The 461373-nt window shown below is 49.9% G+C and carries 414 protein-coding genes, 5 tRNA genes, 1 other RNA gene, 18 pseudogenes and 1 riboswitch (2 of these 439 cut by a window edge); of the genes and pseudogenes, 215 read left to right on the top strand and 223 right to left on the bottom strand.

Going from position 1 to position 461373, the window contains the following annotated elements; genetic code table 11:
- The 3 genes and pseudogenes from HRU77_10235 to HRU77_10225 form a co-directional block, all read left to right on the top strand.
- A pseudogene (locus tag HRU77_10235) lies at window positions 1–962 on the top strand (acylglycerol kinase family protein); it begins 1027 nt to the left of the window's first position.
- Window positions 963–1000: 38 nt separating this feature from the next.
- Entirely contained in the window at window positions 1001–1648 is a 648-nt protein-coding gene (locus HRU77_10230) for a DUF2959 domain-containing protein (GenBank protein QOJ21038.1), read from the top strand.
- Between the two features lie 27 nt (window positions 1649–1675).
- On the top strand, window positions 1676–2215 hold the full coding sequence (locus HRU77_10225; GenBank protein QOJ21037.1) for a YaeQ family protein: 540 nt from the start codon (window positions 1676–1678) through the stop codon (window positions 2213–2215).
- A 24-nt stretch (window positions 2216–2239) separates the two neighbouring features.
- On the opposite strand, the gene HRU77_10220 is transcribed toward HRU77_10225, so the two are convergent.
- On the bottom strand, window positions 2240–2590 hold the full coding sequence (locus HRU77_10220; GenBank protein QOJ21036.1) for a DUF488 domain-containing protein: 351 nt from the start codon (window positions 2588–2590) through the stop codon (window positions 2240–2242).
- A 7-nt stretch (window positions 2591–2597) separates the two neighbouring features.
- Window positions 2598–2981 (bottom strand): hypothetical protein, encoded by a 384-nt coding sequence (locus HRU77_10215; protein QOJ21035.1) that lies wholly within the window; start codon window positions 2979–2981, stop codon window positions 2598–2600.
- A 325-nt stretch (window positions 2982–3306) separates the two neighbouring features.
- On the opposite strand from HRU77_10215, the gene HRU77_10210 reads away from it, so the two are divergent.
- The 5 genes from HRU77_10210 to HRU77_10190 all read left to right on the top strand — a co-directional run bounded on the left by HRU77_10210 (window position 3307) and on the right by HRU77_10190 (window position 8130).
- Complete coding sequence (locus tag HRU77_10210) at window positions 3307–3954, top strand: MotA/TolQ/ExbB proton channel family protein (protein QOJ21034.1); 648 nt, start codon at window positions 3307–3309, stop codon at window positions 3952–3954.
- Window positions 3941–4342 carry a biopolymer transporter ExbD gene (locus HRU77_10205; protein QOJ21033.1) on the top strand — a complete coding sequence of 134 codons (402 nt, stop codon included), beginning with the start codon at window positions 3941–3943 and terminating at the stop codon, window positions 4340–4342. Before HRU77_10210 ends, HRU77_10205 begins: the two co-directional genes overlap by 14 nt.
- Before the next feature lie 11 nt (window positions 4343–4353).
- Window positions 4354–5229, top strand: coding sequence for a hypothetical protein (locus tag HRU77_10200; GenBank protein QOJ21032.1), 876 nt, complete (start codon window positions 4354–4356; stop codon window positions 5227–5229).
- Between the two features lie 228 nt (window positions 5230–5457).
- Entirely contained in the window at window positions 5458–6798 is a 1341-nt protein-coding gene (locus tag HRU77_10195; protein ID QOJ21031.1) for a DUF3391 domain-containing protein, read from the top strand.
- 30 nt (window positions 6799–6828) lie between these two features.
- Complete coding sequence (locus HRU77_10190) at window positions 6829–8130, top strand: EAL domain-containing protein (protein QOJ21030.1); 1302 nt, start codon at window positions 6829–6831, stop codon at window positions 8128–8130.
- Between the two features lie 171 nt (window positions 8131–8301).
- Here the strand turns inward: HRU77_10190 and HRU77_10185 are convergent, their stop codons facing one another.
- Complete coding sequence (locus HRU77_10185; GenBank protein ID QOJ21029.1) at window positions 8302–8811, bottom strand: hypothetical protein; 510 nt, start codon at window positions 8809–8811, stop codon at window positions 8302–8304.
- Window positions 8808–9407: a glycoside hydrolase family 19 protein gene (locus tag HRU77_10180; GenBank protein ID QOJ21028.1), complete on the bottom strand. Its 600-nt coding sequence runs from the start codon at window positions 9405–9407 to the stop codon at window positions 8808–8810. Before HRU77_10180 ends, HRU77_10185 begins: the two co-directional genes overlap by 4 nt.
- Window positions 9408–9500: 93 nt before the next feature.
- Here HRU77_10180 and mutL point away from each other — a divergent pair, with 93 nt between their 5' ends.
- From mutL to HRU77_10165, 3 genes are all read left to right on the top strand, one after another.
- Window positions 9501–11291, top strand: a complete 1791-nt coding sequence (mutL, locus tag HRU77_10175) for a DNA mismatch repair endonuclease MutL (protein ID QOJ21027.1) — start codon at window positions 9501–9503, stop codon at window positions 11289–11291.
- A 126-nt stretch (window positions 11292–11417) separates the two neighbouring features.
- Window positions 11418–12809 (top strand): hypothetical protein, encoded by a 1392-nt coding sequence (locus tag HRU77_10170; GenBank protein QOJ21026.1) that lies wholly within the window; start codon window positions 11418–11420, stop codon window positions 12807–12809.
- Between the two features lie 77 nt (window positions 12810–12886).
- Window positions 12887–13282: a hypothetical protein gene (locus HRU77_10165; GenBank protein ID QOJ21025.1), complete on the top strand. Its 396-nt coding sequence runs from the start codon at window positions 12887–12889 to the stop codon at window positions 13280–13282.
- Between the two features lie 26 nt (window positions 13283–13308).
- Here HRU77_10165 and HRU77_10160 read toward each other — a convergent pair whose 3' ends face one another.
- From HRU77_10160 to ilvA, 7 genes are all read right to left on the bottom strand, one after another.
- On the bottom strand, window positions 13309–14139 hold the full coding sequence (locus HRU77_10160) for a kinase/pyrophosphorylase (protein ID QOJ21024.1): 831 nt from the start codon (window positions 14137–14139) through the stop codon (window positions 13309–13311).
- 11 nt (window positions 14140–14150) lie between these two features.
- On the bottom strand, window positions 14151–16529 hold the full coding sequence (gene ppsA / locus HRU77_10155) for a phosphoenolpyruvate synthase (GenBank protein ID QOJ21023.1): 2379 nt from the start codon (window positions 16527–16529) through the stop codon (window positions 14151–14153).
- Between the two features lie 214 nt (window positions 16530–16743).
- Window positions 16744–17442: a TIGR02594 family protein gene (locus tag HRU77_10150; GenBank protein ID QOJ21022.1), complete on the bottom strand. Its 699-nt coding sequence runs from the start codon at window positions 17440–17442 to the stop codon at window positions 16744–16746.
- A gap of 235 nt (window positions 17443–17677) precedes the next feature.
- The gene (locus tag HRU77_10145; GenBank protein ID QOJ21021.1) at window positions 17678–22258 is read right to left on the bottom strand and encodes an Hpt domain-containing protein; all 4581 of its coding nucleotides are present in this window, start codon (window positions 22256–22258) and stop codon (window positions 17678–17680) included.
- Between the two features lie 40 nt (window positions 22259–22298).
- On the bottom strand, window positions 22299–24404 hold the full coding sequence (locus HRU77_10140; protein QOJ21020.1) for a methyl-accepting chemotaxis protein: 2106 nt from the start codon (window positions 24402–24404) through the stop codon (window positions 22299–22301).
- A gap of 175 nt (window positions 24405–24579) precedes the next feature.
- Window positions 24580–24837 carry a hypothetical protein gene (locus HRU77_10135; GenBank protein QOJ21019.1) on the bottom strand — a complete coding sequence of 86 codons (258 nt, stop codon included), beginning with the start codon at window positions 24835–24837 and terminating at the stop codon, window positions 24580–24582.
- Window positions 24838–25221: 384 nt separating this feature from the next.
- Window positions 25222–26733, bottom strand: a complete 1512-nt coding sequence (gene ilvA / locus HRU77_10130) for a threonine ammonia-lyase, biosynthetic (protein ID QOJ21018.1) — start codon at window positions 26731–26733, stop codon at window positions 25222–25224.
- A gap of 231 nt (window positions 26734–26964) precedes the next feature.
- Here ilvA and HRU77_10125 point away from each other — a divergent pair, with 231 nt between their 5' ends.
- Both HRU77_10125 and HRU77_10120 read left to right on the top strand, forming a co-directional pair.
- Window positions 26965–27255 carry a nucleotidyltransferase family protein gene (locus HRU77_10125; GenBank protein QOJ21017.1) on the top strand — a complete coding sequence of 97 codons (291 nt, stop codon included), beginning with the start codon at window positions 26965–26967 and terminating at the stop codon, window positions 27253–27255.
- Window positions 27248–27601: a DUF86 domain-containing protein gene (locus HRU77_10120; protein ID QOJ22131.1), complete on the top strand. Its 354-nt coding sequence runs from the start codon at window positions 27248–27250 to the stop codon at window positions 27599–27601. Before HRU77_10125 ends, HRU77_10120 begins: the two co-directional genes overlap by 8 nt.
- 10 nt (window positions 27602–27611) lie before the next feature.
- Here HRU77_10120 and sbcB read toward each other — a convergent pair whose 3' ends face one another.
- Window positions 27612–29042: an exodeoxyribonuclease I gene (gene sbcB, locus HRU77_10115; GenBank protein QOJ21016.1), complete on the bottom strand. Its 1431-nt coding sequence runs from the start codon at window positions 29040–29042 to the stop codon at window positions 27612–27614.
- Window positions 29043–29160: 118 nt separating this feature from the next.
- On the opposite strand from sbcB, the gene HRU77_10110 reads away from it, so the two are divergent.
- Window positions 29161–29553: a RidA family protein gene (locus tag HRU77_10110; protein QOJ21015.1), complete on the top strand. Its 393-nt coding sequence runs from the start codon at window positions 29161–29163 to the stop codon at window positions 29551–29553.
- An 84-nt stretch (window positions 29554–29637) separates the two neighbouring features.
- On the opposite strand, the pseudogene HRU77_10105 reads toward HRU77_10110, so the two are convergent.
- The 14 genes and pseudogenes from HRU77_10105 to HRU77_10040 all read right to left on the bottom strand — a co-directional run bounded on the left by HRU77_10105 (window position 29638) and on the right by HRU77_10040 (window position 41555).
- Window positions 29638–29727: pseudogene (locus HRU77_10105) on the bottom strand (PEP-CTERM sorting domain-containing protein).
- A gap of 936 nt (window positions 29728–30663) precedes the next feature.
- On the bottom strand, window positions 30664–31545 hold the full coding sequence (locus HRU77_10100; GenBank protein QOJ21014.1) for a hypothetical protein: 882 nt from the start codon (window positions 31543–31545) through the stop codon (window positions 30664–30666).
- A gap of 39 nt (window positions 31546–31584) precedes the next feature.
- On the bottom strand, window positions 31585–31968 hold the full coding sequence (locus tag HRU77_10095) for a prepilin-type N-terminal cleavage/methylation domain-containing protein (protein ID QOJ22130.1): 384 nt from the start codon (window positions 31966–31968) through the stop codon (window positions 31585–31587).
- A 5-nt stretch (window positions 31969–31973) separates the two neighbouring features.
- On the bottom strand, window positions 31974–32483 hold the full coding sequence (locus HRU77_10090; GenBank protein ID QOJ21013.1) for a type II secretion system protein: 510 nt from the start codon (window positions 32481–32483) through the stop codon (window positions 31974–31976).
- 7 nt (window positions 32484–32490) lie between these two features.
- A complete protein-coding gene (locus HRU77_10085) occupies window positions 32491–34770 on the bottom strand; it encodes a secretin and TonB N-terminal domain-containing protein (protein ID QOJ21012.1) in 2280 nt (759 codons plus the stop codon).
- Window positions 34767–35339, bottom strand: coding sequence for a hypothetical protein (locus HRU77_10080; protein QOJ21011.1), 573 nt, complete (start codon window positions 35337–35339; stop codon window positions 34767–34769). The genes HRU77_10085 and HRU77_10080 overlap by 4 nt, the downstream gene beginning before the upstream one ends.
- Before the next feature lie 3 nt (window positions 35340–35342).
- Window positions 35343–35939 carry a hypothetical protein gene (locus HRU77_10075; protein ID QOJ21010.1) on the bottom strand — a complete coding sequence of 199 codons (597 nt, stop codon included), beginning with the start codon at window positions 35937–35939 and terminating at the stop codon, window positions 35343–35345.
- On the bottom strand, window positions 35921–36469 hold the full coding sequence (locus HRU77_10070; GenBank protein ID QOJ21009.1) for a PilN domain-containing protein: 549 nt from the start codon (window positions 36467–36469) through the stop codon (window positions 35921–35923). The genes HRU77_10075 and HRU77_10070 overlap by 19 nt, the downstream gene beginning before the upstream one ends.
- Window positions 36450–37289, bottom strand: coding sequence for a hypothetical protein (locus HRU77_10065; protein QOJ21008.1), 840 nt, complete (start codon window positions 37287–37289; stop codon window positions 36450–36452). Before HRU77_10065 ends, HRU77_10070 begins: the two co-directional genes overlap by 20 nt.
- On the bottom strand, window positions 37270–38958 hold the full coding sequence (gene tadA / locus HRU77_10060) for a Flp pilus assembly complex ATPase component TadA (GenBank protein QOJ21007.1): 1689 nt from the start codon (window positions 38956–38958) through the stop codon (window positions 37270–37272). The genes HRU77_10065 and tadA overlap by 20 nt, the downstream gene beginning before the upstream one ends.
- Window positions 38958–40142, bottom strand: coding sequence for a type II secretion system F family protein (locus tag HRU77_10055; GenBank protein QOJ21006.1), 1185 nt, complete (start codon window positions 40140–40142; stop codon window positions 38958–38960). The genes tadA and HRU77_10055 overlap by 1 nt, the downstream gene beginning before the upstream one ends.
- Window positions 40143–40151: 9 nt before the next feature.
- The gene (gene gspG / locus HRU77_10050) at window positions 40152–40586 is read right to left on the bottom strand and encodes a type II secretion system major pseudopilin GspG (protein QOJ21005.1); all 435 of its coding nucleotides are present in this window, start codon (window positions 40584–40586) and stop codon (window positions 40152–40154) included.
- Window positions 40587–40651: 65 nt separating this feature from the next.
- Entirely contained in the window at window positions 40652–40846 is a 195-nt protein-coding gene (locus HRU77_10045; GenBank protein QOJ21004.1) for a hypothetical protein, read from the bottom strand.
- Window positions 40847–40871: 25 nt separating this feature from the next.
- The gene (locus tag HRU77_10040) at window positions 40872–41555 is read right to left on the bottom strand and encodes a zinc metallopeptidase (GenBank protein ID QOJ21003.1); all 684 of its coding nucleotides are present in this window, start codon (window positions 41553–41555) and stop codon (window positions 40872–40874) included.
- Between the two features lie 310 nt (window positions 41556–41865).
- On the opposite strand from HRU77_10040, the gene mgtA reads away from it, so the two are divergent.
- Both mgtA and HRU77_10030 read left to right on the top strand, forming a co-directional pair.
- Window positions 41866–44370: a magnesium-translocating P-type ATPase gene (gene mgtA, locus HRU77_10035; protein QOJ21002.1), complete on the top strand. Its 2505-nt coding sequence runs from the start codon at window positions 41866–41868 to the stop codon at window positions 44368–44370.
- A gap of 183 nt (window positions 44371–44553) precedes the next feature.
- Entirely contained in the window at window positions 44554–48594 is a 4041-nt protein-coding gene (locus tag HRU77_10030) for a PAS domain S-box protein (protein ID QOJ21001.1), read from the top strand.
- Between the two features lie 139 nt (window positions 48595–48733).
- On the opposite strand, the gene HRU77_10025 is transcribed toward HRU77_10030, so the two are convergent.
- Both HRU77_10025 and HRU77_10020 read right to left on the bottom strand, forming a co-directional pair.
- Window positions 48734–50137, bottom strand: coding sequence for a GTPase/DUF3482 domain-containing protein (locus tag HRU77_10025; protein ID QOJ21000.1), 1404 nt, complete (start codon window positions 50135–50137; stop codon window positions 48734–48736).
- A gap of 3 nt (window positions 50138–50140) precedes the next feature.
- Complete coding sequence (locus HRU77_10020; protein ID QOJ20999.1) at window positions 50141–51523, bottom strand: DUF2868 domain-containing protein; 1383 nt, start codon at window positions 51521–51523, stop codon at window positions 50141–50143.
- A gap of 165 nt (window positions 51524–51688) precedes the next feature.
- On the opposite strand from HRU77_10020, the gene HRU77_10015 reads away from it, so the two are divergent.
- Complete coding sequence (locus HRU77_10015) at window positions 51689–52390, top strand: type 1 glutamine amidotransferase (protein ID QOJ20998.1); 702 nt, start codon at window positions 51689–51691, stop codon at window positions 52388–52390.
- Between the two features lie 14 nt (window positions 52391–52404).
- Here the strand turns inward: HRU77_10015 and HRU77_10010 are convergent, their stop codons facing one another.
- The gene (locus tag HRU77_10010) at window positions 52405–53415 is read right to left on the bottom strand and encodes a metal-dependent hydrolase (GenBank protein QOJ20997.1); all 1011 of its coding nucleotides are present in this window, start codon (window positions 53413–53415) and stop codon (window positions 52405–52407) included.
- Window positions 53416–53649: 234 nt separating this feature from the next.
- Between HRU77_10010 and HRU77_10005 the strand changes: the two genes are divergently transcribed.
- The 9 genes from HRU77_10005 to HRU77_09965 all read left to right on the top strand — a co-directional run bounded on the left by HRU77_10005 (window position 53650) and on the right by HRU77_09965 (window position 64400).
- Window positions 53650–56109 (top strand): YdbH domain-containing protein, encoded by a 2460-nt coding sequence (locus HRU77_10005; protein ID QOJ20996.1) that lies wholly within the window; start codon window positions 53650–53652, stop codon window positions 56107–56109.
- A 100-nt stretch (window positions 56110–56209) separates the two neighbouring features.
- Window positions 56210–56425: a YnbE family lipoprotein gene (locus HRU77_10000; GenBank protein QOJ20995.1), complete on the top strand. Its 216-nt coding sequence runs from the start codon at window positions 56210–56212 to the stop codon at window positions 56423–56425.
- 25 nt (window positions 56426–56450) lie between these two features.
- Window positions 56451–56810 carry a YdbL family protein gene (locus HRU77_09995; protein ID QOJ20994.1) on the top strand — a complete coding sequence of 120 codons (360 nt, stop codon included), beginning with the start codon at window positions 56451–56453 and terminating at the stop codon, window positions 56808–56810.
- A gap of 466 nt (window positions 56811–57276) precedes the next feature.
- Complete coding sequence (locus HRU77_09990) at window positions 57277–57639, top strand: hypothetical protein (protein ID QOJ20993.1); 363 nt, start codon at window positions 57277–57279, stop codon at window positions 57637–57639.
- Window positions 57640–58030: 391 nt separating this feature from the next.
- Window positions 58031–59632 carry a type I restriction-modification system subunit M gene (locus tag HRU77_09985; protein QOJ20992.1) on the top strand — a complete coding sequence of 534 codons (1602 nt, stop codon included), beginning with the start codon at window positions 58031–58033 and terminating at the stop codon, window positions 59630–59632.
- A gap of 2 nt (window positions 59633–59634) precedes the next feature.
- On the top strand, window positions 59635–60831 hold the full coding sequence (locus tag HRU77_09980; GenBank protein ID QOJ20991.1) for a restriction endonuclease subunit S: 1197 nt from the start codon (window positions 59635–59637) through the stop codon (window positions 60829–60831).
- A 66-nt stretch (window positions 60832–60897) separates the two neighbouring features.
- Entirely contained in the window at window positions 60898–61152 is a 255-nt protein-coding gene (locus HRU77_09975) for an AbrB/MazE/SpoVT family DNA-binding domain-containing protein (GenBank protein ID QOJ20990.1), read from the top strand.
- 6 nt (window positions 61153–61158) lie between these two features.
- Complete coding sequence (locus HRU77_09970) at window positions 61159–61539, top strand: type II toxin-antitoxin system PemK/MazF family toxin (GenBank protein QOJ20989.1); 381 nt, start codon at window positions 61159–61161, stop codon at window positions 61537–61539.
- Window positions 61539–64400 (top strand): type I restriction endonuclease subunit R, encoded by a 2862-nt coding sequence (locus HRU77_09965; GenBank protein QOJ20988.1) that lies wholly within the window; start codon window positions 61539–61541, stop codon window positions 64398–64400. The genes HRU77_09970 and HRU77_09965 overlap by 1 nt, the downstream gene beginning before the upstream one ends.
- A gap of 458 nt (window positions 64401–64858) precedes the next feature.
- Here HRU77_09965 and HRU77_09960 read toward each other — a convergent pair whose 3' ends face one another.
- The gene (locus tag HRU77_09960; GenBank protein QOJ20987.1) at window positions 64859–65317 is read right to left on the bottom strand and encodes a hypothetical protein; all 459 of its coding nucleotides are present in this window, start codon (window positions 65315–65317) and stop codon (window positions 64859–64861) included.
- 78 nt (window positions 65318–65395) lie between these two features.
- Between HRU77_09960 and HRU77_09955 the strand changes: the two genes are divergently transcribed.
- Window positions 65396–66073, top strand: coding sequence for an IS1595 family transposase (locus tag HRU77_09955; protein ID QOJ20986.1), 678 nt, complete (start codon window positions 65396–65398; stop codon window positions 66071–66073).
- Between the two features lie 82 nt (window positions 66074–66155).
- Here HRU77_09955 and HRU77_09950 read toward each other — a convergent pair whose 3' ends face one another.
- Both HRU77_09950 and HRU77_09945 read right to left on the bottom strand, forming a co-directional pair.
- Window positions 66156–66383: a hypothetical protein gene (locus HRU77_09950; GenBank protein ID QOJ20985.1), complete on the bottom strand. Its 228-nt coding sequence runs from the start codon at window positions 66381–66383 to the stop codon at window positions 66156–66158.
- Window positions 66384–66717: 334 nt separating this feature from the next.
- A tRNA-Arg gene (locus HRU77_09945) sits at window positions 66718–66793 on the bottom strand.
- Between the two features lie 30 nt (window positions 66794–66823).
- On the opposite strand from HRU77_09945, the gene HRU77_09940 reads away from it, so the two are divergent.
- From HRU77_09940 to HRU77_09930, 3 genes are all read left to right on the top strand, one after another.
- The gene (locus tag HRU77_09940; GenBank protein QOJ20984.1) at window positions 66824–68056 is read left to right on the top strand and encodes an MFS transporter; all 1233 of its coding nucleotides are present in this window, start codon (window positions 66824–66826) and stop codon (window positions 68054–68056) included.
- Window positions 68057–68070: 14 nt separating this feature from the next.
- The gene (locus HRU77_09935; GenBank protein ID QOJ20983.1) at window positions 68071–68604 is read left to right on the top strand and encodes a peroxiredoxin; all 534 of its coding nucleotides are present in this window, start codon (window positions 68071–68073) and stop codon (window positions 68602–68604) included.
- Window positions 68605–68698: 94 nt separating this feature from the next.
- Complete coding sequence (locus tag HRU77_09930) at window positions 68699–69070, top strand: TraR/DksA family transcriptional regulator (protein QOJ20982.1); 372 nt, start codon at window positions 68699–68701, stop codon at window positions 69068–69070.
- Between the two features lie 6 nt (window positions 69071–69076).
- Here the strand turns inward: HRU77_09930 and HRU77_09925 are convergent, their stop codons facing one another.
- The 5 genes from HRU77_09925 to HRU77_09905 form a co-directional block, all read right to left on the bottom strand.
- Window positions 69077–69622, bottom strand: coding sequence for a Smr/MutS family protein (locus HRU77_09925; protein QOJ20981.1), 546 nt, complete (start codon window positions 69620–69622; stop codon window positions 69077–69079).
- A gap of 43 nt (window positions 69623–69665) precedes the next feature.
- Entirely contained in the window at window positions 69666–70616 is a 951-nt protein-coding gene (gene trxB / locus HRU77_09920) for a thioredoxin-disulfide reductase (GenBank protein ID QOJ20980.1), read from the bottom strand.
- A 3-nt stretch (window positions 70617–70619) separates the two neighbouring features.
- Window positions 70620–71285 carry a protocatechuate 3,4-dioxygenase gene (locus HRU77_09915; GenBank protein QOJ20979.1) on the bottom strand — a complete coding sequence of 222 codons (666 nt, stop codon included), beginning with the start codon at window positions 71283–71285 and terminating at the stop codon, window positions 70620–70622.
- 119 nt (window positions 71286–71404) lie between these two features.
- Entirely contained in the window at window positions 71405–71887 is a 483-nt protein-coding gene (locus HRU77_09910) for a hypothetical protein (protein ID QOJ20978.1), read from the bottom strand.
- A gap of 145 nt (window positions 71888–72032) precedes the next feature.
- Window positions 72033–72551: an aspartate carbamoyltransferase gene (locus HRU77_09905; GenBank protein ID QOJ20977.1), complete on the bottom strand. Its 519-nt coding sequence runs from the start codon at window positions 72549–72551 to the stop codon at window positions 72033–72035.
- 329 nt (window positions 72552–72880) lie between these two features.
- Here HRU77_09905 and gdhA point away from each other — a divergent pair, with 329 nt between their 5' ends.
- The 4 genes from gdhA (at window position 72881) to HRU77_09885 (ending at window position 78048) form a co-directional block, all read left to right on the top strand.
- On the top strand, window positions 72881–74224 hold the full coding sequence (gene gdhA / locus HRU77_09900) for an NADP-specific glutamate dehydrogenase (GenBank protein QOJ20976.1): 1344 nt from the start codon (window positions 72881–72883) through the stop codon (window positions 74222–74224).
- Window positions 74225–74357: 133 nt separating this feature from the next.
- Window positions 74358–76274 (top strand): lytic transglycosylase domain-containing protein, encoded by a 1917-nt coding sequence (locus HRU77_09895; GenBank protein QOJ20975.1) that lies wholly within the window; start codon window positions 74358–74360, stop codon window positions 76272–76274.
- Between the two features lie 22 nt (window positions 76275–76296).
- Window positions 76297–77541 (top strand): multifunctional CCA addition/repair protein, encoded by a 1245-nt coding sequence (locus HRU77_09890; GenBank protein ID QOJ20974.1) that lies wholly within the window; start codon window positions 76297–76299, stop codon window positions 77539–77541.
- Between the two features lie 222 nt (window positions 77542–77763).
- Complete coding sequence (locus tag HRU77_09885; protein ID QOJ20973.1) at window positions 77764–78048, top strand: PEP-CTERM sorting domain-containing protein; 285 nt, start codon at window positions 77764–77766, stop codon at window positions 78046–78048.
- Between the two features lie 267 nt (window positions 78049–78315).
- Here HRU77_09885 and HRU77_09880 read toward each other — a convergent pair whose 3' ends face one another.
- The 3 genes and pseudogenes from HRU77_09880 to HRU77_09870 form a co-directional block, all read right to left on the bottom strand.
- On the bottom strand, window positions 78316–78705 hold the full coding sequence (locus HRU77_09880) for a hypothetical protein (GenBank protein ID QOJ20972.1): 390 nt from the start codon (window positions 78703–78705) through the stop codon (window positions 78316–78318).
- A gap of 529 nt (window positions 78706–79234) precedes the next feature.
- Window positions 79235–79715: pseudogene (locus HRU77_09875) on the bottom strand (DUF4113 domain-containing protein).
- Window positions 79713–79928 (bottom strand): annotated as a pseudogene (locus HRU77_09870) (peptidase S24). The pseudogenes HRU77_09875 and HRU77_09870 overlap by 3 nt, the downstream one beginning before the upstream one ends.
- A gap of 273 nt (window positions 79929–80201) precedes the next feature.
- Here HRU77_09870 and HRU77_09865 point away from each other — a divergent pair.
- From HRU77_09865 to HRU77_09840, 6 genes are all read left to right on the top strand, one after another.
- Window positions 80202–83057 (top strand): DEAD/DEAH box helicase family protein, encoded by a 2856-nt coding sequence (locus tag HRU77_09865; protein ID QOJ20971.1) that lies wholly within the window; start codon window positions 80202–80204, stop codon window positions 83055–83057.
- On the top strand, window positions 83057–83239 hold the full coding sequence (locus HRU77_09860; GenBank protein QOJ20970.1) for a hypothetical protein: 183 nt from the start codon (window positions 83057–83059) through the stop codon (window positions 83237–83239). Before HRU77_09865 ends, HRU77_09860 begins: the two co-directional genes overlap by 1 nt.
- On the top strand, window positions 83236–85548 hold the full coding sequence (locus HRU77_09855; protein QOJ20969.1) for an AAA family ATPase: 2313 nt from the start codon (window positions 83236–83238) through the stop codon (window positions 85546–85548). The genes HRU77_09860 and HRU77_09855 overlap by 4 nt, the downstream gene beginning before the upstream one ends.
- 9 nt (window positions 85549–85557) lie before the next feature.
- The gene (locus tag HRU77_09850) at window positions 85558–87228 is read left to right on the top strand and encodes a site-specific DNA-methyltransferase (GenBank protein ID QOJ22129.1); all 1671 of its coding nucleotides are present in this window, start codon (window positions 85558–85560) and stop codon (window positions 87226–87228) included.
- Between the two features lie 124 nt (window positions 87229–87352).
- Window positions 87353–87868 (top strand): zeta toxin family protein, encoded by a 516-nt coding sequence (locus HRU77_09845; GenBank protein ID QOJ20968.1) that lies wholly within the window; start codon window positions 87353–87355, stop codon window positions 87866–87868.
- A 172-nt stretch (window positions 87869–88040) separates the two neighbouring features.
- Window positions 88041–90728 carry a DEAD/DEAH box helicase family protein gene (locus tag HRU77_09840; protein QOJ20967.1) on the top strand — a complete coding sequence of 896 codons (2688 nt, stop codon included), beginning with the start codon at window positions 88041–88043 and terminating at the stop codon, window positions 90726–90728.
- A gap of 32 nt (window positions 90729–90760) precedes the next feature.
- On the opposite strand, the gene HRU77_09835 is transcribed toward HRU77_09840, so the two are convergent.
- Window positions 90761–91582 (bottom strand): NYN domain-containing protein, encoded by an 822-nt coding sequence (locus HRU77_09835; protein QOJ20966.1) that lies wholly within the window; start codon window positions 91580–91582, stop codon window positions 90761–90763.
- Window positions 91583–91855: 273 nt separating this feature from the next.
- On the opposite strand from HRU77_09835, the gene HRU77_09830 reads away from it, so the two are divergent.
- The 5 genes from HRU77_09830 to HRU77_09810 all read left to right on the top strand — a co-directional run bounded on the left by HRU77_09830 (window position 91856) and on the right by HRU77_09810 (window position 97389).
- Window positions 91856–92533: an IS1595 family transposase gene (locus HRU77_09830; protein ID QOJ20965.1), complete on the top strand. Its 678-nt coding sequence runs from the start codon at window positions 91856–91858 to the stop codon at window positions 92531–92533.
- A gap of 264 nt (window positions 92534–92797) precedes the next feature.
- Window positions 92798–93631: a hypothetical protein gene (locus HRU77_09825; GenBank protein QOJ20964.1), complete on the top strand. Its 834-nt coding sequence runs from the start codon at window positions 92798–92800 to the stop codon at window positions 93629–93631.
- A gap of 857 nt (window positions 93632–94488) precedes the next feature.
- Entirely contained in the window at window positions 94489–94680 is a 192-nt protein-coding gene (locus HRU77_09820) for an AlpA family phage regulatory protein (protein QOJ20963.1), read from the top strand.
- Between the two features lie 111 nt (window positions 94681–94791).
- Complete coding sequence (locus tag HRU77_09815; protein ID QOJ20962.1) at window positions 94792–96207, top strand: hypothetical protein; 1416 nt, start codon at window positions 94792–94794, stop codon at window positions 96205–96207.
- A gap of 237 nt (window positions 96208–96444) precedes the next feature.
- On the top strand, window positions 96445–97389 hold the full coding sequence (locus HRU77_09810; GenBank protein QOJ20961.1) for a hypothetical protein: 945 nt from the start codon (window positions 96445–96447) through the stop codon (window positions 97387–97389).
- A gap of 1068 nt (window positions 97390–98457) precedes the next feature.
- Here HRU77_09810 and HRU77_09805 read toward each other — a convergent pair.
- The 4 genes from HRU77_09805 to HRU77_09790 form a co-directional block, all read right to left on the bottom strand.
- The gene (locus HRU77_09805) at window positions 98458–99045 is read right to left on the bottom strand and encodes a hypothetical protein (GenBank protein QOJ20960.1); all 588 of its coding nucleotides are present in this window, start codon (window positions 99043–99045) and stop codon (window positions 98458–98460) included.
- A 5-nt stretch (window positions 99046–99050) separates the two neighbouring features.
- Window positions 99051–99971, bottom strand: a complete 921-nt coding sequence (locus HRU77_09800) for a site-specific integrase (protein QOJ20959.1) — start codon at window positions 99969–99971, stop codon at window positions 99051–99053.
- Window positions 99972–99980: 9 nt separating this feature from the next.
- Window positions 99981–100196 carry a hypothetical protein gene (locus HRU77_09795; protein QOJ20958.1) on the bottom strand — a complete coding sequence of 72 codons (216 nt, stop codon included), beginning with the start codon at window positions 100194–100196 and terminating at the stop codon, window positions 99981–99983.
- Between the two features lie 209 nt (window positions 100197–100405).
- Complete coding sequence (locus tag HRU77_09790) at window positions 100406–100714, bottom strand: hypothetical protein (protein ID QOJ20957.1); 309 nt, start codon at window positions 100712–100714, stop codon at window positions 100406–100408.
- Between the two features lie 600 nt (window positions 100715–101314).
- On the opposite strand from HRU77_09790, the gene HRU77_09785 reads away from it, so the two are divergent.
- The 3 genes from HRU77_09785 (at window position 101315) to HRU77_09775 (ending at window position 103539) form a co-directional block, all read left to right on the top strand.
- Window positions 101315–102130 carry a hypothetical protein gene (locus HRU77_09785; protein ID QOJ20956.1) on the top strand — a complete coding sequence of 272 codons (816 nt, stop codon included), beginning with the start codon at window positions 101315–101317 and terminating at the stop codon, window positions 102128–102130.
- Complete coding sequence (locus tag HRU77_09780) at window positions 102127–103062, top strand: hypothetical protein (protein QOJ20955.1); 936 nt, start codon at window positions 102127–102129, stop codon at window positions 103060–103062. The genes HRU77_09785 and HRU77_09780 overlap by 4 nt, the downstream gene beginning before the upstream one ends.
- 75 nt (window positions 103063–103137) lie before the next feature.
- Window positions 103138–103539, top strand: a complete 402-nt coding sequence (locus HRU77_09775) for a hypothetical protein (protein ID QOJ20954.1) — start codon at window positions 103138–103140, stop codon at window positions 103537–103539.
- On the opposite strand, the pseudogene HRU77_09770 reads toward HRU77_09775, so the two are convergent.
- Both HRU77_09770 and HRU77_09765 read right to left on the bottom strand, forming a co-directional pair.
- Window positions 103515–103868: pseudogene (locus HRU77_09770) on the bottom strand (transposase). The gene HRU77_09775 and the pseudogene HRU77_09770 overlap by 25 nt on opposite strands.
- Window positions 103869–103884: 16 nt before the next feature.
- Entirely contained in the window at window positions 103885–104697 is an 813-nt protein-coding gene (locus tag HRU77_09765) for a transposase family protein (GenBank protein ID QOJ20953.1), read from the bottom strand.
- Window positions 104698–105064: 367 nt separating this feature from the next.
- Between HRU77_09765 and HRU77_09760 the strand changes: the two genes are divergently transcribed.
- From HRU77_09760 to HRU77_09745, 4 genes are all read left to right on the top strand, one after another.
- On the top strand, window positions 105065–106726 hold the full coding sequence (locus HRU77_09760) for a 6-bladed beta-propeller (GenBank protein ID QOJ20952.1): 1662 nt from the start codon (window positions 105065–105067) through the stop codon (window positions 106724–106726).
- Between the two features lie 78 nt (window positions 106727–106804).
- Window positions 106805–107617 carry a transposase family protein gene (locus HRU77_09755; protein QOJ20951.1) on the top strand — a complete coding sequence of 271 codons (813 nt, stop codon included), beginning with the start codon at window positions 106805–106807 and terminating at the stop codon, window positions 107615–107617.
- Window positions 107618–107755: 138 nt separating this feature from the next.
- Window positions 107756–108229 carry a copper chaperone PCu(A)C gene (locus HRU77_09750; protein ID QOJ20950.1) on the top strand — a complete coding sequence of 158 codons (474 nt, stop codon included), beginning with the start codon at window positions 107756–107758 and terminating at the stop codon, window positions 108227–108229.
- 99 nt (window positions 108230–108328) lie between these two features.
- Entirely contained in the window at window positions 108329–108751 is a 423-nt protein-coding gene (locus tag HRU77_09745; GenBank protein ID QOJ20949.1) for a VOC family protein, read from the top strand.
- Between the two features lie 247 nt (window positions 108752–108998).
- Here HRU77_09745 and HRU77_09740 read toward each other — a convergent pair whose 3' ends face one another.
- Both HRU77_09740 and HRU77_09735 read right to left on the bottom strand, forming a co-directional pair.
- Window positions 108999–109895 (bottom strand): hypothetical protein, encoded by an 897-nt coding sequence (locus HRU77_09740; protein QOJ20948.1) that lies wholly within the window; start codon window positions 109893–109895, stop codon window positions 108999–109001.
- Window positions 109896–110010: 115 nt separating this feature from the next.
- Entirely contained in the window at window positions 110011–111297 is a 1287-nt protein-coding gene (locus HRU77_09735) for a tyrosine-type recombinase/integrase (protein ID QOJ20947.1), read from the bottom strand.
- A 260-nt stretch (window positions 111298–111557) separates the two neighbouring features.
- On the opposite strand from HRU77_09735, the gene mutS reads away from it, so the two are divergent.
- Window positions 111558–114128, top strand: a complete 2571-nt coding sequence (gene mutS / locus HRU77_09730; protein ID QOJ22128.1) for a DNA mismatch repair protein MutS — start codon at window positions 111558–111560, stop codon at window positions 114126–114128.
- Window positions 114129–114303: 175 nt separating this feature from the next.
- Here mutS and HRU77_09725 read toward each other — a convergent pair whose 3' ends face one another.
- The 17 genes from HRU77_09725 to fnr all read right to left on the bottom strand — a co-directional run bounded on the left by HRU77_09725 (window position 114304) and on the right by fnr (window position 129616).
- Window positions 114304–114786 (bottom strand): peptidylprolyl isomerase, encoded by a 483-nt coding sequence (locus HRU77_09725; GenBank protein QOJ20946.1) that lies wholly within the window; start codon window positions 114784–114786, stop codon window positions 114304–114306.
- 240 nt (window positions 114787–115026) lie between these two features.
- The gene (locus HRU77_09720; protein ID QOJ20945.1) at window positions 115027–115692 is read right to left on the bottom strand and encodes a response regulator transcription factor; all 666 of its coding nucleotides are present in this window, start codon (window positions 115690–115692) and stop codon (window positions 115027–115029) included.
- A 173-nt stretch (window positions 115693–115865) separates the two neighbouring features.
- A complete protein-coding gene (locus HRU77_09715; protein ID QOJ20944.1) occupies window positions 115866–116639 on the bottom strand; it encodes a helix-turn-helix transcriptional regulator in 774 nt (257 codons plus the stop codon).
- A gap of 50 nt (window positions 116640–116689) precedes the next feature.
- Window positions 116690–116998: a hypothetical protein gene (locus HRU77_09710; protein ID QOJ20943.1), complete on the bottom strand. Its 309-nt coding sequence runs from the start codon at window positions 116996–116998 to the stop codon at window positions 116690–116692.
- Window positions 116999–117247: 249 nt separating this feature from the next.
- The gene (gene rnhB, locus HRU77_09705) at window positions 117248–117895 is read right to left on the bottom strand and encodes a ribonuclease HII (GenBank protein QOJ20942.1); all 648 of its coding nucleotides are present in this window, start codon (window positions 117893–117895) and stop codon (window positions 117248–117250) included.
- 15 nt (window positions 117896–117910) lie between these two features.
- The gene (gene fabZ, locus HRU77_09700; GenBank protein ID QOJ22127.1) at window positions 117911–118354 is read right to left on the bottom strand and encodes a 3-hydroxyacyl-ACP dehydratase FabZ; all 444 of its coding nucleotides are present in this window, start codon (window positions 118352–118354) and stop codon (window positions 117911–117913) included.
- 56 nt (window positions 118355–118410) lie between these two features.
- Entirely contained in the window at window positions 118411–118902 is a 492-nt protein-coding gene (locus HRU77_09695) for an OmpH family outer membrane protein (GenBank protein QOJ20941.1), read from the bottom strand.
- Window positions 118903–118967: 65 nt separating this feature from the next.
- Window positions 118968–121271, bottom strand: a complete 2304-nt coding sequence (gene bamA / locus HRU77_09690) for an outer membrane protein assembly factor BamA (protein QOJ20940.1) — start codon at window positions 121269–121271, stop codon at window positions 118968–118970.
- Between the two features lie 3 nt (window positions 121272–121274).
- Window positions 121275–122642 (bottom strand): RIP metalloprotease RseP, encoded by a 1368-nt coding sequence (gene rseP, locus HRU77_09685; GenBank protein QOJ20939.1) that lies wholly within the window; start codon window positions 122640–122642, stop codon window positions 121275–121277.
- Window positions 122643–122793: 151 nt separating this feature from the next.
- Window positions 122794–123981: a 1-deoxy-D-xylulose-5-phosphate reductoisomerase gene (locus HRU77_09680; protein QOJ20938.1), complete on the bottom strand. Its 1188-nt coding sequence runs from the start codon at window positions 123979–123981 to the stop codon at window positions 122794–122796.
- Window positions 123978–124802, bottom strand: a complete 825-nt coding sequence (locus tag HRU77_09675; protein QOJ20937.1) for a phosphatidate cytidylyltransferase — start codon at window positions 124800–124802, stop codon at window positions 123978–123980. The genes HRU77_09680 and HRU77_09675 overlap by 4 nt, the downstream gene beginning before the upstream one ends.
- Window positions 124803–124816: 14 nt before the next feature.
- A complete protein-coding gene (gene uppS, locus HRU77_09670; protein ID QOJ20936.1) occupies window positions 124817–125584 on the bottom strand; it encodes a di-trans,poly-cis-decaprenylcistransferase in 768 nt (255 codons plus the stop codon).
- Between the two features lies 1 nt (window position 125585).
- Window positions 125586–126143 carry a ribosome recycling factor gene (gene frr, locus HRU77_09665; GenBank protein ID QOJ20935.1) on the bottom strand — a complete coding sequence of 186 codons (558 nt, stop codon included), beginning with the start codon at window positions 126141–126143 and terminating at the stop codon, window positions 125586–125588.
- Between the two features lie 50 nt (window positions 126144–126193).
- Window positions 126194–126910 carry a UMP kinase gene (locus HRU77_09660; GenBank protein QOJ20934.1) on the bottom strand — a complete coding sequence of 239 codons (717 nt, stop codon included), beginning with the start codon at window positions 126908–126910 and terminating at the stop codon, window positions 126194–126196.
- Window positions 126911–126942: 32 nt separating this feature from the next.
- Window positions 126943–127827 (bottom strand): elongation factor Ts, encoded by an 885-nt coding sequence (locus HRU77_09655; GenBank protein ID QOJ20933.1) that lies wholly within the window; start codon window positions 127825–127827, stop codon window positions 126943–126945.
- 38 nt (window positions 127828–127865) lie between these two features.
- A complete protein-coding gene (gene rpsB / locus HRU77_09650; GenBank protein ID QOJ20932.1) occupies window positions 127866–128585 on the bottom strand; it encodes a 30S ribosomal protein S2 in 720 nt (239 codons plus the stop codon).
- A gap of 281 nt (window positions 128586–128866) precedes the next feature.
- Entirely contained in the window at window positions 128867–129616 is a 750-nt protein-coding gene (gene fnr, locus HRU77_09645) for a fumarate/nitrate reduction transcriptional regulator Fnr (protein QOJ20931.1), read from the bottom strand.
- Between the two features lie 229 nt (window positions 129617–129845).
- On the opposite strand from fnr, the gene hemN reads away from it, so the two are divergent.
- Window positions 129846–131258, top strand: a complete 1413-nt coding sequence (gene hemN, locus HRU77_09640; GenBank protein QOJ22126.1) for an oxygen-independent coproporphyrinogen III oxidase — start codon at window positions 129846–129848, stop codon at window positions 131256–131258.
- Between the two features lie 40 nt (window positions 131259–131298).
- Here hemN and HRU77_09635 read toward each other — a convergent pair whose 3' ends face one another.
- Window positions 131299–131607 (bottom strand): cytochrome c, encoded by a 309-nt coding sequence (locus HRU77_09635; GenBank protein ID QOJ20930.1) that lies wholly within the window; start codon window positions 131605–131607, stop codon window positions 131299–131301.
- 668 nt (window positions 131608–132275) lie between these two features.
- On the opposite strand from HRU77_09635, the gene HRU77_09630 reads away from it, so the two are divergent.
- From HRU77_09630 to HRU77_09605, 6 genes are all read left to right on the top strand, one after another.
- Complete coding sequence (locus HRU77_09630) at window positions 132276–133028, top strand: DUF2490 domain-containing protein (protein ID QOJ20929.1); 753 nt, start codon at window positions 132276–132278, stop codon at window positions 133026–133028.
- A gap of 194 nt (window positions 133029–133222) precedes the next feature.
- Entirely contained in the window at window positions 133223–136153 is a 2931-nt protein-coding gene (gene rapA, locus HRU77_09625; protein QOJ20928.1) for an RNA polymerase-associated protein RapA, read from the top strand.
- 456 nt (window positions 136154–136609) lie between these two features.
- Window positions 136610–139024 carry a DEAD/DEAH box helicase family protein gene (locus HRU77_09620; GenBank protein ID QOJ22125.1) on the top strand — a complete coding sequence of 805 codons (2415 nt, stop codon included), beginning with the start codon at window positions 136610–136612 and terminating at the stop codon, window positions 139022–139024.
- A gap of 37 nt (window positions 139025–139061) precedes the next feature.
- Window positions 139062–140849 (top strand): N-6 DNA methylase, encoded by a 1788-nt coding sequence (locus HRU77_09615; GenBank protein ID QOJ20927.1) that lies wholly within the window; start codon window positions 139062–139064, stop codon window positions 140847–140849.
- Complete coding sequence (locus HRU77_09610) at window positions 140846–141898, top strand: DUF1016 domain-containing protein (GenBank protein QOJ20926.1); 1053 nt, start codon at window positions 140846–140848, stop codon at window positions 141896–141898. The genes HRU77_09615 and HRU77_09610 overlap by 4 nt, the downstream gene beginning before the upstream one ends.
- Entirely contained in the window at window positions 141898–143655 is a 1758-nt protein-coding gene (locus tag HRU77_09605) for a restriction endonuclease subunit S (GenBank protein QOJ20925.1), read from the top strand. The genes HRU77_09610 and HRU77_09605 overlap by 1 nt, the downstream gene beginning before the upstream one ends.
- 210 nt (window positions 143656–143865) lie before the next feature.
- On the opposite strand, the gene ychF is transcribed toward HRU77_09605, so the two are convergent.
- The 11 genes from ychF to HRU77_09550 form a co-directional block, all read right to left on the bottom strand.
- The gene (ychF, locus tag HRU77_09600) at window positions 143866–144957 is read right to left on the bottom strand and encodes a redox-regulated ATPase YchF (protein QOJ20924.1); all 1092 of its coding nucleotides are present in this window, start codon (window positions 144955–144957) and stop codon (window positions 143866–143868) included.
- A 56-nt stretch (window positions 144958–145013) separates the two neighbouring features.
- Complete coding sequence (pth, locus tag HRU77_09595; GenBank protein ID QOJ22124.1) at window positions 145014–145595, bottom strand: aminoacyl-tRNA hydrolase; 582 nt, start codon at window positions 145593–145595, stop codon at window positions 145014–145016.
- A 123-nt stretch (window positions 145596–145718) separates the two neighbouring features.
- Window positions 145719–146339 carry a 50S ribosomal protein L25/general stress protein Ctc gene (locus HRU77_09590; protein ID QOJ20923.1) on the bottom strand — a complete coding sequence of 207 codons (621 nt, stop codon included), beginning with the start codon at window positions 146337–146339 and terminating at the stop codon, window positions 145719–145721.
- Window positions 146340–146399: 60 nt separating this feature from the next.
- A complete protein-coding gene (locus tag HRU77_09585) occupies window positions 146400–147350 on the bottom strand; it encodes a ribose-phosphate pyrophosphokinase (protein QOJ20922.1) in 951 nt (316 codons plus the stop codon).
- Window positions 147351–147517: 167 nt separating this feature from the next.
- A tRNA-Gln gene (locus HRU77_09580) sits at window positions 147518–147592 on the bottom strand.
- Window positions 147593–147599: 7 nt separating this feature from the next.
- Window positions 147600–148439 (bottom strand): 4-(cytidine 5'-diphospho)-2-C-methyl-D-erythritol kinase, encoded by an 840-nt coding sequence (gene ispE / locus HRU77_09575; GenBank protein ID QOJ20921.1) that lies wholly within the window; start codon window positions 148437–148439, stop codon window positions 147600–147602.
- A gap of 42 nt (window positions 148440–148481) precedes the next feature.
- Window positions 148482–149294, bottom strand: a complete 813-nt coding sequence (gene lolB, locus HRU77_09570) for an outer membrane lipoprotein LolB (protein ID QOJ20920.1) — start codon at window positions 149292–149294, stop codon at window positions 148482–148484.
- Window positions 149179–149457, bottom strand: coding sequence for a cell division topological specificity factor MinE (minE, locus tag HRU77_09565; protein ID QOJ20919.1), 279 nt, complete (start codon window positions 149455–149457; stop codon window positions 149179–149181). The genes lolB and minE overlap by 116 nt, the downstream gene beginning before the upstream one ends.
- A complete protein-coding gene (gene minD / locus HRU77_09560) occupies window positions 149454–150266 on the bottom strand; it encodes a septum site-determining protein MinD (protein ID QOJ20918.1) in 813 nt (270 codons plus the stop codon). Before minD ends, minE begins: the two co-directional genes overlap by 4 nt.
- A gap of 24 nt (window positions 150267–150290) precedes the next feature.
- Window positions 150291–151061 carry a septum site-determining protein MinC gene (gene minC / locus HRU77_09555; GenBank protein QOJ20917.1) on the bottom strand — a complete coding sequence of 257 codons (771 nt, stop codon included), beginning with the start codon at window positions 151059–151061 and terminating at the stop codon, window positions 150291–150293.
- 88 nt (window positions 151062–151149) lie between these two features.
- A complete protein-coding gene (locus tag HRU77_09550) occupies window positions 151150–152886 on the bottom strand; it encodes a tetratricopeptide repeat protein (GenBank protein QOJ20916.1) in 1737 nt (578 codons plus the stop codon).
- A 420-nt stretch (window positions 152887–153306) separates the two neighbouring features.
- Between HRU77_09550 and lnt the strand changes: the two genes are divergently transcribed.
- The 6 genes from lnt to HRU77_09520 are packed head-to-tail and all read left to right on the top strand — an operon-like array spanning window position 153307 to window position 159861.
- Window positions 153307–154764, top strand: coding sequence for an apolipoprotein N-acyltransferase (gene lnt, locus HRU77_09545; protein ID QOJ22123.1), 1458 nt, complete (start codon window positions 153307–153309; stop codon window positions 154762–154764).
- A 41-nt stretch (window positions 154765–154805) separates the two neighbouring features.
- A complete protein-coding gene (gene glyQ / locus HRU77_09540) occupies window positions 154806–155732 on the top strand; it encodes a glycine--tRNA ligase subunit alpha (GenBank protein QOJ20915.1) in 927 nt (308 codons plus the stop codon).
- Window positions 155729–157888 (top strand): glycine--tRNA ligase subunit beta, encoded by a 2160-nt coding sequence (locus HRU77_09535; protein QOJ20914.1) that lies wholly within the window; start codon window positions 155729–155731, stop codon window positions 157886–157888. Before glyQ ends, HRU77_09535 begins: the two co-directional genes overlap by 4 nt.
- Before the next feature lies 1 nt (window position 157889).
- On the top strand, window positions 157890–158429 hold the full coding sequence (gene gmhB, locus HRU77_09530) for a D-glycero-beta-D-manno-heptose 1,7-bisphosphate 7-phosphatase (GenBank protein QOJ20913.1): 540 nt from the start codon (window positions 157890–157892) through the stop codon (window positions 158427–158429).
- A gap of 2 nt (window positions 158430–158431) precedes the next feature.
- Complete coding sequence (locus HRU77_09525; protein QOJ20912.1) at window positions 158432–159157, top strand: 1-acyl-sn-glycerol-3-phosphate acyltransferase; 726 nt, start codon at window positions 158432–158434, stop codon at window positions 159155–159157.
- A gap of 26 nt (window positions 159158–159183) precedes the next feature.
- Window positions 159184–159861: a M48 family metallopeptidase gene (locus tag HRU77_09520; GenBank protein ID QOJ22122.1), complete on the top strand. Its 678-nt coding sequence runs from the start codon at window positions 159184–159186 to the stop codon at window positions 159859–159861.
- A 250-nt stretch (window positions 159862–160111) separates the two neighbouring features.
- Here the strand turns inward: HRU77_09520 and HRU77_09515 are convergent, their stop codons facing one another.
- Entirely contained in the window at window positions 160112–160924 is an 813-nt protein-coding gene (locus HRU77_09515) for a transposase family protein (protein ID QOJ20911.1), read from the bottom strand.
- A gap of 131 nt (window positions 160925–161055) precedes the next feature.
- On the opposite strand from HRU77_09515, the gene HRU77_09510 reads away from it, so the two are divergent.
- Window positions 161056–161487 (top strand): hypothetical protein, encoded by a 432-nt coding sequence (locus HRU77_09510; protein ID QOJ20910.1) that lies wholly within the window; start codon window positions 161056–161058, stop codon window positions 161485–161487.
- A gap of 111 nt (window positions 161488–161598) precedes the next feature.
- Here HRU77_09510 and HRU77_09505 read toward each other — a convergent pair whose 3' ends face one another.
- Window positions 161599–162276, bottom strand: coding sequence for an IS1595 family transposase (locus HRU77_09505; protein QOJ20909.1), 678 nt, complete (start codon window positions 162274–162276; stop codon window positions 161599–161601).
- A 94-nt stretch (window positions 162277–162370) separates the two neighbouring features.
- On the opposite strand from HRU77_09505, the pseudogene HRU77_09500 reads away from it, so the two are divergent.
- From HRU77_09500 to HRU77_09475, 6 genes and pseudogenes are all read left to right on the top strand, one after another.
- Window positions 162371–163507 (top strand): annotated as a pseudogene (locus HRU77_09500) (Fic family protein).
- A gap of 136 nt (window positions 163508–163643) precedes the next feature.
- Window positions 163644–164294, top strand: coding sequence for a hypothetical protein (locus HRU77_09495; protein ID QOJ20908.1), 651 nt, complete (start codon window positions 163644–163646; stop codon window positions 164292–164294).
- Between the two features lie 142 nt (window positions 164295–164436).
- Complete coding sequence (locus tag HRU77_09490) at window positions 164437–164862, top strand: Hsp20/alpha crystallin family protein (GenBank protein QOJ20907.1); 426 nt, start codon at window positions 164437–164439, stop codon at window positions 164860–164862.
- Between the two features lie 180 nt (window positions 164863–165042).
- Entirely contained in the window at window positions 165043–166968 is a 1926-nt protein-coding gene (locus HRU77_09485) for an ATP-binding cassette domain-containing protein (protein QOJ20906.1), read from the top strand.
- A 106-nt stretch (window positions 166969–167074) separates the two neighbouring features.
- Entirely contained in the window at window positions 167075–167401 is a 327-nt protein-coding gene (locus HRU77_09480; GenBank protein QOJ20905.1) for a cytochrome c, read from the top strand.
- 27 nt (window positions 167402–167428) lie between these two features.
- On the top strand, window positions 167429–167758 hold the full coding sequence (locus tag HRU77_09475; GenBank protein QOJ20904.1) for a cytochrome c: 330 nt from the start codon (window positions 167429–167431) through the stop codon (window positions 167756–167758).
- 71 nt (window positions 167759–167829) lie between these two features.
- On the opposite strand, the gene HRU77_09470 is transcribed toward HRU77_09475, so the two are convergent.
- Genes HRU77_09470 through HRU77_09445 form a run of 6 tightly spaced genes read right to left on the bottom strand, consistent with a single transcriptional unit; the run spans window position 167830 to window position 172073 of the window.
- Window positions 167830–168267, bottom strand: coding sequence for a DUF1841 family protein (locus tag HRU77_09470; GenBank protein ID QOJ20903.1), 438 nt, complete (start codon window positions 168265–168267; stop codon window positions 167830–167832).
- Between the two features lie 7 nt (window positions 168268–168274).
- Window positions 168275–168913, bottom strand: a complete 639-nt coding sequence (gene nth / locus HRU77_09465) for an endonuclease III (GenBank protein ID QOJ20902.1) — start codon at window positions 168911–168913, stop codon at window positions 168275–168277.
- A complete protein-coding gene (gene rsxB, locus HRU77_09460) occupies window positions 168900–169574 on the bottom strand; it encodes an electron transport complex subunit RsxB (GenBank protein QOJ22121.1) in 675 nt (224 codons plus the stop codon). Before rsxB ends, nth begins: the two co-directional genes overlap by 14 nt.
- Window positions 169575–169587: 13 nt before the next feature.
- Window positions 169588–170610, bottom strand: a complete 1023-nt coding sequence (locus HRU77_09455; protein ID QOJ20901.1) for a quinone-dependent dihydroorotate dehydrogenase — start codon at window positions 170608–170610, stop codon at window positions 169588–169590.
- Window positions 170611–170654: 44 nt separating this feature from the next.
- Window positions 170655–171362, bottom strand: coding sequence for an arginyltransferase (locus HRU77_09450; protein ID QOJ20900.1), 708 nt, complete (start codon window positions 171360–171362; stop codon window positions 170655–170657).
- A gap of 12 nt (window positions 171363–171374) precedes the next feature.
- Entirely contained in the window at window positions 171375–172073 is a 699-nt protein-coding gene (locus tag HRU77_09445) for a leucyl/phenylalanyl-tRNA--protein transferase (GenBank protein ID QOJ20899.1), read from the bottom strand.
- Window positions 172074–172374: 301 nt separating this feature from the next.
- Between HRU77_09445 and HRU77_09440 the strand changes: the two genes are divergently transcribed.
- Window positions 172375–173298 (top strand): porin family protein, encoded by a 924-nt coding sequence (locus HRU77_09440; GenBank protein ID QOJ20898.1) that lies wholly within the window; start codon window positions 172375–172377, stop codon window positions 173296–173298.
- 321 nt (window positions 173299–173619) lie between these two features.
- Here HRU77_09440 and HRU77_09435 read toward each other — a convergent pair whose 3' ends face one another.
- The 3 genes from HRU77_09435 to HRU77_09425 form a co-directional block, all read right to left on the bottom strand.
- Window positions 173620–176340 carry a multicopper oxidase domain-containing protein gene (locus HRU77_09435; protein QOJ22120.1) on the bottom strand — a complete coding sequence of 907 codons (2721 nt, stop codon included), beginning with the start codon at window positions 176338–176340 and terminating at the stop codon, window positions 173620–173622.
- 77 nt (window positions 176341–176417) lie between these two features.
- Window positions 176418–177410 carry a multicopper oxidase domain-containing protein gene (locus HRU77_09430; protein ID QOJ20897.1) on the bottom strand — a complete coding sequence of 331 codons (993 nt, stop codon included), beginning with the start codon at window positions 177408–177410 and terminating at the stop codon, window positions 176418–176420.
- A gap of 231 nt (window positions 177411–177641) precedes the next feature.
- Entirely contained in the window at window positions 177642–178370 is a 729-nt protein-coding gene (locus tag HRU77_09425) for a response regulator transcription factor (GenBank protein ID QOJ20896.1), read from the bottom strand.
- A gap of 1706 nt (window positions 178371–180076) precedes the next feature.
- Here HRU77_09425 and HRU77_09420 point away from each other — a divergent pair.
- Together HRU77_09420 and HRU77_09415 are read left to right on the top strand one after the other, a co-directional pair.
- Window positions 180077–180169 (top strand): annotated as a pseudogene (locus tag HRU77_09420) (PEP-CTERM sorting domain-containing protein).
- Between the two features lie 170 nt (window positions 180170–180339).
- Entirely contained in the window at window positions 180340–181167 is an 828-nt protein-coding gene (locus HRU77_09415; GenBank protein QOJ20895.1) for an inositol monophosphatase, read from the top strand.
- Between the two features lie 140 nt (window positions 181168–181307).
- On the opposite strand, the gene scpB is transcribed toward HRU77_09415, so the two are convergent.
- Genes scpB through HRU77_09385 form a run of 6 tightly spaced genes read right to left on the bottom strand, consistent with a single transcriptional unit; the run spans window position 181308 to window position 186149 of the window.
- On the bottom strand, window positions 181308–181940 hold the full coding sequence (gene scpB / locus HRU77_09410; protein ID QOJ20894.1) for an SMC-Scp complex subunit ScpB: 633 nt from the start codon (window positions 181938–181940) through the stop codon (window positions 181308–181310).
- Window positions 181915–182718 (bottom strand): segregation/condensation protein A, encoded by an 804-nt coding sequence (locus tag HRU77_09405; GenBank protein QOJ20893.1) that lies wholly within the window; start codon window positions 182716–182718, stop codon window positions 181915–181917. The genes scpB and HRU77_09405 overlap by 26 nt, the downstream gene beginning before the upstream one ends.
- A gap of 24 nt (window positions 182719–182742) precedes the next feature.
- Complete coding sequence (locus tag HRU77_09400; GenBank protein ID QOJ20892.1) at window positions 182743–183945, bottom strand: tryptophan--tRNA ligase; 1203 nt, start codon at window positions 183943–183945, stop codon at window positions 182743–182745.
- Between the two features lie 26 nt (window positions 183946–183971).
- Window positions 183972–184637 carry a site-2 protease family protein gene (locus tag HRU77_09395; protein ID QOJ20891.1) on the bottom strand — a complete coding sequence of 222 codons (666 nt, stop codon included), beginning with the start codon at window positions 184635–184637 and terminating at the stop codon, window positions 183972–183974.
- Window positions 184630–185262 carry a threonylcarbamoyl-AMP synthase gene (locus HRU77_09390; GenBank protein QOJ20890.1) on the bottom strand — a complete coding sequence of 211 codons (633 nt, stop codon included), beginning with the start codon at window positions 185260–185262 and terminating at the stop codon, window positions 184630–184632. Before HRU77_09390 ends, HRU77_09395 begins: the two co-directional genes overlap by 8 nt.
- Before the next feature lie 26 nt (window positions 185263–185288).
- Entirely contained in the window at window positions 185289–186149 is an 861-nt protein-coding gene (locus HRU77_09385; protein ID QOJ20889.1) for a PHP domain-containing protein, read from the bottom strand.
- 126 nt (window positions 186150–186275) lie between these two features.
- Here HRU77_09385 and HRU77_09380 point away from each other — a divergent pair, with 126 nt between their 5' ends.
- The 4 genes from HRU77_09380 (at window position 186276) to HRU77_09365 (ending at window position 189412) form a co-directional block, all read left to right on the top strand.
- Window positions 186276–187499, top strand: coding sequence for an NnrS family protein (locus HRU77_09380; protein QOJ20888.1), 1224 nt, complete (start codon window positions 186276–186278; stop codon window positions 187497–187499).
- 80 nt (window positions 187500–187579) lie between these two features.
- Entirely contained in the window at window positions 187580–188551 is a 972-nt protein-coding gene (locus HRU77_09375; GenBank protein QOJ20887.1) for a DUF2971 domain-containing protein, read from the top strand.
- 121 nt (window positions 188552–188672) lie between these two features.
- A complete protein-coding gene (locus HRU77_09370; GenBank protein ID QOJ20886.1) occupies window positions 188673–189086 on the top strand; it encodes a nucleotidyltransferase substrate binding protein in 414 nt (137 codons plus the stop codon).
- Window positions 189083–189412, top strand: a complete 330-nt coding sequence (locus HRU77_09365; GenBank protein ID QOJ20885.1) for a nucleotidyltransferase domain-containing protein — start codon at window positions 189083–189085, stop codon at window positions 189410–189412. The genes HRU77_09370 and HRU77_09365 overlap by 4 nt, the downstream gene beginning before the upstream one ends.
- Window positions 189413–189458: 46 nt before the next feature.
- On the opposite strand, the gene HRU77_09360 is transcribed toward HRU77_09365, so the two are convergent.
- Both HRU77_09360 and HRU77_09355 read right to left on the bottom strand, forming a co-directional pair.
- Window positions 189459–189743 (bottom strand): type II toxin-antitoxin system mRNA interferase toxin, RelE/StbE family, encoded by a 285-nt coding sequence (locus tag HRU77_09360; GenBank protein ID QOJ20884.1) that lies wholly within the window; start codon window positions 189741–189743, stop codon window positions 189459–189461.
- Complete coding sequence (locus tag HRU77_09355; GenBank protein QOJ20883.1) at window positions 189740–189988, bottom strand: type II toxin-antitoxin system Phd/YefM family antitoxin; 249 nt, start codon at window positions 189986–189988, stop codon at window positions 189740–189742. Before HRU77_09355 ends, HRU77_09360 begins: the two co-directional genes overlap by 4 nt.
- Before the next feature lie 190 nt (window positions 189989–190178).
- Here HRU77_09355 and HRU77_09350 point away from each other — a divergent pair, with 190 nt between their 5' ends.
- Complete coding sequence (locus tag HRU77_09350; protein ID QOJ20882.1) at window positions 190179–190718, top strand: histidine phosphatase family protein; 540 nt, start codon at window positions 190179–190181, stop codon at window positions 190716–190718.
- A gap of 16 nt (window positions 190719–190734) precedes the next feature.
- Here HRU77_09350 and HRU77_09345 read toward each other — a convergent pair whose 3' ends face one another.
- On the bottom strand, window positions 190735–191832 hold the full coding sequence (locus tag HRU77_09345) for an SMP-30/gluconolactonase/LRE family protein (protein ID QOJ20881.1): 1098 nt from the start codon (window positions 191830–191832) through the stop codon (window positions 190735–190737).
- A gap of 210 nt (window positions 191833–192042) precedes the next feature.
- Between HRU77_09345 and HRU77_09340 the strand changes: the two genes are divergently transcribed.
- Both HRU77_09340 and HRU77_09335 read left to right on the top strand, forming a co-directional pair.
- On the top strand, window positions 192043–193326 hold the full coding sequence (locus tag HRU77_09340) for a terpene cyclase/mutase family protein (protein ID QOJ20880.1): 1284 nt from the start codon (window positions 192043–192045) through the stop codon (window positions 193324–193326).
- Window positions 193327–193347: 21 nt separating this feature from the next.
- Window positions 193348–194016 carry an HAD family phosphatase gene (locus HRU77_09335; protein QOJ20879.1) on the top strand — a complete coding sequence of 223 codons (669 nt, stop codon included), beginning with the start codon at window positions 193348–193350 and terminating at the stop codon, window positions 194014–194016.
- Between the two features lie 12 nt (window positions 194017–194028).
- Here HRU77_09335 and HRU77_09330 read toward each other — a convergent pair whose 3' ends face one another.
- Window positions 194029–194793, bottom strand: a complete 765-nt coding sequence (locus HRU77_09330; GenBank protein QOJ20878.1) for a zinc-dependent peptidase — start codon at window positions 194791–194793, stop codon at window positions 194029–194031.
- 260 nt (window positions 194794–195053) lie between these two features.
- Between HRU77_09330 and trbK the strand changes: the two genes are divergently transcribed.
- The 3 genes from trbK (at window position 195054) to HRU77_09315 (ending at window position 198274) form a co-directional block, all read left to right on the top strand.
- Window positions 195054–195251, top strand: a complete 198-nt coding sequence (gene trbK / locus HRU77_09325) for an entry exclusion lipoprotein TrbK (protein ID QOJ20877.1) — start codon at window positions 195054–195056, stop codon at window positions 195249–195251.
- 213 nt (window positions 195252–195464) lie between these two features.
- On the top strand, window positions 195465–197474 hold the full coding sequence (locus HRU77_09320) for a TIR domain-containing protein (protein ID QOJ20876.1): 2010 nt from the start codon (window positions 195465–195467) through the stop codon (window positions 197472–197474).
- Window positions 197475–197779: 305 nt separating this feature from the next.
- The gene (locus tag HRU77_09315) at window positions 197780–198274 is read left to right on the top strand and encodes a hypothetical protein (GenBank protein QOJ20875.1); all 495 of its coding nucleotides are present in this window, start codon (window positions 197780–197782) and stop codon (window positions 198272–198274) included.
- Here HRU77_09315 and HRU77_09310 read toward each other — a convergent pair whose 3' ends face one another.
- From HRU77_09310 to hemC, 8 genes are all read right to left on the bottom strand, one after another.
- Window positions 198275–200230 (bottom strand): alpha-amylase, encoded by a 1956-nt coding sequence (locus HRU77_09310; protein QOJ20874.1) that lies wholly within the window; start codon window positions 200228–200230, stop codon window positions 198275–198277.
- A 117-nt stretch (window positions 200231–200347) separates the two neighbouring features.
- On the bottom strand, window positions 200348–202057 hold the full coding sequence (locus HRU77_09305; protein QOJ20873.1) for an ABC transporter ATP-binding protein: 1710 nt from the start codon (window positions 202055–202057) through the stop codon (window positions 200348–200350).
- A 41-nt stretch (window positions 202058–202098) separates the two neighbouring features.
- Window positions 202099–202791 (bottom strand): lipoprotein-releasing ABC transporter ATP-binding protein LolD, encoded by a 693-nt coding sequence (lolD, locus tag HRU77_09300; protein ID QOJ20872.1) that lies wholly within the window; start codon window positions 202789–202791, stop codon window positions 202099–202101.
- Complete coding sequence (locus HRU77_09295) at window positions 202784–204031, bottom strand: lipoprotein-releasing ABC transporter permease subunit (GenBank protein QOJ20871.1); 1248 nt, start codon at window positions 204029–204031, stop codon at window positions 202784–202786. The genes lolD and HRU77_09295 overlap by 8 nt, the downstream gene beginning before the upstream one ends.
- Before the next feature lie 257 nt (window positions 204032–204288).
- Window positions 204289–205008 (bottom strand): Crp/Fnr family transcriptional regulator, encoded by a 720-nt coding sequence (locus tag HRU77_09290; protein QOJ20870.1) that lies wholly within the window; start codon window positions 205006–205008, stop codon window positions 204289–204291.
- Window positions 205009–205702: 694 nt separating this feature from the next.
- Window positions 205703–206878 (bottom strand): heme biosynthesis protein HemY, encoded by a 1176-nt coding sequence (locus tag HRU77_09285; GenBank protein ID QOJ20869.1) that lies wholly within the window; start codon window positions 206876–206878, stop codon window positions 205703–205705.
- A gap of 72 nt (window positions 206879–206950) precedes the next feature.
- A complete protein-coding gene (locus HRU77_09280) occupies window positions 206951–207745 on the bottom strand; it encodes a uroporphyrinogen-III synthase (protein QOJ20868.1) in 795 nt (264 codons plus the stop codon).
- Between the two features lie 2 nt (window positions 207746–207747).
- Entirely contained in the window at window positions 207748–208704 is a 957-nt protein-coding gene (gene hemC / locus HRU77_09275) for a hydroxymethylbilane synthase (protein QOJ20867.1), read from the bottom strand.
- 124 nt (window positions 208705–208828) lie between these two features.
- Here hemC and ppc point away from each other — a divergent pair, with 124 nt between their 5' ends.
- The 9 genes from ppc (at window position 208829) to HRU77_09230 (ending at window position 218981) form a co-directional block, all read left to right on the top strand.
- Complete coding sequence (gene ppc, locus HRU77_09270) at window positions 208829–211624, top strand: phosphoenolpyruvate carboxylase (GenBank protein ID QOJ20866.1); 2796 nt, start codon at window positions 208829–208831, stop codon at window positions 211622–211624.
- 26 nt (window positions 211625–211650) lie between these two features.
- Window positions 211651–212988, top strand: a complete 1338-nt coding sequence (locus HRU77_09265) for an insulinase family protein (protein QOJ20865.1) — start codon at window positions 211651–211653, stop codon at window positions 212986–212988.
- Window positions 212989–212999: 11 nt separating this feature from the next.
- Window positions 213000–213554 carry a 16S rRNA (guanine(966)-N(2))-methyltransferase RsmD gene (gene rsmD / locus HRU77_09260; protein QOJ20864.1) on the top strand — a complete coding sequence of 185 codons (555 nt, stop codon included), beginning with the start codon at window positions 213000–213002 and terminating at the stop codon, window positions 213552–213554.
- Complete coding sequence (coaD, locus tag HRU77_09255; GenBank protein QOJ20863.1) at window positions 213547–214026, top strand: pantetheine-phosphate adenylyltransferase; 480 nt, start codon at window positions 213547–213549, stop codon at window positions 214024–214026. Before rsmD ends, coaD begins: the two co-directional genes overlap by 8 nt.
- A gap of 16 nt (window positions 214027–214042) precedes the next feature.
- Entirely contained in the window at window positions 214043–214300 is a 258-nt protein-coding gene (locus HRU77_09250; protein ID QOJ20862.1) for a YfhL family 4Fe-4S dicluster ferredoxin, read from the top strand.
- A gap of 159 nt (window positions 214301–214459) precedes the next feature.
- Window positions 214460–215305 (top strand): HDOD domain-containing protein, encoded by an 846-nt coding sequence (locus HRU77_09245; protein QOJ20861.1) that lies wholly within the window; start codon window positions 214460–214462, stop codon window positions 215303–215305.
- 62 nt (window positions 215306–215367) lie between these two features.
- Window positions 215368–216609: an HDOD domain-containing protein gene (locus HRU77_09240; protein QOJ20860.1), complete on the top strand. Its 1242-nt coding sequence runs from the start codon at window positions 215368–215370 to the stop codon at window positions 216607–216609.
- A gap of 153 nt (window positions 216610–216762) precedes the next feature.
- Complete coding sequence (locus tag HRU77_09235; GenBank protein ID QOJ20859.1) at window positions 216763–217806, top strand: type IV pilus twitching motility protein PilT; 1044 nt, start codon at window positions 216763–216765, stop codon at window positions 217804–217806.
- A 38-nt stretch (window positions 217807–217844) separates the two neighbouring features.
- Entirely contained in the window at window positions 217845–218981 is a 1137-nt protein-coding gene (locus HRU77_09230) for a PilT/PilU family type 4a pilus ATPase (protein ID QOJ20858.1), read from the top strand.
- 25 nt (window positions 218982–219006) lie between these two features.
- On the opposite strand, the gene HRU77_09225 is transcribed toward HRU77_09230, so the two are convergent.
- From HRU77_09225 to recA, 6 genes are all read right to left on the bottom strand, one after another.
- Window positions 219007–219462: a hypothetical protein gene (locus tag HRU77_09225; protein QOJ20857.1), complete on the bottom strand. Its 456-nt coding sequence runs from the start codon at window positions 219460–219462 to the stop codon at window positions 219007–219009.
- A 236-nt stretch (window positions 219463–219698) separates the two neighbouring features.
- Window positions 219699–220322, bottom strand: coding sequence for a hypothetical protein (locus HRU77_09220; GenBank protein QOJ20856.1), 624 nt, complete (start codon window positions 220320–220322; stop codon window positions 219699–219701).
- A gap of 87 nt (window positions 220323–220409) precedes the next feature.
- A complete protein-coding gene (gene alaS, locus HRU77_09215) occupies window positions 220410–223007 on the bottom strand; it encodes an alanine--tRNA ligase (GenBank protein QOJ20855.1) in 2598 nt (865 codons plus the stop codon).
- Window positions 223004–223369 carry a hypothetical protein gene (locus HRU77_09210; GenBank protein QOJ20854.1) on the bottom strand — a complete coding sequence of 122 codons (366 nt, stop codon included), beginning with the start codon at window positions 223367–223369 and terminating at the stop codon, window positions 223004–223006. The genes alaS and HRU77_09210 overlap by 4 nt, the downstream gene beginning before the upstream one ends.
- The gene (gene recX, locus HRU77_09205) at window positions 223366–223833 is read right to left on the bottom strand and encodes a recombination regulator RecX (protein ID QOJ20853.1); all 468 of its coding nucleotides are present in this window, start codon (window positions 223831–223833) and stop codon (window positions 223366–223368) included. Before recX ends, HRU77_09210 begins: the two co-directional genes overlap by 4 nt.
- Window positions 223834–223838: 5 nt before the next feature.
- The gene (gene recA, locus HRU77_09200) at window positions 223839–224888 is read right to left on the bottom strand and encodes a recombinase RecA (GenBank protein QOJ20852.1); all 1050 of its coding nucleotides are present in this window, start codon (window positions 224886–224888) and stop codon (window positions 223839–223841) included.
- Between the two features lie 221 nt (window positions 224889–225109).
- On the opposite strand from recA, the gene adk reads away from it, so the two are divergent.
- The 4 genes from adk (at window position 225110) to HRU77_09180 (ending at window position 230462) form a co-directional block, all read left to right on the top strand.
- Window positions 225110–225763: an adenylate kinase gene (adk, locus tag HRU77_09195; GenBank protein ID QOJ22119.1), complete on the top strand. Its 654-nt coding sequence runs from the start codon at window positions 225110–225112 to the stop codon at window positions 225761–225763.
- Window positions 225764–225898: 135 nt separating this feature from the next.
- Entirely contained in the window at window positions 225899–227158 is a 1260-nt protein-coding gene (locus HRU77_09190) for a 6-phosphofructokinase (GenBank protein QOJ20851.1), read from the top strand.
- A gap of 228 nt (window positions 227159–227386) precedes the next feature.
- Complete coding sequence (locus HRU77_09185) at window positions 227387–229444, top strand: sodium-translocating pyrophosphatase (protein QOJ20850.1); 2058 nt, start codon at window positions 227387–227389, stop codon at window positions 229442–229444.
- 256 nt (window positions 229445–229700) lie between these two features.
- Window positions 229701–230462: a hypothetical protein gene (locus HRU77_09180; protein ID QOJ20849.1), complete on the top strand. Its 762-nt coding sequence runs from the start codon at window positions 229701–229703 to the stop codon at window positions 230460–230462.
- A gap of 85 nt (window positions 230463–230547) precedes the next feature.
- Here the strand turns inward: HRU77_09180 and HRU77_09175 are convergent, their stop codons facing one another.
- From HRU77_09175 to HRU77_09150, 6 genes are all read right to left on the bottom strand, one after another.
- Window positions 230548–230955, bottom strand: coding sequence for a hypothetical protein (locus HRU77_09175; protein QOJ20848.1), 408 nt, complete (start codon window positions 230953–230955; stop codon window positions 230548–230550).
- 13 nt (window positions 230956–230968) lie between these two features.
- On the bottom strand, window positions 230969–234274 hold the full coding sequence (locus HRU77_09170; protein ID QOJ20847.1) for a TonB-dependent receptor: 3306 nt from the start codon (window positions 234272–234274) through the stop codon (window positions 230969–230971).
- A gap of 265 nt (window positions 234275–234539) precedes the next feature.
- Window positions 234540–236768 (bottom strand): adenylate/guanylate cyclase domain-containing protein, encoded by a 2229-nt coding sequence (locus HRU77_09165; protein QOJ20846.1) that lies wholly within the window; start codon window positions 236766–236768, stop codon window positions 234540–234542.
- A gap of 138 nt (window positions 236769–236906) precedes the next feature.
- The gene (locus HRU77_09160; GenBank protein ID QOJ20845.1) at window positions 236907–238967 is read right to left on the bottom strand and encodes a TonB-dependent receptor; all 2061 of its coding nucleotides are present in this window, start codon (window positions 238965–238967) and stop codon (window positions 236907–236909) included.
- 153 nt (window positions 238968–239120) lie between these two features.
- On the bottom strand, window positions 239121–239435 hold the full coding sequence (locus HRU77_09155) for a hypothetical protein (protein QOJ20844.1): 315 nt from the start codon (window positions 239433–239435) through the stop codon (window positions 239121–239123).
- 2 nt (window positions 239436–239437) lie between these two features.
- Complete coding sequence (locus HRU77_09150) at window positions 239438–239860, bottom strand: transcriptional repressor (GenBank protein ID QOJ20843.1); 423 nt, start codon at window positions 239858–239860, stop codon at window positions 239438–239440.
- Between the two features lie 214 nt (window positions 239861–240074).
- Here HRU77_09150 and HRU77_09145 point away from each other — a divergent pair, with 214 nt between their 5' ends.
- From HRU77_09145 to HRU77_09110, 8 genes are all read left to right on the top strand, one after another.
- Entirely contained in the window at window positions 240075–240464 is a 390-nt protein-coding gene (locus HRU77_09145; protein QOJ20842.1) for a DUF4396 domain-containing protein, read from the top strand.
- Between the two features lie 10 nt (window positions 240465–240474).
- On the top strand, window positions 240475–240891 hold the full coding sequence (gene cueR, locus HRU77_09140) for a Cu(I)-responsive transcriptional regulator (GenBank protein ID QOJ22118.1): 417 nt from the start codon (window positions 240475–240477) through the stop codon (window positions 240889–240891).
- Window positions 240892–240896: 5 nt separating this feature from the next.
- On the top strand, window positions 240897–242480 hold the full coding sequence (locus tag HRU77_09135) for a hypothetical protein (GenBank protein QOJ22117.1): 1584 nt from the start codon (window positions 240897–240899) through the stop codon (window positions 242478–242480).
- Window positions 242481–242689: 209 nt separating this feature from the next.
- Entirely contained in the window at window positions 242690–247015 is a 4326-nt protein-coding gene (locus HRU77_09130) for a hypothetical protein (protein ID QOJ20841.1), read from the top strand.
- An 83-nt stretch (window positions 247016–247098) separates the two neighbouring features.
- On the top strand, window positions 247099–247974 hold the full coding sequence (locus tag HRU77_09125) for an EamA family transporter (GenBank protein QOJ20840.1): 876 nt from the start codon (window positions 247099–247101) through the stop codon (window positions 247972–247974).
- A 135-nt stretch (window positions 247975–248109) separates the two neighbouring features.
- Window positions 248110–248991 carry a hypothetical protein gene (locus tag HRU77_09120; protein QOJ20839.1) on the top strand — a complete coding sequence of 294 codons (882 nt, stop codon included), beginning with the start codon at window positions 248110–248112 and terminating at the stop codon, window positions 248989–248991.
- Window positions 248992–249064: 73 nt separating this feature from the next.
- Window positions 249065–249745: a methyltransferase domain-containing protein gene (locus tag HRU77_09115; GenBank protein QOJ20838.1), complete on the top strand. Its 681-nt coding sequence runs from the start codon at window positions 249065–249067 to the stop codon at window positions 249743–249745.
- 97 nt (window positions 249746–249842) lie between these two features.
- Window positions 249843–250073 carry a sulfurtransferase TusA family protein gene (locus tag HRU77_09110; protein ID QOJ20837.1) on the top strand — a complete coding sequence of 77 codons (231 nt, stop codon included), beginning with the start codon at window positions 249843–249845 and terminating at the stop codon, window positions 250071–250073.
- Between the two features lie 56 nt (window positions 250074–250129).
- On the opposite strand, the gene HRU77_09105 is transcribed toward HRU77_09110, so the two are convergent.
- The 3 genes from HRU77_09105 to pmbA form a co-directional block, all read right to left on the bottom strand.
- Window positions 250130–250918 carry a PEP-CTERM sorting domain-containing protein gene (locus HRU77_09105; GenBank protein QOJ20836.1) on the bottom strand — a complete coding sequence of 263 codons (789 nt, stop codon included), beginning with the start codon at window positions 250916–250918 and terminating at the stop codon, window positions 250130–250132.
- 88 nt (window positions 250919–251006) lie between these two features.
- Complete coding sequence (locus HRU77_09100; protein QOJ20835.1) at window positions 251007–251633, bottom strand: PEP-CTERM sorting domain-containing protein; 627 nt, start codon at window positions 251631–251633, stop codon at window positions 251007–251009.
- 298 nt (window positions 251634–251931) lie between these two features.
- Entirely contained in the window at window positions 251932–253290 is a 1359-nt protein-coding gene (gene pmbA, locus HRU77_09095) for a metalloprotease PmbA (GenBank protein QOJ20834.1), read from the bottom strand.
- 156 nt (window positions 253291–253446) lie between these two features.
- On the opposite strand from pmbA, the gene HRU77_09090 reads away from it, so the two are divergent.
- From HRU77_09090 to HRU77_09070, 5 genes and pseudogenes are all read left to right on the top strand, one after another.
- A complete protein-coding gene (locus HRU77_09090) occupies window positions 253447–253890 on the top strand; it encodes a DUF615 domain-containing protein (GenBank protein QOJ22116.1) in 444 nt (147 codons plus the stop codon).
- Between the two features lie 58 nt (window positions 253891–253948).
- Window positions 253949–254677, top strand: a complete 729-nt coding sequence (locus HRU77_09085) for an endonuclease/exonuclease/phosphatase family protein (GenBank protein ID QOJ20833.1) — start codon at window positions 253949–253951, stop codon at window positions 254675–254677.
- Window positions 254678–254798: 121 nt separating this feature from the next.
- A pseudogene (locus HRU77_09080) lies at window positions 254799–255610 on the top strand (transposase family protein).
- Window positions 255611–255620: 10 nt separating this feature from the next.
- A pseudogene (locus tag HRU77_09075) lies at window positions 255621–255893 on the top strand (hypothetical protein).
- Between the two features lie 117 nt (window positions 255894–256010).
- Window positions 256011–256688: an IS1595 family transposase gene (locus HRU77_09070; protein ID QOJ20832.1), complete on the top strand. Its 678-nt coding sequence runs from the start codon at window positions 256011–256013 to the stop codon at window positions 256686–256688.
- A gap of 110 nt (window positions 256689–256798) precedes the next feature.
- On the opposite strand, the gene sucD is transcribed toward HRU77_09070, so the two are convergent.
- From sucD to rnk, 15 genes are all read right to left on the bottom strand, one after another.
- Window positions 256799–257686 (bottom strand): succinate--CoA ligase subunit alpha, encoded by an 888-nt coding sequence (gene sucD, locus HRU77_09065; protein QOJ20831.1) that lies wholly within the window; start codon window positions 257684–257686, stop codon window positions 256799–256801.
- A gap of 9 nt (window positions 257687–257695) precedes the next feature.
- Complete coding sequence (locus HRU77_09060; GenBank protein QOJ20830.1) at window positions 257696–258874, bottom strand: malate--CoA ligase subunit beta; 1179 nt, start codon at window positions 258872–258874, stop codon at window positions 257696–257698.
- A 94-nt stretch (window positions 258875–258968) separates the two neighbouring features.
- Entirely contained in the window at window positions 258969–259919 is a 951-nt protein-coding gene (locus tag HRU77_09055) for a CoA ester lyase (protein ID QOJ20829.1), read from the bottom strand.
- Window positions 259920–260293: 374 nt separating this feature from the next.
- Window positions 260294–264052, bottom strand: a complete 3759-nt coding sequence (locus tag HRU77_09050; protein ID QOJ20828.1) for a hypothetical protein — start codon at window positions 264050–264052, stop codon at window positions 260294–260296.
- On the bottom strand, window positions 264049–265563 hold the full coding sequence (locus HRU77_09045) for a toll/interleukin-1 receptor domain-containing protein (GenBank protein ID QOJ20827.1): 1515 nt from the start codon (window positions 265561–265563) through the stop codon (window positions 264049–264051). The genes HRU77_09050 and HRU77_09045 overlap by 4 nt, the downstream gene beginning before the upstream one ends.
- A 246-nt stretch (window positions 265564–265809) precedes the next feature.
- A complete protein-coding gene (locus tag HRU77_09040) occupies window positions 265810–266778 on the bottom strand; it encodes an ADP-ribosylglycohydrolase family protein (GenBank protein ID QOJ20826.1) in 969 nt (322 codons plus the stop codon).
- A 14-nt stretch (window positions 266779–266792) separates the two neighbouring features.
- Complete coding sequence (locus tag HRU77_09035; protein ID QOJ20825.1) at window positions 266793–266975, bottom strand: Trm112 family protein; 183 nt, start codon at window positions 266973–266975, stop codon at window positions 266793–266795.
- A 21-nt stretch (window positions 266976–266996) separates the two neighbouring features.
- Window positions 266997–267836: a ParB/RepB/Spo0J family partition protein gene (locus HRU77_09030; GenBank protein ID QOJ20824.1), complete on the bottom strand. Its 840-nt coding sequence runs from the start codon at window positions 267834–267836 to the stop codon at window positions 266997–266999.
- A gap of 21 nt (window positions 267837–267857) precedes the next feature.
- On the bottom strand, window positions 267858–268625 hold the full coding sequence (locus HRU77_09025; protein QOJ20823.1) for a ParA family protein: 768 nt from the start codon (window positions 268623–268625) through the stop codon (window positions 267858–267860).
- Window positions 268626–268655: 30 nt separating this feature from the next.
- A complete protein-coding gene (gene rsmG, locus HRU77_09020; GenBank protein QOJ20822.1) occupies window positions 268656–269300 on the bottom strand; it encodes a 16S rRNA (guanine(527)-N(7))-methyltransferase RsmG in 645 nt (214 codons plus the stop codon).
- Window positions 269297–271195, bottom strand: coding sequence for a tRNA uridine-5-carboxymethylaminomethyl(34) synthesis enzyme MnmG (gene mnmG, locus HRU77_09015; GenBank protein ID QOJ20821.1), 1899 nt, complete (start codon window positions 271193–271195; stop codon window positions 269297–269299). Before mnmG ends, rsmG begins: the two co-directional genes overlap by 4 nt.
- A 186-nt stretch (window positions 271196–271381) precedes the next feature.
- Window positions 271382–271705, bottom strand: coding sequence for a nucleotidyltransferase domain-containing protein (locus HRU77_09010; protein ID QOJ20820.1), 324 nt, complete (start codon window positions 271703–271705; stop codon window positions 271382–271384).
- Window positions 271698–272108 (bottom strand): nucleotidyltransferase substrate binding protein, encoded by a 411-nt coding sequence (locus tag HRU77_09005; protein ID QOJ20819.1) that lies wholly within the window; start codon window positions 272106–272108, stop codon window positions 271698–271700. Before HRU77_09005 ends, HRU77_09010 begins: the two co-directional genes overlap by 8 nt.
- Window positions 272109–272563: 455 nt before the next feature.
- Window positions 272564–273301: a hypothetical protein gene (locus HRU77_09000; protein ID QOJ20818.1), complete on the bottom strand. Its 738-nt coding sequence runs from the start codon at window positions 273299–273301 to the stop codon at window positions 272564–272566.
- A 373-nt stretch (window positions 273302–273674) separates the two neighbouring features.
- A complete protein-coding gene (gene rnk, locus HRU77_08995; GenBank protein ID QOJ20817.1) occupies window positions 273675–274097 on the bottom strand; it encodes a nucleoside diphosphate kinase regulator in 423 nt (140 codons plus the stop codon).
- 184 nt (window positions 274098–274281) lie between these two features.
- Between rnk and HRU77_08990 the strand changes: the two genes are divergently transcribed.
- Window positions 274282–274611 carry a nucleotide pyrophosphohydrolase gene (locus HRU77_08990; protein QOJ22115.1) on the top strand — a complete coding sequence of 110 codons (330 nt, stop codon included), beginning with the start codon at window positions 274282–274284 and terminating at the stop codon, window positions 274609–274611.
- A 21-nt stretch (window positions 274612–274632) separates the two neighbouring features.
- On the opposite strand, the gene HRU77_08985 is transcribed toward HRU77_08990, so the two are convergent.
- The 13 genes and pseudogenes from HRU77_08985 to HRU77_08925 form a co-directional block, all read right to left on the bottom strand.
- Window positions 274633–275781: a class I SAM-dependent methyltransferase gene (locus HRU77_08985; GenBank protein QOJ20816.1), complete on the bottom strand. Its 1149-nt coding sequence runs from the start codon at window positions 275779–275781 to the stop codon at window positions 274633–274635.
- A gap of 77 nt (window positions 275782–275858) precedes the next feature.
- Window positions 275859–278990: pseudogene (locus HRU77_08980) on the bottom strand (multidrug efflux RND transporter permease subunit).
- On the bottom strand, window positions 278987–280234 hold the full coding sequence (locus HRU77_08975; protein QOJ20815.1) for an efflux RND transporter periplasmic adaptor subunit: 1248 nt from the start codon (window positions 280232–280234) through the stop codon (window positions 278987–278989). Before HRU77_08975 ends, HRU77_08980 begins: the two are co-directional and overlap by 4 nt.
- Before the next feature lie 176 nt (window positions 280235–280410).
- Window positions 280411–281808, bottom strand: a complete 1398-nt coding sequence (locus HRU77_08970) for an efflux transporter outer membrane subunit (GenBank protein QOJ20814.1) — start codon at window positions 281806–281808, stop codon at window positions 280411–280413.
- Between the two features lie 172 nt (window positions 281809–281980).
- On the bottom strand, window positions 281981–282988 hold the full coding sequence (locus HRU77_08965; protein QOJ20813.1) for a hypothetical protein: 1008 nt from the start codon (window positions 282986–282988) through the stop codon (window positions 281981–281983).
- Between the two features lie 77 nt (window positions 282989–283065).
- A complete protein-coding gene (locus tag HRU77_08960) occupies window positions 283066–283593 on the bottom strand; it encodes a hypothetical protein (protein ID QOJ20812.1) in 528 nt (175 codons plus the stop codon).
- Window positions 283594–283745: 152 nt separating this feature from the next.
- Window positions 283746–284423, bottom strand: a complete 678-nt coding sequence (locus HRU77_08955) for an IS1595 family transposase (GenBank protein ID QOJ20811.1) — start codon at window positions 284421–284423, stop codon at window positions 283746–283748.
- Window positions 284424–284453: 30 nt separating this feature from the next.
- Window positions 284454–284666: a hypothetical protein gene (locus tag HRU77_08950; protein ID QOJ20810.1), complete on the bottom strand. Its 213-nt coding sequence runs from the start codon at window positions 284664–284666 to the stop codon at window positions 284454–284456.
- A 13-nt stretch (window positions 284667–284679) separates the two neighbouring features.
- A complete protein-coding gene (locus HRU77_08945) occupies window positions 284680–284958 on the bottom strand; it encodes a DUF2442 domain-containing protein (protein ID QOJ22114.1) in 279 nt (92 codons plus the stop codon).
- Window positions 284955–285219: pseudogene (locus tag HRU77_08940) on the bottom strand (DUF4160 domain-containing protein). Before HRU77_08940 ends, HRU77_08945 begins: the two are co-directional and overlap by 4 nt.
- A gap of 29 nt (window positions 285220–285248) precedes the next feature.
- Complete coding sequence (gene ettA / locus HRU77_08935; protein ID QOJ20809.1) at window positions 285249–286913, bottom strand: energy-dependent translational throttle protein EttA; 1665 nt, start codon at window positions 286911–286913, stop codon at window positions 285249–285251.
- Window positions 286914–287002: 89 nt separating this feature from the next.
- Window positions 287003–287245 carry a DUF2835 domain-containing protein gene (locus tag HRU77_08930; protein QOJ20808.1) on the bottom strand — a complete coding sequence of 81 codons (243 nt, stop codon included), beginning with the start codon at window positions 287243–287245 and terminating at the stop codon, window positions 287003–287005.
- A 25-nt stretch (window positions 287246–287270) separates the two neighbouring features.
- Complete coding sequence (locus HRU77_08925; protein QOJ20807.1) at window positions 287271–288002, bottom strand: rRNA pseudouridine synthase; 732 nt, start codon at window positions 288000–288002, stop codon at window positions 287271–287273.
- A gap of 103 nt (window positions 288003–288105) precedes the next feature.
- Between HRU77_08925 and HRU77_08920 the strand changes: the two genes are divergently transcribed.
- Window positions 288106–288558: a rhodanese-like domain-containing protein gene (locus HRU77_08920; protein ID QOJ20806.1), complete on the top strand. Its 453-nt coding sequence runs from the start codon at window positions 288106–288108 to the stop codon at window positions 288556–288558.
- A gap of 43 nt (window positions 288559–288601) precedes the next feature.
- On the opposite strand, the gene HRU77_08915 is transcribed toward HRU77_08920, so the two are convergent.
- The 3 genes from HRU77_08915 to thiC all read right to left on the bottom strand — a co-directional run bounded on the left by HRU77_08915 (window position 288602) and on the right by thiC (window position 292085).
- Window positions 288602–289195: a CHRD domain-containing protein gene (locus tag HRU77_08915; GenBank protein ID QOJ22113.1), complete on the bottom strand. Its 594-nt coding sequence runs from the start codon at window positions 289193–289195 to the stop codon at window positions 288602–288604.
- Between the two features lie 136 nt (window positions 289196–289331).
- Window positions 289332–290156, bottom strand: coding sequence for an undecaprenyl-diphosphate phosphatase (locus HRU77_08910; protein QOJ20805.1), 825 nt, complete (start codon window positions 290154–290156; stop codon window positions 289332–289334).
- 33 nt (window positions 290157–290189) lie between these two features.
- On the bottom strand, window positions 290190–292085 hold the full coding sequence (gene thiC / locus HRU77_08905; GenBank protein QOJ20804.1) for a phosphomethylpyrimidine synthase ThiC: 1896 nt from the start codon (window positions 292083–292085) through the stop codon (window positions 290190–290192).
- A gap of 37 nt (window positions 292086–292122) precedes the next feature.
- Window positions 292123–292230: riboswitch (TPP riboswitch) on the bottom strand.
- 68 nt (window positions 292231–292298) lie between these two features.
- On the opposite strand from thiC, the gene HRU77_08900 reads away from it, so the two are divergent.
- From HRU77_08900 to HRU77_08835, 14 genes are all read left to right on the top strand, one after another.
- On the top strand, window positions 292299–292952 hold the full coding sequence (locus tag HRU77_08900) for a protein-L-isoaspartate O-methyltransferase (protein QOJ20803.1): 654 nt from the start codon (window positions 292299–292301) through the stop codon (window positions 292950–292952).
- Window positions 292953–293040: 88 nt separating this feature from the next.
- Window positions 293041–294390 carry a TolC family outer membrane protein gene (locus HRU77_08895; GenBank protein QOJ20802.1) on the top strand — a complete coding sequence of 450 codons (1350 nt, stop codon included), beginning with the start codon at window positions 293041–293043 and terminating at the stop codon, window positions 294388–294390.
- A 47-nt stretch (window positions 294391–294437) separates the two neighbouring features.
- Window positions 294438–294738, top strand: an RNA gene (gene rnpB, locus HRU77_08890) — RNase P RNA component class A.
- An 80-nt stretch (window positions 294739–294818) separates the two neighbouring features.
- On the top strand, window positions 294819–296207 hold the full coding sequence (gene pcnB, locus HRU77_08885; protein QOJ20801.1) for a polynucleotide adenylyltransferase PcnB: 1389 nt from the start codon (window positions 294819–294821) through the stop codon (window positions 296205–296207).
- Window positions 296208–296219: 12 nt separating this feature from the next.
- On the top strand, window positions 296220–296720 hold the full coding sequence (folK, locus tag HRU77_08880) for a 2-amino-4-hydroxy-6-hydroxymethyldihydropteridine diphosphokinase (protein ID QOJ20800.1): 501 nt from the start codon (window positions 296220–296222) through the stop codon (window positions 296718–296720).
- Window positions 296721–296979: 259 nt separating this feature from the next.
- Window positions 296980–297771 (top strand): 3-methyl-2-oxobutanoate hydroxymethyltransferase, encoded by a 792-nt coding sequence (panB, locus tag HRU77_08875; GenBank protein QOJ20799.1) that lies wholly within the window; start codon window positions 296980–296982, stop codon window positions 297769–297771.
- Window positions 297772–297784: 13 nt separating this feature from the next.
- Window positions 297785–298609: a pantoate--beta-alanine ligase gene (locus HRU77_08870; GenBank protein ID QOJ20798.1), complete on the top strand. Its 825-nt coding sequence runs from the start codon at window positions 297785–297787 to the stop codon at window positions 298607–298609.
- A 51-nt stretch (window positions 298610–298660) separates the two neighbouring features.
- On the top strand, window positions 298661–300055 hold the full coding sequence (gene dnaA / locus HRU77_08865) for a chromosomal replication initiator protein DnaA (GenBank protein QOJ22112.1): 1395 nt from the start codon (window positions 298661–298663) through the stop codon (window positions 300053–300055).
- A gap of 189 nt (window positions 300056–300244) precedes the next feature.
- Window positions 300245–301360 (top strand): DNA polymerase III subunit beta, encoded by a 1116-nt coding sequence (locus tag HRU77_08860; protein ID QOJ20797.1) that lies wholly within the window; start codon window positions 300245–300247, stop codon window positions 301358–301360.
- A 73-nt stretch (window positions 301361–301433) separates the two neighbouring features.
- Window positions 301434–303854, top strand: a complete 2421-nt coding sequence (gyrB, locus tag HRU77_08855) for a DNA topoisomerase (ATP-hydrolyzing) subunit B (GenBank protein QOJ20796.1) — start codon at window positions 301434–301436, stop codon at window positions 303852–303854.
- Window positions 303855–303979: 125 nt separating this feature from the next.
- Complete coding sequence (locus HRU77_08850; protein ID QOJ20795.1) at window positions 303980–305161, top strand: SIR2 family protein; 1182 nt, start codon at window positions 303980–303982, stop codon at window positions 305159–305161.
- A complete protein-coding gene (locus HRU77_08845) occupies window positions 305158–307011 on the top strand; it encodes an ATP-binding protein (GenBank protein ID QOJ20794.1) in 1854 nt (617 codons plus the stop codon). The genes HRU77_08850 and HRU77_08845 overlap by 4 nt, the downstream gene beginning before the upstream one ends.
- 178 nt (window positions 307012–307189) lie before the next feature.
- The gene (locus HRU77_08840) at window positions 307190–308596 is read left to right on the top strand and encodes a Fic family protein (GenBank protein ID QOJ20793.1); all 1407 of its coding nucleotides are present in this window, start codon (window positions 307190–307192) and stop codon (window positions 308594–308596) included.
- A 66-nt stretch (window positions 308597–308662) separates the two neighbouring features.
- A complete protein-coding gene (locus tag HRU77_08835) occupies window positions 308663–309721 on the top strand; it encodes a PD40 domain-containing protein (protein ID QOJ20792.1) in 1059 nt (352 codons plus the stop codon).
- 70 nt (window positions 309722–309791) lie between these two features.
- Here the strand turns inward: HRU77_08835 and typA are convergent, their stop codons facing one another.
- Window positions 309792–311606, bottom strand: a complete 1815-nt coding sequence (typA, locus tag HRU77_08830) for a translational GTPase TypA (protein QOJ20791.1) — start codon at window positions 311604–311606, stop codon at window positions 309792–309794.
- A gap of 120 nt (window positions 311607–311726) precedes the next feature.
- Between typA and HRU77_08825 the strand changes: the two genes are divergently transcribed.
- Window positions 311727–312710 carry an ornithine cyclodeaminase family protein gene (locus tag HRU77_08825; GenBank protein QOJ20790.1) on the top strand — a complete coding sequence of 328 codons (984 nt, stop codon included), beginning with the start codon at window positions 311727–311729 and terminating at the stop codon, window positions 312708–312710.
- A gap of 31 nt (window positions 312711–312741) precedes the next feature.
- Here the strand turns inward: HRU77_08825 and HRU77_08820 are convergent.
- From HRU77_08820 to HRU77_08805, 4 genes and pseudogenes are all read right to left on the bottom strand, one after another.
- Window positions 312742–313896, bottom strand: a pseudogene (locus tag HRU77_08820) (HAMP domain-containing protein).
- A 470-nt stretch (window positions 313897–314366) separates the two neighbouring features.
- Window positions 314367–315179: a transposase family protein gene (locus HRU77_08815; GenBank protein ID QOJ20789.1), complete on the bottom strand. Its 813-nt coding sequence runs from the start codon at window positions 315177–315179 to the stop codon at window positions 314367–314369.
- Between the two features lie 42 nt (window positions 315180–315221).
- Entirely contained in the window at window positions 315222–315731 is a 510-nt protein-coding gene (locus HRU77_08810; protein ID QOJ20788.1) for a nitrate- and nitrite sensing domain-containing protein, read from the bottom strand.
- A 473-nt stretch (window positions 315732–316204) separates the two neighbouring features.
- Window positions 316205–316393, bottom strand: coding sequence for a hypothetical protein (locus HRU77_08805; protein QOJ20787.1), 189 nt, complete (start codon window positions 316391–316393; stop codon window positions 316205–316207).
- A gap of 143 nt (window positions 316394–316536) precedes the next feature.
- On the opposite strand from HRU77_08805, the gene HRU77_08800 reads away from it, so the two are divergent.
- The 5 genes from HRU77_08800 to HRU77_08780 all read left to right on the top strand — a co-directional run bounded on the left by HRU77_08800 (window position 316537) and on the right by HRU77_08780 (window position 320659).
- Entirely contained in the window at window positions 316537–316860 is a 324-nt protein-coding gene (locus tag HRU77_08800) for a divalent-cation tolerance protein CutA (GenBank protein ID QOJ20786.1), read from the top strand.
- Window positions 316861–316876: 16 nt separating this feature from the next.
- Window positions 316877–318817: a protein-disulfide reductase DsbD gene (gene dsbD / locus HRU77_08795; GenBank protein QOJ20785.1), complete on the top strand. Its 1941-nt coding sequence runs from the start codon at window positions 316877–316879 to the stop codon at window positions 318815–318817.
- A gap of 156 nt (window positions 318818–318973) precedes the next feature.
- Window positions 318974–319555 carry a TlpA family protein disulfide reductase gene (locus HRU77_08790; GenBank protein QOJ20784.1) on the top strand — a complete coding sequence of 194 codons (582 nt, stop codon included), beginning with the start codon at window positions 318974–318976 and terminating at the stop codon, window positions 319553–319555.
- A gap of 268 nt (window positions 319556–319823) precedes the next feature.
- Window positions 319824–320156: a BON domain-containing protein gene (locus HRU77_08785; protein ID QOJ20783.1), complete on the top strand. Its 333-nt coding sequence runs from the start codon at window positions 319824–319826 to the stop codon at window positions 320154–320156.
- 119 nt (window positions 320157–320275) lie between these two features.
- Window positions 320276–320659 carry a DUF2784 domain-containing protein gene (locus HRU77_08780; protein ID QOJ20782.1) on the top strand — a complete coding sequence of 128 codons (384 nt, stop codon included), beginning with the start codon at window positions 320276–320278 and terminating at the stop codon, window positions 320657–320659.
- Here HRU77_08780 and ttcA read toward each other — a convergent pair.
- A complete protein-coding gene (gene ttcA, locus HRU77_08775) occupies window positions 320648–321556 on the bottom strand; it encodes a tRNA 2-thiocytidine(32) synthetase TtcA (GenBank protein ID QOJ20781.1) in 909 nt (302 codons plus the stop codon). The genes HRU77_08780 and ttcA overlap by 12 nt on opposite strands.
- Window positions 321557–321715: 159 nt before the next feature.
- Here ttcA and HRU77_08770 point away from each other — a divergent pair, with 159 nt between their 5' ends.
- The 4 genes from HRU77_08770 to HRU77_08755 all read left to right on the top strand — a co-directional run bounded on the left by HRU77_08770 (window position 321716) and on the right by HRU77_08755 (window position 324643).
- Complete coding sequence (locus HRU77_08770) at window positions 321716–322168, top strand: cupredoxin domain-containing protein (protein QOJ20780.1); 453 nt, start codon at window positions 321716–321718, stop codon at window positions 322166–322168.
- The gene (locus tag HRU77_08765) at window positions 322165–322689 is read left to right on the top strand and encodes a DUF411 domain-containing protein (GenBank protein QOJ20779.1); all 525 of its coding nucleotides are present in this window, start codon (window positions 322165–322167) and stop codon (window positions 322687–322689) included. Before HRU77_08770 ends, HRU77_08765 begins: the two co-directional genes overlap by 4 nt.
- Before the next feature lie 13 nt (window positions 322690–322702).
- The gene (locus HRU77_08760; GenBank protein QOJ20778.1) at window positions 322703–323170 is read left to right on the top strand and encodes a cytochrome c; all 468 of its coding nucleotides are present in this window, start codon (window positions 322703–322705) and stop codon (window positions 323168–323170) included.
- A gap of 384 nt (window positions 323171–323554) precedes the next feature.
- Window positions 323555–324643 (top strand): calcium-binding protein, encoded by a 1089-nt coding sequence (locus HRU77_08755; protein QOJ20777.1) that lies wholly within the window; start codon window positions 323555–323557, stop codon window positions 324641–324643.
- A 98-nt stretch (window positions 324644–324741) separates the two neighbouring features.
- Here HRU77_08755 and HRU77_08750 read toward each other — a convergent pair whose 3' ends face one another.
- Together HRU77_08750 and HRU77_08745 are read right to left on the bottom strand one after the other, a co-directional pair.
- The gene (locus HRU77_08750; protein QOJ20776.1) at window positions 324742–325302 is read right to left on the bottom strand and encodes a hypothetical protein; all 561 of its coding nucleotides are present in this window, start codon (window positions 325300–325302) and stop codon (window positions 324742–324744) included.
- A gap of 66 nt (window positions 325303–325368) precedes the next feature.
- On the bottom strand, window positions 325369–326169 hold the full coding sequence (locus HRU77_08745) for a lipo-like protein (GenBank protein ID QOJ20775.1): 801 nt from the start codon (window positions 326167–326169) through the stop codon (window positions 325369–325371).
- A gap of 187 nt (window positions 326170–326356) precedes the next feature.
- Here HRU77_08745 and HRU77_08740 point away from each other — a divergent pair.
- Window positions 326357–326805: pseudogene (locus HRU77_08740) on the top strand (two pore domain potassium channel family protein).
- A gap of 87 nt (window positions 326806–326892) precedes the next feature.
- Here the strand turns inward: HRU77_08740 and HRU77_08735 are convergent.
- Complete coding sequence (locus tag HRU77_08735) at window positions 326893–327939, bottom strand: hypothetical protein (protein ID QOJ20774.1); 1047 nt, start codon at window positions 327937–327939, stop codon at window positions 326893–326895.
- A gap of 176 nt (window positions 327940–328115) precedes the next feature.
- On the opposite strand from HRU77_08735, the gene HRU77_08730 reads away from it, so the two are divergent.
- The 5 genes from HRU77_08730 to HRU77_08710 all read left to right on the top strand — a co-directional run bounded on the left by HRU77_08730 (window position 328116) and on the right by HRU77_08710 (window position 331694).
- Window positions 328116–329039 carry a histone deacetylase family protein gene (locus tag HRU77_08730; protein QOJ20773.1) on the top strand — a complete coding sequence of 308 codons (924 nt, stop codon included), beginning with the start codon at window positions 328116–328118 and terminating at the stop codon, window positions 329037–329039.
- A gap of 135 nt (window positions 329040–329174) precedes the next feature.
- A complete protein-coding gene (locus tag HRU77_08725; GenBank protein QOJ20772.1) occupies window positions 329175–329894 on the top strand; it encodes a cytochrome c4 in 720 nt (239 codons plus the stop codon).
- Complete coding sequence (locus tag HRU77_08720) at window positions 329891–331165, top strand: cytochrome c (GenBank protein ID QOJ20771.1); 1275 nt, start codon at window positions 329891–329893, stop codon at window positions 331163–331165. Before HRU77_08725 ends, HRU77_08720 begins: the two co-directional genes overlap by 4 nt.
- A 139-nt stretch (window positions 331166–331304) precedes the next feature.
- Complete coding sequence (locus HRU77_08715) at window positions 331305–331487, top strand: hypothetical protein (protein QOJ20770.1); 183 nt, start codon at window positions 331305–331307, stop codon at window positions 331485–331487.
- Window positions 331488–331532: 45 nt separating this feature from the next.
- Window positions 331533–331694, top strand: a complete 162-nt coding sequence (locus HRU77_08710; protein QOJ20769.1) for a hypothetical protein — start codon at window positions 331533–331535, stop codon at window positions 331692–331694.
- Window positions 331695–332090: 396 nt separating this feature from the next.
- Here the strand turns inward: HRU77_08710 and HRU77_08705 are convergent, their stop codons facing one another.
- Window positions 332091–332684, bottom strand: a complete 594-nt coding sequence (locus tag HRU77_08705; GenBank protein ID QOJ20768.1) for a PEP-CTERM sorting domain-containing protein — start codon at window positions 332682–332684, stop codon at window positions 332091–332093.
- A gap of 50 nt (window positions 332685–332734) precedes the next feature.
- Entirely contained in the window at window positions 332735–333412 is a 678-nt protein-coding gene (locus tag HRU77_08700; protein QOJ20767.1) for an IS1595 family transposase, read from the bottom strand.
- Between the two features lie 258 nt (window positions 333413–333670).
- Between HRU77_08700 and HRU77_08695 the strand changes: the two genes are divergently transcribed.
- From HRU77_08695 to HRU77_08680, 4 genes and pseudogenes are all read left to right on the top strand, one after another.
- Window positions 333671–334255, top strand: a complete 585-nt coding sequence (locus HRU77_08695) for a hypothetical protein (GenBank protein QOJ20766.1) — start codon at window positions 333671–333673, stop codon at window positions 334253–334255.
- A gap of 95 nt (window positions 334256–334350) precedes the next feature.
- Window positions 334351–335670 (top strand): hypothetical protein, encoded by a 1320-nt coding sequence (locus HRU77_08690; protein ID QOJ20765.1) that lies wholly within the window; start codon window positions 334351–334353, stop codon window positions 335668–335670.
- Between the two features lie 150 nt (window positions 335671–335820).
- Window positions 335821–336353: pseudogene (locus tag HRU77_08685) on the top strand (transposase).
- 218 nt (window positions 336354–336571) lie between these two features.
- Window positions 336572–337189, top strand: coding sequence for a YqhA family protein (locus HRU77_08680; GenBank protein QOJ20764.1), 618 nt, complete (start codon window positions 336572–336574; stop codon window positions 337187–337189).
- Window positions 337190–337207: 18 nt separating this feature from the next.
- On the opposite strand, the gene HRU77_08675 is transcribed toward HRU77_08680, so the two are convergent.
- Entirely contained in the window at window positions 337208–337711 is a 504-nt protein-coding gene (locus HRU77_08675) for a CinA family protein (protein QOJ20763.1), read from the bottom strand.
- Between the two features lie 195 nt (window positions 337712–337906).
- Between HRU77_08675 and HRU77_08670 the strand changes: the two genes are divergently transcribed.
- Window positions 337907–338419 (top strand): hypothetical protein, encoded by a 513-nt coding sequence (locus HRU77_08670; protein ID QOJ20762.1) that lies wholly within the window; start codon window positions 337907–337909, stop codon window positions 338417–338419.
- 9 nt (window positions 338420–338428) lie between these two features.
- Here HRU77_08670 and HRU77_08665 read toward each other — a convergent pair whose 3' ends face one another.
- The 4 genes from HRU77_08665 to HRU77_08650 form a co-directional block, all read right to left on the bottom strand.
- Complete coding sequence (locus HRU77_08665; protein ID QOJ20761.1) at window positions 338429–339244, bottom strand: alpha/beta hydrolase; 816 nt, start codon at window positions 339242–339244, stop codon at window positions 338429–338431.
- A 2-nt stretch (window positions 339245–339246) separates the two neighbouring features.
- Window positions 339247–339768, bottom strand: coding sequence for a DUF2141 domain-containing protein (locus HRU77_08660; protein QOJ20760.1), 522 nt, complete (start codon window positions 339766–339768; stop codon window positions 339247–339249).
- 63 nt (window positions 339769–339831) lie between these two features.
- Window positions 339832–343041 (bottom strand): DUF748 domain-containing protein, encoded by a 3210-nt coding sequence (locus HRU77_08655; GenBank protein ID QOJ20759.1) that lies wholly within the window; start codon window positions 343039–343041, stop codon window positions 339832–339834.
- Window positions 343042–343363: 322 nt separating this feature from the next.
- On the bottom strand, window positions 343364–343828 hold the full coding sequence (locus HRU77_08650; GenBank protein ID QOJ20758.1) for an FKBP-type peptidyl-prolyl cis-trans isomerase: 465 nt from the start codon (window positions 343826–343828) through the stop codon (window positions 343364–343366).
- 151 nt (window positions 343829–343979) lie between these two features.
- Here HRU77_08650 and HRU77_08645 point away from each other — a divergent pair, with 151 nt between their 5' ends.
- The 4 genes from HRU77_08645 to HRU77_08630 all read left to right on the top strand — a co-directional run bounded on the left by HRU77_08645 (window position 343980) and on the right by HRU77_08630 (window position 348406).
- Window positions 343980–344456 carry a YbaN family protein gene (locus HRU77_08645; GenBank protein ID QOJ20757.1) on the top strand — a complete coding sequence of 159 codons (477 nt, stop codon included), beginning with the start codon at window positions 343980–343982 and terminating at the stop codon, window positions 344454–344456.
- Between the two features lie 308 nt (window positions 344457–344764).
- A complete protein-coding gene (locus HRU77_08640) occupies window positions 344765–346282 on the top strand; it encodes a PAS domain-containing protein (protein QOJ20756.1) in 1518 nt (505 codons plus the stop codon).
- Between the two features lie 254 nt (window positions 346283–346536).
- A complete protein-coding gene (locus HRU77_08635) occupies window positions 346537–346896 on the top strand; it encodes a DUF3135 domain-containing protein (protein QOJ20755.1) in 360 nt (119 codons plus the stop codon).
- Between the two features lie 43 nt (window positions 346897–346939).
- Window positions 346940–348406, top strand: coding sequence for a DUF4139 domain-containing protein (locus tag HRU77_08630; protein ID QOJ20754.1), 1467 nt, complete (start codon window positions 346940–346942; stop codon window positions 348404–348406).
- Between the two features lie 19 nt (window positions 348407–348425).
- Here HRU77_08630 and HRU77_08625 read toward each other — a convergent pair whose 3' ends face one another.
- From HRU77_08625 to HRU77_08560, 14 genes and pseudogenes are all read right to left on the bottom strand, one after another.
- Window positions 348426–349160 carry a cytosolic protein gene (locus HRU77_08625; GenBank protein QOJ20753.1) on the bottom strand — a complete coding sequence of 245 codons (735 nt, stop codon included), beginning with the start codon at window positions 349158–349160 and terminating at the stop codon, window positions 348426–348428.
- Complete coding sequence (locus HRU77_08620) at window positions 349120–349998, bottom strand: site-specific DNA-methyltransferase (GenBank protein ID QOJ20752.1); 879 nt, start codon at window positions 349996–349998, stop codon at window positions 349120–349122. Before HRU77_08620 ends, HRU77_08625 begins: the two co-directional genes overlap by 41 nt.
- A gap of 131 nt (window positions 349999–350129) precedes the next feature.
- Window positions 350130–351161, bottom strand: a complete 1032-nt coding sequence (locus HRU77_08615; GenBank protein QOJ20751.1) for a VanZ family protein — start codon at window positions 351159–351161, stop codon at window positions 350130–350132.
- Between the two features lie 561 nt (window positions 351162–351722).
- Entirely contained in the window at window positions 351723–352232 is a 510-nt protein-coding gene (locus HRU77_08610) for a DNA-deoxyinosine glycosylase (GenBank protein ID QOJ20750.1), read from the bottom strand.
- A 16-nt stretch (window positions 352233–352248) separates the two neighbouring features.
- Entirely contained in the window at window positions 352249–352935 is a 687-nt protein-coding gene (locus HRU77_08605; GenBank protein QOJ20749.1) for a 2,3-bisphosphoglycerate-dependent phosphoglycerate mutase, read from the bottom strand.
- Between the two features lie 50 nt (window positions 352936–352985).
- A complete protein-coding gene (locus HRU77_08600; protein ID QOJ20748.1) occupies window positions 352986–354074 on the bottom strand; it encodes a fatty acid desaturase in 1089 nt (362 codons plus the stop codon).
- Window positions 354071–354526, bottom strand: coding sequence for an HIT family protein (locus tag HRU77_08595; protein ID QOJ20747.1), 456 nt, complete (start codon window positions 354524–354526; stop codon window positions 354071–354073). Before HRU77_08595 ends, HRU77_08600 begins: the two co-directional genes overlap by 4 nt.
- Before the next feature lie 6 nt (window positions 354527–354532).
- Entirely contained in the window at window positions 354533–355282 is a 750-nt protein-coding gene (locus tag HRU77_08590; GenBank protein QOJ20746.1) for a phosphocholine cytidylyltransferase family protein, read from the bottom strand.
- Between the two features lie 72 nt (window positions 355283–355354).
- Window positions 355355–356512: a cysteine desulfurase gene (locus HRU77_08585; GenBank protein ID QOJ20745.1), complete on the bottom strand. Its 1158-nt coding sequence runs from the start codon at window positions 356510–356512 to the stop codon at window positions 355355–355357.
- Window positions 356513–356567: 55 nt separating this feature from the next.
- Window positions 356568–356879, bottom strand: a complete 312-nt coding sequence (locus HRU77_08580) for a nucleotidyltransferase domain-containing protein (protein QOJ20744.1) — start codon at window positions 356877–356879, stop codon at window positions 356568–356570.
- A gap of 7 nt (window positions 356880–356886) precedes the next feature.
- Window positions 356887–357287: pseudogene (locus tag HRU77_08575) on the bottom strand (nucleotidyltransferase substrate binding protein).
- A 236-nt stretch (window positions 357288–357523) separates the two neighbouring features.
- Entirely contained in the window at window positions 357524–359071 is a 1548-nt protein-coding gene (locus HRU77_08570; protein ID QOJ20743.1) for an AAA family ATPase, read from the bottom strand.
- 154 nt (window positions 359072–359225) lie between these two features.
- Window positions 359226–359387 (bottom strand): annotated as a pseudogene (locus tag HRU77_08565) (transcriptional regulator).
- A gap of 106 nt (window positions 359388–359493) precedes the next feature.
- Window positions 359494–360111 (bottom strand): DNA-3-methyladenine glycosylase 2 family protein, encoded by a 618-nt coding sequence (locus HRU77_08560; GenBank protein QOJ20742.1) that lies wholly within the window; start codon window positions 360109–360111, stop codon window positions 359494–359496.
- Between the two features lie 314 nt (window positions 360112–360425).
- Between HRU77_08560 and mraZ the strand changes: the two genes are divergently transcribed.
- The 16 genes from mraZ (at window position 360426) to ftsZ (ending at window position 378131) form a co-directional block, all read left to right on the top strand.
- The gene (gene mraZ / locus HRU77_08555) at window positions 360426–360872 is read left to right on the top strand and encodes a division/cell wall cluster transcriptional repressor MraZ (GenBank protein QOJ20741.1); all 447 of its coding nucleotides are present in this window, start codon (window positions 360426–360428) and stop codon (window positions 360870–360872) included.
- A gap of 22 nt (window positions 360873–360894) precedes the next feature.
- Complete coding sequence (gene rsmH, locus HRU77_08550) at window positions 360895–361833, top strand: 16S rRNA (cytosine(1402)-N(4))-methyltransferase RsmH (protein ID QOJ20740.1); 939 nt, start codon at window positions 360895–360897, stop codon at window positions 361831–361833.
- A gap of 4 nt (window positions 361834–361837) precedes the next feature.
- Complete coding sequence (gene ftsL, locus HRU77_08545) at window positions 361838–362140, top strand: cell division protein FtsL (protein ID QOJ20739.1); 303 nt, start codon at window positions 361838–361840, stop codon at window positions 362138–362140.
- Window positions 362137–363861 carry a penicillin-binding protein 2 gene (locus tag HRU77_08540; protein ID QOJ20738.1) on the top strand — a complete coding sequence of 575 codons (1725 nt, stop codon included), beginning with the start codon at window positions 362137–362139 and terminating at the stop codon, window positions 363859–363861. Before ftsL ends, HRU77_08540 begins: the two co-directional genes overlap by 4 nt.
- Before the next feature lie 5 nt (window positions 363862–363866).
- A complete protein-coding gene (locus tag HRU77_08535; protein QOJ20737.1) occupies window positions 363867–365414 on the top strand; it encodes a UDP-N-acetylmuramoyl-L-alanyl-D-glutamate--2,6-diaminopimelate ligase in 1548 nt (515 codons plus the stop codon).
- Window positions 365411–366808, top strand: coding sequence for a UDP-N-acetylmuramoyl-tripeptide--D-alanyl-D-alanine ligase (locus HRU77_08530; protein QOJ20736.1), 1398 nt, complete (start codon window positions 365411–365413; stop codon window positions 366806–366808). Before HRU77_08535 ends, HRU77_08530 begins: the two co-directional genes overlap by 4 nt.
- Window positions 366799–367884, top strand: a complete 1086-nt coding sequence (locus HRU77_08525; protein ID QOJ20735.1) for a phospho-N-acetylmuramoyl-pentapeptide-transferase — start codon at window positions 366799–366801, stop codon at window positions 367882–367884. The genes HRU77_08530 and HRU77_08525 overlap by 10 nt, the downstream gene beginning before the upstream one ends.
- Window positions 367881–369296 carry a UDP-N-acetylmuramoyl-L-alanine--D-glutamate ligase gene (gene murD / locus HRU77_08520; GenBank protein QOJ20734.1) on the top strand — a complete coding sequence of 472 codons (1416 nt, stop codon included), beginning with the start codon at window positions 367881–367883 and terminating at the stop codon, window positions 369294–369296. The genes HRU77_08525 and murD overlap by 4 nt, the downstream gene beginning before the upstream one ends.
- A gap of 3 nt (window positions 369297–369299) precedes the next feature.
- Window positions 369300–370460 carry a putative lipid II flippase FtsW gene (gene ftsW, locus HRU77_08515; GenBank protein QOJ20733.1) on the top strand — a complete coding sequence of 387 codons (1161 nt, stop codon included), beginning with the start codon at window positions 369300–369302 and terminating at the stop codon, window positions 370458–370460.
- Entirely contained in the window at window positions 370457–371548 is a 1092-nt protein-coding gene (murG, locus tag HRU77_08510) for an undecaprenyldiphospho-muramoylpentapeptide beta-N-acetylglucosaminyltransferase (protein ID QOJ20732.1), read from the top strand. Before ftsW ends, murG begins: the two co-directional genes overlap by 4 nt.
- Complete coding sequence (locus tag HRU77_08505; GenBank protein QOJ20731.1) at window positions 371538–372965, top strand: UDP-N-acetylmuramate--L-alanine ligase; 1428 nt, start codon at window positions 371538–371540, stop codon at window positions 372963–372965. Before murG ends, HRU77_08505 begins: the two co-directional genes overlap by 11 nt.
- Window positions 372966–373010: 45 nt before the next feature.
- Window positions 373011–373967, top strand: coding sequence for a UDP-N-acetylmuramate dehydrogenase (gene murB, locus HRU77_08500; GenBank protein ID QOJ22111.1), 957 nt, complete (start codon window positions 373011–373013; stop codon window positions 373965–373967).
- The gene (locus HRU77_08495) at window positions 373967–374884 is read left to right on the top strand and encodes a D-alanine--D-alanine ligase (protein ID QOJ20730.1); all 918 of its coding nucleotides are present in this window, start codon (window positions 373967–373969) and stop codon (window positions 374882–374884) included. The genes murB and HRU77_08495 overlap by 1 nt, the downstream gene beginning before the upstream one ends.
- Window positions 374874–375647, top strand: a complete 774-nt coding sequence (locus tag HRU77_08490) for an FtsQ-type POTRA domain-containing protein (protein ID QOJ20729.1) — start codon at window positions 374874–374876, stop codon at window positions 375645–375647. Before HRU77_08495 ends, HRU77_08490 begins: the two co-directional genes overlap by 11 nt.
- 20 nt (window positions 375648–375667) lie before the next feature.
- On the top strand, window positions 375668–376906 hold the full coding sequence (ftsA, locus tag HRU77_08485; protein ID QOJ20728.1) for a cell division protein FtsA: 1239 nt from the start codon (window positions 375668–375670) through the stop codon (window positions 376904–376906).
- 67 nt (window positions 376907–376973) lie between these two features.
- A complete protein-coding gene (gene ftsZ, locus HRU77_08480) occupies window positions 376974–378131 on the top strand; it encodes a cell division protein FtsZ (GenBank protein ID QOJ20727.1) in 1158 nt (385 codons plus the stop codon).
- Between the two features lie 211 nt (window positions 378132–378342).
- Here the strand turns inward: ftsZ and HRU77_08475 are convergent, their stop codons facing one another.
- Complete coding sequence (locus HRU77_08475) at window positions 378343–379155, bottom strand: transposase family protein (GenBank protein QOJ20726.1); 813 nt, start codon at window positions 379153–379155, stop codon at window positions 378343–378345.
- A 93-nt stretch (window positions 379156–379248) separates the two neighbouring features.
- Here HRU77_08475 and HRU77_08470 point away from each other — a divergent pair, with 93 nt between their 5' ends.
- The 9 genes from HRU77_08470 to HRU77_08430 all read left to right on the top strand — a co-directional run bounded on the left by HRU77_08470 (window position 379249) and on the right by HRU77_08430 (window position 385813).
- Window positions 379249–379611 (top strand): hypothetical protein, encoded by a 363-nt coding sequence (locus HRU77_08470; protein ID QOJ20725.1) that lies wholly within the window; start codon window positions 379249–379251, stop codon window positions 379609–379611.
- A 365-nt stretch (window positions 379612–379976) separates the two neighbouring features.
- Window positions 379977–380540, top strand: a complete 564-nt coding sequence (locus HRU77_08465; GenBank protein QOJ20724.1) for a hypothetical protein — start codon at window positions 379977–379979, stop codon at window positions 380538–380540.
- A gap of 64 nt (window positions 380541–380604) precedes the next feature.
- Window positions 380605–381069, top strand: a complete 465-nt coding sequence (locus HRU77_08460; GenBank protein QOJ20723.1) for a hypothetical protein — start codon at window positions 380605–380607, stop codon at window positions 381067–381069.
- Window positions 381066–382529: a DUF3987 domain-containing protein gene (locus HRU77_08455; protein ID QOJ20722.1), complete on the top strand. Its 1464-nt coding sequence runs from the start codon at window positions 381066–381068 to the stop codon at window positions 382527–382529. The genes HRU77_08460 and HRU77_08455 overlap by 4 nt, the downstream gene beginning before the upstream one ends.
- Window positions 382530–382577: 48 nt before the next feature.
- The gene (locus tag HRU77_08450) at window positions 382578–382961 is read left to right on the top strand and encodes a hypothetical protein (GenBank protein QOJ20721.1); all 384 of its coding nucleotides are present in this window, start codon (window positions 382578–382580) and stop codon (window positions 382959–382961) included.
- A 531-nt stretch (window positions 382962–383492) separates the two neighbouring features.
- Window positions 383493–384170, top strand: coding sequence for an IS1595 family transposase (locus HRU77_08445; GenBank protein ID QOJ20720.1), 678 nt, complete (start codon window positions 383493–383495; stop codon window positions 384168–384170).
- A 154-nt stretch (window positions 384171–384324) separates the two neighbouring features.
- A complete protein-coding gene (locus tag HRU77_08440) occupies window positions 384325–384651 on the top strand; it encodes a hypothetical protein (GenBank protein QOJ20719.1) in 327 nt (108 codons plus the stop codon).
- 617 nt (window positions 384652–385268) lie between these two features.
- Window positions 385269–385517: a ribbon-helix-helix protein, CopG family gene (locus HRU77_08435; GenBank protein QOJ20718.1), complete on the top strand. Its 249-nt coding sequence runs from the start codon at window positions 385269–385271 to the stop codon at window positions 385515–385517.
- Entirely contained in the window at window positions 385514–385813 is a 300-nt protein-coding gene (locus tag HRU77_08430) for a type II toxin-antitoxin system RelE/ParE family toxin (protein ID QOJ20717.1), read from the top strand. The genes HRU77_08435 and HRU77_08430 overlap by 4 nt, the downstream gene beginning before the upstream one ends.
- 421 nt (window positions 385814–386234) lie before the next feature.
- Here the strand turns inward: HRU77_08430 and HRU77_08425 are convergent, their stop codons facing one another.
- Together HRU77_08425 and HRU77_08420 are read right to left on the bottom strand one after the other, a co-directional pair.
- Window positions 386235–386501: a zinc ribbon domain-containing protein gene (locus HRU77_08425; GenBank protein ID QOJ20716.1), complete on the bottom strand. Its 267-nt coding sequence runs from the start codon at window positions 386499–386501 to the stop codon at window positions 386235–386237.
- A gap of 99 nt (window positions 386502–386600) precedes the next feature.
- The gene (locus HRU77_08420; protein ID QOJ20715.1) at window positions 386601–387254 is read right to left on the bottom strand and encodes a carbonic anhydrase; all 654 of its coding nucleotides are present in this window, start codon (window positions 387252–387254) and stop codon (window positions 386601–386603) included.
- Between the two features lie 409 nt (window positions 387255–387663).
- Here HRU77_08420 and HRU77_08415 point away from each other — a divergent pair, with 409 nt between their 5' ends.
- From HRU77_08415 to HRU77_08405, 3 genes and pseudogenes are all read left to right on the top strand, one after another.
- Entirely contained in the window at window positions 387664–389226 is a 1563-nt protein-coding gene (locus tag HRU77_08415) for a sigma 54-interacting transcriptional regulator (protein QOJ20714.1), read from the top strand.
- A 367-nt stretch (window positions 389227–389593) separates the two neighbouring features.
- Window positions 389594–389914 (top strand): DsrE family protein, encoded by a 321-nt coding sequence (locus tag HRU77_08410; GenBank protein ID QOJ20713.1) that lies wholly within the window; start codon window positions 389594–389596, stop codon window positions 389912–389914.
- A 12-nt stretch (window positions 389915–389926) separates the two neighbouring features.
- A pseudogene (locus HRU77_08405) lies at window positions 389927–390539 on the top strand (class I SAM-dependent methyltransferase).
- Between the two features lie 70 nt (window positions 390540–390609).
- Here the strand turns inward: HRU77_08405 and HRU77_08400 are convergent.
- Entirely contained in the window at window positions 390610–391608 is a 999-nt protein-coding gene (locus tag HRU77_08400) for an arsenic resistance protein (protein ID QOJ20712.1), read from the bottom strand.
- A 197-nt stretch (window positions 391609–391805) separates the two neighbouring features.
- Between HRU77_08400 and HRU77_08395 the strand changes: the two genes are divergently transcribed.
- The 4 genes from HRU77_08395 (at window position 391806) to HRU77_08380 (ending at window position 394974) form a co-directional block, all read left to right on the top strand.
- Complete coding sequence (locus HRU77_08395) at window positions 391806–392726, top strand: cation transporter (protein ID QOJ20711.1); 921 nt, start codon at window positions 391806–391808, stop codon at window positions 392724–392726.
- A 732-nt stretch (window positions 392727–393458) separates the two neighbouring features.
- Complete coding sequence (locus tag HRU77_08390) at window positions 393459–393767, top strand: copper-binding protein (GenBank protein QOJ22110.1); 309 nt, start codon at window positions 393459–393461, stop codon at window positions 393765–393767.
- 44 nt (window positions 393768–393811) lie between these two features.
- A complete protein-coding gene (locus HRU77_08385) occupies window positions 393812–394597 on the top strand; it encodes a HupE/UreJ family protein (GenBank protein ID QOJ22109.1) in 786 nt (261 codons plus the stop codon).
- A 26-nt stretch (window positions 394598–394623) separates the two neighbouring features.
- Window positions 394624–394974 carry a hypothetical protein gene (locus HRU77_08380; protein QOJ20710.1) on the top strand — a complete coding sequence of 117 codons (351 nt, stop codon included), beginning with the start codon at window positions 394624–394626 and terminating at the stop codon, window positions 394972–394974.
- A 12-nt stretch (window positions 394975–394986) separates the two neighbouring features.
- Here HRU77_08380 and HRU77_08375 read toward each other — a convergent pair whose 3' ends face one another.
- The 22 genes and pseudogenes from HRU77_08375 to traJ all read right to left on the bottom strand — a co-directional run bounded on the left by HRU77_08375 (window position 394987) and on the right by traJ (window position 422189).
- The gene (locus HRU77_08375) at window positions 394987–395391 is read right to left on the bottom strand and encodes a DUF3147 family protein (GenBank protein ID QOJ20709.1); all 405 of its coding nucleotides are present in this window, start codon (window positions 395389–395391) and stop codon (window positions 394987–394989) included.
- Between the two features lie 671 nt (window positions 395392–396062).
- Window positions 396063–396419, bottom strand: a complete 357-nt coding sequence (locus HRU77_08370) for a hypothetical protein (protein ID QOJ20708.1) — start codon at window positions 396417–396419, stop codon at window positions 396063–396065.
- A 141-nt stretch (window positions 396420–396560) separates the two neighbouring features.
- Window positions 396561–398768 (bottom strand): copper-translocating P-type ATPase, encoded by a 2208-nt coding sequence (locus tag HRU77_08365; protein QOJ20707.1) that lies wholly within the window; start codon window positions 398766–398768, stop codon window positions 396561–396563.
- A gap of 66 nt (window positions 398769–398834) precedes the next feature.
- Window positions 398835–399188: a hypothetical protein gene (locus HRU77_08360; protein QOJ20706.1), complete on the bottom strand. Its 354-nt coding sequence runs from the start codon at window positions 399186–399188 to the stop codon at window positions 398835–398837.
- A gap of 181 nt (window positions 399189–399369) precedes the next feature.
- Complete coding sequence (locus HRU77_08355) at window positions 399370–400125, bottom strand: HD domain-containing protein (GenBank protein ID QOJ20705.1); 756 nt, start codon at window positions 400123–400125, stop codon at window positions 399370–399372.
- A 61-nt stretch (window positions 400126–400186) separates the two neighbouring features.
- A complete protein-coding gene (locus HRU77_08350; protein QOJ20704.1) occupies window positions 400187–402889 on the bottom strand; it encodes a cation-translocating P-type ATPase in 2703 nt (900 codons plus the stop codon).
- Window positions 402886–403545, bottom strand: a complete 660-nt coding sequence (locus HRU77_08345) for a methyltransferase domain-containing protein (GenBank protein QOJ20703.1) — start codon at window positions 403543–403545, stop codon at window positions 402886–402888. The genes HRU77_08350 and HRU77_08345 overlap by 4 nt, the downstream gene beginning before the upstream one ends.
- Window positions 403542–406691 (bottom strand): efflux RND transporter permease subunit, encoded by a 3150-nt coding sequence (locus HRU77_08340; protein ID QOJ20702.1) that lies wholly within the window; start codon window positions 406689–406691, stop codon window positions 403542–403544. The genes HRU77_08345 and HRU77_08340 overlap by 4 nt, the downstream gene beginning before the upstream one ends.
- Before the next feature lies 1 nt (window position 406692).
- The gene (locus tag HRU77_08335; GenBank protein QOJ20701.1) at window positions 406693–408285 is read right to left on the bottom strand and encodes an efflux RND transporter periplasmic adaptor subunit; all 1593 of its coding nucleotides are present in this window, start codon (window positions 408283–408285) and stop codon (window positions 406693–406695) included.
- Window positions 408286–408309: 24 nt separating this feature from the next.
- Window positions 408310–409656, bottom strand: coding sequence for a TolC family protein (locus HRU77_08330; GenBank protein QOJ20700.1), 1347 nt, complete (start codon window positions 409654–409656; stop codon window positions 408310–408312).
- On the bottom strand, window positions 409653–410075 hold the full coding sequence (locus HRU77_08325) for a copper-binding protein (GenBank protein ID QOJ20699.1): 423 nt from the start codon (window positions 410073–410075) through the stop codon (window positions 409653–409655). The genes HRU77_08330 and HRU77_08325 overlap by 4 nt, the downstream gene beginning before the upstream one ends.
- 153 nt (window positions 410076–410228) lie before the next feature.
- Window positions 410229–410570 carry a hypothetical protein gene (locus tag HRU77_08320; protein ID QOJ22108.1) on the bottom strand — a complete coding sequence of 114 codons (342 nt, stop codon included), beginning with the start codon at window positions 410568–410570 and terminating at the stop codon, window positions 410229–410231.
- A 118-nt stretch (window positions 410571–410688) separates the two neighbouring features.
- Entirely contained in the window at window positions 410689–411045 is a 357-nt protein-coding gene (locus HRU77_08315; protein ID QOJ20698.1) for a hypothetical protein, read from the bottom strand.
- Window positions 411046–411249: 204 nt separating this feature from the next.
- Window positions 411250–412071 (bottom strand): ATP-binding protein, encoded by an 822-nt coding sequence (locus HRU77_08310; GenBank protein ID QOJ20697.1) that lies wholly within the window; start codon window positions 412069–412071, stop codon window positions 411250–411252.
- Window positions 412064–413590, bottom strand: a complete 1527-nt coding sequence (locus HRU77_08305; protein ID QOJ20696.1) for an IS21 family transposase — start codon at window positions 413588–413590, stop codon at window positions 412064–412066. Before HRU77_08305 ends, HRU77_08310 begins: the two co-directional genes overlap by 8 nt.
- Window positions 413591–413713: 123 nt before the next feature.
- Window positions 413714–414640 (bottom strand): annotated as a pseudogene (locus HRU77_08300) (DNA repair protein RadC).
- 20 nt (window positions 414641–414660) lie between these two features.
- Window positions 414661–417498, bottom strand: a complete 2838-nt coding sequence (locus HRU77_08295) for a DUF1738 domain-containing protein (GenBank protein QOJ20695.1) — start codon at window positions 417496–417498, stop codon at window positions 414661–414663.
- Window positions 417485–417703 carry a conjugal transfer protein TraD gene (locus HRU77_08290; GenBank protein ID QOJ20694.1) on the bottom strand — a complete coding sequence of 73 codons (219 nt, stop codon included), beginning with the start codon at window positions 417701–417703 and terminating at the stop codon, window positions 417485–417487. Before HRU77_08290 ends, HRU77_08295 begins: the two co-directional genes overlap by 14 nt.
- Before the next feature lie 25 nt (window positions 417704–417728).
- The gene (gene traF / locus HRU77_08285) at window positions 417729–418268 is read right to left on the bottom strand and encodes a conjugative transfer signal peptidase TraF (protein QOJ20693.1); all 540 of its coding nucleotides are present in this window, start codon (window positions 418266–418268) and stop codon (window positions 417729–417731) included.
- 29 nt (window positions 418269–418297) lie between these two features.
- Window positions 418298–420142: a type IV secretory system conjugative DNA transfer family protein gene (locus HRU77_08280; GenBank protein ID QOJ20692.1), complete on the bottom strand. Its 1845-nt coding sequence runs from the start codon at window positions 420140–420142 to the stop codon at window positions 418298–418300.
- A complete protein-coding gene (locus tag HRU77_08275; protein ID QOJ20691.1) occupies window positions 420142–421779 on the bottom strand; it encodes a relaxase/mobilization nuclease domain-containing protein in 1638 nt (545 codons plus the stop codon). The genes HRU77_08280 and HRU77_08275 overlap by 1 nt, the downstream gene beginning before the upstream one ends.
- A gap of 41 nt (window positions 421780–421820) precedes the next feature.
- Window positions 421821–422189, bottom strand: a complete 369-nt coding sequence (gene traJ, locus HRU77_08270; GenBank protein ID QOJ20690.1) for a conjugal transfer transcriptional regulator TraJ — start codon at window positions 422187–422189, stop codon at window positions 421821–421823.
- A 308-nt stretch (window positions 422190–422497) separates the two neighbouring features.
- Between traJ and HRU77_08265 the strand changes: the two genes are divergently transcribed.
- The 4 genes from HRU77_08265 (at window position 422498) to HRU77_08250 (ending at window position 425288) form a co-directional block, all read left to right on the top strand.
- Window positions 422498–422857, top strand: a complete 360-nt coding sequence (locus HRU77_08265) for a hypothetical protein (protein ID QOJ20689.1) — start codon at window positions 422498–422500, stop codon at window positions 422855–422857.
- The gene (locus HRU77_08260) at window positions 422857–423588 is read left to right on the top strand and encodes a conjugal transfer protein TraL (GenBank protein QOJ20688.1); all 732 of its coding nucleotides are present in this window, start codon (window positions 422857–422859) and stop codon (window positions 423586–423588) included. Before HRU77_08265 ends, HRU77_08260 begins: the two co-directional genes overlap by 1 nt.
- Window positions 423585–424013, top strand: coding sequence for a conjugal transfer protein TraM (locus HRU77_08255; protein QOJ20687.1), 429 nt, complete (start codon window positions 423585–423587; stop codon window positions 424011–424013). The genes HRU77_08260 and HRU77_08255 overlap by 4 nt, the downstream gene beginning before the upstream one ends.
- A 237-nt stretch (window positions 424014–424250) precedes the next feature.
- Window positions 424251–425288, top strand: a complete 1038-nt coding sequence (locus HRU77_08250; protein ID QOJ20686.1) for a site-specific integrase — start codon at window positions 424251–424253, stop codon at window positions 425286–425288.
- 13 nt (window positions 425289–425301) lie between these two features.
- On the opposite strand, the gene HRU77_08245 is transcribed toward HRU77_08250, so the two are convergent.
- From HRU77_08245 to HRU77_08210, 8 genes are all read right to left on the bottom strand, one after another.
- Window positions 425302–425378 (bottom strand) — tRNA-Ile (locus HRU77_08245).
- 5 nt (window positions 425379–425383) lie between these two features.
- Window positions 425384–427657: an RNA polymerase sigma factor RpoD gene (gene rpoD, locus HRU77_08240; GenBank protein QOJ20685.1), complete on the bottom strand. Its 2274-nt coding sequence runs from the start codon at window positions 427655–427657 to the stop codon at window positions 425384–425386.
- 88 nt (window positions 427658–427745) lie between these two features.
- On the bottom strand, window positions 427746–429548 hold the full coding sequence (locus tag HRU77_08235) for a DNA primase (protein QOJ20684.1): 1803 nt from the start codon (window positions 429546–429548) through the stop codon (window positions 427746–427748).
- A gap of 95 nt (window positions 429549–429643) precedes the next feature.
- Complete coding sequence (locus HRU77_08230) at window positions 429644–430090, bottom strand: GatB/YqeY domain-containing protein (protein ID QOJ20683.1); 447 nt, start codon at window positions 430088–430090, stop codon at window positions 429644–429646.
- Between the two features lie 89 nt (window positions 430091–430179).
- Entirely contained in the window at window positions 430180–430392 is a 213-nt protein-coding gene (locus HRU77_08225) for a 30S ribosomal protein S21 (protein ID QOJ20682.1), read from the bottom strand.
- A 346-nt stretch (window positions 430393–430738) separates the two neighbouring features.
- Window positions 430739–431620, bottom strand: a complete 882-nt coding sequence (rsgA, locus tag HRU77_08220) for a ribosome small subunit-dependent GTPase A (protein ID QOJ22107.1) — start codon at window positions 431618–431620, stop codon at window positions 430739–430741.
- A gap of 8 nt (window positions 431621–431628) precedes the next feature.
- On the bottom strand, window positions 431629–431970 hold the full coding sequence (locus tag HRU77_08215) for a 4a-hydroxytetrahydrobiopterin dehydratase (protein QOJ20681.1): 342 nt from the start codon (window positions 431968–431970) through the stop codon (window positions 431629–431631).
- A complete protein-coding gene (locus HRU77_08210) occupies window positions 431967–433223 on the bottom strand; it encodes a M48 family metallopeptidase (GenBank protein QOJ20680.1) in 1257 nt (418 codons plus the stop codon). Before HRU77_08210 ends, HRU77_08215 begins: the two co-directional genes overlap by 4 nt.
- Before the next feature lie 145 nt (window positions 433224–433368).
- Between HRU77_08210 and orn the strand changes: the two genes are divergently transcribed.
- Window positions 433369–433914 carry an oligoribonuclease gene (orn, locus tag HRU77_08205; GenBank protein ID QOJ20679.1) on the top strand — a complete coding sequence of 182 codons (546 nt, stop codon included), beginning with the start codon at window positions 433369–433371 and terminating at the stop codon, window positions 433912–433914.
- A 133-nt stretch (window positions 433915–434047) separates the two neighbouring features.
- Window positions 434048–434440 carry an EF-hand domain-containing protein gene (locus HRU77_08200; GenBank protein ID QOJ20678.1) on the top strand — a complete coding sequence of 131 codons (393 nt, stop codon included), beginning with the start codon at window positions 434048–434050 and terminating at the stop codon, window positions 434438–434440.
- A gap of 111 nt (window positions 434441–434551) precedes the next feature.
- Here HRU77_08200 and HRU77_08195 read toward each other — a convergent pair whose 3' ends face one another.
- Complete coding sequence (locus tag HRU77_08195) at window positions 434552–435952, bottom strand: insulinase family protein (GenBank protein ID QOJ20677.1); 1401 nt, start codon at window positions 435950–435952, stop codon at window positions 434552–434554.
- A gap of 83 nt (window positions 435953–436035) precedes the next feature.
- Here HRU77_08195 and ftsY point away from each other — a divergent pair, with 83 nt between their 5' ends.
- From ftsY to HRU77_08150, 9 genes are all read left to right on the top strand, one after another.
- Window positions 436036–437091, top strand: a complete 1056-nt coding sequence (ftsY, locus tag HRU77_08190; GenBank protein ID QOJ20676.1) for a signal recognition particle-docking protein FtsY — start codon at window positions 436036–436038, stop codon at window positions 437089–437091.
- A gap of 11 nt (window positions 437092–437102) precedes the next feature.
- On the top strand, window positions 437103–437756 hold the full coding sequence (gene ftsE / locus HRU77_08185; GenBank protein ID QOJ20675.1) for a cell division ATP-binding protein FtsE: 654 nt from the start codon (window positions 437103–437105) through the stop codon (window positions 437754–437756).
- Complete coding sequence (locus HRU77_08180; protein ID QOJ20674.1) at window positions 437753–438664, top strand: ABC transporter permease; 912 nt, start codon at window positions 437753–437755, stop codon at window positions 438662–438664. Before ftsE ends, HRU77_08180 begins: the two co-directional genes overlap by 4 nt.
- A 117-nt stretch (window positions 438665–438781) precedes the next feature.
- Entirely contained in the window at window positions 438782–439627 is an 846-nt protein-coding gene (rpoH, locus tag HRU77_08175; GenBank protein QOJ20673.1) for an RNA polymerase sigma factor RpoH, read from the top strand.
- A gap of 72 nt (window positions 439628–439699) precedes the next feature.
- Window positions 439700–439792, top strand: a tRNA-Ser gene (locus HRU77_08170).
- A 198-nt stretch (window positions 439793–439990) separates the two neighbouring features.
- Entirely contained in the window at window positions 439991–441202 is a 1212-nt protein-coding gene (locus tag HRU77_08165; GenBank protein QOJ20672.1) for a tyrosine-type recombinase/integrase, read from the top strand.
- 720 nt (window positions 441203–441922) lie between these two features.
- Window positions 441923–442150 carry a transcriptional regulator gene (locus HRU77_08160; protein QOJ20671.1) on the top strand — a complete coding sequence of 76 codons (228 nt, stop codon included), beginning with the start codon at window positions 441923–441925 and terminating at the stop codon, window positions 442148–442150.
- Window positions 442151–442152: 2 nt separating this feature from the next.
- Window positions 442153–442659 (top strand): hypothetical protein, encoded by a 507-nt coding sequence (locus HRU77_08155; protein ID QOJ20670.1) that lies wholly within the window; start codon window positions 442153–442155, stop codon window positions 442657–442659.
- Window positions 442659–443045 (top strand): AAA family ATPase, encoded by a 387-nt coding sequence (locus HRU77_08150; GenBank protein QOJ20669.1) that lies wholly within the window; start codon window positions 442659–442661, stop codon window positions 443043–443045. Before HRU77_08155 ends, HRU77_08150 begins: the two co-directional genes overlap by 1 nt.
- On the opposite strand, the gene HRU77_08145 is transcribed toward HRU77_08150, so the two are convergent.
- Entirely contained in the window at window positions 443017–443829 is an 813-nt protein-coding gene (locus HRU77_08145; protein QOJ20668.1) for a transposase family protein, read from the bottom strand. The genes HRU77_08150 and HRU77_08145 overlap by 29 nt on opposite strands.
- Before the next feature lie 174 nt (window positions 443830–444003).
- Between HRU77_08145 and HRU77_08140 the strand changes: the two genes are divergently transcribed.
- From HRU77_08140 to HRU77_08090, 11 genes are all read left to right on the top strand, one after another.
- Window positions 444004–445287 carry an HlyC/CorC family transporter gene (locus HRU77_08140; protein ID QOJ20667.1) on the top strand — a complete coding sequence of 428 codons (1284 nt, stop codon included), beginning with the start codon at window positions 444004–444006 and terminating at the stop codon, window positions 445285–445287.
- Window positions 445288–445543: 256 nt separating this feature from the next.
- Window positions 445544–445620, top strand: a tRNA-Arg gene (locus tag HRU77_08135).
- A gap of 80 nt (window positions 445621–445700) precedes the next feature.
- Window positions 445701–446297 (top strand): TetR family transcriptional regulator C-terminal domain-containing protein, encoded by a 597-nt coding sequence (locus tag HRU77_08130; protein ID QOJ20666.1) that lies wholly within the window; start codon window positions 445701–445703, stop codon window positions 446295–446297.
- A 61-nt stretch (window positions 446298–446358) separates the two neighbouring features.
- Window positions 446359–446631, top strand: coding sequence for a DUF4242 domain-containing protein (locus HRU77_08125; protein ID QOJ20665.1), 273 nt, complete (start codon window positions 446359–446361; stop codon window positions 446629–446631).
- Between the two features lie 53 nt (window positions 446632–446684).
- A complete protein-coding gene (locus HRU77_08120) occupies window positions 446685–448400 on the top strand; it encodes a hypothetical protein (protein ID QOJ20664.1) in 1716 nt (571 codons plus the stop codon).
- A 90-nt stretch (window positions 448401–448490) separates the two neighbouring features.
- Window positions 448491–449090, top strand: a complete 600-nt coding sequence (locus HRU77_08115; protein QOJ22106.1) for a riboflavin synthase — start codon at window positions 448491–448493, stop codon at window positions 449088–449090.
- 21 nt (window positions 449091–449111) lie between these two features.
- Window positions 449112–450212, top strand: coding sequence for a 3,4-dihydroxy-2-butanone-4-phosphate synthase (ribB, locus tag HRU77_08110; protein QOJ20663.1), 1101 nt, complete (start codon window positions 449112–449114; stop codon window positions 450210–450212).
- A gap of 61 nt (window positions 450213–450273) precedes the next feature.
- Complete coding sequence (locus HRU77_08105) at window positions 450274–450756, top strand: 6,7-dimethyl-8-ribityllumazine synthase (GenBank protein ID QOJ20662.1); 483 nt, start codon at window positions 450274–450276, stop codon at window positions 450754–450756.
- Window positions 450753–451253 (top strand): transcription antitermination factor NusB, encoded by a 501-nt coding sequence (gene nusB, locus HRU77_08100; protein ID QOJ20661.1) that lies wholly within the window; start codon window positions 450753–450755, stop codon window positions 451251–451253. The genes HRU77_08105 and nusB overlap by 4 nt, the downstream gene beginning before the upstream one ends.
- Window positions 451254–451265: 12 nt before the next feature.
- The gene (thiL, locus tag HRU77_08095) at window positions 451266–452237 is read left to right on the top strand and encodes a thiamine-phosphate kinase (protein ID QOJ20660.1); all 972 of its coding nucleotides are present in this window, start codon (window positions 451266–451268) and stop codon (window positions 452235–452237) included.
- Window positions 452218–452769 carry a phosphatidylglycerophosphatase A gene (locus HRU77_08090; GenBank protein QOJ20659.1) on the top strand — a complete coding sequence of 184 codons (552 nt, stop codon included), beginning with the start codon at window positions 452218–452220 and terminating at the stop codon, window positions 452767–452769. Before thiL ends, HRU77_08090 begins: the two co-directional genes overlap by 20 nt.
- 136 nt (window positions 452770–452905) lie before the next feature.
- Here HRU77_08090 and HRU77_08085 read toward each other — a convergent pair whose 3' ends face one another.
- Genes HRU77_08085 through HRU77_08075 form a run of 3 tightly spaced genes read right to left on the bottom strand, consistent with a single transcriptional unit; the run spans window position 452906 to window position 455446 of the window.
- Window positions 452906–453106 (bottom strand): putative selenoprotein, encoded by a 201-nt coding sequence (locus HRU77_08085; GenBank protein QOJ20658.1) that lies wholly within the window; start codon window positions 453104–453106, stop codon window positions 452906–452908.
- Window positions 453107–453119: 13 nt separating this feature from the next.
- Window positions 453120–455189, bottom strand: coding sequence for a carbon starvation protein A (locus tag HRU77_08080; protein QOJ20657.1), 2070 nt, complete (start codon window positions 455187–455189; stop codon window positions 453120–453122).
- Window positions 455190–455221: 32 nt separating this feature from the next.
- Entirely contained in the window at window positions 455222–455446 is a 225-nt protein-coding gene (locus tag HRU77_08075) for a hypothetical protein (GenBank protein ID QOJ20656.1), read from the bottom strand.
- Between the two features lie 63 nt (window positions 455447–455509).
- Between HRU77_08075 and HRU77_08070 the strand changes: the two genes are divergently transcribed.
- Window positions 455510–456187 carry an IS1595 family transposase gene (locus tag HRU77_08070; GenBank protein QOJ20655.1) on the top strand — a complete coding sequence of 226 codons (678 nt, stop codon included), beginning with the start codon at window positions 455510–455512 and terminating at the stop codon, window positions 456185–456187.
- A gap of 4 nt (window positions 456188–456191) precedes the next feature.
- On the opposite strand, the gene HRU77_08065 is transcribed toward HRU77_08070, so the two are convergent.
- Window positions 456192–457607: a hypothetical protein gene (locus tag HRU77_08065; GenBank protein QOJ20654.1), complete on the bottom strand. Its 1416-nt coding sequence runs from the start codon at window positions 457605–457607 to the stop codon at window positions 456192–456194.
- Here HRU77_08065 and HRU77_08060 point away from each other — a divergent pair.
- The 3 genes from HRU77_08060 to cphA (HRU77_08050) form a co-directional block, all read left to right on the top strand.
- Window positions 457600–458412: a transposase family protein gene (locus tag HRU77_08060; protein QOJ20653.1), complete on the top strand. Its 813-nt coding sequence runs from the start codon at window positions 457600–457602 to the stop codon at window positions 458410–458412. The two genes, HRU77_08065 and HRU77_08060, sit on opposite strands and share 8 nt — an antisense overlap.
- A 203-nt stretch (window positions 458413–458615) precedes the next feature.
- Window positions 458616–460946, top strand: coding sequence for a cyanophycin synthetase (gene cphA / locus HRU77_08055; protein QOJ20652.1), 2331 nt, complete (start codon window positions 458616–458618; stop codon window positions 460944–460946).
- On the top strand, window positions 460943–461373 hold the start of the coding sequence (gene cphA, locus HRU77_08050) for a cyanophycin synthetase (GenBank protein QOJ20651.1). 2143 nt of this gene lie beyond the right edge of the window; 431 of the gene's 2574 nt are visible here — the first part of the coding sequence; the start codon lies at window positions 460943–460945; its stop codon lies beyond the right edge, outside the window. Before cphA (HRU77_08055) ends, cphA (HRU77_08050) begins: the two co-directional genes overlap by 4 nt.

The raw sequence follows: 461373 nt of genomic DNA, 5'->3' as shown, positions 1-461373 counted from the left end.
TACTCGAAGCCATTGAATCACTGCCCGCCGGACTGATCAACGAAGTCGCAGCGGAATGTAACAAACCGGTTTCCGCCGATTTCGTCCCGTTGGTGGATGCACTGATCATGCGCTTCGGCGAATCGCTTGACACTGTGATGTTGTATGGCTCCTGTCTGCACTCGGCGGTCAGTCTGGAAGAAGGCATCGTCGACTTGTACGTCATTGTCGACAGTTATCACAAAGCCTATCGCGAGCGTTATTTAGCCGTTCTCAACGCCTGGCTGGCACCCAATGTGTTTTATCTCGAGGTGCCGCACGGGAGAAAAACGTTGCGCGCCAAATATGCCGTCATTTCCACCGGCGATTTTACGCGCGGCGCGCAATACTGGTTTCACTCGTACATCTGGGCGCGTTTTGCGCAGCCTTCACGGCTGCTTTTCGCGCGCGACGATACCGTGCGCCAGCGCATTTACGCCGCACTGGCGCATTCCGTCGTGACTTTTCTGAAATCCTGCGCGCCCGCGCTGGAAGCCAATACTTACAGCGTCGAAGAACTCTGGACCCGCTGCCTGACGCTCACCTACGCCGCCGAGTTACGTGCGGAACGGGAAACACGCGCGCGGCATTTAGCGCAAGCCAATCTGGACGCATTTACCCGCCTGACAGCCGCCGCCAGTCCGCTGCTGACGGAAATTCTGGAAAAACAGGCGAACGGACAATACCGCTGCCTGACCAATCCGGCCATGCAACGTCTCGCGTTGTGGCGCTGGCGTTTACGCCGCTGGCAGGGCAGAATCCTGTCAATCCTGCGTCTGGCCAAAGCAACTTTTACTTTCAGCAACAGCGTCGATTACGCTGCCTGGAAAATCGAGCGGCACACCGGTGTGCGCGTGGAAATCACACCGTTGCTGCGCCGCCACCCGATCCTGTGGGGCTTGAAAGTGGCCAAACAACTGTTGCAGCGCGGCGTGTTACGCTAATTATCTAAAAATACAAACTAACCTCAATGGAGACCATCATGAATACTCTGCACCGTTTACTCATACTTTCCATCATCCTGATGCTGAGCGCCTGCACCACGATGTACCTGGAAGGTTTGGAAAAAGTCGGCATTCCGAAACGCGACGTGATGGTCTATCGCGTCGAGAAAGCGCGTGACACGCAGCAGGAAACCAAGGAACAGTTCAAATCGGCGCTGGAACAATTCACCGCCGCCACCCATTTTCAAGGTGGCGATCTGGAAGCCACCTACAAAAAACTGAACGATGCGTACGAAGCCAGTGTCAGCAAGGCCGAAGAAGTCCGAAGCCGCATCGCCGATATCGAAAGCGTCTCGGAAGCCCTATTCAGCGAGTGGAAACAGGAAATCACGCAATACAGCAATGCATCGATGCGGCAAAACAGCCAGAAAAAACTCGACGCCACCCAGGTGCATTACCGTCAACTGATCGCGTCGATGAAGCAAGCAGAAAGCAAGATTCAGCCGATTCTCACCGTGTTTCACGATCAGGTCATGTACCTCAAGCACAACTTGAATGCGCGCGCCATTGCATCGCTCAAAGGTGAACTGGGCAACATCAAATCTGACGTGTCGGCGCTAGTCTCTTCCATGGAAAAATCAATTAACGAGGCCAATGCGTTCATCAGCACGATGGAAAATAAATGATGATGGTGCTTCGCTAGGGTTTTATTTATGGCGCTAAAACCGACCATTTACAAATTCAAAATCGCGCTGACCGACCTCAATCGCCAGTACTACGACACGCTCAACCTGACCATCGCGCAGCATCCGTCGGAAACGCTGGAACGGATGATGGCGCGCATGCTGGCCTTCTGTCTCAATGCGCAGGAATCGCTGGCGTTCACCAAAGGACTCAGCAGCGCCGAAGAACCCGACCTGTGGGCGCACACCCCGGACGGCCGGATTGCGCTATGGATCGATGTCGGCGAACCTGATCCCGAGCGTATCAAGAAAGCCACGCGGATCGCGCAGACTGTCAAGGTGTATAGCTTCAATTCCAAATCAAATGTGTGGTGGATGCAGGAGCAAGCCAAATTCAACCCGCTGAATGCCGCTGTTTTCCGGTTCCGATGGCCGGATATTCAAGCGCTGGCCAAACTGACGCAACGCACGATGGATATTTCGGTCACCATTAGCGAAGAATCCGCTTATGTGGCGGCGGAAGCGGGGGAATGTGAGGTGAGTTGGACGGAGTTACAAGCTATCGACTAACTCCGATTGGTCATGCAGCGAATACTATTTCAAGTTTTCGAGATATGTTTTGAGCGCCAGCGCATGGCTATGCGCCTTATCCTTTGCGCCGTAAACCAGTGTAACCGGACCGCGGCGCAGACGCTCAACGAATTGTCCGACCGCCTCCGGATTTTGATCCAATTCCTGAAAGTAACGATTCCTGAATTCATCCCATTTCAACGGATCATGGTCGTACCATTTGCGCAGCGATGTGCTGGGGGCAATATCCTTGAACCACCAATCGATACGCGCCGCATCCTTGGAAACACCACGCGGCCACAGCCGGTCAACCAGAACCCGGTATCCGTCATCCGCCCCGGGTGGCTCGTACGCTCGTTTAAGCAGAATCATCATGGTTTATTTAGTCCGCGCAAATTGTCCCGGCAATCTTCCGGAAAATCGAATTCGCTGAGAAACCAAACCAATCGGTCGATTCCTCATGATGCGCACCAATCACCTTGCCGGTAGCTTTTTTATCCGGATACATCAGCATCGTGATCGAGCGCGCTTTGTCCTGTGTACAATCAAGTTCATACAGCGTTTTCACCGCATGGTGTCCGCCTTTTTGTTTTTCTTCGTAACTGGATAGCACCCAGACCTTTCTGAATTGATTGTCCTTCCGCATTGTCTCCGGATCGAAATAATGCGTCTCACCCGATTTATTTACAGTATTCAATTCAATCCACTCAGCTTGCGCAGACGCTGCGAACAGCAGCAAAAACAATACCCATAAACATTTTTTCATGATTAATCACTATAATGAATTCATATCCGAATGGATTCTGTCCGCAAAATCCTCAAATTGCAGGTTCGCGCCTTCTTTAATGCAGAAAGCAGCAAAGATCGGTCATTTTGCCACTAAATAGTTTTCACTGTTGATGTTTTCCACTATTCTTAGCATCCAGCAATGCTGGCGAGGCTGGATAACTCTTGCATGGCTTCGATAGCGTGAGAATTAGCATAAAAATATTTTGCCTGGATATTTTTCTTCGTTTGGCTTAGTACAAAAATGACTTGTGTTCAATAAAATTGACCGCTTTATAAATGGCTTTAATCTGGAGTTAACTATAATGGAAGAGTTGAATCAAGCCTGGGTGATGTTAAAACTTGGCGGGATCATTATCGTGCCGCTGGGTTTGCTGGCGATTGTCGCGCTGGCGATCATGTTTGAAAAAGCGTTTATCTACTGGCGTTACGCGCGCCTTTCCAGCGATTTGCTGAATCTGGTGGAAACCTACGGCTTCAAGTGGAACGATCTGGAAAAAATTCTTTCCGGACTGGACAGCCGCCATTATTACAAGCGCTTCTTTGAAGTGGTGATTTCCAACCGGCATCAGCCGGCGTGGTGGACGGAATCGCGTGCCGCCGATGAGGCGCAGATCATCGAAGAAGCGCTGGCGCGCCGTCTATGGGCGCTGGAAACCATCGTTACCGCCGCGCCGTTGCTCGGATTGGTCGGCACCGTGGTCGGTATGATGCGCGCTTTCCAGGTGATCGGCAGCGAAGGCGTGGTCAACCCCACCGCGGTTACCGGTGGTGTCGCGGAAGCACTGATCGCGACCGTGGTCGGCTTGGCCATTGCGCTAGTAGCGCTGTTCGGTTTCAACTACTTTTCCCGCCTGCAATCGCTGACGATGGACGAGATGGAGCGCTTAGGTACGCGGCTGATCGATAACATCCGGCTGGATCAACAGGGCACCACCGATGAAGCTCCGTAAATCACGCACGGTTCAGAAAGGCAGAATCGAGATCATCCCGATGATCGACGTGATGTTTTTCTTGCTGGCGACCTTCATGCTGGCCTCGTTGTCGATGCAAAACCTGGATTCATTGCAGGTCGATCTGCCCGAAGGGCAGGCGGAAAAGCTCAGCGCGGAAAAACCGGCTACGCTGACGCTGACCAAGGACGGCAAAATCTACATCAATCAGACCGCGGTCACGCTGGATACGCTAGCCAGCACGCTCAAACCGCTGCTCGCCGACTCCAAGCAAAAATTGATTGTGTCGGCAGATAACGAAGCACCCCAGGGTATTGTCGTGCAGGCCATGCTGCGCGCCCGTTCCGCCGGGGCACAGCATTTCCTGATCGCAGTCAAACACAAATAACGCAAACCGGCATGGCAAGCTCCCGATCGAGAGACATTCGCCTATGGTGGCCGTTGCCGCTGGCTACGCTCGTCTGGCTGCTGATTATCTGGGGATTGGGTTTTTTTCTATCCATGCCGGAAGTGAAAATCGAAACCCCGCCGCCCGTCGCCGCAAGTTTTATCGATATACAAGAAGACGAGAACGCCACCAGCTCGATGCCGGCTACCGCGCCCAGCCCGCCCCCGCCGCAACTGGAACAACCGAAAGCCGCGGAAGAGCCTAAACCGGCGCCAAAAACCTTGCCCAAGCCCGCACCGGCGCCGTCAACGCGGCCGCAAACCAAACCCAAGGCAGCCGAGAAACCTGTAAAACCGAAAACGCCCATTCCAGCGAAAGAAGTAGCCAAGACCAAAGCACCGCCGGAACCGCCCGCCGATGCGCCGGCGGATCTTTCCGAATATATCAACCAAGCCAAAGCGCGCCGCCGCGCCGAAGGGTTGTTCGACACGCCGGATTCCGCGCCCGCACCTGCTACCAAGCAACCTTCCGCGGATGAAGTGCGTATGGCCAATATCCGGCGTAATCTGCAAAATCCCGGCACCAGCGGAATCTTCCAGATTATGCGCATCGGCCCGCGCACCGCCGAATTTACCTTCCGCGCCTGGACCACGGGGCAAAGCAATCCCAGGCTGCAAACGATTCAAGTGCAGGCCGGGCCGGACGGCAGTATCGAACTGGCCATTATCCGCCGCATGATTCAACTGATTCGCGAACATTACAAAGAGGATTTCAACTGGGAATCGCACCGCTTGCACCGCGTCGTGGTGCTATCCGCACGCGAGAAAGATACCGCGGGATTGGAAGAATTCCTGATGCGCGAGTTTTTTATCAATCCTGTCCGTTAGGAAAATTCTGAAAAAAGGTTGCAAGTCCGCCCCCAAGCAAGGCGAAAAAGCGCAATAGTTTTTTCACCGCTGTGCTAAAAGAATTTTGCACTTAAGAAACGCTCTCAATCAGTCGTAACTATAAAAGGCGGGATAGCTCCCTCAAGCCATTTTCCATAACACATTAATCTAATTAAATAAAACATCTAGACAGATCAATTTTGCTCTACTTTTGCATACTTATTTGCGATGATCAGTAATACCACAATCGAAGTCTCTGTTAATGACCTGCAACCGGGGATGTTTGTCAGCGACCTTGACCGGCCTTGGCTCGAAACGCCTTACCCGATTCAAGGCATCCTGATTCGATCCCAGAACGACATTGACAAGCTGAAGCGCTATTGCGTCCATGTTTACGTGGATGTCGACAGAAGCGAGCCCTTCATTGCACAGCCACACGCGCCCCATGCGGCGGCTGCACCGGCTTCTTCAACCCGGCAAGCCGCGGCGCGGCATCCCATGCCGCATACCGATCCGCGCACTCCGTCCGGCGCAGCGCACTGGCATCAGCCGCCAAAATCATCGCAAGAAGATGAGTCGCTGAGTGTGCCGAGGCGTGTTAAAACCTATACGGATCTCTGTACGGCTGAGCAAGAAATTCCGGCAGCCGTGAAAGCATATGGCATCGCGTCCACCTTATTCAGTGACATCAGCAGCAACCTCGAGCACGACATTAAGATTGACATGCGCCAGGCTCACGAGGTCGTCGATACCTTATGCGAAAGCATTATCCGCAATCCCGATGCGGCCCTCTTGCTGGCGCAATTAAAAACCACCGGAAAAGAGCTGTACGACAATGCCATCAAAACTTCAGTGCATTTGCTTGCTTTCGGACGGCATCTTGGTCTCCCGCGTAAGGAACTGTCGATACTCGGCTTGGGCGGATTACTGATGGATATCGGCAAATTACGCCTGCCCAAGGCGATTCAGCACAGAAGAAATCTATCGCTCACCCCTGACGAACGCAAACTGATGAAGCGACACATCGCGTTTGGTGAAGAGATTGTCGCTCAGCTCAGCGACACACCGGCAGAAGTTGTGAAAATCCTTCTTCAACACCATGAGCGGGAAAACGGCAACGGTTATCCCTTCGGTTTATACGCCAATCAGTTGCACGCTTACGCGCGCATGGCGGCCATCGTCGACTGTTACGAAGAGCTTACCTGGGGAGACGCCAACATGCCGGGCATGAAGCCGTTCCATGCCCTGAAGGAACTGAAGGAAAACGCGCAGAACGGACTCAATTATTCCTTGGTGGAGCAATTCGCGCATTGCGTCGGCATGTTTCCCGTGGGCAGCCTGGTTGAACTGAACACCGGCGAAATTGCCATTGTACTCACCCATAATCGTACCCAGCGATTCCTCCCGCGCATTATGATCATTTGTGATGCCCAAAAGAAACCGTACAGCACGCCGTTAACGATCGATCTGAGAACAGCCGGTGCAAGCCCGGCTGGCGTTCCGTATGCTATTGCCAATGACTTGCCCCAAGGTGCTTATGGAATCGATCCTAAGAAATATTATTTATAAACCGCTAGAGTCAAACATTATCTGGCCTTCATGACTGTACTTGCCTATCAGAATTTCTTAAAAATAGCCTCGCAAGAATTGAATGGCGCACTGCCTAGTGATGCTCGCAAAGCTGTACTGATCGTCAACTTTGAACGGCTGGCGGAACTGGATGGCGTACTGGGGTTTAACGCGGTTGACGACATTCTGCGGCAAGTTGCCGGTCAGCTGAAAAGCGCGCTAAATCCGGCGGATCTGATCGGCATAACCGGACGCTATCAATTATGCTGTTTGCTAGCCGATCTGCTCACCGATGCGCACGCCATGCTGGCCGCGCATAAAATTGTCCGGATCTTGGCGCAGCCTTTTGCGTTTGGCAGAAGAAACATCATTCTGGCTCCGCGAGTTGGCGTGGCGATACACAATGAAAACAACCAAACGCTAGATCAATTGATGAGCAACGCCAGTTCGGCGGTGCGCCAGGCAAAACAAGACCAAGATCCGATCAAGCTTTTTCATACCGAACGCGAAGATCCCTTACTTTTCCATATCGATCTCTGGTCCGATCTGGGCAATGCCATCGAAACAGGCGGCTTGTATCTGGGCTACCAGCCGCAAATCGATATCGCCAGCGGCAAGATCAAAGCAACCGAAGCGCTGCTGCGCTGGAATCATCCAAGTCACGGGCCAATTCGAACCGATAAATTGATCCAGATTGCGGAAGGAACCGCGCTGATGCCGAAACTCACACTGTGGGTTTTTCATACCGCGTTGCGAGAGTGCTCCGAATATCGCCAAGCCGGATTGCATGCCGGGGTTTCAATTAATTTTTCCGCCGACGATCTGCGCGATCCGGAGCTCACCGACCTCGTTTCCCAAGGCTTAGCCTTATGGAACGTGCCGCCTGGCGACATTACCGTTGAGTTGACCGAAACGGCTGTCATGGCGAATCATGCGGGAACGTTGGATACGCTATATAAACTGAAGGACATGGGTTTAAAACTGGCTATGGATGATTTCGGAACCGGCTATTCATCGATGGCGCGTATGCTGGATTTGCCGTTGGATGAAGTAAAAATCGATATGATATTTGTCCGGCACATGGCAACCCGCCATAAGCATGACCGCATCGTCGACTCCATGATCAATCTGGCGCACCGCCTTAATTTATCGGTTGTCGCCGAAGGCGTGGAAGATATTGCGACTTACCGACGCTTGCAGGCATTGGGATGCGACGTTATACAAGGTTACCTCATCGGCAAAGCCATGCCGTTGCCGGAACTCATCACAACTTTCAACAATCAATCCCTAGACTTCTTGCAAGTCCCGCCTCGCATGGTTACCGAAGGGTAAGTTCATCAGCTTGCGTGCTCTAGGGAAGCTCTGAAAAACTACCACCCTCGGTCATGCTGTGTTGAAATCAGACTCAGAATGCTCATTTACACCTCACAAACTGCGCTTTCTCGCCTGATTTCGCCTGGCCTGACCGTCGCTCGCCACCTTTCTCAGAGCTTCCCTAGCGGATTAATCCACCCCTGGAATTTGAAACTCTTGCTGATCAGCAAGCAAACCCGCCCGGTTGAAGAATTCTTCGCTTAATTCCGACACCGGAACATCCCGGCATTCCAAGTTCATGACTAATTGCCCGTTCTGTTCCACTGCAACACCGTCTTTCGCACCCCAGCCCTTGCCGATCGCGGTATACACGATGTAATGGTGCGCGCCGTTGACGAAGCGCAAATAACCGCCACCACCGCCAGCAAACATCAGCGTGCGCGCTTGCACGTAGGATGCAGCCGGGGTTGCTTTAGTCAAATCCGGAAACGCCAGTTCAAGCGCGTCTTTTGGCCCGAAGCGGTATTGCAAATAGCCGGTGGTGGTGGAAAGATCAGCCGATGCACACACCGAAACCATTTTTTTACCCAACGAACAGGAAAAGATGACATGTTCCGGTGCGCGGCAGTGCGATTCCGCCGCCCATGCCGGAGCGGCCAGCAAACCGATCAATCCGCCGATCAACGCGACACTTTTCAAGTCAATAATGCGTAATATTTTTTGAAGTGGCTGATGCGGTCGTCCAGCCCCAGCGTCCCGCCATTCACTTTCCTGGTAATTTTCGTCACCACATCGTCGCTCGCGCCCTCGTCGGCCAGCGAATTGAGCGCTTTGCTATCCCAGAACCATGCGGCGGACAATAACGAATATTTTGTTTTGACCCAGTCGGGGTTACTGACGACATCGTCGTCAATCGCGTTGCCAAACGCACGGTAGTTATCCTTGCCGGTAAGCTGAATATAACCCCGGCCGCGATACCGGTAGCCCTCTTTGCTCGCCTCGTCGCCGTTACCCATGCGGTTGGCATACACCCGCGAAGCGATTTTTTCCGGTTGCCGCGCATAACTATCCGCCAGATCATCGGGAAAATATCTTGAAAAAACTTTTTTCAAACCATCGGCAGAGTAATTCAGATTCTCTTCCAGTGCCTTGAATTCCATGCTTTCATGCGCGCATTGCGCGAGAAAATGCGCCAGGCGCAACGGCGTATCGATCGCAAACTTATCCGCGCAATCCGGAATTTGATCCAGTACAGCATCCGGAACATCATTCTTCAGCTTGTCTAGGGGCAGCATCTTTACCCTCCCAAATGAAATGTTATTTCTGGCCGGCATACGATAGATAAGCCGATCCGCATTATAATCACAATTTCACAGCCGCAGCTTGTTATGCCGACGATAAAACCGCTTCCCGAATTATTGATCAACCAGATCGCCGCAGGCGAGGTCGTCGAACGCCCGGCGTCGGCACTGAAGGAGATCCTGGAAAACAGTATCGATGCTGGCGCCAAAAAGATTACCGTGCAATTGCAGCAAGGCGGCGTCAAACAGATCCGCGTCAGCGACGACGGCGGCGGTATCGCCAAGGATGAGCTGCTGCTGGCGCTAATGCGCCACAGCACCAGCAAAATCAGCACGCTGGAAGATTTGCAGCGCATCACCAGCTTGGGCTTTCGCGGTGAAGCGCTCGCCAGCATCGCGGCGGTTTCACGCTTGACGCTGATCAGCCGTCAAGCCGGACAAAGCCACGCCTGGCAGATCCAAGTGGACGGCAATCAATTCTCGCAACCCGCGCCCGCTGCGCTATCCGGCGGGACGGTGCTGGATGTCAACGATTTGTACTTTAATATCCCGGCGCGGCGCAAATTCCTGAAATCCGAGATCACCGAATTCGCGCACTGCGACGAAACCTTCAAGCGCATGGCGCTATCGCAATGCAGCATTGAATTCACCCTGCAACATAATGGTAAAGTGCGCCGCCTGCTGCGCCCCGCCAGTTCCGCGCAGCGCATTGCGGCAATCTTGGGTGAAGAGTTCGATCAATCGGCGGTGGCAGTCGATGAGCAATCCGCCGATATGCGGCTGCACGGCTTAGTGGCGTTACCGGCGTATGCGCGTTCGTCGCGCGATGCGCAGTATTTTTTCGTCAACAACCGCTATGTCAGCGACAAGCTGATTTCGCACGCGCTGCGCGAGGCTTACCGCGACGTGTTGCATCTGGACAAGCATCCGGCTTTCGTGTTGTTTCTGGAAATCGATCCGGAAAGCGTCGACGTCAATGTGCACCCGAGCAAAACCGAAGTGCGCTTCCGCGAACCACGCGCGCTGCACCAATTTATTTTCCACGCGATTAACAAAGCGCTGGCCGCTCCGGACAGAACCGTAAGAAACGCCGAACCCGGACAGGCGATCCGGTCATTCCCCGCCTACCCCCAAACCGGTCGCACGCAACCCGGCGCGGTGGCGCAACCGGCCGGTTTTTACGGTACGATGTTTGGGACGCAGCCTCGCGCATATCCGGCAGCGCCAAACGGCGTTACCATCGTGCAAACCGTAACACCAAGTCAATCCGGAGCAGTTGCGGAAGAACCTGATCAGCATCCGCTCGGTTTCGCGCTCGGGCAACTGCACGGCATTTATATCCTGGCGCAAAATGCGCGCGGCTTGGTGGTCGTCGACATGCACGCCGCGCACGAAAGGATTATGTACGAACAGCTCAAGCAAGCGCTTGACCGGCATGAAATCGCGATGCAGCCGCTGCTGATTCCGGTTACTTTCCATGCCAGCGAGCTTGAAGTTGCCACGGTTGAAGAAAATCAAAGCACATTGGAACAACTGGGATTCGACATCGCCAGCCTGTCACCGACCACCTTGGCGGTGCGCGCGGTACCGGCCACGTTGAAAGATGCCGACATCGCCCAGCTCGCCCGCGACCTGCTGGGGGAAATCCGCGCATACGGCGCCAGCCGGATTCTCACCGCGAAACGCAACGAAATCCTCGCCACCATGGCCTGCCACGGCGCCGTTCGCGCCAACCGCAAGCTCACGCTGGAAGAAATGAATGCGCTGCTGCGCGATATGGAACAAACCGAACGCGCCGATCAATGCAACCACGGCCGCCCGACCTGGTTCGAAACCAGCCTGGCCGAACTGGATAAGTTATTCATGCGCGGGAAGTAGCGATTTTGGTGCGTTGATCTTTACGATAAAAGCACTAACAATTAATCTTATGACAATGCCTCATCTGGTATTGTCAGATATTCCATTGAGAAAGCGATTCCATCCATTCAAAACAGGCAAGCCGATATGAGTGAAAATAGCCCAGAAAGTACCGAGAACAAAGCCGCTTCCGATTTTTCCACCTGGATCACGAAATGGATAAAAGCTAACCCGCTATGGGCCGCCGCTCATGCACTTAACTTTCTCGCCGCCATTTTTCTTTACGCTTCGAAGGACAGCGACACGCATATACTCCCGGTCGTCATTTTTTTATGCATTATTTTTGTACAAATCTATACCGATCCGATTGAACCGCTACCAACCGCGGAATCGGATCGTGACGAAAGAAAAAGAATCGAAGATCAAAGATCGCGGCAGCGGAATAAATGGATGATATTCGCCTACAGTTTTATGCTGATATCGTTATTGCTGACTTTTTATCCCTTCATCAACCCGCTGTTCAGTTTTGCGGAAAAAACACCCGGCAAATCTGACGGAACCGTTCAGCAGGAATCCACCGGACAAGAACAGATAAAATCTGAGGAAGGGCGATACCTCAAAACACTGCGCGAACGGCCGATTGCTGTATTTGTAGGCTGCTCCTTGGATCCGCAAGCGAAAACCTTGCTTTGTCCGGAACCCGAGGCTAAAACCAAAGCTAAAACCGAAGCTCAAGCTGAGGATAAAGCTGAATCGGATTCCCAATCCTCGCCCAAGGCGGAAAATGCCGGTAAAGCACAAAATCCGGAAAGTGGAACCATTGGCAGCGCATGGGTCATAAACATCGGCGGGTATATAAAAACATGCAAGCTGGATACCGACAAAGACTTCGGCAAATCGGTCACCTGCCAGGTAAAAGACGGGCTGCTCATCCCCCTCTATTTCATCATTCTGGCCCTGATGGGCGGCAGTATCAGTCTCACCCGGCGGCTGCCGGAGCTGCAAAAGCAAGCGGGCTCGGAGCACATCGCCACAGAACAGCAGCCTAAATTATCGCAATACGAATTCCGCGAGCACCTGATCTTTCAAATGGTGCAGTACATTTCAGCACCGCTGTTGGCAATTCTGGCGTATTATCTGATCGAACCGGGCAATATCACCAACTCGGTGGTACTGGCTTTCACCGCCGGGTTCGCATCGGAAACGATTCTGCTGATGGTGCGTTCGATCGCCAACAAAATCACTCCGGGCAGCGGCGAAGCGCTGCAATATGGGGCGATTGCCGGTGTCATCACTATCCAGGGTACTGCCGCAAAGAAAGCGGAAGTATTTCTGACCGAATTGCCGCAAACCCATTCGATCGCCGACGAACAGGGATTTTATGTGTTGAGTAACGTCCCAGTCGGCGAGCACAGCATCAGCGTCAAATCGAGCGACAATGGAGCCATCCTGAAAAAAGACACGGTAAAAATCGAACGCGCGCAAGCCATCGTCAAAAAGAACATGGCGATCACCGCGCAGGATGGAGGACAAAAATGACGGAGCGTTGCATTGCGTCCCGTTGCTTTAACCCGGAGCAATCCGGCCCGCATAACAAAAAACAACAATAAGGCTTTATGAGAAAAGTATTCTTTGGTTTAACCTTGATGTTTGTCAGCACCAATACAATGGCGGAATGGACCCGCATCGGCGAAAGCGACCGCAAGGGCGGCTACACCCTTTACGCCGACACCGCGTCGATCCGCAAAGCCGCCGGCCGAGCCAAAATGGCAATACTGTTCGATTACCAAACGCTGCAAAAAGCCGCCGGTGCGGAATTTCTATCGGAAAAAATACGGCGCGAATACGAATGCCAGGAAAAACAAATCCGCACTCTCGCCTATTCGCTGTTCAGTTTACACAAGGAACATGGCGACCTGGTGCGCTCGTACAACCAGCCGCAGAAATGGGAAATGGTCAAGCCGGATAGCCTGGAGGAAGTCGAGTGGAAGGTGGCTTGCAGTGAAAAATGATTTCTTGCTAAACACAAATCAGGCAGTTAACCATATAACTGCCGCTTCAACCCGCAACGATCGAGGATGATCACACTGATTTCTTCAATCGATATGCGCGTGGTATCGAGGTATGGGATGTCGCAACGGCTGAACAGCGCTTCCTGCCACTGGATTTCCTGCTGGCATTGCGTCAGTGAGGCGTAGCGGCTGTCCGGGCGGCGTTCCTGGCGGATGAAGTGTAGTTGCGCCGGTGTCAGCGTCAAACCGAACAGTTTGCTCTTGACCGGTTCTAACACTGCCGGAAGCTGTTGCACGCCCATGTCGTCCGGTATCAGCGGATAGTTTGCCGCAGCGATACCGTATTGCAACCCCAAATACAGACAGGTCGGTGTTTTGCCGCAACGCGATACACCGATCAGAATGATGTCGGCATCAGAGAAATGCTTCGGATTGATCCCGTCGTCGTGCGCCAGCACGAAATTGACCGCGGCGATACGCTTGAAATACGCCGGGCTGTTCTGCAAACCGTGCGAGCGGCCGGCTTTGCGCGCGGATGGCCGGCGCAACTCGGCTTCGACCGGATGGGTAAAGGCTTCAAAAAAATCGTACACACGGCAATCGGCTTGTTTGATCACATCGAGTATTTCCGGCTGCTGCAAGGTACTGAACACCAGCGGGCGATGACCGTCCTGTTCGGCGGCTTGGTTGATCTGCGCCGCCACGACGTGAGCTTTTTCGCTGTCGTCTAGAAACGGCACGTTGACCGTTTCCCAGTTGATGCCGTCAAACTGCGTCAGTAAGCTGTGACCGAGCGTTTCCGCCGTGATGCCGGTGCGGTCGGACAAATAGAAAACGGTGCGCTTTTGCCGAGTCACGTGGAATTACGTTAGTTTGGTTTTTTCAGTTTGGACAGGCGCAGCCAGGTATCCACCACCGAGTCGGGATTGAGCGACAGACTGCTGACGCCTTGCTCATAAAGCCAAACGGCGAAATCCGGGTAATCCGACGGCCCCTGCCCGCAAATACCGATGTATTTCCCCTGCTTGCGGCAGGCGTCGATGGCCATTGCCAGCAATTTCTTGACCGCCGGATTGCGTTCGTCGAAAACGGATGCCACCAGACTGGAGTCGCGGTCGACTCCGAGCGTCAATTGCGTCATGTCGTTCGAGCCGATGGAGAAACCGTCGAAGAACTCCAGAAATTCTTCCGCCAGCAGCGCGTTGGAAGGAATTTCGCACATCATGATCAGGCGCAGGCCGTTTTGGCCGCGTGCCAATCCCTGCGATGCGAGCAATGCGGTGACTTGCCCGGCTTCTTCCAGCGTGCGGCAGAACGGAATCATGATCTCGACGTTGGTCAACCCCATGTCGTCCCGCACCTTGCGCAGCGCGCGGCATTCCAGTTCGAAACAATCGCGGAACGCAGCGGCGACATAGCGCGATGCGCCGCGAAAACCGATCATCGGGTTTTCTTCGTTCGGTTCATATCGGCTGCCACCGATCAGGTTAGCGTACTCGTTGGATTTGAAATCGGAGGTGCGCACGATCACCGGATGCGGATAAAACGCCGCGGCCAGCGTGGCGATGCCTTCGGTCAATTTTTCCACGTAAAAATCGACAGGATTCGCGTAACCCGCGAGGCGCCGGCCGATTTGGCTCTTCAGATCGCTGGGCAACGCGTTGAACTCCAACAGCGCTTTCGGGTGGATACCGATGCGATTATTGATGATGAATTCCAGCCGTGCCAGCCCGACACCCTGATTCGGCGTACGGGAAACTGCAAAGGCGCGCGACGGATCGCCGACGTTCATCATGATCTTGAGCGGCAAATCGGGCAGTTTGCCGGTGTCGGTTTTCAGGTGCTCAAATGGCAATAACCCTTCGTAAACGCGTCCGGTATCGCCTTCCGCGCAAGAAATGGTCACATCCACGCCATCGGCGATCAGCGCGGTGGCATTGCCGCAACCGACAACGGCGGGAATGCCCATTTCGCGCGCGATGATTGCGGCGTGACAGGTACGTCCGCCGCGGTTGGTGACGATCGCCGACGCACGTTTCATGATCGGCTCCCAATCCGGATCGGTCATATCGGTCACCAGCACATCGCCCGGCTGAACAACGTGCATTTGATCGATGCCTTTAATCAAGCGCGCCGTTCCCTGACCGATCTTGCTGCCGATCGCGCGCCCTTCCGCCAGCACCAAGCCCTTGCGGTTGAGCTTGAAGCGCTCTAGCACCGGTGCGGCGCGGCTTTCCACCGTTTCCGGGCGCGCCTGCACGATATATAGCTGCCCATCCTGGCCGTCCAGCGCCCATTCGATATCCATCGGGCGGCCGTAATGCTGCTCGATGATCACCGCCTGGCGCGCCAGCGCCTCAGCTTGTGCGTCCGATAGCGAAAAGCGCATGCGCCGCGCCGCTTCGACATCTCGTGTCAATGTGAATGCGCCGCTGCCGCTCTTTTGCTCGGCATACGCCATTTCGATCGCCTTAGTGCCCAACCGCCGCGACAGAACTGCCGGTTTGCCGGCGGCAAGTCCGCGTTTGTAGACATAGAACTCATCCGGATTGACGATGCCTTGCACGATGGTTTCACCCAATCCGTACGTGGCGGTGATAAAAACGGCGTCGCGAAAGCCGGACTCGGTGTCCAGCGTGAACATCACGCCGCTCGCACCCAGATCGCTGCGCACCATTTTCTGAATACCGGCGGACAAATACACCTTATCGTGCGCAAAGCCTTGATGCACGCGGTATGCGATTGCGCGGTCGTTGTACAACGATGCGAACACCACTTTGATCGCCGCAACGATCTGATCCAATCCGCGCACGTTCAGCATCGTTTCCTGCTGTCCGGCAAACGATGCATCGGCCAAATCCTCGGCGGTTGCCGATGAGCGTACGGCAAACGAAACATCGCCGCCGCTCGCTGCGGCAAGTTGCTCGTAAGCCTGCGAAACAGCCTGCACGATCGCATCCGGCAGTGCGGCATTGAGCACCCAGCCGCGTATGGTCTTGCCGGCGGCGGTCAGTGCCTGAATGTCGTCGACATCCAAACCGTTCAGCAGCTGATCGATGCGATCCGTCAGTCCGTTGGCCGCGAGAAATTCGCGGTACGCTACGGTCGTGGTGGCAAAGCCGGAAGGCACGCTAACGCCGGCTTGCGCGAGATGGCTGATCATTTCACCCAACGATGCATTCTTGCCACCAACCAGGCCGACATCGTTCATCGTCAATTGATCGAACCAAGCGATATATTGGGTCATTGCGAAACTCCTATTGAAACCAAACCGGAGAAAGCTTCCGTTTCGCTATATTAGACGTTATCTGGAATAAATAGGTAGAAAGATTGCGTTTACTGACCGGCAGCTTTTAGGGGAGTGTCGCAGGCCGTGCGCAGCAGTTTTTCAAAGATTCACTAAGGAAACGGGCGAATGAAACGAAGCGACTCACTCGTACAGTCAATCAATCAGCGGTTTCCTAAGCTTCATTGACCGATAGGCCCTCATCCCGGTCTTTGAAAACCGCATGCGTATTAAGAAAAGCAGCGGTTTCCGGCCAGCGCGCACAGCGGAATCTGTCTTTGCTTAACCACATCAAACAGACTTCGTCCGATTGATTGCCGCCTAGAATCTGGTAGGCCTCGTCATCTTCACCGGCATAGAAACCCACGTGACCTTTCCCGCTGGCTAGCAATTCGCGCCAGAACACCATAATGGCACCGAGACGGGGACCGGTAGCGGTGCCGAATTTTTCCCACTGGCGCGCACCGAGCGGATTACCCGGCAAAACTTCCTGTTGCAGGGTGGTGCCAACGCAATGCGCGACAAACAATCCGCACCACGGCACATCGTCACCGGCGTAATGAATGTCGAGGTTCTTGGCCCAATCCATGATGGCGGGATTGTTCTTATCGCCGAGCACTTCTTTCGTGCCCATCAAGTGCTTGGCCTCTTCGAACCAAGGCAGGAGCGGATCGTTCACTGCGGTAGCGGCATCCGAAAAGAGTGCCGCCGAAGTTTTGGGGCCGACGATGCCATCTACTTCAAGACCTTGTTGCTGCTGAAATCGCTGCACGGCAGCGATGGTCTTGCGCCCCCAGATGCCGTCGATTGCTCCCGGATCGAAACCTTTATTTTTGAGTGCCTGTTGAATTTGCATCACTGCATTGCTTGCCATCGTCTCTCCTGAAATTTCCATGAATTGAATACCCTCTCGAGCGATGAGATTATGCAGTAATTCTCCGCGGAACGGCTACTGCTGGTTCTTACGATTTCCTAAGGGAAGCGCTGATTAATCCGGCGAACGTGATGAAGGGCAAGACGCACGGAACGCAACAACCGGGACCTATCAATCCGATAGGCGAGAAAGTGAGTACCGCGCAACGAAGCGATTCGCTCGTGCAGTCAATTAATCAGCGCTTCCTTAGCAAATCGGACAAATGATTGAGTAGCTCTTCCTCCTGGTAAGGTTTGCCGAGAAACACGTTAACGCCCAGATCCTTGGCGATTGTGCGGTGTTTCTCCGCAGTCCGGGACGAGATGATGATGATCGGCATGTACGCCGTTGCCGGATTGGCACGTACTTTCTTGATCAATTCGAAGCCGTTCATTTTGGGCATTTCCAGATCGATCAGCATGACATCCGGCGTGGCTTCCTGCAGAATCTCGACCGCTTCCGCGCCGTTTTTTGCAATCAGTACGTCGCAACCCTCGCGTTCCAGCAAGCGGCAGGTGACTTTGCGCACCGTCAATGAGTCATCCACCACCATGACGGTTGGCGGTACCGCTGTTTTCTTCCGCCGCGCCGGAGCCGGATCGGCGGCAGGGGTATTGAGCACTGTCTGCACATCGCTGCGCTGCAATAGTTTCACCGGATTCAGGATCAGAATCACTTCGCCGTCGCCGGTGATGGTGGCGCCTTCCACACCCGGTGCTTGCGCCAGTTGCGCGCCCATATTTTTGACCACCACTTCATCGCTGCCGAGCATTTCGTCGGCATGTACCGCCAGATACTGGGTACCGCTATGCAGGAATAAAACCTGACTGTGCCGGGCAGTTTCCGGGATATGGCCGGATTCACCCAGCAAATGCGACAGATGGGAGAACGGATAGGTAATGCCATTTAGCGTGACGCGCCGATCCTGGTAGATTTTTTGCAATGTGTCCGGGTCGAATTCACGCTGATGCTCGACGATGAAAGCAGGGATTGCGTACGTTTGTTTTCCCGCGCGAACCATCAGTGTTTGCGCCACGGATAATGTCAGCGGCAGGTTGATCGCAAACGTTGTTCCTTGACCGGCAACGGATTGCACACTGATGCGCCCGCCCAGCATCGCAATTTCATTTTTGACGATATCCAGGCCGATACCGCGGCCGGCAATGCCGGTCACCGAATCGGTCGTCGACAGGCCCTGAGTGAAAATCAGCGACATGATCTTGCTGTCATCGAGCACTTCATCTTTCTGAATCAGACCCAGGCGCAGCGCTTCTTCGCGGATGCGCGGCAAATTCAAACCGCAGCCGTCGTCGCTGAGCATGATGCTGACTTCGTTGCCTGCCTGGCGCAATTGGATAACAACTTGCCCGTGCTCAGGTTTGCCCGCCTGACGTCTTTGCGCCGGTTCTTCAATGCCGTGCGCAATGGCGTTGCGCAGCAGATGTTCCAGCGGCGGATTGATTTTCTCCAGCACGCTGCGATCGATATCGACCTCGGCGCCGTGAATCTCGAAATTCACTTTCTTGCCCAAATCCTCCGTCACTTGCCGGGCGATGCGGTAATACCGTTCGGCGTAATTGCTGAACGGGATCGTGCGGATTTGCAGCAACGATTGCTGCAACTGACGGTTGATCACCGCCTGCTGTGCAACCGCTTCTTCCGCGGCAGTCTGTGTAGAGCGCAGGTTCTTTTGCACAGTCACGATGTCGTCCACACTCTCCGCCATCAACCGCGTCAGTTCCTGGAAGCGGGTAAAGCGGTCGAATTCGAGCGGATCAAACGTGTGTTCGCTGTCATGTTGCTGCGCAAGATGCGTTTGCATCTGCGTTTCCGCCTGAATTTCCACTTCGCGCAATTGATCGTGCAGACGATGCGTACTTTCCGTCAAATCCTGCAACGATTGCTTGAAGCTGCTCAGTTGCGCTTCAATTTTTGCGCGCAGAATGCTCGCCTCACCGGCATCGTTGACCAAGCGGTCGATCAGCTCGGAGTTGATGCGCAGCAGCGTTTTGGATTGCAGCAACCCGGTTGTCTCGGCAGGTGGCTGCGCCGGTTCGGAGATGGTCACAGCGGCCGTGCGGTTTTCTTCAACCGCGCCATGTACGCTACCCTGCAATGCTTCGATCTTACCGCTGATTACGTCGAATTCGCTTTCCAGTTGATCCAGCGCGGCGGCGTTGATCAAACGATCACGAAAAGCCGATTCCACATGACTTTCCATCGCATGAATCAGTTCACCCAGCGGCAAAGCGCCTGCCATGCGCGCGCTGCCTTTCAGCGTATGCAGCAAGCGCAGGAGTGCGTGGTGAATGTCCTCGTCTTGCGGCAACATGCGCCAGCCGCGCAATTTTCCGCCGATTTGCGGGATGATGCTGTCCGCTTCTTCCACAAACGCCTGCAACAATTCCGGATTGATGCGATCGGACGGTTCCGCCGCTGCCGGCAAAGTTTGCGGCGGTTGAGGCGCCTGCACGGCTCCGGCTGGTGCTAATGCTGTTACCGGTAGCGGCGGCTCTATGGCTGAAGCAACCTGAACTTCCCCAGTTGCTGGGATAATCGCCTCGGTTTGCAGTTTTGCGGCTGTTTTTTTGCCGGTTTTCTTGCGGATTAACAATTCCTTCGCCGCCAGCAGCAATGCTTCCGCATCGACATCGGTGCTGCCTTGTTCGCGCAGATTTTTGCACCACTTGCCATACGCCTGGTGAGCGCTGCCGATCAACGCCAGCAACGGATCGGAAGCCGGTTTTCTTTCACTCAGCCAAAGATTCAGCACTTGTTCCACGCTCCAGGCCACTTCACTCATGTCATCGAGTCCGACCATGCGGCCGCTGCCTTTCAAGGTGTGAAATCCGCGCCGCAAGCTGGCAAGCGGCTCGCGATCGGCGTCATCAATACGGCATTTGTGTAAATCATCAGCGATGCTGGCGAGCACGATGTCCGCTTCTTCCAGGAAAATCTCCAACAGTTCCGGATCGACGCCGGTAGCGGCGGTTTCGAAAGTTGCCGGTTCTTTCTCCACAACGGCGGTGGAACTGGGAACAACCGTTTCCGGCGCCGCTAAAGGCGCGCTTGGCGCAACCGCTGCGCTCCGGAACCGCTTGATGGCTTCTTCGGCAATCTGCTCACTATCGGGTTGACCACTGCGCAGCGCTTCAATATAGAAACCCAGACTGCTCAATCCATCGACGAGCAGAATCTGCTCCGCTTCGGTAATGTCATGATCCGGCTGCGACAGCTTGCCGATCAAGTCTTGGCAAAGGTGCAGCAAGGTGTGCGCGCGTTCCAGATCGAGCATGACCAATGTGCCGGAAATCTGTTTGAACAAGTCCGGTAGCAGCGATAATTCCGCACGTTGTGCAGGCTCAAAGAAAAATTTGTCGAGGATGCTTTCAACTTGCGCCAGGTTGGTCAGAATCTCCTGCGCCACGTGCGCCTGCAATTCTTTTTCCCGTGTTTCGCTTTCCAGCGTTTTGAAGGTCGGCGCCGGCGGCAGATCGCTAATGTTGCCTTGCGTGATGCCGTGCAAGCGGGAAACAATCACGTCGATTTGCTGCGGCAGATCGGCAGGCAGCTTGTGAAAGTCGTCGATGATGCTTTCCACCAGCAATAGTGCCGTGGCCATTTCCATCGCCAGTTCTTCGCTCGCATCCTGGGGATGATCGTGCAAATAGCTGACCGTATCACCGATGGCGCCGGTCAGCTTTTCCAATGGCGCATAGCCGGTTTGCCGCGCCTGGTGGCTGAGCCAGTCCACGTATTCCAGCAAGGAAGCCAAACTTTCCTGATGCCCGGCGCAGAATTCCCGCCAGATGTCGTTCGCCTGCATCAGCGTGTCGCGCAATCTGTCCAAGATCGGACGCAACGCTTCCGATTGTTCAAACGTCGGTTTATCCTGATCCTGCGCCTGTCCCGGCCAGACATAACTGTTCTTGATGGCGTTGATACGCAGGCTATCCGCCTCGCTGTGCGCAATGTGATACAGCAATTCCCGCATCAATACGGATGGGTTGCCGGGCGTTCCTGCCGCCAGATGGCGGATCGCTTGCTCGATCTTACCGCACAGGCGGCGCACCGGCAGGTCGATCCGGCTGCCTTCCAGTTGCAGCAAATCTTCCAGAAAACCGGCTATCACCCACCAGAAAGCGCGCGCCTCGATGGTTCCGGGAAATTCTTCGATCCTGTCCGCGACCGCGGCCATTTGCCGCAAACCGTCTTGATTCGACGGGTCGCGCAGCCACTTCAGCAAACCGGACTGATACTCGGCGCCCAGCTGCTTTGCCAGTATTTTGGCGGCAGCGTCATCGATAGACGCAGCTTCGGCCTTTAATGCCGGTGTGGCCGCCAAGCGGGGAAAGAACAAGTCGCTTTCCGGCGCATTCTCAAAACCGTACACCTGCATCAAACTGCGATACGCCGGGAACAAACGCAGCGGATTTTCCTCAGCGCCATCGATCAATTCGTTGAGATAGTACAGCAACGCTTTGGTGGACTGCTTCAGCGCGTCGAAAACCGCTGGATTGGGTTTAATTTTCTTACTGAGCAGCGCGTCAACCAGTTGCTCCATTTTCCCGGTCACGATGGTAATGCTGGTCAATCCCAGCATCTCGAGCAAACCGTCCAGTTGATGAATATAACTGCGGCAATCGCTGAGCAGATTGATCTTGCCGGGATGCTGGCCGTACACCTCGAGGGTCTGATCGATCAATGCAAAGACTTGGTAAATGCCGTCCTTAATCCCGATGATCGAAGCAATATTAAGTTTGGGTTGCGCGTTCATGTGTTAGTACCATCCAGCGATATTGAAACCGGCCATGCCGTCACACCTTGAAATTGGATACCGATGCCTTCAGCTCGAACGCAAAACCCGCGATCTGTTTGATCGATCCCGCGGTTTTCAGCGTTCCTTGCGTCGTTTGCCGGGTAATATGAAGAATTTCTTCCATGTTGGCAACCACCTTATGCGCCGCCCGTGTCTGCGTATTGGTGACTTCAAAAATATGCGTCACCAATTGCGCCAGTTGCTTCGATACTTGCTCGATTTCTTCCAGCGCCCGGCCGGCTGCATCGGAACGTTTCGTCCCTTTGGCCACACCGAGCGTGCTGCGTTCCATCGCGGCAATGGCATCCCGGGTATCGCCCTGAATGGTAACGATCAACTCACTGATCTGTTTACTGGCTTCCGCCGAGCGCTCCGCCAGGCGCTGCACTTCTTGCGCGATCACGGTAAACCCGTGCCCCGCTTCACCGGCAGCGGTCGCTTGCAGCGCCGCGTTCAGCGCCAGCACGTTGGTTTGTTCGGTAATACCGGTGATCAACGCGACGATCTCGCCGATTTCCTGCGAACTCTCGCCGAGACGTTTGATGCGCTTGGAAGTATCCTGGATATAGGTGCGGATCTCGTTCATCCCGGCGATCGATTCACGCACCGCCAGCGCCCCCTTTTCCGCAGCCGCGAGCGATTGCTTGGCGACCTTGGCCGATTCCGTTGCCCGGTCCGAAATGTCGCCGATCGATTCCGTCATGCCGACCACGGCGAGTGTGGTCTGTTCGATTTTGGCTGTTTGTTGCTCAGCCGCGTGCAGCAATCCGGACGACACTTGCTGCGCCTGCTGCGACGATCTCACCACCAATGCGCCAGCTTGATTGACTTGCTCCACCAGAGTATGCAACTCCTCGATAGTACTGTTGATGGCATCGGCAATTGCGCTGGTCATGTGATTGGTAATATCCGTGCGCACTGTCAAATCACCGTCGGCAATTTTTTTCATGTCGTCCAACAAGGTTACGATGGCTTTTTGCGCTTTCTCGACCTCGTTGCGGCTGGCCAGATCCTGATAATATGCATTGCGGCGCACAGCCCGCACCAGGAAAATCAATGCCAGCAATGCGCATGCGCCAAATGCGATCATCATCGCATTGAGTTGCGCTGCGCTATTACCGCGTTGCTGCTGAATCTCGTCGTCCAGCGCCCGGGCCGTAGCCAGCATGACGGAGCTGCCGTTCATGATGTCAGCGGCGGCTGATTCGACCGCCGCTGCCGTAGGCATTTCTTTCCGGATAATCTGCAAATGATCGTCGAATTTTCTCAGTTGCGCATACACATGCGACAGCAAATCCTGAATCGCTTCGTTCTTGCTGGAAACCGCGCCAAGACCATGATGACCTTGCCCTAAGGTCTGAATCATCGCTGCAATCTGCACCTGATCCTGGGAAAGTTGCGCGGTAATCTCCGCCATCGGCAATTCGATCGGCAGCAGCGTTTTGACATTCTTGGCAATGCTGCGCGCATGCAATTTGATCGCTTCCACGGTACGTACTTCTTGCGGCAGATTGCCCGCTTCCGCCAGGTGGCTAGCAAGTTCCTCGATACGCCGCACCAATTGGCTATATGCGATATGGATTGCCCGGATGCTGCTGTTGAGCCGCGTTAGGGATTCCTGCTGATTTAAAATCAGACTGATCGTGTTGTCCTCTAGCTGCCAGTGCTTGGCATACGCGTGCACACTGGGCAACGATCCTTCATCCGTTGCCGCTACCGGCATATCACGATACGAGCCGCCTTGCAATAACAACGTCATGACATGATGGAACTGATTGCGGCTATCCTGTAATTGCGCAAATGCCGCTGCATCGCCCAGCAGCGCCGGTTGCGCCGCATTTACGATGCGTTCATGGTGAATTTGCAATTGCGCGGCGAGTTCCGGATAAATTGCGCCGCGCCTGGCCTGCTGCGCACCGGTCACCGCCGTCAGCAGCGCCAGCGCGGAAAAAAACATCACAAGACCGCCCAGCACCCAGCTATGGCTGAGCAGCGGAATGCCTTTAGGGGTATTTTTCCGCGCCGGTGCGGCGATCACCGGTAATTTTTTACCCAACGCAACCAAACCGCCCGTCAATTCAAATTTAGAAAAATTGCCTGCCATCGTGTTCTCCAGCTTTCAATCAAATGCTCTGAATGTCTTCTCTTTTCAAAGACAAGCGGCATCCGGTCAATCGAATGTTGAGCGATAGCTTAACCGCCAACGGCCGTGACCAAAGACAGAATAAGACCTGGAAAACAATCCCTTTTAACAATCGAGCAGGTTTATGCGAACGAATTTAACAACCAATCACGATATTGCTATTTCTCTTCGTAACTCTTTGTTGAATTATGAAATGTACTGGCCGTGCAGTCTGACCAGCCAGCAACATGGCATAAGACTCCGGTTCCGGAACCGCCGAAACTACCGAAAGGGTGCCGCTGATGCCCAGACTCTTAGGCGCAACAAATTGGCTGGCGTAATCACTTCCACCGACGAATACCGTGTAATCACCCGCCACCAGATAAAAGCTTTGTATAACCTTATGATCGAGCAAATTCAAGGTAGTCCGCAGTTATTGTTTGATGAGGTTGAATGAAATTCACTGGCCGCTGATATCGCATCAGGATTACCGCTATAGAGGGGCGAGAATTTCAACCGGATATGATGATTATTCACACATTCGCTCCCCTGCATTGTTATGCGGGCGTGCCAACGGCGTCAATGCGGCATATTGTCACAGAATTCCGTATGAATAACGGATACTGTCCACGTGGCAGCGGCCCATTTACAATCGGGTTATGCAGTTTCGTAGGATGAAATGAGGTTTATTTTTCCGTGCATGGAAAACGAGCGAACCTGTGACTTTACAGGCATACCGGATAGCCGGACTTATAATCTACAAAGCCGCATTTGAAACAGATTTTTAGATTATTTGGAATCACCCAAGAAACAATTTATACGCCGGATTCTTGGTTTCGTCCCAATAGCGATAACCCAGTTGGTCGAGAAAAGCGCGGAAAGCGGATTTGTCCTCCGGCGGCACCTGGATGCCGATCAGTACACGGCCGTAGTCGGCGCCGTGGTTGCGGTAGTGAAACAGGCTGATGTTCCAGTTGTGGCTCATGTTGTTGAGGAAGTTCATCAACGCGCCGGGACGGTCGGGAAACTCAAAGCGGTACACGATTTCGTTCTTGACCGCGTGTGCATGGCCGCCGACCAAGTGGCGCACATGCAGCTTGGCCATTTCGTTGTTGCTCATATCCTCGGTAGCGAGGCCACTTTGTTTCAATTCCTTAATCAGTTGCTGCGTTTCCGCCTGGTTGCGCACCGACACACCGACGAACACATGCGCGACTTTCGAATCGGAGTAACGGTAATTGAATTCGGTAATGCTTTTGGCGCCGAGCAAGTTGCAGAATTTCTTGAAACTGCCGGGCTGTTCCGGGATCGTCACCGACATCACTGCCTCGCGTTGTTCGCCGATTTCTGCGCGCTCGGAAATGTGGCGCAACCGGTCGAAATTCATATTGGCGCCGGATGCGATCGCGATCAGCGTTTTATGCTGGATCTTTTCGCGCGCGACGTAAGCTTTGATACCAGCAATCGACAACGCACCGGACGGTTCCATAATCGTGCGCGTGTCCTCGAACACATCCTTGATCGCAGCGCAAATGGCGTCGGTATCGACCAGCATCACCTCGTCGACCAGCTCGCGGCATAAGCGGAACGTTTCCTTGCCGACATGCCGCACCGCCACGCCGTCGGCAAACAAACCGACTTGCGCCAGCTTGACGCGGCGGCCGCTTTGCAGCGAGCGGTACATGGCATCGGCATCGACCGGCTCGACGCCGATGATTTTGATTTTCGGGTACAGCCGCTTCACATACGCCGCAATCCCGGCGATCAACCCGCCGCCACCGATCGGCACAAAAATGGCGTGAATCGGCCCGGTATGCTGGCGCAGGATTTCCATGCCGACCGTTCCTTGCCCGGCGATCACGTCCGGGTCGTCGTACGGGTGCACGAATGTGGCTTGTTCTTCTTTCGCCAGTTGCATGGCGTGCTCATAGGCATCGTTATACGAATCGCCATGCAACGCGACCGTGGCGCCATGCCCCATCACCGCATTCACCTTGATTTGCGGCGTGGTCACCGGCATCACGATAGTGGCGGAGCAGTTGAGCTTCTTCGCCGCCAGTGCGACGCCTTGCGCATGATTCCCTGCCGAAGCCGCGATCACGCCACGGTTACGCACCGCGGGCGGCAATTTGATCATCTTGTTATACGCGCCGCGCAGCTTGAACGAAAAAACCTGCTGCAAGTCCTCCCGTTTCAACAACACCTGGTTATGAATACGCTCCGACAAATTGGCGACAAGATCCAGCGGACTCTCGATCGCGACATCGTAAACTTGCGCGGTCAGTATTCTTTCAAGGTAATTGTTTTTCATGGCGGGAAGTAATTAAATCCAGGCGAATTTTAAATCAAGAAACGCGACGGGATTTTAGCATGATCAGAGGCCCCATAAACTTTCTTACAGTTTTGCAATGAACCCTACACACTTGAGGTAAGGCTCAAATTAATAAAGATTGTTTGACTCCGGGTATTTTGTTCGTGTAATTTGAGAAACAGCATCTGCTTTTTCTACCTTTATCCGCAATCATCCGGAAATCAAGAAATAATGAATCGGCAACGCGCGTTGACACTGCTGGCACAAAGCAAACCAGAACTGCAAAACCGTTTCGGCGTCACCCGTCTCGCTTTATTCGGCTCGACAGCGCGCGATACCGCAAACGCAAACAGTGATGTGGATATCCTGGTTGCCTTTGATGGTCCCGCGACTTCACAGCGTTACTTTGGCGTGCAATTCTATTTGGAAGATTTACTGGGTTGTCCGGTCGACCTGGTTACCGAGAAAGCATTGCGACCGGAGTTGCGTCCTTTTATTGAAAAAGAACGTGTCTATGTCTGATGTAGCGATGCGGGAATGGCGTTTCTATCTTGACGACATGATCGATTTCGCCCACAAAGTGCTCGCTTATAGCAATGGTTTGGATCAGGCTGCTTTCGTGGCGAGCGGGCTCAACTACGATGCGACTCTGCGCAACTTGGAGCTTATCGGCGAAGCAGCCACACACATCCCAGAAGAAGTACGGATAGTTCATCCGGAAATCCCCTGGCGTATGATCATTGCGACACGTAACCGGCTGATTCACGGTTACCTCGGTATCGACAACGATACCCTATGGAGCATTATTCAAGATGACATTCCTGCTTTGCAGCCGCTACTGGAATCGCTAAGAAAGGACTATCAATGATGAAAAAAGATTATCCCGGCAATCCCATGCCCCATGCTTCCAGTGCATCCAATATCTTCCGGGCATTCTCATCGGTTTTGTATGTTTCTCGCAGTAATGTAATTTTTGCTGTCAATTCATTCAGCGTCATACTTCCACCGCCATTACCTTGCATCAGGCGCTGCAAACGCATCTGCTCCCATCGCTCCCTTTCTACCGGTGTCAGAGTTTCCGGCCAGTTACGGGCGCGGTAGCGGAACAGCAGTTCAGGTAATCGCCGGTCATGAAAATCGAAATGCCCATTTGCCAGTTGCTGCGGTGTGGCGCGGCGTATTTGCGCTAGCGCTGTGGAATCGGCGTTATCAAAAAAACCGTCGTATAACGCCACGTCGACATCGCCAGACGGTTCGAAAGATTGGTTGGTATAGGCTGCAGCAACACGCTGAAAAAAATCGGGGTGATCGCACAATGTTTGCCAGTGCCGGTGGCACCGCTCCTTATCCAAGGCGATGCGTTCGGCGGCCTCATCATCGAGCGTATTGCGCGGCGCCAGCGCCGGGCATTTGTTGATCTTCACCGACTTGACCGGCAGCCGTTGCATGCCTTCCGGCAATTGATCGCTACGGGTAAACAATAGTTGACTCAGTTCGTTTGCATCAAGCGATAAAAACATTTCTGGATCGTGGCGCAAGTCGTAGACCAATACGCTGTTGTTGTTGCCCGGTTCCGTGATCAGCGGCATGACCAGCGACGTGCAGCCAACTTTGGCCGGATACATGCGCGTGGTGTGCACGACCGGTTGCCGATTGACGAGATCGAGCTGTGCAGCGGCTTTGCGCTTATCGCGCAACTGCAAGAGCCAATCGTACAAACGCGGTTGTTGCGTGCGCAGCAGGCGTGCCAAAGCGATGGTGGCGCGCACGTCGGACAGAGCGTCGTGTGCGGATTCGTGCAGAATACCGTTGGCGGCGACCAAATCTTCCAGCCTGAAACTCGGTTGCCCATCCTCATGCTGCGGCCAGGTGATTCCATCCGGACGCAGCGCGTACGTCATGCGCACCAGATCGATGATGTCCCAGCGCGAATTGCCTTGTTGCCATTCGCGCGCGTACGGATCGTAGAAATTACGGTAGAGCGTGAAACGGGTGACTTCATCGTCGAAACGCAGCGAATTGTAACCGGTGCCGCACGTGCCCGGCTGTGCAAGCTCGGCATGGATGCGCGCGATAAATTCCGGTTCGGGTAAGCCCCGTGCATCCGCCAGTTGCGGCGTGATACCGGTGAGCAGGCACGCTTCCGGATGCGGCAGATAATCGCGCGCCGGTTTGCAGTAGATCACCAGCGGTTCGCCGATTTCATTGAGCGCTTCATCAGTGCGCACGCCAGCAAACTGGGCCGGACGGTCGCGCCTGGGATCGGCGCCGAAGGTTTCGTAATCGTGCCAGTAAAACGTAAAGGACATGTTGTTCAGGGATTGGAATTAAGCGTAACGCAAAACTCGCTTTGCATCTGGCTCATTGCGTCATTATAGTGGTATCGTACGCGAAAATTTTTAAACCAGCATAAGGACACAGCATCGTATGGCACGCAAACTGATCAGTTCAGGTTCGACCTTTGAAAAAGAAATCGGCTACTCGCGCGCAGTGGTCGCGGATAACTGGGTATTGGTATCCGGCACGACCGGCTTCGATTACAGCACAATGACCATTTCCGATGATTTACTGGAGCAGGCGGAGCAATGTTTCAGAAACATCGAGGCGGCGCTACAGCAGGCAGGTTCAAGCATGCAAGACGTGGTGCGGGTTACTTACGTGTTTCCCGAAACCGGGGATTTTGAAAAATGCTGGCCGGTGATGCGCAAATATCTGGGCGATGTCAGACCGTCGGCGATGATGCTGACGGCGGGACTATCCGATCCGAGGATGAAGATTGAAATTCAGGTGACGGCTTATCGCAGCACAGAAGCCAAATGAAACCCGCATTTCCAGCTTGAGCTTGAGAAAATAAAAAGGAGCGCGCGAATAAACGAGCACTCCTTTGTTACAGCCTATTTCAGATTAAGCGTTTTGCTGTCTGCGGCGAACGGAAAAACCCACCAATCCTAAACCAGCCAGCAACATGGCATAGGTTTCAGGTTCCGGAACGGCATTGATCACGAGATCCTGATTACCAGTCCAATCTTGTTGCACCAAACTTGTCGTGCCAAAAGAGCCATCGCTGAAGTAAACGCTCACACTTGCATTAGCAAGGCTAGGACCACCAGGTGAAGGTATTATGCTGCTGGACACATCCGGCGGTGCTACGGTCACGATTAAGTCAATATCCAAACCGCCGAAATTAAAAGTTCCGCCGCTACCGACACTCAAACCGCCCCATGTTTCGGTTGAGTACCAGTTACCGGTCAGGAAATTGGAATGGGTGCCTGTACTGCTGTTGATCTCCCAAATCGCAATGCCATCGGCCTGCGTGCCCAAATCGTAAACGACTTGAACAATGTCAATGCCTACGGCTGACGTATTGGTCACCGTTCCGGATTGAATAAAATTCCCGCCATCCAGATGAACCGTAGCAGTACCTAACGACATTGCATTATTTGAAAATAATGCCGCTGTAGCGACAAAAGCTAAGTGATGTAATTTCATTTTAATAATCTCCATTTTATTATCAGTATGTAAATATAGACCTCGACTAAAACACGAGGGCTTTATTAAATACAGCAGCTTGTATTTTGGTTTTTATGACGTGCAGTAAAACCCGGAAATCCCAAACCAGCACTCATTGTTGCAGGGGTTTCAGATTCCGGAATGGGCAAAATGGTCAATGTGGATGTTTGTGAAAATTTTGTTTTCATTATTCACTCACTTTCTCAATATTGATTCCATAAAAATAAATAATAAAACCATTAATTTTTATGACATTACAAACCATTTTTTCTCTCATGTATATTTAGATTCAAAAATCCATATACACCAGCAGGTTAACTCTATACCCCTTTTATGAAAATGGGAAGTCATAACTTTTTTCCTGGTGCATCTATACTATATTTTGTCTCTAAAATTTAGTATAGATGCACTAAATAGCTATCAATCTGCCGGAAATCCGGATGAAGGCGTTGGGGAATTGGTTGTTGAAGAAGATTGCGGTGCAAACGGTGAGGTACCACCTATTGACGAAGGTCGCGAAGAAAAAGGCGATGCGTTTGTTCCCGAGGAAGATTGTGGAGCAAAAGGGGAATTGCCCGGTGAAGTTCCCGGTGCGGTGCTCGGTTTGGTTTGGTTTGCGGCCGGTTTTTGCGAGTCACCCCCATCGCCCGGTTTATAGACAAACTTCCAATCGCGGTAGGTCACTGCTTCCGAAAATTTCGCATACCGTTCGGGAAATTTGTCTTTTTTGATCGGTTTTCTCTCGGAGAGACTGTATACCCCGACAATTCGCTTATCGATATTGGAGCTTAACGGACTGCTATTTGGCATTGCGCCGCTGGGCGCGGGACTATTACCGGTTGTCGGATTACTGCCGGGCACCGCGCCACTACCCGGTGTTGATTGCGCATTGAGTACCGGATTATTACCAGCCGCCGGATTTGCATTAGGTGTTGGATTATTGCCGGATGCCGGGTTCGGATTCGATGCCGCGTCATTGCCCGGTGAAGATTCTTCAATCAGGCCCCATTCGGCCGTATTGGTTACCGGATCCTGATAGATTTTTCGCAAATGGCGTTTGATGTTCGGTAAACGTTTATCTTGCAGCAGCTCTTCCAATGTTTCGGGAAATTGTTTAGTGCCTGTATTGTAATAAGACATGATCGCTTTGCGAAATTCCTCGCCCACATATAGTAATTGGGCTTCTTTTTCGCGCTGCGCTTTCACTTGCCATACTTGACCGACGCCGGCCATGACAATGCCCGCCAATGCTACGGCAAACAAGGCCCAAAGATAGACAAAGCCGTTTTCCGCGCGTGCCATGTTACTCGTGCGTTAGCAATGCGAAAACGCCTAAATTATTTACCATTCTTGATAATACGAGCCATCCAAAGCTCGCCCGGTATAACCGCTCTGAACATCGTAAACGCCCGATTCCGTTTCATTTTTAGGTGGAATTTCAATCCAGGTTTTATCGCTTTCGGTAAAAGGATCTTTCGGTATGCTGCGCAAATACCGTTTATCGACCAGTTCCGCCAAATCGATGGGATACTTGCCAAAATCCGAATAAAATTGATCGATGGCATTGCGCATGACACCGAGATCCTGGCGCAAAACCGATTCTTTGGCTTTGTCGATGGAATTAAAATACTTCGGCGCGACAATGCTTAACAAAGTCGCAATGATCGCCATCACCACAAGCAGCTCGATCAAAGTAAAACCTTTACATTGACTTGCTCCGGACATGCTCATCACCACTCCCGGTAAGGAATGCCGTTCAGACCGATGGCTTCCGAACGTGAAAAAACGTCATAGACATCATCACCTTCTTTCGGACTGTCCCACGGACTTTCATAACTGCGTTTGCCCCAAGTATCCGCAGCCGGAGTCGCCGTGACACCAGCGACATCCAGTTCGACAAACATCGGATCGCGGGGTAGGCTGCGCATAAAATAAATCACCTTTTTATCCGGACTCTTGATATCCGGCACGCCCATGAATAATTCCTCCAATCTCGGAGGGTAGCCGGACTCATCCGCTTTCTTCGCGATACGCCCCTCGTCCGTCGCTTGCTTGTATGCGTCAATCGCCGACCGGATCTGCCGCAAAGCAACGCGCAATTCCTGCTCTTTCTCGCGCTTCACCATGAGCTCCCGCAGAGGCAACGCGGCTGTCGCCAGAACAGCCATGATAACCACCACGATCATTAATTCAATCAGCGTGAATCCATTCTGCCGCACAAAAACTCTGAATACAGCCATGACCGGATTATTTGATACTGATACTGGCGGGCGGCGGCAACGTCACTTCCGCCGCTTGACCATTTTCCATATCTTCCGCAGTTGCGTTCTGGATATTGATCTCTGTCGTGCCCGGATTTGCGGCGATCACCTTGAAACGTAACTGTGCAGCCAAACCGGAAGCTTGATCCTTGCCTAATTTAATCGTGCGCGTTCCCGATTTATCACCGCCGTCCAACGCTTCTAACGAACTGGACTCATAAGTTAATTGCAATTCGCTGTTGACGGTCGCTTTTGCACCCACCAGCCGGACACTGACCGAAAATTCCTTACCCAAACCGACATTGGCCGGTGCTTGCAACGTAAGCGCCGGCGAAGAAGATGGTGAAGATGCCACACTGGCGAATGGATTGGGTGGTGGCGCCCCGCCTTCCGAAGGAGCGAAAAAAGCATCTACCGGCGCCGCACCCCGCCCTGCCCCGCCTACCGGCGCAATCGACAAGGATTGCGCTGCCGTTTTTTTGATCGCTACCGGCAATTTACCTGCTTCGCTGGCGGTACCGAAGTGGTATTCGCTTTCAAGATTGGTCGGTCGTGGAATATTGCGCACAATCCGCGGCGTAATGAGCAGTACCACTTCATTTCTTGAACGCTCGATATCCTGGTTGGATGTCAGTCGATCCAGTCCGGGAATATTCAATAACCCAGCCAGACCGCCGATTTTTCTTGTTTCCCGGTTATCAATCAGACCTGCTATAACCTGTGTCTCACCGTCTTTAATCGTGAGAATGGTTTCGGCATTCCGGGTACCGACACGGGGAGCAGTCGCTCCGCTTGGACCGGTGATCGTCTCTAACAATGAGCTTACTTCCAGAGTAACCTTTAGCGTCACATCGTCGTTCAATCCGATGCGGGGTTCAACGTCCAGCTTAACACCCAAATCGATAAATGTCGGTGTCGAAGTGACGATTGCCGTTACACCCGGTTGCACATTAGCTGTGAAAAAGGGCTGCTTGGTGCCGACATGGATTTTTGCTTTTTCCTTGTTATTAACGCGAATTCTTGGGTTGGCCAGGATATCGCCGGTCGATAAATTGTGCATGAAATCGATTTTTGCCTGGCTGGTCATACCGAAACTTTTCAGACCGGAAAAACCAAAGTTACTCAAGAGCGCTGCCGGAGCGGCCCCAGCAACCGCAGATCCTGCATAGTTGAATTGCAGCGATTGAGGAAAATTGGGACCCAATAAGAATTTGTTGGTACGCGCAATATCCAGAATCATGACTTCGAGCATGACCTCCGGCTCAGCGTAATCGTTTAAGCTCACCAGCCTTTCGGTTAAGCGAATCGCCTCAAGCGTATCACGCATGATGAACAAATTAAGTTGCTCGTTGACATAGATATCCTTGGCCTTGACGATACCTCTGATCATGGCGACCATTTGTTTGACATCGGTATGCGCCACTTGAAAACTTTTCACGACTAATTCTTGATAATCTTTTTGTTTCGCCGGTGTATTCGGATAAATCAATAATGAATTACTGTTCAACACCTTATAAGCAAGCTGATTGGTAGTCAGAATTAGTTTAAGAATATCTTCGATGGTATTCTGCCGGACAAAAATGGATATTTTCGTTTCTTGGCGAATATCCTTGTCGAACACAAAATTAATACCCGCCGTGCGGGACATCAGCTCAAATACTGATTTCAAGTCGGTATCCTTGAATTCCATTGTGACCGCTTTTTTGAAAGCGGACTCCAATGCCAAATCAGTCACTTCGGGCCGGGATAATCGCAAATTGATTTCTGAGATCAACTGGCGTGCATGGGATTGCTGGGAATTTTCTTGTAATACGGCGCGCACGAGTGTTTCCGCTTGCGTAACGTCACCGCGCTCCAGCAGTGCTTTTGCAGTTTCAACTTTAGCGATATGACGGCGTTCAATCTCGATTGATTCGATGCCTGCTTTGGCGCGTTCATTGAAGGGATAAAGATTTAGAACACGCTGATAAGCTTGCACCGCACGCTCCAAATCACCGGAAAATCTAATGTTATCAGCTTCAAAGAGCAGCTTGGCAATCGTTTCTTCGCGCAGCCGTAGCGATACTGTTTGAATTTCCTGATTGTCAGGCTCTTCACGTTGCGCTTGCTCCAACTTCGCCAGACCTCGCTCCAGTTGACCTTGCTCGATCAGCTTTTTTCCTTCATCAAACGCATAATTCCGGGTAAAGAATGTTTTGTTACTGATTGCGCACCCTGACATCGACACAAGCAAAATGATAAAAACAACGATTCTCCAGCTTTTCATCGGAACGTTCCTGCGATCTTGTTGTTGATAGTGAGCGTCTGCTTTATATTGAGCGGTAGATACGTGACGGTAACCGTGCTGTCATTGATCGAATCCAGCCGGTATTGACTGTTAATTTTTCCGCCCACCTTGGTGATGTGATTTTCTCCCGATTGCGACAAGAAGACCCAGGTTTCATTGTCGGTAACCGCCTTGCCGCTGTACTTGAATTGTAGCGGCGGTGCGGTTGGCGCAGGCGGCGGAGCGGCTTTCTTGGCCTGTTCCGCCCGCGCGATTTGTTCTTCCAAACTGACTTGCGGTTGTTTCGGCGCCCAGGTTGTCGATGCAAACAGCTCACCCGCCAGCGGACTGAATTTTCTTTGCCCCAGTTTACCGACATCCAGCAGCTCCGGGCCGCTTTCTTGATTTCTCGCCCGATCCCGGCTATTGCTTGCCGTCTTTGCCGGTTGCACGGTTTCTACGATACCGGTCGCAGCGTCTTCCTCTTCTTCAACCAGCGCCACGGCGATTAACGTTGCGATCAATGCGCCGCCCAAAATCAATTTCCGCTTTTTCTCAGCCTGATCCATTGCTTATTTGTTTAAGTACAGATTAATTTCAAGACGAACTTCAAGTCTGTCGGACGTGATGTTTTCGCGCTTAAGCGCAATTGCGGAAATGGCCATGGCGGGAACAGTCTCTAACGCCGCCGCCATGAACGCGCGAATCTGCGGATAGCGGCCTTTTACTGGCAAGATCATTTCGTAGCGCGCCAAGCGCGCGTCATTTTCATTAACCAAGCGGTATTCACTACTGTTGAGTTCCACGTCGTGTTTCTTGGCCAACTGCACCAGCTCGCGAATCCAGAAGGGCGACGAATCGATGCGCGGAAAGAAATCGTAAAACACTTGCAGCGCCTGATCACCGCTTAATTTTTTCCCGCTTTCCATCTCGCCTTGATTTTGCTTTGCCTGCTCCTGCATTTGCAGCGTCTCAGCGCGTTCTTTCAATTTCTGCAAATCGGATTGTTGCGGTAAAAGCGCCGAGAAAAAATAGATCGTAGTTACCACAATGAAACCTAAACCGGTTTTCCCGATAACACCGAGACGGCCCGCCTGCCAACGTAGTTGCAGCATCCATCGATCAAGCTGAGTTTGAAGTGCTGCGGTCTTCAAGAAACTTGCATCCATGCTGCGGTCAGAAGAAAAATGATCGGCCGGTGCGGGCTATCTTGTTTAATTTTATAGTTTAACAAATGTACATTCTCAAAAACCAATTCACGTTCCAGCGCTTCGACGAAATCGAGCAGTTCGGCCATGCTTTTGGCTTCACCACTGATGCGCAAGGTGCGGTTGCCCACGTTCGGTTGCAAGGATAATAAGGCGATTTGCTCGGTCGCCGCGTGCTCGATGGCATCGAACAAAGTTTCCCAAGGCAAATTGATTTGATCCAATATCGCATTGGCTTGCGTGATTTCCTTGCGGATTTCCTGGCTGTATTCTTTCACCCGCGGAGCCGCCCGGAAACGTGGCGCGGCTTTTTGCTGCTGTTGTTTTTCCAGGCGCTCGACGCGATTCGTCCAATAATTCACTTCTTCCGTTACTTGCCGGTATTGCCAAAATACCCCGGCCAGCACCAGCAAACCGATCAGCAGCAGCGCAAAATCGATATGCGGGGCCGCTTGACCGCGATCGGGAAACTTAAGCTTCAAGCGCGGCATGATTCAACCTGTTGTCATCCATCTGCGCAGATGGATAGTGCGCCGGCGCCGGTATCTTTCCCGCCGGCAGCGGAACGATAAGCCAGCCGCAGTTCTGTGGCAGCGCCAAATCCGGATGCTGCGGCGCGAATAGAAAAACCTGTTCAAGCGTCGCTTTATTGCCGGACAAAACGGCTTCCTGGTCCAGCGCAGCGAGCAACTCATCCGCGACCCCGTGCACAATGCGCTGATTGCGGATGCTGTGCCAGACGCCGTCAATCTGGGTGGAAATGCACATCCGTCCGGTCTCCACCACCGCACAATAGGTTTTATCGCTATTCAGCAAATTTTGCCAACGATCGTAAACGGATGCGAAATAAGGTTCGACTTCTGTGAGCGTGCAACTCAACCGCGCAGCCGTTTTTTCCAGCGCCGTCATCAGATCGCACGGAATCGCCGCGCACACTGCACCAGTCAACGGACTCCATTCACTGACGCTGAGCACCCAGACATCAACGCGCTCGGCATAAACTTCGCGCATGCGAAAAGCGGCATACGAATTCACTTCCTCCGGTGTCATGATTTCCGCTTGCGGCGGCAGCGTCACATAACGCACAAAGTGATTGGATAAAGTGATCGATAAATTGGTGCCGGATACATCGATCAGGTGTTTTTCCAGTTGCTGCAGCGCTGCCTGCCAAACCGATGCGCCTTGCACAGGCTCACACTGCACTGTGACTTTGGCCACCTGCACCGGCTTGAAGCCGCGCGTGGTACGAACCCAGCCGATTTGCCCGGGTGCCAGAAAAACTTGCAGCTGATCACGCCACAATGGTGACACGATTGGCCTCCTCCAAGCTGGTTAATCCTTGTTTGACCATATCCAAAGCCGCCTCGCGCAGAAAGCGCGTACCGTTTTTCCGGGCCGCTTCTTTGATGCGGCGTATCGGTTCCTGAGCAACGATCAGCTCGCGAATTTCATCGTTCAACAGCAGAATCTCGGCGATGGCGTTCCTTCCCCGGTACCCGCTGCCACGGCATTGGCCGCAGCCTTTTCCACTGCGGAAGTTGAAATGGTTTGCATCGTCCAAAGAAATTCCGGATTCTTCGATCACCTTTTCATCCGGGCGCTCATCGACCGCGCAATGCGGGCATAACAAGCGCACCAGGCGCTGCGCCAGAATCCCGTTCAGGGCGGATACGAAACTGTAAGGATCCACGCCCATATGCGCGAACCGGCCGATGACATCGAATACGTTATTGGCGTGCACCGTGGTAAAAACCAAGTGACCGGTCAACGCCGCCTGAATGGCTATTTGCGCCGTCTCGGCATCGCGGATCTCGCCGACCATGATTTTGTCCGGATCGTGCCGCAGGATCGAGCGCAAGCCGCGCGCGAAGGTCAATCCTTTTTTCTCATTCACCGGAATTTGCAACACACCCGGAAGCTGATACTCGATCGGATCTTCGATCGTGATGATTTTGTCGTCGCCTCGATTGACTTCGGAAATCGCGGCGTACAACGAAGTCGTTTTACCGCTGCCGGTCGGACCGGTAACCAGCAGCATGCCGTAGGGTTCCGAACTCAAGCGGCGGATGCTGGCGATTGCAGCCTGGCTGAAACCGAGCTGATTCAGGGTCAATCCCTCGATATGATCGGATAGCGCTTGGCGGTCGAGAATACGCAACACGGCGTCTTCGCCGAAAATGCTCGGCATGATCGAAACGCGGAAATCGATCTCGCGCCCCTGGATGGAAATCTTGAAGCGCCCGTCCTGCGGTACGCGGCGTTCGGCAATATCCAGCTCGGACATCACCTTGATACGCGAGATGACTTGCTCGGCCAGATCGGCGCCTTGAATCACACCGATCGAACTCAATACGCCATCGATGCGGTATTTTATCGACAAGGCATTCGCGGTCATTTCCAGGTGAATATCGCTAGCCTGCGATTTATGCGCGTCGTACAACGTGGAGTGCACCAGCCGCACCACCTGGCTGGTGCCTTCGTTGATGCTCTTTAACGATAAATCTTCGATGCCGCTTTGGATTTTATCCAGTTCGGTGGAAGGCAGCACCTGATCCATGGCGCGCATGGTTTTTTCCTGCTGCGTGAAAAAAGCGCTCAGGTCGGCCGGATGCACCAGGTACCACGACACCGCAACGTCAAAACGCTCTTCCGCCCATGCGCGCAATTTGCTGGAAAATGGGTTGCTGACGGCAAACAGATAGTTCCGCTCGTGACGGAATAACGCGCATTCATGCATCATGGCTTCGCCGAACGGCAGGATATCGAAAGCGGGACTGAGCGCATGGATCGCTTTCATATCCAGTACCGGCATATGTAACAGCTGTCCGAGCTGCTGGATGAGTTCGTCGGGTGTATAAGCGCCTTTTTCTTCCAGGATCTGGATAACGGAAACACCCTGCTCGAAGGCTTTTTGCCGTGCCGCAGCCAGATGGCCGATATCCATCGGCGGCTTGCTTTCGGATTGCATAGCCGCTTCCATCAATTGATACTTCCTGCCAATTCGAATATGGGCATATACATGAGAATAATAATTCCGCCAATCACGATACCGATAACCGCCATCAGCAGCGGTTCAATCAATTTGGTTGTCCACTCAACCCAACGGGCGATTTCCTCGTCGTGAAAATTGCCGATCCGTTCCATCATATCGCCCATCAATCCGGTTCTTTCGCCGACGCGGAGCATGCGATTGCCTACCGCGGTTGTCAATCCCTCTACTTCCATCGCAGTGGAAATCGTTTTACCTTCACGGATATGTTTAGCAGCGGCAGCGACTTTGGGCCGGAAATGCACTTGCAGCAGCCCGCTGACCATGTCCAGCGCTTGCGTGATCGGTATGCCGCCACGTAACAGCATACCCAGCGTTTTGTAAAAACGCGCCAATTGATAAACGCGCATGTGTTCACCGATCGCCGGAATACGCCATAATAATTGCAGCATATTGGCGCGAAAGGTCTGCCGGCTCACTGTGTATCCTGCCGCAACCAGCATGGCTACAGCGGCAATAGCCAATTCCCAGCCGCGCTCATGCACAAAATGCCCCCATTTAATCAGCAGCAACGACAGCCACGGCAAATCGCTGCCCATATCGTCATAAATAGCGCTGAATTTCGGCACCACAAAAACCATCAGAAAAATAGAGACCAGAAAGCCGATGACCAATAACAACACCGGATAAATCGATGCGCCGACCAACTTCTTACGCACAAAATCCATCTGCGTCTGGTAAGTGATAAAGCGTGTCAGTGCCTCGGCCAGATCGCCGGTGCGTTCACTGGCGCGAACCGTAGCGATGTAGAGCGGCGGAAATGCTTGCGGAAATTCCTCCAGCGCTTGCGAGAACGTTACCCCTTCATATAATCTGTCGAGGATAGTCTGGATAATTTTGCGGTTACCGCCGTCCTGTTCTTTTTCCAGCAGCGTTTCGATGCTTTCCACCAAACTCAAGCCCGCAGTTTGTAACGACAGCAATTCCTGGCTGAAGTGAACCAGCGGAAAATGGCTCTTCGCTTTCAGCGAAAAACCCGAGAAGCTGCGACGTATGCTTAGCACCATACCGCCTTGTTCAGTCACCTGACGGCGGGCTTCCTCCTCACTGTTCGCTTCCAGCTCAAGATGCACGGTGCCTTGCCCGGACATCACGGCTTTCACTTCGTAACGCATCGCGGGCGTTTACCAGTTCGTTATGTCAGCCGCCTCGCCTTCACCGCCCGGCTGTCCATCCTTGCCATAAGACAGCAAATCAAACTCGGCGCGTTCACCGGGATATTTGTACACATACGGGCGCCCCCACGGGTCGGCTGGCGGCAGTTTGGATAAATACGGGCCTTGCCAGCGCGCTTCGTTGCTCGGGCGATTGACCAGCGCGGCCAAGCCTTGCTCAGTTGCCGGGTAGGTTCCCACATCCAAGCGGTATTGATGCAATGCCTTTTCCAGCGCATCGATTTGCGCTTGCGCCATTTTAATTTCCGACTTGCCGACTTGAGAAAAATACTTAGGCCCGACATAGGCAGCCAGCAAACCGATGATCACCATCACCACGAGTAATTCGAGCAGTGTAAAGCCACGCATGGCTTTTGCCTTTTGTTGCTCAAACAAATGCATCATATTCGTTCCTTAACAAAAAAGATTTTTGATTCCCTACAGATACGCCACTAAATTCACATTGAGCTTTACATGGTAAGTTGCTTATTTGACAGGGTCAAGAAGGCAACTATCACAAACAAGGAAGATTTTACCGCTTCTCCGCAATCAAAAAAGCGCTTAAGAACTGCTGCATTCGCCGCCATGTTACCTTGAAATGAGACCCAGAATGCGCTTCTATCATTGCCAATTGCATTTTTCGCTCGATTTTTTCTGGCCAACATCGGCTGTCCGCCTTCCCCAAGTTTCCTAGCGCCGCAAAATCGCCCACCAGCGGCCGATATTGAGCAGCGTCATCAGTGAAGCGGCAACATACGTCCACGCTGCGGCACGCAAAATCCTGCGCGCATGCGGCTCATCCCCTGGGATAAGATACTTGCCTTGTTCCAGCATCGGCAATGCGCGCGAAAAACTGGCATGCAGCTCCATCGGTAGCGTGATCATATGAATAACCGCCGCGGTTCCCAGTGTTAACAGACCGCCCGCAACAAACAAAGCACCCGCAACCGGCGCACGCGTCGCAACCGTGATGACAGGCGCAATCATCAAAATCGCCGCACCCAATTTCTCCGCCGGAGCTGCTATCTGAACCAAGCGCGTTCGCAACTTCAGCGGCACATAACCATCCCGATCCTGAATGGCGTGCCCGACTTCATGCGCCGCCACTGTAATCGCGGTTAGCGATTTGCCGTTAAATTTATCCGCTGTCAGGCGCACCGCTTTTGCTATCGGATCATAGTGATCGCCCTGTTCCGACACTTCAACCGTCACTGACTGTAAATTGGCCCAATCCAGCAGAATGCGCGCCAGTTCGGCACCTGTGCCCGGATAACGGTCATCGGGATGACTGTATTTTTCCAGGGTATGCTTAACCCAGTAGGAAGGTCCCACGATAAGCGCGGCAAAGACAGTAATCAGTATCAAATAAAGCATAAACCTGAGATAACCGCATGAATAATTGGTTCCACACGGAATTTACCGGTCATCTCACGCACCGCCCGGTAATATCCCTGTAAATCAATTATCGGGAAATATCCGCAAATTATACCGCTTGCCTTGGGATGAAACGACAATAAAGCGCCGTATCGAGTCCCGAGAATAGCAGCAAAACCATTCTTTTGATTACCTGATCAGAGCAATCAAAAGGTGCTATTTATTTGTTCCGGGATGTGTTTCATAACCGGATCATCAAACGATCGCAAAGCCGCTATAATCGATCGGAACATGCACGGCTCGAGATAAAATGGTTAACGATCCGACAGATACCGGTTTAAGCAGCGCTGAAGCAGCGATCCGCTTGAAGCAACACGGCGTAAACGAAGTCAAGCCCGTCAGACAGCGCTCCGTCCTGATGCAGTTTCTCGCGCATTTTTATAATCCGCTGGTCTTGGTGCTGCTGATTGCCATCACCATATCCGCGCTGAATGGCGACGAGATCAGCGCGTTGATCATCGGTGTCATCATTCTGCTAAGTGTCACACTGGATTTCATTCAGGAATACCGTGCCGGCCGGTCGGCGGCAAAATTAGCGGCGCAAGTCGCCGTTACCGCGACCGTGCTGCGTGACGGCGAATTATCCGAGATTCCGGTGACCCGGCTGGTGCCGGGCGACACTGTCTACTTGTCGGCTGGAGACCTGATCCCGGCGGACGGTCAACTGCTCGACGCGAAAGATCTCTTCATCAACCAATCGCAACTGACCGGAGAACCCTATCCGGTCGAGAAATATGCGGAAACTCCGGCGGATCCCGATCCGTGGGATATCGAAGCAAAATCCGCGGTATTCATGGGCAGCACCGTGATCAGCGGTTCCGCCCGGATGCGCATTACCCGCACCGGCCAGGCGACCGCGCTCGGACAAATCGCCGGCAGCTTGGAAAAGAAACCGCCGCCCACCGCGTTTGAACTCGGCATCCGCCAATTCGGCATGCTGATCATGCGTTTTACTTTTCTGCTGGTTCTGTTCACCTTGCTGGTCAATGTTGTGCTGCATCGTCCCTTGCTCGACTCGTTCTTGTTTGCCGTGGCACTGGCGGTTGGTTTGACGCCCGAATTATTGCCCATGGTGGTATCGGTCACGCTGACCCGCGGCGCGCTGCGCATGGCCGCTCTAAAAGTCATTGTCAAACGGTTGTCGGCGATCCAAGACATGGGCGCGATGGATATTCTCTGCACCGATAAAACCGGCACGCTGACGGAAGCGAAAATCCGCCTGGAACGCCATGTCAACGCCCAAGGCCGGGAAACGCAGCGCGTCTTGGAGCTCGCCTATCTCAACAGTTATTTTGAAAGCGGACTGAAAAGTCCGTTGGACGACGCCATTCTGCTACACCGTGAAATCGCCGCCGCCGGCTGGAAAAAAATCGACGAAGTACCGTTTGATTTCGAGCGCCGCCGCGTATCGGTGCTGGTGGAGCGCGCAGAAACCCGTATGTTGGCGGTCAAAGGCGCGCCCGAAGATATTCTCGGTCTTTGCACCCAGTATGAAGATGAAACTGGTGCCGTTGCTCCCCTGGATGAAACCGCGCTGCAATCGATCAACCGGCTGCTCGATCAATTGGGAACCGACGGTTTCCGGGTACTCGGCATTGCCTGGCGCAAGGTGGCGCCGGATCATGCCTATGCCGTCGTCACCGATGAAAGTGAGTTGGTGTTCTGCGGTTTTGCGGCTTTTCTGGATCCGCCCAAAGTCAGCGCCGGCCCGGTCCTGGCCGCGCTGCAAGCGAGCGGCGTGCAAGTGAAAATCCTCACAGGAGATAACGAACTGGTCACGCGTCATGTATGCAATCAGTTGAATTTGCCCGTCACCGGCGTGCTGACCGGAAAAGAAATCGCCGCCATGCAGGACGATGCATTGCTTGCACGCGTGGAAGAAGTCAATCTGTTTTGCCGCGTCAATCCGGCGCAAAAGAACCGGGTGCTCTTGGCGCTGAAAGCGCGCAAGCATGTCGTGGGCTATCTCGGCGACGGCATCAACGATGCCCCTTCGCTGCATACCGCCGACATCGGCATTTCGGTCGCCGGCGCGGTGGACGTGGCCAAGCAAGCAGCCGCCATGATCATGCTGGAGCACGATCTCAAAGTACTGCACGCCGGCGTCATCGAAGGGCGGCGCACCTTTGGCAACGTGATGAAATACATCATGATGGCGACCAGCTCGAACTTCGGCAATATGTTCAGCATGGCCGCGTCGACACTTTTTTTGCCGTTTCTGCCGCTGTTGCCGTTGCAAATTCTGTTAAACAATTTACTGTACGATCTGTCTGAAATCACCTTGCCGATGGACAATGTCGACCGGGAAGATCTGGCGCAGCCGAGTCAGTGGGACATGAATTTCATCCGCAATTTCATGATGACCATCGGCCCGATCAGCTCACTATTCGATTTCGTTACTTTTTATTTGCTCATCGCCGTATTCGACGCCGATGAAACCCTGTTCCGCACCGGCTGGTTTGTCGAATCGATCGCCACGCAAGTGCTGGTTATTTTCATCATCCGGACGCGGCGCAATCCTTTCTCCAGCCATCCGAACCGCTGGCTGACCGTTACTTCGCTGAGCATTGTGGCGATCGCCATGCTGCTCCCGCTGAGTCCGCTGGCGGAATATCTCGGCTTCACGCCGCTGCCGACGCTGTTTTTCGGGTTATTGACCGTTCTCATCTGTGCTTATCTGCTCGCGGTTGAATACTGCAAACAGTGGTTCTACCGGCGGTTGAACAATTTCCCGCGTAAACCGTTCAACGCGTGAGATCCAACAAAATGTCAAAAACCGTTTTTCGCAGCCGTTGAGTGCTTTCTCACGTTGATTAACAATTACCGGCAGAACATTTTGTTTTAATCTTCATCATGCTAATCTCTACTTTATGCCACATTCAGCCATGTTTAACCGCCATCTGCATTAACGCTCACTCGATCGATTTCCTGCCCTTTCATGCTAAGTAACAATCAGCCGCCCGCCTTGCGCCGTTACATTCTTCAGCTCCTCGCGTTAGCTGGTTTATATTTTGTGTTTGGCCACATCAGCTTTCTGATCTCCGTTTCGCACGTTATTGTCACGCCGGTTTTTTTCGTCGCCGAGGGCATCGCGCTGGCTGCCGCTATTTTACTCGGGCGCAAAGTCTGGCCGGGTGTTTTCCTGGGGCAGCTGGCGCTGGCACTCAGCAGCGGACTGGAATTCCTGCCGGCGCTCGCGATTTCCGCGATCAACAGCATCGAAGCGGTGATTGCAGCCATTTTATTCAAACATTGGAAACTGGATTCAACACTTAACAGCGTGCATGACTTCAGCCGCCTGACCGGCATGATTTTTCTGGTCCTCCAGCCGTTCAGCGCCACCTTCGGAACGATCACGCTGCTATTCTTCAATGTCATCCAGGAACCGCAAAACTATTTCCAATCCTGGCTTTACTGGTGGTTCGGCAACAGTCTGGGGCAATTTCTGGTAACGCCGTTTCTGCTGATTGCGTTTTCTTCACCCGGCGGGATCGCCGGTATCCGGCAATCCATGCGCCCTGCCATCGTGCCGATAGTTCTGATGCTACCGGCTACCTGGCTGGTATTTGGCAATTCCGCTTTCAGCGGTATTTCCCTTGCACTGGTGATCTATGTGCCGCTGCTGCTGTGGATTGCGATAAAAAGCGGATTGGCCGTTGTATCGCTGATATGCAGCGGCATCACCGTGTTGGCACTGTTTGAAACGGCACGCAAATTCGGCCCTTTTGTCGTAGATGAAAGTCCGCACATCTTCGACATGAACATCTTCATCCTCGGCATTTCGCTTACGGCGCAATTTGTCAGCATCCTGTTCACCGAGCGCAGTCGAGTGGAAGCAGAGCTGCGGAAAAGCGAAGCCAGGCTTTACGCGATCATCGATTCATCGCCGATACCCAAAGCGATTAACGATGATCAACACAATATCGTTTTCCTGAACAAAGCGTTCATTCAGACATTCGGTTATACCTTGGACGATATCCCGACATTGGCGGAATGGTGGCCCAAAGCATACCCGGATCCGGCTTATCGCCAGCAGGTGGAGACCACCTGGCGCGAACATCTGGAAAAATCACTCAGGGACCATACAAACTTTGAGCCGCTCGACGTCGTCATTCGCAGTAAAGACGGCTCCCCGCGCAGCGTGATCGCCACCGCATCATCGCTGGATTCGTTTACATCGGCCAGGCACCACCACTTGATTACCTTAGTCGACATTACGGTGCGCAAGAGTCTGGAAACGCAACTCATCAAGAGCCATAAATTTCTTGAAAACCTGTCCAATAGCATTCCCGGTTTCATTTATCAATTCCAGCTATTTCCCGACGGACGCCATTGTGTACCATATGCCAGCAACGGAATAACGGAAATCCTCGGCGTATCGCCCGAAAGCGTCGCCACCGATGCATCCGCCATTTTTTCCCTTGTTCATCCCGAAGACCTTGAAACATTCAATCGGTCGATCCGAGAATCCGCCAGCACTGGAAACGACTGGCACGCAGATTTCCGGATTATGATCCAGGAAAATGAGATCCGCTGGATACACGCGCATTCGAAACCGGAAAAACAAACTGACGGCAGTATCATCTGGAATGGCTACGCCAACGATATTACCGAACTGAAAAACATTTCGTTGAAATTCTCCGCTTTATTGGAGTTCGCCAGCGACGGCGTACATATCTTGGATGAAGATGGCAACGTGGTGGAATTCAGCCACGCATTCGCCAAGATGCTCGGCTATTCCAACGAGGAAACCGCCCGGCTGAACGTGATGGACTGGGACGCCATGATTCCCAGGGAAAAGTTGATCGCCGCAGTGCGCGAAGTCTCGACAACTCCGCGCGTGTTCGAAACGCTGCACCGGCGTAAGGACGGCACGGTTTTCGATGTCGAGATCAATGCCAGAAGACTGGAAATCTCCGGCAGAAAACTGATTTACGCCTCATCGCGTGACATCACCGTACGCAAGCAGCATGAAAAGGAATTGGAATATCAGCGCTTGCGCCTATCCAACATCATCGAGGGAACACACATCGGCACCTGGGAATGGAATGTGCAAAGCGGGCAAGTCATTTTCAATTCGCGCTGGGCTGAAATCATCGGCTACACCCTCGACGAGCTGGCTCCGACATCTATCGAGACCTGGCTTAAATATGCGCATCCGGACGATTTGAAACAATCCGAAACACAGCTCAAAGACCACTTCGCCGGCAAGATCCCTTATTACGAATACGAGGCGCGCATGCGGCATAAAGCGGGACATTGGATCTGGGTGCTGGATCGCGGCAAGGTATTGAGCTGGACCGCGGACGGCAAACCGCTGATGATGTTCGGCACACATCAGGACATCACCGAACGCAAAGAGCGCGAAGTCATGCTGATTGAGGCGCGCCAGCAGGCGGAAGCGGCCAGCAACGCCAAAACCCGCTTCCTGGCGATGATGTCGCATGAAATCCGCACGCCGATGAATGCCGTACTGGGGATGGCGTATCTATTAGGCAAAACCAGTCTGGATGCGCGGCAAAGCGCTTACCTGCGCAACATCGAAGGCTCGTCCAACATTTTGTTGGGGGTGATCAACGATATTCTGGATTATTCCAAAATAGAGGCCAACAAAATCGAATTGGATCATATCGCTTTCGATCTCAACACGATTCTGGAAAATCTGTCGGCGATCGCTTCGATAGCGGCCAAGGACAAAACAGTCGACGTGCTTTTTTATGTCGAACCCGATGTACCGAGGCATTTTGTCGGCGACCCGCTCAGACTCAGTCAGATTTTCGTCAATCTCACCAATAATGCGATCAAGTTCACCGACCGCGGCGAAGTGATTATCCGCATTGCAGCCGATTCCACCGGTGACGCCGAAAGCACCACGTTGATTTTCAGCATAACCGACAGCGGCATCGGCATGACCGGCGACCAAATGGCGCACCTTTTTCAGGCGTTCGCGCAGGCCGATTCGTCCATCACGCGGCGTTTCGGCGGCACCGGTCTGGGCTTATCCATTTCCCACCGCCTGGCGCAGCAAATGGGCGGCAATATCGTCGCCGAAAGCGAACATGGCGTAGGCAGCAAGTTCCACTGCACGGTCAAATTGCAGCGTAAAAACCAGCATGGAGAACCGTGGGTGGCCATTCCCGCCAATCTGCAAACACTCAAAGTTATGATCATCGACGACCACGCGGTTACGCGCGCAGCCGTCACGGAAATTGTGCAATCCATGGGCTGGAGCGCGGTGGCTGTCGATAACGGCACGGCATCGGTCAGAATGTTTGCCGATCCCAGCCAGGTGCCGTTCGATTTGCTGCTGCTGATGACGCGCTTGGCCGATACGCGTTACCGCGAGACGATTCAAGCTATCGAAGCCGCGTTCCCTGTTGCGCGCCGCCCCAAAATTATAGTGATCAGCAACAATATGGATCCGGCATTTACCGATCAGTTTGAAGCCAACAGCGCGATCAGCGTGCTCATAAAACCGTTTACGCCGCTCAATCTGCTTGATACGGTGACCTCGCTGTTCGACGCAAGCAAGGCCGGTCAAGCGGATCAACCGGCGATTCCGGTTCAGAAACAATTCCCCGGTGCTCATATCCTCGTCGTGGAAGACAATGAATTCAATCAAATGCTGATCACCGAATTGCTGAACAATTTGGGAATCGCCGTGAGTCTGGCGCAAAACGGTGTGGAATGCCTGGACTTGCTCAAAACAACCGAAGCGCCGTTCGATCTGATTTTCATGGACCTGCAAATGCCGGAGATGGATGGTCTGGAAGCCACCCGGCGTATCCGCCAAGACCTGCATCTCAATGAAATTCCGATCATCGCACTGACCGCCAACATCATGCAGCACGATCCGCAAGAATTGATAAGAATAGGTATGAATGCTTACTTGCCCAAACCTTTCGATCCCGATCAATTGATCCGGATTCTTGAACGGTTTTTACCCAAAAATAGCGCCGGTAGGAGCTCTTCGGCTTAACAGGTCGTTGAAGAACGTTTTTGAAACAGCCGATACAAAGCGAAATCAGGCGAGAAAGCGCAGTTTACGAGGTGTAAATAAGCATTTCGAGTCTGATTTCAACACCGCATGACCGACGTAGTAGTTTTTCGGAGCTTCCTTAATTTTCCAGCAACGCTTCCACCAGCTTCGCCTCTATCTCCTGGTACTGCTGATTGCTGTTGCGTGCGGCGGAAGGTTCTTGCCAAGCGGGGTTCTGGCGTAACGCGCTGGTCAGTTTGCTCCAATTGGCAGGCAATTTTTCGTTGTCGGCTTTATCCACGTGCACCGTATCCTGCGCCGCATGACCGCGATGCATCAGTTTTTTAAGCAGATGTTTCTGGCGCAGATACAGAATTTGCAGTGTGGTTTCGTCGGCGCACTGCCATTGAGTACCTTTGACCGTTGCCTTGATTTCATCGCCATAGCGTTTGAACGTCGACCAACCGGCACCGGCGAGAGCGCCCAATGCGCTGGCTGCGCCCAAGCTCATGCCGCCGACCATCAAATCGATCCCGGCACCGGCCGCTGCGCCTTTGGCCGCGGCGCTGCCGAGATCCAGCCCATACGCTTTGAGGATGCCAGGCGCGAAAATATCCAACTGCCACTGGCCATTGCTGACCGGAATTTTCTGGATGGCGACGTCTTTTTCCGAGAAATTGAAAATGGCCAGCAAATCGTGCAGGCAGCTCTGCTCAGCTTTGCGCACAAAGTCGTGCAAGCGGTCTTCAATCAGAGAATGCGCAATCGAATTGCTTTGTGTTCCTTTGCTTTCACGGTAGCAAGCCACGTTAACGATCAACTCGGCAACCCGCTTGGCGCCCGACAAGCAAAGCTGGTTCCATAATTTGGCGCGGTAATCGATCAGTTTCTGCAACCGGTCGTAATGGGATTCCACCAGCGTTTGCATTTTCTGGTACAAGCGTTTTTCCGCTTCGAACGAAAACGCCACGGTATCGAATTCCAGCGTCGCATGCATGTGGAAAGCCGCCAGATGTTCGCGCCACTTAGCCAGCGCATGGTCATGCCCGGCGATAAAGTTGAACACCGGGATAACCGGTTTTCCCGCTTGCGTAAGAATTTCCAATTCCAGGCGGTATTTTTCCAGGAAAGGCTCGCGCACATCGATGATGTACAGCAGAATATCGCTGCGCAACACTTGCCGGACCACCTTGGCTTCCTGTTCCAGCGGGTCGTTCACGGTGGCCTGCGCGACGAACTGCTCCAGAATCTGCAAGGAAGTCAGCGCTTTTGATTTCGCGCTCAGCTTCTTAATATGCGCCGATAGCGCTCTCGAGTCTTCCAGTCCGGGCGTATCGTACAAATTCAGAACCGGTTCATTGTCAGCGGAAATAGCCGCTTGCTCGACATGCCGCGTGGTGCCGGCGGCATCTTCAATGACGCCGAATTCGGTGCTGCGCAGCATGGTGCGGATCAGCGACGTTTTGCCGGTGTTGGTATGCCCGACGACCGCGACATTCAGTATGGCGGCGCTTTGCATGCGCTGAGGATTTTGCATCATCATGAGTTAGCGCGTAATGACATGTTCGGCCGGAATGCCGCAAGCTTCGGCCAGGCGGAACCAGGCAAACTCACGCGCGCTGGTAACCGGCGCCGACGGCTTGCTCAAGAGAATCAGCCACGGCTTGGCCGGGCAGCCATCGACCAGTTCCTTGATCAAACGCTGCACGCCGCGATCGGGCAGACGATGCGCCGCCACGCCCAGTAATAATGGACTGTTGAGATTCTTGATCAACGCCATGGCTTCATCGTGCGATTCCTGGTCGATGATATTCAACCGGAAAATTACGGAATCCGGCCAGTGCGTCGCCTCATCCAATTCAATGCCGATGGCTTGCGCGTTGGCCGGGATGGCGACATTTTCCGGCGGGCGCTCCACTTCCTTGGGTTTCACACCGGCGTGCGGATCGGCATCGATCACTGCGGCTTTTACTTCACGCGCCATCAAGCGCTGACGCAGCTCAATATAATAAGGTAGATACAAATCCAGCTTGAAGCGGTGCTCGCTCCATTTTTGCATGAGCAGCGAAAAGCCCAGCACCAGCAAGCGCGGCAACAGACCGTAAACCAGCACCGCGCCGATCAGGAAAGTCGCCCATGCGGTGCGCGTTTCCGCATCCTGCTTCATGACGCCGACCCGGCTCGCTACCGTTTGCGGATTATCGGGAATTTTTAACCCCAGCCCTTCCAGCGGCGTTCCGAGCATCTGTGTCAATCCCGGTAAAGCGCTGTCGGGCAGCAATGTCGTGCCCCAAATGAAATTATATTGCTTCGCCAGCATTAGCAAGATCAACAGCACCAGACCGGCGCTCAGGTAGGTCAGCCAGAATTGGTGCGTCAGCACGCTGATGCGCCATTTGCCAACATTACCGGTCAAACAGGTTTCCCACCAAGCATGCGACGCCAGCGACGGAATCGCCGGGTTTTGTTTGTTCCGGTACGGCAGCCAGCTGGCCAATTGCGCCACGATGCCGCTACTCAAGCTTTGCAAATTCAGGGCGATGCCCGATAACCACAGCAGCAGCGACAGCGTGTTAAAACCGAGCAGCACCGCAAGCAACCAGTAAATATTCAATGTCGACGATTCGCTGACGGCCTGACTGGAAGCCAATCCGCCCAAAATCACCGCAAGCGCCAGACAAATCCGGCGGGCACGGACAAATTGCCTGCGCGGCTGCTGCAACGCGTCTTCCAATGCGTTGTCGCGAATCAAGTGACCGGCGCGAACCGCCAATCGGTCGACGAATTCCGCGTAGTTGAAATCGCCGCTCGCCGAGCCTGGCATATTTTTCACGCCATCGTACGATAACTCCGCAGCTTTGACGGACTCAATCTTGCGCAATTGCTCGATGCGCACCAGATCAACGAAGGTATGGGAATTTACCGGCATGGCGGCATCCGTTGCGGAAAAATAACCGGCGGGATATTACGATAGGCGGTGTTGTTGTACTTCACGGCGTTCAAAGAAAAATACCCGGATTTTCAGCAAAAAACAGGCGGCAAAACAAGCTAAAATTCGTCATCAGATTATTCAAAATTACGGCAGGAAAATTTCATGAAACCAGTAGCAATTTTTAGGCACATTCCCATCGAAGGGCCCGGCTATTTTGCCACATTTCTCGACAACAATCATATTCCGTGGCGCTTGATCAAAATCGACGCCGGAGAAAAACTACCGGTCGGCATCGATGAATTCAGCGGTTTGGTGTTCATGGGCGGCACCATGAGCGTCAACGACGGTTTGCCGTGGATCGGACAGGAATTATCGCTGATCCGTCAGGCAATCGCAGCCGATGTGCCGGTACTGGGCCACTGCCTCGGCGGCCAGCTCATGGCCAAAGCCTTGGGCGGCGTGATTAGCGCCAACCCAGTCAAGGAAATGGGCTGGGGCGAAGTCACGGTGCCGGATAATGCGGTGGCGCGTGAATGGTTCGGCGATCTGTCCGGTTTCAATTCATTTCACTGGCACGGCGAAGCATTCAGCATCCCGCAAGACGCCACCTGCATCCTCTCCAGTCCGTATTGCGCCAATCAGGCTTTTGCCTTAGGCATGCACCTCGGCATGCAATGCCACGTCGAAATGACCGAACGCCTGGTCATCGACTGGTGCAGCGTCGGCGCGGAAGAACTCGCCAGCTTCAATGAACCGTCGGTACAACCGCTGGAAGAAATTGAAAAGGATTTGCCCGAACGCGTGGCGGCGCTGAATGCGGTGGCGGAGCGGTTGTATAAAAAATGGATTGTGAATTTGAAATAACCTGGCTGTCACACTCAATCCAAAATATGCTCACCCAGCAATAACCTCAGAAACTTCTCGCGCGTGGCGCTGGATGAATCGCGATAGAGCTTATACTGCGCGTGCCGGTCGGGGTGCGCCGGGTCGATCTCGATGCCCCACAGCGGTGCAGTTGTCGTCGGTAAATTGGAATAACGCACATCGACGAGTACACTGGGCTGTTGCGGGCGGATGGCGAGGTATCCAGACGAGAAATGACTGAAGCGCGCGATATCCTGCGCCAGCACGGAGGAAGCTGATAATCCGTTCAAATCACGTTCCAAAACGAATTTTTCAACCGATTCGCCCGGATAAATACGCGGCGCGGAAAATAGGCCGACGCGGATTGCGTCGACATGGAATTGACCTTCAGATTCATAAATCGAGCGCCATAACACCAGATTAGCCAGTGTTGGTTTGACCAGCAACCGTTCGGCGTGGTGACCGCGTTCGGTAATCAATGCGGTAGCGGCAGTTTCGGCGCGCTGCATTTGCATCCAGCCGAACGACAGATAGGCTGCCGCCAGCACTAGGCCGATTCGCGCCGCGGCATGATTGTATTTTTTCCACGCAACCGCCCCTGCAATCAGCAAAATCAAGGTAAAAGCCGGATCCAGCACCGAGATGATATTCAACGCGACGCGTTCGTCGCTCACCGGCCACAACAAATTGGTGCCGTAGCTGGTAAATGCATCGAGCGTTCCGCTCAGGCAATAACCGAGAAAAGTGAACAAATACAGCCGGGAAAATGGCAGACGCTTGCGTAAAAACGGCCAAAGCAGCAACGCGGCGACCAATGCCCCGAGCGGCACGAAAAACAACGAATGGGTGAAGTGCCGGTGAAATTCGATATTCAGCAGCGGATCGTTTTCTGATTGAATCAAAATATCGACATCCGCCGCAATGCCGGCAAAAAAACCGATGCCGGTTGCTAGCCGCGTTTCCTGTTGTTTCGCGCCCGATTGCGCCATCGTGGCGCCGAGTAATCCCTGAGTCAATAAATCCATAGTTGTGTAGCGATCGTGAAAAAACCGTTCCTTGTGCAGAAGATGCGTAGTATAAAAGAGGTGCGCGTTGCTTAACGATTTATTCGCGCACCTATGGCGGAACATAAAATGCTGCAAGGCCAGTGCGTTGTGTTATCTTGTTTCGGCGTTGAGAATTTTAAATAAGACCAATCAGAGATGTATTAATCGGATTGAAAGCTCATTCAATGTTTGTAATCGCACACAATTGACGCAATGGGAAAACTCTTTAAAACCGGATTACTGATCCTGATCAGCCTCATCGTTTTTGCCGGGGCGGCGCTTTATATTTTCCGCAATCCGTTGCTACACGCGCTGATCGGTCAGCAATTGAACAAGCAGGGCTTGCCGTTGCAATCCCTCACGGAACTGGACATCTCGTTGAGTGCTTTCCGCTTGAACGGCTTGACGGCAGGCAACAACAAAGAATTGCGTTTGGATCATCTGCTCGCGACGTGGCACTTGCCGGATCTGTTGATGGGAAAATCGCTCGCAATCGAAATCAGCGGATTGCAAGCTGCGTTCGATTTGGACGCGCGGCCGCCTTTGAGTTCCACCCAACCCATGACGGCTCCATCCGGAACAGGCATCAGCATTCCCTGGCTGCCCGGCTTGTCACTCAAAGATTCGGTCATACACCTGCATTCCGCCGCTGGCAACGCCGATATTGCGCTATCCGGCGAGATCGCGCAGCGCCAGCCGGATGGTCAAGCGATACAACTGAGCGTCATTGTTTCCGGCGCGCTTGCGCAAAGCAAAAGCTTGCTGACTGCAACGCTGGATAAACAAGGCAACCTACAAGGCAAGATGACCGTTGCCGATGGTGCGCTGGCATTGCCCGCAGCCAAAATTACCCGCTTTGCCGGTGAAGCGGCGTTCTCGTTTGCGGCATTGCAGCTGCAACATATTCAGACTGAATTCGCGTTAACCGGCATCAAACTGCCAGGAATAGCGATTGCAAAACCGGCGGACACAGCCGGCAAAAACCCAGCACCGCCAACATCCGGCGATATCGCCGTTGACCAAATCACCCTGAAAGGCGATATCCGCGCAGCGGCGCAATCGTTGACCGGATCAGTGGATTTCGAACTTACGGGCGGTCAGTTTTCTGCGGAGCCGCTCAGCGTCCGGCAGTTATCGATTTCCTTACCTCTGCAAATTACTTCCAAGCAGGATAGCTGGCACATTGGATTGCGCACCCCAGGGCAGATTACAGCAGGCAAAATCGACTCCGGCGCTCCGGTTCATTTGCTGAATGCGCTTAAGGTTTCCATTCCGCAAGCGAATCTGGATTTGACAAAAAGCGCCCAGGGCTGGTCGCTGGCGCACGATATCGCGGTAACTCCTGGCAACCTGAGCTTGCGGGCGGATCGTGCGGACTCTTCCGCGATCGACGCGCAGATTCATCCCGGAAAAATAACGCTGACCGGCAAACTCAGCGCCGGCAAAGATTACCAAGGACGATTCAATATCGCCGATGCAGGTTTCGCATTGCCGCAATCGCAACTGCAAATGAAAGACATGTCCGCCACTGCCTATCTGAATGACGCCGAACTGGGCAATGCCGCCGATTTCGCCATCGGCCGGTTGCAGCACCTGGCATCCGAACCGCTATTTGCCGCGCTGTCGATTTCGGGCAGCATCCGCGATGAAGCCGCTGATGGAGAACCGGCGGTGTATGCCTTGAACATGACAGGCGGCGTGCCGGATTTGCGTTATTTGAAGGTCAGCGGCCAGCACGCGCCCGGCAGCGGCGACGGTATGCTGAAAGTTGAGTTCATTCCCATCCGTTTTGCACCGGACAGCCTGCAACCCGGCACGCTTTCGCCGATACTTGCACAGCTCGATGCGGTTAGCGGACAGGTCAGCGCCAACAGCCAATTCAAATGGTCCAACAAAGGCATACAAAATAGCCAGGCTGCATTTGAGCTGCGCAATCTATCGTTCGCTCGCGAGAACGTTAAACTCACCGATCTGAATGTAAGTCTTAACTTGTCGGATTTATTGTCTCCCCGCACCCCGCCACGGCAGACGATTTCTATTCAACGCATCGATGCCGGTGTTCCGCTGGAAAACCTGCTGGTTTCGTATCATATCGAAGGCACCACTCCGCCGCGCATCGCCATCGAACAAGCGCAGTTTTCCATGCTTCAGGGCACGGTATCCGTGGCGCCGACCATTATCGATCCGGCGATGGCGCGCTCCGATACGCTGATCCGCATCAGCAACATCGACCTGGAATCGTTTTTTAATCTGATCAAAGTTGACGGATTGACGGGCAGCGGCCATCTGGACGGTCAGATCCCGCTGACATTAAAAGAAAATCAAGTGACGATCACGCAGGGTCATCTGGCGGCTCGAGCACCGGGCGTGTTGCGCTTCCAATCGGAAAAAGCTTCGCAGCTGCTGGCTTCCACCGGCAAGGAAATGAATTTATTGCTGCAAGCCGCGCAGGATTTTCACTATACTGAGTTATCCATGGATCTCGACAAAGCCGTCACGCATGATCTGGTAGCCAAATTGTCGCTGTTAGGGAATAATCCCGCAGTAAAAGAAGGGCGGGCATTTCGTTTGAATATTAAGCTTGAAACGGATATTGATAAAATTCTGCAAACGATCAATCAAGGTTACAACTTATCTCATGAAATCCTGCGCGGCTCGTTAAAATTCCATTGAGCAGGCTTAAGTTCGATTACATGCAAGAAACACGGAAATGCCTATTACCCGGATTTCAGCCCGAAGTAGTGCGAAAATCCATCAGAAAAGGAATACCATCATGCGCAAAATTGGTCAGCTAACTAACCCGACGCAAGTCAAAGCAATTCCGATTCTTTGCTGCCTGGTGATCGCGGCATGCGCACCGACAGTCAAAGTGGAATCACCACAGGAACCGATTACGATTAATCTCAATATCAAGCTGGATGCGGATGTCCGGGTTAAGCTTGAAGAACAAGCCAAAAAAGATATCGCGACCAACCCCGGCATCTTCTGATATTCAATGCGACAAGGAGAATACTATGCAGCGTATTGCAAACATGATCGTTAAAAAATCTTTGCCGGGAGTCAGCCTTGCGCTTCGGCTCGCCCTAATTCTTACCATTCTCACCGCACTGCCGGCCTGGGCCGATTCCCTCGAGAATCTGCGCGCATCCGGCGCTATCGGTGAAAGTTATAATGGCTATGTCGTCGCACGAGAACCGGGCGCCAAGGAAGAAGCCGACGAGATTAACGCCAAGCGCCGGGCCATTTATCAGGAAAAAGCAGCCGCTCAAGGCATCGATATTGAACAAGTAGCGAAAGTCTACGCCGCGGAGATCATCCGCACGGTGCCACCGGGAACTTGGATTCAGACCAACGGGCAATGGAGAAAGAAATAGCGGGTATGAAAATTTTATTTGCGAAGCTTCTCATTGATGATCTGCGCGACAATCAGCCCCGCCACTAACGCAATTACAGAATAAATCGTAATTTCTATCCAATCAGTCATTCGGCAAAATATCCTGCATCAATTAATTGAAGTCCCGGCATTCTATATGAGAACCCGGGCAATGGACGAGAAATTATTTTCGGCACGGACCCTCCCGGATACGGAAAACTTTTGCTTAGCGATTGACACGATCCGGAATTATTCTCAAAATTGCGGCGCGCGTTAACGGCCTGCCGGCCAGTAAACATGAAAGACCGGCTGCGCCTGCATGCCACGGCTTTAACAGCAAGTGGCAAAAACCATGATCCGCACTTACATCGATAAGGCTGTATCCGGCAAAGCAATCGCCAGCACTGAGGATACAACGGATCGGATTTTTAACTTTAATTCAGAATTGATTTTATAGGCTTAATACAATGAAAAAATTACTTCTTGCAGTACTCATCACGATGATGTTTGCCCCCAACCTTTATGCCAAAAAAAGCAAAGGCAGCGTATCAAAAGCTCCGTCTAATTCCAAACCGGCAGCCGCTGCTTCACAAAAACAATCCGCGCCTGCCCCGGCTCAAGCGCAAGCAGCCAATGCAAATCCATCACAACCGGCTGCCGCACCTAATGCAGCAGCTCAAAGCCCATCACTTATGCAATCCGTTATGCCAGCGCTGGTTGGTGGAGCGGTGGGTAGCTATGTTGGCAGCAAATTAGCCGAAGATGGTGAAAATAACGCAAAAGTTGCGGAAGAAAATGCAGAAAAGAAAGAAGATCAGTTTTTAAAATAAGCTCTTGCAATGCGGCCTAATCAAATAGGGCCGCTGAAATAAAGAGCGTTACAAGTCTTAAATCAAGTTTTCAAAAGTATTTAGACTTGTAGCGCTCGGGGTGTTTACATTATTGTGGATTCGCATTTTTTCCGTTTCAGAACTGGTTTTCCTGCAACAGGTGATGCGGCGGTCAACCGTTCCCGCAACGGCTCACTAACAACTCTCTTGCCACATCCGGACTTCAAAAAATACCTCACTTGCGGCACATAAGCGCCAGGACAGGACCAATCGTGGTACTTCCGTTGTTGCACCCTTACCCGCGCGCCTTCCTTAAGAACATCGATATTTCGCGCTGCCGGTATAAAAGTATAATGGCAGGCTGATCGAATCCACCGCGACAAACCGCACAATGACCGAAGAACAGCGCCGCCAGCTTCAGCAACAGCTTTGGAACATCGCCAATACCTTGCGCGGCAAGATGAATGCCGATGAATTCCGCGATTACATTCTGGGGTTCATTTTTTACAAATACCTGTCCGAGAAAGTGGCGCGCTTTGCCGATTCGATTCTGGAACAGGATGGATTGAAGTTTGCGGAACTGGAAGAGCATACCGAAGACGGCGCGGAAATCGTGCAAGCGGTGCACGATGCCGCCGTGTCCGAGCTGGGTTACTTTCTAAAACCCTCCGAGCTGTTTCACGCCATTGCGATGAAAGGCAACAGCCAAGCGGATAACGATACGGATGGCGAGCAATACAATTTCATTCTGCCCGATCTGACGCGCATCCTGAAAAACATCGAGCAAAGCACGCTGGGCACCGACAGTGCGGACGATTTCAGCAATTTGTTTGAAGACCTGGATTTGACTTCTTCCAAACTGGGTGCAACGGAAAAAGCCAAGAATGCGTTGGTGACCAAGGTGCTGGTGCATTTGGACAAAATCGATTTCAGTCTAACCGATGGCACGGCGGACGTGCTGGGCGATGCGTATGAATACCTGATCGGCGAATTTGCCAGTGGCGCGGGCAAAAAAGCCGGTGAGTTTTATACCCCGCAGCCGGTTTCCACCTTACTCGCCAAATTGGTGACCGCGCAAAACAAGAACATCAAAAAACTGTACGATCCAACCTGCGGCAGCGGTTCATTGCTGTTGCGCGTCAAACGCGAAGCCGATCACGTCGATAAGATTTACGGCCAGGAATTGAACCGCACCACGTACAACCTCGCACGCATGAACATGATCCTGCATGACGTGCATTACGCCGATTTCGACATCTGCCAGGAAGACACGCTGGAACACCCGCAACACCGTGATCTGCGCTTTGATGCGATTGTCGCCAATCCGCCGTTTTCCGCGCATTGGAGCGCCAACCCGCTGTTCATGAGCGATGACCGCTTCAGCGTGTACGGCAAATTGGCACCGAGTAGCAAAGCCGATATGGCGTTCGTGCAGCACATGGTTTACCAGCTTGCGGAGGATGGCACGATGGCCGTGGTATTGCCGCATGGCGTGCTGTTCCGTGGCGCGGCGGAAGGCCATATCCGCCAGTATCTAATCGAGCAAATGAATTGCCTGGATGCGGTGATCGGCTTGCCTGCCAATATTTTCTACGGCACCAGCATTCCCACTTGCGTGCTAGTGTTCAAGAAATGCCGCCGCAACCCGGACAATATCCTGTTCATCGACGCCAGCCGGGAATTCGATAAAGTCAAAACGCAAAACATCCTGCGCACCGAGCATATCCATAAAATCGTCGAAGCGTATCTGGCGCGCACCAATCAGGATAAATTCAGCCATGCCGCTAGCCTGGAAACCATCAAGGCGAACGATTACAACCTGAACATTCCGCGTTATGTCGACACCTTCGAGGCGGAAGCGGAAATCGACCTGAACGCGATTGCCGGACAACTCCAAGCGCTGGAAGCACAAAGCCAGCAAACCGATGCCACGATTGCAGCGTTTTGCCGGGAACTGGGGATTGCACCACCGTTTGCGGAATCAGGGAAGTAAGTATGAAAGTGCCTAAGCTGCGATTTAAGGAATTTACAGATCAATGGCAAACAAAAACCTTGGGGGAAGTTTTTGAGATTCTCTCAGGAACCACGCCATCTCGTGCGATCTTAGGTTATTTTGGTGGAGAGTTTAACTGGGTAAAAACAACTGACTTAAATAACAGCCTTATAAATGATACACAGGAAAAAGTGACAGATCGGGCATTAAGCGAGACTTCTCTTAGGGTATTGCCTAAAGGAACTGTGCTAATAGCTATGTATGGTGGATTTAATCAAATAGGGCGAACAGGATTACTAACTCGGAATGCTGCAATTAACCAAGCATTATCAGCTTTATTGCCAAAATTAGAATTGGTTCATCCATACTTTTTATTAAATTACCTAAATTATCGTGTTGATGATTGGAAAAGCTTTGCTGCTAGTAGTCGGAAAGATCCAAATATTACTAAAAATGATGTGAAAAATTTTACTTTTATTTTTCCCACATTAAATGAACAAACCAAAATCGCCAACTTCCTCACGGCAATCGATGAAAAAATCGCCCAGCTCACGCAAAAATGTGACTTATTAGCACAATACAAAAAAGGCGTAATGCAACAGATTTTCAGCCAGAAGTTAAGGTTTAAGGATGATGATGGGAGGGAGTTTCCTGAGTGGAAAATAAAATTCGGAAATGAGGTCTTCGATAGTGTTTCAGATAAAAACCATAATTCAAATTTGCCCATCCTGGCAATTTCTCAGGAATACGGCGCCATCCCGCGAGAAATGATCGATTACAATATTTCTGTCACCGATCAGAGTATTGAAAACTACAAAGTAGTTCAAGTTGGTGACTTTATTATTAGCCTTAGATCATTCCAAGGTGGTATTGAATATTCTGCATATAAAGGAATTTGTAGTCCTGCCTATATAATTCTAAGACCATCAATTGAGATCAATAAAATATTCTTCATGTTTTACATGAAGACAGAAAGCTTCATCAAAGAACTAAATCGAAATATTGAAGGCATTCGTGATGGAAAGCTAATTAGTTATAAATATTTTTCGGAAATTCCTTTGCCTTTTCCATCCCTCCCCGAACAAACCAAAATCGCCAACTTCCTCACCGCCATCGACAACAAAATCACCCAAGCGCAAACCCAGCTTGAAGCCGTGAAACGCTACAAAAAAGGCTTGTTGCAGCAGATGTTCGTTTGACGATTTGCTTCCTGCTGAGGTTGTGTTTATGCTTTGGTTTAAACATTTAGTGGGTGGAGCATAATCATGAAAGACGTTATTCTGGACATTAAACAATGGGGCAATAATCTTGGGGTGCGCCTGCCCGCTGCGATTGCACGGGAAGCGCATGTGCACGTGGATCAACGAGTGAAGCTCACCGCCTCCAATGGTCAGATCATCATCACGCCGGTGCGGGATGAACCACTGACCCTGGAGCAGCGCTTGGAGCAATTCGATCCGGCCCGGCATGGCGGCGAAGCAATGGCGGCCAATCAGCGCCTGGGTGCGGAAAAATGGTAGCCGTTAATGACTGAAATCAGCGGTACCGTTTTGTGGGTACCCGATCGTCAGGATATTATCTGGATTGACTGCAATCCGCAGGCCGGGCAGGAAATGCGCGATATTCACCCTTTTCTGGTGCTGTCTCCCAAGATATTCAACGGCAAAACTTCGCTGGTGATCGGTTTGCCAATGACCACGGCGGCATACAACGCCGATAATCCTTTTGCTGTGGCGGTGGGCAAGGCGCCTAAGCGCAAGATTGAGCAGACCAGCTATGTGCTATGCCATCAACCCAAATCGTTTGATTGGCGGGTATGCAGTGCAAGACCGCATCCACTGGGCAAGCTTGGCGATAGTTTGTTTGTGCAGGTTTGTGAACGCTTGAATCAAATCATCCAGCTTTAATGGCGACCCAATCCGAATTTGCCCTGGAACAAGGTTTGATCGAACAGCTTGAGCGCATGGAATATGCGCACGTGCGCATCGGCGATGAAGCGGCCATGCTCGCCAACCTCAAGCGCCAACTGGAAATCCACAACGGCGATATCCAGCTCACGCAAGCGGAATTCGGGCGCATTCTGAACCACTTGAACACCGGCAGCATCGTGGAACGCGCGCGGATATTGCGCGACAAATTCGCGTTGAAACGCGAAGCCGCCAACGGCAACACGGCGGAAACCGTCTATATCAGTTTTCTGAACTGCGACGATTGGTGTATGAACGAGTTTCAGGTGACCAACCAAGTCAGCATGGCGGGCAAACGCAAGAACCGTTACGACGTGACCATCCTGATCAACGGTTTGCCGCTGGTGCAGATCGAACTCAAACGGCGCGGTGCGGAACTGAAAGTGGCATTCAACCAGGTGAATCGCTATCAGCATGAATCGTTCGATGCCGGTGCCGGATTGTTTCAGTATGTGCAGCTTTTCATCATCAGCAATGGCGTCAATACCAAGTATTTCGCCAACAATAAGAATCAATCGTTTCAGCAAACGTTCTACTGGACGGACAAGGACAATAACCGCTTATCCGATTTGTGTGAGTTTGCCGATGCTTTCCTGAAGCCCTGCCATATCGCCAAGATGATCACGCATTACACCGTGATCACCGAGGAAGGCGTGCTGAAGGTTTTGCGTCCCTATCAGTTTTACGCCACCGAAGCACTGGTGGATCGGGTGAAGAATAGCAACGACAATGCGTATATCTGGCACACGACGGGATCGGGCAAAACGCTAACTTCGTTCAAAGCCAGCCAGATCATCATGCGGCTGCCCAAAGTGCACAAGGTGCTGTTCGTGGTCGACCGCAAAGACCTGGATTACCAGACCACGCGCGAATTCAATGCGTTTGCCAAGGACAGTGTGGATGCCACCACCAACACGCACAATCTGGTGACACAGTTGAACGATGACAGCACGAAATTGATCGTGACTACGATCCAGAAACTCAATAACGCTATCGTCAAGGAACACTATCTCGACCGGATCAAGCATCTGCAAGACAAGAAATTCGTGTTCATTTTCGACGAATGCCACCGCAGCCAGTTCGGCCTGGTGCATCAGAACATCAAAAACTTTTTCCGCAATGCGCAGATGTTCGGCTTTACCGGTACGCCGATCTTTGCCGACAACGCCAATAACGGTGTCGGATTACTCAAAACCACCCGGGATTTGTTCGGCGAATGCCTGCACAAGTATGTGATCGTGGACGCCATCCGCGATGAAAACGTGCTGCGCTTTTCGGTGGAGTATGTTGGCCGGTATCAGTACAAGGATAGCGCCAATCAGGTGGATATCGAGGTGGAGGATATCGATCGCAAGGAATTGCTGGATAGTCCGCAACGGCTGGAAAAGATCGTCGATTATATCCTTGCGCATCACGCGCAAAAAACCAAAAAGCCCAGCTTCACCGCGATGTTTTGCGTGAGCAGCATCAATGCGTTGATCCATTATTACGAATTGTTCAAACAGAAACAGGCGCAAACCGCCCGCCCGCTGAAAATCGCCACGATATTCAGCTATGCCGCGAATGAGGAAAACCCGCTTGCCAATGGTTTGATCCCGGAAGAATCGCCCGATGTGCCCAGCGGCGCAAAAATCAACCAAAGCAGCCGCGACAAGCTGGATGAGTTTATCGGTGATTACAACGCGCTGTTTGGCACGAAATATTCAACCAACGACAACCAATCGTTCTACAACTATTACCAGGATATCGCCAAGCGCGTGCGCAATGGTGAAATCGATATCTTGCTGGTGGTGAACATGTTTCTGACCGGCTTTGACAGCCCGCGCTTGAATACCTTGTACGTCGACAAGAACCTTAAATATCACGGGCTGGTACAGGCTTTTTCACGCACCAATCGCATCCTGAACGAGAAGAAATCGCATGGCGATATCGTTTGTTTCAGGAACCTGAAAGCGGCAACCGATGAAGCGATTGCGTTATTTTCCAACAAGAACGCCAAAGAAACGGTGCTGCTGGAACCGTATGAAACTTATGTGCAGCAGTTCAATCAGGCCACGGAAGCATTGCTGGCGATTGCGCCCACGGTTGCCAGCGTGGATACCTTGCCGGATGAAAACGCGGAACTGGCGTTTGTGACCAAATTCCGCGAATTGCTGCGCATCAAGAACATCCTGACTACTTTTGCCGATTTTGACGTTGCGGATTTGGCATTGGAAGCGCAGCAATTTGAGGACTATAAAAGCAAATACCTGGATATCCATGACAAGGTAAAAAAACGCAGCGACCCCGAGAAAGTATCCATCCTGGAAGATGTCGATTTTGAATTGAGCCTGATCCACCGCGATGAAATCAATGTCGCGTATATCCTCAATTTGCTGGTGAGTTTGAACAAACTTGATCCGATTGATGCGAAAAAACGCCAGAAAGAAATCATCGATCTGGTAGCCGGTGAAGTGCAACTGCGCAGCAAGCGCGCATTGATTCAAGCTTTCATTGAAGAAAACCTGCCGAAACTCAAACCCAGCGACAATGTGATTCAGGCGTTTGAGAGTTATTGGACGGACAGCAAAAAGGAAGCTTTCAGCGAATTATGCAAAGCGGAAAACATCAATCCGCAAGAACTGGAAAAATTGCTGAACCATTACACCTTTGCCAACCGGCTGCCGCGCGAACAGGAAATTGTCGATTCGCTGAATTTCAAACCCAAAATACTGGAACGAAAACCAATCATCAAACGGGTAGCCGATAAGATCAAATCGTTTATTGATACGTTTATCGAAGGGATGGGCGGGAGCGTTTGATAAATTAACATCAGACTATCGCTTTATTTAACATGAGGTTTTTTTATTATCCACAAATTCTGTGAATAACTTTGTGGATAATCATCTTGCATGAATCACTAACCTGTAAATTTCTAAGGAGTTTTCTTAGAATGCTTAATTATTTAACATATCAATTATGTTTAAATTATCATTTACTTACGGGATATTTTTTGGTCTGATGTTAAGACTCCAATAGGATATTTGTAACTTTCTCAATCTGTGGATTGTTCGGGATGTCAAGAGGGATTTGTGCGTTATTTTTTTGTAAAAAATTTTTGCCGATACCGTTTATGCTCTTTTCAAATGATCGTTAGTTGACAGAAAAACAGGTAATCATTTGATTGGCTGATACTCTCCATTCTTATGATTACCTGTATCGCAGAAAATAATTGATGAAATTATGACCAGTTTGTATCTGGCTTTTTTATTGCTTTGGCTTAGTCTTCGCCATCTTCTGGATGTTTATTGGGTTTGTAAGATTCAAATTCAAAGTTCATTGAGCTGCCACGTTGCCCCAGTACAACAGAAATTATGTCGCCGCCGTATTTGAGGCATGGTATGGTCAACTTGCCACCGCCGACACTCGCATAGCATTTACTCAGCTCATCTGTGACAGTGGTTAAACAGCTGGTTACATCTACTAACTTAACGTCTGTTGCATGAGTAGTATTATTATTGGTTGTAACAACCGCTGTACCGTTTTTAATCACGATATCAGTGGCTACTGTATCAACTAGACCCAATCCTGGATTAGCAAGGCATGAAACTGGGATACCATCGGGGAGTGTTTTAACGACGATTTGTGATCCAGCCACGCTGTTATCGACGATGAAAATAGCCTTACCTTCTACAGCTACGCTCTCAGCCATTGCCGATTGCATTCCCGGTAAAAGCATAGCTGCTGTGCATGATAGGGTTAATAAATTTGGGTCTTAGGAAGTTAAGCACTTACTAAAGTGTGCTAACTTTCTGAGATGAATGCTAAAAACAGATACTATTTTCGTTCTCGAATCAGAGAAGCAAAATTCAGGCAACTTATTCGATGTTTTTCGATGGATTTTACTGCTACTGACACAGCCCAATTGACCGGCATTTCTATCCGATCCGTCAATACCATTTATCTTAAAATACGACAGCGAATTGCCCAGAATTGCGAACTTGAATCCCCTCTGCAAGGTTCTGTAGAAGTTGATGAGTCTTACTTTGGTGCCCAGCGAGTCAGGGGTAAAAGGGGGCGGGGCGCTTATGGCAAAACAATAGTCTTTGGTGTGCTTAAACGCCAAGGAAAAGTTTATACAGAGATTGTTCCAGATTGCTCTAAAGCGACATTGCAAGCCATTATCCGTGGGCATGTAGCGCCCGATACCGTAATCCATTCCGATGGATGGCGTGGTTATGACGGATTGGTCGATATCGGCTTTGATAAGCACTTCAGGGTTCACCATGGTGACAATGAGTTTGCCAGTGGCGAGCGGCATATTAATGGTATCGAGTCTTTCTGGAGTTTTGCTAAAAGACGTTTGGCCAAGTTCAATGGTGTGCCCGAACATACTTTCTACCTGCACTTGAAAGAAACCGAATTTCGTTTTAATCATCGCCGTGATAATCTCTATCATGAAATTCTTAAATTGTTACGTTTAAACCCGCTTTAACTTCCTAAGACCCTAAATTTTTTTTCATAAAATAAAACTCCTCAGAAGAAATCAAACAATTGTCAAAACAAAGTCTCCATTTCTACAGCTCTACAAACCACGTTAAAAACTTAGGGAAGCGCTGATTAATTGACTGCACGAGCGAATCCCTTCGTTGCTCGGCACTCACCCTCTCGCCCAGCTGATTGATATGTCTCGGTTGTTGCGTTCCGCGCGCCTCGCCCTTCATCACGTTCGCCGAATTAATCAGCGCTTCCTTAGCTATTCTCTCGTGAATAAGGACGCTTTCATAAAAAGGCTCAAATTGCATGTCACTCGTCACACTCATTCCCTCAAGCTGACAGCTTCCAATTAAGACATCCGGCAGATATGCCTAACGTAAAATGTATGAAATTATGCAAACACGATGACAATCAAATAGCGCGCAGCTATCAGGCGCAGATACTTGTACCAAAAGGAAATAAAACCTCAATATCCATATTTTGCAAATTTGCAATTACAAAATATAACTAACATACTTAAAACTAATGGCTAATGGCGTGAGTTTTTTATCGTTAAACGCTTTAATTGACTACACAAGGTAGCAATGGAGCAGCAATAAAATGTCATTATTTATTGCATCCATTTATAACTTATCGTTTTTGTGGCGCCCTGAACACGAATCGAACGTGCGACCTACCCCTTAGGAGGGGGTTGCTCTATCCACTGAGCTACCAGGGCGGATTCGGCATTTTACGCTAATATCACGCCATGAATAAATCTGATCAACCTAATGCCGCAAACTCCGGTGCTGCGAAGAAACTCCCAAGAACCGTTGTCGTGCTCGGATTCGTCAGTTTCTTCAACGATTTTGCCTCGGATATCGTAGTGCCGCTGATTCCGATCTTGCTGGCAACCGTGCTGGCGGCGGGACCGGTTGCGCTAGGCTTGATCGAAGGCGTTGCGGATGCGCTGGCGTGTTTTCTGAAGTTATGGGCGGGGCGGCATTCCGATGTCATGAGCGGGCGGCGTAAAGGCTTGGCGTTGACGGGCTACACGCTTTCCAATCTGGCGCGTCCGTTGCTTGGCTTGGCCGGTTCCTGGGTGACGGTATTACTGCTGCGCAGCATCGATCGCATCGGCAAGGGATTACGCAGCGCGCCGCGCGATGCGATGGTGGCGGATGCGACGCCGCCGCCGATCCGCGGCTATGCATTCGGTTTTCACCGCGCATTGGATAATGCCGGCGCGGTAGCGGGTGCACTGGCGGCTGCGGCGATTCTGGCGTGGTCGGATTTAAGTTTGAGTGAAGTGATCTTATGGTCGGCGCTACCCGGTTTTGCCGCGGTAGCGCTGTTAGGCGCAGGCGTGCGAGAAACCAAAGTTAATCCCGGTCAATCCGCAGAGCCGCCGCGGGTGCTTGCGCCGCTGCGCTGGTCGGCGCTATCCGAACCGATGCGGCATTACTTATGGGTATTAATGCTGTTTACCTTTGCGCGCGCTTCTGAAACTTTTATTCTGCTGTTCGGTCATGAATTAGGCATCGGCGTTGTTGAACTGCTGCTATTGTGGGCAGCACTGAATCTCGCCAAGGCAGTTACTTCCACGCAAGGAGGGCAATTAGCCGATCGTTGCGGCCGCGGCGCGTTGATTCTGATCGGCTGGTCGGCGCTTGCCGCATCGTTTCTGGCGTTGAGTCAGGTTACAACCGGCCCCGGCTTATGGATCGTCAGTATTTCTTACGGTTTGTTGATGGGGCTGAGCGAAGGCGCCGAACGCGCATTGATCAGCGATTATGCGTCACCGGATGAACGTGGCACCGCATTCGGCTGGTATCATCTGGTGAGCGGTATCGCGGCCATCCCGGCGGGATTATTGTTCGGGGTGGTTTGGCAGGTATACGGTGCAGCGGCCGCTTTTACATTTGCCGGCTTGCTGGCGTTACTGTCGACTGCATTATTACGGCTCTGGGCCTGGCCGGTGAAACGCCCATTTAACGAATAGGAGCAAACAGCATTATGGAATGGTTCACTATCATCTTATCGGTATTCGCATTGGGATTCATGTTCTGGTTCTTTTCCACGAACAAGAAACCACTCGAACCGGGTCAGCTCGCACCCGATTTCAAATTGACCGATCAGCATGGCAACACGCACACCCTGGCCGATTTCCGCGGTAAATGGCTGGCGCTGTATTTTTACCCGAAAGACGATACGCCCGGCTGCACCAAGCAAGCCTGCGCATTTCGTGACGGCCTGCGGGAGTTGGCGGATTTAGGCGCCGAAGTGGTTGGCGTTAGTGTCGATGACGCCAACAGCCATGCCGGTTTCGCTAAAAAATTTCAGCTGCAATTTCCATTGCTGGCGGATACCACGGCGGAAACGGCGGCGCGTTATCATTCCCTGGTTAATCTCGGCATTATCAAGTTCGCCAAGCGCAATACCTTTCTGATCGATCCGCAGGGAAAAATTGCACGCATGTATTTGTCGGCCAGCGCGGCGCGCAACTCCGCTGAAGTGATCGCGGACTTAAAACATTTGCAAGCGGCGTAACAGGAAGGATTCATACCGAATTTTGACTTCAATCAAGAATTGAAAGCGGGCATTTTGGACAATAGGCGATGCGTAGTAAAAGGAAGGAAATAAAATGGCTAATTTCACGGAAGATCAGCTGACGCAGTTAAAAGCGGCGCTGCAAGAACGGTATCTCGCGCTACAAGAGGAGGTTCGCGCTGAATTGTCGCATAGTGCGGATAGTCGCGATTCCGAACCGGCAGAGTATTCGAACAATATCCCCGACGACATCGATACGGCGTTGATCGACCGGCAGATCAACGAAATGCGCGAACTGGAAATGTCGATGGAATATCTGAACGAACTGGAATTCGGCGATTGCATCGATTGCGGCAACGAAATCGGGTTTGAGCGATTATTGGCGCAACCCTCGGCGCAGCGCTGTGTTGCGTGTCAAAGTAAATACGAAAAAGCTTTCCCGCAGGAATCCAACCCTTCGTTGTAAAAATATCTACGCTTTGGCCTTAAGCAAGATCAGGATAGCGCCGCCGCCGCCATCTTCCGCTCTAGCCTGGCAAAAAGCCAGCACATCCGCGCGTTGCAGCAGCCAGTTTCCGATCCGGGTTTTGAGAACCGGTTCGCGGTTCTTCGAGCTCAGTCCCTTGCCGTGAATGACACGAACGCAACGCAACGTCCGTTGTGCGCACGCATCCAGGAAAACGCTCAATGCCTGCCTGGCTTCGTCGCTCGTGAAGCCGTGCAAATCGAGATTCGCTCGAATCTCCCAATGACCGCGGCGCAATTTCCGCAGTGTTTGATGCGGCATGCCGGGGCGGGCATAAGACCAATCATCACCCGCTGCGATTTCGACGGCGATATGATCCGAGAGCGCATCTTCCGCAACGGATTGCTGCTGTTTTCTTCTACGTGGAACCGGAGAAACGGGTGATTGATGCGGTGTGACGGTGTTGGCGGCGGGCAACGGCGCGACATCGCGCATGGCGGCGTGAAACAGCGCCGCGTCATCGTCATCCGGATGGGGATCTTTTTGCGTCATCTCCTGTTGTTGACTGCGTGCTGCAAGACTCGCAATTCATTCGTCATTTCAAATGATCGAGGTATTTTTCCGCATCCAGCGCCGCCATGCAGCCGCTCGCGGCGCTCGTAACCGCCTGGCGGTAAATATGATCCTGCACATCGCCCGCAGCGAATACACCGGGTATGCTGGTTGCCGTGGCATTGCCCTGCCCGCCGCCGCGCGTCACGATATAGCCGTTTTCCATGTCCAATTGTCCAGTAAAAATATCGGTGTTGGGTTTATGGCCGATGGCGATAAAGACGCCCTGCAAGTTGATCGTTTGCGTGGCATTGTCCTGCGTGCTTTTGATACGCATACCGGTGACGCCGGATTGATCGCCGAGCACTTCTTCCAGCACGTGATTCAATGCCAGCTTGACATTACCGTTGCGCACCTTTTCCATCAGTTTGTCGATCAGAATCTTTTCCGAACGGAACTGATCGCGCCGGTGCACTACAGTCACGCTGCGCGCGATGTTGGCCAGATAAAGCGCTTCTTCCACCGCGGTATTGCCGCCGCCGATCACGGCGACATCCTGCCCTTTGTAAAAGAATCCGTCACAGGTCGCGCACCCGGACACACCGCGCCCCATGAACGCTTCTTCCGACGGCAAGCCGAGGTATTGCGCGGAAGCACCGGTCGCGATGATGAGCGCATCACAGGTATAAGTTCCCTGATCGCCGATCAATGTCACCGGTTTCTCCGTCAACTTGGCCGTATGAATATGGTCGAAAATGATTTCAGTATGAAAACGCTCGGCGTGCTTCTGAAACCGCTCCATCAATTCCGGTCCTTGCACACCCATCGCATCGGCCGGCCAATTGTCGACATCGGTCGTGGTCATCAATTGCCCGCCTTGCGCCAGTCCGGTGATCAAGACCGGATTCAGATTGGCGCGCGCGGCATAGACCGCGGCGGTATAACCCGCAGGCCCGGAGCCCAGAATTAGCAATTTACTGTGTTTGGTTGTCATGATTTATTCGCTGCGAAGTAGATCGAGAACGATATTGTACTCGTAAATGGGTAGATTGCCTTGCTGCGCGATCAGCCTCGCCGTCATCGCGGCACGCTCCGCAGGCGATTTCGCGTTCAGTAATAAATCGCTGTTGTTCAGCCTCTCATCGGGAAAATACATTTGTGTCGTCAATGAGCGATAACCGGGTTTTGAAATTTTGAAATGAATATGCGGCGGCCGGATCCAGGCTCCGCTGGCCGGATACGCACCGGGCATCACAGTCTTGAAGCGGAAAAATCCATTTTCATCACAGCGGAGAATTGCCCAACCCTGGAAATTTTCATCCGCTTTTGCCGGATTGGGATCGCGCGGATGACGGTAGCGGCCGTTGGCATCGGCCTGCCAAATGTCCAGCATGGCTTGTCCCACGGGATCTCCGGCGACATCCTGCACCCGGCCACTGACGATAATGTGACGGCCTTGCGCGGCAATCGCATGCCCATCGATTTGCGTCAAATCAGCATTTTTATCTTTCTGGTCGGCTGTCGGATAGAATGGCCCTTCCGTTTCATCGGGTGTCGGCACCAGCGCCAATGCCTTGGCAATACCTTTGTTAACACCGAACGCACCGGCCAGAGTGCTCAGTACGCCGAACTGGATCATTTTTCTGCGGGAAATTTTTTTCATGGTGATAGTTCGACCGCTCTTTGTACTGTAAGTGCGATTGCTTTGAGTTACACAAAGACTACTCGAACCTGATTTCAACACAGCAAAACCGGATATTGCTTGGAGTCTGTTTTAACCCCCTAATGATGATGGTGATGGTGCCCTTGTTCCTTAGCCTGCACCGGCTGTGACGGCAATGGCGTGGTTTGAATTTGATAAGCGTCATGACAGGCAACGCACTTGGCCATGGCGTCGCTCAATTGCCGCAGTGTGAGCCTGGAGTCTTTCTTTGACTCAGCATCCGCGGCAATTTGGTCGAAGTCCTGATGCAAGGACATGCCGAGCTGCATAAATTCCCTGGGTAGCACGCTCTTGAGGTGATCCTCGGCTTTATGCGCCATGCCCAATCCCAGGGGGCGGGCAAATCTGGGAACCGCTGCCATGTCATCCTTTGACAGCGCCGCCAGAATGTCCCGCGTGCCCGTCAACAATGCCCGCATTTCCTCCAGCACATGACTGCGCTGGGCTTCGGTGAGTGTAAGGGCTTGCCGGTTATCCATATCCGCCGCTATCGCTGATGTGGAAATCAGCAAACAGGCGATGATCATTCGCGTTTTTCGCATTTGATGCTCCTTGAAGAAATTAATTGGTCGTCCGAATTTACCAGCCTGATGTGTTTTACTGCAACAAGCCGGTGAAATAACGGGATTAGCATTTAACAATTTTCCTTAGCTTGATCGGATTTATCATGCCTTGTCCCCCATATCGCTAATGGTGATGGTGACTTGAATCATGCGGATGACCTGGCACGGCGTGTCGGGCATGATCGCTCAATTGCGCATCGAACCACTGATGAATGGCCAGTTTGAGCTTTTCGATATGCGTGGAATACGTGATTTCCGCGCCATCCGGCAATTCTTTATACACAATCTTTATCTGCCCGGGTTTGGCCGCTTTCAACTCTGCCAACCCAGGCATCGTAGCACCGTGAATTTTTTCCGGATTCGAATAATCGCCTTGCTGAAATTCCTGGGCAATTTCGGACAAATGCACCCGTATCAGGCTGATTTGCCGGCTATCGGATTTGTCTTTTGCAATGACCTGCTGAATACCGCCCGTGTCCGTCTTGGAAAAAATATGCGTGGTTCTCTCCAGATCAAACGGCATGACATGCGAGCCGCGCTCGGCTACTTCATCCAGCCGTTGTTCGCTTGCTTTATCCGCCGCATGAACCGTCGATGTTATCAAGAAAGTCAGGTAGGCAAGCACGATCAGGCTTTTACTCATTTGCAGGTTTGAATTTAGGTTTGTACAGATTTTGCATACTGTTGACATAGACATGGTGTTCTCCTCTGATCGCGATATTACGCACTTGTATTGGCCGGTTCACAGACCAGGCGATTTATTTCAGCATGGCTATCGCCAGCCGGGCACTGAAACCGGTTTGCCGCCTAAACTACCATTCCAGATTCCTATCGACAACCATCCGCTTTGGGCCGTGCAGAGATCTCTTGCATAAAAACCCCATTTTTTAACAAAAATTCAGTGCAGTTTAGGGATTAATTTGGCAAAATTGACCTATTTGCAGATAACCTTTCATCTACCGGGGAAATAAAATGAAATATAAGAGTCTTCAGGAGTTCAGCGCCCATGTCGCCGAACGCAATCCGAATCAGCCGGAGTACATGCAGGCCGTGACGGAAGTCATTGAAAGTTTGTGGCCATTCATACTGGAACACCCGCGTTACGCCGAGCAGGGATTGCTGGACCGGCTGGTCGAGCCGGAACGAGTGATTATATTTCGTGTGTCCTGGGTGGATGATCATGGCGAAGTGCGGGTCAACCGCGGTTATCGCATTCAGCACAGTTCTTCCATTGGGCCGTATAAGGGTGGTATCCGGTTTCATCCGTCGGTAAATCTGTCGATTCTTAAATTCCTCGCATTTGAGCAGACTTTCAAGAATGCCCTGACCACATTGCCGATGGGCGGCGGCAAGGGCGGCTCCGATTTCGATCCGAAAGGAAAAAGTCCCGGTGAAATCATGCGTTTCTGTCAGGCATTTATCAGTGAATTGTTCCGTCATATCGGCTCGGATACTGACGTGCCCGCTGGCGATATCGGCGTGGGCGGGCGCGAAGTCGGCTTCATGGCCGGTATGATGAAAAAATTATCGAACCGCGCGGATTGTGTGTTTACTGGTAAAGGGTTGAGTTTCGGCGGATCGCTAATCCGCCCGGAAGCAACAGGTTACGGCACGGTGTATTTTGCCCAGGAAATACTGAAACAGGCGGGACGTTCGCTCGACGGCATGCGCGTTTCAGTTTCCGGTTCCGGCAATGTGGCGCAATTCGCTGTGGAAAAAGCCATGTCGCAAGGCGCCAAAGTGGTGACCGTATCCGATTCCAGCGGCACGATTATCGATGAAGCGGGCTTTACCCCGGAAAAACTGGCGATTCTTGCAGAAGTTAAAAATCACCTGTACGCGCGTCTCGATGAATACGCCAAACGGGTCAATGTCACTTATCTGCCGGGCGCAAAACCCTGGCATGTACCGGTGCAAGTTGCTCTGCCATGCGCCACGCAAAACGAATTGAACGGAGACGATGCACGGGCGCTGGTCAAAAACGGCGTAATTTGCGTCGCCGAGGGCGCCAACATGCCGTCGACCGCGGAAGCCGTCGAATGTTTCCTGCACAATAAAGTGCTCTATGCGCCGGGCAAAGCCAGCAACGCCGGCGGCGTCGCCACATCCGGCTTGGAAATGAGTCAGAATGCGATGCGCATGTCCTGGACGCGCGAAGAAGTCGATGCGCGCTTGAAAGAAATCATGCAAGCCATTCACAAATCCTGCCTGAAATACGGCACCAAGGCCGACGGCAGCGTGAACTATGTCGATGGCGCGAATATCGCCGGTTTTGTCAAAGTGGCTGAAGCAATGCTCGGTCAAGGTGTGATCTAAAACCAGTCCGTCATAACTAAGATTTGAAGTAGATTTCGGGCTCTTACAGCACCGCTGTGAGAGCCCGAATTCATTGTAAAATATCAACCAGCGCTTTTTCCATTTTGTCAGTAAGTCCGTAAGGTTAATAGCTATGAAAAATTTTCTTTTTGCATTGATACTATTAGCTTATGCTGGAACATCAACGGCCAATCAGGACAGCGATTTTCTTGGCGCCCGGGAAGCCTTTCAATCGGGTAACGCCAAACTTCTCGACGATTACGCGAAACGGCTGCGGCGCCACGTGCTGTGGCCTTATGTCGAGTATTACCAATTGCGCATGACATTGCGCACGGTCGATAGCGCGCAAATCCGCGCTTTCCTGGCGCGCTACGACGGTGATCTGGTCGCGGACCGGCTGCGCAGCGACTGGCTGAAAATACTCGGTAAGAATCAGCAATGGCCGCTTTTTGAAGCCGAATATGCCTTGCTGGCCAATAAAGATACCGAGTTACTGTGCTATCACTATCAGCACCGGCTGCATAAACGCGATAGTACGCCCCTAACCGGCGCGCGTTCGATATGGTTTACGCCGTCCAGTCTGCCGGATAGCTGCACGCCGGTTTTTCAAGCGCTCATTTACAGCAAGCAAATCACGCTGGAAGATATCTGGAGCAGGATCCGCTCGGCCTTGGAAGAGGGTCAGACCGGTGTAGCCACCCACGTGAACCGTTATTTGCCCGGCCATGAAGCGCTCAACAGCGCCGACCTGAATAACGCCGCAAAAAATCCGCAGCGTTACCTGGAGTCTTTGAAGCAAAAAATCCAAACGCGCAGTGACCGTGAGATTGTTTTGTTCGCGCTGCTGCGTCTGCTGCGCAACGATACCGACCAAGCCTATAAGCACTGGTTGAAAATCAAGAATCAGCTGACCGCATCCGATCGCTCTTATTTTCTGGCGAGATTGGGGTATCGCGCCGCCATGCGGCATGACCCGCGCGCGCTGGATTGGTTCCGAGAAGCGCAAAGCACCCCAAATCCTTACCCGGCATCGGACACCGTGCTGGCGTGGCAAGTGCGCGCCGCCTTGCGGGTTGCCAATTGGAACGAAGTGCTGAAAACCATCGACCGGATGTCACCGGCCGAGCAGCACACGGATACTTGGCGTTACTGGAAAGCGCGCGCTTTGAAGGCAGAAGGCAAAACGCTGGACGCCAATCAAATTTTTATTCCGCTCAGCGACGAGCATAGTTTCTATGGTCAATTGGCCCGGGAAGAGCTGGGCACCGTACTGACCATCGCGGATAAAACCTACCGTGTAAACAATAGCGAAATATCTGCAATGGAACGCAAACCCGGAATTCAGCGCGCCTTGGCTTTTTCGCGCATGAATTTACGCACCGAAGCACAACGGGAATGGAGTTGGACCACGCGTAATTTCAGCGATGCCGAGCTGCTGGCTGCAGCAGAAGTTGCGAAACGCCAGGGCTTATACGACCGTGCAATTAATACCGCCAATCGCACGCTGTCGCAGCATGATTTCAATTTGCGCTTTTTGTCACCGCATCGCGCGGCACTCAAGAAAGTTCTGCAGCAGCATGAATTGGACGAAGCTTGGGTATACGGGTTGATCCGTCAGGAAAGCCGTTTCATTGCGGACATCAAATCGCATGCCGGAGCGGCCGGTTTGATGCAATTGATGCCCGCGACTGCGGAATGGGTCGCCAAGCAATTAGGCATAGCGAATTTCCGCCAGCATCTCGTAGTCGATGTGAATACCAATTTACAACTGGGCACGTATTATCTCAAGCATGTGCTCAGCACATTGGACAATCAGCCGCTGCTGGCTTCAGCCGCGTACAATGCCGGACCGGGACGCGCCAGGCGCTGGCGCGATAATACGGTACCGCTGGAAGGCGCAATTTATGCCGAAACAATCCCATTTAACGAAACGCGCGATTACGTCAAAAAGGTTTTGAAGAATTCGATGTATTACGCCAAAGTTCTCGACCACGGCCATGATGCGCCGACGCTCAAGGAGCGTTTGGGCGTAGTGCGGGCGGCGAAATAATGTATTTTCAATCAAAATGGCCATGAAAACTTATCTGGTAGGCGGTTCGGTGCGCGACGAACTGCTCGGATTGCCGATCAAGGATCGCGATTATGTCGTCGTGGGCGCATCACCCGAAGCCATGGTACAGCTTGGTTATCGTCCGGTGGGCAAGGATTTTCCGGTTTTTCTGCATCCACAGACGCACGAACAGTACGCGCTGGCGCGCACGGAACGGAAGATTTCGCTCGGCTACAAAGGGTTTGAAGTGTTTACCTCGCCGCAAGTCACCTTGCAGGAAGACCTGGCGCGGCGCGACCTGACCATCAATTCGATCGCCAAGGACGAAGAGGGCAATATCATCGATCCATTCAACGGCGTGGCTGATCTGGAAGCCGGTATTCTGCGCCATGTCAGCCCCGCCTTTTCCGAAGACCCGGTGCGCATTCTCAGAGCGGCGCGCTTTGCCGCGCGTTTCAGCTTCCGCATCGCACCGGAAACGCTCGCCTTGATGAGCGACATGGTGCATAACGGCGAAGTAGACGCGCTGGTGCCGGAGCGTGTTTGGCAGGAATTGTCGCGCGGGTTGATGGAAAGAAATCCGGCGCGGATGTTCTACATGCTGCGTGAATGCGGCGCGCTGGCACGCATCATGCCGGAAGTCGACGTGCTGTTCGGCGTTCCACAACCGGCGCACGCGCATCCGGAAATCGACACTGGCGTGCATATCATGCTGGCGATCGATTACGCCGCCGCGCAAAACTATTCGCTGCCGGTGCGTTTTGCCACATTGACGCACGATCTCGGCAAGGGCACGACACCACCCGAGGAATGGCCGCGTCATATCGGCCACGAAGCGCGCAGCATCGAACTGACGCAAAACTTATGCGAGCGCATCCGTGCGCCGAAAGATGTGCGTGACCTCGCCTTGCTGGTTGCCCGCTACCACGGCGACGTGCATCGCGCGGAAGAACTGAGGCCGTCCACCGTGGCGGATATGCTGCAAGCAGTCGATGCCTATCGCAAACCCGGCAGATTCGACGAATTCCTGCAAGCCTGTGCGTGCGATTTTCATGGCCGTCCCGGTTATGCAGCAAAGCCGTATGCGCCAGCGGAACGATTTCAGCACGCCTACGGCGCAGCCAAAAGCGTCGACGCCGGTGCCATTGCAGCCGAATTGAGCGGGCGTATCGCGGATGCTACCGCACTGCCCGCAGCCATCAATTCCAGCGTGCGGGAAGCGCGTATTGCGAGAATAAAGGTTGCTTTTAACTTAGGGAAGCGCTGATTAATTCGACGAACGCGATGAAGGGCGAGGCGCGCGGAGCGCAACAACCGAGACATATCAATCAGACAGGCGAGGGAATGAGTACCGCGCAACGAAGCGATTCGCTCGTGCAGACAATTAATCAGCGCCCCCCCAGGCGAAACGTCGGTCGACGGCTCGGTACACTTCCGCCGCGACCCTTGGTACGATGTAACCGTTCATACTCCGGGCGATTATTTATTCTTGGTCGCCGATTTTCGCCTGGATCCCTCCGAAGCTGAAGCAGGTATCAATATCGGCGACAGCTTTTCGCCGCCGTCCGGTTTTGTCGGTCCTATTCTCGATCATGCCGATTTTCGCGTCACTTTCAGCTCGTCCGACATGTACATTAGCATTTCCGGTAATACGATAACGATGCTGCCTGTCCCCGAACCCGAATCCTGGGTAATGCTGCTGGTTGGTTTTGTCTTCGTAATGTCGATGGTCACGCGCAAGCAACACAGTTCCCTCAAAATCAGCGCAGTCTAGTGAGAATTCTGAGAACCTTAAAGGAAACTCTCACACAAACGCTACCCGTATTGCAAATACTGATCTATGGTGCTTGCGCTGCGCCACTTGACCTTGTGCATTAACAGCATGCAACCGAAAAACATCCTTTGGAGGTAGCGAGCGACGGTTAGTTGAGGCGAAATCCGGTGAAAAAACGCAGCTTACGAGCAGTCTATGAGCCATTGCGGCTGATTTCAACATAACATCGCCGGACATGGCGGTTTTTTAGCGCTTCTACAACAATCGTTATTCTTTCGTTTTTTGTTCCAGTGAATTGATTTGTTCCAAGATCGTCTGCTTTTCATTTTCCAGTTCGGTATAACGCGCATACAGCCGGTTCAAGTCGGCGGTATATTTCTCGATCCGCTGCTCCCTTTCTTGTTTTGATTGCATTAAATTATCGTAGTTAGGGATCGGAATGCTTTGCCCCGGTGTGCTGGGCAGCGGCACCGTCATGCTCGGTTGAGACATTTCGTTGCGGCGTAACTCTTGGATCATCATGAATTGCTGTTGGATGGATTGAGATTCTTGTTGCAGGCGGGCTAAGGCTTTTTCCAGTTGACGCACTTGTGTTGCGGAATCAGCCTGAATGGCGAGCGGTAAAGCCAGTAATAATAAAAAAAGGACTGTTCGCATGGTATAAGCGCCTATTCAAAAGAATAATGACTGTGAGCAAAACAACGGCATCGTTACTGTTCACAGACCTTGCCCGGCGAGACTGTCACGACGGATCGCAGTCGCGTCAAAGATGCTGATAAACGCCGCATGCCGGTCTCAGCAATACTTCTGATTCATGGATTGCACGGCCACTGGCGTAATTTCCCGAAATATCCTGAGCAATTTGCCTATAATATAAACGTTTGCGCAAGCGGCATCAAATGCCCTATTCCTCGAGTTGTTCATTTGATTGCAAATTAATCTGCGATTAAAAGTTTAAGAAGCGAATTCATCCGATCGAAATAATGTCACCCGCATGAAGCATTTTCCGCCGCATCCATTACCTTTCCCGAACCGATGAAAGCGCAAAAAGATCCGCACACACCGATGATGCATCAGTGTTTCATAATTGATTTATATGATTAATTGCAATTAATTTAGGAAATACTAGACTTTTGTCTATACTAATTCTTGTTTGCAGGTTTTTATATACTGGCAGTGCAGCCACTCATTTCACAACGCATATCAATTCATCCCAGCACGTCGTGTAATTGGGACTTTTATTCCCCTGCTTCATCTTCCAGGGTTGCTTGATTCCCTCGGATGCAAGTTTTAGCGTACCTCGCCCCATACGGGCATTGATCTGATCCATGACGCGCATTAATTGATTTGCTTTGGTATCAGTGTTCATTGACCCGAAGAGATCGATTTGCCGGTATTGCCGGGATACCAGTTCTGACAGCATCACGCCAGCTTTGTGATATATAGCCAGTGCGGTAAATTCTTCGCAATCCCCAGAGTGCAACCCTGGTTAGTAATCGCGTGTCGTCTGTTTGCCTTGGCAACGCAATCGTCATGCTGTTGGCATAATACGGTTCTTTCTCATTGAACGAACTGGTACGGATTGAGACATGCACTGCCCCGGCATACGATTGTTGCCTGCGGAGTTTCTCTGCGGCGCGGCTGATGTAGAGGGAAACCGATTCTTTGGTGGCAAAAAGCGGTAACAAGGTGGGTTGATCGTTTAAAAACTCATCAACTTCGATTTCTGTGATGCCATTCTCACCAGCAGCATTTGCTCTTTTGCATTTTTGCATTGCCGTTTGGCTTTGCGGTATACGCATTGTCACTGTTAATTTGCAATACTTGCCCTGCCCAGCTGGCCTGCCTGCGTTTTCTCTTTTTCCGCCACGATTGGACATGTTCCGATACTCCACATTGAAATATGAAACATTATTCAAACCCACGACCATAGTGATGTCAAATGCACCAACCCAATAAGATCAAGATTAAACAGTAAAGAGCAAGAAAACCCGCATAAAGGTCAAGCCCAAAGAAATAGTCTGATATAAACTCCCACAATTGGATTATTCTGAATATGTACAGTACATTTCTACATATTTAAAATAGCGTTAATTCTTTTTAAATCATTCTGGTCGATATGAATTGGAATACTTGGTGATAGACTTCGGCTAATGATTACAGCTTTCCAAGCAAAATACTTTGCATACGAATTAACGCGCCGTTTCTCTACAGATAGCGCTGAAAAATTAGCAGGTGCAGTAGCCAGTGCTCAAGTGGATATCAATCCGCATCAAGTCGATGCAGCCTTGTTTGCTTTTAACTCGCCACTTTCCAAAGGCGCGCTACTGGCTGATGAAGTTGGATTAGGCAAGACTATTGAAGCTGGATTGGTGCTGTCTCAAAAATGGGCTGAGCGTAAACGGCGTATTTTGATCATTACACCTTCAAACCTGCGTAAACAATGGCACCAGGAGTTGAACGAGAAATTCTTTCTCCCCTGCTATATCCTCGAAGCAAAATCCTATAATGCTGCAATCAAACAAGGCCAGTTTCGTCCATTTGAATCATCTGAAATCATAATTTGCTCATACCAGTTTGCAAAAAGTAAGGCCGCAGATGTTCATGCAATACCCTGGGATCTGGTTGTTATTGATGAAGCACATAGACTGCGCAATGTTTATAAGCCATCCAATGTCATAGCAAATACATTGAAGATGGCATTGACGGGGAAACATAAGCTACTGCTTACAGCGACACCACTACAAAATTCGCTGTTGGAACTCTATGGATTGGTGAGTTTTATTGATGAACATACTTTCGGTGATTTAAAAAGTTTCCGCGAGCAATTTGCCAATCTAAACCAGGATCAAGTATTTCAAACCCTTAAGGCTCGGCTCAAGCCGGTTTGTCATCGAACCCTGCGTCGCCAGGTCACTGCGTATATCCCATACACCAAGCGTCTACCGCTGGTGGAGGAATTTACCCCGGAAGAAAGCGAAGATCGTCTTTACCACCTTGTTTCAGAATATCTGCAACGTGATAATCTACAAGCACTGCCATCAAGCCAGCGTTCCCTGATGACGCTGGTGTTACGCAAGTTGCTGGCCTCATCCACCTTTGCCATTGCGGGTGCGCTAACTTCGATTTCAGCTCGACTCAAACACAAGCTGGGCAAACAGAAATCCGTAGAATCGCTTGAAGAGGAACTGGATCAGGACTACGAAGCACTTGATGAAACCGCCGAGGAATGGACTGATGACGAACTCGCCGAACTTCTCACCGAGGATGATCGCGTGGCTCTCGAACTGGAAATTGCCGAGCTTGATGCTTTCGCCGCGCTTGCCATTTCAATAGACCATAATGCCAAGGGTAAGGCACTGCTAAAAGCGCTGGGTATTGCATTTGCCAAGGCAAAAGAACTTGGCGCAGCCGAGAAAGCTATCATCTTCACCGAATCACGCCGCACACAAAACTATTTATTGCGCTTACTGGCAGACAGTCCATTTGCTGAAGGAATTGTACTTTTCAATGGCACTAATACCGACGATCAATCCAAAGTTATTTACAATCAGTGGCTTGAGCGTCACAAAGGCACCGACCGAGTAACAGGGTCGCGCACCGCAGATATGCGCTCGGCACTGGTCGATTATTTCCGTGAACAGGGACGCATCATGATCGCAACGGAAGCCGGTGCCGAAGGTATCAATCTTCAATTCTGCTCACTGGTAGTTAATTATGATTTGCCATGGAATCCGCAACGCATCGAGCAACGCATCGGTCGTTGTCATCGCTACGGACAAAAGCACGACGTAGTGGTTGTAAACTTTCTTAACCGCAAGAATGCTGCGGACAAGCGCGTTTTCGAATTATTGGCAGAAAAATTCAAGCTATTTGAAGGTGTCTTTGGTGCCAGTGATGAAGTATTGGGAGCTATTGAATCGGGTGTAGATTTCGAGAAACGCATAGCAGCCATCTACCAGCACTGCCGCATGCAAGAAGAAATTCAAACAGCTTTTGATCAGCTCCAGCTCGAATTGAGCTTGGAAATCAATGAATCCATGACACGCACGCGCCAACAATTATTAGATAATTTTGATGACGAGGTGCGTGAAAAACTCAAAGTGCGGGACGAGGCATCTAAAGCATACCTCAATCATTACGAACGTTTGCTGATGCAGCTTACCCAATATGAACTCAATGGCCGCGCTGAGTTTCTGGATAATTCCTCGTTCCTCCTCGAGAAACAGCCGTTCCCGGAGCAGGCTGCAGCAATCCCAGTTGGATTATATGAACTGCCACGGCGATCCGGTGAAGCGCATCTTTATCGCCTCAACCATCCACTCGCTGAAACACTCATTGCACAGGCTAAAATGCGTAACCTGCCTCCAGCAGAAATTCATTTTGATTATCAGCAGTACGATGGAAAGGTTACATTACTAGAAGAATATATTGGGAAATCCGGCTGGTTGACTCTCTCGCTTTTTAGCGTTGAATCACTCGATCAAGCGGAGGATCATCTTATTTTTGCAGCAAAAACCGATGATGACCAAATATTGGATGAGGAAATTGCCGCACGACTACTGACACTTCCTGGGAATGTGGTCAACCAAGTTCAGATTGGTTTAGAAAACACATCCCTGGAAGTACAAACCCAAAAGCGCCAATTGGAAATACAGCGCACTATCTCAGAACGCAATGCCCGTTTCTTCGAGGCTGAGGCAGACAAACTGGATGGCTGGGCAGATGACTTGAAGGTTGGCCTGGAAAGAGAAATTAAAGAAATTGATCGTCAAATCAAGGAAGCGCGCCGTACTGCTGTAACTGCACTAACTCTGGAAGACAAACTCTCCGGACAAAAATTAGTCAAGTCGTTAGAGGCACAGCGCAATCTTAAGCGACGCTCACTCTTTGATGCACAGGATCAGGTGGATAAGCAGCGTGAAGCATTAATTTCGGTGATAGAAGGTAAGCTTGTACAGCGTGTAAACGCACTTGAAATATTCAAATTGCATTGGACATTGAGGTAATGAATATGGAGACGCCTTCAGCTCAGTTGGCCGCCAAGGTACTTGAACGGTTGCTACAAGAAAAATTAATTAGGATAGAAGATCGTGCCAAGCTGCTGCCAAAACTTTCCGAAGGTAAACTCAATGGCGAAGATTGGCGATTAGCTATTGAATTATCGCAAGGAAAGGAGGGGGAAAAGTGAATTTACCTGCCCTTAGCAAACTCACTATAGAGCACCTTCGTGGCTCGGTTGTGCCATTTAGCCTTTATTTTGAAAAAGGAAAGAAACTTACTATTGTTTATGGTGAGAATGGAACTGGAAAGACCACTATTTGCGATGCACTTGAATTCCTTGCCAAGGGTAAAATCGGCTCACTGGAGGGTCGTGGACTTGGCAATAAGACAGAACGCTACTGGCCATCAATCGGAAAAACATCATCAGACATTGCCGTAACATTGCAGGCAGGAACTTCGACTTGTAAAGCAACAATACTAAAGGGAAAAGTTATTCCTCAACCGGATAGCCTAAGACCAAAAGTGGAAATTCTCAGAAGAGGTCAGATTCTTCGTCTGCTTGAGGCACAACCAGCGGAACGATATACGGAGATAAGCCGATTTATCGACATCGCAGGAGTGACGAATTCTGAAGATTCATTGAAGAAATTAATTGACAATCTCAATGCTACCCGCGATACAGCTATTGCTGTTGTTCTCGCCAATCAGACATCTATCACTCAGTTTTGGGAAGCTGCCGGGAAACCAGGAAAAAGTGCATTAAGCTGGGCAGAAGCGGAGGTTAGTCGTGATTTGTCTTCTCTTACAACGGCGGCATCAACTCTTGCAAAGTTGCGAGGCACCTACCAGAAGTTGTCCGATTACCCCAATAAATTTAACGAAGCGAATTCTGCATTGACTGCGACTCAGAGTGAACTAGTGATAGCGGAACGACAACTTGAAAATGCTATGCTTAATGCGACAGATGGTGCTAGCGAGTTGGTTGGCATCTTGGAGGCAGCTACGCCATTCCTAGCCAAGCACCCCCATCCTGTGAGTTGTCCTTTATGTGAGAGCAACGAAAATGTAGCGAATTTACAAAATACTGTAACGCAGCGATTGGCTCAATTTAACGCATTACAGGTAGCACTTAGAAATAAAACGAGCCGTGATCAAAACGTTCAGCTTGCAAAAGAGAGAATCGCTACTTTGCAGGCTGATATGATCCGTGATGGTAAAAATTTTGAGATCACACGCAGGGAAATAACATTCCCTGCCGAAATAAAGTTGCCAATTCTAGCTGCACCTGAAAAATTTGATGAGCTTGCTTCGTGGCTGGATGATACATCACATCTACCCGCCCTCTGGATAAAATGCGAAGGCGCGTGGAATGAACAAAGTAAATTTGTTGCAACTCTTGCAAAAGCATTAGCTACCTATCGCAAGAATGTTGAAACTCAGAAGGAATTGGATGATCTACTCCCGAAACTGCGTCGCGCACACGCAATACTTGTTGAGGAGAGGCAAGCATTCACAGATTGCGTGCTAAAAATGATTGCAGGAGAAGTTGGTAGGCTCTATGAAATCGTCCATCCAGGCGAAGGCCTTAACAAAATCAATCTTGAACTTGAGGAAGGAAAGCGAGCATCGCTCGAGGTAGGCGCAAGTTTTGCAGGGAAAGGGAATACCCCTCCACAAGCGTACTTCAGTCAATCCCACTTGGACACACTCGGCTTGTGCGTTTTTCTTGCCCTGGCATCACTTGATGATCCCGAGAACACTATTCTTGTTCTCGACGATGTGCTTGCCAGTGTGGATGAGCCACACGTAGATAGGCTGGTAGAGATGCTTTACACAGAAGCTGCAAAGTTTAGGCATTGCATCATTACGACGCACTATCGCCCGTGGAAACAGAAGCTGCGATGGGGCTGGCTAAGAAATGGGCAGTGTCACTTCATTGAGTTGACGAGATGGACACTTGATGGTGGCCTTACTCATATCAGAAGTGTTCCCGATATTGAGAGGCTACGGAGTTTGTTGACAGAGGTACCGCCTGACCCTCAACTAGTGTGCGCCAAAGCTGGTGTTGTACTTGAAGCCACGCTCAATTTCTTAGTTGAATTATACGAATGCCTCTTGCCAAAGCGTGCAAATGGCCTTTTCACGATTGGTGAGCTATTGCCTGCGCTCGACAAAAAATTGAAGCAAGAACTTAAGACGATCGTGACAAAGAAAGATGCTTCAGGTGTAGAGACTTCGGTAACAATTATTCTCTTGCCAATTTTTGATGAGCTTAGCCGAATTGCGCAAGCCAGAAATGTATTTGGCGCGCACTTCAATGAACTATCCTTTGAATTGCTCGAAGATGATGCAATTACTTTCGGATCGCGAGTTCTTGAGTTAGTCGAAGCCATAGCGGATCAGGAAAACGGCTGGCCGCGTAAGGAAAAAAATGGAAGCTATTGGGCAAACGCAAACGAAACTCGCCGCCTATATCCATTAAAGAAGCCCATTTAGATTATGAGTATCAAAAAATCCAAACTCGAACTTACCTGGATTGGTAAGGAGAACCGGCCTAAGCTGGAGCCGCGCATTTTGCTGGAAGACCCGGCGAAGAGTTATCACGCGAAGCATCGGGTGACGAATGGCGATATCTTCGATAATCGGCTGATTTTTGGCGACAACCTGCTGGCCTTAAAAGCTCTGGAATCGGAATTTTCTGGCAAGGTGAAGTGCGTGTTTATTGATCCACCGTACAACACCGGCAGCGCGTTCACGCATTATGACGACGGAGTGGAGCATTCGATCTGGCTGTCGCTAATGCGCGACCGGTTGGAGATTATCTGGCGGTTGTTATCGGAAGATGGTTCTTTATGGATTACGATTGATGACAATGAAGCACATTATTTAAAAGTTTTGTGTGATGAGATATTTGGGCGGGCGAATTTTGTTGCGAATGTAATGTGGGAGAAAAAATTCTCGCCCCAGAACGACGCAAAATGGTTGAGCCTGAATCACGATCACATTCTGCTGTTCTCGAAAAATAAAGAAATCTGGTACCCGAATTTGTTGGCGCGCAGCCAAAAGCAAGAAAAGAATTTCAAGAATCCTGATAATGATCCAAGAGGGATGTGGAGTTCGGCGGATTACACCTGCGCGAAATCAAAGGATGAGAGACCTAATCTTTACTATCCAATACTGAATCCCAATACAGGCGAAGAAGTTTGGCCGAACCAAATCAGGGTTTGGGCTTTCGACAGAAATTCACACGAAAAAAATGTTGCCGATAATCTTCTTTGGTGGGGTAGGGATGGCAAAAATCCTGTGCCACGCTTGAAGAAATTTGCTGATAAGGTACGAGAAGGAACAGTACCAACAACGGTTTGGCGGCATGAAGATGTCGGTAACAATCAAACCGCTAAGAGGGAGGTTATCGCATTTAACAAAACCGATCCCTTCGCAACGCCAAAGCCAGAGAGCCTTATACAGCGTGTCCTCGAAATTGCCACCAATCCCGGCGACGTCGTTCTAGATTCCTTCGCCGGTTCCGGCACGACTGGCGCAGTGGCGCACAAGATGGGTCGCCGCTGGATCATGGTGGAGCTAGGCGAACATTGTCACACGCACATCATCCCGCGCCTGCAAAAGGTGATTGATGACGAGGACCAAGGTGGCATCAGCAAGGCCGTGAATTGGCAAGGCGGTGGTGGTTTCCGCTATTACAAACTCGCGCCCAGCTTGTTGCAGCAGGATGCTTACGGGCAGTGGGTCATCAACAAGGAATACAATGCGGAGATGCTGGCGCAAGCCTTATGCAAGCTGGAAGGATTCACCTATGCGCCTTCTGGGGTACATTACTGGATGCACGGGCATTCCACCGAACGAGATTTTATCTACGTCACCACGGCGAATCTAAATCACGAGCAATTACAGCAGCTTTCCGATGAAGTGGGATTGGAGCGCAGTTTATTAGTATTGTGTACTGCCTTTCGTGGCCGGGGTGATTATCCGAATCTCACCGTGAAGAAAATCCCTAAGCAGGTGTTGTCACGCTGTGAATGGGGGCATGATGATTATTCGTTGCGAGTTGAAAATCTTCCCAAAGCGCCAGCTCCTCCACAACAAGTAGAAAAAACAGAGGGATATAGTGCCGCGAATTCGATTCAAAGTGAATTGTTTGATGAGAAAATGGAATGATCTTTGTGAAGAAATTAAATCATTCTGCGGTAACTGTTCAATCACGCGTGCCCGTTCATTTGAAAATGGTTCCGCAAGTGAGTAAAAACTTCAAATATCCCATTTCTTCCTGTTGGTCTTTGCCATGAAGAAAATTATCATCATTGCTGGGCCGAATGGGGCTGGGAAAACGACCTTTGCCCGGGAATTTTTGCCCAATGAAGCGGGTTGTCCAAAGTTCGTGAACGCAGATTTGATTGCGGCGGGCTTGTCGCCGTTTGCACCGGATGTAGCTGCGATGAAGGCAGCCCGTATTATGTTGGAAAGCATTAAAGAGCTTGAAGAACGCGGTGAAAGTTTTGCGTTTGAGACTACGCTTTCTGGGTTGACTTATGCGCATCGGATTCGCCGCTGGCGCGAGGCCGGTTATCATGTCACGCTGTTTTTCTTGTCGCTGCCAAATTCACAAATGGCCATTGATCGTGTGGCGGAACGTGTGCGCCAGGGCGGTCATGATGTGCCGAGCGAGGTTATCCGCAGGCGCTTTGCAGCAGGGTTACGAAATTTTAAGCAAATTTATCGGGATGAAGTGGATGCTTGGGCGTTGTATGACAATGCAGGCGATGAACCGGTACTGATTAATTGGGGAGAAAAGGCATGAACCAGAAAAGTATAGAGCTGGCAAAAGATCCGGATTTGGCGGGTTCTTTGGTTGCAATCCGCCGTGCTGCACAGCGGGCGAGACAATTGGCGGCCAGTACAAACACTGAACTTGTTGTTCTGCGGAACGGTAAATGTGTGCATATAAAGCCAAGCGGAGAGCAAAAGCCGCGATGAATCGTCATGTCAATGCCATTGCCGGACGGCTCAGCTTGCGTGCACCGCAGCGCCGTTCGTTAGAAATTCTGGATCGGATTACTGAGATTACTCCGCCAAGAAAAGATAGAGATCTTCTGGCAACGCTGGAGATTATCCGCAGTGAATTTCCATCAGTCACAGATTTCGAACGCGAGTTTCCGTCACTGTGCTTTGCACTGGCTACTGGTGTCGGTAAAACCCGGTTAATGGGCGCGTTCATCAGTTATCTGCATTTGGCGCACGGTATCAACAATTTCTTTGTGCTGGCACCGAATTTGACGATCTACAACAAACTGATCACTGATTTCAGTGACCGCACCCATCCAAAGTATGTCTTCAAGGGTATCTCGGAATTTGCCATTGATACACCTGCCATCATCACGGGCGACAACTATAATCAGCATGACCCGGCCAGTGGCACGCTATTTGGTGGCGTGCGCATCAATATTTTCAATATCTCCAAAATCAATTCTGAGGTGCGTGGTGGCAAAGCTCCGCGCATCAAACGATTATCTGAATATATCGGCGAAAGTTATTTCGACTATCTGGCCGGACTACCCGATCTGGTGCTTTTGATGGATGAATCGCATCGCTATCGTGCCAGTGCTGGCATCAAGGCAATCAATGAGCTGAAACCGATTCTTGGTTTGGAGTTGACGGCCACCCCTTTCGTAGAAGGTACTCGAGGTGCGGTGCCCTTCAAGAACGTAATCCTCGATTATCCATTGGGTATGGCGATGGAAGACGGTTTTGTAAAAGAACCCGCCGTGGTGACGCGCAAGAATTTTAACCCGGCTGGTATGTCGCCAGAAGAAATCGAACGCATGAAACTGGAAGATGGGATGCGGTTGCACGAAAGCGTAAAAGTCGAGTTGGAAACTTACGCCAGAGAAACCAGCAATCCTATTGTTAAGCCATTCCTGCTGGTGATTGCACGTGACACGACTCATGCCGGACAGTTATTAGCGTTGATCCAGTCCGATGGTTTCTTCGAAGGGCGCTACAAAGACAAGGTCATTCAGGTTGATTCAAGCCGAACCGGTGCGGATGAGGAAGAAATGATTGAGCGGTTATTGAAAGTGGAACACACTGAAGAGCCGACTGAGATCGTTATTCACGTCAATATGCTGAAAGAAGGCTGGGACGTAACCAATCTCTATACTATTGTGCCGTTGCGTGCTGCTAATGCACGTACCTTGATTGAACAATCCATCGGTCGTGGGTTACGGCTGCCTTATGGTAAGCGCACGGGTGTAACGGCAGTGGATAGGCTGAATATTGTGGCACATGATAAGTTTCAGGAAATAATCGACGAAGCGAATCGACCCGATTCCGCCATTCATCTGAAGGCAGTGGTACTGGATAATGATGAACTCGATCAAAAAACAGCAACGATCGTTTCACAATCCCAAGTAGCTACCCAATTGGGAATAAAGCCAGCAGATACAACCGCCAGCACACAAATTGCGGGGCAAAATGTGACCCCTCTTTTCACCAAACCGGAAGAGCAAAAAGTGGCGCAAATTGCTTTTGAGGTCATCCGCAAGATGGAGAATCAACCGAGGGCCGTGCCTACATTGGCGCACTTAAAAAACCCGGAAGTCCAGGCTGCTATCGTTAAGGCAGTGCAAGAACAACATTGCCCTATACAGCTGGAGTTAGAAGGGGTGACAGAACTGCCTGATTTTGCGGCTGTTGTGGCTAAAACGGTGGAATTAGTAACCCAGCAGACAATTGATATTCCACGCATTCTAGTTGTGCCCAAGGGAGAAGTGAAAGCTGGTTTTAGGCCATTCACTCTAAAACTGGATACATTGAAATATCCAGCGGTATCCGATGAGCTATGGATACAGCACCTGCGTACCAGTCAGCGAGATGAAATAACATTGGGCGCTGGTGGTATTGAAGAGAAACGAATCGAGGATTATGTCGTCAGCGGTCTGATGGATTTCGATGATGTTTCTTATGATGATCAAGCAGACCTATTGTATGACTTGGCTGCGCAGACCGTTGAGCATTTTTGCAGCTATCTATCCGAGGATGAAGCGCGTAAGGTTTTGCGTTGCTATCAGCGTGACATTGCCCGCTTTATCCATGCACAGATGCAAGATCACAGTTGGGAAGAGGCAGTTGATTATGAAGTGGTTGTAAGTAAAGGATATGTGGAACTCAAACCCAGTGCATATACCTATTCGATTAATGATCCAGTTGCGGATTATCGAATCTCGCCTGATGACAAAAGCAATATGTCAAAGTACGTTTTCAGCGGTTTTACACGTTGCCTGTATCCAATTCAGAAGTTTGCTTCAGATGCAGAGCGTGTGTTGGCAGTCATTCTTGACCGCGATGCTATCAAGTGGTTTAAACCGGCAAAGGGACAATTCCAGATTTTCTACAAGCAGGGAGCTGATCATCCTGAATATCAGCCGGATTTTGTTGCTGAGACAAATGATGCAATCTACATGCTTGAGCCCAAGGCTAGCAATCAAATGACCGATTCGATCGTTATGGCCAAGAAGGAAGCTGCTATCAAGTGGTGCAAGAATGCTTCTGACTACGCCATAGCCAATAGTGGTAAGCCTTGGCGCTATGTTTTGATTCCGCATAATGCAATTGCACAAAATATGACACTTGAAGGATTGATTCAGCAATACGGCACATAACTCCAAGAATCTAATGAAGAAAGAAGTTGGAGTTAAGTTGGTGTTAGTGTTTTGGCGCGAAGATACAAAACTTTCTGATTCGATCCAGAAACTTGCCGTTCTTCTGTTATGAATAAATCTATCTTGGCTTTGACGAGATCAGAAAGTTTCTTATAGCCATATAGCCTCGAATCGAAGTCCGGTTGCAGCTTGGTCAGATAACTACCAAAAGCACCAAGACCTGCCCATCCACTATCGTCAACGGACTGCTCAAGTGCTGTCAGGACAAACTCTTTGGGAAATTGAATTTTTTGCTCAACTACCTTTGTAGCAATCTGAACGGGTGCAGACTCCTTTTTAGTTTTAACTTCGGACGGTAGTTCGATTGATTCACTTTCTGTGCTTGGACGTAGAATTTCAGTAAACACAAATTTATGGCAAGCATTGCGGAAAGCATCCGGGGTTTTCTTTTCGCCAAATCCAAGAACCGTAAGCCCTTCCTCACGCAGCCTCACGGCTAGGCCAGTAAAATCACTGTCACTGGTAATCAAACAGAATCCATCAAATTTACGGGTATAGAGCAAATCCATAGCATCAATAATCAATGCGCTGTCAGTAGCATTTTTCCCTGTAGTATAGGCAAACTGCTGCACTGGCTTGATCGCATATTTTTGCAGTACTTTTTTCCAGGATGAGCTCGCTGAGGCAGTAAAATCACCATATATGCGCCTCACAGTAGCTTCCCCAAATCTCGCGATTTCAGCTAGAAGACCTTCAATGACAGCTGCCTGAGCATTGTCAGCGTCGATTAAAACCGCCAATCGAAGAGTCGGCTCTTCAGATTCGATTTTTGCAACTAGTCGTGGAGATACCAAGATAATTCCATTTTCTGAAAGTTAATAAGCTGTTTAGCGACAATACGGCTATGCGATATAAACCTTGAGGCGCTACCGTTTGCCAAGAAAAATAATTCCAAAAAATCGAGCACCTTCAACCAGCGATAAGATAAATTATCGCTAATTAAAATATTTGAAAAGAATAGAATATTTCCATCTGCTTCAAAGAGAAATTCCAAATAGTTTGCCTGCCTATTAATTTTAAGGGTCTTAGGAAGTTAAGCACTTACTAAAGTGTGCTAACTTTCTGAGATGAATGCTAAAAACAGATACTATTTTCGTTCTCGAATCAGAGAAGCAAAATTCAGGCAACTTATTCGATGTTTTTCGATGGATTTTACTGCTACTGACACAGCCCAATTGACCGGCATTTCTATCCGATCCGTCAATACCATTTATCTTAAAATACGACAGCGAATTGCCCAGAATTGCGAACTTGAATCCCCTCTGCAAGGTTCTGTAGAAGTTGATGAGTCTTACTTTGGTGCCCAGCGAGTCAGGGGTAAAAGGGGGCGGGGCGCTTATGGCAAAACAATAGTCTTTGGTGTGCTTAAACGCCAAGGAAAAGTTTATACAGAGATTGTTCCAGATTGCTCTAAAGCGACATTGCAAGCCATTATCCGTGGGCATGTAGCGCCCGATACCGTAATCCATTCCGATGGATGGCGTGGTTATGACGGATTGGTCGATATCGGCTTTGATAAGCACTTCAGGGTTCACCATGGTGACAATGAGTTTGCCAGTGGCGAGCGGCATATTAATGGTATCGAGTCTTTCTGGAGTTTTGCTAAAAGACGTTTGGCCAAGTTCAATGGTGTGCCCGAACATACTTTCTACCTGCACTTGAAAGAAACCGAATTTCGTTTTAATCATCGCCGTGATAATCTCTATCATGAAATTCTTAAATTGTTACGTTTAAACCCGCTTTAACTTCCTAAGACCCAATTTTAATTGTATTGATCAGAATGTATGATTACCACATTCAGATTCTGATAATTCCTAAAGCTTAATGAACAGCAGTTTATTTACCATATTTTTCTAAAGCCTAATAACTAAAAACCGTATTTACTGCTCTAAATTAACCTAAATTATTGCGATTTACATAGCTTTCAACTGGAACATAAGAAATTGGCTTTGTTTCTAATTGTTATAAAATTTGGTTTAGAAACAAACTTCTAGCTAATAGGATCATATATGACAAGCAAATGGTTTCTCGATTGGAAAGATCCTCTTAGCTATGAAAAATTTAATGCAAAAACTTCATATGAAGTTTTTGCATGGGAGTTTCTACGTAGAAACTCTCAATATCAAAAAGATTTTGATGAGAACAAAGGCTTAATTAAAAATGGACAAGTTTGCTTTGGAAAAAGGAAGTTATTTGAAACGATGTGTGGTACTGACATATGTATAAAGGAAGATATGCGTACCAGATATGGTGTTACTGACGACTCTCCTAATTTGGACTATAGGATTGATACTTGCCCAATTTTTGATTGCCTAAATTATCCATCATTTTCTGTTCCTTATGAAACAGAAAATGAAATTAAACACAATACAACTATCAGAAAAAACTCTAAGAAAAAAAATATTCAGGAAGATCACCATCAGCTAGAACAAAAAAAGAAAACTTTTTATGTCGATATTTTTGATTTGCCAGAAGAGGAGCCTCAGCCAAGCGAATTTAATGTGCATATGTCAACAGATTATGATTTAAAAAGACAAATTGCCTCAATTAGAAAGTTCTTTAAAGCACACCAAAAAAATTATTCATGCAATAATAATCACGATAAAACCACCTATAGAATAGGTTTGAGAATTTTAGACGCATTGGCTAAAAATGCTACCAAATCAGAAATGTATAGCATATTTGATTATGAAAAGGAGAAAAAAAAGAAAGAAAAAAAGAAAACAATAGAAGGAACCGATGAATCCACACTTAATCGCCATATATTGCTAGCCAAAAAGCTTAGAGACGGTGATTACATTAAAATTGTTAGGAGTAAATTACAATTCCCTCTTGCTAACTGAGGAAATACTGATTAATTCGGCGAACGGATATTGATAGACGAACGGATCGTAACAACCTCAATATATCAAAAAGTTATATTCCAAAAAACAAGAACCATGCAATAAAGCGATTTTCGCTCGTGCGGTCAATTAATCAGCGCTTACCTAAGGAATCAGCGATACCAATTAGCGTTGGTAAATATTGAAAAAATCCATAATCCATCTTTTTAAAGTTAATTTAAATATCTAATAAAGCACCCCGCCGCAAGCAGCGAGGTATTAAATGCGCTCCTCAAGCTGATGGTTTTCAACCAGCTTTGTTCCAAGGGATGAGCAATTAAACCCGAAGAGAATTAAACATAATTACCCCCCGCGCGACAATTTATAAAGCTTTCTACATATCAGAATCTTGAAAGCTTACCCACCCTCAACAGCTCACGATATCTTCAATTTATACCTCAATGTCGATAGCACATCTCAACAAACCGATCCAAAATCTGTAACCACAAGACAACCTGCAAGTCAACACATCTACGGATTGAATCTGTACGGTCTGTAAAAATTTCTTGAGAAGGGGAAAAATGGTGACACTACGCCAAATGATGCGCGGCGAAGTGTTGAGTACACTCTTCAAGCCAAGGGTTTTCAAACCATCTTAGTTTAAAGGAAGGGCAAATTAAGTCAGAAAAAATTTAACAACAATATTAACTAGATGACATTTAAGGAGAGTAAGGAAATATAAAAAGCAGTCTTTTATATAGATAGTTTGTACCGAAGCTTTACGTCCACAAAACATGAGGTTCGGTTACAAGATCTGGATGAGAAAACTCTTTTCAACGTTTCACTATCAATGACTTTTTATAGGAGATATTTATGGAATGACAAAAATTATTCGTATGAATCAGCTCGTAAAGCGATTGGGGCTTTCACGGAGCTCAATTTACAGATTGCGTGCTCAGGGCGATTTCGTCCCGGCTATACGTCTCGGAATTCGCTCGGTTGGCTATTCCGAAGCAGCAGTTTCCGCATGGCTAGAGAAAAGGGAGGCAGAAACAACTCAAAACAAATAAGCAAAGGTTTTATACCAGAAAAGAAACTTAACGTCAATTTGTTTCCGCAATTTTTCAAGGGGGCAAATTGGCGATTTTTATTTTAACGCCTTTATTATAAGGGAGAAATACATGAGAAATATTTTGGATTTATTAGGAGACTATAGGATTTTCAAGGATAGCATCGGTAACATATATGTATCCTTTGAAGTTGATGGCACCTACTATACAGCTCGTTTACGCTCAAAAGAACTACGCGATCTTTTGTCGATAATAGTAGCACGGAAGGGCTTGGTTTCAATTAAAAAGACTGTCAATGAAATTATTGAAAAGCTTGAAGCAGAAGCAATACTAGCGACAGAGGTCGAGGAAGTAAATTTAAGGTATGCAATGCGTGATGGTGTACTTTATATCTCTTTAGGCGATCGTGATCGGCTGGTCAAAATATCTAATGAGGGAATCAAACTCACAAGAAATAGAAATATAAAGTTTGTTTATTCTAAGCATAGAGGAAAAATTGCCTATAAAAAAGAAGCAAAGGGAAATTTAGAACGGCTCTGGAAATATGTTCCGATACGCAACAAAAATATTCGACTGCTGTTCCTTGCCGGCCTGTTGAATTGCTGTTTCCCGGATACGGACTATATCATTTTCCTCATCACTGGCGGATCGGGTTGCGGGAAGTCATTCACAACCTATTGTATTAGAAGCATTATAGATCCATCATCTTTTGGAATAGGAAGCCTGCTCGAATCGACAAAAGATATTTATTTGGCCGCTACGCATAATCATTTGCTGACATTTGACAACAACGGTCATAGCCTTGATAGCGATGTGCAAAATGTACTCTGCCAAGCTTGCACGGGTGGAAATTATTTTGAACGTGAGCTCTACACCAACAATGAACCATTAATCATTGACTTAAAGAATCCAATTGTCCTCAATGGATTGCAATCACCACTTACACAAGACGATGCGCTCAATAGGACATTTCATGTTCGATTGCAGCAACTCACACCTGAAGATTATGCTAAAACTGGTGGTAAGAAAAATTGGGATATCCAGTTTAATGCGGATTTGCCAGAAATTATGAGTGGATTTTATGATCTTTTGCAGCAAGTATTGGTTTTGAGGGATAAAGTTGAAATTCCCGCTGAGTTACCGAGGATGGGTGATTTTGCAAAGATCGGTATCGCAGTTGAACAAATACTAGGGTATGAAAAGGGCACATTTCTTAAAGCCTACAATCAAAACTTGGATTATGGTTCTTACACCATTATTGAAGATTCGGCAGTAGCGCAAGCAATAATTGCCCTTGCAAAAGATCTGGCCGGGGCAAAAATATACACTCGTCAAAAATTAATCGAAACATTGAAGGGCTATACCAATTCCTCTGGCGGCATTCCCGATTCATCGAGAGCACTAAAAGTTGAACTGGATAGAATCGAAAAAGCTTTATTTGAACTAAAGGGAATCCAAATAAGGCACATCGATAAGACGAGGGATGGTGCTAAAGTGGAAATAACCCCACCAACTAAAGAAAAGTAAATCTTGATGCATGCGTGGTGAATGTGACGGATGTGACGAATATTTTTATGTGTTAAACGTAGTTGGGTGTTTATTTTTTCAATTACTAACAGCACGTTATACGTACAGGATATGAGTACAGGATAATATTTCTCACTCCCCCGGTTCACATTCATCACTTATCTTTTTTGCATCTAACAATGAATTAATTTGATTGTGATCATGTTAATGAATTGTTATCAGCAATGGTGATTAATTATGAAAATTGTACCCATTATAAAAGTTATTTTCGATAAGGTTAGCGTTACGTCCCACATAGTGGAAAGTATAAGGCTTACCATTAAAAGTAATCTCACGGATTTATCTAATAGCAAACTGAATAATCTACGGGTCCGTTCGGTCGGCTCCGACAATATTGATCCTGATGATTATATAGTTAAAAATTATCAGGAAAAGCATGGAAGGTATAACCATACTTATGATTTCAGGGTACCTACGGATACTGAGCTAGGCTACTTCAACTTCAAGGTTTCAATATACCCCGTAAATAAGGCTCATAACTTTATTAAGTTTGAATTCAATCCCACGAAACTTGGGAGCACGGGTAGGCGCAAATTGCGGCGCTTGTTGGTCAGAATCCTGGGGCTGAAGCGGGCTCGTTCCCTGTTCTACGAGGGGCGTTTGACCCGTTTGGACACCACCGTTGATTTCCACAGGACTGTTAATAATAGCTATCACTACATGAAGGGGGTGAATTGTTCTGAGCTTGTTCGCGGCGCGGACGATGAGGTTGAATCCCAAATTTGCGGCAGCAGTCGTAGCAACGTTCGGGTTACACTGTACGATAAAACCAAGGAGCAGGCTGATCGATCACGTGGCGCTACGGTTGATCACGTTAGCCGCATGAGGTTAGAAATTGTGAACCGTGATCTCGGGTTCTCCATGGACGAGATTGCTGATAAGTTGAGGAATCATTTCAAGAAGCTCAGTTTCTTTCGCGATGACTTCCTGGCCGATGATTACTTTGATGTAGACTTTCTGGCCGCGGCGCAAGCTGAGGGGCTGAACGCTGCCCTTAGCCAACTGGACGGCAACACGAGAAAACGATATTTACGCAGGCTTGGTCAGTACACCCATGAGCCCGTTGTGCTTCGTAGGCTGTCGATCGGACCGGGGCTGAAGTCGCTGCGGTTCTTGTCATGACGTCCCTAAATATGTGCCGAGTGTGGTTGCTTGGTCTTAGTCCAGCCGATGGGCGTGGGGCTGTTGTTCTGCTGAATCGGGGTGACAGTTTCTTTTGCTAATTTGTGAGAAAAATTCTGCTGCGTACTAATTTCACTGTAGCACATGAGTTGCTAATTTTATTTTAAGAATTCCGGGTATGGCGGGCAACCGTTCATACCCGGTTGACCACTAGACAGGATGCAATGCCCTTAAACCAAACATGGTTGTAACGTAGCCACTGAAGAATACGTTCTATCCCTGTTAGTTTCCGTTCTGGTGACACTTTCCGGTTGCGCTGTAGAAAAGCGGGTTACCCCTCAACAGGAATCAATCGCCGCCCCCGCTCAGGTTAGTCCCTACAACCGCAAAGATTGGCCGCACTGGATTGATGCCGATGGAGATTGTCAGAACACACGGCAGGTGTAAGCCTCAAAAAGAAAAATCATGATATAAGACTATATTTCGTACTGGAAAATATGTACTAAAAACATTCTAATGGGTTGTAATTATTCACGCGGAGTGCATGTTGGGCAAAATCGAGTTACATATTCAATATCAATAAGTTCAGGGTCGTTCTCGTGACCGCATTCTTGACTCAATGCAAGTACTCTATGCCACGTATCAGTATTAAAGCTTGATTTGCAAACACCGCAATTCTCTATTGGTTGAATAGTAGAAGTAGACCATGTTGCTTCAGCCTTAGCCAAGGTTAAATATGTTTTACAAGCGTCACGCGCATGTTGTTCACAACAATAATTCCAAGTAGCGTCGCTCCCTGAAAGTCAATTTCTGGATATCCATTAGGGCCAACCATTATGCACTTCTGAATCTCATCTGAGATAGCCCATCGTAGATCTAATCCAAGATTTTTATCGCATACTTCGCATTTCATCGCATTCACCAAAGAGTAATGAGTAACGTGGATTTAGAGTAAATACTTTTACTGTAGCCAAATAAAAACGGATAATCTATTAAGTTCTTTAGGAAATCCAATCGGCCTCATATTGCTGATCATTGTATGAAGCCTATTTTTACTTATCTGATCTATCACGGCAGTTTAATATTTCCAATTGACAGCAAATAAGTCAATTTCGGCCACAAGATATATAAATCCCCCTTCCCAGTAGAAACTGCACACCGATCCAGGGCAATCTGCCGGATACCCGATGAGTCGGATAAAATCAGCGCGCTAGGCGTAATCCTTCTAACGCAAGTCCAATGTTTGATACGACCACTCAAGCAAATGATGACCGCCGATTCCGGTTGGCTTAGATGTTCGGTCAGTTTTTCCCAATAGGCATCCAGTGTCACGTCATCCGTATCGAATGCGATTTCCTTGCGTAATTTGCGTTTCTGGTACTTCTTGACGGATTTGATGGCGATGTCGATGAAGCCGCCTTTGGCGTCGATATTTTCAAAACCCCAGATCATGGCTTCTGCAAGCATGCCCTGTTGAGCCAAATAGCCAATCAGGTTTTTAAACAAAACTTTTCGCTGACTGGCTTTGCGTCCCAGTTTGCGGTCATAGTGAAATTTGCCAATGACGGCTTCGGTTGCATTCATCACTGAATATACGCCACATAATCCATCAATACTGCCTTGCCGGATGGGCATGATGCTTTCCTCATCAGACATGATGGTTACCAGATTTGGCTGACCGCATTGTTGTGAAACAACTGACCATCCCGGATATAGCGCCGCACCATCACATCCGACTTATGCGCAGTTTGCTGACGGATTTTCCAGGAACTGACCCCGGCCTTGGCCGCACTGGTTACCAACCCCGCTCGCAAGCTATGGCCTGAGTACTGTTTGGGATTCAATCCGGCCTCAGCCACACGCTGCTTGATGATCAGCGCAACCGATCCCGGGCATAATCCGTAGTTCGTTATTTGGTCGAAGCGATTCATGCGGCGAAACAGTGCACCGCTTCTAATACCTGATTTTTTGAGCCACAGCTTTAAAGCCTGCACCGGGCAATGACGGCCTTTGGTATAGGGAATGGCGACATTTCTGCCGACACCATTCTGATCGGTTTTGCTGCGACGCACCTGAATCAGCACACCCTCAGCTATAAACCGCACATCTTCAACTTGCAGCGCTACCAATTCAGAGCGGCGGAATGCTCCGGCAAAGCCAATCAGCAGCAGTGCCTTATCGCGTAATCCAATCAATCCGGTTAATTTTCTGGTAATTTTGATCAGATCGGCTTTCAGCAAGGGCATGACTTGCCGCTGCCTGCTGCCGTTGATGCGCCGGATACCGCGCAGTGTATCGGTTACCAATGCTGAGCGAGTCGGTGATGCCAATCCTTTATCTTTATGCGCGTGACCGATTGCCACCACTCGGCGATTGAGCGTTGCCAGTGACAAGGTATTGGCATGAACCGCCAGATAGGATGCAACACAACGCGGAGTTGCCGGAATCCTGCCACCGCTTTTCAGAAAATGCGCTATATCGCTCTGATAGGCCAATTGGGTATTCTTGGCTTGCGTGGCGGCCAGATAGGTGCGGACTTTTTTGCGGGTATCATTGCTTGAAAGTGTTAGTTTGCTTTTCATTGCATCCTCCTACCGGACATCGACATAGCGCATACACACGCTCAATAAATGCTCGTAATCGCTGGCGGTGGCTTCACGCATGAAGTTTTCTGCTAGTTCCGGGTGGTTGCTGTTTAGAATAGCGCGGCGAACTTGGCCGAGAATCAAGAAGGCATTGCCATCCTTGCCGGTCAGTTCCACCACGGCATCGGTCAATGGTGTATCGGATTTTTCAATTAATTTCATATGAATCTCCATAAGTAATGGATAACCTAATCATCACGGTTGCGATAATGAACAGTTATCGTAAGTTGAAAAGTAATAAAAAAGCCCGCCAGCATTGAATCTGCTGACAGGCTAACGTTTGGGTGTTTTCGTTTAGTTTGCTCCCATAACACCCGAAAGGAGCTTGTTGTTATAGCCGACTAAAAAGTTTAAACAGCAAAATCCGGCTCTCAATATTCTTCAGGCAGAAGCAAAGTGGTGACGCTGCGATCCGCTTCGGTGATGATCCAAAGGTTCTGATCGTCGCTGATTGGATAGCTCGACAAGATGCGAAAGTCATTCTCGACCGAGCGCAAGTTTTCTTCAGCATCGCAGGGTGGCACATTCCCCCAGTCGCCGGATTGGTGTCGTTTGATCAAGTCCATCGCATTGATGGCATATCGATCCAGTACCTCTAGTACACCGGGGGTTGCGAAAATCTTACCTAACGGAAACAGGGCAATAGGACGCCGCTCCCTTGTTGATTTGGGATTACACATTTTTTCTCCTTTTTATGGACGAGCGAAAGCATGACAGGTGCAAGAATGCGCCTGCCCTGATTGCTACGATTAAATGGGAATTGTTTGAGGAACTACTGCTGAGGTAGTACTAGTTACTTTACTTCAGATTGATATTGCGAAAAAAATTGTTTGAGTACAGCTGCCTTTTGATATGTAGCACAGAAAACAGAAACTTCACGTTCTACAAGTACAATTGCAATACAGCTATATTTTATAAGGCTATTTCATGCGCTCAAAATGGCAATAACATTTCTATCAACTGCTTATGAACCCCCATGCGAGCAACTTAGATAGGAACATACAAATGATGAAAATTTCTGGTCATTTTCTTAAATAGTTGTGATAAAAGTCATGGCAATTTCGATATAAACATGTTAAAAAAATCAACAATCAGCTGAATAGCTTGATTTAAGATAGTTATTTAATCATCGCGTCTATATTTAGACGCCATTGAACCCCTTACGAATCTATACAACAAGAGATTGAAGAAATTTAAGCCATTGCCTCATTAATGTAGTAGATTAATCTAAAATCCGATGAATTTTATAATTCAGCATGAACTTACATTAAGGAGAAATCATGGATTCGAGCATTTTTATAACTATTCTTCTTGGAGTCGTATTATCGGTTACAGGTTGTGCAAATGTTAAGTTTTACAGTGATGAAGATTTAAAAAAAGAGACGGGACTAAAATACTTCGAAACAAAACCTTATGTACTTGTGGCGAGAAAGAGCAAAGATGCGGTGGATATTAGTATTGTGCATCTGCCAGATAAAACTAAACCACAATATGCAGTATTTTCTCCCGGACTTGGAAGTCATCAGTTCTCTGTTAGTCTGAGCAATGGAATACTAACATCCTATGGTCAAACAGCAGATTCCAAAATTCCAGAGTTGATTAATTCGGTTGCAGGATTACTTAAGGAAGGAGTTGCAACAGCGACTAGTGCAGGAGTATTTAGTCAACAAGGTGCTACCAATTATGCATCATTAGCTGATGAGTTGGATAATGTGGGGAAAACGCTATTAAAAGCCATTCAAGAAAATCAGATGACTGATGCTCAGAAAAGCTTGGATAAGGTCACCAAGATAAAACAAGAAATAGTTACAATTGCATCAGAACTTCGTGTTCCCGTTCCAAAGATAGCCGAACTTTTGCCAAAGTTAAAATCTTCTCGTGATGATCTTAATTTATTAATCCAGAAAGTCTCAACAGAAAAGTATGGTAAACCATCAGCAGTTGATTATTACAATGCTGCATTAACAGCCGCAATTAATCGTATTGATGCAGTAATTGGATTAATGGTTAGTGATCCTGCACCTATAGTAGTTTTCGAACTATATGAGATTTTGCAGGATGATGTAGGTAAACCCAGTTTGCGTAAAGTGCCATGAGTCAGCTTAAACAATCCAACTTTGAGCGTCACCGTACTCATATTAATGAGACGCTCAAGCATTTCCAGACAGTTCGAGCTAGTGGCTTGGGCATTAAATTTGTTTCGGGCAAACCAACAGAGGAACCTTGTCTCTCCGTGTTTGTATCAAAGAAAATTGAACATGATCTTTTAACTAAAGAAGAAATGCTTCCTAAAGCAATTCGTATAGGACAGCATCTGCATCCTATTGATGTTGTAGAAATGGGATCTTTTATACGTCAAAGTGCTCCTGAAAATTATCCTTTTGGGGTTTGTCTGACTGACGAGAAGGAGAATGGAACAAGATCAGCTTTTGCTACAACCGCCAATGGCATCATGGCTTTAACTTGTTCACATGTAATTGCTGGCAAAGACAACAACCCTATGACACCGGCTCTTATCAAGTCATTTGACTGGACAAGTAAAAAATGGGAATCCTTTGGTCAATCGGATCAAGCTGTTTTCGGACCTGGAAACCGAAATCCGCTTGATTTCGGTTATTTGGATGCGGCCCTGGTAAAATTATTACCTGGCATTGAGCCAAATCCTATATCTAATACACCCCTACCATGCTTTGTGCCTCGAAGTATCAAAGATATTGAATCATTAGCCGGTAAAATTGTAGCCGGTTTTGGAATCGCATCGGGGAAATGCTTAGGAATGGTACAAGCTGTACTCGTAAGTGGAGTGGGCGGTGGTCATTTAAGTGCCGACATTATTGTTGGAGCTTTGAGTTCAGATGGACTTACAAGAAAAGGTGATTCAGGCATGCTTTGGTTTGATCAACAGGGACAAGTTATTGCACAACATGTACTTGGAGAACTTTCGGCACCCGGGAAAGGCAGTAAGCTAACGATTGCCACATTAATTAATAGAATAAATAGCAGATTGCAAATATTTTCTCTTCGCTAAATTTATGCATGTTAAATTTTGACTCATGAATTAAGGGCGTTACTGAAACAATATAAACAATAGGTGGAGGCTATCATGAGTATTCGTCGTGTCGAATTGATTTCAATGTTGTGGATAATTTCTCTATTAACCTTGTTTACAATTGAGGCACATGCTGGAAAACCTTTTGAAGTAGATTATCCAAATATAGTCAGGCCAATTGCTCAATTTGGAACATACGGTTCAAAATTTGGGGAATTTAATGAACCATCCGGTTTGTTTATCTCAAGAGAAAGCGAGATTTATATATCCGATTGTCACAATCAACGAATCCAAGTTTTTTCTAAAAGGGGTGAATTCAAGCGGGCAATTAATCTTTTGAATGCCAGATGCCCCCAAGGAATTGCTGTCGATGAAGATAGTCAACTTCTATTTGTATCTGATACATCTCATGAGTTGATGTGTAAGAAATCTCAGGGTTGTTTACAGAGAGGTTGATTGAAATAAGCGAAGAGTATTTCATAAGGGGTAGCATTATTCAAACTCTTATGAGGCTTAACGGTATTGTAGAAGTTAATGAAACGGAGAAGCTGAATGCGTCGATCGGCGCTGTCTTTAAAGTGAATCTTACTGTGCCACATATCCATCAGGGTGCGGATAACCCGCTCAGCTTTACCGTTGGTTTGCGGACGATTGATACGGGTAAACTTCTGACCGATACCGTGTTGCCTGCAAGCTTTGACGAAAGCATGGCCGTCAGTTCCTTTAAATTCTTTGCCGTTGTCAGAATAAGCATAGTCGATCTGGTAAGGACATTGAGCAACAGTGCTTGTGTAAGAAATCTCAGGGTTGTTTACAGAGAGGTTGATTGAAATAAGCGTTGAGTATTTCATAAGGGGTTGCGTTATACAAACTCTTATGGGGTTTGACGGTGTTGTAGAAGTTAATGAAACGGACAAGTTGAATACGTCGGTCAGCAGTGTCTTTAAAACAGAATTTGTTGTGCCACATGTCCATGAGCGTGCGGATCACGCGCTCAGCTTTCCCGTTGGTTTGAGGACGATTGACACGAGTAAACTTCTGACCGATACCGTGTTGCCTGCAAGCTTTGACAAAAGCATGATCGTCAGTTCCTTTAAATTCCGTGCCGTTATCGGAATAAGTGCAATCGATTTGATAAGGACATTGGGCAACAGTAGCGATGAGAAAGCAAGCGGCGCTGTATTGAGTTTTATCGGGGAAGATATCGGCATATAATTCCCTGGAGAAATCATCGATGGCCACAAACAGGTACTCGCGAGGTTCATTGGCAGACTGTCCTTTCAATAATGGAAGCCGCTTGGTATCGAGGTGAACGAGCTCGCCCGGATAAGATTTGTTATAGCGCTTCGCTTCACGCTTGAGACGTTCCTGGATGGTTTGCTCTACTTTAGCCAAACGTTTGAGGCCATACTGCAGTGTCTTGAAGCGCTGATTGGTACTGCTACGCGGAGTAAATTCCTGGAGTCTGGCTCGTTTCAGTACGTCATAAATCGTTGGCCGGCTGACGTGAAAGTATTCTGCCAGCTGAACTACCTTCCACAGCCGGGTTTGATACAGCCGCCAGATTTCCTGACGATCCAATAATGTTAAACGAGTGCGTTTGTGTATGTTCATCTACAGTATTCTCCTGAATACTGTAAACAACGCTAGAAATTCTTACATTCGCCTCACGCTTGAGACGTTCCTGGATGGTTTGCTCGACCTTGGCCAGACGTTTAAGGCCGTACTGCAACGTCTTGAACCGTTGGTTGGTACTGTTACGCGGGACAAATTCCTGTAACCTGGCTCGTTTCAGTACGTCATAAATCGTTGGCCGGCTGACGTGAAAGTATTCTGCCAGCTGAACTACCTTCCACAGCCGGGTTTGATACAGCCGCCAGATTTCCTGACGATCCAATAATGCTAAGCGAGTGCGTTTGTGTATGTTCATCTACAGTATTCTCCTGAATACTGTAAACAACGCTAGAAATTCTTACAGTTGATGGTTTATAACCAAGATGGTAAGTTAAAACAGCGGATCGGGAATCATGGCACGAAGCCAGGTGAGTTAATTAATCCTACAGGTTTGGCAATTTTTGAAAAGAAGCTATATGTCGTAGATGAAGGAAATAATCGAATTCAAGTGTTCGATACAGACACAGGTAGGCTAATAAGTGTTTTAGGTAGTTTAGGTAAAGATCCCGGGCAGTTTACGATTCCAAAGGCTTTAACAATAGATACTCAAGGAAATCTTTACGTATCTGACAATTTGCACAGAATTCAAAAATTTGATGCTTCGGGTTTGTTCATCAAACAGTGGGGACGTTATGGTGGAATGCCTGGGGAAATGGCGGATCCCATTGACGTGTCTTTCTCAAATGACACTATATATGTCGCTGACTTAGTCAATCATAGGCTTCAAGCTTTTGACACAAATGGTGACTTTAAATTGACGTGGGGTAGACATCCAGAAAAAATGCATGAGGGGATGGGGCGCACACATTATCCTGCTTACATGAAAGCAAGCCCAGATGGAAAAATAATTGCAGTGTGTGAGCCCTTTGAGTATAGGTGTCAAATCTTTGAAACCGCAGAAATTTTCAATATGAAGCCGGTTAATGTGCTTGCTTGGTGGCAAAAATTTCCTAAGTTTCATTATGGTGGCGGAGCAAGAATGGCCCGCGTCAAAGATGTAAATAAAGTCATGAATGCTGTAAAGATCCTTTCTGATGAAACTTCCTTAGATAAAAAAAAGCAAACTAATGAAGCACCAGTAGATATTCTCTTTATCACGGAACCTGATATTCATAGAGTAGTTGCCTTTAATGTCGATTCAGATGCAAATAAAATGACAGCACGTTGGTCTGTTGGAGCATTTGGAGATGGTCCGCTACGCTGGCAAATGCTCTCTGCTAAGTCTGTTTCAATTTCTAGAGGATCTATTTTTGTGGGAGATGCGGGCAATCATAATTTTCAAGAAATCGATTTACTAACAGGTGAGTATAAAGGCACACATTTTGGTCCTGGAACTGGCCCGGGTCAGTTTAACGGCCCTACAGATTTAGCTGAAGCACCAAACGGTGATTTGTATATAGGTGATTACCACAATAACCGAATACAGGTTTTTGATAAAAATCTTAAATTTAAGTTTGAATTTGGAAAGCTGGGTGATGGAGAAGGAGAGTTATTCAGTCCAATGGGGCCAACATTTGACCCAAAATACGAACGACTATATGTATCAGATACAGGAAATCTTCGAATCTCTGTTTTCGATGCTAAGGGAAACTTTCTTTTTACTTTTGGACGACGCGCTAGACCTGGAGAATGGGGAAACGGCACATTTTTGCAACCTTTCGATGTTGCTGTCTCCCCTACAGGAGAGGTATATGTAACTGATCCAGCTTTGCAGCTAGTTCAGAAATTCTCTTCTGATGGAAAATTTATTAAACAATGGGGAGGGTGGGGCACCAAACCAGGGCAGTTTTATAAGTGCAAAGGAATAGACATTGGAAGTGATGGTAAAGTATATGTAATTGATTTTGGAAATCACAGAGGTCAAGTATTTGATTCAGATGGAAACTTTCTGGCAATATTTGGAGAGGGGATATTATTTCCGAAAGACTCTTTAAATGCCGAAGGTGAGCCAAAAAATCCTATCCATTGATTCGGTTTTAAGGATTTTTTGTCAGTTAAGATGTAAGAATTTCTAGCGTTGTTTACAGTATTCAGGAGAATACTGTAGATGAACATACACAAACGCACTCGTTTAACATTATTGGATCGTCAGGAAATCTGGCGGCTGTATCAAACCCGGCTGTGGAAGGTAGTTCAGCTGGCAGAATACTTTCACGTCAGCCGGCCAACGATTTATGACGTACTGAAACGAGCCAGACTCCAGGAATTTACTCCGCGTAGCAGTACCAATCAGCGCTTCAAGACACTGCAGTATGGCCTCAAACGTTTGGCTAAAGTAGAGCAAACCATCCAGGAACGTCTCAAGCGTGAAGCGAAGCGCTATAACAAATCTTATCCGGGCGAGCTCGTTCACCTCGATACCAAGCGGCTTCCATTATTGAAAGGACAGTCTGCCAATGAACCTCGCGAGTACCTGTTTGTGGCCATCGATGATTTCTCCAGGGAATTATATGCCGATATCTTCCCCGATAAAACTCAATACAGCGCCGCTTGCTTTCTCATCGCTACTGTTGCCCAATGTCCTTATCAAATCGATTGCACTTATTCCGATAACGGCACGGAATTTAAAGGAACTGACGATCATGCTTTTGTCAAAGCTTGCAGGCAACACGGTATCGGTCAGAAGTTTACTCGTGTCAATCGTCCTCAAACCAACGGGAAAGCTGAGCGCGTGATCCGCACGCTCATGGACATGTGGCACAACAAATTCTGTTTTAAAGACACTGCTGACCGACGTATTCAACTTGTCCGTTTCATTAACTTCTACAACACCGTCAAACCCCATAAGAGTTTGTATAACGCAACCCCTTATGAAATACTCAACGCTTATTTCAATCAACCTCTCTGTAAACAACCCTGAGATTTCTTACAGTTAAGATATATTTCTTGATTGCAACCCATTAAATTTTTTTATAACACTAATTACAATAAAACAAGCAATCATTAAAGAACGGTAAAGTAACTAAGATTCCACACATTAATATGATCAGATGTCATCATGGTATTGAACATAAGTGCAAAGTTGCGGCAAATTAAAATAAAACTTCTAAAGTTTGGAATATTTGTCCCAATATTATTGTTTTTTGTGGTTGAAGGATATGGCGCAGATCTCTGTGCTAAAGGGCTTTGCGTTGTAAGGGCACAGATACAGTCAACTGGCTTGATGACCAATTATCAAACAATAAATTTGATCTTGGAGAATAGGACTAGTGACGCAGTTAATATTGAATATGCAACGTCAGATGTAGCTCAGTATGTTGATATCGGTATCTTTCGTGATGGTTCAACGATTTCTAAGCAAATTAACGCTCTGACAATTCCCGCCCGAGCATATATGCAATTTAATGAACGTTCTAATATGAGATTTATAATGATTGGGTTGCGTGAACAGTTGCAACAAGGTACAACAATCTATTTGACACTGCAAATTAAAGAGTTTGGGTTATTTACCATTCCGGTTACTGTTATTTAAATTGATCTTTTGTAGTTCAATTTGTTGAGACAATTAATTTGCAATTTCTGAATTTTTATTGTTCAAGTTAATGAACACGTTTAAGGAAAGAATATTTTTATGCAAACAATTGATCATATTTTTATTGCTCCTGAGAATTTCAATGAATCTTTAAATTTTTATACGAATGGATTGGGCTTTGATATTATCAACTCGTGGGGGGGGAATTCACAGCCACAAGGTGCTCTACTAAGGCTCGGGAGGGTTGAAATTGTTTTAGCAGAGCAACACCAACACGCTGGCGACACATCTTGGATTAATGGTGTAAATGGTCACCATCCGACTATTCACATTAAATGTGAAAAAATTGATGACTATGTTGCTGAATTTAAGAAAAGAGGATTACCTGTTGAAATGAATATTGAAACTACTCATTGGGGTGTCCGGTGGATCGTTGTTCGGGATCCTGACGACAATCTATTTGCTTTTTTTGAACAAGCTGAAGTACTTAAAGATAAAGATTGCGTTACGACTAAACCATAGAAAAATTACAAAGTAAAAAAACATTTATACTAGGTAAGTTGTAGGTATCGTGAGATGCATGAATGCATTCGCTGTCATTTGTAAAGCCGCCAGCGGCTATTTGCGTTTTAATCCATTGATCTTGTTTATCCGTTAACGTAATGGTTTTTCATATGGTTGCCATGTTAATTTTTAGTATAGAGTGAATTAATCATACTATTGGTGTATTATTGTTATTAACGTTATCGGAGAATTGTTGGTTATTTTTTTATGCAACCAACTTTTCCACCAGCTCAATGATATTTTCAGATCCCATCATTCCTTGCATTGGGTGTCCATCCTCAGACAGAATAGCTTCCTTTAACTTATTCAATTCAGCGGGGTTGGTATCACTCTTTAGCAAAACATAGTAAATCAATTCATAGCGGATCTGGCTTAGGTTATCCACGATCAATGAAAATCCGTCGCGCTTCATAGAGGCGATCATAGCCTTGCGTTGCAGCCATAAATCTTTCGTCCAGATGTCCGCGCCATCTTTCAGATTGGTCAATGCAATTTTCCGGATGATGTCAGAATTACTGTGGTGGTTGATGAGGTATGACAGTGCAAAGAATAGCGCCGGGTATAGCGCATGGAATTTGTCCCATTCAGCACTCGCCGTCATCAGTTCATCAGGAAACAGCAGATTCTCGTCAATGGAATTTGGTTTTCTCTTTTCTTTTTCCTTACCGATACCGAGAACCCACCAGTTGTAATAGGAATTCAGCAATTCCAGGGCGTTACTGTGTATTCTTTTATGATCGGCCATAAGCTGGTTCCAGCGGGTTTCATCACGCAAGAGCCCTATTTGGCTGAGTTCTGCACGAAATAGGTCATTGTGACTGGCTTGCCGTTTGGCGAGGTAGGCTTGTACGGCTTCTTGCCCAAATTTATTCTGCAGGGTATTGAATAATCCGGCATCAAAGCCATGCATCAAGTAGTGATCATATAAGCGGCAGAATGCCAGATCGATTAGCGGTTCCGGATTATTGGGATCTACCAATTGTTCGATCTCAGTTTTAAGATCATCGGCTTCCTCAAGATAAGCAAACCGGCTATAAATGTCATGTCTTTGACCGGATGCCACAAAGTAAAGCATCGCGGATTCGTAACAATATTCACACATACTGACCACTCCTTAACGTTATTAGAAAAAACATCGCTCTTTCTAAAATTAGCGTGGCCGATTCGTGCTTGTGGAATTTATAGTTTAATAATTCCCATTAATAATCAGTTGCCTATTAAACCATAACTAGGCTATCAAGATGGTCTGCCCATTTTTGTAACCATATACGACACTCCAATTCATAACTGTGTAAATCATAAGTTCCTTCAATACCTTTTCTTGAATGGCCAATTATTGCCTCAGCAACTTCATTTCTGCATCCTAATCGGGATAGGCCAGTTCTCACTGTTCTTCTTAAATCGTGGGGAGTCCAATGATCAATATCCAACATGCGTTTTGTTTCTCTCAAGCGCCAACTTTGTTCAGTTAAAGATTTTTGTTGTATAGGCAATCCGGTTTTCTGTGATGGAAACAAATATTCTCCAGTTGATAGTTTTAGTTGCTCCAAGAATTCAATGGCTTGTTGAGGTAACTGCACATATCTTTCTATTCCAGTTTTGCTGGATTTTAAATGCCAGGTTTTGTTTTTAAGATCAATATCTGACCAAGAAGCAGCACAAACTTCCCCGGTTCTGCATGCAGTCCAAAGAGTAAATCGAATTACATTTTTTTGGGTTGGTGTAAAAACTGATCCTGGTAACCAGTTAAGAAGCCAAGTTAGTTCTTTGTCACTCAGAACACGCTTGCCCTTCTGGTGCGTAAGTCTGACCTTTGCTTGCCGTAATCCGGATTTTGCAAGCAATGCGGGATTTGCAAAGTCATCACTAAATTTACCCAAGCCAATCGCGTAGTCGAATGCAGCTGAGAGTTCTCGTAGCACATTGCCTGCTTGCACATTTGACCCTCGGCCAACAATTTCCATAATGAGATTAACAACATCCTTTCGGGTGACCAAACAAGCTGGTTTACTGCCGAGCGCTCGTACTGCATCTCCGTATAAAGTTCTCCTAACTTCGGATTGCCCTTTTGGTTTTCTGGCTCCAGAAACAATTTTGCCATTAACTGATCTGTCCTCTATATGCTGAGTAAGATACAACTCAATCATTGTTTTAATGGTGAAATTGCTTATAGCCTGTTCTTGTTGTAATTGTTCCTCTATTTTTTTTTGTTGTGATTTAAGCTCACTTGCAGGACAGCGTCCGGAATTCCTTATTACTCTGTATTCCTGAAGTTTAATTCTTGCTTCAGCTAATGACATAGTAGGAAAATGCCCTAATCTCATTTGTACAAGTTTTTTTGTGATAGGGCTTCGATATCGATAGAAGAAAGTTTTTGTACCTGATCCGCTGCAACTAACTCGAAGACCTCTATTTTCACCTGTGTCAGATTTGGTGTTGTCACCCGGCTTCATTGTTGCAATTTCTCGTGATGATAGTGGCTTATTATTATCTTGGTAACTCACAATAAGATTCCAGCATTAGTTAATTTAATTCTAAAAAGGAAAAGGGGTAATTAGATTTAGTGTAGTTTTTTAATACTTATTAATAGTTAAAAGGAAATACCTATACTTTATACTACACTAAATTTCGAGATTAAGTGAAATCTTAAGAGACGTAATGAAATATAAAGGAATCATGAAATTATTGTTATATAATATGTTTACCAAGATATATAAGAAAAATAACAAGGAATATAATGGATATAGTTAGTAAACACACACCTATGATGCAGCAATATTTGCGCATTAAGGCGCAGTATCCGGACATGCTGATGTTTTACCGCATGGGGGATTTTTACGAGTTGTTTTTCGGTGATGCGGAGAAAGCGGCAAAACTGTTGGGGATCACGCTGACGCAACGCGGTGCTTCCGCCGGGGAGCCGATCAAGATGGCGGGCGTGCCTTATCATGCCGCCGAGCAGTATCTGGTCAAGCTGGTCAAGGCGGGAGAATCGGTGGCGATTTGCGAGCAGGTAGGCGATCCGGCGCTCAGCAAAGGGCCGGTGGCGCGCGAAGTGACGCGCATTATCACGCCCGGGACACTGACCGATGCGGCGTTGCTTGATGATAAGCGCGACTGTATTTTACTGGCACTGATGGTTCGGGAATCGCTATTGGGTCTGGCCTGGCTGAATCTGGCAGCGGGACAATTACGCGTGCTGGAAACAGCACCGCAAAATCTGCTCAGCGAACTGGAACGCTTACAACCGGCGGAAATTCTTCTGCCTGAGCCGCTGGTTTTGCCCGAGATACAAGGAAAAAATTGGGTGTTGAAACGCTTGCCGGTGTGGCAATTCGAACACGATAGCGCGCGCAATAGTTTGATACGGCAATTTGAAACGCATGACCTCGGCGGCTTCGGTTGCGAAGACTTGACGACTGCATTGTGCGCCGCCGGGGCTTTACTGGAATATACGCGCTTGACGCAAGGATCCGCCGCGCCGCATATCGCATCATTGCAGGCGGAGCGGGAGAACGTTTACGTGCGCATGGATGCCGCCACACGCCGCAATTTGGAAATTTCCGCAACGATCCGCGGAGAGCAATCGCCCACCTTACTATCCGTGCTAGACACCTGCGCAACTAACATGGGCAGCCGCTTGCTGCAATTTTGGCTGCATCATCCATTGCGTGACCGCATGGCGATACAACAACGGCTCGACAGTGTCACCGCATTGACCGGTGAAAATGGGCAGAACCATTTTGCAACAGCGAGAACGCTGCTGCGGCAATGCGCCGATATTGAACGCATCACCGGGCGCATCGCGCTGAGATCGGCACGGCCGAGGGATTTATCAGGTTTGCGCGATAGCTTGCGGTTATTGCCGGATGTGATTCAGGCTGTCACCGCTTGCGCCAGCGAGCGTATCGGTCAATTGATACATGCATTGCAGATCGACACCACAGTCGTTGAATTGCTGAGCAATGCGCTCCTGCTGGAACCCGGCGTGGTGCTGCGTGAAGGCAATGTCATTGCCGACGGTTACGATGCCGAACTCGATGAATTGCGCGCATTGCAGAACAACTGCGGCGAGTTCCTGCTGCAACTGGAAATACGCGAAAAGGAACGCACCGGCATTCCCAATCTGAAAGTGGAATATAACCGTGTGCACGGTTTCTACATCGAAGTCACGCATGCACACAGCGAAAAAATTCCCGCCGATTATCGCCGCCGGCAAACCCTGAAAAGCGCCGAGCGTTACATCACACCGGAACTGAAAGCATTCGAGGATAAAGCCTTATCCGCGCAAGACCGAGCGTTGGCGCGGGAAAAATATTTATACGAAGGATTATTGGATGTGCTGGTAAAGCATGTGCAAGCGTTGCAAAAAATCGCTGCCGGTATCGCGGAACTCGATGTGTTGTGCGCTTTTGCCGAACGTGCGCAAGCGCTCGGCTATGCAGCGCCGGAACTGTCTGATAACGATGAGTTGGTGATCGAGACCGGCCGCCATCCGGTGGTGGAGCTGCAAGTGGAAAACTTTGTCGCCAACGATGTGCAGTTGGGTGCCGAACATACCGGCAAGCCGCGCATGCTGCTGATCACCGGCCCCAATATGGGCGGAAAATCGACCTACATGCGGCAAATCGCGTTGATCGCCTTACTCGCGCATTGCGGCAGCTATGTACCGGCGAAAGCGGTGCGCATCGGCATGCTAGATCAGATTTTCACCCGCATCGGCGCCGCCGACGATCTGGCCAGCGGGCGCTCGACGTTCATGGTGGAAATGACCGAAACCGCCAACATCCTGCATAACGCCACGGCGCAAAGCCTGGTGCTGATGGACGAAGTCGGACGCGGCACGTCGACATTCGACGGCTTGGCGCTGGCATTCGCCATTACCCGGCATTTATTGACCAAGAACCGCAGTTTTACGTTATTCGCTACCCACTATTTTGAACTGACCAAGCTGGCGGAGGAATTCAGCCAGTTGCAAAACGTGCATTTGGATGCCGTGGAATATAAACACCGCATCGTTTTTCTGCACAAGGTTAATGAAGGCCCGGCCAGTCAAAGCTACGGACTGCAAGTCGCAGCGCTGGCGGGTGTTCCCGAAGCAGTGATCAAGCTGGCAAGAAAACACTTGATCAAATTGGAACAGGAAAACATAAAAAAAGAACCGCAACTGGATCTGTTTTCTTTTTCAGCTCCCGAGCCGGCATTAGATCCCGATCCTCCGCAGGAAGACCATCCGGTCATCGCCATGCTGCAAGCCCTCTCGCCGGACGAGCTAAGCCCCCGGCAGGCGTTGGAACAACTGTACGAATTGAAAAAGGCGTTAAGGAAGCTCTGAAAAACTACTACGCTCGGCCATTCTGTATTGAAATCAGGTTCAAAATGCTCGTTTACCGCTCGTAAATTGCGCTTTTCCGCCTTGACTGACCTTTGCCTGTTGCTACCTTCTTCAGAGCTTCCTTAGAAATACCGGGCAACGGTTAATACCCGAAACCGCTGCCGGAAAAAGGCGGTTAATGGTCGTGGTGGCCGTGTGCGCCATGCACATGCTCGTGCGCGATTTCATCTTCTGTGGCGGGTCGCACATCAGTGATGGTGCAGGCAAAATTCAGTTTCATACCGGCGAACGGGTGATTGCCGTCGACAATCACGGAATCGTCTGTCACATCGGTCACTTTATAGATAATAAAATCGTCCGAATCTTCCGCGCCACCTTCAAAATGCATACCGACGACCACGTTGTCGGGAAATGAGCTGCGCGGCTCGACGCGAATCAGTTCAGCGTCGTACTCGCCGAAGGTATCTTCCGGCTCCATTGCAACCGAGCAGGAATGCCCAACCTCCATTTCATGCAACGCTTCTTCCACCAGCGGGAAAATACCGCCGTACCCGCCGTGTAAGTAACTGATCGGTGAATCGGTTTTCTCCAAAACTTTTCCCGAAGCATCCGTCAATTCGTAGTTCAGAGAGACCACAGTATTTTTTAAAACGCGCATGTTAATTTTATCCTCATCCAGTTAAATCAGACTTATTGCTTGTCATGTCGACAAGCAATAAAGATTGCCATTATACGCATAAAGTGATTTTTTTCCTTCCCCCGAGCTATGACCAAAGAATTTGAATGGTGTCTCAACCGCTTATGATTTTGAACCAATCGGCCGGTACACTGGCTGCGGCCAAATGATAAGCGGCATGACAGATAGACAAGGCAGGTCATTCGCCAAAGGATGAAAGAATTACTGGAAATAATTGTGCAAAGGCGCTTTGATGCAGAGCTGCACTTGTTTTCTGACACCTACTTTTTTGTAGATTGACGATAATTGATTGCGGACGGATTTTTCCGTGACCGATAGTTGCCGCCCGATTTCCTTTGCCGATAACCCCTTGCATGCCAGAGAAGCAACACGGCTTTCGGTTCTGCTCAACTTAAAGCAATCGGGTGCCGGATAATGGTCAGATAAGACTGCCGGCTTAACCGGAATCGGTTGTAGTTGTTCTACCGGTAATGCACCGCGGTTCAACCAATTTTTTCCGGCATGAATTGCAGTAACGGCGTTCAACAATAACTGGCAAGAACTATACTTGCTGATGATACCTGCTGCACCTGGCGGCAACATTCGCGATGGCAGGTGCTGCTCCTCATTTGAAGACAGAATTAAAACCTTACTTTCCGGGCTTTGGCGATGCAACCTGGAAAAATTTTCCATACCGTGGTCTTCGATCGACTGTAAATCCATCAAAATTACATCGAGTTGATGTTGCTTTACCAAAAACAGAAGATCATGCATGCAATCGGTAGTTGCAACTAGGTTAATTGAGGGATGACGGCTAAAGAATGAGTGCAACCCCATCCGGATAAGATCGGAACTCTCTATCACCAGAGTACGGATTTTGTACTGCATTTTTTCATCAGCCTATTGTTTGTGTTTTCAGAGTCATCATTGTCTAAACGACCAGCGAGTTCTCCAGGACGAAAAAGGTATGCTATTGAATTGGGAGAAGCATTTCCTCACTCAAATGAGTGATTCAACATTAATTACTTTAGAATGAAATTTTGCAGACCAATCATCTAACCTTAAATAAAAGGATGTGACCGGCATAAATTAACCAATTCGCGCTGGTTTTTGGTATTGGTTTTAGCAAATAGACTTTTGAGATGGGTTCTCAGGGTATGGATGCTGATATGCAGCACTTGCGCGATTTCAGCGGTAGTTTGCTGCAACAACAGGTTTTTTAGGATTCGGGTTTCTGCGGCGGTTAACTGATAAAGCTTGGCGAAAACTTCAAGATTACCACCGGGATTGGTTCTATCCGGATCATAGATAATCATCATGATGCGCGTAGATACTCCTAATATTTCACCTCTTGCAGGTGAGATCGGAGAAAGCATTGCCATGCGGATGATTTGGTTATGGCCGCCGAACTGCAGTACACCGCCGATACCTTCTCGTGCGTTGCGCAAAGCAGCCATAAGCATTCGGTGCTCTGAAGAAATCGAGCTGGTCAATCGGTCATTGCGAATTGAGAGTGTTCCGTGCTGCAGCAACCTTTCCGCATACTGATTAACAAACAATACTTGGCCAGTAACATCTAGCAAAATGATGGCATCTTTACTCTTATCCAATGCCAGTTCTCTTAATTGCCGCATTTGCTGTTCCTCAAGCAATCTTCTTCGTATCGCCAGGGAACGCTGAAAATGTGGTATCAGTTTTCGGATTAATTGCTCGTCTTGTTGCGTAAATGATTCTGCAGAGAGCGATTTATAAAAACTGAGAACCAATGGCATCGGTTGCTCACGCGTAGCTTCCTCAATCACCGAAGTCAGTACGACGCCGGTTCCATTCATCATAGGTTTGAAGAAATCGCGGTAGATCTCGGTGTTCCGGAATGCATTACGTTCTATGAATTGATCGCCATGAAAGATAGCACCCCGATGTGCCAATCCGTGCTGAGCTGCTCCGGCTTTCCAAATATCGTGTTCCAGAAGTAGGATTCGTAGGCAGCCGGAGCATTAATATCGGCGTTGATCATGGGGGAAAGCACCAGCATTCGATCATTACCGATATCCGGTGATCCAAACAAAATACTATCTTCTGCATTGAAGAGGCGAGTCAAGTCACGTATCAACAACGACCATTGCTCATCATCCAGCGCAGCATCATAAATCCTGAGAATCAGCGCATTCAGTTTTTCATGATCGAGAAGCATATAGCGAATTGAAAATGAATTAGAATTCAGTGCATCATTGCATATAGCACATTGTAGCACAGGAATTGAGCTGTAGATCGGAGCGAAGAAAATCTAAAGTTTGACCACTTTTAGTTATTGCTTAAATGTCCAAAAATTGATGAGTCATTCATAACGCTTGATCAACCCGGTCAGGCGCTGCATGTTCACCGGCAATGTCAGCGGCTTTTGTGCCAGGGATTTGATATGCGACTGTCGAACGATATGCAGTTACTGATCAAACAAATCCAGCGTGGGAGTTAGCGGTGCTGTGATCGGCTCTCGCTCGATTGCCCTGGAGCCGGTATTTCTTACCGGTGCAAAACTTTGCCGGTGAATTTCACAAGCGCCGTGCTGTTGCAAGGCTTGGAAATGCGCTTTGGTCGGGTAGCCTTTATGCCGGTCGAAACCGTAGTGCGGGTAAATTTGGTGTAATCGCAGCATTTCGGCGTCGCGTGCGGTTTTGGCCAGGATCGATGCGGCCGAAATTTCAGGAATTAAACGATCGCCGTTGACGATGGTTTGCACGTCACAATCGAGACGCGGACTGTGCTTGCCGTCGATCAGCACCCGTTCAGGCAGGAAAGGCAGGCTTTGCACGGCGCGCTGCATGGCCAGCAGGCTTGCTTGCAGAATATTGATGCGGTCGATTTCTTCGACGGTGGCGGATGCGATCACCCAAGCCAGTGCGTGGCGTTTGATTTCAATCGCAAGAGAATCACGCTGCTTTTCACTGAGTTGCTTAGAGTCGGCTAAACCGGCGATGTTGTGAGCCGGATTCAGCACCACGCAGGCTGCGTATACCGGACCGGCGAGCGGTCCGCGGCCTGCTTCGTCGACGCCGCAGACGAGTGTTTTGCTATCGGCGAACGGCAGCAATCGTAACGGGACGGGTTATACCGCTCTTGCGGTACACATCAGTTGCGCTTCGGTGACGAGTTGGTCATCCACTTCGGCGCGTGCGGAGTACTTCCATAATCCTTTGATCTGGCGTTCGATGGTCACTTTCAGAATCAACTGATCGCCAGGCAAGACCGGTTTTTTGAAGCGCACACCGTCGATGCCGACAAAATAATAAACCGAGTCGGTTTTATTGACGGCGTTCTCGGTTTTGAGCGTCAGCAACGCGGCCGCCTGCGCCAGCGCTTCGACGATTAAAACACCCGGCATGACCGGATAGTGGGGAAAGTGTCCGGAGAAAAACGGTTCGTTGATCGAAACGTTTTTTAACGCGACGATATCCTTGCCCGCTTCGAGCGAAATAACCTTGTCGACCAGCAAAATCGGGTAGCGGTGCGGCAAGTATTTCAAGATTTCGTGAATGTTCATGGTGCTCATTTTATTTTCCTTTTTAGCCTTGCAGCCCAGATCGGAATATACCGGCTGTGCTTTTATCATTCGCTCTCAAGCACTTTGATCACTTTGTCGGTGATGTCGATGCGCTGGCTTCTGTAGACCGAGTCTTGCAATTGCAATATCAGGTCATAGTTTTCCGCTTCGGCGATTTTGCTGATCGCCCGATTGGTGCGTTCGAGTATGACGCTGTATTCCTCATTCTGACGCACACTCAAATCTTCTCGCATTTGCCGCTGCGCGCGCTGATATTCCCGGCTCAGATTGGCCAGGTTTCTTTCCAGGTTACGCCGCTCACTTTCTTCCATCTTGATGCTGTTTTTCTCCAGTTTGTCCTGCAATGTCTTGGCTTCCAAAGCCATTTTCTTGATGTCTTCATCCCGCGGCATGAATTCCTGCTCGATTTTTTTCTGCGCCTGGATCGCCGGTGACGATTCGCGCAGAATTTTTTCGGTATTCACCACGCCGATTTTAATATCGCCGGTCATGGCAACAGCGGAGCCGCAGGCAAAAGCCGCGGCTATTATGAGCATAACCAGGCTATGCTTGCGTTGATGATCTTTTTTCAATCTATTCACCGGCCAGAACCTCAACTCAGTTAGAATTGTTGCCCGAACATAAACTGGAATCTTTGCAGATTATCGCCAGGATGATCATTTAAGGGTTCTGCAATACTCACCTTCAAAGGCCCCATCGGCGAGACCCAGGTGAGCGCGAGCCCGGCTGAGTAACGCATCAAATTATTCAGATCGCCGAATTTGTTGAAGGTGGTACCGCCATCCAAGAAGGTGCTCAAACGCAGCGATCGATCGTCTTTTAAGAAAGGCACCGGAAACATCAGTTCGATATTACCGACTACACGCTTACTGGCACCGACGGCAAACAAGGTTGAATTGCTGCCGGTAATATTGGTGAACTGATCGCGCGGACCCAAGGAGTTTAAGTTATATCCCCGGACGGAATTATTACCGCCGGCGAAAAAGTTTTTGAAAAACGGCAACGGATGTCCGGTATAACCGTCACCATATCCGGCTTCGCCATTCAGCATCAGCGTGAAGAAGTCGGTTACCGGGAAATACCATTTTTGGCTGTAACTGACTTTGTAATAATTCAAGTCGCCGCCGGGTACGCTGACTTCGCCGAACAATCGGTGCGTAGTTCCGGAAGTAGGCCAGATGGCGCTGTCGCGGCGGTCTCGCGCCCAGCTGATGGTAAATGGGAAATTGTTGGTGGAGGTGCCGAACTCATTAACAAAATCCAGATAACGCTGCGGGCTGTCGTCATAAGTACCGATCTTGGTATTCTCCGCAGCCAGTCCGAACGAGACGATGTCGCCCTCCGCGATCGGTATACCGAGCCGCAAGCCTGCACCTATCGTTTCCGTTTTGAACGCGCCGACCTGCACCAATTTCCGCGTATTCAAATCGCGCTTATAGACGTCAAGGCCAAGACTGACACCATCCACGGTGAAATAGGGATTGGTAAAGGAAGCAGCGTAGGTTTTATTGATGAGACCGGTATTCACGTCCAGACTGAAAAAATTACCGGTACCGAAAATATTGTTCTGAGAAACCGAGCCATTCAGAATGATGCCTTGTTGTTGTGAATAACCTGCGCCAAACATGATAGACCCGGTCGGCCTTTCTTCCACTTTGACGTTGATATCGACCTGATCTGTTTTATTAGGCACGGCCGGAGTTTCGATATTGACGCTGTTAAAGAAAGCCAAGCGGTCCACGCGTACTTTTGACAGATTGATGTTTTTAGTCGAATACCAAGCTCCTTCCATTTGCCGGAATTCACGCCTGATCACCTCGTCACGCGTGCGATCGTTACCCGTGATGTTGATCCGCCGGATATAGACGCGCCGCCCCGGGTCGATAAAAAAGGTAAATGCCGCTTTGCGGTTTTCCTGATCGATTTCCGGTGATGCATTGACGTTGGCAAAGGCGTAACCGTCGTCGCCCAGCCGGTCGGTAATCGATTTAATCGACTCGGTCATTTTCTGGCGGGCGAATACCGCGCCGCTTTTGAGCAAAATCAGTTTGCGTATCTCTTCTTCCGGCACGATCGTATCGCCAGCCACTTTGATATCGGAGACGGTGTATTGAGCGCCTTCGGTCAAGTTGATGGTGATGTAAATATCACGCAAATCCGGCGTGATCGATACTTGTGTGGATTCGATATTGAATTCGAGATAACCGCGGTCCAGATAATAAGAACGCAGCGTTTCCAGATCGGCCGCCAGTTTTTGTTTTGAATACTGGTCATTTTTGGTGAACCAGCTGAGTAAATCCGGCTTTCTGAGCACCAATAGGCCACGCAACTCTTTATCGGTAAATTTATCATTGCCGACAAAACTTATTTTTTTAATCCGGGCTGTGCGGCCTTCTTTGATATCGAAAGTGATCGCGACACGATTGCGCTCCAGCGGCGTTGTGGTTGTGGTAATTTTGACGGCATATTTGCCGCGGCTGATATATTGGCGCTTTAATTCAAGTTCCGCTCTTTCCAGCAGCGAACGGCTGAAAATCCGCGATTCCGATATGCCGGCCTGTTTCAAGCCTTCGAGCAACTTGTCTTTTTCAAATTCTTTGGCACCATTGATACTGATTTGCGCGATGGCCGGCCGCTCTACGACTTCGACAATCAGGATGTTGTTTTCGGATTTTAGTTTTACATCCTTGAAAAAGCCGGTTGCGTACAGCGCTTTGATCGCCTCGGTTGCCTTGTCTTCATCCAGAACATCGCCGACTTTGATCGGCAGGTAACTGAATACCGTGCCAGCTTCGGTACGTTGTATGCCTTCAACACGGATATCCTTGACAATGAAAGAATCGGCAGCCCAACACGAGAATGCAAAAAAGAAGCTTAACAGCGCAACAAGATGCCGGAATTTCATTATTTAGCCAGTGACGAGGCGGTTAATATCGTTATAGATGGCAAATGTCATCAGAGTTAACAGCATGGCCATGCCGATTCTCTGTCCAATAATGATAATTTTGTCAGGAAGCGGATTGCCTCTGATGATTTCAATCAAATAATACATTAAGTGCCCGCCGTCCAGAATCGGGATCGGCAATAAGTTCAGCACACCGATACTGACACTGATCAGCGCCAGGAACGCCAGGTAAGACACTAATCCCATCTGCGCCGATTGTCCGGCATAATCGGCAATCGAGATCGGTCCGCTGACATTCTTCAGGGAGACATCGCCGGTGATCATTTTCACTAGCATTTGCAAGGTCAGCACCGTCGTTTCCCATGTTTTCTCCAGCGCTTTTTGCAGTGCTTTGCCGGGAGGATAGTGGACGGTCACAAGCAGTGCGTCAAATTCCGCTTGATTGACAACCGGAGCCACACCGATTTTTCCGATTTGTTTACTATGCTCAGTTGCGCTTTCCGGTGTAACGCTTAATACCATCGTTTGGCCGTTGCGCCAAATCTCCAATTCCAGTGTTCGTCCCGGGCTTGACCGTATTTCTTTGACAAAGTCCATCCAGGTATGGATTTCAGTATCATCGACAGCGATGATTTCATCACCAGCCAGCAACCCTGCTTTGTCGCCGACACTGGCGGTAATGACCTGTCCGATGACAGGCTTGACGGTGGGTTGGTAGCTGGTGAGCCCGATGATGCCGGGAAAATTTTCATTGAGCTTATCCGGATCGACGCGACTTAAATCCAGCTTACGCCAATTAATCTCACCGTTTTTACTGACGGTTTGTATACTGACATCCGCCGACTGATCAATGGCGTAGCGTAATAAAGTCCAGCGCGCATCCTGCCAACTGGCGACCGGTTCGTTTTCGATACTGACAATGGTTTCGCCCTCAGTAAAATTGGCATGAGCAGCAGGCGTAGCGGGTTCAACCGGACCCAGCACGGGCTTCATGCCGGTAACGCCGAGAATGAACAGCAGCCAATACAAAACAATGGCTAACAGGAAATTGGCGATGGGGCCGGCGGCAACAATGGCAAAACGCCGTGCAACCGGTTGGCGGTTGAATGCGCGCGGCAAATCTTCCGTTGCGACTCTGCCTTCATTTTCATCGAGCATTTTGACATAACCGCCCAGCGGGATAGCGGCAATCACCCATTCCGTCTGATCTTTTCCCCAACGCTTGCGGAAAACCGGTTGACCAAAGCCGATGCAAAATCGCAGTACTTTCACGCCATTCCAGCGCGCCACCAGATAATGACCGAATTCATGAAATGTAATCAGTATCCCTAATGCGATAACGAAAGAAATGATCGTGTAAGTTATTGACATGTCAGATATTGCGTAAGGGGAAGCGGAAAGAAGCCGGAAGACTGCATAATACTGATCATTTCATCGTTTCATCGGATAATGCACGATACTATCATTAATTGGGAAAAATGGAATCCGGTCTTCGTTAATAAGTCTTTTTGTGAGCTCATTGTCATTGTAAATTGGCCAGCCAATTTTGCGCCGCATCGCGCGCCTGCGCATCCGTTCTGAGCACATCGTCCAACGTTGTCATTTCTTCTTGCCGCACCGTTTTCATGACATGCTCGATCATGCGCGGGATGGCGGTAAACGGCATGCGTCTTTTCAGAAACGATTCCACCGCGATTTCATTGGCGGCATTCAGCACCGCGGGCATATTGCCGCCTGCGGCAAGGGCTTGATAAGCCAATCCCAAACAGGGGAATTTCTTAAAATCGGGTTCTTCAAAATCCAGGTGAGCGACTTTGAACATATCCAAAGCCGATACGCCGCTTTCTATACGATCCGGATAACCCATCGCATGCGCGATCGGTGTGCGCATGTCGGGGTTGCCCAATTGCGCGATGACCGAACCATCGACATACGCGACCATGGAATGAATGACGCTTTGCGGATGAATCACCACTTGGATTTTTTCCGGCGGCGCTTCAAACAGCCAATGCGCTTCGATCACCTCCAATCCTTTATTCATCATGGTGGCGGAATCCACCGAGATTTTCTGTCCCATATCCCAATTCGGATGGGCGCACGCTTGTTCCGGCGTTACGCTCGCGAGCGAGTCCAACGGCGCACGCCGGAATGGCCCGCCCGAAGCGGTGAGTAAAATACGGCTGATGCCAGAATCCGCTAGATTGCCGTTGAAATGATGCGGCAACGATTGATAAATGGCGTTATGTTCGCTATCGATCGGCAATAACGTGGCATTGTGCTGTTTTACCAAATCCATAAAAATCCGCCCCGCCATGACCAGTGTTTCTTTATTAGCCAGCAATACCAATTTCCCGGTGCGCGCTGCGGCAAATGTCGGGCGGATTCCGGCGGCGCCGACAATGGCAGCCATCACGGCGTCCACCTCGGGATGCGAGGCGACTTTTTCCAGCGATTCGATACCCGCCAGGACTTCTGTCTTGATACCTGTTGTTTTAATCGCGCCGGCCAGTTGTTCAGCGCTGGCTGTATTCAACATGACGGCAAAGCGTGGTTGGAAGCGCTGACACTGCGCAAGCATCTTTTCGACATTGTGATTGGCGGTCAATGCAAAAGCCTGGAAACGGTCCGGATGGCGTGCAATAACATCCAACGTGCTTTCCCCGATACTGCCGGTGGAGCCAAGAATGGTGATTTGACGGGTAGTTTTCATGACGCAGGGGAATAAAAAATAAGTAAAGCTAACATGGCCAATGGCAGTGCGGAAGTCAAAGCGTCGATTCGATCGAGAATTCCGCCATGACCCGGCAAAATATTGCCGCTGTCCTTAACACCAGCCTGGCGTTTCATCAGCGATTCGTACAAATCGCCCATAATACCCAAGATAGCCATCAACAGCAGCAACGGTATCAATTTTGCCGCTAAAGAATCTTCAATAAACCAGAAATCCCAGATCAGACCGTAAATCAATACCGCGATTAAAGCCCCTGCTACGCCTTCCCAGGTTTTGTTCGGACTGATCTGGGGGGCGAGTTTGCGCTTACCGAGCGATCTTCCGGTGAAGTAAGCCGCGCTATCGGAAATCCAGATGGTTGCCATAAAGCCGAGCAAAAGTATCGGGCTGATCGCGCGTAACTGATAAAGCGCAAGACACGTGGGTAGCAACACGACCCAGCCTATCAGCATCAAGATAAGCGGCTGTTTGATCGTGAAAAACTGTCTCAAATAGGGTGGCATAGCGAGGATCCAAAAAGCCGCCGACAGGATGTAAACCCAGATCAATTCGGTTGAGTAAACATTCGTTTTTAACGATTCACTCATCTGAAACAGTAATTCTCCCCCGACTAAAGTAGTCAGAAGCATAAAAACGATGGTATTTTTTACCGAGAATCCGGCCAGCCGGCTCCATTCGCGCGATCCGATCACGGTCAGCGACAGTAATACAATCGCCCAAAAGGTATCTTGCAGAAAAAACAGTGCCGATAAAAATAACGGAAGAACAACCAGTGCAGTAAGAATGCGGGCTTTAAGCATGAAAGGTGATCTTTTTATCCTTCAGCGGATAACACCATTTGTAATTGCTCGCTGGTGCGGCCAAAACGGCGCTCGCGCTGCTGATAGGACTGAATGGCCAGCTCAAATTCATGCTCGTCAAAATCGGGCCATAAGGTATTGGTGAAATACAATTCGGTATAAGCCAGTTGCCATAATAAGAAATTACTGATGCGGTATTCGCCGCCAGTGCGAATGAATAAATCCGGTTCGGGCGCATAACTCATTGAGAGATATTGGGCGAAATTTTCTTCCTCAAGATTAAGCGGCAGATCTTTTGATTGCGCCATCATTTTGCGCATGGCTTGCATGATATCCCAGCGCCCGCCGTAATTCGCGGCGATAGTAAATGTCAGGCGCGTATTGCCGGCAGTTAATTGTTCGCCAGTGTGAATGGATTCTATGATTTTAGGATCGAATTTCGATATGTCGCCGATCACTTTAAAGCGGATGCCATTTTCATGCAGCTTGGTGATTTCTTGCTCGAGCGCGACAAGAAACAGTTGCATCAGGGAGGTTACTTCGTCAGCGGGGCGCCGCCAGTTTTCGCTGCTGAAAGCAAATAATGTGAGATAAGTAACACCGCGTTCGATGCAGGCTTTTATCACGCTACGCACCGTTTCAACGCCTTGTTTATGTCCGGCAATGCGGGGCATATAGCGGCTTTGAGCCCAACGGCCATTACCGTCCATAATGATGGCAATGTGTTGGGGTATTGCGCCTGTTTCGGGTATTTCTCTGGTTGAACTCGGACCTTGTGGCATATCAAACCGCCATCAGTTCGGCTTCCTTGACTTGTAAAATCTTGTCAATTTCCGAGATATAGCGATCGGTTAGTTTTTGAATTTCATCTTGCGCCCGGCGATCTTCATCTTCTGAAATTTCTTTGGATTTCAATAAGTCTTTCAGGTGGGTATTCGCATCCCGGCGGATGTTACGCATCGCCACACGAACAGCTTCCGCTTCATGCTTGACGACTTTGATCAAGTCACGGCGGCGCTCTTCTGTCAACGCCGGCATCGGCACACGGATCGTTTCGCCTACCGGCATCGGATTTAAACCCAGATCGGATTCGCGAATCGCTTTTTCAATGGCATTAGCCATTTTCTTTTCCCAAGGAATGACGCCGATCGTGCGTGCATCAATCAAATTGATATTGGCAACTTGGTTAATGGGAGTTTGCGCGCCATAGTAATCGACTGTGACATGATCCAGTATGCCAGTGTGTGCGCGTCCGCTTCTAACTTTACTTAAATCCACTTTTAATGCTTCGAGGCTTTTTTGCATTTTTTGCTCAGCGGATTTTTTTACATCGGCAATCATAATATCCATCCCTTTTGAATCTATTGTCAGGAAGCCTGACTATCGTTGCATCAGGCGGTCACCAAAGTTCCTTCATCGTCTCCCGTTATGATACGTTTAAGAGCACCCGCCTTGAAAATGCTGAATACATTCAGCGGCAGTTTCTGATCCCGGCATAACGTCAGCGCTGTTGCGTCCATGACTTGCAAATTTTTTGCGATGGCTTCATCAAAAGACAATTTATGAAAACGTGTCGCATCGGGATTAATCTTCGGATCGCTGGTATAGATACCATCAACCTTTGTGGCTTTGAGCATGATATCCACGTTCATTTCCATGCCCCGTAAAGCAGCTGCGGTATCGGTGGTAAAAAAAGGATTACCGGTTCCTGCAGCGAAAATCACGATCTTGCCATCTTTTAGATAACGAATAGCACGCCCGCGAATATAAGGCTCAACCACTTGCTCGATACGCAAAGCAGACTGTATGCGCGGTACCAATCCAACCAGCTTCATGGCATCTTGCAGCGCCAAAGCGTTCATTACAGTAGCTAGCATGCCCATGTAGTCGGCCGTAACGCGTTCAAGTCCATCATTCGCGGATTTCATGCCGCGGAAGATGTTACCGCCGCCGACTACAATGGCAATTTCAACTCCGAGTCTGCTGATTTCTTCTATTTCTCCAACAATTCTTCCCATTACCGCATGATTGATACCATACTTATCTTCGCCCATAAGGGCTTCGCCGGATAGCTTCAGTAAAATACGCTTATAGGCAACGTCTGACATTGATTGGTAATCGAGAATGATGAAGACTTAATTTATTTTGCTTGTTCCATCTGAGCTTTTACTTCTTCCGCAAAATTCTCAGATTTTTTTTCTATGCCTTCGCCGACAACAAACATGGTAAAGCTGCTTACTTTAGCGGATTTTTTTGCTAACAGTTTTTCTACGGTTTGTTCCGGGTCCTTAACAAAAGGCTGACCTAATAAAGTGATTTCAGCCAGATATTTGGTAATGCGTCCGTCAACCATTTTTTCAATGATATTGGCCGGTTTACCGCTTTCAGCGGCTTGGGCGGTAAAAATTTGCCGCTCATGTTCCAAAACATCCGCCGACACTTGCTCTTTGGATACGCACATCGGCTTGCTCGCCGCAATATGCATCGCCAGATCTTTACCTAATGCCTCATCACCGCCGGTGTAATCCACCATTACGCCAATTTTGGTTCCATGAAGATAATAGGCCAGCTGACCTTGCGTTTCATGACGTCCGCAGCGGCGGATACTGATGTTTTCCCCCAGCTTCATGATTAATGCTTTCCGGGCCGTTTCAACCGTTTCACCACTTGATAGTACGGCATCACTCAAAACCGCAACATCGGTAATATTCTTTGTGGCGATCAAACCGGCCAGGTTTTTGGCGAAATTAATGATGTCCTCATTCCTGGCGACAAAGTCCGTTTCACAGTTCACTTCAACCAGCGCGCCACATTTATTATCCGCCGAGATATAGGCGCCAATGACACCTTCCGCCGCAATCCGGCCTGCTGCTTTGCTTGCTTTAGCGCCGCTTTTAATTCTTAACAGATCTTCCGCCGCTTTCATATCACCGTCAGTCTCAGCCAACGCTTTTTTGCACTCCATCATGCCGAGACCGGTCATTTCGCGCAATTCTTTAACCATGCTCGCGGTAATTTCCGCCATATTTACTCCAGATACAAAATAATTTATGAATAGACGCCTTATTCAGCTGCCGCACTCATCTCAACAATTTCTTGAATGGATTGATTACGTCCTTCCAGAACAGCATCGGCTACACCTCGGGCATACAAGCGAATTGCTCTGCTCGAATCATCATTCCCAGGGATAATATACTGTAAATTATCAGGATTATGATTGGTATCCACCACCCCGATAACCGGAATACCCAGTTTTCTGGCTTCTGTAATGGCACCTTTCTGATACCCCACATCGATTACAAATAGTGCATCCGGCAAACCTTTCATATCCTTAATGCCGCCCAGACTGCTATTGAGCTTGTCCAGTTCTCTTTGAAGATCGAGGGCTTCTTTTTTTACGAGCTTATCCAGTGTTCCGTCTTGCGTCATTGTTTCCATATCTTGCAGACGCTTGATAGATTGTTTGATAGTCTTGAAATTAGTCAGCATTCCACCCAGCCAGCGTTGATCCACGTAGGGAGATCCACAGCGCATGGCTTCCTCGCGCACAATGTCGCGCGCCTGCCGTTTGGTGCCGACAAATAAGATCACACCCTTGTTTGCTGATAATTGGCGCACATACTTCATGGCTTCTTCGTACATTACCAAGGTTTTTTCGAGATTGATAATGTGGATTTTGTTACGATGGCCAAAGATATACGGCGCCATTTTTGGATTCCAGAAGCGTGTTTGATGACCAAAATGAACGCCTGCTTCCAGCATTTGTCGCATAGTTACTGACATAAATATTCTCCTTAAGAATTGAGCCTCCACTCGCTTTAATCGCCGAAAATGACGAGCGAATGTGTGTATTTAATTTGACTTGCATTTCATGCAATGCCACGGAGGCTGCCAAATTATTTAAATATTATATAGCATTTTCCTTAACTTACTCAAGATGGCAGTAAAGCAGAATAACGACGTGAAGGTAATGCTAATTTTGAAACAAGAGTTTATTTGACTTACCCAGTGCAATATTGATGAAGATTGGAGCATTCTAATTATGTTGCAGTGATTGCAAATTGTCAGGTGACGCAGGACGAGTTTCCCATTTTCATTTTTAAACGGGCAAGATCATTTATTTGGATATGCTTATTATCCACAGCAATGATATTTTCATCTTGCAGTTTTGAAAAAGCGCGGCTGACGGTTTCTAACTTAAGGCCAAGATAACTGCCAATTTCTTCACGGGTCATGCGAAGATTAAATTCAGTTTCAGAATATCCGCGCATTAAGAAGCGGCGCGACAAATTCAACAGAAAAGACGCTAAACGCTCTTCTGCTTTCATACTGCCAAGCAATAACATAACACCGTGGTCTCGCACGATTTCACGGCTCATAATTTTATGGAAATGGCGCATGAGGGATGGAATCGTGCGGCTAATTTCTTCCAGCTTGGCAAAAGGGATTTCGCATACTTCACTATCTTCCAATGCTACCGCATCACAAGTATGTATGTCGGCACTGATGGCATCCAACCCCAGCAATTCCCCCGTCATATGGAAACCGGTTACTTGTTGCCGCCCATCTTCTTCCAGCACACAGGTTTTTAAGAATCCGCTGCGAATAGCAAATAAGGATTGAAACTTCGTGCCGGTGTGATGCAAATATCCGCCGCGCTGAACTTTTCGTTTTGAACTGACGACATCACCGAGAACCTGAATTTCCTGCTCATTGAGGCCGACAGGCAAGCATAGTTCGCGCAAACTGCACGAAGCGCAGCTTGATCGAATATGCGAAATGTCAAGATGATGACGTGAGGTATCGTTAAGCAAAGTATTTTCCAGAAGTAGGGAATTACATTTCGACGCTTTGATTGATCTGAATCAAAATGGATATTTTTATCACGCAATATAATTTTACGATATTGCAGGGCAGAGTGGATATTCTTTTTTGATGAATTGGCAACGCTCAAAGCCAAATATTTGATCAAAGCAGTCAGTAAAAAATGGCAAATCAACGCAGATTTCTTTGGGTAACATTCTTCACAAAGCGAGATTCCCAGTGCATTCATTAGGATTTCTTGATTCTTCTACCGAGTTGTTTCGCATTAATTCTGGCCTTATTCGCCGCTTCGGAGTTTCCGATGCGGATTATCGTTTATATCCACAAATCGATTTTTTTGACGAAGCATTTGATGCGCAGGCCTACTCAGCTTGGTTGAGGAATTGCAAAGCAGGACATCTGCGCCGTCCGTTATCGTTGTATGTGCACATTCCATTTTGCCGTTCTTTATGCTTTTACTGTCAATTTAACCAGATAATTACGGACGGCAATGACAACATAACAACCTATCTTAATCACTTGTCGCGTGAAATAAAATTGCAAGCGCAATTCTTCAAGGAAAATCCTAAGCTGGAGCAATTATATTTTGGGGGCGGCACTCCGACTCTTCTCAATGAAGCTCAGTTGAGTAATATTTTGCAAGAAATTCAGCAAAATTTTAACTTGATGAAAGACGGAGAATTTACCATTGAGGTCGATTCTCGGCAGATGCCTCATTGGTCTATGCGGGCATTGAAAGAAATCGGTTTTAATTGCGTGATTATTGGGGTTCAGGATTTTGATCATGACGTTCAGCAATCCATACATCGCGCTCAAACAGAGGATGTCACGTTAAGTGCCATTTGCAACGCACAACAAGCCGGCTTTAAAACAATTCGAACAGAATTGATTTATGGATTGCCGGCACAGACTGTGAAAAAGTTTGAATACACGCTGGAAAAAATCATAACAACCCATCCGGATCAAATTAATTTATTGAATTATCATCATCTGCCCGGAAAATTCAAACCGCAGCGTAATATCAATTCAGAAGATTTGCCGGATGCGGAAACTGTCTTAGAAATGCTTTTACTGGCGATTTCTCGCCTGATGGAAGCCGGATATAAGCATATTGGCATGAATCTTTTTGCTGTGCAGGACGATCAACTGGTGATTGCGCAGCGCCAGGGTAGACTGTGCTATGGCTTGCAAGGTTATTCGATTTATCCTGATTGCTATCGTATTGCGCTTGGAATTTCGGGAATTGGAAGTTTTGGTTCGGTGCTAAGTCAAAATGAGTGTAGCCTTCAACGTTACTATGACAAGCTTGAGCGCAATGTGCTTCCCATTATGCGAGGCATTGAATTAAGTGCCGACGATTTAATCCGGCGCTCGGTAATGCAAGCGCTTATTTGTCATTCGATACTTTCGTTCGAATCGGTAGAGACGTATTTCTCTATCGAATTCAAAGAATATTTTTCTGCCGAATTAGCGGAACTCTTAGCCTATGAACAAGCCGGCTTGATCACTCTGGATGATCAAGAAATTGCTGTGACACCACAGGGACAATTATTGATTAACAGCATTTGCAGGGTTTTTGACAAGTATTTGCGCATTAATCAACAGTGTAAGAACTACTCGATACTTATTTAATTTCCGCCTGAGAATCGCCGGATTCCCAGGTGTTTTAAATTTATTTGACTTGGCTGTTTGTTAATACGTACTCAGCTAAACGGTCAGCAGCTTCACCCTGAATGTTTTTAAACGCCGGCATTCTCATGCTACCCGATTGAAATTTCTTGATAATGGCTTCCTTGTTGGCAACTTTCTCACTCAATACCATCGCGACATCGGCGCTTAACGGTTTGTGGCATTCCGTGCAAGCCGAACTGAAGATTTTTTCACCGGATGCGTCCGCGGGCGGGGAATAGTCTCTGCTTGCGCCACAGCCGGCTAATACGAATAGCGCTGATATCGTTAATGCAAAGTTTAATTTTTTCATTTTCCAACTCCAATTTATTTAGTTTCATCGATACCGGGAATAACCCCGATCCAAACTTAGTCGCTTAAATATTTTATAAAATTTTGATCAGCCTGACGGTTTAGGAGGCTTACCATACCCAGTATTACAAAGACTTGTCAAACAAATGTGTGTTTTGAGGTATTTACTCATCAACCTGAGATCACTTTTTTCCACTGCTAACGCCAAGTATCTTTTTAAATTCAATACGATCATTGCAATAATGAAAGCTCCTTTGCAACGCATGCATTTATTATGGCTTAAGTTTCAATAGCATCAGTCGTTTTACCGTCACTTTCTTAACAATTTCTTAACAATTTCCGTGTGATCGTGCGCAGCAGCGCTAATTTATTATTAATTTAGGTTCTTCAATTTCAATAATAATTAATGGCGACAATACTATTTGTCACAAGTGTAATTCTTTACACTTTCTTAACATTTACTATGTTACTGTGCGCAGTTCATGTAGCAAATGTGCAACAAAAATTCTTTTTTTATTAAAAGAATCAAGGGTGTTTTGGAAAATGAAGTAAGCGACTGGCCACCCTCAATATAATGACGGCTAGTTGCATGCGGTAAATGTTGTTTTATTGATAAAAAATATTAACAAACAGCTTTTTAAAATCATATTGTTTAAATAGGGAGATTGCATGTTTAAAAAAATAAACAAATTTGTTTTATTGGCTGCGGTTGGCTTGGTTCTGAGTAAGCCGGTTGCGGCTGAGCAAATAGTCGATGATTTTCAATTTTGGGGAAATATCACAGCACTGGGTAATTTTGGTTTCCTGAATACCCAGAATCCTGAATTAAAAAAATTCAGATGGTGGGCTGAAGGGCAAGGGCGCTTTGGTAATGATGCTTCCCAGTTTACTCAGTCGCTGATTCGTCCGGGCTTGGGTTATGCGGTAACGGACAAAATTGTTGTATGGGCAGGTTACGCTTGGGCGCCAACGTGTGAACCCATTCAGCGCGTTGGTTGCTTTAATGAGCATCGGCTCTGGCAACAAGTAACCTGGGCTGATAATTTTTCATTTGGACGATTGTCATGGCGCAGCCGTTTTGAGGAACGCTTCTTTGATCATAGAGTTCCCGATCCAGGTGCCAACGACGTCGCTTATCGTTTTCGTCAATTAATAAAGCTGGCGGTTCCTTTGACTTGGGCTCATCCTAATTTGAGCTTTATAGTGCAAGACGAATTGTTTATTGCAATGAATACGGCGCATGCGGGTTGGATTACTAACGGGTTTGATCAAAACCGGGGATTTGTTGGATTAGGCTACAAAGTCAATCAAATTGCAACTGTTGAACTGGGCTATATGAACCAATTGATCAATAGAGCGCATAGTGCTCGTCCTGATCAAATGATGCATATTTTTGGGGCTAATTTGTTTCTGAATTTCTAAGACAGCATGATGTGGTATTGATGGTTTAGTATTTAATACGATGTTTTTGATAGCCGGTTAATTTTTAAAATTAACCGGCTAAATTTTTTCCCCTCCGGTTTTCTTCACCATGTTTTGCGGATCCAAGAGATAGTAATAATTTTTTTCACTTTCTATTACTATACTGCTCTTTTCGATCAATCAATAATTAGCGCATGCATGATTTTAAGCCAGGTCAACGCTGGATCTGCGATGTTGATTTACAGCTCGGTCTCGGTACAGTTCAAAGTGTGGAACACCGGATTGTAACCATCGTTTTTGGCGCAACGGCTGAAACCCGTTCCTACGCCAAACAGTCAGCGCCGTTGACGCGAGTGGTTTTCAAGACTGGGGATGTCATCAGCAGTCACGGTGGCGTTGTTTTAAAAGTAATCGAAGTAAGTGAACACAACGGTTTGATGCGCTACTCGGGTGTGAGTGAAAGCGGACATCGGGTCGAGCTCGCCGAAGAACAGCTGGCGCATCATCTGCAATTGAACCGTCCAAGCGAACGTTTATTTTCGGGCCAATTCGATCAGGACAAATGGTTTCGCATTCGCTATCAAACGCTGCTGATCCGCAACCGGCTGGCAAACGCACCGCTGTACGGCTTGGTGGGCACACGCACCAACCTGATTCCGCATCAGCTTTATATTGCGCACGAAGTCGGCCGGCGTTTTGCGCCGCGCGTGCTGCTGGCCGACGAAGTCGGTCTGGGTAAAACCATCGAAGCCGGATTGATTCTGCACCAGCAATTGTTGACCGAACGCGCCAAGCGTGTGCTCATCGTAGTGCCGGAAACCCTGGTGCATCAATGGCTGGTGGAAATGCTGCGGCGTTTCAATCTGCAATTCAGTATTTTCGACGAAGAACGCTGCGTGTCGCTGGAAGCAAGTGACGAAGACGAAGATGAAGGCGAAGACGAAGAAGACAGCCGCAGCAGCAAAAGTGAAAATGGTGAAAACCCGTTTCACAGCGAGCAACTGGTGCTGTGCAGCCTGCATTTTCTGCGCCAGCATCCAAAACGGTTTGAACAAGCGCTGCAAGGCCGCTGGGATTTGCTGGTGGTCGACGAAGCGCATCATTTGCATTGGTCGCCGCAAGCCGTCAGCCCGCAATACGCCATGATCGAACAACTGGCGATGCGCACCCGCGGCGTGCTGCTGTTGACCGCGACGCCGGAACAACTCGGCAAAGCCAGTCACTATGCCCGCCTGCGCCTGCTTGATCCGCACCGCTTCAGCAGTTTTTCCGGATTTGTCGCCGAGGAACAATCGTACGAGCCGATCGCCCAAGCGGTCGAAGCCCTGCTCGAAGGCAGGGATTTGAACGACGAGATCCGCCAACTGATCGCCGATACACTCGATCCGGCACAAGCGCAAGCCCTGCTGGCGGAGCTGCAAGACCCGCAAGCCCGCAACAAACTGGCGGAATCGTTGCTCGACCGGCACGGCACCGGACGTATTCTGTTCCGCAACACCCGCGCGGCGGTCAAAGGATTCCCCGGGCGCAAGCTGGTGGCTTGCCCACTGCCATTACCGGCGGAATATCAGCCCTGTCTGGCGACGTTTGAAAGCACGGCGCTATCCAAACCGCAATTGCTGCTGTGCCCGGAACTGATCTACCAGGTGCGCTGCGAAGATGATCAGCCGTACTGGAGCGAAATCGACCCGCGCGTAAATTGGTTGATCGCGACGCTCAAGCGGGTGAAGCCGGAAAAAGTGCTGGTCATAGCTGCCAACGCGCAAACAGCGCGCGATCTGGCGCAAGCGCTGAAAGAGAAGACCGGGCAATTCATTCCGGTATTCCACGAGAGCATGAGCCTGGTCGAGCGCGACCGCGCCGCGGCGTTCTTTGCCGACCGCGAAACCGGCGGTCAAGTGCTGATCTGCTCCGAAATCGGCAGCGAAGGCCGCAATTTCCAGTTTGCGCATCATCTGGTGCTATTCGATCTGCCACTCAATCCGGATTTGCTGGAGCAACGCATTGGCCGCCTCGATCGCATCGGCCAGACCGACACTATCCAAATCCACGTGCCCTATCTGGAAAACAGCGCGCTGGCAATGATGTTCCACTGGTACCACGAAGGACTGAACGCGTTCGAAAAAACCTGTCCGGCCGGTCAAACGGTGTTTGTCAAAGTCGAAGAGCAACTCATCGCCGCGCTGCATCAACGCCAAACCCAGACCGAAGCATTGAGCGAGTTGATTGGCGATACGCAATCGGCACACCGGGAATTGAACGAAGCACTCGACCGCGGCCGCGACAGACTGCTCGAATACAATTCGTTCCGCCCGCTTATCGCCAACCGGTTGACCGAGCAAGCGCAAGCGCAGGATGACGATCCGCTGCTGCCGCAGTACATGGACACGGTATTCGATTGCTGCGGTGTGCACATCGAAGAACACCGCGCCGGCAGCTTCCTGATCGAACCGAGCGAACTCATGAGTATGCCGTTTCCCGGCCTGGACGACGAAGGCTCGATCATCACCTACTCGCGCAATGTGGCGCTGAGCAACGAGGACATGCGCTTCCTGACGTGGGAACACCCGATGGTCACGCACGCGATGGAACGGATTCTGAACCACGAAAACGGCAACGCCGTGGTGGCGATGATGAAACACAAACGCGTGCAGCCCGGCACCCTGCTGCTCGAAACCCTGTTCGTGCTCGAAGCCAGCGGGCACAACGTGCAGCAAAGCAACCGCTACCTGCCGCCCGCCGTGATCCGCATCCTGCTCGACGAACAAGGCAACGGCGATTATCCGCACCTCGATCACGAATCGATCAACCAGCACCTGCAACCGGTTGCCACCGGCATCGCCAAGCAAGTGATCCAACTGAAAGAAGACGCGATCCGCGAACTGCTGACCGCCAGCGAACAACAAGCCAGCGCGCAAGCGCCGCAACTCATCGCCGCCGCCGAAGCGCGCATCCGGCAAACCTTCACCCCGGAAATCGAACGTCTCAAAGCATTGCAACAAGTCAACCCGAACGTGCGCGACGAGGAAATTCAGTTCTTCGAGCAACAATTACAACAACTGACCGCTGCGCTGAAATCCAGCAATTTGCGGCTCGATGCGGTGCGGGTGATCGTGGCGACGTAAGCTGCAGTGACTAAAAAATAATCGCCATCACAGGGTTTACTCAATGAAGTGGAAGAAAAATTTTTGGGATAACTCTACGATCAATTTCGATTTGTCTCCCAATAGCATTGGGAACTAGCAACTACCGAGGATTTCTCGGTGGTTCAGAATAAGAGCTGTCGAGAATACACTCAAGCACTTTGGCTTGAGTGCCATCGTTGCGGTGGAACTGGTGCAACGCAGCAAAACGCAGTACATTTGCGATACATCCTTAGATTAAGGCTATGCATGAAGCCCGCAAGAGTTAAGCCTTGTCCATCCGCGCCTCTGCAAACATTAAGCAGTTATTGCGGGTAGCTAATGAATGTGAATACGCTCTATCACTTCGATAAATGAAGGTGTTGATTTTGGATTACGCGCAGCTGCATGGCCTGAAACCTAAGATAAATGTTATCAAGGTTGATGAAGGAAAAGATGATTAACAAACTGGAGCTATCCGAACGGGATATCTGCACCAAGTTCATCACCCCAGCCATCCAGCAAGCTGGCTGGCTACAACACCAGTTTCGCGAGGAAGTGAATCTTACCGATGGCCGCGTCATGGTGCGCGGCAAGCTTGCTGTCCGCATCAAGAATCCCGAAGCCAAAGGCGGCCCGAAACGTGCCGATTTCGTACTCTACGCAAGACCCGACGTTCCTATCGCTGTTATTGAAGCGAAACAAGCCAGATTCCCGGTTGGATACGGCATGCAACAGGCCTTGGCTTATGCCGAAATGCTGGATGTTCCATTTGCCATCAGCAGCAATGGAGATGGTTTCCTGCTACACGATCGCACTGGATTGAACCCGCCTGTCGAACGAGAGTTGTCACTCGGCGAATTTCCCTCCTTTGATGACCTTTGGCCGCTGTACCAGCAATGGAAGGGACTGATCGAGCCCGCGGTCGTCAAGCTTGTTGAGCAGCCTTTCTATTCGGATGGCAGTAGCAAAGAACCTCGCTATTACCAGCGCGTAGCCACCAATCGTGCCATCGAGGCCATTGCGAAAGGGCAACAACGCGTGTTGCTGGTCATGGCCACTGGCACCGGTAAAACCTACACCGCTTTTCAAATTATCTGGCGTTTATGGAAAGCCAAAGCCAAGAAGCGCATTCTGTTTTTGGCTGACCGTAACATTCTCGTTGACCAAACCATGCAACAGGATTTCGCCCCATTCGGCGAGGTGATGCACAAAGTCATTAACCGGGAAGTTAAGAAAAACTATGAGATCTACCTGGCGCTGTATCAGTCCGTGACCGGCAAAGAGGAGTGGAAGCAGATCTACCGCCAGTTTCCGGCGGATTTTTTTGACTTGGTGGTCATAGACGAATGCCACCGGGGTAGTGCTGCCGATGACTCGGCGTGGCGTGACGTGCTCGATTACTTCAGCGGAGCCACGCACTTAGGCTTGACTGCTACGCCCAAAGAAACCAAAGACATCAGCAATATCAACTATTTTGGTGAACCGGTCTACACCTACTCGCTCAAACAAGGCATTGAAGACGGCTTTCTCGCACCTTACAAGGTGATCCGCATCGCCACCGATGTCGACGCCGTCGGTTACACGCCGGAGAAGGGCAAGGTCGACAAGCTCGGCCAAGCGGTTGAACAGCGCCAGTACAACACCAAGGATTTCGACCGCAATCTGGTACTGGAAAAGCGTACCCGGCTCGTCGCCAGCAAGGTATGGGAATATCTCAAAGCGACCGACCCGATGGCCAAGACCATTGTTTTCTGCGACGACCAGGACCACGCCGAGCGCATGCGGCAAGAGCTGGTCAAACTGATCCCAGCCGCCGCCAGTAACCGCCGTTATGTGATGCGCATCACCGGCGACGACAACGAAGGTAAGGCCCAGCTCTCCTACTTCATCGACAATGACGAGCCGTATCCGGTCATTGCCACCACCTCCAAACTGCTCACCACCGGGGTTGATGCCAAGACCTGCAAGCTTATCGTGCTCGATCAAAACATCAACTCGATGACCGAGTTCAAGCAGATCATTGGCCGGGGTACTCGGTTGCGTGAGGATTACCAGAAACTCTACTTCACTATCATGGACTTCAAAGGCGCCACGCGCCTATTCGCCGATCCTGATTTCGATGGCGAGCCGGTGGTGATCTACGAGCCCAAGCCCGATGAACCCGTGGTGCCGCCGGAAGACACAAATCCACCAGGTGTTAGAGAGCCCGAACCACCGCCTTATGGCTCCGGCTCCACTGGCGGCGGTGATACAGGGGGTGGCGGTGAAGGCCGCATCAAATACGTCATCGACGACGTCAATGTGTGCGTGGCAGTGGAGCGCTCGCAATACCTCGATGCCAACGGCAAGCTCATCACCGAGGACTACCGCGTTCTGCTCAAGGACGACATCAAAAAAGCACTGCAAGCCGAGTTCGGCACGATGACCGACTTTCTGCGCCGCTGGAACAGTGCCGAGCGCAAGCAGGCCGTGCTGGACGAGCTGGCCGGCCACGGCGTGCCGCTCGAAATCTTGCAGCAGGCGGTTGCCAACGGCAGCGAGCTGGATGCCTTCGATCTGGTCGCCCATGTCGCCTTCGACCAAAAACCACTCACCCGCCGTGAGCGTGCCAACAACGTCAAGAAGCGCAACGTATTCGGCAAATATGGCGAGCAAGCCCGCGCCGTACTCGAAGCCCTGCTCGACAAATTCGCCGGCCACGGCGTGCAAGACATCGAAGACGCCAAGGTACTGGAGCTGCCGCCGTTCGATCGGTTCGGCAGCAAAACCCAGATCCGCCGCGGCATTTTCGGCAGCGTCGAGCAATACATCCAAGCCGTAAAGGAGCTTGAGCAAGCCCTCTACGACAGTCACGAACAAAAACAAGGTTGATCCACGCTATCAATCAAAGCGACCAGAGAACTACTCGATGAATCTCAACAGCACCATCAAATCCATCCAGGACATCATGCGTAAGGACGACGGCGTCGACGGAGATGCCCAGCGCCTGGGTCAGCTCACCTGGATGCTTTTTCTGAAGGTATTTGACCAACGCGAAGAAGAGTGGGAAGACGACAATGCAAAATATAAATCGCCTCTGCCCGAGCGCTTTCGCTGGCGCAATTGGGCCGCCTACAAGGCCGATGCTGAAGGCAAGAAAAAACCCCAGATTGCCGCCAGTGACTTGATTTCTTTTGTCAATAACGAACTGTTCCCGGCGCTGAAAGAAAAAATAGATGCCAGCGTGAGCCCACAGCACAAGGTTGTCAAAAGCGTGTTTGAAGACGCCAACAACTACATGAAGTCCGGCCCGCAAATGCTGGCGGTGATCGAAAAACTGGAAGATGCCATCAACTTCCACGATTTTAAAACCCGCGCCAGTCTGGGCGACGTGTACGAGCAAATGCTCAACGACCTGCGCGGCGCAGGCAATGCGGGCGAGTTCTATACCCCACGCGCCATCACCGCTTTCATGGTTGACCGCATCAATCCGCGTCTGGGCAAGCGCGAAACGGTGATGGACCCGGCCTGCGGCACCGGCGGCTTTCTCGCCGCCGCCATCGACCACTTCCGCAACCAGCTCGCAACGATGAAATCACCGCGTCCAGAAGACAAACGTGCCATTGAAGAGCTGATCCACGGCATCGAAAAAAAGCAGCTACCGCACCTGTTGTGCACCACTAACATGCTACTGCACGGCATCGACGTGCCGAGCCAGATTGAGCACAAAAACACGCTGGGCATCGGCTGGAACGAATGGAGCGCCCATGACAAGGTTGACTGTGTCATCACTAATCCCCCGTTTGGCGGTTATGAAGATGACGGTGTTGGCAGCGACTACCCGGCCGACCTGCGTACCCGTGAAACCGCCGACATGTTCATGGCCCTCATCATCAAGAAACTATTGAAGGAAAACGGTCGCGCCGCTGTGGTGCTGCCCGATGGTTTCTTGTTTGGCGACGGCATCAAGGGCACGCTGAAAAAACTGCTGTTGCGCGACTGCAATCTGCACACCATCATCCGCCTGCCCAAGGGCGTGTTCGCGCCGTACACCACCATCAAAACTAACCTGCTGTTCTTCACCAAGGGCGCCACGGTGGACGACGGCACCGAACACTTTCACACCGACACCATCTGGTTTTACGAGCACCCCTACCCACAAGGTTACAAAAGCTACTCCAAGACCAAGCCGATCCGGCTGGAAGAGTTCAGACCCGAACAGGAGTGGTGGGGCGATGAGGCCAACGACTTCGCCGATCGCGTGGAAACCGAATTCGCCTGGAAGGTCGATTTCAAAGCAAAACGCGAACAGGCGGAAATCCTTGCACAACCGCATTGGCAACGCGCGGAAGACCTGAACAACCAAGCCGCCGAGATCGAAGCTGAGGCCAGCAATCTGCGCAAAAGCCTGATTGGCACCACCGACGCGACCTACCGCGAAAAGATCGACGCCCAGATTGCCGCACTGCGCGCCCAGGCCGAACCGCTGCGCCTGCAAGCCCGCGATACCCAGGCCGCGGGTGATCGCCTCTATTGGCCCATCTTCAACCTCGACATTAAAAACCCCAACGCGCCCGAAGCAGAGAGCCACGACCCCGATTTGCTGCTGGAAAAATACAAAAAGCTACTCGGCGAAATCGAAGAGACCGAAAACCAGCTCAAGAACGAACTGGCCGCCGCACTGGCGCATCACTTTGTAGCCGAGGTGGCTGAATGAAGCCCACCATGGCTACCATCGCATCCCCGGCACTGGTCACGGATATCCGTCAGCTCATCGACCGCAACCGCGCGCAGCTCGCCACCGCCGTCAACAGCGCCCTGACGCTGCTCTACTGGCAAATTGGCCAGCGTATCCACAGCGAAGTGCTGCAAGGCGAGCGAGCCGCTTATGGCGAGCAGATTGTCTCCGCACTGGCGAGACAATTGGAGAGCGACTATGGGCGCGGCTTCTCCGCCAAAAACCTGCGCCACATGCTGCGCTTTGCCGAAGCTTTTCCCGACATGCAGATTGTCTCGACACTGTCGAGACAATTGGCCTGGAGCCACTTTCTGGAGCTCATCTACCTCAAGGACTCGCTGACCCGCGACTTCTACACCCAGATGTGCGCCCAGGAGCGCTGGAGCGTGCGGCAGCTGCGCGAGCGCAAGGAGACGATGCTGTTCGAGCGCACCGCGCTGTCGCGCCAGCCCGATGAACTGCTGGCCAGCGAACTGACCGCCTTGCGCGAACAGGGCGAGCTTAGCCCGGCGCTGCTGCTCAAAGACCCTTATGTGCTCGACTTCCTCGGCCTGCAAGACCGCTACCTGGAAAAAGATCTGGAAGACGCCATCCTGCGCGAGCTGGAAAACTTCCTGCTGGAGCTCGGTGCCGGCTTCACCTTCGTCGCCCGGCAAAAACGCATCCAGATCGACAACGACGACTTCTACATCGACCTGCTGTTCTACAACCGCCGCCTCAAACGGCTGGTGGTGATTGAACTGAAACTGGGTGATTTCAAAGCCGAATACAAAGGCCAGATGGAGCTCTACCTGCGCTGGCTGGCCAAGCACGAACAGGAACCCGGCGAAGCCCCGCCGCTGGGCATCATCCTCTGCAGCGGCAAAAAGCAGGAACAGATCGAACTGCTGGAACTCGACGCCAGCGGCATCCACGTCGCCGAGTACCTCACCGAACTGCCACCCAAAGAAGTGCTGCAACAAAAACTCCACGACGCCATCGAACGGTCGCGTCAGCGGCTGGAAAACCGCAGCGGAGAACAAGACTGATGGATGCGCAACAGTTTTTGGCGGCGTTTGGGCACATTGCGAATGCGCCGGGGGGCACAGGTAAGTTGCGCGAACTCGTAATTCAGCTGGCCATTTCAGGCCGACTTGTGGAGCGTATTGAAACGGAGGCACCCGCCTCACGAGCAGTTAAAGAAGCAGCTGAACAGCGCCAAGCCTATGAAGCTGCGCTTGATCTGCGAGCGACTAGAATGCACTCACCATTGCGTTTGGCACCGTTTCCTGTGCCTGATCATTGGCAGTGGACGCGCTTAGAACAAATCTGTCTTTACATCCAGCGAGGCAAAGGCCCCAAGTATGCCGAGAAGAGTTCGGCACATGTTATTTCCCAGAAATGCGTGCAATGGTCGGGTTTCGATTTGTCATCCGCACGTTATGTGGCCAACGATTCATTGGGTTCATATGGCAAAGAACGTTTTCTATGTGCCGGAGACTTGCTTTGGAATTCGACCGGGACCGGCACAGCTGGCCGGGTGGCAATTTACGAGTTTGACGAGAGCGTTACGGCAGTGGCGGATTCGCACGTTACCGTTATTCGTCTCGCCAATTGCTCCCCTCGCTATCTGTGGTGTGTAATTGCTTCGCCATGGGTGCAATCGCGCATTGAGCCATCACATCCAGATTCTTTGGTGTCAGGCACTACGCAACAAGTTGAGCTGAATACCAGCACAGTACGGGCGCTCCCTGTTCCGCTTCCTCCGATCGATGAACAATCTCGCATCGTCGCCAAAGTCGATGAACTGATGACCTTGTGCAACACGCTGGAAAAACAACAGCAAGCCCGCCGTAAACTGCAAAACAACCTGCGGCAGTCCATCCTGCAAGCCGTCGCAAGCAGCCAAAGTCCGCACGAACTGCAAACCGCCTGGACGCGCCTCGCCGACAACTTCGGGCGACTGTTTATAGAGGCGGAGGATGTGGCTGATCTACGACAGACGATCTTAGATCTTGCGTTTACAGGGAGACTTTCAGAGCAGTCAGAAAAGGTCACTTCGGATCTTGTTGAGTCATTGCACATGCGGAAAATGCAGTTGTCGGCGGAAAAACGGATCAAACGAGAAACGCCAGTGATTGATTTTCCGGGCATCACTGAGATGCTTGGAAGTATCCCTGACCAATGGGCATGGGTACGGCTTAACGATATTGCTAGTGTGGTGCGTGGTGGTTCGCCGAGGCCAGCTGGTGACCCTAAGTTTTACGGCGGAAGCATTCCATTTCTCAAGGTTGCCGACGTTACAGTTGCCAAAGGAATGTTGGTTGAGCGCTTCACTTCCACCATCACCGAAGCCGGTCTAAATAAAACTCGGGAGATTTCTACAAGGACAGTACTTTTGACCAATAGCGGCGCCACGCTTGGCGTGCCTGCAATTTGCGAATTCAGAACGACTTTCAATGACGGAATCGCTGCATTTATTGAGTTAAACGATGCGGTTTTCGATGAATACCTATACCTGTTCCTAAAGTCAAAAACGAAGTGGCTTCAGGACATTGCATCAAGAGGCCAAGGGCAACCAAATCTCAATACCGAGATTATTCGCTCGATGTGGTTTCCGCTGGCTCCCATCAGCGAACAATATCGCGTTGTCAGTCGTGTTTCTGAGTTAATGCGCTTCTGTGATGTACTGGAAGCGAATCTTAAACATGTATCAGTGGTGGGAGAACGACTTGTGGTTGCATCCGTTTCCAGCCTCACCGGCATCGCTATCGAACAAGAAGAGGAACTCATGAAAGCCCCGTAAACCGAGGTGGCCCACGGCTGGATTCTGGAGCCTGCGCTCGCCGAAGTGCTCAACTTGTGATGAATAAAAAGTTTTTCGCGTCCCGCGATGTTTTTTCAATCAGATTCTGAATCTAATAGCGTCAATAAGTTTTTTTATGTCGCCCGCAGCGACAGGTCAATCGAACATGTCGCAAAAACCTGAAATTTGCGACATGTTCGATCAGGAAACTTAGACGTTAAACCGGAAGTGCATCACATCCCCATCCTTGACGACATATTCCTTGCCTTCGAGGCGCATTTTTCCTGCTTCCTTGGCGCCTTGTTCGCCGTTATACGCGATGAAGTCATCGTAGCTGATGACTTCGGCGCGGATGAAGCCTTTTTCAAAATCGGTGTGAATGACGCCGGCGGCTTGCGGCGCGGTATCGCCTTTGTGGATGGTCCAGGCGCGGACTTCCTTGACGCCGGCGGTGAAGTAGGTTTGCAGGCCGAGCAGGTTGTAACCGGCGCGCACCAGGCGGTTGAGGCCGGGTTCTTCGAGGTTCAGGTCGGCTAAAAAGATTTTCTTGTCTTCGTCGGACAGTTCCGCGATTTCGGCTTCGAGCGCGGCGCAGATGGCGACGACCGGCGCACCTTCCTGGGCGGCGTATTCCTGCACGCGGGTGAGCAGCGGGTTGTTTTCAAAGCCGTGGTCGTCGACGTTAGCGACGTAAATCGCGGGTTTGGCTGTTAGCAGGCACAACGGTTGCAGCAGGTGCTTTTGTTCCTTGTCGAGATCGAGCGTTCGGGCGGGTTTGCCTTCGTTCAGATGCGCTTGCACCTGCTCCAGCAGGGCGCACAGTTTGATCGCATCCTTGTTGCCGGATTTGGCCACCTTGGATTCGCGCAACAGCGCTTTTTCCACTGTGGCGAGATCGGCCAGTCCCAGTTCGGTCTGGATCACTTCGATATCGGAGATCGGATCGACCTTACCGGCGACATGTACGACGTTGTCATCGGCGAAGCAGCGCACCATGTTGACGATGCCGTCGGTTTCGCGGATGTTGGCGAGAAATTTGTTGCCCAATCCTTCGCCTTTGGATGCGCCCGCGACCAGTCCGGCGATGTCGACGAATTCGACGATGGCCGGCTGCACTTTCTGCGGTTTGACGATGTCGCTGAGCTTTTGCAGGCGTGGATCCGGCACTTCGACGATGCCGACGTTCGGATCGATAGTGCAGAACGGATAGTTTTCCGCGGCGATGCCCGCTTTGGTCAACGCGTTAAACAAGGTGGACTTGCCGACATTGGGAAGACCGACGATTCCGCATTTCAGACTCATGACCTGATTCTCATTAAAAAATTAAATGACGATTGTATGAAAGTTTTACTGGATTGTTATGCTTTTGTGTGCAATTTCAGCATGGCGGCTTCGCACGCGCCTTGCGCGATCAGCGGCCAGACTTCCAGGCTGCGGGCGATGGCTTCTTCGATCAGTGGCGCTTCTTCCTTGCGCGGCGGATGCAGCACATAGCCGACTACGGCGTTGCGGTCACCGGGATGGCCGATGCCGATGCGCAGCCGCCAGAAATCCTGGGTGCCGAGTTTCGCCGCGATATCCTTGAGGCCGTTATGCCCGCCCAGACCGCCGCCTTTTTTCAGCTTGGCCACGCCAGGCGGCAGATCGAGTTCGTCATGCACCACGATCATTTCCTGCGGCAGGATTTTATAGAACTGGCACAGTGCTGCGACCGCTTGACCGCTGCGGTTCATGAATGTTTGCGGTTCCAGCAGCCACACATCGGCGTCTTTCTGCCGGATTTGCACGCACAAGCCATGAAAGCGCGCTTCCGGCCTGAGCGAAACTTGCAGTTTGTGCGCCAGCCGGTCGATCCAGTCGAAACCGGCGTTATGCCGTGTGCCGTCGTACTCTCTGCCGGGATTGCCCAGTCCAACGATCAGTTTCATGAAATGATGGATGACTTCAATGAGAATTTTTGCCGCTGCCACAATTGAATCCGGAAATGAAAAATCTGCCGCTACGTATTGCTACTGCGGCAGATTTTTTCAATTTCCGGAACAGCGAGCGCTTGGTTGCTCAGCTTATTTTTTCTCGGCGCCTGCTTCTTCAGTGCTCGCTTCCTCAGACAATACCGAGCGTGGAATGACGATCGTGGTAACCGGCAAGTTTTCACCTTTGGTTAAAGCCACCGTTTCAACACCTTTAGGCAGTGCCAAATCGCTCAAGTGGAGGGTGTGGCCTGCGGTGAGTTCGGCTAAATCGACGGAAATATATTCCGGCAGATCGTCCGGCAAGCAACTGATATCGACTTCGGTCAGGATATGGGAAACGATACCGCCGGAGGTTTTAACGCCCGGTGAAATTTCCGCATTGATGAAGTGCAACGGCACTTTCATATGGATTTTCTTGTTCTTGTCGACGCGCTGAAAATCCACATGCAAAACTTGCTGTTTGTAAGGATGCATTTGGATATCGCGCAGCAGAACCTGTTCTTTTTTTCCGTCTACGCTGAGCGACAAGATCGATGCGTGAAAAGCTTCGTGCTTAAGATTGTAGAACAAATCCTTGTGATCCATTTCAACCGATTGTGCCGCGGCTTCACCGCCATAAATGATCGCCGGTACTTTACCGGAACGACGCAGGCGGCGGCTCGCACCCTTGCCCTGCAGTGTGCGCTTGTCAGCGCTGATTTCAATTTTCATTGTAAGACTCCTAAGTGATGGTTTGTTCGCGACCAAACAAACCGGTTAAAAAAACGTAATTTATTCCATAAATAATGAGCTCAGCGAGCTTTCATTGCTGATGCGCAACATGGTCTCGGCCAGCAGGTTGGCTATGCTTAATTGACAAATACGATCACACGCCAACGCATCCGCGCGCAACGGTATCGTATCGGTGACCACCAATTTATCCAAAGCCGAATTTTGGATGCGCTCCACGGCATTGCCGGATAATACCGCGTGTGTGGAATACGCGATCACGGCTTTTGCACCGTGCTCTTTTAATGCTTTTGCCGCCTGGCATAAAGTGTTGGCGGTATCCACCATGTCGTCAATGATCACGCAGGTGCGATCTTTCACTTCGCCGATGATGTTCATGACCTTGGCTTCGTTGGGTTTGGGGCGGCGCTTGTCGATGATCGCCAGATCGCATTCCAGCCGCTTGGCCAAATGCCGAGCCCGCACCACGCCGCCGACATCGGGTGATACCACGATCAGATTCTGGTAATTATGCTTCCAGATATCGCCCAGCAAAATCGGCATGCCGTAAATATTGTCCACCGGAATATCAAAGAAACCCTGGATTTGATCCGAGTGCAAATCCATCGTCAGCAAGCGATCGATGCCCACGGTTGTCAGCATATTGGCGACTACCTTGGCGGTAATCGGCACGCGTGCCGAGCGCGGTCTTCTATCCTGGCGCGCATAGCCGAAATAAGGAATTGCGGCGGTAATGCGGCTCGCCGATGCGCGTTTCAATGCGTCCACCATGACCAGTATTTCCATCAAACTGTCATTGGTCGGCGCGCAAGTGGATTGCAATACAAACACATCTTTGCCGCGCACGTTCTCAAGGATTTCCACCATCACTTCGCCATCGCTGAAGCGACTGACAGTCGCGCGTCCCAAATGGATATTGAGATGCTTGACAGCATCTTCCGCCAATTTCGGATTGGCATTTCCAGTAAAGACCATCAAACTGTCATAAGCCATGTTATTTCTTTACGCTAACTCGCTGGGATAATGGGAAGAACAGGTTTTTGTTTCGTTAAATAAGCTGCTCACGGCGATTGCATTGTTGTCTTCTATCCATTAACTCGGGTAAGAATGAATAGCATAGCTCCCAAACGGGAGTTGCGACTGAGCCAATTACTAATTACTGGCAGGGGAGGTAGGGATCGAACCTACGAATGCCGGAATCAAAATCCGGTGCCTTACCACTTGGCGACTCCCCTAATTTTCCTAATCTAATGTTTTGTGCAGTGGATGACAGTCCAGCCCTTTTGCCACAAAACCGTTCATATCATCCGGAATCCGTTCAAAAGCAGCGCGCGCTTCCTGTTCCGTGGCAAACTCAGCAAATACGCAAGCGCCCGAACCGCTCATCGCCGCTATTGTAGTATTTTCCAGCCGTTTTAGCCACTCCAAGCATCTTGCCACTTCCGGATACGTCCGGCAAACGACTAATTCTAAATCATTATGTCCTTGCCAGACAGAAAAGGGCGGTATTGTGATAGGTATCGTGTTGCGTGTCAATTCCCTGCTGGCAAAAATTTCTGCGGTCGAGATTTGCGCCGCGGGTATGATAACCAGATACCAAGCAGGCGGCAGCTCGATGGCAGCCAGTTTTTCACCGATTCCTTCGGCAAAGGCATTTTGTCCAAAAATAAAAACCGGCACATCGGCACCGAGCTGAAGCCCTAATTCCAGCAGTTGTGCACGGCTTAAATTTACCTGCCACAGTTGATTCAGCGCCAGCAGTGTAGTTGCGGCGTCCGAGCTGCCGCCACCCAGCCCCCCGCCCAGCGGGATTTGTTTTTGCAAAAAGATGTCGGCCCCTTGAGCGGTTGCGGTTTTTTGTTGCAGCAGCTTGGCGGCGCGGACGCACAAATCTTTGTCTTCCGGTACTCCGGCAATGGGATTGTGCAGTTTGATGACACCGTCATCGCGTACCTCGAAACTAATCTGATCGGAAAAATCGATAAACCGGAAAACGGTTTGCAACAAATGATAACCATCCGGTCTGCGGCCTACGACGTGTAAAAAAAGATTCAGCTTGGCCGGCGCGAGAAATGTGTACATAGCGATAAGAATCGGGTGGTTATGGTGTAAATGCAGTGACAGTTATTCGACTACTTTCCAGTCATCGACAACCAGTCGGATTCTGAGCTTCTGATACGTTAGATCAAGCACCCGAGGCAGAGGTGCAGCGCTTGGCCGCGCCGGGGTGAAATCTTGATAGCGAATGCGCCAGCCGTCTTGCCGGATTGCGATCACCTGATTTTTGCTGTTCAAATCCTTTTGCGACGCATTCGCGGGCGAGTGCTGACCTTGTATCCAGAATTGCAAACCATTGAGCGGCAAACGCCAGCCGAGAATTTCTTGTGTTAGGCTTTCCACATTGTCGGCATAAAACGCTTCCATTTTTGCAGTGATCAAGCGCACGCCCTCATGATCTTTTGAAATCTCCGCAACCGCTTGACCTAGCGGGGTGAACAACAAAATCTCATCGCTGGCTGCCAGATGCTGCCAGCGGAAACTGCCGGAGAAGCTTTGATTGTCATCCTGAATGGCGATTCTACCCAGAATATTGAAATCGGCAGCGGCTGCATTGTGAGCACCCGCGACGGGCTCGGTCTGAATGGTGGTGACAGCCGTTTCGGCTTGCGTTTGAACGGGCAGCAACTGGCAACCGGAAAACAGCGGAAAAATACAACTGGCCCAAATCCCCAGAATAATTTTCCACGGCCGGATTCTGCACCTGTTTGCCGGAAATTCCGTAACAAAACCGATGGAAATCAATTGTCCGATTACCAACGTGTTAGCTATTGATCGGCTTGTTGGTCTGTTGATAATCCGGCAATACGATATTGAGTTCCAGCGTTTCCTGATTGTCGTCTTGCTCAAAATTAACCGAAATCGCGTCCTGGTCGACATTGACGTACTTGCGGATCACGTCGAGCAATTCTTTTTGCAATTGCGGCAAATAAGAAGGCTGATTGCGGAATTTGCGCTCATGCGCAACCAGAATTTGCAGGCGCTCTTTGGCCAGCGGAGCGGTTTTAGGTTTGGATGATCTGAAATAGTCCAGTAAACTCATTTTCTTCCTCCGAATAGCCTTCTGAGAAACCCTTGTTTACCATCGATAAACCGATGCGGCAGTTTTTCTCCCAAGTAGCGCGCAACGACATCGGCGTAGGCCTGGCCGGCTTCGCTCTTTTCATCCAGAATCACCGGCATGCCCGCGTTCGACGCCGACAGGACTGATTTCGATTCCGGAATGATGCCTAGTAAATCCAGCGACAGAATTTCCTGCACGTCTTCCAGACTCAGCATTTCACCGAGTTTGACCCGGTCGGGATCATACCGGGTCAGCAGCAAATATTCCTTGATCGGTTCTTCATTCCTTTCGGCCCGGCGCGATTTGCTGGACAGAATGCCCAGCATGCGATCCGAGTCGCGCACCGAGGAAATTTCCGGATTGGTGACGACAAAAGCATCATCGGCGAAATAAAGCGCCAGATTGGCGCCTTTCTCGATACCCGCGGGGGAATCGCACACGATATACTCGAAATCCTTGGATAATTCGTCTAAAACCTTGCCGACGCCTTCCTGTGTCAGCGCATCTTTGTCGCGTGTCTGCGATGCTGGCAGGATATACAGCAAATTGCAGTTCTTATCGCGGATCAGCGCTTGATTGAGACTGGCTTCACCGTTGATCACGTTGATAAAATCGTAGACCACCCGGCGTTCGCAACCGAGAATCAAATCCAGATTTCGTAAGCCCACATCAAAATCGATGACGGCTGTTTTGTGTCCTTTTTTCGCCAGCCCCATAGCAATCGCTGCGCTTGTGGTTGTTTTGCCAACGCCACCTTTGCCTGATGTCACGACTATAATTCTTGCCAATTGAGCCTCCTTTGCTGTTTGGTCTTAAGCGATCTCTTTTATGATCAACGCATGATTCTGCAAGTATATCTGTACGGGATTCTTGTATGTTTGTTTGTTCAAGTCCTCGCTGGTTTTGTAATCACCGGCGATGGAAATGAGCTCCGCCTGCAAGTCAAAACAAAATATCCGCGCTGCGGTATTGCCGTGTACGCCCGCCAACGCGCGCCCTCTGAGCGTATTATAGACGTGTATATTGCCTTCAGCCATAATTTCGGCGCCCGCGCTGACCTGCGACAGAATGATCAAATCGCCCGATGCGTAAATGCGTTGTCCGGAACGGATCGGCTGCGTGACTAAGGTTGCCGCCGCGGAAACCGGCGGAATCGGAACAGGCCGGACAGGTTCTTTGGCCGGGGCTGTTTCCGCTGGTGCGGCCGGTTGCGGAGCCGTTTCCTGTTTGGCCGCTTCCGCGCCGATCATCAGGGTGCTGCCTTGCTCGCGCACCGTATCGATCGGGATGAATAACGTGCGCGCCTGTTTATTCTGATTTTCGTTGCCGCCGCGGATACCGACCGGAAAAAAGCTTACCCTGCGCAGCAGTTGTATGACTTGGGAAAAATCCAAATCCAGATTTTGTTTGTTCAATTCGCGCAGATCGATAATCAACGGTGAGTCTTTGAAAAATTCCGGCGCCAAGTTGATTTTTTCGTGCAACGTCTGTTCGATCGCGGTCAGGTCGTTGGTATAAAGAATCAGGATGGGCGCGAAAAAAGTACTGCTTTTGAATTCCAGTGCAGGAGAGGTATTTGACATTTTAATTGATTGACGGACTCACAAAGATTTATTGCGCGCTGGTTGCGATGATAGTTAACAATGGCCGGTTGCGCCGATGGAAACGGATTTAATCGATCACTTTCTTTTTTGTCAGACGCTGCAATGTTTCCAGCAGGATCTCATTGTCCGGATCTTTTTCCAAAGCGGAACGCCATATATTCTTGGCATCGTCTTTCGCGCCTTTGACCCAAAGCACTTCACCCAAGTGTGCGGCGATTTCCGGATCGGGGCGGGCGGCAAAAGCCAGATTCAGGAAATTCAGACCTTCGGTGAACTTTCCCATGCGATAGTATACCCAGCCCAAACTGTCCATAATATAGGGATCATCGGGAGAAAGCTCGACGGCTTTCCGGATCAGTTTCAATGCTTCCGGCAGGTGCGTGCCGCGCTCGGCGAAGCTGTAGCCCAGCGCATTATAGGCATGTGCGTTATCCGGCTTGAGTTTGATCAGCTTGCGCAAATCCTGCTCCAGGATTTTAAATTTACCCAGCTTGTCGGCTGCCAAGGCGCGATCATAAAGCAGCTCGGGATAATCCGGCAGTTTCTTTAATCCTTCGTCAAGCAAGTCATAGACTTCCTGATGCGCCTTGGTACGCCGCAGAATCTGCGCTTCCGCTAAGATCAAATGCGCCGCCTGCTGATCATTGGCGGCGGGAAGTTTTTTCAGATGCTCACGCGCTTCCTGCAGATGGCCTTTTAACGCCAATAAATCCGCATAGCGGATTTGCGCGGGTAAATAACGCCCCCCGCTTTTAACCATTTGATAAGTTTCCATGGCCAAATCGGGGCGGTTGGTTTCTTCATAAATCTGCGCCAAGTGAAAGTACACCGCATTGGTATCTTTATAGCCCAGCGCCAGCGCTTTTTTAAAACTGGTTTCCGTGACATCGAAATCGCCCATTTCCGTGGCCAATAATCCTGCCGCCAGCGTGATTTCGGCATCTTCGGGATTTTTGTCCATCAACCATTGAATTTGGGCGCGTGCCAGATCAGCGTCACCGGCGCCGATCAGCAGCCGGGTATAAGCGACCCGCACTTCATTGGATGCCGGATATTTATCCAGATAGTCGCGGTAAAATTCGCGCGCTTGCTCAACGGAATTGCGCTGCAATATCCGGCCGTTGTGAACCGCGGCGATTTCCCATTCCGGGCGCAAGGCCAGGGCGCGCTGCATTTCTTCCTGGGCAAGCGGATGCTGGTTGGCGAACCATGCCGCTTGGGAAATGGCGAAGTGGACTTCCGGTAAATCCTTATAGGGTTGCGCGAGCTGTTGAATCAGCTTCAAGGTTGCCGCTTTGTCCGGATTACGCGCCAGCAATTGGTTAAGCTGCATAAACGCATTGCCGACCCCTTCTTTTTCCGAGGCCAGCAGTTTTTCGAGATGAGGCCGCGCGGCGTCCAGCTTGCCGAGATTGACCAGCAGCGCAGCAATGGTCTGCCGGGCATCGGCTGATTCGGGTTCAAGCTCAACCCACATCGTGGCCGCTTGTTCCGCGGCAAACGGGTTACCGGCATGCAGGGAAATTTCCGTCGCGCGTTTGGCGATGCGCGGATCGCGTGTCGTTTTGGCCAGCTTGACATAGCGATTGACGGCAATATCCAAATTGCCGCGCTGCAGTGCGGTTTCGCCGACTAAAAAATCAAATAGGATGGGGGCCGTCAGCTCCTGCTTAGGCAGATTTTGCTGGCTGATTTCTTCTGCATCGGCGGATTCTCCCGTTTTTTCCGCTTCCTTGTTGGAGGGAAGCTGCGCGCAGGCAGTAAGTCCGGACAGCAATAACACGCCTAGAATTTTAAATTTCATGAGAAATCCGTTTGATTTTCAAATATAAGGTAAAACGTACAATTTCCGCGCAACATCCGGAAGGATTCATTACATCCAGTTTTCAGTCACTTTTTGAGCGGCACAGCGCCGGACCCTCTGCCGCATGGTGCGCATATTCTACTTTTATACCGGCAATAAAGTGAATAAATAATTATTTAGCATAAGTCACAGGGAATGTCATCCCGGGTAACGGAATTAAAATTGCGTGCCAAGATGTCGCCGGTTAATTTATGATAAAGCAAATCCTGAGAACATCATTGAATTATGAAAGTTCAGCGTAGTTTCAGATTGCATCCGGCCATTTCCGGTGCGCGGTAATTTTTTCCACTTTCATCATCTCGAATTTTGACGCGATTGAAAAATCCATTCTTGAAACTGGCGGTCGTATTTGTGCTGGGCATGCTGACCGTGCTCGGTTTTGCGCCGTTCTATCTGTTTCCGGTGCCGGTCGTGACCGTAGCGCTGCTGCTGGCGTTTTGTCATAAAAGTCAAAGCGCGCTGAAAAACGCCGCGTTGGGATTCTGGTTCGGCATGGGATTGTTCAGCGCCGGCGTGACCTGGATCTATGTCAGCCTGCACGATTTTGGCGCGATGCCGATGCCGGTTGCCGTAGTTGCGCTGATTATCCTGTGCGCTTACCTGTCGCTGTTTCCGGCGCTGGCCTTTTGGCTGCTGACTAAGTCGCGCGTGACCTCGCCTGTGCTTTGGGCGTCGCTGGCAGCGGCGCTATGGATGCTGTCGGAATGGCTGCGCGGCACGTTGTTCACCGGTTTTCCGTGGCTCGCGCTGGGTTATTCGCAAGCGCCTTTCAGCCCTTTGGCGGGATTTGCACCGGTCGTGGGTGTCTACGGCATTTCGCTGATATTGATATTCAGCGCCGTGCTGCTTTTTCTCTGGTTTGAGAAAGGTTTTAAACAATGGCGTTACGGTTTACCGTTGCTGTTGATCTGGTGCGGCGGGTATGGCTTGCAGTTGATCGATTGGGTTAAGCCGCAGGGAGAACCGGTCAGCGTGAGTTTGCTGCAAGGCAATATCCCGCAGGACATGAAATGGCGCCCCGATCATCTGGAAAGTACCATGGAAACCTACGCCAAGCTGATACTGGAAAGCGATAGCCGCTTGATCGTCACGCCGGAAATTTCCATCCCGCTGTTCAGCGATGCGATGCCGCCAGCGTACTTGTCGTACCTGGCTGCGCATGCCAAACATAACAACGGCGATGTGCTGATCGGTCTGGCCGAGCGCGATCATTCGGACGGCGATGCGTATTACAACACCATGTTCAGCTTCGGTTCCTCGCCGCAACAAAGCTACCGCAAGCACCATCTGGTGCCGTTCGGCGAATATATTCCGTTCAAGCCGCTGTTTGGTTGGGTGATTCAAGTGCTGCAAATCCCGTTGTCGGATTTCTCGCGCGGCGGACTGGATCAGCAGCCGATGGCCATCGCCGGACAGCGCGTAGCGATCAATATCTGCTACGAAGACGTGTTCGGTGAAGAAATCATCAATCAATTGCCGCAAGCGACGCTGCTGGTCAATGTCAGCAACGACGCCTGGTTCGGCCGTTCGATCGGGCCGCAGCAGCATTTGCAGATTTCGCAAATGCGCGCGCTGGAAACAGGCCGCTACATGTTGCGTGCGACCAACACCGGCGTCACCGCGATCATCGACGAGCGCGGGCGCGTGCTGGATACCATCGAAATCTTCACCACCGCGGCACTGCACGGATTGGCGCAAGGCTTCACCGGTGCGACGCCGTATGTGCGCACGGGTAATTACCCGGTGCTCGGATTGGCCGTGTTACTTTTAAGCATCGGATTGTTATCCGCCTTCCGCGCGGCATGGAAAAACCGGTAAAATCCGCATGTTTTTAATTTGACGATATAACTCGACATTTCATGCCGACACTGACCTTTCAGGAAATCATTTTCACCCTGCAGCGCTACTGGGCCAAACAAGGCTGTGCCATTCTGCAACCGTACGATATGGAAGTTGGTGCGGGCACCAGCCACACCGCCACGTTTTTGCGCGCCATCGGCCCCGAGCCGTGGAAGGTGGCATACGTGCAACCATCGCGCCGCCCGAAAGACGGCCGTTACGGTGAAAACCCCAACCGCTTGCAGCATTATTATCAATTCCAAGTGGTGCTGAAACCGGCGCCGAAAAATATTCTGGATTTGTATCTCGATTCGTTGCGTGAACTGGGTTTCGATCTGACGCAAAACGACGTGCGGCTGGTCGAGGACGATTGGGAAAACCCGACGCTGGGCGCTTGGGGATTGGGCTGGGAAACCTGGCTCAACGGCATGGAAGTGACGCAATTCACCTATTTCCAGCAAGTCGGCGGCATCGATTGCAAGCCGATCACCGGCGAGATCACCTACGGATTGGAGCGTCTGGCGATGTATTTGCAAGGCGTGGAAAGCGTGTTCGACCTGACCTGGACCAAGGGATTGCGCTACCACGATGTCTACCATCAAAACGAAGTTGAGCAATCGAAATACAATTTTGAGGAAAGCGACACCGAATTTCTGTTTCTGGCGTTTGGCAAGCACGAAGCGCAAGCCAATCATCTGATCGAAAAGCAATTGGCGCTGCCAGCTTACGAACAAGTGCTGAAAGCCGCGCATACGTTTAATCTGCTCGACGCGCGCGGCGCGATTTCAGTGACCGAGCGCGCGGCGTATATCGGCCGCATCCGCAACCTGTCGCGCCAAGTTGCCAGAGCGTATTACGACAGCCGTAAAAACCTCAATCCGCCGTTCCCGATGGCGCCGCGCGAATGGGTCGCGCAAATGCCCGATATGCAGGAATCCGCATCATGACCAAAAACCTGCTTATTGAACTGCTGGTGGAAGAACTGCCGCCGAAATCGTTGAAACAATTGGGTGCGAGTTTCGCTGAATTACTTGCTGCCAGCCTGAAAGCGCAAGGATTGGTCATGCCTGATGCAGCGATCACGCCGTACGCCACCCCAAGGCGGTTGGCGGTGCATATCGCCAATGTCGCGGCGCAAGCTTCCGATCAAGCGGTCACGCAAAAACTGATGCCGGTCAAAGTCGGTCTGGATGCCGCAGGTCAAGCGACACCGCCGCTATTGAAAAAACTCGCCAGCTTCGGCGCCGATGCCTCGGCAGTGCTGCAACTGAAACGCGCGATGGACGGTAAAACCGAGACACTGTTTTTGGATACTGTGGTGCAAGGCACGCTGTTGACCGACGGGCTGCAAAAAGCGTTGCAGGACGCGATCAGCCAGTTGCCGATTCCGAAAGTGATGACGTATCAACTGGCGGATGGCTGGCAAAGCGTGCATTTCGTGCGCCCGGCGCATTCGCTGGTGGCGCTGCACGGCGCCGATGTCGTGCCGGTCAGCGTGCTCGGCCTGCAAGCCGGGCGCGAAACGCAAGGGCACCGCTTTGAAGCCAAAGTCAATCCCATCGTGCTGCACAACGCTGACAGTTACGCGCAACAGCTGCAAACCGAAGGCGCCGTGCTCGCAAGCTTTGCTGAGCGCCGCGCCGAAATCGCGCGCCAGCTCGCCGTAGCCGCTGCGAAAGAACATCTCACGCCCATCGACGACGATGCGCTGCTCGACGAAGTCACCGCGCTGGTCGAACATCCGAACGTACTGGTTGGCCAATTCGACGCCGAATTCCTGCAAGTACCGCAGGAATGCCTGATTCTGACGATGAAAGCGAACCAGAAATACTTCCCGCTGCTCGACGCGCAAGGAAAGCTCGCCAACAAATTCCTGCTGGTATCCAACATCCGCCCCGCCGATCCCACGCAAGTCATCGCCGGTAACGAACGCGTAGTGCGCTCGCGTCTGGCAGACGCCAAGTTTTTCTTCGATCAGGATCGCAAAAAAACGCTGGAATCGCGCTTGCCCGAACTGGATAAGGTGGTTTATCACAACAAGCTTGGCACGCAAGGCAAGCGCATGTTTTATGTTCGAAATATCGCAACTGCGATCGGCCATCAATTGAATGGAGATGCCCTGGGTGATCAGGCTTATAAAGCTGCTACGTTAGCCAAGGTGGACCTACTGACCGGCATGGTCGGTGAGTTTCCCGAACTGCAAGGCATCATGGGGCGCTATTACGCACAGCACGAAGGCCTGAGCGACGACATTGCATTTGCCATCGAAGACCATTACAAACCGCGCTTTGCCGGTGACGAATTGCCGCGCAACCCAGTGGGTGTTTGCTTGGCATTGGCAGACAAACTGGAAACCTTGGTAAATATGTTCAAGATTGGCGAAGTGCCAACTGGCGACAAAGATCCGTTTGCACTACGACGCCATGCACTGGGAGTTATAAGAATTTTAATCGAGGAAGATTTGTCACTCGAATTAGACAAATTGGTGCAGAAGGTAATTGGAATAACTGAAGATGAAGATATTCCAGAAAAATGGGAAAGCTGTTCACCTGATTTTATGCTGGAGCATTACCATATCTTGTATCAAATACGTCAAGAGTTGTTAGTATTCGTTTACGAACGTCTCACTAGCTACTTACGCGACCAAGGCTACACCGCGCAGGAAGTCGATGCCGTGCTCAGCCTGAATCCGCAATTGCTTAGCGACATTCCCAAACGTCTCGCCGCCGTGCGGGCGTTTGCCGCACTGCCGGAAGCGGTCAGTCTGGCGGCGGCTAATAAGCGGGTCGGTAATATCCTCAAGAAATCCGAAGGCGATATCAGCGATAGCGTCGATACCGGTTTATTGCAGGAAGCCGATGAGCAGGCGCTTTATCAGGCGCTGCAAGCTATTCAGCCAAAAACCGAACAAGCCTTTGCCGCCGGTGATTACACCGCTTCGCTGCAAATGCTGGCAACGTTGAAAACGCCGGTCGATACGTTTTTCGATCATGTGATGGTGAACGTCGACGATGAAAAATTGCGCAACAACCGGCTGGCGCTATTGGCGCAACTGCATCGCATCATGAATCGTATCGCCGATCTTTCCAAGCTGGCAACCTGATATGAAGCTGATCATCCTCGACCAAACCGGCGTGATTAACGAGAGCAGTGGCACGTTCATCAAAACGCCGGACGAATGGATTGCGATTCCCGGTAGCCTGGAAGCAATCGCACGCCTGACGCACGCGGGGTATCGCGTGGTGATCGCCACAAACCAATCGGGTATCGGGCGCGGCCTGCTCGACATGGCGACGTACAACGCCATCAACGACAAAATGTACAAAGCGGTCAATCACGCGGGCGGGCGCATCGATGCGATATTTTTCTGCCCGCATACCAACGCGGATAAATGCAATTGCCGCAAACCGGCGACCGGGTTGTTCGATGAGATCATGCAGCGTTACGGCGTCAATCTGAAAAATGTCATGGTAGTCGGCGATTCGTTGAAGGATTTGCAAGCGGCGGATGCGGTTGGCGCGATTCCGGTGCTGGTGCTGACCGGTAACGGAGAAACAACGCGCGCGGCCAAGGAAATTCCCGCACATACGCAGATTTTCGCCGATCTGGCGGCTGTTACCGACGCACTGGTTGGAGAAGAATAAGCGTGGCATTTCTTCGTTCAGCGTTGTACATGCTGCTGCAAATCATCATCACGCCACCGTATGCGTTGCTGACGCTGGCGTGCTTTCCGCTATCGCCGCATAACCGTTACCGCGTCACTTCGAGCTGGACGCGTATCATGCTGTTTCTGTTGTGGCACCTGTGCGGCTTGCGTTACCGCATCATCGGCGCGGAAAATATCCCAAAAATCCCGAGTATCGTGCTTTCCAAACACCAATCGGCGTGGGAAACGCTGGCGTTTCAGGAAATCTTTCCGCCGCAAGTGTGGGTGCTGAAAAAAGAGCTGCTGCGCATCCCGTTTTTCGGCTGGGGCTTGGCGATGACCAGTCCGATTGCGATTGACCGCAGCGCCCGCAAGAAAGCGCTGGAGCAAATTGTCGAGCAAGGCAAGGACCGTTTGCAACAAGGCTTCTGGATCGTGATCTTTCCCGAAGGCACGCGCATCCCGCCCGGACAGCGCGGCAAATACCGCATCGGTGGCGCGTGGCTGGCAACGCATACCAATGTGCCGGTCGTGCCGGTGGCGCATAACGCTGGGGAATTCTGGGGCAAAAACTCGTTCGTCAAACACCCCGGCACCATCACCGTCAGCGTCGGCCAGCCGATCGATCCCACTGGTATGGAAGCCGGTGAGCTGAACGCGCAAGTGGAAGCGTGGATCGAAGCGGAAATGCAGCGCATCAACCAGATCAATCCGCAGCAATCCTAGCCGTGCCGCCGCAAACCGCCACGCAAATCGCGACACTCGGCGGCCAAGATATCCCCTACACCCTCACTCGCAGCCGCCGCCGCTCGATCGGCCTGCAAATCAGCCAGCACGGCCTGCGCATCAGCGCGCCATTGCATACCCCACTTGCATATATCGACAGTGTTTTGCAGCAAAAAGCCGGTTGGATCACGAAGAAGCTCGCGCAATGGCAGGACAAAAAAAGCCTGGTGCTCGACTGGTCGTTGGAAACTACCTACCCGCTGCTCGGCGAACCTTGGCGGATTGCAATGAAACCAACCGGCGAACTCGCAATGATCCGGTCATTCGATCAGGAATTACCACAACCGCTCACCATCGAACTCAACTCCCGCCATATCGAAACCTTCGTGATGAGCTGGTATCAACAGCAAGCGATTACCTGCTTCAAGCAACGCATCGAACTTTACGCACCGGAATTGGCAGTCCCCACTCCACCCTTCCGCCTATCCCAAGCTAAAACCCGCTGGGGCAGCTGCAACAGCCGTGGTCTTATCACGCTAAACTGGCGCTTGATCCAACTGCCATTGCACTTGGTCGACTACGTCGTCGCCCACGAACTCGCGCATCTGATCGAGATGAATCACTCAAAAGCGTTTTGGGAGGCGGTGGGGAGGGTTTGTCCGGGGTATCGAGATGTACTGAAAGAGCTAAAAAAATACGATTAACTCGGAAAACAGAATTTCTATATAAAAACACAAATAAACTGAAATCTTTTTAAATTGAGGCTTCAAAGAATTGAGCATTTATTACAATCTTTACTGCGATGAATCTGGTGTTCACGACAAAAGGACTTTTTACCTAGGTGCACTATGCTGCACTCCTGAACGCGCTGAAATTCTTAAAACAAAAATAAATGTTTTCAGGGATAAACACTACTGTTATGGGGAAATGAAATGGTCTAAGGTGTAAGAAATCTCAGGGTTGTTTACAGAGAGGTTGATTGAAATAAGCGTTGAGTATTTCATAAGGGGTTGCGTTATACAAACTCTTATGGGGTTTGACGGTGTTGTAGAAGTTAATGAAACGGACAAGTTGAATACGTCGGTCAGCAGTGTCTTTAAAACAGAATTTGTTGTGCCACATGTCCATGAGCGTGCGGATCACGCGCTCAGCTTTCCCGTTGGTTTGAGGACGATTGACACGAGTAAACTTCTGACCGATACCGTGTTGCCTGCAAGCTTTGACAAAAGCATGATCGTCAGTTCCTTTAAATTCCGTGCCGTTATCGGAATAAGTGCAATCGATTTGATAAGGACATTGGGCAACAGTAGCGATGAGAAAGCAAGCGGCGCTGTATTGAGTTTTATCGGGGAAGATATCGGCATATAATTCCCTGGAGAAATCATCGATGGCCACAAACAGGTACTCGCGAGGTTCATTGGCAGACTGTCCTTTCAATAATGGAAGCCGCTTGGTATCGAGGTGAACGAGCTCGCCCGGATAAGATTTGTTATAGCGCTTCGCTTCACGCTTGAGACGTTCCTGGATGGTTTGCTCTACTTTAGCCAAACGTTTGAGGCCATACTGCAGTGTCTTGAAGCGCTGATTGGTACTGCTACGCGGAGTAAATTCCTGGAGTCTGGCTCGTTTCAGTACGTCATAAATCGTTGGCCGGCTGACGTGAAAGTATTCTGCCAGCTGAACTACCTTCCACAGCCGGGTTTGATACAGCCGCCAGATTTCCTGACGATCCAATAATGTTAAACGAGTGCGTTTGTGTATGTTCATCTACAGTATTCTCCTGAATACTGTAAACAACGCTAGAAATTCTTACATCTAAGGTTTCTAGACAGATGCTCTCTGTATACATCGAATTTTCAAATATTTTCTTGGATGCCCCTTATACACGAGTTATTGTCATGCAGGTGCAAAAAGGAGAAAGCTGGAAAGAATGGGCACCAACTGAAGAACAAAGATTTTTTAAAACTTACTATATTTTCTTGCGCCTGAATACACTTCCCTACTATAGGTATGGCATGTTTATGGATTATAAGGATGGGAAATCATATCGGTGGTCTTCTCTTCAATTTGCACTAAACAACGCCATCAAAAGGGATGGATTCTTTATAAAGCAAAAATGGATCCATACCTTAAAGCCTCTCAATTCAAAAGAGAATAGTCTGATACAGCTCGTAGATGTCATCATGGGAGCATTAATTTCAAACGCATCAGCACCACATAAGCAAAATCTTTCCGAACATGTTAAATGCTATCTCAATTCTAAATCGCATTCTGGCAAAGAAAAGATCAAGAAATTTGTTTGGTCACCCAAAATCGATCTGCGATTTTAGTCAGCAATGCGGAACAAAATCATCGTATACAATGATAATAAAAGTAACATAATGTCATTCATATTTTACTTTCAGCAGTAAAAGTAATATAAAAGATTGGGTCTTAGGAAGTTAAAGCGGGTTTAAACGTAACAATTTAAGAATTTCATGATAGAGATTATCACGGCGATGATTAAAACGAAATTCGGTTTCTTTCAAGTGCAGGTAGAAAGTATGTTCGGGCACACCATTGAACTTGGCCAAACGTCTTTTAGCAAAACTCCAGAAAGACTCGATACCATTAATATGCCGCTCGCCACTGGCAAACTCATTGTCACCATGGTGAACCCTGAAGTGCTTATCAAAGCCGATATCGACCAATCCGTCATAACCACGCCATCCATCGGAATGGATTACGGTATCGGGCGCTACATGCCCACGGATAATGGCTTGCAATGTCGCTTTAGAGCAATCTGGAACAATCTCTGTATAAACTTTTCCTTGGCGTTTAAGCACACCAAAGACTATTGTTTTGCCATAAGCGCCCCGCCCCCTTTTACCCCTGACTCGCTGGGCACCAAAGTAAGACTCATCAACTTCTACAGAACCTTGCAGAGGGGATTCAAGTTCGCAATTCTGGGCAATTCGCTGTCGTATTTTAAGATAAATGGTATTGACGGATCGGATAGAAATGCCGGTCAATTGGGCTGTGTCAGTAGCAGTAAAATCCATCGAAAAACATCGAATAAGTTGCCTGAATTTTGCTTCTCTGATTCGAGAACGAAAATAGTATCTGTTTTTAGCATTCATCTCAGAAAGTTAGCACACTTTAGTAAGTGCTTAACTTCCTAAGACCCAAAAGATTTTATATGTTACTTTCTTTCCGCATGAACATGCCATGACGATTCAACTTGAGCAGTATCAGTCCGGTCACTTCCAGAAAGGTTATGAATACCGGTATTTCCTGCCATCCACGATTAACGATGAATGGGTGTGGCAAATGCCGCAGATAAATCTGTTGCTGGAGAAGGCGGCGGTCAAGCTCGGGGAACTCAATTCATTTGCGCGCTTAGTGCCGAATATCGATTTGTTCATTCAATTGCACGTGACCAAGGAAGCGGTGATTTCCAGCCGTATCGAAGGGACGCAGACCAATATTCAGGAAGCGGTATTGCCCGAATCGGAAATTCTGCCCGAGCACCGTAACGATTGGCGCGAGGTGCAAAATTACACGCAGGCGTTGAATCAGGCAATCGACCATTTACAGACATTGCCTTTGTCGTCACGTTTATTAAGACAAATGCATGCGACATTGCTGCAAAACGTGCGCGGCGAGCACAAGCTGCCCGGTGAGTTTCGTACCAGCCAGAACTGGATCGGCGGTCATAGTTTGGTGGATGCGGTGTTTATTCCTCCTCATCATCAGCATGTCAATGAATTGATGAGCGACCTGGAGCAGTTTTTGCACAGCCGGGCTATTCATGTTCCAGCATTGATCCGCATCGCGATCGCGCATTACCAGTTTGAAACCATACATCCGTTTCTGGATGGCAACGGGCGTATCGGACGGCTATTGATTACGCTGTTTTTGGTGAGTGAGGGGATTTTGGAAAAACCGTTGCTTTATCTTTCCAGCTATTTTGAGAAGGACAAAGGATTGTATTACGATAACTTAATGCGCGTGCGTGAGAAAAGCGATATGTTGCAGTGGCTTAAGTATTTTCTGGTCGGGATTGAGCAAACGGCAACTTTGGCAGTGAGCGCCTTGTCCCGCATCATTAGTTTAAAAGCCCGCTTAGAGCAGAATCTGCAAGCGAGTTTCGGGCGCAGAACTGCAAGTGCGTAGCGCTTACTGAATGCTTTGTTTACGCAACCCGCCATCCGCATCGAAGAAGTTCAGCAAATCTGCGATCTCAGTTACAAGGCGGCGAATGAATTGGTTGCGCAAATGTGTGAACACGGCATTTTGCACGAGATCACCGGACAAAGCCGTAATCGCGTGTTTGTTTTTGCTGACTACTTGGCGGTTTTTAGCGATTAAGAAAATAAGCAGACTTGCAAAAATTTTATATGCTGAGTTTCGATAATCAGCAAAACTCGCTGTTTTGATTTACTCAGCTCCCTCCCCAACAATGATATGATTTGCCCCTAAATGTAAACCCATTGCTGGAGAAATCATGCGTGACTCTGAACCTCAATCAGGTTTGAATTTTAATTTCATCGTACCTATCGCGATGCTGGTTGTTTTATTGCTTGTGCCTTTTTCGTTCAATGCGCTGATGCATATGCTGATGTCCAAAAAGCATGTCAATCCGGTGATCATGAAGTTGCCGGTGGATAGTACCGTGATCACGATCCCGTCGGCGGTGAAACAATACGAAAGCTTTGAGGTGACGCTCAATCTGGAGACGAAACATCTGGCCAAGTTTGTCAACGAGCTTGTTGCGACGGCATCCGAGGGTACCGGAATTCAAGGAATCAGCGGTGTGGTATCACCCGACATGAAGGCGGAAATCGCTGGTGACGATTTTGAAATCGACAGGCTTGGACCGCAGGAGCCGTTGTCGGGCTACAAAGGTATCTCAAGCTGGCGCTGGCGCGTGACACCGCAATCGTCCGGCGAGCAGGAGCTGAGCTTCCAGTTGCATTTGTTGACGCAAAATAATGCGCAGACCGATACGAAGGTGCTGGGTCTCGCCGAAGCGCATGTTTCCGTTCAATCAAACACAATGGAGTGGGTCAAGCGCAACGGACTCTTGGTTACCGTGCTACTATCCGCGCTCGCTGCGGTTCTGTACGGATTGCGGCGGCGTTATATGCGGCCGTGATGGCGCCGCATTTTAAAACCCAGGCAATTTCTGGGACCGCTTGAAAAAATAATGGATGATCCTTATATTGCATTTGAAAGTGTATTTCTTGTAACTGTGACTTACGCAATGTGCTTTTTTAATCGATAAGGAGAAATTGAGTATGGCTATTACACGTTATGAACCCTGGGGTCTGTTGAGTCAGCTGCAAAGAGAACTGGATCGAAGCGTTGCCGAAGGTTCCACCGCAACCGCCGAATGGGCGCCTGCTGTGGATATCAAGGAAGAAGCGGACAAATTTGTCATTCATGCGGATATTCCCGGTGTTAAACCGGAAGAAATCGATATCAGTATGGAAGATGGCGTGCTGACCATCAAAGGTGAAAAGAAATCGGAAAGCAAGACCGAGAAGGAAGGCTATAAACGCGTTGAACGCACCTATGGTTCTTTCTACCGACGCTTCAGCCTGCCGGATACCGCCAATGCCGAGGCGATTTCCGCATCGTCCAAGCACGGCGTGTTGGAAGTCGTGATACCGAAGCGTGAAGCGGTGCAACCCAAGAAAATCAATGTGACCTCGGCTGAATAATCCAATTCGGGTTGCAACGTCATTATAAAAATGGAGCCTGCGGGCTCCATTTTTGTTGATGTCCGCTTTTGCCAAGCGGGAGAAAGCGTGACACAATGACGCTCCTTAATTTTTGTTGAACTCGGAATCAAAAATCGATTAATCCCGCAGACAGTTTTGTTCAACTTTAGAATCCCCCCGATGCCGCTCATTACACTGGAAAACGCCTGTTTGGCCTTTGGTCATCATGCCTTGCTCGATCACGCCGATTTGCAATTGGATCCGGGCGAGCGGGCCGGTTTGATCGGCCGGAACGGCGGCGGCAAATCAAGCTTGCTGCGTGCGTTGGCGGGCGAGATCAAACTCGATGACGGCAAGCTGTGGCGCGCACCGAACATCAAACTGGCCTATGTTGCACAGGAACCGCTGCTAAATCCGTCGAACACGGTGTATCAAGAAGTTTCCACCGGTTTGGGCAATATCAGCAGGATTTTGCTGGATTATCATGCCATCTCGCACGCTCTGGGTGAAGCACCGGAAAATACCGAAGCGCTGCTGCTGCGCATGCAGGATCTGCAAAGTGCTTTGGAGATCGAAGACGGCTGGAATCTGCAAGCAAAGATAGAAACGGTAATCGATAAGCTGAATTTGCCCGCGGATACATTGATCGAGCATCTTTCCGGCGGCTTGAAAAAACGTGTCGCGCTGGCGCGTGCGCTGGTGATTTCGCCGGATGTGTTGTTGCTGGACGAGCCGACCAATCATCTGGATTTTTCTTCGATCGAGTGGCTGGAAGGTTTGTTGCAGGATTTTGCCGGCAGCGTGTTGTTTATCACGCACGACCGGCGCTTTCTCGACAACGTGGCAACCCGCATCGTTGAGCTGGATCGCGGTCATTTGCAGTCATTTTCCGGCAAATTCTCGGATTACCAGCACAAGAAAGCGGAGATGCTGGAGGTCGAGGCGATTCATAACCAGAAATTCGATAAATTCCTGGCGCAAGAAGAAGTCTGGATCCGCAAAGGCGTCGAAGCGCGACGCACACGCAATGAAGGCAGGGTGCGCAGACTGGAGGCATTACGGCTGGAGCGCGCAGCGCGGCGGGATAAGGTCGGAAAAGCGAATATCAGTCTCGATGCCGGTGAACGCTCAGGGAAATTGGTCGCCGAGCTGGAGCATGTCAGTAAAAGTTATGGCGGCAAAGTGATCATCAAGGATTTCTCCTGCCGCATTATGCGCGGTGACCGGGTGGGATTATTGGGGCCCAACGGCGCCGGCAAGTCGACGTTATTGAAATTGATTCTAGGCGAGATACAGCCGGATTCGGGCGCCATTCAGCAAGGAACCAAGTTGGCGGTGGCGTATTTCGATCAGATGCGCGAACAGCTCGACGAAGAAATGATCCTGACAGATACCATCAGTCCCGGTTCTGACTTTGTCGAGATCAACGGCAAGCGTAAGCATGTCATCAGTTATCTGGAAGATTTCCTGTTTCCGCCGGAACGTGCGCGCTCGCCGGTTAAATCGCTGTCGGGCGGCGAACGCAACCGGCTGTTGCTGGCGCGATTGTTCACCCGCCCTGCCAATGTGCTGGTACTGGATGAGCCCACCAACGATCTGGATATTGAAACGCTGGAGCTGCTGGAAGACTTGCTGCAAGATTATGCCGGTACGTTGTTTCTGGTCAGTCACGACCGTGAATTTCTGGATAATGTCGTCACACAAGTAATTGCATTTGAAGGAAATGGAAAATTATGTGAATATATTGGCGGTTATGAAGATTGGATACGCGCAAAACAGTTTGAAGATAATATCCGTCAGCAAAAAATATTATCAAAGCAGTCAGAAGTTTCACCAATCAGTAGTTCCAAAGCGCCAAAGGCTCCTCGGCCTAAAAAACTGAGTTACCAGGAAGCGCGTGAGCTGGAAGCATTACCCGGTAAAATCGATGCGTTGGAACAAGAACAGGCGAACATTACTTTGCGCTTGAGTCAACCGACGATTTACCGCGATTACCCGGATGAAGCGAAAGCATTGCAAGCTCGCGTTACGGTGATTGAAAAAGAATTGACAGATTGTCTTGCAAGATGGGAAGAATTAGAATCGAAATCTGTCGAAAAAATGTAGCCCCGATGGTAATTTCCCCATAAACAACATGGACATGCTTGCACTTATTCATTGACCAAATCGGGTACATCGTTTAAAGTTCAACTTTTGAGAGAAGGAGGCGTATATGAAACAAAAATTGATTATGAATTTATTACTTGCCATGGGCATGCTTATGGCATTCTCAGGGATGACTCAAGCAGCTGGAGATGCAGCAGCAGCAAAAGATAAGTTGTCAATGTGTGTGGGCTGTCATGGAATCCCGGGCTATAAAACCGCTTTTCCGTCGGCTTACAGTGTTCCAAAACTGGGCGGACAACATGCGGACTATATCGTTAAAGCATTGGAAGGTTATAAAAACGGTACACGCAGCCACCCAACCATGACAAGTTTAGCTAAGACATTGTCTCAACAAGATATAGAAGATCTTGCTGCATACTATTCTAAAAATTAATTGAGTCATTTACGCAAGGAACGAATTATGAAGAATTATGTAATTGCTGCATTAAGTGGTGCAGCTTTGATAGTTTCCGGCCAATTGATGGCTGCTGATCTCGACGCAGGCAAAAGTAAAGCAGCTGAAGTTTGTGCTTCCTGCCACGGCGCTGACGGTAATAGCCCTGCGCCTAATTTTCCCAAGATCGGCGGGCAATATAGAACATACTTAGAAAAAGCACTGAAAGATTACAAATCCGGTAACAGAAAAGATCCTGTCATGGCGGGAATGGCTGCCAATCTGTCACCGGCGGATATTGAGAACCTAGCTTTTTATTATTCCAGCCAGCCAGGTACTTTGAATTCAAACAAATAATATTTATTTGAGCCGACAATAGACACAAAAACGGGATAAACACCAGTCGATGGTTTTATCCCGTTTTCATTTCAGTTGATCGAGCTTAGCCGTTTATCCAAGCAGTCGAAGTAGATGGCAGCATCCGGTGTGGATTGCGAACGCTGTGCTTGCCATATCATTTCCGCCAAACATTCCATCATCTGGTGTGCTGCGGCGTGTTCACTCCCGCTATGTTTCTGCAAACGGGCGAATCGCTCGCAAATTCCAATCGGCTGATTAATCGACAATTGTTCCTTGATCGCCACATGCATGCTCATGTGCAAGAATGGATTAGTACCGCCCATTTCCGGTAGATAATCCTGATCCAGAAAGCGCTCGGGATCGCTGAGAATGTCGTGATATTCCGGGTGCAACAAAATGACCTCAAGTGCAATCGTTTCAATGCCGGATAATATTTCCCGCTGACGGTATTTGCGCCAAGTTTCAAAAAATAATTGCCGCGCTTGCTCTCTCGATGGTTTAAACATGGTGTGATCAGTGTTCAAAATTTTTGTCTTTGAATTCACATAGGTGATTGATTATACAAATCGCACAAGCCGGTTTTCTTGCTTTGCAGATGTAGCGTCCGTGCAGAATCAACCAGTGGTGCGCATCATGCCGGAATTCTTTTGGCACTGCTTTCAACAGCTTCAATTCAACCTCGAGCACATTTTTTCCGGGGGCGATACCGGTGCGGTTGGCAACACGGAAAATATGCGTATCGACCGCGATAGTCGGTTCACCGAATGCGGTATTCAGAATGACATTGGCGGTTTTACGCCCGACACCGGGCAATTTTTCCAGTTGCTCGCGCGTACGCGGCACATCGCTGTGATGCTGCTGTATCAACATTTGGCAGGTTGCCATAATATTCTTCGCCTTGGTTTTGTATAGCCCGATACTTTTGATGAATTCGGTCAAACCGGCTTCCCCCAAAGCAAGAATCTTTTCCGGTGTATTGGCTTGAGGAAATAATTTCCGCGTTGCCCGATTCACGCTTTTGTCGGTTGCCTGCGCCGAAAGAATAACCGCGATCAGCAGCTCAAATGGGGAATGATATTCCAACTCGGTTGTGGGATGCGGATTGGCTGATTTCAGGCAAGCAAAAATCTCATGGCGCTTAGTTGCGTTCATGGGATTTTGCCGGTGAATGATTAGGGGTTGCCCTGTTTCTAGCCGCCACGGCGCGCTGGATCGCGGCTTGAACGATCGCCTGCTTGCGCTCATCTGCGGATGTTCGATTTTTCTCTGTTTGTGCAACGGGTTTGTGCTTCGATTCTGCCTTAGCGGCATGTTTGTCACGCTCCAACCGCAACAACTGGAATTGGTGACGGGCGCGTGCGTTATCGGCTCCTTGTTTCTTACGCGTATCATGCTTGTTTTCGTCAACAGGCACCAAGCTGATGCAATCCATCGGACAAGGTGCGATGCATAATTCGCAGCCGGTGCACTCCGCGGTGATGACGGTATGCAGTTGTTTACCGGCGCCAACGATGGCGTCGACAGGGCAAGCCCGGATGCAAAACGTGCAACCGATGCACAGTTGTTCATCAATCCAGGCGACAACTCTGTCAGGCCGGAAAAAACCGTGCGATGTATTCAGCGGTTTGGGCGGCACACCTAATAACTGCGCCAATTTCTCAATACCTTCCTGACCACCGGGCGGGCATTGATTGATATCTGCGCGCCCTGCCGCGATGGCTTCCGCATAGGGTTTGCAGCCGGAAAAACCGCATTTACCGCATTGCGTTTGTGGCAACAGCGCATCGATTTCCTCTATCAGCAACTGATTCATTTTCATTCGATTTCTATGTTTCGTGCCGGGCACAGACTACCCGGGCGATTTCCTTGACCAGATCCGGGCCGCGATAAATCAAGCCGGTGTATAACTGTACCAGGCTTGCGCCAGCCACCAATTTTTCTTGTGCATCGTCCGCCGACATAATGCCGCCGACGCCGATAATAGGAATAGCACCCTGTAGCGCATGATGAAGTTGACGAATGACTGCCGTAGCGCGTTGCGTCAATGGTGCGCCACTTAGCCCTCCGTTTTCCTGCGCCAACGGCAAGTGCTCGATGCCTGTGCGCGTAATCGTGGTGTTGGTGGCAATCACGCCGTCGATGCGATGTTTTATCAGCAGTGCGGCAATAGCTTGGATTTGCGTTTCATCCAAATCGGGCGCGATTTTGACCGCCATCGGCACATATTTTCCATGCCCCTGCGTAAGCTTGGCCTGTTCGGATTTCAATTGCTCGAGTAACTGATCGAGCGCATCGGCAGCTTGCAATTGCCGCAGATTCTGAGTATTCGGCGACGAGATATTGACGGTCACATAGCTGGCATAGCGGTAAATTTTCTGGAGTCCGATCAGATAATCTTCCACTGCTTTTTCCAGCGGGGTATCGAAATTCTTGCCGATATTGATGCCCAGTATGCCTCGATAAGCCGAGCGCTTGACGTTCTCCACCAGTTGATCCACGCCGTGATTATTGAAACCGAGGCGATTGATAATCGCGCGTGCTTCGGGAATGCGAAAAATGCGCGGTGCCGGATTGCCCGGTTGAGGCCGCGGCGTAACGGTACCAATTTCAATAAAACCGAATCCGAGCGCAGCCAATGCGTCCAAGTGTTCACCATTCTTGTCCAACCCGGCAGCAAGCCCGACCGGATTGGGAAAACTCAGTCCCATCACATTGCGAGGCTGACAAGGAATCGAAACGGCTTTCAATAATCCAAGTTTTCTGGCCAGCTCTACTCCGTTAAACGTAACGCGATGCGCGGATTCGGGGTCAAGCTTGAACAGCAGTGGGCGAAGAATTGTGTAAAGCATGCTGGGGTTTTATTTTGAATAAGGTTCGCCGATTTGAAGCGATTTCATGCAAGAATACTGTTATCCAGCACGACCCATTGATTGTTTATCAGTACTTCAAGCGGCTGGAAATTGGCTTTATAGCGCATTTTCCGGTTTTCTTTGATCCAGTAGCCCAGGTAAAGGTAATCTAAATCATGTTTCCGGCATTGTTCGATTTGCCACAAAATGTTGTAAGTGCCGAAACTCGCATGTGCAACCTCGGCATCGTAGAAGGTATAAACTGACGACAATCCGTCCGGCAGCAAATCGATGATGCTAACCATACGCAGCTGTGTTTCTTCATGAAACTCGACCAATTTGGAATTCACATGGCTTTGCAGTAGAAAATTGTGATACTGCTCGCGGCAGTCATGATCCATGCCACCGCCAAAGTGACGTTTTGTTTGATAGCGTTGGTAGAGCGCATAATGCGCCGCTTTGTAGTGCAGCGGATGGACGGTGGCGGTTAAATGCTGATGCTGCTTCCAAACACGGCGCTGCGCGCGTTTGGGGGTGAAGGCTTTTACGTCAACCCGCACGGAAAGGCAGGCATGGCAATGTTCGCAGCAAGGGCGGTAGGTGTAATGGCCGCTGCGGCGAAAGCCGGCTTGCACCAATTTCCCATAAGCTTGCGCATCGATGAGATGCTCCGGAGTAACGACCTCGGAACAAGCCAATTTATCGGGCAAGTAGCTGCACGAATAAGGATTGGTGGTATGAAATTTAAGCACAGGTATCTTCAATTATTCGATCCGCGTACGAACAAAGTTCCATTTTTTGCCCGGTTTGATTCCGGTGATTAGGGCATCGAGTTTTTGACTGAATTCCGTTCTTGAAATTTCCCGCGCACCCAATGACGCCAAATGACTGGTTCTAACCTGACAGTCGATCATGCCGAATTCCCAGTATTGTAGCTGTTTTACCAGGTGTACGAAGGCGATTTTTGAGGCATCCGGCCGGCGTGAAAACATTGATTCGCCGAAGAACACTTTTCCTAGCGCCACGCCATAGAGCCCGCCGGCCAGTTCGCCATCGACCCAAGTTTCCACGGAATGCGCCAACCCCATTTCGTGAAGCACGCTATAAGCCGCGATCATTTGCGGGTGTATCCAAGTTCCGGTTTGTCCCGCGCGCGGCGCGGCGCAAGCCTCCATCACTTCGGTAAAGCTGCGATCCGTGTAAATGTGATAGTGGTCTTTTTTGAGTGTCTTGCGTAATGACCGGGAGATTTTTATTTCGGCAGGAAACAGCACCATTCGGGGATCCGGACTCCACCAAAGAATCGGATCGTCTTCATTGAACCACGGGAAAATCCCTTTGTGATAAGCCGCGAGCAAGCGCTGCGGCGAAAGATCCCCCCCCACAGCCAATAGCCCGTTGGGCTCGGTAAGCGCATTTTCCACGGGTGGAAACAGTATGAAAGAGCTCATTCTGGGAATCATTTTTTCTATCTGTTTAATTCATCGTTGATTTTATCAAGCCGCCATTCAGGGCAACATGTGTCATTTATCCCAAAATAGTTGTATTTATACAGACCATTACAGGATATATATCACGTTATTTATAGATAAATGTCCCGTTTTGTGAGATTGTTTGAAATTAATTATCCCGTCCGCAAGCAGCGGGGTATTCACTGCGTTCTTCAATCAAGTTGACGCAGATCAATGTTGCTGCAAATCTTTTTTTTTATGCTGTGACGGTTTTGAAGTCAGCTAAAAAAACCAAACCTCTAAGGAGAATTATATGAAGTATTTTTTGCAAAAGGAAAAATTAGCCCTCAATTTCATTGCCGGTTCGCTTTTGACCGCTTTTACATTGGCTGCACCTCAAGTTGTGGCTGCCGATGCAGCGGCTGAACGCATCAGACTTCTAGAGCAAAGACTGCAAGCCATTCAATCGGAACTGGAAAAAGTAAAGTCCGAATCTTCACGGGCGGTACAAAAAGTAAATACGATTGAACAAACCACCAATCAAACGGTGCAGAAAGTCAATGATCTCGAAGAGAGAAAAGCGGCATTGGTAGAGAAAGTAGATCCTCTTACACAACGCATCGGCACGGACGTGACAGAAAAAAATCGCATGCTGTTTTTCCGTGGCGGTTTTGCACACATGATGAACCATCGCAACGGTGTAACCATTCAGAGTGAAGTCTTGCCGATTGGTGCTCAAGACCAAGCGGATAAACAAGGCTGGTATGCAGGCGCTGGTATTGATTGGGGTCTGACAAGAGATATGTGGGGACTTATGCCGAGAACAACCGTTTTTGCGGAACTGATGTTCGAGTATAAGCAATTCGGTGCTCATGTTTTGGGTAACGGTGCTGTCGGCAATTCGCCCAGTATGTTAGCCGGCGGAGCACTGAATCCGATTAATGTAACGGTTAGTCAATTTACAGTATCAGCATCACCGAAAATCAAGTTTTTTGAAGGCTCCAAACTAAGACCGTGGGTTATTCCAGCAGGCTTTGCTGTGCATGTCATGAGTCCTCCTTCTGAATCCATTACTTATATAGTGCCAGGTGTTCAGTTCGGTGCTGGTGTCGATTACAACATTTGGAAAGATTTCTTCATTGGTATCGATGGCCGCTATCAACTGACTGCCGGTAAATCCGACGGTGTCAATTTAAGCGGTATGACAGCCGGCGGTTATTTGGGAATTGGGTTTTAAACACTTTAACAAGAACGTGAATAAATTAACGACCTGATTAATACTCCCTTCTAATTCTCGATCACTTTTGCTCGTTCGCAGCCAGAAGAGTATGAATGCGGAACGAAGCCTTCACACCTCGTTATTCGTTTAGCGGGGTGTTTTTTTATGAGCATTTTCCTATTCCCAATACCGTTGCAGCCGCACTTGCGCATTGGTCAACGTAGAACTAGAGTGTTTTCTTCGTCGTTTGTTTGAGAACGACCGGCTTTCAATTTCAGTTCGATCAAGCTGATCGATGAAAACGCAACTGCCGGTTTTTGCCGGCAGCTGCGTTCTTGATTAATGCCCTACGGGATTTTTCTGTGCCTCTGTGAGGCCGGCTTTCCATGCTTCCGGCAGGTTTTGCACCCAACCGTTATAGACATTAGGAATCGCCAGTACACCTTGGCCGCCGAATCCAGGCAAGCGGCTGACCGTATCGTCAATAGCCGTGTTTCCGCCGGTCACGAGCGGAACATATCCGGCGATGGCAGCATCGCTGATGTTGCCGTCGCCATTCGGATCCGTATCGACTACGATAAGCCGGTTGGAGAATTTGCTCGTGACATAAGCGTAGTAACCACCGCCTTGCTTGGCACCGAAGTTTGCGCCATGACAACCGGGATCGCAGTCCAGCATCGCGGCGATGGTATCGGTTACGGTATCAACGACAACAATTTGCCCGCCCATCGAAGCGATGACCATAGACTTGCCGTCCGGAGCAACCGGTGTCTGAATTGGCAATACGCCGACGGCGATTTTTCCGTTGCCGTCATTGTCCGCAAAGGTTCCGGTAATCGGGTTGTAATCGGCAATGAGGTTGACGGTTTTCAACAAATTGCCCGCCCCATCCAGCACACTTAAGGTGTGATGTAACAGATTGGTCGCATAAATTTTGCTCGAATCCGGCATCATACCGATGGCAACCGGGTGCGCGCCGGGCACATTGTTGCCTGTGGGGGTTCTGGCTTCAATGCCGCCATTGCTGCCGTAAATCCCGACATCACCAGTGCTGATATTCGGCGTTACGATCTTGCTGCCGTCCGCGCTGATCCAATGTCCGTGCGGATGAGCCGTGCTTTGTCCGGCGGCTTGCGTAGGCAGTGCCTTGAAGACATAACTGGAGCCGGCCGGCATCATCATGATGCTATCTTCGCCGTTGTTCGCGACCGTGACATCGTCGGTAGAAGGTAACGTCATCACATGAGAAGGCGAAAAACCTACCTGGATGTTTTTGATCAATTTACCGTCGGCATGGTTAATCAAGGTTAATTTATTATCAAACCATTGGGTCTGATAAACGATCGATTGATCCCGGTTGGTCCACATGTTATGCGGATTGTTCATGTTGATCTCGGGTAATGCGATTTTGCGTTTAACAGTCCAATCGCTGGCATCGACTACCGTGATGGTGCCCGGTTTGTATTTTCCGGCGGTTTTCTCGAACTGCGTATTAACCCATACTTCACCCACGCCAGGCACGATTGGTTTAGAACCGAACGCAATCGGCTGATCGCTATTCAGCACCGCGGATAACGGTGCTGCCAACCCGCCACTGATGATATTACCGCTACTGCCGACAGGAAGAGGGTTGCCGGAGATTCTGACCGGCAGCGTTGGAAACTTCACGCTCCATTGTCCGGTTGAATAATCTTGCCAATTATCCGGCGCAGTGGCGATGAAAAACGTTTTCAATAACCGAACTGCAAGATCGGTGCTGGTCGGCAGCCCTTTGATGCCGGTCACCAGATCGATTTTATAATCGGCGGCCGGATTGCCTAGATCAAGACCTACAGTATCAGGATCGTCGACGATGACTGCGGCAAACATGAACGGATGTACTTTACACGTAAAGACGTACAGGCCCGGTGTGTCGAGTCTGACAATACCACCGCCGCGATACGCAGTGGTTTGGTTGAAAGGCATGTGGACCGCGCCTGAAGGCCACAGCAGCGAGCTGATGGTGTGTACGCCGTTGGTATCCGACATGACGAAGTTAACGCTGCTGCCCGGAGCGATGACTTCCAAGGATTTGGTTTTAATATCGTAGGGCAGTCCAACAATAGCGTCTCCGCGTGCGCTTCTAAACCAGCTGGCAGGTTCATCGCTGACTTCAAATGTCACCAAGCCGGGTTCGTCTTTAGGACCAAGCAGAATTCGTCCGTATGGCGATGCGCCGACTACACTGGCGCCGCTGCCGCCAACTGGCGCGACTTTGAAGCTGCCGTGCATGCCGGCTTCCATGTGTGAAACCAGATGGCAGTGATATTGCCAATCGCCCGCACCGACGCCGCTGCCCGCTTTGACGGTGAAAGAATGAGTATCGGTGCCGTCTTGCAATAATTTGACGTCGATGGCCGAATTGGTACCGGTTTTAAACCAGCGATGTGCGTGCAAATGAAAAGTATGGCCAGGTCCAATCGATAAAATATGGAAACGGACGATGTCGTTTTCTACTGCGCCGGGATTCGGATTCGCCCAGAGCGGTTTTTGCGTTGTGCCATCGCTGGAGATCTCGGTACCCCAAAAGGTTGAGCCGACCATAAACAATACGAACTGTTTATCAATGTCCGCCTGCGTTACCGGAACGGTAGCGCCATTGTCATCGATATACCGGTCGATTGGTCCGCTGGCGGGATCAACAATCAGCGCACCGAACAAACCGAGCATTTCCTTGCCGTTGCCATGGTAGACGAACGTACCGGATTTGTTGGCATGGAAAGTATAGTTTTGCGTTTGCCCTGGCAGTGCGTTCGCGGCGCCTTTACCCTTGTTCTGCAAGCCGGGCACGCTAAAACCAACTTCGGCCGATGTGGTGTTGGTCAGTGTTACATTGATCGTGTCGCCCTGTCTTACGAACAAGGCCGGCCCTGGAATTACGGCTTCGGCATCGCTACCTAAGGCATAAGCCAGTTGACCGTTCGGCAGGGTTTTGGCTGTGATATTGAAACTTTGCACAGCCGCTAGCGCCATCGGGGATATCAGCACAGAAATGGCAAACAGCATAAGCGCTGCTAGCATCGGGACTGGATTCTTAATCCCAAAAATATTTTTACTCATAGTGTCATCCTTATACTTGGGTATGTTTTTTCAAGTAATTACTTGACGATAAATTGACCGGTCATACCCATCAATTTGTTGGAGAAGTTGTTATCAACGTATTGCGTGCTGCTTTTAGCTTTTACGGTAAATACGTGCTTCTCGAGCGGGCCGATTGCGGCTTGATCGATCAGGTTGCGCGTTCCCGGGTCGAACCATTTATAGCCGTTCAATGAAAAATTGTGGATGTCGGTACCCAATGCAATCAGATGAAATCTGACATCGCTGTTTTTGGTGGCGGATAATGATGGATTAACACCATGTTTCGATTGCTGTTTGCTTGCGCCATCGATTTCCATGCCCCAGAAAGCATCGTCACCGAGATAGAGCACATACTCCTTGGCATATCCGGCGGAACCGGCGGGATTAACGATGATGGCACCGAACAGACCTTTGGTTTCGGCGCCATTATGGGTTTCAAAATTGTGATCGTGATAAGCCCAGGTGCCTGCCGTTCCAGGCGCTACATTCCACTTGTATTCGTAAGTGGTGTGCGAAGCTTCCAAGCCATCGCCCGCGCCTTCGTCGTCGTGATTGTTGATCACTTTGAGCGTGCCGTCGCTGAGAATGTCGTAGTGGACGCCGTGCACATGCACGCTGACTTGTTTGCTGATACCGGGGGTATGTGTAAATGCGCCCGGAATTGCGTTTTCCAGCGTTATATGAACAACATCGCCTTCGGTCAGCACGATCGTTGGTCCGGGAATGGTTGCATCAGGACTGTAGCGGCCGGTGATGTCCGCGCCATCAACTATGTGGCTTAGCATCTTGTATGCCATCAATTTATTGCCGAATCCGTCGTTGCGCGTTTCTTCCGCGGTTAAACGTATGATGTGATTGGCTGCGGAACTCTCTGCCACTGGCAGAAACGACATTGCGGATACAAGACAGATTGCAGCAAGCGATTGTTTTAACAAAGCGCCGTTTGGCATCGCCACGGAATCCCCGGGGGATTCCTTGATATGCCACAGTTGATTGGATTGAAACATCATTATAAACACCCTCCTTTGTGTGAAAAGTGCACCACAAATGGAAAACGCGTAAGAAACATCCTGCAAATGAATGCCTGTGAACTTACGATTTTTTTGTGATGCACGATTTGGTCAATAGATTGCAAAAGTTGATGATTGCTTTCTATTTATCATTAATGCGGGCGGGATTTTATCAAATCTATTTTCGGCAAAATAGATGTCATTTGACTTTAAAATGCAGCTATCTTTCAGCTATTTGTCATCATCATTCTGGAAAAATGTCCCGAACAGATAGGATTCCTTAAAGTAGTTATACATAGGCGCTTTCAGGCATAGCTCTATTTGCTTCTTTACGCCGATTTTCCTATAAATAACCGAGAGTTGATTGCGTACGGTTTTTTCCGTAACCAATAATTGCGCACTGATTTCTTTTGCCGACAAGCCTTTGCAGGCCAGATAGGCGATATGGCGCTCGCTATCGCTTAATTTGGGTTGCTGCTGCGATAAGCGTCCATCCACCGGCATTTCTGTGGACGAATTCGAATTAAACTGCGCTTGCCACAGCAGTTTGGTCACATTGCGATCAAACCAGATTTGACCTGCATGAATGGCAAAGATGGCTTTCAACAACAAATCGGATGAGTGGTGCTTACTGATAATGCCCATCGCGCCGGAACGAAAGGTTTGCAGATGCGTTTGTTCGCTGTTTTGGTGAGAAAAAGCCAGCACCTTGCTTTGCGGACAGGCGCGCAGTAATTTGGAAATATGCTCAGCATAGTGGCCGCCGCTCAACTGCAGATCCATCAGAACGACATCCGGCTTGTGCTGCGCCGCCAATTTGAATAAGTCTTCGATTGAGCTGGCTTCCGCCACAAGACGGATTGCCGAATGATTCTCGAACAGTGAACGCAAACCCATGCGAACAAGCTCAAAACTTTCAGCCACCAAAAGGCGTATTTTTGCGTGAGACTCCTCAACCATGATTTTTCGTGTTTTTATAAAGTTGTATAAAACCCTCGATAAGGAAGGGTTGAATTATTCACGGAGCCCGATCGGGAGCAATTGTAGTCTCGCATTTATGCGAGACTTATTATGTATAAATAGATTATCGAGATTAATTATTCTATCTATTTAATTTGGTGTAAATTTTATCAAATTTACAGGCTGACAAACAGAAGGCATTTATCCCAAAAAAATGCCATTTTCGAAATTTTCTCTGACAAAATGTCCCGATTTTGTAGGATTATTGGAAGAATTTGAATTGATAGGTTTTCAGACATAATTCAATTTACTTCTCCGCACCGATTTTTATACAATTGATTGCAAATGGTTTTTTTTGTAATATCGAATTGCGAGCTGATTTCCACGGCTGATGAATCTTGGCTAGCCAGAAAGGCGATGCGGCGTCCGCAATTGCTGAATTTAGGTTGAACCGAAAAGCTGCTAGTGCGGTATGCGGCTCAGGCGTGGTGGCGTCTCGGTCAAACCAGGTTACACCGGCGTGAATCGCAATGATGGCTTGTAACAGCGATTCAAGAGAATGGTGTTTGCTGATATAACCGGCCGCTCCGGTGCGAAGTGCAAGTGTTTAACTTCCGAAGATCCAAAAATTTTTAGCTATTGATAAATTTCAGAACCCACTGTCATAAATCATGAAATATTTTTATTAAATATCATTATTTTCGCAACGATCAATAAATTGAATATAAATGATTTGTCGTAAACTCCAAAAATAAATTTTTTCACAAAATAAAAAATTTTAAAAATAAGCAAAATCCTTATTGCAATAGGGATATTTTATCGACAAAATATGCATACCCTCAAAAAAGAGGGATGCATATATATATGAAATTAATTAAATTTAGTGGTCTTAGAATTTAAAATAAGGAGTAATAATTATGAAATTCGAAATGAAAAAAAGCCACATTTCAACAGCAGTAGCGCTGGCCATATGCGGTACATTTGTTACGAGCGCGCAAGCTGCGCCAGCTTTTCTTTCAGACGGCGCCGGTACCGCTACTACGATTGCTGATGCCGGTTATTTTCAACCAGGTGGTGTCGGTCTGAGTTACTTGGGAAGGGAATTCGTTAACTGGGATACTTTAGCCTCCAACTATACGCTTGAGGCCAATGGAGTAACTGTCGCAGTAGGCGATGAAGTAACACTCAGCAATCCATTTACTTCAACAACCTTTGGGCCTATCGGCGGCCCGATATCAGTCACTACGAATTTAGGTGGTGTTGTTGGCGGTTGGGGTTTTCTTGAAACAGTCAGCATTACTGCGCCTGGCCATGTTTCCGTTATGGTTCAGTTGACGAACTTGACCGGTTCAGTTGCTACAGACGTGCATTGGGGCGTTGGCTTTGATCCGGATCAAGGAAGGGGAGCTGGTCTGGGAAATGGCACGTTCAATGTCATTAACGCGACAGGCACGAGTGATTCCTCGGTTTCGGCATCAACTTCCGATGGAGCAATCATCACATTAGCAAATAATACAAGCGCAGGGGCATTTGAGATTCGGCCTTACGTTGATCCACTTGGCTGCTGCAGCCCTGTCAGTCCTGGTTTAATGTTAGCTACGGCGCAAGCAGCTGGTAGTTACGGATTTGGCGATAATTCAATCAACCTGGCTTACAATCTCGGCACTATCGCTAATAATGATTCAGTTAAAATCGGTTATGAATATATCATGGCCGTTCCAGAACCAGAAACCTATGCTATGTTGCTGGCAGGTCTTGGTCTGATCGGCTTCTCGGCACGCCGCCGTATCAGCGCCTAAAGCATCGCTTTAGCTCGCTAGAAGAACCGCATTCCCAAACCGGAATGCGGTTTTTTTTATTTTCTGCAGTTGAGTTGATCGCGAATGGATACTCCGCAAAGCGACAAAATCAAGCGAGCATAATCGATTCATATTAAAATCGCGCTTCTTGTAATTTCCGAATCAAAACTATGCATCCCATGTTGACCATCGCGGTGAAAGCCGCGCGCCGCGCCGGCAGTATCATCAATCAAGCATCCAAAAATCTGGATTTGCTCACGGTATCGAAAAAGTCGCACAGCGATTATGTCAGCGAGGTGGACGGCGCCGCTGAAGCAGCGATTATCAAGGTGTTGCAGGCGGCTTATCCCGATCATGCGATTCTGGCGGAAGAAAGCGGGCAACAGGGTGATCATGAGAACTCCGAATATCAGTGGATTATCGATCCGCTCGACGGCACGACCAATTTTCTGCATGGATTTCCCAAATATTCGGTTTCGATTGCGCTTAAGCATAAAGGTGTGCTCACTCACGCGGTAGTTTACGATCCGAACTTGAATGAATTGTTTACCGCCAGCCGAGGCAGCGGCGCTTTTCTGAACGACCGCCGCATTCGTGTCAGTAAGCGCACCAAGCTGGACGATTGCTTGATCGGCACCGGCTTGCCGTTCCGCGATCTGACACACATCGATGCTTATTTTGCCATGCTGAAAGACCTCGTGCCGCGCATCGCCGGAATCCGCCGTCCGGGATCCGCCGCGCTGGATCTCGCATACGTCGCTTGCGGCCGTTACGATGGTTTTTGGGAAATCGGTCTGGCGCCGTGGGATATGGCCGCCGGGTGTTTGTTAATCACCGAAGCCGGCGGTTTGGTCGGCGATTTGCAAGGCAATGAAACGCAACTGGAAAGCGGTCAGATCGTGGCGGGCAACCCGAAAGTTTTCGGGCATTTGCTGCAAGTGATCGCGCCGCATCTGACACCCACACTCATCGAAGCGCAGCAAGCGGCAAAATCTTAGGGAAGCTCTGAAAAACTACTGCGCTCGGTCATGCTGCGTTGAAACCAAGCTCAAAATGCTCATTTACTTATCGTAAACCCCGCTTTTTCGCCTGATTTCGCCTTGCCTGGCCGTCGCTCGCTACCTTTTTCAGAGCTTCCTCAATGACCGGAGTCATCCGGTTGCTCCAACGGCAAGTGCTGATTTTCACCGGACTCAAGTAGCGATTTCATCTCTTCCAGCGGCGGCAGTTCGTCGAGTGAGCGCAGATTCAGATCGTCGAGAAAATGCGCGGTCGTGGCCAACAGCGCCGGTTTTCCCGGCACATTGCGGTGTCCGACCTCCTCAATCCAACCACGGGATGTGAGTGTTTTAAGCACCGAACTGGAAACGCTGACGCCGCGGATTTCTTCGATATCGCCACGGGTGACCGGCTGGCGGTAAGCGATGATGGCGAGCGTTTCCAGAACCGCGCGCGAATAGCGCGGCGCTTTTTGCGGCGTCAAACGCTCCAAATACGGTTGCATGTCCGCTTTGGTCTGGAAACGCCAGCCGCTGGCCACGTTAACCAGTTCCACCCCGCTATCGCGCCATTGATCCCGGATTTCCTTCAGCAAATTGGTTAATACTGCAGCGCTTAATTCATCATTGAATAATTTTCGCAATTCGCTGACGGACAATGGCTCTTGCGTGGTGAACAAGGCCGCTTCGAGAATTTGCTTGGTTTTACCGGGACTGAGCGAATCGAGTGTATCCAGCGGGTGATAATCAAGCGGCGTCAATGGCTCGGACATAAATCATTGCATCATCGGGGGATTGTGAAATTTCCAGCAGCAATTCCTTGGCCAGTTCCAGAATGGCCAGGAAAGTGACCACCACTTCCGCAACCGTAGCCGCGGGACTGAATAGATCGTAAAACTCAACTTGCTGACGCCCGCGCAGGTCGCGCAGCACTTGACTCATATACGCGCGCACGGACAGGGTTTCGCGCTTGATCTGGTGGTGCCGGTTGACTTTTGCGCGCGCCAAAATTGCAACCCAAGCATTGCGCAGGTCGTCCTTATCGATATGCGGCAGTTGCTCTTCGTTTTTTTGTTCGATCCAAACCTGGACGACACTGAAGTCGCGCTCGGCTTGCGGAATTTCATTCAAGCGTTCGGCGACTTTTTTCATTTGCTCGTATTCCAACAAGCGCCGCACCAATTCGGCGCGCGGATCACGCTCCTCACCTTCCGGTTCCGCTTTAGGAGCCGGCAATAGCATGCGCGACTTGATTTCGATCAGCAAAGCAGTCATCAGCAGGTATTCAGCCGCCAGCTCGAGCTGATCGACGCGCATCATCTCGACATACGTCATGTATTGCAGCGTAAGCTCGGCCATCGGAATATCGAGAATGTTCAGATTGTGCTTGCGGATCAGATACAGCAGCAGATCAAGCGGGCCTTGGAAAGTATCCAAAAAAACTTCCAGCGCATCCGGCGGAATATACAAATCTTGCGGGATTTCCAGCAGCGGTTCGCCGCAAATCCGGGCAACCGGTTGAACTGCCGCAGTATCAATGGCCGAATTCATGGCCGACCGGAAACCGACGAACTGCTATGAATAATTAAGCCCCATTGCTTCGCGGATATCACGCATGGTTTCTTCCGCCAGCTTGTTGGCTTTTTCGCAGCCATCGGCGATGATGTTGCGCACCAAAGTCGGATCCTCTTCGTACTTTTTGATGCGTTCATACATAGGCGCTTGCTCCGCGAGGATTTTATCGATCACCGGTGTTTTGCAATCCAGGCAGCCGATTTCGGCGTTCTTGCAACCCCATTGTACCCATTCGCGGGTTTTGTCGTCGGAATACACCAGATGGAACTGCCATACCGGACACTTGGCCGGATCGCCCGGATCGCTGCGCCGTACCCTTGCCGGGTCGGTCGGCATGGTGCGCACTTTTTTGCGGATGCTTTCCGGATCTTCGCGCAGACTGATGGTGTTGTTATACGATTTAGACATTTTCTGGCCGTCCAGCCCCGGCATACGCGAGGCTTCAGTCAGCAATGTTTCCGGTTCGGCCAGAATCATTTTGCCGCCGCCTTCCAGATAACCGAACAAGCGCTCCCGGTCACCCAGACTCAAATTCTGTTGTTCGTTCAGCAACGACCGCGCTTCTTCCAATGCATTTTCGTCGCCCTGCTCCTGATACAACGTGCGCAGCTCGGTATACAGTTTGGATTTCTTCGATCCCAGCTTTTTGATTGCCGCTTCCGCTTTTTCTTCAAAGCCGGGTTCCTTGCCGTAAATATGATTGAAGCGGCGCGCGATTTCACGCGTGAATTCCAGATGCGGTGCTTGGTCTTCACCGACCGGAACCAGATTGGCGCGGTAAATCAGAATATCCGCGCTTTGCAGCAACGGATAGCCAAGAAAACCGTAGGTACTGAGATCCTTCTCGGACAATTTTTCCTGCTGATCCTTATACGTCGGCACGCGTTCCAGCCAGCCGAGCGGCGTCATCATCGACAGCAGCAGATATAGCTCGGCATGCGCCGGTACTTTGGATTGAATGAACAGAATCGCCTGCGACGGATCGACACCCGCGGCCAGCCAATCGATAACCATGTCCCAGACATTTTGCTCGATGATTTCCGGCGTATCGTAATGGGTTGTCAAAGCATGCCAATCGGCGACAAAAAACAGGCATTCGTATTGCTGCTGCAACTTCACCCAATTCTTTAATACGCCATGATAGTGTCCCAAATGCAGGCTGCCGGTGGGCCGCATGCCGGATAAAACGCGATCAGCAAACATGTTGATGTTCCAAATGTAAGAGGTTGTTAGATGTATAACCCGAAAATCGACACAATGATAATTTTAACCCACAGAATAACCGGCCCGATCACGGTACTCAAAATACCGCTGAATAACAATACCAGCAATATCATGAAGCCGTAAGGCTCAATCTGTGAAAATTGGTATGCCCAACGATGGGGCAGCAAACTCATGGTCATGCGGCCGCCATCCAGCGGCGGCAATGGCAGCAAATTGAGTACCATCAGAACGACATTGATCTCGATTCCGGCGATCCCCATCAGCGCCAATGGTTTGGCGAGGCTGCTTCCCGGCATGGCAATGGCCAGTTTGATCATCAACGCCCAAAAAATCGCCATCAGCAGATTGGCACCGGGTCCGGCAGCAGCGACCCACAGCATGTCGCGTTTCGGGTGGCGCAGATTGGCGAAATTGACCGGCACCGGTTTGGCCCAGCCGAACAGGAATCCCGCGCCGACGGTCAGTTTGCTCAGAACAAACAGCGATAGCGGTACCAGGATCGTGCCGACAGGATCGATATGCCGCGCCGGATTGAGGCTGATGCGGCCGGCGCTGTAAGCGGTGAGATCGCCGAATTGCTTGGCGACATAGCCGTGCGCCGCTTCGTGCATGGTGATGGCAAAAATCACCGGTAACGCGTAAATGGCAATGCCTTGAATGATTTCATCCATGATCGATTCCAAACGGTTCGAGATCGCCTCTGCCTGGCCGCACCAGTGCGGGCACATCGGTGGTCAAGTCGATCACGGTAGTCATGTCGATGCCGCAGGAACCGGCGTCCATGACCAATTCCACCTGATGTTCCAAGCGTTCGCGGATTTCTTCCGCATCGTTCAGCGGAAATTCGTCTCCCGGCAATAGCAAGGTAGAGCTGAGCAGCGGTTCATCAAGTTCTTCCAGCAACGCCTGAACCACCGGATGACCGGGAATGCGCAAACCGATGGTGCTGCGTTTCGGGTGCTGCAAGCGCCGCGGCACTTCGCGTGTCGCCTGCAAAATAAACGTATAGCTGCCGGGCGTTGTCGCTTTCAGCAAACGGTACTGGCTGTTATCGACCTTGGCGTAAGTGGCGATTTCCGCCAGATTGCGGCATACCAGCGTGAAATGATGGCGCTCGTCCACTTGCCGGATGGCGCGGATGCGCGTCATCGCATCTTTATCGCCAATATGGCAGCCCAACGCATAGCACGAATCGGTCGGGTACACGATAATGCCGCCGCTGCGCACGATGGCGACGGCCTGCCGGATCAGGCGAATATTCGGGGTGTCGGTGTGGATGGAAAAAAATTGCGCCACGGCGGAAATCGTCGGAAATCAGCGTGTCAATCGATCAGTTCGGCGTTGACGGTGTTTTTCCAATGCTGCCAGACAGGGGTACAGCCGAGCGGAAATTCCGGCAGTTGCCCGAGATCAAAATGGCTTTCGCCCGGCCCATGAAAATCCGAGCCGCAGGAAACCAGCAAATTCCTGCTATTAGCGTGCTGCGCGAAAAGCTGCATTTGCTCCGGCGTGTGGCTCGACGTCACCACTTCGAGCGCCGAACCGCCGAGTGCGCAAAATTCGTCAAGCAGATCGTTCAGCACGTTTTTACCCAGATCGTAACGCCCGGGGTGGGCGATGACCGCATGTCCGCCGCTGCCGCGAATCCAGCTCAACGCGTCGCTGAGCGGCGCCCATTCGTGCGGGGTGTAACCTGGTTTGCCTTTGACCAGATATTTCTTGAACACCGATTTGACGTCCTTGGCATAACCTTGCTCCACCAGAAAACGAGCAAAGTGCGTGCGGCCGATCAGACTGCGCACGCCGACAAAAGTGTAAGCGCCTTCCAGGCTGCCTTGAATACCGATTTTTTCCAGTTCTGCGGCGATGTTGCGGGCGCGTTGCGCACGGCCGGCGCGCACCACCGCCAAACCCTCGGCCAGCGGGGCGTAATCGGGATCGATGCCCAGCCCGACGATATGCAAGGTACGACCGCGCCAACTGACGGATATTTCCACGCCGTTTATAAATGTGATACTTTTCGCTTCAGCAGCCCTGCGCGCTTCCGCCAGGCCTGCGATATCATCGTGATCGGTTAATGCGAGAATTTCCACGCCGCGTTCGGCAGCGCGCTCAACCAGTTGTGCCGGTGTCAGTAAACCGTCAGAAATTGAAGAATGACAATGTAAATCAATATTGAGCATGAAAATCCGTTGCGCGAAGCGGGACACGCATCATAACAAATAACCGCATTGAAGAGAAATTATCGTGCCGGACGATGAAAAATCTTGTTAGTGCCATGAAAGTAAAACGTTTTACGAGGAATCCGAATGAATATGTTGTCGACTGTCCGCGATCATCTTTCCGCTGCGCCGCACCGCAGCCTGTTTCTGGCCGGCGCGCTGCAAGGCGTGCTGACCGTGTTGTGGTGGATCTTCGATCTGACCGGGCGCTACGGCATCGCCGGTTCGATGACCGGTTGGAGCGTCGCACCGACCTGGGCGCATGCGTTTTTGATGATGTACGGTTTTTTCCCGTTTTTTATTTTCGGTTTTCTGTTCACCACATACCCGAACTGGATGAACGGTGAAAAAGTGAAGCCGCAGGAATATGTCACGACCTGCTTGCTGATGGCAGGCGGCGTAGTGCTGTTTTATGCCGGTTTACTGACGCACAAAGCGATCAGCATTACCGGTGTGGAATTGATGCTGAGCGGCTGGGGCATCGCACTGTACGTGTTGTTGCGCATTCTGCTGACTGCACCAGCAGAGGACAAGCGTCACGCCCGCGTTACCAGTGTCGCGCTGGTGATGGGCTGGCTCGGTATGCTGGCCTATTTGGTGTGGCTGGTGACCGGTGCCGTGCTGGCGCTCGATTGCGCGCGCGTTGCAGGCTTGTGGTTTTTCCTGCTGCCGATCGTGCTGACCGTGTCGCACCGTATGATTCCGTTCTTCTCCAGCCGCGTGCTGGAAAATTACGACATGGTGCGGCCGTTCTGGATGCTGTGGCTGATGCTTGCCTGCATCGCCGCGCACGGTTTGCTGCAATGCTTTGAACTGACCGGCTATCTGTGGCTCGCCGACTTCCCGCTGGCCGGTTGCGCGCTGTATTTATCCTACCGCTGGCAATTGCAACGCAGCTTTCAAGTGAGCCTGCTGGCAGTGTTGCACATCTCATTCGCTTGGTTCGGCGTGGCTATGGTGCTCTACGCCGTGCAGAGTTTGGTGTATTTAGCCTCCGGCAATTTGATCTTGGGCCTCGCCCCGTTGCACGCACTTGGCATCGGCTTCTTCTCCGGCATGATCCTCGCCATGGCGTCGCGCGTCACCCTCGGCCACTCCGGACGGCCACTGGAACTCGACCGCTTCACCTGGCTGCTGTTCCTGGGCTTCCAAGCAACCGCCGCAATCCGCATTCTGGCCGACCTCATCCCGGCGGTTGCGCCGATGTTCTACGTGCTGGCGGCGCTCGTTTGGTTGAGTTGCTTTGGATTATGGGCGGTTAAGTTTGCGCCGATTTACTGGCATGCGAGAGTGGATGGGAAGGCGGGTTAATGATAAGTGACTGTCTTAGTATCGGTAGTGATTTAATTGGCAGGCTAGAATAGTTCTCGATGAATAACACGAGGTGATTTTTGGAAGAAAATGATGATTTAATAAGAAAAACCTTATGGGATGATTACGATAATTCCAAAGATTATCCGGATCAAAGGCCGCTTCTTGCTCACTATACTTCAATATCGACGATTGAAAAGATCATCAACAGTAATGAGCTCTGGCTTTCTAATCCGTTGTTTATGAATGATTGGGAAGAACTTCGATTTGGTATGAATGCAGGAGCTGATAGCTTTCGAACAAGTCGATTAATTGCGAATGCTTGTGGATCAACTGCAATACACAGCACTCTTATACAAGCTTTCGATAAAATATTTCATAGATTCGCCAATGATCATGCTATCGATACCTACATCCTGTGTTTTTCTGAGCATGATCCCAATGATGCAGACGGACTTCTCTCAATGTGGCGTGGATACGGTGAAGTTGGAAGCGGTGCTGCTCTGGTGATTGATACTTCAAAAATTAATACGAATGCGATTGAAGATATTCCACTTTCGATTGGTAGAGTTCACTATGCTACTCAAAACGAGAGGATTTCTTGGATAGAAAATAAAATAAAGGATTTGACCCATTTAATAAATATGCTTCCAAAATCCCAAAAGGTCTTTGAGTTTATGGCTCAAATCTGGTTTGAGAGACTTTTAATGTTTTCCTTGTTCACGAAGCATAAGGGTTTTTCAGAAGAACAAGAGTGGCGACTTGTATATGTGAAAGAACGCGATCCAAAATTTATTTTTTCTTCATTTTTAAGTTATTCGATCACTTCTCAGGGTGTGCATCCCAAATTAAAGTTAAGGCTTTCTGAATTTAGTAAAGCTTCTGATTTACTACCAGATTTTAATATCGCAGATCTAACGGACCGTATCCTACTGGGGCCAACTATATCATCTGAATTATCAGTACAGTCATTCCGCCGTATGTTTCGCTTAACTAGTCATCACTTGCTTGTGGATAAGATAAGAGCATCTACTATCCCTTTTAGGCCTTGAGCTTGAATTTTCGGATTTATTTGATAAGCTTAATTATGACTCATCAATAACAATCATGGAGTGAGGGCCATACCATGATAATGACGGTTGAAGTTTTTCTTAATTCGCACATAAAAGCAAAATGACCAACCCCGACATCCGCTGGCAGCAACGTTTTGCCAGTTACCAGAAAGCCTTATTGCAACTGCAAGGCGCGGTCGAACTCAGTTCGCAGCGCGCACTTACTTCGTTGGAAAAGCAAGGGGTGATTCAGGCATTCGAGTTCACGCATGAATTAGCCTGGAATATGTTGAAGGATTTTTTGCAGGATCAGGGCAATCAAAACATCAAAGGCTCAAAGGATGCCACGCGGGAAGCATTCAAAGTTGAGTTGATCGGCGACGGCGAGCTGTGGATGGCGATGATTCAGAGCCGCAATATCTCGTCGCATACGTACGATGAGCGTACCGCCGAACGGTTGGTGGAGGTGATCATTCGCGATTACTACCCGCTGTTCGTTGCGCTGAAAACGGAAATGGAAAAATACCGGCCATGACCGGTGAGTGGCCATTCGGCTTATCGCCTGCGACACTGGAAAAACTCAACACTGTGTTTGCGCAGCACGACGCTATCGATTCGGTGTTGATCTACGGTTCACGCGCCAAAGGAAATTTCCGCGCCGGTTCCGATATCGACTTGACCATCAAAGGCGATGAAATTTCGTTCACCGAGTTCATGCAGATCGAAGACCAGATCGACGATTTGATGCTGCCGTATACCGTCGATTTGTCGCAGTATTACCAACTGGAAAACACCGATCTGGTCGCGCATATCGACCGGATTGGAGTAGCCATTTATAACAAAAAGGATGGTAAGCAATAAGCAAAGGGTTGCCGCGATACATCAGTGCCGGAGCAAAGCAGAGTTTTTATCCCACCCGATACACTTCCTCATGATTTCCCACATTGACCAGAATAATTTCCTTCTCGGTGATTATGATTTCCAGCGTGATGCGGTAACTGAGATTGATCGATACCGAATGCAATCCGGTCAATTTGCCTGAAAGTGCATGGATTCTCAGCGAAGGGTGAAAAGGGTTATGGCTGAGTAGTTCCAGCACCTTGCGGTAGGGTTCTTTTAATTCCGGGTGTTTTTGCGCGAAGCGGCGCGCGCGCTTTTTGTAGCTATCGGTGAAAATGAGCGTATAGCTCATTTGTTGAAAATATCATCGACGTGCTGATCGACCGTATCCTTACTGAATTGGCCGCTTGCCATGTCCTGCCGCGCTTCGTGTAGCGCGGCTTCCAGTTCCATTTCCCGCAAATAATGGTATTGCTCGATTTTCATTACGACATAGCACTCTTTGCCGCGCACGGTGATGATGTCTTCCGTTTTATCCGTCAGACTCTCTTCCACGCAGGCGATCCCTTTGGTTTTTAGATCGTTGGCTGTAATCATGATTAATCGTATTCTTAATAGTGCTGTGAAATATACGATCGATAGGTGGATGTGTCAATGCACACTGGGAATATCGGAAAATAATAATGCTTATTCAAGAAATAATGTTTGAATACTATTTTGTTGCGTTTAGGAACCAGGCGCTATTTGAAGGTTTCGGATCAGAAGCTGCTAATTTAGGATGAATATCATGGATTTTTACTGCATGCGCCACGGGCGCACGAATTACAACGACCTGGGTTTGTGTAACGACGATCCCGGCAGGAATGTGTATTTAACGGAAACCGGCATCGCGCAAGCGCAATCGGCGGCGCACGGCCTGCGGGGTGCGGTGTTTGAGCGCATCCTTGTTTCACCGTTGCCGCGCACGCGCCAAACGGCGGAGATCGTAAACCAGTATCACGCTGTGCCGATCGAGGTGCATGCCGATTTGGCCGACATCCGCTCAGGGTTCGAGAGCCAGCCTGTGGCGGACTATTTTGCCGCGATCAGCCACGATCCGTTGCGGGCGCGCGTTAACGGCGGCGAGTCGTTGCTCGATCACAAGCAGCGCGTGTTGCGCTTTATCGATTGGTTAAAAACGCAGCCGGATGAAGCGTTGCTGGTCGTCGCCCATGAAGAAACGCTGCGTGTATTTATTTCCTATTTTGAAGGTGGCATTGCGGATTCGCAATTGCGGGATCTGCATGTGGGGAATTGCGAATACCGGCGCTACGTTTTGTGCCGCTAGTTCGGGTTTCACCGATTCAACGCGCCAGCCAGCCGAGTTCTTTTGCATGCAGGCTTTGGATGTACAACTGGTCGCGCGTTTCGGTCACGGCGGTGGTTTCCGGGTAAGCGCCCGTGGGATCTTGTAAATCGTCGAGCACTTTTCCTTCTTCGTTAAATGCGATCACATGACCGTAGGCCTTGGGCACCGGCCATAATGCTCGCGGTAGACGCAGCGTGACTTGACGCAAAAATGGTTTATCGCTCATGGCATCGATGATCGGGTTGCGCGGCTTGGCGAAGCCGAGCCAGATCTTGCCGTCGAGGCCGCGCATGAGGTTATCCGGGTAGCCGGGCAGATTGTCGAGCAGCACGGCGGCTTGTGGCGAGCCTTGCGTGACATCGAGATTATCCGCGTTGGCAGCGATTTTCCACACGCGATAGCGGCCTGTTTCGCTGACAAACAGAGTTTGTTCATTTTGCGACAGCGCGATGCCGTTAGCAAAACTCAATCCTTGGGCGACGATGCGCACCGTTTTGTGGGCGGGATCGTACTCGAGAACACGTCCGGTCGAGGATTGTTCCATGATGTCGAGAATACTGGCTGCGAAAGTGCCGCCCCATTCTTTCGGCGCAAACCGGGTTGAAGCATCGGTGAAGTAGATTTTGCCGTTTGCCGCGACCACGACCGCATTGGCGTAACGGATCGGATCGCCATTGACGGCATTGGCCAGAACGCGAATGGCGCGATCCGGCCCGATCGACAACAATCCTTTCATGGCGTCGGCTGCGATCAGGTTGCCGTCAGCATCGAAGTCGAAGCCCAGCACGCGCCCGCCAGTGTTGACGAACACTTCCTGCGCCGTACCGCCGGGGTTCATGCGCACGATATTGCCGCTCGCCATTGCGGCATACAGCTTGCCATCGCGCGCCAGCGCCATATGCTCCGGCCCGGTTTCGCCATGCAGTGCGATTAGTTGAATATCCGCGAGCCGGTTATTCGCTGTGTGCGGGCCGGTGTATCCCGGCGCAGCGGGTGCTTGCCAGCTCACCGGCTCGACCGGTACCGGCCAAAAGCAGAGATACACAGTCACGGCCAGAGCGGCGGCGGTAAATATCCAGGCGGTTTTTTTCATCTTTCAGTCAGTCGCAAAATGTGAGTGAATTGACACAAAGCGCTATTCTGGCATTTCCCTTGGTTGTTCATACAAATTTCTTCCGGACGATACACTTCCCAGCATCCGCACATCCTGCCATACTGCAACCTTATGTATCCACAGCATTCCAGCCATGCCTGCGTGCAGAACTGGAAGCTCGGGCGGAGAGAAATTGACAAGGGGAATTCCATGACGCAGATCACTGACATTATCCATCATGCCGGTCATTGGCTGGAGCAGCAGCAGGATAAAGAATCCAAGGGATGGGGCGAACGCCGCGGCAGCCATGTCAACGTGCTGAATACCGCCGAAGCGGTGATCGCGTTGGTCGACAGTGGCGTTTGCCATGCCGGTTCGGGATCGATTCGCGGCGCGGTCGACTTTCTGCTGAAACATCAGACGCTGGACGGCCCGGATGCGGGTTCGTGGCCGCGCGAGCTCACCACCGACGAAGGCGAAACCATCGACATTCCCGATTTGGTGCGCACCACCTATGCGATTCAAGCGCTCATCAAGGCCGGCAAGGGCATCGACGAGCAGCCGCTGCGATTGGCGCTGGTTTGGCTGCTGGGACGCAGAAATGAAGCCAGCAAAGGCTGGGGGTATGCGCGCGGCAAGCCTGACGCGCTGATGCCAACATGTTTTGCGCTGATGGCTTTGCTGGACGCGTACGATGCCTATCCCGGCGCTTATCAGAGCGAGCTCTTGCAAAGTTTGCAGCATCTGGTGGAGGTCTATTACAACGGTGGCGGCGACGATGTGCGCGGTTCGTTCGGCGCGCCGGGTTCGCTGCAAGGCATACACACGATTTATGCCGCGCTGGTGTTGCAAATCGCGCGTAACAACAATTTAAGCCGTTACCTGGAACAGGAAAAACAGGCGATCGAATGGCTGCTGCGCAATCCCGATGAAGCCATCCGGCTGCGCGAGGAATGGGTGGAAATCGATCAAACCGGCGTTGGCGACGGCCAGACCGGCGGTTACGGTTTCATGGTAATGACCGATACTTTGCTGATGAAGCTGCTGCTTGGCTCGGGAAACATCGACGACAAAAAGAGCGCACTGGCACACGAGGCGATGCACAGTCTCAAAGACAAAATCGATGACAGTACCGGTGCTTTTTACGGGCCACGCTTATTTTCCTGGGCGACGTCGAAGGCGCTATCGGCGCTGGCGGTTTTGCAGAAGCACGCTGGCGCGGAATATCCCGATCTCCCGGCGCGCGCACCGGAGTCCCGTGCCGAATCCGGACGCTGGAAAACCGGCCCGGTGATCATCGGGTTTGTGACTTTGCTGTCCGGACTGGGTTTTTATCTGATGATCAAGGAAAAATTCGGTCTGCTCGAATTCAGCTTTTTTGTCTTCATGATGCTGGCAGCACTGCTGGCATACGGCGCCATCGGCGAGAAAACGTTCAGCGAGCTGTTCAGTACCGTCGGCGGTTTGCTAAAAAAGAACGATGCGAAGCGATAAGACGCATTTGAGATCATCATCATGATCGATACCATCATTTTCGACGCCGAAGGGATCGTCATCGATACCGAAACGATCTGGGACAAAGGGCAGGCGATTTTTCTACAACGCCGGGGTTTCGTCTACGACCGGGAGCGCATCAAGCCGCTGCTCACCGGACGAACGCTGGCCGAGGGTGTGGAAGTAATGAAGCAAGCGTATCAATTCGACGGCGATACCGAGACTTTGGCGCGCGAACGCGCAGACATCGTGCGCGACTTGTTTATTCATGAAACGACCTTCATCGACGGTTTCCTGCCGTTTTTTGCAACCGTGCGCGGCCGCTATAAAACCTGCATCGCCACTGCGATGGATCAGGATTTGCTTAAACTGGTCGATCAGCACCTCAATCTTTCTGCTTTGTTTGCGAACAGAATTTATACGCTCGATAAAGTCGGCTACCGTTCCAAGCCCAATCCGGATATTTTTCTGTACGCCGCGCAGCAGCTCGAGTCATCACCCGGCAATTGTGTAGTCATCGAGGATGCGCCGCACGGCATCGACGCGGCAAAACGGGCCGGGATGCAGTGCATCGCGATCAGCACCACGTACGATGCGGAGAAATTGCAGCAAGCCGATTTTGTCGTCAACTCGTACGCGGAAATCGACCTTGCCGCGGTGAATCAAATTACATCGGTGGGAGCAGGTTAACCGCCACAACGCTCAGCGCCAGCGCTGCGCCGGGTCTTGGCGGTAAAATAACGCGAGCTGTTCGTAAACGGCAGGAAAATGCTCCTGCGTGACGAGCGGCAGCTCAAAAAATGCTTCGCTCAACACCGCGAAAAACTCCCCCGGATTTTCCGCCGCATACGGATCGATCACCGTTTCCTGCTGCCGGTCGACCTGGCGGCAGAATTTTTTGTAGGCTTTGCTGAACACGTCATGCCAGGTGTACGCGCTCATACTGGCGTGCAATTCCGGGCAACCGTTGGCACCCTCGTACAGCATGTCGATCTTATGCGCGAACTCGTGGATCACCACGCTTTCCCCGAGGTGCGAGGCCGGTTCCGCCGTATCCTGCCAGGAAAGAATCACCGGTCCGGCAGACCACGCCTCACCCGAGGCAGGGTGATGCACATGATGCACGATACCGAATTCATCCTCGTAATCGTAATCCAGCATGAATTCGCCCGGATAGACGATAATCTGGCTCCAGTTGCGGTAGTAATCCAGGTCGAGATTCAGAATCAGGATGCACGCTTGCAGCGCGATCGTCACGCGCATTTCCTCGGTGATTTCCAGTTCATGCGCGCCGTAGAATTGCTTGTCGTGCAGAAATAACGTCACGCACTCGCGCAAGCGCGCGAATTCCTCAAGGGTAAGTCCTTTGAGGCAGCGCAGGTTGATCAGTTTTGTCCAGATGGCATCGGATATTCCTTCGTGTTGCAGGATCAAGTTGCGATGCCAGTTTGTTAAACTCCATGACATGCGGATAATCTCCAGGAAACTGCCGTGATATTGTGATTCACGCCTTCGGATTACTACTTGTATCAAGGCAATCCGGCAGAGATGAAAATAATACCTTCTTTTACTCCGTTTTGCCTAAAGTGGCGGCGGAGAAATACTAAGACCATGAGAATTCAGGTAGAATTGCAGCGTTAGGTTCGTGTGGCAGGGCCAACGTCAAACGATTGAGAAATCGGATATAACCATCAAGCCATAGTGATATTTTTAGAGGAAGATTTTAAATGAATTTTAAATTTAGCATCGTTTGTATTCTTGGCCTCGGCATCTTGTTGACCGGTTGTGGCGGAGTTCCTGAAGCAACTTCGGAAAATTGCTCAGGAAGAGGAATGGAATCAGCGCTGACAGCATTCAAGAACAACGAAGCTGCGCGGGAAGCTTTTATCGCTAAATGTGACGAACTGAAGAAGAAAGGAAATTAAGCGTTTCTGGACATTCAACCCGATTTTTGGAAGTTTCCGGAGTTTGAGTAATTTCAGTTGACGTCACTGTCAATGAACGGCGAATCGAAAGCACCTGCTTCAGTTCGCCGTTTTTGTTTATGCTGGTATGTGATTCCACGGATTTGAAAAACTAACAACACGGCTGACAAGCGGTATTATGTTTGTGTAAATCATTCCGCCTAAAATTTTCCCATGACTACCAAACGTTTCCAGGTTGCATTGTCTTTCCCCGGAGAGTATCGGGATTATGTTTCACAGGTAGCGGAAGTACTGAAGCAATCGTTGGGGAAAGACAAGGTTTTCTATGACCAATGGTATAAAGCTGAGCTGGCACGACCTGATATGGATGTGCTGCTGCAGTCGTTGTATCACGATCATTCGGAGCTTATCGTGCCATTTCTATGCGCTGATTATGAACGCAAAGAGTGGTGCGGACTGGAGTGGCGAGCGGTCAGGGATCTGATCAAACAACGGCAAAGCAAGGATATCATGCCGATGCGCTTTGACAACTCGCAGATTGCTGGTCTCTTCGGTATTGATGGTTATGTGAACCTCAACGATTACACGCCTCAAAGTGCAGCAGAATTGATTCTCCAGCGCTTACAGTCGAATCAAGTTGCTATATCAAAACCGGCGATCAAAATTTATTCCAATTGTCTGCCCACTGTTGAAGGCGAATTCTTCGGGCGCGAAGCTGAATTGAAACTGCTTAACGATGCATGGGCAGGCGATGGCACACGAATTATTCAGTTCATTGCATCCGGCGGGACGGGAAAAACCAAGCTGTTACGGCATTGGCTGGATCGTGCCAACGATATCGATGCACTGATTGCCTGGTCGTTTTATTCGCAAGGATCGAGCGAAGACAAGCAAGTTTCAGCATCACCGTTTTTCAGTCATGTGCTTGATAAGCTCGGTTCAACCCGCTCATTGTCTTCGTTCGCCACCGAGGAAGAAAAGGGAGAACACTTGGCCGATTTACTGCGACAGCAGCGTTGCGTGCTGGTGCTGGACGGATTGGAGCCGTTGCAGCATGCGGGTAAAGGCATGCGTAACGAACTCAAGGACCGGGCAATACGGCGATTGCTGACAAGCCTCGCCGGGCAGAACAGCGGCCTGTGTATTATTACTACGCGCGTTGCCGTGCATGAACTAAACAATCGTACTCACGTTAAAGTCCACGATCTGCAAAACCTTGCAGTTACCGACGGCGTCAAGCTGCTGCAATCACTGGGTGTGCAGGGCAATGACAAAGAACTGGAAAAAGCGGTGAGAGAGTATCGCTGCCATGCGCTTGCGCTTCACTTGCTCGGCAATGCGCTCCATACTTATCTGGATGGCGATGTGCGTAAGCGTGACACATTGACTGAACTGATCGGTGATTACGATGATTTGGAACGTCATGCCTTTAAAGTAATGCAGGCTTATAGCATTTGGCTGGATGGTACGCCCGAGCTTAAATTGTTACTGTTGTTGGGATTGTTCGATCATCCGATTGAAACCGAAGTGCTACAAGTGCTATGGCAAGCACAAATTCCAGATTTGACGGCAAACATTGACGAAAAAGCCTGGAAGGTCGCCATTCGTGATCTGCGAGAAAAACACCGTTTGCTATCTATACATGAAAACCGGCTCGATTTGCTCGACTGTCACCCGCTGATTCGCGAATACTTTGGAAAGCAATTACGGGAAAAACAGCCAGATGCTTGGCGGCAAGCACATACCCGGCTGTATGAATATTACAAAGTCTTGCCGCAAAAGGAGCTGCCCGATACGCTGGAAGAAATGCGGCCATTGTTTCATGCAGTGCTGCATGGTTGTGCGGCGGGGTTGCATCAGCGGGCGTTGGAAGAAGTGTATTTCCCTCGTATTAAGCGAGGAAGTGAGCATTTCTCAATTAAGAAGCTAGGTGCCTATAGTGATGAGCTTGTAATTTTAGCCAATTTCTTCATTAAACCATGGAGTGCAATAGCTCCCGAGCTCTCCGCGATGTGGCAATTTCATGTGCTGAGTTTGGCAAGTTATCGTTTAAATGCTCTGGGACGAGTACGTGAGGCTTTGGAGCCAACGCAAATAGCGCTTTGGTTAGCCGAAAAAGATGAGCAGTGGGATGCAGCAAGTGCAAGTGCTCATCGATTGAGCGATATGCATCTAACTCTCGGTAACTTAAAAAAAGCAATGACTGATAGCCAATTGAGTTGAGTTTATTTTATTCAAGTCGAGGAACAATTCTATTTCAGCGGAGGGTTGCACACGGCGAGTATGCTAACGTCCTGCATCAGACTGGTGATAGCTTATCGGTTCTAAAAAGCTTCAAAGAGGCAGAGAAATACCAAATGATGCAGGAGCCTGGCAGTTCGTTCTTATACTCACGACTAGGTTTCCATTATTGCGATTTTCTTCTTGCCCAAAATAAAGTTCAAGAAGTAATCAGAAGGGGAAAGTATGCACTAAAAATTTCATTAGAAGCTCAAAAAAATGATAAACCATACACTGGTGTATCAGCAATGGGACTATTAGATGTTGCGCTTGATCGGTTGACGTTGGGACGTGCGTATTTGCAACAGGGAAATTTCTCAGAAGCAAGTCAATGGTTGAATCAAGCTGTGAACGACCTATATAAAGAAGGCAGTCAGGATGACTTACCGCGTGGCTTACTTGCACGCGCAGCTCTCCTTCGAGATATTCGCAACCCTAATCGCGACTTCGCCCGTGCTCGACAAGACTTGCAAGAAGTATACGACATCGCCGAACCCAGCGGCATGCGGTTGCATTTGACCGATTATCATCTGGAAATGGCGCGATTGCTGCTGGCGGAGCGGGAAGATTCGGTCGGTTCTTTTTCCGGCAACGGTATGCATACTATCCAGGAGCATGCTGCCCAAGCGGCGAAGTTGATTGAAGAAACCGGTTACAAGCGGCGTTTGCCGGAGTTACAAGAGTTGCAACACAAAATATCGGCCATCGCAGCAAACGATACCGGTTTAAACACTCAGTGCTAACTACGGGTGGTTAACAAGCACTAACACTTCGGACGGTGGCACGTTGCGGATTTCCACGTAAGCCGTTCCATCGTCCATTCGCTTTACAAGCAGGCGGGAACCTACCGGGTGGGTGATACCAGCAGTTGATTCCGCCACGGCTTGCTGCGTGTTGACCACGACCGTCAGTTCGCTGCCGGGCGGACTGAGGCTGGCGTCGACGATTACGTTGCCGCCGCGCGTTTCATCGCCGTGCGGATTGACGATACAGAGTGCTTCGTCGTCGTCGAGTATGCGCGACCAGGCGATGATTTCACCGGCCGCACTCAGTTCGAACGGCGCGCCGAAATTCGAGATCGGGCGCTGATATTGCCGCCCCTGGCGCAGTACCGGAAATTGCTTGCGCAGCGCGGCTAAAGCGGCGATACGCCGGTAAACCGGGAAGTCACTTTGGAAGCAATGCGCTCCGGCTGTGCCAAACGCACCGAATCCGGGCAAATCGGAATCCTCACCGTCAGCGGCGAGTCCCGCAAGCCCGGATTTCCTCGGGTGCAATGGCCCGAACATCGCCTCGCGCAAATAGCGGTCGGCATGATCGCCGCTTTTGTATCCCGGCAGGAACCGCCGTTCGGATGCTTCCGGTCCGGCGAACGATTGCTCGGTGCCGTAATAAATGCAGGGGATGCCGAGCGTGAACAGTTGAATCGCCACGGCTGCGGCGGCTTGCTGATCGGAAGCCGCTTCGCTGCTGAAGCGGATTTTCTCGCCGCTGACTTGATCGTGATCGTCCAAAATCGACACATGCCGCTGCCCGAGATTGCGGTGCGAGCCCATTTCGGCTTTTCCCGGATCAAATCCGCTGAAATACGCCGCCGCAGGCAGCAATCCTTTGGCGACATTGTGCAGGGCCGGGCGCATGCCGCCGATATCGAGCGCAGCGTCGAGATTGCGACCCAACACATCGAGGTAACGGTCTTCGGCGAAGTCGCCTCCGGCGATTTCACCGGCGAGCAGAAAATTCGCTTTGCCGAGATTGGCGGCGAATTCCTTGATGGCGCCGCAGAAGTTGCGCGCTTGCTCGAACGAGACATGCTTCAGCGTATCGATGCGGAAACCGTCGCAATCGGTCAGCGCGATCCAGTATTTGTAGCACTCGACCAAGTGGTTCAGCACGCCGGTGTAATCCAGATCGAAATCGCGCAAGGTAAAGAAATCGGTACGTTTATGCTCCGCGTGCGGATCGTCCAGACTGCCGCCGCCCAGATCGCCCAGCCCGGCGCGGCTGTAACAATCCGGGGCTTGCAATTCCTGCGGCCAAACACCTTCGTTGGTAGCATGAATCGTTGCTCCAATGGGTTGGCCAGTTTGCCCCAGCCATGAACCGAAGCCGTAGCGCTGCGGGAAGGGTTTGAACGCCGGTGTTTCCACGCCGCCGGGATAAACCCAGTTGAACCCGGAATGGTTGAAAATGATGTCCATGATGATACGGATACCGCGCTGATGGGCGGCAGCGACGAGATCGGCCAAATCGGCGCGCGTGCCAAAGTGCGGGTCGACATCGAGAAAGTGTTGCACGCCGTAACCGTGAAAAGTATCGAGATGGCCGCGTTGGCGGAAAACCGGACTGAGCCAAATAGTCGTGATGCCGAGCGTTTGCAGATAATCGAGCTTCGACTCGACGCCTTTGAGCGTGCCGCCCTGCCAGCGGAAAGCACCCGATTCCGCCCAGCGGTCCCAGCGCCAGTTTTGCCCATCCGATGCACGCGGCCGGGCGGCTGCACGGTTGTTGCGGTCAAGCAACGGCCGGTTGCTTTCCTGGCCGTCGCTGAAGCGGTCGGCCAGCAAAAAATAGAGCACTTCATCGCGCCAGTCCGCGGGAGAAGGATAATAGCGCTGGCGGCGCGGTAACGGCACATCGGATTGCACGCTGCGCGGCAGCGCTTGCTGCAGAATATCGGTTGCGAATGGCGTTCTCATCGATCATCCCTCCGGTTATGAAATCATGAATTCAGTCACCCGAAGTTTGTTTTTACGCCTAAATGCGACCGATGACAATGCATTCGTGACATGCCGGCCACGGCGGTGTGGCGTGGATTACACGTGCGCCGCCGGCTGCGATAGCGGTTCGGCTATGCCGTTGGACAGTATGAAAACGCGATCGGCGGCGTTGATGACCGCCGGCTGGTGCGAGACGGCAATAATCGTCAGATCCTGCGCCAAGAGTTGCAATGTTTCACAGATGGTGCGTTCGCTTTCCGGATCCAGCGCGCTGGTAGGTTCGTCCAGAATCAGGAACGACGGCTTATGCGCCAGCGCCCGTGCAATTGCGATACGCTGACGTTGCCCGCCGGATAGCAATCCGCCGCGCTCACCGACTACGGTCAGCATGCCGTCCGGCAGCGCGCTGACAAAATCCCACGCACCGGCCTGGCGCAGCGCTCGTTCGGCATCGTCGGCGGTGAGTGACGGTTCTCCGACCAGAATGTTATTCAGTACGGTGTCGTGCAACAAAATGGTGTCCTGCGAAACGTAACCGATCATGTGACGCCATTGGCGCAGATTGATGTCATGCAGCGGCACGTCGTCGATCCGCACTTCACCGGATTGCGGCTCGGTCAATCCGCACAGCAGATCCAGCAGCGTGCTCTTGCCGGCGCCGGATGGCCCCATGACGGCGGTAAACGTATTAATCGGAATGTCGATATGCAGATCCCGGAATATGACTTTGCGCTCGTAATTGAATTTGACATGGTGCAGTGCGATGCCCTTTTGCAGCGTGGGTTGCAGTGTCCCGGTCGCTCTCTCGGCGGCCGCGCGCGCGCCTTCGGCGGCCTTGCGCAACGCCCAGTAGGCGCTTTCCTGCGCGGCCAGTTGCTGGTGCCGGCGTTGTGTCTTATTCAACAAGCCCAGGATGCGCGTCAGCAAAAATACCATCAGCATCACTTCCGGCAGGGATAACTGCCAGACTACCAGCGCGAGATACAGCCCGCTGGCTGTCAGTGCGGCGAGAATGGGTTCTTGCAGCGAATTCAAAGCTTCCCGGTTCATCACCTCGCGGCGCGTGGCTTTTTCCAGTTGCTGCGTTTGCTCGCGCAAAATGGCGTCGGCCACGTTATCGCGCGCCATCGCCTTGAGCGATTTCACCGAACTCAGCACATCCGACAGGTAGGCGAGTAAATCGCGCAACAAATGAGTCTGCTTCGTGCCTGCGCGGCGCGTGGCGCTGACTAGGCTGTTAAGCACAAACAACAGAAAGGAGCCGATAATCAACGAAGCGAGTGTGGCCTCCCAGGAGATAAACAATGCGACGATGGCGTACACCAGCACCTGCACCATCAGAGCCAGCACATTGACGCTATGCTCGAAGCCGTTGGCCGCGCGATAAGCTTCCGAAGCGATCGAATTGGCAAGCGAACCGACCGGCTGGCGCAGATAATATTGCCAGCGGCTGGCCAGTAAAGCCTCGATCAGATCCAGACGCAACGCGGTCGCCACATGCGCAACGGTATAACCGACCTGGCGATTCGCCAGCAGCAACACGAACCCCTTGAAAAACATACCGCCGACGATGATGACCAAGATGGTATCCAGCGTCGGATCGATGCCGATGTCCCGCAGCGCTTTTTCCATGAATTGACCGATGCCTGAGCTGTTCGATCCTGCGGCATCGCCGACGGCAATCGATATCAAAGGCAGTAACGCGGTCAAGCTCAATCCTTCCGCGATACCGGCGATCAGCAAAGCAACGAGCACGAATGCGCTGCGCCGTGGGAAAACCATGATGTACGTGAATAATGTACGCATAGGCTGATATTAGAATGAATCGGAAATTGCCGGTTGCAACGTCATGATGCTTGATCGATGTCGCACAAAACACCGTCGATCAGTTGCTGGATGCGTTGCGCGCGGTTGGCCAGACGCGCATCGTGCGTGACGATGACCAGACTGGCGTTGATTTTATGATTCAATTCCAGCATCAAATCGAAGACATGCTCGGCGGTTTGCCGGTCCAAATTACCGGTGGGTTCATCCGCCAGAATACAGGCGGGTTGTGTGACCAACGCGCGCGCTACCGCAGCGCGCTGGCGCTCGCCGCCGGACAGTTCGCCGGGGGTATGCGTCAGGCGATGGCTCAAGCCGACCAGTTTCAGCATATCGGCGGCGCGGTCGTACGCTTCCCGGTTCGGCAGGCGGCGGATCAGCAACGGCATGGCAACATTTTCCAGCGCGCTGAATTCCGGCAGCAAATGATGAAACTGGTAAATGAAACCAAGCGAGCCGTTACGCAAGCGGCAGCGTTGTTCTTCGCTGATTTGCGCGATATTTTGCCCGAGAATGCGGATATCGCCGCTGGTCGGTGCATCCAACCCGCCGAGCACATGCAGCAGCGTGCTTTTGCCCGAACCGGATGCGCCGACGATCGCCAGCATCTCGCCTTTGCGCAAATCCAGGTTGACGCCTTTCAGTACCGGAACCGCCAGATCGCCTTGTGAAAACTGCTTAACCAGGTTGCGGCAGGAAATGACCCCATCATTCATAGCGCAACGCCTCCGCCGGGTTTACTTTGGATGCGCGGTAGCTGGGATAAATCGTGGCCAGCAGACTCAGGACAAAGGAGGTTACGGCCACACTGGTGATGTCGGCCATTTGCGGATCGGTCGGGATTTTGCTGATGTAATAAATTTCGCGCGACAGGAATTGCACATTGAACAAACTTTCGATGAATGCAACCACTTCACTGACGTTGTAAGCCAGCAGCATGCCGCCGGTAACGCCGAGAATAGTGCCGAAAACGCCGATGAACGTCCCCTGCACGATGAATATTTTCATGATACTGCGCGGGCTTGCACCGAGTGTGCGCAAAATCGCGATGTCGGATTCTTTATCCGTGACCGCCATCACCAGAGTCGAGACGATATTGAATGCCGCAACCGCTATGATCAATGCCAGAATCAGCGACAGCATACGTTTTTCAATTTGGATGGCACGAAAGTAATTGGCGTGCTGTTTGGTCCAATCGCTGATATAACTGTCGATGGTCAGCAACGCCGGTAGTTCTTGCACTACCTTGGGCGCTTGAAACAAATCGGTCAGCTTGAGACGTACGCCGGAGACATCGTCGTTTTCCATGCGGTACAATTTTTGTGCGTCGAACATGTGGATCAAGACCAGTCCGGAGTCGTATTCAAAATGTCCTACCTCGAAGATACCGACCACGGTGAATTGCTTCAGCCGAGGCAAAATGCCCGCCGGCGTGACTTGGCCTTGCGGTGAAATCAACACGATTTTATCGCCGACGAAAGTGCCCAGCACGCGCGCCAGTTCCATGCCGATCACGATACCGAATTCTCCCGGAACTAAATTATCCAGTTTGCCGCTGACCATCGCTTGGGAAAAATTGGCTACCTTATCCTCCATCGCCGGTAAAATACCGCGCACGATCACACCCTGCACCACCTGGTTATGCGACAGCATGCCTTGCGCGCTGACATACGGGGCGGCGGCTTCGACAGCTGGATGTTTACCGGCTTCATCCGCGATTTGCTGCCAGTGGCTCAGGTTGCCATGCAAGCTACCGATCTGAACATGCGATGCGACGCCCAGAATACGGGTGCGCACTTCTTTCTGGAAACCGTTCATGACCGACATGACGGTAATCAGCGCCGTCATTCCCAGCGTAATCCCCATTAGGGAAATCAACGAAATAAATGAGATAAAGTGATTGCGTTTCTTGGCCCGCGTATATCGCAAGCCGATGAAAAGTTCGTAGGGGGACACGAATTAAAATACCCGTAATAAGTTCAATTGCGAAGTTTGCCACATTTAAGCCAGGCTTAACAAATAATCGGCACGGCCCCGGTGGAATTACGGTGGCTGGATTTTCGCTAAGGAAACGCCGGATAAAGCGGCGAGCAACGGCCAAGCAACGCCAGCTCAGGCGGGAAAACGCAATTTACAAGTGGAGATGGTCAATGAGCTTTTTGTGTCGGATTTCAACGCCGCATGACCGAGCGCGGCCGTTTTTCAAAGCTTTCCTAAAAGCTGCCGCGCGCTTCGTCAACCAATTGAGTCAGCCTGGCGATATCGAGCACATACAAATCATGTCCACGGCGCATGATGAGCTTGTCTTTGACGAGTTTTTTCAGTTCACGCGAGACCGCTTCGCGATGCGTACTGACTAAATTGGCAATTTCGGTTTGCGTCGGTGATGGTGAAATGATCGCAGCATTTGCCGAGGTCATGTGATCTCTAGCCAAACGCAACAGTTCGGTCCTGATCCGGTTGGGTACCGCCAGCGTGCTGAAATCGTAAACACGTTCAGTGAGGCGGCGAACTTGCGCGGTCAAACGCTTGAGTATGGTCTCGGCAATTTGCCGGTTGGAGTACACCAGATTCTGAAAGTGTATTGCGGGCATCGACGCCAGCAACGCACTGGTTCTGGCAATTGCCGTGGCGGAGCGGGGATGGCCGTCTATCGCCGTCAGCTCGCCAAGCATATCGCCTGCAGACAAATTGCACAGAATCACTTCTTGCCCCGACAAGCTGTGATACATCACGCGAATTTCACCTTGGATAATGAAAAAAACGCTGTTGCTGTGATCGCGATAACGCACGATTTCATTTCCAGCATCATAGCGATGCCATTGACAGGCAACGGCAACCGCCTCAATTTCTTGTGGCGACAGATGATTGAATTCCTTGATGACCGACAGCATAGCGATAGCGCGGTCGGGCGGTATATTTCGCGTGCTCATTTTCTCCCGTTTCCAAGAAAGTCTTTTTCCGCTTTTAGATTCTTAATAACTTTGTTTTCCCTGACAGAGGTAATGATATATCAAAGTCTGATCAGGTAAAGCACTTCCGTTTTATTCGTGAAAACTTAAGAAGGCTCTGAAAAACTACTGCTCAGCCATTCTGCGTTGAAATCAGGCTCAAAATCTCATTTACCACTTGTGAATTGCGCTTTTCACTTGATTTCGCCTCGCCTGGCTGTCGCTCGCTACCTTTTTTCAGGGCTTCCTAAACGATTAGAGTGGTGATAATGGGACAATTTAAGCGAGTGACGGGGGAACAATCGGGATTCAGTAGAATGTGATCAGCATTATTATCATTCCTGCCATTCCTTGCCGATGGGTAAATGGGATGTAAGGATAGCCGGGTTGTTATGGCGAACGGGTTGTGGTAGCCAGCATCTGATTCCAAAATGGCAGCTTACTGAAGCAGGATTTGTCATACTGGCACGCTTCGCGTTACAAGCTTCAGTGAAATATTGATCGGTTGATTTCATGACGAGCCCTACTGGATAGAAGTATCTCCTTCCGCCATCGTATCCGGTAAAGTCGTCAGATCTCATAGCCCGGCAATGTTCGGCCTATGCTCGTTCATGGATGCTTATTTACAGTATTCTCTTAAATACTGTAAATAAATTAGTCTCACATCGTGACTATTTCAATTGAGCTGTTTGAGTGTTAATTGCAGCCCTTTATTGTAATGATCCATAGCGAGTTCATGCTTGCCTAATTTCTCGTTCAATTGCGCTAAGGCAAAATGCGCTTTTTGTCCAGGTTGAACCGATAAACTTGCTTCCAAATAATTTTGCGCTTTACCCCAAAGTTCACAATATGTGCAAAGTTTACCCAAGGTCAGCAGCAATTGTGCATTGTTCGGTTGTGCCCTAAGCCAAACTTCGGCGCATTCGATTTGTCTGCTGACGTGATAGTCCAAACATTCCGAATACAGTTCGATTAATTCGTCGTCCCAGGTAAAAGGCACACTCGACTCAATAATCTTATTGGCCATATTGCAATTACCCAGAGAGATGTAGGCGCGCGCGGCAGCAGCGGAAAGCTTGCTATCCATTTTATCCAGCGGTGATATGTGCTGCCAATATTGATTCAATGACTGCAAATCGGTGGCTTTGCTTCTGATATTTTTTATTTGCGCATCGTGTTTTAATTTCTTTATCAGCGCTTTGTTCACTGATTGTCGTTTGGCCAATATACCGGTCAATTCAAGAACCGCATCCCAATTCCCTGCTTGCTGCTGTGCTTCCAGCTCTAGTTGCAGCACGGCGGTGGATTGCAAACCACCTTCTGAATACAGCGATTGCAATATTTTGAGTGCTTCTTGATAGTTCTCATTTTTTAACAGGAACTCGGTTTTTGCGGCCAAACAAAGCGACTTTTCATCCGGTGCTTCGGTAAGCGCGGTATTGATATATTGATCACGCGCTACGGCCTCATCAAGCATTTGCGCTGAACGAGCTGCAATGACGGCACTGATTGCTTTGGCTGTTGAAGAATCGGCTAATTTTAATGCAACGGCTGTATTCTTTTGTGATTTGACATAGTCACCTTCCAAGTATGCTTTTAATCCGGATAAGAGCATTTCATCCGTTTTTTTATGACGATGCCGTTGACTAAAACCAAAAATTCCTAAGATAAACCGCACCAGAATGTAAAAAACAAAGAAAGCTACGACCGCGCCAATGATAAATTGATCTAGAGGTAATTCCAATTGGTATGGCGGCATTTCTATCAGAGCACGCCCCGTTGTGTTTTTGGCAGCCAAGGTGACAGCTACAGCAGCAGCGAATAGCGCCAATAGCCAGAGTATCAGTTTCATATATTCTCCTTCATTGCAGTAGAGACGTTATTGTTAATATTGAACCGCGCTTGCCAATACATGTACATTCGTTCAGTTGTACCGTTTTCCGGTTGCCTGAAAGTATGTTTGCAGGCCCTTCAGTAAGCCCTCATCACCCGCACAAGGCGCTTTGATGATTTTTTCCAGTCCTAATTCTCTGGCGGTCTGAGCAATCCGTTCGTGAACTGTGAAAACCGGAGTCAATTTCAGCAATTGTTGGCCAAGCATGCCTATTATGTCAAATAAATTATGCAACCCTTCGCTACTCGTGATAATCACGGCGTGTATTTTACCGTGTGACCAATCGGCTAGTAGCGGCGCTGTATCCAGATCGGGTTTGCGGCGCTGATAGCATTCGGCATATTCCACCTGCGCGCCGCGCTGTGTGAGTGTATCGCCCAATAACTGCCTGCCGCCGTTACCCCGGAAGATCACAACCCGTTGCCCGGCCATGTGTTGCAGTACAGCTTGCTGGAGTAACGCTTCGCTATCGGAATTTCCATCCGGGACGAGCACATCATCGACACCGTATTGTTTCAAGGTATCCGCGCTGCCTTTGCCGACAGTGGCGATTTTCAGATGCGCGGGCAGTGCGCGCTGCCGGATGATCAACGGCATGCTTTTGTTGACGGCATTCGGACTGACAAAAATTGCCCAGTCGAATTCATCCAGGCGAAGGATGATATTCTTCAACGGCTCCAAATCGGGAACATCCGCAATTTCCAAAACTGGAAGTAAAATCGGATTGCCACCCAAAGCGCGAATCTGTTCCGCCAGAAAAGCGGATTGATGCGCCGGACGGGTAACCACTATGTTAAGGCCGGTAAGTTGTGTGCTGGCAGGCAATGTTATTTCCAGCCTTCTGCCGGGACCAAGGCCGCCAGGATTTCACCGGCACCTTTATTAATGAGCTTTTGCGCCAGCTGCTGCCCCATCGTAATGCCGTTCTCCGGTTTGCCATTCAGCGCATCGCTTACAATGCGGCTGCCATCGGGCTGCGCCACGAATCCGCGCAGTTGCAACGAACCGTTGATGATTTCACCAAACGCGCCCAGCGGCACTTGGCAGCTGCCGCCCAACACACGGCTCATGGCACGCTCGGCTTCGACGCAATAGGCGGTTTCCGGGTGGTGCAGCGGTTGCATCAATTCAACCAAGTCGGTACGGTCGGCCCGGCACTCGATTCCCAGAGCGCCTTGCCCGACCGCGGGCAAGCTTTGTCCGGGATTCAACAACGCTGTGATGCGGTCGGATAGTCCCAGCCTTTTTAAACCGGCGGCTGCCAGAATGATCGCCGCATACTGTCCTTCATCGAGTTTGCGCAAGCGGGTTTGTACGTTACCGCGCAACGGTTGCACTTGAAGGTGCGGGAATTGCGCACGCAGTTGACTTTCGCGCCGCAAACTTGAGGTGCCGACGACACTGCCCTCGGGCAATGCATCGAGGCTGCCATAATGATTGGAAACGAAAGCATCGCGCGGATCTTCCCGTTCGGTTATGGCCGCCAGCTTAAATCCTTCCGGCACATTCATCGGCATGTCTTTCATCGAGTGCACGGCGATATCGGCGCGCCCGTCTTCCAATGCTTGCTCGAGTTCTTTGATGAACAATCCTTTTCCGCCGATTTTCGATAAAGATTGATCCAGTATTTGATCGCCGCGCGTTGTCATGCCGAGTATGCTGATTTCAGTTTGCGGGTATAATTCGCGCAAACATTTCTGGATGAACTGCGCTTGCCACATCGCAAGTAAACTCTCCCGGGATGCGATGACGATTTTCTGTGGAGATAAAAGTGAATTGGGCATTAATAGTATAAAATGAAAAAATTACAAAAAAATTTGCATGGCAATCATTTTAGCATGGCCGATAGTGACTTGGCTTATTGCCGGTACATGCTGGATTCATTTTTAATCGTGGGTATGTAATGCGATGAGCGCAGCTGATACAGGGAATAACAGCAACAATAATAAATTAGTCAGTGATAAGGACTCGCCGTTACGCGAAGATATTCGTTTTCTAGGGCGATTGCTGGGCGATACGCTACGCGAACAAGATGGCGATAGCGCTTTCGAGCTGGTCGAGAATATACGTCAAACCGCGATTCGTTTTCATCGCGATCAGGATCTCAAGGCGCGCGAGGAATTGGATGCGATACTCAACCGCTTGAGCGATAAGGATTCGTTGTCTGTTGTGCGCGGGTTCAGTTATTTTTCCTTGCTGTCCAATATTGCGGAGGATGTGCATCACAACCGGCGGCGGCGTGCGCATTTGCGCGCCGGGTCTTCACCGCAGGAAGGTAGCGTGACATTGGCGCTGGAACGTGTGTTGGCGCATGGAAACGAACGTGCCGTTCTGACGGAATTTTTTAATAAAGCGCTGGTTTCGCCGGTGCTCACCGCGCATCCGACGGAAGTGCAGCGCCGCAGCATATTGGATTGCCAGCTGGCGATCGAGCGTCTGCTGAAAGAGCGCGCGCTGACCGAATTGACGCCGAACGAATTGCGCCACAATGAAGAAGGACTGCGGGCCACCATTCAAATTTTATGGCAAACGCGCATGCTGCGGCCAAGCCGCTTGTCAGTCTACGATGAAATTGAAAACGGGCTAGCTTATTACAGCTACACGTTTTTGAGTGAAATACCCTATATCTACGCAAAAATAGAAGATTTGCTCGAGCGCCGTCTCGCGCATGATATTCCGCCGGTGACTTCGTTTTTACGTATCGGCAGCTGGATCGGCGGCGACCGCGACGGCAATCCGTTTGTCACGCACGATGTCATGCTGCGCGCGGTGGAGCGCCAATCGTCGGTGGCATTGGATTTTTATATCGATGCCGCGCAAAAAATCGGCCGCTCTATGAGCCTGACCGAACAAATCGTGCAAGTCAGCGATGAAGTTAAACAATTAACCACTACCGCGCCGGATATACCCAACCGCTCCGATGAGCCTTACCGGCGGATTTTTCTCAGCATTGCCGCGCGCTTGGTTGCAACTGCGCATCAATTGGGCCATCAGGTGACGCAATACACACCGGCCGAACCTAGAGCGCCGTATTCCAGCAGCGCCGAATTTTTGCACGATCTCAATGCCATCATTGAGTCCTTGAAACAGCATAAGTCTTCTTGGATTGCGCGCGGCGCGGTACGCAATCTGCGCCGTGCCGTGGATGTATTCGGTTTCCATTTGGCTCCGCTGGATATGCGTCAGCACAGCAAAATCCATGAACAGGTCGTCAGTGAGCTATTCGAACACAGCACGAAGCGCAAGGATTATCTGCAACTGAGCGAAAAAGAACGCATCGGCTGGTTGCTGGCAGAAATCAGCCAGCCGCGCCCGGTACTGGCTTCGTTTGATGATTTTTCCGAGCTGGCGCAATCCGAGTTGCGTATTCTGCAATGCGCGGCCGAAATTCATCGCCGCTTCGGCCGCGCAGCGATGACGAATTACATCATATCGATGACGACCGGTGTCATTAATGTGCTAGAAGTGGCCTTTCTGTTACAGCAATCCGGTTTGTTGCAAGCCGGAGAAAATCCGCAGCTGCAACTCAATATTATCCCGTTATTCGAAACCATCTCCGATCTGCGCAGTTGCAGCGCCATCATGGATCAGCTGTTTTCTCTGCCGTATTATCGCAAGCTGCTGAATTCACGCGGCAATGTGCAGGAAGTGATGCTCGGTTATTCGGATAGCAACAAGGACGGCGGTTTTATCACGTCGAATTGGGAAATTTATAAAGCCGAGATCGAACTCACCAAGGTTTTTGCCAAACACAAAGTCGAATTACGTTTGTTTCATGGTCGTGGCGGCACCGTGGGGCGGGGTGGCGGACCCAGCTATCAAAGTATTTTGGCGCAACCGCCGGGCAGCGTGAATGGCCAGATCCGCGTGACCGAGCAGGGTGAGGTGATCAGCAGCAAATACGCCGAACCTGAAATCGGCCGCCGCAACCTTGAGACATTGGTGGCAGCGACCATGGAGGCGACGCTGCTCAGCCACGATTCGCTTGGCGCGAATGCCGATCGCTATTATCGCGCCATGGAGAAGCTTGCCTCCGCTTCTTTCGCGGCTTATCGTGACTTGGTATATGAAACACCGGGATTTAAGCAATTCTTCCTGGAATCCACGCCGATCCGCGAAATGGCCGGGTTGCACATCGGCAGCAGACCGCCTTCGCGCAAGAATTCCGATTCGATTGAAGATTTGCGTGCGATTCCTTGGGTATTCAGCTGGAGTCTGAGCCGGATGATGCTCCCCGGCTGGTATGGTTTTGGTCATGCGGTGGAAGCCTTTGTCAATCAGGAAGAGCAAAAAGGGCAAGGATTGGCGTTATTGCAGGAGATGTACCGCAAATGGCCTTTCATGCAAACATTATTGTCGAATATGGATATGGTACTGGCTAAAACCGATATGGGCATTGCGTCACGCTATGCCGAGCTGGTTGAGAATGCAGCGCTACGCGCGCTGATTTTCAGACGTATTCAGGATGAGCGCGCGCGCAGTGAAAAATGGCTGTTCGCCGTGACCGGTCATACCGAATTGTTGCAGGACAATCCAACATTGGCGCGCAGCATCCGCAATAGAACGCCGTATATCGATCCGCTCAACCACTTGCAGGTAGAACTGCTGCGCCGTTACCGCTCGGGTGAGGATAGTGAAGAAGTCAAGCGCTCGATTCATCTGACGATCAACGGGGTAACGGCCGGCCTGCGCAATAGCGGCTGATCTTGATAGGGATTTTTCTTCTTTTTATGCTGAGTGAACGTAGTGCAGGAGGTATTGGGGTGCAAATAAAACGATTCATTTTTATTGTGCTATTCGGTTTTTATACCCAATGGGCGTGGGCCACATTGCCGATCCAAACCTGGTCAACCGCATCCGGTGCGCGCGTGTATTTCGTTGAAAATCATGACCTGCCGATAGTGGATGTCAGCGTTGAATTTGCTGCCGGCAGCGGCATGGATACTGCCGATAAATCCGGTCGCGCCAGTCTGGTTCAACATTTGCTCAATCTCGGCGCGGGCGGGTTGTCGGAAGATCAGATCGCCACCACGCTGGCCGATGTCGGCGCGCAGCTGAAAAGCCATTTTGACCGTGACCGCGCCGGTATCGCGTTACGTACACTGAGTAGCGAGCGGGAACGCAAGCAGGCACTGGATATATTGGCGCGTGTTATTCAGCAGCCGGAATTTCCGCCAGATGTCATGGTGCGGGAAAAAGCAAGAACCGCCGCCAGTATCAAGGAATCCAGCACTAAGCCGGATTACATCGGCGAACGTGAATTGATGAAAATGCTGTATGGTTCTCATCCCTACGGACTCAATGAAATGGGTGAAATCGACACGTTGAACCGTCTGCAGCGGGAAGATCTGGTGGCATTTTATCGTGCTTATTATGTCGCCAAGAATGCAGTGATCGCGATTATGGGTGATGTCACCAAGACCGAAGCGGCGGCGATTGCCGAACAATTAACGGAAAAATTATCTGCCGGCGGAGCTAACACGGAAATACCGCCGGTATCGATACCGGCGGCGGGGATCAAACGAATTCCTCATCCGGCAACGCAAAGCCACATCCAAATCGCCTATCCGGGATTGCGGCGCAGCGATCCGGATTATTTTCCGCTGCTGGTCGGTAATCACATTCTGGGCGGCGGCGGATTTGTTTCGCGCCTGATGGAAGCAATCCGCCAACAACGCGGTTTGGCTTACAGTGTCTACAGTTTCTTTTCCCCTTATAAAGAGCAGGGGCCGTTTCAAATCGGCTTGCAAACCAAAAAGGAGCAATCGGAAGAAGCCTTGACCTTAACGTACAAAGTGCTTAAGGAATTTGTCGCGAATGGCCCGACTGAGGAAGAATTAAAGGCGGCAAAGCAGAATATCATCGGCGGTTTTCCGCTGCGCATCGACAGCAATAGCAAGATATTGGGTTTTTTATCCATGATCGGTTTTTATCGTTTACCGCTGACTTATTTAACGGATTATCTGGAAGCCGTTGAAGCGGTTACCACCGAGCAGATCCGGGATGCATTCCAGCGGCGGATACAACCTGACGGCATGGTGACGGTGATCGTCGGCGCAGTTGAATAGCATTTGCATCGATGGCGTCAGCTCGCGGCAAAGTTCGTATCATCGGCGGTCAATGGCGCAGCCGCTTACTGGCTTTTCCCGAACATCCTGATTTAAGACCCACGGCCGATCGAATCCGTGAAACGCTGTTTAATTGGCTGGGGCAAGATTTAAGTGGCATGCGCTGTCTCGATTTGTTTGCCGGCAGCGGTGCGTTGGGTTTTGAAGCCGCATCCCGCGGCGCGGCATTGGCGGTGATGGTCGATGACGATGCTGCAATCTATCGCATGTTGCGCGAAAATAGGGAAAAATTACAGGCGGCTCAGGTTGAGCTGGTCATGATGAATGCAATGAATTTTTTGAAGTCGGATACGCGGAAATTTGATGTCGTTTTTCTCGACCCCCCTTATCGTCTGGCGTTGTTGCCGGAATTGCTGGCTTTATTGCCAAGCCATCTTGCTATGGGCGGGCTGGTTTATGCCGAAACTAAAGGCCATTGGACTGCGGATGCACAGTGGAGTGTACGGCGCAAAGCAAAAGCCGGTACCGTACATTATCAACTGCTGGAGTTGACGCAGCATGGATAAGGCGATTTATCCCGGCACCTTCGATCCGATAACCCGCGGACATGAAGACCTGGTGCGGCGTGCCGCGCGCTTATTCGATCAAGTGGTGGTGGCGGTCGCGGTGAGCAGCAACAAAAAACCGTTTTTCACCCTGGAAGAGCGTGTCGAAATGGCGCAAGAAGTCTTATCCGGCTGTTCCAATGTTAAAATAATGCCCTTTTCCGGCTTGCTGATGCATTTTTTGCAGCAACAGAATGCGCGCATTATTTTGCGTGGCTTGCGCGCCGCATCCGACTTTGAATATGAATTCCAGATGGCGGGAATGAATCGCGGGTTGTACCCCGATGTGGAAACTTTGTTCATGACGCCGTCGGAACAATATATGTTCATCTCTGCCACTATGGTGCGTGAGATTGCGTCACTCGGCGGTAACGCCGATACCTTTGTGCATCCCTTGGTTGCCAAAAAGCTGCGCGAAAAAATAGTTAGCTAGTGTTACAGGAATTCAAATGGCATTAATCATTACCGACGAATGTATCAATTGCGATGTTTGTGAACCTGAGTGTCCTAACGGCGCGATTTCACAAGGTGAAGAAATCTACCAGATCGATCCGGCGCTGTGCACCGAATGTGTCGGGCACTACAATGAGCCGCAATGCGTCGAGGTGTGTCCGGTTGACTGTATAAAAGTCAATCCCGGTAAGATTGAAAGTAAAGAACAACTGCAAGCGAAATATCAAGCGCTTATTGCTGCAAAATCAAAATAAAGCATCCGGCAGGTTTACCTGTACCGGTAACTCTTCTCGACGAAATCCGCTAGTTTTTCCCGCTTAATCGTCAGCATCATCCGGCCTCATTTGGTTTATCTTAGGGTCTTTCTTAACTGCCTAAGATTCCCCTTTTATTTCTTCTTAACTGAGACATCCATGGATGATCCACGCACGATAGTTGCCAACGTTCGTTCAATCTTTTCTTTACCCGATGTGGTCATTCGCGTTAATGATTTAATCGATTCCGGAGAAGCGACCAATAGCGAATTGGAGCAGGTCATTGCCAGCGATCCCGCACTCACGGCAAAGTTATTGAAGTTTGCCAACAGCGCTTATTTCGGCTTTTCCGGAAAAGTGGAAACCGTTCTAAAAGCGATTTCGATCATCGGACACAAAGAGCTGCGTAATCTTGTGCTTGCATCATCCGTGACTTCCACATTCAAGGATATTCCGCCCGATCTGGTCGATATGGACATATTTTGGAATCACAGCATTACCTGCGGCGTCACTGCGCGTCTGTTGGCTTCCAGTGTCGATAGCCGGGAGCGGTTTTTTATCGCCGGGTTGTTGCACGGCGTAGGAAGATTAATCCTCTTCAGTCAATATCCCAAGGAATCAGCAAAAGTATTAAGTTACATGAATCACGGCGAGGATGCGGCAATCGAAGCGGAACGCAAGATTTTCGGTTTTACCTATGCGCAACTGGGTGCTGAACTGCTGCGCCAATGGAAGTTGCCGCCGAATATTTGCAAGATGGTTGAATATCAATTGAATCCAATGCAGGAAAAGGAATGTCAATACGATGCCTGCACGCTTTGCGCGGCAGTCAATATCGCGAATTATGTTCAGCCTTGCACCAATCTACGAGTCAATCAAGAAGAAAGAATATCCGAGCGCGCGCTGCAAACCTGGAGTTTTCTCGGGCTATCGGCCGAGATCGTCGAATCGGTAATGACGGTGGCGAAACTGCAAGTCATAGAAGTGTTCAATGCGATCCGCTAATCGAAAGATTCGTAGTGATTCTGTTGTCAGCAAGCTAGCGTGAAGAAACAGGAGTAAAAGAGATGGAAGTTTATCTCGGCCGGTTACCGATCCTTGATAACAAACAAAATTTGGTTGCCTATGAACTTTTGTTCCGCTCCGACCAGAGTAACGAAGTGTCGATAACCGATAACTCCGCCGCCTCAGCGAATGTCATCATCGATACTTATGGGCAGTTAGGTATAGAAAATGTCATTGGTAAGCGGCGCGGTTTTATCAAGGTCGATGCCAAGCTATTACTGAATGATGCCATTTGCATGCTGCCCAAAAAGCATGTGGTGCTGGAAATTTTAAGAAGCGTGGAGATCGACGATGAGATCATTCAGCGCTGCACATTCCTAAAACAAAAAGGCTATCAATTAGCCCTTTCCAATGTGACGCGCTTGGATGCAAGCTTTGATCGCATTATGCCGCTCATCAATGTGGTCAAGATCAATATCACGGCATTAAATCAATCCGATTTGCTCAGTTTGATCAGAAAAGTAAGGCGCTGGCCGGTGTTGCTGCTGGCTGAAAAAGTTGAAAGCCCGGAAGTTGCCAGAAACTGTATCGCGCTGAATTTTCAAATGCTGCAAGGATTTTATTTTGCCAAACCGGAAATCATCTCGGGAAAGCGGATCGATCCGTCCAAGTTATCGTTGCTGAAGCTTCTGCTGCTGGTGGTGAAAGACAGTGAAGTGAGCGACATTGAGAATGAGCTCAAATATCAGCCCGGCCTGAGTTATAACCTGTTACGCATGGTGAATTCGGCGGCAAGCGGTTTACCCAGCACGATTAACTCGATCAAGCGGGCCATTATGATCATCGGCCGGAAGCAGTTGCAGCGCTGGGTGCAGATTTTGCTCTATGCCGCCAAACAAAGGGAGGGTGGCTCATCCGATGCATTAATGCTAACCGCGACCGTGCGGGGGAAATTACTCGAATCCATCGCGATTGCCGATCGCCCGCACGATAAAAATCATCAGGATCGCGCGTTCATGGTCGGTGTGCTGTCCTTGCTGGACACGTTGCTGGGGATAGCAATGTCCGAGCTTGTCGGTACGCTCAGCATACAAAAAGACATGAGCGAAGCCCTGCTGACCCGCCGCGGAACTTTAGGTTATCAACTCGCATTGATCGAAGCGTATGAAAAAGGGGAAACGGAAATAGTGTCATCGATGCTTACCGAGTTAGGGTTTCTCAGTATGGAAGAATTCACCAGACTGGAACTGGAAGCCGCAGCCTGGGCCAATCGAATCACCGATGCCGTCAATCAGACTGCATAAAAACCGATGCAGCGAAAGCCCAAGCATTTAAACCCGCGTTATTCAATTTTTGCTTGACCTTGTCCGTTAACAGGCGGGTTGATTCAGGTTCCGATCGATCAGTTTTTCACGTCACTTTTTGCACTGTTTACACTGTCCTATGAGGAAGTCGCAATGAATATAGTAGAGCTGCTTGCATTCGTGGTTAAGAATAGCGCTTCGGATTTACACCTTTCAGCCGGGATGCCGCCGATGATCCGGGTGCACGGAGAGATCCGCCGTATCAATTTGCCGGAGATGGATCACAAGGAAGTCCATGCGATGGTGTACGACATCATGAACGACGGTCAGCGGAAATTTTACGAAGAGCATCTGGAATGCGATTTTTCCTTTGCTGTTCCCAATCTCGCGCGCTTCCGTGTCAATGCCTTTAATACGCAACGCGGCGCCGCCGCAGTGATGCGCACGATTCCGTCAAGAGTATTGAGCCTGGAAGATCTCCGAGCGCCCAAGATTTTTGCCGAAATCGCCAAGCAGCCGCGCGGCGTCGTTTTGGTGACGGGGCCGACCGGCTCGGGTAAGTCGACCACGCTGGCGGCCATGATCAACGACATCAATGAAAACGAATACGGCCACATCCTCACCCTCGAAGATCCGATCGAGTTTGTGCATGAAAGCAAGAAATGTCTGATCAATCAGCGTGAAGTCGGCAGGGATACGCTCAGTTTCTCCAACGCATTGCGTTCGGCGTTACGTGAAGATCCGGACATTATTCTGGTGGGTGAATTGCGTGACCTGGAAACCATACGATTGGCGATGACGGCGGCTGAGACCGGGCATTTGGTTTTCGGCACGTTGCATACCAGCTCCGCCGCCAAGACGATCGATCGTGTCATCGACGTGTTCCCAGCCGAAGAAAAGGAAATGATCCGCGCGATGTTGTCTGAATCACTGCGTGCGGTAATTTCACAGGCGCTGTTGCGCACCAAGGACGGCAAAGGCCGCGTGGCGGCGCACGAAATCATGATCGGTACCCCGGCGATCCGCAATCTGATTCGCGAAGGCAAAGTCGCGCAAATGTACTCGGCGATTCAGACCGGCCAGAATGCCGGCATGCAGACATTGGATCAGAATCTGTCCGATCTGGTGAAGCGCGGTGCGATCTCAATGGCCGAAGCCAGAACGCAAGCGATGAATAAAGATAATTTCAGGGGCTAATCAGCCAATGCAAAGAATAAAAATTCCGGGAGTATGCAATGGATAAAGAACAAGCTGCTAAATTTATGTCAGACCTGCTGCGCTTAATGCTCAGCAAGAAAGCATCCGATTTGTTTATTACCGCCGGATTTCCGCCGGCAATGAAGATTGACGGAAAGATGACGCCGGTGTCGCAGCAATCGCTATCGCTGCAACATACCGAAATGCTCGCCAAGTCGATCATGAACGACAAGCAAGTGGCGGAATTCGACGCTACCAAGGAATGCAATTTTGCTATCAATCCTGCGGGGATCGGACGTTTTCGCATCAACGCGTTTGTCCAGCAGCAACGCGTCGGCATGGTGTTGCGGACGATTACCACCAAAATTCCCGAATTCGACGATTTGGGTTTGCCGCAAGTGCTCAAGGATGTCGTCATGAGCAAGCGCGGCCTGGTCATTTTTGTCGGCGGCACCGGCTCGGGAAAATCGACTTCGATGGCTGCCCTGATCGGCCATCGCAATAAAAACAGCTACGGACACATCATCACCATCGAAGATCCGGTCGAATATGTGCACGAACACATCAACTGCGTCATCACGCAGCGCGAAGTCGGCGTCGATACCGAATCGTGGGAAGCGGCGCTGAAAAACACCTTGCGGCAAGCACCCGATGTCATTCTGATCGGCGAAATCCGCGACCGCGAAACCATGGAGCACGCGATTGCCTTCGCTGAAACCGGCCACCTGTGTATGGGCACATTGCACGCCAACAGCGCCAACCAGGCGCTCGACCGCATCATCAACTTCTTCCCCGAAGAACGCCGGGCGCAATTATTGATGGATTTATCGCTGAATTTGCGCTCCGTGGTCGCGCAACGCCTGATTCCGCTGAAAGACGGCAAAGGACGCGCCGCCGCCATCGAAGTCATGCTCAATTCACCGCTGATCGCCGATTTGATCTTTAAGGGTCATGTTCATGAAATCAAGGACATCATGAAAAAATCCAAGGAACTGGGCATGCAAACCTTCGACATGGCGCTATTCGAATTATTCGAGACCGGAAAAATCAGCTACGAAGATGCGCTACGCAACGCCGACTCGATGAACGAACTGCGGCTGAAAATCAAACTGGAAAGCAACGAAGCCCAATCGCAAGATCTCAATTCGGGGATCGCACATTTGGAAATCACGTAAAAATCCACCCTGACGGGCTTCCGCCTTACGGATTCACAGTACAGCGGTTCTCAATATCCGCCATGATAGCATCGGCGTAACTGAGATCTGACTTCACGATGGCGCCAAAGTAGGGGTGCCGGTAGAGATCGGTGAAGTCGCGCATGAGGTCGCACCAGTCTTCCAGCACAACGAACTCGTTGCTCCTGAGATGGTACGAACTGATCCGCGGCTCAAGGAACGCCAGCGCCCAGTGATTGACGCGCTCAATATCCGCTGAACTGAAATCCTGCGTGTCGTTACGTTTGGCCCGGGCTACCAGGTCCGCAAGTTCTCGATCCGATGCAACCGCCAGATGCGCTTGACTGATTAACCCCGCGAGGGATAACTGATGCGCAATCTGAATCGCCTCCCGGTTTTGTTGCAATTCCAGCACCACCAGCACCATACCCGCCACCACGGCAAGGTTGGTGATAATGGTGATCAGCCGTTCAATTTTCATTGGTATTCTTGATTATTATTCTGCATCCAGTCTTTTCGGAATTTTTTATCAGCGACTCGACTCTTGTAACTTGCTGTGTCATGGAACAGCTTCCATAACGCCATTTTTGGATTGATAAGGCGCTTGGCCAAAAGCCGATAAATAGTATACATCCGATATTGCGGAACGCCTTAACGGGTTTCCGTCTTGCGGGTTGGCCCCTTCGTAGGTGCTACAGTATCCTTTCGAACGAAAAGTTAGGAATCTTTGAATAGCACATTAAGATCTTTGAAAACTTCTTCATGTGGATGAGCGGCGATGTGCTGCTCCAGTTTTTTGACTCTATCCATCAGCACAACGGTATCGATCTCGGCAGGTTTGTTTCCATATGGCTCGCTTGATTCAAATACGGAATCCACTCTCCGAAAGAACACTCGCAGCGCCTGCATAATTAGTTCAGTCGAATAGGGATGAACGTTTCCGTAGTTCTCATATCCACGGCTGGCGCCCTTCTGTTTGGGAGACTGGTGGAATCCGATGTTGTTGCGGATTATTGAGATTGGGGTTTTAATCTTCTCCCACTGCTCCAAGACAATGTCGCGCGCCTCTCGTGCATCTTGCGGTAGGTGGGAGAGTGTCTTCTCTGTTATGCCTTTGAAATCGACCGCACTAGGGTCGAACAGGCTATAGACAAACGAGTAGTACGCGACAAGAAGGGTATGAGTTGTCTGAAATACGACAACGTCGTTGATGCATGTCTTGTCGCTTCCAACAAAGACCTCTCGATTTAGAAATGCGTTGTAGGCGACCCATATCTCTATTGTTCTGGAAAATCGATGTCGCAACATCTTGAGGTCTTCGGGTTCAGGCAGCTTCGGCACCGGAATTCCTAGCTTAATATATAGGACATTTTGTCCAATAATCTTGTACGCAACACGGGGCCTGGTCTCCAATCGCGAATATTGCCATCACGCCGTGAATTTTCTCTCAACCCAATCCTTCACCCCTCCAAGTGCCTCCGGCAACCGTTCCGGTTGCGTTCCCCCCGCTTGCGCCATGTCCGGCCGCCCCCCGCCTTTGCCGCCGACTTGTTGCGCGACGAAGTTGACCAGTTCTCCGGCTTTGACTTTGCTGGTGAGGTCGGCGCTAACACCGGCGATCAGCGTCACTTTGCCGTCACTGATGGTGCTGAGCACAATCGCGCAGGATTTGAGTGTATCTTTGAGTTGATCGAGCGTTTCGCGCAGGGTTTTGGCGTCGGCGTTTTCCAGGTTGGCGGCAAGCACTTTGACGCCGTTGACGTCTTGCGCTTGCGATGCCAGGTCGGCGCCTTGCGAGTTGGCGAGTTTGGTTTTCAGGCGCGCCAGTTCTTTTTCGGTTTGCCGCACGTTGTCGATGATTTGCGCGATTTTTTGCGTGACTTCCTGTGGGTTGGCTTTTAACGCGTGCGCGATTTCGAGCAGTTGCGCTTCGCGTTGCTGCATGTAATCGATGGCGCCTTTTCCGGTCACCGCTTCAACGCGACGGATACCGGCGGCGACGCCGGATTCGGCGACGATTTTGAACAGGCCGATTTGGCCGACTTGCGGCACATGCGTGCCGCCGCAGAGTTCGGTGGAGAACTCGCCCATGCCGATGACGCGTACTACATCCGTGTATTTCTCGCCGAACAGCGCCATCGCGCCGCGTTTGATCGCGTCGTCGTATTTCATTGACGCGGCTTCGACCACGCAGTTGTTACGGATTTGCTCGTTGACCAGGCGCTCGGTTTCGCGGATTTCGTCGGCGCTCATCGGTGCATTGTGCGAAAAATCGAAGCGCAACCGGTTGGGATCGACCAGCGAGCCTTTTTGCGTGACATGGGTGCCGAGCACTTTACGTAGCGCAGCGTGCAGCAAATGCGTGGCGGAGTGGTTGTTGGCGGTGCTGACACGGGTTTGCGGGTTGACTCGGGCTTGCACGCTATCGCGAACCACCAACCGGCCGCTACGCAGCAAGCCTTTGTGACCGAACACACCGGCCTGGATTTTCTGCGTATCGGTGACTTCGAAAGTGCCGTTGGCGGCGAGCAATTCGCCGCAATCGCCGACCTGCCCGCCGGATTCGGCGTAGAAAGGTGTTTTGTCGAGCACCACCACGGCTTCGTCACCGGCTTCGACGAAATCGACCGCGCTGCCTTGTTTGTAAATCGCCAATACCTGCCCTTCGTGCTGCAACGTATCGTAACCGTAGAACGTGGTTTGACCGCCTTTATAGTCGAGCCCTTCCTGCATCGCGAATTTGTTCGCGGCGCGTGCTTGTTCGCGCTGACGCGCCATGGCTTGTTCGAAACCGGCTTGATCGACGGTGATGCCGCGCTCACGGGCGATGTCGGCGGTCAGATCGATCGGGAAACCGAACGTGTCATAGAGGCGAAACGCGGTTTCACCGTCGAGCACTTTGATTTTCTGGCTCAGCGCGGTTTCCAGAATTTGCATGCCGTTTTCCAGCGTTTCGGCGAAGCGCTCTTCTTCTTGCAGCAGCACCGCTGCAACGCGCGCTTTGGCGGCGGTCAGTTCCGGATATGCTTGTCCCATCACTTGACTCAAATCTTCCACGAGTTGATGAAAGAAGGGTTGTTTTTGTCCCAATTTGTAACCATGACGGATGGCGCGGCGGATGATGCGGCGCAGCACGTAGCCGCGGCCTTCGCTGCCGGGGATGACGCCGTCGGTAATCAAAAACGAGCACGCACGGATATGATCGGCGATGACTTTGAGCGAGTTATCGGTGAGATTGCTGGTGCCGGTTGCCCGTGCAGCGGCTTTGATCAGACTTTGAAACAAATCGATGTCGTAATTGCTGTGCACGTGCTGCATCACGGCGGAAATGCGCTCCAGTCCCATGCCGGTATCGACTGACGGTTTTGGCAACGGGTGCAGCACGCCGGCGCTGTCGCGGTTGTACTGCATGAACACCAGATTCCAGATCTCGATGTAGCGGTCGCCATCGGCATCAGGAGAGCCAGGCGGGCCGCCAGCCACGTCCGGGCCGTGGTCGTAAAATATTTCCGAACAGGGGCCGCAAGGTCCGGTATCGCCCATTTGCCAGAAGTTGTCCATGGTAGCGATGCGCACCACGCGCGCCGGTTCGACGCCGACTTCGTTCAACCAGATGTCGGCGGCTTCGTCGTCTTCGGCATACACCGTAACCCACAATTTTTCGCGCGGGATTTCGAGCGTGTTGGTGAGGAAATCCCAGGCAAACAAAATGGCGTTGCGTTTGAAGTAATCGCCGAAACTGAAGTTGCCAAGCATCTCGAAGAAGGTGTGATGCCGCGCAGTGTAGCCGACATTTTCCAAATCGTTGTGCTTGCCGCCTGCGCGCACGCAGCGCTGCGAACTGGCGGCGCGCACGTAAGGGCGTTTGTCCTGACCGAGGAACACGTCTTTGAATTGCACCATGCCGGCATTGGTGAACAATAAAGTGGGATCGTTGCCCGGTACGAGCGGGCTGGATGCGACGACGGCATGGCCGTGTGATGCAAAGAATTCGAGAAATTTTTGTCGTATTTCGCTGCTTTTCATAGTTTTTGTATTGATTCGTATCGTTCGAGTTCGGTCACAGTCAAGCCAACCGCTTCGCCTTTGACAATCGCCAGGCTTCTTACTTTGGCCCGGATGGTGATTTCTTCATTCATTTTGGGAAGATCGAGTTCGGTGAGAACGGTAATTTCGCCGCTGCTGTCTTCCAGCACATAAGATTTCAGATTGACCAGCGGTAAGCGCGTAGGATTTTTCGGGATGCCTTTCAGTTTGACTTCCCGGCCGTCAAAATTGGCCGGAGCTTCATTGATTTCCTGGATCGGCGTGATTCCACCGGCGAGAACCGGATGACTGAAAGCCAGAATTGCCAGCATCAGCAGTATGTGCGCAAGCTGTTTGCTCATGCGTTTTCCTCGTTAGCTTGTGATAAAACCCGTTGTATCGTTTCCATGGAAAAACCCCTGTTCATCATGAATCGTATTTGTTTGGCGCGTTCTTCCCGTGTGGCGGGCGGATGATCGAATTTCTTGCGCCAGATGTTGAGCGCGGCTTCCAATTCGTTTTCTTTGAGTGCCGGGCGGATACCGTCGATCAAATGATCGTCGATTCCCTTGGCTTTTAATTCATGAATGATGCGCTGACTGCCGAAACGGGAGCGGCGCGTCCGGGCGACTTGCTCGACCATGCGCTGTTCGGAAAGAAAACCCTGCTGCTCCAGTCTATCCAGTACCTCGGTCAACTCTGCCAGCTCTGCCGTTACACCAGAATCTTTGCGGGCGGAAAGTTTTTGCTCCAGCTCCCGGCGTGAGTACTCACGCTGCGCCAGGTAGCGCAGTGCGCGAATTTCCAAGGGGGAGCGTGTGTCCATGCAGGTTATGGCTCTTTATCGATTCGTTCTTTCTCGGCTTTTTCTTTAACCGGTTTGGCATAATCGGCAATACCGACGATGGCTCTGATTTTCTGCTCGATTTCCTGCGCCATTTCTTTGTGTTCTTTCAGATAATCGCGCACATTGTCTTTGCCCTGACCGATTTTTTCGCCTTGATACGCATACCAGGCGCCGGATTTGTCGATCAGTTTGTGTAATACGCCCAGTTCGATGATTTCGCTTTCGCGCGAAATGCCTTCACCGTAGAGGATATCGAAATCCGCTTGTTTGAACGGCGGTGCGACTTTATTTTTCACGACTTTCACACGCGTTTCGTTACCGATAGTTTCTTCGCCTTTTTTGATTGATCCGGTGCGGCGGATGTCCAGACGCACGGAGGCGTAAAATTTCAGCGCATTACCGCCGGTTGTCGTTTCCGGGTTGCCGAACATGACGCCGATTTTCATGCGGATCTGGTTAATGAAGATGACCATGGTGTTGCTGCGTTTGATGTTGGCGGTCAGTTTGCGTAATGCTTGCGACATCAGCCGGGCTTGCAATCCCATTTGCGGATCGCCCATATCGCCTTCGATTTCCGCGCGCGGTGTGAGCGCGGCGACGGAATCCACCACGATGATGTCGACCGAGCCGGAACGTACCAGCATGTCGGCGATTTCCAGCGCTTGTTCGCCGTTATCGGGCTGTGAAATCAACAGTTCTTTGACATTGACGCCGATTTTTTGCGCGTATTGCGGATCGAGCGCGTGCTCTGCGTCGATAAAAGCTGCGGTTCCGCCTAATTTTTGCATTTCGGCGATGACTTGCAGCGTCAGCGTCGTTTTACCGGATGATTCAGGCCCGTAAATTTCGATGATCCGCCCGCGCGGCAATCCGCCGACACCCAAGGCGATATCGAGTCCCAACGAGCCGGTAGAGACGACTTGTATGTCATAAGCGACATCGTTAGCCCCGAGTCGCATGATGGAGCCTTTACCGAATTGTTTTTCGATTTGGGCTAATGCGGCATCAAGCGCTTTACTTCTGTTTTCATCCATAATTTTTCCTGTTAAGAGTCGGTGCAGATTATCGCATAACCTATATTGTATTAACGTAACTGGTTATTATGAAATTATTTGGTTTTACAAAAATTAGCATAGTAAAAAACTCGAGTATCCGGCTTGCCTGCGATATAATCGCATGATGTCGTTGAAGTGGCGCACATAAATAATAATTACGTCACTGCTTTCAGTAAATTGGTAATAAAGGGAGAATCATTATCCGAGTCATTTTATTAGGCGGTCCTGGCGCCGGAAAAGGCACGCAGGCCAATTATATTAAGGAACATTTCGGTGTTCCGCAAATTTCAACGGGAGATATGCTGCGCAGCGCTGTAAAAGCGGGGACTGAACTGGGCATTATGGCCAAGAAGATAATGGATACAGGCGGATTGGTTTCCGACGATATTATTATCAATTTAGTCAAGGAACGTATTACTGAACCTGATTGTGCCAAGGGTTTTCTGTTTGACGGTTTTCCGCGCACGATTCCACAAGCCGATGCAATGAAAGCAGCCGGTGTGCCGATTGATTTCGTGGTCGAGATCGATGTTGCGGACGCTGAAATTGTGAAGCGTATGTCGGGCCGTAGAGTACATCCCGCATCAGGCCGTACCTATCATGTGGATTTTAATCCACCCAAAACGCATGGGCAGGATGATGTCACCGGGGAGCCGCTGATACAACGCGATGACGATAAGGAAGAAACTGTCCGGAAACGTTTGCAGGTCTACCATGAGCAAACTGAGCCATTGGTTGAGTATTATTCAAAATGGTCGGCGAATGGCGGAAAGGGCGCACCTCGTTATATCAAAATAGCCGGCATCGGCACAGTTGAAGAAATACGCGATCTGATTTTGGCAGCATTAAAATAAGTTCTAGCAGCTTCTTTTTTGATTCATAAAGCAGGTTAAAACTCAGGATGCGACGAGTCGCACCTGAGTTTTTGCGCGTGCAGACTGAATGGAATAACAATAGCTTACTTACGATTTATTAATCAGGAGAAAAATATGGCAATAAAAAATGCATTTTATGCCCAATCTGGCGGCGTTACGGCTGTGATTAACGCCTCTGCTGCGGGCGTTCTGGAAACGGCGCGGCAGCATACCGACAAAATCGGTACTGTGTATGCGGGACGCAATGGGATTATTGGTGCGTTGACCGAGGATCTGATCGATACCAACGCAGATTCGGCGGCCGCGATTGCTGCGCTGCGTTACACCCCGTCCGGTGCATTCGGTTCCTGCCGCTACAAATTAAAAAGCCTGGAACAGAATCGCCGGGAATACGAACGCCTGATCGAAGTATTCAAGGCACACAACATCGGTTACTTTTTTTATAACGGTGGCGGCGATTCGGCTGATACCTGCTTGAAGGTTTCGCAATTGTCGGGCACGCTTGATTATCCAATTCAAGCAATCCATGTTCCCAAAACCGTCGATAACGATTTGCCGATCACCGATTGCTGCCCAGGCTTTGGTTCGGTAGCCAAATACATTGCGGTTTCCACGCGTGAAGCCAGCTTTGACGTGGCGAGCATGGCCAAAACTTCCACCAAGGTTTTTGTACTCGAAGTGATGGGGCGTCACGCGGGCTGGATTGCAGCTGCTGGCGGTTTGGCTTCCAGCCCGGATTGCGAGATTCCGATTGTGATTTTATTCCCCGAAGTTACCTTTAACAAAGAGAAGTTTCTTGCCAAAGTAGACCGTTATGTCAAAGACTACGGTTACTGCTCAGTCGTAGTATCGGAAGGTGTTAAAGGCGCCGATGGTAATTTCCTGTCCGATCAAGGATTGCGCGATGCCTTCGGTCATGCGCAGTTAGGCGGCGTGGCTCCGGTGGTGGCAAATATCATTAAAGACGGTTTGGGTTTGAAGTATCACTGGGGTGTTGCGGATTATCTACAGCGCGCAGCGCGCCATGTGGCTTCCAAAACCGACGTCGAACAAGCCTATGCGATGGGTAAAGCAGCCGTGGAATACGCCTTGGCGGGACACAACTCAGTAATGCCTACTATCGTGCGTGAATCAAGCTCACCTTACAAATGGTCGGTGGGAATGGCGCAGCTGTCCAGCGTGGCGAATGTTGAAAAGATGATGCCGGCTGATTTCATCAGCGAAGATGGATTTGGCATCAGCCAAGCATGCCGCGAATACCTGGCGCCGTTGATCGAAGGCGAAGATTATCCGCCGTATAAGGATGGCCTGCCGGATTATGTGCGGCTCAAAAATGTTGCGGTTGCAAAAAAATTGAGTGAATTCAAAATTTGATGATAATTAAGATTGCGATTGTGTTTGGTGTTGTACGGAAGTCAAACAATTTGAATTCAATCATCTAACAATCTAAATTTCATAAATATTTGCTGCACGCAAGGAGCAAGAACGGATAAAATACATCCGGATTTTATTTTGGGACAAGTGTTTAATAATGTGGAATTAATTAGGCCGGGATTCTGCATGTGATTTTTTGTGTGGTCTGACTTTAATTGGAGTTTGTTTATGTCTAGTGGTTTAGTTATCGCAATTGGTAGTGCGATTGTAGCCCTGATATTCAGTGGGATATGGATTAAGGGGATTTTTGCTCAATCAACGGGCAACCAACGTATGCAGGATATTGCTAAAGCGATTCAGGAAGGCGCTTCTGCTTATCTGAAACGTCAGTACATGACCATCGGCATGGTGGGCGCGGTTTTATTTCTTGCACTGTGGGTGGCGCTTGGCTGGGATACGGCGATTGGTTTTGCTTTAGGCGCTGTACTTTCCGGTGCTGCGGGGTTCCTGGGAATGACCGTATCGGTTCAATCCAATGTACGTACCGCGCAAGCTGCGAGTATCGGATTGAATGAAGCCCTGGCGATTGCTTTCAGAGGCGGCGCCGTTACCGGAATGCTGGTGGTGGCTTTAGGTTTGCTGGGTGTTGCTGGCTACTGCGCCATGTTGTTCGACGGCGCCAATCCCGATCAGGCGGTCAGCGATGTCATCAAACCGCTGATTGGTTTTGCATTCGGCGGATCGCTGATTTCGATTTTTGCGCGTTTGGGTGGCGGCATTTTCACCAAAGGCGCGGACGTCGGTGCGGATTTGGTGGGCAAAGTGGAAGCCGGTATTCCGGAAGATGATCCACGCAACCCGGCGGTTATTGCGGACAACGTGGGCGATAACGTCGGTGACTGCGCAGGGATGGCGGCCGATTTGTTTGAAACCTACGCGGTTACGATTATCGCGACCATGTTATTAGGTGCATTATTGTTCACTGCCAATGCAGGCAGCGCTGTCGTTTATCCGTTAATGCTCGGTGCCGTTTCTATTATTGCCTCTATCGTGGGTTGCTACTATGTCAAGATGCGTGACGGCGGCACTATCATGAGTGCGCTCTATCGCGGTTTGATGGTAGCAGGCGGTATTGCGTTGGTAGCGTACTTACCGGTTACCGTATGGTTTATGGGTGACATGTCGCTGGTGATTGACGGTACTGAAGTTGCGGGCGGTATGCTGGTCATGCGTATTTTCCTGGCAGCAACGATCGGTCTGGTGTTGACGGGATTGATGGTGGTCATTACCGAATACTACACTTCAACCGATTATCAACCTGTCCAGCACATCGCTGAAGCTTCTACGACCGGACATGCAACCAACATCATTGCTGGTCTGGGTGTTTCTATGCGTGCAACCGCAGCGCCTGTACTGGCTGTTTGTATCAGTATCATTTTGGCCTATGCGTTAGCCGGTTTGTATGGAATTGCCATTGCAGCAACGTCGATGTTGTCGATGACAGGTATTATCGTTGCACTGGATGCGTACGGTCCGATTACGGATAACGCAGGCGGTATTGCCGAAATGTCGGAAATGCCTGATTCGGTGCGCGCAATTACCGATCCGCTGGATGCTGTCGGTAACACTACCAAAGCAGTGACCAAAGGTTATGCGATCGGATCCGCCGGTTTGGCTGCGCTGGTATTGTTTGCTGACTATACCCATGCATTGGAGCACGCCGGACATGAATTGACTTTTGATTTGTCCAACCACATGGTCATTATCGGTCTCTTCATCGGCGGCATGATTCCTTATTTATTCGGTGCCATGTCGATGGAAGCAGTCGGACGTGCAGCTGGATCAGTGGTTATCGAAGTGCGCCGTCAGTTCAAAGAAATTCCCGGTATTATGGAAGGTACAAGTAAGCCCGATTATTCCCGTGCGGTTGATATGCTGACGAAAGCCGCGATCAAGGAAATGATGGTTCCTTCGTTATTGCCGGTGCTGATTCCGCTGCTGGTGGGTGTGATTCTGGGGCCGCAAGCATTGGGTGGTGTATTGATGGGTTCTATCGTAACCGGTTTGTTTGTTGCGATCTCCATGACCACAGGTGGCGGTGCTTGGGATAATGCCAAGAAATATATCGAAGACGGACACTTCGGCGGCAAAGGCAGTGAGGCTCATAAAGCTTCTGTAACTGGCGATACTGTTGGTGATCCGTACAAAGACACCGCAGGTCCAGCGATTAACCCATTGATTAAGATCATCAACATTGTAGCCTTGTTGATTATCCCATTGCTGTAATAGCTGTAATCAGGGAGTGACTTGTGAAAAAGCACATCAGAAATCTGGTGTGCTTTTTTTATTTATTTTATTCCAATAATCGCCTTATTAGACATTGAAGACAAGGCCTGGTTGGGCCTATGATGCTGCCACTAGAATGAGATGCGCTAAAAAATCATAAGCCCAATGCTGCCTAGAATAAAAGAAAGTTTCTTATTGCCAATCAACCCTCGCTATTTTGGAATAGAGCCAATATCATTAGTAATAAGGAGTTAATATGTCAACAAAGCAATTCATCTCAGCAGAAAAGCATTTGGCTAAATTGGGTGTAACAGTAGAACAAGCTTTTAATTTTATTTTCGCCAATGTCAACCAACCAGAAATAATTTTTACAGCAGCGCGACAGCATGGGGTAACAAAGTCGATGCTACATGAAATAACTGGTGTTTCAGACAGTGTAATTAATGACTATTTTAAAAATGCCGGTCTTGTTCCGGAAAGATTGGATCATACCAGTATCCTTTTTAATACAGATATAGGCTCATTTGAAAGTTTGGTTGGGTTTAATGAAAATATTGGAGCTTTATCGAATGCATCACTCGGAGCGAAAGTTCAGCCTTTGGTAGATTTTCCGTCAGAATATAATTTTCCATTTACAGATAGGTATGATTTCCAATCCGAAGATAAAATCTATGATGCAGATGAATTGGGCATATCGCAATTAGGCAATATAGCTGCAACGGATGAGAATATAAAATCCATTTTTTATGGCACATTGATAAGGATGTTTTCTCGTTTGGATAGTACAGAACTCAGTCAAATTAGCGGATTCCCGAAAAACGGGAATCCTGAGGATTTTCAGACACTACTTTTAGATACTCTAAATGACCCTATTACTGATCCTACATGGACCGAAGAAAGTTTAGTAAACAAGGTCGTTGATGAAGCTGTCTATCTTCATAATCACTATATGCAAGATGATTTTGTTGTTGGACTATTTGACCATAGCTATTTAGGATATGCCCCAGTAATACATTAAATGGACATCAGCTTCGGCAATCACTCATCATCGGCACTCAACATGCCCATGAAACAACTTAAAAATGATAAGTTAAGAGTCATTTTTATTTGATGTGATTACACATAAGGATAGATGAACCATCAATAGTGATAAGCTGGCACTTCGGATTTACTCTGAAGGTCTCTACGATGATTATTGATTTTTTTTCCTCTGTTCTAGGTTTTGATAAAATCTCATCTTTTTCCCTTCCACTTATTATTCTATATTCTTCATCTTCGCGTAGTAAAAGCCTTACATTACCTGTTTTAACATCGTGTAAAGCAACGAAACCAACATTATCCCCCCCTATTTGTTCTAACTGTTTTGCAATCCCGGGGGGTAAAGGATGCGTGCTGGGCGGAGTCATATTGCCAGAATGCATTTTATGGAATTCTACTGCTTGACAACCGGAAAGTAGCATCGCTACGGACAAAGCGGTTAAAGATAATAACGATTTTCTGGTTTTGTACATTTTGATTCTCCTATTAAAAATTTAAGGTTAAACGTGTGAAAATTGTTCTTGTTGGCAAATACATCGGGTTTATAGGTTCTGCAGTTTGAAAGTGAATATTTCGAAATAAAAAAGATTGATCAAAAATATTTTTAGCATCCAAACTAATTATCCCCCTGCGATTTGGGAGTCTGTAGCCAAGCAACGCATCGACAAGAAAAAATTTTTGATTTTTTTCATTTGAAATTTCTTTACGATCTATTTCTTGTCGTACAAAAGTACCGGTTAGACTAAAAAACAATCCGTGAAAATTAAAATAATTGAGGTTGATAGGTATGCTCAGCGTATCTATTTTGTGAAGCCCTAATGGTGTTTCATCACGAGAAAATTGTTCAAACTGAATCTCACTTTTTACTGACAATCTGTTACTAGAAACGCCATATAAGTATGCACGATAAATTTTTTCTTTTTGATCATCAATGGACACATTGTCTGTTGAAAACGAAGGAACTCGTAAATCCCGACTCGAGATTTCAAAACCACTGAAAACTTTTTCTTTGTAATGTCCGTCCAGTCCTATACCGATTCGGCGTGATTGGGTACCATTGATATCATCATACAGTTGGTTAAAACCGGAAATCTGAGTTGGTTCAATGGTTTGGTTGGTTGTTAAAGGAGCTTTAACAGCTTCAATAAAAGCCAGGCGTAACCTTAAACTACTAACAATGTTCCATTGCAGGCCTGCTTTGGGATTGAATCGATCAATTTCTAATCCTTTTTCTTTATAAGTATCATAGCTAAAGCCTAAAGTCGCATTCAGATTGGAACCAAAATTTAAATTTGAATATAGATACCCATTTGTTTTATCTATATCAAAATTTTGTTTTTTAGGATTAAAAATCTGATTAATTATCAAGTTTCTAGTTAACGAACTTCGATTCACATTAAGATCATAGTTTCCACTGCCAGCTATAATACTAAAATTAGAGTTGCGGAGTTGATACTGAATTTCGGTTTGATACCCTTCGTTCTTGGCTGATATTTCGTAGTTGCTGGGGGTATTGGAATCAGGGTCTATATTCTTACTTTCCCTATCAGCATATAGTCCGGATAATAAAATATTTTGATTAACAGCTAAATCATACTTTGCACCAATTCGTGCAGTATTTTGATCAATCTCTCTACGAAATCTATTTTGAGGGGCTCTAGAGTTATTTGTATCACGATCAAAATCCAACAGCAGATTACCGTGATGTGTCGAGCGAGTCCGAACCTCAGCCTGCAAATTCAATTTAGATGTTACCGCGTGCTGCACGAATGCATTCAATACATCATGGTTCTGATCATTATTACTACGAAAGCCCTTGCTTTCATAATGAAACTGCCCCAGGCTGATCGATGTGCGTTCATTGAACTTAGAGAATACTAATTCATTTCCCAAAGTACCATTATTTCCAACAACCCCTGAGGTAACCAATTGCGGTTTGCTGCGCTCCATCAATGGTGTGAATTCATTAAACCCTGGATTTGACGGGCCTGTGTTAGTGATGATATTGAGATCTGCAACCGCCATATGCGGTTGTACAGAATTGACATTGATGGGCTGTAGAAGCTGGGCTTGTAGCAGTTCACTGACACGTGCAGCCTCATGCCGCGGCGTGTTCGCGTACGTATCTGAAAGAAACCGATGCGCCGAGTGATTGGATGGATCGAAGCTCAGTGACTTTGCGGTTTCCATAATTGCGCGCCGTTCAAATCCAAGAGTTTCAAATATACGCGCAAGACTGGAACCACGTGCCGCTTCATCGCGATCCAACAGAAATTTCGATCGATATACCGCACGGTTATTGTTCAGTTCAATCGATTTCTGAATATCCCGCAACGCTTCTACCGGCCGGTTCTGCGTTTGTTTCTGAATGGCATCGTAAAACCACGGCGTAGGATCTTTGGGATCGCGTTCTTTGGCGAGATCGAATTGAGTACCGGCGAGCGGATAGCGTTTTTCCTCAAAATAGGCTTTTCCCAGATAGCTGCGGATAAGAGAATTCGCTGGATCGAGGCTGGCGGCGATTTCCAGTTCGATGCGCCCGGCTTCCAAGCTGCCTTCACGGATCAAAGCAATTCCTAATCCAAGCCTTGGCATGGGATCGGCTTGATCAAGTGCAATGGCTTGTTTAAAGAAAGTTTTTGCTGATTGGGTATCGATCTGCAGTAAATACGCAAAGCCTAATACTGTTTGGGTTTTAGCCAGATCGGCATTCAAACTTACCGCGTGCTGTGCCGCGTCTAATGCACGATCCTGGTAGCCTAATGACATCTGCAATTCGGCCAGCCTTGCCCAAGCAAGTGCATTTTTCGCATCCAGTGCGACTACTTTTTGCACGCTTTCAAGTGCTAAATCAATCTCGAATTGTGCTTGTTGCACGTAGGAAAGCGCTAAATACGCAGCAGCAGAATGTTGATCCAATGTGATTGCCTTGTTGGCCAGTTCGAGTGCCTGGTCTTTTTCATTCTGTACTACCGAGATAATGGCCAGCAGCGCATGCGCGGCACTATTATCAGGTTCGAGTTGCAGAATTTGCCGGATAACTTCCTTGGCTTCTTCCGCCTGCCCGGAAGAGAGTAAATGATTTGCCTTGCGAATCAAATCACCATTGCCGTTTTCATTGCGCTGCCAGTAATTCAGTATAGCTGGGTAATACAATGCCCACTGCACCGCATCAGTCGGACGAATGATAATTTCTTTATGCGGCGCTTGTCCTTTTTGTGTAATAGCTGCCTCATGGTCGTTAAGAAGCAAACTTCCAAGTTCATTGCTAACCGATACCTTACCTTCATATACAATAACTTCTGTAGTATCCGCTTTAAGACCGACAAAAAATTCTGTTCCTTCCACACTGGCGTTGGCAAAGGGTGTTCTGATTTTAAAGGGTCTGGGGGTACGTGTGATGATGTGGATTGCACCTTCCAGCAAGTCCAGCAGCGATGTGCCTTTCTCTTCTTGCAGTTGCGGAAATGTGATACTGGTTTTCTGGTCAAGACGCAGCATACTGTCGTTGCTTAAGCGCAGTGCCGCGCGGCTTTGCGCGCGGGCGCGGATCATATCGCCTGCGCAAAGAACGATATCCATGCCCGCTTGTTGCCAGGCATTTTCTTGAGCCCGGCGTATTTCGATTACTCCCTGCATCGATACCACGCGCGCCACTTCTGTTTTGCAAGCCGACGCTGCTTGCGACTTGGTTATTAAAGTCATCCAGCAAGTCACTGTAAGGACAGTGAACACCATTGCCGGGAGTTTTCTCCGATATAAACAAATCGTAATCGCCCAGCCTATTTTCATTCTTGGTCTTCTTTCTATTCGTCAGACTAATTGACGAATAATGAGTGAGTATTTATAAAAAACTGGATATTAAGCGACTTACTTTATGCATATTTTCATTATACGAAATGGGTGATCTTATAACTAGCTAGGAAATATGACTTTTATCAAACCCAGTTGAAATTTTAATTATGGGGCTATTTTTTGTCTGTGATATTTCTCACAGTGTAGTCTTCGTGACTTTGTTTTTGATTTTTGTGTAAACATCCCAGGAATTACTTGCTGTCTATTTCGAGAATAGGCCAAGAAGCCGCGGGAGATTCATTTTGATATTTTGGCACAGCGGCAGAAAGTAATGTGTAGGGCCGTCCGATGGGAATACGCTCAGAATTTCGTGAAAATATCGGCTGGCCTCACGCCATTTTTTTAGTTGATAAGCGTTTAAAGCGTTTGCGAAGGTTTCGCACAGCCATAGTTGCTGCTTACTGGCAGATTGCCGGTATGCGATGAGTTCAAACAGTTCAACCGGTTTAATTCTTCCCGGTAGGGGAAAGCTCCCCAACGGGCGTACCAGAAAATCATCCAGCCCTTCGATGACATCACCCGACAGCAGAATGCTTGTTTTGAAAATTTTATTGGCGTCTTGAATCCGATTGGCTGTGTTGACGACATCGCCTGTAACACGATAAGTGCCATCGCTTTTGTTTAAAGACATGCCGCCAAAATGCAAACCGATTCTGGTTGGAAGCGGTGGATTATTCATTTTGTTAAAACGCGCAATCGCGGCATTGAGATCAAGCGCCGCTTTGCATGCACGAGACCTGTCAGCAGGGCTTGGTGTTTTTTTGATCCAACCGAAAAGCTTTGCTGCGTGTGGATTTTCTGATTTTTTATTCCAGATGGAAAGTGAAGAATCCCCTGTTGTATCCATAACCCTGCCATGATGCTGAACAATAGGATTCTTTAATGCTGCGCGATAATTAGTCATCAGCTTCTCAAGCGCAGAGGGATTCATGGTTTCGGCCAGTGTCGTATAGCCTGCAATATCGGTTGTTAAGCATGTACCCGAGAAAACGCCACGATATTTCTCGATAATCGCATCCAGTTCTTGGTCTGGTCCGGCTATACCGATAAACTCCTCAAGCGCGAGAACCTTTAATGCCCAAACCAGCATTAATGTAAACAAAACGAGCGCAGCCGGGATGATGAACGGTAGCCATATCATGGCATTCTTAAAGAAAGCGTAGGCAATGAATGTATAAATGCAGAGAAGAAGAAGGCTGAGAACGATAGTTTTCCGGGTGGTTAAAATTTGTGCCGACAACCCTATGGCAAAACCAAATAGAAACAGAATGCTCAAATTGCCAGCGGTTGATAGTGGCCTGATCGGTTTATTTTCCAGTAAATTAGCGAAAGCCGTAGCGGTGATTTCTACGCCGCTGATGTAAAGCCCGTCCGGATTGGAAAATACCGTTGGATAATCGTCCCGGACAATATCTTGTTCGGATTGCGTAGTACCCGAAAACCCGACGAAAACAATCTTATCTTTTAAATTTTCTCGCTCTGATTGATGATCCCGGTTATCTGTATCTAACTGTAACGCCTGATAGTAGGGGATGGTTTTTATGCTACGTGGCGGACCATAAAAATTCAGGTAGCGGATTTGATCACCGGAGTAGAGTTCCAGCAGCGAACGCATTACTCTTTTTTCTTCCACCTTTAAACGATTGTCGCGATCCAGATTCTCTTTCAGTTGAGATGCTAATTGCGGGCTGCTGACAAACATATTTCGTAGCGTCAGGATCAGATCTTCGATATCCGCGTCATCCATTCGAACAGGCAAATGCGCCGCAAGCTCCGGGTTTGACAAGTTGAGCAACCGGACAAAGTCGCCGTATAGCGCGGATGCATATAACTGCAGAACAACGACCGGCACTGTGGGAATGTCGCCGGCGTTCGACTTAAACGTCCAATAATGATGAACCCTTTCCACTTTGGGCAAAATAAAAGGCGCACGCGCTTTTGCCGCATCGGCAACCAACGGTAGCAGTTGCGCAGCGCCTTCACGAATATAGTGGTGCTGAGCCGCGTTATCATGTTGGTTCAGAAGCGCGGAATCCTCATAATCCAGCCGTTCAACCAATACCACACGATCCGCTGCTTTAATGGCATTCGCTAGCGCTTCATCCTGTTCCGGTATGTCGCTCGGTGTATCAAAAATAAGATCAAAAATGATGGTGCTCGCGCCTGCCGCCGCCAGTTGAGTGATTAATTGCGCATGAAGATTGCGTGGCCATAATCGCGGCTTAATGGACAGATTAAGCTGACTGGCCGAAGGCTGATCGATCGCGATGACAACGACATCGGACGGCGCCTGGATCGCGCCACGTAAAAGAAATAATGTGCTTAAACCCACTCTCTCTTCCAGCCATAAACCGGCGGGTGACAAATAAACGATCACACCCAGCAGGCCGGTAAAAGTGCCGAGAAAAAAATATTTAAGCCATCTGACCATGTATTTAAATCTTATGGGTAGGCTGCAATTAAAAATATCATGAGTGATTATGGGTATCGCAGAGTAACACCAAAAGGCTATTCTGCAAGCACCCTCAGGTCTTGGAAAACAAACACCGGATTTTATTGAACGGCTTCTTTAGAAAGCGCCTCGAACACCTGCAACAATAGCGCGACCCGGCAGCGGCGCAATATCCTTCAAGAAAGAAGTATGCACGCGCATGTCGCTGTCGAGCAAATTCCGGCCTTGCAGGAAAAGCGTATAGTTAACCGATCGACCAAGCTTCATGTGATAACCCATTTCGGCATTCATCAGGGTATAGCCGGGTGTTTCAGTTTCCAGCACGGCCACGCGATCCTGGCGCACGACGCGCGTCAGGTTAAAATTGCCAGACCAGGCATTCTTCTTCAAATCGAGATCGAAGCCAAAGCGTTGCGGCGTTATACGCGGGATATTACCGTTATTCTTCAGCCGGCCGTGGACGATGTCGGTAAAAAACCGCACATTCAGCATATCAGGCACAACAGCGACAATGGCCTCGGCTTCCAAACCATAAAACTTCGCGTTCGTTTGCGCATAATCCTGCACCAAAAAAGCGCCTTGATTATCCAAGACACCTTCCGCATCGACGCGATCCGCAAGTCTGTCGCCATTACTATCACGGCTCTTTTGAAATATATAATCGTTGACGTGGTTGTAAAACAAATTGACTTTACCCGTGAGTATCCCTGAAGTTTTTTGCAATGCAATATCGAAATTATTGGAAGTTTCTTTGCCGAGCGTCTGGTTTCCCTGCTCAAAGGTGTTGGTCGCCACATGAAAACCATTGGCGAAGAGTGCAACGGTGTTGGGCGCGCGTTGCCCGCGCGTGGCGGTTAAGTTGAGTTGATAGCCTTCGATAAATTTCCATACGCTGCGAGCGGAAACGCTATAGAGATCGAAGTTCCGGGTTTGCAGCAGAGCGCCTTGCGGATTATGCATGGCATGCTCAAAGCGTCCGCCTATCTCGAACTGCCATCGCTGCCAGTCGCGCTTTTCCAGCATGAAGATACTGGCCGATTGTGAAACGCTGGACGGCACGAACGCTTCATCGCCCTTAGCGGAAAAATCGCGGTTTTGCAGTTGAATACCCATTGTGCCTCGCCAGTTCGCTATTGGTGCATGAACCAATTCTGCGCGGCCTTCCTGTTCTCTGTTTTTAAACCGGGTGCCGATCTCATGCTCGGTCAGTTCATTATGGCGGTAATCGTTATAATTGAAGCGGATTCTCAGCTGCTCAAACCCTTTGAGCGGATTGTCCAGATCACCGGCCAGACCGTACCGGGTCTGACCCATATCGATTTTCGACCCTTCCGGCCCCGGAATGCCATAGAGATTATCCAATCGGGATACCGAAATGCCGATAAACCCACGCTCGCCGACGTAAGAGCTACCGGCCGATAGATTGCTGGTGTCGATGGCGCTATTTCTGATAAAGCCGACGTCGCTGTTAGGATCATGCACATTGGCGCGGCCGGGAATGTGCACATCGCTGGTGAGCCGCTTGTTTCCCTCGAGATACCATGACATTTTGCCCATGCTGCCGGACGCATTCAATGCGCCGCTGCGCTCTTCCAGCGCGGAATTGAAGCGCCCTTCGAAATTGGCCTGCGGTGCTTTAAACAAGCGATCCGGAATGCGCGCATTGATGACATTCACAGTGCCGCCGGAAACGCCGCTGCCGTACAGCAAGGTTGCCGGGCCTTGCAATATTTCGATGCGCGAGGCGCTGAGGGTTTCCGTTGCCACCGCATGATCCGGACTGATGACGGAAAGATCCCCGGTGCCGATGCCGTTTTCCAGTATTTGCACACGCGGACCATCTTGTCCTCGGATAATGGGACGGCCGGCGCCGGGACCAAAACTACTGGAAGAAACACCGAGTTCGTGCGACAGCGTATCGCCAAGATTGGCCGCGCGATTCCGGCGCAGACGATCGCCTTGCACGACGGCATCCGCCTTGAATCCGACAGATTCAGAAGAACTGGCGGCCGGGGCGGCAATCACGACGCCGGGTAGTTCGACATCTTTGCTGGTGGTTTGCGCGTGGCTATCCGGCGCATCCAGCAACAATATCAGCAGCGCCGCAGCGGCCGGCTTAAATTGCCAGCGATCGCGCAGCCGCCTTGCATCATACAATTCATGATGAGAATAATTCATTGGGCTTGCCTCATTCGATATGGGTGTCAGTCGTGCAACTGGGTTGCACCAATGAAGCTGATCAATCGCAAGCAAACAAAATAGATCGCAACAATCAATCGACTGTGCGATACGAAGTCAGACTTGGATTAACCGCTTGAGGAATCGAAGAAGCTACAGTGGCGGCGCGCGCGAGAAATAGGGAAGCGCATTGCCTTGCGCATGAGGTTGCGGTACGAATAATGACAAGCGGCGGCGGATTGCCGAATTGCATAGACACAATCCCGGCGCGATTAAAATAAAATTGAGCGCAGTCAGCGCAATACAATCGAAGCAAATCTCATCCAGATCCACGCCGGCATCATTTTCGCTTCCGGCGCTTTCCAGCACATCGGTTTGCGCATAATGCGTGAATGCGTGCGCCATCAAAAATACCGGCACAGCCAATAAAGCCAATGTCAGAAAGAGAAAGAAGCTTTTGCGTATCATGGTCAGCAGCAGTTGGCGCAAAGACCTTTCACGGTCAGTTCAATTTCCTGGAAACGGTAACCGGCCGGCAACGACCAATCGCGTTCCACCGGCAATGTTTCCAAGCAAATTACTTGCGCGCAACCGGTGCATTTAAAATGCGCGTGCTGATGCGATGACACATCGCGGTTGGCATGATAGCGCCACACCCGGTCGCCACTGCTCACTTTGTGGATCAGATTTTTCCCGGCCAGCCATTCCAGCACGCGATACAAAGTCACCCGGTCCAATTGCAAGGTTTGCGGCAGGCGCTGCTCGATTTCCCGGTGGGTGATAGCATGCTGCTCGGCAAGCAAAATAGCCAGGATTCCGACTCTGCCCGTGGTTACCTTTCCGCCGTTGTGCCGGATCAAATCTTCTGCGCTATGATGAAATTGATGAGACATACTGAGATAAATGCAACAATGTTGCACGCATTGTAGTCGAGTATCTTCCAGGTTGCAATAAACGGTTGCCGGGAAATTGCAATCGCATGCTTGGCCTTCCAATGATCGCAAGGTTTAGTATCTGGACTCCTTTAACAAATGACTCGGGAGTCGTTTATGACAAGCCATTCACACACTTAATCACACAGCCGCCATCGCTACTTTGCACTGCTTAATGGGATGCGCCATCGGCAAAGTGGCCGGAATGGTGATTGGAACAACTTTGCAATGGAGCGCTGCGAAAACAATCGTTCTGGCCACCGGACTCGCGTTTCTTTCCGGCTATGCGCTTACCATGCTGCCCATTCTGCGGGCCGGCTATCCGCTCCGGGCAGCACTGAAAATTGCGCTCGCTGCGGATACCGCTTCGATCGCTATCATGGAAATCGCCGATAATCTAGTGATGGTGATCATTCCAGGAGTGATGGCGGCACCGCTTGATTCGGTGTTATTCTGGGACAGTCTCTTCACCGCGCTGGTAATCGCCGGTGCCGCCGCTTTTCCGCTTAACCGCTGGCTGATTGCACATGGACGCGGCCATGCGCTGGCACACAGTCATCATTGATGAGGATAAAATGAACATCGGACAAGCAGCAAGCGCATCCGGCGTATCGGCAAAAATGATCCGTCATTACGAGACGACGGGACTTATTCCTAAAGCGGCACGTGCTTATTCCGGCTATCGCCGTTACGATGAGCGCGACATTAATACTTTGCGTTTCATCCGCCGGGCGCGGACTGCCGGTTTCAGCACGGCGCAAATCAAGAAACTGTTATCGCTATGGCAAGATCGGCAACGGCCGGCGCGCGAAGTGAAAGAATTAGCAAGCGCGCACCTGAGCGATCTGCAAGCACGCATCGCCGAGTTGCAAACAATCGCGCACGCATTAACGCAATTGATCGCGCATTGCCACGGCGACGAACGCCCGCAATGCCCCATTCTTGACAATCTGGCCGGTGACGATAGCGCACCACGAGGAGAACTACGATGACATTTCTGATACGTTTTTTTATTTTAGCAATCCTGCTGTTACTGGCCGGAGCGGCAACCGCCGACGGCAATCATCACCATGGCGGCGGCCTTGATCAGCAAAAACTCGGCAAGGTGCATTTCCCGGTTTCCTGCACACCCGCCGCACAAGTGCAATTCAACCAGGCAGTCGCGATGCTGCATTCGTTCTGGTACGACGAAGCGGAAAAAACTTTCCGCCAGGTCACCGTCACGGATCCCAATTGCGCCATGGGTTATTGGGGTATTGCCATGAGTCTTTACCAGCAGTTATGGGCGACGACACCGTCCGCTTCGGAATTGCAACAAGGGCGCAGCGCCATCTCGCAAACGAAATTGCTAACTATCAAAACTGCCCGGGAAAAAGCTTATTTGAATGCCGCGGCCACTTTATATCCGCTGGATGACAGCAACGACTACAGCAGCCGCAAGCTGGCGTACGAACAAGCGATGAAGCGTATCGTCACAGAATTTCCCGATGATCATGAAGCTGCGGTGTTTTATGCGCTGGCGCTGATTTCGAATGCCGCGCCGGACGACAAAACTTTCGTCAAGCAAAAACAAGCACTGCAATTGCTGCAACGTGTTTTGAAAGATGAACCGCAGCACCCCGGTGTCGCGCATTACATCATTCACAGCAGCGATTATCCCGAGCTGGCGGAACTCGGACTCGATGCCGCCCGGGCATACACGCAAATCGCACCGGCCGTGCCGCACGCGCTGCATATGCCGTCGCATATTTTTATCCGCCTGGGGCAATGGCAAGATGCGGCGCAATCGAATCTGGCGGCGGACCAGGCCGCGCAGGAACACGCCCGGCAGCACGCGTCGAGCAATAACTGGGATCAGCGCTTTCACTTCATGGATTATATGCTGTACGCCTATTTGCAACTGGGTGAAACGGGCAAAGCATGGGACATCGTGCAACAAGTGCAAGCCATCGGCAACGCGCAACCGTCCAATACCACGGTAGCCTATGCCTACGCCGCCATCCCGGCGCGTTATACGGTTGAACGCGGTGATTGGCACGGAGCAGCGAAACTGCACCTTCATCCGGCTGATTTCCCGTGGCAGCAATTCGGCTGGTGCGAAGCGATCATCCATTTTGCCAGAGGTCTAGGCGCGGCCAAAACCGGCAACGTCACCGATGCGAAAGACAGTCTGCAAAGGCTGGAAGCATTGCGCGATCTCGATCGTTCAGCCCAAAAACACTACACGGCCGGTCAAATCGAAATTCAACGCCTGGCCGTTGCCGCCTGGATCGCCGCTGCCGAGAACCGGAACGAAGAAGCATTGCGGTTGATGCGCGCATCCGCCGCTTTGGAAGATTCGACCGAAAAAGACAACGTCACTCCCGGCGCCGTCATCCCAGCCAGGGAATTGCTCGGCGAACTGTTGCTGACGCTGAACCAACCGGCCGCCGCCTTGCAGGAACTGGAAGCCTCTCTGCAACGCACCCCGAACCGCCGCAACGCGCTATACCGCGCAGCGCAAGCAGCGAGAGAAGCCGGGGATCAAGCCAAAGCTCAACGCTATGAACGACAATATCAGCAATTGCCAGTTTTTAATTAACCGAACCTATAACCATATAAATTCTATGATCTTCCTCAGAAAATCTGAGATTTCTGATCAGAAAAACTTATTCTTATTATTTGCATAAACAATCTCTACAAGAGTAACGACCCATGTTTCCATAAAAAACAAGATTCTCGATAAAATTACAAATAATTAAAATACAATGCAGCCTCATTGATTATGAAAAATGCGATTCCTGATCTCTCATGGCAAACGATTTTGTAGAGCTGAATAGGACTTTTCGTGATCTGCCGAAAGAGGCGAATGAGAGTGATGACACGGACTTCAGTCAATGGCTTCCTGCTGATAAGCGCCTGCGCTGGTCGGATCTGATTCAAGAGCGCCGCTTGGTTGTTTTATCCGAAGCCGGTTCGGGCAAAACGACCGAAATCCGTAACATTGCACGTTCACTTAGAAGCGAAGAAAAATCAGCGCTTTTTCTTCGCCTGGAACATGTTGCTGACCATTTTGAAGATTCTTTTGAAGAAGGAAGTTACAAAGAATTTGTTGCGTGGTTAACATCGAGCAACGAAGGGTGGCTTTTTCTCGATTCGGTAGATGAGGCACGTCTTCAAGACCCTCGCGACTTTGAACTCGCGATTCGCAAATTAAGTAAACAAATCAGTATCGCAAAAGATCGAGTACATATTGTCATCACCAGCCGAACAACAGCGTGGCGACCCGAGACCGATTTAACTTACTGCGAAACTTGGCTTCCTTATGCAAGACTTCATACATCCGCAAGCAGCCTACAGACGAAAAATATTGAATCTGATGACGATATTGCACCCGATAGCAATATTCAAACCCAGCAAGATTCACGTGGTGAAACATCTTCGATCTTCAGGATCGTTGCACTGGATGATCTCGCATCCGATCAAATCGAAGTTTTTGTCAAAGCGCGAGGAATAGCAGATAGCAAGGCTTTTCTCGATGCAGTGGAACGCGCGGATGCGTGGTCGTTTACAGCACGTCCTCAGGACTTGGAGGAATTAATCGGATTCTGGCTAGATCATAACCAAATCGGGAGCCGTTTCGAGATCATGCAAAACAGCATCGAACGCAGATTAACTGAGCGCGACCCGGATCGCGCCGATGTCAGTCCGCTTTCGGTAGAGCGTGCTCGACAGGGAGCAAGGTTACTGGCAGCAGCAGCGACACTGATGCGTGAATCAACAATCAAGGTTCCGGACGGTAGCGCTAATTCCAAAGGAATCGATGTTCGATCCGTACTGCCGGATTGGAATAGCAAGGATCAATCGACACTGTTGTCATTGCCAATTTTCGATGAAGCGATTTATGGCACGGTGCGCTTTCATCATCGTTCGGTACGGGAATACTTAACCTCCGAGTGGTTTGGCGGATTGCTCAAGCGCGAAACATCGCGGCGGAATATCGAAGCATTATTCTTTCGCAATCAGTACGGTTTGGATATTGTCGCTCCCACGCTACGTCCTATCTTGCCTTGGTTGATCCTTTGGGACGAGAAAATCGGAGACCGTGTCCGCAAACTGGCGCCGGAAATCCTTTTTGAAGGAGGCGATCCGAGTCGATTACCAGTAGCAGTGCGCCGGAGTGTGCTACGCGATGTCTGCGAACAAATGGCCAGTAATACAACCGGGCGCAGCATGCGAGACGAAGCAGCAGTGCAGCGATTTGCAGGCCCCGATCTGACCGATGACGTGCTGGCATTGCTCCGGGAATATGCCAATAATGACGACTTGAAGGCATTCCTGCTTCGCATGGTATGGATCGGACAGCTTGAAGGTGCGCGGCAGGAAGTCATGGAGGTTGCGCTCAATCCTCAGGCGGAGCGTTATGTGCGCATCGTGGCGTTCAGAGCCATCAAGGCAATCGGTTCCAAAGAAGATCAAGAGCATATCTGTCAAAATTTTCTAACCGAAGCACCAAAACTTAACCGTGAATGGCTTGCCGAGCTTGTTGAAGGAAGGAAACCCACTGAACAGGCGCTAACTTGGCTATTGGCAGGTTTAGAAAAGCTTCAGCCGGTTGAAAATTATTATGGTGACAATTTGCTTCACAACTTAACAGCGTTTGTTGAAGAGGCAGACATCGAACTGCTACCTAAAATTATTGAAAGCTTTAACAAATTACTGGATTTGCCGCCGGTAATTGAGCAGTGGTTCTGCGAAATATCCGAGCAATTTCAGTGGTTGATTGCACCGGCCTGCAAGGCAGTTGAACGATTGATTTCGATTCGTCATCCTGCCTCACTCAAACCGCATGCACTCGAAATTCTCTATAAACTGCCTTCTGTACGTGAATACGAAATCAACCGCTCATCTGATTTCAAGGCAGAGTTTTCAAATCTGATTCCTGCGTGGAAAGAATTGAATAGCGCGTTATTTTGGTTCGAAGTGCGAAAGTCCAGAAATGCCAGAGATAAACGCAATGGGGAACGGTTGACCGAATTTTATCAAGTTCCATTCCGGCCGTTCTGGCGATTCGAGGAAAGCGATTTTGAATCTATTACCGAAGAAATTTCTAATCGAGCGTTTCTAGATGATCGATTGGTTGCTTTGTCATTGGCTTTTGATCTTTACAAAAAAGCTGGTCGGCCAGCTGTCTGGCGTAGGCAACTGAAAAAACTGGTTGCTGACAGTAAGGAGCTATCCGAGCGCCTTAGTTCTTATTTAAAGCCTCCTGCACAAGATTTAATTTATCGACGTCTGAAACAAGAAGAATCGAAATGGAACAGGCAGCATAAGACTTACCAAAAGCAACAAGAAAAAAATCTGGCGGACTGGAAGGAATACTTTAACGAGAAACTTAACGAAGCTTCAGCCGCGCTTCGTGAGAGTCCCGGAATTCTCACAAATAATTTGCTGTATCTTTTCGATCAAACCAGGAAAACGAAAAATTCAACGAATCGCTGGACCGATTATAACTGGCGAGTGCTGATACCCGAGTATGGGGAAAAAGTCGCGCGATTTTATCGCGATGGCACTGTTTGTTTTTGGCGGCATTACAAACCGAAATTACGATCAGAAGGCGCACCGTTCAATAAAACAACTTACGAAGTCATTATTGGATTGGTTGGTCTTGAAATTGAGACCCGTGAAACTAAAGATTGGCCGAAGCATTTGAATCCCGATGAAGTTGAGTTGGCTTGCAGATACGCGAGCTTTGAGTTGAATGGTTTTCCGCTTTGGTTCCCTCGGCTTTTCGAAACATACCCGCAGCTTGTAAGCAATTTTCTCATGCAAGAAATCCGCTATGAATTGTCGATAGAAACACCGGAAGCTGAAACGCATTACATCATCAGCGATTTGAGCTGGACAGGACAGTGGGCTTGGGTTCAAATCGCACCGGCATTGTATGATCTGCTGAATGGCATGGAGCCAAAGAATCTGACTAACCTCGATAGACTGCTTAAGATCGTTGAAGGCTCGTCATTAACAGATAATCAAATTGAAGCGTTGGCTTCTCAAAAATGCCACAATTTGACTGAGTGGGATCATGTGGCACGTTGGTTTGCCGTATGGATGAGCGTTACACCCGATGAAGCAATGTCAGCGCTCATTGCCCGAATTGAGTCGATATCCGATCCGAAGCAACAAACTTTGTTCGCGATGATTTTTGTTACCCAACTGCTGGGAGGACGTAGGACTGATAGCTCTGTGGTGCGGCAGGCATTCAAAACGCCGAAACATTTGAAATCACTTTATCTGCTGATGCACAAATATATTCGCCGTGAAGACGACATCGACCGTGCTGGAAAAGGCGTTTATTCACCCGGATTAAGAGATGATGCGCAAGATGCACGGAACAATTTGTTCAAGTTACTGAATCAAATTCCCGGTAAAGAATCATTTCAAGCACTGAGGGAAATTGCTGAGACACATCCAAACAAAGAATCCCGGCAATGGGTGATACTTCAAGCAAAAACAAAAGCCGAACAAGACGGCGATATCGGGACCTGGAAGCCTGAGCAAGTAAAAGAATTTAACGATCAATTAGAACGCACCCCGAGCAATCATAAAGAATTGTATGAATTGGCTGTTTTTCGGCTTGAGGATCTCAAGCACGACTTGGAGCACGGCGACAGTAGCATTGCCAGCATTCTAAAAGAAGTTAGGCTCGAAACCGAGATGCGTAAGTTCATTGGACGAGAGTTGCGTGAGAAGGCATCTGGGCGTTATTCCATTCCTCAAGAAGAAGAGTTGGCCGACGCCAAGAGGATTGACCTGAGATTCCAGGGAATGAGCTTTGATGGCCCTGTTCCTGTTGAACTCAAACTTGCGGATAACTGGAGCGGGCCGAAGCTATTTGAGCGACTTGAGAATCAGCTTTGCGGCGACTACTTGCGGGACAGTCGATCTAACCGAGGTATTTTCGTTCTCGTGTATCGAGGTGAACAACATCATTGGGAAATCCATGACAGTGGTCGACTGGATTTCATCGGGCTGGTTGAAGCTCTGCAGAAGCAGAGGCAGCACATTTCTCCGGAATTTCCGGAAGTTGATGACATAACAGTCATCGGAATCGATTTGACCAAAAGATCATGTTGATTCAATTTTTGAGAAACCGTCCAAGAATTCCATCTCCGTTATTCTGAGAACCTGATTCACACTGCGACTACGCACATAAAACCATGCATCTGCAACATATCGCACTGGCCGTTTTCGTGGCGGTGATCTGGGGGTTCAATTTCGTGATGATCAAGGCAGGGCTTGACGAGCTTCCGCCGGTTCTGTTGTGCGCGTTGCGTTTCTTTTTTGCGGCGTTTCCCGCGGTCTTTTTCGTTCAGCGGCCTGCTATCGCTTTCCGGCGCGTGCTGATTTTCGGATTCACGATGTTTGCGCTGCAATTTACTTTGCTGTTCTTCGGCATGGCTACCGGTGCGACCGCCGGTTTGGCTTCGCTATTGCTGCAAGTGCAGGTGTTCTTTACGATGTTATTGGCGATCGTGTTTCTGGATGAGAAACCTTCCGGCTGGCAAATCACCGGTGCGATCGTCGCATTTTGCGGTATCGGGCTTGTCGCTGCCAATCTGGGTGGCGACATCTCGGCGTTGGGCATGGTGCTGATCGTTGCAGCTGCGGCTTCGTGGGGCGCAGGTAATCTGATTTCCAAACGGCTCGGTAAGATCGACATGCTGGCGCTGGTCATCTGGGGAAGCTTTGTTGCATGGCCACCGCTGTTGCTGGTGTCATTCATCTTTGAACAAGACGCCTGGAATCTCGCAAGTATGTCCGAGCTGACGTGGCGCTCGTTTGCATCCATCGGATACAACGCCTACCCGGTTACCCTGCTGGGCTTCGCAGCGTGGAATTGGTTGTTGAGCCACTATCCGGCGGCGACGGTCGCGCCGTTTTCGCTACTCGTACCGGTGTTCGGGTTTGCGAGCTCGGCATTCGTGATGGGAGAGCCAATCTATGCGTGGAAAATCGCTGCTGCGGTTCTAATTATTACGGGGTTGTGCATTAACCTGCTGGGGGTTCGCTTCGCCGGAATCCGCCGCGAGTAGCCGGTCCGTTTCTACGGTAATTTTCTTGCCGGTGTTTTTTCTGGCGAATTCAAACAAGCTGATTATAATAGCCAATCGATTCCTCGGTTCCTTTGCTTAGGGAAACTCTGAAAAACTGCTGATAAGGAGAAACTCATGTCGCTAGGCTATTACAAATTGATCAAAGGGCAGCTCGCCGTCATGCATCGCCAATCCCCGGATGGAGACAGCATGCGCTTTATCGCGGATGACATGTCCCTGTTTGCCGATCTTCCCCGTTATTCCGAACCGAGTGAGGCCAGTGGCACTGAAAGTTATCAGCTGCGCTTCCAAGCCATCGATACACCTGAATTGCACTATGGCGGAGCGGCGCAGCCTCATGGCCGTGCAAGCCGCAACGGTTTGTTGAAATGGCTTGGGGAGAATCCCAAAGAATGGAATTGGGATATTGCACCGGCCGGTTTTCATTGGACAAAGCGTGCGGAAATATTGACCGACGGTTTTGAAGCGCATGGCAGGCCGATCGCGTTTGTTTTGCTTGATTCCGGATTGGAAGACGGCGCCGAAACAAAGCTGACGACAGCATTGCTGAAGAATACTTACAACTATCATGCAGTCGAATCGGGGTTGGCTTATCTCGGATTTTACTCCGGCGGTCTCGCGTTGGAGACCAAGACCAGCCTTATCGCAGCTTACAAAAAAGCCAAAACCGCCCGGCGCGGGATTTGGAAACTCGATAAAACACGCCAATTCTCTGTAACAACGCTCGACGATCTCGGACCCGAGCAAGGTGCGCTCATTTACCCTAAGATCTTCCGCCGTTGCGTGGATGCGCTGAAATGGGCTGGCGGTTCGTTTGAACCCGGTATGGATCTGGATGACTTTCTTGCGCACAAACCGGGTGAAGACGACAAATTTATCGTGCATACGGCGCAAGAAGGACGCATCAAAAGCAGGTTGAGCGACACGCTGGAGCAAGTGAACAATCAAATCAAGATTCAAGTCGATCTCAATACGGTGGAATTCGTCTCGAAATAATTGATCTTTCCGGCAGCGAAAGACCGGATCGGATAGTTCAACGAGAGTATCCAAGAATGTTGATTCCCATGGTATGAAAAAACAGCCACATTTCATTCCGGCGTTTCATTTTCACTGGCTGACACGCTGGTACGATCCCATGATGCGGCGCTTTTTTCCCGAAACGGGGATCAAGGCGGCGTTGATTGCACAAGCGCACCTTCAACCCGGACAGACTGTGCTGGATGCGGGATGCGGTACCGGAACGCTGACGCTACTGATCAAACAAACCGAGCCGGGCGCAGCCGTTTATGGATTGGACATGGATTTTCAGGCACTGATCATTGCACGCGAGAAGACTGAGAAAGCGGGAGAGAATATCATGCTGCAACTGGGTTCGGCGGCTTGTCTGCCTTTTCCGGATGCAAGTTTCGATCGCATCTTTGCCAGTCTGATGCTGCATCATCTAATACGCCAGGATAAGCAACTAATGTTGCGCGAAGCATTGCGCGTGCTCAAACCGGGCGGTGAGCTGCATGTGGCAGATTTCGGCGCGCCGCACGATGCCGGTATGTGGCTGATCTCTTGCTTTATGCGCTGGTTCGAGGAAATTCACGATCATATGCTCGGCCTGCTGCCGGTTTTTATGGTCGAAGCCGGATTTCATGCGGTGCGAGAGACCGCGTACTACCGCACCTTGGTTGGCCCCATCACCCTATATTGCGCTAGCAAACCCGGAAGCGATGCTTCAACTGAGCAAATAGAACGTTCATGATGATCAGAGCATCGCACGTTTTATTCTCTTGAATTCCCTTGGAATTGGTAGTTGCAGGCATTATAGTAATGCGCCACAAAATCGACACGACTGAAAAATGCATGAAGTAGATAAAGAGCTCGATGCGCGCGGTCTGAATTGCCCGTTGCCCATATTACGCACCAAACAATCGCTGGCCGGGATGGTCAGCGGACAAATTCTGAAAATCGTCGCCACCGATCCGGGTTCGGTGATCGACTTTCAGGTTTTCGCCGAACAAACCGGCAATGAGTTGTTGTCGTTGGCCGAAGTGGAACGGGAGTTTATTTTTCTGCTGAAGAAGCGTTGAGCGTGTAGACCCGATTAAGGGAGGCAAAACCGGGCCTACATACAGAAAACGAGGGGTTAGCTGTCACGGCGTCTGAATAACATCAGTGCGCTCAAACCAGCAAGCAGCAATACCCAGGTTTGCGGTTCCGGAACGGGCGTTATCGTTTCGAAACTGAGTCGATCCAAGGTATAAGAGGTGCTGGGTATCGGCCCGGAACGATTGATTTCAACGACGACACCATCCACCTGATGCCAGTTGAAATCGGCATTGTTGGATACGCCCAGGGTGAACGATAGCGGTCCTCCAGGAACGGCCGGTACAATATTAATACCCGATTGCGAATAAAAAAGCGGTGTTAACGGATTTAATGGGACTGCTGTATAAAAGACCACATTAACGTTCAACCAATCCTCTACGCCGGAAAAATCAAATTTCAATGCGTTATATCCGGAAAGATCCAACCCCAACAATGGTCCGCCGACATGTGGATCGCCAGTCGGTCTTGTAAATGCTCCGTAGGTAATCAGAGTTTCCGCCATGGCGCCTGTGCCTTGCGCGACACTCAAATTACCCTCGCCGACTTGCAGCACCGACGCACTGCTAAGGGGGTTATTGTATACATGCAAGAAAGCTTCCCGGACACCTCCCGGTACTGCCGGGGTAGAAGTTTGAATTTCCCCTGCTACCCCCGGTGTATCGAAATCTCCCGCAACCGTTACCACGATTGACTCCCTGGGGGCCGGTGCGTCAAAGCTATCGAGCAGCAGGGATGCAGACATTACAGGGTTTGCGGACAGCAATCCTAAGATACCGAACAATCCGAATGCGCGTGCAGATTTGGGTGAAAAGTAACGTATCAGCATCTATGCCTCCTTGTACAAAAAAGCTGTAAAAATTTGATCCGGCTGATTTAATAACGATGGGTATTGGTATGGCGATGAAAGCTATTCTTCAATATTCAGTTGATTTTCTTCTTCGCTGTGCCAGGAATAAACCGAGCCCAGCTATCAACATAACGTAGCTTTCCGGTTCTGGAACAGCCGTCATAATGCCTTCCGCGAATACAAGGTCAGTTTCGGAGAAAACATCTAAAGGAAAATCTTGATGAAGGAATTGACCGCCGCCATAGGCATTTCCCTGGGTATGACGAACACCGATATCGCCACTGATGAGGGAGATCTCAGCTACATAAGTATGCCCCGGGTTTAGCGGTACCATAGACGGGAAATCGAAACGAAATAAATAACTGCCGCTATAGTTAAACGATAGCGGCAACGATTGTGCGATTATAGTTCCGCCAAAACCGTCCGGTCCTAAAACCTCATCGCGTATATTCACAACAGCTGTTCCGGTTCCGCCCAATAAAAATTCAATGGCATTCATCGAAGAGAAACCCGGTGTAAAGGATTGGCCGAATGAAAATGGTGCAAGAGCACCATTGGTTGTCTCATAAGGCCCCGGATTTTCTTGATCGATGAGTGTGATGGAGGATGCGGATGCGAGTCCAATTACAATAAAATTACTGACGAATAATACGCTGATAAATAAAATTGCAATCTTGCGTGAAAAGTATTTCATGATTTCTCCCGATATAAACGACTCATTGTTAAACAGCAGACAAATTAATAAATCAATACTGTTTGGTGCGTTTTACTTAGCTTTTGACTTTTACCAGTGTAAAAAGAACGGACACAGCGGTCTGTGAGAAAAATCACTTGAATGACAAAATACTGATGAAGGGAATCGGATATTTCGCGTTTTTAGAACACCGGAATAATCCTTGCACAGCATTAAGAATACTCCGGGAAAGATAGCGAGCGGCGGCCAAGCCAGGCGAAATCAGGAGAAACAAACCAGTAGGTTTTGCGGAACTTCCTTAACCCCCGGCAACCGTCATACGGTTGATCAATACCGAGCCACACTGTTTCGATCCGCGCACGATGACATCGTTGCCGATCGCGGCGATGCCCTGGAACATATCCTTCAGATTTCCGGCGATGGTGATCTCTTCCACCGGATAACTGATAGCGCCGTTCTCGACCCAGAAACCGGAAGCGCCGCGCGAATAATCGCCGGTGACGGCGTTGATGCCGTGACCAAGCAATTCGGTGACTAACAGGCCGCTGCCCATCTGCTTCAACAGCGCGTCAAAGCTAATTGCCGCGCCATTTTGCATGATCAGATTATGGGTGCCACCGGCGTTACCGGTGGTGCGCATGCCAAGTTTGCGCGCCGAATAACTGCCCAGGAAATAACCTTGCACGACACCGTTTTCCACCACGTTGCGGTCGACGGTAGCGACACCGTCGTCGTCAAACGGACCGCTCGCCAATCCTTTGTGCAGATACGGACGTTCCAGAATCTGGATATCCGGCGCAAAAATCTGCTGGCCGATGCTGTTCAGTAAGAAAGAAGATTTACGATACAAACTGCCGCCGCTCACTGCGCTCGCGAAATGTCCGATCAAGCCGGAAGCGATCGGCGCTTCAAACAGAACCGGCACCTCACGGGTATCGATTTTGCGCGCGCCCAGACGCGCCGCGCTGCGTTTGCCCGCTTTTTCCCCGATGCTTTGCACCGGTTCCAGATCGGCGGCGTCACGTGCCACGCTGTACCAGTAATCGCGTTGCTTGCTGTCGCCCTGCTCGGCGATCATCGCGCAACTGACGCTGTGGCGCGACAAAGGATAACCACCCATGAACCCCAGGCTGTTGGCATAAATAAACTGCGACTCGCTGACGGAAATCGTCGCGCCTTCGGAATTGGTGATGCGCTTGTCCGCCGCGAACGCGGCTTGCTCGCAGCTTTTCGCCAGATCGATCGCTTCTTCGACGCTGATTTGCCAAGGATAGTACAAATTCAACTCCGGATAGTTTTTGGCCAGCAGTTCCGCGTCCGCCAATCCGGCGCAATCGTCGTCCGCGGTATAACGCGCGATCGACAACGCCGCCGCTACCGTATCGCTGATCGCCTGCGGTGAGAAATCCGACGTACTGGCATGGCCGCGCTTTTGCCCGATATACACCGTCACGGACAATCCTTTGTCGCGATTGTATTCGATCGTTTCCACTGCATCCCGCCGCACCGTGGCGGTCTGGCCGAAGCCGTCGGACACGTTGGTTTCGCAAGCGCTGGCGCCGCCTTTTTGGGCATGTTGCAGAATATCGCGAGCGATTTGCTGCAGCGTGCTGATGGAATAGGAAAATCGGGTATCGGAAACGGTCAAGTTATTCATGGTGTGCAATCGGGATGAAAATATAAGCGGATTTCAAACGAGGAAGCTATGATAACAGCTTATTCACACTGCATTACATAGGTTACCGTGCAAAAAGAACCGGAATACGACGACACAGAAGCAATCGAACCAAGTAAAACGCAACGCAAGAAAGACATGCATGCCTTGCAGGAAATCGGCGAGCAACTGGTGGAACTGGATCCGAAGAAACTGGCCGAGTTTGATCTGCCGGAAATTTTGGTAGACGCCATCGCACTGGCTCGGTCGATGCAAAAACACGGCGCGCGGCGGCGGCAACTGCAATACATCGGCCGCCTCATGCGCGAAATCGACGCCCTGCCGATCCAGCAAAAACTCGATTCCTGGCAACAAACCTCCAAGCACCAAACCGCTCGGCTGCATCAATTGGAACGCTGGCGCGACCGCTTGCTGAACGATGAGCACGCACTCACCGAATTCGCCAAACAATACCCGCAAGCCGATTTACAGCGCCTACGGCTGCTGATCCGCAATGCGCAAAAGGAAAAAGCCGCAGAAAAACCGCCGAAGAATTTCCGGTTGCTGTTTCAGGAGTTGCAGGGGGTTATTGTTGAGGTTTGATTATCACGCAAAAGTGATTTCCAATGAACTAAGCGAAATCTAACTCTGATTGGCAATTATGAGAATCGTGAGCTGGAACTGTAATGGTGCTTTAAGGAAGAAGCTTGACATACTTTCCACACTTGACCCGGACATCTGCATTATTCAAGAATGTGAGGATCCCGCAAGGTGCCCGGATGTTTCATACCGTAAATGGGCGCAAAACCATCTGTGGGTCGGCGGCAATAAGAACCGGGGATTGGGGGTTTTCGCAAAACCGGATATATCTTTGGAACCAGTGAGTCTTGATCCCGGCTCGCTTGAATTGTTTCTTCCTTGCATCGTAGCCAATCGAATTTCGTTGCTAGCAACGTGGACCCGGCAGGCAAATTCTCCGACATTTCGTTATATTGGTCAGCTCTGGAAGTACCTGCAACAACATCAGCATTTCCTTACGCAACCAGAATCGATTCTTATCGGCGATCTAAACAGTAACACATGTTGGGATGCTTGGGATCGCTGGTGGAATCATAGCGATGTCGTGCGACAGCTACAGGAAATCGGCTTAAGAAGTCTTTACCATCATGAACGGAGCGAGGAACAGGGCAAGGAGAATACACCTACTTTTTTCATGTATCGGCGTTCAGACAAGCCATATCATATTGATTATGCGTTTCTGTCAGAAATTCTATTAGAAAGAGCCTCCTTGAAAGTCGGTACTCCCTCTCACTGGATCGAGAATAGTGATCACATGCCAATTATCGTGCACATAGCTGATAACGCTGAATCCAAGAAAAATCGCTGCTAAAGTTCAAGCAATAGAATGCTCACCAGAATGCAAGATGGTTGTTGATATGCGAATATCGTGTAACTCATCTAAGGTGTAAGAATTTCTAGCGTTGTTTACAGTATTCAGGAGAATACTGTAGATGAACATACACAAACGCACTCGCTTAACATTATTGGATCGTCAGGAAATCTGGCGGCTGTATCAAACCCGGCTGTAGAAGGTAGTTCAGCTGGCAGAATACTTTCACGTCAGCCGGCCAACGATTTATGACGTACTGAAACGAGCCAGACTCCAGGAATTTACTCCGCGTAGCAGTACCAATCAGCGCTTCAAGACACTGCAGTATGGCCTCAAACGTTTGGCTAAAGTAGAGCAAACCATCCAGGAACGTCTCAAGCGTGAAGCGAAGCGCTATAACAAATCTTATCCGGGCGAGCTCGTTCACCTCGATACCAAGCGGCTTCCATTATTGAAAGGACAGTCTGCCAATAAACCTCGCGAGTACCTGTTTGTGGCCATCGATGATTTCTCCAGGGAATTGTATGCCGATATCTTCCCGATAAAACCCAGCATAGTGCAGCTTGCTTTCTCACAAGCACTGTTGCTCAATGTCCTTACCAGATCGACTATGCTTATTCTGACAACGGCAAAGAATTTAAAGGAACTGACGGCCATGCTTTTGTCAAAGCTTGCAGGCAGCACGGTATCGGTCAGAAGTTTACTCGTGTCAATCGTCCTCAAACCAACGGCAAAGCTGAGCGGGTCATCCGTACCCTGATGGACATGTGGCACAGTAAGATTCACTTTAAAGACAGCGCCGATCGACGCATTCAGCTTCTCCGTTTCATTAACTTCTACAATACCGTTAAGCCTCATAAGAGTTTGAATAATGCCACCCCTTATGAAATACTCTTCGCTTATTTCAATCAACCTCTCTGTAAACAACCCTGAGATTTCTTACAATCTGGATTTTGTCATCCGCTATTTGTGGCGCGGCTCTTCGCGCAATTTCGTGCCGGATTATTTGATCCGGTTGAACAACGGTAAAACATTGGTACTGGAAGTCAAAGGGGTCGATGATGAGCGTAACCGGGTCAAGCGCGGAGCGATGGCAGTTTGGATCAGGACAGTCAACGAACAAGGCGGTTTCGGACAGTGGTGCTTCGATGTGGTGTTCGAGCCTGCAAGAACGCGCGATGTGATTTTGCAACATGCTGGTATTACTATCGTGTAGTACATTTGTCCTATAAAAAGAGGTGGCGATTCCTATGTCCTTAGAAATTTCTTTGCTGTATTTTTAAAAAGGGTCTTAGGAAGTTAAGCACTTACTAAAGTGTGCTAACTTTCTGAGATGAATGCTAAAAACAGATACTATTTTCGTTCTCGAATCAGAGAAGCAAAATTCAGGCAACTTATTCGATGTTTTTCGATGGATTTTACTGCTACTGACACAGCCCAATTGACCGGCATTTCTATCCGATCCGTCAATACCATTTATCTTAAAATACGACAGCGAATTGCCCAGAATTGCGAACTTGAATCCCCTCTGCAAGGTTCTGTAGAAGTTGATGAGTCTTACTTTGGTGCCCAGCGAGTCAGGGGTAAAAGGGGGCGGGGCGCTTATGGCAAAACAATAGTCTTTGGTGTGCTTAAACGCCAAGGAAAAGTTTATACAGAGATTGTTCCAGATTGCTCTAAAGCGACATTGCAAGCCATTATCCGTGGGCATGTAGCGCCCGATACCGTAATCCATTCCGATGGATGGCGTGGTTATGACGGATTGGTCGATATCGGCTTTGATAAGCACTTCAGGGTTCACCATGGTGACAATGAGTTTGCCAGTGGCGAGCGGCATATTAATGGTATCGAGTCTTTCTGGAGTTTTGCTAAAAGACGTTTGGCCAAGTTCAATGGTGTGCCCGAACATACTTTCTACCTGCACTTGAAAGAAACCGAATTTCGTTTTAATCATCGCCGTGATAATCTCTATCATGAAATTCTTAAATTGTTACGTTTAAACCCGCTTTAACTTCCTAAGACCCATGAAAATAAACAACGGGATTTTGATTCCCTGAAATAAAAAAACCCGGAAGCACCAGCTCCCGGTTTTTTGTTTTAACATCAACTACAATGACAGAATTACAACTTCGCCAGAACTTCCGCGACCGTTTGCCCCATCAGCGATGGAGTAGGGCAGATGGTAACGCCGAGTTCTTTCAGCATCGCGACTTTTTCGGCGGCGCTTTCACCGGCGGAGGAGATGATCGCACCGGCGTGGCCCATGCGGCGGCCTTCGGGGGCGGTCAGACCGGCGATGTAAGCCACCAGCGGTTTACTCATGTTTTCCTTGGCGAATCGACCGGCTTCGACTTCTTGCGGGCCGCCGATTTCGCCGATCATCAGTGCGACTTTGGTTTCCGGGTCTTGTTCGAGCCGTTCCAGGATGTCGCGGTGCGAGCTGCCGGGGATTGGGTCACCGCCGATGCCGACTGAGGTGGAAATGCCGATACCGAGCGCGCGCATTTGATCGGCAGCTTCATAACCCAAGGTGCCGGAACGACCAACCACGCCGATGTTGCCGCGAATATAGATATGACCGGGCATGATGCCAAGCATGGCGCGGCCGGGGCTGATGGTACCGGCGCAGTTCGGTCCGGTCAACAGCATGCGCTCTTCTTTCGGGAAACGGCGCAGGAAATTCTTCACCGTCATCATGTCTTGCGTCGGAATACCGTCGGTGATCGAGACGCAGTATTTGATCCCGGCGTCGGCGGCTTCCATGATCGAGTCCGCCGCGAATGCGGGCGGCACAAAGACGATGCTGGCTTCGGCGCCAACCTGGTCGACCGCTTCCTTGACGGTGTTGAATACCGGTAATCCCAGGTGCGTTTGTCCGCCTTTACCCGGCGTGACGCCGCCGACCACGTTAGAACCGTAGTCGATCATTTCCTGCGCGTGAAAAGTACCGATTCTGCCGGTAAACCCTTGAACAATGATGCGTGTTTTTTCGTCAATTAATATGGCCACTTTGAACTCCTAGGCTTTTGCGGCGACTTCGTTACGGGCGCGGACGACTTTTTCCGCGGCTTCCGCTAACGTATCGGCGGTGATGATCGGCAGGCCGCTGTCAGCAATGATGCGGCGGCCTTCTTCTACGTTGGTGCCGGACAAGCGGACTACCAGCGGCACTTTCATGTCAATGTTTTTGACGGCTTGCACCACGCCTTCGGCGATCCAGTCGCAGCGGTTGATTCCGGCGAAAATATTGACCAGCATCGCTTTGACGTTGCTGTCGGCCAGCACCAGACGGAACGCTTTTTCGGTGCGCTCGGCGGATGCGCCGCCGCCGACATCGAGGAAGTTGGCGGGCTCGCCGCCGGCCAGTTTAATCATGTCCATCGTCGCCATTGCCAGTCCGGCGCCGTTGATCATACAGCCGATGTCGCCGTCCAGACCGACGTAGCTCAAACCCGCTTCAGCCGCTGCGACTTCGCGCTGATCGACTTGCGTATTGTCGCGCAATTCGGCGATGCGGTGGCGGCGGAACAGCGCGTTTTCGTCGAACACCATTTTGGCGTCGAGCGCCACGATGTCGTTGCTGGCGGTAATCACCAGCGGGTTAATCTCCAGAATATTGGCATCCAGATCGCGCAATGCACGGTAACAGCCTTTGATGGTTTTCACCGCGCTGTTCAGTTGCGCCGGATCGATACCCAGGGCAAATGCCATTTTGCGCGCCTGGAAATCCTGCAAGCCGACTGCCGGTTCGACATAGATCTTGATGATCGCTTCCGGATTGGTCACCGCGAGTTTTTCGATTTCCATGCCGCCTTCTGCTGAGCCGATCATGATCACGCGCTCGCTGACGCGGTCGATCATGAGCGATAGATACATTTCCTTGGCGATTTTGGTGCCTGCTTCGATGTATAACCGCGAACAGACTTTTCCCGCCGGGCCGGTTTGATGCGTTACCAGTTTTTTGCCGAGCAAGGCTTCCGCGGCTTGTTCGACTTCGGCGTGCGTTTTGCAGACTTTGATACCGCCCGCTTTGCCGCGTGCGCCGGAATGAATCTGCGCCTTGACCACCCAGACATCGCCGTCGATTTCCCGGGCGCGCTGCACGGCCTCCACTACGCTGTAGGCCAAGCCGCCTTGCGCAATCTTGACGCCGTACTCGGCCAGTATTTCTTTTGCTTGATATTCGTGAATATTCACTTCAGTTTCCTCAACAATCGCATATTTGCGTAATTTTTATCGTTTCAAACTATCAGGCCCTAAAGATAAAGGCCGCATCGCGCGGCCTTCGTCATTAACCGTTTTTTGCTGCAATCGCATCCGCGATTTTCACCACATTGTTCGCCATTCTTTCCGAAGCTGCGTCGATCAAACGGCCATCCAGCGCGGCAGCGCCTTTGCCTTGCGCGGCGGCTTCCTTAAGCGCAGCCAGAATGCGCTTGGCTTTTTCAATTTCGCGCTCAGGCGGTGTAAACACATCGTTGGCCAGTGCTATCTGGGTCGGATGGATCGCCCATTTACCTTCACAACCCAGCGCGGCAGCGCGCTTGGCCGCGAGCACATAACCGTCGGGATCCTTGATGTCGCCGAACGGCCCGTCGATCGGACGCAAGCCGTATGCGCGGCATGCCACGATCATGCGGCTGATGGCGAAATGCCATTGATCGCCGGGATAATCCGGATTCAAGCCGCCGATGTTGGTGGTTCTGGCGCGGTTGCTGGCAGCATAATCGGCCACGCCGAAATGCAGCGCTTCCAGCCGTCCGGCTGCGCCGTTACGCGCGATGTCCTCGACATTGGCCATGCCCAGCGCGGTTTCGATCAGCGCTTCCAAGCCGATGCGGTTTTTCAATCCTTGCTGCATTTCGAGCTGGGTCACCATCGCTTGCACCATGTAGATATCCGCGTACACGCCGGCTTTCGGAATCAATAGCGTGTCGATTTTACTGCCGGCTTGTTCGACCAGATCGACCACGTCGCGCACCATGTACTGCGTATCCAGGCCGTTGATGCGCACGGAAACCGTGATGCCGTGACCTTTCCAATCCAAATCGTTGAGCGCTTGAATGACGTTTTTACGCGCCTGTACTTTGTCGTCCGGCGCAACTGCGTCTTCCAGATCGAGGAAAACAAAGTCAACACCGCTGTTCAATGCCTTCTCGAACATGCCCGGACTGGAACCCGGAACCGCCAGTTCGCAGCGCTGTACTCGCTGAATTTTGGTTTCATAAAGCGTGTGACTCATTTTTCCTCCAGAATTAATTAAATTTTTAAATAATCGATCGCGTTAATAGGTCGACAGGCCAAGCCGATTGTTTGTTTTCCCGGTGTCTTTCATTTGATCTGCAGCGAATGACAGCAGCGGATTTAAGACAGATTGTGGTTCGTGATTTAACAACGCGGCAATCGTGCAGAGATGAATGGATAGAGTGTTTTTTGCTTCTTGTTTTAAAGACAAATTTCCCGGCAAATTATATCCATTCCACGGGAATTTATCTACTCGCGGCTGTTTTCACCATGAAATGAGCCGACGCCATTCAATCCCGGATTGATCGGTAAGCAAAAAAGACAATCGCGGGAATCAATCAAATTACCAGCAGGATCAGTCGGTTATTATGATCAATCTTTGGCTGGCGGTAATTCCGGGCAGGTTGCCCGGTAAGGTCTGTTTCCCATGTACTTCCGCCACTCCGCCCGGGTTAAATTGCGATTGGCGACACGGCAAGCGCGGACTTTCCATGGATCAGCGGAAGATTGAAGCTGTACGTTGCCGGCTATATCCCATAAACGGACCGTATTGTCATCCCCGCCCGAGGCTAGCGTTTTTCCGTCCGCGCTCAACGATACACTGAGCACCGAGTCGTTATGGCCGATCAGCGGCACACCGACCGGCTGAAGATCAACCGCATCCCACAAACGAATGGTGCCATCGTCGCCGCCGGAAGCCAAAATCCGGCCATCCCCGCTTAATGTCACGCTCCGCACCGCACCATCATGACCAACGAGCGGAGGACCGAGCGGCTGCCGGGTTGAAACATTCCACAAGCGGATCGTATTATCGACACTGCCGGAGGCCAAAATCCGGCCATCGTGACTCAGCGCCACACTGCGCACGATACCGTTGTGTCCCCTGAGCGGCGATCCTATAGCCTGACCGGTGGCTACATCCCATAGCCGGATGGTTCTATCGCCGCCTGCCGAAGCCAAGATCTTGCCGTCGGCACTGAACGCGACACCCCATATCGCGCCGGTATGGCCGGTAAGTGGCGACCCTACCAGTTTCCGCGTGGCGACATCCCATAACCGGATGGTGTTATCGTCACCGCCGGAGGCCAGGATTTTACCATCCGCGCTCAAGGCAACGCTTAATACCGGACTGGTATGACCGGTGAGCGGCGGCCCAAGCGGTTCACCCGCTAGCAAATCCCACAGAATAATCGTTTTATCGCCGCTGCCGGAAGCCAGAATATTTCCATCGGCGCTTAACGCCACACTGGTGACGGACCCGCTATGATTGTCGAGCGGCAGCATTTGCTGCTGATGCATATCCACTTTTTTTATGCGGATGGTCTTATCATCGCTGCCGGAAACCAAGGTTTTGCCGTCGGCGCTCACAGCCACGCTCGATACCCTGCTAGCATAATTGTTGAAGGATATTCCAGCCGGCGGACGGGTGGATACATCCCACAGAATGATATTGCTGTCCTCACTGCCGGAAGCCAGCAAGGTTCCGTCGGCGCTCAGCGCCACACTCCATACCAAGCTGGTATGGCCGGTCAGCGGCAGCTCAAGCGGCTGGCCGGTCGCCACATCCCAGAGCATAATGGTTTTGTCCACGCTGCCGGAAACCAAGGTATTGCTGTCGGCACTGAGCGCCACGCTCAATACGGTTCCGCTATGACCTTTAAAAGGCGAGCCTATCGGCTGCCGGGTGGCCACATCCCACAACATGACGGTTTTATCCTTGCCGCCGGAAGCCAGCATCCTGCCGTCGGTGCTTAACGCCACGCTGCGCACAGGACCGGTATGCCCCTTAAGCGGCGGCCCGAGCGGCTGGCGCGCCGCGACATCCCATAAAATGATGGTACTGTCGGTACTGCCGGAAGCGAGGATTTTACCGTCCTGACTCAATGCCACGCTGCGCACTTGGCCGGCATGGCCGGTGAGCAGCCCAAGCTGCCGCCGGGTCGTCATATCCCATAAAATGATGACGCCATCTTCACTGCCGGAGGCCAGGATGGTGCCGTCGGCGCTTAGAGCAAGGCTCAACACCGGTGCCGTGTGACCCGTCAGAGGCAATGCCAGCGGCTGCTGCGTGAATAAATCCCACAGCATGATGGTATTGTCGGCGCTGCCGGAAACCAGCGTTTTTCCGTCGGAGCTGATGGCGACGCTCCACACGGTTCCGGTATGGCCGGTGAGCGGTTCTCCGATCGGTTCGCGCGCGGTGACATCCCACAACACGATAGTGTTATCCGCGCTGCCGGAAGCCAGGATTTTGCCGTCCGCCGTTAAAGCCAAGCTCCGCACCGTGCCGGTATGGCCGCGCAGAAACGTGATGAGATGAGGCGTTTGTTGTAGCGCATTGAGCAGCACGCTCTCATTATCGTGCCGATCATCGATTTCCAGCGCTTCGACGCTGAGTAACAGCGACAGATCCAGTTCCCGGACATGACTCAGGGCTGAAGCCTCCAAGCTACGCAAAGCTGCAACGTTCGTTTGCTGAATCGCCCAGGTGGCTGCCCCCACGGCAACAATCAGCGTTGCGATGAGCGTAATGGTGAATCTGCGGAACCGCCGGATCGATCGCGCTTGCTCTCGCGTCCGCCGCCGCTCGGTCTCGGCTATCCGCTGCTGCTCGGCCAGTATTCGTTCTTGTTCCAAGGCATGCTGGCGTTGCGCCTCCTGCTCGCGCAACTCATTGTCGCGATACGCGACACTGGCGTCCAGAAAACGCATGGCTTGGGCAAAGTTGGGATAGTAACGCTGCGCCCAAACCTCATTGGGCTTTTCCTTGGCGCGCCAATCGAGCGCCACTTGCAGATCGGGATCCTGCCAAAGCCCGGCGCGGCCTTCCTTATGCAGCATCGACGTTTCCACCAAGCGGTGGTAAGTTTGCACCGATTGCGCTTCGGCATCGGCCCAGGCACCAAGCCGCTGCCATACACGCATCAGGCTCTCGTGCGAGATGTCGACGACCGTATCCACTTCCAGTATTTCACCCGCCGGCGGCATCAAAAATGAGCGGCTCGGTTTGCGGAATTCATCGATGACCGCCGTCACTTCGTCCATCGCAGCATCGGTCAATGCGCACAAAGTACTCAAGGTCGTCGGACGCCTGACGCCGCGCAAATCCGTGGCTTTGTCGGTAAGCGCCTTGAAGATTTTCTCGCACAGCTGTTTTTTTCTCGCGCTATCCAGTCCGGTATAGGCTTGTTCGGCATGCTTATCCAGCGCATATGCCATCGTTCCTATGGCTTCGTAGTGCGCCAAATCGAGCGGCGCAGCACTGTCGCTGTGGCTTTGCCAATATGCCCAGGTGCGGTTCAAGGCGTGCTGCAGAATCGATAATTGATCGGGATTATCGCCGACATCGTTAACCAGTCTTGTCAAAAGCACCGGCGAGATTGTTGCGCCGCTCACGCCGATTGGGCCGCTGACAGCCGCGCGGCGCTCTTCCCGCGTCATGCGCGGAACCAAATACTGTCCGGTGCTGATGACCTCGGCCAAACCGGGAAATTGCGCGCAATCGCCGAGAAAGTCGGAACGCATCGTGAGCACGATGTAAATCGGGCAGGCGGTTTGCAGCTGCGCTTCCAGCAGCAAATTGACAAAAGCCGCCGCCTCTTCGCTGACGCAATGAACATTCTCGGATGGATTGGCGCGCAACTGCCGGTAGCGGAACAGCTCTTCAAACTGATCAACCACGATCAACAAATTGGTATCCGCGCTCAACTGCGCTTGCTCGACGATATCGATCAGTCCCAGCTTGCTCATGCGCAACGTGGTGTCGATAATCTCGGCCAGCGTCAAACCTTTAGCCGGATAGTTGCTGAACAGGACACCATCCTTGGCCAATGCGTTGACCAGCGCTTTGATCGGATTATTACCGGGACGGAACTGCGCCATGCGCCAGTTCGTACCGGCGGATGCCATAAGCCCGCCGTATAAGGCCGGGCGCAAACCGCAATTGACCAGCGAGGATTTGCCGCTGCCCGAATTGCCGACCACCGCCAGAAAGCGGGTAACCGCCAGCTTGTTGACCATGGCATCGACCTGATTCTCACGGCCAAAAAACAAATGTTCTTCGTCCTCGCGGAACGGCCGCAAACCCGGAAAGGGATTGTTAAGACCGATTGAAACAGCCGGCGCGCTCATGGCTTTGCTCCGCCCGGCTGCATGGCTTGCAGAAATGCCGCCATTTCCGCCTCCGTAAAACCGGTCATGCCATTGATCAGATGCGGTTCTTCCATATCGATGAGATCTTCTTTATCTACCGTGATGGGCTCGGCCAAATAAGTAAAGCTCGCCAGCAGCGGTTTGCCGGTGCGGTAGCCCGGCATTTTCTTCAGTTCGCTATCGATGGTGCGCTTCCACGCTTCACTCCCGGATCCGTAAAAAAGAATGACGGCATCGCAATTGCTCATGAGTTGCCGGTGCGCCTCGCGCACCGCCGTGGCGTCCCCTTCGAAAGCCGGCAGAAAGACTTCGCAACCCCGCTCGCGCAAATATTTGCGGATGGGAACCGTCGCCTTGCGGTCTTTCTCGTTACAGATCAGATAGATCAGCCGCGTGGCATGGGCTGCATCGGCTTGCACTTCAGGCAGCGCCGGCTCCGGTTGCTCCAGTTTCTTCAGCGTGGCGTGAATGGACGCTTTCAGCGCTTCGAGATCACCGGTGATCAGATCGGCCCCGTATTGCACTTCGGCGTCTTGGTGCAGCGCCTCGATAAACAAATGCTGCGATATCTGCGCGGAGGAAGTTCCCTCGGGCAACCAGATGATGCGGGGAAATGCGCTATTTTTACTTTTATTGACGGCAATCTCGTTTTGCAGAACGACTACGGACTTCTGGCTCAGTCCATCGGGCACCGCACCGTAGTTTTCCCCGATCAGATGAATGGAAAATTCGCTGCGCGCCAATTGCGCCTCGACCGCCGCGACATAACCAGATTCATCGCGCGGCAACTGCTGATCCGGCAATACCGTGTAACCATGACAGCGCAAATCGCTTTCCAGAATTTCCCGGATATTTTTCCGGTCGTAGCTGCATTCCGCCAAATAGACCGCCGGTTTGGCCGCCGTCGGCGTAACAGTGTCCTTATTGCCAGCCTCGGCATCGGCCGTTAATTGTTTCAGCAGTTGCGAAATATCCCACGCCAGTTTCCCCACCTTGCGATTGAAATCCTGAGCAAATTTATCGCCGTAAGCCGGATCGAGTTCGAGCGGCGTGCCGTCTTCAAAACTGAAAAATTCATAGCCGAGAATATCTTTTACCGCCGGCGGCAAAAATTCCTGGGTATCCACCGGCGTTTTCATGATCTTGAAAACACGGGCTTTGTTATCGATGACGATCCCGCCGCTTTGCTTCGCCTGTTCGCAAAACTCGCGGACTTCGCGGGTGCACCATTCGGATTTGAGATAGCGCGGTGTCAGGATGGATAAAAATACCGCGGTGTGGGCGAATTGCTGGATGATTTCATCGGAAAATATGTCGTTTCCTTGCAGCTTATCGTCGCGCCAGATTTTCGCCGTCTGCCCCAGCCGCATGCTGAGGAGCGCTTCGAGCGAAGCATGAAAACGGCTGATCCAGCCTTTATCTTCCGGCCTTATCGGCTGATTGTCGATGTGCGAGTAGCTGATGAAAAGATCGTTTCTAAAACGCGCCATACCGCTTCCTCTGAATCAAATGACAGTGGCCGGGTATTTTCTTTCCGGCCCTCTATGGAAACACGATTAATCGACTACACGAGCGAATCACTTCGTTGCGCGGCATCCGCTCCATCGCCTAACTTGTTGATATGTCCCGGTTGCCTTGTGCCGTGCACGGCGTGCTTCATCTCGCTCGCCGAATTTATCAGCGTTTCCCTATGAATGGGTTCATAAAATAATCTTGTCCTGCAAAATTACGTAACGTCAAAGCCGTGCGCAACCATCCGCCGCAGCTAACAGCTTGCGGCAACGCCCCGCCCACTCGAGCGGAATGGAAGCGCCCACGCCAGTTTGTTGCGCGGTGCTGGCCGCCATAATCGCGCCGAGCATGATCGAACGCCCGCAGCTATCGCCGCCAATGCGGATATTTTCTTCGATGGCCGTGTGGTAATCGGGTGCGTGCTGGGCGATATGCGCGATCACCGGCAAGCCTTCCGGCACATGACAGGCGTTACCGAAACGCTTGGCGACAGCGGTGCAGTCCAGCGTTTTTACTTGCAATGCTTCTTCCAGCAGCGGCTTTAATTTCTCACCGGCGAACGGGAGCGAACCGGCCAATGCCTGCTGGATCGGCTGGCCGTTCAACACCGCCAGCAAAACGCATCCGGCATACTGCGCCGCCGCAACGGCGGTATCGTTATGATTGGTCAAGCGCACCACTTGCTCGATTTTCGCATTCAGCGCGTCAGGCGATTCATGATGAGCCGCCACAACGGCAGGCAACGCCGCCAATGCGGCAAACTGATCGTCGTCGGCGCCGGATTGCAGCGGAAAATCTTCCGGTTTGAGCGGCAGCAGTGTTTGCAGGGTTATCCGCATCGGCGAATCGATATAACCTTGATACCCGCCGCCGGGACCGAAATAGCTGCGGTATTCGCTTTGGTAATCGACGCGATAGAATTTGCCGTGCCGCGCAATATGCCGCAGCATCAAATGACACAGCTCGCCATAAGCCGATGAGTCGCCTGCTTGCTTCTTGCCGTGCGCGAAATAACCGCTGACACCGGCATAATCATTGGCATCCGGTTGCAGAAAAACCAGGCCTTTGGTTTTCTCGATCTGGGCGATGCGCTCGGAATCGTACAGCCAATGCAAGCCCAGTGCGGCGGCATCGGCCACCAGCGCGCCCAGGATAGCCGCCACGCGCGGCTCAAGCGTCATAGACGTATTCATGGTGCGGCGCGGCCTTATTTAATTTCAACTTCATCCGGAATGCGGCGGGCTTCGTCCGCCAACATCACCGGGATGCCATCCTTGATCTGAAATGCCAGCCGGTCCGGCTTGCAAATCAATTCCTTGCCGTCCTTTTTATAGATCAGCGGGCCTTTGCACAACGGGCAAACCAGAATATCAAGCAGTCTTGCGTCCATAATTTTCCTTATTCGGTCATTTCAAAATTTACTGAGAATATCGTCCAGTTGATCCAAGCTGGTATAGTGAATCACGATATTGCCCTGGCCGTTCTTTTTCGGTTTGATCGCCACCTGCGCGCCCAAACGCTCGGAAACATCTTCCTGCAGCCGCAGCAAATCGCGGTCGGGTTTTTTCACCTTTTTCGGCAGGGGATGCTCGATTTGATTGACCAGCTTTTCGGTTTCGCGCACCGACAGTTGTTTTTGCACAATCGCGTTGGCGATTTTAATCTGCTGCGTGGGCGCCAGCGGCAGCAGGGCGCGGCCGTGCCCCATGTCGATTTTACCTTGCATCATCAATTCCTGCACCGGCGCGGACAGATTCAGCAAACGCAACAAATTGGAAATAGTGCTGCGCGAATTGCCCAGCGCTTCTCCGGCGGTCTGATGTGTCATGCCGAACTCATTGATCAAACGCTGAATTCCCAGCGCCTCTTCGAGCGGATTCAAGTTTTCGCGCTGGATGTTCTCGATCAGCGACATGGCCAGCGCCGATTCATCGGGAACTTTGCGGATCAGCACTGGCACTTCGGCTAACCCGGCCAATTGCGCGGCGCGCCAGCGGCGTTCACCGGCGATGATCTCATAGCGATCGGTATCGATAGGCCGCGCCAAAATCGGCTGCATAATGCCTTGCGCTTTGATCGACTCCGCCAGTTCCGCCAGTGCCGTTTGATCCATATTGGTGCGCGGCTGATATTTGCCGGGCTGCAGTTGTGTAATGGCCAGATTCTGCAAGGAATCTCCGCCAGTCTCATCCGCTCCGCTGCCTGCCAGCAGCGCGTCCAATCCCCGCCCCAAACCTCTTGGTTTTGTCATGTTAAGGATTCCTCGTTTTCATTAAGCCGGACTGGCCGCCAAAATTTCCCTTGCCAGTTCCAGGTACGCCTGCGCGCCTTTCGACTGTCCGTCGTGATACAAAACCGGTAGCCCGAAGCCGGGCGCCTCGGCCAGGCGAACATTGCGCGGAATCACGGTGCGGTAGACCTTATTGCCGAAATGCTTCTGCAATTGATCGGAAACCTGCTGCGCCAGAATATTGCGCGGATCGAACATAGTGCGCAGCAATCCTTCGATGCGCAACGTTGGATTGAACGAGCTGCGTACGCGCTTGATGGTATTGACCAGATCGCTTAAGCCCTCCAGTGCGTAATATTCGCATTGCATCGGAATCATCACCGCGTGCGCCGCGCACAAACCGTTCAAAGTCAATAGGTTCAACGCTGGCGGACAATCGATCAGAATATAATCGTATTCATCCTGAACCGGCTCCAAGGCCGCCCTGAGACGCGCTTCGCGCCGATCGAAACCGACCATTTCCACTTCAGCGCCAGCCAAATCGCGGTTAGCGGGAACCAAGTCGTATTTACCTTGCGTACTGGTAACGCGCGCCGCCTGTAGCGGCGCTTCGCCCAGCAGAACCTGATAAACCGTGGTGCGGGCAATCTGCTTGTCGGTTCCGCTGCCCATCGTGGCGTTCGCTTGCGGATCGAGATCGACCAGCAGCACATCCATGTCGGACGCCGCCAGACTGGCGGCCAGATTGACGCTGGTGGTGGTTTTTCCGACCCCGCCTTTTTGATTCGCAATCGCTAGAATTTTTGTCATCGCATGCACTCCAGAATACTTGAATCCGAATCAAATCCGTTGTTTGATGATTACCAGCTGCCGCGCCGCATCCAGTCCGGGCACGGCCAGCGGAATGATCGTTTCGAGATAAAAGGGATCAACGATCTGCCGCAGTTCATTGTCAGCGCAATTCGCCTTCATCGCCACCCAACGGCGATCCTCATCGTTTTCCACGGTTAAATTACGGGTCAGCGCGACAAACTTACCCAATTCGGAAAACGCTCGCGTGATGATGGTATCGACTGTGCCGGTCAAACGGACATCCTCGATGCGCTGCATCCTGATTTCCACATTGTGTAATGCCAGTTCGATTTTAACTTGCTGCAAAAAAACGGCTTTTTTCTGATTACTTTCCACCAAAATGATTTGCGAATCCGGTCTCGCCAACGCAATCGGTATACCCGGCAACCCGGCACCGGTGCCGACATCGACGATGCGCGGGCCGTGAATATGCGGCAACACCGCCAAACTATCCAGCACATGCTGCGTCAGCATGGCGCGCGGATCGCGGATTGCGGTCAAGTTATGAATCTTGTTCCATTTCTCGATCAGCAATAAATATTGCTCGATACGCTGCGCAAGCTGGCCGGTTGCAACATCAAAATGAACATCCAGCGCCTGCAAAGACTGTTCGATCTGCGGCAGCAGGCTCATGCGATCTGTTGTTTACCGTCCGGCGCAAAGCCGCGCTTCAAATGCACCAGTAATAACGAAATCGCCGCCGGTGTCACACCGGAAATGCGCGATGCTTGGCCGACGGTTTCCGGCTTGTGCAAATTCAATTTCTGCTGAACTTCGTTCGACAAGCCTTTCACCGCGCGGTAATCGATCTCCTTCGGCAACAGCGTATGTTCGTATTGCGCCTGACGCGCCACTTCTTCCTGCTGACGCTGGATATAGCCGTGATATTTGGCCTGGATTTCCACCTGCTCGGCGACTTGCGCATTGGTGACCGCTTCGCCCGCGCCGGGCAACGTCATCAGCGATACGTAAGTCACATCGGGACGTTTCAATAACTCGGTCAGCGTGTATTCACGCTCGATCCCTTTGCCGAGCACGCGCATCGCATCTTGTTCCGGCAACGTGGCGGGCAATACGCGGATCGAATCGAGGCGCTGCTGCTCCTTGATAATCGCTTCTTGTTTCTCAGAAAAAGCTGCCCAGCGTTGATCGCCGATCAATCCCAGCTTTCTGCCGATCCCCGTCAAGCGCAAGTCGGCGTTATCCTCGCGCAATTGCAAGCGGTATTCGGCGCGGCTGGTGAACATGCGATATGGTTCGGTCACGCCGGACGTCACTAGATCGTCGACCAGCACGCCGAGATACGCTTCATGGCGCTGCGGCGACCAAGCCTCTTTTTCCTGAATTTTCAGCGCGGCATTGATACCCGCCAGCAATCCTTGCGCGGCGGCTTCTTCGTAGCCGGTGGTGCCGTTGATTTGTCCGGCAAAAAACAAATTCTCGATGGTTTTGGTTTCCAGCGAGCGCTTCAAATTGCGCGGATCGAAATAATCGTACTCGATGGCGTAACCGGGGCGCGTGATATGCGCGTTTTCCAGCCCGGCAATCGAATGAATCAGTTTGACCTGGACATCGAACGACAAGCTGGTCGAAATTCCGTTCGGATAGATTTCATGCGTGTTCAAGCCTTCCGGCTCGAGGAAAATCTGATGCGAGGCGCGCTCGGAAAACCGCACCACCTTGTCCTCGATCGACGGGCAATAACGCGGCCCGACGCCTTCGATCTTGCCGGTAAACAACGGCGAATCGACCAGGCCGTCGCGGATGATGCCATGCGTATCGGCATTGGTATGCGTGATCCAGCACGAAATCTGGCGTGGATGTTGAATGCCGCTATCGATCAACGAAAAAAACGGCACCGGTTGGTCGCCGGGCTGTTCCAGCAACTTGGAATAATCCATGCTGCGGCCGTCGATGCGCGGCGGCGTGCCGGTTTTCAGCCGCCCTGCCGGAAACTCCATGTCGCGCAAGCGTTGTGCTAGCGTTAAAGCCGGCGGATCACCTGCACGGCCAGCCTTGAAATGCGTCTTGCCGATATGCGCTAATCCCGCCAGGAACGTGCCGACCGTCAGAATCACCGCGCGCGCGCGTATCTTCAGTTGCAACTGCGTTACCACGCCAACCACGCGATCCTGCTCGACGATCAAATCGTCGACCGCCTGCTGCATCACCCGCAAATTCGGCTGATTCTCGACGCGGCTGCGAATCGCTTGCTTGTATAACACCCGGTCGGCCTGCGCGCGCGTCGCCCGCACCGCCGGACCTTTACTCGAATTCAACACGCGAAACTGAATCCCGGCCTCATCCGCCGCCATACCCATCGCACCACCCAATGCGTCGATTTCCTTCACCAAATGACTTTTACCGATACCACCAATCGACGGATTACACGACATCTGTCCGATGGTTTCGATGTTGTGCGTCAGCAATAACGTTTGACACCCCATACGCGCCGCCGCCAGTGCTGCTTCCGTCCCGGCATGACCGCCGCCAACCACGATAATATCAAAATCCGAATGATGATTCATCGCACTAAAGCCATTGAAAAATTGAATTTTTTAAAAGAATATGAAATGGAGTGTTTCACGTGAAACCTTCTTGCATGGTTAGCAAAAGGGTGAAATATCAGAGCGCAATTATAGGTGGCAGGAAATAATGAAAGCAAGCCGAAGTTACAAAAAAGGCGATTCGGGCAATAAGTGCAATAGTTGGAGCTATGCAGTTATACCTGCCTGCACAACTACTCTATCCCGCTCGATCGCTTTTCTAAAGCCTTCACTCGCCGTTGTCCAATCGACAATATCAACTTTGTACGGCAGATCCGATTCCGCAAACGCTTCAGCCAATTGTGCAGCTAAATCGATCCCGAGCGGCCTATCCCCGATGATCGCCAAATCCAGATCGGAGTATGGCTTGGCATGGCCGGTCGCACGGGAACCAAAAGCCCACACGGTACAATCCGGAACATGCGCACGCAAAATATTCCGGATGATCAGCCAATCGGCTTCGGATACGTCGATCGGCGGCCGGTCATTCATTCGACAAGCGTTGCATTAATTGCTGATGCAGATATTGCGCTTCTTGCAGAAAACCCGGAATCCCATCGACCACCTCGCGCGCAATCGCCTCATCGTATGTATGGCTGGTTTTCGCTCGCATATCGCGATACCGCCGCCATTTCGACCAATCTCCAAGCAACAAACCCAGTTCATTGGCGGAACGTATCAGATAATGAAAATCGGCCTGATCAAATTCCACCGGATTGGCTGCCGATGCTTCCAGGTAGCGCTTGAGCATTTTATGCGCAAGCTCGTAAGTAAATTCAAAGCGCTGAATCAAGCCGTCGCGGATTTGCGTGTCACTGATATCGGATTGATAGCGTACCCAGCCTTCCGCTAATCGGGTAATTGCATTCGTTAAAGAAGAAATATCGAGGTACATAAGCGGATGTGTTGAATAAAAGTGGATTGAGTTTAAATGGTAATTTTTCTGGGTCGCTATTCAAAAACCCACAACCAGGACACAATGCTACCGGCCATGCACTAAACCTGGAGCGATTTGAATATCAATCCCATGTCGTGTTTTGTATCCCCAAGGAATCGCATATTCTGATCGCGCGTATTTTGCACCAGCGCATGGATTTTTGGCGGCACTTACCGGAATCTTCAACAAAATAGCTGAGTTCATTCGCAATCTTCTCGCTTCTCGACTGCTATCTCTTCTGGTAAGTCACAAGTGCTAATTCCAACCATATCACAATTGGCTTGAGATCAAATTTCAAAAAACCGTTTTAGCACTCTTAGCTATTACGTTCAACGTCGTAGTGAGGGGCGGTCGAAGCGTGGAGAGCACCTGCAAGTACAGCTTGCAGGTGCTCTCGACCACAGTGTTAGGTTTCAAGTTCGCCCTGCCATTCGCGCAAAGTGCTTCATGAATGACGAAGTCAACTCAAGCAATAGTTCGACTTCCTCGGTAGGAACAGCGTCATCGTGTTTGATGTAGGTGTTCTGGTACTTAGTGTAGTAGTCGATCAGCTTCTCAAACATGTTCGCCAGTTCCTTTGAGCCGCCCTTTGACTTAATGAACTGGCCAATGGCAGCGAGCTGGTTCTCAAGGGACTTTCCATTCCCCAGAATGGTCTGAACAAGCTTCTCAAGAGCGAGACGGAGATCGTCGAGCGCGTTGCGGTGATAGACGCCGGCCTTATGTTTCTGAAGAGCCTCAACGTAGAGTTTCTTCGTGTAGGGATACTCGTCGAGCCAGTGCCGAGTTTCTACAGTGAGTGGTCCCGTCCACGCGTCGCCCGAACCTTCTTCGGCAAGGTGAGTGTAGCGGGACGTAAGCATGAGCTTTAGCTCTGCTACTGCTCCTGTTGTGTCGTTAGGCGACACGCGGTCACAAAGCTCGGCAATGACTTGGTATTGAACGGCGGGTGGAAAAGCCCGAAGGTTTTCGAGAAGCGCCGTGCGTTTGTTTGATGCCTGAAATGGATAAACAGGATGCGGTAGCTCAAGCCCATACTCCGCAGCGTAAGCGACCGTCACTTGGACGATCGCTGAACCACTGACACCAGAGGCAAGAACCTCACTTGCGCGGGACAGAAATGGAATTGGGATGGACTGAGGCTGCGGCATTTGTGAAACCTAACTAGAATTGGACATCTGAAATCACGGAATATAATACGCCAAATATAAAATTAACAAATAAAAACAGCACACTATTTACATTTTCTTTATAAAAATACGTCAACTATGCTTTCAATATAACACATTCGATGAAAGTATCAGCAAGGGAGCCCGAATCGAGCTTGCCTAGCAACCAATTCCACATGCTGCTCAGCGCAGGTATTTAACGTAACCAGCCTATCCAAGCTGAATTTTCCTATGTGCCGCGCATCAAGCCGGAGATGCGAGATTGTCCGATTCCTAATTTTAAGCAGCTTCTTACTGTGCCCAGCCACGTTGTTCGATGGTATGCCGCGCGGTTTCATGGCGGCTGATGTGTCGATTACCGGTGGTATTCGCCGGAGCGTTCGGGTTGATATGTGACTTCTTTGATCCGCACTCGCAACATGCCGCCGCCCGGCTTGGGCCATTCAATTTCGTCCCCTTGGGAAAGCCCGAGCAGCGCACTGCCGACCGGTGCAAGAATCGAAATCTTTTCACCGGAAGCATCCACATTCCAGGGATATACGAGCGTAAGACAGAATTCCTCGTGTGAGGAGTCGACTTCAAATCTCACCGTGGAATTCATCGTGACTACCGTCGCGGGAACATTTTCCGGTTCTACAATTTCCGCCCTGGCCAGTTCGGCCTCAAGATCGTCCTTGCCGGGAAAAGACATGTCCGATAGCGATTCAATCAGTTGCTCAAGCCGCTCGGTGTCGAGTGACGAAATGATCACTCGCGGTTTTTTATAGGGTTTTGTCATTTAAAGCCTCCGTTGATGATTAAAGTATGATCTAACTGGAATTAGGGAAACGCTGATTAATATAACGCAGATCCATTTCAACCGGGCATGGCGTATTTCCTCACGAAAAAGTGCTATGCTGCCATGCGATCAAGAACCCAAACATCATTCTCTGAATACCAACAATCAAAAATTATTGGCGCGCATGAACGACATCGAAGAAATAATCCAAGCCTTGCGCAAATTCCGCGATGAGCGGGATTGGGCGCAGTTTCATAACGCCAAGGACCTCGCATTGGCGTTGAATATCGAAGCGGGCGAGCTGCTCGAAACTTTTCTGTGGAAAGCGCCGGAGCAGGCGGATGTCGACAGCATCAAGGAAGAACTGGCCGATGTTTTCACGTTTGCTTTACTGCTGGCCGAAAAATACGATTTGGATGTGAAGCAAATCGTGCTGGAAAAAATGGAGAAAAACGCGCGCAAGTACCCAGTAGAAAAAGCCAAAGGCAGCGCGAGAAAGTACACCGAGCTGTAGCAACACTTGAAAATATTTTCGTCACTTCACCGCTAACCGCCACAATGACGTCGACTCCGCCGCGCGCGCGGCGTTCAGCGGATCGCTGACCTCGGATACGCGCGGATGGTGCGGTTTGGTATCGATCCTGCTCAATACTTTCAAACCGGCAACTTCGATCATCTGCAGCAGCTGCTCCCGGGTGCGCAATCCCAGATGTTCGGCCAAATCGGACAAAATCAGCCAGCCTTCGCCGCCGGGCAGCAAATGAGTTTTCAGTCCCTGCAGGAATCCGCGCAACATGCGGCTTTCCGGATCGAAAATGGCATGCTCCAGCGGCGAACTGGGTCGCGCCGGAATCCACGGCGGATTGCATACGATCAATGCCGCCTGTTCTTCGGGAAAGAGATCGGTTTGCACCAAGTCCACCTGATTCATCAGATTAAGTCGCGTTAAATTGTCGTGTACACACTGTAAGGCGCGCGGCTCCAGATCGGTTGCCACGATGCGCTGAATGCCGCGCAGCGCCAGTGCGGCAGCCAAAACGCCGGTGCCGGTGCCGATATCGAAAACGATCGATTGTTCCGCCAGCAGCTTGGGCAGCGGAGCTTGCGCGACCAGTTTTATGTACTCGCTGCGGACCGGCGCAAACACACCGTAGTACGGGTGAATGGCGATATCCAAAGCCGGAATTTCGATGCCTTTTTTGCGCCATTCATGCGCGCCGATTATTCCCAGTAACTCACGCAATGAAGTAACAAACGGTCCGGTGCATGGGCCGTACACCTCCCGGCAGGCGTCACGAACATCCGGTGCGCGGCGTAAAGGAATCGCATAATCGGCTTCGAATGGAATCAGCAGTTTTTCCAGTGTTCGCGCGCGCTGCGATTGCGCCAGACGATAACGGTGAAAAGCTTCGGCGAGCGGCAACGCGGCTGGCGGCTGCTTGGGTGCGGGTTTTTTCTTGTCGATACGCCGCGCCATTGCTTGCAGCAACAACTTGGCGTTCTGGAAATCGCCGTGCCATAACAGCGCCGTGCCTTCGCACGCTAGGCGGTAAGCCGTATCGGCGGGCATGCGATCGTCAATCACCTGCACCCGCTGGGGTGGCGGCAAATCTTTTTCGCTTTGCCAAAGCGCCGATTTTTCCGCGTCCGCCTCGCGCCAATGAATGACGGGATTACCGTTCATTCTTTTGGCTGCTCATCACCGTCGGCTTTGGTGCTCTGTTGTTCCGGTTGCGCTGCGAGTTGTTTTACGCCGGATTGCATGGTTTCGACCGACGTTTTTTTGGCGCGCTGCGTGATCTTGCCGATCAGCACAAAAAACAGCGGCACGAAAAAGATCGCCAGGAATGTCGCCGCCAGCATGCCGCCGAATACCCCGGTGCCGATCGAATGACGGCTGGCGGCACCCGCGCCAGATGCGACCACCAACGGAAATACACCGAGAATGAACGCCATCGACGTCATGATGATCGGCCGGAAGCGCAGCCGCGCGGCATCGAGTGCCGCATCGGTGAGCGTTTCTCCGGCGGCGTGGCGCTGATTGGCAAACTCCACGATCAGAATCGCATTTTTCGCCGCCAAGCCGATTAAAGTCACCAGGCCGATCTGGAAATAAATGTCATTGCTCAAACCGCGCATCCATATCGCCAGCAGCGCACCGAGTATGCCGAAAGGAATCGCCAGAATCACCGCCATCGGAATCGACCAGCTTTCGTACAGAGCGGCCAGCACCAGAAACACCATCAGCAGCGCAAAGGCAAACACCATGACGGATTGTCCGCCCGCTTTGCGCTCTTGCAGCGAAATACCGCTCCAATCGAGCGTGTAGCCGCGCGGCAGCAGAATTTCATCGGCGGCTTGCTCCAATGCGGCGAGCGCCTGTCCCGAGCTGTAGCCTGGCGCGGCACCGCCCAGTACCAGTGCGGAATTAGCGCCGTTAAAGTGCGTCACCGGATCGGGGCCGCTGTTGAATTGAGTGTTGACGACCGAATCCAGCGGAATCATGGTCGACGTTGCGCCGCTCTGCGCGCGCACATAAATTTTGCTGATATCGTCGGGATTGGAGCGATATTCCGGCAATGCTTCGGTTTGCACCCGGTAAATGCGGCCGAATTTGACGAAATCGTTGATATAAAAATTACCGAAATAAGCCTGCATGGTATCGAAAATTTCCGAAATCGGCACTCCCAGCGCCTTGGCGCGTTCGCGGTCTACCGTTGCGTACAACCGTGGCGCACTGACCCGGAAATTGGTACTGGCCACGGCAATCGCCGGATTTTCCATGGCCTTGGCGGTGAATTCCTGCGCCACCGCGGCAAACTCGGCAAAATCGCCGCCGCTGGGATCCTGTATCTGCACCGAAAATCCGCCAGTCGATCCCAATCCGCTGATCGAAGGCGCATTGAAAGCCAGAATCAGCGCCTCTGGGATTTTAGCGAATTCCTGAAAAGCCGCGCCGATCAAGCCATGCACTTTTTGTTCGGGGTTCGGGCGTGTATCCCAGTGATTCAGCGGAACGAACATGGTGGCCTGATTGGCTCCGCGCGTGCTGAACACAAAGTTCTGACCCGCCAGCACGTCGGTGGAATGCACCGCCGGATTCGCTTGAAAATAGCTTTCGATTTTGCTCAGCACTTCGCGCGTGCGCGTCATCGAAGCGCCGTCCGGCAATTGCACCACGGTGATGAAATAACCTTGATCTTCTTCCGGCAGAAAGCTGCCCGGTAGAATCTTGAACAAGCCGATGATGCCGGCGATCAGCACCCCGAAAAGCGTCAGCGCAATCACCGAACGCCGCATGATCGTTGCAACGGCGCCAGTATAGCGAGTCTGCATCCAGTCGAACGAACGGTTAAACCACTGCCAAAACCCTTTTGGCGCTTGATGAGCGGGTTTGAGCACCAGTGCGCACAACGCGGGACTCAAGGTCAGCGCGACAAAGCCGGATATCGCGACCGACAGCGCAATCGTAATGGCAAATTGCTTATACAACTCACCGGTGATACCGCCGAGGAAGGCTACCGGCAGAAACACCGCAGCCAGCACCAGTACGATCGCGATCACCGGCCCGGACACTTCCTCCATGGCGCGTTTCGCCGCATCCCGAGGGGATAAGCCGCCCTGGGTCATGTGCCGCTCGACGTTCTCCACCACCACAATGGCGTCATCGACGACGATACCGATTGCCAGCACCATGCCGAACAACGTCAGCGTATTGATGGAAAATCCCAGCGCCTCCATACCGGCCAGCGTGCCGATCAAGGACACCGGCACGGCCACGGCAGGAATCAAGGTGGCGCGCCAGCTTTGCAAAAACACAAAAACCACCAGAATCACCAGCAATGTCGCTTCCGCCAGCGTTTTCAGCACTTCCTTGATGGAAACGTCGATGAACGTGGTCGTGTCGTAGGGAATGTCGTACGACACCCCGGCCGGGAAGCTCTTGCTCAAACGCTGCATTTCCGCACGGATGCCCCGCACAGTCTCGAGCGCATTGGCGCCGGGCGCGAGAAAAGTCAGCAGGAAAGTATTCGGCTGGCCGTTCCAGCGTCCTTCCAGATCGTACGATTGCGCCCCCAGTTCGATGCGCGCCACGTCGCGCAGCCGCACCATCGAGCCGTCCGGATAAGCGCGCACGATCATGTCCTCGAATTCCTTGACTTCGCTCATGCGCCCGTGGGTAATCACCGGAATGGTCATTTCCGTGCCTTCCGGCGTCGGCTCGCGTCCAATCCTTCCGGCCGGAAAATCGCGGTTTTGTTCGCGCACCACGGCGGCGATTTCGCTCGGTGTCAGGTTCAGCTGCGCCATGCGTACAGGATCGAGGATGAGCCGCATGGAATAGTTCTGGCCGCCGAAAATGACGGCATCGCCTACACCGGGCAGGCGTTTGACATTATCGAGGATGCGCAGCAACGCGTAATTCGACAGAAAAACGTTGTCATGCTTGGGATCGGTGGAACTCAGGATGACCACGGCGAGCAAATCCGGCGATGTTTTTTTCACCGTCACGCCCTGGCGCACCACTTCATCCGGCAGCTGCGGCTCAGCCAAGCGCTGCCGGTTCTGCGTCTGCACCTGCGCGATATCGACATCGGTGCCGATCTCGAAGGTCAAGCGCAACATCATGTGGCCGTCGTTGGTGCTGACCGATTCGTAATACAGCAGATTATCGATGCCGGGCAACTGCACTTCGATCGGACGCGCCACTGCTTCCGCGACGACTTCCGCGCTGGCGCCGGGATAATCGGCGTCGATCTGCACCATCGGCGGTGTGATTTGCGGAAATTGCGCAACCGGCAATTTCTGCAGCGCCACCAAACCCAGCACGACGATAATGATCGACAATACCGATGCGAAAATAGGCCGGTCGATGAAAAAATGTGACTTCATGGTGCGACCTGCTGAGCCGGTTGACCGGATGGTTGAGCGGCGATGCTTTCCTGCAGTTGTTGCGGTTGCTCAACCGCCTGCACTTTTACCCCTGGCAAGATGCGGAAAAATCCTTCCACCACCACGCGTTCCCCCGGCTGCAAACCGCTCTCGATCAACCAATCCTTGCCCCGCCAGGCGCTGGCTTGCACCGGACGCAGTTGCGCCGTCTCCTCGGCGTCGATCACGTACACGAATGAACCGCTGGGGCCTTGCTGCACCGCGCGCTGCGGAATCAGCATGGCATTATTGCGGATATAACCTTTTATGCGGACCCGGACAAACTGGCCGGGATAAAAATAGGAATCCCCCGGCGCCATACCGCCTTCCGGGTTGGGAAATTTGAAACGCCCCTGCAGCGATCCGCTTTGCGGCCGTATCGTGACATCGGCGAAATCCAGTATGCCTTCGTGCGGATACACGCTGCCGTCGGAAAACGTCATCACACCGCGCAATTGGAAAATATCGGGCCGCTCGACCTTGTTCGCGGCCAATTCGCGGCGGCGGCGCAGCAAATAGCTTTCCGGCACATTGACGTTGACATACATCGGATCGAGCTGGTCGATCGTGGCCAGCAGAGATTCCTGCGCGGAAACCAGCCGCCCTTCGTAAAACTGGCTGCGGCCGATGCGGCCATTGACCGGCGCGGTGATCAGCGTGTTATCGAGATCAAATTTGGCCTTGATCAGATCATTTTGCGCCGCTTCCAACGCCGCGCGGGCTGCCAGCATTCCGGCTTCGGCGTCATCGACATCTTTCTTGCTGACCGCTTGCTTTTCCAGCAGCGGTTTGACACGCGCCAGATCCTGCTTGGCTTGGGTCAGGCGCGCCTGGGATTGCGCAACTTTCGCTTTGCTGCTGAGATAAATGGCCTTGAAGGGCACCGGATCGATCAGATATAGCTTGTCGCCCTTTTTGACGTTACGTCCTTCGGTAAAATAAATTTTTTTGATAATGCCGCTGACTTGCGGACGAATCTCGACCGGACGAAAAGCCTCGGTCTGCCCGATAAACTCCGGCTGGTCATCGACCGTTTGCGGCACTACGGTGATGAACTCGACCTGCGGCGGCGGTGGCGCTGGATTTTCCGGCGCCCGGCCCGAGCAGGCTGTCAGCATCGCGAGCACCAAAACCACCCAGCAATAAACCGCTGCGGAACTGTCGCCGACCGCGCGGGAAATGATCGATTGGAATATTCTCTGCATAGCTTTGACTCTGGGTTATTCTGATTATTGAAAGGGAATACCTGCCAGGAAAAATTATCCTGCCAATTGCTACCGGAATTCTAAAGTGATAAGTCAACCGGCGCGTGCGGTAAGTTCCGGCTATGACCTCACGCCACCGGCGCGCTGTGCAAGAGCGCCTCCCCGCATAGCGGCGCTTACAACTGCATCCATCCGCCGCCCAATGCTTTGTAAAGCTGCACGATCGATACCAAATGCAGACGGTGGGTCGCCATAAGCGCGAATTCCGCGTCGAACAAGTTGCGTTTGGCCAGCAACACGTCGACATAGCTGGTGATGCCGCCATGATAGCGCAGATCCGCCACTTGCAAGGCGGAACGCAGCGCATCCACTTGTTGTTGTTGCGCCTTGCGCTGATCGTTGGCAGTCCGCACCGCCACCAGCGCATCCTCGACTTCCTTGAAGGCCACCAGAATGGTCTGTTCATATTGCGCCAATGCTTGCCGCGCTTGCGCTTCCGCCGCGCGCTGCTCGAATCCCAGGCTTTGCGCGTTTAACAAGGGCACGGCCAAACCTAGCCCGCCCGCGCCGAACTCGCTGCCGGAGACTAGCAGATTGTGGAGCGCCGGACTGGCCACACCGAGAAAACCGGTAATCGAAATCTTGGGAAAGCGCGCCGCTTTAGCCACGCCAATTTTTGCCGTCGCCGCCGCCAGCATGTGCTCGGAACGAACAATGTCGGGACGCCGTTGTAGCAATTCCGACGGCAATCCGGCGGGCACTTCCGGCGGCATCAGTTGCTCGATCAAGGTGCGGCCGCGCGCAACCGGCGCCGGATTTTTTCCCAGCAACACGCTGAGCTCGTTTTCCTTTTGCCGCATTTGCCGCTCCAGCTCGGCAACGCGGGCGGCGGCATTGGCGCTCTCAGCCTGGAATTGATCGAAATCGAGACGGGGGATGATGCCGCCCAGCAACTGCGCCTGCGCGATGGCGACCGATTCCTCCCAGGAATTCAAAGCGCGCTGCGCGATCTCACGCTGCATGTCCAGTTGCAGCAGATCGAAATAAGACTGCGCCACCGCGCTGACCAGCGTCAGAATCACGGCGTGCCGGTTTTCCTCCTGCGCCAGCAGATCGGCGCGCGCCGCTTCGTTAGAACGGCGGATCCGGCCCCAGATATCCAATTCCCAATTCAGCGAAGTCTGGCCGTAATAATTGAACGGCGTGGCAAATCCGGGACGCAAGAAACCGCCCAAGGTGCCGAAAGCCGGTGCATTGGCATCGGCGCCCATATTGGGAATAAACCCCATGCGCGCGCTATTCAAGCGCGCTTCAAACTCCTCCACGGTAGCCACCGCTTGCCGGAGATTCTTGTTTTCCTGTAACGCCTGCCGGATCAGATGTTGCAGCGTCTCATCCTGCAACAACTCCCACCAGCGCAGATTGGCGACCGACTCTCCCTCCAGCGGCGCCATGCGGAATTTCTCCGCAACATCGATTGGCGGACGCACGTAATCCGGCCCCACTGCGCAAGCGGTGAGCAGCGCAATGGGAAGAATTAGAACATTACGTAACCAGCGGTGAAATTGTTTCATGTGTAAATGGGAAATCGATTTGCATTTTCCAAAGTATCGGGTGCGATCAGAATCACATAGATTTTGGGGCGATGTCAAACTTATTGGTCATGCTGAAAGCAGCGGTGGCGACTTCATCCACAGAGCTGGCGAGCAGTAAAGCCGGTATTTTGCCGCCGATGCTTTTCGAGTATTATTTGACGCTTTGATTCAACATCATTTCTGCGCAAATGCGCCATTCCAAAAAGATGATGAAGCGTAAATGACCGTAACCGAAATTGAAGAGCCCGCCGCCCGCGTTTGAAGCGGTATAAGCTTTTGTTCCAATTCTGATGGTATCGGTATTGAGCTTCATTTCATCACTCAGTATTCCCTTACCCATTAAATCGGAAATTACCGGATCAGCCGTGCGGCGCACAGCCTTCTGCACCAAATCCACTTCACCCATGGCGCTTGGAGATTTTTTGCCGCTCTGCAATGCTTTTTTTAGTTCTTCTCTGGATTCTTTGAGCAGTGTCGTCCATCCAACAATTTTTCTAACTGTGGATACGCCCTCGATCCGGTCATTTATTTGCAAATCGATGTTATTACAATTGACCGGTATATCGCCGACCCGGCGAGCGACATTTTCCTGCATCGCCATCAAATGCATCGCCAAATCAACGCCTACAAAATTATGCTTAGTTTCGTCGAAATCGATACTCGAATCATCATTCTTCGTACCGACATAATTTGTGACCAAATCATCGACAATGGATTTGTTGACATCCCAAGCATTAATCAATTTTCTTAATTGCTTTCTTTCCGACTTTTCAACGTTTTTCTGCGCATATCCAAGTCCTTTTCTGGTAATCCAAGGATCGAGATCGATTGTTTTTGACGTTTTTGCCGCGCCCGTACCAATATCGAATTTATAGTTAGGATGATGTTCCTGATCGGTCTCTTCAACAGCCATATTCAATTTGGTTGTGCGTTGCAACGGACGAATTTTCCGTTGCACGGATTGATTGGCAGCTTGTTTCAAACTCGCCAAGTTTTGCGATTGAGGACTGGCATTGGCGGATTCTCGCAACATCCTCAGAACTGTAGTCTCAGGACGATTATCTTCAAACGGCACGGCCTCCTGAACACCGACCCAAGATTCACGTCTTTGCAAGGTTGTTTTTTGCTCTGGTGATGCGTGATTGGCGTAAGCTTTCATAGGGTGTCTGCTCAATTGATTAACTGTTTCATTCTGATTTATTGTAAAGCAAGCTTCAAAAATTTATTCAAAAGGGTTTAATCTACTACCTTAGTTGACACCGATTTAACCGCTTGGCTAGCTTCACTGTAGCGTTTTTTTCGCTCGATATCATGCAATCGCTCATCTGCAATAACCAAAATTGCTTGTTTCAAAGCCTCAAAATTTGCTAAGCATTGTTCTTCAGTTAATTCATGAATCCCAAGGCTTAAGATGCTATAAAGTTCTGGATGACTCAAAATAAACTGCGGAAGAAAATTTTCTAGTAAAGGAATCTTCTCTTTCATTCTTTTTTTCTGATAATTTTCCTCATCCCAGTTAACATCATTTTTGGCTTGTTGGCGCGCTTCTTCAATTAAAGATTCAAATATTCTTCGTAAATACACGTATGAACCGATACCAATCCCATGCGCAGCAAGTCCCATTGCTTTATTTAGCTCTTTCAATCGCTCAACACCAAGCACCTCTTTGTATTTTTTAGTATTACCAATTGCCAAATCCGCTAGTGAAGGATATTGGCCGATTTTGATAATCGTGTTATTTTCAGAAATAAAATGGAAATGCACAAAATGCTGCGCACGAGTACACACGATTGTTTTAGAAAATGTGGGTAATTTCCATGGATTGCTCTTCTTAAATGAAGATCCTGTATTTTTTACTGGAGCAACAATTGATTTTTTAAGGATCTCGTCATTAATTAATTTTGGGTCTTAGGAAGTTAAAGCGGGTTTAAACGTAACAATTTAAGAATTTCATGATAGAGATTATCACGGCGATGATTAAAACGAAATTCGGTTTCTTTCAAGTGCAGGTAGAAAGTATGTTCGGGCACACCATTGAACTTGGCCAAACGTCTTTTAGCAAAACTCCAGAAAGACTCGATACCATTAATATGCCGCTCGCCACTGGCAAACTCATTGTCACCATGGTGAACCCTGAAGTGCTTATCAAAGCCGATATCGACCAATCCGTCATAACCACGCCATCCATCGGAATGGATTACGGTATCGGGCGCTACATGCCCACGGATAATGGCTTGCAATGTCGCTTTAGAGCAATCTGGAACAATCTCTGTATAAACTTTTCCTTGGCGTTTAAGCACACCAAAGACTATTGTTTTGCCATAAGCGCCCCGCCCCCTTTTACCCCTGACTCGCTGGACACCAAAGTAAGACTCATCAACTTCTACAGAACCTTGCAGAGGGGATTCAAGTTCGCAATTCTGGGCAATTCGCTGTCGTATTTTAAGATAAATGGTATTGACGGATCGGATAGAAATGCCGGTCAATTGGGCTGTGTCAGTAGCAGTAAAATCCATCGAAAAACATCGAATAAGTTGCCTGAATTTTGCTTCTCTGATTCGAGAACGAAAATAGTATCTGTTTTTAGCATTCATCTCAGAAAGTTAGCACACTTTAGTAAGTGCTTAACTTCCTAAGACCCTTAATTTTTTAGAAGACTCTGAAATTTCAGCACGAAATGTTGCGCTTTGTTGGCATTCAGGACAAAAACTATCCATTGTTTGCTTATACAAGAGAATAGCTTGAATTGCGGTTTCAATTCCCGTGTCTATTGTTACAGGTTTATACAATGGAAGTTGAAGCAACCAACTTTCGATAGGAAAATTTTCTTTTATCATTATTCATCCATATCTATATCGGAACACACCAAGTTCCACCTTTCCCAATCTCCTCGTGCAACCATACCGGATCAAGATCAGCACCATTCGGCCACGTGAGCACACCTAACTCTATACGAACCTGATTAAATAATTGTTCATCTTTGAGTGATGCAAAGATACCCGCCTTCTCACTGAAAATAAGTTGCGACATATCGACGGTACCAGCCGTACCATCGTTACAAGTCACTGAAAGGCAATAATCAGGCAGTACAGTCACTGAACGTATACGCCATGGCGCTGCAGCCGTTATTCCAGAGGAGAGATGCTCTTGGGTAGCTGTTTCTGTTGACATAATTTCCAATCCTCCATCAATTCAGTGCGATGCTGTACTGCCCATTCCAACACCATTGCCAGTGCCCTTTTTGGGAGGCTACCTTTAATTAATGATCTCCAATGTTCTTATGTCGATTAATGCTTCATATTCCGCGTACAGCGCATGAAAATGTGGTGGCGCATGTTCACGCCAGAACATTTGGATCACGATTCCAAAAAACTGGCTGATCGTTGGCATCCTCTTTCTTCACCGTAAAAATTTTATAATCACCGGCTAATCGGCTTATACCGTATCCGTTTCGGTTTCGCACCTTCCTCACCGAGACGTTTTTTCTTGTCGGCTTCGTATTCCTGGTAGTTGCCGTTGAAGAAGGTCCATTGCGAATCGCCTTCGGCGGCGAGGATGTGGGTGGCGATACGGTCGAGGAACCAGCGGTCGTGCGAGATGACGAGCACGCAACCGGCGAATTCCAGCAGCGCATCCTCCAATGCGCGTAGCGTTTCGACGTCGAGGTCGTTGGACGGTTCGTCGAGCAGCAGCACGTTGCCGCCGGAAATCAGGGTTTGCGCCAGGTGCAGGCGGCCGCGCTCTCCGCCGGAGAGCTGACCAATGATTTTTTGCTGATCGCTGCCTTTGAAGTTGAAGCGGCCGAGGTAAGCACGCGCCGGGGTGGTGTATTTGCCGACCACGAGGTTGTCGTTGCCGCCGGAAATAGCGTCGAACACGGTTTTATCGTTTTCCAGTGAGTCGCGGGCTTGATCGACATGCGCAATCTGCACGGTATGGCCGATTTTCACTTCGCCGGAATCGGGTTGTTCCTTGCCGGTAATCAGCTTGAACAAGGTCGATTTACCCGCGCCGTTCGGGCCGATGATACCGACGATCGCACCCGGCGGGATTTTGAAGCTGAGATTGTCGATCAGCAGCCGGTCACCATAGGATTTGGATACACCGTTAAACTCGATGACTTCATTGCCCAGGCGTTCGCCGACGGGAATGAAAATTTCCTGCGTTTCGTTACGCTTCTGATATTCCTGCGAATTGAGTTCTTCAAAACGAGCCAGACGCGCCTTGGATTTGGCCTGACGGCCTTTGGGATTTTGCCGCACCCATTCCAATTCTTGTTTCATTGACTTCATGTGCGCGTCGACCTGCTTCTGCTCTTGCTCCAGGCGCGCTTCTTTCTGCTCCAGCCAGCTGGAGTAATTGCCCTTCCACGGGATGCCGTGGCCGCGATCGAGCTCCAGAATCCATTCGGCAGCGTTGTCGAGGAAGTAGCGGTCGTGCGTCACCGCGACCACGGTACCGGGAAAACGCACCAGAAATTGCTCGAGCCATTCGACCGATTCGGCGTCCAGATGGTTGGTCGGCTCATCAAGCAACAGCATATCCGGTTTTTCCAGCAGCAATTTGCACAACGCGACGCGGCGTTTTTCCCCGCCGGACAGGTTTTTGACCACAGCATCCCATGATGGCAGGCGCAATGCGTCGGCGGCGATTTCCATCTGGTGCTCGGTATCGCTGCCCGCGGTGGCGATGATCGCTTCCAGGCGCGCTTGCTCTTCCGCCAGCGCATCGAAATCGGCGCCTTCCTCGGCATACGCCGCATAGACGTCCTCCAGCTTCTTCTGCGCCTGCATCACTTCGCCCATGCCTTCCTCGACTTCCTGGCGCACGGTGTGCTCGGGGTTCAGCTGCGGTTCCTGCGGCAGATAACCGACACGGATGTTCGGCAAACGCTGCACTTCGCCGTCAAAATCCTTATCGGCGCCCGCCATGATACGCAACACGGTGGACTTGCCGGAGCCATTCAAACCGAGCAGGCCGATTTTTGCGCCGGGGAAAAAGCTGAGTGATATGTCTTTGATAATCTGACGTTTCGGTGGAACGATTTTGCTCACGCGGAGCATCGACATTACATATTGAGCCATGAGTATGATCTTTGTTGATTTAAAAAGAATGGGTTAAAACGTAATAAAGAAGAAGTGTAGCGCACGCGACCGTGCAATGAAAGCTGCGATCAGCCGGGCTGCGAATCTTTATCGACGCAGCGGATCGACACGAACTTGCTGTTTTCGTCGAACACCAGCTCAAACGTACCGTACACGCCATGACTTTGCACCACCGAGCGCAGCACGTTGACTGGAAAATGTACGACGCGGCCATCGGTCGCTTCAGCCACTACCGAATCGACAACCCCTTGGTAATAAAGCTCTAGCCGGTGCGCCGGGATTTTCAGTACAACATGGACACGTTGTTGCATCGGAGAGTTTCCACTAAAAGCGCCGTCAAAACTGCTCGCCTTCTTCCAGATAGCGCCATTGGCCTTCGGGCAAATTGCCCAAGCGCACTTTGCCGATACGCACGCGCTTCAAACCGGTCACTTTCAAATTGACCAGTTCGCACATGCGGCGAATTTGGCGTTTTTTACCTTCATGCAAGATAAAGCGCAGTTGATCGCGGTTTTGCCAGCTCACTTGCGCCGGTTTCAGTGCCTGACCGTCAAGGCTCAGGCCGTGATTCAGCAGCGCCAGCTTGGCGGGCGGCAATGCGCCTTCGACCCGCACCAGATATTCCTTTTCAATGCGGGATTCCTCGCCGATCAACTGCTTGGCAATCCGGCCGTCTTGCGTCAACACCAGCAAGCCTTGCGAATCGATGTCGAGACGGCCAGCGGGTGCCAGGTTTTTCAGGTGCGCAGGTTGAAAACGCTTGCCCGGTTGCTTCGGAATGAACTGATTTTCCGGTTTGATCAGCACCACAGCCGGTTGATAGCCCGGTTCCGGCTGCCCGGACACGTAGCCAACCGGCTTGTTGAGCAATATCGTCACCTGCTGGGTTTGTTGCGCTTGCGCCGCTTTATTTAAGGTGATTTTTTGCGTCGGAAAAATTTTGGTGCCGAGCTCGGAAATCCGTTCGCCGTCGACAAATACCCAACCCAGTTCGATAAAACGGTCGGCCTCGCGGCGCGAGCAGATGCCTTGTTCGGACATCAGTTTGGATAAGCGGATTTTTTCCATGAAGCGCTATAATATGGGCAATACAGGGTGTGAGAAGTTGATTTTACCGGCATTATAAAGGTAATCGCCCGATCGTTTTTACATTACATCGCTAGGATTATTTATGGAAACACTCGCAGCCATACTGGAAAAAGCGCAACAGCGCGCGCAAGAACTCGGACTTCCGTACAAAGGCGTACTATTGCCGATGGAGGCTTATCGTGTGCTGCAGGAACATGCGCAGGCACAATTGGTCGACGTACGGTCGCGCGCCGAACTGGATTGGGTCGGACGCATCCCCGGCGCAACCGAAATCGAATTGCGTTCGTACCCCGGCATGCAGCCGAATCCGCATTTTTTCGATCAACTGACCAACCAAGTCGACAGATCGTTGCCGGTTTTATTCATCTGCCGCAGCGGCGCGCGCTCGAACCAAGCGGCGGCGATGGCAACGGACATGGATTTTGCCGAATGCTACAACATCTTGGAGGGCTTCGAAGGCGACCGCGATGAAAACGGCCAGCGCGGCAAAGCTTCCGGCTGGAAAGCAGCCGGTTTGCCGTGGGTGCAGAGTTAGTAGCAGCGATAAAACAAGAGCCTCATGAGAGGCTCTTGCTTATTCAAACAGCTTCACGCCGGGCGCGGCGCGCGAATACGGTCAGAACTCCTAAACCGGCCAGCAATAACGCATAGCTTTCCGGCTCCGGCACAGGACTCAACAATCCGCGGATCTCGCCACCCGGGAATAGATTCGTGTGCAGGTTAAAGTAAGCCTTTCCGTCATCGAGACCGTCGACCAAATCGTTGAAAGCCGTGCTTACCAAGCCGCCGTGACCGGTGACAAACGCTGGGTTATAACTGGAAGCCAGCGCCATGTCGAAGGTATGATCGTACGTGCCGCCTGTGACGCCCAGAGGAAAACCGATGAAAGACGGCAGTTGGGTTGCAACACCGACATTGGTTCCCGGATCCGTGCAGCAGTGAATATGCGCTGCCGTCACATTTCCCAGCAGACCGCTGAAATTGGCTTCGACTCGCATCGTCACCAAATCAAAGTCGATCGTCACCAGCACCGAACCGGTGGCTGGTGACGCATTTACGGGTACTTCGCTGCTACCGAGCAAAGGCGCGGCGTATTTCGCCTCGTGCGCCGCAACCGGTAGCGTTGCGCTGATAAAGACAAAGAAGCCTAAGAGTAATTTATTAATTTTCATGATTTATCCCTCCAAGTTATAGGAAAAAACATATTTTCCCACGGGCAAATGTACTGAAAGTACAATTGACAGTCAAACACACCCAAAGCCGGATGGAGACACAAATCGTGCAGGCTTTTTAAGAATTAATCTTTGTTCACATTTCCGACCAGCCGATCACCCCGGTATACGCCGTGACCAATATCACGATGCCAAAGATAATCCGGTACCAGGCAAAAACGGTGAAATCGTGATTACTGACGAACCGCAGCAAAGCACGCACGGCTACTAAAGCGCTGAAGAAGGCGGCAGCGAAACCTGCTGCGATCAGCGTTAAATCGTTCCAATCGAGCAATTCGCGGTTTTTAAATAAATCGTAAAAAGTGGCGGCGAACATAGTCGGTATCGCGAGGAAAAACGAGAATTCCGCAGCGGCTTTGCGCGACAAACCGAAAAACAAGCCGCCGATGATCGTGGCACCGGAACGGGAAGTGCCGGGAATCAATGCCAGACACTGCGCCAAGCCGACTTTTAGCGCATGCTTCCAATCCATATCGTCCACCTGTTCAACTTCAATGACATGCTCCCGGCGCTCCGCCCATAAAATCAGCAAGCCACCGACGATCAAAGCGGTAGCCACCGGAATGGGGTGAAACAAATAGAACTTGATGGTTTTGATGAACAACAGGCCCAGGATCGCAGCCGGCAGGAATGCAATCATCAGGTTGACGACAAAGCGGTTCGCGGCCGGATTGGCGCCGATGCCGCGCACCACTTCGATCACCTTGGCGCGATATTCCCAGCAAACCGCCAGGATCGCACCGAGCTGAATCGCGATGGTGAAAACCTTGGCGCGCTCGCCGGTGAAGTCGAGCAAATCACCGATCAGGATCAAATGACCGGTGGACGAAACCGGCAAAAATTCGGTCAATCCCTCGACAACGCCGAGGATCAACGCTTTTAGCAGTAGAGCCAAATCCATAGCGTTCTTGTCAGGTCTTTATAAAATTGAAAATCACAATTTGCTGTAGATCTCGGCGCCTTTTTCCTTGAATTCCGCCGATTTCTGCGCCATGCCCACGGTCAACGCTTCCGCTTCCGCAACGCCTTGGCTGGCAGCATAATCGCGTACGTCCTGGGTGATTTTCATTGAACAGAAATGCGGGCCGCACATGGAGCAGAAATGCGCCACCTTGGCACCCTCCTGCGGCAGGGTTTCGTCGTGGAACTGCTGCGCCTTGTCGGGATCGAGACTCAAATTGAATTGATCTTCCCAGCGGAACTCAAAACGTGCTTTGGATAAGGCGTTATCGCGGATTTGCGCGCCGGGATGGCCTTTCGCCAGATCGGCGGCATGCGCGGCGATCTTGTAGGTGATGATACCGTCCTTGACGTCGTCCTTGTCCGGTAAGCCCAAATGTTCCTTGGGCGTGACGTAACACAGCATCGCCGTGCCGTACCAGCCGATCATCGCCGCACCGATCGCCGAGGTGATGTGATCATAGCCCGGTGCAATGTCGGTGGTCAGCGGCCCCAGGGTGTAAAAAGGCGCTTCGTCGCAATGTTTCAACTGCAATTCCATGTTTTCCTTGATCAGGTGCATCGGCACATGACCGGGGCCTTCGATCATGGTCTGCACGTCGTGTTTCCACGCAATTTTCGTTAATTCACCGAGCGTTTTCAGTTCGGCAAACTGCGCTTCATCGTTGGCGTCGTAAATCGAGCCTGGACGCAGCCCGTCACCAAGCGAGAAGCTGACGTCGTATGCTTTCATGATCTCGCAAATTTCCTCGAAGTGCGTGTACAGGAAGCTTTCCTTGTGATGCGCCAGACACCATTTCGCCATGATCGAACCGCCGCGCGACACGATGCCGGTCATGCGCTTCGCGGTCATCGGTACGTACGCCAGACGCACGCCCGCATGAATAGTAAAATAATCGACGCCCTGCTCGGCTTGCTCGATCAGCGTATCGCGGAAAATTTCCCAAGTCAGTTCTTCCGATTTGCCGTCGACTTTTTCCAGCGCCTGATAAATCGGCACCGTGCCGATCGGCACCGGGCTGTTGCGGATGATCCATTCGCGCGTTTCGTGAATGTTCTTGCCAGTCGACAGATCCATCACGGTATCGCCGCCCCAGCGGATCGCCCAGGTCATTTTTTCCACTTCTTCCTGGATGCTCGATCCCAATGCGGAGTTACCGATGTTGGCGTTGATTTTGACCAGGAAATTACGGCCGATGATCATCGGTTCCGATTCGGGATGATTGATGTTGGCCGGGATGATCGCGCGGCCGCGCGCCACTTCGTCGCGCACGAACTCCGGGGTGATCATTTTCGGCAGCGACGCGCCGAAATCCTGCCCAGGATGCTGGCGCGTCAGTAATTCATGATGCTGCGCGTTAAACGTATCGATACGCTGATTCTCCCGGATGGCGATGTATTCCATTTCCGGTGTGATGATGCCGCGGCGCGCATAGTGCATTTGCGAAACATTGGCGCCGGATTTGGCGCGGCGCGGTTGGCGTTGCAGATTGAAGCGCATGTCGGCCAGTTTCGGGTCGTGCAAACGCGCCTGACCATAGCTCGAACTGAGACCGGGCATGATTTCGGTATCATTGCGCTCGGTAATCCATGGTTCGCGCAATGTCGGCAATCCGGAGCGGATGTCGATTTTTGCCGTAGGATCGGTATACGGTCCGGAAGTATCGTACACCCAGATCGGCGGATTCTTTTCGCCGCCCGAATTAGTATGCGTATCGGTCTGAGCAATTTCGCGCATCGGCACACGGATATCGGGGCGAGAGCCTTGCACGTAGATTTTGCGGGAATTCGGCAGCGGCTTGATGGCGGCTTCGTCGACTTGCGCGGTGGCGCTGGAAAAACTTTTTTGGTTTAAAACTGTAATGCTCATAAAATGATGCTCCTTAAGAAAATGCCATAAAGAGCGGGAGGATAAATCCCAGCTTCCCTACGGCGGCATTATCCGCGTCAGGTATTAAAGGGACTCTCTCACCGGTTTAGCAGAGAATTCTGCAAACGGACCCCTAGCTGATGCTGTGAAGCTAATGGAAATGTGAAATAATTGCAAGTCTTACCTTAATTGAAGAATACGGAACAGATAGAAATGAATATTGAACAAACCCGGTTTAATATGGTGGCGCAGCAAATTCGCACGTGGTATGTATTGGACGATAACGTGCTGGATTTATTATATAAGCTGAAACGCGAAGAATTCGTTCCCGCGGAAAGCCGCGCGATGGCTTTCGTCGATATGGAAATTCCGCTCGGCCATGGCCAAGTCATGCTGACGCCCAAAATGGAAGCGCGTATCCTGCAAGAACTTCACATTAAAAAAACCGACAAAATTCTCGAAGTCGGCAGCGGCAGCGGCTACATGACCGCGTTACTGGCCGACCGCGGCGCGCATGTCTACAGCGTCGAAATCATACCCGAACTGAAAGCGATGGCGGAAAACAATCTTAAAGCACACAACATCACCAATGTCACCGTCGAACAAGGCGATGCCGCGCGCGGCTGGGCCAAGCATGAGCCGTACGACGTGATCGTGCTGACCGCATCGACGCCAGTTTTACCGGATGCTTTCCAAAAAAGCCTGAATCCGGGCGGCCGTTTGTTTGCCATTACCGGCGAAGATCCCGTCATGGAGGCGGTATTGATCACCTGCACAGCACCCGGTGAATTCACCACCACCCAACTGTTTGAAACCAGCACGGCGCCCCTGATCAATGCGCAGCAACCTGTAAGGTTTACCTTTTGAGTATTCAAGTAAGCCCGCGTGTCATTTGCCACAGCATTCAAGCCATAGCTGACGTATCATCGGCTCCAGATTATTGCCGGAAATCACTATGAAGTTCGTGCCTTTCGTTTTTGCTGTGAGTCTCGGCATGCTGCCGCATTCCCTGCTGCAGGCCGCCGATCTGATGGGTATCTATCAGGAAGCGTTAACACAAGACGCCCAGTTCAAGTCTGCGCGCGCCGCCTTTGAGGCGGCTCAGGAAAAAATACCACAAGGCAGGGCCGGTTTTTTACCGAACATCACGCTGTCAGGCACGCGCCAAGTTCAGGAAGTCGACGCCGGCAAAATTGTCAATTCGACAACCGGACTGGCCATCAATCCCGGAGCCAATATCATTCAAAGCGGCGGTATCACGATCTCAGCAACGCAACCGATTTTCCGCATGCAAAATATCGTCATATACCAGCAAGCAAAAACCGAAGTCAGCAAAGCCGAGTCGCAATTTATCACTGCCGGGCAAAACCTCATTTTGCGCGTGGCGCAAGCCTATTTCGACGTACTGGATGCGCAGATCGATGTCGAAGTCAACGAAGCACAGAAAAAAGCCATTCTGATCCAGCTTGAGCAAGCCAAGCGCAACTTTGAAGTGGGTGTTTCGACCATCGTCGACACCAACGAAGCGCAAGCGCGTTATGACCTGACACTGTCGCAGGAAATCGCCGCGCGCAATGCCTTGGAAATCAAAAAACGCGCCTTGCAAGGTATTATTGACCGCCTTCCGGAGAATCTCACCGGCGCCAGGGAAATCGCCAACAACCTAGCCACGTTGAAATACGGCAGCATGGATGAATGGGTGCGCACTGCGGAAGAAAAAAACTTCACGCTGAAAGCGCAGCAAGCCGCGTACGAATCCGCGCATCAAAACGTTAAAAAAATCTGGGCGCAACACTACCCGACTCTCGATCTGGTCGCGCAATACAGCAACCAAATCGGCGTCGGCGCTGCGATTACCGGACGCGGCATCGATCTCACCTCGCAATCCATTGGCTTGCAACTCAACGTACCTTTATTCCAGGGTTTTTCCGTGCAATCACAGGTACGCGAGGCGATGGCGCTGCAAAACAAGGCCTTGCACGATCTGGAAAACACCCGCCGTAACATCACGATACAGGCACGCCAGCAATATCTGAATGTCACCAATGGCATTGCCCAGGTCAAAGCATTGAAGCAAGCCTTGGTTTCCAGCCAAAGCCAATTGGATTCCACCATTCTGGGATTGCAAGTAGGCGTCAGAACCGAAGTCGATGTGCTCAACGCCCAGCAGCAAATGTACGCCGCCAAGCGCGATCTGGCCAAGGCCTACCACAGCTATCTGATGGCCCGATTGCGTCTGAGCGCGGAAGCGGGGGAGTTGGACGAAGACACGCTGACGGAAATCAATGCGATGCTGATCAAATAACAGACAATTACGTATCGATGGCCGCAGCTAATGATAAAATAGCCGGTGAAGCCGGCCAGACAGTCGCCGCCTGCTGCTCTTTTTGAGCACAGGGGGAGGAAAGTCCGGGCTCCACAGAGCAGGATGACGGTTAACGGCCGTCCGCCGTGAGGCGAGGAATAGGGCCACAGAGACGAGCGTATTCAGTTACGGTGAAACGCGGTAACCTCCATCCGGAGCAAGACCAAATAGGCAGGCGATGATGTTGCTCGCAGAGCCTGCGGGTAGGTTGCTTGAATGCACGGGTAACCATGCATCTAGAGGAATGACTGTCCACGACAGAACCCGGCTTACCGGCCGGCTTCACACAATTTTAATGGGATTGACCCGAATTTGATTATAGTCATCATGCAAAAACACCATGAGCGCTTGATACTTTACGTATAGCAATGATTCGTAAATTTCTCCGCAAGGTATTCAGCCGCAAATCGCCCGATTCCGAATCAATTGCAACGCTGAGCATTATTCCGAACCAGCGTCATGGCATCCGGCGTAACCAGATCAATCCATGCGCGTTAAAAATCGCCACTCAGCTGCAACAGGCCGGGTTTTCCGCCTACATTGTCGGCGGTGCGGTGCGGGATTTGCTGCTGGGATTGACGCCGAAGGATTTCGATGTCGCAACCAACGCCACCCCCGAGGAGGTTCGCCAGCTGTTCCGCCGCTCCCGCATCATCGGGCGCCGCTTCCGCCTGGTTCATGTGATGTGCGGCGCGGAAACGGTTGAAGTGTCGACTTTCCGCGGTCCTTCGCCGGACGATGAGGAAGATTCCGCGGCGATCCCGCAAACCGACGCACATGGCCGCCTGCTGCACGATAATGTGTTCGGCAGCCAGGAAGAAGACGCGGTACGGCGCGATTTCACTGTTAACGCGCTGTTTTACGATCCGGTCAAGGAAGAAATTCTGGATTACTTGAACGGCTTCGACGACATCAAAACCAAAAAGCTGCGCATCATCGGCGATCCGGCGCAGCGTTACCGCGAAGATCCGGTGCGCTTATTGCGCGCGGTGCGGCTGGCGTCGAAACTCGGCATGCAAATCGATGCGCAAACCGCCCAGCCGATCGGCGATCTGGCGCCCTTGCTGCAAAATGTTCCGCCGTCGCGCCTGTTCGACGAAATGCTCAAGCTGTTGTTATCGGGGCACTCGCTCTCTTGCGTCGTAGAATTACGCGCGCGCGGGTTGCACCACGGCCTTTTGCCGATGCTCGACGTGATCCTGGAGCAACCCCTGGGCGAGCGCTTCATCACCATCGCGCTGAAGAATACCGACGAACGGATCAAGCAAAACAAACCGGTTTCGCCCGGATTCCTGTTTGCCATACTGTTATGGCATGAAGTGCTGTCGAATTGGAGCGCCTTGCAGGCATCGAGAGAAAAACCCATGCCCGCTTTATTCAAGGCAATGGATCAAGTGCTTTCATTGCAACACGGAAAACTTGCCATTCCGCGCCGCTTCGATGCGGTTATTCAGGAAATATGGGCGATGCAGCCGCGCTTTGAAGCGCGCAGCGGACAAAAACCGTTCCGCCTGCTGTCCCACCCGCGCTTCCGCGCGGCTTACGATTTCATGCAACTGCGCTGCGAGAGCGGCGAATTAAGCCCGGAATTGGGCAAGTGGTGGAAAGCGTTTCTTGCCGCCGGCAGCGAAGAACGGGAAAAAATGCTGCCGCAGCAGACTGCCAGCAAGAAACCCAGAAGAAGACGCAGCCGCAAAAAACCTTCGTCTGGAACCGCGCCTCAGCCGGACAATTCAATCAATCCGGAAAGCCTTTAATCCGCACGCTTCATGACAAAAAAACCGAGTCAGGCCTTCATCGCCTTGGGCAGCAATCTGGAAAATCCCATTCTGCAGCTACAACAGGCTTTTGATGAATTGGCACAACTGTCCGGCACCCGATTGATCCGCCGCTCATCGCTTTACCGCAGCGCGCCGGTCGGAAAATTGGATCAGCCCGATTTTATCAATGCGGTGGCGCTGATCGAAACCCTCCTTGCGCCGCACGATCTGCTGAAGGCGTTATTGGCGATCGAACAACGCCACGGACGCGTGCGTGAAGCGCTGAATGCGCCACGCACGCTGGACCTCGATATTCTGCTGTACGATGCGCTGCACTTTCAGGATGCGGATTTAACCCTGCCGCATCCGCGCATGACACAACGCGCATTCGTATTGATGCCGCTGCTGGAAATCGCGCCGGAATGCAACATCCCCGGTCACGGCAGCATTGCGCCGCTGCTGGCGGCGTGTCATGAACAAAAGCTGGAAAGAATAAAAGAATTGCTCTGAAAAAACTGCTGCGTTCAATCATGCTGTGTTGAAATCAGGCTCGAAATGCTCATTGACCGGTTTCAGACTTTCACACCAATTTCTCTGCATATAAATCAACCGCATGGTCAAAATAGTCCTACTGAGCCAGAAACGCTGTGAGAAAAATCACAGGAAAATACACATTGGCTGTAAACGCCGAAACGTCCATAAGAGCGCCAAATGCGCTATCATGACCGGCGGCGGCAAGAGCCTCGATCCAGTATCGATGTAACGAAATATGAAAATTACCCGAACCACTCTGCAAAAAATGACGGAGAATCGTGAAAAGCTTGCGGTTCTGACTTGTTATGACGCGACTTTTGCCGCCGTGCTGGAAAATGCCGGGGTGGATGTGCTGCTGGTGGGCGATTCGCTAGGCAATGTGCTGCACGGCAGCGACACCACACTGGCGGTGTCGATGGACGATATGCTTTACCACACGCGCTGCGTGGCACGCGGCGCCGGCAAGGCATTCATCATCACCGATATGCCGTTCGGCAGTTATCAAATTTCACCTGAACAGGCATTTGAAAACGCCGCCAGGATCATTGCCGCCGGCGCGCAGATGGTGAAAATCGAGGGCGGCCATGTCATGGCCGGCACGATCCAGTTCCTGACGCAGCGCGGCATTCCGGTGTGCGCGCATATCGGCTTGACGCCGCAATCGGTCCATCAGCTTGGCGGCTATAAATTGCAAGGGGACACGGAAAAATCGTCGAAGCAATTGCTCGACGATGCAAAAATCCTGGAAAAATCCGGCGCCGCCTTGCTCGTCATGGAAGTCGTTCCGGCCAAACTGGCGAAAAAAATCACCCAAGCATTAACCATTCCGACCATCGGCATCGGCGCAGGTCCTGATTGCTCGGGCCAGGTGCTGGTGCTGCACGACCTGCTGGGAATATCGCAGGGTAAAAAGCCGCGCTTCGTCAAAGATTTTATGCAAGACGCCAAAAATATCTCCGAAGCGGTGATCCACTACGTCCAGGCCGTCAAAACCGGGCAATTCCCCGGCAAAGAACACCAATTTTGATACCCGGCAGTTTATGAACATACTGAGCGATATTGCCGCCGTGCGCGAAAGTCTCCGCGGCGAGAAAAACATTGCGTTCGTTCCCACGATGGGGAATCTGCACCAAGGTCATCTCGCACTGATCGAACAAGCAAAACAGTTGTCCGGTTGCGTGGTGGTGAGCATTTTTGTCAACCGTTTGCAATTTTTGCCGCACGAAGATTTCGACCGTTATCCGCGTACTTTTGCAGAAGATTGCAGGGCGCTGTCTGCATTGAATGTCAAGACTGTTTTCGCACCCGATGAAAAAATTCTTTTCCCTACAGCGCAAGAATTCTTGTTAGCATTACCCCCTGTGGCGGATACCTTGGAAGGAAAATTCCGTCCGGGATTTTTTCGTGGTGTTGCAACGATTGTATTGAAATTATTCAATATTATTCAACCTGACCTGGCTGTTTTTGGCAAGAAGGATTATCAGCAGTTGCATATAGTGCGTGAAATGGTACGGCAATTAAATTTACCCGTCAGCATCGTAGCGGGTGAAACCGTCCGGACTCTCGGCGGACTGGCGCTCAGCTCGCGTAACCAATATTTGAACGACACACAACGCGCGGAAGCTTGCCATCTTTACCAAACGCTTCAGCGAATCCGGCAGGAAATCGTTTCCGGTCGTCAGGATTTTCAAACATTACAAGAAATCGCTATCCATAATCTGGCGCAACGCGGCTGGAAAGTCGATTACATCAGCATCCATGAACGCAGGTCGTTGCTGCCTGCCCGGCCCCCGGACCGGGATTTGGTCGTTTTAGGCGCAGCTTGGCTCGGTAATACACGATTAATCGACAACCTGGAAATTTAGCAGCGGGTTTTTATAAGCAGAGATTGTATGATGACCGCCTTTTCAAACCAGATGGACGAAGAACAGAAAATGACGCAATCGCTGAACACCTTCTGGTTATCCTGTCTCGATCATTTTAGAAAAGAACTCAACGCGCAACAATTCAACACCTGGATCAAGCCTTTACAAATCGATCCGGCGTTTAACGGCGACCACGAGGTGGTGCTGATCGCGCCTAACCGTTTCGTTTCGCAATGGGTCAAAGACAACTTCATTGCGCATATCGAAAACATGGCGCTAGGCTATTTCGATAAGAAAATCCGGTTCCACCTGAAACTGGTAGAGCAAACCGAGGCTAAAGCCGTCATCGCCAGTCCAGCGGCGGAGGAAATCCAGCAGGAAACGAAACCGGAAGTCAAAACGGCCTATCAACCGGCGAGGAAAAATCCCAGCGGTTTGAATCCCAATTTCACTTTCGACAACTTCGTTACCGGTAAAGCCAATCAGCTGGCGCGTGCCGGCGCGATCCAGGTAGCCGAATCACCCGGCATTGCGTATAACCCGCTTTTTATCTACGGCGGCGTGGGTCTGGGGAAAACCCATCTAATTCAAGCAATCGGCAATTACGTGCATGAAAACGACAGAAGTGCAAAAATCCGTTATGTACATGCGGAAAAATACGTATCCGACGTCGTCAGCGCCTACCAGCACAAAGCGTTCGATAAGTTCAAGCTGTACTATCATTCGCTCGACCTGCTGCTAGTCGACGATGTGCAATTTTTCGGCGGCAAGAACCGCACGCAGGAAGAGTTTTTCTACGCATTCAACGCGCTGATCGAAACGCACAAGCAAGTGATCATCACCTGCGACACCTACCCGAAGGAAATCACCGGCCTGGAAGAACGTCTGGTGTCGCGCTTCGGCTGGGGCTTGACGGTGGCGGTTGAACCGCCGGAACTGGAAATGCGCGTGGCGATTCTGCTGAAAAAAGCGGAAACGGAAAAAATCCGCTTGGACGAAAATGTTGCGTTTTTTATCGCTAAGCATATCCGCTCCAATGTGCGCGAACTGGAAGGCGCATTGAAGCGTGTACTGGCTTTCTCGCGTTTTGTCGGTCAGGAAATAACGCTGGATCTGGCGAAGGAAGCGTTGAAGGATTTACTCGCCGTGCAAAGCCGGCAGATTTCGATCGAAAACATCCAGAAAACCGTCGCCGACTACTACAAAATCAAAGTATCGGAAATGTATTCAAAGAAACGCTCGCGCATCGTCGCACGGCCGCGACAAATGGCGATGGCCATCGCCAAGGAACTCACTTCATTGAGTTTGCCGGACATTGGCGAAGCTTTCGGCGGGCGGGATCACACTACAGTGCTGCACGGCTACCGCAAGATCAACGAATTGCGCGTATCCGATCCGATTGTGAATCGCGATTTCAACGCGCTGATACTCATTTTAAGAGGTTGATAACGGTTGAATAGATTGTGCATAACTCTTTTATAAAAAAATGAGTGATTTTTATCCACAAACTATCCAAGCAGTATACAGTGATCATACAATTAAAAATTTTATGCTATATTTTTGATATTAAAAATAAATTTAAAATAATACAGAAGAATTTCGGCTATTATCTAATTACTACTATTTTTTATTTAAATGCTTTTAATTAAAACCAATCGGGATACGTTGCTAAAACCGCTGCAAACGGTGACCGGAATCGTCGAGCGCCGTCAGACATTGCCTATCTTATCCAATGTGCTGATCCGGCAAAATGCGGAAAAGACCTCTTTTTTGACCACTGATCTGGAAATCCAGATTAAAACGGTTGCCACGATAGACTTAGCGCCCAAACAGGATTTTTCGTTGACGGTTTCGGCGAAAAAATTACAGGACATTTTACGTTCGCTGTCAGCCGATGCCGAAGTGACCTTGACACGCCAGGACGATCATCTCTACGTCAAATCCGGTAAAAGCGCGTTCAATCTACAAATACTGCCAGCAGAAGATTTTCCCGAAGTCGCGGAAGAATCCGAGTCCGAAAATGCTATTATGCTGAAACAAAAAGAATTAAAAAACCTGCTGCACCACGTGCAATTTGCGGTTGCGCAGCAAGACATCCGCTATTATCTGAACGGCCTATTGCTGTTGACGGACGGCAAGCAATTGATCAGCGTCGGCACCGATGGCCACCGTCTCGCATACATCGCAACCGCGCTGGATAAAGCACAGAAAAAGCAGGAAGTTATTTTGCCGCGCAAGGCGGTGTTTGAGTTGTCGAAATTGCTGGAAGACAACGAAGAGCCGGTTACCATCGACTACTTCCAAAACAAAGTGCGCTTTTCCTTCTCCGGCATCGTTCTGACCTCCAAGGTCATCGACGGTAAGTTTCCCGATTACAACCGGGTGATTCCAACGCGTAACAACAAACAGTTTGAAATTAACCGCCTGCTGTTTTTACAGGCGTTACAGCGTGTTTCCATTCTGTCCAACCAAAGCGAAAAATTCCGTGGTGTGCGCTTGATCATCGGCGAAAACAATCTGCGCATCGTTTGTAAAAACAGCGAGCAGGAAGAGGCCGAAGATGATCTGGAAATTCCCTACAGCGACGAAGCGGTGGATATCAGCCTCAATATCACCTATCTGCTCGATCTGCTGAACAATGTGGATAGTGAAACCGTGCAATGCGCGTTTGAAAATGCCAATAGCAGTGTTCTGATCACGATACCCGGCAACGATGCGTTTAAATATATTGTCATGCCGATGAGGATTTAACGGCATGTGAGCAAGAACTCAGCAAAATCCAAGCTATTCCCTGCAACTTACATAACCCTGAAAATTCTGACTAATGAGTGATCAAAACACCAACGTACCTAAAGACAGTTCGAGCGATTACGATTCCGAAAGTATCAAAATCCTGAAAGGATTGGACGCTGTGCGCAAACGGCCCGGCATGTATATCGGCGATACCAGCGACGGCACCGGTTTGCACCATATGGTGTTCGAAGTCGTCGATAACGCTATCGACGAAGCGCTGGCCGGGCATTGCGACGAGATCACCGTGACCATCCACCCAGATAACTCCGTCAGCGTACTCGACAATGGCCGCGGTATCCCGACCGGAATCAAGCAGGACGACGAACTGAAGCGCTCCGCAGCGGAAATCGTCATGACCGAGCTGCACGCCGGCGGCAAGTTCGATGACAATTCGTACAAAGTGTCCGGCGGTTTGCACGGCGTCGGTGTGTCGGTGGTCAATGCGCTGTCGGAATGGCTGAAACTGACCATCCGCCGCGACGGCAAGGTGCATCACATGGAATTCCGCATGGGCGTACCGGTCAAGCCGCTGGAAGTGATCGGCGAAAGCGAGCGGCACGGCACCGAAGTGCATTTTCTCGCCAGTAAGGAGATTTTCGGCAACGTCGAATTCCACTACGACATTTTCGCCAAGCGCCTGCGCGAACTGTCGTTCCTCAACAATGGCGTGAAAATTCACCTGATCGACCAGCGTACCGGTAAGGATGAAAATTTCGCGTTTACCGGCGGCATTAAAAACTTTGTCGAATACATCAACCGCAGCAAAACCGTGTTGCATCCAGCGGTTTTTTACACCACCGGTGCAAAAGACAATATTACCGTCGAAGTTTCGATGCAATGGAACGACAGCTATACCGAGCAGGTGCTGTGTTTTACCAACAATATTCCGCAAAAGGACGGCGGCACGCATCTGACGGGTTTACGCGCTGCGATGACGCGCACGCTCAACAACTATATCGAAAAAAACGAACTGGCGAAAAAAGCCAAAGTGGAAACCTCCGGCGACGACATGCGCGAAGGCTTATCGTGCGTGTTGTCGGTGAAATTGTTCGAGCCCAAGTTTTCGTCGCAAACCAAAGAAAAACTGGTGTCGTCGGAAGTGCGTCCTGTGGTGGAAGAAGTGGTATCGCAAAAGTTTTCTGAATATCTGCTGGAAAATCCGATTGATGCCAAAACCATCTGTAACAAGATCATCGACGCGGCCCGCGCCCGCGAAGCGGCGCGCAAAGCCCGCGAACTGACGCGCCGGAAAGGCGTGCTCGATAGCATGGGGTTGCCGGGTAAACTGGCCGATTGCCAAGAGAAAAATCCGGCACTATGCGAACTGTATCTGGTCGAGGGCGATTCCGCTGGCGGCTCCGCCAAACAAGGGCGCGACCGCAAATTCCAGGCGATCATGCCGCTCAAAGGCAAGATTCTGAATGTCGAAAAAGCCCGCTTCGACAAGCTGATCTCGTCGCAAGAGATCATTTCGCTGATCACCGCGCTCGGCACCGGCATCGGTAAGGACGAATACAACCCGGACAAGCTGCGCTATCACCGCATCATCATCATGACCGACGCGGACGTGGACGGCTCGCATATCCGTACGCTGCTGCTGACGTTCTTCTACCGCCAGATGCCAGAATTGATCGAGCGCGGCCACGTCTACATCGCGCAACCGCCGCTATACAAAATCAAGCACGGCAAGAAAGAACGCTACGTCAAGGATGACCATGAATTGAAGCAATACATGCTAAGCCTTGCGCTGGATGGTGCGGAACTGCACACCGGCGAGACCAAGCCGCCGTTGAGCGGTGACACGCTGGCGCAAATCGCCAACGAATATATCCTTGCCGAAGCGGTGATCGAGCGCATGAGCCAGGCAATCGACAGTACGGTCATGCACGAATTATTGCGCCAGCCCGATGTCGATCTGAGCAATGCCCAAGCAGCCAGTGACAGCGCGCAACGGCTGGCAAGCCGCGTCAAGGACGTGGAAATCGCCGCCGAATTCGACGAAATCCACGAGCGCTACCGCCTTAAAATCATGCGCATGATGCACGGCAACATCGTCACCAGCTACCTCGACATGGATTTTCTCGACAGCGGCGACTACGAACAAATCCGCAAAACCGCGCAGGTATTCGACGGCCTGATCAGCCAAGGCGCTTACGTGCAGCGCGGCGAACGCAAGCAAACCGTCAGTGAGTTCAAACAAGCGCTGGAATGGCTGCTGGACGAAGCCAAAAAAGGCGTCAACATCCAGCGCTACAAAGGCCTCGGCGAAATGAACCCGAGCCAGCTCTGGGAAACCACCATGGATCCGCAAAACCGCCGCCTACTGCGCGCGCAAATCGAAGACAGCATCCTCACCGACGAAATCTTCACTACGCTAATGGGCGACGTCGTCGAACCACGCCGGGCGTTTATCGAGAGGAATGCGTTACGGGCGACGAATATTGATATTTAGTCTCTTCCGGGTTTAATTCCCTGTCCCTTGAGGCGGGGTCATTCATTTTGAATAGAAGCTAATGATCTATAAGTAAGATAGGGCTTATGGGCTCGTAGTCAAACACAATTGAGGATATGTTCACTATGAACCCAGCAGCAAAAGATATTCTAGCCCAGCTCGATAATCTCCTGGCGGCGAGTAATCAGTCATGGCTGTTTGGTGCTGGAATCAGCCTTGATGCCGGAATTCCTCTTATGGGGCCACTAACGGATCGTGTATTCGCGAAGGCAAAAATGGAAGGAGAGTCAAACGACATCAAGGTTCTTGAGTTTGTCAAAAGTCAGCTTTCTGTCGATTCGCATATCGAGCACATCTTAAGTCAGCTTGGCGATCACCGCGCGATTGCCGATCGATCCAAGAATAAATCTGTTACATTCGACGGCGTAATTCTCTCGGTGGCTGAACTCGATGAACTCCACCAAAAGATTCTGACATGGATAGCTGAGACTATTCGATGGGGATATAAGCCTACGAACCCTAGTGGAGATCCGGAAGTGATCGGAACGCCTGCGGATCGGATTGTCGTTATCGATCACCATTCGGCATTTGTTTCTGCTCTGTTCAATCGGAGTCAATTAGGGATCGAGGAGCGCCGGAGAGCAGTCCGACTGTTCACCACCAACTATGACACGCTCATTGAGGATGCTCTTGCACTCGGTGGCTTCTCCTATTGGGATGGTTTCTCAGGTGGCGCTGTAGCATATAGAGACCACAGATATGGTGACGAAGAACCATGCACCGGAGATCGTGCCCATGTAATTAAACTTCACGGTTCTATCGATTGGCATTTAGGGGAAGATGATCGTGTCTGGCGAGTTCGCGACGGCGATTTATATCCGAAGAAGGTTTCTCGTGTTCTCATCTACCCGCAATCGACTAAATACCTGGCGACTCAAAGAGATCCATTCGCTGCCCAATTTGACCTTTTTCGCCGGGCACTTAGCGCAAGGGAGGGAAATGTTCTTGCAACCTGCGGGTATAGCTTTGGGGACGAGCACATTAACCAAGAGATTGAATTAGCGCTTCAACGCCCGGAAAACAAAACAACAGTTCTCGCCTTCGCTCCGAGCCTCAATCCTACTCTTGAAAGATGGAGGACGGGACCGTGGGGTAAACGGGTCTATGTCATTACCGGAGATGGCTTGTATGTCGGCGCAGACGACGGTCCTCATTCTCCTCCAACTACTTCAGCAAAACGAGATTGGTGGACGTTTGCTGGTGTCACCAAAATGCTAAATAGTGGAGCGGAGACCTGTGCGCTATGAATACATTCGATCTTATTTCCGACCTCAAGATCGGGCACATTGTCGAAGTTTCTGGAACTACGATTCGCGTAGAGTTATCTGGGGATGTCACAGAGCTCACTCGAACCTACGAAGGGCGGGTCTATCCCATTGGGCAGATTGGAAGCATCGTCAAAGTACATTTCGGAAGACGTCTCGTGTTCGGATTTGTGACCTTATTGCGAATGCGTTCCGAGGAGTTGCTTGAGATCGCGAAGCCCATACCGCCGGATGCTGACCAACGACTGATGGAGGTAGAACTGTTTGCCGAAGGGGTCTGGAACGCAGCAAACCAGAAACTCAGGTTCGTCCGAGGTGTTACTACTTATCCGCTACCCCGCCAAAGCGTGCACCTGCTGACTCGCGAAGAGACCGTTCAGATTCATTCTGCTGCTGAAGGGCAGCAGAATGAAGGCGAATATAGCCCACTTGTTCCATTTGCTCATTACGTCGGTGCGGACAATGCCATCTGTCGAGCAAACGTAGATAAAATGTTTGGTATGCATTGCGCTGTGCTCGGCTCGACGGGATCGGGAAAGTCTGGAGCAGTTGCCGCTTTACTTCACAGCATGCTGGATCATAGACCAGAGCTGAACAAAGCTTGTCATCCACGAATACTTGTTATTGATCCCCACGGAGAATACGGGCAGGCATTCAAGGAGCGTGCGATCGTTTATCGTGCGTACGATCCACTTGGAAGCGAAGAGACGACCGGCGCTCCAATAAGCCTCCCCTATTGGCTCATGAGCGCTGACGAGTTTCGGCTTCTCGCCATAGGTAAAACTGAGCAGGAAGCAACTTCTCAGAACAATATTATTTACAAAGCACTTACTCACGCGCGCATGGTGGCAGCTGGTCTTGTGGACCTAGCACCTTCTAAATATGAGGTCGATGCGCCTGATGATGGACGAGAATTTGACGCACCACGCGCCAAATCTGGTATTAGCGAGGATAAGATTGTGGAGTTTGATAGGGATAAACCGCGACCTTTTTCGATGGAAGAGCTGATGAATCACATCAGATACTCGCAAGCGGTAAATGTATCAAGCGGAAAAACAAAAGCTAAATCCGCAACTGATTTTTCTAAGGAAGGGTTTCGATCAATTTTGGATAAGCTTGCAGTACTGAGGCGTGATCCACGCATTCGTTTCATGATGCACGAGTGGAACGACGAAAGTCCGCCACTTGAACACGTTATTGCCCAGTTAGTCGGTCAAATACAAGGTCAAGGTGGTATAGATCAGGATATTCGTATTCTAGATATTTCAGGCCTTCCTAATGAAGTGGCTGGACCGCTTGCAGCCATGTTAGCTCGTCTATTATTTCAGTATAAGGTTTACCAAACATCTGAGGAGAGAAATCGTGACCCCGTTGTTCTTGTTTGTGAAGAGGCTCATCGATATGTGCCCGACAGAGGTGAGGCCGAATATGCCGCGGCACAAACAGCTATCCGACGAATCGCTCGTGAAGGGCGGAAATATGGGATTGGGCTAATGCTCGTTAGCCAGAGGCCTGCAGATGTTGAAAGTACAGTGATTTCTCAATGCGGCACTTGGCTCGTTTTGAGGCTTACGAATGCAGCAGATCAACAACATGTTTCTCGTTTCTTACCGGATGGCCTGTCTGGAATGACGAAAGCTTTGCCGAATCTTGCTCAGCAAGAGGCGATCTTTGTCGGGGAGGGAGCCTCAATGCCTGCGAGGGTTCGAATTCGTGATCTTACAGACGAACAACTTCCAAAGTCGGAGACTGCAAAATTTGCGAAGGGTTGGACTCTGGATCGTTTAACCGAGGCTGAAATTGCTAAAATCGCGAAACGGATGGCTGGATAAGTTTGTTCTCAAGAGGGTTACACATTAACTTTTTACGCTTTGAAGTAATGTGCTGAAGTTAGCCTTGCCGGGATATCATGTCTATTCATATCTTTATTGACGCAAATTTTGACAAATCGCGCCAATAAAGATAATCTTTTGGCGCAATAATCTTTCTATCGCGCCAAATAATTTTGTTATGCCTAAAAAACTGCCCGATGATCTGAGCGAGCGGATCGAGGCCGAGATTGTTCGGTACGTCGAAGGTGTCGGTATTGACGAGCTGCATGCGGCATTGGCGCAGATAATCAGCCGCCGCACGTTGCAGCGCCGTCTTGCAAACCTGATTGAACAGAAGCGAGTGTTTACCTTCGGTAAAGGTCCCGGGCTACGTTATCGCCAATCCCAAATAATCGACGCCCGGATGCATGAACCGGCTTTAGCCGCTAACTCGCCGAGTACTGAAGTTGATATCCCGATATCGCCGGAAGGGGAAGAAATCCGGCGCTATGTGCGTCAATCCCGGCAACAGCGGGCGCCGGTCAGTTACAAGCAGTCTTTCCTGGAGCAATATACTCCGAACAGTACGACCTATCTTCCAGAATCTCTACGTACGCAATTGCACAACCTCGGTCGTCCGGGCGTATCGGCTGTTGAAGATGCCCCAGCGGGTACCTTTGCCCGTGACATTCTCAATCGCTTGTTGATCGATCTTTCCTGGGCTTCATCGCAACTGGAAGGCAACACTTATTCACGGCTGGATACCGAACGCCTTATCGAATACGGGCAAGCCGCTGCGGGAAAGGATGCGCTGGAAACCCAGATGATCCTCAACCATAAAGCGGCGATTGAATATTTGGTACGTGATACCGAGCATGTGGGTGTTAATCCTGAAACCGTGATTGCGTTGCATGCCTTTTTGTCGGATGGTCTGATGCCCGACCCGGCTACTTGCGGCCGTTTGCGTAACCGGCCGGTCGAAATCGGCGGCAGTGTCTATTTGCCGGTTGCCTTGCCGCAGCGTATCGAAGAGTTGTTCGGTGTCATTATCGAGATGGCGGGTGAAATTCTCGATCCCTTTGAGCAGGCTTTCTTTCTGATGGTGCATCTGCCCTACCTGCAACCGTTCGAGGACGTCAATAAACGCGTTTCCCGGCTGGCCGCGAATATTCCTTTTATCCGGTACAATCTTTCGCCGCTGTCTTTCATCGACGTTGCTGCAAAGGATTATATTGAAGCCCTGCTCGGTGTCTATGAACTTAATCGCGTGGAATTGCTACGTGACATCTTTGTGCGTGCCTATGAACGTTCCTGCCAGCAATACGTCGCCGTGCGGCAGCAGTTAATCCCGCCGGATGCCGTGCGTCTGCGCTATCGTACCCAATTGTCAGCGCTAGTCGCGGCCATTGTTCGTAGCGGCGTTAAAGCCGACTTAGCAGTGATCCGCGCCCAAGTGCCCGATACCGTGGCCGAGGCTGATCGTGAGCGTTTTGTCGCGCTGGTGATGGAGGAATTTCAGAATCTGCATTCCGGTAATGTCATTCGATTCGGTCTGCGTGCATTGGAATTTGTGGCATGGCAGGAAAAAAATACCAGCAAAAATTGAATTGCAACTCAAGACACACCAGCCTATTCTTGTGAAAAAATATTTGCTGAAACAGGAGATCAATTAATGAAAAAGAATTTTTTTATGCCAAAACTATATTCCATCCCACTAGTGCTCATCCTGGCGCAGGGTGTTTCCCACGCCATGCCCGGCATGCACGATTCCGGCAGCGGTGCGGCGACGGAGCATCCGCGGGTGTCGAACAGCATCGGCGGGAAAATCAATACGTCTGGGTCGGAGATGGAGATTACTTATAGCGCCGACGGCAAGACGGCGATTTTTGTGTCGACGCGCGAGGGTAGTGTTCAGTCGCCCGGCGGTCATTACAGTTTCGATATCTGGATGTCGCATCGGGTCGATGGCGAGTGGCAGGAGCCAGTTCATTTGGGGCCGGGAATCGATCCGAAGGTGGGGCCGAACATCAATACCGCGGCGTGGGAGCTGGAGCCGAGTTTTTCCGACGACGGCAATGTGATTTATTTCACCCGCTACGAGCCGGGCAATATGCTGTCCGGCGATTTGTACGTGGTGCAGAAAGTCGATGGCGTGTGGCAATCGGCCAGAAACTGGAACGATGTACCGGAATTGCCGAGCCTCAATACGTCGACAGGCGAGGAACATTGTCCGATCATCGCGTCCGATAGCCTGATTTATTTCAGTTATCACCAGCCGGGCGTGACGCAGGACAGCGATATCTGGAAGGTCGAGAAGAAAGACGGTGTGTGGCAGAAGCCTGAGAGCCTGGGGCCGAAGATCAATTCACCGCAGCGCGACCATATGCATTGGACGGGGTTATCGAAGGACGGTAAAAGTCTGATCATCACCAGCATGCGCACCGATTTGGGTTCGCGTGGCGGTCATGACGAGTGGATTGCCCGGCAAAATGCCAATGGTGAATGGCAGGAGCCAGTGAATCTCGGTGATGCGGTCAACACCGGCGGCGAGGATATGTGCTGGACGTTCACGCCGGACGGCAAGCAATTCACCGGCAGCTGGGGGCCACACGGCACGTACGACATGGATCTCCGCTCGATTAATAAAAGCGATGTGCCGCTGCTGAGGGACTTTGAGCCGATCGGCCCGCCGCCCAATTTGCTGAAAAGCGGTGCAACTAAAGCGAACTGATTGATTGTTGTAACGGAAAGAATGGAATGCGCCGGTGTGATTAAGACCGGCGCGTTGTTTAGATCAGCTATTACGCAGCCGCGCGTGAAGCACGTTTGCGTTCATGCTCGAGCAAGAAGCGTTTACGGATGCGAATCGTTTGCGGCGTGATTTCCACCAACTCGTCGTCGGCGATGAATTCAATCGCGGATTCCAAGGTCAGTTGAATCGGCGGGATTAACGTCACGGCTTCGTCGGTGCCGGATGCGCGGATATTGGTCAGTTGCTTGCCTTTGATCGGATTGACCACCAAGTCGTTATCGCGGGTGTGAATGCCGATCACCATGCCTTCGTACAGGCGGTCGCCGGGGCTGACGAACATGCGGCCGCGGTCTTGCAGTTTCCATAACGCATAGGCGACGGCTTCCCCCAGTTCAGCGGAAATCAGCACGCCGTTTCTGCGCGGCGGGATTTCCGGGCGCATCGGGGCGAATTCGTCAAACACATGGCTCATTAATCCGGTGCCGCGTGTCATGGTCATGAATTCGGATTGAAAACCGATCAGACCGCGCGCCGGAATACGGTAATCCAGCCGTACGCGGCCTTTGGCATCCGACACCATATCTTGCAAATCGCCGCGGCGTGCACCCAGGGCTTCCATCACCGCACCTTGATTGGCTTCGTCCACATCGACGGTGAGCATTTCAAACGGCTCGCATTTGACGCCGTCGATCTCGCGGATCACCACGTGCGGGCGGGATACTGCCAGCTCGTAGCCTTCGCGGCGCATATTTTCCAGCAGAATGGTCAGGTGCAATTCACCGCGTCCGGAAATCAGGAACGAATCGGTCTCGTTGGTTTCTTCCATGCGCAGCGCGACATTGGTCAGCAATTCTTTTTCCAGACGTTCGCGCAATTGGCGGCTGGTGACGAATTTGCCTTCCTGGCCGGCGAATGGTGACGTGTTGACCTGGAACGTCATGGTCAGGGTTGGTTCATCAACAGCGAGAACCGGCAGCGCTTCGGGTTTGTCGACATCGGCCAGTGTGGCGCCGATACTGAGTTCGTCCACGCCGTTGATCAGCACGATGTCACCGGCCAAGGCTTCTTTCATTTGCACCCGTTCCAGACCCTGGAAACCGAGCACCTGATTGACTTTGGCTTTTTTCGGCGGCTTATCGCCCATCAATACCATGACTTCCTGGCTAGGTCTGAGTTTGCCGCGGCGGATACGGCCAATGCCGATACGGCCGACGAAACTGGAATAATCCAGCGCGCTGATTTGCAGTTGCAACGGTTCATCGGGATTTTCTTCGGGAGCAGGGACGTATTTGAGGATGGTGTCAAACAACGGACGCATGTCCGTGCTGGGTTTTTCAATATTCAGCGTGGCAAAACCGTTCAACGCCGAAGCATACACGACCGGGAAATCAAGTTGCTCGTCGCTGGCGCCCAATTTGTCGAACAAATCGAATGTTTGATCGACCACCCAATCGGCACGCGCGCCGGGCCGGTCGATCTTGTTGATCACGACAATCGGACGCAATCCCAACGCCAGCGCCTTTTTGGTGACAAAACGGGTTTGCGGCATCGGACCTTCGACGGCATCGACCAGCAGCAACACACCGTCGACCATCGACAACACGCGTTCCACTTCGCCGCCGAAATCCGCGTGACCGGGGGTATCGACGATATTGATATGAACCCCTTCGTAGTCGATGGCGCAATTCTTGGCTAAAATGGTGATGCCGCGTTCGCGCTCAATATCGTTGGAATCCATCACGCGTTCGGAGATTTGCTGGTGCGCCGCGAAGGTGCCGGCTTGGTGCAGCAGTTTGTCAACCATCGTGGTTTTGCCGTGGTCGACGTGCGCGATGATAGCGATATTGCGGATTGGACGAGACATAAAATAATTCCTCAAAAATAAGCTGTTAGTTGATGCGGCGGGGGCGGTATTATAGCAGCCATAGAGAAAATATGGCTAATTTTCCATTAACTTAAATAGAAGCATCAAAGACAATATTCCATGCGGCAAAGTTCTGGCATCCGGTATTTATCTTGGGATTTATTGCAATCCCTGCAATTGGCGCCGCAGGAAATTGCACTCAGCATCGAGCATTTGCTGCTCGGCCGTAAACGGCAACAAGTCTGGAATGCGCCCAAAGCCGTGATCACGCCGCCGGACGGCCGCTACATGATGGCCACGCTGGCGGCTGCCGACGATCCGCCGTTTCTGGCCGTCAAAGCCTTGGTGCTGAATCCGGATAATCCAAAACGCGGCTTGGCCAGCATCAACGCGCTGGTTACTTTGCTCGATAGCCGCAGCGGATTGCCGCTGGCGGTGCTCGACGGCAACTGGGTGACGGCGGTGCGTACTGCCGGATTGAGTGCCGTTGCGGCCAAGCGGCTGGCACGGCCGGATGCTTCCGTTGCTGCATTTATCGGTTGCGGCGTGCAAGCGCATAGCCATTTGCAGGCGCTGGCTGCGTTGTTTCCGCTCACAGAGATTCGCGCGTTTGGGCGCGGGACAATGAGCCGGGATACGTTCTGCCACAGCGCGGAAAAAATGGGACTGACGGCGGTTGCCAGCGAAACTGCGCGAGAAGCGATGCATGATGCGGATTTGATTGTCACATCGGTAACCTTATCGCCGCAACTCGTTCCTTTTCTGGATGCGCGCTGGCTGAAACTCGGTGTTTTTGTCACCATGACGGATCTGGCCGCGCCGTGGCTGCAAGAAAGCATGGTGGCGTTTGACCGGATTATCGTCGATGACCTGGAACAGGAAGCCAGCATGGACAAACCGCTGGTCGATCCGGCGCTGGTGCGCGGCGATCTGACCGGATTGGTGACCGGCGATGCAGCTGGGCGCTGCACTACGGACGAGCGCACGGCATTTGTGTTCCGGGGGCTGGCGCTGGGGGATCTGGCGGTAGCCGGGCTGGCTTACCAGCGTGCCTGCGAACGTTCGCAAGGCGCGCTGGTTGGTGATCAAGAAATAACAGATTGATCGAGCAGATCAACCTGCGGTTGCCGGGATTTTAGAATTCTTCCCAGTCTTCACCGCCGCCGGCTGCAACCTTGCGCGGTTGGGCCGGTGGCATTGTTACAGATGCCGCTGCTACGTTAGGCTTCACGACTATTTTTCTGGTGGCAGGCCCGCGTTTGGGTAGTTTGGCAGGTGTCGGCCGGTTACTGCTTTTAACCGCCACAGGCGCTCCTTGACCTCCCGATAGTTTGAAGGTGCTGATTGCCTGCGTTAAGGCTTGCGCTTGTTCCTGCATGGATTCCGCCGCCGCCGCCGCTTCTTCCACCAACGCGGCATTCTGTTGCGTCACCTCGTCCATCTGCGTCACCGCTTGGTTGACTTGCTCAATGCCGGAGCTTTGTTCTTGCGATGCCGCCGAGATCTCGCTCATGATGTCCGTGACCCGTTTCACCGCATTGACGATCTCGTCCATGGTCGCACCCGCTTCGTCCACCAGGCGCGTGCCGTCTTCCACTTTCGCCACTGAGTCGCTGATCAGCTCTTTGATCTCCTTCGCCGCTGCTGCCGAGCGTTGTGCTAGCGTGCGTACTTCCGTCGCCACCACCGCGAATCCGCGCCCTTGTTCTCCGGCGCGGGCTGCTTCAACCGCGGCATTGAGCGCCAGGATGTTGGTTTGGAAGGCTATGCCGTCGATCACGCTGATGATGTCGACAATTTTTTTCGAGCTTTCATTGATCGAGCTCATGGTTTGCACCACTTGTCCGACCACTGCGCCGCCTTTCATCGCAACGTCGGATGCGCCCGCAGCCAGTTGATTCGCCTGACGCGCATTATCCGCATTCTGCTTGACGGTCGATGTCAGTTCTTCCATCGACGACGCCGTTTCCTCCAAGCTGGATGCCTGTTCTTCCGTGCGTTGGCTCAAATCCGAGTTACCCGATGCAATTTCTCCCGATGCCGTTGTGATCTGGTCGGTTCCCGAGCGGACTTTAGCGACCAGGTCGACCAAATTTTCGTTCATCGTTTTCAGCGCTTGCAGCAGGCGGCCGGTTTCATTTGTTGAAGTAACCTCAATTTGCTTGGTGAGATCGCCGGTTGCTATGGCATTGGCGATATTGATCGCTTCCTGCATCGGTTGTGTGATGCTGCGTACGATGAAGGTAGCGAACATAATGGTCAAAGCCAGCACGACCGCCAGTACGCCGATCATAAAATATACCGTCTGTTGCAATTCTTTCTGGCGGATTTGCAGTGCTTGCACCAGATTGTCGGCAGCAATGGAATTGTAAGCATAGATACTGTCGATGGTACGCGTGTACTCGGCAAAGTATTCATTGGAAGGGAGTTTTAATTCCTTTGCCTGAATCAATTCCTGATTGGTCATGAGCAACGTTTTATCGATCACCGCTTTTACTTCATTGCCTTTTGCTTCCAGAGCAGCTTTCATTTTGGGATCGGATTGGGTCGATTTCTCGATATTGCGCATAAAGTCAAAAAAGAACATATTGACATTGCCCAGCAGGCCTGACAATTTGGCGCGTCCTTCATCGGTCAAATTTCCTGAAGCCAGAAAACCCGAGCCAAGCGCGCGCATTTGTCCCATGTTTTCAGCTAACTTGGGCGCATTTACCATGGTTGCGGTCATCAGATAATAAGTGCCTTTAACTGTAAGAAATCTCAGGGTTGTTTACAGAGAGGTTGATTGAAATAAGCGTTGAGTATTTCATAAGGGGTTGCGTTATACAAACTCTTATGGGGTTTGACGGTGTTGTAGAAGTTAATGAAACGGACAAGTTGAATACGTCGGTCAGCAGTGTCTTTAAAACAGAATTTGTTGTGCCACATGTCCATGAGCGTGCGGATCACGCGCTCAGCTTTCCCGTTGGTTTGAGGACGATTGACACGAGTAAACTTCTGACCGATACCGTGTTGCCTGCAAGCTTTGACAAAAGCATGATCGTCAGTTCCTTTAAATTCCGTGCCGTTATCGGAATAAGTGCAATCGATTTGATAAGGACATTGGGCAACAGTAGCGATGAGAAAGCAAGCGGCGCTGTATTGAGTTTTATCGGGGAAGATATCGGCATATAATTCCCTGGAGAAATCATCGATGGCCACAAACAGGTACTCGCGAGGTTCATTGGCAGACTGTCCTTTCAATAATGGAAGCCGCTTGGTATCGAGGTGAACGAGCTCGCCCGGATAAGATTTGTTATAGCGCTTCGCTTCACGCTTGAGACGTTCCTGGATGGTTTGCTCTACTTTAGCCAAACGTTTGAGGCCATACTGCAGTGTCTTGAAGCGCTGATTGGTACTGCTACGCGGAGTAAATTCCTGGAGTCTGGCTCGTTTCAGTACGTCATAAATCGTTGGCCGGCTGACGTGAAAGTATTCTGCCAGCTGAACTACCTTCCACAGCCGGGTTTGATACAGCCGCCAGATTTCCTGACGATCCAATAATGTTAAACGAGTGCGTTTGTGTATGTTCATCTACAGTATTCTCCTGAATACTGTAAACAACGCTAGAAATTCTTACACTTTAACGGAATCAATCACGAGATCCGATTCATCCAATAATTCTTCGCTAAGAAACAGAAGATCCGCAATCAGTTTAGTATGTTGCGCGGCACTTTCCGGGGATTTGAGCCGGCGTGCCAGAACAGCTTGCTCAATTTCAATAATGCGTTGTTTTTGCGCGGACCAGAGTGACACGGCTTTCGCGGACATTTCCGCTTCTTTCAACTTGGCGTCAACTGCTTCGATTGTATTATTCAAATCACGCTGGATTTCGGATAAACGGCCAGCCAATGATTCATTACCGCCCAGTAACGCAGCAGATACGCCGCGATGTTGTTGAACATATTGCACGGTTTTCTGTAAAGCGATGATCGGTCCTGTACCGGCTACTTCACGTTTTGTGGTATCGAGTTCAGCGATCACTGAATTAATGTAAAACGTCGTCGGCACTGCCGCTATCAGTAATAAAAATACAGTCAGGATAGTGAGCTTCTGTGACATATACATGCGATTTAACAGCATCATAGTACTTCTCCTTTGTCGATAAGTTATTCTTATTCGATGGCTTGATAACAAGCCGCTGAAATAGATGGTTAAATAATTTCTTATAAAAGGTAATAAAGAGACTTTTTTGTGTAAGAACTCAGGTTGATTTGCAGGGAGTGTTTTACGGAAGGCAGGAACAACTCTTTAGGGTCTTGTGCAAAAACTGCTTTTTAGCGCCAGTTTTTTGCAACGATGGATGCAGTTTAACTGCGAGCAATTGGTGGGACAGGCACAGAGTTCACGTGCAACCTGGCGACAAAGATTGCGCGAATTTATCGGGATCTTTTTTGGGGGATTGTTTATTTGTTTTTGGGAAGATCTGGAAAACTACCGCGCCCAGTCAAGCTGCACTGCAATCAGACTGGAAATGTCCATTGCTCATTCGGAAAATGCGCTTTCCCGCCGGATTTCGCCTGGTCTGATTGCCGCGTGCCACTTTTTCGGAGCTTCCTTTACTTTTCCGCTCCCGACATCAGAAACTTGACGAGTAAAGCAAAAATGAACGGAACCGTGCTGAGCGCGGTTACCATATAGTGCTCAGCAGTAAACTGATCGCCTTCATCCATAATGATGTAGCCGAAAAATATCGTGACCGGGGTAATGATCGATAGTGCAATGACTAAATTGAATAGCCCTTTCATTTTTTATATCCTTTCGCTGAATTTTTTCAAAGTATATGCTGGTTGGCGCGGCCTGCCCAGCCTGTCAAAGTTAAAAATCATATCTGTCCAATCAGTCCTTAAGCAAGGTAAAATTAGCCGTTTCGTATCAACTGATAGCCCGGATGGAAGCGGTACTGATCATCTCCAATTTTCCTGACGAAAAGTCAGCCAAGCAATTGGCGCAAGCATTAATTCATCAGCGTCTGGCTGCGTGTGTCAATGTGCTGAGTCCATGCGCTTCAGTTTATCGCTGGCAAGGCGAAATTGAATCGGCCGAGGAAATTCCGGTTTTGATCAAAACCCTGCGACTGCACTACGGCCGGGTTGAACAGTTGATCAAGTTAATGCATCCTTATGAACTTCCTGAAGTGATTATGGTTCCTATAACCGGCGGACTGCCTAATTATTTGCAGTGGATCGCCGCTGAAACACCGCTATCCGATTAAACAATACCGAATACCGATGCGATTAATCCAATTTTTGTTACTGATGTTATGTTTAGCCAGTACTCAGGTTTATGCCGAGGGAGGCAATTCTTTTAGCTTATTCCAGAAGTTGCAGGGGCTGGGCATCAAGCTGGGCCAGGGCAATGCGCAAGAGCTTTTACCGCCGGATGAGGCATTCAAGCTGTCGGTGGAAGTGCGCGACGGCAATACGCTGATTGCGAACCTGACACCGGCCAAGGATTATTATTTATACCGCGACAAAATCGCGTTTGAGCCGAAACAAGACGGCATGACGATTGAAAAAGTCACGCTGCCGCCGGGTAAAATGAAAGAAGATGCGACCTTTGGCCAGACAGAAGTTTATTACAGTCCGGTGCAAGCCGTCATTTCGCTGAAACGCGAAGATGCCGCCAGCGAGCAACCGCTGACGCTGGCGGCATCTTATCAGGGCTGCAATGAGCCGGTTGGCGTATGTTATGCGCCGATTCATAAGGCCATCGATCTGACCTTGCCGGCAGTGAAAGCTGTTGTGGGCGCAGTTGCCGAAGCTATGAGCAGTCCGGCGGTGGCGGCAAAAGCGGGTGATGCTGCGGCGGAATTGTTTCAAATGCAATCCAAAGCGCCGGCCATAGAAACCGAGTCATACAAAATCGACCAGATGTTTCAAAGCGGTGATTTCTGGCTGATTCTGACCGGTTTCTTCGGTATCGGTCTGCTGCTGGCGTTTACGCCCTGCGTGTTTCCGATGTTTCCGATTTTGTCCGGGATTATCGCCAATCGCGGTAAGCATGTGACCAAGCGCCACGGATTTATCCTGGCGCTGGCGTACGTGCTGGGAATGGCGATCACATACGCCATTGCCGGTGTGGCAGCGGGGTTATCCGGCGCGATGTTGTCGGCGGCGCTGCAAAATGCCTGGGTGCTGGGTACGTTTGCCGTGATCTTTGTGTTGTTGTCGTTTTCCATGTTCGGTTTTTATGAACTGCAATTGCCCGGCACTTTGCAGACCAAGCTTTCCGAGGAAGCCGGGCAGCTCAAAGGCGGCCATTTAACCAGTGTTTTTGGCATGGGCGCATTGTCGGCGCTGATCGTCGGACCTTGCGTCGCGGCACCGCTGGCGGGCGCTTTGTTGTATATCAGCCAGACGCGCGATGTGATCCTGGGCGGTTCGGCGTTGTTCGTCATGGCGTTGGGCATGGGTGTGCCGTTATTGCTGCTGGGTGCATCGGCCGGCGCGTTATTGCCGAGAGCCGGCGCCTGGATGGAGTCTATCAAACGGTTTTTTGGCGCGTTACTGCTGGCTGTGGCAATTTGGATCATCTCTCCGGTGATTAACGACGTGGTACATATGCTGTTGTGGGCTGCCTTGCTGATCATTTCCGCCATTTATTTGCATGCCATCGATCCGTTGCCGGAGCGCGCTTCGGGTCTGCAGAAATTTCTTAAGGGCATCGGCGTAATCGCATTTTTGGTCGGTGTCGCCATGCTGATCGGTGTTTTATCCGGCAGCCGCGATGTGTTGCAGCCGCTGTCAAAGCTCGGCCTGGCCGCAACGAATAGCGCCAATGGTAATGAAGCGGTTGCTTCCGGTTATTCCGTCTTGCCTTTTCAGCGGGTAAAAACGGTTGCGGAATTGGATGAACAAATCCGTCAATCCAAAGGCAAGCCTATCATGGTCAAATTTCATGCCGACTGGTGTGTTTCCTGTAAGGAAATGGATCGCTTTACCTTGTCCGATGCCAAAGTGCAAGCGCGTTTGCAGGATGCTGTGTTACTGCAAATCGATGTCACCGGCGGCACGCCGGATGATGCGGCTTTGCTGAAACGGTTCAAACTGTTCGGGCCGCCCGGTATCTTGTTCATCGATCGTCAGGGTAACGATATTCCGGATATCAAAGTGATTGGTTTCTTGAATAAAAATGATTTCTTAACGGTGCTGAACGCTGTTTTGATCTAGGCGTGCGAAACCCCGCAGTAAGTTTATTCAGGCTGAGAAATTATCTATGGAAGTGAAGCGGCGATGCCAAAATCCAAACTTTTAGCGCTGTATTTGCGCGCATTAAAACCCCACAGCAAGTACCTTCAAGCTGGAAAATTATCAAAGGAAGTCGTAATGTCAAAACTTAAGCAGATTTTTTTGTATGTTTGTGTCGCGGTATTTGCACTGGGAGCAGGTTCCTATCTGCGTTCCATGCTGACCGAAGCGCAACAAACGCGATTATCCGGTGAAGAAAGCCAACAAGGTGCAAAGGCGATTCTTGAAGCCAATTTGCCGGATATTCACGGAGAAAATCAGGCGGTTTCGCAATGGCTCGGGAAGGTTATGGTGGTGAATTTCTGGGCTACCTGGTGTACACCTTGCCAAGAGGAAATACCGGAGTTTATTGAAGCGCAGGAAAAATTCCGCGAGCAGGGATTGCTGTTTGTCGGCATTGCGCTGGATCAGGCCGACTTGGTCAAAAAGTTCAGTAACGAATTCGGCATTAATTATCCGGTGCTGGTCGGTGGCTTAAACTCTTGGACGCTGGCGCAAGCGGCCGGCAATCGCCTGTCTGTTCTGCCGTATACCGTGGTTATCAACCGTTCCGGCGAAATCGTCGAAACCTATGTCGGCCGCGTTAATCGGAAAAAACTGGAGAAATTGGTGGTTCCGCTGCTGAAGGAAAACCCGCAGGCGCCGGAAAAAGCCGGTTGATCAACACACGCCGCTAAATAGACGATTGCGGCGCACGATAATCATGTAATATTAACCGCAGGAATGGAATGCTTTATTCACTTGGTATGCATGCGAGCTACTCTGTCCACATAAATACCTCGCATTCTGATTTTTGCGGATACTTACCGGGAAATTCAATAAAACTGTTCATTCAGGATTGAATAAAGTACGGAAGGCAGTAACGCAAGGGTTTTAATCTAAATGTGACGAGGGATATTTTCCAATAATCATTTAGGAGAACCTCATTATGGGACAGCTTGATTGCACACGCCGTTTCTTTGTTTTCTTCTTAGTCACGCAAATCGCTTTTTTCCCGGGCTGCGCTACAGGCAAGTATGAGGGAAGCAGGGAGCAGTACGACGATATCGTCATTACAACCAAAGTTCATGAAGCCATTATCGATGAACCTTCCCTGCGGCCTTTCGAAATCAATGTCAGAACCGTAAAAGGTGTGGTCGAGCTCAGCGGTACTGTCAATTCACGGGATGATATCGATAAAGCGCTGGCGGTTGCACGCGGCGTCAGTGGCATAAGGTTTATCAAGAATGACATGCGAACGCTGGGAACCGGCGATTATTAGTTGTTGGTGCGAGTGAATTGCAAGTTGGGCTATTCGACACTGCTTGCAATTCATTTTTCCCGAGCGGTGCGATGAGCGTGTATCGATAACCGTCAATGTAAGGAATCGCAGAATTCAATATGCCGCTGGCCGACATCGTATTGCTGATTCATTTTCTGTATGTGGTGTTTGTCGTCGGCAGTCTGCCGGTCATTTGGCTGGGGGCATGGCTAAAACGGGGGTTTGTCAGAAACCCGTGGTTTCGCTATTTGCATCTTGCTGCAATTTTATTCGTTGTGGTCGAATCGCTGATGGGCATCGTTTGTCCGCTGACTGTATGGGAAAACGCATTGCGCCAAACCGCGACGGAGGGAAGCTTTATTCAGCACTGGCTGCATCGCATGCTGTTTTATGACGTGCCGGAGTCTGTATTGACTGTGATTTATGGACTGTTTGCCGGTTTGGTCGTGATGACGTTCAAATGGATTCCGCCCGCACGCGGAAATCGCCGGTCAAGATTGTGAAACGAGCGGGCTATCGTCTGTTTCTTCCTTCGCCGGAATCAGCATTTCTTCAATATTGGGCTCAAATGTTTCTTCGTCGAATGCCGTGTCGCCGTCAATGAAGGGCTGGTCTTGCGCCTTCAGATTGAAGAAATCGTAGCGGGAAGTATCGGCTAGATGCGATAGTTGAACGTTCTGTAGGGAACGAAACATGGTTTCCAGTCGGCCGGGAAATTTTTTGTCCCACTGCTGCATCATTTCCTTGATCACTCGGCGTTGCATGTTCGGCTGCGATCCGCACAAGTTGCACGGAATGATCGGAAAATCCGCTAGTGCCGCGTACGCCGCCAAATCTTTTTCCTTACAGTAAGCCAACGGCCGGATGACGATGTGCCTGCCGTCGTCGCTGACCAGTTTGGGCGGCATGGCTTTCAGTTTTCCGCCATAAAACATATTCAGAAACAGGGTTTCGAGAATATCATCGCGGTGATGACCCAATGCGATTTTAGTCGCGCCCAGTTCGCTGGCGACGCGGTAGAGCACACCGCGGCGCAAACGCGAGCAAAGACTGCAAGTGGTTTTTCCATCCGCAATGACACGCTTGACGACACTGTAGGTATCCTGTTCGACGATACGGAAAGGCATGCCGATTTCCGTCAGATAAGCGGGCAGCACCTGTTCGGGAAAACCGGGTTGTTTTTGATCCAGATTGACTGCGATCAGCTCAAATTGCAGTGGCGCGTGCGCTTGCAGGTTGCGCAGAATGTCCAATAAAGCATAGCTGTCCTTACCGCCGGACAGGCAGACCATTATCCGGTCGCCGGCCTCGATCATATTGAAATCGGCGATTGCAGTGCCAACCAGCCGCCGCAAGCGTTTTTGCAGCTTGTTGGCGTTATAGTGTTGTTTCTGATTCATGTTCTATGAAATTTCAGGAGAAGGAAATGATCTTTTTATTCCGGTAAAATGCAGGATACTGACGGTGGAATATTAGACAAAAGAACTGGAACAATTTAGCATAACCGGATTCTAAACAAAGCGGATAAAGAGGTTCGGGAATTATTTCAGGAGAATTCGATGAACGGAATTATACCATTTGTGATCTTGGTCTTGTTTTCAACCAATGGTTTTTCGAGTGCAGGCGATTCCGATTTACCGGCCGGTATCGGCAAACCGGGCGATGCGGGCAAAGTGTCCCGTACCGTCAAGCTGACACAAATGGATAATATGTTTTTGCCGGCTGAAGTTAAGGTAGCGGAAGGTGAAACAATCCGTTTTGTGATTAAAAACGGCGGTAATCACAAGCATGAAATGTTACTGGGAACGATGGCCGAGCTGAAAAAAGTTGCCGAATCACGGCGCAAGTATCCTGACAAGGAGCATTCGGAAGCGCATCTGGTGCAACTGGAGCCGGGCGAGCAAAAAGAGTTGATTTGGCAATTTACGCAAGCAGGAACGATTGATTTTGCTTGCCCGTTGCCGGGTCATTTTAAAAAGATGCATGGAACAATCATTGTGGAGAAAAAATGAAATTACGAATAGGAGCGATATTGGCAGCCGGATTGTTAGGTGTTGCTGCGCAAGCAGCTGCTACAACGACAGTTGACGTTTACAAAAGCCCGACTTGCGGTTGTTGCGCCAAATGGGTCGATCATATGCGCGACCACGGTTTTACCGTAAAAACGCACGATGTCGGCAACAAGGATATCCGCAAAAAATCGGGTATTTCCGAGTCGCTCGGTTCCTGTCATACAGCATTGATCAACGGCTATGCGATTGAAGGACATGTTCCTGCGCCGGACATCATCCGCTTACTGAAAGAAAAACCGAAGGCGGTCGGATTATCCGTTCCTGATATGCCGCATGGAACACCGGGTATGGAAAGCGGCCGGGTCGACCCCTATAACGTTTTGTTGATTACCGAACGGGATCAAGCACGCAAGGATACGACGATTTATCACCGCTACGATCCCCATGCCAAGAAAGCCGTAGAAGCTGAACCGGCTAACCCTGAACCTGAGCAAAACGGCTCCGTAATGCGCCTGAAGTAGTTGTAATTTTCTCATGACAATGCGTGATTTTCTGCTCTGCCTGATTGCAGTTGCGATGCTGGGTTGCGGCAATTCCGGGTTGCCTGGCGCTTCTTCCAAGCAGCATACGATTGATGATAAGACAGGCTCGTTAAAACGGAATTTCGATCAGGCGCAAATCAAGCGCGGTGAGAGCGTTTATAACACGCATTGTATCGGCTGTCATGGAGCGAACGGCGCAGCGACTCCCGAGTGGCGGAAACCCGGCGCGGACGGAAAATATCCGCCGCCGCCCTTGGATAGCACAGCACATGCCTGGCATCATTCGACCGAAGTGTTGAAGAAAACCATACTCAAAGGAACGCCGCCTGAAATAGGTTCCATGCCTGCATGGGAAGGTAAATTAACCGAGCAGCAAGTGGATGACGTGATCGTCTGGATAAAATCGCTCTGGTCGGATGAAATTTATGACGTCTGGTTTAAGAATTTTGAAGGTAAATAGCGACTAGGAAAACGCTGATTAATTGTTTTGGCGGCATCCTTGCTTTCTTGATAGTGCGAATATCAGAAGCGTGCGAGAAATATCGAACTACTTCAGGACTTCTTTGGAGTTGGAAGCTTAGTAAGTCTTGTCTAACATCGAAGGCCGGATGTTGCTGATGGACTATTTTTTACGACACATTAGAGCGGATTGCTCTGGTGCCGCAAAATTAACATCTTCACTGTGCTCCCTTCAATAACAGATACCAATGAATCGCCATTCATTGCGAAAAAACTTCCACCTCATGAAGGTACCGTTTTTCATTTCCGGTTATCTTATCGTGTATCATGTCAGTGGCTTTAATTGATCGATTGCCAGATTTCTGGCGGAAGAAAGGGGGAGAACATGACATTTCACATATTCCATATCAACGAAGTATATTCCAACGCGGCGGGAACTGTTCAGTTCATTGAGTTTAAAGGTGACAGCAATGATCAGGATGAATGGGCCGGGCGCACCATCACCTCGTCGGACGGTGTCACCACGCATACTTTCAATATTCCTACGAACCTCCCGAGCGCGGAGACTCTCAACAAGACAGTGCTGGTCGCGAGCCAGGGATTCGCGGATTTGGGCATCGTAACACCCGATTACATTGTGCCAAACGGCTTTCTGTTCACCGGCGCCGGCACGGTCAATTTTCCCGGGATGATCGGCGGCAAAATCACTTATTCCAGTTTACCGACTGACGGAATCAAGTCGCTGAATCCGGATAGTTCCACCGATATCAATTCTCCGGCGAACTTTGCCGGCAATACTGGTACTGTTCCTCCCAATATATTCTCCGGTACTGATGGTTCTGACAATTTGACCGGCACATCCGGCAATGATTACATTCTCGCTTCAGGCGGAAACGATACGTTGGACGGCTTGGGTGGGAACGATATCCTAGGCGGCGGTTTCGGTATCGATACCGCAATCTTTCACAGTAACCGCGCAAATTACACGGTAAGCGGATCAGGCTCGGGCTTGAGCGTCACCGGAGCGGAAGGCAACGATACGTTAACCGGTATCGAACGCTTTCAATTTGCCGACAAAAAAATCGCCATCGACCTCGGCGCCGGACAATCGGCCGCCAATACCGTCAAGCTCATCGGCGCCGCGTTCGATGCGCCAACCATTCAGGCACATCCGGATTATGTCGGCGTTGGGCTTAATTTGTTCGATTCCGGCCAAAGCATGCTGCAAGTCGCGCAACTCGTCGTCGGCGTATTGGGTAATCCCAGCAACGACGCTTTTGTCGATCGCGTGTACCAGAATGTAGTCGGCAGCGCGCCTTCACCTGCCGATCACAATTTTTACGTAGGATTGCTGACAGGCAGCGGCGGATCAATGACACAAGCGCAACTGCTCGAAATTGCAGCCAATGCGGATGTGAACGCCACGAACATCAACCTAGTCGGATTGCAGCAAACGGGTGTAGAGTTTATTTAGGAAAGCTCTGAGATACTACTGCACTCAGTCGTGCAGCGTTGAAATCAGAGAAAAATTAACATCCCGCACATGCTGCGGGATGTTTAATGGTCTGTTTTTCAAAGTAGCGGCGTAACCCGCAAAATTGTCCGGTAATCCTGCTTTTTAATGACTGTCCCTGTGTCAAACACAGGGTAAGGCTGCACACCCAGCAATTCCAGTTTGTAACCAGAAAGTTCATGGACGATTGGATAAGAATTCGGCGAAGTCAGCGTGATCGTTTCAGAATGTTTTCCGGCACGTATGACATCGATTACCGTACTAACCTGCCCCGCCCAAATGCAAGCAAGACCCGTTGGGCAGCGGGAATCTTCGGTTACATCGGAAAACTGGAATTGCAGATCGGTGCTGCTGATTTTTGCTGTCTTACCCATAGCAAGTTTGAACGGAAGATTTAATTCGGCAATATCGGTCGGCGCATCGTCGCTATACTTCTGCACGAGAAACTTTCCGCTGTCAAAATCCAGATGTAACTCAACATCGTACAAAAGATTATTGTTGTCTACCATGATCTGCGGAATACGCACTATCCGTTCGGAGCTGGAGAAACTGGGCAATTCAGCCGCAACTGCGGCGCATGAAACAAAAAAAGCGCTGATTAAACCCAAAGCAAATTGCATAAATAATATTCGCGTGAGATTGGGCTCTCATTCATTTTTACTGAGCCAAGCACTTGTTCTTCATAACTACTCCTCAGATTCGCATCCGCACGCTTTGCCGTCTTGTCCGGGATCGCTCCAGGTCAGCGAGCGGTAGTCAAAACCGTTTTCGATCGTCGGTTTAATAATGTCAAAGTAGGGGGAAATATCGAAATCGCGCGGTGTAAACAAACTATAGTTGCGGATGTGGTAGATGTCCGCGTAGCAATCCGTGTGCATCGGATTATCCGACCAGGTGCGCTTAACCTCCGGTAAAATCGGATAGCGCATGGTTTCAAACGCCTGCGCGATCAATGTGGAACAGATGGCGCGTGTCGGATCGCCGCTGCCGAAAGCCAGCATGCGTCGACGCATTCTTCTGGGGACCGGAAGGGTAGGCAGCAGATAGCGTGCGAGATCAAAAATATGCTTGAGATCGTATTTCTGACCGATACGCGCGATGGCATAATCCACCACACGCCTACGGTCATCATCGCTCAAGCCGACCGGACGGCAAATCCGGGTATGCATTTGCGCGTATTGCGCCAGCGGGATGGCGCGCACACCCTCCTGTAAATCGGCTTCCACCAAAACCAAAGGCAATTCCCACGGCGCCACAGGAGGCAACGCATCGCCGATATACAGCGCCGCGTGCGACCAGGTCGATTGGGTAAGATATTTAATGGCGACGCTGATACGCGTATTCCCTTCCACCAGCAGCACGTCGCCAGGCTGCAAATATTGCGAAAGCTTTTCCTGACTGACGGTCGCAACTTGGATACTTTGCCGCACCGGTTTGGATAAAAATCCCGCCAATCCGCGACCAACAATTTCAGTGACCTGCCCCATAAATCCTTCCTTATGCTTGAAAAATCCGCATGCGTTTTATCAGCATCGCTGATATTCCGGTGACGCTATCAAATCATACCGCAATGCATGGAATAATAGCTGCCAGCAAGAATTTGCTGCAATAAAAAACGCCTTCTATTATAGGCATCCGCACTTTGTTTTGTGATGGGGAATTTCCCGGCGAACGATGAATGAACAAACTGCCTACTTAATGGCCTTGGTAATCTCCGGTGTCATCGTGACTGTTTGCGTCGTGTTGCACTATGAAGCTTTGCGTTTTTTAAGCCGCACGGTTGGCGTGCATGTGCATAAACGCATCGGCGTATTGGTGGTCATGCTGGGGTTGTTGCTTGCCCATATCGCGGAAATCAGCATTTTCGCCTTGGGCTACAAGGCCTTGCAAGTGTATGCCGAATTGGGTTGCATTGCCGGTTTAAACGAAAAAAATCTGTTTGAATTCATTTACTTTTCATCGGTGGTGTTCACCACCGTGGGATTTGGCGATTTGATTCCCATCGACCCCATCCGCGTGCTCACGGCTGCGGAGGGGTTGGTGGGTCTGGCGATGATCACCTCTGGTCGGCATCCTTCACTTTTCTGGCCATGCAGCGCTTATGGCCGCATCTGTTGAGCTAATCGGAACGCAACGCAAAGGACTGAAGCGCGATCCGATGACGCTTGCGGTTAAAGCCATCGTCATCGAGTCAATAACCAGGACTGCGGCTATTTCAACGTGTTCAGTTCCTGATTCAACTTGGATTTGCACTGCTCGCCCTTATTACCGATATCCAGCAAGCCGGAGGTGCGCATGCATTCGTTATACTCGAACAAAATCTCGTTCTTTCTCTGCGCAATCTCGAGCGAAGCCGATAGTTGCTTGACTTGCTGCGCGATATTTTTCAGATTCGTTTCCGATGCCGCGCCGACGCCTTCGATGCTTTCCTTGGTGGCATCCAGTTTTTTCAATGATACTTGATTGATTTTATTAACCTGCTCGGCGAAGGCGTGATTGGCTTTATTGGAATAATTTTTTAACTCATCGACATTTTGTTGCGTAATGCCAGCCAGTTTGGTCTGGTAGTTATTGAGTTCTCCCTGAACGAAGGTATTGATGCTCTCTTTAAAACCATCCAATGAGCTGTCGACTTCCTGTTTGAATCCGAGCATCTTTTTCTCAATCAATACCTTGACATCGTCATCCAGTTTTTTGACGATCGTGTCGGAAATTTTCTCAACTGGCGGACGTGAGTCGATGATTTCTGTTTTTGCTACCGCCAAGTTGGATTTAATATCGTCGGCGAGCGATTTTTGCTTACTGTCGATCTGGCTAAGCGCATGCTTTTCATTTTCCGCCACCAGCCAGGAAATCAGCACCAATTCCTTTTTCTTTTCCTGATTCAGGCCATGTATCATTTCATCCAGAATACTCGCCGCCGCGTCCTTATCCGCAATGCCTTTGGCATGCGACAAACTGGCCGAATCCAGAAAACCCTGCAAACTGCCTTGAATCTCCTTGATATTGGCATTTGCTTGCGCGGATACCAGCGACTGGCGGTAAAACTCGTACGGCAGATAAACCAGCGCGATGACGGCGCACACGATGGACGCCGCCGTTTTCCAGCGTTTGTGCTGGATATAAAAACTCAAGCCCAGAAATACCAAAGCCAGTAAAAAAACAGGCATCAGAATTTGCACAATCTCCAGCCAGCCTCTTTCTATCAGTGATTCAAACGAAGCAAACTTCAACAATTTGGTAAAAAACTCGCTCATCGACGACTCCCCATAGGACGAAAAAAGCAATCAAATGTAACCGCTATAATTCAAAGTAGCGATAATTTATCATGGTATAGCCGATTGATTGTATAAACTTTAGCTTTCGGCACGATCAGCGGATTTAGTGCGCATGACCGTGATCCATATTAAATTCGACGCCGCAGGAAATCACAGTGAAAACAGCCTACATCACCCATCCGGACTGTCTCAAACACGACATGGGCGCTTACCACCCGGAATGCCCGCAGCGGCTGGTTGCCATCGAAAATGAACTGAAAGCCGCCGGACTGTTGGAACAACTGCAACGCTACGATGCGCCACTGGCAACCACGGAACAATTGGCGCGCGTGCACACGCCGGATTACATCGAAAGCATCCGGCAAGCCTCACCTGCTGCCGGATTGATCGCTTTGGACGCCGACACCGCGATGAACCCCTTTTCGTTGAATGCGGCATTGCGCGCGGCGGGGGCGGTGGTGTTGGCAACCGATCTGGTGCTCAACGGTGAAGTGGATAACGCATTTTGCGCCGTCCGCCCGCCCGGCCATCACGCTGAATCGGATCGCGCCATGGGATTTTGCCTGTTCAACAACGTCGCGGTAGGGGTGGCGCACGCGATTGCGCAGCACCGGTTGCAACGCGTTGCAATCCTGGATTTTGACGTACACCACGGCAACGGCAGCGAGGAAATTTTCCGCGACAATCCGCAGGTCATGCTGTGTTCGACGTTTCAGCACCCCTTTTATCCCTACAGCGGCGCAAACAGCGCCACCGATCGCATGATCAACGTGCCGCTGCCGCGCGGCAGCAATGGCGGCGTATTCCGCCAGGCCGTCACTGATCACTGGCTACCGGCGCTCGACCGCTTCAAACCGGACATGATTTTCGTCTCCGCCGGATTCGACGCGCATCGCGACGACGACATGGCGCAACTGCAACTCGATGATGAAGACTATGTCTGGATCACACGGCAGATCAAAGCAATCGCTGGGAAATACTTACGTGGCCGCATCGTCTCGGCGCTGGAAGGCGGGTATGAATTGCAATCTCTGGGGCGGTGCGTAGCGGCGCATGTTCGCGTATTGGCAGCAGATTGAGTGAGATTAACCCGGTTTATCATCCGGTTGTTTGTATTACTGCGAGTGATATAAACTGCTACTCTGCAATTCTGTACGCCAGCTACTGGCGAAGAATTACCGGTATTTTAATTATTTTCATGAGTCCACGTGTCAATGAAGTTTTTTACTTTTATCTTGTTAGCGATGATTTCCGGCCTGGCAAGTGCTGCCGAACCGGCATCATCCGGAATACCCGATACCTTGGAAGAGCGGGTAAAACCCTGCATCATCTGCCATAGAGACGCCGATCTAATCGACCGGGATGCCTATTTCCCGCGCATCGCGGGCAAGCCGGCCGGTTATCTCTACAATCAGTTGCGTAATTTTCGCGATGGGCGGCGCTATTATCAGCCGATGGCCATTTTGCTCGAGAACATGTCGGACGAATACATGCGGGAAATCGCGGATTATTTTGCTTCGCAGCCTTACACATATCCACAGCCGGTAGTGCCTGCGCTGACATCGGCTGAAACAAAATCCGTGGAAACACTGGTGTATTCCGGTGACCCCGAGCGGGATCTACCGGCATGCAGCGCTTGCCATGGTGAAAAACTGATGGGCGTGCAACCGGCAATTCCCGGTCTGCTGGGCTTGCCGCATGCCTATCTGGCTGCGCAGTTCGGCGGCTGGCGCAATGGCGGGATCATGCGCGGTCAGATACCCGACTGCATGTCGGAAATAGCCAAAAAACTGACTCAGGAAGAAGTCAACGCGCTGGTGCTATGGTTGCCCGGACTGCCGGTATCGGGACAATCCGCCGGAGCGGACGCGCTTACCCCGGAACTGGCGCAGCGTTGCCGCACCATATTGTCCGGGCAGGAGGTGGCACGATGAGAAATTCAAGCAGAGCAGGATTTGCGGGCAAATGGCGGATCATCGCCTTTGTTGCCGGTAGTTTGCTGTCCCTGATACCAATGGCATCGGCCCAGATGCCGGCTGATTCCGGTGCGGAACAGATCCGGCACGGAGAGTATCTTGCCCGGGCAGGCAACTGCATGGGGTGCCATACCACGCGCGGCGGCGAACCTTATGCGGGCGGGCGCAAGCTGGATACGCCTTTCGGTCAATTCGTCACACCGAATATCACACCGGATAACGAAACCGGCATTGGCCGCTGGAACAGCGAGGATTTCTGGCAGGCGCTGCATTTCGGCAAGTCGAAGGACGGCCGCTATTTGTACCCGGCTTTTCCGTATACCGAATATACCAAGGTTACCCGGCAGGATGCCGATGCGATCTTTGCCTATTTGCGCTCACTGCCGCCTATCGCGCAGACCAATCCGCCGCACAAGATCAATTCACCTTACGATAATCAGGCGCTCCTGTTTCTTTGGCGGACGCGGTATTTCAATGAAGGCGTCTATCAGCCGGACAAATCGAAAAGCGATGAGTGGAACCGGGGTAATTATCTGGTTCAGGGGCTCGGACACTGTACCGCCTGCCATACCGCCCGGAATGTATGGGGAGCAAGCCGGGACGATAAGCTGAGCGGAGGTAAAATCATGGGTACCTACTGGTATGCGCCCTCTTTGATATCCCCGCGGGAAGCCGGAGTGAGCGAGTGGTCGGTCGAGGACATCACCCAACTGCTATCTACCGGGATAAACAGCCATGCTGTGACTTCCGGTCCTATGGCAACGATTGTCCGGCAAAGTCTTCAATATCTGTCGGACTACGATATCCGTTCGATGGCGGTTTATCTTCAATCCCTGGGCGAAAAGCGCGACAGCACCCCGCGAAAAGCCCGGACAATGCCGGAACAGGTACGCCAATATATAGCCCTCGGACAGGAGGTATATGAAAAACACTGTCAGGGTTGTCACGGCAAATCGGGAGAGGGCGTACCGGGAACTTACCCTCCGCTGGCGGGAAACCGGAACGTGACCATGAATCCCCCGCTGAACACCATCCGCAGCGTGCTGTATGGCGGATATCCGCCTGCCACAGCCGGCAATCCGAGACCCTACGGCATGCCACCCTATCAACATTTCATTCGCGATCCTGAAATTGCCCAAGTGGTGTCTTACATCCGGAATGCATGGGGAAATTACGGCAGTCTGGTGAGTCCGGAAGACGTCGATAACAGCCGGGGCAGCGAATTTTGAAGCGCTGCGGTTTTTCTGGAGGCTTTTTTGGTTTGAGTGGGTGTCAACACATATGTATTAGGATGCAGCAAAATTGCGCGTCCTGGAATTCCCTTCTGCTGAGATTATCTTTTTGGTAAATTAGGTTGAGCGGAGAAGAATGATGGCAATCAGCAAGCAAGACAGCCAAGCGCTAATCGACAAGATAAGGTCGCTGCCTACCGGCCGGATTGCGGAAGTCGAGGGTTTCGTCGATTTTTTTAAAATGCGGATGGAACAGCAAGCAACGGCACGCAAGATCAAGAAACCACTGTTTTTTCCTGTGATCAGCGTAAGCAAGTAGCCGGAGGGCTTGTGAGTCTACACCGCGAGGATATGTAAAGCGACAATGGCCGTTAAAGGCGCTGACAGCGCACTGTTCGTCGACGCCAGCACACTGGTGTATGCCAATGTGCTGGAAGCACCGCGCCATAAAAACGCCTTGGCTACTATCACGACTGCCTTTGAAGACGGACGGGAACTCTGGATTGGCCGCCAAGTGATCCGGTAGTATCTAGCCACCTTGACCCTGCCACAGGCCTTTGGCGCAGTGCCGAAACAAACAGTTTTGACCCAGTTAAGCTGGTTTCTGGAACAATTCAATGTGCAGATGACAACCGAGTGGTGACAGAAAAACTCCTGAACTTGCTGACGCACTACGAAACCGGCGGCAAAAAATCCACGACAACAATATCATCGCCACGATGCTAGCCTACGGTATTCAGGCCATCCTTACCCATAACACCAATAATTTTGAACGCTTTGGCGATATCGTCATAGTCGAAAGCATTTGCTAGCCCAGCTTCGCGGGCTCAGTTCAGCATGGAGAAAAGTCGGCAGGGATACATTCGTCGGAATACGGTTAACGCCGCTTCCGACTTACGGCCCTTATCGAGAAAAATCAGCGTCAAGCGTGAGGTAATTTTTTGCGGTTTACCGCAAAACCCAGTAATCCCAGACCCGCCAGCAACATCGCATAAGTCTCAGGCTCCGGAACGGCTGTCACCGTCGCCAAAATACTCCCCGAGTTATCACCATTGTTACTATCGAAATAGAATAAATTCAGCGTATTCTCAAGCGCGATGCTGGTATAGGAAGTGCCGATTGCAAAATAGTTACCACCGCTTCCCCATTGACCGACCAGCGTCCCATGAGGCGCTGACAAACCGCCCAAATTCAGCAAACCAAAATCCCCACCGATCAACGTTCCAACAGGAACGCCCGGATCGTCACCATTGGTATCCGGAAAACCCGTTGCAAATAATGGCCCCGCCAAACCATCGGCATTAGACCAGCGAGGCAGAGCACCGGCACTCCATAAATCCAGCGGATCCACGGAAACCGAGAATGAATTACCCGCGATTACCGATACCGAAGCCCCGCTACCGCCGCCAGTCGAATTTTCCAACGCTTTCACTTCGACGACAGTTGTAGCCGCTAATGCCTGTTGCATTGGCGCCGTGATTAAAACCGCGGCTAAAAATCCCATCCATTGTTTCATTTCTTCCCCCTTAATGTTCTTTCTTGATAATTTTTAAGGGTCTTAGGAAGTTAAAGCGGGTTTAAACGTAACAATTTAAGAATTTCATGATAGAGATTATCACGGCGATGATTAAAACGAAATTCGGTTTCTTTCAAGTGCAGGTAGAAAGTATGTTCGGGCACACCATTGAACTTGGCCAAACGTCTTTTAGCAAAACTCCAGAAAGACTCGATACCATTAATATGCCGCTCGCCACTGGCAAACTCATTGTCACCATGGTGAACCCTGAAGTGCTTATCAAAGCCGATATCGACCAATCCGTCATAACCACGCCATCCATCGGAATGGATTACGGTATCGGGCGCTACATGCCCACGGATAATGGCTTGCAATGTCGCTTTAGAGCAATCTGGAACAATCTCTGTATAAACTTTTCCTTGGCGTTTAAGCACACCAAAGACTATTGTTTTGCCATAAGCGCCCCGCCCCCTTTTACCCCTGACTCGCTGGGCACCAAAGTAAGACTCATCAACTTCTACAGAACCTTGCAGAGGGGATTCAAGTTCGCAATTCTGGGCAATTCGCTGTCGTATTTTAAGATAAATGGTATTGACGGATCGGATAGAAATGCCGGTCAATTGGGCTGTGTCAGTAGCAGTAAAATCCATCGAAAAACATCGAATAAGTTGCCTGAATTTTGCTTCTCTGATTCGAGAACGAAAATAGTATCTGTTTTTAGCATTCATCTCAGAAAGTTAGCACACTTTAGTAAGTGCTTAACTTCCTAAGACCCTTTTCATAAGATATACTCGAGGCTTAAGGGCTGGTTATACTTTTCATCGTGGCAGTGGATCTAAATCAATTCATTATAATGATGCCTAAACCGGGCAATTAACTTAAATTACAGAGGGATATCATGAATAGTGCCCTGTTAGATGTTATTTTTGACGTAATATATTGCGTCATTTCGGACGTATAATTCTAGTTAGCTGTCAGAGAGAAGAATGGAATATCTAGCCAGATTTGAAGAGATTGAGGGAGTGCTTTTTAGATTCGACACAAGAATCTATCTAAGCGCCTATGACCCAGTTGGTGATGGCAATTGTGTTGGCGCAATTATAGGAAAAAATCCAGGCTCAGCTATTCCAAACAAACTAAATGTGTTGGTTCCCCTTGAGTTAAATGGCGACAAAATGCTGCCGACAGTGAGAAACCGATTTATTGACGGGTACAAACTTGCCCATAAAGAAATTCCGTCAAATTCATTTGTTCGTGTATGGAATTTGTTCTATATCTGCGATCCTGATTTGAGTTCTGCATGTAACAAAGCTGGCAGCTTTAGCAAATTGCCAACTTGCGGCACTGAAAATGATGGTGCTCCTATCGTTTGGTATGGATGGGGTGGCTACGATGAGCGACTTAATTTGTTTAAGGAAAGGTTTATCTCTAGAGCGTGGCCTCAGCAGTTCTACTATGATCATGAAAATTCAGGGATTAATACCTGCCCTCCAACAATTCGGTCATTTGCAAAACACACTCAGGGCATGCCTTCAAAACCCGTTAATGAGCATTTAGCAAATGTCCTATAAAACAGCTAATAAGGCGCTCGTGTGGGACGCTGCGCCGCTGCGCGTCGCGCGCCCCACAGCTTGAGCGTTATGGGGAAATCCTGAGGAGCGAGTAAGTGCCGTATCAAACTGACGAGAGACTAAAAAGCTACCTGGACACCAATCAATTGCACCGGGAGCAGATGTGTCGAGCAATACTGTCAATTGATAAGCGCTTCTCGGATGTTCGTCCACGCCACCCGCGTGGAGGAAGAGACGGAGGAAGAGATATTGAGGCGCTATACCGAGATGAACAAGTAGCGTTTGGTGCGGCAGGCTTCGTCAATCAGGCGAATGACTCAGAGGAACAGAGGAAAGTCATCAAAGGAAAATTTCAAGACGATCTCGATAGCGCAGTATTCGCGGATAAAAAGCCAAGCGTCTTTATCTTCTTTACCAACATCAATCTGACGATTGGGGAAAAGGATGCTCTCATACATTCGGCGAAGAGCGCTGGGCTGTTGTTTTGCGAGATTCTTGACAGAGAGCGGCTAAGAATCGCACTTGATAGCCCAGATGGCTTCTGGATTAGATTTCAGTACCTGAATATCCCGTTGTCAGAAGAGGAACAAGCGAGCTTTTTTGCGCGTTGGGGTGACGATATCCAATCCGTCATTTCAACCGGGTTCCAGCGCATCGAAAGTTCGCTTGGTCGGATTATGTTTCTTCAGGAAGCAAGCGCTGCACTGACTCACCTTACCTTATCGTTCGAACTTGATGCGAAATACCCGGCCGAAGAAATCTGTCATTTCCGGCTATTTTGTTCCATGTATCTCAAAGAACCGAAGCACAACATTCTGTCTATTTTGTTTGGTTCCTCCGATAAGTCCAACAGAATGCGCACGGACCTGAATTTCTCCGCACAGCCAGCAGGGATAAAGTACGGCATCGGAAGTGGTCAGTGGGAACAGCACATTGATATTGATGCTGAGAAGAAGCGTGCCGAAGATGAGGAAGACAACGAGAAATATACACTGGTAGGCAGCGGCTCACGGATAGGAATGAACGATGTGGAATTTCTGTCTATCTCCTATAACAAAGACAGTTTCTTTCGGCTTACGCCTTGGGTTGCCTTGAGGGATCTCGATGACGCAATGTTTCTGCCATTCGCGAACAAGTCGCTCGCCGAAAAGATCAAGGCCATACACGTGTACTCAAACGGGTACAAACTGAAGGAAATAGGTAATGGCGAGTTCTACGTTGACAGAGAACAGACGAATCCACGTTTGCCGATAGTGTTCAGCGAGGGCGAACTCGCAGATCCATGGGTGAGAATTCGTCCAAAAACTGCCTCTGCGTTTCATCTTCGATTCTTTGAAGAGACTCCGGTGCGAATGTTCGTGCCGGAGCAAACAAAAGATAGCCTAGAAAGCAGAAGGCGCATAACAAAGCGATGAACTCGGACGCCTTTTTCGCTCGCTCCGCTCGCGAAACCGGTGCCGGTTATCGCAATCGTTAGAAGAATTAACCACATAGCCCGGTAGGATGTGCCGACTGCAAGGAGGCGCATCGATCAAGAATCGTTTGAAAACAGGAAAACAAACGCAATGACGGAATACCGGCGTGCCTATGTCCCTGGAGGCTCCTGGTTTTTTACGGTCAATCTTGCCGAGCGCAAGAACAACCGCCTGTTAGTCGAAAAAATCGATTTACTGCGCAGCGCATTTGAATACACCCAACAGCGCCACCCTTTTCGCATGGATGCGGTCGTTATTTTGCCTGATCATATACATTGCATCTGGACGCTACCACAGGATGATGCGGATTTTTCAACCCGGTGGAATCTGTTGAAAGGCTATTTTTCCCGTCGCATTGCAACAGGAGAGAGAGTTTCTGCCAGCCGGAAATCGCGCTGGGAAAGAGGGCTATGGCAACGCCGGTTCTGGGAGCATCTTTTGCGTGACCAAAATGATTTTAGCCGGCATGCCGATTATATTCATTGGAATCCCGTTAAACACGGCTGGGCAAAGAGGGTCAGCGATATTGACCTTATTCCAGCTTTCATCGTTATGTCGAACGAGGCGTCTATCCCGAGCATTGGGGAAATGATGAAGGCTATGATATCGAAGGGTTGGAATGATAGGTTCGATGCGCCTCCTTGCGATCGGCACATCCTACCGGGCTAAATAATCTGTTCCAACTACCAAGCTAGTAAAACCGATCACCTATTGGCAGTTCCAGGCTATTGAATTTATGACTTGCAACGCCAAATTCCCGGTGCAATTTTTATAAAAAAGCCGGATATTTTCAACCGCCGCTGTGCTATTCTTGCGGCATTTTTTTACAGCATAAGAAGATATGGAACAAAAAGATAACTCACGGAAAACATCGGCGCGGGGAATTCCCGCCATTGCGCATTTTCTTTTCTTCACCCGCTGGTTGCAATTGCCTTTATATCTGGGATTGGTGTTGGCGCAGTGTGTGTATGTGTTTCACTTTTGGGTTGAGTTGACCGATCTGATCGGCGCCGTGATGGGAAACAAAAATGCATTGGAACATATCCTCGATACCGTTACGATCAAGGGTGCGGATAGACCCGCCAAGCTGACCGAAACGGCCATCATGCTCGTCGTGCTGGGATTGATCGACGTGGTGATGATTTCGAATCTGCTGATCATGGTCATTATCGGCGGGTATGAGACTTTCGTCTCACGCATGAATCTGGAAGGACACCCGGATCAGCCGGAGTGGTTGTCGCATGTCAATGCGTCCGTGCTGAAAGTCAAATTGGCCACGGCGATCATCGGGATTTCATCGATCCATTTGCTGAAAACATTCATCAATGCCAGCGCGTACGACGAAAAAACGCTGCTGGCGCAAACCGGTATTCACGTGGCGTTTTTGCTTTCGGCCATCGCTATTGCCTACTGCGACCGCATTATTACGCAAACCAGCCAGCAGTCAGGCGAACACTGATTTTAATCGTTGGCGGTTTCAGGCTGTGGCTGCTGCATGGCTCAACATGGTCAGTACGCCTTCTAAGGCTGTAACTACCGCCTGGCGGCGGATGGTTTCGCGGCCTCCGGTAAAGTAATGGGTTTCTTGTTGCACTAAACCATCCTGAGCCGCCCAGGCGAAGCACACCATGCCAACTGGTTTTTCAGCCGTGCCGCCGTCCGGACCGGCGATTCCGGTGATCGATACGCTGATCTGCGCATGGCTGCAGTTGAGCGCACCGATCGCCATTTCCTGCGCGGTTTGCGGCGAGACGGCGCCATACCGGTCCAAGGTGGCTTGCTGCACGCCGAGCATTTCGCATTTGGCGGTGTTGCTGTACGTGATGTAACCGCGCTCGTACCAAGCCGAGCTGCCGGACACCGCCGTGACTGCCTGACCCACCCAGCCGCCAGTGCACGATTCCGCCGTTACCAGCATCCAGCCGCGTTGAATAAGACTTTGCCCTACTTTTGCTGCCAAGTCGTATGTGGATTGATCCATATCAGAAATATTCAGATCTAGTGGATGTGATTTGCAGCATTATAGGAGAACTGAATTGTTTTTAGGTATTGGATTTTTCTTTTACTTTCTTATGACGAGTCAGTACTATTCAGTCAAAAAAGCATTTCTGAATAGGTAAAGCGGTGAAAAAGTCGCTTCATTTTCAATCATGATTTTTATGCAATAGAGGTGTGCATGCGAAATTTCTTACTGGCAGTGATGATTTCAGTTATTCCAGCAACGGTATTGGCGAGCGATATAGGAGTTACTATCAGTATCGGCCAGCCCGGTTTTTATGGCCAGATCACCTTGGGTAATCAGTATCCCGTGCCGCGATTACTTTATCCGAATCCTGTTCTGGCCATGCCGCCCGCAGTCGCTGTGCAACAACAGCCGATATATCTTTATGTGCCGCCGGGTCATGCTAAGCGATGGGATAAATACTGTCACCGTTACAATGCCTGCTATCAACCGGTCTATTTTGTAGAAAAAGACTGGTACAACAACGTCTACGTGCCGCATTATCACAGTCAGGGCGGTTATCCCGGCGGCTACCATGATGACGGGCGGCATTACGATGATGACGATCGGGCTAAACGACGCGACCATGATCGCCATCCCGGGCGCGGCAACGGCAGAAACCATGACAGGGATGATCATGGCGATCATGGCAAAAAAGGACATGACAGGGGTAACCGGAAGGATTGATGGCAAAAACTACTTCAGATGGTTGTCCATAAAAGCGCCTAATGTTTTTTTCCAGACCGGCTGCATAAAAATGAAACCGGTATTGTGACTGCCCTCCAGCATCAGAAATTGTTTCGGTTCAGGCGCTGCCTGAAATAATCGCTGGCCATGCCGGAACGGAACGATGTCATCCTCCGGGCTGTGTGCGATGAAAACCGGACACGATACCGCTTGCAGCGATGCCAGCGTGTTGTATTCAAAACGGCTGATCCAGCGCACCGGCAGGAATGGATAGATTTCCGCTCCCAGCTCGGGAACGGAGGTAAAAGCGGACGCCAGTACCAGCAAACCGGGCTTTTCGCGCGCCGCCAGCCAGCTTGCCACTGCGCCGCCGAGCGATTCGCCGAACAAAACGATCCGCGCAGGCGCGATATTTTGGGTTGTGGTCAAATATTGCCAGGCCGCCAGCGCATCCTGATACATGCCGGATTCCGACGGTGTGCCGCTGCTTTGGCCGTAGCCGCGGTAATCGAACAGCAGCACGCTGTATCCGAGCCGCTTGAACATCGTCAGGTAGTTGATGCGGTGGGAAATGTTGCCGGCATTGCCGTGAAAAAACAGCACCGCGCCTTTGGCATCCGGTACGGGCATCCACCAGCCGTGTAGCGTTTCACCGTCGCTGACCGGGATGCTGACGTTGGCGTAAGCCAAACCGATTGCGCCCGGCGTGTTGCTAAGTTGTTTTTCCGGGAAGTAAACCAAGCGCGCTTGACCGAAATACACCAGCAGGACGAAAACCAAGTAGACGGCACATAACGCCATCGACACATTGATCAGCGTTTGCACGGTTATTGTTTGAGCGGTTGCTGCAGATCGATGACGATATCGGCGCCCAGCTTGCCGGTGGTAAACGCGGAATCGCTGAACTTGGGAAAGCCGGTCTGTTGTTTAGGATTGTTAGATAGGCCGAAAGGCTCTTCGGGCAGCAAATTCCAGCGTTTTTTCAATTTGCGGTTAGCGTCGATGTCGTGATAAACCGCCACGGCGTAAGTGCCCGGCTGTTCAAGATTCATGCAGACTTTTTGCTGGCCATCCGCCGCCGGAATGCGGACCTTGCGCTTGCGCCCTTTTTTGAATAGGAAATTGTCCGGATCGTCGTATAGTTCAACATTCAAAACGCCGCCGGCTTTCATATTGTTCACCGTTACTCGGACCTGAGCGCTGCGCGCGTTGCAGGCATCGGGCGCTTCTTGCGGGCGGATATTCAGTGTCTCGTCGGCATGCGCTGCTATCGGGCTTAACAAGCTCAGTGCCAGCAGCAACAGCGGCCAGGTCAATTTTCCAGGAAGTAAGGATTTCATATTGTTCATTGAATCAGGGTGTGTGTCATATGTGTATCAAGGCTGTTCTGAACGGCAAGAAAGTGCAGTCGCCTATTTCAACGAAAACTCCGCTTTGCTGCCTATCTTCTTGCCGCTATCCTCGTTCTCATGGGCACCCACGACAAAAATGCGTTCACCGGAGATCCCGCCGTTCTCAACTAGCCAATTGCGCGCCGCAGTAGCTCGGTTTTCCGCCAATGCCTGCAAGTCGCTGTCAGTAATTGCGGTATGTGTCAGCATGAGCTGTTCCATTTCCGCATCGGGAATGCTCTTGGTCAATCCCACGGCATTCTTAGGTTTCTCAAAAGATTCTTTTTTGTACGCGATTTCAAGGTACTTGCTGTATTCCTTCGGGGTCAGCGTGATGTTGGCCAGCGTGCCGCTGGCGATGCCCTTTTTGGTTTCTTCGGCGATCTTTTGCGCTTTTACCTTGCGTTGCAGCATGGCTTGCTTCAATCCTTCGTAATCGGTCTCCGGATCGATATGGCCGGAAATTTCTAATTTCAGTGACGGGCGGTCGGCCAAAATACCGGCTAAGGCTTTTAAGCGCGCCGCTGAATCGGCTTCGATTTCGGCAAAACCGGGCGCGAAGGAAATCTCGGATAATTCTTCGCCGCCTTCAAATACCGAACCCAGCAATGCGAAAGGCGATGTGATCGCCTTGGAGATCATATTGATAAACGCGTTAAAGACGATATCGCCGAGATTGAAGTCGGGGTCGTCGATCGATCCTTTGAGCGGAAGATGAAGGTTGATTTCGCCGCGGCGATTTTTCAGCAGCGTAATGGCAAGATCGAGCGGGAGCGATACCGCATCTTCGCTCTCGACTTTCTCACCGAGCGTGAATTGGTCGAGAAAGATTTTGTTGTCCGCCGTCAATGCGCCATTCTCGATCTGGTAATTCACATCGGCCGAGAGTTTTCCCTTTTCAATTTCATAGCCGACGTATTTGCCGGAATAAGGGCTGAATGGCGGCAGATCGATGTCTTTAACCTGCGCCATGATGTCCATCAGCAGTTGCGAGCTGAACGGATCGATCGTACCGTGGATATGCAAAGGCGCGGTTTTGCCGACCATACCGCGAATGTCGATTTTTCCCGATTTGCCGGGATAGAGCGGGCCGATTTGCCCGGTTAACGCGGTCAGATTGGCGCGGTAATTCGGCTTAATGAAACGGTCGTTGAAATTGATATTGCCTTGTTGCAAGTAAATCTTGGCGATATGCACCGGCGTTTCGCCTTTTGCCCCGGCTGCGCCGTGCTCCTTGGATTCCACTGCGGCAACCGCTGCGGCCGGCGGTGCCGGTTTTTCGGTTTGAATGATTTGCTTCAGATTAAGACTGCCGTCCGGCAGGATGGTCATGCGCGCAAAGAAATCACTCAAATACAACGCGCCGATATCCACATGCAGCGGATCGTTACTGAAGTTGAAACGGTTGATATCGAGTTTTTTCCAGTGCAACAGGTCGTAGGCATTTTTGCTGTCGAAGATATTGAAGTTGGCCAGCTTGCCATCGCCGTTTACCTGAATTTTCAATGGCTCGCCGCCGGCTTTGATGTTTCCGGCGAAAGAAATGTCGCCGCTGGTGAGTAACGCAGTCAGTTTGTCGCCCAACCAGCCTTGCAGCGACACCAGATCAACCGCAGTCAAGTCCAGCAGCAAATCTGCCGCCAGCGGCGACCACGCCAGCGCGCCGCTGGCTTTGATACTGCCATGTTGATTGACTCGTCCTTGCATGGTGAGCTGTAATGGCTTTATGCCATTCAGATCGATGTCGTCCAGCGTCAAGTCGAGCGAATCGACAATCATCGGCGTGACTTTGGTCATCGACAGGTCTTCGTAGCGTAGCTTGGCGGCTTTGAGTTGGATACTCTTAAGCTGCGGTGTCCAAGGTTTTTCGGTAGCATCCGGCTTGTTTTTATTGTTGGTGTCCTCAACAGCAACATCACGTTGTTCCGTTACTTTTTCGGTAATTTTAACCGGGCTGGCGGGGCGCGAAGGTTTGCGCGCCGGGATCGGGATATGCGCCACCACTTGCTGTTTGGTTTGTGCCGTTTGCGCAGGTGCACCTGCCGGACTAAAAAGCCGGGAAAGATCGAGATTACCTTGCGCATCGCGGCGCAGCGTCGTGCTGAAACCGTCCAGAGCGATTGTTCCCAAACCGATCTTCTGCGTCGCGGTATTGATGGTGATATCCGGGATCACCAATTTGGCAAACGATAGTGCCGGTTCTTTTTCGCCTTCGCGCGTCAACAATGCCTGGTCGATGTTCAGTTTGATGCGTGCGGGTTTTTGGTTGCCCAGGTCGACGTTGCTCAGCACGATATGCAACTTTTTCAGGCTGGTTTGATAAGGCGTGGCGACGGCATTATTTTTGAGCGCCAGTTGGCGTAGCGACGTGGTGCCGGTAATCGAAATTTCCGGCGCTTTGTCCGGTTCTTGCGTGAAATTAAGATTCAGGTCGCTGTCGTAAAAACCGGATAGCAGATGAGTACCTTCGGGTAGGGCTACATAGCGGTTATAGCGCGTTAAATCGGCGTTATCGAGCTTGATGGCCACGACCGCTTCCTGAGCGGCGGTGAAAAGACGCAATTTGCCGTCGATTGTGAGGGGCGCATCGTTGATTTTTGCACTGAAACGGGGCTCTATCCAGTTTTCTTGTGCGCTGTTGATATTGGCGGCGACGGGAATACTGAGATTGATTTCGCTGACGGTATGCCCGGTATTTTCGTATTGATCGATAAATTCGACACGGCCGCCCTGAATGGCGATATTGCTGATGGAAAACGGAGTGCCTTGATCGCTTGCAGTATTTTCCTTATCTGAAGGTTGCTGGAGCCGCTCCAGGATGTCGGAAATGTTCAGTTGATCTTTGTTCTTCCGCACCAAACGCATGTGCGGTTCCGACAGCGTGATCGATGTAACAACCGGGGCGCGGTGTTTCAGCGATTCGAAACTGACACCGATATGCAATGTGTTGAAGGAAAACAGTACCGGGCGCGCTTCCGCCGCGTCCGTTTTTTCGTCAATGCGAAATCCCTGCACGGTCAACTCAAGTGTGCGGGGTTTTAGTTCAATGGATGCCACGGTTACCGGGCGTTGCAGATATTCCGACAGGTGAATTTCGAGCTGGGATTTTGCATAACCGGGTAGCCAGAATGTGGCGAGCGCAATTAAGGCGGCAACCACAACTGCAATGACACCGAGCACAATGCTCAGGCGTTTGTAACGAAAGTGACGTTGCTGCGAGGTCGGAGTCATAAAGTACCCTGTCAATTTCTACAGCGGATTAGCGAATCTTAAGGCATTTTAGATGATGAGTGTGTTATTGATGACAAAATTTCAAAGGAAGCACTGAGAAATTACTGCGCTTGGCTCTGCTGCGTTGAAATCAAGTTCAAAATGATCATAATTCACGTGTGAGCTGCGATTTTCATCTTATTTCGCTTTGCCTGGCCGCTGCTCGCGCTACCTTTTCAATGCTTCCCTAACCGGGGAACAAATTGAGCTGTTTGGAAGCTTTTGCGAGCCAATCCGACAGCTCAATGTGTGAAATTTACTGCAACCTCAGATGAGCGGTCTCTTAATGATAGGCGCCCGCTTTCAGATTGATCAATTCAACTTCGAAAATCAAAGTCGCATCCGGTGGAATAATATTTCCAGCGCCGCGCGAACCGTAAGCCATCGATGGCGGAATAATCAAGGTGCGTTGTCCGCCGACTTTCATACCCTGGACACCCTGATCCCAGCCTTTGATCACACGCCCTGCGCCGAGCATGAAAGAGAAATATTCTTTACGATCATAAGAGCTGTCAAACTTTCTGCCTTTTTTGTCCGGCGCATTTTCATCATAGAGCCAACCGGTGTAATGCACATTAACGGTTTTTCCGATCTCTGCTTCTTCACCGCTACCGACTTTGGTGTCAATTTTCTGCAACGCCGGTCCATCGGCGGCGGCCATTTCTTGATAAGCAAAGCCAGCTTGTGGCAACATCACAAAGGTTAGCAGGATGAAACTTAAATGAAACAGTGTTTTCATAGTACGCATGTTTTCCTCGAGAAAAAAATTTAATCCGCTCAATTTTAATAATTAACGCCCGGGTATTATAACTGGTAACATCAATTCTTTTTATGGCTGACGGGTCTAATTCATTACTGAATTTTTATACTTAGCAACCAATTTTCCGGCAGTATCGAATATGTCTATATCTGATCATCGTGAAGCGGAACAAACTAAGCGGTCAGTTGCGGAACAGCAAATGGCCGATTTGTTATGTCTGCACGATTCGCCGCTGGTGCGCGTCATGTACCTGGGAGCCGGTTTTCTGGCATTGTTTTTGGCTGTCCTGGGCGCGGTGCTGCCGGTGTTGCCGACAACGCCTTTTATACTGCTGGCGGCAGCTTGTTTTGCCCGCGGCTCCGAACACTTTCATCGCAAATTGCTGGAGAACCGCATTGCCGGGCCTATCATTCGTGAATGGACTCTCTATCGCAGCATTCCACAGCGTATTAAGCGCTGGGTTTATTTTTTGATGACCTTGTCATTCGGCAGTTCTATTTGGATTATGCCGGAGCTTTGGCAGAAGGTCATGCTGGTCGTCATCGGTAGCATTCTTGCGGGTTATGTGTGGCGTATTCCTGTCAGAGAAGTTGAATCGTGCTCAATCAGTAAATGATGAAATAAAAATAACCGCTTCAAAATTCATTTTTTAAAAATAATTACGTCAGTAAATATTTCCTACAATTTTAATATTTTTAATATCAGAATTTGTTAATTATTCCAATAAGGGATATTGATTTTTCTGAATAAAATTAAAAAAATAAAATAAGTAAGATAATCTTTATTATAAAGAAATTTCCCTATCTCATTAATCTCAAAATGGATTTTAATTTTTTGAACATTATTACAAAAAATTAAAGTTATCTGAATTTTTGTCGTAAGAAAACTCCTACTTCTTATCAATCACTATAGTGAGTAAGCACAATGAGAGTTAATGAGCCGGTTACCCAACGTGATATGGGTATGAATAATGATTGTGTGATCATTTCGACCACCAATTTAAAGGGTATTCTCACATCCGCCAACGAAGATTTTATTCGAATGAGCGGTTTCAGTTGGGAAGAGCTCGAGAATAAGAATCACAATATCATCCGTCATCCCGATGTGCCGCCGGAAGCTTACGCGATGCTGTGGGAGGCGCTGAAAGCAGGTAATCCGTGGATGGGGATGGTAAAAAACCGTAACAAAAATGGCGATCATTATTGGGTGGATGCTTTCGCCAGTCCGCAATACGAAGACGGCAAAATTATCGGCTATCAGTCGGTTCGGGTAAAACCGGAAAAAATCTGGGTTGATCGTGCGGAAGCCTTGTACGCCAAGATAATGTCAAAAAAATCTCCCGATGATAAACGGCGTTCAAAACTGGATGCGGTTAAATTAACGCGATTCCCGATCAGCCTGTCCGGCAAAATCGCATTAGCGGTAACCGGTGTTTTTGCATTGCTTTTTTCGGGCTTGGCGCTGGCTGGGCAAATTTCATTGCTTTTTGCCTTATCGGGTTTTGCGGCCGGCAGTTTAATCAGTTCTGCGGTTATTCATCAGATGCTGAGCGCGCTGCGTGAGTTAGCGGCAAAATCAGAAAAAATCGCCAACGATCCGGTAGCACGCTATGTGTACACCGGAAGAAACGATGAACTCGGCCAATTGGAATATGCGCAAATATTCCAGACGGCGAAACTCCGCACTGCAATCGGTCGTGTCAAAGAGTCGTCTGAAGTATTGGAAAACGCCGCCGCTGAAATTGCAACGGGCAGCGTGGATCTGTCAGGCCGTACGGAAAATCAAGCTTCCAGTTTGGAGGAAACGGCATCCAGTATGGAAGAAATCACTTCCACCGTGCAGCAAAATGCCGATAACGCCAAGCAAGCCAATATTCTGGTTCTGGAAGCGCGGAAGCAAGCGGAAAAAAGTGGATCGGTGGTTTCCAGCACGATGCAAGCAATGTCGCAAATTAACGAAAGCAGCAAGAAAATTGCGGATATTACCAATGTCATCGATGAAATCGCTTTCCAGACCAATTTGCTGGCGTTGAATGCGGCAGTCGAAGCTGCCCGTGCCGGGGAACAAGGACGCGGTTTTGCCGTGGTGGCTAATGAAGTGCGCAGCCTGGCCGGCCGCAGCGCGGAATCGGCGAAACAAATCAAAGAGCTGATCAACGACAGCGTCGCCAAAGTGGAAAGCGGTACCGAGCTGGTGGGACAATCGGCAAATTCATTAAAAATGATCACCGAGAGCGTTAAGAAAATTTCCGATATTGTTGGTGAAATTTCCCAATCTTCTCAGGAACAAGCCAACGGAATCGAGCAGATTAACCAAGCCATCTCACAAATCGATGAAGTAACTCAGCAAAATGGACAGCTGGTTGAGAAATTATCATCATCCAGCCGTGCGATGACAGAAAAAGTTAAAATGATGTCCGGTCTGGCGGATCAGTTTAAATAAGAACGCCGCTAAGGTTGGAGCCATCAACAAGCCGGAATTAACGCGATGCCGATTCCGGCTTTTTTATTTCTCACGAAAATTAAAGACGGTTGGAAGTTGGTTGATACCAAGGCTCCTTGGGTTTAGGGAAATTCCGAATTGTAAATTTCTCAGCTCTCAGTATCAGAATATATTCGAGTCCATTGCGAGTTGGTGTAATTCTAATTGCCAAGTGCCACTCACAAGTTTTGACGGCGGAGTGCTAGAATACTTTCATGAACGAAAAAGAAAAAACGCCGGATTTTGATTTTGACCACTGGTGCAAGGTTGCCCGGGAGGAACCTGAGAGATTCGAAGCTATGCGCCAGCAAATGATCGATAATTTGATAGCGCAAGCTCCTTCTCACCTCAAACCGCGGATGACAGGCTTGCAATGGCAAGTTGATCAGATCCGTAAGCAAGCCAGTAATCCGATGGCTGCTTGCGTACAAATTTCACGGAAAATGTGGGCGAATGTGCTGGGTGGGAATGGCTTGTTAAAAGCGCTGCAAGAGCCGAAAGAATTACTGAATTCCTTGGAAAACGCCCCGGCTGCTAAGGTATTATCTTTTGAGCGGTCCAAACCGGGTAAGTAAATCCGTTGTTAAGCTTTGTCCCTTTGTTTCAGAGGTCAGTTCCATGCGCAAAACGTACGCTATTTTTTGTCCTGCTTTATTGATTGCTGGCTGCACACTAATATTGGGTCACGCCCTGGCAATGGCAGGCAATGATGAGCAGCTGAGCACACTGAAAGATCAGAAAGCCGTTGCGGTCACCATCTATAACAATGATTTGGCGTTAATAAAAGATGTACGTAACCTTTCCTTGATTAATGGCGATTTTAATTTGGCATGGCGCGATGTCAGCGCGCTGATGCGGCCGGAAACCGCGTCATTAAGGAGCATCTCGCATCCGGGCAGCATTGCGGTAGTGGAGCAAAACTTTAACTTTGATGTGCTGACTCCGCAAAGTCTGTTGAATAAGTATGTCGGACAGATGGTGTCGATTGTTAAAGTCAATCCCGCTACCGGGGTGGAGAGCAGGGAGAGCGCCATTGTGCTGGCGGCCGGTGACGGTGTGGTGCTGAAAATGGCTGATCGCATTGAAACCGGTCTGCCCGGACGGATTACTTTTGAGAATGTGCCCGGCAATTTGCGAGACCGGCCTACTCTGGTGATTGACGGAAGTCACACCGGAACGGCGGCGGAGGAACTGGAATTGAGCTATTTGACCGGTGGCTTATCCTGGAAGGCGGATTACGTTGCCGAGCTGAATGATGCGGAAAATCAGCTGGATTTATCCGCTTGGGTAACATTGACGAATACCAGCGGCACGCGCTACACCAATGCGAAGTTGCAATTAGTGGCTGGCGATGTGCACCGGGTGCAACAGGAATTTGCCGCGCCGCTAGCGCAGCGAGCCAAGCTGACTGCAGCTGCGGTTGCCGAGCCGATGCATCAGGAATCGCTTCTGGACTATCACCTTTACACTCTGGAAAGATTAACGACGATCGCTGAAAATCAAACCAAGCAAGTTGCGCTGCTCAACGCTGCCGGCGTGCCGGCGCGGAAAGAACTGGTATTGATGGGCAGTGATTACTACTATGCTTCCAGCTACGGCGATCTGGGACAGAAACTGAAAGTGAATGTTTGGATACAGTTTGATAATAAAACGTCGGCCCGCTTAGGCATACCGTTACCCAAGGGAATCTTGCGCGCCTACAAGCGCGATAAAACCGGCAATGCCCAATTTGTCGGTGAAGACCAGATCGATCACACGCCGAAGAATGAGCCGGTACGCGTGAAATTGGGGCAGTCATTCGACGTGACGGCCAACAAAAAACAAACCGATTTCAAACAATTGAGCACCGGTAATACCGGTAACGGCGGTACCAATCGCTTTGAAAGCGCCTATGAAATTACGCTCAAAAATGCCAGAAAGGAAACGGCAACGGTTATGGTGCAAGAACCCATCCCGGGCGACTGGAAAGTCGTCGAAGAAAGTCATCCACACGATAAACCGGCAAGCAATACAGCATTATGGAAAGTGGGCGTGCCCGCCGAGGGATCAGTTACCCTTAAATACCGGGTGCAAGTGAAGTTTTAATTGGAAATATTATCTGACGCTATTGTATTGCTGAATTAAAACGAACTAACTTATCCCAATCAATTTCTCCATCATCTTTGCAAAAGCTATTCGAAAATTCTTTGGTGAATTTATTTACCATTTGAGAATATGATTTAACAAAATCATCATTTTTTTCTTGTGAGTTGTGCCCAAGTGGTTCGATTATTTCTGTAAATAACTCACTATTGCCGGATATGAATTCCCAAAAACGTTGGCCGCAATATTTGAAATAATCTCCTTTGTCCGGCTCATTGTCTCGACCGTAGCAACAACCATTAACAGCGAAGATATTCAATTGCGAATTACTGGTACGCAATGTCTTCTTGGCGGTTTTGAAGTCAGCTACCATCTTGGCAATTTGTGAACTATTGCCCCAATTCGGCCCCGACTTGATCGTGACAATATTTCTTGTGCCATTGTGATCAAATTCAAGATCAATGCCTGGAATACCGGATTTCCGTCCACCGTAAACTTTATCACTGATGAAAATGGCAAGACCCTCAAGCCAATCGCCAAAAATGGTTTCTTCGTTGGATGAAATATGTGCATCGACCAGGCTTTTGATTATTTGCTCAGCGGTCAGTACATTTTTTGCTTTAAATAGATAGGGATTTTTTCGTCTGAGAACTTGAGATAATTTCAATCTGTCAAGACTTTGTATACGCTTCTGATGAAAAGTACCAATGTTTTGTTCAACGTATTGTGATACGTTTTTTAGGTTTAGCGGTTTCATAAACTGACTTTGATTCGAGAAGATATAGTTCTACAGGTTGCAATTGTTTTTTGACCATTTCACAGTACTCTGGAACGATGTCGATACCGATTGAGTTGCGCTTCATCCGGTTTGCAACGATCAATGTTGTTCCCGAACCCATAAACGGATCAAGAATCGTGTCATTTTCTTTTGTAAACAATCTAGTAAACCATTCAGGCAGTTCCTCAGGAAAAGCTGCACTGTGGTTTTTATTGTTGCATTCGGTAGCTAGATGTAACACATTGGTTGGGTAAGCTTTTTCTCTGTATAACCAGTTTGAAATGTTTTTGCCAAACCCGCTGCCGACTTTTGAATTGTCACGCGTTTTATCAGTTTCAGAGAGATTTTTCAGTCGTGAATTGGCCCATTCGCCCATAGGAACCATGACTTCTTCCTGATACATATTAAATTTTCTATTTTTATTAAATTGAAGAAGTCTTTCCCATGCATCACGAAAACGGTTAGGCCATTTTCCTGGGTAGCAATTTTTTTTGTGCCAGATAAATTCTTCAGTCCATAACCATCCTTGTTTACGCATTTCTAAGATGAGTTCGATCACATACGTACTACGTTCACCTTCAACTACTTTTTCCTTGATATTTAGAACAAACGTACCTGTGGGTTTTAAAACACGCAAAAGCTGCTGAGAGATTGGTAAGAACCAATCAACATATTGATCATGATGAATGCCGCCATAAGTGTTTTTACGCTGATCTGCATAGGGGGGGGATGTAACGATAAGATCAACAGAGTTATCGGGAAGCAGTTTGAGCTGTTCTTTGCTATCTCCTAGATATATATCTGTAGTTATCTCCATTTTTTGCCGCTCGTCTATTTAAGAAAGTTTCTTGCCATCGCTAAATTTCTACACGTACTGATTTGTCAGGTCGGCTGCAAGTTAAGACACAAACTTTTTTTAGTCAATAGGTGAGGCTTTGGATATTACCATTACATGTTACCTGAAATGTGAGCCGTATTTTTTTGCAAAACTAGCCTGATCAAAATCATCCCGGTAATCCCGCCCGCCGCATCAATAAAGAAATCGCTCACAAGCGGCGTTCGTCCTTCGATATACAATTGTGTCAGCTCGGTGCTTCCGGCTAGCAGCAGAATCATGATTATTCCTTGCGGGATTGATGTTTTATCCAGCATGGCCGATAGAATCAAGCCAAACAGGAAGAAAAAGCAAAAGTGCCAGACCTTGGATAAATCCCACGGGATGGCGGCTTTGAATGGTGCACTTTCGCTATCGAGCTGGATTTTGACGTCGCTCGATACCTGATTTTTCATGTCGCCCGGCAAGGTTATACCGGCGATGATGGAGGCAAAGATGGAAATCAGCAGTAAACGGATGAGAATATTTCTTTTGTCCATGAAGAGAAATGAGCCGGCAAACAGCAGGAAATAAGCACCCCATGCAGGCAAAATGATGTTTCGCGCCGATTGATACGCTTCATTTTCATGCACCGGATAAACATGGACATTCCGTATTTGCAGTGATCCGGTGGCTTGGCTGAGTTGTGCAAGCAACTGGATTTTTTGAGTTTCCGGTGCAATGGTGAAAGCCTTGCGGTAATTTTTCCAATCATGGCTGCCTGTCAGGGCAACAGCCGTGTGCGGCAGATTCCAGCGATCCTGCTTGCCGTCATTTTGCGCCAATATAATTCTTGCTACATTCCAGGATTGCTTGCCTGCTATCACGTTATCGCACTTCACATCGGCGGAAACCAATAAAACAGTGCCGGGTTTTACTATGGCGATATCCCGGTGCGCGTTGGCACCGGTTTTTGCATCGCTGGAAAAAAGGTTTAAGCCTTTTTCCGTAATATCGATCCGGCTGTTTTCCGTTGCCCGGAACTTCCAGTCTCCACTCAAAAGCTCGGGCCCGGTTTGCTGATACTGGTCAAACCGGTGGTAGCACACCAAGGTGGAAATGGCCAGCAGGATGAAAAGAAAACAATGTGTTTTAAATAAAGGCATGCATTGACTGGCTACGCATGGCGGGCCGCCGCTTGTGTATCCGGGAAAAACGATCAAACACACTTTTTCCTTGCATCGTAAGACTTGAGGAAGCTCTGAAAAACCACTGCGCGCAGCCATTCTGCGCTGAAATCAGGTTCAAAATGCTCATTTACCACTTGTAGATTACGTTTTTTCACTTGATTTCGCCTTGGCTGTCGCTTGCTACTTTTTTCAGAGCTTCCTTAAAGCACTGCAATTTTTTAGAAATATTGAACCATCAAGCTGATGTATCCGACGGCAAATATAATCAGGACAATAATAATGAGCTTTTTCATCGCATCAATTCCTTTCTGTTGGGTATCAATCATGACTGCACTATATCAGCCTAAGCAAGCTCTGAAAAACTACTGTGCTCGGTCAAGCTGTGTTGAAATCAGACTCAAAATGCTCATTGACACCTTGTAAACTGTGCTTTTCCGCCTTGCCTGACCGTCGTTTGCTACCTTTTTCAGAGCTTCCATAAGTAAATCGCAACCGGTGCTCTATCGTCAAGGGTTCGTCAAATTTTTGCATGGGCTGTCAGGATTTAACGGCGGAGTGTAGCATTTCATGCCAGGTCCGGCATTTGTCGTCAAATGACAGGCGTGCATTGGCGGGGCTGGTGGAAGGCAAGCGTGCGAATATTAAGCCAAGATCGCTGCCGGGTAATACATAGCGTTTGAAACTCGCTTCCGCGGTTCCGCCGTTAAAAAGCACATGGGTAATTTTCCGGTGAGTGGAAAAAAAGGATGGGAAGTCGTTGCCGATCTGCGAGCCGGTTTCGATCATTGAATCCAAGCTGCCAACGCGTTTGCAGGATTTGAGCACATCCCACAGCGCAATGGGCGATGATCGCAGCGCAGCGATTTTTTCTTCGTACGAAGCGTGCGCATCGATTTGCAGCCACTGCGTCATGATCGGCCAGAAAGCGTTGCGTTGATGTGCATAGTATTGTTTGGCTGCTAACGATGCTTCCCCCGGCATGCTGCCGAGGATCAGAATTTTCGCCCGGTCACCGGCGATGGGTGGAAAGCTGTAAATGGTCGGCATGGCCGGTTGTAATCGCTTAGTCCACGTAATAATGCCGTACTGCCTGGCATTGCCGGTCAAGTTCGTAAACCAAAGGCCGTGCAGTGGCGAGTCTTGATTTCATGATGTTCACGGGTGATAGCTGGTCCAACAGCATCGTGAATACACGCAAGGAATTGCGATGGGAAACTATGAGCAGCCGTTTTCCTTGCTGAATTTCCGGCCGGATGGTTTCCTCCCAGTAAGGTTTGATGCGTGTCAGCGTGTGTTGCAAGCTTTCTCCCAGCGGAATCTCATTTTTATCGATACCGGCGTAACCGGGTTGATTACCGGGAAAACGGGGATCTTGCGGATTCAGGTACGGCGGTGTTGCGTCAAATTTGATCTGGCAGCCCAAAATGGGCCAGATGCCGAATTTTTTGATCGCTGCCCAGCGCTCCATGCCTTCCAACGCGCCGTAATGGCGTTCGTTTAAATGCCAGCTGTCATAAACAGGGATGTCCAGTTGCATCGTGGACAATACGATGTGTGCCGTGGATTTGGCGCGTTGTAATGTCGAGGTAAAGCACATATCGAATGTGAATCCTGCCCGCTGCAGTAAATGCCCGGCTTGTTGCGCTTCCCGTTCTCCTTCGGGGCTCAATGGAATATCGCTCCAGCCGGTAAATCGCTTTTCCCGGTTCCAGATGCTCTGGCCGTGCCGCAGCAATACCAGTTTTGTCATATGCGGTGGTAAATTTTCTGAGGTTGGAATGGTTTCCGGCACTGACCGGGCTATTGTTGCGGCGCTTTCGCCGCAGCTTCGGACGATTCCCGCCAGATTTGCTTCAATGCGGGCCACAGGCCGCTGCGGATGGTTTTGATGTACTGCGAATTGTCGGTCAGTTGAGTCACTAAGCGGCGTTGTGCTTTGCCGAGATTGTGATACGGCATACTCATGAACAAATGATGCGTGGCGTGATAACGCAACCCGACCGGCGCCCACAGCGGCGTGATAAGGAAATTTCCCGGAATGTTGACCGAGTCCAAGTATTGTTCCGGCAAGGTCATTTTACGGTCGCCGGGATTGCGGTATGCGTGCGCCGCCAAGGTGCGCAGCGAATTGAGAATGAAGATGGTGACGGCAATCAAATACCACAGTACCAGCACCGCAACCGGGAACACCCCGAACCAAACCAGCGCGATCACGCTGCAACCGAATAAACACGCGCCGAGCTCCTGCTGTTGCCAGTTATGATCGTTGCGGATGGCGTCCGGCGCGCGCCGGTAGGCGGGATCGATGGTCAGCGACGAGGCGCGCTCCCAGATGATTTTACGCAACGGCGGAATCAGGTAAGAAACCGGCGTCAACAGCACGAAGCGCGCCGCCAATGCAATCGGGATCAGAAACGACAGCAACACATAAACCACCATTTCCGCCGGTTGGCGCGTGGCGAACGGCAAGTACTCGCCATCCGCGCTGGTGCCGTACACATCCGGTTTATGATGATCGTTGTGCACGCCGTCGTAGGTAAATGACGGAATCATGAACGGCACGCCGCAGATTATGTTCCACACCAGGCGGAAGTTCTGGAACGTGCCTTTTTTCAAATGCGCCAGCTCGTGCACGAAAATCGCCGAACGGTACAGCGCCAGCACGGCGACCACGAATCCGCCCAATTGCCACAATGAAAACAGCGGGGAAAATAACGCGGTGAAATACGCCGCCCAGCCGAGCGTGATATGAAACAGAAAATCGCTCCAGTAAATCCACGGATTCGGTGTCATCAAATCGCGTACCAGGTGATGCGCTTCCCGCAGCGGGAATTCCTTGACGTAAGGCTTGTTTTCTTCGGCCGCAGCCGGTTGCTCGGTATCACTCATGGCCAATAAGACTGTAGATGTTCGATGATTTGCTGATTGACGGCAAAATCGGTGGCGTTGACGTGACCCAAATTTGGCACCGCCGGCCAACCGGTATCGGTGAATTCGAGTCCGGCAAACGGTTTTGGTTGCGCGTAACGCGGTAGAACGTGAAAATGCACATCGGGATCGACCATCATCAGCATCAGATAATTGATTTTGTCGTAATGAAACGCTTTGCTCAGCACCGTTTCGATATCGCGGGTGACTTCGTGCAATTCGGTAAAGCTCGCCGGACTCAGTTGCGAAAATGCCGTGACCGGCTCATGCGCGGTCAGCACTAGCGCGCCGAGCGTGACCTGCGCCGGACGCAGCAATACCGACCAATAGTCATATGATCGGATGATCGTATGCGGCGCGCCGAATTTGCGCATTGTGGCATTGAATTCCGATGGAATCGCGTGTTGCGTCATACGAATTTATTGACTGAAAATAATACCGGCGCGCGATAAATCTTCGATGAAATCGATTTCGCACCAGCGATAGCCTTTAACCGAACAGGAATTGACCAAATGTTGCTTGGCCAGCCGGTCGATGATCGACAAATACCACGATTTCAATTCCGCCGGGTGGCGTAACGCTTCTTCCACCGCTTGGTGGAATGTTTGCACGCCGCTGCCGCGGAAATAAATCAAGCCGATCGATTCCGCGTTGACCTCATGCGGTGGTACGATTTTGCTGACTTGTTGCACCCAGCCATCGGCGTCGAGTTGCACTTTCATATCGTCGGCGTCGTAACTGTCCTTGAAATCTACGCTGAGTGTAATGGGCACAGCCTGCGAATTCAAGACCTTGCTCAGCAGTGCGGCTTCGATCACGGTATCGCCGTTCAGAATTAGAAAATCGCTATCCATTTCGCCGCGCGCAATCCAGCAACTGGCGAGATTGTCCGCCACTTCGTAAAAAGGATTGAACAGGATTTTGATGCCCGGATGCTGCGCATAACGCTGGCGCAAAAGATCTTCTATCAATCCCACCTGGAAGCCGGTGATGACGGTAATGTGGGTCACGCCAACAGCCAGTAGCGCGTCGATTTGCCACGCCAGCACCGGTTTTCCGGCAACCTGCAGCAGGCATTTCGGCGTGTTTTCGGTCAACGGCAACAGCCGCCGTCCTTGTCCGGCACTCAGGATAATCGCTTTGATCGGTTTTTCGGTTGGATGGGTCATGTCGGGATTGATTGCGCCAGGCGGTTTGATCAATGCGGCATTGTAGCGAAGTTTGCTCGCTGCGATGCGCTTTTAAAATGAAATACTGCTGGTTTGCCGCAATTCCGCCACAATGCGTTGCGTCGTACGCAAAAAGCCATCGACCTGTTCCGCCGTGTTGTCGCGGCCAAGACTGACGCGCACCGCGCAGCGCGCCAGTAACGGATCGATGCCCATCGCCGCGAGCACATGGCTTTGTCCCGGATTCACACTAGAGCACGCCGCCCCAGCGGCAACGGCAAAACCGGCTTTGTCGAGCTTCACCACCAGCGTATCGCCCTCGATATCCGGCAGCGCGAAATAACAGGTATTCGGAATGCGCACCGCCTGTCCGCCGAAAATCGCCGCGCCCATGCCGGTCAATCCGGTTTCGAGTTGTTCGCGCAAGCGTGCGGTGTGCTGCGCGGTTTCCGCCAGGCGCGCGACGGCCAATTCGCACGCCACGCCGAAGCCTACAATCGCCGGGACATTCTCGGTGCCGGAGCGCAAGCCGTTTTCGTGTCCGCCGCCGTAAATCAATGGTTTCAGTAGCAGCCGCTTGTCGACGATCAACGCCGCCGCGCCTTTCGGGCCGTAAATTTTGTGCGCGGATAATGTCATCGCATGGACTTTCAACGTAGCGAAATCGACCGGAATTTTTCCCAACCCTTGGATCGCATCGGTATGCACGTAAGCGCCATGCGAACGCGCCAGTTCGGCAATTGCGGGGACATCCTGGATCACGCCGGTTTCGTTATTCGCCAGCATGACCGATACCAATCCCGGTTTATTGGTTTGCATCGCCGCAGCGGCAGCCTCCACATCGGCTTGCCCGTCCGCATTGATTGCCAGTTGCTGCAACGGCCAAGGATCGCAACCGCGCCGCGCAATCGCCTGTGCCGGTTTCAATACGCACGGATGCTCGATCGCGCTGATGAACAGATTCCCCGGCTTCAAACTATCGACCGCGCCACGAACAAACAAATTATTCGCCTCCGAACCGCCGCTGGTGAAAATCACCTGTACCGGCTGCACCCCAACCGCCTCCGCCACCTGCTTGCGTGCTTTGTCGATCGCGCGCCGTGCGGCGATACCGTAGCCGTGACGGCTCGACGCATTGCCGAATTCCTGCTGGAAATATGGCAACATGGCTTCTAAAACAGCGTCGTCGACGCGGGTGGTGGCGTTGTGGTCGAAGTAAATGGGTTCCATGAATCTCGTGGACAGTTAATTGGTAAAAACCGAATGATAAACCTTAATGGGAATGCTATGACGAACGCGCATTGACCAAAACCATATGCGCCTGCTGAATGTTTTCGCGAAACTGCGCCGGGATTTCATCCCAGACGAACAAATCGACCCGGAACGGCAATTGACTTTCTTCCAACGCTTCTTTCAAAGCGGCGACAGCACGCTTTTGCTCCGCAGCTGCAAAAACCGCCAAATCCAAATCGGATTGCGGGCGTGCCGTTCCTTTGATGCGCGAACCGTAAGCCCAGACCGTCACACCCGGTAGATAGTCATTCAGCAGATCGAGCAGGATTTTGCGCTGATCCGGCGTAATATCAAGCGTTTGCATTGTCGTCTTATTTGCTCAGCGACTGGTAGAGCGCAGTGGCATCGCGAATAAAATCGCCCATCAGCGACAAACACGCTTTGGCTTTTTCGCCGCTGTAATCGTGTGTGGTATAGTGCGCGCTTCGGCATAATCCAGCCATCGCTCAACAGCGGAAGGCAGTAGGTTGTTTTCAGCGGCCAACCGGAAAATCGGCTTCGGGCTGTTCGGCACTTCCGGAATGCCCAATACTTCAACCAGGTAGCGCTTCAACACTTTCCACAAGCAGTCATAACACACCTCAAAGCGCTGAATCACCGACTCCGCGACCGCTTCCTGCATCAGTTTCGGCAATGCCGGATCCAGCGATTGGTAGTTTAGAAATTGCGCCCGCAAATGATTGAGCGATTTCTGAAAGTATTGGTAGTTCATGGATTACAAACCAGATAGATGATGGATTATAAACGAATACCCCGAGTAAAGAGGATGATGGTAGTAAAGGAGCAAATTCAAAAAATGTGGAATAGCATCTCTGGTTTCTGTGTTATTGGTGAATGGCTTTGAATGTTTTGTGTGTGGAAATTTCAAAACCGGGTGTCGGCAATGCTTTTTTCTTGTTTTGCTATCTGTTTTTTGATTCCTGCTTTCATGCGGCTAGTGCAATTATGTCAAGGTGCGATCTCTTTGGGTTGGTTTTCAGCTGAGCAGTGCTCTTGATTTGTATAACCTGGTTTTTCAGACATAGAATTAATTTTCAACTCCAGCCAATTTCTTATTTCGGCAGTAAAATCATTCCACGATGGAGTTGTTGACACCAAGTCCATAATTTTTGATAGACCAACGTTTCTTTCCCAACCTAGCCTATCGATTAAGTCAGCAATAAATTTATGATTGTCATTGACTGCAACAATTTCCTTGGCAGCATCAATTATTTCTCTGAACTCAGAACTATCTGTTATTTTTGAAGAAACTATTAAATTATGAATATGTTTTTCGGGATTTGTATCGCCAGGTAATTTGAATTGATAAATCTTGGAAAGAGCGGCTTTTCTATAAAATTCAGCTTGATTATCATTCCCTGTAATTACCCGCTGTATTTGTTTCCTTTTTTCATCCTCCTGCAGAAAGACATCACCATCTAAAACAAAAGCAAAATTATCAGAATTATCGCCTTTTAAAAGAATGCCACCAATTAAAGTAAAACAATTGCTTGCAGCTCCATATTCTTGTATTGATACGTATTTGGCCCCACCTAATTGAGCTGAGATTTTACGTATGATCGCGCAAGCCAAATCATCTTCGACAAAGACTTCTATCGGTCTTAGCTGCCTTCCTGTCAGTCTGTTAATTGCATCGGGTTTGGTTTCATTGAAGCATAGAGATTTTTCAGGTCTACAAACAATATGTCTAATATTTATTGATTCTTCCAGTTCAAGAATACTTTCTCGATGAGTAGTAAAGATAATTTGAAGTTCCTTGTCACTTGCTCGTTTGCCAATAACTTCAATGAGTTTCTTCATTGCACTATCATGTAAAAGCAGGTCTAATTCATCTATTAATATCAAAGAAAATTTACCAGCTTTAAATATTTTCTCCAGTATAAAAAAGACTTTTTGTTCACCAGCACTCATACTAAGCGCGGAATATTTCAAATTACCAACTTCTACACCAACAAACTCCTTTCCTGATGCCGTATGAATATTGTAGCGAGAGTAATTCTTGTTAAGCACATGAGATGCGTTTGATAAAATATTATCGATAATGTCATCACTTATTGATCTGGTTGAATAATTAATTTTTGAATGTTTTCTTTCGGATTCGATGAGAGGAACACATTTATCAATTCCAATATAAAAAATATCGCGTTTTGGACGGCGATCATACTTCGGTGACCAACGATCGGTTTTCTTCTCATATCTACTTTTTACGTGATCATGTGGTTCTTTTTCTTCACGAAAACTATGAGTTATTTCAAATTTACTGCCATTCCATAGTGCATCAGGGTTTGGAAGAAAGAAGGAGCTAAATTTGTAATTTTCACCGCCAGAATTTGGTTGGAATGCACAAGCTAAAGCATGAAGAATCGTTGATTTTCCATTTCCATTCGGACCAAGAATGGCAGTTATAGCTGATCTATCAAAAGATATTTCTAAATCAATAAGATTCTTTAAATGATCGATTCTCAGTGTATGTAATTTTTGTTGTGATATAACCATTAATCGTAGTTGTTGAACTTAGTGTGCGGTGACGTTGGATATATTATTGCACCTTATGAAATTGTTGACAGTTTTAACCGAACGCGTTCAATGCGTAATTGGTACAGAAAGCTGACCACAATTTCTATTAACTTCAGAAGCGGTTTGTTGATTGGATGCCCTTGGCGCGCGCGATGTTACACAATGCCCGGGCAATGAAGGCGTCGTCGTCACCGGCTTCTTCCATACATGCTTCGAGATAAGCGGCTATTTCTTCCGGGGTTCTCAAATGTTCGGCAACATCGAACGGTGTCGCATGAAGTTTGCTATCGGTCATTGGTGTTCCTATAAATCACATGCCAAGGGTAGAGCGATTTTGATGCTACCTAGTTGAGTGTAACTTCATGATTAGCATGCGTCAATTGACCAAAAAACTCAAAATTTCAATACGCCACCGGCAACGGATCCAGGCTGCGCCATAAGTACCACGTGGCGACCGAGCGCCACGGCTGCCATGGTTTAGCCAGTTCGAGCATAATTTTTTTATCGGCCGGTTGTTTATCAAGATAGTGCAGGCTCATTGCACGTTGCAGGCCGATGTCGTCGAGCGGCAGCACATCGGGGCGATGCAGATGAAAGATCAGGAACATTTCCGCCGTCCAGCGGCCGATGCCTTTGACTTGGATCAGTTGCTTGATGACGGCTTCGTCATTCATTTCCCCCCACGCGGTTTCGCTCAAATCCCCTTCGCGGAAATGCCACGATAAATCTTGCAAATAGGTGACTTTTCTCGCCGATAGACCGCATGATCGCAGCAATTCCTGTTCGGCTGCGGCGATGCTGTGCGGTGTGATTTCGGGAATGGTGGCGATGACTCGTTGCCATACGCTTTCGGCGGCTTTGACGGAAATTTGCTGCCCGACAATGGAGCGCGCCAGTGTCGTGAACGCGCAACCGCGCGATTCCAATGAAGCATCGGCGAATTGCGTGATCAATTGCTGCATCACGGCATCGCGCGCGGCCAGTTCTTGCGTTGCTTGTGTCCAATAAGCGGGCGTCATCGGGGGGTAAAGTGGGAAATTGAAACCGCGCAGTGTGCATTTTTTTACATCCGAAAACAATCCCGTTTTGATCCATTTCTGTCGTTAAATTAATAACCTTTCTCCCATTTTTCTCCTATCTATCTTATTTATTTGAACATTTTATGGTCTTTCCAATGGCAATCGGCTGTGGCTTTAAGTCTTTGTCACATAACTATAAAAACCCAATTTTCAGCTTGACTGGCAATGTTTTTTTGATTAAAGTGGGAAGCAGTGGGGGAATGTGGGAAAATTTGGTGGGCCTCGATGAATTTTCCGTATTTTGAGGAGACAGCATGTTTCGTGGCATCACGCAACTCAGTCTGGATGCAAAAGGTAGGCTTGCGATACCGGCAAGATACCGTGGCGAACTGACGTCTTCTTGCGCAGGACACTTGATTGTGACTGTTGATCCTTCCAGATGTCTGCTGATTTATCCTCAGCCGGCCTGGGAACCGATAGAACAAAAACTCAATAATCTTTCCAGTTTTGATTCGAAGACCCGCAATTTGCAGCGGCTGTTGGTGGGTAATGCTAGCGACGTCGAGATGGACGCCGCCGGCCGTATTTTGCTGCCGCCGCCGCTGCGTATTTTTGCCAGTTTGTCCAAGGATGTGGTGCTGGTCGGTCAAGGGTCAAAATTTGAGTTGTGGGATGAAGGGCAATGGAATATGCAAATTGAAGAAGCGCTGGCATTCAAGGATGGCGATATGCCGCCTGAGCTGGACGGTTTTTCATTGTAATCGAGACGGGAAAAAGCGGTAGATGCACATTCCGGTGTTGTTGCATGAAGCGGTCGATGCGCTGGCGATCAAACCGGATGGTGTTTATGTGGATGCGACATTCGGCCGTGGCGGCCATAGCCGACTGATCCTGTCGCGATTGGGCGGACAGGGACGGCTGGTGGCGTTGGATCGGGATCCGGCTGCGGTAGTTGTGGGTGAAGCCATTGTGGACCGGCGCTTTTGTATCCGGCATGGCAGTTTCTCGCAAATGCAGTGGCTATTGCAGCAGCTTGGGATTGCCAAGATCGATGGCGTGTTGTTGGATTTGGGCGTGTCGTCGCCGCAGTTGGAGGAAATTTCGCGCGGATTCAGTTTCCGCTCCGGCGGACCGCTCGATATGCGCATGGATACCACTGGCGGACAAACCGCGGCGGAGTGGCTGACGGCGGTGACGGAAGAGCAACTGGAGCGGGTGATCAAGGAATACGGCGAAGAACGGTTTGCGCGTCAGATTGCCCGGGCGATTGTGACGGCGAGAGTGCGGCAACCCATCGTGACGACATCGCAGCTTGCCGAAATCGTGTCAGCGGTGGTGCGCACACGTCAGCGCGAGAGCATACGGCATCCGGCGACGCGCACTTTCCAGGCGATCAGGATTTTTCTCAACCGGGAACTTGAGGAATTGTCGCTGGTGCTGCCGCAATGCGTGGAATTGTTGAATCCGGGCGGAAGGTTGGTGGTGATCAGTTTTCATTCGTTGGAGGATCGCATGGTCAAGCAATTTATGCGTAAGGCGGCCAGTACGGATGAGTTGCCGCGTGGCGTGCCGTTGCGGGAAAAGGATGTGCAAAGATTGAGCAAACAGACCTTGCGCGTGATCGGCCGGGCAGTGCGTCCGGACGAACGGGAAGTGGAAGAAAATGCGCGGGCAAGAAGCGCAGTAATGCGTGTGGCTGAGAAAGTAACCCTCAACGGATGACGGGATGTTCAAGCTGAACATTTTTCTGGTTTTTATATTGATCGCTTGCGCGTTGGGCGTAGTGACCTCGCAGCACATGGTGCGCAAGTTATTCATGGCGCTGGAAAATGAAAAGGAAATCGAGCGTAAGCTGGATGTGGAATGGGGAAGATTGCAACTGGAGCAGAGCACATTGATCATGCATGGCCGGATAGAGCACATCGCCAGGGAGCATCTGAAAATGACCGTGCCGGCCGCGGCCAACATTCAAATCGTATCAATCAATGAGGCCGAGAACCGGCTGGATGCACAAGGGTTAAAACCATGATTAAACCCGAACCTCGGCAAATCAAGTTATCGACGTGGCGTTCGTTGCTGCTGTTCGGCTTGCTGGTGCTGGGTTTAATCAGTTTGGCAGGGCGCGCGGCGTACTTGCAAGGCATGCACCATGATTTCCTGCAGGAAAAAGGCGAGTCGCGTTACAGCCGCATCGTGGAAATGAATGCCGACCGCGGCATGATTACCGACCGCAATGGCCATATTCTGGCGATCAGCTCACCGGTCGCCTCGATCTACGCCGATCCGAAAGTGGTGGAGATCGAACCGGAGCAACTGAAAAAGCTGGCCAGTCTGCTCGAGATGGATAGCACCGAAATCAATGACCGCCTCAACCGGGAAAATAGCCGGTTTGTTTATTTGAAGCGGCAAGTGGTTCCGGATACCGCTGAAAAAATCATGAAAATGAAAATCAAAGGGATTCATTTGACCAGTGAATCCAAACGCTATTATCCGGAAAGCGAGTTTGCCGCGCATGTGCTGGGATTCACCGATATCAACGACGAAGGCCAGGAAGGCGTGGAGCGCGGCTGGCAGGATAAGCTCGCGGGTGAATTGGGGCGGCGGCGCGTGCTCAAGGATAACAAAGGGCAGATCATCGAGGACGTGGAAAACATCCGTCCGCCCAAGCCAGGGCAGGATCTGGTGCTGTCGATCGACAGAAGAATTCAGTATCGCGCGCATGCGGAATTGAAAGAAGCGGTGCTGACCAATAACGCCAAGGCCGGCAGCATCGTCGTGCTGGATGCGCAAACCGGCGAAATTCTGGCTCTGACCAATTTGCCGGCGTATAACCCGAATAGACGTTCATCCATCACCAATGAAAGACTGCGCAACCGGGCGTTGATCGATACGTTCGAGCCGGGATCGACCTTAAAGCCGTTCACCGTGGCGATTGCGATGGAGATCGGCAAAGTCAACGCCAACACGGTGCTGCAAACCGCGCCGGGTATGTGGCAGGTGGGCAGAAAAACCATACGCGATGTCAGCAATAAAGGCGAATTGACGGTGGCGCAAATCATCCAGCAGTCGAGCAATGTCGGCACGGCAAAAATCGCTTTGTCGCTGGAGTCGCAGACGATGTGGGAAATGTTTAACCGCTCCGGCTTCGGCACGCTGACAAATTCCGGTTTTCCCGGCGAAGCCAGCGGCATATTGCGCCCGTACAACAAATGGCGGCCGATTGAACAGGCCACGATGTCGTACGGTCACGGTATCTCCACCAGTCTGATGCAGCTGGCGCGCGCCTATACGATTTTCGCCAGCGGCGGCGAATTAAAACCGATCTCACTGTTGAAACAAAACATGCCGGTGATGGGGCAGCGCGTCATCTCGCGCGATACCGCACAGGCGATGAGCCGTATGCTGGAGATGGCGACCAAGCCCGGCGGCACGGCGCCGCTGGCGCAGATCAGCGGCTACCGCGTGGCCGGAAAAACCGGTACGGCGCATAAGCTGGTCGATGGCCAGTATGCCAATAAGCGCTATATCTCCACATTTGTCGGCTACGCGCCGGCATCGAATCCGCGCTTGATCATCGCCGTGATGATCGACGAACCATCTGCCGGTAAATATTTCGGCGGCGCCGTGGCAGCACCGGTGTTCAGCAAAGTCATGTCCGGTGCCTTGCGCATCTTGAATATTCCACCGGATGCACCCGCCAACAACGTGATTACGTTTACCGCGACACCCGAGATGGGTGATGAAGGATGAAGGGGATGACGATCAAAAAGAAAGCACCCAAGTTGTTCGATCATCATCGTTTGGATGAGCTGGGGGTTGCGGTCAAGAATCTGGTGACGGATAGCCGGCAAATACAGCCCGGCGATACCTTTCTTGCCTACGCCGGTGAAATCGCGGATGGACGCAACTTCATTCCGCAAGCGATTGCCGCCGGTGCTAACGCCGTGTTGTGGGATCCGCAGGATTTTACCTGGAATCCCGAGTGGCGCATCCCGGCGCTGGCGATCGAGGATCTGAAAGCACAAGCGGGGTCGATTGCCAGTCATGTGTATGATCAGCCGTCGGAGAAATTGTGGATGGTCGGAATCACCGGAACCAACGGCAAGACATCGTGCAGCCACTGGTACGCGCAAGCCATGACAAGCCTGGGTAAAAAAACGGCCGTGCTGGGAACGCTTGGAAACGGTTTTTGCGGCGCATTAGCCAAGGCGGAGAACACGACGCCCGACGCCGCGGTATTACAGCGTTCGCTTGCCGGATTTGTGGAGCAGGGCGCGCACGGTGTGGCGATGGAGGTGTCGTCGCACGGTTTGGTGCAAGGACGGGTCAACGGCACCGTGTTTGCGGTGGCTGTGCTGACCAACTTGTCGCGCGACCACCTGGATTACCATCGCGATATGGATGCCTATGCCGCCGCCAAGGCGTGCCTGTTTTTCTGGCCTGGCTTGCAGTATGCGGTCATCAACATGGACGATGTATTGGGTGTCGAACTATCGCGGCAGCTTGCCAATAAATCCACAACCTTGATCGGCTATGGATTTCACTATCCGGAAAAGCGCGATTCAAGTCCATTCAAAATGGTGTATGGCTCCAATTTAAAAGTCGATCTCCATGGTCTGGAATTTGATATCGAATTTGAGGATAATCGCGAACATTTGAAAATTGGCTTGCTGGGTAAATTCAATGCATCAAACTTGCTTGCTGTCGTGGCTGCCATGCTGGTAAGCGGGATCCGCTTGCCGGACGCAGTCCGGTCGCTGCAAAATGTGCAACCCATTCCGGGTAGGATGGAGAAATACCAAGGGGTTGACCAGCCGATTATTGTTGTCGATTACGCGCATACGCCCGATGCCTTGGAAAAAGTGCTGTGCACGTTGCGCGAGTTGTTGCGCGGCGCGCAACCGAAGAAACGGACATCCCGGCAAGGTGCGCGGTTATGCTGCGTTGTCGGGTGCGGCGGCGACCGCGATAAAGGTAAGCGCGCCATGGTGGGCGAAGTCGCCACGCGGCTGGCGGACGAAGTCATTTTTACCAGCGATAACCCGCGCACGGAAGATCCTTTGAGCATTATTCAAGATATTACGGCGGGTGCGGGCGCGGACAATTACCAGATCGAGCCCGATCGCGCGCTGGCCATTTATCAGGCCATCGCCAACGCGCACAACAACGATATTGTGCTGATCGCGGGCAAGGGTCATGAAAAATTCCAGGAAATAAAAGGGCGGAAGATTCCCTTCAGCGATGCGGAAATTGTGCAGCAGGTGCTGAAGGATTTAGCCAGAAAGGTGCGGGTTCAATCATGATGACGATCCGGGAAGCGGCGCAAGTACTGCAAGCCGAGTGGAGCGGGCAGGACGGGTTGTTTACCGGGGTCAGCACCGACAGCCGCACGCTTAAATCCGGCGATCTGTTCGTGGCGCTAAGCGGTGACCGGTTCGACGGCAGCGCATTCATCCGTAGCGCCGAAGAAAAAGGCGCGGTTGCCGCGCTGGTTCCGCAGACAGTCAGTGGCGATGTATTGGCGGCCGGTATTCCGCTGCTGCGCGTCAAGGATACCCGGCTAGGGTTAGGGCAGCTGGCGGCGCATTGGCGTAACCGGTTTACGCTACCGGTGATCGGCGTTACCGGCAGCAACGGCAAGACCACGGTCAAGGAAATGATCGCCGCGATATTGCATCAAGCTGCGGCATGCGGCGGCGCAAATGAACAAGCCGATCAGGTGCTGGCGACCGAAGGGAATCTGAATAACGATATCGGCGTGCCGCAGATGTTGTTACGTCTACGGCCGCAGCATCGCTACGCAGTGATCGAGATGGGTATGAATCATATCGGCGAGATCGGTTATCTCAGCGGATTGGCAAAACCCTGCGTGGCGGTGATTACCAATGCCGGAGCCGCGCATATCGAGGGATTGGGTTCGGTCGAGACGGTGGCGCGCGCCAAGGCGGAGATTTTTACCGGGTTGGATGCGCAAGGAACGGCAGTGATCAACGCGGATGACCGCTATGCCGCTGTGTGGCGGGGGTATGCTGGTGCGCGCAAGATAGTCGATTTCGGTTTGCGTGAGCAAGCTTTGATAAGCGCGGAGTTTCAGGCCGATCGATTGAGCAACCGGATTCAGTTGAAATTGCCGGATGGCAGTGTGGAAGTGAAATTGCAGGCACCGGGCGTGCATAACGTGTATAACGCGCTGGCTGCCGCCGCCGCTGCAATAGCGCTGGGAATCGGCAAGGAAGCGATTGCCGCCGGTCTCACAGCATTCCAAGGTGTGAAGGGGCGGTTGCAGAAAAAATCCGGTCTGCATCATGCGCTGCTCATCGATGATACCTATAACGCCAATCCCGAATCGGTGCGCGCGGCTTTGGCGGTGTTGGCGGCAACCCCGGGGAAAAAAATATTGGTGCTCGGGGATATGGGCGAATTGGGCAAATCCGCCATCGATCTGCACCGTACGATCGGACGCGATGCGCGCAATGCCGGGTTGGATCGCTTATTGACGTTGGGCGAGCTGAGCGCGTACGCGGCGGAAGAATTCGGCAAAGGCGCGCGGCATTTCAATAATATCGATGAATTGTTGCACGAAACGGAAAGTTTGCTGGCGGATGACGTGACTTTGCTGGTCAAGGGATCGCGCTTCATGCATATGGAACGGGTAGTACGGCAACTGGAACAGCCGGTGGGGTCATCATGCTGCTGACGCTCTCGCAATGGCTGGCGCAAGACATTCGCGCGTTCAATGTGTTCAGTTATATTACCTTGCGCACCGTATTGGCTGCGCTGACGGCCTTGGTGATTTCCTTCATCATCGGTCCGCTGATGATCCGTAAGCTGACCGCTTACAAAATCGGTCAATCGGTGCGCGACGACGGGCCGCAAACGCACCTCGTCAAAACCGGTACGCCGACGATGGGCGGCGCCTTGATTTTGATGGCGATTGTTTTAACCACTCTGCTGTGGTCGGATTTGAACAATCGCTATGTCTGGGTGGTGCTCGCGACCACACTGGGATTCGGCGTGATCGGCTGGGTCGACGATTACCGCAAAGTGGTTCACCGTAATCCGAAGGGGCTTTCCGCGCGCGCTAAATTTTTCTGGCAATCGCTGATCGCGCTCGCGGTTGCGTTGTATCTGGCGTCGATCGCGGAAATTCCGGCGCAAACCGACATGATCGTGCCCTTTTTCAAGGAGGTCGCCATTCCTCTCGGGGCAACGGGGTTTGTTGTGCTGTCCTATTTCGTCATCGTCGGCACCAGCAACGCGGTGAATCTGACCGACGGCCTGGACGGTCTGGCCATCATGCCGACGGTGATGATCAGCAGCGCGCTGGCGGTGTTCGCGTATGCGGCCGGTCATGTGGTATTTGCCAAGTATCTCGGCATTCCTTATATCCCCAACGCCGGGGAATTGGCCGTATTTTGCGGCGCTATGGCCGGTGCCGGACTGGCCTTCCTGTGGTTTAACGCTTATCCCGCCGAGGTTTTTATGGGCGATGTCGGTGCATTGGCGCTGGGCGCCGCACTGGGGATCGTCACCGTCATCGTGCGCCAGGAGATCGTGCTGGTCATCATGGGTGGTGTTTTTGTCGTCGAGGCGCTTTCCGTGATGCTGCAAGTGGCGTCGTTCAAGCTGCTGGGCAAACGGGTTTTCCGCATGGCGCCTTTACATCATCATTTTGAATTGAAAGGCTGGAAGGAAAATCAGGTGGTAGTCAGATTCTGGATCATCACTTTCATTTTGGTATTGGTCGGGTTGTCGACATTAAAGTTACGATGAATTTGCAAGGTAAAACAATTTTGGTGCTGGGTATGGGTGAAACCGGTTTGTCCATGGTGAAATGGCTGCTACGGCAAGGCGCCAAGGTGCGCGCTGCCGATAGCCGTCCGGAGCCGCCCAACTGGCAGCGAATCACCACCGAGTTTCCAGCCGTGCAATTGCACACAGGTAAATTTGCCGCGCCGGTTTTCAACGGAATCGACATGATTGCGATCAGCCCCGGTGTGCCGCTGGCGGATCCCAGCGTGCAACAGGCGGTGCAACAAGGAATTCCGGTGATAGGCGACATGGTGCTGTTTTCCTGGGCGCTCGAGCAAAGTCATTTGCCAAGACCAAAAGTCGTGGCGATTTCCGGCTCTAATGGAAAAACAACGGTTACTGCCATGACCGGTGCCATGCTGAAAAAATCCGGCTGGAATGTCGAGGTGGCGGGCAATATCGGCCCTGCCGTGCTGAATGCGCTGATGCAGCGCATCGATGCGGGTGATTGGCCGCAGGCTTGGATTCTGGAAACTTCCAGCTTCCAATTGGAAACGACGCACAATTTAAATGCCGATGCCGCAACCGTGCTGAATCTGAGCGAAGATCATCTGGACCGCTATCGCGGCATGCATGATTACGCCACGGCCAAGGCGCGGGTGTTTTTGCGGGACAAGACCGGCGCAGGTGTACAAGTTTTGAACCGCAACGATCCCGGCGTTTGTGCCATGGCTTTGCCCGGCAGAAAACAAATCACGTTCGGCGTGGATGAACCGCCGACTGAAGCGGATTACGGTCTCCGCCACGACGGCGATGATCTGTGGCTGCTGGAAGGTAGTCAGTCACTAATGAAAGCTTCCGAGCTGAATGTTTACGGCCTGCACAACGCGGTCAACGCACTCGCAGCGTTGGCGCTGTGCCGCGCGCTCGGTGTAGCCATTGAGCCTCTCTTGTCCGCATTGCGTGAATTTCGCGGCTTGCCGCATCGCATGGAGAAAGTGGCGGCGTTCAATGGTGTCACTTTTTATGATGACTCAAAGAGCACCAATGTCGGCGCTACCGTGGCTGCTTTAAGCGGCATGAAGCAAAACGTCATTTTAATCGCCGGTGGCGACGGCAAGGGACAGGATTTTTCTTATCTGCGGGAGGCGGTTGCCCATAATGCCCGCGCCGTCGTGTTGATCGGCCGGGATGGGGGCATCATTGCGGGAGAATTGAAGGATTGCGGCGTGCCGTTGCATTTTGCCGTGACTATGGAAGAAGCCATGCAAAAGAGTTTTTTGCTGGCGCAGCCCGGTGATGTGGTCTTGCTTTCACCGGCATGCGCCAGTTTCGACATGTTTAGAAATTATATCCATCGCGCGGAAGTGTTCGTTGCAGCGGTCAAGGATATGGAAAACAAATTTTTCAGTTTCGGGCAGAAAAAACATTAACCGATGATTTATCAGGCAAGCAATCAGAAACCAAGAATCATGGCCGATTTTGACCAGGCGTTGGTATGGTCTGCTGTGCTGCTGCTGAGCATCGGTTTGGTGATGATTTATTCCGCCTCGATTGCCATCGCCGAAGCGCAATTCGGCACCGACCGCGCTGGCCATTATTTGTTGCGGCATAGTGCGTATCTGGGTGTCGGACTGCTGTTGGGATTGGTCGCTTTTCAAGTGCCGATGCAGATGTGGCAGAAATACGTTACCTATCTGCTTATCACCAGCATTTTTCTGTTGATATTGGTGCTGGTGCCCGGCATCGGGCATGAAGTGAACGGCAGTCAGCGCTGGATTTCGCTGTACGTGGTGAATATCCAGCCGTCCGAGTTCATGAAGTTTTGCATGGTGTTGTACGCCGCTGATTATGTGAACCGCAAGGCAGCCGATCTGAATTCCTTCTTCAAGGGATTTGTGCCGATTGCGATCGTGTTGTCCGTGGTCGGTGCGTTATTGCTGCTCGAACCGGATTTCGGCGCTTTCTTCGTGGTAGCTGCGTTGGCGATGTCGATTTTGTTTCTCGGCGGCGTCAGTCTGAAAATATTCGTCAGCCTGATCGCCATCCTGGCATTTGGTTTGTACGAGCTGATTTTAAGTTCGCCGTACCGGCTGAATCGCGTGATCGCATTTATGGATCCTTGGGCCGATCCGTATGGCAAAGGCTATCAGTTGAGTCATGCGCTGATCGCATTCGGGCGCGGCGAATGGCTGGGCGTCGGTCTGGGCGGCAGCGTAGAGAAACTGTTCTATTTGCCGGAAGCGCACACCGACTTTTTACTTTCGGTGCTGGCCGAGGAACTCGGCTTTGTCGGTGTGGCCACTGTGATCGTTTTGTTCATCTGGCTGATCACGCGCGCGTTTGTCATCGGCCGTCTGGCGGCCAAACTGGGCAGCCCTTTCGCGGCGCTGGTGGCGCAAGGTATCGGCATTTGGATCGGGGTGCAGGCGTTGATCAATATGGGCGTCAACATGGGCGTCTTGCCGACCAAAGGATTGACATTGCCGCTGCTGAGTTTCGGCGGCAGCAGCATCACGGCGAATTGCATTGCATTGGCGGTTTTGCTGCGCATCGACTGGGAAAACCGGCAGCGGCTGCGGGGGTTGAACGTATGAGCGCGCCTACGATTTTGATCATGGCAGGCGGCACCGGCGGGCATGTGTTTCCGGGATTGGCGGTGGCCGATTATCTCAGGCAGGCCGGCTGGCGTGTTGTTTGGCTGGGAACGGAAGCCGGCATGGAATTAAAACTGGTGCCGCAGCACGGTTATACAACCGAAGTGATTCGCTTTTCCGGATTGCGCGGCAAACATCTGGCGACTTGGTTGATGCTGCCGGTGCGATTACTCAAGGCATTCTGGCAGAGCATGCGCATCATTCAGCGCGTGCAGCCGGATGTGGTGCTGGGTATGGGCGGTTATCCGGCCTTTCCCGGCGGCATGATGGCATCACTGCTCAATAAGCCGCTGGTGATTCACGAACAGAACTCGATCGCCGGGTTGACCAATAAAATTCTGGCGAAACTGGCGGACAGGATTTTTCTCGGATTTCCCGGCGCGCTTCGCGGTAATCCGGAAACAACGGTATGTTCGGGTAATCCGGTGCGCGCCGAAATTGCGCAAATAGATCCGCCGGAAGAACGCTTCCAAGGACGGCGGGGTCCATTGAAATTACTCGTGGTGGGCGGCAGTCTCGGTGCGCAAATCCTGAATACCGTCGTGCCGCAAGCGCTTAAGCTGGTACCGGAGGATGCGCGCCCCTTGGTGGTGCATCAAGCTGGAACCGTGCATTGGGAAGCGGTTAAAAAAGCGTATGAAGACTTGCAACTGGACGGGGAAGTGAGCGCGTTCATCGATGATATGGCCAAACACTACGCCGATTGCGATCTGGTGATCTGCCGCGCCGGTGCGTTAACCGTTGCGGAATTAAGCACCGCGGGCGTTGCCAGCATTCTGGTGCCCTACCCGCATGCAGTCGACGATCATCAAACCGCTAATGCGCAATTTCTGGCCCGGCACGGTGCCGCCTTATTGCTGCCGCAATGCGAGTTGACTGCGCAAAAACTGGCGGATTTGCTCATGGAGCTAACCCGTGAAAAATTGCTGATCATGGCCTTGGCCGCGCGCGACCAGGCGAAACCGGATGCCACCCGGGTGGTGGCCGAAGCTTGTATCGAGTTGAGCGGAGCGCTGCATGAAGCATAAAGTCAAACATATTCATTTCGTCGGTATCGGCGGTGCGGGCATGAGCGGTATTGCCGAGGTTTTCGTCAATCTGGGGTATCAGGTCAGCGGTTCCGATTTGATGAAAAACGCGGTAACGCAGCGTTTGGCGAAGCTCGGTATTAAAGTTTATGCCGGACATGCCAGTGAACAGATTGCCGGAGCGGATGTGGTGGTGACGTCGACCGCGGTGAAACCGGACAATCCGGAAGTGATCGCCGCCAAAAACAAAAATATACCAGTGGTGCCGCGCGCCATGATGCTGGCGGAGCTGCTGCGGTTGCGCAGCGGTATCGCGATTGCGGGAACGCACGGCAAAACCACGACCACCAGCCTGATCGCGAGCATTCTGGCGGCGGCGGATATGGACCCGACGTTTGTCATCGGCGGAAAACTGGAAGCGGCGGGTTGTCATGCCAAACTTGGCAGCGGCGAGTTCATCGTCGTCGAAGCGGATGAATCGGATGCTTCGTTTTTGTATTTACAACCTATGCTGGCGGTCGTGACGAATATCGATGCGGATCATATGGAAACATACGGTCACGACTTCAGCCGGTTGAAGCAGACTTTCGTCGATTTCGTGCAGCACTTGCCTTTTTACGGCATGGCAGTGGTTTGCATGGATGACGCCAATATCCGCGAAGTGATGCCGTCGATTACCAAACCGATCACGACGTACGGTTTGTCACAGGAAGCGCAAGTACGCGCGACTGACATCCGGCAGGAACGTCACCGCATGAAATTCACCGCGATCGTCGGTGTCAACGGCTCCGCCCGCAAACTCGAGATCACACTGAATATTCCCGGTTTGCATAATATCCAGAATGCCCTGGCCGCCATTGCTGTCGCCAATGAGATTGGCGTGCCGGATGCCGCCATCGTCAAAGCGCTATCGGAATTCAAAGGCGTCGAGCGGCGTTTTCAGCAGTACGGTGAAATCCGCTTATCCACGCAGAAAAGTTTTACTTTGGTCGACGATTACGGCCACCATCCGGCGGAAATGGAAGCCACCATCAAAGCCGCGCGCGGCGCGTTTCCGGGTCATCGTCTGGTGGTGGCTTTTCAACCGCACCGCTATACGCGCACCCGCGACGTATTCGAGGGTTTCACCCGGGTTTTGTCGCAAGCTGATGTGCTGTTGCTCACGGAAGTTTATCCGGCCGGTGAAGAACCGATTGTCGCGGCGGACAGTAAATCGCTGGCGCGCTCGATCCGGGTACAGGGCAAAGTCGAGCCGATTTATATCGAGGAAGTGGATGATTTACCGGATGCCATTCTGAACATCGTGAAGGATGGCGACATTGTGCTGGTGATGGGCGCGGGTTCGGTGGCCAAGGTGGCGCCGCACATTGCGCAAATGAAAAACAAGCTGACCGTCGTGAACGGCGGTGAATGCTGAGGATAATAAGGAATGACCGCTGTTCATCAAAATGTGAGGTTTGCCATGCCAGTAACGGGTGAAGCGCCTGGTAATGCGGATGTGCCTGTTTTGCGGGGCGAGCTGCGCGTCAATGAGCCGATGAGCCGGCATACTTCCTGGCGCACCGGCGGTTATGCGGATCGCTATTACCTGCCGGCGGATCTCGAGGATTTGTCCGATTTTCTGCGTGCATCTCCGCATGAACCGCTTTATGTCATTGGCTTGGGCAGCAATTTACTGGTGCGGGACGGCGGCTTGCGCGGCACGGTCGTGGCACTGCACGCGCGCTTGAATGATGCGCGTGTGATCGAGCAGAACTCATCCGGTGCGTTGATTTACGCGGGTGCAGGTGTAGCGTGCGCCAAGGTGGCGCGTTTTGCCGCCAAACATCATCTCGCAGGGGCGGAATTTTTGGCCGGGATACCGGGTACGGTCGGCGGCGCGCTGGCGATGAACGCCGGATGCTACGGATCGGAAACCTGGGAAATCGTGCAACAGGTGCAAGTTGTCAATGGCGGCGGACAAGTCTTGATACGTCAGCCAAGCGAATACACAATCGGTTACCGCAGCGTGCAACGGCATGCCGGAGCAGCCGGTGCGATGGAGAGTGAATGGTTTACTGGCGCGTACTTCCGGTTGCCGCCGGGCGATCAGGCGCAAGCCCGCGCACGTATCAAGCAATTGCTGGCGCAACGGGTGGCCAGCCAGCCGCTCGATCAGCCGAATGCCGGTTCGGTATTCCGCAATCCGCCGGGAGATCATGCGGCGCGTTTGATTGAAGCATGCGGCCTGAAGGGATGTTCTATTGGTGGTGCGATGGTGTCGCCCAAGCATGCCAATTTCATTGTCAATACCGGTAACGCCAGCGCGGCGGATATTGAAGCCTTGATTATGATGGTGCAAGGCAGGGTTAAGAAAGCAACGGGTATAGCACTGGTTCCGGAAGTCCGGATCATTGGCGACGCCAGGAGATTGACGTAGTGAGCGCGCATAGCGTGGGTAAAGTAGCCGTTTTGCTGGGTGGTCGTTCCGCCGAGCGGGAAATATCGTTGCAAAGCGGGCAGGCTGTGCTGGATGCGTTGCTGCGCTGCGGCGTCGATGCGCATCCTTTCGATCCTGCGGAGCAAGCACTGGAAAAACTGCTGCAGCAAGGATTCGATAAAGCGTTTATCGCGTTGCACGGGCGTTTTGGCGAGGATGGAACGATTCAGGGCGCGTTGGAGTTGCTGGGGTTGCCGTATACCGGCAGCGGTGTGATGGCCAGTGCGCTGGCGATGGATAAATGGCGCACCAAATTGATTTGGCAAGCAATCGGCATCCAATCACCGCGCTACGAGTTATTGCGTGCCGACAGCAATTGGACACAAGTTGCCGAAACATTGGGATTGCCGCTAATCGTCAAACCGGCGCGCGAAGGTTCGACCATCGGTTTGACCAAAGTGAAACGCACCGAGGACTTGGCGGAAGCGTACCGGCTGGCTGCCCGGCACGATGCGTTGGTGCTGGCGGAAGAATTCATCGCGGGCAAGGAATTGACCGTGGCGATTTTGGGTGAAACACCGCTGCCGGTGGTGCGGATTGAAATCGCCGGCGAGCTTTACGACTACCAAGCCAAGTATTTTTCCAATGATACGCAATACTTTTGTCCAAGCGGTTTACCGGCGGAATTGGAAGCGGCGATCCAGAAACAAGCACTAAAGGCATATCAGGTACTGGGCTGCCAGGGTTGGGGAAGGGTTGATTTGATCTTGAGTGCAACCAACCAATTTTACTTCCTCGAAGCGAATACTTCGCCCGGCATGACCGGCCACAGTCTGGTACCGATGGCGGCAAGAACCGCGGGGATTTCTTTTGACGATTTGGTTCTGAAAATATTGGATTTGGCTCATGTGGAATAACCATCACGCCTTGAATCTACTGTCCGGGACATTGTTCACTTCGGTGGCGCTGGCGGCTCTGTACGCCGTCAGCTTGCAGCTTATCCAGCCACCACTGTTTCCGATCAAGGAAATTAATGTGCAAGTCATTCAGGGTGCGGAAAAAGGCAGAGCCGAGCTGGAACATGTGACGCGCGATCAAATTGAGCAACTGGTGAGAAATGAAATCGCGGGAAATTTTATTTCGGTAAATCTCACTGAAGTGCGTGAAGCTTTTGTAAAATTACCGTGGGTGCGTGAAGCCAGGGTGAAAAGGGAATGGCCGCATGGGTTGAATGTGACGCTTGAGGAGCATCGGGCATTGGCCTATTGGGGTAGTCATGCACTGGTTAATACCTACGGTGAGGTGTTCCGGGTGACCGCCGATACTGATTTGCCGGTGTTTACCGGGCCTAACGAAGCCAGTGCGCACGAGGTGACGCAGCAATTCCGGCGCTTCAGCCGGATATTGGCGCCGCTGCAGCAGCAAATCGCAGAAATAAGCCTGACCGCGCGTTATGCATGGCGCATTCAGCTCGATACCGGAACGGTTTTGGAACTGGGGCGCAACGAGATTGAAGAGCGGCTGGCTCGCTATGTTTTAGTCTATAACCACAGTATTGCACGGTTGAGCCAGCAAGGGCCGTTAGCGTATGTCGATTTGCGCTATCCCAATGGCTTTGCTATCCGCATGCCCGAAGTAATACAACAACCGCGTAAGTCTGGCACGAGGAGAGAGACGTAAGACCATGGAGATGGGATTAGATGAATAAAGCGCGAGAAAATAGAAATCTGGTGGTCGGTCTCGACATCGGCACATCCAAGATCGTGGCCATTGTCGCGGAGGTCGTTCCGGACGGCGGTTTTGAGGTGATCGGTTTGGGAAGCCATTCTTCGCGTGGATTGAAAAAGGGTGTTGTGGCCAATATCGAGACAACGGTGAATGCCATTCAGCGCGCATTGGAAGAAGCGGAGTTGATGGCGGATTGCAAGATTCATGAAGTCTATACCGGCATAGCGGGCAGCCATATCAAAGGGTTTAATTCCGACGGTATGGTGCCCATCAAAGATAAGGAAGTGACCGAGAAAGATGTCGAACGCGTCATGGAAGCGGCCAAAGCGGTAAATATCCCGGCCGATCAGCAAATCTTGCATATTTTGAATCAGGAATTCATCATCGATGGTCAGGAGGATGTGCGTGAACCGGTAGGGATGAGCGGCATACGGCTGGAAGTGAAAGTGCACATTGTCACGGGCGCCGTTTCGGCTGCACAGAATATCGTCAAGTGCGTGCACCGCTGCGGTCTGGAAGTGCGCGATCTGATCTTGCAACCGCTGGCTTCGGCCATGGCGGTGCTGTCCGAGGATGAAAAGGATTTGGGCGTCTGTCTGGTCGATATCGGTGGTGGAACAACGGATATTGCGGTGTTTACCCATGGCGCCATCCGCCACACCGCGGTGATTCCGATCGCGGGAGACCAAATCACCAACGACATTGCGATGGCGCTACGCACGCCGACCAAAAGCGCGGAAGACATCAAGTGCCGCTACGGCTGTGCCTTGAGAAGTCTCACCGATACCCATGAAATGGTGGAAGTGCCGGATGTGGGCAATCGCGGGTCGCGCCAGCTTTCCAAACAAACTCTGGCTGAGGTCATAGAGCCGCGCGCGGAAGAGCTTTACTGCATGGTGCAAGCCGAGTTGCGCCGCAGCGGGTTTGAAGAGTTGCTGTCATCGGGCATCGTGATTACCGGCGGATCCGCTTCATTGCGGGGTATGGTGGAATTGGGAGAAGAAATCTTTCATATGCCGGTGCGATTAGGCATGCCCAATTATCACGGCAACTTGAAAGACGTGATCCATACGCCGCGTTATTCGACCGGGATTGGTTTGATTCTGGCCGGTATCGAGCAGATGCAGCATCAACATGGTTCAAGATTACAAGGAGGCTCTGCGAAGCAGATTTTCTCCAGAATGAAGGGGTGGTTCCAAAGAAATTTTTAATGTGAAATTTCATGGGTTGTATTGCAGTCAAGCGGCTTTAATTTCAATGTACTAAAGGAGAAACAATATGTTCGAGATCATGAATAACGAAACTCAAGAAGCAGTCATCAAGGTTGTCGGTGTTGGTGGGTGCGGCAGCAATGCTGTGGATCATATGATCCAGAACGGCATGCAAGGCGTTGAGTTCATCAGTATGAACACTGATGCCCAGGCATTGAAAAGTAATAAAGCACCGACCGTACTGCAACTGGGTACGGGTATTACCAAAGGGTTGGGCGCGGGCGCAAATCCTGAAATCGGCCGCGAAGCCGCGCTGGAAGACCGTGACCGTATTGCCGAACTGATTCAAGGCGCGGATATGCTGTTTATCACCGCGGGCATGGGCGGCGGCACCGGAACCGGCGCGGCGCCGGTGGTAGCGCAAGTCGCTAAGGAAATGGGTATTTTAACCGTGGCTGTGGTCAGCAAACCTTTCGCATTCGAAGGCAAACGCCTGGCGGCCGCCAAAGCGGGCATGGAAGCATTGTCGCAGCATGTGGACTCGCTGATTGTGATCCCGAACGATAAGCTCATGATGGTACTGGGTAACGATATTTCTATGCTGGACGCATTCAAAGCCGCCAACGACGTGCTCTACGGCGCGGTAGCCGGTATCGCCGAAGTGATCAATTGTCCCGGCTTGGTCAACGTGGATTTTGCCGACGTCAGAACGGTCATGTCGGAAATGGGCATGGCGATGATGGGTTCGGCTATTGCCATGGGCGTCGATCGCGCCCGGGTTGCGGCGGAACGCGCGGTATCAAGCCCGCTGCTCGAGGATATCTCCTTGTCCGGAGCGCGCGGCATTCTGGTGAATATTACCGCCAGCTCGTCGCTGAAAATGCGCGAGGTGCATGAAGTGATGAATACCATTAAAGATCTGACCGCTGAAGACGCAACGATTATTGTCGGTACCGTGATTGACGAAAATATGACCGATAATTTGCGCGTTACCATGGTGGCAACCGGTCTTGGCAGCATGGTCGGCCAGAATCAAAACCAGAATTCTCCGTTGACCGTGGTGCATACGCGTACCGGCACAGACGACCGGGATTCCGTTTATTCCGCTGAAGAACCTGCCGTCATACGCACAGGTAGAAGAAGCAATGCCACAGTGGCCGCAATGCGCCAATCGGGTGTGGATCCGATGGATATACCTGCTTTCTTGAGAAGGCAAGCCGATTAACATTGTTTAATTTCTGAGGATTTAATTTTTCTCATTTTTAGGAGTGAAAAATTGGAAATCAGAGAATTAAAGAAGGCAACAAATACCCCACCGCATAAGGTGGGGTTATGAACCGGAAAAACGATTGCTGCAATTGAGGCTGCCGATAATTTTGTGAAGATAACTTATTTGCGGATTCTATATTAGGTCGTTAGTTTATATGTAAGAAATCTCAGGGTTGTTTACAGAGAGGTTGATTGAAATAAGCGAAGAGTATTTCATAAGGGGTTGCGTTATACAAACTCTTATGGGGTTTGACGGTGTTGTAGAAGTTAATGAAACGGAGAAGCTGAATGCGTCGATCGGCGCTGTCTTTAAAGTGAATCTTACTGTGCCACATGTCCATCAGGGTACGGATGACCCGCTCAGCTTTGCCGTTGGTTTGAGGACGATTGACACGAGTAAACTTCTGACCGATACCGTGTTGCCTGCAAGCTTTGACAAAAGCATGATCGTCAGTTCCTTTAAATTCCGTGCCGTTATCGGAATAAGTGCAATCGATTTGATAAGGACATTGGGCAACAGTAGCGATGAGAAAGCAAGCGGCGCTGTATTGAGTTTTATCGGGGAAGATATCGGCATACAATTCCCTGGAGAAATCATCGATGGCCACAAACAGGTACTCGCGAGGTTCATTGGCAGACTGTCCTTTCAATAATGGAAGCCGCTTGGTATCGAGGTGAACGAGCTCGCCCGGATAAGATTTATTATAGCGCTTCGCTTCACGCTTGAGACGTTCCTGGATGGTTTGCTCTACTTTAGCCAAACGTTTGAGGCCATACTGCAGTGTTTTGAAGCGCTGATTGGTACTGCTACGCGGAGTAAATTCCTGGAGTCTGGCTCGTTTCAGTACGTCATAAATCGTTGGCCGGCTGACGTGAAAGTATTCTGCCAGCTGAACCACCTTCCACAGCCGGGTTTGATACAGCCGCCAGATTTCCTGACGATCCAATAATGTTAAGCGAGTGCGTTTGTGTATGTTCATCTACAGTATTCTCCTGAATACTGTAAACAACGCTAGAAATTCTTACAGGAAATTTTAAAGAATGCCATACAAACGGCGATGAATAGCCCAGAGATGACACCAGAAGTTAAGGATACGGCCGACTTTTTTATTTTGCTTTTAGACGAAACAGGTAATTCATTTAAATGCGATGCTGAATCAGTCATAGAACCTGTCGTAAAGCTCGCAAAAGCAGAAGGCCGTGACACAGGCGGCAAAACACGCGCAGCGAAGGATGAGAGAACGGTTTACCTTGACGAAATCGAGAAAGAGGCAATATCCAGAGGCCCCAAATTTAAAAGATATGGTTATCAAGCGGCTTTTGTCCATGAGATGCTGAGAAAATACGACCCAAAGCTAAGGGATGATAAAGCTATTCTGAAGCGTTTAAGTAAATTGAAAGAAAAAGGCTTAATTGAGAAATTGCCTAATAAATAATAACTTAAATACCCCCTCAACTAGCTGATTCCACTTTCAACTAGATCGTTCCTATCACAAGCCGCAGCACGCAAATAATATTGCATCAACTCGCTTATATGGCAATCCCGCCAAGGCGAATTTCTTCAACAGGAGAAACGTGATGCAAACTGTATCAATACCCCCAAACTTAGCTGAAATATCGAAAGGCCGCGACCATATCCAAACCGCTGAAGTAGCCCGGATTACCAATCATAAACCGCAAACCGCGCGCAAGTCATACTGCATGACTGGTGCTTATTTTGGAATCAGGCCGCTTAAATTGGGAAATCGGCTTTTATGGCCGGTTGCGGATATTGCAAAACTGCTAAACGGAGGTGTTTAACATGACCGATCTGACCACCGCAAAAAACGACTGTGTAAATCTTCAGCAACAAGATCACGTACTTTGCACAAAACTTGTATCTGCTGAAAACGATCAAAATTCCCAGCTCCAAGAGCGTGATAGTGTTACTGCGAACCGTGACGCGACTGAGAAGCGTCATATCATGGATCAAGCAAGCGATGCTGAAGTTGCCGCAGCACAGCAGCTTTGCAACACAGTGGAAGCGAAATTAGCAACCACGAATCGACGTGTTGAATTAATCAAAGCCGCAAGAATTGAACTTGCTTCAAAAATCGCTACAGCAACCCAAAGCCTAAAAATCGCCCGTTCCGAATTTTGCATAAGCCGCCGGAATGCAATTTTCAATGAAATCCAAAACGACCAAAAGTTAAAAGCAAAGCTACTAGAAGCGCTTGCGGCCTTCGCTTTGAATGGACACATTCCATACACGACCGATCGCGCGAAGTTTTTCGAAATGTTTGCACGCGATTTTTTGCCAGAGTTTGCAGAGTCGCAAGTGTTGGAAGCTGCCGAAAAGTTCAGAAAAGTTAACGGTTTAGACTAATAAAAAACGCCTGGTATCCGCCAGGCGTTTTTGACACAACAAACAAGCTTTGGAGTTTTGCGAGATGAATTATTATACCTCAAAATCGCAGCATGATAATCGCAATTTGCATGAACTTATCGGCAGATTATCGAAAGTTAGACGAATTGGTGAAGGGCGTTACATTGCTTGCTGCGCTGTTCACCAGGATCGGACACCGAGTCTTGCCGTAACGCAAAAACCTGACGGAGTGATTTTGCTTCACTGTCATGGTTGCGGAGCCGGTGGCGTTGATATTTGTAATGCACTGGGTATCGATCCGGCCAGCCTATTCCCACCGAGCGACAATCCAAAATACGAAAAACGAAGCCGCGGCGGTTTTTCAGCATGGCAACTGCTTCATGCCTTGCGTGGCGATTTGATCCGGCTACTGGTGGTTGCGAACGATCTGAAAAAGCTGAATGCGCTATCGAGTGATGACAGGGATTTTATCGCTGAAATTATTTTGCGGCTCAACGATGGTTTGACGTATTTGGAGGGCGCAAAATGAGTTTGCGAGAAAAAGCCGAAGCCGCGATTGCCCCCATTGAGCCTAATGCACTAACACCCGAACCGTTACCCGAATTGCCGGAAGTGAAATCGTTCGATTACTGTTTCTTACCGGCAAGCATTCGCGGTTACGTTGAAGATATTTCAGAGCGGATGCAATGCCCGCCCGATTTTGCGGCTGTGAATACCTACTTAATGTTTAGTTCTATAATCGGCTGCAAAATTGGGATAAGACCGAAGAGGCGTGATAACTGGGTAATTGTTCCAAATCTTTGGGGCGCGGTAATCGGCGGTTCCGGTGTTATGAAATCGCCAAATCGTAGCGAAGTTATGAAACCACTAAAGCAATTGCAAATCGAGATTGCGCAAGAAATCCATCAACGTAACACCCAATTGATAAATTCAGGGGAAGAATCGAAGCTTCGACAAGCTGCCAAGAAGTCACAAGCAAAGAGGATGCTGAAAAATGATCCGGCGGCGGATATTTCAGAGTATTTGAAAAATGACTCAGATAACTCGCAAGAAGTAGAAACAGCGCCCCGGTTCATCACCAATGACGCAACGGCGGAAGCACTTGGTCAATTAATGATTGAGAATCCCAACGGGATTTTATTCGAAGCCGATGAGCTTATTGGATTGCTTAAAAGCCTTGATAAGCAAGGGCAGGAAGGCGCGCGAGCTTTTTATTTAACGGCAGCGGATGGCAATCAATCCTACACAATCGACAGGATAATGCGTGGTACTAATTTGCATATCGAATCCGCTTGTTTATCGATTGTTGGCGGAATACAGCCGGGCGTATTGGGTGAATACGTGAGAGAAGCACTATCCGGCGGCGCGGGCGCTGATGGCTTGCTTCAACGCTTTGGGCTGATGGTTTACCCGGATATATCACCAAAGTATGAATACATTGACAGATTCCCGGATAAGCTGGCAAGGGATACCGTTAATGATCTTGTTAGAAAGCTTCACAACCTTGATGTTCAGGCAATAGCCACCATTGGCGAATACTGCAAGACACCATACCTTCATTTTGATGATAGCGCACAAGAAGTATTTATTGAGTGGCTGTGCAATCTTGAAAAGCGGTTACGATCCGATGAGGATCATCCGGCCATAGTGTCGCACCTGTCAAAGTATCGAAAGCTGGTTCCCGCATTGGCGTTAATCAATCACTTGTGTGACAGCGAGGAAAAGAGCGTATCAGAATCGTCATTGCTACGCGCCTTAGCCTATTGCGAGTATCTGGAATCACACGCGCGGCGGGTATACAGCTACGGAACTCAGCCCGGCATTGATGCTGCAAAATCAGTTTTAACGAAACTGAAGAAAGGCAAACTAAATAGCCCGTTCACGGTTCGAGATATTTACCGGAAGTGCTGGGCTGGCATCGACACACCAAAGAAAGCTGAAGCCGCCATTAATGTTTTATTGGATTACAACCACCTAGAAAAAAGTTGAGACTTTCACCGAGGGCAGACCAACAACATTATTACATTGGGTGCAATCATGAGCGGTTATCTTTCCAGATTGAAACAAATCGAAAATGAAAAAAATTTTCATAATTCCCCCGAAAGTGAACTGACAAAACCGCCAAAAGGTGCTTCTGTCAGCTTTGTCAGTTCAAATTCAAGAAAAAGTGAAAAAAAATTTAATGATCCGCCAGATTCATCAAAAGAATCGGGGTTACTTTCTGTCAGTTTTGTCAGTTCTATTTCAGAAGAAAACAAAAAAAATTCTGATATTCAATTGCTGCAAATCGAAATGATACAAGCATGGCTTCACCGCATTGGAGAGCCGCCAGAGGATCATCATATTGTATTGAGCAAATGCCGGAACGATCCTGAAGCATTGGCGTATTTCTTGAAACACGCACGTGGGGAATTTGAATGAACAACGTTATCAAAATGAGTCATTTGAATAAAAGGAGACGCCAACTACCAGATAAATCTAAACCAATCCGCAAATTCATTTTAACTTTAAAACAGGAGTAGCAAATATGGGAGTTATAAACCTTCGGGCAGAACAAAGAGAAATATCGGGATATTTGGCGACACAATTGGGCATGGCCAACGAGAGCGACAGGGAAACATGATAACGGCTCTCAAAAGGGATAGCAACTCTTGGGTTAATTATCTGAACAGCGCACGAAAAGCAAAGCGGGTGAACTAGGAAAAGCCGGGACTGTGTAGACAGTGCCCGGTTACGCTGAATCAATTAATTTTATGGCATGAATGAAATGGGTCCTCAGAACGACTTTTTGCATGAGGGAAATTCTGCCCCCACTTGCGCACTAGAAACCTAAAATCTGAAATGGGTTTCTGTATAGATAGGACATAACACATGAAAACTTCAGAATTAGCGGAAAAATTAGGTAGGGTCTTAGGAAGTTAAGCACTTACTAAAGTGTGCTAACTTTCTGAGATGAATGCTAAAAACAGATACTATTTTCGTTCTCGAATCAGAGAAGCAAAATTCAGGCAACTTATTCGATGTTTTTCGATGGATTTTACTGCTACTGACACAGCCCAATTGACCGGCATTTCTATCCGATCCGTCAATACCATTTATCTTAAAATACGACAGCGAATTGCCCAGAATTGCGAACTTGAATCCCCTCTGCAAGGTTCTGTAGAAGTTGATGAGTCTTACTTTGGTGTCCAGCGAGTCAGGGGTAAAAGGGGGCGGGGCGCTTATGGCAAAACAATAGTCTTTGGTGTGCTTAAACGCCAAGGAAAAGTTTATACAGAGATTGTTCCAGATTGCTCTAAAGCGACATTGCAAGCCATTATCCGTGGGCATGTAGCGCCCGATACCGTAATCCATTCCGATGGATGGCGTGGTTATGACGGATTGGTCGATATCGGCTTTGATAAGCACTTCAGGGTTCACCATGGTGACAATGAGTTTGCCAGTGGCGAGCGGCATATTAATGGTATCGAGTCTTTCTGGAGTTTTGCTAAAAGACGTTTGGCCAAGTTCAATGGTGTGCCCGAACATACTTTCTACCTGCACTTGAAAGAAACCGAATTTCGTTTTAATCATCGCCGTGATAATCTCTATCATGAAATTCTTAAATTGTTACGTTTAAACCCGCTTTAACTTCCTAAGACCCTTAGGTATTAGTCAGCAAATGTGCAACCGGCTGAAAAAGCGCGGAATGCCTTGTGATTCCTTACAGAGCGCGATTGAATGGCGCAAGCGGAACCTTGATTTAACGCAAACTAAATCATGGCGGATTGACGGAAACCAGGGTGTGAAACTGGTTTCAATTGAAACTCTAGGAGATGATCGAGCGTTTGATAGTAAAACCGCTCACAGAGTATTAACGCACAGCGTACCCGATTTGTGGTTTAGCCAAGTTAACCGCTTGGACACAGCATTAAAAGAGCATGGCGTTACCTTGTCAGCGGAAAAATTGCTCGAAGTGCAAGCGACACTATTTTTGCTTTATCAGATCGAAACAGATCGTTACCTGAAAATTGAAGCGGTTTATCAAATGCCAGATATTTTTATGATCAGACCCGAACACGAAAATTACGGCGCAATGGTTGTTTCATTGGAACGCGCATTAAATGACTAAAGCTTTTTCTAAAGCATTCGCCTGAACACTTTCACGGTTATTTGAGATCAGAAAATAATTTCATAGGTTGACGCATGAAAAAAACTGAATTTTTTCCGAACCAAGGAATACCGGACTGGATTAGCGGCGGCGCGTGAAAGATTGTAAGCGGAGCGGCGATGCAATATCAGGTAGAAATAAGCCTCTCAATTACGCAACGCTGCCAGTGACACAAGCAGCCCGGATTCATTCCGGGTTTTTTATTACTTGGCGTTTACCGGATTTCCTTACGCCAGCCTTACACAGAAGCCATAAAACAAAAAAGCACTTAGGATTTTATTCACTAAGTGCTTAATTTTATTGGTGGGTCTGGTTGGACTCGAACCAACGACCAAGGGATTATGAGACGCAGCCATTGAATATGCAATTAATATAATCAATCGCTTACAATGCTTGCCAAGCACAAAACCAGTGTCAAACAGCCTCAAATGATGGTATTTCTGCCGCAGTTTGGCACAAATTTGACACAGTCATTTCTTAGCAATGATTGTTTCAATATCTGTTTGCTGTTTCAATTTGCAAATCATACTTATCTATGCCAAGATTAAACATGATTACTTCTGATTAAGGAATAAGAAATGGCAAGCGAAACAGGACGCATGAGTGTATCAGTGGCACCAGAAAAACAAGAAAAGCTGGATGCAATTGCGCACAGTCTGGATCGTTCCAGAAACTGGTTAGTTAATCAGGCTATTGATCACTATCTGGAAATTTACGATTGGCAAACAAAAAAAATTCAAGAACGTCTGGATATTGCTTCAGGGAAAAATGCAAAATTTCATTCAAGCGATGATGTTGATGCCATGATAGATAAATTCAAAGCATGAGCGCTGTTGTATGGCTCGATGAAGCACTAGAAGATTTAAAATCAATTGGCGATTATATTGCACAAGAGAACGCCAATGCTGCTTATAATGTTTTAATTAGAATAAAAGCTACTGCCAATAATCTATCACTCCACCCCGAAATTGGTCGCCCAGGCCGTGTGTTTGGTACGCGTGAAATAGTGATGAGCGATCTTCCATACATTCTTGCCTATCAAATAACCGACAGAGATATTCGCATATTAGCTGTCATGCATACATCCAGAAAATGGCCTGAAAATTTCAATCGATTACGCTAGTGGTTATGCTTACAACAACTTTGGCACTTCGATATCGTAAAAATAGCGAACATCCATTCCATTACAACATGAAAGACCTCTATTACAGCTCGTCATGCCATACTGCAAATGATTCAAATTGGAGTAGTGTGTCCATTGACATCAAAATGACACTGCATTAATAACCTTTTTATCCTTTAAAAAAGATCCAGAATTAACGCTATTTGTTGTCGATTAAACACAAATTTTGTGAATTTCTGATCGCTTTATAGCGTGATGGATTAACCATTGAGCTCGAAAATTCGGCGAACAAAGTGTATAGAAAACCCCGATGATTAAACCGTTGGGGCGTCAGGTCACATTGCGAGATGATCCGCCATTCCATAATCACGCGTCTGATATTCAGTTGACTCTACTGTGAAAGTTAACGAGACAGTAGTGGTTATTTCTTAACATATCCTAAATGCTTATGACGACTACATCCGCACCCAGGCACGTGTAGGTGATTTACCGGATCGGTTTTTGGTTGAAGTGAACGTATTGCCAGATCACGGCCACGCGCCATGTTGCCATGCGCCGCAGGAGCAGAAAGAATAACCTTTTCTGTCGTACTCCCGCATACCGGGCAATCTGGATTGGTCGCATTGATTGAATGGCGTGTCTCGAATTGTAGTTTGCACTGTGTGCACAAGTAATCATAAGTTGGCATTTAGAATCCCTATCCATTAATCAAGGCATTTCTCAGAAATGTTATGACGCGACCACTTGGCACAACAAGTGATCACGTTTCCAGGTTTTTCTCTTGAACTTAGCTCCAACGAGGTGGTTGCTTCACTTTGACACCGAATTGAGCGGAGGTGACATCGGTTCTGGCCCGTTTTTCAGGGTCTCGGGTTGGCGCTCTCAGCCGGCGCGTCTCGACCTCCCAGATCCAGCCGCTGATGGCTACGTCCTTGGGAATGAGAGGATGATTTTTGAATGTCTCGATGGTCTTCAAGCAGGTTTCGTCCACGTCATCCATCATTCCGATCCACTTGGCGAACGCACCTTTCTCCAGCTTCTGCTCCGGCAGGGTCGGGTCCAGCGCGATATTGTCCGGATCGATCCCCTTGTCGCGAAAAGCCTGTTCCAAATCGGCTGCATTCGCCGACAGCATGCCGCACTGCGTATGTTGCACGATGACGATTTCCCTAGTACCAAAGAAATTACAAGTCAGCATCGCTGAACGGATTGCATCATCGGTGACAATTCCACCGGCATTGCGGAAACAGTGCGCATCGCCATGTCCGGCCGGTGTGTCTACGTGAATGCCGAGCGCTTCATCTACCGGCAGACGTTCGTCCATGCAGGCAAGTACCCATAATCTCAGGTTGTTATGTCCAGCCGGCCCATGGCGGCGACGCTGTGCCCAGTGGTCATATGCGGCAACGCGTGTGTTTAGTTCATCTTTGAGAGTTTTCAATGTTAAGTCTCCTCGGTAATAGGTTGCAATTTTAAAATTACTTTAAGTGATCTATCTTTTCGATAGACCCTAAAGGGATTCATAATGGATATTTAACAGGCCGTTGAAAAACTATCTGTGTTGCCGTTACGATTTTAAAAAAATGGGTTCAAAACGCTCATTGATTAAGCATAAACTGCGATTCACCTGTTCTTGCCTTGTATCGGCAGCCTCGAAAAAGTTTTTCAACGGCCTGTTAACCCGCACACCTGGTAATTGTTAGATGCAATAAAATTACATGCAAATACCATGCCACTGAGGATCAATAATTTTTATTATTAATTACAATAGGTTATTTATGAGCTGTTGCTACATTAGTGTAGCTGTGCTTCAATTGATGAAGTTTCACTTCACAAATCATCCATAAACTATGAACAAGAATCCTCTTGCTGAATTAACACCGGTTTTTTTTCTGCAAACCTTTATTCTTGAGCTGATGCATGCCAGTGAACAACAGGGGCAAAAGCATTGCGAGCAGTTGATTGAACATATCGCCAAAACCGCCGGATGCTTTTTTGAAGAAACTTACCGGGAGAATACCAATAAAAGTGAGCAGCTCGATAGTGAAAGCTATACCGAACTCATACTCGGCATCAAAAACAATATCGGCGGTAAATTTTCACTTGTTTCCAGTAATCCGGACTGCATAACGGTTACCAATTCACGTTGTCCTTTCGGCGAGCAAGTCACCAGCTTCCCTGAATTATGCCGGATGACTTCCAGCGTATTCGGGGGGATCGCAGCCAGAAACTTCGGTTATGCCAAGGTTGAAATCAAAAAAAGCATAGCCCGTCAGGATGGCCAATGTGATGTATGTATTTATACCAATCCGCATGCAGCAAAAGGGCACGCCGGAATGGAATATACTGACACGACACCGGTTAAGGAGATTAATGATATCAATGAATTACAGTGCCGAATTGAAACAAGCATGCAACGGCTTTGGCATAAACAAAGCAGGCAAGCATCAAAGAAACATCAATCTCCTGCAATCATAGCAAAATCACCAGTGATGCAGAAAATACTGCAATCGATCGAGGTTGTTGCGCCTACAGTGGCAACAGTGCTAATCCAGGGGCAAACAGGTGTGGGTAAAGAGTTGATAGCACGTGCCATACATGCGATGAGCGAGCGTTATCATAAACCGTTCATCGCTATTAACTGCGGTGCAATCCCGGAAAGTCTGATTGAAAGTGCCTTGTTTGGGCATGAAAAAGGTGCTTTTACCGGAGCCATAGAAGTACACCAAGGCTACTTTGAGCGAGCCGAAGGCGGTACTCTGTTTTTGGATGAAATCGACTCATTGTCGCCAGCAGCACAAACTCGATTGCTTCGTGTAATCCAGGAAGGGGAACTGGAAAGAGTTGGCGGCAAACAAACATTGGCGATTGATGTAAGGATCATCTCTGCAACGAATCAAAATCTGGAGAGTCTCGTAAAAGAGGATTTGTTTCGCAATGACCTGTACTATCGCATCAACGTAGTCCGCTTAAACATCCCTCCTTTGGTCGAACGGTCGGAAGATTTACCTTACCTGGTGCAATTGATCATTCAGCGATTGAACAAGCGTTATAACAAAGAGGTTGAATCAGTAAGCCGTGAAGTCATGCGGAAAATCCGCGCCTACCATTGGCCAGGTAACGTCCGCGAGCTGGAAAACATTCTTGAGCGCAGTATCCTGTTTGCCAGTGGCAAAGAAATGACCGAACTGGATTTAGAGCTTCCAGCTAAAACCAAAAGTGTTGTTGAATGGAAAAGCGTAAAAGAACATACTCTTGCCAAAATAGAGCAATCGTTCCTTGAGACAGCTTTGAAACAGCATCATGGAAATATAAAAAGAGTTTCTGAGAACATGGGAATTACTTCACGTGCTGTTTACGCCAAACTAAAAAAATACGAAATAAACTTGGCAGAATTCCGTATTTTTGATTGAAGCCATCATATCAATCTCGAAGTGGCCACGCAAATTCGGACAGCCCGCTAAGTATTAGCTTTGCTCAACCTAAACCGTAGTGTACTGGGTCAAATTATTAGAAAGTCACAATGCGTCAAGACTGCAATAGAAGCAGAAGCAACGTTTTACAGCAGATCCATCCCATTAATCATTACAAATCTAAGTGCTGCCGATGCGGAGTATTAGTACCCATACCGAATTACGAGAAATTGGCACGCTAACCCTAATCCGATTAGCACGATTCCAATCTAAAAATTTAACAAATTTCTACACAAGAATTCTATACTGCATACAGTTAGCTTCTTATCGAGGCTAACGAACAACTAATGGAATTGAAGGAAATTAAATGAAACTCGGAATTATCATTTATTCGAATGACTCAGAAACTGTATGGAACGCCTTCCGACTTGGAATTTTCTCCCGCAAGCAGGGGGATACTGTTTCAGTGTTTTTACTCGGAAAAGGTGTGGAGGTAGAATCTCTTGATAGGGACAAGTTTGATATTACCGGCCAGATTCACAGTTTTTCGGATATAGGCGGTGCAATTTTAGCTTGCGGAACCTGTCTTAAGCTTCGTGAGTCTGAAGAGTTAGGAATCTGTTCGATATCCACGATGCAGGATTTATATACGCTGATTCACGATTCAGATAAGGTATTGTGCTTTTAGAGAAATTACCCCATGGATAATAAGCGGCATTGGGAACAGGTATACCACTAAGGCATCTGACTCAGTTAGTTGGTTTCAGGAACACGCTGACCAGTCTCTGCGATTAATCCATAATACAAGACTCGGTAAAGATGCGGCCATTATTGATGTGGGAGGGGGGACTTCCAGACTAGTAGATGACCTTGTGGCAGAAGGCTATACTGATTTGACAGTATTTGATCTGTCATCGACTGCGCTTGCTGTTGCAAGGCAGCGTTTGGGGAAACATGCGAATATTGTTCACTGGATAGAAGGCGATATTACCCGTGCAAAGTTTCCCATGAACCGATTCGACATTTGGCATGACCGTGCAGTGTTCCATTTTTTGACTGATCCGGCAGATCGCCATGCTTATGTCGAGCGTGTCTTAAGTTCGGTTCGGCCAGGCGGCCATGTGATTGTTGCCACTTTTGCCGAAGATGGGCCAGAGAAATGTAGTGGTCTACCCGTGATGAGATACCAACCTGAAGCCCTACATGCGGTATTTGGAGATACTTTTCAGCTGGTCGAACATGAAAAAGAAGCACACCACACGCCATTTGGCACTGTTCAGCAGTTTGTTTATTGCTACTGCCGCAAGAGATAATAGCTAATTCTCCGAATATTTTTAAAACTGAATGTCTTTCCCGGATAGAAGCACAACTTGTTTATCCTAATTACTTCTTTTTGCTAAGCACTTTTGAGATTTCTAAACTTTTAGACTCTTGAAAGATAATCGAAGGCACCAATCGTATGTAAATCAGCTCACCGATTAGTTCCACCAGCGTTTGAGTCACGATTACAACAGATGCCAAAATCCAACCATCCGGCAAAGCCAGCGCTAAAGGCAGAACCACCAACGAATTCCGCGTCCCTGCGCTAAAAACAAGTGCTCTTCCTGCCTGTGTGTCCAGGCGAAATGCATATGCTATCAAGCGAGAAAGAAAGGGCATGATAGCCATAAAGGCAATATAAACTGGCACAACTTGTTCCACAACAGGGAGGTATTCTTCTATTCTGCCAATTTGAGATGCCACGACGAGAAGTAATGTAACCGCCATAAATGGCACCGGAAACCACGCCGTGACTTCAAGCCAGATTGCACCGCTACGCTGGCGCTTTGCCCAAAACTCCGTTAGTAAGGCAAGCCCTAGAGGAAACACAATCAATACAAGAAAAGCCTCAAGGAAAGGCTCAGCACTCATGACTTGTGCAGCTTGTTCTCCCATGAAAAGCCATAGATACACGGGCAAAAGAAGCATCTGGGTAAGCAGCAACAAAGGCGTGGAAGCAAGTACAAGCCGGGCATTGCCACGACCAAGGTGAGTAAAAACGACAACGTAATCAATACAAGGTGTTAACAGAACCAGATATACCCCTAGTAACAGCGGCGAGTGCTCCGGCAAAGAAAATGACAATAACCAAACAACGATGGGCACGATGCTAAAATTAACTAGCAATAGCGCAGCTGTAAACCGCTTATTCGCGAACGCCTCGCGTAGTTGAAGAAAAGGGATTTGCGCAAACATGCTATAAAGCAATACTGCAAGCACGGGGGAAATCAAATACTCCAGGCCTGCGCCAAAGCTAGAATTCCACAACCCAAGCCCCATCCCGACAGCCAAGGCCACAGCATATAACCCTATCTGATTTTCTTCCAGTTGTTCTCTTCGCATTGTGTTTCCTTAAAATACATACCGTAATGGGATAGTGAGCAATTTGTGCCATAATTTGGCGCAGCGTTTTATTTCAATGTTTCTGATCATGTTGACATAACCATTGCAGTTCAGTCTACGAATCTCCGATCGGTTCCATCTAATTTTAATATATCCGCTATTTTTAGAAATTCACATGTCGGAAAGAGAATCTATATATGGCACATAACCACTCCCCCGATCATGATCATAGCCATGTTCCCAAAAACTTTCATCGCGCATTCGCAATAGGGATTGCGCTAAATGCAGGTTTCGTTGTGGTTGAAATTGTTTTTGGTTTATTTGCAAATTCTCTCGCGCTGTTGGCAGATGCAGGCCATAACCTCAGCGATGTTTTGAGTTTATTATTCGCGTGGGGCGCAAGCGTCTTAGTGCGCAAGTTACCAACACAGCGGCATACTTACGGTTTGCGCCGTACTTCTATTTTGGCTGCATTGATTAATGCGCTAGTTTTGCTTGTTGCTGTTGGCGCTATCGCCTGGGAAGCCATTCTCAGATTTGGCCATCCCGAGGCAGTGGCAAGTGACACAGTCATCTGGGTGGCATCAGTTGGCATAGTCATCAACGGGTTCACGGCATGGCTGTTCATGTCCGGCCAAAAGCAAGATATGAATATTCGCGGTGCATATTTGCACATGATGGCTGACGCAGCAGTTTCTCTTGGCGTCGTTTTGGCAGCTATTGCCATAAAATTTACGGACTGGTTGTGGTTGGACCCATTCATGAGCCTTGTGGTCGCAGTAATTATTGGTATTGGCACTTGGGGCTTGCTCCGTGAATCGTTAAGCCTTGCTCTTGATGCTGTTCCAGCAAATATCCATCCGTCCAAAGTTGAAGCTTACCTCGCTAGTCTTCCAGGGATTGAAGCAGTTCACGACCTACATATCTGGGCAATGAGCACGACGGAAATTGCACTAACCGTGCATCTAGTCAAGCCAGATGCGGTCATTGATGATTTGCTATTGGTTCACATCAATAATGAATTGCGTGAGCTGTTTGGAATTCAGCATACCACCGTCCAATTTGAGCGCGGAGATACATCCCATCCCTGTAAGCAAGCACCGGCAGAAGTGGTTTAAAGTAGAAATGAGTAACTTTTGTTTTATCATCATAATAAATAATTATTTGAGAGCTCCGAAGGTTTTGTAAACTTAATAATTACGTGATAAATATGCATAAATGAAAACGATACAGTTGCAATCGACTATTACTTGCCCGAATTGTGGAACTCAAAAATTGGAGACGATGCCGACCAATGCCTGTCAATTTTTTTATGAATGTGAATCTTGTCACCATTTATTGAAGCCTAAAGCTGGAGACTGCTGTGTTTACTGCTCTTATGGCGATGCACCATGTCCACCGATTCAACTGTCCGGTAGCAATTCTTCTTGCTGTACAGATTCTTGAACACCAAGTGCTAAACGTTATCGTGGTTTCTAGTCCTTATTGGAATTCTGTCAAGGTTGTAATAAACCTGTTTAGACTTAACTTAAAAAACACTCAATTTGATAAGTTAATGTAAATGTGTACATTAAATAACTATATCATCTTGAACGCTACTAATTTTTAAGTTAAACAAATTCTTAATAAAGCACTCCGCTGCTTGCAGCAGCGGTATAAACTACGCACTTCAATGTACTAGTTTCAACTAGCTTCTCTGTTCCAAGGAGTGGGGAATTGAACCTGCAAAGATTGTTCAAATCGAATGTTAAGCAGATTATTGCTTACTAATATGTGTGCAAAACTATATTTATATCGGAGTGATAATCTTGAAAAGAAACATTAGTAATGTTTTTGCCAATATTTGCAGTATGTTCGTGCTAATAATATTGTCTGGAGTGTTGGCCATGCAACTTGCCGATATAGCAATCGCAGCACAGGAAGAAATGGTCGTCTCTCATGAGGGTATAGCAACTGTCAAAGCGATTGATATGAACCAAGGCATCGTGAAGCTAGCCCATGGCCCGATTGCATCCCTCAAATGGCCGTCTATGACCATGAATTTCAAGATTAAGGATAGAGCATTATTGCAAGAAATCAAGGTGGATAATGTTGTGACCTTTACATTCATTCAATCAGGCAGTGACTATATAGTCACGCGTATCCAGTCTAGCAAATAGCCATCAAAACCATTTTTTAGAAAAATATAGTGCCAACTCCGGATATGCGCTTCTTTACCAGATACAAATTTATAATATTATTATTTTTATTAATACCAGTTTCAGCGTTAGCACACGGTATTTCTGAGGAAGATAAGCTGCGAATGTTGAGTGGTGGGTATCTCCAATACATAGGGCTTGGCGCTACCCATATGCTGACTGGATATGACCATTTATTATTCCTATTTGGGGTAGTGTTTTTCCTGACCAGCTTCAAGGATATAGCCAAGTTTGTAACAGCCTTCACGGTCGGACACTGTATTACTCTGATTTTTGCAACCTTCTACCAGATTACCTGGAATTATTTTTTGATTGACGCGATTATTGCACTTAGTGTGATCTATAAGGGTTTTGACAATAACGGCGGCTTTCAGAAGTATCTGGATATGAAATCACCCAACCTGTTAGGCGCAGTTTTTCTATTTGGTTTACTACACGGCTTTGGCCTTTCAACCCGCCTTCAGCAGTTGCCACTCGGTGACGATAGTACTGGCATTCTATTACGAATATTGAGTTTTAATCTGGGTGTAGAAATAGGGCAGATCGTTGCTTTGGTGGTCATGGTGGCTTTGCTTTCTTTATGGAGACATAAACCATCTTTTCAACGATTTAGCTTTGCATCTAACCAATCTCTTATTTATGCCGGAGTACTCTTGCTGTTGATGCAATTACACGGGTATCAGCATGATTCTGATCCTGATAGTTTTCGCTTTCCCAGCCAAGAACACAAACATGCGCATGAGGATCTGGAAGTTGAGCAGAGCATTGATACGGGGCGTGAAAGCCTTTAATTTACTAACTACCGAGGAGTAATTTAATGAAGAAACTATTGATGATAACGATTCTGGTTGCTGGAATATTTGGGGCTGGCGGGGTGATGGCAGCGGAAGGCAGCAGTTGCCATTTTCACGGCAGCAAAGTTGCTACGGAAGAAACTGTAATAAACTGCGCGACTGAGCGAAAAGAAATATTGATTAAGCAAGGCAAGATTGATCCATCATGGAAAATGATTGAACAAGATAAAATCGAGATGGTAGATGGGAAAAAAGGCAAAGAATGGCTAGTCACATTTACTAATCCTGCTGTTGATGATAAGACGAAAGAGAAACTTTATTTATTTTTCACATCCACAGGCAATTTTATTGCCGCAAACTTTACCGGCAATTAAGCACATTCACACTTAGAGATAACACTTTGTGCACCAATTCTTGACCGCTATGGCAGCGATCTTTTCTTTATAGTTGAGCCCCGATCCTGGGTAAAAAAACATGAAACTAAAATAACAACTAATGGTAGCCGCAGCGGATAAGCCAAGGCTAAGCCAAAAACCCAAGCCATGTTTAAGAAATATGGGCAGCAATACGAAAAACAGAAGCGATGGCAATACGAACCAAAATATTTGCTTCGACAGATCTGCAATTTGCGACACTGTAGAACCTTCAATATGGAGCCAGATAAAAGCTAATAACGATGTAAGCGGCAGAGACGCTACAAGTGCAGCGAGTCCTGTATTTCGCTTGGCAATCTCTGCAATCGCTACTATTACAATGGCCGAAATAATTACTTTGAGTGCGTAATAAAGCATAAGGTTTAATTTTTAATAGCCATAAGTATGTTCATAGAGAACGGATACTTATCCATGGAAAACTTCTCTGCAGTATCATATCAAACCGGCTCTCAGGTACTAACGGCGAAACAAACAAACCCTTGTCAGCATCAAACTTGGAAACAACGCCAACAGTATCAGAAGAAAGAGTCTGTTCCCTGGCTTGAACATCATTCTGAACGTGGCAACCCAATATTGCAGTGCTGTTACCGTGCATTACAAGCCAGCTGTGGCATACAAACTTCCATGAGTTGTAAGGGTAATTGTTTCTTTGACACGCTAAAAACTGAAAGCTTGCATCATTATTGATTTAAAACGAGAGAAAACGTTAAATGGCTTATTTTTGAGTATATCGAAGTATATTATAATTGCACGAGGCGGCATGCAAAGATCAGTAACTAATACCTGCTTATTTACTCTGATGTGAATGATTTTAAATACCGGAGCTCTTATGTGCCACGTATGTGACAAAAAGAACGAATACCTTCAGCATGATTTACGAAAACGTTCATTCCTGAAATTGGCGGCAGCCTCTACGCTGGGTTTGGGTATTAGTGGTGCAGGTATCTCCAGTGTGGAAGAAATTCTTTCGGGTGCATACCTTTCACGCCGAATGGCGGCACACAATTTATGGAGGTAAAGCAAAAGTATTATTTAATTGCTTCGGCCATCTTACGATGGGCATCAGCTAAATTCATATTTTCTATTGTAGCTTGCTCATAAGTATGAATCAAAGCCCGACACATTGATTCCATATCTAAATCGCGCTTACCATAATACTGTCTTTGGGCTTCATATTGCGCCAGCATTTTCTTATGTTCTTCTGCTTTTGACTGCATATCTTTTGCAGTATCTTCATAATGTCCAGCAATCCAATTATGATCCCGAGAAGTTTTGGCAGATTCGATTATTTGAGTCATATCCATCCGATAAGGCCCCAGATCTGCGCAGGAAGTCAGAAATCCTAACAAGCCAAAAACAACTAACGAGAAAATTGAGATTCTCACAGTTATATATCCTTACTAATTATGATCAATTAACACCCTATCAAAAACAGTATATATCATCATAGGTTACAGTACAGCATAAAATTTAGTAGCATAAGCAAATGAAAAATAAAAACCAATATCCAAATAATTTCCTAGTAATCATATTCTTGTACGATTAAGCCTCAACGCGTTAGTAACAACCGAAACCGAGCTTAATGCCATGGCTGCACCGGCAAACATGGGTGAAAGTAAAAAACCAAAAGCCGGGTACAATACACCGGCAGCAAGCGGAATGCCAAGGACGTTATAGCCGAATGCAAAAGCAAGGTTTTGGTGAATATTACGCATGGTGGCGTGCGACATCAGGATAGCGCGCTCAATACCGCGCAGATCCCCCTTTATAAGGGTAATACTTGCGCTTTCCATTGCAACATCGGTGCCGGTACCCATCGCTATACCGACATCGGCCTGCGCTAGCGCAGGCGCATCATTGATACCATCACCCGCCATCGCAACCTTGCGGCCTTCGGCTTGCAAACGTTTTACATGCCCAGCCTTGTCTTCGGGAAGCACTTCGGCCAGCACTTCATCAATCCCGAGATGCCGAGCTATTGCATTGGCTGTGTGCTGGGAATCTCCGGTCAGCATCACAATTCTAATGCCCAAATGTTTGAGCGTTACGATAGCTTCTGGCGTGTTTTCCTTAATGGGATCAGCGACTGCTGCGATTCCAACGGGAATGCCATCCACGGCGAAGAACACCACTGTTTTGGCTTCAGTGCGTAGAGCTTCTGCTTGATGATGCCAAGGTTGAGTATCCACGCCATGTTGCGCGAGAAAGCTGTAATTACCAACGAGCACGTACTCGCCATCAATATCTGCTTGTACGCCAAGGCCATTGATTGCGTCGAAAGATTTTGCTGGACGCAGAGTCAAACCACGTGCTTTTGCATTCTCTACAATTGCAAGGCCAATCGGGTGTTCCGAAAGTTGTTCTACACTTGCGATCAGCGCGAGCGCCTCATCGTCCGCAATACCCTTGACGATAAAATTGGTTAGAACCGGATGCCCGAGTGTCAGCGTGCCAGTTTTGTCTATCACTAAGGTATCAATATCCCGCATGCGTTCGATCGCCTCTGCATTGCGAAACAGGATACCCATCCGAGCGCCTTGTCCCATCGCGACGGTCATTGAAATAGGTGTTGCAAGACCGACCGCACAAGGGCAGGCGATGATGAGAACGGCAATGGCGTTAAGAAATGCATAAGTGAATTTTGGTTCGGGGCCTAGAAACCACCATGCTAGTGCAGTGATAATTGCGATGGCAATAACGATCTGAACAAAGTAAGCGGCGATGATATCCGCAAGCCGCTGGATAGGCGCGCGCGTGCGTTGGGCTTCTCCGACCATGTGAACGATACGTGCCAGCAATGTGTCTGCGCCGACGTGTTCAGCGCGGATAATCAATGAGCCATTACTATTCATGGTTGCACCGGTGATCTTGTCGCCCGGTGCTTTAGCTACCGACATAGGCTCACCGGTAATCATTGATTCGTCAACTCTGCTCATGCCTTCAAGTACTGTGCCATCGACAGGAATTTTTTCTCCAGGTTTTACGCGTAGCCTGTCACCTACAACAATTACATCAAGCGGTACTTGTTCCTCCGTTCCGTCATCGCGCAAGCGCCAAGCTTGGTTGGGTGCAAGCCTCAACAATTGTTGAATTGCCTGACTTGTCTGACCCATCGCACGCAACTGAAGGTAATCGCCAAGTATCACAAGTGTTACGATAACAGCTGCTGCCTCAAAATAAGTGCCCACCGCACCGTCGTGCGCGTGAAACTCCTGTGGAAACCAGTCAGGCATAAGTACTGCGGCCAGACTGAAGAAATAGGCACATCCGACGCCGAGTCCGATTAGTGTATACATATTGAGCGCGCGGTGTACGAGTGAGAGCCAGAACTTGCGCAGGATAGGCCAACCCACCCACAGCACTACTGGCGTACCCAGCAGGAATTCGATCCAACCACGTAAACGAGGTTGAAGGCCAAATGGTTCATTTAGACCAATCATGGGCATCATCGTGAGAGCAATCAGTGGAAGCGACAAAGCAATGCCAATCCACAACCGTCGCGTGAGATCGCGAAGCTCGGAATTATCCGATTCGCCCATATTCGTATTTGTAATAGGTATCAGAGCCATACCGCAGATCGGGCAGTCTCCCGGTGCATTCCGCAAGATTTCCGGGTGCATTGGACATGTCCATTTATCTTCATCCGCTGCTAGCGGCGCATCTGGAAGCTTGGAGTTTATTTGCCGATGATCATCAGTATCTGACGGATGTGAATCGTTTAAATCTGAATTCATTTTGACCCTCCCATAAATCATATCTAACCTGAAGGCTACGAGTCTCTCGTTCTTAAGTTGTGGACATTACTTCACTTCATCCGCTATTTGGTGGTGAATTTTCGCCATGCTCATATTTGCTTCTACAGCTTGCTCATAACTTTTTATCAGACTCCAACAATGCCCTTGGAGGTCTTGGGCGCGCTTGGGATAGTAATAAGGGTGTTTCTCATATTCTTCAAGAAGTTTTTTGTGCTCTTCTACTTTTAGCTGCATTTCATGAACTGCATCCTCATAGTGTTTGGCCAATGCTTCATGGTCAGCACTAGTTTTGGCATTACGAACCGCGCTGGTCATCTCCATCGGATGGGGGTTCATTTGTGCACAGGAAATCAATGAAGCCAGAATCACCAAAGTTGCAAAAAATATACGTGCTTTCATAAGTATCTCCTGGTAGTTGAATCAAAGAAATATACCTAAATTCTATAATTTAATTCGTAATCCTCGGTATAAAGTAGCCACCGAGTATCCCCAATGCTGTGATAATTGAAAGAATACGCCGTCCTTAGCGGTTAGTGAGTGAACTCGCTGTTGGTGACAAGATCAAGCCCTACAATATAGTTCATCTGCTTGACACTAACGAAGGATGATTATGGCATTTAGCAATAACCATTTTTTGCAGCACTTCCTCTTCGGCGCTGAAAGCATCTACGGCTTCCGGGTCAAACTGGCTTCCCTTCATACGTAGAATCTCTGCTTTGGCGAACTCAAAAGAATGACTCTTACGATAAGGCCGATTGGAAGTTATCGAATCCAAGGCATCTATTACCATGAATAGACGCGCACCTAATGGAATACGACCGCCACTCAGTCCTTTTGGGTAACCTGAACCATCATAGCGTTCCTCATGACAGAGAATGATATTTGCTGCATCTGTCATGGCAGGTATTTGCGAAATGAGATGGTAGCCTTTTTCTGGATGTGTCCGCATTTCGATCCATTCAGATTCTGTTAAAGAGCCAGCTTTCAGTAAAATGGCATCGGAGATACCAATCTTGCCAATATCATGCAGTAATGTTCCCCAGTATATTTGCTGCAATACATTCGGATCGAAGGTAAAGCGACGTGCGAGCACCATCGTATGGCAGGCGACGCGCTTGGAGTGCAAACCCGTTTCGTGCTCCCGCAGATCCAGCGCATTCACCAAAGTTTCTGCTAAGAGGTTGAACATATCTTCCTGACTGGCACAGACATCTATGGTTTTGAGGAAACAATGTTCGGAACAGTATGTAGCACCCACAGAAATATACGGTTGCCTTTCAAGAAGCTTTCCACAATGTTGGCAATACGCTTCTGGGTGCCTGCCTGTTTTGTTCATTTGATCCCCGTCTAACATGTGTGCTCCATTAGTACACAGAGATCAATATAATTATTATTTTTCAAATCTCCTTTATAAGACGATAGCGAATGAATTTTCTCAGCTCCAGAACGATCAAGGGTATGAATCCTACCGCGAACCATCCTATGCATTGACTTAGCGTAATAGGTTCAACCCCAAATAAGGTTTGAAACATCGGGACATGGTGTATCGCCAACTGCAAGCCAAAACATACTGCTACAACCAAAAATAACCTTATATTGGAAAACATGCTTATTTCCCAAATGGCACGCTGCTCGCTTCGGGCCCCAAAAGCGCGTAGCAGCCCAGCAATCACCAAAGTAGTAAATGCTGCATCGCGAGCTTGTTCAAGACTGCTACCCATTATATAGAGTTCATAGGCAAATACACCCAGCGTGACGCTGGCGGTCAGTAAGCCGGTAAATAGCGTTAGCTTGATTAAATCACGATTGATTAGTGCCGTTTGTGGATGCCGCGGTGGACGATCCAATACATCGGAGTCAACTGGATCGGTCGACAACGCCAGGGCTGCAAAACCATCAGTTACCAGATTGATCCACAGAAGATGCAAGGGCAATAGAGGGAGCGGCCAGCCAAGTAGAACTGCGACCAGCATCACGATTAATTCGCCGGTACTGCTACCAAGCAGATAAGCCAAAGTTTTAGCAATGTTGTCATAAATGCCCCGTCCTTCTTCCACAGCAGCGACAATAGAAGCAAAGTTGTCATCGGTGATAATGATATCGGCCGCCTCCTTGGTCACCTCGGTGCCAGTTACACCCATCGCGATACCAATGGATGCTTCCTTGATTGCAGGCGCATCGTTCACTCCGTCTCCGGTCATCGCCACTACCGCACTCTGGGACTTCCACGCGCGAACAATGCGAAGTTTGTGCTCGGCGGTGACGCGCGCATAAACGGAAACCCTTGATACACGCTCCTTCAGCACCTCATCATTCAATCGGTCGAGTTCGATACCTGCGAGAATTTCGTCGCTCTTACCCAGAATACCCAGCTCACGCCCTATCGCACGTGCCGTATCAGGATGATCACCTGTAATCATCACAGTTTTGATGCCAGCCCGCTTGCATTTGGCCACTGCTTCTTTTGCCTCGGCGCGTGGCGGATCCTGTAAGCCTATTAGCCCCAGAAAGATAAGTTCCTTCTCGATTTCGGCATCATCTGTCACTTTGCCTTCTTCGAAACTGAAGCCATCCAGGATGCGCTCAGCAATTGCAAGCACGCGTAGCGCATCGTTTGCCAGCAACGTATTAGCATGGAGAAGCCGGACGCGATCACTTTCTGTCAGATCCCTAATTCCCTGGTCGGTACGGATTCGGGTGCAGCGGCCGAGAATCACTTCCGGTGCACCTTTGGCGAATGCCCAGGAATTATTTTCCTGCCGACGGATTACAGTCATACGTTTGCGAGCGGAATCAAAAGGGACAATGGCCAGTCGTGGCATTTCAGCCTCAATCATTTGCCGGGTGATATTGCCTTTGGCGGCAGCAACCAGCAGCGCTCCTTCAGTAGGATCGCCCACTATCATAGATCGACCATCTATTAAAGCTAGCTCGGCATCGTTGCAAGCAGCCGATGCACGGAGCAGCGCGAGAAGTGATGGGGTTCCCTCTACCGGGATTTCTGCATTTCCGACAAAAAACCCCCCCTCGGTTGAATAACCTTCGCCAGTGATGCGATACAAGTTATCTGCCGTGATTAATTTGCAAGCAGTCATTTCACCCATTGTCAGAGTGCCCGTCTTGTCCGTACAAATGACTTGAGCGCGGCCTAATGTTTCAATCGAAGCCAGGCGCCGCACCAATGCATTCCGCCGCACCATGCGTTGTACACCCAAGGCAAGCGCGATAGTCACTACTGCTGGCAATCCCTCGGGGATAGCAGCAACGGCGAGACTCACCGTGCTTAAGAAAAGCTCAAATGGCGCTATCCCCCGCAATAATCCTAGCCCGAAAATCAGTGCAACAATGCTGAAACAGGCCAGCAATAACATATGTCCTACCCGGTCGAGCTGGACTTGCAACGGAGTTTCTCCACTTTCGGCAGTCTCCAGCAGTTTAGCGATATGGCCGAGTTCCGTTTCCATGCCGGTATTAACCACCAATGCGCGACCGGAACCGCCTGTTACGCTGGTACCAAGAAAAACCATATTTTTTCGCTCAGCCAAAGCTGTTTCTGGAGGCAGATTATCCGTGAACTTGTTTACAGCTTGCGATTCACCCGTGAGCGGTGCTTCGTTGATGCGTAGAACAGAAGCCTGAATCAGGCGGGCATCCGCAGTAACTAGATCCCCTCCTTCTAGCAGAAGAATATCGCCCGGAACAATTTCGGTTGCAGCAACCACCACGCTATGGCCATTGCGCACTACGCGACAATGAGGCGCTACCATATCAGCCAACGCGGCAGCAGCCTTTTCGGCACGATATTCTTGAATGAAACCAATCAGCGCATTCAATATTACGATGGCAATAATAGCGATGCCATCTACAGTTTCACCCAGCGCTGTTGAAACAGCTGCTGCGCCAATCAATACCCAAATAACCAGGCTTTTAAACTGACTTGCCAAAATAGCAAAAGCTGAAAATCGCTTACCCTTTCGTAGTTTATTAGGCCCATTCCGGACGAGCCGATCAACCACTTCTTCATCAGTAAGTCCCCGTTCCACATCGGTTGCAATGAGGTGTTCGAGTTCGGCTATTGATTGGCTATGCCATGCATTCATAGTTTATTTCTCATTGGCTTGCAGGCACGGTATAAAGCGATGGCTCCGACCACTGTGCGATAACGGGTAGTCTCCTCCACTGGATGGAATCCGGCATCTGCTATAAAAACCGGCAATAAACCCAGAATGTTATCGTGAACCTCTTCAGCCCACCGCATTACCAGAGAGATTAGCCGCATGACTGAATCGTGCGGTTTGCCGAAGTCCGCAATATGCAACTCACCACCGGGCTTCAACACGCGAAATGCTTCTCTGAGTGCTTGCTGTTTATCTTCCCGCGTCAAATGATGCAGCATCAGGCTGGCGAAAACGTGATCAAAGCTTTCATCCGGATAGGGCAAACAAGCCGCCGTACCCTGTTGCAGGACGATAGTCACTCCTGTTTGCTCGGCCTTCCTTCGTGCGATGTCCAATATCTGAGGATCCATATCAAGACCATTTACTTCGGCATCCGGTTGAATTTGTTTGATCATCAGAGTGAGTGTGCCCGTACCGCAACCCACATCCAGCACATCTTGACCAGGCTGGATGCGGGCTTGCGCGATCAATGCAGTCTTAATTCCCGATTCAGGGAATAAGCGCCGCATTATCGGATCGTACCAGCGTGTCAGCCAGTGGAAATGAAACGCCGGGATATAGCGAGGGGAATTCTTCATGATGACAAACCTCCCCTCTTTTCCGTTTTAAGCGAATGTCGAATTGGGATTTCCTTGACAAGCGCATAGACTGCGGGAAATACGATCAATGTTAGTACTGTAGCGGAAACCATGCCGCCCACCATCGGGGCAGAAATGCGCCGGATTACTTCGGAACCCGTACCGCTGCTGAACATAACCGGAAGCAGGCCCAAAACGCTTCCGGCGATGGTCATCATCACGGGTCGTATTCGATATACCGCCCCTTGCACTACCGCTTCGTAAAGATCCTCGACAGTGACTTTACTACCAGAAGCTTCGCGCTTTGCAGTCACCTCTTTGAGCGCCTGATCGAGAAACTCGAGCATGACCATCCCCGATTCGGCCGCAATACCAACGAGACCGATAAAACCAATTGCGGCTGCGATGCTCATATTGTAGTCAAGCCAATACATCAGCCAGATACCCCCGACTAAGGAAAAAGGTACCGATAGCATTACTATCAATGTCTCTGTAAGACGATTGAAATTCAGATATACAAGCAGGAACACCATCAGGAGAGTGATAGGCACTACCACTTTCAGTTTCTCGTTGGCCCGCTCCATGTATTCGAATTGCCCGCTCCAGGTGGCATAGTATCCGGGAGGAAATTGCACTTGTTCACGCACTGCTTTCTGTCCGGCTGCAACGTAACTGCCGATATCACGATCACGAATATCAACAAAAATATACGCGGACAGTAGTGCATTCTCCGTACGAATGCTTGGCGGGCCTTTGACAAGGCTGATTCGTGCAAGCTGGCCAAGCGGAATCATCGTCGCTCCCATGGTTGGAACCAGCACCTGAGTAGCAATTGCCTGCGGATCGCTGCGTAGCTCGCGTGGATAGCGTACGGTAACACCAAAGCGTTCCCGGCCTTCAACCGTGGTCGTCACCATCTCGCCGCCAAGCGCTGCTGAAATCACAGACAATAAATCGCCGACAGCCAATCCATATCGGGCAAGTTCAAGACGATCGGGCTCAACATCAAGATAGTAGCCGCCGGTTGTGCGTTCCGCATAGGCGCTACTGGTTCCTGGCACTGTTTTTACAGCTGCCTCAATCTGCTTGGCAAGTTTTTCAATCTCGCCCAAATCCTTGCCGAACACTTTGATTCCGACGGGTGTGCGTATGCCGGTGGCAAGCATATCGTTCCTATTTTTGATCGGCATCGTCCAGGCATTACTGACTCCTGGCATTTGTAATACTTGATCCAATTCGGCGATCAACTTGTCGATGGTCATGCCTGGACGCCATTCGCTTTCCGGTTTCAAATTAATGATGGTTTCAGTCATTTCCAGCGGCGCTGGATCAGTAGCGGTATTAGCGCGTCCGGCTTTTCCCAATACCGATGCCACCTCGGGAAAACTTTTAATGATTTTATTCTGTGTTTGCAGGATTTCTGCCGCCTTGGTAACGGAAATACCTGGAAGTGTTACTGGCATATAAAGTAGTGTGCCTTCATTCAATGTTGGCATAAACTCTGTTCCCAGCCTGAGCGTTGGATAAACAGTAACCCCAACTACCACGACTGCTGCCAGGACAATGACTTTTTTCCACTGTAACACCTGAGTCATTACAGGCCGATAGAGCTGGATCATGATCCGGCCCAACGGATTGTCCTGCTCGCGCGGAATGCGGCCACGGAGCAAAAGCAGAATCAGAGCCGGGACCAAGGTGATCGAAAGCAGCGCAGCACCCGCCATCGCAAACGTTTTGGTATAGGCAAGCGGGTGAAACATCCGCCCTTCCTGTGCTTCGAGCACAAACACCGGTATAAACGATACCGTGATGATCAGCAGGCTGAAAAATAGCGGCGGGCCGACTTCCTTGCAGGCTGCAATGACAGCCTCCGTGCGCGATTCATCGGGAGCGAGTCGCGCAAGATGTTTATGCGCGTTTTCGACCATGACGATTGCTGCGTCGGTCATTTCTGCGATCGCCAGCGCGATACCGGCCAGGCTCATGATGTTGGAATTAATGCCAAGGTGAAACATTGCAATGAAGGCGATCAGCACACCGATCGGAAGCATGATGATCGCCACCAGTGCACTGCGCACGTGCATGAGAAATACTACGCATACCAGCGCCACGATTATGATCTGCTCGATAAATACTTCGTTTAGCGTCGCGATGGCGCGGTGAATCAACTCCGAGCGGTTGTAGACAGGCTGAATCGAAACACCTTCTGGTAAACCGGATGCGATTTCGTCGATCTTTTTTTCGAGATTATGGGTCACATTGAGAGCGTTTTCACCATGCCGCGCCACTGCGATACCCGAAACAACCTCTCCTTCTCCGTTGAGTTCGGTGATGCCACGGCGCTCATCAGGTACTAATTCCACCCGGGCAATATGACGCAGCAATACCGGCATACCCTCGTGTGCCTTCACAACCAGATTTTCCAGGTCACTAATTCCGCGCAGATAGCCCTTACCGCGAACCATATACTCAGTTTCCGTCAGCTCGATCACACGTCCCCCGACATCGCGGTTGCTGGAGGCGATAACATCGGAGATTGTTTTGAGTGATATCCCGTAGGCTTGAAGGCGCCGCGGATCTACAGTGACTTGATAGTTTTTTACAAAACCGCCCACACTCGCCACTTCCGACACGCCATGTGCTGCGGTCAACTGATAACGCAAGAACCAATCCTGAATAGCACGTAATTCGTCGAGTGCGCGATTCTTGGCAACTAGCACATATTGGTAAACCCAACCGACCCCCGTTGCATCCGGGCCGAGAGAAGGCCTGACATTTTCTGGTAACCGGTTTGCTGCGAAGCTCAGGTATTCCAGTACTCGCGAACGCGCCCAGTAGATATCGGTGCCATCTTCAAAGATGACATACACAAACGATACACCGAAATTTGATAGTCCCCTGACAACCTTTGATTTTGGCACACTTAACATAGCTGTAGTCAGCGGATAAGTAACCTGGTCTTCGACCACCTGCGGCGCCTGTCCGGGATATTCCGTGTAAATGATGACCTGTACGTCCGATAAATCGGGTATTGCGTCGATAGGCGTCTTCAATACTGCATACACGCCCCAAGCTACCACAAAAAAGGTTCCAAGTAGTACCAGGAAGACATTCCGCACCGACCATTCGATTATATTGCCAATCATCTTAATGTCCTCCGTGAGCAGTGGCGCCAAGGCTGAGATCTACTGGCTGAATGTACACGATGATATATTCACCGGCTGATTCACCGGTGATTTCGAATATAATCTTTTGTCCAGGCTTTAATGAACGAAGTAACGCTGGATCAGAAACGCGAAAATCCATGATCATTGCAGGCCATTGAAGACTAGCGATTGGGCCATGCGCAAGTGTGATTGTTGCATGTGCAAAATCCATGGTATTGATGGTTCCTTCGCCACGATGAGTTTTTGACGGCGATGCCTTAACAAACGAACCAGTTCCAGTTTCTTTTTCCTCGTCCGGTAGCTGATGGCCTCCGTAACCCAAGCCACTCAGAACCGCCTTGAGATTACTTTCTGCATCAATTAGGAAATTAGCTTTAACCACAACGGTTTCTCCAGCATTAATTCCCCCCAGCACCTCAGCATAGCCATCGGCATGCATACCCAGTTTAACCGTGCGCGGTTCAAATCGGCCTGCGCCGAGATCCACCAATACCACCCGGCGGGTGCCAGTATCCAGTACGGCTGAATCGGGTATTACCAGCACTTTGTCTTTGCTGTGGGATGAAGCAAATTCCACGCGTGCGTACATGGCAGGTTTCAGCAGACCATCGGGGTTGGGAAGTACAACACGCACGATAGCAGTACGCGTCTCCGGAGTTACTGTGGGATAGATGAAAGCAATTTCACCGTTGAAAACTTCGTTTGGATAAGCTTCCACTCTGATGGTGGCCACCTGACCTTGATGTACCATTCCAAGATCCTGTTCAAATACATCTGCTAGCACCCACACGCTGGATAAATCAGCAATCTGATAAAGCACTTCTCCAGGCATAAAGCGTTGACCCATGACAGCCCTCTTTTCCAGCACGACACCATCGGCTTTAGAACGCAATGTCATATACTGCCGCACTTCGCCGGTTTGCTGCAGGCGTTGTAATTCGGTTTCCGCAATATCCCAATTGCGCAGTTTCTGCAATGCGCTGGCAACCAATCGCTGCATAGAGGCCCGCACATCGGAATCGCTATCAGCGGTGGATTGCAACCCCCTTAGCGCAATCAAGTATTCCTGTTGCGCTGTAATCAACTCAGGACTGTATACATCCATCAAGGCATCGCCCTTTTTCACTGCCTGCCCTGTGGTGTTTACATAGAGCCGCTGGATCCAGCCTTCAAATTTTGTTACTAACGCATATAATTTGCGTTCATCTGCCTGTATCGTTGCTACGGCTCTAATAGTGCGCGTCAGTTCACGTAATGTTGCAGTTTCAGTTCGCACCCCTAGTTTTTGAATTTTTTCGGTACTTATTTTTACAATAGTTTGATCTGATTGAGATTCCTCTCCCTCATAAACCGGCAGATAATCCATTCCCATGGTATCCTTTTTGGGTACTGGGGAGGTATCGGGCAATCCCATTGGATTGCGGTAATATAAAATCTTTTTTTCAGTGCTGGTTGCTGCGGATAAAGTAACTCCGGTTGATGTTTGTGATTGCGTACTACCCCACCAATAACTTGCAAACAATGCAGTTGTAATCGCAACTCCAACCATGATTAGTTTAACGACGGATTTCATAGGAATCTCCATAATCGGTAACAGTTAGTGCTGCTTTTTGCCAGCCAGCAAATCAATTTCCGCCACTGCTTTGTTGTAATTCGCCATCGCTGTGATGAGACTGGTCTCGAAATCAAATACTGTCATTTGATTATCCAGCAAGGTCAAAAAGTCGACCCGGTTTACCTGGTAAGCAGCCAATGCGGATTCAACCGTCAATTTCGCTTGTGGAAGAATGGCAGTCTGATAGAGCTTGACCGATTTCAGGCTTTGCTCAGCGATGGCAATTTGCTGACGCAATCTTGCCGTAACTTCATTACTTTGCGCTTGATACAGACTGACTGTTTGATCACGCATTGCCTGTGATTCCATGATGCGAGGCTCAATTTTATTGCCGCGCCATACCGGCAGATTAACCGCCACAGTCATACTGACCATGTCATCGCGTCTCGTACCGTCCATCATGTTGTCACGCTGACCATACGAAAGTCGCACGTCAAAATCCGGATAGTAGGTCCTGCGTGCCAAATCAACAGATTTCTCATTGCGTGCAATCAGACTTTGCAATGCAAGCAATTGCGGGCGTTGCGTTAGAGCTTCTTGTTGTAATGTCTCTAAATTCAAAGGCACTTCTTGAATTTGTAATGGTACCGGAACTAGAATCTCGCCTTTCATGTGGCGTCCCAGAATGCGAATCAATTCCGCTTCCAGCACTGGCTGTTCGCGCGTCAATACTAACAATCTGTCCAGCATTCTCGATACCTGTGTTTGTGCTTTCAGCACATCCGCCTGACTGCCTTGTCCAACTTGGTAGCGTTCTTCCGCAATGCGCAGAAAACGTTCGAGAATCTGCTTGTTTTTCTCGGTCAGCTTGATTATCTCAACCGTGAGTCCGAGATCCCAATATGCTGTTTTAAGATCGTGCACAACGCGATTAACCGTTTCATGATAACCCTGCTCAATCGCTTCGGCATCCTTGGCGGCAACATCTTTACGCAAACCGCGCTTTCCCGGAAAAGGCAAACGCTGGGATAGACCGATCATTTTCATGGTCATATCCTCGCGGTTGAATGGTGAAGATGCCAGCGGTGCATTGATCACACCAGCCTCAAGCATGGGATCATCCAGCGCTTCCGCTGGTGATACTCTTTGTTGAGCGGCTTCACGTTCTTGATACGCAGCCTGAATCTCCGGATTATTTTCCAGTGCTTCTGCAATCAAACTTGGGAGCAGCGTCACGTTGTGGGAGTTGGATGCTGTTAAAGTTGCCTTTGTAGCAGACTGTGCAAAAATTGCTGTACCAGCCCTGTTTAAAATATCTTCCTTACCCTGAGCATTTGCCGGAAGTACGATAACAGCAAGCACTGCCGCAACAATTCTGCCGGGAATCACTGCGAACTCCCGGTGGAATTTTGCTTACTCAATTTTACGATGACGTAATTGGAAGCTTCTTTTTCAAGAGAGAATTCAACGATATCGCCTTCTTTAATTTTAGTAGCCAATGAGCGTTCCTTCAGGCGAAAGGGCATAGTCATTCTTGGCCAATTTAGTGCAGCGATCGGGTCATGATTTATTTTTATTGTGGCGTTGGATTGATCGACCTGCAGCACCACACCCCTTGCAAAAATGAGATTGGAAGAAACAGACGATTCTTTATTGGATATTTGTGCCGAGTTGTTGCTTGTGTTATCAGTAATGTCGGATACTGAGTCAATTGGAATTGGTTGTGTAATCCGATCTGCAAGTGACAGAGCAGACATACAGGCAAAGATTAACGACAGTAATAATTTAAAAGAAAATGAAAGGGACATACTAACCTCCTAACTGTTGTATCACCAAAACTTATCAGTCTAGTAATAGACAATAATGGCAATAGCTTGCGCATTGCAAAATCTTGCGTAGCAATTACTTAAACGCAGGATTAATCTGAATTGATATTTTTTGCCTGGATTACAGGCGGATTTTTAAAGGGGGTTAGCTAGCGGAGGATGTTGCGGCTGTTCGGATACAAATGAAATAAAACTTGGACTCAATGAAGTAATAGCGGAAGTGTCGTTAGTTTGCATGACAGCAGTGTAGCCAGACAGGATCGGCGTATTACTGTATGCGTTACAAGAGGTATCATCGCACGGCAGACTTGCTAACAAATGATCGGTTGTATTATCTGCTGTTTGCTTATGACAAGCATCATGATGATGGCTGTCGATAGCTTTCGTCGATATGTTGTGATGACTGTTGATATTGTTTTCTTGCACACACACTGACAAAGCAGCCGCTGCAGCGCCTTGCAATGGAAGCCACAGCATAAAAAAAACCAATAGCCATTTGTAGTTGCGTCTTTTCATTTGTTTATTATAAACAATTTCAAGCTTATCACTAGACAAAAATTAAGTAGCTCAATCGTGCTGCTTCATCAATCGAATATTACTTAATCTCTTCAGCCATTTTGCGATGGGAATCGGCCATATCCGTATTTGCTTTCGCAGCTTGCTCGTATGCATTAATTAGGTTTCGACAGTGTGCCTGCAAATCTAACGCTTGTCTACCATAGTGGGAAGAATTTGACTCGTATCCTTCAAGCATTTTCTTATGTTCTTGTGCTTTTGACAGCATTTCTTTTGCAGCATCTTCATAATGCTTAGCTAGTGCATTATGGTCAGTAGGACTTTTTGCTTCCTGAATAGCTTTAGTCATATCCATTGGGTGTGGATTCATTTGTGCACATGAAGCTAATAAACTTAATAAACCAACAGCAATTAAAATTAAGATTTTGTTTTTCACAATAGTTCTCCATAATAAAAATTAATATAGCCCAATAGAACCATAATACTACTATTGTCAATGGCGGAGTAAAAGGGTACCAAATAGCGCGCGAAGAGTGTACCAGTTAGGTTAATAAAAAGAGGGATTTAACCTCTGGTTTTGCGCCTCTGATTTTTTATTTCTTGGGTTTCAGTAAAGGCGCAGTGTTTCCCCTAAAATCTTTTATATTGGTCTGGCATCCTCCTTTTCTATAGGCTTGGTTTGTACTGTCTGCTTTTGCCGTTTCTTGCTTGCGGCCAGGCGATACGATTCTCCATTCATTTCCAGAATATGAACATGATGGGTTAAGCGATCCAACAGCGCACCGGTCAATCGTTCTGATCCCAACACACTGGTCCACTCATCAAATGGTAAATTCGATGTGACTAAAGTGGATCCATGTTCATATCGACGGCTGAATACTTCGAATAAGAGCTCTGAACCAATTGCAGTAAATGGCACATAACCCAGTTCGTCGATGATCAGCAATTTGACGTTGGTCAATTGCTTTTGCAAGGTACGTAATCGCTTTTCATCGCGCGCCTCCATTAACTCATGCACCAGCGCTGCAGCTGTCGTGAATAAAACGCTCATGCCTTTTTGGCAGGCAGCCAGCCCTAAAGCCAATGCGATATGAGTCTTGCCAACGCCTGATGGGCCCAACGCAATGATGTTCTCGCGCTTATCGATCCATTCACAGCGCATCAACTCCAGTATCAATGATTTATTCAGTCCAGGTATTGCAGCAAAGTCGAACGTATCCAGGCTTTTAATTACTGGGAATTTCGCCTGACGTATGCGCCGCTCGGTATTCCGCCGTTCACGATCAATGCATTCCAGTTCGCATAGTCGCAATAAATAGCGTGCATAATCAACATCCTCACGTGCGCATTCGAGTCCCACCTTTTCATATTCACGTGCAAAGGTTGGTAACTTTAGGGTCTTGAAGTGATTGATCAGCAAGACTTGCGGCGCGACCGTGGTGGGAATAGAGGTATCAGTCATAACGCACCTCCGTAGATTGGCTTGACTTGAATCCTTGCAGCAAGCTTAAATACGATCGTGGTTCAGTGGATTTCACGCTGGCACGGGGTAAATAGGGATAGAGCATCAAATCGAGCTTGGCAGGTCGTTGCTCTATCGCGCACAGAATCAAATGCTTGATGGCATCAAAACCAATTGTACCGAACCCCATCGCTTGTTTGATTGCCTGCTCAACTTGCGCTAGGCTAAAATTCTCCAGCAACCGCAAAATCTGGATATATTCCTTGCGGCCACGGCGTTCCATGCGGACTTCCAACACGCGACGCAGCCGATCGAATACTTCAGGTAGTACCCAATCTTGCAAGGGTGCCGCTTGATCGAGCGCACGCGGTTTCTGCTCTAACAATGCCAGGTAGTGCAAGGGGTTGTATATGAATTCTTCCCGACCGTAGCTGCGCGCATGACGTGCAATCGTATCTGTGCCCAGGCAAATCTCTACGCGATCCACATAGCCCTTCACCAGTACCTCCCAGTGACCGTATTGAGTAGGCACCGAGTAATCGTTGCTTCGATAACGCACGAGCGATAATGAAGATACACGCGTGGAAATCTTATGGCAGGCATCAAAAGCAACTGCAGGTAAAGCCATCAATGCAGCCGTATCGCGTTTCATGCGCTCAGCGATGGTTTCAGTTTGACCCCGCAACTTGGCCTGTTGGCGCTTGATGCACCCATCCAACAATTTTGCATTCAGGGCATTAAAATCAGCAGCAATGGGTAGCGGCACCATGAAGTGGCGGCGACTGTAACCAACCATGCCCTCAACTTTCCCCTTGTCGTTGCCTTTGGCCGGTCGCCCAAACTTGTCTTCAAACAGATAGTGGCTCTGCAGCTCGCTGAATGCCTTGGTACGCTGGCGTTTGCCATCGCCCAGTATCTTGGCCACCGCAATCTTGGTGTTGTCGTACAGGATCGATTGCGGTATCCCACCCAAAAATGCAAAGGCAGCAACATGCCCATCCAGAAAGGATTCGGTATCTTCAGTTGGATAGGCTTTGACAAAGCAACCATCCGAATGCGGCATATCAAGGCAGAAATAATGGAATCGAACCAGTTTGCCACCAATATAGCCATCGGCTTCACCAAAGTCTACCTGGGCATGGCCAGGCAAGTGCACTAACGGCATGAACATTTCCTTCTGCCGAATTGCAGCCTTGTTAACATAGTTACGTACGATGGTATAACCACCAGTAAAGCCGTGTTCTTCACGCAACCGCTCCAATATCCGTATCGCAGTATGGCGCTGCTTAACATGCACTTGTTTGTCAGCTTCCAAAATAGCATCAATGATGCCAGTGAAAGGAGCAAGCTTGGGAGATACGGGTTCGCGCTTGCGCCGATAACCCGGCGGTGCAGCGTATTGACACATCTTCTTCACAGTCTTGCGGTGAATTCCAAAATAACGCGCAACTTCGCGCTCGCTTCTGCCTTCTACCATCACCGCACGTCGAATCTTTACATATAGTTCCACTGTATACATCCTCATCGCCTTTCACTTGATGCTAATCGCATCAGCTTACAGGCTTCAGACTGGTACACTTTTATTCCGAGATTCCCGCGAAATTCAGTGCGCCTCAGTGGTACATTTTTACTCCGCTATTTACACCGGGTGCCTGTAATCATTGGCATTCGTGATGGCAAATACGGTATTGACGCCGGAATTGCGTGCAAAATTTTGTAATCGCACCAGAAGCAGATTTTGAGGACGATTCAATACCGATAAGGGTAATTCACTTAACGACAATACAAAACCTGTTGCACTGATCCCTATCAAGTTAAAAAACTGGTCTCGCTTTTTTAAAGCATGGCCTATCTTTGCCAGATCCTCCGGTGAGGCTATTTTCTCCAGGAGCAGTTCATGACTTTTATAATGATTATTCTGGTAACCTCCTGCCTGATTACCCATCCAATCCACAAAATCGACATGACCGTCTTTATCAATGACACTGTATTGACTGGTATTGATAACGACATGGCCTTTGAAACTCGGGACAAATGATGCGATTATTTCTGTGAGCCTGACATCCTGACTCGATGGCGTAGCATTACCCGATGGATGATTGTGCAATAACCAGTAACCATCTGCTTTAACATGACGTTTAGTCTTTTCTACCAAAACACCCAGATCATGTTTGGCATGTCCAATCTTCTCCAGATAGACTGCACCCGGCAATCTGGAACTCACAGCAGTATGATGAACGATGCGATTCATACGGGTATAAAATATTCTCAGCGTTTCATAGCGCGGATCACGCAGTATTTGCGCCATTATTGCCAGATCATGGCCTGACTTGATGTGCTGATTCAGAAAAGTGGTTCCTCCTTTTTCTCGGAAGTCTTTCGGGAAATCACAACCCAGTAAGGTGCCACCTGCCCATCGAGCATGAGCTTCAAGCAGTTCTGTATAGGCGCCTCTTCCTGCTTCCCTTTGTTTTTCGGTAGTACCGGGACGAGTTTCAATGTTTTCATAAAGATCACCTTCATCAGGATTGGATGGGATTCCTGGAATCTTCAGCATATTATCGCGCATCTTGCGGCCTCCTTATCAAATTACCTGACCAATGCCCGTTTTTGCTTGATTTCCTGCTGCTTAGGTTCAATAGGGACTTGTAACTTCAATAAGCTGTCCTGTTTAGCCTGCTGCGATACTTTTTCAACAACCGATCCAACTTGTCGTTTAACCGCCTCAATACCCAACGCGCTCTTATTGGCGAGATCATTAAAATCATTTAATTTCTTTGAGTCCTGTTCACCCAATGCAAAAACCGGAAATACCGCTACACCATTTACCAATGCCGCTGCTTCAAGCGCTTTTTCCTTGCCAGGGTTTTTGCCAAGGGTGGATTCCAGATGATAATCATCGTCGCCTGCGATAACGATTGGCTTGTGCGGGTATTTATGATGTAAATCCTGCGCAACTTTGGGCAAGTTACCTGAATCAAATGCGGTGATGACGGGATAATCCAGCGCCTGGGATAGCGTGTCTGCGGTGGCATAACCTTCAGCAATCACAATGGCAGGTGCAGCATCCAGTGCTGTGAGTCCCTGACTCTCGCCACCAACGACATGAAAGTTATTCTCCTTTCTGCTACCAGATGCAAAAAGCTTTGCTCCACCAGCCTGTATCGTTTGCACGCTCCAGATCTGTCCATCAACATCTTGTGCGGCCAGCAACAAATCACCGGCACTCAGTACAATACCGTTTGGATTTTCTTCTCGTAGTGCTTTGACTTCCTGCCAGTTCTGACCAATTTTTATGATTGAGTCATTGGGTAAATCATCAGCATTCTGCGGCACAATTCTCAGATCGCCTGGCCGGGCATGCTTGTCTTTCAGATAAGGATGCTCGGAATCGGCAGCAGGTGCGATAATCAGCAATTGTTGAATTGCATCAGCAACTTTAATTTGCTGCGCATGTTGTTCGGCTTTTCTATTCTGCTGCTTGATAGCAGCTTGGGTGATCAGCTCCGCTTTTTGCTCATCCGTTAACGAATATCCCTTGGCCTTCCAGCGCGTCTCTATCCCGGTTCGATTGTTCTTGAAATAACCGGCAGGATGACCATCCAGATGCGCCACATAAAAACCTGATTTCTCACCCGACTTGTCACCAATAACTTTAATTCTGTGTTTACTGCCATCCATCATCGGATGATTACCATCAACCTGACAACCTTGAGCACGCAGCAAGTCAGCAAATTCACTCACAGGATCTATCGCAGGTTCCTGCTGTGTGGAAACATTCTCCGGTAGCCAACGTTGCAATGTTTGGATATCTGCTTCTGGCCCTACATACCAGGCACGGGCCTTTTTGTCCCAACGAGCTCCAGCGGCCTTTGCCAAGTCTTTTTCCGTATAAGGAACGATCAAATATTGACGAGCATTGTCATCGTCTTGATCGGTCTTGGCTCCTGATATCGATACTTCAGTACTAATTGGATCATTTCGAATACGATTTTCATGGATGTTGGCGAGCTGAGCGGCCTTTTCATGTTCATTTTTATCGGCAGCGACATCAATGAGTGCAAGCAAATTGGTTAAATCTTCCGCTTCTTGTTTAGACTCACAGTCTTTTACCCATTGAAAAGTCTGGTCATCACGCTGCATAGTCACGCCCCAGAATTGCGGTTCTCTATTCAGTGAATCAGCGGATACTATCGACTCAACGCCATTTTCATCGGTTTGAATGACGTTGCCCTGCACTTGGGTGCGCCCATTCCAGTCAGCCGGAATGCTAAAACCCAATTTGTCTGAAGATACTTCTTCAAACTCCAGATTATCAATGGCACCATTCCTCAAAAACTTGAGCGCATCGGCAACTAAAACGATGGCATCCTGATCCTTTTTTGACATAGCTTGTGTCAACTCATTCAACCGTTTGATATTGTGGGATGCGATGGTGGCCAGATCAGGTGAGAGATTGTGTAAATAGCTGGCGGTGTTTTGCTTGATTTGATTCATTTTGGTTGCCTCCTCTACATCAACTTTCTGTGCAATTTCCTGTTGTTGTGACAATGCCAGTACATATTCTTGGATTTTTTCCGCATCAGCGGCAGCACGAAATATTTCTGTCGGATCTTCCTGTAGCGCTTTGATCCATAAACTCACATAAGCCACATGCTGCCCCGGATCATGACCGATACCCAGCTCACCGCTGAGCAACATGCTGGCAATTTCAGCGCGTAATTCTTCGCGGCCGTAACCCTCGCTGCCGAATGGATGCGCGAGATCACGATTTAAGCGCAATTCATGACCGGTCCAGTGGCCCAGTTCATGCAGGGCGGTTGCGTAATAGCGATCGGGAGTCGGAAATTGATGCTTGTGTGGCAAGTGGATACTGTCGGTTGATGGCCGATAAAATGCGCGATCAGCCTCGCCATGATGGATTACGGCATGGGATGCTTGTAATATGCGTTCTGCCCGCTCCAGGGGATCCCAGTCAGGGGCTTTAATGTCAAGTTCGGGCAGATTATCCATCTGCTGCGCATTAAATACGGCGGCATAAAACACTCTGGGGCGCTCTAGTCTCACCTGTTCTTTAATGGGCTGCCCCTCAGTATTGAATACAGGATTTCCACTATCATCATTTTTGATGCGCTCATCAGTAAATTTCCAGTATTGCACGAGCGTGCTTTTTTCACCCTTGCGCACCTGTGCGCCAATGTTTACCGCTTGCTTGTACGTCAACCAACGCGGATCCGTATACGCAAGACTCATCAGGTTAAGGCTATTAATTCCCCGGTAACGCTTACCAGTTGTGGGATTGACAGGCAATGTGGCCAGCAGGTCACCTGGTTTCCACGGCTTTTGCCAGGGAGCTACGCCTTTATTAAGTTGCTCAATCAAATTCTCGGCGACTTGTTCATGAAAAGCCTTCTTAGCCCCTTTCATCTTCAACCTCCGCTGCATGATCAATCGTGCTATCCAACGCATCTTCCTCACTCAAAGCGTCTTCTTTGAATGCGCCCAGCCTTTCCGCCTCCAATGGATCAAATTCAGCCTGGAAGCCCGGTATTTCTGCATCGAGCAACTTTTCCTGAATGATTTCTGTTATGTCAGGATTATCGGTTTCAGCATCAATCGGTGGTCTATGCATGGCTTTGACTCCTGTTAATTTTTAATTAATGACTCCAGGTAAAAACTGGACGGACAACCTGTTTAATCTGATCACGCGCAATCAGTCCGAAATAGCGCGCATCAAAGGATTGGGGGTTCACATCGGATAGCAGCAGGTATTCAGCATCATTCAGCACAGTTTGAAGCCGGTATTGTGGCAATGGTTGACCCTCAGCATCAGCTGTTAGCTGAGCGCTGTTAGGTAAATGTTCACCATTCACAAAGATGCCAGCCTGATCGATGGAAACCGTATCTCCGGATTGTGCAAACACCCGTTTCAGCAACAAACCATAACCGCCCGGACAATCCCCTCGATTGATGTAGGATCTGTCCTTAGCCATATCAAAAACCGCATTCTGTGGTGGACAGAAAGCAACATAAGCGCCGCTGACAATTGGTTCATCAACAACTTTGTAGAAACCCACTGGCAAACTTGGTGTGGTATTGATATAAATCCCGCTGATCTGAAAACCAATACTCAGCACAAACAGGCTAATGCTCAATGCCAGTAAAGAAACAACCAGGATTTTTATGGTTTTTTTCATGAAATTGATTCTCATGCGTGCGGGGTATCTCACAGCCCGGTTAATTTGTCGCTGAAGCTCGGGGGATTCACTTGTGCTCGTGCACTAAAGGTTTCATCCTGGAAATACAAAGGCTGCGTGCCATAAATGGCTGGGAAACCGGCCACATAAATGATCATGTCGCCTGGTTTGGTGATTTTGCCTTCAGCATCTTTCATGGGGCCGGGCAGTCGCATACATTCATCCGGCGTTAATAACGCGCGCTGCGTCTCCTGTAGGGTGCGGGTGACATGTCCATGCATCATCGATGAGCGGCGTCCACTGGTGGTAATCTGTTCTTTGATGACCGTGGTTTGCCCGGTCAGTTTGGATAAGTGTTCCGCCGTTTCAAGCCGGTTAGGTGCAAACGCGGTCTGGATATGGCAATTGGAAGTAATCGCTTCATCATGCCCGTAGCCGGTCTCGCGACTTTTGAGCTGATTCAAATCCTGGCAGATCAGATAGGCTTTCATGCCATAGCCTGCGATAAACGCGAGGGATTCCTGAAAGATTTCAAGCTTGCCTAGGCTTGGGAATTCATCGAGCATCAATAGCAGTTTGTGTTTGTAATGCGCGGCTGGTTGACCATCTTTAAATGTGATTCTATCGGCCAGCTTTCTGATGATCATATTGATCAGAATGCGGATTAAAGGACGCTGCCGCGATTTGTCATTGGGGTGCGAAACAATATATAAACTGACAGGATGCTCGTGGTGCATGAGGTCGCGGATTGTAAAATCCGATGTGCTGATGTTGTTGGCCACAATCGGATCGCGGTACAAAGACAAATACGATTTGGCTGTCGATAATACCGAACCTGCTTCTTCCTCCGGGCGATCCAGCATGTCGCGCGCACTGGCTGCAATCACTGGGTGACTTTTGCCATCCAGATAATCCTGCATAGCCATTTCCATCCACAGTTCCCTGATATCGCGATCAGGATCAGAGAGCATTGCATCGACAGTCGATAAAGTGGCCGGAGACCCTTCTCGCTCAGACTTGTACAAAACATGCAAAATGACACCTACCAGCAATGCCTGGCTGGTCTTCTGCCAGTGGGTTTGCAATCCCTTACCATCTGGATCAACTATTAAGGTGGTCAGGTTTTGAACATCGGCCACTTCCATGCCGCTGCCAATCTGGATTTCATCTAACGGATTCCAATGCGCGCTACTGGTTGATGCCGGATCAAAACGCAGCACCTTGTTTTTAGCATGCTGCTTTCTCCAACCGGAAGTGAGTGCCCATAACTCACCTTTGAGATCAGTAATGACCGCGCTCTGAGTCCAGGAAAGCAGGGTCGGTATAACCAGACTGACACCTTTGCCTGAGCGGGTCGGGGCATAACACAACACATGTTCCGGGCCGCTGTGTTTCAGATAGTGGGTTTTGCCGGAATTATCCCGCCAGCCGCCGACATAAACGGCGTCGTTATTGTTACTCTTGCTATACCTGCCTGTTGCTAGTAATCCTGCAGCTACAATATCCTTTTTGTCGGCCCATCTGGCTGAACCATGCAATCCCTGATTGGTCCGGGATGAATTGGCCAGCACCATTTTAATGACCAGCACCAATATCAAACCGATACTGGAGAATAAAATACCGAAGCCTGCCGCCAGATCGAAGATGCCCGAATACTCGCCATACCATTTATTTGCCCATAGCAGAATTGCCCAGGGTTCATAGATGTTAAAGAAGTGCGTGCCTAATTGCGGCTGATAGTTGAATTGGTGAGCAAAATACTGGGTGGCGACTTGGAATCCGCCAATAAGACAGACAATGGATAATGAGCGAACGATAATCTTGTCTTTTTTGATATTTCTGCTGTCTTTAGAACTCAGATTGATGTTATTCATCAGAGGCTCCTTCGAGTGGTGATGGAGGTGGTGGATCGTTTTTGACCTACCGATTGCGCTCTATTTAAAGCATGCTGTTTCATCAACTGCTGACGGTATTGTTCAAGTGGCTTATCGTCAAAAGTGATGCGCATTTGGTTTTGTGCTGCAACCTGAGCTATCTGAAGGCGAAACGATTCAGTTCCATTGATTGCCAGGTGACTGCCATACTTCTTTATGGCCACTTGTAAAATATCCACCAATGCATCTTGTGTTGTATCCGGCAGCACGATTAATCGCTTGCCGTCATCGCGAATTGTGGTTGATCCTGCTTTATAAGTGACTGTGCCGATTTTGGTGATCGATTCCACAGAGCTATCTTTAATAAAGCCATCCTTGAAGTAGCCATTAGATTTATCATTGCTTGGCTTGGCCGATACCTGGTTGCCCTTAAATTGACCGATTCTTCTGGATCGCAAAACAGCCAATGCTTCAGCATTGCCATTTTTGGCCTCAAATGCTAACCAATACAGCCACCCCATTCTGGAATGACGGTTTTTAGATTGCTGGTAGGCTTTTTGGTAATCACTTTTAATGACTTCGATAGTCGTTTTGAATTGCTGATGTGCGGTTGCGTATAGCGCTTTATTAGCCAATCTACCGGCTTTGATGCTTTTAATGATGTTGCGCTTGAGTTTGGCTTCCCGTTTGGCGCGCTCAATGAGTTGATCCCTTTTGTGTCGCAGCATGGCCCATTGAGTAGTTCGCTGTCTGACGCTATTCGCTTGCTCTTGTTGGTATCGCGCATAAAGCTTTGAAGTATCCATCCGGTTTTGTAATGGTTTTGGCTGATATTGTTTGGCGTTTTGTTGTGACGATTTTGCAGAATGCTCACTAGGTACAAATGCACCCAGTCTTTGAGTTAAATTCCCTTTGGATAAAGAGCGATCAATAGAGCTGGCTTTAACAGCCACGCCATTATTGGCAACCAATACAAACCCGTTGCCACGTTCCTTGATTTCAAGGCCATGCTTAGCTAAAACCTGATGCAAATCCTGCCAGTTGTCCGACTGCTTCAATTCATCCAAGCACTCACGCTTGATCCAGCCCAATAAACTCTCCACGCCTGTCCTGGCTTCAATTTCTTGCGCTACTCTGGACGCTTTATCACTCACAGTTTCATGATTAACTGTGGTTAAGCCATATTCTTGTTCGATCTGCTCACAAAGCTTAGCTACTTTCTTGTAGTCATAGTAGGGATTATGGATTGTTAAGTTTCCAGGATGTATCTTGTTGATTGCAATATGCATGTGCAGGTTATTGGTGTCATCGTGGACTACGCTGATGCGTTGATGACCATTAAAACCCAAGACATCGCAAAATTGTTCTTCAATAGCATTCAGATCAGAAAGAGATAAACGTTCCCCTTCAGGGAAGCTCAGTACCAAATGACAGGTTTTGTCTGATTTGGCGCGCGTGTTCATTTCCTGCGTGTTCTGAACTTCAAGTAAGGCAGCCGTTAGATCGTCTGTATAGCAGTTTGATACCTTGATCTGGCTGACACGTTCACTCTTGTCTTGGGGATCAGTTAAATACTGTATCAGCACAGAGAAGCTGCTTTTGCGCACTGATTTGATGGGTATGATTTTAGCGATCATCGTATTTAAGCTGCTTAAGTCAAAAAGGACTATTCCGAAAGTTATTTTTTAAGCTTCATAATTTCATTGAGCATGGCGCTTTGTGTATTCCGGATACTGTCCAAGGTTAAATGCAACTGCGACTTGCCAATTAATTTTGTGCGCTTGTCGTTGGTAAGCCAAAGTTTGATCAATCCACCCAGCCTGCCAAGATCGCCGTTAATTTTTAGCAGGCTATCTACCTGTCTGCTGTCAACAATACTAGGTACTTGATAACCCAAGCCCAGATTGCGCAGATACTCAGCAACAGTTAATCCAGCATCCGTTGCTTTACTCTTTATTTCAGCTTCCTCAATTGGCAAAACAGGAACCCTGAGCTTCTTCTCTCTTCTTTCTTTTTTGATTGTGTTGGGGCTCTTTTTGTCAATCATTTCAGTTTTCCTCGAAGAGCAAGATCAACGTTGAGCACACTGTGCGAATAAGTTGTGGTGGAGATGGCCATCTCCACATATCTTGCCCGGTTCTGTGAGTTTCAAGAAATATACTAACACTATAATCGATGTTTGCAAATAGTTTATTTTCGTTATATCATAATTTCAAACAATACAAAAACGCTTGAAAGAAGCTTCATTCAACTAAATAACAGTCACTTGGAAACAAAAAAAAGGATAAGCAATTAAGAGAAACTGAAAGCAACAAAAAGAAACAAAAAATAATTCAAAAGAAATTCAAGAACTGTTTGGACGCCAAGATAAATATTTTTGTAAAAATTGTGATGACTAAATCCTTATCAGATCGAATCGCACTTTATGCGGATAAAAACAAAAGTACCGGTAAGCAATTTTTACCGGCATTCATTGCGTTGAAACCGGAAATTGAACAAGCATTAAAGGATGGATGGACGATTCGCCAGATCTGGAACATTTTGCACCAGGAAGAAAAAATCACATGTTCTTATCAATGGTTCAGGACTTTGGTCAATCGACATATTGGCAAGGACAGAAAGCAGCATCCGCGCATTGATCAAGGAAAGTCAGCTGGGAATGCTCATGAAGGATTTCGTTTTAATTCTGCAACTGAAAAAGAGGAGTTGGTCTGATGGCTAAAATACATATGATTTTGCAAGGGAAGGGCGGAGTAGGGAAGTCGTTCATATCATCCACGCTAGCACAACATAAGTTTGCCAAAGGGGGCAATCCATTATGCATTGATACAGATCCAGTGAATGCCACTTTTTATGGATTTAAAAAACTCAATGTTAAGCAGATTAATGTGATGAACAATGATGAGATTGATCCGAGAAAGTTTGATGACTTAATTGAATTGATCGCCAAAGCTGAAAATGACGTCATTATTGATAATGGTGCCAGCACCTTTGTATCGATGTCACATTACCTCATCAGCAATCAGATACCCGCCTTACTTCTGGATATGGGGCATGAATTGGTTGTGCATACTGTCATCACCGGTAGTCAGGCTTTACTGGATACACTCAATGGCTTTGTGCATTTGATTAAACAGTTTCCGAAAGAAGCGCTGTTTGTTGTCTGGTTAAATCCCTATTGGGGAGAAATCACCATGAATGGCAAGCAGTTTGAAGAAATGAAAGCTTATGTGGATAACAAAGCGCGAGTATCCGCCATCATCCGAATCCCGTACTACAAGCCTGAGACTTTCGGCAAAGATTTAAGTGAGATTCTGCAATCAAAATTCACGTTTGATGAAGCATTAAAGAATAGCACTTTACCGGTGATGGTACGCCAACGATTAACGATTATCCGCAGGCAGCTCTTCACCAGCATTGAAAATGTAGCTGCGGTTTTAACATGAATAATAACAAATTAGATGCGCTCATTGAAAGAGTAGCGTCGGAACATGGGATTGTTCTATCACAAGATGATCCGGTACTCATGATGCACACGCTCAACGAAGTATTGCTGGAACAAAACGAAAAAGCCCATGCTGAGCTGCTAAGCGATTACCAGGCGATATTGGAAGAAAACTTTAATCGGTGGTGTGAATATTCGACCAAAAAATCCAATGCCATCATCAGCGCATCCATGAGTAACGCGCAATTAACACGAGACCAATTTCTGGAAAGCTGTATTCAGCTGATCGATGAAAAGATAAAAAGTGGAGTGGATCAGGAAATTTATGATCTAGCCAGAATTTCCAGACAAGCGGCCATCATCAATTTGCTGGCATCAACCTTAATCTTGGTTTCAGTTGTAATCATATTTTTGATTTTGTTATAGCAAGGTTTTCTAAAAATAAGTTGGATAGTACATGAGAACATTAAATTTAAGTGAAGCTGCCCAATTCTTGAAATTGCACCCTGAAGAAGTGCGCCGTCGCGCTAAAGCGGGGATTATACCTGGTGCAAAACTAGGGAAACGGTGGGCATTTATTGAAGATGATCTTGCTGATCACATTCGCTCGTTATATGCTTGCACTCGGCAAGCGTTGCAAGTGGGACATGAGGAGAAACAATTATGTCACTCTGTAAACGTGGTAAGACGTGGTGGATTAGTTTCACCACACCAAGCGGCGAGCGAGTTAGATGCTCTGCTGCAACTGAAGATAAAACCCAGGCGCAAGAATTCCACGATAAGTTGAAAGCGGAATCCTGGCGAGTTGCAAGACTGGGGAATAAGCCAAAGCGGACTTGGGATGAGGCGGCATGCAAGTTTTTGTTAGAAACACAGCACAAAGCGACGCATGAACGTGACAAGGAGAAATTACGATGGCTACAGCAGTTTTTACGTAAAAAGCTATTGAATGAGATTGATCGGATGCTGATAGATCATATTGCACATACCAAGGCCAAAGAAACTAGCCCATCAACTGCTAATCGGCATTTAGCGCTGATACGGGCAATTTTGCGCAAGGCATGCTATGACTGGGAGTGGACTGACAAGGTTCCGAAAATTAGATTATTTCCGGAACCTAAACACCGAGTACGTTGGTTAACTCCTGAGCAGGTGAAAATGCTTCTTAAGGAATTACCCGCTCATCAACAGGATATGGTGATTTTTGCTTTATCAACTGGATTAAGACAATCAAACGTAATTAACTTGGAATGGAGCCAAATTGATCTGGAACGCAAGGCTGCATGGGTTCATCCTGATCAGGCAAAAGCAAGAAAGGCAATCCATGTGCCGCTAAATTCAATAGCTTTGGCTGTTCTATTTCGGCAAAGTGGCAAGCATCCAAGCAGAGTATTTACTTATAAAGGTCGCTCAATTTCTTGGGCAAATACCAGCGCATGGAGAAATGCTTTGAAACGGGCCGGAATAGATAATTTCAGATGGCATGACCTGCGCCATACATGGGCAAGTTGGTTAGCCCAACAAGGTGCGCCCATGAATGTGTTACAGGAGCTTGGAGGCTGGGAATCGGAAGAGATGGTCAGGCGGTATGCTCACCTATCAAAACCCCAACTTTTACAGCATGCCGAACTGGTTTCAAATGTCTTTATTGGCACAAATTTGACACACCCTAAGAAAAAAGAGGCTAGAGAAACACTCTAACCTCTTGATTTATTGGTGGGTCTGGCTGGACTCGAACCAGCGACCAAGGGATTATGAGTCCCCTGCTCTAACCGACTGAGCTACAGACCCAAATTCTAATTATTCCCGGTATCCAAAAAGCTGCGTAAGCGTTCGGAGCGAGCCGGATGACGCAATTTGCGTAATGCCTTGGCTTCAATTTGACGGATGCGTTCGCGGGTGACGTCGAATTGCTTACCGACTTCCTCCAAAGTGTGATCGGTATTCATCTCAATACCGAAACGCATACGCAGCACTTTGGCTTCGCGTGGTGTTAAGGAATCTAATATGTCCTTGGTGACACCACGCAAGCTGGCATAAACTGCGGCATCGGCAGGCGCCATCGTGGTTGCGTCTTCAATGAAGTCGCCCAAATGTGAATCCTCATCGTCGCCAATCGGGGTTTCCATCGAGATGGGTTCTTTGGAGATTTTAAGAATTTTGCGAATTTTTTCTTCAGGCATTTCCATTTTTTGAGCCAGCACTGCGGGTTCCGGTTCTTGCCCAGTTTCTTGCAGGATCTGACGTGAAATACGATTCATTTTATTGATCGTTTCGATCATGTGAACCGGAATTCTGATAGTTCTTGCTTGATCGGCAATTGAGCGGGTTATGGCTTGACGTATCCACCATGTGGCATAGGTAGAAAATTTGTAACCGCGCCGGTATTCAAATTTATCAACCGCTTTCATGAGGCCGATGTTGCCTTCCTGAATCAAGTCAAGAAACTGCAGCCCACGGTTGGTATACTTCTTGGCAATGGAAATCACCAAACGTAAATTGGCCTCGGTCATCTCACGCTTGGCTCGGCGTGCTTTCGCTTCACCCGTCGACATTTTGCGATTGATTTCTTTCAAATCTTTGATCGGAATACCTACTTTATTTTTGAGCTCCAGCAAATTCTGCTGTTCTTCCAGAATGGCTGGCTTGTAGTGCTCAAGTGCCGGGCTGTATGGTTTAGCAGCGGCAATTTCTTGCACTACCCAATCAAGATTGGTTTCATTTCCGGGGAATGTTTTAATGAAATGATTACGTGGCATTTTTGCCTTGGATACACAGAGATCCATGATCTTGCGTTCATAGTTACGCACATCGTTCACTAATTCCCGTTGCGTATCACAGAGTTTCTCCACCATTTTTGCCGAGAAACGAATGCCCATTAATTCGGCTGAAATTTTGTCCTGAAATTCAATATATCCTTGATGATAGGGGCCTTCTTTCTCAAGCAAGTTTTGCATCTCGCAATATATTTCACGGATAATTGCAAAACGCTCCAGAGCATCTGCTTTCAGTTTTAACAAATCCGCGCTGGCAATTGCTGAGCCGTCGCCCTCTTCGTCTTCGTCGTCATCGCCGAGGTCACCGGAAGCTAACTCTTGCTCTAAGGATTCTTCAGAAAATTCTTCATTCGTTATTTCTTGCGCATTGGCATCCAGCAATCCATCAACAACCTCATCAATGCGCAAAATGTCTTTTTCAACTTCCGATGCCAGATCGACAATTTTTGCAATGATCGGAGGACAGGCTGAAATAGCTTGAATCATATGGCGCAGACCGCCTTCAATGCGCTTCGCGATTTCAATTTCACTCTCGCGCGTCAGCAGGCCAACCGAGCCCATCTCGCGCATATACATACGGACGGGATCCGTGGTCCGGCCAAATTCGGAATCTACCGTAGAAAGCGCCGCTTCAGCTTCTTCCGCCACATCTTCGTCAGCTACGGTTGTCGCTGCATCGGACATCAGCAATGTTTCCGCATCCGGTGCCTCGTCGTGCACGGAAATGCCCATATCATTGATCATGCTGATGATGCCTTCGATTTGCTCCGCATCCAGCATGTCATCCGGCAGATGGTCATTGATTTCGGCGTAAGTCAGGTAGCCGCGTTCTTTGCCTAATCCGATCAGTATTTTCAGGCGCATGCGCCGTGCTTCGAGGTCCTGCGGCTGTGGATTGCCGCTTTCTATAACAGAGACGGACTCTATTTCGTCGATGGAGTCCAGACCGGCAGCAGCTTTATTTTTTTTGGCGGTTCTGCCGCGCGCCTTTTTGCCTTCGTTGAACTCTGCATCACTTGAGCTTAGTATTGCTTGAGAGATTTCCGCTGCGCTGCGTGCCGATTTAGCTGATACTTCTGTTATTTCAACCGTATCGGCTGTTTCTGTGCCAGCAATTTTCTCATTGGTTTTTTTACTGGTTGCTTTAATATTTTTTTCAGTTTTAGCTGTTAATTTTTTAGATTCTTTTTTTTCTACCATTTCACTGTCGGTACTATTTATTATCTGCGCTGTTGATTCTTTAATAATTTTTTGATCTATATCTTTTGATTCGACCGCTTTTTTCTTTGGCATATTGGATTCCCAATAATATGGATAAATTAAAAGCTGAAAGACCTGGATTATAGCAAAATTCGGTATGCCTGACACCTCATAACCGATTTCATCGCAAGGCCAATCGCTGCAGTTCTCGTTTCTCTTCATCAGTCAACAGATTCAAAGGCTTGCTGTGCAGCTCAGCCATGCGTTTCTGGTACTGCATTTGTTGTAGTTTTTTTAGCGTATCCAGAAACTCGAGTTCTAGATCAACCGGATTGTTCCATTCCAATGTCTCGCTTTCGATGTTCTCCAATAGCGTTCGATACTGATTATCTTGCAAGCAAGCGGCTATTGAGAATGCCGATTCATTTTCAATTAAGTGTGGATGCGTATCTAAAAAGACTACCAACGTTTTGAGTGCAGCGACTTCTTCATTTTTTTCGCTCCATTCGACAAGTAATTTGCGGTCAAGTTTAGCGATATGACTCGGGTCATACAATAAAATCCGAATCAACCGGCGATAGAGTGTAATGCTTTGTCTTCTTGGATCTTTTTCTGTTTTATGAGTTCCTGAAGTACGCTTTATTTGCAATAGTTCGCTTAATTCTTCTTGGTCAACCCCGCTTAATTCCGCCAAGCGCCTTGTGAGAATTAATGAAAGCGCTGGTGCCGTGACTTGTTGTAGCAGCGGTTTTGCTGCGTTTATCAATTTGGCGCGGCCTTCGCCGGTTTGAAGGTTCGCCTCCGAACATAATTCCTTGAATAGAAACTCCGACAGCGGCAGCGTATGTTTAAGCTGCTGTTCGAATGATTCTTTGCCGAATTGATTGATATAGCTATCCGGATCTGCGCCTTCGGGTAAAAAAAGAAAGCTCAGGTACTTACCATCGGATAGCAACGCCAGGCTATTTTCAAGTGCGCGCCAGGCTGCTTTTCTGCCGGCTTTGTCGCCGTCAAAACAGAAAATGATGTTATCCGTCTGGCGCAAAAGCTTTTGGATATGAAAGCTTGTTGTCGCCGTGCCCAAGGCTGCAACGACATTGTCAATCCCGCGCTGCGCAAGCGCGATGACATCCATATAACCTTCAACGACAATGACGTAATTTGCTGCGCGGATGGCGCGGCGCGCGGAAAAAAAATTGTATAGTTCGCGCCCCTTTTCAAACAAAACCGTTTCGGGAGAATTCAAATATTTGGGTTCTTCTTGTCCTAATACGCGCCCGCCAAAACCAATGATCCGGCCTTTTTGATCGAGGATCGGAAACATGATCCGGTCTCTGAAACGATCATACTGCTTGGCTTCGTCGTCACTGATGATCAGTCCTGCTTGCATCAGTATTTTTCGTGTTTTCTCGGATTTATAATCAGTAAAAACGGCTTCGAGATTTTGCCAGCCGGGGGGGGCATAACCAATACCGAAGCGCGCTGCTATTTGGCCGGATAAACCCCGTTTTTTGAGATAAGCGATAGCCTTGTCTGAAGCTTTCAATTGCTCGCGGTAATAGCGGGTAGCTGCCTGTAAAGCGTTTAATAGCGCTTGCGGTGATACGTCAGAATTATTGCTACCCGCAATTTTTTGATCACGTGAGGAGCTATCAGCAGTAGTTTGGTCAGAAAAAGTGCCGGCTTGTTGCTCTGGAGCCGGTAACTGCATGCCGGCATAAGCCGCCAGGTCTTCCACTGCCTCGACAAAACTTAGCCCGCTATATTCGATCAAGAAGCTGATTGCATTGCCGTGAGCGCCGCAACCAAAACAATGGTAAAACTGTTTGGATTGGCTGACTGTGAACGATGGGGTTTTTTCGCTGTGAAAGGGACAACAGGCGACAAAATTGGCTCCGGCCTTTTTGAGAGGAACGTGACGATCAATCGCATCCACAATATCAATGCGATTGAGCAAATCGTGAATAAAAGATTGCGGAATCATTTACCGGAAGCTATTCATTTACAATCAGCTTCAAGTATAAATAAACTGCAATTTTTATGGTTTATTTTAGAGAGAATCTGGCGCGCTGCTGAATATCAGCCTGCTATTCTGGTTTTGATAAGCGTCGACACTTTCGCCATATCAGCGCGTCCGGCAATCTTAGGCTTCAGTATGCTCATCACTTTGCCCATATCTTGCATGCCAGCAGCTTTGGTTTCCGAAATTGCTTCCGTTATCAAATGCTCGATTTCCGAATCACTCAATGCTTGCGGCATGTAGGCGCTTAAAATGGAAACTTCTTCTTTCTCGCTATTGGCAAGATCCAATCGCTGCGCTGCTTCATACTGAGTAATCGAATCTTTTCGTTGCTTGAGCATCTTTTCGATTACCGCGACGATGGCTGAATCATCAAGCGTTATGCGCTCGTCCACCTCGCGTTGTTTGATAGCAGCTTGCAGCAACCGGATGGTATCCCGCTGTTTGGCGTTGCCGGTGCGCATCGCCATTTTCATATCATCAGTGATTCTTTGTTTCAAGCTCATAATGAATAGATGGAACTAATTGATTATCAACTCATCGCTTTTCAATGAATTCAGCAGGAAAAAGAACCGGTGCCAATTAATATAATGACTTAATAAAGCTTAGGCGGCAATAATTGACTGCGCAGGCGTTTGTAATTCCGTTTTACAGCAGCCGCCAGCTTGCGTTTGCGTTCCGCAGTCGGTTTTTCATAAAACTCGCGCGCGCGCAATTCAGTCAATATTCCTGTTTTCTCGATTGAGCGCTTAAAGCGGCGCATAGCAACTTCGAACGGCTCATTTTCCTTAACTTTAATCGTCGTCATAAATAGGCAAATTCCTCAATTAATTACAATATATTGTATCTATAACTTTTTACTAAACAGCAAGACACAACAAAAGGCGGGAATTATAACACCAAGAAAATCATTCTAAAAGAATTAGTTTTAAGCAATGCCCAATGCGAATCTTGGTCGTGGTGCCGGTCATGGTGTGCGCCGGATCGCTTTGATCATCTACCTCAATCAATCCTTACCATGGCGCTGATGCTTCGATTGCTTGCATATACCATTTCTTCATCGTTCGCTTCGGCTTGTTCACATCATCAGCAGCACCAAAAATCATCTGTTTCATGGATTATCGCGCCCGAGGATGAATACAACTTAAATCATTTTATTGCAATAGCTTCTGATAAAAAGCTAGCCGCTTGGAATGAATTTTCCCTTGTTCCACCGCGGCCAGCACGGCGCAACCGGGTTCTTTGAGATGACGGCAGTTGCTGAATTTGCATTGGCCGAAGTAGGGATGAAATTCGAGAAATCCCCACGCCAGGTTTTCTTCTTTGATATGGCTCAAGCCGAATTCCTGGAAGCCGGGGGAGTCGATGATGGCGCCGTTTTCATCGAGATGGTAGAGCTGCGAGTGAGTGGTGGTGTGCGTGCCGGAATCAAGTGCTGCCGATATTTCTGCAGTGGCGCGATTGGCTTGCGGAATCAGAGTGTTGAGCAGCGTGGATTTGCCCATGCCGGATTGCCCTGCCAATACACTCAAGTGGCTTTTCAGGTAAGGACGAAGCGCGGAGACATCCTGCAGCGCGCTGAGCTGCAGGATGTGATAGCCAAGGCTTGCATATAGCGAGAGTGTATCCAGTGCCGCCCGGGTGGGTTCGATCAGGTCGGTTTTATTCAGCACAATCAATACCTCGATATTTTCGCTCTCGGCAGCAACCAGGCAGCGGTTGATCAGCTCTTCGCTAAAACTCGGAACGGCCGCAACCACGATAATGATTTGCGTCACGTTGGCAGCGATGATTTTTTCTTTGAAAGCGTCACTACGGTACAGCAGCGATGTACGCGGCTGGATCTTTTCGATCACCCCCTGTCCGGCGGTGGTGAACTGGTAATCAACTCGATCGCCGCAGGCAACACCGCCTTTCTTGCCGCGCATGACGCAGGAAATGATTTCACCTGTTTCAGTCTCAACCGAATAGTGCCTGCCGAAAGCGGCAACCACCCGTCCAGTTGATGATGCTTCCCGGCGTTCTGAATTTTGCAGGCGATTACTCAAATGGCAAACAGCTTGTCGATTTTAGCCGCGCAGATGAAATCGTTCTCGGACAAGCCGCCGATGGCATGCGTGGTGTACGTCACCACGCACTGGTTGTAACCAACCAGCATATCGGGATGATGATCCTCGCGGTGCGAAACCCACGCCACCGCATTCACAAACGCCATGGTTTGATAATAGTTTTTGAAAGCGTAGGTTTTGCTGATTTGTTTGCCTTGCAGTTGCCAGTCTTCGATTTGCCGCAGGTATGTGTCGACTTCTGCGCCGGAAAGCGGCGGTACGCCGCCTTCGCATGGCTTGCATTGCTTGGATGTCAAATCGCACACGGAAGTGTTCATGCTTGCCCCTGACTTTGTAAGTGCGCCACACGGATCGACGCGGGCGGATGTGAATCGTAAAAAGCCGAATGCAGGGGATCCGGTGTCAGCGTTGCCGCGTTGTCCTGATACAGCTTGACCAGCGCGCGCACCAGATCGTCGGCGGAAGAATTTTGCGCTGCATAGGCATCGGCTTCAAACTCGTGCTTGCGTGAATAAAGACTGGAAATCGGATGCAGCAGGAAAGTAAATACCGGCATCACCAGGAAAAACAGCAGCAATGCCATTGCTGTTGACGGCACGGCTGCAACGTTCACGCCCAGACCTTGGTAAAACCAGCTTTGCTGCATCAAATAACCCAGCAACCATAAAAATGCCAAACTCATCGCAAACGATACCACGATGCGCTTGATGACATGGCGATGCTTGAAATGCCCCAGTTCATGCGCCAGCACCGCTTCGATTTCGCTTGGATTGAGCCGCGCCAGTAGCGTATCGAAAAAAACGATGCGCTTGGTTTTGCCGAAACCGGTGAAATACGCATTGCCGTGATTGCTGCGGCGCGATCCATCCATGACGAACAAGCCGCTGGCTTTAAAACCGCACTTGCTCATCAATTGCTCAATGCGCGTTTTAAGCGTGGCGTCTTCCAGTGGGGTAAATTTGTTAAACAGCGGTGCGATCCAGGTTGGGAAAATTGCCAGGACGAACAAATTGAACGCGATCCAAGCAAACCACGCGTATAGCCACCAGCTTTCGCCCATTTTTTCCATCAGCCACAGCACACAAAACAGTAGCGGAGCGCCCAGCAACAAACCGAGCGCGGCTTGCTTGACCAGATCGGCGAAAAACATCGCGGGTGTCATTTTATTGAAACCGTATTGCTCTTCGATTACAAACGTGCGGTAGTAGCTCAACGGCAGTTCGGCCAAGCTCATCAGCAAAAATGCACTGATGATCAGCGCCATGCCATGCAGCAAAGGATCGTTCAGCCAGCCGGCCCAAAAAACGCTCAAGGCACTCAAACCGCCGCCCAGTGTAAAGGCCAGCAATAACACGACATGCAGCAAAATGCCCGGATAACCCGCGCGCGTTTTGGCGCAGGTATAATCCGCGGCCTTGCGGTGATCGTTCAAACTGATCTGGCCGGAAAATTCTTCCGGCACTCTGTCTTGATGCGCACGTACATAGCGGATATGCCGCACGGCCAGCCAGATCTGGGTTGCCGTCGTGAGCAGCAGTGCAATCAGAAAAATCAATGTAAATGTTTGCATAATCAATTATCTTGAGTTTGAAAGTTTAAATTCACGTGGCACATTAAGTGATCGTCACAAAATAAACCGCATTTGTTTAAAAGTGACGGACTAACGGCGATATGACACAATTAAGCGCATTACATTCAAAAAAATCGAAACCATTATGGCACAAGATAACAATAACCTCATCTGGGTCGATATGGAAATGACCGGACTCAATCCCGATACCGACCGCATCATTGAAGTTGCTTTGGTTATCACTGATTCGCAGCTCAATACCATAGCCGAAGGTCCGGTTCTGGTTGTGCACCAGCCGGATGAGGTGCTGAACGGTATGGATAAATGGAATCAATCGACGCATTCCAAATCCGGCCTGATCGGCAAGGTGAAAGCCTCGCGCAATAGCGAAGCGGAAGTGGAGGCGCAATTAATCGAGTTCTTGAAACTGCATGTGCCGCCCGGCGCATCGCCGATGTGCGGCAATTCCATCTGCCAGGACCGGCGCTTCATGGTGCGCACGATGCCGCAATTGGAAGCCTATTTTCATTATCGCAACCTTGATGTCAGCACTTTGAAGGAACTGGTCAAGCGCTGGAAACCGGAGATAGTCAACGGACTGACGAAAGAAAGCAAGCATGAGGCATTGGCGGATATTTATGATTCCATCAATGAATTGAAGTATTACCGTCAGCACTTTATCGTTGCTTGAAACAACGATAAGTACCATGCTTCGGGAAATGTTGCCATTACCTGCCGAACTTTCCAAGCGGGGTCGTTTCTAAAAGCCGGAAAGGAAATTTTGATCTTTCGTTCACAACCATCCCACACTTAGGAGAAACAAGATGAGCCTTAAAAGAAATGCGCTTTCTATGACTGTTGTAACGGTTTTCTTACTCTCAGGAAGCGCAATAACAGCGATGGCCGCCGATGCCACACAAGGCGGACATCAGCATCAAAGCGGACACGCATCCGGTCATAGTCATGGGGATGCGAAATCCGGCGATCAGCACGGCTCTCACGGTCACGAATGCGAACACATGGCGTCCGTCGATACGAACAAGGATGGCAAAATCAGCAAGGAAGAGTTCTTGAAGCATCATGAAGCCATGTTTGACAAAAAAGATGTCAATAAGGACGGTTTTATCGATCAATCGGAAATGCATCGCATGATGGATCGTATGTGTAAACACGGCGATGATGGGCATACCCATACCCATGACGGCACGAAAAAATAAAGGTGTTTAGAAAGTCAATAATTTTCGGTTTCACGCTGACAGCCGCTCGGCTTTTCGCTAATTTCCAATGCGTCTGTCAGCATTCTGATATTTCCACTCGATTTAACCGGCTCAGTGTCTTAAACCGCTCGGCGCTTTCACCGGTGTTTTTTGTTCCAGCGGCTGCGGATCCAGTACGGCCACCGTCAGGCTGTCGTCGTTGAAATATTTTTTCGCTACGTCGCGTATTTGCGCTGCGGTAACTGCTTTTAACTTTTCCAGGATGACATCGATGTCGCGGTAAGATAGCCCGGTGCTCTCCAGCCTGCCCAGTTGCATCGCCTGGGAAAAAATGGAATCGCGCTGATACACATGGCCGGCGATAACTTGCGCTTTGACTCGCGACAGTTCTTCCTCGGTAACGCCGTCTTTGACGATTTTTTCAATTTCTTTTCGCAGTGCTTGCTCCAGTTCGGTGATCGTTTTGCCGGCACGCGGCACCGCGCTCAGAAAGAACATGCTTGGGCCGCGTGCTATCGCGCTATAACCGGCATTGGCCGAATTGGCGACCTGGCTTTCCCGTACCAGATTTTTGTTCAGTCTGGCCGATGCATGGCCATCCAGTACGCCTTCCAATATTTCTAGCGCATACGGCTCCCAGTCTTCCATGATGTTTTTAATGGTGGGCGTATGATAGCCCATCATGAGGTAGGGCAACTCTGCCGGCGCTTTGACGATGATGCGTTTGGTGCCGGTTTGCGGCGGTTCGGTTTGGGGTTTGCGGGCGTTGATCGGCAATAAAGTATGTTTAGGAATAGTGCCGTAGTTTTTTTGTGCCAGTCTGAATACTTCATTGGTATCGACATCACCGACAATAACCAAAATTGCGTTATTGGGCGCGTACCAGCGGTCATACCATTCACGCGCATCTGCAACCGTCATATTCTCCAGATCGTTCATCCAGCCGATGATGGGATTTTTGTACGGGTGCGATTGATACGCGACCGCCATCATTTTTTCATACAGTAAGGAACGTGCCTGATCTTCGGTGCGCAACCGCCGTTCTTCCATCACCACTTTGATTTCTTTCGCAAACTCTTCCTCGGTCAGAATCAGGTTGCGCATCCGGTCGGCTTCCAGTTCCATCGCCATCGGCAGATGGTCTTTATGCAGTTGTTGGTAATAGGCGGTGTAATCGTAACTGGTAAAAGCGTTTTCCCGTCCACCCGCGGCTGCGATCCGCTTGGAAAATTCTCCGCCCGGAACTTTCTCCGTACCTTTGAACATCATATGCTCCAGCACATGCGCCACGCCGGTAGCGCCGTTGACCTCATCGATGCTGCCCGCTTTGTACCAGATTTGCGTCACCACGACCGGTGAGCGGTGATCCTGCTTAACAATCAATCTCAGGCCATTATCGAGCAAATATTCATGCGGATTGGCAGTCGCCGGAGATGAAATCAGCACGGCTGCGGCAAACAATGCGGAAAATGAGAAAAGGCGAAGCAACGTAAAACAATCATCAGGTTTCATTTTTACCAACCAAAATGTAAGTAAACAGAATAAAATTAGACTTTGAGAATTTTCGATGTATATCAGTAGAAGAGCCTACCAGAATGTTCAGTTTTTTTAAATCCAAAAAGGATCCCGCGGAATCCGCAGGAACACCGGTTTCACTCGACGCCGATGCACAAGCCGAAGCTGAAGTCGAAGTCGAAGCCGAAGCCAAACCGGAAGAGCCGATAAGCTTTGCCGCCAAACTCAAGCTGGGACTGGCGCGCACCCGGCAGAATCTGAGCAAACAGCTGTCGGGTTTGTTCGGCGGCGGCAAAATCGACGAGGCGTTGTATGAAGAATTGGAGACCGTTTTACTGACCTCCGACATCGGTGTGAGCGCCACGCAGCAGTTGCTTGAAAATCTCCGCAAACAGGTCAAACGCGACGCCTTAACCGACTCGGCGCAATTGAAAGAAGCGCTGAAAGAGCTGCTCGCCGCCATGCTGGAGCCGCTGGTGCAGCCGTTGGATACCACGACGCACAAACCGTTTGTCATCATGATCACCGGCGTCAATGGCGTGGGGAAAACCACGTCGATCGGTAAACTGGCCAAATATTTTCAAGGACAAGGCAAATCGGTATTGCTGGCTGCCGGCGACACTTTCCGCGCGGCGGCACGCGAGCAATTGATCGCCTGGGGGGAACGCAACAACGTCACGGTCATCGCCCCGGATAACGATCCGGACAAAAAAAGCGATCCCGCAGCGGTGATTTTTGATGCAGTCAATTCGGCCAAGGCGCGTGGCATCGATATCGTACTGGCGGATACCGCCGGACGGTTGACAACGCAACTGCATTTGATGGAAGAAATCAAGAAGGTAAAACGCGTCATTACCAAAGCCATGCCCGATGCGCCACACGAAGTGCTACTGGTGCTCGATGCCAATACGGGGCAAAATGCCATCGCGCAAGTGAAAGCGTTTGATGAGGCGCTGGATGTTACCGGCCTGATCTTGACCAAGCTGGATGGAACCGCCAAGGGCGGTGTGGTGGCTGCGATTGCCGGGCAATATCCGGAAAATCCCCCGGCATTGCGCTTTATCGGCGTCGGTGAGGGGGTGGATGACTTACGGCCGTTTGATGCCAGACAGTTTGTTGATGCGCTGTTTGATTGAACGTCACTGATATGATCACTTTCAAGAATGTCTCGAAACGCTATCCCGACGGCTATGTGGCGCTGAATAACGTTGATTTGTCAGTAGCATCCGGCGAAATGGTGTTTCTGACTGGTCACTCGGGCGCGGGTAAAAGCACGTTATTGAAACTCATAGCGGCGATCGAACGGCCGACTTCCGGTGTCATCACGATCAGCGGGCAGAATATCGCCCAGCTCAAACCGGCGGCTATTCCGTATCTGCGCCGCAAAATCGGCTTCATCTTTCAGGATCACAAGTTGCTGTTCGATCGCACTGTATTCGATAATGTCTTGCTGCCGCTGCAAATCAGCAATTTCGATCACAATACGGTGGCTGCCCGTGTCCGTGCCGCATTGGATAAAGTGGGTCTGTTAAAAAAAGAAAAAGCCATGCCGATTGCGTTATCGGGCGGAGAAAGACAGCGGCTCTGCATTGCACGCGCGGTGGTTCATCGTCCGGCTATTCTGATCGCCGATGAGCCGACCGGCAATCTGGACGTGGAATACGCCCGGGATATCATGGCTTTGTTTACGTCGTTCAATCAGGTGGGCGTGACGGTGTTGATCGCAACGCATGATGCTTCGCTATTGGAAGATACGCAGCATCGCATTCTGTCACTGAAACAAGGAAAACTGGCGGCATGATACGCGCATGGCTGACACAACATGGGTTTGTATTTTTTCTCACGCTCAAACGGCTGATTGCAACACCGCTCACAAGCTTGCTCAGCATTATCGTAATGGGGATTGCGCTCAGCCTGCCGGCAGGCATTTATGTACTGATGCAAAACCTGCAAGCTTTTTCCGGGCAAACGGCGGGTTCTCCGCAGATGAGTTTGTTTCTTAAGCTGGATACGACGCAGGATAGTATCGAAAAAGTCAATCAGCGCCTGGAAGAAAACCCGCAAATCCTGACCATTCAGTTTATTCCGAAAGATGCTGCACTGCAGCAGTTGCAACAAAGCACCGGACTTACCGATATCGCTGCAAGTCTGGCGCGCAACCCGCTGCCGGATGCCTTTGTTATCCATACCCAGGAAAACACCACTGAAGCTCTGGAACAGTTGCGCTTGGCCTTGCAAGACTGGTCGGAAATCGAACATGTGCAATTCGATTCCGCTTGGATCGAGCACTTGAACGCATTACTCGAGCTCGGGCGCTTTGCCGTGCTGATGCTGGCAACGCTGTTGAGCATCGCGATTATCGCGATCATGTTCAACACCATTCGCCTGCAAATTCTCACCAAGCGGGATGAAATCGAATTATCCAAACTCATCGGCGCGACCGACAGCTTTATCCGGCGGCCCTTCCTTTATTTCGGCGCACTGCAAGGATTGGCGGGAGGCGCTACGGCATGGCTTATCATGGCGCTGGCCATTCGTACCTTCAATGAACGACTCGTTGTGCTGTCACAACTTTACGCCATTGATTTGCAGTTGCAGCCTCTTACTACGGCAGACAGTATTAGTTTGCTGCTGTTTTCCGGCTGGCTGGGGTGGCTGGGCGCGCGTATCTCGGTTGCGAGCCATCTTTGGCAGATCGAACCTAAATAAGCAGAATCCCCATAGCGAACTTTCCAAATATTTGGCACTCTCATTGTGGGAGTGCTAGAATACTGCCAGTTTGAAAGATAAAAACTGGGCGAAAATCTTAATCAGGAGATTATTACAATGACGAATGCTTTGACACTGCCTTCAATGGGTGGAAGTTTAGAAAGTTATATTCAGTCTGCTAATTCTTTCCCCATTCTTTCCCAAGAAGAAGAAAGCAGCTTGGCGCGGCGCCTGTGGAATCATGGCGATATCGAGGCTGCGCAACAACTGATTCTGTCGCATTTACGGTTTGTGGTCGCAATAGCGCGCGGTTACAAGGGATATGGTCTTCCGCAAGCTGACTTGATCCAGGAAGGCAATATCGGTCTGATGAAAGCGGTCAAGCGTTTTGACCCTGAGCGTGGTGTACGTTTGGTGTCCTTTGCCGTGCACTGGATCAAAGCGGAAATTCATGAATTCATCATGCGTAACTGGCGTTTGGTTAAAATAGCCACCACCAAGCAACAGCGCAAACTGTTCTTCAACTTGCGTAGCATGAAACAAGGACTGGATACGATGAATCCGCAGGAAGTGGATGCGATGGCCGCGCAATTGGGTGTCAAGTCCGAGGAAGTGGTCGAAATGGAAAAACGCTTCAATGGCTCGGATATTGCATTGGAGCCCGTATCGGATGAAGAAGATGAAACATTCAGTCCGATCAGTTACCTGACTAATGGCGAAGAACCGTCGCAAATCCTGGAGAACGAACAAATCGCGCATTTACGCGAGAAAGGATTGCAGCAATCGCTCGCATGCCTGGACGATCGCAGCCGCCATATCATTGAAGCTCGCTGGTTAAGGGAAAAAGATACGGCAACACTGCATGATCTTGCTGATGAATTGGGCGTATCCGCAGAGCGTGTCCGTCAAATTGAAGCCAAGGCACTGCAAAAAATGCGTGCTGCCTTGACAGTCGCCGCATAAAGCATGTGAAGTTATAATTTGTAATGCCCATTTGACTTTGAGTCAGTCAAATGGGTGTATTATTTTAAAGTCGGAGAGGTACCGAAGCGGTCATAACGGCGCTGACTCGAAATCAGATGGTCAGGGTAACCTGGCACATGGGTTCGAATCCCATCCTCTCCGCCAAAGATGCGCCAATTAACACCCAGTAATGCCAACAAGACCCGCGTAAATGTTAAGTTTAGCGGGTTTTTTGTTAATCGTAGGCAACCATGTGAAATGTGAGTAACACACCGAATTTGTGTGTAACTTTGTGAGTAACTATAATACTCATAAAAAGGTTACTCACATTTTTGCGCAATCCAATAGGATAAAGGCACTCACATGAAACTGACCGATTCAATCATCAAAGCGGCAAAGCCCAAAGAAAAGGATTATTCACTAGCAGACGGGCACGGACTGGCTTTACTGGTGAAAACTTCTGGCGCGAAATGGTGGCGGTATCGATACCGTTTTAATGACACACCCAAAATGCTTTCAATCGGCGTATATCCTGACGTTTCACTAAAAGAAGCACGCAATCAACACGCACGCCTGAAAGAACTGCTGGCGCAAGGCATAGACCCTTCAGAAAACCGCAAGGAAGAAAAACAGCAGGCAGCCATTGCAGCCGCCAATAGTTTTGAATCGGTAGCCCGGCTTTGGTGGAATCACTGGAAGCATGACAAGACTGGACGCCACGCCGGTTACACGATCCGGCGGCTGGAAGCGGACGCATTCCCGGCCATTGGTCATAAACCCGTGAATGAAATCACCGCAGCCCAGTTCATAGCGATGGTGCGCAAGGTTGAATCACGTGGTGCGCTGGATATTGCCAAGCGTGTATTGACGATGTGCGGGCAGGTTATGCGCTATGCCGTGGCGCATGGGTTGGCAGAACGTAATCCGGCGGCTGATATAAAACCTTCCGATGTACTGAAGCCCGCCAAGAAAACCAATCACAAGCGGTTGAGCGAGAGAGAATTACCTGAATTGCTGCGCAATATCGATGGTTATGACGGGCAACCACTCACCCGCCTTGCATTGCAGCTTATGGCGTTAACGTTTGTTCGCACGGGTGAACTGATTGGCGCACAATGGAATGAAATCGACCTGATCAAGAAAGAATGGCGCATACCAGCCGAACGCATGAAGATGAAAACCCCGCACATCGTACCCTTGAGCAACCAGGCAATAACGGTACTGGAAGAAATCCACAAACTGGCGGCTGATGACGTGTTGTTATTCCCAAGCGAACGCAGAGACGGCAAGACCATGAGCAATAACACGATTCTTTACGCACTCTACCGGTTGGGGTATCACGGCCGCATGACCGGCCACGGATTCCGGGGGGTAGCTTCAACGATCCTTCACGAACAAGGATTCAATCATGACCATATCGAATTGCAGCTTGCACATACACAACGCGATGCAGTAAGCGCGGCATACAACCATGCGCTGTACCTTGAACCAAGGGCACACATGATGCAGGCATGGGCGGATTATCTGGATAAGCTGAAAGCCGGAGCAGAGGTGATACCGTTTAAGGCTGCATAAATTTAACAGCACTTGTTCACCAACTACCACTGATAGCGCTCTAGGTGTCTAGGTGCATGCAATATTCTGTGATATTTGTGCTTCTTAATGGCGTTTATTCTGGCGCTTTCTGGTACTCACTCACCCTAAATTTTCACACTGCAAGCGGCGTCAAATATAGCTCTAAAAGCTTTTAGAAACTCATGAAATTATTTTTCCCATAGAAAATATAGCTTTTCCATTAGACTCTTATATCTACGAATACGCACCCGGCAATCATCAAAACTACCAAACCGAAGCACAACATCTATTAGTAATTATGAATGTTTGTTCTCTATATAGAGGCGCCATGTATTTTTATGAATTCCATTAACTATCGCAGCTTGGCCAACCAGTGCTATTATTTGTAAACCTCATTTCACCAAATGAGAAAACCCCGCCAAGGATTGCCGTCCAAAGCGGGGTTGGTTGCCGAATTTAGTCACGGCGGGACTATATTGCACTTATGTTCTTGCTTGGCTTAATGACGCGGCCGAGGTGGTTATTTACGTCATTAATGTCTGAATTTTGCTGTTTGAGAATGTAACTATAGTTACACCATTCGGCAAATACTAAACAATACGTGTACGTATTGCAATAGTGATTGCTAATATTTGCCAGCAATGGCAAAGAACGGCAAGCAATTAAGACGCAAATATCCGCCTGATTGGTGAATTTTTTAATTCGTCAAAAGGACTTGCGATGCAACAAAAACAAAAAGCATTACCCGCAGTACTTCCTTTAACTGGCAAATCACGCTGGCCCAAAATCGCCAAATTCTCACCCGTATCAAGGGAAACCTTCAGAAAATTATCCAAGGAAGGCAAAGCACCGCAACCCGAGCGCATGGGCATCCGCTGCACGTTTTACGATAACGCGGAGCTTCACCGCTGGCTTGCTGACCCCGTTAATTACCGAATAGGGGGTTAAACATGATTCCACAAAATAAAAAGCCGCACCCGGCGGGGGTAGCGGCTGGAATAAACTCATACTCTAATTATAGCACTCATGACGCATTGAACGAAGTCACGAATCGCTTAAAGGGCGTTATCAAACGTCATAACGGCGGTATGCTGGCATTTTGCCCTTCCCACGATGACCGGAAAGGCCGCAGTCTTGCAGTAAGTGAAGGCCGCGAAGGGCAAATACTTCTTCATTGCTTTGCAGGTTGTTCCATTTACCAAATCACAGCGTCAATCGGTTTAAATTCCGCTGATTTATTCCTAAAATCTGACCGGCAAACCTACGATCCGCAAACCCGATCTTACTTCAACGAATGGCAAATTTTGAGTGCTTTACAGCATGATGCGATTGTTGTGCTATTGGCTGCCCGTTCGATGCTCACCGGTAAAGTGTTGCCTGAATCAGATATTGAGTTTCTATCAAAGGCAGTTATCCGGATTAACGAAGCAATGAGCTATTCAAGGAGATTCAAGTAATGAATGACCTGGAGAGCCAAGCACTAGAGATGATGGCCGTTGATAACGATCCTGATGACACCATCCATCAAATTCCGAATCATTCCAGAGCTGTATGCATCAATATTGGTGATTTTTTAAGAAAGGAACTGCCAGCCCGTGAAATCATGCTATCGCCTTGGTTGACGATGCAAAGCCTTTTTATGATCTACGCATGGCGAGGTATCGGTAAAAGCTGGCTGGCTTTAACCTTGGCTTATGCGGTGGCTTGCGGCGGTGTATTTCTGGGATGGAAAGCACCTCAGAAGCGGCGCGTGCTTTACATTGACGGAGAACTGCCAGCACCTACCTTGCAAGAGCGTTTATCTGTAAGAAATCTCAGGGTTGTTTACAGAGAGGTTGATTGAAATAAGCGTTGAGTATTTCATAAGGGGTTGCGTTATACAAACTCTTATGGGGTTTGACGGTGTTGTAGAAGTTAATGAAACGGACAAGTTGAATACGTCGGTCAGCAGTGTCTTTAAAACAGAATTTGTTGTGCCACATGTCCATGAGCGTGCGGATCACGCGCTCAGCTTTCCCGTTGGTTTGAGGACGATTGACACGAGTAAACTTCTGACCGATACCGTGTTGCCTGCAAGCTTTGACAAAAGCATGATCGTCAGTTCCTTTAAATTCCGTGCCGTTATCGGAATAAGTGCAATCGATTTGATAAGGACATTGGGCAACAGTAGCGATGAGAAAGCAAGCGGCGCTGTATTGAGTTTTATCGGGGAAGATATCGGCATATAATTCCCTGGAGAAATCATCGATGGCCACAAACAGGTACTCGCGAGGTTCATTGGCAGACTGTCCTTTCAATAATGGAAGCCGCTTGGTATCGAGGTGAACGAGCTCGCCCGGATAAGATTTGTTATAGCGCTTCGCTTCACGCTTGAGACGTTCCTGGATGGTTTGCTCTACTTTAGCCAAACGTTTGAGGCCATACTGCAGTGTCTTGAAGCGCTGATTGGTACTGCTACGCGGAGTAAATTCCTGGAGTCTGGCTCGTTTCAGTACGTCATAAATCGTTGGCCGGCTGACGTGAAAGTATTCTGCCAGCTGAACTACCTTCCACAGCCGGGTTTGATACAGCCGCCAGATTTCCTGACGATCCAATAATGTTAAACGAGTGCGTTTGTGTATGTTCATCTACAGTATTCTCCTGAATACTGTAAACAACGCTAGAAATTCTTACACATAAAATAATCAACATCCTTCAATCCAGCGGCTCTTTTTGTTGACAAAAATTTGCTTAGACTCAGAATATATAATTGTTTATTTAATGCTTTTACCATTACTGACTACAGGTGATTCTTGGAAGACATGCCGCTGCACATCATGCTAATCGCGTTGGTGTTTTTACTTGTTTTATCAGGCTTTTTCTCCCTATCCGAAACCAGCATGATGGCGATCAACCGCTATCGTTTGCGGCACCTTGCCAAGCAAGGTCATCGGGGCGCCCGGTTGACCATAAAATTGCTCGACAAGACTGACCGGTTATTAGGCGTTATTCTCCTCGGCAACAATTTATTGAACACGGCATCAGCAACCTTAGTCGCCATTATTGTCGGCACTCTTTTCGCTCACGACGACTTTGCGTTATTGATGGGGACGATCGCCGTGACTTTCGCCATTCTCGTATTTAGCGAAATCACTCCGAAAGTCATCGCTGCCGCTTATCCTGAGCGGATTGCGCTGACGGCAAGCTACGTATTAACGCCTTTACTGATTATTTTCTACCCTGTCGTATGGTTCGTTAACTTGTTCGTCAGCGGACTGCTAATCCTGTTCCGGCTAAAACCCCAAAAGGGCGAACTCGAGCAAAAAATCAGCACGGAAGAGCTGAAAACATTGGTGCTGGAAGGCGGGCATTTTATACAACACAAGCATCAGAGCATGCTATTGAACTTGTTTGATCTTGAAACGGTCACCGTTGACGATGTCATCGTACCGCGCAGCCAAATCGAAGCGATTGACTTAAATGCGGACGATGGCGTCATTCATTCGCAATTGCTGACTTGCCATCACACCCGTTTACCGGTCTACCGTGAGCGTATGGATAATATTGTCGGTATCGTGCATGTACGGAAAGTATTGAATCAGATGCAAGGAGGAAAAATAACCGCCGCCACGCTGGAAAAAGTCATGCGTGAACCCTACTTCATTCCCTCCGGAACATCGTTGTTTTCCCAGTTGCAGTTATTTCAGGAAAATCAGAAAAGAGTTGGTTTGGTCGTGGACGAATACGGCGAATGGTTGGGATTGGTTACGCTGGACGACATCATTGAGGAGATTATCGGCGAATTTACTACGCACGCCCCCACGTTGGCCAGTGTTTTCCAGAAGCAGGAAGACGGCAGCATCCTTGTTGAAGGAAGCACTTTATTACGCGAGTTGAATCGTAAGCTGGGTATGCAATTCCCGTTGGACGGACCGAAAACCTTGAATGGCCTGATCCTGGAATATTTTGAGGATATTCCGGAAGCAGGGACGAGCCTTAATATTGCCGGCTATTCGATCGAAGTGATTCAAACCAAAAACAGGATTGTAAAAACTGTTAAAATCTTCCCCCTTGCCGTTGAATCAACGGTAAAGTACCCCGAGTAACCGGATGGATGAAATATTTTTTCCACATAGACTGCTGATCTAGGTTGGACGGGAATAATAAAAGCAGTTATCCTTGCGCCGGCAATAAAGATTGTTGGTTTATTCACCTCAGGAAGCTCTGAAAAAGATAACGAGTGATGGCCAGGTAAGGGGAAATCAGACGAAAAAGCGCAGTTTACAGATAGTAAATGAGCATTTTGAGACCGATTTCAACACAGCATGACCGAAGTGCAGTAGTTTTTAAGAGCTTCCCTAAGCGCCCATAGCTCAGCTGGATAGAGTACCGCCCTCCGAAGGCGGGGGTCGCACGTTCGAATCGTGTTGGGCGCGCCAATCCATCATGAAGCCTGTTGCTGAAATAATTAAATACATTTTTATTTGATTTTTGAGACAACCGGTCGTATTATCTTTTCATGTCAAAACCAAGCAAAAAAGAGCTCAACCGGGACAGCCTGCTGAATCAAGGCGTTGTCTTTTTTATGAACCAAGGCTACCACGGTACCGGCTTGCAGGAGATTCTCGATGCGGTCAATGTCCCCAAAGGTTCTTTTTATAACTATTTCAGCAGCAAAGAAGAATTTGGTGCGGCGGTCATTCAGCATTATATCGAGCCGTTCATTTCGCGATTGTCCACGCATCTTCAGCAATCCGGTTCCGATGCGCTGGGGGCCATCCGCCGCTATTTTGACGAACTGATCGTGGAACTCGAAGAAAACCAATTCAAAGGCGGATGCTTGCTGGGCAGCCTCATGGGAGAAATCGGCAGCACCAGCGATATATGTCAGCAGTCCCTGCAATCGGCAATCGCACGATATCGCGACTTATTGCAGTCCGGCCTGGCCCAGGCGCAGCAACAAGGATCTGTCAGATCGGACAAAAGCGCGGAAGAAATGGCTGATTTATTGATCAATACTTGGCAAGGCGCGCTGTTGCGAATGCAAATAGAAAAATCATCCGCGCCGGTCAAACAATGTTGTCACGATTTATTGAATGATTTTTTTGTCCGGTGATTATTTTTTTAGCATTCAAAAAACGACCGGTCGTTTCTTATGAAAACTAAAGGAGAAAAATATGCCTAAATACATGATTGAACGTGAAATTCCTTGCGCAGGCTCACTCACACCCCAAGACCTCCAAGCCATTTCGCAAAAATCCTGTACCATTCTCAACAACATGGGGCCACGTATTCAATGGCTGGAAAGTTACGTGACCGATGATAAAGTGTATTGCCTTTATCTTGCGCCGGACGAGACCGCTATTCGAACACACGCAGAACAGGGCGAATTCCCCGTGACTCGTGTTGCCCAAGTCCGATCCGTGATTGATCCCACCACAGCTGAATAGCCTCGAGAAATTTCCTGTTAACCTGACATCAACATTTTTTTACGGAGGCAGCTATGTACCGCCGAGATATTGTTTCCCCCTTTTTAATGGCAGCTCTGGCTATTGCAAGTCCTGTTGCATCATGGGCTACGGCTGAAAAAGAAAGCGGCCAATCACACACCCTGGCATCCGACGCGGCGCAACAATTCGATTCAAAGCAACAACCCGCTCCCCGGTTACAGAACCTCGGCAAGCACGCATTCCCTGTCAGTACGAGCAATCCATTGGCGCAGCAATACATCAATCAAGGACTCAATCTCGCCTATGGATTCAATCATGCCGAGGCGCGTCAAGCATTCCGCGCAGCGGCGCGGCTGGATCCCGGGCTTGCGATGGCATATTGGGGACAAGCGCTGGTGCTCGGCCCGAATATTAACGCCATGATGGAGCCGAACGAAGAACCACGCGCGCTGGAAATCATCCAGCAAGCCAAATCCCTGATGACGCGAGCTACCGGGAAGGAGCAGGCGCTCATCAGCGCCCTTGAAAAACGCTACTCCGGTAAAGCCGAGCACAGAACCGTCAATGACCAAGCCTACGCGGCGGCAATGCGCGAAGTGCACCGGCGCTTTCCGGATGATCCGGACATTGCGATGCTGTACGTCGAATCGATGATGGATCTGCGGCCGTGGGGTTATTGGATGCTTGACGGCGCTCCTTACGAAGGCACTGCCGAAATTGTCGCGCTGACCGAAGACGTACTGCGGCGTTACCCGGAACACCCCGGCGCCTTGCACATGCATATTCACTTAATAGAACCGACATCGACGCCGGAGCGTGCCGAGAAATCGGCCGATACGCTGCTTGAATTAATGCCGGAAGCAGGCCATATGATTCACATGGCATCGCATATTTATCAACGTGTCGGCCGCTATGCCGATTCGATCAAGAGCAATCAGATGGCCATCGCCGCGGACGAGTCTTACATCGCGCAAGATCATGCCCACGGCTTATATCCGATGGTTTACTACCCGCACAATATTCACTTTCTCTGGTTCGCGGCGACATCGGACGGACAAAGTAAGCTTGCGATCGAATCGGCAAAAGAAGCCGCCCAGAAAATCGATGATGACGTGCTGAAAGCCATCCCGCTGACGGCGGTTTTCCGCGTGACGCCGTATTGGACGTTGGCGAGATTCGGGCATTGGCAGGAAATTCTTGACCTCACTCCGCCGCCATCGACCAATGCTTTCCTGACCGGCAGCTGGCATTATGTGCGCGGCCTCGCGAGGGTGGCCACAAAACAGTTGCCACAAGCTGAACAGGAACTCGCGGCGCTGCGCAAAATCATGGAAGATCCACGGTTAGACCACCCCTTATTGTCGAAAAACACCTCGAGCACCGTGCTTCGCATCGCTCCGGAAGTGCTGGCGGGCGAAATCGCTGCCGCGCGAGGGCAATTCGATCAGGCTATTGCGTATCTTGAAAAGGCGGTCCGGCTGGAGGATGCGCTGATCTATACCGAACCGGCCGAGTTTCATCAGCCGCCACGGCTATCGCTCGGTGCTATCCTGCTGGAATCGGGCCGGCCGGAAGAAGCGGAAATAGTTTTTTGGGAAGACTTGCGGCGTAACCGCAACAATGGCTGGGCGCTTTTCGGCTTAATGCAGGCCATGCGCGCGCAAAACAAGAACGACCAAGCGGCTCCGATCGAAGCGCGTTTCAAGAAAGCCTGGGAACGCGCCGACGTGACGCTGACCGCACCCCGTTTCGGGCGCGAGACCAGGTAATCAGCGCCAAACTGCCATCCGGACAGATTCTTGGCATCGGGTAATGCTAAACTATGCGCCTTGTCGGATTACGCAACCTGGAAATTTGAATTGTTTACCGGAATCATAGAAGCCGTGGGTACCATCACCCGTATCCACCCCTGCAAGGAAAACGATCATGGCGGTTTGTCACTGACTATTTCGGCACAACAACTGGATCTGGACGATGTCACGCCGGGTGACAGCATTGCGGTGAACGGTGTTTGTCTGACGGTCACTACGTTGACACATGATTCGTTTGCAGCCGATGTTTCCGGGGAAACATTGAACTGCACCAGCGGACTGGATCGACCAGCCGCTCACGTCAATCTGGAAAAAGCCATGCGCTTATCCGACCGGCTCGGCGGACACTTGGTCAGCGGGCATGTGGATGCCGTTGGGACTGTGATCAAATTGGCTGCTGTTGGCGAAAGCTCTGAATTGATCATTCAAGTGCCGGAATCCGCCATGCGGTTTTTAGCGCCGAAAGGTTCGATTACCGTCAATGGCGTCAGCCTGACGATCAATCGGATTGAAGATCATACGTTTTCTGTCAATCTCATTCCGCATACTTTGGCGATGACGAATCTGAAAGAACTCGCCCCGGGCATGCGGGTAAACCTGGAAACTGATATGCTGGCTCGTTATGTGGCAAGATTATTGAATGTATAAGCCTCGCTGGAGCAAACAGACATGAGTATCAGCGCTATTCAAGACATTATTGCCGATCTTAAAACAGGCAAAATGGTAATCCTGGTCGATGAAGAAGATCGCGAAAACGAAGGCGATCTGGTGCTGGCTGCCGATTTCGTCACGCCGGAGTCGATCAACTTCATGGCGACGCATGGGCGCGGGCTGATTTGTTTGACGCTGACGGAAGAGCGCTGCCACCAGCTTGATTTGCCCTTGATGGTATCGGCCAACCGCGCCCCGCTCGGCACCAATTTCACCCTCTCCATCGAAGCCGCCAGCGGTGTCACGACCGGCATTTCCGCAGCGGATCGCGCGCGGACGGTACAAGTCGCCGTCAAAGCCGATGCAAAACCGCATGATATCGTACAGCCGGGGCATATTTTTCCGCTGATGGCGCAAAAAGGCGGCGTATTGGTGCGCGCCGGTCATACCGAAGCCGGTTGTGACTTGGCCAGGATGGCTGGTTTGACAGCCGCCTCGGTGATTTGCGAAATTTTGAAAGAAGATGGCAGCATGGCGCGCTTACCGGATCTAATGGCATTCGCGCAAAAGCATCAACTCAAAATCGGCGCTATCGCGGATTTGATTCAATACCGCAGCCAAATCGAAAGCCTGGTCACGCGTGTGGCGGAACGCACCATCCAGACCGTGCATGGCGAATTTCTGCTGACAGCGTATCGCGACGAAATTGCCAATACCGCACACCTGGCCTTGGTCAAGGGTGAAATCGATCCGGCCACGGAGACGCTGGTGCGCGTGCATGAGCCGTTGTCAGCCGTCGATCTGCTCGATATTCACGATCATACGCATTCATGGAGTATTCATAACGCCATGAGACTGATCGCCGAAGCCGGGCGCGGTGTTATTGTGCTGTTGCACCGCAAAGAAAGTCCGGTGAAACTGATTGAACGGGTACAATCGAAAGAAACGCATGCTTCCGCTCAACTCAAACCGGATTTACGCGACCATGGCATTGGCGCGCAAATACTGAAAGATCTTAACGTCGGCAAAATGCGCTTGATGGCGGCGCCCAGAAAAATGCCCAGCGTCACCGGGTTCGGTCTGGAAGTGACCGGTTACGTGGACGCACCTAAGCTATAATTCACATTCTGCCCGCTTGAGAAATAAGCGCAATTGATTAATAGAACAACAGGAATCAGACATGCCGTACTATGACGATATACTTGAATTTGAACCGAACCTGGATGGATCCGATCTGCGCATCGGTATTGTCATGAGCCGCTTTAACATCGATATTGGCGAAGGTTTGCTCGGCGCCTGCACGGCGGAGCTTAAAAAAAATGGTGTACTGGATTCCAATATCCTGATCGCAACCGTGCCCGGCGCACTGGAAATTCCGCTGACGTTGAAAAGAATGGCCATGTCCGATCAATTCGACGCCCTGATTGCATTAGGTGCCGTGATCCGCGGCGATACCTACCATTTTGAAGTAGTCGCCAACGAATCGGCGCGCGGCTTGGTCACGGTGCAATTGGAAGCGGAAATTCCCATCGCCAATGGCATATTAACCACCGATGACGAAGATCAGGCGATTGCCCGGATGAGCACCAAAGGCATAGAATCCGCGCAGGTTGCACTGGAAATGGCCAATTTGCATATCAAAATAGATGAAATCGATTTATGAGCAGCGCAGTGACAGAAATTGATCCGCCCAGCGGCAACCCAACGGAAAAATACAAAAGCCGCCGCCGCATAGCGCGTGAATTTGCCGTACAGGGCATTTACCAATGGCAAGTAGCCGGTGGTACGGCAAGCTTTATCGAGCAGCAATTACGCGAATCCGGCGAATTCAAACATGTCGACGACAAGCATTTCGTCCATGTACTGCACGGTGTGCTGCAGCATAAAGAAGAATTGGAAAAAAACATCCTGCCGCATTTGGATCGCGCCTTAAATGAGTTAAGCCCGGTCGAATCGGCGATCCTGCTATTGAGCACGTTCGAGCTGATCCATCACCCGGAAATCCCTTATCGCGCCATCATCAACGAAGCGATCGAACTGGCTAGAACTTACGGCGGCAGCGACGGTTACAAGTATGTCAACGGCGTACTGGATAAATTAGCTATCCAGCTCCGCCCCGTTGAAGCAACCATGCCAAGAACGGTAAAACATCGGCCGTAAAACCAAAGCCGCATGGCCTCGGAATTCGACATTATCCGCGACTATTTCAAGCGGCCAGTGACCGATGCATTGCTTGGAATCGGCGACGATGCGGCGCTCATAGCGGTCAAACCCGGAACCGAACTGGCCCTATCAACCGACACGCTGGTAAGCGGGCGGCATTTTTTTGCCGATGCGGATCCTTATAAACTCGGCTATAAATCCCTGGCGGTCAATCTGTCCGACATGGCGGCGATGGGTGCCAAGCCGCGTTGGGCTTTACTGGCATTGACGCTGCCGGAAGAATTGGCAAACCCGGATACAAGCTGGCTGGCGGAATTCAGCAAGGGTTTTTTCGCCCTCGCTGACCGGTATCGGGTCGAATTGATCGGCGGCGACACCACCGCCGGGCCGCTGAATATTGGCATACAAATCATCGGCGAAGTTGCGGCAGGCCAGGCTTTACGCCGCAGCGGCGCGCAAGTGGACGACGATATCTGGGTTTCCGGTAAGCTGGGCGATGCCGCGTTGGCGCTGAAACACGAATTACAACAGATTACACTGGCACCCGAAGAAATAGCGCAGTGCCTGCCGTCGTTACTGATGCCGGAAGCCAGGGTGGAATTGGGACAGTGTCTAATCAGCCTGGCGCATGGTGCCATCGATATTTCCGATGGATTGATAGCGGATTTGGGACATGTTCTTGCCGCTTCGGAAAAAGCCGCCAGCATCAACATTACAGACATACCTTGTTCCGCGGTGTTAAAAAAATATTCACGGCAAAAGATTGCCACCGGTTGCCTGCTGGCGGGTGGTGACGATTACGAGTTATGCTTTACGGCAGCGCAAGCCAATCGCCGTGAAATTGAGGCACTTTCCGCCGAATTGGCTGTCCCGCTGACCCGCATCGGTAAAGTTCATCCGGGTGCGGGATTGATTGTGAAAGACGCGCAAGGACACGCAATAACATTGGAAATAACAGGCTATGACCACTTCAACCCCTGAAACACACCATTCGACGGAAGACACTGGCGCCCCACAATTCCGGCCGGATATCTATTTTGTCTACAGCCATGCCGCTTCTCTCATCGCATTTTCCGGCGGAGCAGGACTCAGTCCGTTTGCTCCGGGCACGGTAGGCACATTGGTGGCGTTTCCGTTATTCTGGTGGCTCAATCATTATCTGAACCCGGTTTATTTTCTCTTGCTGATCGACATCATGTTCATCGTCGGCATCTGGGCCTGCGGCCTTTGCGGCAAGGCACTGGGCGATCCCGATCACGGTGGTATGGTCTGGGATGAAACCGTGGCATTCTTACTGGTGCTGTACTTCACACCGGACGAGTGGACATGGCAGCTCGCGGCCTTCATTCTGTTCCGCTTCTTCGACATCGCCAAACCGCAACCAATCCGCTACTACGATAACCATCTGACCGGTGGATTCGGCGTCATGTTCGACGATATGGTGGCAGCCTTCTTTACGCTGCTTTGTTTGGCCGGATGGAAGGCTTGGATTTTATCCGAAACCTTTTTTTAGAGATGCCTTAACAATTAGCGGCGTTGAAGTCAGACCCGAAAGCTGATAATCACTCGTAAACCGCGCTTTCTCGCCGGATTTCGCCATGCCTGACCGTCGCTCGCTACCTTTTTCAGAGTTTCTCCCCGGCGTCACTTCAACAGCACCGGTTCAACCGGCCTTTACCTCCGTAACGCGCTTCCTGGCGCTCGCGGAAGAATTCCTCGTAAGTCATGATGGCGCGATCGGGGTGCGCGGTTCTCATGTGCTCGACATACGTGCCGTACTCCGGCACGCCGACCATCAAGCGCAGGCTTTGGGTGAGATGACGAAAAGTCAGTGTCAGCGTGGTGTACATATTCCAATCTCCATTATTTGTTGTTGACGGTCGCGTAAGCGGGTAACAATTCGAACGGCGCTTCCTGCGCGGTCGGATGTTGCACGACGCGCGCTTGCAGCACAGTGCGGATACCGAACAGCAGCATGCTGATCAGCACCGTCATGAACAATCCCGCCAAAGTGGTATTGACGTAATCGTTGAAAATCACTTGCTGCATTTGCTCGAGCGATTTCGCCGGTGCCAGCACGATGCCTTGCGCTACCGCGTCCTGGTATTTCTGCGCATGAGCGAGAAAGCCGATGCGCGGGTTATCGTGAAAAATTTTCTGCCAGGCGGCGGTCAGTGTGCAGATGCACACCCATACCACTGGAATCGCGGTGATCCAGGCAAAGCGATCGAGCTTCATCTTGAACAGCACGCAGGTGCATAGAATCAACGCAATACCGGCGAGCATCTGGTTGGCGATGCCGAACAGCGGCCACAGCGTATTGATGCCACCCAACGGATCGATCACGCCTTGGTACAGGAAATATCCCCAGCCGGATACGCAGATACCGGTGGCGATCAGGCTGGCCACCAGCGAATCGGTACGTTTCATCGCCGGCACAAACGAACCGAGCAAATCCTGCAGCATGAACCGTCCGGCACGCGTGCCGGCGTCGACCGCGGTTAGAATGAACAAGGCTTCGAACAGAATCGCAAAGTGGTACCAGAACGCCATCATCGTCGTGCCGCCGGCCACTTCCGACAGAATCTGCGCCATACCGACGGCCAGCGTCGGCGCGCCGCCGGTACGCGAGATGATGCTATGCTCACCGACGTTCTGCGCGGTTTGCGTGATCATTTCCGGTGTGATGTAGAAACCCCATTGCGAAATCGTTTGCACCGCCGATTCCGCCGTAGTGCCGATGATCGCCGCCGGACTGTTCATCGCGAAATAAATGCCGGGTTCGAGTGCCGCCGCGGCCACCAGCGCCATGATCGCGACGAATGACTCCATCAGCATCGCACCGTAACCGATGAAACGCGCGTCGGTTTCGTTCTGGATCATTTTCGGCGTGGTGCCGGATGCAATCAGCGAGTGAAAGCCGGAAATCGCGCCGCACGCCACGGTGACGAACAAGAACGGAAACAGATCGCCCGACCACACCGGGCCGCTGCCGTCGATGAATTGCGTCAGCGCCGGCATTTTCAGCTCCGGTGAAATGATGATCACACCGATGGCCAGCCCGACGATGGTACCGATCTTCAGGAAGGTCGACAAATAATCGCGCGGCGCGAGCAGCAGCCATACCGGCAACACCGAGGCGATAAAACCGTAACCGATCAACGCCCAAGTTAACTGTTCGCCGGTCAAGGTGAACATTGCTCCCCAAACCGGATCCTCTTGCACGTATTGTCCGGCAATGATCGACAGCATCAGCAGCGCAAATCCGATCAACGATACTTCGGCAATCGCGCACGGCCGGAAATAGCGCGAATAAATACCCATGAACATCGCAATCGGAATCGTCGCCGCGACGGTAAATGTGCCCCACGGCGACTCGGCCAGCGCTTTGACCACGATCAGCGACAACACCGCCAGCAAAATCAGCATGATGAAGAACGCGCCGAATAGCGCGATCATGCCGGGAATGTGCCCTAGCTCGGACTTGATCAGATCGCCGAGTGAACGAGCATTGCGGCGCGTCGACACGAACAGCACGATAAAATCCTGCACCGCTCCGGCGAACACCACCCCGGCCAGCAACCACAACATGCCGGGCAAATATCCCATCTGCGCCGCCAGAATCGGCCCGACCAGTGGCCCAGCTCCGGCAATCGCCGCAAAATGATGACCGAACAACACGTACTTATTGGTCGGCACATGATCCAAGCCATCGTTGTGTTTATGCGCCGGGGTCATACGGGTTCCGTCGAGTTTCAACACCCGGCTGGCGATGAACAAACTGTAAAATCGGTATGCAATCAGGTACACGCACACTGCCGCAATCACGATCCAGATCGCGCCGATCGATTCACCGCGGTTGAGGGCGATGACGGCAAAGGCGGAAGCGCCGAGGAGGGAAAGCACCAGCCAGATAAGATGTTTTTTTATCATAATCTTGAATTCTTGTTTTGTTCCTGAGTTGATTACAAATCTAATCTATGATTATTATTCGATAAATTATAAGCAGACCAAACTTCAATATTTTTTTTGAATTCATTCCAATGGTCACAAGCATCGCTAAATCTTTCGTCATCGTCAGCAAACTTTTTCAGCAATTTCTCAGTTTCTTCTTGTGCCTTTGCCATAAATTTAGGAGTAAATTTTTCAATTTTAAATCCCTTATTTTTTATTTCTTCAATCGCATGCATATTTCTTATATTGTAAGGGTCTTAGGAAGTTAAGCACTTACTAAAGTGTGCTAACTTTCTGAGATGAATGCTAAAAACAGATACTATTTTCGTTCTCGAATCAGAGAAGCAAAATTCAGGCAACTTATTCGATGTTTTTCGATGGATTTTACTGCTACTGACACAGCCCAATTGACCGGCATTTCTATCCGATCCGTCAATACCATTTATCTTAAAATACGACAGCGAATTGCCCAGAATTGCGAACTTGAATCCCCTCTGCAAGGTTCTGTAGAAGTTGATGAGTCTTACTTTGGTGCCCAGCGAGTCAGGGGTAAAAGGGGGCGGGGCGCTTATGGCAAAACAATAGTCTTTGGTGTGCTTAAACGCCAAGGAAAAGTTTATACAGAGATTGTTCCAGATTGCTCTAAAGCGACATTGCAAGCCATTATCCGTGGGCATGTAGCGCCCGATACCGTAATCCATTCCGATGGATGGCGTGGTTATGACGGATTGGTCGATATCGGCTTTGATAAGCACTTCAGGGTTCACCATGGTGACAATGAGTTTGCCAGTGGCGAGCGGCATATTAATGGTATCGAGTCTTTCTGGAGTTTTGCTAAAAGACGTTTGGCCAAGTTCAATGGTGTGCCCGAACATACTTTCTACCTGCACTTGAAAGAAACCGAATTTCGTTTTAATCATCGCCGTGATAATCTCTATCATGAAATTCTTAAATTGTTACGTTTAAACCCGCTTTAACTTCCTAAGACCCATTGTAATTAGCCAATGTTTCGTTATAAATCTGAGCACACGCTGCGCGTAATATTCCTTGAAATGATCGATCTAGTTTTTCCCAATCATCCCTATTAATTTGTAGCTCGAATGTTGTGCCAGGCTCCCACCAGCCTGGATAGTGATAAATCAGCTCATTCGCACGCTTGATTTTTTCAAGGACAAGTTTATCTTCATATGGACCAATAAATTCAAATGCATTGATTTTATGACTGTTTATTAATTCAGGAATACTTTTGCTTTGATGGGGCATTGGCTCAGCTGAGCTACTTAGTGTTGATCCAAATACGGTAAAATCATTATTTAATTTGGCTAGAATCTCCCCACCTAAACCCGGGATCCGCATTTTAATTCCGGCTAAATCTTCGGGTGCAATTATTCTTTTCGGAAAGAATCCTCCCATCTGATGTCCAGTTGCAATAAGAGGGATTGGTTTTATATTGAATCCATATATGCCATATATGTATTCCATAATAGTTTGATTCTGATTGGTGCTTGTTTTCCTTTTGCTTTGACCTTCATATTTGTACTCATGCCAAGCTGTCTGTTCTTCTGAATTCAATCCAAAAGGTATAGCAGTTCCAAAATAAAGACCTCTATTCTTAGCTGAGTAATAAATTCCTGCGATACCACAATTGATCTCGTGTTTTGAGTCACTGATGTTACTCAATAATAAATCAGAACTTAGAGAATCAGCAGGTTTAAGTGGAACTGATTCAATAATGAATTCGCCATTCGTCATTTTATTCACAAGATTTGATAAGTTTTTCATTGCATTGCTAAGAATATCACCAGAGTTAGGTTCAAAAACAGAGTGATATTTCCATCTAATTTGATGTTTTTTGCCTGGAGTAAAAGCATTTAATCCACCAACTACTGCAGCACCACTGAGTTTCAGAAATTCTCTTTTTTGAGATGATTCAACATTGAATCTATCTAGTGAATTAAATTCCTTTGCGTATTCCTTAAGTGACTCCAAATCATTTTTTCCAAGAATGTCTTTCTCTGAGAATCTGGTTATTTCTTTAATTAACTTTTCGCCTTCATCTCGTTTGCTATTATGCATGGCTCTGATTCGTGAGTGAAAGCGTTCAGAAATAAAAAGATTCCGCAGATCTTTCCATAATTCTTTAGTATCCTTGGAAAGACTGTTCCATAGCTCTTCTTGCTCAATATTTTTAACTAGCTCTAGCTCCTTGTGAGCTTTATCTAAATCCTCACTTATAACTCCAAAAGATTTGTTTGCTATTTTCCCCCGACGGTTTTTATTAGGAGATATTTCAAAAATACTAATCCCTAAAACAGAAAATCCCCCTACGCTTGTGACTAATATGTAAGAATTTCTAGCGTTGTTTACAGTATTCAGGAGAATACTGTAGATGAACATACACAAACGCACTCGTTTAACATTATTGGATCGTCAGGAAATCTGGCGGCTGTATCAAACCCGGCTGTGGAAGGTAGTTCAGCTGGCAGAATACTTTCACGTCAGCCGGCCAACGATTTATGACGTACTGAAACGAGCCAGACTCCAGGAATTTACTCCGCGTAGCAGTACCAATCAGCGCTTCAAGACACTGCAGTATGGCCTCAAACGTTTGGCTAAAGTAGAGCAAACCATCCAGGAACGTCTCAAGCGTGAAGCGAAGCGCTATAACAAATCTTATCCGGGCGAGCTCGTTCACCTCGATACCAAGCGGCTTCCATTATTGAAAGGACAGTCTGCCAATGAACCTCGCGAGTACCTGTTTGTGGCCATCGATGATTTCTCCAGGGAATTATATGCCGATATCTTCCCCGATAAAACTCAATACAGCGCCGCTTGCTTTCTCATCGCTACTGTTGCCCAATGTCCTTATCAAATCGATTGCACTTATTCCGATAACGGCACGGAATTTAAAGGAACTGACGATCATGCTTTTGTCAAAGCTTGCAGGCAACACGGTATCGGTCAGAAGTTTACTCGTGTCAATCGTCCTCAAACCAACGGGAAAGCTGAGCGCGTGATCCGCACGCTCATGGACATGTGGCACAACAAATTCTGTTTTAAAGACACTGCTGACCGACGTATTCAACTTGTCCGTTTCATTAACTTCTACAACACCGTCAAACCCCATAAGAGTTTGTATAACGCAACCCCTTATGAAATACTCAACGCTTATTTCAATCAACCTCTCTGTAAACAACCCTGAGATTTCTTACATTTTATGCTCGATATTAGATTTCGAAAAATCTGAACACTGCAATATATTTATGATATTAAATGGATAATGTGAAATTCGCGGAGATTTTTTCAGGAATGACCGAATGATGTGACTGAAAATTGTTTTGTTTTTTGTAAACCTATTTAATTGGAGTAGCGTTAATAGCATCTCTTCGTTCTGATTCAAATGCTATGTCTGACTCCTTAAATTTAGGCTGCAATAGTTCTAAAGATATTAAATTTCTTGAAATCAAGCACCTGAATGGTCCCAATATGTGGACTTATTACCCTGCTTTGGAAGCAACCGTCGATATCGGTGAGCTGGAAGACTTTCCATCCGATAAGATTCCGGGTTTTTATGAACGGTTATCGGAATGGCTGCCGTCCCTGATAGAGCACCGTTGTAGCTATGAAGAACGCGGTGGTTTTTTACGCCGTGTCAAGGACGGTACTTGGCCGTGCCATATTCTTGAGCATGTCACGCTGGAGCTTCAAAATCTGGCGGGCATGCGCGGCGGTTTTGGCCGGGCGCGCGAAACATCGGTGCGCGGTGTTTATAAAGTTGCATTAAGCGCATGGCATGCGGAAATTACCAAAGCGGCTTTGTATTCGGCGCGCGAGCTGGTCTTGGCTGCAATGAATTTTCAGCAAGTGCGTAAGCCGTATTACGATGTTGATGGCGCTATTGAGCGTATCCGTGATCTCGTCGATTCGCTGTGGCTTGGACCTTCTACAGCTTGCATTGTGGACGCGGCTGTTGCTCGTAATATTCCGGCCATTCGTTTGATTGCAAAAGGAAATCTTGTGCAACTGGGGTATGGCGCACGCTGCCGCCACATATGGACCGCAGAAACCGATCGCACCCCGGCTGTAGCCGAGAGTATTTCCCGCGATAAGGATTTAACGAAATCATTGCTGCAATCTTGCGGTGTTCCGGTTCCGGAAGGGCGTGTGGTCGAGAGCGCTGAAGCCGCTTGGGAAGCGGCGAATGAAATCGGCGTGCCGGTTGTTGTAAAACCGTGCGATGGCAATCATGGACGCGGCGTTTTCATTGAGTTGAGTCAGCGCGAAGAAATCGAATCGGCCTTTCACGTAGCGTTAAAAGAGGGCAGTGAGGTATTGGTTGAGCGTTATGTTCCGGGTACTGAACATCGCTTGTTGATTGTGGGCGATCGTCTTGTTGCCGCCACGCGCGGCGATTCGGTATCCGTTGTGGGCGATGGCGTTTCAACTATCGCTGATCTGATCGAATCGCAAATCAATTCTGACCCGCGGCGCGGATTGACAGAAGATCATCCGCTGAATTTGATCCGTTTGGATAGCGCAGCGCAAATCGAAATCGCTCGCCAAGGTTATCAACGTGATTCAATCGTACCGGCCGGCATCAAAGTTTTGATTCAGCGCAATGGAAATCATGCTTTCGATGTGACGGACCAAGTTCATCCGAGTACCGCGTCTATTGCGTCGCTTGCGGCGCGTGTTGTCGGGTTGGACATTGCCGGGATTGATCTGGTCACCAGTGATATTTCACGTCCGCTGAATGAGCAAGATGGCGCTATTGTTGAAGTGAATGCGGGTCCAAGTTTGTTGATGCATATCAAGCCGGCAGTCGGCACGCCACGCCCTGTTGGAAAAGCAATCGTAGATCACTTGTTTCCGAATCAGGAGAATGGTCGCATTCCTATCGTCGGCATTTCCGGAAGCTATGGCAAAACCCCGGTGGCTTACCTGGTTGCCAGATTGCTGGTTCTTTCTGGAAAACAGACTGGTTTGGCCTGTAGCAACGGGCTTTATCTGGATTACCGGCAAATCGATAAGAACAATAGCGCTAATTGGGCGGCGGCCAATCGCACATTGTTGAATCCGACCGTTGAAGCCGCTGTCTTCGAAAACGGTTTCGATACGCTGATGAATGAAGGACTAGCTTATGACAGCTGCCAGGTTGGGGTAATTACAAATGTTGATCCTGCTTGTCATTTTGGGCGGCATGGCATTGAAACCCGCAAGCAAGTGTATACCGTGTTGCGAACGCAAGTCGATATTGTGACACCGACGGCCGCAGCGATTGACGATGTGGAAAAAGATGTGAAGCTGCCGATCGGTGCTGCGGTGCTCAATGCAAAAGATGACATGCTGGTAGAAATGGCCGAATTGTGCCACGGCGAAGTCATCTTCTTCAGCAGTGAAGCGAATTTACCCGTAATCACCCAACATCGGGCCAATGGAACCGGTCCTACCCAAGGAAAGCGCGCTGTCATCATCCGGAATGACAAAATTGTGCTTGCTTCCGGTACGAATGAATTGTTACTGCTCAATTTACGCGAAATCTCCGCGGAAAGCGGGGTGAAAAGCACTCAAGCGATAGAAAATATTTTGGCGGCAGTGGCCGCTGCGTGGGCGTTAGGTATTGAGCCTGAAGTTATACGTGTTGGAATTGAAACATTTGGTTTTAGTCAAGACAAATACAAACCTGAAAATCAGAATCTTTCTACCGGATTACAAACTCAAGGGATTAAGTTATGAAAGTGTTACGTATGCGCGCTTTGCGCGGGCCTAATTTATGGAGTCAGCACACCTCTATTGAAGCTACCGTCTTTTGTAGCGGACCTGAAAACGACATCGATACCATTTCCGGTTTTGAAGCACGGCTACGTGAGCGTTTTCCTGAAATTTCCTTGCTTCAAACCGCTGGTCATCATGAAGCGGTTACGCTAGCCCATGTGCTTGAATTCGCCACATTAGGTCTGCAAGTGCAAGCCGGTTGCCCGGTGACATTCAGCCGTACGGTACGAACTCCAGAAGCGGATACCTATCGGGTCGTCGTCGGCTACAGCGAAGAGAAAGTAGGTCGACTGGCTTTCGAGCTGGCGCAGGTTTTGTGTATCTCGGCTATCGAGGATACTGCTTTTGATTTAACAGACGCTTTGCGCCGCTTGCGTGAGCTTAATGA

The organism is Gammaproteobacteria bacterium (assembly GCA_015709615.1).
In the GTDB taxonomy this organism is placed as follows: domain Bacteria; phylum Pseudomonadota; class Gammaproteobacteria; order Burkholderiales; family Nitrosomonadaceae; genus Nitrosomonas.
Note: the sequence above shows the minus strand (reverse complement) of the source record. Positions and strands in the feature narration are given on the sequence as shown.

Excerpts from the sequence above, each read along its gene's own strand:
- HRU77_08950 (QOJ20810.1), bottom strand. The coding sequence starts at position 284,666 with ATGATAAAAGAAAATTTTCCTATCGAAAGTTGGTTGCTTCAACTTCCA.
- HRU77_08580 (QOJ20744.1), bottom strand. The coding sequence starts at position 356,879 with ATGCAAACGCTTGATATTACGCCGGATCAGCGCAAAATCCTGCTCGAT.
- HRU77_09110 (QOJ20837.1), top strand. The coding sequence starts at position 249,843 with ATGCATGAAGTAGATAAAGAGCTCGATGCGCGCGGTCTGAATTGCCCG.
- ispE (QOJ20921.1), bottom strand. The coding sequence starts at position 148,439 with ATGTACACATTTCTCGCGCCGGCCAAGCTGAATCTTTTTTTACACGTC.
- sbcB (QOJ21016.1), bottom strand. The coding sequence starts at position 29,042 with ATGTCCTTTACGTTTTACTGGCACGATTACGAAACCTTCGGCGCCGAT.
- hemC (QOJ20867.1), bottom strand. The coding sequence starts at position 208,704 with ATGCCCAATTCACTTTTATCTCCACAGAAAATCGTCATCGCATCCCGG.
- HRU77_09225 (QOJ20857.1), bottom strand. The coding sequence starts at position 219,462 with ATGAAAATTGAACGGCTGATCACCATTATCACCAACCTTGCCGTGGTG.
- rpsB (QOJ20932.1), bottom strand. The coding sequence starts at position 128,585 with ATGTCAGTAACTATGCGACAAATGCTGGAAGCAGGCGTTCATTTTGGT.
- HRU77_09610 (QOJ20926.1), top strand. The coding sequence starts at position 140,846 with ATGAAGCCCACCATGGCTACCATCGCATCCCCGGCACTGGTCACGGAT.
- HRU77_09090 (QOJ22116.1), top strand. The coding sequence starts at position 253,447 with ATGCATGCCTTGCAGGAAATCGGCGAGCAACTGGTGGAACTGGATCCG.
- HRU77_08725 (QOJ20772.1), top strand. The coding sequence starts at position 329,175 with ATGAAGTTTTTTACTTTTATCTTGTTAGCGATGATTTCCGGCCTGGCA.
- HRU77_08760 (QOJ20778.1), top strand. The coding sequence starts at position 322,703 with ATGACAATGCGTGATTTTCTGCTCTGCCTGATTGCAGTTGCGATGCTG.
- ftsZ (QOJ20727.1), top strand. The coding sequence starts at position 376,974 with ATGTTCGAGATCATGAATAACGAAACTCAAGAAGCAGTCATCAAGGTT.
- HRU77_09250 (QOJ20862.1), top strand. The coding sequence starts at position 214,043 with ATGGCATTAATCATTACCGACGAATGTATCAATTGCGATGTTTGTGAA.
- HRU77_08070 (QOJ20655.1), top strand. The coding sequence starts at position 455,510 with ATGAATGCTAAAAACAGATACTATTTTCGTTCTCGAATCAGAGAAGCA.
- HRU77_10045 (QOJ21004.1), bottom strand. The coding sequence starts at position 40,846 with ATGTTGGCCAGAAAAAATCGAGCGAAAAATGCAATTGGCAATGATAGA.
- lnt (QOJ22123.1), top strand. The coding sequence starts at position 153,307 with ATGCTGACCGTGCTCGGTTTTGCGCCGTTCTATCTGTTTCCGGTGCCG.
- HRU77_08325 (QOJ20699.1), bottom strand. The coding sequence starts at position 410,075 with ATGTCCCTTTCATTTTCTTTTAAATTATTACTGTCGTTAATCTTTGCC.
- HRU77_08530 (QOJ20736.1), top strand. The coding sequence starts at position 365,411 with ATGATGACGATCCGGGAAGCGGCGCAAGTACTGCAAGCCGAGTGGAGC.
- HRU77_08350 (QOJ20704.1), bottom strand. The coding sequence starts at position 402,889 with ATGAATGCATGGCATAGCCAATCAATAGCCGAACTCGAACACCTCATT.
- HRU77_08455 (QOJ20722.1), top strand. The coding sequence starts at position 381,066 with ATGAGTTTGCGAGAAAAAGCCGAAGCCGCGATTGCCCCCATTGAGCCT.
- HRU77_10180 (QOJ21028.1), bottom strand. The coding sequence starts at position 9,407 with ATGCTGCCCCTAGACAAGCTGAAGAATGATGTTCCGGATGCTGTACTG.
- recA (QOJ20852.1), bottom strand. The coding sequence starts at position 224,888 with ATGGATGAAAACAGAAGTAAAGCGCTTGATGCCGCATTAGCCCAAATC.
- HRU77_10190 (QOJ21030.1), top strand. The coding sequence starts at position 6,829 with ATGACTGTACTTGCCTATCAGAATTTCTTAAAAATAGCCTCGCAAGAA.
- HRU77_09330 (QOJ20878.1), bottom strand. The coding sequence starts at position 194,793 with ATGTCATGGAGTTTAACAAACTGGCATCGCAACTTGATCCTGCAACAC.
- glyQ (QOJ20915.1), top strand. The coding sequence starts at position 154,806 with ATGCCGACACTGACCTTTCAGGAAATCATTTTCACCCTGCAGCGCTAC.
- HRU77_08750 (QOJ20776.1), bottom strand. The coding sequence starts at position 325,302 with ATGCAATTTGCTTTGGGTTTAATCAGCGCTTTTTTTGTTTCATGCGCC.
- HRU77_09965 (QOJ20988.1), top strand. The coding sequence starts at position 61,539 with ATGGCGACCCAATCCGAATTTGCCCTGGAACAAGGTTTGATCGAACAG.
- pcnB (QOJ20801.1), top strand. The coding sequence starts at position 294,819 with ATGATTCGTAAATTTCTCCGCAAGGTATTCAGCCGCAAATCGCCCGAT.
- ftsE (QOJ20675.1), top strand. The coding sequence starts at position 437,103 with ATGATCACTTTCAAGAATGTCTCGAAACGCTATCCCGACGGCTATGTG.
- HRU77_08345 (QOJ20703.1), bottom strand. The coding sequence starts at position 403,545 with ATGAAGAATTCCCCTCGCTATATCCCGGCGTTTCATTTCCACTGGCTG.
- HRU77_08310 (QOJ20697.1), bottom strand. The coding sequence starts at position 412,071 with ATGACTGATACCTCTATTCCCACCACGGTCGCGCCGCAAGTCTTGCTG.
- lolD (QOJ20872.1), bottom strand. The coding sequence starts at position 202,791 with ATGAATGATGGGGTCATTTCCTGCCGCAACCTGGTTAAGCAGTTTTCA.
- mnmG (QOJ20821.1), bottom strand. The coding sequence starts at position 271,195 with ATGAATCATCATTCGGATTTTGATATTATCGTGGTTGGCGGCGGTCAT.
- HRU77_08595 (QOJ20747.1), bottom strand. The coding sequence starts at position 354,526 with ATGACGCAACACGCGATTCCATCGGAATTCAATGCCACAATGCGCAAA.
- ftsA (QOJ20728.1), top strand. The coding sequence starts at position 375,668 with ATGAATAAAGCGCGAGAAAATAGAAATCTGGTGGTCGGTCTCGACATC.
- HRU77_09975 (QOJ20990.1), top strand. The coding sequence starts at position 60,898 with ATGAAAGACGTTATTCTGGACATTAAACAATGGGGCAATAATCTTGGG.
- rpoD (QOJ20685.1), bottom strand. The coding sequence starts at position 427,657 with ATGCCAAAGAAAAAAGCGGTCGAATCAAAAGATATAGATCAAAAAATT.
- HRU77_08295 (QOJ20695.1), bottom strand. The coding sequence starts at position 417,498 with ATGAAAGGGGCTAAGAAGGCTTTTCATGAACAAGTCGCCGAGAATTTG.
- rsmD (QOJ20864.1), top strand. The coding sequence starts at position 213,000 with ATGGCGTCAGCTCGCGGCAAAGTTCGTATCATCGGCGGTCAATGGCGC.
- HRU77_08975 (QOJ20815.1), bottom strand. The coding sequence starts at position 280,234 with ATGCAGAGAATATTCCAATCGATCATTTCCCGCGCGGTCGGCGACAGT.
- HRU77_08955 (QOJ20811.1), bottom strand. The coding sequence starts at position 284,423 with ATGAATGCTAAAAACAGATACTATTTTCGTTCTCGAATCAGAGAAGCA.
- HRU77_10195 (QOJ21031.1), top strand. The coding sequence starts at position 5,458 with ATGATCAGTAATACCACAATCGAAGTCTCTGTTAATGACCTGCAACCG.
- HRU77_08965 (QOJ20813.1), bottom strand. The coding sequence starts at position 282,988 with ATGAAAGCTTACGCCAATCACGCATCACCAGAGCAAAAAACAACCTTG.
- rsmG (QOJ20822.1), bottom strand. The coding sequence starts at position 269,300 with ATGAGCCTGCTGCCGCAGATCGAACAGTCTTTGCAGGCGCTGGATGTT.
- HRU77_08360 (QOJ20706.1), bottom strand. The coding sequence starts at position 399,188 with ATGAAAGCACGTATATTTTTTGCAACTTTGGTGATTCTGGCTTCATTG.
- HRU77_09970 (QOJ20989.1), top strand. The coding sequence starts at position 61,159 with ATGACTGAAATCAGCGGTACCGTTTTGTGGGTACCCGATCGTCAGGAT.
- HRU77_09980 (QOJ20991.1), top strand. The coding sequence starts at position 59,635 with ATGAAAGTGCCTAAGCTGCGATTTAAGGAATTTACAGATCAATGGCAA.
- HRU77_08720 (QOJ20771.1), top strand. The coding sequence starts at position 329,891 with ATGAGAAATTCAAGCAGAGCAGGATTTGCGGGCAAATGGCGGATCATC.
- HRU77_09230 (QOJ20858.1), top strand. The coding sequence starts at position 217,845 with ATGGATAAAGAACAAGCTGCTAAATTTATGTCAGACCTGCTGCGCTTA.
- HRU77_09395 (QOJ20891.1), bottom strand. The coding sequence starts at position 184,637 with ATGGATGAAATCATTCAAGGCATTGCCATTTACGCGTTACCGGTGATT.
- HRU77_09535 (QOJ20914.1), top strand. The coding sequence starts at position 155,729 with ATGACCAAAAACCTGCTTATTGAACTGCTGGTGGAAGAACTGCCGCCG.
- HRU77_08290 (QOJ20694.1), bottom strand. The coding sequence starts at position 417,703 with ATGCATAGACCACCGATTGATGCTGAAACCGATAATCCTGACATAACA.
- alaS (QOJ20855.1), bottom strand. The coding sequence starts at position 223,007 with ATGAAAAGCAGCGAAATACGACAAAAATTTCTCGAATTCTTTGCATCA.
- HRU77_08150 (QOJ20669.1), top strand. The coding sequence starts at position 442,659 with ATGAATGACCTGGAGAGCCAAGCACTAGAGATGATGGCCGTTGATAAC.
- HRU77_09865 (QOJ20971.1), top strand. The coding sequence starts at position 80,202 with ATGATTACAGCTTTCCAAGCAAAATACTTTGCATACGAATTAACGCGC.
- HRU77_08525 (QOJ20735.1), top strand. The coding sequence starts at position 366,799 with ATGCTGCTGACGCTCTCGCAATGGCTGGCGCAAGACATTCGCGCGTTC.
- HRU77_09285 (QOJ20869.1), bottom strand. The coding sequence starts at position 206,878 with ATGAAACTGATACTCTGGCTATTGGCGCTATTCGCTGCTGCTGTAGCT.
- HRU77_08090 (QOJ20659.1), top strand. The coding sequence starts at position 452,218 with ATGACCACTTCAACCCCTGAAACACACCATTCGACGGAAGACACTGGC.
- HRU77_08145 (QOJ20668.1), bottom strand. The coding sequence starts at position 443,829 with ATGAACATACACAAACGCACTCGTTTAACATTATTGGATCGTCAGGAA.
- HRU77_08810 (QOJ20788.1), bottom strand. The coding sequence starts at position 315,731 with ATGATGCTGTTAAATCGCATGTATATGTCACAGAAGCTCACTATCCTG.
- HRU77_08085 (QOJ20658.1), bottom strand. The coding sequence starts at position 453,106 with ATGTACACCACGCTGACACTGACTTTTCGTCATCTCACCCAAAGCCTG.
- HRU77_09345 (QOJ20881.1), bottom strand. The coding sequence starts at position 191,832 with ATGAAAAAAACCGCCTGGATATTTACCGCCGCCGCTCTGGCCGTGACT.
- HRU77_08060 (QOJ20653.1), top strand. The coding sequence starts at position 457,600 with ATGAACATACACAAACGCACTCGTTTAACATTATTGGATCGTCAGGAA.
- rapA (QOJ20928.1), top strand. The coding sequence starts at position 133,223 with ATGCATGATTTTAAGCCAGGTCAACGCTGGATCTGCGATGTTGATTTA.
- HRU77_08660 (QOJ20760.1), bottom strand. The coding sequence starts at position 339,768 with ATGAACAATATGAAATCCTTACTTCCTGGAAAATTGACCTGGCCGCTG.
- HRU77_08365 (QOJ20707.1), bottom strand. The coding sequence starts at position 398,768 with ATGAATTCAGATTTAAACGATTCACATCCGTCAGATACTGATGATCAT.
- HRU77_08680 (QOJ20764.1), top strand. The coding sequence starts at position 336,572 with ATGGAACAAAAAGATAACTCACGGAAAACATCGGCGCGGGGAATTCCC.
- HRU77_09130 (QOJ20841.1), top strand. The coding sequence starts at position 242,690 with ATGGCAAACGATTTTGTAGAGCTGAATAGGACTTTTCGTGATCTGCCG.
- HRU77_09190 (QOJ20851.1), top strand. The coding sequence starts at position 225,899 with ATGGCAATAAAAAATGCATTTTATGCCCAATCTGGCGGCGTTACGGCT.
- HRU77_08490 (QOJ20729.1), top strand. The coding sequence starts at position 374,874 with ATGTGGAATAACCATCACGCCTTGAATCTACTGTCCGGGACATTGTTC.
- HRU77_09815 (QOJ20962.1), top strand. The coding sequence starts at position 94,792 with ATGAGAAATATTTTGGATTTATTAGGAGACTATAGGATTTTCAAGGAT.
- HRU77_09185 (QOJ20850.1), top strand. The coding sequence starts at position 227,387 with ATGTCTAGTGGTTTAGTTATCGCAATTGGTAGTGCGATTGTAGCCCTG.
- HRU77_10075 (QOJ21010.1), bottom strand. The coding sequence starts at position 35,939 with ATGGATGCAAGTTTCTTGAAGACCGCAGCACTTCAAACTCAGCTTGAT.
- HRU77_08340 (QOJ20702.1), bottom strand. The coding sequence starts at position 406,691 with ATGATTGGCAATATAATCGAATGGTCGGTGCGGAATGTCTTCCTGGTA.
- mgtA (QOJ21002.1), top strand. The coding sequence starts at position 41,866 with ATGGTTAACGATCCGACAGATACCGGTTTAAGCAGCGCTGAAGCAGCG.
- HRU77_08415 (QOJ20714.1), top strand. The coding sequence starts at position 387,664 with ATGAACAAGAATCCTCTTGCTGAATTAACACCGGTTTTTTTTCTGCAA.
- HRU77_10220 (QOJ21036.1), bottom strand. The coding sequence starts at position 2,590 with ATGATGATTCTGCTTAAACGAGCGTACGAGCCACCCGGGGCGGATGAC.
- HRU77_09655 (QOJ20933.1), bottom strand. The coding sequence starts at position 127,827 with ATGGCGGAAATTACCGCGAGCATGGTTAAAGAATTGCGCGAAATGACC.
- HRU77_09710 (QOJ20943.1), bottom strand. The coding sequence starts at position 116,998 with ATGCTTCTCGATCATGAAAAACTGAATGCGCTGATTCTCAGGATTTAT.
- HRU77_09635 (QOJ20930.1), bottom strand. The coding sequence starts at position 131,607 with ATGAAAAAATTAAACTTTGCATTAACGATATCAGCGCTATTCGTATTA.
- HRU77_09415 (QOJ20895.1), top strand. The coding sequence starts at position 180,340 with ATGCATCCCATGTTGACCATCGCGGTGAAAGCCGCGCGCCGCGCCGGC.
- HRU77_09115 (QOJ20838.1), top strand. The coding sequence starts at position 249,065 with ATGAAAAAACAGCCACATTTCATTCCGGCGTTTCATTTTCACTGGCTG.
- tadA (QOJ21007.1), bottom strand. The coding sequence starts at position 38,958 with ATGGAAGCGGCTATGCAATCCGAAAGCAAGCCGCCGATGGATATCGGC.
- HRU77_09695 (QOJ20941.1), bottom strand. The coding sequence starts at position 118,902 with ATGCTCATAATAGCCGCGGCTTTTGCCTGCGGCTCCGCTGTTGCCATG.
- HRU77_09335 (QOJ20879.1), top strand. The coding sequence starts at position 193,348 with ATGATCGATACCATCATTTTCGACGCCGAAGGGATCGTCATCGATACC.
- HRU77_08230 (QOJ20683.1), bottom strand. The coding sequence starts at position 430,090 with ATGAGCTTGAAACAAAGAATCACTGATGATATGAAAATGGCGATGCGC.
- HRU77_09950 (QOJ20985.1), bottom strand. The coding sequence starts at position 66,383 with ATGCAATTTGAGCCTTTTTATGAAAGCGTCCTTATTCACGAGAGAATA.
- HRU77_08790 (QOJ20784.1), top strand. The coding sequence starts at position 318,974 with ATGTCAAAACTTAAGCAGATTTTTTTGTATGTTTGTGTCGCGGTATTT.
- trbK (QOJ20877.1), top strand. The coding sequence starts at position 195,054 with ATGAATTTTAAATTTAGCATCGTTTGTATTCTTGGCCTCGGCATCTTG.
- HRU77_08650 (QOJ20758.1), bottom strand. The coding sequence starts at position 343,828 with ATGCGTACTATGAAAACACTGTTTCATTTAAGTTTCATCCTGCTAACC.
- HRU77_10210 (QOJ21034.1), top strand. The coding sequence starts at position 3,307 with ATGGAAGAGTTGAATCAAGCCTGGGTGATGTTAAAACTTGGCGGGATC.
- HRU77_08770 (QOJ20780.1), top strand. The coding sequence starts at position 321,716 with ATGAACGGAATTATACCATTTGTGATCTTGGTCTTGTTTTCAACCAAT.
- HRU77_08385 (QOJ22109.1), top strand. The coding sequence starts at position 393,812 with ATGCGCTTCTTTACCAGATACAAATTTATAATATTATTATTTTTATTA.
- HRU77_10085 (QOJ21012.1), bottom strand. The coding sequence starts at position 34,770 with ATGAAAAGCTGGAGAATCGTTGTTTTTATCATTTTGCTTGTGTCGATG.
- HRU77_08705 (QOJ20768.1), bottom strand. The coding sequence starts at position 332,684 with ATGAAACAATGGATGGGATTTTTAGCCGCGGTTTTAATCACGGCGCCA.
- HRU77_08900 (QOJ20803.1), top strand. The coding sequence starts at position 292,299 with ATGAATATTGAACAAACCCGGTTTAATATGGTGGCGCAGCAAATTCGC.
- HRU77_08320 (QOJ22108.1), bottom strand. The coding sequence starts at position 410,570 with ATGCTGTGGCTTCCATTGCAAGGCGCTGCAGCGGCTGCTTTGTCAGTG.
- HRU77_09990 (QOJ20993.1), top strand. The coding sequence starts at position 57,277 with ATGAAAAAATTACTTCTTGCAGTACTCATCACGATGATGTTTGCCCCC.
- ychF (QOJ20924.1), bottom strand. The coding sequence starts at position 144,957 with ATGAGTCTGAAATGCGGAATCGTCGGTCTTCCCAATGTCGGCAAGTCC.
- HRU77_09290 (QOJ20870.1), bottom strand. The coding sequence starts at position 205,008 with ATGAGCACGCGAAATATACCGCCCGACCGCGCTATCGCTATGCTGTCG.
- HRU77_10080 (QOJ21011.1), bottom strand. The coding sequence starts at position 35,339 with ATGGATCAGGCTGAGAAAAAGCGGAAATTGATTTTGGGCGGCGCATTG.
- HRU77_08970 (QOJ20814.1), bottom strand. The coding sequence starts at position 281,808 with ATGAAACAATTTCACCGCTGGTTACGTAATGTTCTAATTCTTCCCATT.
- trxB (QOJ20980.1), bottom strand. The coding sequence starts at position 70,616 with ATGACAACCAAACACAGTAAATTGCTAATTCTGGGCTCCGGGCCTGCG.
- HRU77_08825 (QOJ20790.1), top strand. The coding sequence starts at position 311,727 with ATGCGGCAAAGTTCTGGCATCCGGTATTTATCTTGGGATTTATTGCAA.
- HRU77_09125 (QOJ20840.1), top strand. The coding sequence starts at position 247,099 with ATGCATCTGCAACATATCGCACTGGCCGTTTTCGTGGCGGTGATCTGG.
- HRU77_08165 (QOJ20672.1), top strand. The coding sequence starts at position 439,991 with ATGAAACTGACCGATTCAATCATCAAAGCGGCAAAGCCCAAAGAAAAG.
- HRU77_09985 (QOJ20992.1), top strand. The coding sequence starts at position 58,031 with ATGACCGAAGAACAGCGCCGCCAGCTTCAGCAACAGCTTTGGAACATC.
- HRU77_09380 (QOJ20888.1), top strand. The coding sequence starts at position 186,276 with ATGAATATGTTGTCGACTGTCCGCGATCATCTTTCCGCTGCGCCGCAC.
- folK (QOJ20800.1), top strand. The coding sequence starts at position 296,220 with ATGACAAAAAAACCGAGTCAGGCCTTCATCGCCTTGGGCAGCAATCTG.
- rsmH (QOJ20740.1), top strand. The coding sequence starts at position 360,895 with ATGCACATTCCGGTGTTGTTGCATGAAGCGGTCGATGCGCTGGCGATC.
- HRU77_09745 (QOJ20949.1), top strand. The coding sequence starts at position 108,329 with ATGCAAACAATTGATCATATTTTTATTGCTCCTGAGAATTTCAATGAA.
- HRU77_09100 (QOJ20835.1), bottom strand. The coding sequence starts at position 251,633 with ATGAAATACTTTTCACGCAAGATTGCAATTTTATTTATCAGCGTATTA.
- HRU77_09720 (QOJ20945.1), bottom strand. The coding sequence starts at position 115,692 with ATGCAGTACAAAATCCGTACTCTGGTGATAGAGAGTTCCGATCTTATC.
- HRU77_08120 (QOJ20664.1), top strand. The coding sequence starts at position 446,685 with ATGTACCGCCGAGATATTGTTTCCCCCTTTTTAATGGCAGCTCTGGCT.
- HRU77_10030 (QOJ21001.1), top strand. The coding sequence starts at position 44,554 with ATGCTAAGTAACAATCAGCCGCCCGCCTTGCGCCGTTACATTCTTCAG.
- HRU77_09820 (QOJ20963.1), top strand. The coding sequence starts at position 94,489 with ATGACAAAAATTATTCGTATGAATCAGCTCGTAAAGCGATTGGGGCTT.
- HRU77_09315 (QOJ20875.1), top strand. The coding sequence starts at position 197,780 with ATGGGACTATTAGATGTTGCGCTTGATCGGTTGACGTTGGGACGTGCG.
- minC (QOJ20917.1), bottom strand. The coding sequence starts at position 151,061 with ATGTCAAATACCTCTCCTGCACTGGAATTCAAAAGCAGTACTTTTTTC.
- gspG (QOJ21005.1), bottom strand. The coding sequence starts at position 40,586 with ATGATGCATTTGTTTGAGCAACAAAAGGCAAAAGCCATGCGTGGCTTT.
- HRU77_09935 (QOJ20983.1), top strand. The coding sequence starts at position 68,071 with ATGGAATGGTTCACTATCATCTTATCGGTATTCGCATTGGGATTCATG.
- HRU77_09550 (QOJ20916.1), bottom strand. The coding sequence starts at position 152,886 with ATGAAATTTAAAATTCTAGGCGTGTTATTGCTGTCCGGACTTACTGCC.
- ftsW (QOJ20733.1), top strand. The coding sequence starts at position 369,300 with ATGATTTATCAGGCAAGCAATCAGAAACCAAGAATCATGGCCGATTTT.
- HRU77_08930 (QOJ20808.1), bottom strand. The coding sequence starts at position 287,245 with ATGCAACAACGTGTCCATGTTGTACTGAAAATCCCGGCGCACCGGCTA.
- HRU77_08470 (QOJ20725.1), top strand. The coding sequence starts at position 379,249 with ATGACACCAGAAGTTAAGGATACGGCCGACTTTTTTATTTTGCTTTTA.
- HRU77_09955 (QOJ20986.1), top strand. The coding sequence starts at position 65,396 with ATGAATGCTAAAAACAGATACTATTTTCGTTCTCGAATCAGAGAAGCA.
- HRU77_09340 (QOJ20880.1), top strand. The coding sequence starts at position 192,043 with ATGACGCAGATCACTGACATTATCCATCATGCCGGTCATTGGCTGGAG.
- HRU77_10070 (QOJ21009.1), bottom strand. The coding sequence starts at position 36,469 with ATGCCGCGCTTGAAGCTTAAGTTTCCCGATCGCGGTCAAGCGGCCCCG.
- HRU77_08910 (QOJ20805.1), bottom strand. The coding sequence starts at position 290,156 with ATGGATTTGGCTCTACTGCTAAAAGCGTTGATCCTCGGCGTTGTCGAG.
- HRU77_09845 (QOJ20968.1), top strand. The coding sequence starts at position 87,353 with ATGAAGAAAATTATCATCATTGCTGGGCCGAATGGGGCTGGGAAAACG.
- HRU77_10110 (QOJ21015.1), top strand. The coding sequence starts at position 29,161 with ATGGCACGCAAACTGATCAGTTCAGGTTCGACCTTTGAAAAAGAAATC.
- recX (QOJ20853.1), bottom strand. The coding sequence starts at position 223,833 with ATGGACACACGCTCCCCCTTGGAAATTCGCGCACTGCGCTACCTGGCG.
- HRU77_09475 (QOJ20904.1), top strand. The coding sequence starts at position 167,429 with ATGAAGAATTATGTAATTGCTGCATTAAGTGGTGCAGCTTTGATAGTT.
- murB (QOJ22111.1), top strand. The coding sequence starts at position 373,011 with ATGCCAGTAACGGGTGAAGCGCCTGGTAATGCGGATGTGCCTGTTTTG.
- HRU77_08450 (QOJ20721.1), top strand. The coding sequence starts at position 382,578 with ATGAGCGGTTATCTTTCCAGATTGAAACAAATCGAAAATGAAAAAAAT.
- cphA (QOJ20652.1), top strand. The coding sequence starts at position 458,616 with ATGTCTGACTCCTTAAATTTAGGCTGCAATAGTTCTAAAGATATTAAA.
- HRU77_08840 (QOJ20793.1), top strand. The coding sequence starts at position 307,190 with ATGCCTAAAAAACTGCCCGATGATCTGAGCGAGCGGATCGAGGCCGAG.
- HRU77_08305 (QOJ20696.1), bottom strand. The coding sequence starts at position 413,590 with ATGTATACAGTGGAACTATATGTAAAGATTCGACGTGCGGTGATGGTA.
- HRU77_09350 (QOJ20882.1), top strand. The coding sequence starts at position 190,179 with ATGGATTTTTACTGCATGCGCCACGGGCGCACGAATTACAACGACCTG.
- HRU77_10200 (QOJ21032.1), top strand. The coding sequence starts at position 4,354 with ATGGCAAGCTCCCGATCGAGAGACATTCGCCTATGGTGGCCGTTGCCG.
- HRU77_10120 (QOJ22131.1), top strand. The coding sequence starts at position 27,248 with ATGTCTGATGTAGCGATGCGGGAATGGCGTTTCTATCTTGACGACATG.
- HRU77_08700 (QOJ20767.1), bottom strand. The coding sequence starts at position 333,412 with ATGAATGCTAAAAACAGATACTATTTTCGTTCTCGAATCAGAGAAGCA.
- HRU77_08605 (QOJ20749.1), bottom strand. The coding sequence starts at position 352,935 with ATGACAAAACTGGTATTGCTGCGGCACGGCCAGAGCATCTGGAACCGG.
- HRU77_08670 (QOJ20762.1), top strand. The coding sequence starts at position 337,907 with ATGCGAAATTTCTTACTGGCAGTGATGATTTCAGTTATTCCAGCAACG.
- dnaA (QOJ22112.1), top strand. The coding sequence starts at position 298,661 with ATGGACGAAGAACAGAAAATGACGCAATCGCTGAACACCTTCTGGTTA.
- HRU77_08600 (QOJ20748.1), bottom strand. The coding sequence starts at position 354,074 with ATGAGTGATACCGAGCAACCGGCTGCGGCCGAAGAAAACAAGCCTTAC.
- mutL (QOJ21027.1), top strand. The coding sequence starts at position 9,501 with ATGCCGACGATAAAACCGCTTCCCGAATTATTGATCAACCAGATCGCC.
- HRU77_09010 (QOJ20820.1), bottom strand. The coding sequence starts at position 271,705 with ATGAATGACCGGCCGCCGATCGACGTATCCGAAGCCGATTGGCTGATC.
- HRU77_08075 (QOJ20656.1), bottom strand. The coding sequence starts at position 455,446 with ATGCATGCGATTGAAGAAATAAAAAATAAGGGATTTAAAATTGAAAAA.
- HRU77_08235 (QOJ20684.1), bottom strand. The coding sequence starts at position 429,548 with ATGATTCCGCAATCTTTTATTCACGATTTGCTCAATCGCATTGATATT.
- HRU77_09775 (QOJ20954.1), top strand. The coding sequence starts at position 103,138 with ATGAGTATTCGTCGTGTCGAATTGATTTCAATGTTGTGGATAATTTCT.
- HRU77_09680 (QOJ20938.1), bottom strand. The coding sequence starts at position 123,981 with ATGAAAACTACCCGTCAAATCACCATTCTTGGCTCCACCGGCAGTATC.
- HRU77_08125 (QOJ20665.1), top strand. The coding sequence starts at position 446,359 with ATGCCTAAATACATGATTGAACGTGAAATTCCTTGCGCAGGCTCACTC.
- nusB (QOJ20661.1), top strand. The coding sequence starts at position 450,753 with ATGAGCAGCGCAGTGACAGAAATTGATCCGCCCAGCGGCAACCCAACG.
- cueR (QOJ22118.1), top strand. The coding sequence starts at position 240,475 with ATGAACATCGGACAAGCAGCAAGCGCATCCGGCGTATCGGCAAAAATG.
- HRU77_09515 (QOJ20911.1), bottom strand. The coding sequence starts at position 160,924 with ATGAACATACACAAACGCACTCGTTTAACATTATTGGATCGTCAGGAA.
- HRU77_08140 (QOJ20667.1), top strand. The coding sequence starts at position 444,004 with ATGCCGCTGCACATCATGCTAATCGCGTTGGTGTTTTTACTTGTTTTA.
- HRU77_09660 (QOJ20934.1), bottom strand. The coding sequence starts at position 126,910 with ATGTCAGACGTTGCCTATAAGCGTATTTTACTGAAGCTATCCGGCGAA.
- HRU77_08400 (QOJ20712.1), bottom strand. The coding sequence starts at position 391,608 with ATGCGAAGAGAACAACTGGAAGAAAATCAGATAGGGTTATATGCTGTG.
- HRU77_08430 (QOJ20717.1), top strand. The coding sequence starts at position 385,514 with ATGAGCGCTGTTGTATGGCTCGATGAAGCACTAGAAGATTTAAAATCA.
- HRU77_08505 (QOJ20731.1), top strand. The coding sequence starts at position 371,538 with ATGAAGCATAAAGTCAAACATATTCATTTCGTCGGTATCGGCGGTGCG.
- HRU77_09790 (QOJ20957.1), bottom strand. The coding sequence starts at position 100,714 with ATGTGTAATCCCAAATCAACAAGGGAGCGGCGTCCTATTGCCCTGTTT.
- traF (QOJ20693.1), bottom strand. The coding sequence starts at position 418,268 with ATGAAAAAAACCATAAAAATCCTGGTTGTTTCTTTACTGGCATTGAGC.
- HRU77_10015 (QOJ20998.1), top strand. The coding sequence starts at position 51,689 with ATGAAACCAGTAGCAATTTTTAGGCACATTCCCATCGAAGGGCCCGGC.
- rseP (QOJ20939.1), bottom strand. The coding sequence starts at position 122,642 with ATGTCAATAACTTACACGATCATTTCTTTCGTTATCGCATTAGGGATA.
- HRU77_09940 (QOJ20984.1), top strand. The coding sequence starts at position 66,824 with ATGAATAAATCTGATCAACCTAATGCCGCAAACTCCGGTGCTGCGAAG.
- HRU77_09925 (QOJ20981.1), bottom strand. The coding sequence starts at position 69,622 with ATGACGCAAAAAGATCCCCATCCGGATGACGATGACGCGGCGCTGTTT.
- HRU77_08540 (QOJ20738.1), top strand. The coding sequence starts at position 362,137 with ATGATTAAACCCGAACCTCGGCAAATCAAGTTATCGACGTGGCGTTCG.
- HRU77_10140 (QOJ21020.1), bottom strand. The coding sequence starts at position 24,404 with ATGGCAGGCAATTTTTCTAAATTTGAATTGACGGGCGGTTTGGTTGCG.
- dsbD (QOJ20785.1), top strand. The coding sequence starts at position 316,877 with ATGCGATTAATCCAATTTTTGTTACTGATGTTATGTTTAGCCAGTACT.
- ppc (QOJ20866.1), top strand. The coding sequence starts at position 208,829 with ATGAGCGCAGCTGATACAGGGAATAACAGCAACAATAATAAATTAGTC.
- HRU77_08800 (QOJ20786.1), top strand. The coding sequence starts at position 316,537 with ATGGAAGCGGTACTGATCATCTCCAATTTTCCTGACGAAAAGTCAGCC.
- HRU77_09045 (QOJ20827.1), bottom strand. The coding sequence starts at position 265,563 with ATGGCGCGTTTTAGAAACGATCTTTTCATCAGCTACTCGCACATCGAC.
- HRU77_09615 (QOJ20927.1), top strand. The coding sequence starts at position 139,062 with ATGAATCTCAACAGCACCATCAAATCCATCCAGGACATCATGCGTAAG.
- HRU77_09180 (QOJ20849.1), top strand. The coding sequence starts at position 229,701 with ATGTCAACAAAGCAATTCATCTCAGCAGAAAAGCATTTGGCTAAATTG.
- HRU77_09895 (QOJ20975.1), top strand. The coding sequence starts at position 74,358 with ATGAAAAATTTTCTTTTTGCATTGATACTATTAGCTTATGCTGGAACA.
- rnk (QOJ20817.1), bottom strand. The coding sequence starts at position 274,097 with ATGACAAAACCCTATAAAAAACCGCGAGTGATCATTTCGTCACTCGAC.
- HRU77_10150 (QOJ21022.1), bottom strand. The coding sequence starts at position 17,442 with ATGGCAAGCAATGCAGTGATGCAAATTCAACAGGCACTCAAAAATAAA.
- HRU77_09470 (QOJ20903.1), bottom strand. The coding sequence starts at position 168,267 with ATGTTTAAACCATCGAGAGAGCAAGCGCGGCAATTATTTTTTGAAACT.
- HRU77_09355 (QOJ20883.1), bottom strand. The coding sequence starts at position 189,988 with ATGATTACAGCCAACGATCTAAAAACCAAAGGGATCGCCTGCGTGGAA.
- HRU77_09055 (QOJ20829.1), bottom strand. The coding sequence starts at position 259,919 with ATGAGTCACACGCTTTATGAAACCAAAATTCAGCGAGTACAGCGCTGC.
- HRU77_10170 (QOJ21026.1), top strand. The coding sequence starts at position 11,418 with ATGAGTGAAAATAGCCCAGAAAGTACCGAGAACAAAGCCGCTTCCGAT.
- HRU77_08590 (QOJ20746.1), bottom strand. The coding sequence starts at position 355,282 with ATGACCCATCCAACCGAAAAACCGATCAAAGCGATTATCCTGAGTGCC.
- scpB (QOJ20894.1), bottom strand. The coding sequence starts at position 181,940 with ATGTCCGAGCCATTGACGCCGCTTGATTATCACCCGCTGGATACACTC.
- HRU77_08675 (QOJ20763.1), bottom strand. The coding sequence starts at position 337,711 with ATGGATCAATCCACATACGACTTGGCAGCAAAAGTAGGGCAAAGTCTT.
- HRU77_09800 (QOJ20959.1), bottom strand. The coding sequence starts at position 99,971 with ATGAAAAGCAAACTAACACTTTCAAGCAATGATACCCGCAAAAAAGTC.
- HRU77_09435 (QOJ22120.1), bottom strand. The coding sequence starts at position 176,340 with ATGCTAGCAGCGCTTATGCTGTTTGCCATTTCTGTGCTGATATCCCCG.
- ttcA (QOJ20781.1), bottom strand. The coding sequence starts at position 321,556 with ATGAATCAGAAACAACACTATAACGCCAACAAGCTGCAAAAACGCTTG.
- HRU77_08355 (QOJ20705.1), bottom strand. The coding sequence starts at position 400,125 with ATGAACAAAACAGGCAGGCACCCAGAAGCGTATTGCCAACATTGTGGA.
- HRU77_09960 (QOJ20987.1), bottom strand. The coding sequence starts at position 65,317 with ATGCTTTTACCGGGAATGCAATCGGCAATGGCTGAGAGCGTAGCTGTA.
- HRU77_09425 (QOJ20896.1), bottom strand. The coding sequence starts at position 178,370 with ATGGTTGAGGAGTCTCACGCAAAAATACGCCTTTTGGTGGCTGAAAGT.
- HRU77_09365 (QOJ20885.1), top strand. The coding sequence starts at position 189,083 with ATGACCGGTGAGTGGCCATTCGGCTTATCGCCTGCGACACTGGAAAAA.
- HRU77_09085 (QOJ20833.1), top strand. The coding sequence starts at position 253,949 with ATGAGAATCGTGAGCTGGAACTGTAATGGTGCTTTAAGGAAGAAGCTT.
- HRU77_10010 (QOJ20997.1), bottom strand. The coding sequence starts at position 53,415 with ATGGATTTATTGACTCAGGGATTACTCGGCGCCACGATGGCGCAATCG.
- HRU77_08735 (QOJ20774.1), bottom strand. The coding sequence starts at position 327,939 with ATGAGCGAGTTTTTTACCAAATTGTTGAAGTTTGCTTCGTTTGAATCA.
- HRU77_09170 (QOJ20847.1), bottom strand. The coding sequence starts at position 234,274 with ATGAAAATAGGCTGGGCGATTACGATTTGTTTATATCGGAGAAAACTC.
- HRU77_08850 (QOJ20795.1), top strand. The coding sequence starts at position 303,980 with ATGAACCCAGCAGCAAAAGATATTCTAGCCCAGCTCGATAATCTCCTG.
- HRU77_10230 (QOJ21038.1), top strand. The coding sequence starts at position 1,001 with ATGAATACTCTGCACCGTTTACTCATACTTTCCATCATCCTGATGCTG.
- thiC (QOJ20804.1), bottom strand. The coding sequence starts at position 292,085 with ATGAGCATTACAGTTTTAAACCAAAAAAGTTTTTCCAGCGCCACCGCG.
- ribB (QOJ20663.1), top strand. The coding sequence starts at position 449,112 with ATGAGTATCAGCGCTATTCAAGACATTATTGCCGATCTTAAAACAGGC.
- HRU77_09245 (QOJ20861.1), top strand. The coding sequence starts at position 214,460 with ATGGATGATCCACGCACGATAGTTGCCAACGTTCGTTCAATCTTTTCT.
- HRU77_09400 (QOJ20892.1), bottom strand. The coding sequence starts at position 183,945 with ATGTTTGCTGATCGCGTTTTATCCGGCATGCGGCCCACCGGCAGCCTG.
- HRU77_08745 (QOJ20775.1), bottom strand. The coding sequence starts at position 326,169 with ATGGGGCAGGTCACTGAAATTGTTGGTCGCGGATTGGCGGGATTTTTA.
- HRU77_08805 (QOJ20787.1), bottom strand. The coding sequence starts at position 316,393 with ATGAAAGGGCTATTCAATTTAGTCATTGCACTATCGATCATTACCCCG.
- HRU77_09905 (QOJ20977.1), bottom strand. The coding sequence starts at position 72,551 with ATGAGTAAAAGCCTGATCGTGCTTGCCTACCTGACTTTCTTGATAACA.
- HRU77_08460 (QOJ20723.1), top strand. The coding sequence starts at position 380,605 with ATGAATTATTATACCTCAAAATCGCAGCATGATAATCGCAATTTGCAT.
- gdhA (QOJ20976.1), top strand. The coding sequence starts at position 72,881 with ATGAAATATAAGAGTCTTCAGGAGTTCAGCGCCCATGTCGCCGAACGC.
- HRU77_10125 (QOJ21017.1), top strand. The coding sequence starts at position 26,965 with ATGAATCGGCAACGCGCGTTGACACTGCTGGCACAAAGCAAACCAGAA.
- HRU77_08870 (QOJ20798.1), top strand. The coding sequence starts at position 297,785 with ATGAACATACTGAGCGATATTGCCGCCGTGCGCGAAAGTCTCCGCGGC.
- HRU77_10020 (QOJ20999.1), bottom strand. The coding sequence starts at position 51,523 with ATGCCGGTAAATTCCCATACCTTCGTTGATCTGGTGCGCATCGAGCAA.
- HRU77_08210 (QOJ20680.1), bottom strand. The coding sequence starts at position 433,223 with ATGCAAACATTTACATTGATTTTTCTGATTGCACTGCTGCTCACGACG.
- ftsY (QOJ20676.1), top strand. The coding sequence starts at position 436,036 with ATGTTCAGTTTTTTTAAATCCAAAAAGGATCCCGCGGAATCCGCAGGA.
- HRU77_09240 (QOJ20860.1), top strand. The coding sequence starts at position 215,368 with ATGGAAGTTTATCTCGGCCGGTTACCGATCCTTGATAACAAACAAAAT.
- HRU77_09860 (QOJ20970.1), top strand. The coding sequence starts at position 83,057 with ATGAATATGGAGACGCCTTCAGCTCAGTTGGCCGCCAAGGTACTTGAA.
- HRU77_09780 (QOJ20955.1), top strand. The coding sequence starts at position 102,127 with ATGAGTCAGCTTAAACAATCCAACTTTGAGCGTCACCGTACTCATATT.
- panB (QOJ20799.1), top strand. The coding sequence starts at position 296,980 with ATGAAAATTACCCGAACCACTCTGCAAAAAATGACGGAGAATCGTGAA.
- HRU77_09485 (QOJ20906.1), top strand. The coding sequence starts at position 165,043 with ATGCCGCTCATTACACTGGAAAACGCCTGTTTGGCCTTTGGTCATCAT.
- murG (QOJ20732.1), top strand. The coding sequence starts at position 370,457 with ATGAGCGCGCCTACGATTTTGATCATGGCAGGCGGCACCGGCGGGCAT.
- HRU77_08215 (QOJ20681.1), bottom strand. The coding sequence starts at position 431,970 with ATGAACACTTCCGTGTGCGATTTGACATCCAAGCAATGCAAGCCATGC.
- HRU77_10055 (QOJ21006.1), bottom strand. The coding sequence starts at position 40,142 with ATGCGTTACGAAGTGAAAGCCGTGATGTCCGGGCAAGGCACCGTGCAT.
- HRU77_10145 (QOJ21021.1), bottom strand. The coding sequence starts at position 22,258 with ATGAACGCGCAACCCAAACTTAATATTGCTTCGATCATCGGGATTAAG.
- HRU77_10100 (QOJ21014.1), bottom strand. The coding sequence starts at position 31,545 with ATGGCACGCGCGGAAAACGGCTTTGTCTATCTTTGGGCCTTGTTTGCC.
- HRU77_10040 (QOJ21003.1), bottom strand. The coding sequence starts at position 41,555 with ATGCTTTATTTGATACTGATTACTGTCTTTGCCGCGCTTATCGTGGGA.
- orn (QOJ20679.1), top strand. The coding sequence starts at position 433,369 with ATGGCACAAGATAACAATAACCTCATCTGGGTCGATATGGAAATGACC.
- HRU77_08755 (QOJ20777.1), top strand. The coding sequence starts at position 323,555 with ATGACATTTCACATATTCCATATCAACGAAGTATATTCCAACGCGGCG.
- HRU77_10225 (QOJ21037.1), top strand. The coding sequence starts at position 1,676 with ATGGCGCTAAAACCGACCATTTACAAATTCAAAATCGCGCTGACCGAC.
- HRU77_09785 (QOJ20956.1), top strand. The coding sequence starts at position 101,315 with ATGGATTCGAGCATTTTTATAACTATTCTTCTTGGAGTCGTATTATCG.
- HRU77_08225 (QOJ20682.1), bottom strand. The coding sequence starts at position 430,392 with ATGACGACGATTAAAGTTAAGGAAAATGAGCCGTTCGAAGTTGCTATG.
- HRU77_08780 (QOJ20782.1), top strand. The coding sequence starts at position 320,276 with ATGCCGCTGGCCGACATCGTATTGCTGATTCATTTTCTGTATGTGGTG.
- HRU77_08160 (QOJ20671.1), top strand. The coding sequence starts at position 441,923 with ATGCAACAAAAACAAAAAGCATTACCCGCAGTACTTCCTTTAACTGGC.
- HRU77_08465 (QOJ20724.1), top strand. The coding sequence starts at position 379,977 with ATGACCGATCTGACCACCGCAAAAAACGACTGTGTAAATCTTCAGCAA.
- HRU77_08155 (QOJ20670.1), top strand. The coding sequence starts at position 442,153 with ATGATTCCACAAAATAAAAAGCCGCACCCGGCGGGGGTAGCGGCTGGA.
- rpoH (QOJ20673.1), top strand. The coding sequence starts at position 438,782 with ATGACGAATGCTTTGACACTGCCTTCAATGGGTGGAAGTTTAGAAAGT.
- HRU77_09265 (QOJ20865.1), top strand. The coding sequence starts at position 211,651 with ATGCTGAGTGAACGTAGTGCAGGAGGTATTGGGGTGCAAATAAAACGA.
- HRU77_08925 (QOJ20807.1), bottom strand. The coding sequence starts at position 288,002 with ATGGAAAAAATCCGCTTATCCAAACTGATGTCCGAACAAGGCATCTGC.
- mutS (QOJ22128.1), top strand. The coding sequence starts at position 111,558 with ATGATGCAGCAATATTTGCGCATTAAGGCGCAGTATCCGGACATGCTG.
- HRU77_09995 (QOJ20994.1), top strand. The coding sequence starts at position 56,451 with ATGCAGCGTATTGCAAACATGATCGTTAAAAAATCTTTGCCGGGAGTC.
- HRU77_08410 (QOJ20713.1), top strand. The coding sequence starts at position 389,594 with ATGAAACTCGGAATTATCATTTATTCGAATGACTCAGAAACTGTATGG.
- HRU77_09510 (QOJ20910.1), top strand. The coding sequence starts at position 161,056 with ATGCAGGTGCAAAAAGGAGAAAGCTGGAAAGAATGGGCACCAACTGAA.
- HRU77_08695 (QOJ20766.1), top strand. The coding sequence starts at position 333,671 with ATGGAATATCTAGCCAGATTTGAAGAGATTGAGGGAGTGCTTTTTAGA.
- HRU77_09040 (QOJ20826.1), bottom strand. The coding sequence starts at position 266,778 with ATGAATACGTCTATGACGCTTGAGCCGCGCGTGGCGGCTATCCTGGGC.
- HRU77_10005 (QOJ20996.1), top strand. The coding sequence starts at position 53,650 with ATGGGAAAACTCTTTAAAACCGGATTACTGATCCTGATCAGCCTCATC.
- HRU77_09210 (QOJ20854.1), bottom strand. The coding sequence starts at position 223,369 with ATGAGCAAACAGCTTGCGCACATACTGCTGATGCTGGCAATTCTGGCT.
- HRU77_08275 (QOJ20691.1), bottom strand. The coding sequence starts at position 421,779 with ATGATCGCTAAAATCATACCCATCAAATCAGTGCGCAAAAGCAGCTTC.
- ftsL (QOJ20739.1), top strand. The coding sequence starts at position 361,838 with ATGTTCAAGCTGAACATTTTTCTGGTTTTTATATTGATCGCTTGCGCG.
- HRU77_08920 (QOJ20806.1), top strand. The coding sequence starts at position 288,106 with ATGGAAACACTCGCAGCCATACTGGAAAAAGCGCAACAGCGCGCGCAA.
- HRU77_09830 (QOJ20965.1), top strand. The coding sequence starts at position 91,856 with ATGAATGCTAAAAACAGATACTATTTTCGTTCTCGAATCAGAGAAGCA.
- HRU77_10205 (QOJ21033.1), top strand. The coding sequence starts at position 3,941 with ATGAAGCTCCGTAAATCACGCACGGTTCAGAAAGGCAGAATCGAGATC.
- ettA (QOJ20809.1), bottom strand. The coding sequence starts at position 286,913 with ATGGCTCAATATGTAATGTCGATGCTCCGCGTGAGCAAAATCGTTCCA.
- HRU77_10215 (QOJ21035.1), bottom strand. The coding sequence starts at position 2,981 with ATGAAAAAATGTTTATGGGTATTGTTTTTGCTGCTGTTCGCAGCGTCT.
- HRU77_09585 (QOJ20922.1), bottom strand. The coding sequence starts at position 147,350 with ATGGCTTATGACAGTTTGATGGTCTTTACTGGAAATGCCAATCCGAAA.
- HRU77_08200 (QOJ20678.1), top strand. The coding sequence starts at position 434,048 with ATGAGCCTTAAAAGAAATGCGCTTTCTATGACTGTTGTAACGGTTTTC.
- HRU77_08425 (QOJ20716.1), bottom strand. The coding sequence starts at position 386,501 with ATGCCAACTTATGATTACTTGTGCACACAGTGCAAACTACAATTCGAG.
- lolB (QOJ20920.1), bottom strand. The coding sequence starts at position 149,294 with ATGTCGACCAGGACGCGATTTCGGTTAATTTTGAGCAAGACGACAATC.
- HRU77_09310 (QOJ20874.1), bottom strand. The coding sequence starts at position 200,230 with ATGAGAACGCCATTCGCAACCGATATTCTGCAGCAAGCGCTGCCGCGC.
- HRU77_09725 (QOJ20946.1), bottom strand. The coding sequence starts at position 114,786 with ATGCGCGTTTTAAAAAATACTGTGGTCTCTCTGAACTACGAATTGACG.
- HRU77_08260 (QOJ20688.1), top strand. The coding sequence starts at position 422,857 with ATGGCTAAAATACATATGATTTTGCAAGGGAAGGGCGGAGTAGGGAAG.
- HRU77_08895 (QOJ20802.1), top strand. The coding sequence starts at position 293,041 with ATGAAGTTCGTGCCTTTCGTTTTTGCTGTGAGTCTCGGCATGCTGCCG.
- HRU77_08635 (QOJ20755.1), top strand. The coding sequence starts at position 346,537 with ATGAACGAAAAAGAAAAAACGCCGGATTTTGATTTTGACCACTGGTGC.
- ilvA (QOJ21018.1), bottom strand. The coding sequence starts at position 26,733 with ATGAAAAACAATTACCTTGAAAGAATACTGACCGCGCAAGTTTACGAT.
- HRU77_08130 (QOJ20666.1), top strand. The coding sequence starts at position 445,701 with ATGTCAAAACCAAGCAAAAAAGAGCTCAACCGGGACAGCCTGCTGAAT.
- HRU77_08815 (QOJ20789.1), bottom strand. The coding sequence starts at position 315,179 with ATGAACATACACAAACGCACTCGTTTAACATTATTGGATCGTCAGGAA.
- HRU77_09715 (QOJ20944.1), bottom strand. The coding sequence starts at position 116,639 with ATGATGAATGGAACCGGCGTCGTACTGACTTCGGTGATTGAGGAAGCT.
- HRU77_08390 (QOJ22110.1), top strand. The coding sequence starts at position 393,459 with ATGTTCGTGCTAATAATATTGTCTGGAGTGTTGGCCATGCAACTTGCC.
- HRU77_08280 (QOJ20692.1), bottom strand. The coding sequence starts at position 420,142 with ATGAATAACATCAATCTGAGTTCTAAAGACAGCAGAAATATCAAAAAA.
- HRU77_09760 (QOJ20952.1), top strand. The coding sequence starts at position 105,065 with ATGGTTTATAACCAAGATGGTAAGTTAAAACAGCGGATCGGGAATCAT.
- HRU77_09590 (QOJ20923.1), bottom strand. The coding sequence starts at position 146,339 with ATGAAAATTGAAATCAGCGCTGACAAGCGCACACTGCAGGGCAAGGGT.
- typA (QOJ20791.1), bottom strand. The coding sequence starts at position 311,606 with ATGTCTCGTCCAATCCGCAATATCGCTATCATCGCGCACGTCGACCAC.
- thiL (QOJ20660.1), top strand. The coding sequence starts at position 451,266 with ATGGCCTCGGAATTCGACATTATCCGCGACTATTTCAAGCGGCCAGTG.
- HRU77_09050 (QOJ20828.1), bottom strand. The coding sequence starts at position 264,052 with ATGAGCGCGCCGGCTGTTTCAATCGGTCTTAACAATCCCTTTCCGGGT.
- HRU77_08835 (QOJ20792.1), top strand. The coding sequence starts at position 308,663 with ATGAAAAAGAATTTTTTTATGCCAAAACTATATTCCATCCCACTAGTG.
- gyrB (QOJ20796.1), top strand. The coding sequence starts at position 301,434 with ATGAGTGATCAAAACACCAACGTACCTAAAGACAGTTCGAGCGATTAC.
- HRU77_09440 (QOJ20898.1), top strand. The coding sequence starts at position 172,375 with ATGAAGTATTTTTTGCAAAAGGAAAAATTAGCCCTCAATTTCATTGCC.
- HRU77_09165 (QOJ20846.1), bottom strand. The coding sequence starts at position 236,768 with ATGGTCAGATGGCTTAAATATTTTTTTCTCGGCACTTTTACCGGCCTG.
- HRU77_08475 (QOJ20726.1), bottom strand. The coding sequence starts at position 379,155 with ATGAACATACACAAACGCACTCGCTTAACATTATTGGATCGTCAGGAA.
- HRU77_09880 (QOJ20972.1), bottom strand. The coding sequence starts at position 78,705 with ATGCGAACAGTCCTTTTTTTATTATTACTGGCTTTACCGCTCGCCATT.
- HRU77_09495 (QOJ20908.1), top strand. The coding sequence starts at position 163,644 with ATGCGTGACTCTGAACCTCAATCAGGTTTGAATTTTAATTTCATCGTA.
- HRU77_09035 (QOJ20825.1), bottom strand. The coding sequence starts at position 266,975 with ATGGACGCAAGACTGCTTGATATTCTGGTTTGCCCGTTGTGCAAAGGC.
- HRU77_09070 (QOJ20832.1), top strand. The coding sequence starts at position 256,011 with ATGAATGCTAAAAACAGATACTATTTTCGTTCTCGAATCAGAGAAGCA.
- HRU77_09235 (QOJ20859.1), top strand. The coding sequence starts at position 216,763 with ATGAATATAGTAGAGCTGCTTGCATTCGTGGTTAAGAATAGCGCTTCG.
- coaD (QOJ20863.1), top strand. The coding sequence starts at position 213,547 with ATGGATAAGGCGATTTATCCCGGCACCTTCGATCCGATAACCCGCGGA.
- HRU77_09795 (QOJ20958.1), bottom strand. The coding sequence starts at position 100,196 with ATGAAATTAATTGAAAAATCCGATACACCATTGACCGATGCCGTGGTG.
- mraZ (QOJ20741.1), top strand. The coding sequence starts at position 360,426 with ATGTTTCGTGGCATCACGCAACTCAGTCTGGATGCAAAAGGTAGGCTT.
- HRU77_09755 (QOJ20951.1), top strand. The coding sequence starts at position 106,805 with ATGAACATACACAAACGCACTCGTTTAACATTATTGGATCGTCAGGAA.
- HRU77_09890 (QOJ20974.1), top strand. The coding sequence starts at position 76,297 with ATGAAAACTTATCTGGTAGGCGGTTCGGTGCGCGACGAACTGCTCGGA.
- HRU77_09915 (QOJ20979.1), bottom strand. The coding sequence starts at position 71,285 with ATGAAAAAAATTTCCCGCAGAAAAATGATCCAGTTCGGCGTACTGAGC.
- uppS (QOJ20936.1), bottom strand. The coding sequence starts at position 125,584 with ATGCCACAAGGTCCGAGTTCAACCAGAGAAATACCCGAAACAGGCGCA.
- minE (QOJ20919.1), bottom strand. The coding sequence starts at position 149,457 with ATGAGTTTACTGGACTATTTCAGATCATCCAAACCTAAAACCGCTCCG.
- HRU77_09825 (QOJ20964.1), top strand. The coding sequence starts at position 92,798 with ATGACAAGCAAATGGTTTCTCGATTGGAAAGATCCTCTTAGCTATGAA.
- HRU77_08655 (QOJ20759.1), bottom strand. The coding sequence starts at position 343,041 with ATGACTCCGACCTCGCAGCAACGTCACTTTCGTTACAAACGCCTGAGC.
- HRU77_08535 (QOJ20737.1), top strand. The coding sequence starts at position 363,867 with ATGACGATCAAAAAGAAAGCACCCAAGTTGTTCGATCATCATCGTTTG.
- HRU77_09430 (QOJ20897.1), bottom strand. The coding sequence starts at position 177,410 with ATGATGTTTCAATCCAATCAACTGTGGCATATCAAGGAATCCCCCGGG.
- HRU77_08080 (QOJ20657.1), bottom strand. The coding sequence starts at position 455,189 with ATGATAAAAAAACATCTTATCTGGCTGGTGCTTTCCCTCCTCGGCGCT.
- HRU77_09385 (QOJ20889.1), bottom strand. The coding sequence starts at position 186,149 with ATGCTCAATATTGATTTACATTGTCATTCTTCAATTTCTGACGGTTTA.
- HRU77_08615 (QOJ20751.1), bottom strand. The coding sequence starts at position 351,161 with ATGCCTTTATTTAAAACACATTGTTTTCTTTTCATCCTGCTGGCCATT.
- HRU77_08985 (QOJ20816.1), bottom strand. The coding sequence starts at position 275,781 with ATGAACGGTAATCCCGTCATTCATTGGCGCGAGGCGGACGCGGAAAAA.
- HRU77_09605 (QOJ20925.1), top strand. The coding sequence starts at position 141,898 with ATGGATGCGCAACAGTTTTTGGCGGCGTTTGGGCACATTGCGAATGCG.
- HRU77_09455 (QOJ20901.1), bottom strand. The coding sequence starts at position 170,610 with ATGCTTTACACAATTCTTCGCCCACTGCTGTTCAAGCTTGACCCCGAA.
- HRU77_09005 (QOJ20819.1), bottom strand. The coding sequence starts at position 272,108 with ATGTACCTCGATATTTCTTCTTTAACGAATGCAATTACCCGATTAGCG.
- HRU77_09740 (QOJ20948.1), bottom strand. The coding sequence starts at position 109,895 with ATGTGTGAATATTGTTACGAATCCGCGATGCTTTACTTTGTGGCATCC.
- HRU77_09675 (QOJ20937.1), bottom strand. The coding sequence starts at position 124,802 with ATGCTTAAAGCCCGCATTCTTACTGCACTGGTTGTTCTTCCGTTATTT.
- HRU77_08645 (QOJ20757.1), top strand. The coding sequence starts at position 343,980 with ATGTCTATATCTGATCATCGTGAAGCGGAACAAACTAAGCGGTCAGTT.
- HRU77_09480 (QOJ20905.1), top strand. The coding sequence starts at position 167,075 with ATGAAACAAAAATTGATTATGAATTTATTACTTGCCATGGGCATGCTT.
- HRU77_08640 (QOJ20756.1), top strand. The coding sequence starts at position 344,765 with ATGAGAGTTAATGAGCCGGTTACCCAACGTGATATGGGTATGAATAAT.
- HRU77_08395 (QOJ20711.1), top strand. The coding sequence starts at position 391,806 with ATGGCACATAACCACTCCCCCGATCATGATCATAGCCATGTTCCCAAA.
- HRU77_08860 (QOJ20797.1), top strand. The coding sequence starts at position 300,245 with ATGCTTTTAATTAAAACCAATCGGGATACGTTGCTAAAACCGCTGCAA.
- murD (QOJ20734.1), top strand. The coding sequence starts at position 367,881 with ATGAATTTGCAAGGTAAAACAATTTTGGTGCTGGGTATGGGTGAAACC.
- HRU77_08570 (QOJ20743.1), bottom strand. The coding sequence starts at position 359,071 with ATGGTTATATCACAACAAAAATTACATACACTGAGAATCGATCATTTA.
- HRU77_10095 (QOJ22130.1), bottom strand. The coding sequence starts at position 31,968 with ATGTCCGGAGCAAGTCAATGTAAAGGTTTTACTTTGATCGAGCTGCTT.
- HRU77_08255 (QOJ20687.1), top strand. The coding sequence starts at position 423,585 with ATGAATAATAACAAATTAGATGCGCTCATTGAAAGAGTAGCGTCGGAA.
- HRU77_08250 (QOJ20686.1), top strand. The coding sequence starts at position 424,251 with ATGTCACTCTGTAAACGTGGTAAGACGTGGTGGATTAGTTTCACCACA.
- HRU77_09505 (QOJ20909.1), bottom strand. The coding sequence starts at position 162,276 with ATGAATGCTAAAAACAGATACTATTTTCGTTCTCGAATCAGAGAAGCA.
- nth (QOJ20902.1), bottom strand. The coding sequence starts at position 168,913 with ATGAACGCAACTAAGCGCCATGAGATTTTTGCTTGCCTGAAATCAGCC.
- HRU77_09025 (QOJ20823.1), bottom strand. The coding sequence starts at position 268,625 with ATGACAAAAATTCTAGCGATTGCGAATCAAAAAGGCGGGGTCGGAAAA.
- HRU77_09490 (QOJ20907.1), top strand. The coding sequence starts at position 164,437 with ATGGCTATTACACGTTATGAACCCTGGGGTCTGTTGAGTCAGCTGCAA.
- frr (QOJ20935.1), bottom strand. The coding sequence starts at position 126,143 with ATGATTGCCGATGTAAAAAAATCCGCTGAGCAAAAAATGCAAAAAAGC.
- rsxB (QOJ22121.1), bottom strand. The coding sequence starts at position 169,574 with ATGAATCAGTTGCTGATAGAGGAAATCGATGCGCTGTTGCCACAAACG.
- HRU77_08785 (QOJ20783.1), top strand. The coding sequence starts at position 319,824 with ATGGGACAGCTTGATTGCACACGCCGTTTCTTTGTTTTCTTCTTAGTC.
- HRU77_09120 (QOJ20839.1), top strand. The coding sequence starts at position 248,110 with ATGTCGCTAGGCTATTACAAATTGATCAAAGGGCAGCTCGCCGTCATG.
- HRU77_08710 (QOJ20769.1), top strand. The coding sequence starts at position 331,533 with ATGGCCGTTAAAGGCGCTGACAGCGCACTGTTCGTCGACGCCAGCACA.
- HRU77_09320 (QOJ20876.1), top strand. The coding sequence starts at position 195,465 with ATGACTACCAAACGTTTCCAGGTTGCATTGTCTTTCCCCGGAGAGTAT.
- HRU77_09930 (QOJ20982.1), top strand. The coding sequence starts at position 68,699 with ATGGCTAATTTCACGGAAGATCAGCTGACGCAGTTAAAAGCGGCGCTG.
- HRU77_08065 (QOJ20654.1), bottom strand. The coding sequence starts at position 457,607 with ATGTTCATCTACAGTATTCTCCTGAATACTGTAAACAACGCTAGAAAT.
- ppsA (QOJ21023.1), bottom strand. The coding sequence starts at position 16,529 with ATGACCCAATATATCGCTTGGTTCGATCAATTGACGATGAACGATGTC.
- HRU77_09910 (QOJ20978.1), bottom strand. The coding sequence starts at position 71,887 with ATGCGAAAAACGCGAATGATCATCGCCTGTTTGCTGATTTCCACATCA.
- HRU77_09370 (QOJ20886.1), top strand. The coding sequence starts at position 188,673 with ATGACCAACCCCGACATCCGCTGGCAGCAACGTTTTGCCAGTTACCAG.
- HRU77_10165 (QOJ21025.1), top strand. The coding sequence starts at position 12,887 with ATGAGAAAAGTATTCTTTGGTTTAACCTTGATGTTTGTCAGCACCAAT.
- HRU77_08915 (QOJ22113.1), bottom strand. The coding sequence starts at position 289,195 with ATGAAAATTAATAAATTACTCTTAGGCTTCTTTGTCTTTATCAGCGCA.
- traJ (QOJ20690.1), bottom strand. The coding sequence starts at position 422,189 with ATGATTGACAAAAAGAGCCCCAACACAATCAAAAAAGAAAGAAGAGAG.
- HRU77_09000 (QOJ20818.1), bottom strand. The coding sequence starts at position 273,301 with ATGCCGCAGCCTCAGTCCATCCCAATTCCATTTCTGTCCCGCGCAAGT.
- HRU77_09750 (QOJ20950.1), top strand. The coding sequence starts at position 107,756 with ATGGTATTGAACATAAGTGCAAAGTTGCGGCAAATTAAAATAAAACTT.
- HRU77_09305 (QOJ20873.1), bottom strand. The coding sequence starts at position 202,057 with ATGCGTACATTATTCACGTACATCATGGTTTTCCCACGGCGCAGCGCA.
- HRU77_10090 (QOJ21013.1), bottom strand. The coding sequence starts at position 32,483 with ATGGCTGTATTCAGAGTTTTTGTGCGGCAGAATGGATTCACGCTGATT.
- HRU77_08445 (QOJ20720.1), top strand. The coding sequence starts at position 383,493 with ATGAATGCTAAAAACAGATACTATTTTCGTTCTCGAATCAGAGAAGCA.
- HRU77_09405 (QOJ20893.1), bottom strand. The coding sequence starts at position 182,718 with ATGAATTCGGCCATTGATACTGCGGCAGTTCAACCGGTTGCCCGGATT.
- HRU77_08715 (QOJ20770.1), top strand. The coding sequence starts at position 331,305 with ATGATGGCAATCAGCAAGCAAGACAGCCAAGCGCTAATCGACAAGATA.
- HRU77_09155 (QOJ20844.1), bottom strand. The coding sequence starts at position 239,435 with ATGATACGCAAAAGCTTCTTTCTCTTTCTGACATTGGCTTTATTGGCT.
- HRU77_08620 (QOJ20752.1), bottom strand. The coding sequence starts at position 349,998 with ATGGAGATAACTACAGATATATATCTAGGAGATAGCAAAGAACAGCTC.
- HRU77_08630 (QOJ20754.1), top strand. The coding sequence starts at position 346,940 with ATGCGCAAAACGTACGCTATTTTTTGTCCTGCTTTATTGATTGCTGGC.
- HRU77_08610 (QOJ20750.1), bottom strand. The coding sequence starts at position 352,232 with ATGCCGACCATTTACAGCTTTCCACCCATCGCCGGTGACCGGGCGAAA.
- HRU77_08625 (QOJ20753.1), bottom strand. The coding sequence starts at position 349,160 with ATGAAACCGCTAAACCTAAAAAACGTATCACAATACGTTGAACAAAAC.
- HRU77_08195 (QOJ20677.1), bottom strand. The coding sequence starts at position 435,952 with ATGAAACCTGATGATTGTTTTACGTTGCTTCGCCTTTTCTCATTTTCC.
- HRU77_09810 (QOJ20961.1), top strand. The coding sequence starts at position 96,445 with ATGAAAATTGTACCCATTATAAAAGTTATTTTCGATAAGGTTAGCGTT.
- HRU77_10000 (QOJ20995.1), top strand. The coding sequence starts at position 56,210 with ATGCGCAAAATTGGTCAGCTAACTAACCCGACGCAAGTCAAAGCAATT.
- HRU77_08845 (QOJ20794.1), top strand. The coding sequence starts at position 305,158 with ATGAATACATTCGATCTTATTTCCGACCTCAAGATCGGGCACATTGTC.
- HRU77_09445 (QOJ20899.1), bottom strand. The coding sequence starts at position 172,073 with ATGATTCCCAGAATGAGCTCTTTCATACTGTTTCCACCCGTGGAAAAT.
- HRU77_08765 (QOJ20779.1), top strand. The coding sequence starts at position 322,165 with ATGAAATTACGAATAGGAGCGATATTGGCAGCCGGATTGTTAGGTGTT.
- HRU77_08335 (QOJ20701.1), bottom strand. The coding sequence starts at position 408,285 with ATGAAATCCGTCGTTAAACTAATCATGGTTGGAGTTGCGATTACAACT.
- HRU77_09360 (QOJ20884.1), bottom strand. The coding sequence starts at position 189,743 with ATGAGCTATACGCTCATTTTCACCGATAGCTACAAAAAGCGCGCGCGC.
- HRU77_09145 (QOJ20842.1), top strand. The coding sequence starts at position 240,075 with ATGGGATGCGCCATCGGCAAAGTGGCCGGAATGGTGATTGGAACAACT.
- HRU77_08380 (QOJ20710.1), top strand. The coding sequence starts at position 394,624 with ATGAAGAAACTATTGATGATAACGATTCTGGTTGCTGGAATATTTGGG.
- HRU77_08180 (QOJ20674.1), top strand. The coding sequence starts at position 437,753 with ATGATACGCGCATGGCTGACACAACATGGGTTTGTATTTTTTCTCACG.
- HRU77_08105 (QOJ20662.1), top strand. The coding sequence starts at position 450,274 with ATGCCGTACTATGACGATATACTTGAATTTGAACCGAACCTGGATGGA.
- HRU77_08435 (QOJ20718.1), top strand. The coding sequence starts at position 385,269 with ATGGCAAGCGAAACAGGACGCATGAGTGTATCAGTGGCACCAGAAAAA.
- HRU77_09840 (QOJ20967.1), top strand. The coding sequence starts at position 88,041 with ATGAATCGTCATGTCAATGCCATTGCCGGACGGCTCAGCTTGCGTGCA.
- bamA (QOJ20940.1), bottom strand. The coding sequence starts at position 121,271 with ATGAAATTCCGGCATCTTGTTGCGCTGTTAAGCTTCTTTTTTGCATTC.
- HRU77_09630 (QOJ20929.1), top strand. The coding sequence starts at position 132,276 with ATGTTTAAAAAAATAAACAAATTTGTTTTATTGGCTGCGGTTGGCTTG.
- HRU77_09105 (QOJ20836.1), bottom strand. The coding sequence starts at position 250,918 with ATGCTGATACGTTACTTTTCACCCAAATCTGCACGCGCATTCGGATTG.
- HRU77_08375 (QOJ20709.1), bottom strand. The coding sequence starts at position 395,391 with ATGCTTTATTACGCACTCAAAGTAATTATTTCGGCCATTGTAATAGTA.
- HRU77_08560 (QOJ20742.1), bottom strand. The coding sequence starts at position 360,111 with ATGACGCCCGCTTATTGGACACAAGCAACGCAAGAACTGGCCGCGCGC.
- HRU77_08990 (QOJ22115.1), top strand. The coding sequence starts at position 274,282 with ATGAACGACATCGAAGAAATAATCCAAGCCTTGCGCAAATTCCGCGAT.
- pmbA (QOJ20834.1), bottom strand. The coding sequence starts at position 253,290 with ATGAATAACTTGACCGTTTCCGATACCCGATTTTCCTATTCCATCAGC.
- HRU77_10025 (QOJ21000.1), bottom strand. The coding sequence starts at position 50,137 with ATGATGATGCAAAATCCTCAGCGCATGCAAAGCGCCGCCATACTGAAT.
- HRU77_08585 (QOJ20745.1), bottom strand. The coding sequence starts at position 356,512 with ATGGAACCCATTTACTTCGACCACAACGCCACCACCCGCGTCGACGAC.
- HRU77_09150 (QOJ20843.1), bottom strand. The coding sequence starts at position 239,860 with ATGTCTCATCAATTTCATCATAGCGCAGAAGATTTGATCCGGCACAAC.
- fabZ (QOJ22127.1), bottom strand. The coding sequence starts at position 118,354 with ATGAGCACCATGAACATTCACGAAATCTTGAAATACTTGCCGCACCGC.
- HRU77_09765 (QOJ20953.1), bottom strand. The coding sequence starts at position 104,697 with ATGAACATACACAAACGCACTCGTTTAACATTATTGGATCGTCAGGAA.
- gmhB (QOJ20913.1), top strand. The coding sequence starts at position 157,890 with ATGAAGCTGATCATCCTCGACCAAACCGGCGTGATTAACGAGAGCAGT.
- HRU77_09805 (QOJ20960.1), bottom strand. The coding sequence starts at position 99,045 with ATGTCTGATGAGGAAAGCATCATGCCCATCCGGCAAGGCAGTATTGAT.
- HRU77_09175 (QOJ20848.1), bottom strand. The coding sequence starts at position 230,955 with ATGTACAAAACCAGAAAATCGTTATTATCTTTAACCGCTTTGTCCGTA.
- HRU77_09030 (QOJ20824.1), bottom strand. The coding sequence starts at position 267,836 with ATGACAAAACCAAGAGGTTTGGGGCGGGGATTGGACGCGCTGCTGGCA.
- HRU77_09160 (QOJ20845.1), bottom strand. The coding sequence starts at position 238,967 with ATGAATTATTCTCATCATGAATTGTATGATGCAAGGCGGCTGCGCGAT.